Origin of the sequence: Neolewinella xylanilytica (assembly GCF_002934605.1) — a bacterium.
Classification (GTDB): Bacteria; Bacteroidota; Bacteroidia; order Chitinophagales; family Saprospiraceae; genus Neolewinella; species Neolewinella xylanilytica.
Window position 1 is genome coordinate 749,730 of sequence record NZ_PTJC01000005.1, and the last position, 461,373, is coordinate 1,211,102.

At 59.3% G+C, this 461,373-nt stretch carries 363 protein-coding genes, 1 tRNA gene and 2 pseudogenes (1 of these 366 cut by a window edge); 185 read left to right on the top strand and 181 right to left on the bottom strand.

Features of this window, described 5'->3' with window-relative positions; all coding sequences use genetic code 11:
- Nucleotides 1-4: 4 nt before the first annotated feature.
- Entirely contained in the window at nucleotides 5-604 is a 600-nt protein-coding gene (locus CLV84_RS02990; protein ID WP_104418252.1) for a hypothetical protein, read from the top strand.
- A 107-nt stretch (nucleotides 605-711) separates the two neighbouring features.
- On the opposite strand, the gene CLV84_RS02995 is transcribed toward CLV84_RS02990, so the two are convergent.
- The 4 genes from CLV84_RS02995 to CLV84_RS03010 all read right to left on the bottom strand — a co-directional run bounded on the left by CLV84_RS02995 (nucleotide 712) and on the right by CLV84_RS03010 (nucleotide 8,557).
- The gene (locus CLV84_RS02995) at nucleotides 712-2,478 is read right to left on the bottom strand and encodes an alkaline phosphatase (RefSeq protein ID WP_104418253.1); all 1,767 of its coding nucleotides are present in this window, start codon (nucleotides 2,476-2,478) and stop codon (nucleotides 712-714) included.
- Between the two features lie 20 nt (nucleotides 2,479-2,498).
- On the bottom strand, nucleotides 2,499-3,605 hold the full coding sequence (locus tag CLV84_RS03000) for an alkaline phosphatase (protein WP_170067541.1): 1,107 nt from the start codon (nucleotides 3,603-3,605) through the stop codon (nucleotides 2,499-2,501).
- A 220-nt stretch (nucleotides 3,606-3,825) separates the two neighbouring features.
- On the bottom strand, nucleotides 3,826-5,577 hold the full coding sequence (locus tag CLV84_RS03005; protein WP_104418255.1) for a RagB/SusD family nutrient uptake outer membrane protein: 1,752 nt from the start codon (nucleotides 5,575-5,577) through the stop codon (nucleotides 3,826-3,828).
- A 19-nt stretch (nucleotides 5,578-5,596) separates the two neighbouring features.
- Nucleotides 5,597-8,557, bottom strand: coding sequence for a SusC/RagA family TonB-linked outer membrane protein (locus tag CLV84_RS03010; RefSeq protein ID WP_104418256.1), 2,961 nt, complete (start codon nucleotides 8,555-8,557; stop codon nucleotides 5,597-5,599).
- 373 nt (nucleotides 8,558-8,930) lie between these two features.
- Here CLV84_RS03010 and CLV84_RS03015 point away from each other — a divergent pair, with 373 nt between their 5' ends.
- Nucleotides 8,931-9,545: a DUF998 domain-containing protein gene (locus CLV84_RS03015; protein ID WP_170067542.1), complete on the top strand. Its 615-nt coding sequence runs from the start codon at nucleotides 8,931-8,933 to the stop codon at nucleotides 9,543-9,545.
- A gap of 40 nt (nucleotides 9,546-9,585) precedes the next feature.
- Here the strand turns inward: CLV84_RS03015 and CLV84_RS03020 are convergent, their stop codons facing one another.
- From CLV84_RS03020 to CLV84_RS03115, 19 genes are all read right to left on the bottom strand, one after another.
- Nucleotides 9,586-10,587: an alpha/beta fold hydrolase gene (locus CLV84_RS03020; RefSeq protein ID WP_104418258.1), complete on the bottom strand. Its 1,002-nt coding sequence runs from the start codon at nucleotides 10,585-10,587 to the stop codon at nucleotides 9,586-9,588.
- Nucleotides 10,580-11,077 carry a hypothetical protein gene (locus CLV84_RS03025; RefSeq protein ID WP_104418259.1) on the bottom strand — a complete coding sequence of 166 codons (498 nt, stop codon included), beginning with the start codon at nucleotides 11,075-11,077 and terminating at the stop codon, nucleotides 10,580-10,582. Before CLV84_RS03025 ends, CLV84_RS03020 begins: the two co-directional genes overlap by 8 nt.
- A gap of 6 nt (nucleotides 11,078-11,083) precedes the next feature.
- Nucleotides 11,084-11,536, bottom strand: a complete 453-nt coding sequence (locus tag CLV84_RS03030) for a DUF1772 domain-containing protein (protein WP_104418260.1) — start codon at nucleotides 11,534-11,536, stop codon at nucleotides 11,084-11,086.
- Complete coding sequence (locus CLV84_RS03035; RefSeq protein ID WP_170067543.1) at nucleotides 11,533-12,303, bottom strand: SDR family oxidoreductase; 771 nt, start codon at nucleotides 12,301-12,303, stop codon at nucleotides 11,533-11,535. The genes CLV84_RS03030 and CLV84_RS03035 overlap by 4 nt, the downstream gene beginning before the upstream one ends.
- Before the next feature lie 20 nt (nucleotides 12,304-12,323).
- On the bottom strand, nucleotides 12,324-12,689 hold the full coding sequence (locus CLV84_RS03040; RefSeq protein WP_104418262.1) for a DUF4345 family protein: 366 nt from the start codon (nucleotides 12,687-12,689) through the stop codon (nucleotides 12,324-12,326).
- A 68-nt stretch (nucleotides 12,690-12,757) separates the two neighbouring features.
- Entirely contained in the window at nucleotides 12,758-13,642 is an 885-nt protein-coding gene (locus CLV84_RS03045) for an RNA polymerase sigma factor (RefSeq protein ID WP_104418263.1), read from the bottom strand.
- Between the two features lie 84 nt (nucleotides 13,643-13,726).
- A complete protein-coding gene (locus CLV84_RS03050) occupies nucleotides 13,727-14,926 on the bottom strand; it encodes a PQQ-dependent sugar dehydrogenase (protein WP_170067544.1) in 1,200 nt (399 codons plus the stop codon).
- Between the two features lie 160 nt (nucleotides 14,927-15,086).
- Nucleotides 15,087-15,791 carry a hypothetical protein gene (locus CLV84_RS03055; RefSeq protein ID WP_104418265.1) on the bottom strand — a complete coding sequence of 235 codons (705 nt, stop codon included), beginning with the start codon at nucleotides 15,789-15,791 and terminating at the stop codon, nucleotides 15,087-15,089.
- A 344-nt stretch (nucleotides 15,792-16,135) separates the two neighbouring features.
- Nucleotides 16,136-16,894, bottom strand: a complete 759-nt coding sequence (locus tag CLV84_RS03060) for a T9SS type A sorting domain-containing protein (RefSeq protein ID WP_146088684.1) — start codon at nucleotides 16,892-16,894, stop codon at nucleotides 16,136-16,138.
- Nucleotides 16,891-17,421, bottom strand: a complete 531-nt coding sequence (locus CLV84_RS03065) for an Hcp family type VI secretion system effector (RefSeq protein WP_104418267.1) — start codon at nucleotides 17,419-17,421, stop codon at nucleotides 16,891-16,893. Before CLV84_RS03065 ends, CLV84_RS03060 begins: the two co-directional genes overlap by 4 nt.
- Before the next feature lie 144 nt (nucleotides 17,422-17,565).
- Nucleotides 17,566-18,006, bottom strand: coding sequence for an FKBP-type peptidyl-prolyl cis-trans isomerase (locus CLV84_RS03070; RefSeq protein ID WP_104418268.1), 441 nt, complete (start codon nucleotides 18,004-18,006; stop codon nucleotides 17,566-17,568).
- Nucleotides 18,007-18,018: 12 nt separating this feature from the next.
- A complete protein-coding gene (locus CLV84_RS03075; RefSeq protein WP_104418269.1) occupies nucleotides 18,019-19,305 on the bottom strand; it encodes a serine hydrolase domain-containing protein in 1,287 nt (428 codons plus the stop codon).
- Between the two features lie 58 nt (nucleotides 19,306-19,363).
- Nucleotides 19,364-20,608 carry an RNA polymerase sigma factor gene (locus CLV84_RS03080; protein WP_104418270.1) on the bottom strand — a complete coding sequence of 415 codons (1,245 nt, stop codon included), beginning with the start codon at nucleotides 20,606-20,608 and terminating at the stop codon, nucleotides 19,364-19,366.
- A 34-nt stretch (nucleotides 20,609-20,642) separates the two neighbouring features.
- Entirely contained in the window at nucleotides 20,643-20,984 is a 342-nt protein-coding gene (locus CLV84_RS03085) for a YciI family protein (RefSeq protein WP_104418271.1), read from the bottom strand.
- A 468-nt stretch (nucleotides 20,985-21,452) separates the two neighbouring features.
- Nucleotides 21,453-21,872 carry a group III truncated hemoglobin gene (locus CLV84_RS03095; RefSeq protein WP_104418273.1) on the bottom strand — a complete coding sequence of 140 codons (420 nt, stop codon included), beginning with the start codon at nucleotides 21,870-21,872 and terminating at the stop codon, nucleotides 21,453-21,455.
- Nucleotides 21,873-22,355: 483 nt separating this feature from the next.
- A complete protein-coding gene (locus tag CLV84_RS03100) occupies nucleotides 22,356-23,183 on the bottom strand; it encodes a DUF4249 family protein (protein ID WP_104418274.1) in 828 nt (275 codons plus the stop codon).
- Nucleotides 23,184-23,186: 3 nt separating this feature from the next.
- Complete coding sequence (locus CLV84_RS03105) at nucleotides 23,187-25,496, bottom strand: TonB-dependent receptor (RefSeq protein ID WP_104418275.1); 2,310 nt, start codon at nucleotides 25,494-25,496, stop codon at nucleotides 23,187-23,189.
- A 24-nt stretch (nucleotides 25,497-25,520) separates the two neighbouring features.
- Nucleotides 25,521-25,994: a hypothetical protein gene (locus tag CLV84_RS03110; protein WP_104418276.1), complete on the bottom strand. Its 474-nt coding sequence runs from the start codon at nucleotides 25,992-25,994 to the stop codon at nucleotides 25,521-25,523.
- 426 nt (nucleotides 25,995-26,420) lie between these two features.
- Nucleotides 26,421-26,747: a histidine phosphatase family protein gene (locus CLV84_RS03115; RefSeq protein WP_104418277.1), complete on the bottom strand. Its 327-nt coding sequence runs from the start codon at nucleotides 26,745-26,747 to the stop codon at nucleotides 26,421-26,423.
- Nucleotides 26,748-27,038: 291 nt separating this feature from the next.
- On the opposite strand from CLV84_RS03115, the gene CLV84_RS03120 reads away from it, so the two are divergent.
- The 3 genes from CLV84_RS03120 to CLV84_RS03130 are packed head-to-tail and all read left to right on the top strand — an operon-like array spanning nucleotide 27,039 to nucleotide 29,168.
- A complete protein-coding gene (locus CLV84_RS03120) occupies nucleotides 27,039-27,626 on the top strand; it encodes a hypothetical protein (protein WP_104418278.1) in 588 nt (195 codons plus the stop codon).
- Nucleotides 27,627-27,636: 10 nt separating this feature from the next.
- On the top strand, nucleotides 27,637-28,416 hold the full coding sequence (locus CLV84_RS21425) for a hypothetical protein (RefSeq protein WP_146088685.1): 780 nt from the start codon (nucleotides 27,637-27,639) through the stop codon (nucleotides 28,414-28,416).
- A gap of 38 nt (nucleotides 28,417-28,454) precedes the next feature.
- Complete coding sequence (locus CLV84_RS03130) at nucleotides 28,455-29,168, top strand: hypothetical protein (RefSeq protein WP_146088686.1); 714 nt, start codon at nucleotides 28,455-28,457, stop codon at nucleotides 29,166-29,168.
- A 319-nt stretch (nucleotides 29,169-29,487) separates the two neighbouring features.
- On the opposite strand, the gene CLV84_RS21705 is transcribed toward CLV84_RS03130, so the two are convergent.
- A complete protein-coding gene (locus CLV84_RS21705) occupies nucleotides 29,488-29,652 on the bottom strand; it encodes a hypothetical protein (protein WP_170067545.1) in 165 nt (54 codons plus the stop codon).
- A gap of 100 nt (nucleotides 29,653-29,752) precedes the next feature.
- Here CLV84_RS21705 and tnpA point away from each other — a divergent pair, with 100 nt between their 5' ends.
- Entirely contained in the window at nucleotides 29,753-29,839 is an 87-nt protein-coding gene (tnpA, locus tag CLV84_RS22265; protein ID WP_406603339.1) for an IS66 family insertion sequence element accessory protein TnpA, read from the top strand.
- A gap of 162 nt (nucleotides 29,840-30,001) precedes the next feature.
- On the opposite strand, the gene CLV84_RS03135 is transcribed toward tnpA, so the two are convergent.
- The 4 genes from CLV84_RS03135 to CLV84_RS03150 all read right to left on the bottom strand — a co-directional run bounded on the left by CLV84_RS03135 (nucleotide 30,002) and on the right by CLV84_RS03150 (nucleotide 33,844).
- Nucleotides 30,002-30,574, bottom strand: coding sequence for a histidine phosphatase family protein (locus CLV84_RS03135; protein WP_104418281.1), 573 nt, complete (start codon nucleotides 30,572-30,574; stop codon nucleotides 30,002-30,004).
- A gap of 185 nt (nucleotides 30,575-30,759) precedes the next feature.
- Complete coding sequence (locus tag CLV84_RS03140) at nucleotides 30,760-31,221, bottom strand: hypothetical protein (RefSeq protein WP_104418282.1); 462 nt, start codon at nucleotides 31,219-31,221, stop codon at nucleotides 30,760-30,762.
- Between the two features lie 206 nt (nucleotides 31,222-31,427).
- Nucleotides 31,428-32,243 carry a helix-turn-helix domain-containing protein gene (locus CLV84_RS03145; protein ID WP_104418283.1) on the bottom strand — a complete coding sequence of 272 codons (816 nt, stop codon included), beginning with the start codon at nucleotides 32,241-32,243 and terminating at the stop codon, nucleotides 31,428-31,430.
- Between the two features lie 728 nt (nucleotides 32,244-32,971).
- Nucleotides 32,972-33,844 carry a pirin family protein gene (locus tag CLV84_RS03150; RefSeq protein ID WP_104418284.1) on the bottom strand — a complete coding sequence of 291 codons (873 nt, stop codon included), beginning with the start codon at nucleotides 33,842-33,844 and terminating at the stop codon, nucleotides 32,972-32,974.
- Between the two features lie 131 nt (nucleotides 33,845-33,975).
- Between CLV84_RS03150 and CLV84_RS03155 the strand changes: the two genes are divergently transcribed.
- Nucleotides 33,976-34,473, top strand: coding sequence for a hypothetical protein (locus CLV84_RS03155; RefSeq protein WP_146088687.1), 498 nt, complete (start codon nucleotides 33,976-33,978; stop codon nucleotides 34,471-34,473).
- Here CLV84_RS03155 and CLV84_RS03160 read toward each other — a convergent pair.
- A complete protein-coding gene (locus tag CLV84_RS03160) occupies nucleotides 34,436-35,152 on the bottom strand; it encodes a GNAT family N-acetyltransferase (RefSeq protein WP_146088688.1) in 717 nt (238 codons plus the stop codon). The genes CLV84_RS03155 and CLV84_RS03160 overlap by 38 nt on opposite strands.
- A 217-nt stretch (nucleotides 35,153-35,369) precedes the next feature.
- Here CLV84_RS03160 and CLV84_RS03165 point away from each other — a divergent pair, with 217 nt between their 5' ends.
- On the top strand, nucleotides 35,370-36,773 hold the full coding sequence (locus CLV84_RS03165) for a serine hydrolase domain-containing protein (protein WP_170067546.1): 1,404 nt from the start codon (nucleotides 35,370-35,372) through the stop codon (nucleotides 36,771-36,773).
- Between the two features lie 104 nt (nucleotides 36,774-36,877).
- Here the strand turns inward: CLV84_RS03165 and CLV84_RS21710 are convergent, their stop codons facing one another.
- From CLV84_RS21710 to CLV84_RS03180, 4 genes are all read right to left on the bottom strand, one after another.
- Nucleotides 36,878-37,033 (bottom strand): hypothetical protein, encoded by a 156-nt coding sequence (locus CLV84_RS21710; RefSeq protein WP_170067547.1) that lies wholly within the window; start codon nucleotides 37,031-37,033, stop codon nucleotides 36,878-36,880.
- A gap of 1,335 nt (nucleotides 37,034-38,368) precedes the next feature.
- Entirely contained in the window at nucleotides 38,369-39,331 is a 963-nt protein-coding gene (locus tag CLV84_RS03170; RefSeq protein WP_104418288.1) for a transketolase family protein, read from the bottom strand.
- 83 nt (nucleotides 39,332-39,414) lie between these two features.
- Complete coding sequence (locus tag CLV84_RS03175; protein ID WP_104418289.1) at nucleotides 39,415-40,269, bottom strand: transketolase; 855 nt, start codon at nucleotides 40,267-40,269, stop codon at nucleotides 39,415-39,417.
- A gap of 262 nt (nucleotides 40,270-40,531) precedes the next feature.
- Entirely contained in the window at nucleotides 40,532-40,723 is a 192-nt protein-coding gene (locus CLV84_RS03180) for a CsbD family protein (protein ID WP_104418290.1), read from the bottom strand.
- Between the two features lie 73 nt (nucleotides 40,724-40,796).
- Here CLV84_RS03180 and CLV84_RS03185 point away from each other — a divergent pair, with 73 nt between their 5' ends.
- Entirely contained in the window at nucleotides 40,797-41,936 is a 1,140-nt protein-coding gene (locus CLV84_RS03185) for a tetratricopeptide repeat protein (protein WP_104418291.1), read from the top strand.
- 951 nt (nucleotides 41,937-42,887) lie between these two features.
- Nucleotides 42,888-44,228 (top strand): histidine--tRNA ligase, encoded by a 1,341-nt coding sequence (hisS, locus tag CLV84_RS03190; RefSeq protein ID WP_104418292.1) that lies wholly within the window; start codon nucleotides 42,888-42,890, stop codon nucleotides 44,226-44,228.
- Nucleotides 44,229-44,488: 260 nt separating this feature from the next.
- Here the strand turns inward: hisS and CLV84_RS03195 are convergent, their stop codons facing one another.
- Entirely contained in the window at nucleotides 44,489-46,627 is a 2,139-nt protein-coding gene (locus CLV84_RS03195) for a carboxy terminal-processing peptidase (protein ID WP_104419490.1), read from the bottom strand.
- A 489-nt stretch (nucleotides 46,628-47,116) separates the two neighbouring features.
- Between CLV84_RS03195 and CLV84_RS03200 the strand changes: the two genes are divergently transcribed.
- Nucleotides 47,117-48,757 (top strand): ArnT family glycosyltransferase, encoded by a 1,641-nt coding sequence (locus tag CLV84_RS03200; RefSeq protein WP_146088689.1) that lies wholly within the window; start codon nucleotides 47,117-47,119, stop codon nucleotides 48,755-48,757.
- 9 nt (nucleotides 48,758-48,766) lie between these two features.
- Nucleotides 48,767-49,765: a glycosyltransferase family 2 protein gene (locus tag CLV84_RS03205; protein WP_406603340.1), complete on the top strand. Its 999-nt coding sequence runs from the start codon at nucleotides 48,767-48,769 to the stop codon at nucleotides 49,763-49,765.
- 8 nt (nucleotides 49,766-49,773) lie between these two features.
- Here the strand turns inward: CLV84_RS03205 and CLV84_RS21715 are convergent, their stop codons facing one another.
- A complete protein-coding gene (locus CLV84_RS21715; protein WP_170067548.1) occupies nucleotides 49,774-49,941 on the bottom strand; it encodes a hypothetical protein in 168 nt (55 codons plus the stop codon).
- A gap of 125 nt (nucleotides 49,942-50,066) precedes the next feature.
- Between CLV84_RS21715 and CLV84_RS03210 the strand changes: the two genes are divergently transcribed.
- Together CLV84_RS03210 and CLV84_RS03215 are read left to right on the top strand one after the other, a co-directional pair.
- Nucleotides 50,067-50,339, top strand: a complete 273-nt coding sequence (locus tag CLV84_RS03210) for an HU family DNA-binding protein (protein WP_104418295.1) — start codon at nucleotides 50,067-50,069, stop codon at nucleotides 50,337-50,339.
- An 85-nt stretch (nucleotides 50,340-50,424) separates the two neighbouring features.
- A complete protein-coding gene (locus CLV84_RS03215) occupies nucleotides 50,425-51,114 on the top strand; it encodes an SDR family NAD(P)-dependent oxidoreductase (RefSeq protein ID WP_104418296.1) in 690 nt (229 codons plus the stop codon).
- Nucleotides 51,115-51,120: 6 nt separating this feature from the next.
- Here CLV84_RS03215 and CLV84_RS03220 read toward each other — a convergent pair whose 3' ends face one another.
- From CLV84_RS03220 to CLV84_RS03255, 8 genes are all read right to left on the bottom strand, one after another.
- Nucleotides 51,121-51,717, bottom strand: a complete 597-nt coding sequence (locus CLV84_RS03220) for a uracil-DNA glycosylase family protein (RefSeq protein WP_211295140.1) — start codon at nucleotides 51,715-51,717, stop codon at nucleotides 51,121-51,123.
- 5 nt (nucleotides 51,718-51,722) lie between these two features.
- Nucleotides 51,723-52,736, bottom strand: a complete 1,014-nt coding sequence (locus CLV84_RS03225; RefSeq protein WP_104418297.1) for a DUF3078 domain-containing protein — start codon at nucleotides 52,734-52,736, stop codon at nucleotides 51,723-51,725.
- A 65-nt stretch (nucleotides 52,737-52,801) separates the two neighbouring features.
- Nucleotides 52,802-53,650, bottom strand: coding sequence for a mechanosensitive ion channel family protein (locus tag CLV84_RS03230; protein WP_104418298.1), 849 nt, complete (start codon nucleotides 53,648-53,650; stop codon nucleotides 52,802-52,804).
- Nucleotides 53,651-53,658: 8 nt separating this feature from the next.
- Complete coding sequence (locus CLV84_RS03235) at nucleotides 53,659-53,916, bottom strand: hypothetical protein (protein ID WP_104418299.1); 258 nt, start codon at nucleotides 53,914-53,916, stop codon at nucleotides 53,659-53,661.
- A 5-nt stretch (nucleotides 53,917-53,921) separates the two neighbouring features.
- Nucleotides 53,922-54,473, bottom strand: a complete 552-nt coding sequence (locus CLV84_RS03240; RefSeq protein WP_104418300.1) for an RNA polymerase sigma factor — start codon at nucleotides 54,471-54,473, stop codon at nucleotides 53,922-53,924.
- Nucleotides 54,474-54,610: 137 nt separating this feature from the next.
- The gene (locus tag CLV84_RS03245) at nucleotides 54,611-55,495 is read right to left on the bottom strand and encodes a DUF4249 domain-containing protein (protein ID WP_104418301.1); all 885 of its coding nucleotides are present in this window, start codon (nucleotides 55,493-55,495) and stop codon (nucleotides 54,611-54,613) included.
- Nucleotides 55,492-57,978, bottom strand: a complete 2,487-nt coding sequence (locus CLV84_RS03250) for a TonB-dependent receptor (protein ID WP_245911367.1) — start codon at nucleotides 57,976-57,978, stop codon at nucleotides 55,492-55,494. Before CLV84_RS03250 ends, CLV84_RS03245 begins: the two co-directional genes overlap by 4 nt.
- 87 nt (nucleotides 57,979-58,065) lie before the next feature.
- Entirely contained in the window at nucleotides 58,066-58,440 is a 375-nt protein-coding gene (locus CLV84_RS03255) for a hypothetical protein (RefSeq protein ID WP_104418302.1), read from the bottom strand.
- Nucleotides 58,441-58,695: 255 nt separating this feature from the next.
- Between CLV84_RS03255 and CLV84_RS03260 the strand changes: the two genes are divergently transcribed.
- Nucleotides 58,696-62,334: an alpha-L-rhamnosidase gene (locus tag CLV84_RS03260; RefSeq protein WP_170067549.1), complete on the top strand. Its 3,639-nt coding sequence runs from the start codon at nucleotides 58,696-58,698 to the stop codon at nucleotides 62,332-62,334.
- A gap of 51 nt (nucleotides 62,335-62,385) precedes the next feature.
- On the opposite strand, the gene CLV84_RS03265 is transcribed toward CLV84_RS03260, so the two are convergent.
- The gene (locus CLV84_RS03265; RefSeq protein ID WP_104418304.1) at nucleotides 62,386-63,711 is read right to left on the bottom strand and encodes a leucyl aminopeptidase family protein; all 1,326 of its coding nucleotides are present in this window, start codon (nucleotides 63,709-63,711) and stop codon (nucleotides 62,386-62,388) included.
- A gap of 532 nt (nucleotides 63,712-64,243) precedes the next feature.
- Between CLV84_RS03265 and bshA the strand changes: the two genes are divergently transcribed.
- Nucleotides 64,244-65,407, top strand: a complete 1,164-nt coding sequence (gene bshA, locus CLV84_RS03270; protein WP_104418305.1) for an N-acetyl-alpha-D-glucosaminyl L-malate synthase BshA — start codon at nucleotides 64,244-64,246, stop codon at nucleotides 65,405-65,407.
- Between the two features lie 16 nt (nucleotides 65,408-65,423).
- Here bshA and madM read toward each other — a convergent pair whose 3' ends face one another.
- From madM to CLV84_RS03295, 5 genes are all read right to left on the bottom strand, one after another.
- The gene (madM, locus tag CLV84_RS03275) at nucleotides 65,424-66,173 is read right to left on the bottom strand and encodes a malonate transporter subunit MadM (protein WP_104418306.1); all 750 of its coding nucleotides are present in this window, start codon (nucleotides 66,171-66,173) and stop codon (nucleotides 65,424-65,426) included.
- On the bottom strand, nucleotides 66,170-66,550 hold the full coding sequence (madL, locus tag CLV84_RS03280; RefSeq protein ID WP_104418307.1) for a malonate transporter subunit MadL: 381 nt from the start codon (nucleotides 66,548-66,550) through the stop codon (nucleotides 66,170-66,172). The genes madM and madL overlap by 4 nt, the downstream gene beginning before the upstream one ends.
- Complete coding sequence (locus CLV84_RS03285) at nucleotides 66,547-68,025, bottom strand: acyl-CoA synthetase (RefSeq protein WP_104418308.1); 1,479 nt, start codon at nucleotides 68,023-68,025, stop codon at nucleotides 66,547-66,549. The genes madL and CLV84_RS03285 overlap by 4 nt, the downstream gene beginning before the upstream one ends.
- An 82-nt stretch (nucleotides 68,026-68,107) precedes the next feature.
- Nucleotides 68,108-68,698: a hypothetical protein gene (locus tag CLV84_RS03290; RefSeq protein ID WP_104418309.1), complete on the bottom strand. Its 591-nt coding sequence runs from the start codon at nucleotides 68,696-68,698 to the stop codon at nucleotides 68,108-68,110.
- Between the two features lie 38 nt (nucleotides 68,699-68,736).
- Entirely contained in the window at nucleotides 68,737-69,288 is a 552-nt protein-coding gene (locus CLV84_RS03295; RefSeq protein ID WP_104418310.1) for a DsrE family protein, read from the bottom strand.
- A 535-nt stretch (nucleotides 69,289-69,823) separates the two neighbouring features.
- On the opposite strand from CLV84_RS03295, the gene CLV84_RS03300 reads away from it, so the two are divergent.
- The 3 genes from CLV84_RS03300 (at nucleotide 69,824) to CLV84_RS03310 (ending at nucleotide 75,186) form a co-directional block, all read left to right on the top strand.
- Nucleotides 69,824-71,182: a sigma-54-dependent transcriptional regulator gene (locus CLV84_RS03300; RefSeq protein ID WP_104418311.1), complete on the top strand. Its 1,359-nt coding sequence runs from the start codon at nucleotides 69,824-69,826 to the stop codon at nucleotides 71,180-71,182.
- 79 nt (nucleotides 71,183-71,261) lie between these two features.
- Nucleotides 71,262-74,297: a PAS domain S-box protein gene (locus CLV84_RS03305; protein WP_104418312.1), complete on the top strand. Its 3,036-nt coding sequence runs from the start codon at nucleotides 71,262-71,264 to the stop codon at nucleotides 74,295-74,297.
- Nucleotides 74,298-74,466: 169 nt separating this feature from the next.
- Nucleotides 74,467-75,186, top strand: a complete 720-nt coding sequence (locus CLV84_RS03310; RefSeq protein ID WP_104418313.1) for a hypothetical protein — start codon at nucleotides 74,467-74,469, stop codon at nucleotides 75,184-75,186.
- On the opposite strand, the gene CLV84_RS03315 is transcribed toward CLV84_RS03310, so the two are convergent.
- From CLV84_RS03315 to CLV84_RS03325, 3 genes are all read right to left on the bottom strand, one after another.
- The gene (locus tag CLV84_RS03315; protein WP_104418314.1) at nucleotides 75,141-78,005 is read right to left on the bottom strand and encodes a glycosyl hydrolase 115 family protein; all 2,865 of its coding nucleotides are present in this window, start codon (nucleotides 78,003-78,005) and stop codon (nucleotides 75,141-75,143) included. The genes CLV84_RS03310 and CLV84_RS03315 overlap by 46 nt on opposite strands.
- 217 nt (nucleotides 78,006-78,222) lie before the next feature.
- Nucleotides 78,223-78,954, bottom strand: coding sequence for a hypothetical protein (locus CLV84_RS03320; RefSeq protein WP_104418315.1), 732 nt, complete (start codon nucleotides 78,952-78,954; stop codon nucleotides 78,223-78,225).
- A gap of 133 nt (nucleotides 78,955-79,087) precedes the next feature.
- Entirely contained in the window at nucleotides 79,088-80,353 is a 1,266-nt protein-coding gene (locus CLV84_RS03325) for a carboxypeptidase-like regulatory domain-containing protein (protein ID WP_104418316.1), read from the bottom strand.
- A gap of 587 nt (nucleotides 80,354-80,940) precedes the next feature.
- Here CLV84_RS03325 and CLV84_RS03330 point away from each other — a divergent pair.
- The gene (locus CLV84_RS03330; protein WP_104418317.1) at nucleotides 80,941-82,818 is read left to right on the top strand and encodes a rhamnogalacturonan lyase; all 1,878 of its coding nucleotides are present in this window, start codon (nucleotides 80,941-80,943) and stop codon (nucleotides 82,816-82,818) included.
- Between the two features lie 255 nt (nucleotides 82,819-83,073).
- Here CLV84_RS03330 and CLV84_RS03335 read toward each other — a convergent pair whose 3' ends face one another.
- Nucleotides 83,074-83,967, bottom strand: coding sequence for a TIM barrel protein (locus CLV84_RS03335; protein WP_146088690.1), 894 nt, complete (start codon nucleotides 83,965-83,967; stop codon nucleotides 83,074-83,076).
- 118 nt (nucleotides 83,968-84,085) lie between these two features.
- Between CLV84_RS03335 and CLV84_RS03340 the strand changes: the two genes are divergently transcribed.
- Nucleotides 84,086-84,871 (top strand): 3-keto-disaccharide hydrolase, encoded by a 786-nt coding sequence (locus CLV84_RS03340; RefSeq protein WP_104418318.1) that lies wholly within the window; start codon nucleotides 84,086-84,088, stop codon nucleotides 84,869-84,871.
- 421 nt (nucleotides 84,872-85,292) lie between these two features.
- Nucleotides 85,293-86,639 carry a Gfo/Idh/MocA family protein gene (locus CLV84_RS03345; protein WP_104418319.1) on the top strand — a complete coding sequence of 449 codons (1,347 nt, stop codon included), beginning with the start codon at nucleotides 85,293-85,295 and terminating at the stop codon, nucleotides 86,637-86,639.
- Between the two features lie 488 nt (nucleotides 86,640-87,127).
- On the opposite strand, the gene CLV84_RS03350 is transcribed toward CLV84_RS03345, so the two are convergent.
- Entirely contained in the window at nucleotides 87,128-88,402 is a 1,275-nt protein-coding gene (locus CLV84_RS03350) for a carboxypeptidase-like regulatory domain-containing protein (RefSeq protein WP_104418320.1), read from the bottom strand.
- Nucleotides 88,403-88,544: 142 nt separating this feature from the next.
- Here CLV84_RS03350 and CLV84_RS03355 point away from each other — a divergent pair, with 142 nt between their 5' ends.
- The 9 genes from CLV84_RS03355 (at nucleotide 88,545) to CLV84_RS03395 (ending at nucleotide 101,649) form a co-directional block, all read left to right on the top strand.
- On the top strand, nucleotides 88,545-90,485 hold the full coding sequence (locus tag CLV84_RS03355) for a hypothetical protein (protein ID WP_104418321.1): 1,941 nt from the start codon (nucleotides 88,545-88,547) through the stop codon (nucleotides 90,483-90,485).
- Nucleotides 90,486-90,495: 10 nt separating this feature from the next.
- Complete coding sequence (locus tag CLV84_RS03360; protein WP_104418322.1) at nucleotides 90,496-91,320, top strand: DUF2490 domain-containing protein; 825 nt, start codon at nucleotides 90,496-90,498, stop codon at nucleotides 91,318-91,320.
- Between the two features lie 24 nt (nucleotides 91,321-91,344).
- The gene (locus tag CLV84_RS03365; RefSeq protein WP_104418323.1) at nucleotides 91,345-92,229 is read left to right on the top strand and encodes an MORN repeat-containing protein; all 885 of its coding nucleotides are present in this window, start codon (nucleotides 91,345-91,347) and stop codon (nucleotides 92,227-92,229) included.
- A gap of 247 nt (nucleotides 92,230-92,476) precedes the next feature.
- Nucleotides 92,477-95,215, top strand: a complete 2,739-nt coding sequence (locus tag CLV84_RS03370) for a TonB-dependent receptor (RefSeq protein ID WP_104418324.1) — start codon at nucleotides 92,477-92,479, stop codon at nucleotides 95,213-95,215.
- A gap of 131 nt (nucleotides 95,216-95,346) precedes the next feature.
- Entirely contained in the window at nucleotides 95,347-96,528 is a 1,182-nt protein-coding gene (locus CLV84_RS03375; RefSeq protein WP_104418325.1) for a phytase, read from the top strand.
- A gap of 148 nt (nucleotides 96,529-96,676) precedes the next feature.
- Nucleotides 96,677-97,834, top strand: a complete 1,158-nt coding sequence (locus CLV84_RS03380) for a phosphatidylinositol-specific phospholipase C1-like protein (protein WP_211295142.1) — start codon at nucleotides 96,677-96,679, stop codon at nucleotides 97,832-97,834.
- Nucleotides 97,831-99,030 carry a purple acid phosphatase family protein gene (locus CLV84_RS03385; protein ID WP_104418326.1) on the top strand — a complete coding sequence of 400 codons (1,200 nt, stop codon included), beginning with the start codon at nucleotides 97,831-97,833 and terminating at the stop codon, nucleotides 99,028-99,030. The genes CLV84_RS03380 and CLV84_RS03385 overlap by 4 nt, the downstream gene beginning before the upstream one ends.
- Nucleotides 99,031-99,128: 98 nt before the next feature.
- Complete coding sequence (locus CLV84_RS03390) at nucleotides 99,129-100,550, top strand: hypothetical protein (RefSeq protein WP_146088691.1); 1,422 nt, start codon at nucleotides 99,129-99,131, stop codon at nucleotides 100,548-100,550.
- Nucleotides 100,551-100,959: 409 nt separating this feature from the next.
- On the top strand, nucleotides 100,960-101,649 hold the full coding sequence (locus CLV84_RS03395; protein WP_211295145.1) for an NUDIX hydrolase: 690 nt from the start codon (nucleotides 100,960-100,962) through the stop codon (nucleotides 101,647-101,649).
- 22 nt (nucleotides 101,650-101,671) lie between these two features.
- On the opposite strand, the gene CLV84_RS03400 is transcribed toward CLV84_RS03395, so the two are convergent.
- The 7 genes from CLV84_RS03400 to CLV84_RS03430 are packed head-to-tail and all read right to left on the bottom strand — an operon-like array spanning nucleotide 101,672 to nucleotide 119,241.
- Nucleotides 101,672-104,041, bottom strand: coding sequence for a glycoside hydrolase family 127 protein (locus CLV84_RS03400; protein ID WP_104418328.1), 2,370 nt, complete (start codon nucleotides 104,039-104,041; stop codon nucleotides 101,672-101,674).
- Nucleotides 104,042-104,051: 10 nt separating this feature from the next.
- The gene (locus CLV84_RS03405) at nucleotides 104,052-107,366 is read right to left on the bottom strand and encodes a VCBS repeat-containing protein (protein WP_170067550.1); all 3,315 of its coding nucleotides are present in this window, start codon (nucleotides 107,364-107,366) and stop codon (nucleotides 104,052-104,054) included.
- A complete protein-coding gene (locus CLV84_RS03410) occupies nucleotides 107,363-110,731 on the bottom strand; it encodes a VCBS repeat-containing protein (RefSeq protein ID WP_104418330.1) in 3,369 nt (1,122 codons plus the stop codon). Before CLV84_RS03410 ends, CLV84_RS03405 begins: the two co-directional genes overlap by 4 nt.
- Nucleotides 110,721-111,323 (bottom strand): hypothetical protein, encoded by a 603-nt coding sequence (locus tag CLV84_RS03415; protein WP_104418331.1) that lies wholly within the window; start codon nucleotides 111,321-111,323, stop codon nucleotides 110,721-110,723. Before CLV84_RS03415 ends, CLV84_RS03410 begins: the two co-directional genes overlap by 11 nt.
- Nucleotides 111,320-114,691 (bottom strand): VCBS repeat-containing protein, encoded by a 3,372-nt coding sequence (locus tag CLV84_RS03420; RefSeq protein ID WP_104418332.1) that lies wholly within the window; start codon nucleotides 114,689-114,691, stop codon nucleotides 111,320-111,322. The genes CLV84_RS03415 and CLV84_RS03420 overlap by 4 nt, the downstream gene beginning before the upstream one ends.
- A gap of 41 nt (nucleotides 114,692-114,732) precedes the next feature.
- On the bottom strand, nucleotides 114,733-116,256 hold the full coding sequence (locus CLV84_RS03425) for a RagB/SusD family nutrient uptake outer membrane protein (RefSeq protein ID WP_104418333.1): 1,524 nt from the start codon (nucleotides 116,254-116,256) through the stop codon (nucleotides 114,733-114,735).
- A 21-nt stretch (nucleotides 116,257-116,277) separates the two neighbouring features.
- Entirely contained in the window at nucleotides 116,278-119,241 is a 2,964-nt protein-coding gene (locus CLV84_RS03430; RefSeq protein WP_104418334.1) for a SusC/RagA family TonB-linked outer membrane protein, read from the bottom strand.
- 391 nt (nucleotides 119,242-119,632) lie between these two features.
- Between CLV84_RS03430 and CLV84_RS03435 the strand changes: the two genes are divergently transcribed.
- A complete protein-coding gene (locus CLV84_RS03435; protein ID WP_104418335.1) occupies nucleotides 119,633-122,029 on the top strand; it encodes a glycoside hydrolase family 3 C-terminal domain-containing protein in 2,397 nt (798 codons plus the stop codon).
- Nucleotides 122,030-122,424: 395 nt separating this feature from the next.
- Here CLV84_RS03435 and pelA read toward each other — a convergent pair whose 3' ends face one another.
- Nucleotides 122,425-123,558 carry a pectate lyase gene (pelA, locus tag CLV84_RS03440; protein ID WP_104418336.1) on the bottom strand — a complete coding sequence of 378 codons (1,134 nt, stop codon included), beginning with the start codon at nucleotides 123,556-123,558 and terminating at the stop codon, nucleotides 122,425-122,427.
- A gap of 140 nt (nucleotides 123,559-123,698) precedes the next feature.
- The gene (locus CLV84_RS03445) at nucleotides 123,699-125,135 is read right to left on the bottom strand and encodes a DUF1593 domain-containing protein (protein WP_104419496.1); all 1,437 of its coding nucleotides are present in this window, start codon (nucleotides 125,133-125,135) and stop codon (nucleotides 123,699-123,701) included.
- Between the two features lie 87 nt (nucleotides 125,136-125,222).
- Here CLV84_RS03445 and CLV84_RS22420 point away from each other — a divergent pair, with 87 nt between their 5' ends.
- The 7 genes from CLV84_RS22420 (at nucleotide 125,223) to CLV84_RS03485 (ending at nucleotide 132,962) form a co-directional block, all read left to right on the top strand.
- Nucleotides 125,223-126,071: a hypothetical protein gene (locus CLV84_RS22420; protein WP_245911369.1), complete on the top strand. Its 849-nt coding sequence runs from the start codon at nucleotides 125,223-125,225 to the stop codon at nucleotides 126,069-126,071.
- Nucleotides 126,072-126,560: 489 nt separating this feature from the next.
- The gene (locus tag CLV84_RS03455) at nucleotides 126,561-127,325 is read left to right on the top strand and encodes a helix-turn-helix transcriptional regulator (RefSeq protein WP_104418337.1); all 765 of its coding nucleotides are present in this window, start codon (nucleotides 126,561-126,563) and stop codon (nucleotides 127,323-127,325) included.
- Between the two features lie 404 nt (nucleotides 127,326-127,729).
- Entirely contained in the window at nucleotides 127,730-127,981 is a 252-nt protein-coding gene (locus CLV84_RS03465; RefSeq protein WP_104418339.1) for a hypothetical protein, read from the top strand.
- A 6-nt stretch (nucleotides 127,982-127,987) separates the two neighbouring features.
- Nucleotides 127,988-128,782: a DUF6895 family protein gene (locus CLV84_RS22275; protein ID WP_406603335.1), complete on the top strand. Its 795-nt coding sequence runs from the start codon at nucleotides 127,988-127,990 to the stop codon at nucleotides 128,780-128,782.
- A 430-nt stretch (nucleotides 128,783-129,212) separates the two neighbouring features.
- Nucleotides 129,213-130,685, top strand: coding sequence for a hypothetical protein (locus tag CLV84_RS03470; protein ID WP_104418340.1), 1,473 nt, complete (start codon nucleotides 129,213-129,215; stop codon nucleotides 130,683-130,685).
- Between the two features lie 16 nt (nucleotides 130,686-130,701).
- Nucleotides 130,702-131,136 (top strand): hypothetical protein, encoded by a 435-nt coding sequence (locus tag CLV84_RS03475; RefSeq protein WP_104418341.1) that lies wholly within the window; start codon nucleotides 130,702-130,704, stop codon nucleotides 131,134-131,136.
- 728 nt (nucleotides 131,137-131,864) lie between these two features.
- Nucleotides 131,865-132,962 (top strand): hypothetical protein, encoded by a 1,098-nt coding sequence (locus CLV84_RS03485; RefSeq protein WP_104418343.1) that lies wholly within the window; start codon nucleotides 131,865-131,867, stop codon nucleotides 132,960-132,962.
- Nucleotides 132,963-133,406: 444 nt separating this feature from the next.
- Here CLV84_RS03485 and CLV84_RS03490 read toward each other — a convergent pair whose 3' ends face one another.
- Complete coding sequence (locus tag CLV84_RS03490) at nucleotides 133,407-133,601, bottom strand: hypothetical protein (RefSeq protein WP_104418344.1); 195 nt, start codon at nucleotides 133,599-133,601, stop codon at nucleotides 133,407-133,409.
- Nucleotides 133,591-137,496 carry a type IIG restriction enzyme/methyltransferase gene (locus tag CLV84_RS03495; protein ID WP_104418345.1) on the bottom strand — a complete coding sequence of 1,302 codons (3,906 nt, stop codon included), beginning with the start codon at nucleotides 137,494-137,496 and terminating at the stop codon, nucleotides 133,591-133,593. The genes CLV84_RS03490 and CLV84_RS03495 overlap by 11 nt, the downstream gene beginning before the upstream one ends.
- Before the next feature lie 214 nt (nucleotides 137,497-137,710).
- On the opposite strand from CLV84_RS03495, the gene CLV84_RS03500 reads away from it, so the two are divergent.
- Nucleotides 137,711-138,814 (top strand): acyltransferase family protein, encoded by a 1,104-nt coding sequence (locus tag CLV84_RS03500; RefSeq protein WP_104418346.1) that lies wholly within the window; start codon nucleotides 137,711-137,713, stop codon nucleotides 138,812-138,814.
- Between the two features lie 286 nt (nucleotides 138,815-139,100).
- On the opposite strand, the gene CLV84_RS03505 is transcribed toward CLV84_RS03500, so the two are convergent.
- Together CLV84_RS03505 and CLV84_RS03510 are read right to left on the bottom strand one after the other, a co-directional pair.
- The gene (locus CLV84_RS03505; protein ID WP_104418347.1) at nucleotides 139,101-140,702 is read right to left on the bottom strand and encodes a SusD/RagB family nutrient-binding outer membrane lipoprotein; all 1,602 of its coding nucleotides are present in this window, start codon (nucleotides 140,700-140,702) and stop codon (nucleotides 139,101-139,103) included.
- Nucleotides 140,703-140,806: 104 nt separating this feature from the next.
- Complete coding sequence (locus CLV84_RS03510) at nucleotides 140,807-144,115, bottom strand: SusC/RagA family TonB-linked outer membrane protein (RefSeq protein WP_104418348.1); 3,309 nt, start codon at nucleotides 144,113-144,115, stop codon at nucleotides 140,807-140,809.
- 494 nt (nucleotides 144,116-144,609) lie between these two features.
- On the opposite strand from CLV84_RS03510, the gene CLV84_RS03515 reads away from it, so the two are divergent.
- Nucleotides 144,610-145,716, top strand: a complete 1,107-nt coding sequence (locus tag CLV84_RS03515) for a LacI family DNA-binding transcriptional regulator (RefSeq protein ID WP_104418349.1) — start codon at nucleotides 144,610-144,612, stop codon at nucleotides 145,714-145,716.
- A gap of 73 nt (nucleotides 145,717-145,789) precedes the next feature.
- Here CLV84_RS03515 and CLV84_RS03520 read toward each other — a convergent pair whose 3' ends face one another.
- The 6 genes from CLV84_RS03520 to CLV84_RS03545 form a co-directional block, all read right to left on the bottom strand.
- A complete protein-coding gene (locus tag CLV84_RS03520; RefSeq protein ID WP_104418350.1) occupies nucleotides 145,790-147,061 on the bottom strand; it encodes a hypothetical protein in 1,272 nt (423 codons plus the stop codon).
- A gap of 33 nt (nucleotides 147,062-147,094) precedes the next feature.
- Nucleotides 147,095-147,706, bottom strand: a complete 612-nt coding sequence (locus CLV84_RS03525; RefSeq protein ID WP_104418351.1) for a YceI family protein — start codon at nucleotides 147,704-147,706, stop codon at nucleotides 147,095-147,097.
- A gap of 279 nt (nucleotides 147,707-147,985) precedes the next feature.
- On the bottom strand, nucleotides 147,986-149,467 hold the full coding sequence (locus CLV84_RS03530; protein ID WP_170067551.1) for a serine hydrolase domain-containing protein: 1,482 nt from the start codon (nucleotides 149,465-149,467) through the stop codon (nucleotides 147,986-147,988).
- 344 nt (nucleotides 149,468-149,811) lie between these two features.
- The gene (locus CLV84_RS03535; protein WP_104418353.1) at nucleotides 149,812-150,081 is read right to left on the bottom strand and encodes a hypothetical protein; all 270 of its coding nucleotides are present in this window, start codon (nucleotides 150,079-150,081) and stop codon (nucleotides 149,812-149,814) included.
- Between the two features lie 90 nt (nucleotides 150,082-150,171).
- Nucleotides 150,172-152,445 (bottom strand): glycoside hydrolase family 20 protein, encoded by a 2,274-nt coding sequence (locus tag CLV84_RS03540; protein ID WP_104418354.1) that lies wholly within the window; start codon nucleotides 152,443-152,445, stop codon nucleotides 150,172-150,174.
- A gap of 70 nt (nucleotides 152,446-152,515) precedes the next feature.
- A complete protein-coding gene (locus CLV84_RS03545) occupies nucleotides 152,516-153,103 on the bottom strand; it encodes a dihydrofolate reductase family protein (protein ID WP_104418355.1) in 588 nt (195 codons plus the stop codon).
- Nucleotides 153,104-153,245: 142 nt separating this feature from the next.
- On the opposite strand from CLV84_RS03545, the gene CLV84_RS03550 reads away from it, so the two are divergent.
- Both CLV84_RS03550 and CLV84_RS03555 read left to right on the top strand, forming a co-directional pair.
- Nucleotides 153,246-155,006, top strand: coding sequence for a cellulase family glycosylhydrolase (locus CLV84_RS03550; RefSeq protein ID WP_211295153.1), 1,761 nt, complete (start codon nucleotides 153,246-153,248; stop codon nucleotides 155,004-155,006).
- 56 nt (nucleotides 155,007-155,062) lie between these two features.
- Complete coding sequence (locus CLV84_RS03555; RefSeq protein WP_104418357.1) at nucleotides 155,063-155,824, top strand: transporter; 762 nt, start codon at nucleotides 155,063-155,065, stop codon at nucleotides 155,822-155,824.
- Here the strand turns inward: CLV84_RS03555 and CLV84_RS03560 are convergent.
- The 5 genes from CLV84_RS03560 to CLV84_RS03580 form a co-directional block, all read right to left on the bottom strand.
- A complete protein-coding gene (locus tag CLV84_RS03560) occupies nucleotides 155,818-156,744 on the bottom strand; it encodes a carbon-nitrogen hydrolase family protein (protein WP_104418358.1) in 927 nt (308 codons plus the stop codon). The two genes, CLV84_RS03555 and CLV84_RS03560, sit on opposite strands and share 7 nt — an antisense overlap.
- A gap of 61 nt (nucleotides 156,745-156,805) precedes the next feature.
- Complete coding sequence (locus tag CLV84_RS03565; protein WP_104418359.1) at nucleotides 156,806-157,525, bottom strand: DUF4386 domain-containing protein; 720 nt, start codon at nucleotides 157,523-157,525, stop codon at nucleotides 156,806-156,808.
- Nucleotides 157,522-158,460 carry a Rossmann-fold NAD(P)-binding domain-containing protein gene (locus CLV84_RS03570; RefSeq protein ID WP_104418360.1) on the bottom strand — a complete coding sequence of 313 codons (939 nt, stop codon included), beginning with the start codon at nucleotides 158,458-158,460 and terminating at the stop codon, nucleotides 157,522-157,524. The genes CLV84_RS03565 and CLV84_RS03570 overlap by 4 nt, the downstream gene beginning before the upstream one ends.
- A gap of 10 nt (nucleotides 158,461-158,470) precedes the next feature.
- Nucleotides 158,471-158,926, bottom strand: coding sequence for a hypothetical protein (locus CLV84_RS03575; protein ID WP_104418361.1), 456 nt, complete (start codon nucleotides 158,924-158,926; stop codon nucleotides 158,471-158,473).
- An 86-nt stretch (nucleotides 158,927-159,012) separates the two neighbouring features.
- Nucleotides 159,013-159,576 carry a Crp/Fnr family transcriptional regulator gene (locus CLV84_RS03580; RefSeq protein WP_104418362.1) on the bottom strand — a complete coding sequence of 188 codons (564 nt, stop codon included), beginning with the start codon at nucleotides 159,574-159,576 and terminating at the stop codon, nucleotides 159,013-159,015.
- Between the two features lie 500 nt (nucleotides 159,577-160,076).
- Between CLV84_RS03580 and CLV84_RS03590 the strand changes: the two genes are divergently transcribed.
- Entirely contained in the window at nucleotides 160,077-160,724 is a 648-nt protein-coding gene (locus tag CLV84_RS03590; RefSeq protein WP_104418364.1) for an alpha-L-fucosidase, read from the top strand.
- A 96-nt stretch (nucleotides 160,725-160,820) separates the two neighbouring features.
- Here the strand turns inward: CLV84_RS03590 and CLV84_RS03595 are convergent, their stop codons facing one another.
- Together CLV84_RS03595 and CLV84_RS21430 are read right to left on the bottom strand one after the other, a co-directional pair.
- Nucleotides 160,821-162,746: a hypothetical protein gene (locus tag CLV84_RS03595; RefSeq protein WP_146088692.1), complete on the bottom strand. Its 1,926-nt coding sequence runs from the start codon at nucleotides 162,744-162,746 to the stop codon at nucleotides 160,821-160,823.
- Nucleotides 162,747-162,854: 108 nt separating this feature from the next.
- Nucleotides 162,855-163,271, bottom strand: a complete 417-nt coding sequence (locus CLV84_RS21430) for a hypothetical protein (protein ID WP_146088693.1) — start codon at nucleotides 163,269-163,271, stop codon at nucleotides 162,855-162,857.
- A 545-nt stretch (nucleotides 163,272-163,816) separates the two neighbouring features.
- On the opposite strand from CLV84_RS21430, the gene clpB reads away from it, so the two are divergent.
- From clpB to CLV84_RS03630, 6 genes are all read left to right on the top strand, one after another.
- Complete coding sequence (gene clpB, locus CLV84_RS03605; protein ID WP_104418367.1) at nucleotides 163,817-166,450, top strand: ATP-dependent chaperone ClpB; 2,634 nt, start codon at nucleotides 163,817-163,819, stop codon at nucleotides 166,448-166,450.
- Nucleotides 166,451-166,949: 499 nt separating this feature from the next.
- Complete coding sequence (locus CLV84_RS03610; protein WP_146088694.1) at nucleotides 166,950-168,566, top strand: T9SS type B sorting domain-containing protein; 1,617 nt, start codon at nucleotides 166,950-166,952, stop codon at nucleotides 168,564-168,566.
- A gap of 1,007 nt (nucleotides 168,567-169,573) precedes the next feature.
- A complete protein-coding gene (locus CLV84_RS03615) occupies nucleotides 169,574-171,094 on the top strand; it encodes a trypsin-like peptidase domain-containing protein (protein WP_104418369.1) in 1,521 nt (506 codons plus the stop codon).
- A gap of 984 nt (nucleotides 171,095-172,078) precedes the next feature.
- Nucleotides 172,079-175,654 carry a PASTA domain-containing protein gene (locus CLV84_RS03620; protein ID WP_104418370.1) on the top strand — a complete coding sequence of 1,192 codons (3,576 nt, stop codon included), beginning with the start codon at nucleotides 172,079-172,081 and terminating at the stop codon, nucleotides 175,652-175,654.
- Nucleotides 175,655-175,703: 49 nt separating this feature from the next.
- Entirely contained in the window at nucleotides 175,704-178,175 is a 2,472-nt protein-coding gene (locus CLV84_RS03625; RefSeq protein ID WP_104418371.1) for a T9SS type A sorting domain-containing protein, read from the top strand.
- Between the two features lie 57 nt (nucleotides 178,176-178,232).
- Nucleotides 178,233-178,526 (top strand): rhodanese-like domain-containing protein, encoded by a 294-nt coding sequence (locus tag CLV84_RS03630; RefSeq protein WP_104419497.1) that lies wholly within the window; start codon nucleotides 178,233-178,235, stop codon nucleotides 178,524-178,526.
- Nucleotides 178,527-178,530: 4 nt separating this feature from the next.
- On the opposite strand, the gene CLV84_RS03635 is transcribed toward CLV84_RS03630, so the two are convergent.
- Nucleotides 178,531-179,043, bottom strand: coding sequence for an SPOR domain-containing protein (locus CLV84_RS03635; protein WP_146088695.1), 513 nt, complete (start codon nucleotides 179,041-179,043; stop codon nucleotides 178,531-178,533).
- A 231-nt stretch (nucleotides 179,044-179,274) separates the two neighbouring features.
- Here CLV84_RS03635 and CLV84_RS03640 point away from each other — a divergent pair, with 231 nt between their 5' ends.
- Together CLV84_RS03640 and CLV84_RS03645 are read left to right on the top strand one after the other, a co-directional pair.
- The gene (locus tag CLV84_RS03640) at nucleotides 179,275-180,333 is read left to right on the top strand and encodes a beta/alpha barrel domain-containing protein (protein WP_245911371.1); all 1,059 of its coding nucleotides are present in this window, start codon (nucleotides 179,275-179,277) and stop codon (nucleotides 180,331-180,333) included.
- Between the two features lie 16 nt (nucleotides 180,334-180,349).
- A complete protein-coding gene (locus CLV84_RS03645) occupies nucleotides 180,350-181,681 on the top strand; it encodes a hydroxymethylglutaryl-CoA reductase, degradative (protein ID WP_170067501.1) in 1,332 nt (443 codons plus the stop codon).
- Between the two features lie 307 nt (nucleotides 181,682-181,988).
- On the opposite strand, the gene CLV84_RS03650 is transcribed toward CLV84_RS03645, so the two are convergent.
- Nucleotides 181,989-182,062 (bottom strand) — tRNA-Asn (locus CLV84_RS03650).
- A 192-nt stretch (nucleotides 182,063-182,254) separates the two neighbouring features.
- Here CLV84_RS03650 and CLV84_RS03655 point away from each other — a divergent pair.
- On the top strand, nucleotides 182,255-183,169 hold the full coding sequence (locus tag CLV84_RS03655) for a PfkB family carbohydrate kinase (protein WP_104418373.1): 915 nt from the start codon (nucleotides 182,255-182,257) through the stop codon (nucleotides 183,167-183,169).
- Nucleotides 183,170-183,175: 6 nt separating this feature from the next.
- Nucleotides 183,176-183,838, top strand: a complete 663-nt coding sequence (pnuC, locus tag CLV84_RS03660; protein WP_104418374.1) for a nicotinamide riboside transporter PnuC — start codon at nucleotides 183,176-183,178, stop codon at nucleotides 183,836-183,838.
- Here the strand turns inward: pnuC and CLV84_RS03665 are convergent.
- Nucleotides 183,803-184,213 (bottom strand): secondary thiamine-phosphate synthase enzyme YjbQ, encoded by a 411-nt coding sequence (locus tag CLV84_RS03665; protein WP_104418375.1) that lies wholly within the window; start codon nucleotides 184,211-184,213, stop codon nucleotides 183,803-183,805. The two genes, pnuC and CLV84_RS03665, sit on opposite strands and share 36 nt — an antisense overlap.
- 87 nt (nucleotides 184,214-184,300) lie before the next feature.
- Between CLV84_RS03665 and CLV84_RS03670 the strand changes: the two genes are divergently transcribed.
- Nucleotides 184,301-185,398 carry an AI-2E family transporter gene (locus CLV84_RS03670; RefSeq protein ID WP_104418376.1) on the top strand — a complete coding sequence of 366 codons (1,098 nt, stop codon included), beginning with the start codon at nucleotides 184,301-184,303 and terminating at the stop codon, nucleotides 185,396-185,398.
- A 38-nt stretch (nucleotides 185,399-185,436) separates the two neighbouring features.
- Complete coding sequence (locus CLV84_RS03675) at nucleotides 185,437-185,898, top strand: cytochrome B (RefSeq protein WP_104418377.1); 462 nt, start codon at nucleotides 185,437-185,439, stop codon at nucleotides 185,896-185,898.
- A gap of 3 nt (nucleotides 185,899-185,901) precedes the next feature.
- Here the strand turns inward: CLV84_RS03675 and CLV84_RS03680 are convergent, their stop codons facing one another.
- The 4 genes from CLV84_RS03680 to CLV84_RS21440 are packed head-to-tail and all read right to left on the bottom strand — an operon-like array spanning nucleotide 185,902 to nucleotide 188,460.
- On the bottom strand, nucleotides 185,902-187,140 hold the full coding sequence (locus CLV84_RS03680; protein ID WP_104418378.1) for a hypothetical protein: 1,239 nt from the start codon (nucleotides 187,138-187,140) through the stop codon (nucleotides 185,902-185,904).
- Nucleotides 187,133-187,690, bottom strand: a complete 558-nt coding sequence (locus CLV84_RS03685; RefSeq protein ID WP_104418379.1) for an RNA polymerase sigma factor — start codon at nucleotides 187,688-187,690, stop codon at nucleotides 187,133-187,135. The genes CLV84_RS03680 and CLV84_RS03685 overlap by 8 nt, the downstream gene beginning before the upstream one ends.
- 15 nt (nucleotides 187,691-187,705) lie before the next feature.
- Nucleotides 187,706-188,224, bottom strand: coding sequence for a hypothetical protein (locus CLV84_RS03690; RefSeq protein WP_104418380.1), 519 nt, complete (start codon nucleotides 188,222-188,224; stop codon nucleotides 187,706-187,708).
- A 53-nt stretch (nucleotides 188,225-188,277) separates the two neighbouring features.
- Entirely contained in the window at nucleotides 188,278-188,460 is a 183-nt protein-coding gene (locus tag CLV84_RS21440) for a hypothetical protein (RefSeq protein WP_146088697.1), read from the bottom strand.
- 253 nt (nucleotides 188,461-188,713) lie between these two features.
- Between CLV84_RS21440 and CLV84_RS03695 the strand changes: the two genes are divergently transcribed.
- From CLV84_RS03695 to CLV84_RS03745, 11 genes are all read left to right on the top strand, one after another.
- Nucleotides 188,714-189,238: an RNA polymerase sigma factor gene (locus CLV84_RS03695; protein WP_170067552.1), complete on the top strand. Its 525-nt coding sequence runs from the start codon at nucleotides 188,714-188,716 to the stop codon at nucleotides 189,236-189,238.
- The gene (locus CLV84_RS03700; RefSeq protein ID WP_104418382.1) at nucleotides 189,235-190,008 is read left to right on the top strand and encodes a HEAT repeat domain-containing protein; all 774 of its coding nucleotides are present in this window, start codon (nucleotides 189,235-189,237) and stop codon (nucleotides 190,006-190,008) included. Before CLV84_RS03695 ends, CLV84_RS03700 begins: the two co-directional genes overlap by 4 nt.
- Before the next feature lie 2 nt (nucleotides 190,009-190,010).
- A complete protein-coding gene (locus CLV84_RS03705) occupies nucleotides 190,011-190,802 on the top strand; it encodes a DUF4097 family beta strand repeat-containing protein (RefSeq protein WP_104418383.1) in 792 nt (263 codons plus the stop codon).
- A 17-nt stretch (nucleotides 190,803-190,819) separates the two neighbouring features.
- The gene (locus tag CLV84_RS03710; protein ID WP_104418384.1) at nucleotides 190,820-191,560 is read left to right on the top strand and encodes a DUF4097 family beta strand repeat-containing protein; all 741 of its coding nucleotides are present in this window, start codon (nucleotides 190,820-190,822) and stop codon (nucleotides 191,558-191,560) included.
- A 90-nt stretch (nucleotides 191,561-191,650) separates the two neighbouring features.
- Complete coding sequence (locus CLV84_RS03715) at nucleotides 191,651-194,305, top strand: DUF5916 domain-containing protein (RefSeq protein WP_104418385.1); 2,655 nt, start codon at nucleotides 191,651-191,653, stop codon at nucleotides 194,303-194,305.
- 102 nt (nucleotides 194,306-194,407) lie between these two features.
- A complete protein-coding gene (locus CLV84_RS03720) occupies nucleotides 194,408-195,442 on the top strand; it encodes a radical SAM/SPASM domain-containing protein (RefSeq protein ID WP_104418386.1) in 1,035 nt (344 codons plus the stop codon).
- Between the two features lie 1,745 nt (nucleotides 195,443-197,187).
- Entirely contained in the window at nucleotides 197,188-197,691 is a 504-nt protein-coding gene (locus CLV84_RS03725; RefSeq protein ID WP_104418387.1) for an RNA polymerase sigma factor, read from the top strand.
- The gene (locus tag CLV84_RS03730; RefSeq protein ID WP_104418388.1) at nucleotides 197,688-198,152 is read left to right on the top strand and encodes a hypothetical protein; all 465 of its coding nucleotides are present in this window, start codon (nucleotides 197,688-197,690) and stop codon (nucleotides 198,150-198,152) included. Before CLV84_RS03725 ends, CLV84_RS03730 begins: the two co-directional genes overlap by 4 nt.
- 41 nt (nucleotides 198,153-198,193) lie before the next feature.
- Nucleotides 198,194-198,694, top strand: a complete 501-nt coding sequence (locus CLV84_RS03735) for a DUF4252 domain-containing protein (RefSeq protein WP_104418389.1) — start codon at nucleotides 198,194-198,196, stop codon at nucleotides 198,692-198,694.
- A gap of 22 nt (nucleotides 198,695-198,716) precedes the next feature.
- Nucleotides 198,717-199,217, top strand: a complete 501-nt coding sequence (locus CLV84_RS03740; RefSeq protein ID WP_170067553.1) for a DUF4252 domain-containing protein — start codon at nucleotides 198,717-198,719, stop codon at nucleotides 199,215-199,217.
- A 226-nt stretch (nucleotides 199,218-199,443) separates the two neighbouring features.
- Nucleotides 199,444-200,619 (top strand): aspartate aminotransferase family protein, encoded by a 1,176-nt coding sequence (locus CLV84_RS03745; RefSeq protein ID WP_170067554.1) that lies wholly within the window; start codon nucleotides 199,444-199,446, stop codon nucleotides 200,617-200,619.
- Here the strand turns inward: CLV84_RS03745 and CLV84_RS03750 are convergent.
- On the bottom strand, nucleotides 200,608-202,242 hold the full coding sequence (locus tag CLV84_RS03750; RefSeq protein WP_104418391.1) for a hypothetical protein: 1,635 nt from the start codon (nucleotides 202,240-202,242) through the stop codon (nucleotides 200,608-200,610). The genes CLV84_RS03745 and CLV84_RS03750 overlap by 12 nt on opposite strands.
- The gene (locus CLV84_RS03755) at nucleotides 202,235-203,005 is read right to left on the bottom strand and encodes an ABC transporter ATP-binding protein (RefSeq protein ID WP_104418392.1); all 771 of its coding nucleotides are present in this window, start codon (nucleotides 203,003-203,005) and stop codon (nucleotides 202,235-202,237) included. The genes CLV84_RS03750 and CLV84_RS03755 overlap by 8 nt, the downstream gene beginning before the upstream one ends.
- A 111-nt stretch (nucleotides 203,006-203,116) precedes the next feature.
- On the opposite strand from CLV84_RS03755, the gene holA reads away from it, so the two are divergent.
- A complete protein-coding gene (gene holA, locus CLV84_RS03760; RefSeq protein WP_104418393.1) occupies nucleotides 203,117-204,151 on the top strand; it encodes a DNA polymerase III subunit delta in 1,035 nt (344 codons plus the stop codon).
- On the opposite strand, the gene CLV84_RS03765 is transcribed toward holA, so the two are convergent.
- Together CLV84_RS03765 and CLV84_RS03770 are read right to left on the bottom strand one after the other, a co-directional pair.
- Nucleotides 204,141-205,385 (bottom strand): sensor histidine kinase, encoded by a 1,245-nt coding sequence (locus CLV84_RS03765; protein WP_104418394.1) that lies wholly within the window; start codon nucleotides 205,383-205,385, stop codon nucleotides 204,141-204,143. The genes holA and CLV84_RS03765 overlap by 11 nt on opposite strands.
- An 82-nt stretch (nucleotides 205,386-205,467) precedes the next feature.
- Nucleotides 205,468-206,043, bottom strand: coding sequence for a CvpA family protein (locus CLV84_RS03770; RefSeq protein ID WP_104418395.1), 576 nt, complete (start codon nucleotides 206,041-206,043; stop codon nucleotides 205,468-205,470).
- 170 nt (nucleotides 206,044-206,213) lie between these two features.
- On the opposite strand from CLV84_RS03770, the gene CLV84_RS03775 reads away from it, so the two are divergent.
- The 6 genes from CLV84_RS03775 (at nucleotide 206,214) to CLV84_RS03800 (ending at nucleotide 212,195) form a co-directional block, all read left to right on the top strand.
- On the top strand, nucleotides 206,214-207,158 hold the full coding sequence (locus CLV84_RS03775) for a D-2-hydroxyacid dehydrogenase (protein ID WP_104418396.1): 945 nt from the start codon (nucleotides 206,214-206,216) through the stop codon (nucleotides 207,156-207,158).
- Nucleotides 207,145-207,621: a hypothetical protein gene (locus tag CLV84_RS03780; RefSeq protein ID WP_104418397.1), complete on the top strand. Its 477-nt coding sequence runs from the start codon at nucleotides 207,145-207,147 to the stop codon at nucleotides 207,619-207,621. Before CLV84_RS03775 ends, CLV84_RS03780 begins: the two co-directional genes overlap by 14 nt.
- Before the next feature lie 123 nt (nucleotides 207,622-207,744).
- Entirely contained in the window at nucleotides 207,745-208,242 is a 498-nt protein-coding gene (gene rfaE2, locus CLV84_RS03785; protein ID WP_104418398.1) for a D-glycero-beta-D-manno-heptose 1-phosphate adenylyltransferase, read from the top strand.
- Between the two features lie 2 nt (nucleotides 208,243-208,244).
- Nucleotides 208,245-210,500, top strand: coding sequence for a S9 family peptidase (locus CLV84_RS03790; protein WP_245911373.1), 2,256 nt, complete (start codon nucleotides 208,245-208,247; stop codon nucleotides 210,498-210,500).
- 106 nt (nucleotides 210,501-210,606) lie between these two features.
- A complete protein-coding gene (locus tag CLV84_RS03795; protein WP_104418399.1) occupies nucleotides 210,607-211,410 on the top strand; it encodes a Nif3-like dinuclear metal center hexameric protein in 804 nt (267 codons plus the stop codon).
- 20 nt (nucleotides 211,411-211,430) lie between these two features.
- Nucleotides 211,431-212,195: a zinc ribbon domain-containing protein gene (locus CLV84_RS03800; RefSeq protein WP_104418400.1), complete on the top strand. Its 765-nt coding sequence runs from the start codon at nucleotides 211,431-211,433 to the stop codon at nucleotides 212,193-212,195.
- Nucleotides 212,196-212,264: 69 nt separating this feature from the next.
- On the opposite strand, the gene CLV84_RS03805 is transcribed toward CLV84_RS03800, so the two are convergent.
- Nucleotides 212,265-212,660, bottom strand: coding sequence for a four helix bundle protein (locus tag CLV84_RS03805; RefSeq protein ID WP_104418401.1), 396 nt, complete (start codon nucleotides 212,658-212,660; stop codon nucleotides 212,265-212,267).
- Nucleotides 212,661-212,878: 218 nt separating this feature from the next.
- Between CLV84_RS03805 and CLV84_RS03810 the strand changes: the two genes are divergently transcribed.
- Both CLV84_RS03810 and CLV84_RS03815 read left to right on the top strand, forming a co-directional pair.
- On the top strand, nucleotides 212,879-214,213 hold the full coding sequence (locus CLV84_RS03810; RefSeq protein WP_104418402.1) for a saccharopine dehydrogenase C-terminal domain-containing protein: 1,335 nt from the start codon (nucleotides 212,879-212,881) through the stop codon (nucleotides 214,211-214,213).
- Nucleotides 214,203-215,513 (top strand): lipopolysaccharide biosynthesis protein, encoded by a 1,311-nt coding sequence (locus CLV84_RS03815; RefSeq protein ID WP_104418403.1) that lies wholly within the window; start codon nucleotides 214,203-214,205, stop codon nucleotides 215,511-215,513. Before CLV84_RS03810 ends, CLV84_RS03815 begins: the two co-directional genes overlap by 11 nt.
- 804 nt (nucleotides 215,514-216,317) lie before the next feature.
- On the opposite strand, the gene CLV84_RS03820 is transcribed toward CLV84_RS03815, so the two are convergent.
- On the bottom strand, nucleotides 216,318-217,139 hold the full coding sequence (locus CLV84_RS03820) for a class I SAM-dependent methyltransferase (RefSeq protein ID WP_104418404.1): 822 nt from the start codon (nucleotides 217,137-217,139) through the stop codon (nucleotides 216,318-216,320).
- A 27-nt stretch (nucleotides 217,140-217,166) separates the two neighbouring features.
- Nucleotides 217,167-217,664 carry a hypothetical protein gene (locus tag CLV84_RS03825; RefSeq protein WP_104418405.1) on the bottom strand — a complete coding sequence of 166 codons (498 nt, stop codon included), beginning with the start codon at nucleotides 217,662-217,664 and terminating at the stop codon, nucleotides 217,167-217,169.
- Nucleotides 217,665-217,728: 64 nt separating this feature from the next.
- On the opposite strand from CLV84_RS03825, the gene CLV84_RS03830 reads away from it, so the two are divergent.
- The 20 genes from CLV84_RS03830 (at nucleotide 217,729) to CLV84_RS03920 (ending at nucleotide 248,732) form a co-directional block, all read left to right on the top strand.
- Nucleotides 217,729-219,504, top strand: coding sequence for an aminopeptidase P family protein (locus CLV84_RS03830; RefSeq protein WP_104418406.1), 1,776 nt, complete (start codon nucleotides 217,729-217,731; stop codon nucleotides 219,502-219,504).
- Between the two features lie 118 nt (nucleotides 219,505-219,622).
- On the top strand, nucleotides 219,623-221,425 hold the full coding sequence (locus CLV84_RS03835; protein WP_104418407.1) for an ABC transporter ATP-binding protein: 1,803 nt from the start codon (nucleotides 219,623-219,625) through the stop codon (nucleotides 221,423-221,425).
- Between the two features lie 473 nt (nucleotides 221,426-221,898).
- Nucleotides 221,899-224,181, top strand: coding sequence for a phosphotransferase (locus CLV84_RS03840; protein ID WP_146088699.1), 2,283 nt, complete (start codon nucleotides 221,899-221,901; stop codon nucleotides 224,179-224,181).
- 2 nt (nucleotides 224,182-224,183) lie between these two features.
- Nucleotides 224,184-224,921, top strand: coding sequence for an acyltransferase (locus CLV84_RS03845; protein ID WP_104418409.1), 738 nt, complete (start codon nucleotides 224,184-224,186; stop codon nucleotides 224,919-224,921).
- Nucleotides 224,918-226,129, top strand: a complete 1,212-nt coding sequence (locus CLV84_RS03850) for a glycosyltransferase family 4 protein (protein ID WP_104418410.1) — start codon at nucleotides 224,918-224,920, stop codon at nucleotides 226,127-226,129. Before CLV84_RS03845 ends, CLV84_RS03850 begins: the two co-directional genes overlap by 4 nt.
- A gap of 14 nt (nucleotides 226,130-226,143) precedes the next feature.
- Nucleotides 226,144-227,259, top strand: a complete 1,116-nt coding sequence (locus CLV84_RS03855) for a glycosyltransferase family 4 protein (RefSeq protein ID WP_104418411.1) — start codon at nucleotides 226,144-226,146, stop codon at nucleotides 227,257-227,259.
- A 90-nt stretch (nucleotides 227,260-227,349) separates the two neighbouring features.
- A complete protein-coding gene (locus tag CLV84_RS03860) occupies nucleotides 227,350-228,564 on the top strand; it encodes a DUF1972 domain-containing protein (protein ID WP_104419502.1) in 1,215 nt (404 codons plus the stop codon).
- A 10-nt stretch (nucleotides 228,565-228,574) separates the two neighbouring features.
- Nucleotides 228,575-229,684 carry an MraY family glycosyltransferase gene (locus tag CLV84_RS03865; RefSeq protein WP_104418412.1) on the top strand — a complete coding sequence of 370 codons (1,110 nt, stop codon included), beginning with the start codon at nucleotides 228,575-228,577 and terminating at the stop codon, nucleotides 229,682-229,684.
- 122 nt (nucleotides 229,685-229,806) lie between these two features.
- Nucleotides 229,807-231,150 carry a sigma-54-dependent transcriptional regulator gene (locus CLV84_RS03870; protein ID WP_211295155.1) on the top strand — a complete coding sequence of 448 codons (1,344 nt, stop codon included), beginning with the start codon at nucleotides 229,807-229,809 and terminating at the stop codon, nucleotides 231,148-231,150.
- Between the two features lie 4 nt (nucleotides 231,151-231,154).
- Nucleotides 231,155-232,282 carry an FIST signal transduction protein gene (locus CLV84_RS03875; RefSeq protein ID WP_104418414.1) on the top strand — a complete coding sequence of 376 codons (1,128 nt, stop codon included), beginning with the start codon at nucleotides 231,155-231,157 and terminating at the stop codon, nucleotides 232,280-232,282.
- 23 nt (nucleotides 232,283-232,305) lie between these two features.
- Nucleotides 232,306-235,311, top strand: coding sequence for a PAS domain S-box protein (locus tag CLV84_RS03880; RefSeq protein WP_104418415.1), 3,006 nt, complete (start codon nucleotides 232,306-232,308; stop codon nucleotides 235,309-235,311).
- A gap of 130 nt (nucleotides 235,312-235,441) precedes the next feature.
- Nucleotides 235,442-235,876: a response regulator gene (locus tag CLV84_RS03885; RefSeq protein ID WP_104418416.1), complete on the top strand. Its 435-nt coding sequence runs from the start codon at nucleotides 235,442-235,444 to the stop codon at nucleotides 235,874-235,876.
- 56 nt (nucleotides 235,877-235,932) lie between these two features.
- On the top strand, nucleotides 235,933-236,661 hold the full coding sequence (locus CLV84_RS03890; protein WP_170067555.1) for a polysaccharide biosynthesis/export family protein: 729 nt from the start codon (nucleotides 235,933-235,935) through the stop codon (nucleotides 236,659-236,661).
- Between the two features lie 4 nt (nucleotides 236,662-236,665).
- Nucleotides 236,666-238,837, top strand: coding sequence for a GNVR domain-containing protein (locus tag CLV84_RS03895; RefSeq protein ID WP_104418418.1), 2,172 nt, complete (start codon nucleotides 236,666-236,668; stop codon nucleotides 238,835-238,837).
- Complete coding sequence (locus CLV84_RS21720) at nucleotides 238,837-240,081, top strand: lipopolysaccharide biosynthesis protein (protein WP_170067556.1); 1,245 nt, start codon at nucleotides 238,837-238,839, stop codon at nucleotides 240,079-240,081. Before CLV84_RS03895 ends, CLV84_RS21720 begins: the two co-directional genes overlap by 1 nt.
- Nucleotides 240,060-241,166: a glycosyltransferase gene (locus CLV84_RS03900; RefSeq protein WP_170067557.1), complete on the top strand. Its 1,107-nt coding sequence runs from the start codon at nucleotides 240,060-240,062 to the stop codon at nucleotides 241,164-241,166. The genes CLV84_RS21720 and CLV84_RS03900 overlap by 22 nt, the downstream gene beginning before the upstream one ends.
- Nucleotides 241,163-242,470 carry an O-antigen ligase family protein gene (locus CLV84_RS03905; RefSeq protein WP_104418420.1) on the top strand — a complete coding sequence of 436 codons (1,308 nt, stop codon included), beginning with the start codon at nucleotides 241,163-241,165 and terminating at the stop codon, nucleotides 242,468-242,470. The genes CLV84_RS03900 and CLV84_RS03905 overlap by 4 nt, the downstream gene beginning before the upstream one ends.
- Before the next feature lie 270 nt (nucleotides 242,471-242,740).
- Complete coding sequence (locus CLV84_RS03910) at nucleotides 242,741-244,438, top strand: glycoside hydrolase family 28 protein (RefSeq protein ID WP_104418421.1); 1,698 nt, start codon at nucleotides 242,741-242,743, stop codon at nucleotides 244,436-244,438.
- A gap of 406 nt (nucleotides 244,439-244,844) precedes the next feature.
- Entirely contained in the window at nucleotides 244,845-247,280 is a 2,436-nt protein-coding gene (locus tag CLV84_RS03915) for a TonB-dependent receptor domain-containing protein (RefSeq protein WP_104418422.1), read from the top strand.
- Nucleotides 247,281-247,358: 78 nt separating this feature from the next.
- On the top strand, nucleotides 247,359-248,732 hold the full coding sequence (locus CLV84_RS03920) for a hypothetical protein (RefSeq protein WP_104418423.1): 1,374 nt from the start codon (nucleotides 247,359-247,361) through the stop codon (nucleotides 248,730-248,732).
- 117 nt (nucleotides 248,733-248,849) lie between these two features.
- On the opposite strand, the gene CLV84_RS03925 is transcribed toward CLV84_RS03920, so the two are convergent.
- Nucleotides 248,850-249,251, bottom strand: coding sequence for a MerC domain-containing protein (locus CLV84_RS03925; protein ID WP_170067558.1), 402 nt, complete (start codon nucleotides 249,249-249,251; stop codon nucleotides 248,850-248,852).
- Nucleotides 249,248-250,270: a CobW family GTP-binding protein gene (locus tag CLV84_RS03930; protein ID WP_104418425.1), complete on the bottom strand. Its 1,023-nt coding sequence runs from the start codon at nucleotides 250,268-250,270 to the stop codon at nucleotides 249,248-249,250. The genes CLV84_RS03925 and CLV84_RS03930 overlap by 4 nt, the downstream gene beginning before the upstream one ends.
- A 298-nt stretch (nucleotides 250,271-250,568) precedes the next feature.
- Here CLV84_RS03930 and CLV84_RS03935 point away from each other — a divergent pair, with 298 nt between their 5' ends.
- The 6 genes from CLV84_RS03935 (at nucleotide 250,569) to CLV84_RS03960 (ending at nucleotide 259,343) form a co-directional block, all read left to right on the top strand.
- A complete protein-coding gene (locus CLV84_RS03935; RefSeq protein ID WP_104418426.1) occupies nucleotides 250,569-251,156 on the top strand; it encodes an RNA polymerase sigma-70 factor in 588 nt (195 codons plus the stop codon).
- Between the two features lie 99 nt (nucleotides 251,157-251,255).
- On the top strand, nucleotides 251,256-252,149 hold the full coding sequence (locus CLV84_RS03940) for a FecR family protein (RefSeq protein ID WP_104418427.1): 894 nt from the start codon (nucleotides 251,256-251,258) through the stop codon (nucleotides 252,147-252,149).
- Nucleotides 252,150-252,203: 54 nt separating this feature from the next.
- Nucleotides 252,204-255,641 (top strand): SusC/RagA family TonB-linked outer membrane protein, encoded by a 3,438-nt coding sequence (locus CLV84_RS03945; RefSeq protein ID WP_104418428.1) that lies wholly within the window; start codon nucleotides 252,204-252,206, stop codon nucleotides 255,639-255,641.
- A gap of 36 nt (nucleotides 255,642-255,677) precedes the next feature.
- A complete protein-coding gene (locus CLV84_RS03950) occupies nucleotides 255,678-257,105 on the top strand; it encodes a SusD/RagB family nutrient-binding outer membrane lipoprotein (protein ID WP_104418429.1) in 1,428 nt (475 codons plus the stop codon).
- Nucleotides 257,106-257,126: 21 nt separating this feature from the next.
- Nucleotides 257,127-258,713 (top strand): calcineurin-like phosphoesterase C-terminal domain-containing protein, encoded by a 1,587-nt coding sequence (locus CLV84_RS03955; protein WP_104418430.1) that lies wholly within the window; start codon nucleotides 257,127-257,129, stop codon nucleotides 258,711-258,713.
- A 27-nt stretch (nucleotides 258,714-258,740) separates the two neighbouring features.
- Nucleotides 258,741-259,343, top strand: coding sequence for a trimeric intracellular cation channel family protein (locus CLV84_RS03960; RefSeq protein WP_104418431.1), 603 nt, complete (start codon nucleotides 258,741-258,743; stop codon nucleotides 259,341-259,343).
- A gap of 107 nt (nucleotides 259,344-259,450) precedes the next feature.
- Here CLV84_RS03960 and CLV84_RS03965 read toward each other — a convergent pair whose 3' ends face one another.
- Nucleotides 259,451-259,894: a hypothetical protein gene (locus CLV84_RS03965; RefSeq protein WP_104418432.1), complete on the bottom strand. Its 444-nt coding sequence runs from the start codon at nucleotides 259,892-259,894 to the stop codon at nucleotides 259,451-259,453.
- Between the two features lie 1,139 nt (nucleotides 259,895-261,033).
- Between CLV84_RS03965 and CLV84_RS03970 the strand changes: the two genes are divergently transcribed.
- On the top strand, nucleotides 261,034-262,218 hold the full coding sequence (locus tag CLV84_RS03970; RefSeq protein WP_104418433.1) for a hypothetical protein: 1,185 nt from the start codon (nucleotides 261,034-261,036) through the stop codon (nucleotides 262,216-262,218).
- A complete protein-coding gene (locus CLV84_RS03975) occupies nucleotides 262,215-264,137 on the top strand; it encodes a DUF5060 domain-containing protein (protein ID WP_104418434.1) in 1,923 nt (640 codons plus the stop codon). The genes CLV84_RS03970 and CLV84_RS03975 overlap by 4 nt, the downstream gene beginning before the upstream one ends.
- A gap of 11 nt (nucleotides 264,138-264,148) precedes the next feature.
- On the opposite strand, the gene CLV84_RS03980 is transcribed toward CLV84_RS03975, so the two are convergent.
- The 5 genes from CLV84_RS03980 to CLV84_RS04000 all read right to left on the bottom strand — a co-directional run bounded on the left by CLV84_RS03980 (nucleotide 264,149) and on the right by CLV84_RS04000 (nucleotide 270,017).
- Nucleotides 264,149-264,574: a VOC family protein gene (locus CLV84_RS03980; protein ID WP_104418435.1), complete on the bottom strand. Its 426-nt coding sequence runs from the start codon at nucleotides 264,572-264,574 to the stop codon at nucleotides 264,149-264,151.
- Between the two features lie 118 nt (nucleotides 264,575-264,692).
- Nucleotides 264,693-265,646 carry an alpha/beta hydrolase gene (locus CLV84_RS03985; RefSeq protein ID WP_104418436.1) on the bottom strand — a complete coding sequence of 318 codons (954 nt, stop codon included), beginning with the start codon at nucleotides 265,644-265,646 and terminating at the stop codon, nucleotides 264,693-264,695.
- Between the two features lie 159 nt (nucleotides 265,647-265,805).
- Nucleotides 265,806-266,885: a hypothetical protein gene (locus CLV84_RS03990; RefSeq protein WP_104418437.1), complete on the bottom strand. Its 1,080-nt coding sequence runs from the start codon at nucleotides 266,883-266,885 to the stop codon at nucleotides 265,806-265,808.
- Nucleotides 266,886-267,067: 182 nt separating this feature from the next.
- Entirely contained in the window at nucleotides 267,068-268,360 is a 1,293-nt protein-coding gene (locus tag CLV84_RS03995; RefSeq protein WP_104418438.1) for a DUF1593 domain-containing protein, read from the bottom strand.
- 100 nt (nucleotides 268,361-268,460) lie between these two features.
- Nucleotides 268,461-270,017, bottom strand: a complete 1,557-nt coding sequence (locus CLV84_RS04000) for an arylsulfatase (protein ID WP_211295163.1) — start codon at nucleotides 270,015-270,017, stop codon at nucleotides 268,461-268,463.
- 531 nt (nucleotides 270,018-270,548) lie between these two features.
- Here CLV84_RS04000 and CLV84_RS04010 point away from each other — a divergent pair.
- The gene (locus CLV84_RS04010; protein ID WP_104418440.1) at nucleotides 270,549-274,052 is read left to right on the top strand and encodes a sulfatase-like hydrolase/transferase; all 3,504 of its coding nucleotides are present in this window, start codon (nucleotides 270,549-270,551) and stop codon (nucleotides 274,050-274,052) included.
- Nucleotides 274,053-274,078: 26 nt separating this feature from the next.
- Here the strand turns inward: CLV84_RS04010 and CLV84_RS04015 are convergent.
- From CLV84_RS04015 to CLV84_RS04025, 3 genes and pseudogenes are all read right to left on the bottom strand, one after another.
- Nucleotides 274,079-274,443 (bottom strand): annotated as a pseudogene (locus CLV84_RS04015) (DUF2200 domain-containing protein).
- A gap of 483 nt (nucleotides 274,444-274,926) precedes the next feature.
- Nucleotides 274,927-275,544 carry a c-type cytochrome gene (locus CLV84_RS04020; protein ID WP_104418441.1) on the bottom strand — a complete coding sequence of 206 codons (618 nt, stop codon included), beginning with the start codon at nucleotides 275,542-275,544 and terminating at the stop codon, nucleotides 274,927-274,929.
- Nucleotides 275,545-275,580: 36 nt separating this feature from the next.
- Nucleotides 275,581-276,897 carry a ferredoxin reductase family protein gene (locus tag CLV84_RS04025; RefSeq protein WP_104418442.1) on the bottom strand — a complete coding sequence of 439 codons (1,317 nt, stop codon included), beginning with the start codon at nucleotides 276,895-276,897 and terminating at the stop codon, nucleotides 275,581-275,583.
- A gap of 186 nt (nucleotides 276,898-277,083) precedes the next feature.
- Here CLV84_RS04025 and CLV84_RS04030 point away from each other — a divergent pair, with 186 nt between their 5' ends.
- The gene (locus CLV84_RS04030) at nucleotides 277,084-277,416 is read left to right on the top strand and encodes a hypothetical protein (protein ID WP_104418443.1); all 333 of its coding nucleotides are present in this window, start codon (nucleotides 277,084-277,086) and stop codon (nucleotides 277,414-277,416) included.
- A 138-nt stretch (nucleotides 277,417-277,554) separates the two neighbouring features.
- On the opposite strand, the gene CLV84_RS04035 is transcribed toward CLV84_RS04030, so the two are convergent.
- From CLV84_RS04035 to CLV84_RS04080, 10 genes are all read right to left on the bottom strand, one after another.
- On the bottom strand, nucleotides 277,555-278,604 hold the full coding sequence (locus CLV84_RS04035) for an AlbA family DNA-binding domain-containing protein (protein ID WP_170067559.1): 1,050 nt from the start codon (nucleotides 278,602-278,604) through the stop codon (nucleotides 277,555-277,557).
- A 13-nt stretch (nucleotides 278,605-278,617) separates the two neighbouring features.
- Nucleotides 278,618-281,137 (bottom strand): sacsin N-terminal ATP-binding-like domain-containing protein, encoded by a 2,520-nt coding sequence (locus CLV84_RS04040; RefSeq protein ID WP_146088700.1) that lies wholly within the window; start codon nucleotides 281,135-281,137, stop codon nucleotides 278,618-278,620.
- Nucleotides 281,138-281,333: 196 nt separating this feature from the next.
- A complete protein-coding gene (locus CLV84_RS04045) occupies nucleotides 281,334-282,242 on the bottom strand; it encodes a DUF4435 domain-containing protein (RefSeq protein ID WP_104418446.1) in 909 nt (302 codons plus the stop codon).
- Entirely contained in the window at nucleotides 282,239-283,609 is a 1,371-nt protein-coding gene (locus CLV84_RS04050; RefSeq protein ID WP_170067560.1) for an ATP-binding protein, read from the bottom strand. Before CLV84_RS04050 ends, CLV84_RS04045 begins: the two co-directional genes overlap by 4 nt.
- A 950-nt stretch (nucleotides 283,610-284,559) precedes the next feature.
- Nucleotides 284,560-285,753, bottom strand: a complete 1,194-nt coding sequence (locus CLV84_RS04055) for a glycoside hydrolase family 18 protein (protein WP_211295165.1) — start codon at nucleotides 285,751-285,753, stop codon at nucleotides 284,560-284,562.
- A gap of 410 nt (nucleotides 285,754-286,163) precedes the next feature.
- Complete coding sequence (locus tag CLV84_RS04060) at nucleotides 286,164-287,243, bottom strand: hypothetical protein (protein WP_146088701.1); 1,080 nt, start codon at nucleotides 287,241-287,243, stop codon at nucleotides 286,164-286,166.
- A 344-nt stretch (nucleotides 287,244-287,587) separates the two neighbouring features.
- Nucleotides 287,588-288,178 carry a nuclear transport factor 2 family protein gene (locus CLV84_RS04065; RefSeq protein WP_170067561.1) on the bottom strand — a complete coding sequence of 197 codons (591 nt, stop codon included), beginning with the start codon at nucleotides 288,176-288,178 and terminating at the stop codon, nucleotides 287,588-287,590.
- 94 nt (nucleotides 288,179-288,272) lie between these two features.
- Nucleotides 288,273-289,214, bottom strand: coding sequence for a helix-turn-helix domain-containing protein (locus tag CLV84_RS04070; protein ID WP_104418450.1), 942 nt, complete (start codon nucleotides 289,212-289,214; stop codon nucleotides 288,273-288,275).
- Between the two features lie 230 nt (nucleotides 289,215-289,444).
- The gene (locus CLV84_RS04075) at nucleotides 289,445-291,037 is read right to left on the bottom strand and encodes a family 43 glycosylhydrolase (protein ID WP_104418451.1); all 1,593 of its coding nucleotides are present in this window, start codon (nucleotides 291,035-291,037) and stop codon (nucleotides 289,445-289,447) included.
- A gap of 47 nt (nucleotides 291,038-291,084) precedes the next feature.
- A complete protein-coding gene (locus CLV84_RS04080) occupies nucleotides 291,085-292,083 on the bottom strand; it encodes a glycoside hydrolase family 43 protein (protein ID WP_104418452.1) in 999 nt (332 codons plus the stop codon).
- Nucleotides 292,084-292,363: 280 nt separating this feature from the next.
- Here CLV84_RS04080 and CLV84_RS04085 point away from each other — a divergent pair, with 280 nt between their 5' ends.
- The gene (locus CLV84_RS04085; RefSeq protein ID WP_104418453.1) at nucleotides 292,364-292,723 is read left to right on the top strand and encodes a hypothetical protein; all 360 of its coding nucleotides are present in this window, start codon (nucleotides 292,364-292,366) and stop codon (nucleotides 292,721-292,723) included.
- A gap of 213 nt (nucleotides 292,724-292,936) precedes the next feature.
- On the opposite strand, the gene CLV84_RS04090 is transcribed toward CLV84_RS04085, so the two are convergent.
- The 4 genes from CLV84_RS04090 to CLV84_RS04105 form a co-directional block, all read right to left on the bottom strand.
- Entirely contained in the window at nucleotides 292,937-293,749 is an 813-nt protein-coding gene (locus CLV84_RS04090; protein ID WP_170067562.1) for a hypothetical protein, read from the bottom strand.
- 451 nt (nucleotides 293,750-294,200) lie between these two features.
- Nucleotides 294,201-295,487: a dicarboxylate/amino acid:cation symporter gene (locus tag CLV84_RS04095; protein WP_104418455.1), complete on the bottom strand. Its 1,287-nt coding sequence runs from the start codon at nucleotides 295,485-295,487 to the stop codon at nucleotides 294,201-294,203.
- 147 nt (nucleotides 295,488-295,634) lie between these two features.
- Nucleotides 295,635-296,180, bottom strand: coding sequence for a DNA-3-methyladenine glycosylase I (locus CLV84_RS04100; RefSeq protein ID WP_104419505.1), 546 nt, complete (start codon nucleotides 296,178-296,180; stop codon nucleotides 295,635-295,637).
- A gap of 110 nt (nucleotides 296,181-296,290) precedes the next feature.
- Nucleotides 296,291-297,418 (bottom strand): MBL fold metallo-hydrolase, encoded by a 1,128-nt coding sequence (locus CLV84_RS04105; protein WP_211295167.1) that lies wholly within the window; start codon nucleotides 297,416-297,418, stop codon nucleotides 296,291-296,293.
- Between the two features lie 436 nt (nucleotides 297,419-297,854).
- Here CLV84_RS04105 and CLV84_RS22280 point away from each other — a divergent pair, with 436 nt between their 5' ends.
- Complete coding sequence (locus CLV84_RS22280; protein WP_104418457.1) at nucleotides 297,855-298,136, top strand: transposase; 282 nt, start codon at nucleotides 297,855-297,857, stop codon at nucleotides 298,134-298,136.
- Between the two features lie 4 nt (nucleotides 298,137-298,140).
- Here the strand turns inward: CLV84_RS22280 and CLV84_RS04115 are convergent, their stop codons facing one another.
- On the bottom strand, nucleotides 298,141-299,331 hold the full coding sequence (locus tag CLV84_RS04115) for a DUF4268 domain-containing protein (protein WP_104418458.1): 1,191 nt from the start codon (nucleotides 299,329-299,331) through the stop codon (nucleotides 298,141-298,143).
- 904 nt (nucleotides 299,332-300,235) lie between these two features.
- Here CLV84_RS04115 and CLV84_RS04120 point away from each other — a divergent pair.
- The gene (locus tag CLV84_RS04120; RefSeq protein WP_104418459.1) at nucleotides 300,236-301,003 is read left to right on the top strand and encodes a class I SAM-dependent methyltransferase; all 768 of its coding nucleotides are present in this window, start codon (nucleotides 300,236-300,238) and stop codon (nucleotides 301,001-301,003) included.
- Nucleotides 301,004-302,124: 1,121 nt separating this feature from the next.
- Here the strand turns inward: CLV84_RS04120 and CLV84_RS04130 are convergent.
- Nucleotides 302,125-302,667 carry a hypothetical protein gene (locus CLV84_RS04130; protein ID WP_104418461.1) on the bottom strand — a complete coding sequence of 181 codons (543 nt, stop codon included), beginning with the start codon at nucleotides 302,665-302,667 and terminating at the stop codon, nucleotides 302,125-302,127.
- 848 nt (nucleotides 302,668-303,515) lie between these two features.
- On the opposite strand from CLV84_RS04130, the gene CLV84_RS04140 reads away from it, so the two are divergent.
- The 9 genes from CLV84_RS04140 (at nucleotide 303,516) to CLV84_RS04170 (ending at nucleotide 308,802) form a co-directional block, all read left to right on the top strand.
- Nucleotides 303,516-303,935, top strand: a complete 420-nt coding sequence (locus tag CLV84_RS04140) for a KilA-N domain-containing protein (RefSeq protein ID WP_104418463.1) — start codon at nucleotides 303,516-303,518, stop codon at nucleotides 303,933-303,935.
- Nucleotides 303,863-304,210: a hypothetical protein gene (locus CLV84_RS21445; RefSeq protein WP_146088702.1), complete on the top strand. Its 348-nt coding sequence runs from the start codon at nucleotides 303,863-303,865 to the stop codon at nucleotides 304,208-304,210. Before CLV84_RS04140 ends, CLV84_RS21445 begins: the two co-directional genes overlap by 73 nt.
- Before the next feature lies 1 nt (nucleotide 304,211).
- Nucleotides 304,212-304,415, top strand: coding sequence for a hypothetical protein (locus tag CLV84_RS04150; protein WP_104418465.1), 204 nt, complete (start codon nucleotides 304,212-304,214; stop codon nucleotides 304,413-304,415).
- Nucleotides 304,416-304,479: 64 nt separating this feature from the next.
- Complete coding sequence (locus CLV84_RS04155) at nucleotides 304,480-305,175, top strand: tyrosine-type recombinase/integrase (protein WP_170067563.1); 696 nt, start codon at nucleotides 304,480-304,482, stop codon at nucleotides 305,173-305,175.
- A 251-nt stretch (nucleotides 305,176-305,426) separates the two neighbouring features.
- The gene (locus CLV84_RS04160; RefSeq protein WP_211295169.1) at nucleotides 305,427-305,849 is read left to right on the top strand and encodes a DUF2251 domain-containing protein; all 423 of its coding nucleotides are present in this window, start codon (nucleotides 305,427-305,429) and stop codon (nucleotides 305,847-305,849) included.
- 708 nt (nucleotides 305,850-306,557) lie between these two features.
- Nucleotides 306,558-306,893 (top strand): hypothetical protein, encoded by a 336-nt coding sequence (locus CLV84_RS21450; RefSeq protein WP_146088703.1) that lies wholly within the window; start codon nucleotides 306,558-306,560, stop codon nucleotides 306,891-306,893.
- A 41-nt stretch (nucleotides 306,894-306,934) separates the two neighbouring features.
- A complete protein-coding gene (locus CLV84_RS21455; RefSeq protein ID WP_146088704.1) occupies nucleotides 306,935-307,399 on the top strand; it encodes a hypothetical protein in 465 nt (154 codons plus the stop codon).
- 270 nt (nucleotides 307,400-307,669) lie between these two features.
- On the top strand, nucleotides 307,670-307,987 hold the full coding sequence (locus CLV84_RS04165) for a transposase (RefSeq protein ID WP_104418467.1): 318 nt from the start codon (nucleotides 307,670-307,672) through the stop codon (nucleotides 307,985-307,987).
- A complete protein-coding gene (locus tag CLV84_RS04170) occupies nucleotides 307,969-308,802 on the top strand; it encodes an IS3 family transposase (RefSeq protein ID WP_104418468.1) in 834 nt (277 codons plus the stop codon). Before CLV84_RS04165 ends, CLV84_RS04170 begins: the two co-directional genes overlap by 19 nt.
- A gap of 417 nt (nucleotides 308,803-309,219) precedes the next feature.
- Here the strand turns inward: CLV84_RS04170 and CLV84_RS04175 are convergent, their stop codons facing one another.
- From CLV84_RS04175 to CLV84_RS04185, 3 genes and pseudogenes are all read right to left on the bottom strand, one after another.
- A complete protein-coding gene (locus tag CLV84_RS04175; RefSeq protein ID WP_170067564.1) occupies nucleotides 309,220-310,644 on the bottom strand; it encodes a serine hydrolase in 1,425 nt (474 codons plus the stop codon).
- Between the two features lie 173 nt (nucleotides 310,645-310,817).
- A complete protein-coding gene (locus CLV84_RS04180) occupies nucleotides 310,818-311,615 on the bottom strand; it encodes a helix-turn-helix domain-containing protein (RefSeq protein WP_104418470.1) in 798 nt (265 codons plus the stop codon).
- Nucleotides 311,616-311,676: 61 nt separating this feature from the next.
- Nucleotides 311,677-312,009, bottom strand: a pseudogene (locus CLV84_RS04185) (DDE-type integrase/transposase/recombinase); the annotation flags it as partial.
- A gap of 357 nt (nucleotides 312,010-312,366) precedes the next feature.
- On the opposite strand from CLV84_RS04185, the gene CLV84_RS21460 reads away from it, so the two are divergent.
- Entirely contained in the window at nucleotides 312,367-312,546 is a 180-nt protein-coding gene (locus CLV84_RS21460; protein WP_146088705.1) for a hypothetical protein, read from the top strand.
- Between the two features lie 281 nt (nucleotides 312,547-312,827).
- Nucleotides 312,828-313,154 (top strand): DUF3024 domain-containing protein, encoded by a 327-nt coding sequence (locus tag CLV84_RS04195; RefSeq protein ID WP_170067565.1) that lies wholly within the window; start codon nucleotides 312,828-312,830, stop codon nucleotides 313,152-313,154.
- 775 nt (nucleotides 313,155-313,929) lie between these two features.
- On the opposite strand, the gene CLV84_RS04200 is transcribed toward CLV84_RS04195, so the two are convergent.
- The 3 genes from CLV84_RS04200 to CLV84_RS04210 form a co-directional block, all read right to left on the bottom strand.
- The gene (locus tag CLV84_RS04200; RefSeq protein ID WP_104419507.1) at nucleotides 313,930-314,337 is read right to left on the bottom strand and encodes an ACT domain-containing protein; all 408 of its coding nucleotides are present in this window, start codon (nucleotides 314,335-314,337) and stop codon (nucleotides 313,930-313,932) included.
- 73 nt (nucleotides 314,338-314,410) lie between these two features.
- Complete coding sequence (locus CLV84_RS04205) at nucleotides 314,411-315,127, bottom strand: class I SAM-dependent methyltransferase (RefSeq protein WP_104418474.1); 717 nt, start codon at nucleotides 315,125-315,127, stop codon at nucleotides 314,411-314,413.
- A 247-nt stretch (nucleotides 315,128-315,374) separates the two neighbouring features.
- The gene (locus tag CLV84_RS04210) at nucleotides 315,375-315,641 is read right to left on the bottom strand and encodes a hypothetical protein (RefSeq protein ID WP_104418475.1); all 267 of its coding nucleotides are present in this window, start codon (nucleotides 315,639-315,641) and stop codon (nucleotides 315,375-315,377) included.
- A gap of 306 nt (nucleotides 315,642-315,947) precedes the next feature.
- On the opposite strand from CLV84_RS04210, the gene CLV84_RS04215 reads away from it, so the two are divergent.
- Nucleotides 315,948-318,293 carry a glucuronyl esterase domain-containing protein gene (locus CLV84_RS04215; RefSeq protein ID WP_104418476.1) on the top strand — a complete coding sequence of 782 codons (2,346 nt, stop codon included), beginning with the start codon at nucleotides 315,948-315,950 and terminating at the stop codon, nucleotides 318,291-318,293.
- 108 nt (nucleotides 318,294-318,401) lie between these two features.
- On the opposite strand, the gene CLV84_RS04220 is transcribed toward CLV84_RS04215, so the two are convergent.
- A complete protein-coding gene (locus tag CLV84_RS04220) occupies nucleotides 318,402-319,349 on the bottom strand; it encodes a hypothetical protein (RefSeq protein WP_146088706.1) in 948 nt (315 codons plus the stop codon).
- A gap of 181 nt (nucleotides 319,350-319,530) precedes the next feature.
- Nucleotides 319,531-320,472 carry an adenylate/guanylate cyclase domain-containing protein gene (locus tag CLV84_RS04225; protein WP_104418478.1) on the bottom strand — a complete coding sequence of 314 codons (942 nt, stop codon included), beginning with the start codon at nucleotides 320,470-320,472 and terminating at the stop codon, nucleotides 319,531-319,533.
- Nucleotides 320,473-320,589: 117 nt separating this feature from the next.
- On the opposite strand from CLV84_RS04225, the gene CLV84_RS04230 reads away from it, so the two are divergent.
- Entirely contained in the window at nucleotides 320,590-321,930 is a 1,341-nt protein-coding gene (locus tag CLV84_RS04230) for a type III secretion system chaperone family protein (RefSeq protein ID WP_104418479.1), read from the top strand.
- 614 nt (nucleotides 321,931-322,544) lie between these two features.
- Here the strand turns inward: CLV84_RS04230 and CLV84_RS04235 are convergent.
- Nucleotides 322,545-323,699, bottom strand: coding sequence for an acyl-CoA dehydrogenase family protein (locus CLV84_RS04235; protein WP_104418480.1), 1,155 nt, complete (start codon nucleotides 323,697-323,699; stop codon nucleotides 322,545-322,547).
- A 316-nt stretch (nucleotides 323,700-324,015) separates the two neighbouring features.
- Here CLV84_RS04235 and CLV84_RS04240 point away from each other — a divergent pair, with 316 nt between their 5' ends.
- Nucleotides 324,016-325,707, top strand: a complete 1,692-nt coding sequence (locus tag CLV84_RS04240) for a CotH kinase family protein (RefSeq protein WP_104418481.1) — start codon at nucleotides 324,016-324,018, stop codon at nucleotides 325,705-325,707.
- Between the two features lie 14 nt (nucleotides 325,708-325,721).
- Here CLV84_RS04240 and CLV84_RS04245 read toward each other — a convergent pair whose 3' ends face one another.
- From CLV84_RS04245 to CLV84_RS04265, 5 genes are all read right to left on the bottom strand, one after another.
- Nucleotides 325,722-326,429 (bottom strand): hypothetical protein, encoded by a 708-nt coding sequence (locus CLV84_RS04245; RefSeq protein ID WP_104418482.1) that lies wholly within the window; start codon nucleotides 326,427-326,429, stop codon nucleotides 325,722-325,724.
- Entirely contained in the window at nucleotides 326,426-326,977 is a 552-nt protein-coding gene (locus CLV84_RS04250) for a class I SAM-dependent methyltransferase (RefSeq protein ID WP_146088707.1), read from the bottom strand. Before CLV84_RS04250 ends, CLV84_RS04245 begins: the two co-directional genes overlap by 4 nt.
- Before the next feature lie 45 nt (nucleotides 326,978-327,022).
- Nucleotides 327,023-328,396 (bottom strand): dihydrolipoamide acetyltransferase family protein, encoded by a 1,374-nt coding sequence (locus CLV84_RS04255; RefSeq protein ID WP_104418484.1) that lies wholly within the window; start codon nucleotides 328,394-328,396, stop codon nucleotides 327,023-327,025.
- A 594-nt stretch (nucleotides 328,397-328,990) separates the two neighbouring features.
- Nucleotides 328,991-329,662 carry a transposase gene (locus tag CLV84_RS04260; protein ID WP_104418485.1) on the bottom strand — a complete coding sequence of 224 codons (672 nt, stop codon included), beginning with the start codon at nucleotides 329,660-329,662 and terminating at the stop codon, nucleotides 328,991-328,993.
- Nucleotides 329,663-330,385: 723 nt separating this feature from the next.
- Nucleotides 330,386-332,593 (bottom strand): competence/damage-inducible protein A, encoded by a 2,208-nt coding sequence (locus CLV84_RS04265; RefSeq protein ID WP_104418486.1) that lies wholly within the window; start codon nucleotides 332,591-332,593, stop codon nucleotides 330,386-330,388.
- Between the two features lie 477 nt (nucleotides 332,594-333,070).
- On the opposite strand from CLV84_RS04265, the gene era reads away from it, so the two are divergent.
- From era to CLV84_RS04285, 4 genes are all read left to right on the top strand, one after another.
- Nucleotides 333,071-333,973 (top strand): GTPase Era, encoded by a 903-nt coding sequence (era, locus tag CLV84_RS04270; RefSeq protein ID WP_104418487.1) that lies wholly within the window; start codon nucleotides 333,071-333,073, stop codon nucleotides 333,971-333,973.
- Nucleotides 333,974-334,254: 281 nt separating this feature from the next.
- Nucleotides 334,255-334,518 carry a hypothetical protein gene (locus tag CLV84_RS04275; RefSeq protein ID WP_104418488.1) on the top strand — a complete coding sequence of 88 codons (264 nt, stop codon included), beginning with the start codon at nucleotides 334,255-334,257 and terminating at the stop codon, nucleotides 334,516-334,518.
- An 82-nt stretch (nucleotides 334,519-334,600) separates the two neighbouring features.
- Nucleotides 334,601-334,945, top strand: a complete 345-nt coding sequence (locus CLV84_RS04280) for a hypothetical protein (protein WP_104418489.1) — start codon at nucleotides 334,601-334,603, stop codon at nucleotides 334,943-334,945.
- A gap of 88 nt (nucleotides 334,946-335,033) precedes the next feature.
- Nucleotides 335,034-335,300 carry a hypothetical protein gene (locus CLV84_RS04285; RefSeq protein ID WP_104418490.1) on the top strand — a complete coding sequence of 89 codons (267 nt, stop codon included), beginning with the start codon at nucleotides 335,034-335,036 and terminating at the stop codon, nucleotides 335,298-335,300.
- On the opposite strand, the gene CLV84_RS04290 is transcribed toward CLV84_RS04285, so the two are convergent.
- The 19 genes from CLV84_RS04290 to CLV84_RS22055 all read right to left on the bottom strand — a co-directional run bounded on the left by CLV84_RS04290 (nucleotide 335,297) and on the right by CLV84_RS22055 (nucleotide 363,752).
- The gene (locus CLV84_RS04290; protein ID WP_170067566.1) at nucleotides 335,297-336,649 is read right to left on the bottom strand and encodes an ATP-binding protein; all 1,353 of its coding nucleotides are present in this window, start codon (nucleotides 336,647-336,649) and stop codon (nucleotides 335,297-335,299) included. The two genes, CLV84_RS04285 and CLV84_RS04290, sit on opposite strands and share 4 nt — an antisense overlap.
- A gap of 2 nt (nucleotides 336,650-336,651) precedes the next feature.
- Nucleotides 336,652-337,209, bottom strand: a complete 558-nt coding sequence (locus tag CLV84_RS04295; protein ID WP_104418492.1) for a hypothetical protein — start codon at nucleotides 337,207-337,209, stop codon at nucleotides 336,652-336,654.
- Nucleotides 337,206-341,495 (bottom strand): hypothetical protein, encoded by a 4,290-nt coding sequence (locus CLV84_RS04300; RefSeq protein WP_104418493.1) that lies wholly within the window; start codon nucleotides 341,493-341,495, stop codon nucleotides 337,206-337,208. Before CLV84_RS04300 ends, CLV84_RS04295 begins: the two co-directional genes overlap by 4 nt.
- Entirely contained in the window at nucleotides 341,492-342,685 is a 1,194-nt protein-coding gene (locus tag CLV84_RS04305; protein ID WP_104418494.1) for a contractile injection system tape measure protein, read from the bottom strand. The genes CLV84_RS04300 and CLV84_RS04305 overlap by 4 nt, the downstream gene beginning before the upstream one ends.
- Nucleotides 342,685-346,704, bottom strand: coding sequence for a hypothetical protein (locus CLV84_RS04310; RefSeq protein WP_104418495.1), 4,020 nt, complete (start codon nucleotides 346,702-346,704; stop codon nucleotides 342,685-342,687). Before CLV84_RS04310 ends, CLV84_RS04305 begins: the two co-directional genes overlap by 1 nt.
- Before the next feature lie 11 nt (nucleotides 346,705-346,715).
- Nucleotides 346,716-350,012, bottom strand: a complete 3,297-nt coding sequence (locus tag CLV84_RS04315) for a hypothetical protein (protein ID WP_104418496.1) — start codon at nucleotides 350,010-350,012, stop codon at nucleotides 346,716-346,718.
- Complete coding sequence (locus tag CLV84_RS04320; protein ID WP_104418497.1) at nucleotides 350,009-354,127, bottom strand: baseplate J/gp47 family protein; 4,119 nt, start codon at nucleotides 354,125-354,127, stop codon at nucleotides 350,009-350,011. The genes CLV84_RS04315 and CLV84_RS04320 overlap by 4 nt, the downstream gene beginning before the upstream one ends.
- 7 nt (nucleotides 354,128-354,134) lie before the next feature.
- The gene (locus tag CLV84_RS04325; RefSeq protein WP_104418498.1) at nucleotides 354,135-354,548 is read right to left on the bottom strand and encodes a GPW/gp25 family protein; all 414 of its coding nucleotides are present in this window, start codon (nucleotides 354,546-354,548) and stop codon (nucleotides 354,135-354,137) included.
- 7 nt (nucleotides 354,549-354,555) lie between these two features.
- On the bottom strand, nucleotides 354,556-354,852 hold the full coding sequence (locus CLV84_RS04330) for a PAAR domain-containing protein (protein WP_104418499.1): 297 nt from the start codon (nucleotides 354,850-354,852) through the stop codon (nucleotides 354,556-354,558).
- Between the two features lie 2 nt (nucleotides 354,853-354,854).
- Entirely contained in the window at nucleotides 354,855-356,576 is a 1,722-nt protein-coding gene (vgrG, locus tag CLV84_RS04335; protein ID WP_104418500.1) for a type VI secretion system tip protein VgrG, read from the bottom strand.
- Entirely contained in the window at nucleotides 356,573-357,268 is a 696-nt protein-coding gene (locus CLV84_RS04340) for a CIS tube protein (RefSeq protein ID WP_104418501.1), read from the bottom strand. Before CLV84_RS04340 ends, vgrG begins: the two co-directional genes overlap by 4 nt.
- 3 nt (nucleotides 357,269-357,271) lie before the next feature.
- Nucleotides 357,272-357,451: a DUF5908 family protein gene (locus CLV84_RS04345; RefSeq protein ID WP_104418502.1), complete on the bottom strand. Its 180-nt coding sequence runs from the start codon at nucleotides 357,449-357,451 to the stop codon at nucleotides 357,272-357,274.
- A gap of 9 nt (nucleotides 357,452-357,460) precedes the next feature.
- The gene (locus tag CLV84_RS04350; protein WP_104418503.1) at nucleotides 357,461-357,895 is read right to left on the bottom strand and encodes a phage tail protein; all 435 of its coding nucleotides are present in this window, start codon (nucleotides 357,893-357,895) and stop codon (nucleotides 357,461-357,463) included.
- Between the two features lies 1 nt (nucleotide 357,896).
- Entirely contained in the window at nucleotides 357,897-358,325 is a 429-nt protein-coding gene (locus tag CLV84_RS04355; protein WP_104418504.1) for a phage tail protein, read from the bottom strand.
- Between the two features lie 165 nt (nucleotides 358,326-358,490).
- Nucleotides 358,491-360,212 (bottom strand): phage tail sheath family protein, encoded by a 1,722-nt coding sequence (locus tag CLV84_RS04360; protein WP_104418505.1) that lies wholly within the window; start codon nucleotides 360,210-360,212, stop codon nucleotides 358,491-358,493.
- Between the two features lie 12 nt (nucleotides 360,213-360,224).
- Entirely contained in the window at nucleotides 360,225-361,709 is a 1,485-nt protein-coding gene (locus tag CLV84_RS04365; protein ID WP_104418506.1) for a phage tail sheath family protein, read from the bottom strand.
- A gap of 5 nt (nucleotides 361,710-361,714) precedes the next feature.
- On the bottom strand, nucleotides 361,715-362,476 hold the full coding sequence (locus tag CLV84_RS04370) for a hypothetical protein (protein WP_104418507.1): 762 nt from the start codon (nucleotides 362,474-362,476) through the stop codon (nucleotides 361,715-361,717).
- A gap of 2 nt (nucleotides 362,477-362,478) precedes the next feature.
- Complete coding sequence (locus CLV84_RS04375) at nucleotides 362,479-363,180, bottom strand: DUF4255 domain-containing protein (RefSeq protein WP_104418508.1); 702 nt, start codon at nucleotides 363,178-363,180, stop codon at nucleotides 362,479-362,481.
- A gap of 17 nt (nucleotides 363,181-363,197) precedes the next feature.
- Nucleotides 363,198-363,752, bottom strand: coding sequence for a helix-turn-helix transcriptional regulator (locus tag CLV84_RS22055; RefSeq protein ID WP_104418509.1), 555 nt, complete (start codon nucleotides 363,750-363,752; stop codon nucleotides 363,198-363,200).
- A gap of 373 nt (nucleotides 363,753-364,125) precedes the next feature.
- Here CLV84_RS22055 and CLV84_RS04385 point away from each other — a divergent pair, with 373 nt between their 5' ends.
- The gene (locus CLV84_RS04385) at nucleotides 364,126-364,770 is read left to right on the top strand and encodes a hypothetical protein (RefSeq protein ID WP_104418510.1); all 645 of its coding nucleotides are present in this window, start codon (nucleotides 364,126-364,128) and stop codon (nucleotides 364,768-364,770) included.
- Between the two features lie 6 nt (nucleotides 364,771-364,776).
- Here the strand turns inward: CLV84_RS04385 and CLV84_RS04390 are convergent, their stop codons facing one another.
- Nucleotides 364,777-365,805: a Gfo/Idh/MocA family protein gene (locus tag CLV84_RS04390; RefSeq protein ID WP_104418511.1), complete on the bottom strand. Its 1,029-nt coding sequence runs from the start codon at nucleotides 365,803-365,805 to the stop codon at nucleotides 364,777-364,779.
- Between the two features lie 140 nt (nucleotides 365,806-365,945).
- On the opposite strand from CLV84_RS04390, the gene CLV84_RS04395 reads away from it, so the two are divergent.
- A complete protein-coding gene (locus CLV84_RS04395; protein WP_146088708.1) occupies nucleotides 365,946-366,680 on the top strand; it encodes a hypothetical protein in 735 nt (244 codons plus the stop codon).
- A gap of 110 nt (nucleotides 366,681-366,790) precedes the next feature.
- Nucleotides 366,791-367,705 (top strand): sugar phosphate isomerase/epimerase family protein, encoded by a 915-nt coding sequence (locus CLV84_RS04400; protein ID WP_104418513.1) that lies wholly within the window; start codon nucleotides 366,791-366,793, stop codon nucleotides 367,703-367,705.
- Nucleotides 367,706-367,724: 19 nt separating this feature from the next.
- On the opposite strand, the gene CLV84_RS04405 is transcribed toward CLV84_RS04400, so the two are convergent.
- The 3 genes from CLV84_RS04405 to CLV84_RS04415 form a co-directional block, all read right to left on the bottom strand.
- Nucleotides 367,725-369,911: a sensor histidine kinase gene (locus CLV84_RS04405; RefSeq protein ID WP_104418514.1), complete on the bottom strand. Its 2,187-nt coding sequence runs from the start codon at nucleotides 369,909-369,911 to the stop codon at nucleotides 367,725-367,727.
- Between the two features lie 233 nt (nucleotides 369,912-370,144).
- Nucleotides 370,145-373,045, bottom strand: coding sequence for an excinuclease ABC subunit UvrA (gene uvrA, locus CLV84_RS04410; RefSeq protein ID WP_104418515.1), 2,901 nt, complete (start codon nucleotides 373,043-373,045; stop codon nucleotides 370,145-370,147).
- A 436-nt stretch (nucleotides 373,046-373,481) separates the two neighbouring features.
- Entirely contained in the window at nucleotides 373,482-374,060 is a 579-nt protein-coding gene (locus CLV84_RS04415) for a transposase (protein ID WP_104418516.1), read from the bottom strand.
- Between the two features lie 206 nt (nucleotides 374,061-374,266).
- Here CLV84_RS04415 and CLV84_RS04420 point away from each other — a divergent pair, with 206 nt between their 5' ends.
- On the top strand, nucleotides 374,267-375,145 hold the full coding sequence (locus CLV84_RS04420) for a hypothetical protein (RefSeq protein WP_104418517.1): 879 nt from the start codon (nucleotides 374,267-374,269) through the stop codon (nucleotides 375,143-375,145).
- Here the strand turns inward: CLV84_RS04420 and CLV84_RS04425 are convergent, their stop codons facing one another.
- From CLV84_RS04425 to rfbC, 5 genes are all read right to left on the bottom strand, one after another.
- The gene (locus CLV84_RS04425) at nucleotides 375,146-376,078 is read right to left on the bottom strand and encodes a hypothetical protein (RefSeq protein ID WP_146088709.1); all 933 of its coding nucleotides are present in this window, start codon (nucleotides 376,076-376,078) and stop codon (nucleotides 375,146-375,148) included.
- Nucleotides 376,062-377,459 carry an MBL fold metallo-hydrolase RNA specificity domain-containing protein gene (locus tag CLV84_RS04430; protein WP_104418519.1) on the bottom strand — a complete coding sequence of 466 codons (1,398 nt, stop codon included), beginning with the start codon at nucleotides 377,457-377,459 and terminating at the stop codon, nucleotides 376,062-376,064. Before CLV84_RS04430 ends, CLV84_RS04425 begins: the two co-directional genes overlap by 17 nt.
- Nucleotides 377,460-377,717: 258 nt before the next feature.
- Nucleotides 377,718-378,665 carry a sulfotransferase gene (locus CLV84_RS04435; RefSeq protein ID WP_104418520.1) on the bottom strand — a complete coding sequence of 316 codons (948 nt, stop codon included), beginning with the start codon at nucleotides 378,663-378,665 and terminating at the stop codon, nucleotides 377,718-377,720.
- A gap of 70 nt (nucleotides 378,666-378,735) precedes the next feature.
- Nucleotides 378,736-379,143, bottom strand: a complete 408-nt coding sequence (locus CLV84_RS04440) for a thiol-disulfide oxidoreductase DCC family protein (RefSeq protein WP_104418521.1) — start codon at nucleotides 379,141-379,143, stop codon at nucleotides 378,736-378,738.
- 25 nt (nucleotides 379,144-379,168) lie between these two features.
- Complete coding sequence (gene rfbC / locus CLV84_RS04445; protein ID WP_104418522.1) at nucleotides 379,169-379,699, bottom strand: dTDP-4-dehydrorhamnose 3,5-epimerase; 531 nt, start codon at nucleotides 379,697-379,699, stop codon at nucleotides 379,169-379,171.
- A gap of 130 nt (nucleotides 379,700-379,829) precedes the next feature.
- Between rfbC and CLV84_RS04450 the strand changes: the two genes are divergently transcribed.
- Nucleotides 379,830-380,198 (top strand): hypothetical protein, encoded by a 369-nt coding sequence (locus CLV84_RS04450; RefSeq protein ID WP_104418523.1) that lies wholly within the window; start codon nucleotides 379,830-379,832, stop codon nucleotides 380,196-380,198.
- 85 nt (nucleotides 380,199-380,283) lie between these two features.
- On the top strand, nucleotides 380,284-380,925 hold the full coding sequence (locus CLV84_RS04455; protein WP_104418524.1) for a peptidylprolyl isomerase: 642 nt from the start codon (nucleotides 380,284-380,286) through the stop codon (nucleotides 380,923-380,925).
- 100 nt (nucleotides 380,926-381,025) lie between these two features.
- Here CLV84_RS04455 and CLV84_RS04460 read toward each other — a convergent pair whose 3' ends face one another.
- The gene (locus CLV84_RS04460) at nucleotides 381,026-381,577 is read right to left on the bottom strand and encodes a class I SAM-dependent methyltransferase (RefSeq protein WP_104418525.1); all 552 of its coding nucleotides are present in this window, start codon (nucleotides 381,575-381,577) and stop codon (nucleotides 381,026-381,028) included.
- Between the two features lie 137 nt (nucleotides 381,578-381,714).
- On the opposite strand from CLV84_RS04460, the gene CLV84_RS04465 reads away from it, so the two are divergent.
- A complete protein-coding gene (locus CLV84_RS04465) occupies nucleotides 381,715-382,398 on the top strand; it encodes a response regulator transcription factor (protein WP_104418526.1) in 684 nt (227 codons plus the stop codon).
- Between the two features lie 8 nt (nucleotides 382,399-382,406).
- Nucleotides 382,407-384,506, top strand: coding sequence for a hypothetical protein (locus CLV84_RS04470; RefSeq protein WP_104418527.1), 2,100 nt, complete (start codon nucleotides 382,407-382,409; stop codon nucleotides 384,504-384,506).
- 21 nt (nucleotides 384,507-384,527) lie between these two features.
- On the opposite strand, the gene CLV84_RS21725 is transcribed toward CLV84_RS04470, so the two are convergent.
- Entirely contained in the window at nucleotides 384,528-384,701 is a 174-nt protein-coding gene (locus CLV84_RS21725) for a hypothetical protein (protein WP_170067567.1), read from the bottom strand.
- A 317-nt stretch (nucleotides 384,702-385,018) separates the two neighbouring features.
- Here CLV84_RS21725 and CLV84_RS04475 point away from each other — a divergent pair, with 317 nt between their 5' ends.
- The 13 genes from CLV84_RS04475 to CLV84_RS04535 all read left to right on the top strand — a co-directional run bounded on the left by CLV84_RS04475 (nucleotide 385,019) and on the right by CLV84_RS04535 (nucleotide 403,816).
- Nucleotides 385,019-389,047, top strand: a complete 4,029-nt coding sequence (locus CLV84_RS04475; RefSeq protein ID WP_104418528.1) for a choice-of-anchor Q domain-containing protein — start codon at nucleotides 385,019-385,021, stop codon at nucleotides 389,045-389,047.
- Nucleotides 389,048-389,295: 248 nt separating this feature from the next.
- The gene (locus CLV84_RS04480; RefSeq protein WP_170067568.1) at nucleotides 389,296-389,928 is read left to right on the top strand and encodes a transcription termination/antitermination NusG family protein; all 633 of its coding nucleotides are present in this window, start codon (nucleotides 389,296-389,298) and stop codon (nucleotides 389,926-389,928) included.
- Nucleotides 389,929-390,112: 184 nt separating this feature from the next.
- Nucleotides 390,113-391,417: a glycosyltransferase gene (locus CLV84_RS04485; RefSeq protein WP_104418530.1), complete on the top strand. Its 1,305-nt coding sequence runs from the start codon at nucleotides 390,113-390,115 to the stop codon at nucleotides 391,415-391,417.
- Nucleotides 391,414-392,472 carry a dTDP-glucose 4,6-dehydratase gene (gene rfbB / locus CLV84_RS04490; RefSeq protein ID WP_104418531.1) on the top strand — a complete coding sequence of 353 codons (1,059 nt, stop codon included), beginning with the start codon at nucleotides 391,414-391,416 and terminating at the stop codon, nucleotides 392,470-392,472. The genes CLV84_RS04485 and rfbB overlap by 4 nt, the downstream gene beginning before the upstream one ends.
- A 10-nt stretch (nucleotides 392,473-392,482) precedes the next feature.
- Complete coding sequence (rfbA, locus tag CLV84_RS04495) at nucleotides 392,483-393,343, top strand: glucose-1-phosphate thymidylyltransferase RfbA (protein WP_104418532.1); 861 nt, start codon at nucleotides 392,483-392,485, stop codon at nucleotides 393,341-393,343.
- The gene (locus CLV84_RS04500) at nucleotides 393,340-395,145 is read left to right on the top strand and encodes an ABC transporter ATP-binding protein (RefSeq protein ID WP_104418533.1); all 1,806 of its coding nucleotides are present in this window, start codon (nucleotides 393,340-393,342) and stop codon (nucleotides 395,143-395,145) included. The genes rfbA and CLV84_RS04500 overlap by 4 nt, the downstream gene beginning before the upstream one ends.
- 23 nt (nucleotides 395,146-395,168) lie before the next feature.
- Nucleotides 395,169-396,509 (top strand): nucleotide sugar dehydrogenase, encoded by a 1,341-nt coding sequence (locus CLV84_RS04505; RefSeq protein ID WP_104418534.1) that lies wholly within the window; start codon nucleotides 395,169-395,171, stop codon nucleotides 396,507-396,509.
- Nucleotides 396,510-396,534: 25 nt separating this feature from the next.
- Entirely contained in the window at nucleotides 396,535-397,632 is a 1,098-nt protein-coding gene (locus CLV84_RS04510; protein ID WP_104418535.1) for an NAD-dependent epimerase, read from the top strand.
- The gene (locus CLV84_RS04515; RefSeq protein WP_104418536.1) at nucleotides 397,632-398,381 is read left to right on the top strand and encodes a tyrosine-protein phosphatase; all 750 of its coding nucleotides are present in this window, start codon (nucleotides 397,632-397,634) and stop codon (nucleotides 398,379-398,381) included. Before CLV84_RS04510 ends, CLV84_RS04515 begins: the two co-directional genes overlap by 1 nt.
- Before the next feature lie 14 nt (nucleotides 398,382-398,395).
- Entirely contained in the window at nucleotides 398,396-399,202 is an 807-nt protein-coding gene (locus CLV84_RS04520) for a polysaccharide biosynthesis/export family protein (RefSeq protein WP_170067569.1), read from the top strand.
- Between the two features lie 70 nt (nucleotides 399,203-399,272).
- A complete protein-coding gene (locus CLV84_RS04525) occupies nucleotides 399,273-401,615 on the top strand; it encodes a polysaccharide biosynthesis tyrosine autokinase (RefSeq protein ID WP_104418538.1) in 2,343 nt (780 codons plus the stop codon).
- Entirely contained in the window at nucleotides 401,551-402,711 is a 1,161-nt protein-coding gene (locus CLV84_RS04530) for a hypothetical protein (protein ID WP_146088710.1), read from the top strand. Before CLV84_RS04525 ends, CLV84_RS04530 begins: the two co-directional genes overlap by 65 nt.
- 235 nt (nucleotides 402,712-402,946) lie before the next feature.
- Nucleotides 402,947-403,816, top strand: a complete 870-nt coding sequence (locus tag CLV84_RS04535; RefSeq protein ID WP_104418540.1) for a glycosyltransferase family 2 protein — start codon at nucleotides 402,947-402,949, stop codon at nucleotides 403,814-403,816.
- Between the two features lie 1,246 nt (nucleotides 403,817-405,062).
- On the opposite strand, the gene CLV84_RS04545 is transcribed toward CLV84_RS04535, so the two are convergent.
- Nucleotides 405,063-405,365 carry a hypothetical protein gene (locus tag CLV84_RS04545; protein WP_170067570.1) on the bottom strand — a complete coding sequence of 101 codons (303 nt, stop codon included), beginning with the start codon at nucleotides 405,363-405,365 and terminating at the stop codon, nucleotides 405,063-405,065.
- Between the two features lie 1,772 nt (nucleotides 405,366-407,137).
- On the opposite strand from CLV84_RS04545, the gene CLV84_RS04565 reads away from it, so the two are divergent.
- The 28 genes from CLV84_RS04565 (at nucleotide 407,138) to CLV84_RS04700 (ending at nucleotide 436,602) form a co-directional block, all read left to right on the top strand.
- The gene (locus CLV84_RS04565; protein ID WP_104418545.1) at nucleotides 407,138-408,265 is read left to right on the top strand and encodes a glycosyltransferase family 4 protein; all 1,128 of its coding nucleotides are present in this window, start codon (nucleotides 407,138-407,140) and stop codon (nucleotides 408,263-408,265) included.
- Nucleotides 408,262-409,362: a glycosyltransferase gene (locus CLV84_RS04570; RefSeq protein ID WP_104418546.1), complete on the top strand. Its 1,101-nt coding sequence runs from the start codon at nucleotides 408,262-408,264 to the stop codon at nucleotides 409,360-409,362. Before CLV84_RS04565 ends, CLV84_RS04570 begins: the two co-directional genes overlap by 4 nt.
- A complete protein-coding gene (locus CLV84_RS04575) occupies nucleotides 409,359-410,471 on the top strand; it encodes a glycosyltransferase (protein ID WP_104418547.1) in 1,113 nt (370 codons plus the stop codon). The genes CLV84_RS04570 and CLV84_RS04575 overlap by 4 nt, the downstream gene beginning before the upstream one ends.
- Nucleotides 410,468-411,418: a GNAT family N-acetyltransferase gene (locus tag CLV84_RS04580; RefSeq protein ID WP_104418548.1), complete on the top strand. Its 951-nt coding sequence runs from the start codon at nucleotides 410,468-410,470 to the stop codon at nucleotides 411,416-411,418. The genes CLV84_RS04575 and CLV84_RS04580 overlap by 4 nt, the downstream gene beginning before the upstream one ends.
- Nucleotides 411,418-412,578, top strand: coding sequence for a hypothetical protein (locus CLV84_RS21470; RefSeq protein WP_146088711.1), 1,161 nt, complete (start codon nucleotides 411,418-411,420; stop codon nucleotides 412,576-412,578). Before CLV84_RS04580 ends, CLV84_RS21470 begins: the two co-directional genes overlap by 1 nt.
- Nucleotides 412,571-413,554 carry a polysaccharide deacetylase family protein gene (locus CLV84_RS04585; RefSeq protein WP_170067571.1) on the top strand — a complete coding sequence of 328 codons (984 nt, stop codon included), beginning with the start codon at nucleotides 412,571-412,573 and terminating at the stop codon, nucleotides 413,552-413,554. Before CLV84_RS21470 ends, CLV84_RS04585 begins: the two co-directional genes overlap by 8 nt.
- Entirely contained in the window at nucleotides 413,503-414,690 is a 1,188-nt protein-coding gene (locus CLV84_RS04590) for a glycosyltransferase family 4 protein (RefSeq protein WP_104418550.1), read from the top strand. The genes CLV84_RS04585 and CLV84_RS04590 overlap by 52 nt, the downstream gene beginning before the upstream one ends.
- Before the next feature lie 338 nt (nucleotides 414,691-415,028).
- Complete coding sequence (locus tag CLV84_RS04595; RefSeq protein ID WP_104418551.1) at nucleotides 415,029-416,288, top strand: glycosyltransferase family protein; 1,260 nt, start codon at nucleotides 415,029-415,031, stop codon at nucleotides 416,286-416,288.
- Between the two features lie 413 nt (nucleotides 416,289-416,701).
- Nucleotides 416,702-417,373 carry a glycosyltransferase family 2 protein gene (locus CLV84_RS04600; RefSeq protein WP_104418552.1) on the top strand — a complete coding sequence of 224 codons (672 nt, stop codon included), beginning with the start codon at nucleotides 416,702-416,704 and terminating at the stop codon, nucleotides 417,371-417,373.
- A 4-nt stretch (nucleotides 417,374-417,377) separates the two neighbouring features.
- Nucleotides 417,378-417,716 carry a DUF2304 domain-containing protein gene (locus CLV84_RS04605; protein ID WP_104418553.1) on the top strand — a complete coding sequence of 113 codons (339 nt, stop codon included), beginning with the start codon at nucleotides 417,378-417,380 and terminating at the stop codon, nucleotides 417,714-417,716.
- Between the two features lie 49 nt (nucleotides 417,717-417,765).
- The gene (locus CLV84_RS04610; protein ID WP_146088712.1) at nucleotides 417,766-419,115 is read left to right on the top strand and encodes a hypothetical protein; all 1,350 of its coding nucleotides are present in this window, start codon (nucleotides 417,766-417,768) and stop codon (nucleotides 419,113-419,115) included.
- A gap of 894 nt (nucleotides 419,116-420,009) precedes the next feature.
- On the top strand, nucleotides 420,010-421,032 hold the full coding sequence (gene pseB, locus CLV84_RS04620; RefSeq protein ID WP_104418556.1) for a UDP-N-acetylglucosamine 4,6-dehydratase (inverting): 1,023 nt from the start codon (nucleotides 420,010-420,012) through the stop codon (nucleotides 421,030-421,032).
- The gene (gene pseC, locus CLV84_RS04625) at nucleotides 421,029-422,204 is read left to right on the top strand and encodes a UDP-4-amino-4,6-dideoxy-N-acetyl-beta-L-altrosamine transaminase (RefSeq protein WP_104418557.1); all 1,176 of its coding nucleotides are present in this window, start codon (nucleotides 421,029-421,031) and stop codon (nucleotides 422,202-422,204) included. Before pseB ends, pseC begins: the two co-directional genes overlap by 4 nt.
- Nucleotides 422,197-422,889 (top strand): pseudaminic acid cytidylyltransferase, encoded by a 693-nt coding sequence (gene pseF / locus CLV84_RS04630; RefSeq protein ID WP_104418558.1) that lies wholly within the window; start codon nucleotides 422,197-422,199, stop codon nucleotides 422,887-422,889. Before pseC ends, pseF begins: the two co-directional genes overlap by 8 nt.
- Entirely contained in the window at nucleotides 422,882-424,315 is a 1,434-nt protein-coding gene (pseG, locus tag CLV84_RS04635) for a UDP-2,4-diacetamido-2,4,6-trideoxy-beta-L-altropyranose hydrolase (protein WP_104418559.1), read from the top strand. The genes pseF and pseG overlap by 8 nt, the downstream gene beginning before the upstream one ends.
- The gene (gene pseI / locus CLV84_RS04640; RefSeq protein ID WP_104418560.1) at nucleotides 424,305-425,351 is read left to right on the top strand and encodes a pseudaminic acid synthase; all 1,047 of its coding nucleotides are present in this window, start codon (nucleotides 424,305-424,307) and stop codon (nucleotides 425,349-425,351) included. The genes pseG and pseI overlap by 11 nt, the downstream gene beginning before the upstream one ends.
- 375 nt (nucleotides 425,352-425,726) lie before the next feature.
- The gene (locus CLV84_RS04645; RefSeq protein ID WP_146088713.1) at nucleotides 425,727-425,957 is read left to right on the top strand and encodes a hypothetical protein; all 231 of its coding nucleotides are present in this window, start codon (nucleotides 425,727-425,729) and stop codon (nucleotides 425,955-425,957) included.
- A gap of 410 nt (nucleotides 425,958-426,367) precedes the next feature.
- Entirely contained in the window at nucleotides 426,368-426,628 is a 261-nt protein-coding gene (locus tag CLV84_RS21475; protein ID WP_146088714.1) for a hypothetical protein, read from the top strand.
- A gap of 140 nt (nucleotides 426,629-426,768) precedes the next feature.
- Entirely contained in the window at nucleotides 426,769-427,719 is a 951-nt protein-coding gene (locus CLV84_RS04655; protein WP_146088715.1) for an O-antigen ligase family protein, read from the top strand.
- Nucleotides 427,668-428,294: a hypothetical protein gene (locus CLV84_RS04660; protein ID WP_104418564.1), complete on the top strand. Its 627-nt coding sequence runs from the start codon at nucleotides 427,668-427,670 to the stop codon at nucleotides 428,292-428,294. Before CLV84_RS04655 ends, CLV84_RS04660 begins: the two co-directional genes overlap by 52 nt.
- A complete protein-coding gene (locus CLV84_RS04665; RefSeq protein WP_146088716.1) occupies nucleotides 428,221-428,862 on the top strand; it encodes an O-antigen ligase family protein in 642 nt (213 codons plus the stop codon). The genes CLV84_RS04660 and CLV84_RS04665 overlap by 74 nt, the downstream gene beginning before the upstream one ends.
- Nucleotides 428,863-429,149: 287 nt before the next feature.
- Nucleotides 429,150-430,808, top strand: coding sequence for a T9SS type B sorting domain-containing protein (locus CLV84_RS04670; protein WP_104418566.1), 1,659 nt, complete (start codon nucleotides 429,150-429,152; stop codon nucleotides 430,806-430,808).
- A gap of 194 nt (nucleotides 430,809-431,002) precedes the next feature.
- Nucleotides 431,003-431,641, top strand: a complete 639-nt coding sequence (locus CLV84_RS04675; RefSeq protein WP_146088717.1) for a hypothetical protein — start codon at nucleotides 431,003-431,005, stop codon at nucleotides 431,639-431,641.
- 21 nt (nucleotides 431,642-431,662) lie between these two features.
- Nucleotides 431,663-432,337 (top strand): class I SAM-dependent methyltransferase, encoded by a 675-nt coding sequence (locus CLV84_RS04680; protein ID WP_104418568.1) that lies wholly within the window; start codon nucleotides 431,663-431,665, stop codon nucleotides 432,335-432,337.
- On the top strand, nucleotides 432,338-433,741 hold the full coding sequence (locus CLV84_RS04685; RefSeq protein ID WP_104418569.1) for an oligosaccharide flippase family protein: 1,404 nt from the start codon (nucleotides 432,338-432,340) through the stop codon (nucleotides 433,739-433,741).
- Nucleotides 433,734-434,642, top strand: coding sequence for a glycosyltransferase (locus tag CLV84_RS04690; RefSeq protein WP_170067572.1), 909 nt, complete (start codon nucleotides 433,734-433,736; stop codon nucleotides 434,640-434,642). Before CLV84_RS04685 ends, CLV84_RS04690 begins: the two co-directional genes overlap by 8 nt.
- Nucleotides 434,639-435,670: a glycosyltransferase family 2 protein gene (locus CLV84_RS04695; protein WP_104418571.1), complete on the top strand. Its 1,032-nt coding sequence runs from the start codon at nucleotides 434,639-434,641 to the stop codon at nucleotides 435,668-435,670. The genes CLV84_RS04690 and CLV84_RS04695 overlap by 4 nt, the downstream gene beginning before the upstream one ends.
- Before the next feature lie 50 nt (nucleotides 435,671-435,720).
- Nucleotides 435,721-436,602, top strand: coding sequence for an O-fucosyltransferase family protein (locus CLV84_RS04700; protein ID WP_104418572.1), 882 nt, complete (start codon nucleotides 435,721-435,723; stop codon nucleotides 436,600-436,602).
- Nucleotides 436,603-436,859: 257 nt separating this feature from the next.
- Here CLV84_RS04700 and CLV84_RS04705 read toward each other — a convergent pair whose 3' ends face one another.
- A complete protein-coding gene (locus CLV84_RS04705; protein ID WP_104418573.1) occupies nucleotides 436,860-437,324 on the bottom strand; it encodes a hypothetical protein in 465 nt (154 codons plus the stop codon).
- 127 nt (nucleotides 437,325-437,451) lie between these two features.
- Between CLV84_RS04705 and CLV84_RS04710 the strand changes: the two genes are divergently transcribed.
- Nucleotides 437,452-438,393 (top strand): glycosyltransferase family 2 protein, encoded by a 942-nt coding sequence (locus tag CLV84_RS04710; protein ID WP_104418574.1) that lies wholly within the window; start codon nucleotides 437,452-437,454, stop codon nucleotides 438,391-438,393.
- Nucleotides 438,371-440,002 (top strand): aspartate:alanine exchanger family transporter, encoded by a 1,632-nt coding sequence (locus CLV84_RS04715; RefSeq protein ID WP_104418575.1) that lies wholly within the window; start codon nucleotides 438,371-438,373, stop codon nucleotides 440,000-440,002. The genes CLV84_RS04710 and CLV84_RS04715 overlap by 23 nt, the downstream gene beginning before the upstream one ends.
- 958 nt (nucleotides 440,003-440,960) lie before the next feature.
- On the opposite strand, the gene CLV84_RS04720 is transcribed toward CLV84_RS04715, so the two are convergent.
- On the bottom strand, nucleotides 440,961-441,932 hold the full coding sequence (locus tag CLV84_RS04720; RefSeq protein ID WP_104418576.1) for a M23 family metallopeptidase: 972 nt from the start codon (nucleotides 441,930-441,932) through the stop codon (nucleotides 440,961-440,963).
- A 119-nt stretch (nucleotides 441,933-442,051) separates the two neighbouring features.
- Here CLV84_RS04720 and porW point away from each other — a divergent pair, with 119 nt between their 5' ends.
- Nucleotides 442,052-445,069, top strand: a complete 3,018-nt coding sequence (gene porW, locus CLV84_RS04725) for a type IX secretion system periplasmic lipoprotein PorW/SprE (RefSeq protein WP_146088718.1) — start codon at nucleotides 442,052-442,054, stop codon at nucleotides 445,067-445,069.
- Here porW and CLV84_RS04730 read toward each other — a convergent pair.
- The 8 genes from CLV84_RS04730 to CLV84_RS04765 form a co-directional block, all read right to left on the bottom strand.
- Nucleotides 445,056-445,988 (bottom strand): class I SAM-dependent methyltransferase, encoded by a 933-nt coding sequence (locus tag CLV84_RS04730; protein ID WP_104418578.1) that lies wholly within the window; start codon nucleotides 445,986-445,988, stop codon nucleotides 445,056-445,058. The genes porW and CLV84_RS04730 overlap by 14 nt on opposite strands.
- A 50-nt stretch (nucleotides 445,989-446,038) precedes the next feature.
- Nucleotides 446,039-446,932: an oxygen-dependent coproporphyrinogen oxidase gene (gene hemF, locus CLV84_RS04735; protein WP_104418579.1), complete on the bottom strand. Its 894-nt coding sequence runs from the start codon at nucleotides 446,930-446,932 to the stop codon at nucleotides 446,039-446,041.
- The gene (locus CLV84_RS04740; protein ID WP_104418580.1) at nucleotides 446,932-447,285 is read right to left on the bottom strand and encodes an arsenate reductase family protein; all 354 of its coding nucleotides are present in this window, start codon (nucleotides 447,283-447,285) and stop codon (nucleotides 446,932-446,934) included. Before CLV84_RS04740 ends, hemF begins: the two co-directional genes overlap by 1 nt.
- A 28-nt stretch (nucleotides 447,286-447,313) precedes the next feature.
- Complete coding sequence (locus CLV84_RS04745; protein WP_104418581.1) at nucleotides 447,314-447,844, bottom strand: biliverdin-producing heme oxygenase; 531 nt, start codon at nucleotides 447,842-447,844, stop codon at nucleotides 447,314-447,316.
- On the bottom strand, nucleotides 447,841-448,314 hold the full coding sequence (locus tag CLV84_RS04750) for a response regulator (protein WP_170067573.1): 474 nt from the start codon (nucleotides 448,312-448,314) through the stop codon (nucleotides 447,841-447,843). Before CLV84_RS04750 ends, CLV84_RS04745 begins: the two co-directional genes overlap by 4 nt.
- A 7-nt stretch (nucleotides 448,315-448,321) precedes the next feature.
- Nucleotides 448,322-450,622: an ATP-binding protein gene (locus tag CLV84_RS04755; protein WP_104418583.1), complete on the bottom strand. Its 2,301-nt coding sequence runs from the start codon at nucleotides 450,620-450,622 to the stop codon at nucleotides 448,322-448,324.
- Nucleotides 450,623-450,762: 140 nt separating this feature from the next.
- Entirely contained in the window at nucleotides 450,763-451,191 is a 429-nt protein-coding gene (locus CLV84_RS04760; protein WP_104418584.1) for a response regulator, read from the bottom strand.
- A 76-nt stretch (nucleotides 451,192-451,267) separates the two neighbouring features.
- Entirely contained in the window at nucleotides 451,268-453,439 is a 2,172-nt protein-coding gene (locus tag CLV84_RS04765; RefSeq protein WP_170067574.1) for an ATP-binding protein, read from the bottom strand.
- 135 nt (nucleotides 453,440-453,574) lie between these two features.
- Between CLV84_RS04765 and CLV84_RS04770 the strand changes: the two genes are divergently transcribed.
- From CLV84_RS04770 to CLV84_RS04780, 3 genes are read left to right on the top strand one after another with little or no spacing between them, the layout of a single operon-like run.
- Entirely contained in the window at nucleotides 453,575-454,078 is a 504-nt protein-coding gene (locus CLV84_RS04770; protein WP_104418586.1) for a hypothetical protein, read from the top strand.
- Nucleotides 454,079-454,081: 3 nt separating this feature from the next.
- Nucleotides 454,082-454,702, top strand: a complete 621-nt coding sequence (locus CLV84_RS04775; RefSeq protein ID WP_104418587.1) for a hypothetical protein — start codon at nucleotides 454,082-454,084, stop codon at nucleotides 454,700-454,702.
- A gap of 19 nt (nucleotides 454,703-454,721) precedes the next feature.
- On the top strand, nucleotides 454,722-455,213 hold the full coding sequence (locus CLV84_RS04780; RefSeq protein WP_104418588.1) for a DUF4174 domain-containing protein: 492 nt from the start codon (nucleotides 454,722-454,724) through the stop codon (nucleotides 455,211-455,213).
- Nucleotides 455,214-455,227: 14 nt separating this feature from the next.
- Here CLV84_RS04780 and CLV84_RS04785 read toward each other — a convergent pair whose 3' ends face one another.
- Nucleotides 455,228-455,842: a C40 family peptidase gene (locus tag CLV84_RS04785; RefSeq protein ID WP_104418589.1), complete on the bottom strand. Its 615-nt coding sequence runs from the start codon at nucleotides 455,840-455,842 to the stop codon at nucleotides 455,228-455,230.
- Between the two features lie 59 nt (nucleotides 455,843-455,901).
- Between CLV84_RS04785 and CLV84_RS04790 the strand changes: the two genes are divergently transcribed.
- Complete coding sequence (locus CLV84_RS04790) at nucleotides 455,902-457,251, top strand: DUF58 domain-containing protein (protein WP_104419508.1); 1,350 nt, start codon at nucleotides 455,902-455,904, stop codon at nucleotides 457,249-457,251.
- Nucleotides 457,252-457,254: 3 nt separating this feature from the next.
- Here CLV84_RS04790 and CLV84_RS04795 read toward each other — a convergent pair whose 3' ends face one another.
- Nucleotides 457,255-457,623: a YraN family protein gene (locus CLV84_RS04795; RefSeq protein WP_104418590.1), complete on the bottom strand. Its 369-nt coding sequence runs from the start codon at nucleotides 457,621-457,623 to the stop codon at nucleotides 457,255-457,257.
- An 85-nt stretch (nucleotides 457,624-457,708) separates the two neighbouring features.
- Here CLV84_RS04795 and CLV84_RS04800 point away from each other — a divergent pair, with 85 nt between their 5' ends.
- The gene (locus tag CLV84_RS04800) at nucleotides 457,709-458,332 is read left to right on the top strand and encodes a hypothetical protein (RefSeq protein WP_104418591.1); all 624 of its coding nucleotides are present in this window, start codon (nucleotides 457,709-457,711) and stop codon (nucleotides 458,330-458,332) included.
- 253 nt (nucleotides 458,333-458,585) lie between these two features.
- Here CLV84_RS04800 and CLV84_RS04805 read toward each other — a convergent pair whose 3' ends face one another.
- Both CLV84_RS04805 and CLV84_RS04810 read right to left on the bottom strand, forming a co-directional pair.
- Nucleotides 458,586-459,173 carry a DUF697 domain-containing protein gene (locus CLV84_RS04805; RefSeq protein WP_104418592.1) on the bottom strand — a complete coding sequence of 196 codons (588 nt, stop codon included), beginning with the start codon at nucleotides 459,171-459,173 and terminating at the stop codon, nucleotides 458,586-458,588.
- Nucleotides 459,174-459,250: 77 nt separating this feature from the next.
- Nucleotides 459,251-460,270 (bottom strand): nucleoid-associated protein, encoded by a 1,020-nt coding sequence (locus CLV84_RS04810; RefSeq protein WP_104418593.1) that lies wholly within the window; start codon nucleotides 460,268-460,270, stop codon nucleotides 459,251-459,253.
- Nucleotides 460,271-460,513: 243 nt separating this feature from the next.
- Between CLV84_RS04810 and CLV84_RS04815 the strand changes: the two genes are divergently transcribed.
- Nucleotides 460,514-461,233 (top strand): pirin family protein, encoded by a 720-nt coding sequence (locus CLV84_RS04815; RefSeq protein ID WP_104418594.1) that lies wholly within the window; start codon nucleotides 460,514-460,516, stop codon nucleotides 461,231-461,233.
- Here CLV84_RS04815 and CLV84_RS04820 read toward each other — a convergent pair.
- Nucleotides 461,230-461,373, bottom strand: partial view of a VCBS repeat-containing protein gene (locus CLV84_RS04820; RefSeq protein ID WP_104418595.1) — the end only. Its footprint extends 3,405 nt past the window's final position; the window shows 144 of its 3,549 coding nt (coding positions 3,406-3,549); the start codon falls outside the window, past its right edge; the stop codon is at nucleotides 461,230-461,232. The two genes, CLV84_RS04815 and CLV84_RS04820, sit on opposite strands and share 4 nt — an antisense overlap.

Sequence of the window (461,373 nt, forward strand, 5' to 3'; positions counted from 1 at the left end):
GGCCTTGATCGCATTCCCTGGCTGCTACGACGATGACGACGCCTACGTACCCGAACCAACCTGCGAGGGACCGAACGGGCAGGGCTGCACCGGTGAATCCACCTGCGACAATGGCAGCTGCGCCTGCCTGGATCCCTCCAATCAGATCGCGCCCGAATTTTGCGTACAGAACCAGTACCGGAATACGTTCGTCACCTACGACCAAATTCTCGGATGCAGCGATACCAGCCTGATCGCTTTTCTGGACGACCCTTTCGCGATTGAGTGGCAAGACAATGAGGCTTCCCGCGGCCTATCGACCTACGGCTACAACCGCGACCCCAATATTTATCTGCCGGGGGGCACCGGGGCCACCCTGATCCGCCCCGCCGGTACCAATACCGGAGCCGATAGCATTTATATCACCGAAATTTTTGGTCCGGAGGGAATTTACTGCTCCCGCGAATCATGGACTTGCATAAATTCTTTCAAGGGTGCTTTCGTGGGGCGCGATACTATTCGCGGAGTATTCCGCCTGATTGGATGCAATGACAGGAATTCCGGGGAACCCTTTCCGGAGGCATTCCTGCAAGAAACGCCGATGACCTTCGTGCGGGTGAATTAAGCTCTAAAGGTCGACCCGAGAAGCTACCGTGCGTCGGGGCGCGGGAAGGATGCATTCCAGCCAATCGGGGGAACGGTAACTATTGCCCCGATCCACCATTCCGTTCCTCATTCGCCCCCGGCCAGCGCCGCCATAATCCGGTGGAAGACCTCGGTATTCTCGAACACCCCGGTAAAGGCCGCCGCCCCCGGTCCGTAGGCGAACAGGGGAACCAGCGTCCCGGTATGGTCGACGCTGAGGAAGTCGGCGCGTACCGATCCGTTGGTGGTGCCCGTAGCTACGCCGAGCCCCCCGGTCTCGTGGTCGGCCGTAACGATGACCAGGGTTTCCCGGTCGGTATCCGCGAAGCGCAGGGCCCTGGCTACGGCACGGTCGAAGTCCAGCATTTCGGTGACGACGGTGGTAATGTCGTTCGCGTGCCCGCCGCTGTCGATCTGGGCCCCCTCGACCAGGAGGAAGAAGGGACGGTCCGTCCGGCCCAGTACGGACAGGGCCGTATCCACGCTGGCCGGGAGGAAGTCGCCCCGGCCGTCCTCCACCGAGGGCATTTTGCCGGCTCCGTGGTAGATGGCCGTCGGGCGGTCCAGGTTGCCGATGTCCTCCAGGGACCGGGATTGGTACCGCTCCGCGATCCGGTCCGCCTTCGCGGCACCGCCGGCGATGAAGAAGTCCAGGTCGCTGGCTACCAGGTCGGCGATGATCTTGTCCGAATCGTCGCGCTCGGCGGTGTGGGCGTAAAAGGCGGAGGGGGTGGCCCCGTCGATGCCGTCGGTTGTGATGATGCCCGTCGTGTAGCCTTCCCGGCCGAGGAGCTCGACCAGGGTAGGCAGATCCCCGCCGGCGGTGTCGACGCCGATCGACCGGTTGTTCGTCTTCTCGCCGGTCGCCATGGCGGTGCCCCCGGCGGCCGAATCCGTCACGGCGTCGTCGGCCGCGGTGGTGCTGACCAAGCCGACGTGCTTGATCCGGGTAAGGGAAAGGTCGCCGCCGTTGGCGACGCGGGCCGCGGAAATCTGGGAGAGTCCGTTGCCGTCGCCGATCAGCAGGATGACGTTGCGGGCTCGCGCGTTCGGGTCGAAGTTATTGCTGGGTTCGTATACCGGCGATTCCTGCTCCAGGCGGTAGGTGCGCTGTGGTAGCTGGTCGAGGAAGGCGCGGGCGGGGGCCGGGCGGTCCGTATTGATGTAACCGACCCCGAGTCCGGCGAAGTAGGCCCAGGCGGTCTTCGTATCCGGGGTAGCCCAGAAGCGGAAGGGCTTGCCGGTGGGCGCTACGGTTGCCAGGACTTGTTGCACCCGCGCCCCGTCGCCCGACGTAATTCTGCCGTAGCCGTTCCACACGGAGTAATCCCGGAAGCTCTGGCTGATGAGCGCCACCTTGTCCAGGTCGATCTCGCCCAGGTCGTCCAGCCGCTGGTGGTCGAAGTAGATGAAGTCTGGGTAGTTTCCGTAGTCCGCGGCCTCGGGACGGTTGCCGGAGATGACGAAAGTTACCTGTCCGCTCTCCGTCAGTTTCGGGTAGCGCTGGATCGCGGCGACCACCTCGTCCAGGGTTTCGTAGGCTTCCGACTTCAGGTCGATGAGGAGCTGGACCGGCCGCAACGCAACGCGCTCCGCCAGGCGATCGAGCTCCTCCAGGTAGAGGGCGGAGAAGGTGGCACCGGACGCGATTTCCGCGCGGGAGTGGGTGGCGAACAGCGTATCCCGTTCCAGGTAGAGGTCCACCTCGATCGATTCGGCCCCGTTCCCGTAGGCGTGCCAGAAGGGGACGTCACGGACGTAATCGTTGTGGGCGTGCACCCGGTAGGTCTGCTGCGCCAGTAGCGGAGTGAGGGTGCAAAGCAGAAAATAGACTAAGCAGGTGGAGGCTTTCATACTACGGAAGATCAGGATCGTTATTCAATATCTAGGGCGGCGAGCAGCCGGGTGAAAATCTCGTTATTCTGGTAAATGCCGAGGAAAAGGTCCTCGTGAGGTCCCTTGGCGAAGATGGGCACGTGTACCGCGCTGTGCTGATTGGAATGGAAGCGGATGGCCACTTCGTCGGGAATCTCCTTTCGCTGCCCGAAAACCACGTGGGGCTGATACTTCTTACCCAGGCTGGCTTCCCCGGTTTCGTGGTCGGCCGTGACGAGCAGCAGGGTATTCGGGTTGTTTTCTACGTAGTCCAGCACGATGCCCAGGGTGGCGTCGAAGTCCGCCATCTCCTCGATCAGCATGGTATCGTTCTCGGCGTGACCGGCCCAGTCGATGTAGGAGCCTTCCACCATGAGGAAGAAAGGCTCACCCGTTTGGGTGAGGTAGTCTAGTCCCATGCGGGTGGCGTCGGGCAGGAAACTGCCGCGGCCTTCGACCTTGGACGGCAGGGCCTCGGGGGCCAGCAAATAACCGTTTCTCCGGTCGGGATCGGGGGCGGACAAGTCGGTGGAATCCAGCCGGTAGTGCTGCGCCGCCAACTCCGCGTACAGGTTACGGCCGTCCGCGCGTTTGGTAAAGTAGTCCAGGCCGCCGCCCGCGAAGAAGTCCAGGTCGGCGGTGACGAGCTGGGCGGCGATCTCCTCGTGCAGGTCCCGGTCCTCGACGTGGGCGTAAAAGCAGGCGGGGGTGGCGTGGGTGATGGAGGTGAGGCTGACCAGACCGGTACGGTACCCCGCTTCGTCCCGCAGCCGTTCCAGGATCGACGGTACGGAGACCGAGTCGGGGGAGACCGAAATCGCGCGGTTGTAGGTTCGTACGCCGGTGGCGATCGCCGTGGCCGCCGCCGCCGAATCCGTCACTTTGTTACTGATGCTGTTCGTCTTCACCAGCCCGATCTTGTCGAAGCGGGTAAAGTTGGGCTCGGCCTCCCCGAAGTAATAGGCGGTCGAGATCTGGGCGAGCCCCATGCCGTCGCCGATCAGGAGGATAACCCTTAACGGCTCTTCCGCTGGCTGCTGGGAGTAGAGGGATCCGTAAAGCAGGATGGTCAGAAGGGGCAGGAGGATGCGGCTACGGGAGGACATATTTGGTAGTTGGGGGTACCCGGGTGCGGGCCTATGGATGTAAAAAGGCCGGCAAGAGGTCATTGTCCCCTGCCGGCCGGTAATTGATGATGGTAAGCGCTTGCTTCACACCGCTGGAGGTTGTAGCGGATCCGGCTACCTCCCCCCCCGCCGTGGTAGCCGGGGGACGAAAGGCGGAGGAGTGGAAAGGTCTAGCGGTGCAGGGGTGGCTGCGAATTCCTTAATACCCCTGATTCTGGTCCAGGTAACCCGCCGTATTGGAGGCGCCGTCAATGGCCGATTGCGGAATGGGGAACAGGCGGTTCAGGGGGTCGGTATCGGTTTTTTCCGTCCAGGCGTCCTCATACGTTCCAAAGCGGATCTGGTTCGTCCGCCGCAGGCCCTCCCAGTAAAACTCGAAGCCGAGTTCGCGATAGAGGATGTCCAGATCGATGGCGGGCAGGGCAGCGGGAATGGGTTCCCGGGCGGTGCGGGAAGTCCGTACGGTATTCATATCCTCCAGCGCGCCGGCGCTATCTCCCTGCCGTAACCGGGCTTCGGCGCGCATCAGGTAAATCTCGGCGTAGCGCAGCAACACGATGTCGATGCTGCTGAAGTTATTGGCGTTGGGCGAGGTACGGCTGAACTGGTACTTGGATACCCGGTACCCCTTGGAGTGGAGGCGGCCTTCGTTGGTGAAGTCGACCTGCAATTCGTGGTTGACGTAGGCTACGTCGCGGTCCGGGCCGTTCCCCCGTATCTGCTTGACGGGGTAGATGCGGTACAGGTTCGGGTCGCCGTCGCAGCGCAGGAAGGCACCGTTGTCGTCCTTCCGCGGGCCCCAGATGATGCCCCGGATGATGCCGCGGTCGAACTCGTATTCCTCCGCGGTGGTGCAGTAGTAGTGATCCGCGTCGTTGAGGGGCGAGATACCGGTCAGGTCCCGAAGCGCTTCGGGGATCGGCTGGTTTGGCATGTAGAAGCGGGCATCCGCATCGGCGGGGTCGACGTCGCCGTAGGCATCCAGCCAGGTCCGGTAGAAATCGACCGTAACGGCCGGGCCGTCGGTGCCGTCCGAACTGGTGAACTCGGGCCGGCCCCACATGGATCCGGTCAGGGACCAATAGGTCCAGCGGCTGTGCTCCTGCTCCAAGACGCCGCGTTGGTCGATGGCGAAGATCAGCTCGGAGTTGCCGTTGTTCTCGTCGTTGAACAGCTCGAAGTATTCCGGAGACAGTTCGTGGCGGCCGGAGTTGATCACGTTGGTGGTGTATTCGATCACCTGATCCATGTCCGCGTCTGTGAAGTCCGGCGTGCCGTAGGGGTCGCGGTAGACCGCGGCGTTCAGGTGGAGGCGGGCGAGGAAGCCCCACACGGCGGTTTGCGTGATGCGTCCGGGGCCCCGGTCGGTATTGATGGCGTCGACTACCGACAGCAATTCGCCGTCGATGTAGTCGATGGCGTCCTGTCCGCGCAGTACCTCGGAGGTCTCGAGCGAGCGTTCCTTCCGGAACACGATCCCCCAGCTATCCAGCATCAGCATATTCAGGTAAGCGCGCAGGGCTTTCATTTCATACAGCGCGCCCTGGGCTTCCTGGTTGCCCGTTTCCGCCAGCGGGGTGAGGGTCTCGATGGCCGTCAGGGTGCGGGAGATGTTGCGGGTAAGTTCGTTCCAGGAGCTGCTCACCAGGTCGTTGGTCGGCGTAATGCTGTGGCTATGCGTAGCCAGGAATTTACCGCCGTCGAACCAGTCGGTACCGCCGCGGTGGGGCAGGATGGCTTCGTCGGAGGCCAGCAATTGCAGGCCATAGTAGTTGGTGTGCAGCCAGGTCGAGGAGACCTGGCCGTAGGCCGGAGCGATCGCGCCGCTGACCGTTTCCGCCAGGCCGCTGCCGGTGAAGGATTCGTCCAGGACCACTTCCTGGAGATCGGTACAGCTGGCCATCATGCTTAGGCAACCGACCAATAGGGTATGCTTGATTATGTTTTTCATCGTAGTAGATCTTGGGGCGTTAAAAAGTGACGTCCAGGCCAAAGAGGAAGGTCCTTCCCCGTGGGTAGCTGAAGTAATCGATGCCGAAAGTTTGGATATCCCCGACGGAGCTTCCGGTGTTGATCTCGGGATCGAAACCGGTGTAATTCGTGAACAGCAGCAGGTTTTGTCCCGTGAAGGAGAGCCGGATGTTCTTCACGACGTTGCCGATGCCCAGGCGGTCGAGGTCGAAGTTGTAGCCCAGGGTGGCATTGTTCAGCCGCAGGTAGTCGCCGTCCTCCAGGTAGCGGGTGGATACCCGGTTCGAGTTGGACACGTCTTCGTTGGGGAACTGCACCGCTAGGTCGGTGGTGTTCAGGGAGTTCGAAAGGTTGCCCTTGCTGTAAAGCGATAGGGCCACGTGGTTGAAGATCTTGTTGCCGCCCACGCCGTTGAAGTTGATGCCCAGGTCGAAATTCTTGTATGCGAAATTGACGTTCATCGCATAGATGTAGCTCGGTAGGGCCGTACCCGCGGCGAAGCGGTCGTTGTCCAGGATCTCGCCGTCGCCGTTGATGTCGGCGAACTGGTTCAGGCCGTCTTCCCCGATGCCGATGAAGTCCTGCACGAAGAAGGTGCCGATCGGCTCTCCGTTGAGCACGCCGTTGATGGTGGCGCCCGACTGGCCGGCCCCGATCACGGATCCCGTCGTCAGGATGCTGTAGGGGGAGTTCCGGACCTCGTTCTCCGTCACCGAAATGTTGCCGCCGATGCCGTAGACGAATGCCCGCGTCTCATCGCTGTTGTAGTTCAGGGCCAGCTCCACGCCGGTATTCCGGATCTCCATGTTGGGAATGTTGGTCCAGAACCGGTCGGTGGGCTGGATGGGGTCCACCGGGGCAACCTCCAGCAGGATGTTCTCCGACACCTTATTGAAGAAGTCGACGTTGCCGGTCAGGCGGTAGTTGAACAGGGCGAAGTCGAGGCCCACGTTCGTCTGGGTGGATACCTCCCACTGAATATTGGGGTTCGCCAGACGGGTGTAGATGGAGCCGTAGGGATACTCGCTGAGGTCCGATGCGTTCGGGTCGAGGGGGTAGGTGTCGTTGCCGCTGTTGCTTTCCGTGAAGCTGGCCTGGGTGATCTTGGAGGGAATCTCCTGGTTGCCCGTTTGCCCCCAGCTGGCCCGTACTTTCAGGTTGGTGAATACGTCGCTGGAGGCCAGGAAGGGTTCGTTGGTTACGTTCCACGCCAGGGCTACGGAGGGGAAGTAGCCGTACTTGTTGTTAGCTCCGAATTTGGAGGACCCGTCCGCCCGCATTGTGGCCGTGATCAGGTACTTGTCGTTGAAGCCATAGTTGATCCGGCCGAAGAAGGACTGCAGTTCGTTGATGGTCGCGAAGGCGGACTGCCGCGTCGGCTCGCTCGCCGCCCCCACCTGGTAGCGGGGCTCGACGCCGTTGTTCGGAAACCCCTCGGTGAAGAAACCCTTCTGCTCCACCTCGATCTGCTGGAAGGAGTGGCCCGCCAGGAACGACAGGTCGTGGATGCCCCGGTCGATCGAATACGTCAGGGTGTTCTCCGCCTGCGTATTGGTGTTCGAGGTCGTGAAGGAGTTCAGGCTGCCCAGTTCGAAATCGTTGATGCTGGGGTAGGGCATGAACTGGACGTCGCGGTTCGTGGTCGAGTAATCCACGCCGACGCTAAAGCGGTAAACCAGGTTGTCGACGATCTCGATGGAGGGGGCCAGGTTGGCCAGGATGCGATTGTTGTACGACAGGTCGTCGTAGATGCGCTCCCGTACCAAGGGGTTGATGTTGTCCCCGACTAGGTCCGTCGGCTCGCCGTCGACGGTAGCCGGGAAGGTCGGATTGAGTTGCAGCATATCCGTCACGACGGAGGTCGTATTCGGCCGGCTGTTCTCGAAGCGGGTGGCGGAGAAGTTGAAGTCCACCTTGAATCGGTCGTTCAGCGCCCGCTGCGTCAGGTTCAGGCGGGCGGAGTAGCGCTCCAGATCGTTGTTCCGCAAAATGCCCTCCTGGTTTTCGGCCGAAAAGGAGGCGAAGTAGGAAGAGCTGCCCGCTCCGCCGCTCATGGACAGGTTGACGCGGTTGGTATTGGCGGTCCGGGTCAGCTCGTCCTGCCAGTCCGTATCGGCCCCCCCGTCGTTCAGAACCCCACCGATGGCGTTGATCTGATTGCGGAACGCGGCGGCGTCGAATACGTCGATCTTCCGGGCGAGGGAGGTGATCGCGGTGGAGGCGGAAACGTTGATCTGGGACTGCCCGGCCCGGCCCTGCTTGGTGGTGATGACGATCACCCCGTTGGCGGCCCGCGCGCCGTAGATCGCGGCCGCGGAGGCATCCTTGAGGACGTCGATGCTCTCGATGTCCGCCGGGTTAATGAAGTTCAGCGGGTTCGTGGGCACCCCGTTGACGGTGTTGTCCAACGCGAAGCCATCCACCACGAAGAGCGGCGTCGTGCCGGACCGCAAACTGCCCACGCCGCGGATGATGATGTCCTGGGCCGCTCCCGGCTCCCCGCTGGCGGCGGTAACGTTAACGCCGGCGATCTTGCCTTGGAGCAATTGGCCCGGGTTGACTACCACGCCCTTGTTGAAGTTCTCGTTCTTCACCGAGGCGATCGATCCGGTCACGTCCGACCGCTTCTTTGAGCCGTAGCCGACCACGACGATCTCGTCGAGCTGGGCGGCGTCGGATTCCAGTACGACGGTCAGCTCGTCGGTGCTTTCCACCTCGATTTCCCGAGCTGCCATGCCGATGTAGCTGAACCGCAGGATATCGCCGACGGCGGCCTCCACGCTGAAGCGGCCGTCCAGATCGGTGACGTTGCCGGTGCCCGTAGCGGCCACGCTAACGGTCACGCCCGTGAGGGGCTGGTTATCGGCATCGGTCACCGTGCCGGTGATCAGGGACTGCGCCCCGGCGACGGCGAATGCACTAAAAAATAGCGCAAGCACGAAATACAATCTTGTTTTCATATACGGTGAGTTTGGTGCCGCAAAGGTATTTCGGCCTGCAGCGCGCGCAAGGGTGGTGAGATTAACGAGGCATTAAGTTTATCCGCGGAATTGCATGATTTGTTATGCGGAGGTTACGTCCAAATTAAGGGAAAAGCCTTTTGCCCGCAATCGGGAAAATGGCGTACCCAAACGCCGAAAGGATTGCACCATACCGCTATCCCTCCCCAAGCGTTCCGCGCGGGCGCCAACTCTTATTGGAAAGCCGCACCTTTACCTCCGGACGGGGTCGTCCCGTTTTGGCCACCGCCATCTCCCCGACCACCATTCGCGGGACGGTGTTTTGCCGAAAGCCCGCGGCGGAGTTCCGATCCATCGATACAAAAAGGCCAACTTGAATAAACCGCAAGCGTATAAATTCTCCGCGGCCACCGCGATGCTCGGCTGCGTGGCGGTTCTGGCCAGCGATGTGATCGGCATCATGGTACACGAAAAGCACGACCCCATCAGCGACACCATCAGCATGCTGGCCATCGGCAAGTACGGCTGGATTCAGGATACCGGACTCGACTTGCTGGGGCTCGGCTACCTCGCGCTCGCCGCGGGCTGCTTCACTCGCAAACGCAGCGGGGCCCGGTGGATGGTGATCGTCGTCATCACCGCCTTGATCGGTACCGACATCATCCTCATCGCCGAGCACAATCAGTACGCGGGGCGGCCGGGCACCAACATTCATATGACGCTGGTGTACATACTGACCGGCCTCTTTTTAATCCTGAACGTATTGGGTAGCTTCGGTCCGGACGGTGCCCGGCTCATTCCCCGGCACTTTTCCGCGTGGATGGCCGTACTCTGGCTCCTCCTCGCGCCGGCCTTGCCGTTCATCCCCGATGGCTGGAATGGCGCCTACGAGCGGCTCGTCGGAACGCTGCTGGTAATCTGGCCGGCGGTCGTTGCCTGGCGGTTGTATCGCTTGGCGGAGGGTTTTCTGGCGCCGGGGCGCGGGTGAAGGGTTGCCCACTAGCCGGATCGCGGGGCTATTCCTCACCTCACCGTTGCCGGTACCACGCATTAAACCGCGCACTCATCTGCCGGGGGTGACTTTCCGTCAGGAAGTGTTTTCCCTTGCCGAGATACACGAAGGTGGCGTGCTTGAAATGCGTTCTGGCATACTCCACCGCGGGCTTGCGATTCACCAATCCCTTTTTCGCATAGAAGTAATGGATCGGCACGGTGGTTTCTTTCATACCCGCAGAGATGGTATCCAGAAGGGTAGCAAAGGCACTTTCTCCCTTCCCCTTGGTGTAGGACAGCACGGCCGGATCGGGGCCGTTAGTGGTGGCGTACCGGCGTTCTTCCTCCGACCAGGGTTCGGTATAGTAGGCGTAGGCCTCCTTGGGCAGTTTCCGGCCGGTGAAGAAATTGACCGCCAGCTTTTTGCCGGCGAAGTTCCTCCGCACCATCCAGCTTTCATTGCCCTTTCGGGTGCGGGTAAGGCGCATAAAGGCCCGGAAGCTAACGGGGAGCTGGTCGTACATCACCGCCGCGGGCATGAAGGGAGCCTCGAAGAGGGCGATGCCCTTTACGTTCCCGGGTTCCCGGATGGTATAGAGCATACCGGCAATGGAGCCGATATCCTGGACGAAAAGCGTGACGTTCTTCAGTCCCTTCGCCGCAATGAAGTCGGTCAACATCCTGTACTGCACCTCCACGGAAACATTCCGGTCGGCCGGAAAACTGGACTTCCCGAAGCCAAGGAAGTCGATGGCGATCACCCGTTTGTTACTATCGATGGCGGGGATAATGTTTCTCCATAAATAGAGATTGGCCGGTAAACCGTGCAGCAGCAGTACCGGGTCGCCTTGCCCGGATTCGACGTAGTGCACCGTATCCGCTCCGAGCGGTATGAATTTTGATTCGAAGGGAAATGCGGCGGAAATGTCCGATTCCACGGGAGTCGCTTTACCCGGGTAAATTTCCTGCGCATGCGTCGCGAAGGCAACCGTGATGAAAAGGATTAGAATGGCGAATTGTCTGACCCGCTTATGCATGCTTCCTGTTTTTCAAATGCGTTATTAATCGGCTGAAGATGTAAACGTGGCTGATGACGTTGACGACCCCGATGGTGACGAAGGCCCACCACATCGTGCCGATATCGTAGTTGTAGAATCCGATACCGAATACCCGCGGAAAAGCGACCAGCAAATCGGTAAAGCCGAATACGTTGAAGAACCACACCAGGGGAATGGCATAGGCCCAACGCCGCCGCAGCGCGATGGCGGTGACGATGGCCAGCAGGGCCGTGGTATAATCCCACATACCTACCGTAAAGGCCAGATCGTCGGGAAAGGCGTCGTACACCTGGGTGTCGACCATGAATACCATGCCCAGGTAGCGGAGGCCATGAATCAGTACCATCGGTACGAGCGCTTCGTGGATACCCAGTCGGCCGAGGCGGGGGAAGACGTACCAGCGGAAGGCCAGGTAAAAGGTGAGCAGGCCCGCGGCGGCCTGCATGTTGAGGATGGTAAAATTGTCCATTTCGAATTATTCGGGTGAGTGGATTGCCTTAACGGCGTATACGGAGGAGATCAACACCACGGCGGTGCGTACCCAGTGCAGGAGGACCCAGGTGCGTAGCTTGCTCACCGTTTCCCCCGCTGAATACCTACCGTCCATGAATCCGAAGTTGGTGGGGAGGTGATAGACAGCCGTGATGGTGCAGGCGATCACGATGCCACCGAGGACGATGGCCCAACGCCGGCGAATGACCGGCTCACCCCGGGAGATGATAACCAGGACGATACTGGAGAGCAGGGCGGGCAGCAACAAGCCCATGGTGGGCGGCAGGAGGTAGGGAAACTGCAGCGTGAACTGCTCCGTGAATACCTGGGGCGAGAGCGACTGCCAGTACAGCCCGTACCCCAGGCCGATGACGAGCATATTGCCCAAAAAAGCGGCGGTGGCGATGGTGCCTACGTAGGCGAGTATATTTTTCATGATTCCGTAGTAGGTATCGGCCGTTTATTGAGCTGGCGAAAAATGAATTTGGGGGCTACCCGACTCATTATTTTTAGTAGTCGCGAAATCCCGGGCGTGATCTCCTCCCGTCCCTTCGTGAAGTCTTTCCAGAAGAGCGTCGCCAGTTTTTCCGCCGGCATCGGTTTCAGGTTATCGTCCCGTAAGTCCGCGTCGTGCGCGAGCTGCGTGGCCACCACCGGGGGAAGTAGTTCCACCACCCGTATACCGTGCACTTTTAGTTGGGGACGAATCGCCTGCGTCCAAAAATGGAGCGCCGCTTTCGTGCCGGAATACACCGGGGCCTGGGCGTAAGTGACGTAGGCGAGGCCCGAAGAAACATTGATCAGGGTCGCGTACGGACTCTTTTTCAGCTGGGGCAGGAATGAATGGAGCATTTGGATGGGCGCCTGGAAATTGATTGAGATCTCGGCGAATTGCTTTCGTAGGTCATTGCTTTCGTCGCCCGTGTCCACCAGGTTCATGATGCCCGCGTTGTTGACCAGGATATCGATCCCGCCAAATGCCGCTTGGGTATGGTCGACAAGCCGGCGGACGTCCTCCTCCCGGGTCACGTCTCCCGGATAAATGTGAATGGCCGGTAATGCCTTTTTTACCCCTTCCAGTTTACCGCGGTTGCGTCCGGTAATCAGCACGGTATGGCCTTGCTCGAGGAATTTCCGGGCGAGCGCGAGGCCGATGCCGGAGCCACCGCCGGTGATCAGTACGGTTAATTTCGGGGTATTCATTGCGTTCATTTTGGGGGATGTCAAAGGGAGCCGGTATGCAGCAGTCGGGTATGCATCCACAGCAGCACCGCCGTGGGAATTAATTCGATCGCGATACCGAAAAGGATGAATGAGGTGGGGGGATAATGCCTCAGGGCGATCGCCCGCACCAGTCCGCCAAGGAAGAGCGCCACCATGAGGAAGCGAAAAAGGGCTGCTTCCGAAGGATTCCAGGCGACGTAGAAGAAGGCCAGCGACATCGACGCCCAAATGGCCGCCACGAAGCGGTGGTTATTATCCTCCATCGGCGACGTCCCCGGTTCGAAGGAAGCGGTGACGCCCAGGTAGCCCGTTCCCAGGGCGATGAAGCCGTAGAGCACCAGGGAGATTCGGATGATTAGGAGCATGGTCGGAAAAGCGCTGTTTGTCCCTTAGACAAGCGCTTTTCCCAACTGTGACCACTTCGGAGAAAAAATCAGTCGAGATGCAGCCGTCCCCGCCACTGCGGGCTTTCCAGGATGAGTTCCAGGAAGTTTTTCTTCTCGAAGGTGGTCTGGTAGCTGTGCTGTCGGTGCAGCTCGGTATACAGTTGCTCGGACTCGTCGACGAGGTAGTCGGCGTCCGGCGCCAGGGCCGCTTTGAAGGTGGAGAATTCCTTCCGGTTGTAGAGCAGGTTTTTGGCATCCACCCGCCCACTCTCCAGGGCGACCGTCACTTTCTTATGGCAGCGGCACGGATTGCTTTTATCGACCAGCCCGCACTTATGCTGCATGAAGTTGTGCAGGTCCTTGCGGGCCCGACTCAGTTTTTTCCGGTAGTTGTCCCGGGAGATTTCCATGATCTCCGATCCGACGTGGTGGTCGGCGTTGAAGATGTCGCCGATGATGTAGATCAGCCGCTGTTCCCGGGTCAGGCAGAGTAGCATGCCCGACAGACACTGCAGGCGCACCTCCCCGATGACCTCGGCCTTCTCCGCCCGTTCCTCGGCGGTGAGCGAAACATCCGGACTGCCATCGAGCAGTTGACCCAGCTCTTCGAAGCTTGCCGCGAATTGATTACTGGGTTTCACCCGGTCGTTCAGGAAGTGATTGCGGACGATCCGGTAGGCCCACGTCCGAAAGGAGCTTTGGCCGTGGAAGGAACCGAGATTGGTAATGATCTTAAGTAGCGCTTCCTGTGTCAGGTCCTCCGCCTGCACCGGATCGTTCACCATTTTCCAGGCGATGTTGTAAATGAAGGGCTGGTGCCGCAGGATCAGGCCGTTTAGCGATGCTTTGCTGCCGTTGTTGATGTCGCGGACAAGTACCTCATCCGGGGTGTCCTCCTCGTAGGTGGTGGAAAACGGATTCGTTCTTCCCATGGGTAGGTCTTTTTTCTATAACCCGGCCGGATCGGTAGCGGGCAGTATTGCCCCGTTGCAGTAAAGTAGCGCTAATCCCGGGCATTACCGACCGATGCGCAGCACCATCCCGTTGGATTGACTTAGGTCGTTGCGTTCGACCAGCGCCAGGATGTCCCCGCCCGGCAGTTGCGCCAGAGTGCGGACGCGGCCCGGAAGATCCAGGCCAAATGTTTCCCCGGTGGCGCGGTCGTACTTCATCAGTCTGCGGTAGGCCAGCGAGCCGAAGAGAAAATAACCGTCCCAATCGGCGATGTTGCTTTCGTCGACCTGCAGCAGGCAGGCGGGTGCCAGGGCTTGTCCGCCGTAGTCGGTCGGAACGGTCCAGTAGTGTTCCGGCAAGACGGTGAAGGTGGCCGCGGAGTCCTCGGTAATCATGGAGACCGGCCCCCCGTCGTAATCGATGCCGTAGCTAAAGAGGGGCCAGCCGTAATTCCCGCCCCGCTTGATGAGGTTGAATTCATCCCCCCCCTTGGGGCCGTGCTCGATACCAAGGAGAGTCTGCGTCAAGGGCTCGTACACCAGCCCCTGCACGTCGCGGTGGCCGTAGCTCCATACGGTGGTGGGACCGGTTAGGCCGGGGAAGACCGGATTGTCCGGCGGCACGGAGCCATCGGCGAGCAGGCGGTGGATTTTACCGGCGTCGCTGCTCATGTCCTGGGCGTACAGCACCGGGTGGGCGGCCGAGGAGAAGTCGGAATTACCGACGTTGAGAAAGAAGTGGGTGGAATCCTGCCAGACGATGCGCATGCCGTTCCCGGACCAATTGGGCTGCCGGGTCGAGAAAATCGTGTCGAACGCGACGGCCCTACCGTCCTCGATCCGGAAGCGGCTCACGCGGGCAAATCCCTCCGTATCCAGGTAGGAAGCGAAGAGGAGGCCGTTATCCCGGTAGGCGGGGTGCAGGCTCACGTCCATCAAGCCGCCGTGCAGGATCGCGGCGAGGCCCGGGGTGCCGAAGGTGGCCACCGCCGGCATTCCGTTTACCTCCTTCAGCGCACCGGCGGTGTAGTGGAATAATTGGCCCACCCGGTCGGTGATGTAGTATTCGTCCTCTTCCACCACGGCCACCCCGAAGGGGATCGTGAAGCCCCCGGCCAGCGTATCCACCGAGAACGCATCGGGACTAATGGGGTAGGGCGATGGCGGGACGTCAATCCGGTCGTTGCCGCAGCCTAGCCAGCAAGCGGCCACCACGACCGACAGCAGGATCCGGACAGACCGCAAGGGAATCAGATGAATCAAACGAAAGGTTTGGATGAATGACCAAAAAAAGCACCTCTCCTGCGTTTCCGCAAAAGCCATCGACCGAAGCCGTGTCTCCGCTGACCAACCGCGCGGTCGCAGGGGGCGGGTACGGTAGAATGTTTTTGCGGCGGAGCGCAGGTAGCTGGATAATCCGATCTCAGTGCCGGAACGCCAGCCGCCCGGCCGGCACCGTGGCCGTATGGAAAGAGGCCAGTTTTACGTGGTATGTCAGCTCGCCCCCCGGCGACACCTGCAGGCCACTGCGGATCGTGCCGTCCAGCGGCCGGTGTACGACCATGGCGGTATAGATGAGGGCTTCCCCGCCGGGCGGGATGATACGCTCCCCTCGCGTCGTCTTCCGGAAGGTGTGATCCAGGTGTTCCCGCAGGCCCCCGACCCCGTAGTTGAAGTCGGAAAGCTTGTCGAGCGACATCGTATCGCCGGGAAGGGTCAGGCGGACGTAGGTACCGGGTGCCGTGGGGAAGGGAATGGAATCCCCCGGAAATTCCAGGGATACCGCAAGGGGGCGGTCCGCTGTGTTCACTATGCGGCTCCAGAAAACACCCACCCCGTAGTGTATGCCGGTGGGATCGGTGTACCCCACCGCTCCGCCGGGGTCGATGGAGCTTCCCCCCTTGGGCAGACTATTCTGTACTAGCGCGGTGTGACCGGCGACGTCCGCGTAGCGGTATTCGGTGTCGACAAATCGGTCGAGTGGCGATGGTGCTGCCGAAAGCGGGTCGATCCTTGTTGTTTGCGGTGACCCGCTACTGGACCCTTCCCGCTCGGCAGGAGCCGGCTCGCCGGGTCTGCAGCCGACCAGCAGGGCTAGTATGCCGACGACAAGGATCGATCGTTTCATTAACCGTGAAAATAAGCGGTGGCGGGAGCATTGCCAGGATGATGGGTATGGTAGGGCAGCCTTTTCCGAGAAGTCTTGTCTCCCGCGCTCCGCCGCAATAAAAAGCCAGCCCCTTTGGAATAAGATAGCCTCGTCGCCATCCGGTAGAACATGGCGTCCCCATGGAGATGAACGAGCGTGAGCCCGGTGGTGTCGTGGAAGCCATGGGCCGGATCTCCTGCGCAGGTGGTAGGCAACTACGAAGAAGTGGCCGAAATTCTGACCCGCCATAGAAAGCACCGGGGGATGGCCGTTGATCGGGGGGCGACCCGCTGGATTGCAGGAATACCTCCTCTGGCAACGGACTACCGGATAATCACCACCCGCTCCGTCGCCCGTACCTCGTCGTTCACCAGCCACTGCAGCTGGTACACGCCGTGCGGCAGGTCGGGAAACCGAAGGTCAACCGGATTTGCGGACCCGGCCGGGTAATTTCCGGACCATACCCGCCGCCCGAATGAATTGAAGAGTTGTAATGCGAAAGCACGCATTGTTTCGGGCAGTTCCACGCTACCGTGCTGGCGGAGCGGATTGGGATAAACCTGCAGTCCGTCCAATGCAAAGGCGTTATCGACGGAAACTACCCGACTGATCCGTTCTACCCGGTCCGCGGACTCGCCCCGCAAGCGGTAGTACGAGACCCCGTAGTGGTTGTTTTGGTCGGTGTAGTTTCTGACTGCTATCAGCGCGGGCGACAAGGATTGGATGGTGGTAAAGCCCGCCTCCACATCGAGTTGACGCTGCAGGGTCCAGGCATAGTCGTCGGCGCTCACTTCCGTCTCCCAGGTAAGGTGAACCGTCGTGGCGGTCTCCCGCGTGGCCGTGAGTTCGGTAGGCATCAACGGCAGCGGCGGGCTGAGAGTAATGCCGCAACCGCTCAATTCGTCAGCCAGCGTAGTGGGGGGCACGCTGACTTCGGCAATCGCTCCGGCGTGGGAAAGTGAGAGCGTCGTCACGGACGGGCTGGAAAGGGAGGTGGTCTGAGCCCATAGCGAGGTGGACGTCACCGGTAGCCAACCGATCAGGAAGGCTAGACGAATAACTGTGCCGCTATCCAGTATCATATCCCGTCGGCAAAATTGAAGCGCTCGACGTAGGTCCCAGCAAGTGCGCCATCGTTGCCGTAGTAACGGTACGTTATTTCGACTTCCTCGGCGAGCAAGCCGATCACTTCGTCTATGCCTTCGCTGCCCTCCGCCCCGGTTTCAAATTTCGTAAATACCACATTGGTGAACTCGAAGATCATGATCACCTGATTCCCCGCGCCTTCCCGGTAAGCCGTGAGCGTCACCTCGTCGAATCGCCTAATCCTAGCCACCGCTGCGAATAGAAAGGGAGTAGCCCGGTCCGTTGATTTACCGAGTAGAAAGGCACCCTGGGTGACCGACGGGCTAACCCTTCCCGACCCCGCATCGGAGGAAATGCCGTAGGAGAAACTGCAGATCTTGATCTGGTCCTCATAACCAACAGCGGAAAGCTCCCCGGCGATATCCTCGATCTCCAGCGCGTAGGCCAATTGCGCGGACAATAGATTCGGTAGGGCAAAAACCAGGAGGCCGAGCAGCAAAGGGCGGAAGCGCGTAGTGATCATAGTGTAGCGTCTTTGTGGCCTTCATGCGACTTCGACAGCGTTTGTTACACGGCATTCTGCTACATGTAGGATGACCGGAAATCCTACCGACCCGCATCAGGTAAATGCAGGGGCGCTTACGGGCGACGGAGCGCAGGTGGCAGGTCAACCCACCGAAACGATCTCCACGTAAAAGATCAGATCGCTATTTGGGGGAATCGCCTTGCCGCGCCCCTGCGGACCGTACGCCTGGGCGGAGGGGATAAACAGCGTCGCCTCGTCGCCCCACCGCAGCAGGCCCATGGCCTCGTCCCATCCCGGGATGATTTCCCCCGCGCCGACCACGAAGCGGACGCCCCGCGGGTTGCTGAACGACTCCTCGAAAATCCCCTCCCGGGACTCCAGCATACCCACGTAGTGTACCTCCACCCGGTGTCCGGGCCGTGGCCGGATACCCGTACCCGCCTCGTGAATGAGGTAGCCGAGACCGGAATCGGTCCGGATAGGGTCCAGCTTCCAGTTCAGGTAATCCCGGCGCACGCCTTCCGCGAAGGCCACCCGGTCCGCGGCGCGGGCCCGTAATTTGGCTTTGGTGGGCTTTTTCATCCAAGTAGGCGCTTAGTCGGCTATCGCCGCCCCGACCAAAATGCGAAACTTCCAGGCGGTCTGATCCTTCGACGTAGCCTGCGTCTGCTTCATCAGAATGCCGATAAGTTCCTCCTCCGGGTCGGCAAAGTACTGGGTGTTGAAGTAGCCACCCCACTCGAAGGTGCCCGCACTGCTCTTGCCGCCCAGACTTTCCCCCGTTTCGTTGACCAGTCCGAAGGCCAGTCCATAGTCGGCCCCCGGGCCCCGGAGGCGACCGATCTGGTTGGATAGGATCGCCTCTACCGTGGTCCGGCTGAGTAGCCGGACGCCGTTCAGCTCGCCCCCGTTGAGGTACAGCTGGAGGAAGGTAGCGTAATCCTCGGCCGTGCTGGACAGGCCGGCCCCACCGGAGAAGAAGCTACGGGCGCCTTTGATCGGATAGTCCGGGTCGTAGAAGGTCGTAGGGTAGTTCTCCCAGCCGTCGTCCGTCGGCCGCTGGATGGATACCAAGCGATCGTACTTATCCTCCGGCAGGTAGAACCAGGTATCCTCCATGCCCAGGGGCTCGAAGATGTGGGTACGGAAGTATTCGTCTAAGGGCATGCCGGATAGCACCTCAATGAAGTAGCCCAGTACGTCCAGTCCTTCGCTGTAGGTGTATTTGCTTCCCGGATCGTGGTGCAGGGGTAGGGTAGCGAGCTTACGGACGCTCTCCTCGATCGTGATTTCCTCGGTGGTGAAGAGATCGGTGACGCCGGCCTCGTCGTACATCCGCTTGAAGCGGGGGTCCCCGTCGATGACGCCGTAGCCCAGTCCGGAAGTGTGGGTCAGCAGGTGGCGAATGGTGATGGGGGTGGATACCGGCCGGGTCTCAAAGGTGCCGTCCTCGTAGAGGGTATCGAGCACCCCGGTTTCGGCGAACACGGGCAAGTAGTTGGCGATCGGATCGTCCAGCTGGAACAGCCCCTGCTCCCACAGCATCATCACGGCGGTGGAGGTGATGGCCTTGGTCTGGGAAGCGATACGGAAAATGGCGTCTCGTTCCAGTTCTTCCCCGTCGGCACTGGCGTCCCCGAAGGCCTTATGGTAGACGATCTTCCCCCGCCGGGCTACCAGGGCCACCGCCCCGGGCACCTCGTCCTCCTCGATGGCGGTGGTCAGCATCTCGTCGATCCGCGCCAGCCGTTCGGCTGACATACCCACCGTAGCCGGATCGGCCGTGGTCAGGGGAGGGGAGTCCTGGCTGGTGGCGGTCTGGGCGGTGAGGCCGAGGGAAAACAGCAGGATAAGCGAGGCGAGGGACACGCGGGGTAGCATCGGCAGAAGGTTGATTTGCGAAAAGGTACGCTGTTTAAGCGGCAAGTCCGGATGGCTCCTACCGCGTCCGCAACTGCGTGGCCAGCCGCTCCATTTTGGCGGCAATAAATACCCGCTCCGTCTCGGTGCCGCAGTATCGGTAGGCCGCCCGCAGCGATTCCAGCGCCGCCGTCGGGTCCGTATCCTCGGTGAGCTCACTCAGGAGGAGGTGGTAGAAATGATTGTCGTGCAGCGGCAGGCCTTCGGCTTCCCGCAGGGCCGCGGCATTTCCCCGGACCTTCGCAAGTGCGTAGAGGCGGTTCAACTGCGCGAGCGGCGTTGGATCGACCGTAAGCAAGGCATCGTAGAGCGACAACACGCTCTCCCATTTTTCCCGGCTGTCACCTTGTACCGTATGCCAATAGGCGATGCTGGCTTCGAGGTAGTATTTGGAAACTACCTCCCATTGCGAGGCGCGCTGCAGGTAATAGAATCCCTTTTCGATCAGGGCGGTATCCCAGCGGGTGGTATCTTGGTCACGGTACAGCACCGGTTCGCCGGCGTCCGAAAGTCTCGCGTCCAGACGGGAGGAATGAAAGCACATCAGCGATAGCAGGGCGTTGGACGCGTGGGTGTCCGTGGAGGGATTACCCAGCAGCAGGTAGGTGAGCCGTACGGCCTCGAGGCATAATTCCTTGCGGACGATCGCGTCGTTCCGCTCGCTGTAGTAGCCTTCGCTGAACAGGAGGTAGAGGGTGCGGAGCACGCTTTCCAGCCGCGGGGCCAGACGGGCGTCGGCGGGCACTTCCAGTTGTACGGCGTGGTCCCGCAGTTTTCGTTTTGCCCGGTGCAGGCGCTTGTTGACGGTGTCTTTATTGGTCAGAAAAGCGGCGGCGATCTCATCGATCCCGAAGCCGCAGAGCACGCGGAGCGCGAGTGCGATCTGCGCCGATTGCGGAACGGACGGATGGCAGACGGTGAACAGCATTTGCAGCTGGTGGTCGGTGATGTTGCGGTCGGAGAGGTCGATGTCCGGCTCCGTGACCGTGGATTCGCGGAGCAGCTGCCCGGCGATTTTCTCGCGGAACAGGTTTTCCCGCTGTAAGTGGTTGCTGGCCTTGTTCCTGGCCACGGTATACAGCCAGGCGACCGGATTTTCCGGGATCCCCCGGTAGGGCCAGGTTTCCATTGCGGTCAGGAAGGTTTCGCTGGCCAGGTCTTCGGCTGCGTCCAGGTGGTCCACCCCGAAGCGCCCGGCCAGTACGGAAACGATCCTGCCGTATTCCCGGCGGAAGAGATGCGGTATGAGTTCGCGTGGTTCCATAAAAAAGCCCCGCGGGCGGGGCTGAAAATAGGTCTTAGTGCGTAACGATCTCCCGTACTTCGACCGTATTGCCGGTGCCCTCCAGGATGGGCGTGCCCTTGGCGAACTCGGCGGCTTCCTCGGCCGATTCCGCCCGGACGATCACGTAACCCCCGAGGGTCTCCTTGATGTCGCCGTAGGGACCGTTGGTAACGAGCTTGTTGTGGTCGACGACTTTGGCACCGTCGAATAGCAGCCCGGTGCCGCCGACGAATTTGTTCTGCGCCGCGATGCCGTCCACCCAGGCTTTCTGTTGCTGCATCCACTGCTGCATCTGTTCCGGGGAAACCTGGCCGTTGGCGTTCTCGTGGCGGAAAATGAGGATGAATTCTTTCATGGTATGGTGATTAAGCGGATGATGTAAACGAAGTACACCATGAAAACAATCGGGACGTTACGAATTGGACCTCGATGCTCCGCATTATTTCGGAGCCCCGCGATTGTCCATCAAGCCGTACACCGCGGTGACCAGTCCCCCTTTACAATGGGGTTTACCTGGAACTGCTGCTTCGCGGTGGGCTTTCATCTCCTGCTCTCCCGGTTCGGCGTTAGCCTTTGGGATCGGGATCCTTAACCCAATCCACGGAGCCGACACGTACTCAAGCGTGGATTCCCGGATCCGACGCTTGCGTTGGGCTGCGTTTCGCTTCGCGGCAACGGCGAATTGCTGCCTTGATCTGAACCAGGATAGCCGCGACCAAATTTTCACCGCTGCGCCATAGGCGATCAGCCAAGCTAAACCGCTTCGTGCAGGGTCTAGCTACGGTTGCACCAGGCATCTGATACCTCGCCGACTACCGTACTGTCAAAGTAGCCCGGGACCGGCGTGTTGCTTATTGGCGGGTCGGTTGCTCCACATGGCTAGAAACTGCCCGGTAGCCATCTTTCGGGCGGCCTGTTTTGCCTTCGTGGCGAGCGCTCCTTCGTACGATTCGTCAATGGTTTCAAACCATAGCTGTAGCCACCTTCCAAAGTGCGTCTGGTCGATGGAATAGGCATAATTAGCATCGACACGCTGGTGTTTTGCCGTTGGATTCCCCTTGAACCTGGCGATCCCAAACAGGTTGGTCTCCCAAAAATCGGTCAGCTTGTCAAGGTGGTCCGGCCATTTTTCCGCGGGGATCTGGCCGTTGAAAATCGGGCCCAATGTTTCGTCGCTCCTGATCTTGGCGTAAAAGGCGTGCACCAAATCACGGACATCCGTTCTGGTATCAATGGTCTTCATAGGCTTTACTTCAGGCGTTTTCGGCCACTTTTTCTACCCGTTCGGCAGCGTATCGTTTGGAAAGGGTTAGCCGAAGTTATCGGTTGCATTTTATGGCGGTTCTGAACTTGGGTAGCCACTATTCCCATAGGTGTTCGGTCAAGTTACGCCATCGGGGTAGTTGCCCAATGCGCAATGTCGCTCCCGGACCGGTCCGACGAGCCAATACCCGATCAACCGTCCGTCGTACTCACTTCGGAAGCAGGTACGTACATCAGCGCCGACGTACCAAGAGCACCTTATCGGCGCAGGCGGTGTAGCGGTCGAGCTCCGCGGCTACCCACGTGGCCCAGGTGGCTTGCTTGGTGGAGTCCTGGTATACCTCGGCGTCATAATCGTCCTGCTTAAGCTGGTTGGCGTAGGAGTGCCGGGAAGGGAAAGTTGCTCATCGTCCTTGGTTTTAGGTGTGACCGCGAATTGGCCCAAGCGCAGGGTGGTCGAATATCAAAGGTCGAACTGCCAACAGTTACTCGCGCCCACCAGGCCCAATCCTTCCTCCATGTTATTAGCCACCGTGGTCGGCTCGGCGAACGGATTATCGTTATTGCTCTGTAGGGTTTCACGCGTTTGTAGGTAGTTATACGTAGCTGGGGTGGTCTGGCAGACGTTGGCGGTTCTTTCATATCCGCCGCCGGAAGGAGAACTTAAATTGTCGCTGGTTATCTCGGGGCCCAGGGCATCACGGCCGTGGATGTAATCGACAGTGTAACGCTGTAGTTCACCTCCGTAACCTTGTTGGGGTACTTGATCGACGAACAGGTGATAGTAATCCTGTTCCCCAACTTGGTTAGGCCAGGTAGCGGAGGTGCGCTGCTCCTGATCGCCGTCTATAGTGTCCAAGACAATCGATTCTAGCGGAATAGCCAGCTCCGGTATAGTGGTCCGACCCCGCGCCGTAAGCCCATCCCACTCCGCGATCACTTCGTAGGTCTGGCCGGCTTCCAGTTGGGCCTCCGACTGCCGCAGTACATAGGTCCAATTCCATCCCGATGGGTTAAATGTAAACGGGAGGTTACCAGCCGGGCCGACCAAGGTCACCCGTGCATCTTGCACTAGCCCGTTAGAAGGATAATCCGGCGGTGGAGTGCCGACGGCCGGAGCGGTTACGAAGACGTCGGCCCGGATCAGCGAGTCCTGCGGAGATAAGAGGCAGTTGAGTACCAGCTGCCGCTCGTAGGGTAGGGCGTCCAGTTCGATCTCCCGTTCGAAGAAGCCGACACAACCGCCCGCGAGGAGGACATACACGGAGAGCGTGAAAAGTAGGAAACGCATGGATTAAAATTCGAAGTTATAGGAAATGCTGGGTACCACGGGAAAGAGGGCGCGCTGGACCAAGCGCCGGCCGCTGCTCCGGAAGCCGCGTTCCGTAGTGACGTAGAAGGGATTGGCCCGGCTGTAAGCATTGTACAATCCAAGCTCCCACACGGCCTTCCCCCATTTCGGGGACCGTCGCCACCTCAGGGCTACGTCGAGGCGGTGTACGGCCGTCATGCGGTAGTTATTGCGCTCCTCGTAGTCCGCTAGTCTGCCCCCCGTATTGCTAAATCCAGGTAGGGCGTTGTAGCCGTACTCGCTGATGGGCACCGATGTCGGTACCCCGCTACCGTACGTCCAGTTGGCGGAGATCAGCAAGTTGGGCCGCAGGTCGTAGCGGGCGGTCAGCGTCAGGTCGTGGCGGCGGTCCTGGGCGGCGGGGTAGTAATCGTCGTCGTTGACCCCGTCGAGTTGCTCATCGACCCGGGACAGGGTATAGGCCAGCGAGGCCCGCAGGCGGCTACCGGTATACGTTCCGCCTAATTCGAATCCGCCGGCCCGGGCGTGGCCGGAGGTCAGGTTATCGACGACGTCGATACGGTTGGTCTGGCCAGGCTCGTTAAGGGCATCCAGCAGGAAGAAACTGGCCCCGTTCGTATACCCGATGATGTCGTTGAATAGCCGGTAGAATACCGCGCCCGTCACCGACCAGGCTTCGGCGTCCGGGCTCCAGGCGGCACCCACCGAGAAAAGCTGGCCGGACTGGGGGCGGACGTCCTCCGAGGCCGGCACCCAGAGGCTGGTCGGCAGGGTAGGGCCGGAATTCGAGAGCAGGTGCAGGTACTGGCGCGTGTAGGCATAGCCGGCGGTGGCGGTCCAGGCGTCGTCGAGTCGGTACGTCAGGTTAAGGCGGGGTTCGGCGGCGGCGTAGCTCCGGCCGGACCGGGGCGTAAAGCGGGTGAAGCGGAGTCCGTAGTTAGCCGTCAGCCGGGGCGAAACGGTGAACTCGTCCTCGAGGTAGGCGGTCAGTTCCAGGGCGCGTACCGTATCGGCCCCGTCGGCCCGGCCACCCTCCATGTCCGTGACCTCGGCACTGGTGATCAGCGTGAAGTCGTGGTCGGTAGCGGAGGCGCCGGCGCGCAGGGTGTGGCGGTTCGACAGGAAGTAGTCTAGATCGGCCTGTAGTCCCAGATCCCGGATGCCGCTGCGGTAGGTAACCCGGTAGAGCCGGTCGCGGGTAACTTCCTCGTTCTCGACGGTAAAATCGAAGGCAGTACGGATGCCCGTCACGTTCAGGAACGCCCGCTCCCCGAGTTGCCGGTTGTAGCGGACCGTCAGGGTGCGGTTCCCCCAGTCGAAGCCGTCGGTCTGCTCCGCACCGCCGTATTCGTCCTGGAAGGAGAAGCGGTCCTGCCCCAGGTAGCCGCTGACGAACACTTGCTGGCGGTCGTCGAGGTGGTAGTTGACCTTGAAATTACCATCGTAGAAGTAGAGCTTGTCTTTCTCGCCGCTCAGGGCAGTGTAGAGTAGATCGAGGTAGGTCCGGCGGCCGGAGAGCAGCACGCTGACCTTCTCGCTCTTACCGATGGGCCCCTCCAGCGTGAGGCGGGAGGAGAGCAGGCCGATGCCGCCCCGGCCGTGCCATTCCTTGCGGTTGCCTTCCTTCATCCGCAGGTCGACCACGGAGGACACGCGACCGCCGAAGCGGGCCGGGTACTGCCCCTTGTAGAGGGTCACTCCCTGTAGGGCGTCCGAATTGAAGACCGAGAGAAAGCCGAACAGGTGGAAGGCGTTGTAAACGGGCGCGCCGTCCAAAAGAATCAAATTCTGCCCGGGCGTTCCTCCGCGCACGAACAGGCCACCGAATCCTTCCCGGGGGTTGGCAACGCCCGGGAGGAGCTGTAATGCTTTGAAAACGTCCTTTTCGCCCAGCAGCACCGGGTTGACGGCCACGGCCCGGGGATCCAGCTGGTGCACCCCGGCGCTGGCGCGTGCGGCCGCGTCGTTGCGTGCGGTGACTTCCACGGTGGTGAGTTGCTCGCCGGCCGGTTGCAGGGCGATGTCCAACCGGTCCGGATCACCGCCGATCCTTACCGTATCGCTGCGGTAGCCCAGGTAGCTGAAGACGACGCGGCGGCTGTCCGCGGGTAGGGTGAGACTGTAGAAGCCGTAGCCGTTCGTCTGTACGCCGGTGGTGGTTGTCGGTAGGTAGACGTTGACCCCGGCGAGTTGCTCGCCGGAGGTGGCATCGGTGACCGTACCGCTGAGGGTAACGGAGGTCTGGGCCGCCAGGGGTAGGGTGGCGAGGAGAAACAAGATGGTGCGGAGCATGGCGGGATGTAGTGGGTGACCGCCTTAGCGCTTAACTGCCGTGATGGATATGTCGCAGAGGTCATAGCCCTGCATGGAGTCCCACATCCATTTGTAATCCTCAAGGTGCAGTCTTAGTTCTCCCTTATTTAACTCAAAATCAAAGACATTATCTAAGACTCGGCTCAGGTCAGCATCGGAGCTCCAGGTCTCCGCATCCCCCCGGTTAAATCCAATTACTTCCATACCACTGGCCGGGTCGTGGCTATAGTTATATCGGTAATTGTAAACGGTGCTGTCGGAGTCGACGACGGTCATCGTACACCGGGTATCGCGCGGGGCACATTCACCGAACTGGAAGGTCGGTGAGGCGGTGAAGAGTACGCTATCGGTGCCGGACACGGTGACGACAAATTCAACCGTCTCAAAAGTGCCCTCGATCCGGTTGAGGGTTTGTCGCTGCTTGGAACAGGAGGCAACGAGCAGTAAAAGTAAAATAGGGTATAGGATTGTACGCATTGGTTTGGGGGTTTAGGTGTTTACGGTGCAGGAATTTAGGGCGGCTTATTGGCACCGTACTCCTATTTAAGAGAACTTTAGGTAATTAAAAGATTGTTTGAACGTCTTATTCCGGGAGATATAGTTGGCCTTTTCGGTCCTTCCTTTTGCGATGGACGCGGGAGATTTGGTCGTTACAGGCACTCTTTCTTTGCCCGCGAACGGCGTACTATCCGTCATGCCTAATTCCAGCCCGAAGGGTTGCCGAAGTATCTGTTATCCACAAAATTTATCAGATATGCGACTGCCCGCAGCGTCCGCAACCGGAATACTATGTACCTGCTTCCGCCTGAATTTGGCTGGCGCAAAGCCTGGATACGAAGTGCCGCGGTGGTCGATGGTCATTGATCCACGCTACCGCTGCAAAGCGTCCCCTGCCGGTAACGCTCAAAGGATATGCTTCGCACAGTTATACAGGGCGCAATCCCAATCCCCCTTCGAATACAGGAGGGTAGTGAGGGACGCATTACGCAAACGTTCTTTGGTGTCTACGTGGGGAATCAGGCGTTGCAGCGTCAAACGAACCAGTGCCCCGTGGCTGACCACCAATACGTTGGCGCCGTCATGGGTATCCAGCAGGTAGGAAACAAAGGATAGTCCGCGATCGACGATGGAGGCGCTGCTTTCGATGTTTAGGGGCAGGGATTTCCAGTCATTCCCCCAACGGGCGGTCCGTTCTTCCCGGGTGGTTCCTTCCACGTCGCCGCAGTGCATTTCCGGTAAGCTAGTACCCTTCGAATTTGGAAAATAGAGAAATTGAACAATAGTAATGTGCGGGATAGGCGATTAAAATACAGCCCATCAGGAAAGCTTGTTGTCACCCTCTATGTACAGAGGCGGAAGTGTTCACGATGGGCGGCAATAAAATCTTTCTAGCACATATGATAAATAATATATCGCGTTGTTCCCAGGATTTTAGGATAAAAAGATAAGTACTCCCTTCTACAGCGTATATTTGGCATACACCTCAGGCTATTTATTGATTAGCCGCTAAACCCATCCCTTATGAATAGTAACCTACTCAGGCTTACTCGACTCGCCGTGCCCATGGCACTCGTTTTGCTCATCGTAACTGCTTGTGAGCAGGATCGGCCGCTTACACTCCAGACAGATAATGAAGTATTATCTTACAGTGGCCCCACCCCGACAACGACCCTCACAGGACAATTCGTCGAACAACTGGCAGATGCTATGCAATATGCGGAAGTACGGTCGTTTGTCAAAGAAAAAGTGATGCTCCAGTTTGATGGGGATTACGATTTCCTGCTTGCGTTTGAAAAAGATTCTGAGATCAGCATTGCCGACCGAGATGATATTCGGGTCTTTGGAGATCTTTTCTCCTACAACAATGATAAAGACCTTGACCCGAAATCTGGGTCATCTGCCTTCATTGATGATCTTTTGGAAGAAAATCCGTTGCTTCAGGTGCATGTACCAGAACTATGGGAAGGTTCCACGGTAAATTGGGATGAAATTGCCCATACCCCGAATATTGCCAACCTTCAATTGGTAGAAATTGATAAGGGTGACTTGCCTACATACCTTACCGCTGCAAAAAAAATGGACAACCATTTCCGGGACCGAAGCGCCTGAAGAAGTCACCATGGTAGTCTCGATAAACGAGAGAATCGTTTATTCGAAGGGACCATATCAATATGATTCAAAAAGGGGTTCTGGAGTAATTCCAAAAGCCTGTCCTTTAGAACCGGTGAATTCGAATGGCGATGACTATTATTACGATAGCCGTGATCTTGATAACTTTGACAACTGCTATGTAGGCGGTAATCCTCCCCCTCCGAGTGGTGGCGGATCAACCCCTAAGCCCAGTTCCACAAGCAAAAGTTTCCCCTGTGGCGATTCGGATCGTGCGAGCAACAATAATCGAGATCGAGTGTCGTTCCGCCGCTTCAAAAACATTGACAGATGGCGTGATGCAAATGAATGGTTCGATGGTGAGCACGAGATGCAGGTAAGTATTTCATTTCGCAATTCCGGTGGAGGGCCAACCACGCTTAAAAAGACATGGTTCGGGAGTTCTGATGATTTGCGCAGTTGCAACTGGCTTACATGTGATGTAGATAATTTCAACGGTGAATTTCAGGAAGTGATAACTTGGCTACCGGATGCTGCGGGTAATATGATGAAGTATAGTTGGTTAGAAGTCGATAGTGGAACTCCAATCACACTCAGTTTCAAGCTTTCACCTAAAGTGAAATTTGCGAATATAGCAGAAGTACAAGCTTTTGAGGTCGGCTTTTCGATTACGATCTCAAATAAGTCAGACGACCTGGGAGAACACATCGTCGAATATTGCAACAGTACAAATCCTCGCAGTGAGTATGACACAGGCTGGGTTATTTTTCACGTAGATCAGCAACCTTAATCCCCGTAATGTTTAAACAGACAAAACGAAACGCTATAATGCTCACCCTGCTTCTTTTTTTCGGTTTGCAAGCAACCGTATGGAGCCAGCTAAAGGGTATATCTTTGTTTACAGGTGGTGAGATCGCAACTCATCGTCTGGTGTCGCCAATGGATGCAGCCGGATTAAACTTCAATTTTGGCTTCGGTCAACTTACGGAATCGGACGGCGAAGAGTCCTTTTTTGGTGGTATCAGGGCCGATTGGAAAGTAAAGGATCAATTTGGGGTACAAACACAAATTGACTATGGCCGCGTGATTTATAGTGTCTTTTTTGAGGACCCTACCGAGGAAAATGGCATTTTAGGACCGTTGAACCGGGGAATATTTTACGCACCCGATCGACTCGACTTCTCCGTTCTGCCAAGCTATACCCTTGAGCTGAATGATTTCTGGATAACTCCCAAAATTGGCTTCACCTATTCCATTCCTGTTCGAGAGGAAAATTATATCGACAAAATTCCCGACAGCAAAACCCAACAACAGGCAGTTGCTATAGAGAATGCACTTAACCGTTCCTTTGGGGGTTCCGTCTGGAAGGTAAATGCCGGGATTGATATAGGGTATAAAAGGTTCTCGGCCTTTGCCAATATCCGGCATCAGATCAGCTCTGCCTCTGACAATCCGGTAGAGGTGGAAGCCGTAAATCTGACGGTGCCTTTCGATAACCGGCTAACTGCTCTTCAATTCGGATTAGGGTACCGGGTTTTTTAACAAGCCGCTGTATTTAAGCTGGAGATGGCCAGTTCCTGTACCGGGGCTGGCCATTTTTCTTTCTGCTAGATGTTAGACTGTAGTACCTCGGGTTTTCAGACCACAGAACCAAGTTAATTCGTTGAAAGTTAGGCGGCCTTGTGGTACCACTGGATAGGTTATACTGAGTCAATTCCCTTGTGATCCCCGTGTTTGTAGCAATGCAGCCACTCCTCGATTCCCCGGTACAGTTGGCGGCCGTCGTCGGCCGGACTCAAGAAGATGTGTCGATACTTAATCGTAACTTGAGGTTGGGGGAAACCGCCTGTTTTTTAGAAGTTTATGAAAGATGAGGCGGGCAATCGGTACTTTGAAGAACATCTGAACTTCCTTCCGGACCAAAGCCCGCCCCATGCTCACCAAGGATAAAGCACACAAGCTGATTGAGATCTTCGTCACGGTAGATGATTTCTGCCAGCAGCTCGACCGTTTGTAAGCCCTTCATCCGCAATCCACTTTTTGCAAACCTCGGTTTGAGGGCGTCAGTAAGCGGTTAGCGAACTACGTATTGCATATCTAGTGATTGTGCCACCAACTTTGCCGCCATGGCAAACTACCACAACCTGACCGAGCGCTGGCAGCGCAGTGGCCTAACTCAGCGGGCGTTCTGCGAGCGCGAGGGCATCAAATAAGCTCTTAAATCCGGTTCGGGGTTATGAATAGTATCGGAATAATGGGCTATTCGTTCTGCTTGAACTTATGCGTGCGCAAAGTCTAGATCCAAAGTAACGCTATAGCCGATTACTACTTATCCACGCTGCCGGTGCTGGGGAAGCCTACACTGCCAGCACTCCTCAAAAGATATGCTTCGCACAGTTATACAACGCGCAATCCCAACTCCCATTCAAGTGTGCCAGGGTAGTAATCGACGCATTCCGTAAGCGTTCTTTCGTGTCTACGTGGGGAATCAGTACCTTCAACGTTAAGCGAACCAGTGCGCCGTGGCTGACCACCAATACACTGGAGCCCGCATGATTATCCAGCAGGTAAAAGACAAAGGATAGTCCCCGGTCAACGATGGAGGCGCTGCTTTCGATGTTCAGGGGCAGGGATTTCCAGTCCTTCCCCCAACGGGCGATGCGTTCTTCCGGGGTGGTGCCTTCCACCTCGCCGCAGTGCATTTCCCGTAACCGGATGTCCGTCCGAACGGGTAACCCGAGCGCCTTAGCAACAATTTCGGCGGTTTCCCCAGTCCGCGACAGATCACTCGAATAAATAAGGTCCCATTCTTCTCCCTTCAGTCTATCGGCCAATGCGTACGCCTGCTTTCGGCCCGCTTCGTTCAGGGGAATATCCGTTTGACCCTGTACGCGTCCTTCCACGTTCCAGTCAGTTATGCCGTGTCTGATGAATCCGATGCGGGTCATTTAGGCTGCTGCTTTCTTTAAATGTAGGCTTTGTGATCTTTATCAGCGCACCGGTTGCCGTCCCAGTGGGGGGCACCCTGCGGCCGCGATCAAAAGGGCGCAATAGAGGGGCGGGCGACGCTGGTGGTAATGCACCCTTCCGCGCAGGGCGTGGGTATCCGTCACAGACATTGATTGACCACTGCCTATATTCCGTTCGCCTTCATTTGCAGTTTGCCCGAAAGCTGCATTCCATCCCGGGCATTCAAAACGATCAGCGTCAGGTTAGCCAACCCGAAAATGAATTCGGCGATCTGCGCAAGGAGGAAAACGCTATCGATGGATTGGTAATGCGAGCGGTAGTACAGAAAGATGGCTAAGGATACCAGGCAAATGCCGTTCACCAGTATCAGCTTCATCCGTTTGACCTTCGCTAAGACCAGCGGGCTTTTTGACTTTCCGGCAAGTTTATCACCGGTGATCTTCAGGGTTGGCATAGCCAGGATCATGATGGGCATGGCATATAGAATGAATGCCTTTACGCTGCGGATAATACCGTCATCGCCCTTGAGTTCCGCGAAGAGTGACAGGGAGAAGAAGGTAGCAATGGTCAGGGCCGCTACGATGGTAGCGATCAGGTGTACGGTTAACAGGGTATTACGCTTCATTCGGACTGTTTTTGGAAGGGTAATTCCAATCAGCCCATACTGCACCCTCCGTCGAAGGGGAGAGTAACCCAACATCCGTAGCAAACGATTGCTGCCTGGTTAGGAACAAGCTTGCTACCGCGAAAAGCGGCAACGCTAAAATGGAGATTAGCCTCATGGTCTTACGATCTAAGATTGATGAGGCAAAGGTCCCGCCGGTAGCTAGCCTAGAATTGTAAAAAACGGAAAGACGGGATTTCTTTTTTGAGCTGGTTGGGCGATCGTCCCGTGATGCCCTTCACTTCGTGATTAAAGTGCGCCTGGTCGAAGTACTCGTTCTCGTGCGCAATACGCGTAAGGGAATCGGGCGAGTGCTTGAGCTCGTAGGCGACCTGTTTCAGCTTCACTATGCGTAGGTATTCCTTGGGCGAGCAGCCGATCTTGTCGTTGAAATGATTCCGTAGGGTTCTATTCGTCGTGCCTAGCTGTTTGGAGAGGTCGGCGACCTTGATGTTTCCGCCATTTTCTTCAATCAGGTTGATTGCTTCCCTGATAAGGTCCATATCCCGGGTGAGGAGGTTATCTAAGAAGACGGTTTCCACTTCATCAAATAGCTGCTCCGTGCTTTGGCAGGCATGGATTCGCTTGACAAAATTGGTGGCGACGTCACCAAAGAGCTCCTCGGTGTCGATTAGCCAGGGCATTTTGTCAATGGATTGCTTTGTAAAGTACGCCAAGCCGTAGGGCCGCAAATGCGCCCCCAATATTCTGACGGTTTCCCCACTGGGCTGCACGCTTATCTGTTGCGTAGCGATTTTGGAGATGGCGATGTTAACCAGGGCCGATTGGTTGATCGAGTGGTTCGTCACGGTAAACGGTTCGCCGAAGAAGTAGCCGAAGGTTATCCTGGGGAAGGGGATGATCGGTTCGGGTTGCCGGGATAATTGGCTGACCGTAGTGTCGAGGTAGAAGTAGCTTTCTACGATGCTGGCTAGGAAGGGATCATTGGGCTTTCGTATGATGAATGGGGCATCGGGGTCCATTTCCTTGGTCGTATTGGTTGTTGGCTGCTGTTGCTTGCCATGGGGCGGCTACGCTCGAACGCTCGCTCAATCTAGGCCAATTCCTTCCAAAGGAATCAACTCATTGATGGCATCTGTTAGTTGGTGTTTAATGGAATTTTCAGTTTCGGGGAAAGGCTACACGAGCAGCTTAGCTAAATTACTCTTTTTGGTACAGCGCGACGTCACCGCGAAGTGGCAAAAGCCGATGCGCACCTGAGCACGACGTACTGCGCAGCAAAACCGAATCTTCTCCCCACTGGCCATCCTCTACGATGACCGATTGCGTCTGGATTGGTGAGTGCCGCCGTCACCTTGTTTTTTGCTTAAGCCTCGAGGTCTTCTACGGGGGCTCGGCCAAAAATTGCTTCCGCTAGAAAATGCCTTGACACACTTTGTGCAATACTCCCGGAGTAGGGGGTGTGCGGGGCGGGGTGGGTGCATGCTCGGGGGTGTTCAACCAAGCTAGCGCTGGAAATAGATTTGTCTATTCCTCCAGATGTAGGGATCCGGCTTCCTCCCCCTCTGCCGGCAGCTGGGGTAGTGGCCCTAGCTGTTTAGCCCCGGGGGGCAAAAGCCGGAGGAACGGAAATCTCTATTACTACGAGCTAGAGCTCACGAACCGGTATGGATAGGCCGCAAGCTAAAGCTCACTATCCGGATAGGTACGCTGTATACGTCGCGAGCCGGAGCTCACGAGCCGCGCACCGCTATTCCTCCACGTAAAAGCCAAACTTGCCCTTTCCGTAATCCCGCATCGCCTCCATAATCTCCGTCTGGGAGTTCATGACGTAGGGGCCGTGGCTCACCACCGGGGCCCCGATCGGTTCGCCGCTGAGGATGAGGGCGCGGGCTTCCCCGTTTCCGGTGTTGGTCAGCTGGATGCCGGTGCCGTCGTTGCGGTAGTAGAGCAGGGTACGGGCGGCGTAGTCGAAGCCGCCGCCGGTAGCGATGCCGCCGTCGAGCAGGTAGGCGGCGAGGTTGTGGCTTTCCGGGACGGGCAGTTCGGCCGTTGCACCGGGGGGGAGGGTCAGTTGCCAGGCGTTGATCGGGGTGTGGGTTTGCGCGGCTCCCTGGGTACCGTTGAGGTTACCGGCGACGATTTTTACCTGCGCTCCGCCGCCCAAATCTACCGTGGGAATATCGTCGGTTTTCAGGTCCTGGTAGCGGGGTTGCACCATCTTATCGGCCGGCGCGAGGTTGACCCACAGCTGGATGCCCTCGACGGTGCCGCCGGTTTCCATGAAATCCTTGCTGCCACGCTCGCTGTGGATGATGCCCCGGCCCGCGGTCATCCACTGCACGTCGCCGCCGCGGAGGTGACCGGTGTTGTCGCGGCTGTCGCGGTGGCGGATGGCCCCCTGGTAGAGGAAGGTCACCGGCTCGAAGCCGCGGTGGGGGTGGGGCCCCAGGTCCAGCGGATCGCGCCCGCCCGCCTCCACCTCGAAGGGGCCGAAGTGATGCAGCAGCAGGAAGGGGTCGATCTGGTCCACCCGCTGGGTCGGCAGGGGCTGGTAGACCCGGAAGGCGCCCATGTTCAGTTCGTGGGCGGGCAGGACGTGGGCGACGGTGCGCAGGTGCATAGCTAGGCGGGATTTAGTGTATCTACATCCATAACATCGCTAACCACGGACGGGTTACTATTCGGCCGTTTGGCGATGTATGAGAAATAGCTTACTTTAAGCACCGTTCCCCTTCAGCTAAAACTACCGCAATGCGTCTAATTTGTCAGGCTATGGCCCTGGTGTGCCTTACCACCTTCCTTGCAGCCTGTACCGGGGACGACGATCCACTGCCGATGGCCGGCGTCGACGCGGAGCTGCTGGTGGAAGACTACAACTACTACCTGGACGAAGACGTACCCGAACACGAGCGGGCCTTTGCGGCCGTCGGCGCGGTCACGGGCGTGCAACTGGCCGAAATCACCGAAGGGGAAGACCGTCTGTCGTTCGTCTTCCAGGAAGATAAGGATGCGGTACAGCGGGTAGTGACCGTCGACGTGGAGGAGGACATCGAATTCCCGGCTTCCATCGACGAGGCCAAGGTGATCTACCTGGGGGACCACCTCATCGTGGTGGATTTGGAGAGCGATTTCTTCGTCCACCTGACCACCGGCGGGGAGAACCTGATCCCGGAGCTTCCCGCCTTCGAGGGCAACGACCTGACCGTCCGGCTTAAAAGCCCTCCATCCCGTCCCGCCAATTCCAAATAACGAGGACCCAGTTGCGGCCGTCCGCCGAGGTGAAGCGATCCAGCTCGTCGAAGCCCACCCGTTCGTGCACCCGCAGCGAGCGCGTATTGCGGGCGTCCACGGCGGTGACGCAGTAGGTATAGCGCAGGTGGTAGCAGGCGCGAAGGTACTTGTACATACGGTCGGGCAGCTTCTGGCCGCGTGCTTCCTCGGCGACGCAGATCTGGCCCATGATCAGGTATTCGCTTTCCCCCAGCAATTGGCCGCGGTGCAGGAGGCCGTCCTGCCGTTCGATCAGAAAGGTCAGCGCCGGCACGTCCTCCTTGAAGGATCGATCCATGGCCAGGCAATATCCGAGCACCGTCCGTTCCCGAATGGCGATCACCGGTGCCGCCGTTTCCCCCATTCGCTTGAGGAGCGGTAGGTCGTGGGTGGCCGTCACGAACCCCTGGGTGCTGGCGGTGTCGGCATCTACGCTTTCCATGAGATTAGCCCGTTGCAGCTCCAGGATTTGCTTTAGCTGGTAGTCTTTGCGGGCCAGGGTTAGTTTGATGGGTGCTTCCATGAAGAAGTACGATGTTTGAAGTACGAAGGACAAAGTACGAAGGGCTGCCGCACGTTTTTGCTCGCTTCGCTCGTGGGCCCGGTCGTCTGCCGAGCTCCGCTCGTCCGCCGACTGGGCGGGGCGCCGACGGGCCATTCTACGCGTGAGTAACGAATGGCGAAATACACATATTAAGTGCCGTACCTCCGGAGCTTTGGTCGGTACCTTTTCCTACGTGGAAGGGCTCCGGGTTCGTCTGCTACTCACCCGTAATGCGAAAACCATGTGTAAGCCCTGCAATCCGATCAATTACCAACTCACTGCAGCCCGGGATTATAGTTATTTAGGTAATATTCCCGAGGTAGATACTGTAATGAATGACTTTATCGATGCCAATAATAGCGTGGGTTGTGCGGTAGGCATCGTCTGTAACAACCAGGTCCATTACCTCAAGGCCTATGGCCTTTCTAGGCAGAACGACGCGGATACGGCCTTTCAATACTATACCCCCTCGAGCGTCGGCTCTATCTCTAAGACATTAACCGCGTTGGCGATCCTGGTTTTGCACGAACGGGAAAAAATCGATCTCCAGCAAACCATCAACGCCTACTTACCCTTTTGCCCGGTTGCCTGGCGTGATATTACGGTACTGGAGTTACTAAGCCATTCCTCCGGCTTGCCGCGTGAACCCAGCATGAATTTTCCCAGCACGGAAGCCGACCTCATCAGTAAGTTTCCCGACGATGGGGATCACCCCGGCATATTCCCGCGTAACGCATACTTTGGTTACCGGTCGACGGAGAAACAAACGGCTAGCGGGACCAGCAGTTATTCCAATGCAGGCTACACCATTCTGGGAGCCATCATCGACTTTATGACCACTAACCCAGCAAATGATTTTGCGCCCGTCGAGCGGGGATACGAAAATTTCGTTTGGTGGAATGTCTGCATGAAGGGCGGGACCATATCGGGAGACACCATGCTGTCCCCCTGTCTGAATGCCTATTGGCGACAGGCCGATATTCCAAATCTAGCCTTCGATCAACCTGGCAATGCCGAATCCTTCGTAAATCGACGGTATACGGGGTGGGAAGGGCCGGCCGGTGGCTGGACTATGACGATTGGGGACCTGGCCCGGCTGATGATCATGATCAATACCAATCAGATCATCAGCGAAGAAACCCGCCAATTGATGATGGACAACTACGGGGTTACCGGAACTTCCGCTTTGGGGTTAGGGGTGTTTCGCCCCACTGCCGGGTCCCAGGCCGCCGAATATTTCGGTGCACCCGCCTTCTTTCATTCGGGTAGGATAGGTAACTACGATGCCCGGTACACCATGTGGAACGAAAGCGGTTTCGGAATAGCGCTCCTATTCAATTCCAGGACGGAATCCAGCGCCATTAAACAACTGACCCTGAACCTTGCAGGTCACTTCATCGGCAACCGGTTCACCTCCCTCTGCAACGCCAACGACATCGTATTGTCGACATCGGATGCCCAGAAGGTCGGTACCCAACTTTATCACTTTAGTAAACACCACCAACGGGACGTGGTGCGCATAGTAGAACTATACCAGCACCGCTATGGATCCCTGGAGCGGGGCGTGGGTGCCCTGTTAAAGAATCTGGGCGATAACAGCGGTCCCAAGCTTCTAGATCACCTCCTGAAGGGAGAATTCGAAGTGGTGGCCAGGTACGCCAATCGCCTCTTCCGGGAACGCCTCATGACCCCCCCGACGAATGCCCACACACTACCGGACTACGATATCGAGTAGGCGGTAGGCTTCCCCGGGGCGCGGGCCCTTCGCGGAGTGTAATGACCTGCGGCTGGCTATGCAATGTCCTCTATCCCGTTCTGCCAGTTCCAAACAACGATTACTCAGTCTTTACCGTCGGGACCCCGAAACCAGTCCAGCACCTCGAAGCCCTGGGTGTCGGAGTCTACGCGCTCCAGGTGGTTGGTCTGCTGCAGCTCCAGGATTTGCTTTAGCTGGTAGTCTTTGCGGGCCAGGGTTAGCTTGATGGATGCTTCCATGAAGAAGTACGATGTTTGAAGTACGAAGGACAAAGTACGAAGGGCTGCCGCACGTTTCTGCTCGCTTCGCTCGTGGGCCCGGTCGTCTGCCGAGCTCCGCTCGTCCGCCGACGAGGCCTTGGTGAATGGATGAATTGTTGAATTAGTGAATGGCTGCCGCATGTCTCAGCTCGCTTCGCTCGTTGTGGGAAGAGTGAATTTTTGAATTGTTGAGTTAGGGAATTGGCTGCCGCAATCCCGATAGCTATCGGGACTCGCTTCGCTCGTTGTGGGATACTCAACACAGATCGGCTTCGCCGGCACGGATTTCGGGCACGGATTGGCTGCGCCGCTACTTCGTGGTTTCGGTCGCCTCAGCTCGCTTCGCTCGTGGGCCCGGTCGTCTGCCGAGCTCCGCTCGTCCGCCGACGGGCCCTTGGTGAATGGATGAATTATTGAATTAGTGAATGGCTGCCGCAATCCCGATAGCTATCGGGACTCGCTTCGCTCGTTGTGGGAAGAGTGAATTTTTGAATCGTTGAGTTAGTGAATTGGCTGCCGCAATCCCGATAGCTATCGGGACTCGCTTCGCTCGTTGTGGGATACTCAACACAGATCGGCTTCGCCGGCACGGATTTCGGGCACGGATTGGCTGCGCCGCTACTTCGTGGTTTCGGTCGCCTCAGCTCGCTTCGCTCGTGGGCCCGGTCGTCTGCCGAGCTCCGCTCGTCCGCCGACGGTCGCTTGGTAAATTCGTGAGTTTTTGAATTAGTGAATGGGTGAAAATGCTGCCGCGCTTCTCAGCTCGCTTCGCTCGGGCACAGATTAGCACGGAATTTCCCGCAGCACAGGGCTTATACCAAGGGAGGGGAAGCGGAAATTACCGGAGGGGCTGATTTATAATGTGGTCCCGCTTATTTTGCAATCGCCCAGCCGAACGAGCGAAGCGAGCTGAGGCGACCGAAAATCCGTGCCCAAAATCTGTGAAATCAGTGTTGAGAACACGAGCCGCAGGCGAGCTAAAACGCGCGGCAGCACCTTTGTACTTCGTACCTCATACTTCAAACATCGTACTTCTCCCCCCCCCACGAGCCGAAGGCGAGCTGACTTGCGCGGCAGCCATTCACTAATTCAACAATTCACCCATTCACCATTCCCCCCCGAGCCGAATGCGAGCCTCCCCAAGCGGTAGCCCATTCACTAATTCAACACTTCACCCATTCACCAATTAAAAAACCGGTCCCCCCAAAGGAGAAACCGGTTTTCTATATCTATCGTAAGGATACGTCGGCAGACGAAGTGCCATCACCCACCCTGCGGGATGGCCAATGGCCCTTCGGCGGACGAAGTGCCGACTTATTTCCGCTTAATAGCCCGCTTGGCGGCGGCCACCACGTCCGGTGTATCCAGGCCGTACTTGGCCAGCAGTTCGTCGGCGGTACCCGATTCCCCGAAGGTGTCATCGGTAGCGACGTACTCCTGGGGGGTCGGCTGGTGCTTGCTGAGGCATTCGGCGATGGCGCTGCCCAGGCCGCCGTACTTATTGTGTTCTTCGCAGGTCACGACGGCGCCGGTCTTCTTGGCGCTGGCGATCACGGCTTCCTCGTCGAGGGGCTTGATGGTGTGGATGTTGATCAGGTCGACGCTGATGCCTTCCTTCTCCAGCTGGCGGGCGGCCTCGATGGCTTTCCAGACCAGGTGGCCGGTGGCGAAGATGGTCACGTCCGTACCCTCGCTGAGGGGCAGGGCCTTACCGATCTCGAACTTCGTGTCTTCGGGGATGAAGACGGGCCAGCCCGGGCGACCGAAGCGCAGGTACACCGGTCCGTGGTGCTCCACGATGGCCTGTACGGCTGCTTTGGTCTGGTTGTAATCGCAGGGGTTGATGACCGTCATGCCGGGGAGCATCCGCATCATACCGATGTCTTCCAGGATCTGGTGGGTCGCCCCGTCCTCACCCAGCGTCAGGCCGGCGTGGCTGGCACAGATCTTCACGTTCTTGTCGCTGTAGGCGATCGATTGGCGGATCTGGTCGTAGACGCGGCCCGTGCTGAAGTTGGCGAAGGTGGTCGTGACCGGAATCTTTCCGCCCGTAGCCAGACCGGCCGCGATGCCCATCATGTTGGCTTCGGAGATACCGACCTGGATGAAGCGGTCGGGGTAGGTATTGATGAAGTCTTCCGACTTCATGGAGCCACGGAGGTCGGCGGTGAGCATGACCACGTTGTCGTGCTTGTCGCCGGCGGCTTTGAGTCCGGCGCCGAAACCGTCGCGGGTGGCTTTCTTGCCGGTGGATTGTAATTTATCGAGGGATAGCATGCGCTATAATATTCTTAATGATTAATGGAATGGGGGGCTGGGCCCTACCGTACTAAAAGGTGGCGAAGCCACCGACTACCGTACTAAACCCCTTCGGCGGGGAAGTCGCCAAGGGTTTCCTCCAGCTGGCCCAGGGCGTTGATCGCCTGCTCCTTGTCCGGGGCTTTGCCGTGCCAGTGGTGGGTGCCGACCATGAAGTCCACGCCCATGCCCATTTCGGTGTCCATGACGATACAGGTAGGCTTGCCATTGCGCTTGGCAGCGGCTTCCTTGAGCACCTTCACGGTCTCTTCCATATCGTTACCGTTCATGCGCATGATGTCCCAGCCGAAGGCCTTGTACTTGTCGGCGAAGCTGCCGAGCTCGAGCACCTCCTGGGTGGGGCCGTCGATCTGCTGGCCGTTGTCGTCGATGATGAGGACCAGGTTGTCCACCTTGTTGTGGGGAGCAAAGAGGGCGGCTTCCCAGATCTGGCCTTCCTGCTGCTCGCCGTCGCCGGTGAGGACGAAGACGGTGCGGTCGTCGCCGTTCATTTTTTTGGAGAGCGCCATGCCGATGGCTACGCTGACGCCCTGTCCGAGCGATCCGGAAGCTACGCGGATACCGGGCAGCCCCTCGTGGGTGGTCGGGTGGCCTTGCAGGCGGCTATCGATGGCACGGAAGGTCTTCAGTTCTTCGGCGGGGAAGTACCCGGCGCGGGCCAGTACGCTGTAAAAGACCGGGGAGATGTGGCCGTTGGAGAGGAAGAAGACGTCTTCGTCCTTCGCTTCCATATTGAAGGAAGGATCGTGCTTCATGACTTCAAAATAAAGCGCGACCAGGAGGTCGGCGTTACCGAGTCCGCCACCGGGGTGGCCGCTCTGCGAGAGGTACACCTGCCGGATAATGTCGCGCCGTACCTGGGAGGCTATTCTTTTGAGTTCTTGGATATCTGCCATATAATGGGGGTAATTGAGAGTGATTCCCGGCCGTGCTGCGGGAACCGCAAATTTACCTAATAAGGTTTGACTAGTGGTTTTGTTCCTTCCCCGGGAGGGTAGGGGGCCCTAAACGCACTTATTCCCCCTATTTCTTGCCGCACGCCGGGGGCAGCCGGTATTGGGCGCCGGAGCGCGGGTGCAGGGATGGGACCAAAAAGATGCCCCCGTCCAGAAGGCTGAACGGGGGCATCTTATGGGAATCGGGATATCGAGCCGGTGCTTACAGGCTGTCGATCCAGTCCTTTAACTGTTGCTTGGTTTTCCCCAGTTTGGTCTGGAGGTTACCCATGAACTCGTCGTGTTTTCCTTCCTGGTAGGTCAGGTCATCGTCGGTGAGGTCACCGTATTCTTGCTTGGCCTTTCCTTTGACCTGGTTCCAGTCTCCCCGTATTCTATCTCCGCTTGCGCTCATCGTATGTTGTTTTGGTACCTTTCCCCAACGGCTCCGCGGGTGGCGGTGTTCGAGGAATGGAATGCACCCCGCTATGCAAGACGGCCGCCGGCTCGCCGAACTCAGACGATACGCTACGGAACTGGCTCCGGATTACCGGGCCTGGGTCGACGAGCATGATTACCCCCCGGATCATGCCACGCTCCATTTTCATCGCTCGCTGATCGGCTGGTACGAAGCCGTCCTGCTCCCGGAAGATCCCTACACCGGAGCCGCTTTCCACTTCGTGACCACCATCGCCGCGGTCTACTTTGCCGACGGCCAGGTAAGCACCCACCGCTTCCCGATGGGCAACGGGCCGCTGGATCACTTACCCAAGCCGGTCCAGCTGGACGCATCGGGGCAACGCCTGCTCCTCCGCCTGAAGGAAGCCGGCGATTGTCAGCAACTCCTCCTGCTGGCCGATTACCACCGCATGGAATCCGCCGCCCTGGCCCGGGCCCTCGATCTGGAACCCGACGACGAACTGGACGACCGCCTTCTGAGCTGCCGGGATGCGGTCACCGAAGGCGATCCGGAAATGGCCCGCCGTTACCCCGCCGCGATCACCCTGGCCGGCCGCCAGGACCTCATGCGCACGCTCGCCCGGGAAGCGCCCGCCCCCGAGCCGATCCCTGCACCCGCGCCCGCCGCCAACAAAGAAAGCGTCCAATTGCGGCCCCGCTACCGAATTAAGCTTCCTTCGCTATCCACGGGCCTGCTCCTCGCCGCCGTGTTGTGCGGGGTGCTGGGCTGGCTCGCCTACGATACCTTCGGCGGTAGCGCCCCCGGCGACCTGTACGCCCGTGCCTTCGAGCCCTATCCCAACATTTTCGCCGATACGCCCCCACAAACCGACGCCGAGCGCGACCTGGAGCGCATCCTCTATTACTACGACCGAGGCGATTACCGCACCGGTTACGACGAGCTGCTGCCCACCGCCCCCGCCTATCCGGCTTCGCCGCTCTACCTCGGCGTGTCGGCTCTGGCCCTCGACGATCCGGCCCGGGCGCGGGAGTGGTTCGCCCAACTCCCGCCCGATAGCCCTTACCTGGCTCCCGCCGCATGGTACGACGCCCTGGCCCTGCTCGCCCTCAACCGCCGGCCCGAAGCCGAGGACGCCCTGCAGCGGATCGCGAATACCGACGGCCACCCGTACCGGGCCGCTGCTCGGGAGTTGTTGGCTGATCTGTAGGTCGGAGAAGGGGGGCGCTGCGCGACGGTAGTGGGTCACCGCCGTGGGTAGTAAGCGCATACTGAAATTCACCACAGAGGTGCCACGGAGTACACCACAGAGGTGCCACGGAGGAGGCTTGCTAAGTGGTCGCTGTACGACGGCAGTGACTAACCGCATAGAAGCAGAGTACCGCGGAGTTTCTCGGAGTCGTGCGGGAAAAATCCGTGTTTAATCCGTGCCCGAGCGTAGCGATCCGTGAAATCTGTGTTGAGCCTATACACCGCGCCGCAGGCGCAGCAAGGTCTGCGGTCGGACCGAAGGTCCTCCACCCGTGGGCATCCGAACCGCGGGAGAGACAAAACGAACTGATAGTTCACCACAGATGTGCCACGGAGTACAGCATAGAGGTGCCACGGAGGAGGCTTGCTAAGTGGTCGCTGTGCGACGGTAGCGATAAACGGCAGAGAAGCAGAGCACCGCGGAGTTTCGCGGAGCCCTGCGGAAAAAATCCGTGTTTAATCCGTGCCCGAGCGTAGCGATCCGTGAAATCTGTGTTGAGCCTATACACCGCGCCGCAGGCGCAGCAAGGTCTGCGGAAACCCACGAAGTAGCGGCGCAGTCAATCTGTGTTGAGAAAAAACGAGCCGCAGGTGAGCAAAGCCTCTCCACAGATAGCTCAGGGGGCTTCACCGAGGAATCACCGAGGGGAGAGCAGCCAATCCGTGACCTAGCGCAGCGAGCTGCCAAAATCAGCATTTCAGAATTACGAGCCGAAGGCGAGCATCTCCTGCGCCCAAGGGAATTCACATAACATGTTTGTAACTCCCGTTTCCCCTGCGCCCCGGCGCAAAACACCCGCTTTGGAAAACACCCGTTCCAATAATCCCCATCCGGGTCACCAGAATTTGCCGACACCTTCGTACTTCCTACTTTGTCCTTCCAACATCGTACTTCTGTACCTTCGCGCCCATGAAACCCTCCATCCCCAAAGGAACCCGAGATTTTCTGCCCCACGAGGTGCGGCGGCGCAACTACATTTTCGACGTCATCCGGAAGCATTTCCACCGCTACGGCTACCAGCCCATCGAGACGCCGGTGATGGAAAACCTGTCGACCCTGACCGGGAAGTACGGCGAGGAAGGCGATCGCCTGCTCTTCAAGGTGCTCAACAACGGCGATTTTCTCGGGAAAGCGGATTCGCAGCAGCTAGCCGCCCAAGATAGCGACGCCGTACTGCCGCAGATATCGAAGCGCGGCCTCCGCTACGATCTCACCGTCCCCTTCGCCCGCTACGTGGTGATGCACCAGAACGACCTCGCCTTCCCCTTCAAGCGCTACGCTATCGCCCCCGTGTGGCGGGCCGACCGGCCGCAGAAGGGCCGCTACAACGAGTTCTACCAGTGCGACGCCGACGTGGTAGGCTCCGATTCCCTCCTCTACGAGGCCGAACTAACGCAGCTGCTGGACTGGGTATTTGCCGACCTCGGACTACGCGTCGTCATCCGCCTCAATAACCGGAAGATCCTGGCCGGGCTCGCCGAGATCGCCGGGCACCAGGACCGGATGATGGACATCACCATCGCCATCGACAAGCTCGATAAAATCGGGGAGGCCGGCGTCGAAAAGGAACTCCGGGAGCGGGGCGTAGATGCGGCGGCCATCGATACGATCAAGCAATTCTTAGGCGTCACCAGCCTGGGAAAAGTAGCGCCGCTGCTGGAAAAAAGCGCGATCGGCCGCGAGGGCATCGGGGAACTTCAGGCCGTATTCGACACGATCGGAGCCACCACCAGCCGCGTTGAATTCGACGTCACCCTGGCCCGCGGCCTCAATTACTACACCGGCTGCATCTACGAAGTGGCCGTCGACACCGATTCGCACCCCGGTATTCAGATGGGTAGCATCGCGGGTGGTGGCCGCTACGCCGACCTTACCGGCATCTTCGGCGGCCGCGACCTGCCCGGCGTAGGCATCAGCTTCGGAGCGGAACGCATCTATGACGTTCTGGAAGAGCTCCAGCTATTCCCCGCGGATGCCAGCGAAGATCTCGAGTACCTGCTGCTTTGCCTCGACGAGGCGAGCCTGGCCCACGGTTTCGAGCTAGTCGGCCAACTTCGCCGTGCCGGCCGGAATGCGGACCTCTATCCCGCCGCCGCCAAACTGGGTAAAATGATGAAGTACGCCGATCAGCGCAATGCCCCGAAGGTCATTATCATCGGCAGTGAAGAAGTGAAGAGCGGCAAGTACTCGGTAAAGACCATGGCAACCGGAGAGCAGGCTACGCAATCGCTTAGTGGGTTGATTGGGTAGTGGGTAGTCTGGTAGTAGGTAGGGGTAGTCAGTAGTCTTTTAGGGGGTAGTCTAGTAGTAGGTAGGGGGTAGTCTTTTAGGGGGTAGTAGGTAGGGGTAGTCAGTAGTCTTTTAGGGGGTAGTCGGTAGTCTGTTAGTAGGTAGTATTTGGGTGCAAATTGCCCGACTAAAAACACTACCTACTAACAGACTAAAGGACTATCCCCTAAAAGACTAAAAGACTACCAAACTAAAAGACTACCCCCTACCAGACTAAAGGACTACTCCCGATACCCCACTTTACCACCCGTTTCCAGCTCGATCATATCGTGGACGATGTTGACCGCTTCGCGGATGTAGACGTCCTTACCCACGTTTTGCTTGAAGTCGTCGTTGCGGGCGACTTTGCTTTCGTCGGCGAGGATGGGGTCGAGGTCGACGACCAGGTTCTCTACGCCCTGGTTGACGATCGTGTCGAAGATGCCGTCAAATTGTTCTGCCTCTTCGCGGGCGGTGCGCTGTAGCTCGGCGTAGTCGGTAAGGGCCAGGGGATAAGTATCCCGGTCGCGCTGCCGCTTGACGCGCTTGGCGTTTTCGGCGATGCGGTCGAAGGTAGGACTGGCGGCTATCCGCACGGCACTACGCTCCATCAGTTCGTCCATGTGGCGGATGCGGTAAACATCCTGGCTGTACTTGGCGGGCTCGATTTCGGTCCAGGCGAGGGGCGACTCCTGTTCTTTCTCACCGGTTTCCAGTAAGGAGCGGCTGTTAGGCAGGACGATGTCCGGGGTCACGCCGCGCAGCTGGGTGGATCCGCCATTGATGCGGTAAAACTTCTGCATCGTCAACTTTACGGTACCAAGTGGCTTGATGTCGTCGAAACCATTAATGGTCTGGTCCATATCGATGAAGCGCTGCACCGTTCCCTTCCCGAAGGTGGAGTTGCTGCCCACGATCACGGCCCGGTTGTAGTCCTGCAGGGCGGCGGCCAGGATCTCGCTGGCGCTGGCGCTGTATTCGTTGACCAGTACTACCAGCGGCCCGTCGTACTGCACGCGGCGGTCTTTGTCCTTGAGAATTTCCTTGCTGCTTTCACGGCCGGCAACCTGTACGACCGGGCCTTCGGGAATGAAGAAGCCGGTCATGTCGACCACGTCGCGGAGGGATCCGCCACCGTTGTTGCGGAGGTCGAGGATGATGCCGTCGACGTTCTGCTCCTTAAGCTTGTCCAGCTCGGCTTCCACGTCCTTAGCGCTGAAGCGGCCGTCCTCGTTCTGGAAATCGGCGTAGAAGCTCGGCAGGAGGAGGTAGCCCACTTTATCGCCCGAATCGGCGTCGTCGATGATGAGCGACTTGGCGTAGGTCTCGTCGATGATGATCACGTCCCGCTCAATGGCGATGTTCTGGATCGTGCCGTCGGGCTTTTTGACCTTGAGGTAGACCATGGTACCCTTTTTACCGCGGATCTTATCGACTACGTCTTCGAGGATCATCCCCTTGATATCGACGAGGTCACCTTCTTCCTGGCGGACGCCCATAATGATGTCGTCCTCCTGCAGCTCCTTGCCCTTCCAGGCCGGGCCGCCGACTACGATCGAGGTCACCTTGGTGTATTCGTCGTTGGTTTGCAGCGTGGCACCGATGCCTTCCAGGCGACCGCTGAAGCGAATGTCGAACGATTCCTTATCCTTGGGCCGGAAGTAGCTGGTGTGAGGGTCGAAAACGGCGGTCATGGCGTTGAAGAACTGCCCCTGCTTGATGCTGGGCTTCATTTCGCGCATCCGGGCGAACCAGTCTTCGTACCGCTCTAAAATTTTGCCCCGGTACTCGATTTCCAGGGAATCCATGGAAGGGAATTCCGTGCCGGTCGTATCCAGCTCGATCTCTTCCTGCTTATTCACGATCTGGGCGACCAGGTCGCGCTTGGTGTAGTCGTACCAGTACTGCTTGAGTTCGGTGTCGGTTGCCGCCCAGTCGGAGTCCTCGTCGCGATCGGTAAATTCGCCGCTGGCGTTCAGGTCAAAGGGTTCGGAGAGGATTTCCTCGTACCAGCCTTCGGTCTTGTCGAGGGCGGCCATCCAGCGCTCCTGCACCAGATCGTAAAAGGTGAACTCGCCGGCCAGGCTCTGATCGTCGATCTGCGTACGGTACTGGCTGAAGGCATCGATATCCTCCTGGGTGAAGAAGAGGCGGGCGCCATCGACGTCATTCAGGTATTGCTTATAGACGCGTTCGGAAAATTCGTCATTGATCGCCACCGGCTGGTAGTGGTAGTTCTCCAGGTTCGCCAACATTGTACGCATGATGACCGAGGGCGCGTCGCCCGGCGGAGTAGCCAGCTCGTGGACGGGGCGCATAGCGGCGATGAGCGCAAAAACCAGTAGTAGGGCGGAAAAAAGCAGGGGTCCTCTCGACTTCATGTTTTTCTTTTTGAAACTCCGAATCAATCTCAAGGATTGTTGGGTCAGGCGTGGAGTTACGGTATTAATGTTTGGCGGGGCGCAGTAGTTCAGAAAGGGGAGCGGGAGTGAGCTGTTTAACACCACATTAATGCGGGCTTACATTCCGGTGACCGAAGCGGCCTCCCCCCAGGTAATCCGGGATTACCCAAGCGGGTAATTTTCGCTTGGGGTACGACGAAGAACCTGTTTGGATTCTCCTTACCGGTCTGCCAACGGCCTCCTTCAGCCCCGTTGTCGTTACCCGACGCGGTAGATAACGCTGCTATCCCCCGTGTCGGGTGCCTAAACAGGTCGCAAATTGCCTCATTTTCGACCAGGTTCGGAAAAGCCAAACAAGCTCTAAACGTTCGTCCCGACGATGGTATTTTCCGGCCGTCATGAGACCCGCGCTCCGTCGCCCGAATGCCCGTTGCCTTCCGGGCCGTTGGCTTGGTCTATCTTCGCCCCGTGCGAAAGTGGTTGTATATCGTGGCGGCGCTGCTGCTGTTGCCGGCCCTGCTGATCAACCTGGGGCGGGTGGTCTTCATCGACGACGAGGGGATCCGGGCGCTGGTCGCCCTGGAGATGCTCTGGACCGGAAACTTCCTGGTACCCACCATGCACGGCGATATCTACCTGAATAAGCCGCCGCTGTGGAACTGGATCCTGGCCGCGAGTTTCGCCCTTCACGGCGAAGGCAGCGAGTGGGCCGCCCGCTTGCCTACGGTCATCAGCCTGCTAGGCTTCGGGATTACGACCTACCTGTTCAGCCGGCGACACTTCGGAAGCTACCTCGCGGCGGTCCACGCCCTGACGGTGATCACCTGCGGGCGGATGCTCTTCTGGGACAGCATGCTCGCCCTCATCGACGTCTGCTTCAGCTGGCTGGTCTACACCCAGATCATGCTCCTCTACTACTTCGGCCGGCGGGGCCGGTGGTGGGAAGCCTTCGGGTGGACCTACCTGCTCACGGTCGCCACTTTCCTGCTGAAGGGACTGCCGGCCGTCGTCTTTCAGGGACTGAGCATCTTCGCCATTCTGGGGTGGACCCGGTCGTGGAAGCAGCTCCTGCGCCCGGCCCACCTGCTTACGGGGCTGGGGTGCCTCGGGCTGCTGGCACTGTATTATGTACCCTATTCGGAGGCCGTCGACCTGGAGCGGGTGGCCCGCCGGCTGTTCGTGGAGAGCGGCAAACGAACGGCCGTGGCGCGGGGGCTGTGGGAGACGGTCCGCCACGTATTCGCTTTCCCCTTCGAGATGAGCTACCACTTCCTGCCCTGGACGCTGCTGCTGGTGTACCTGCTGCGGCGCGGTGGGTGGGCGAGCCTCCGCACCAATGATTTCGCGGCCTTCTGCCTGGTGGCCTTTTTGGTCAACGTTCCCGTATACTGGCTCTCGCCGAATGTCTACCCGCGCTACCTGCTCATGCTTTTTCCCCTGCTGTTCGCGAGTTTGCTGTGGCTGCACCACCTGCACGTGCTCGACCGGAGCCCGACCTACGTTTACCTGCGGCGGGGGCTGCTGATGGTGATGACGGTGGTCGCGGTGGCTATTCCGTTCGTTCCGCTGGTACCCCAGACCGCCATCGTGGAGGCCGCTTGGCTGAAGAGTACGGTTTTGGGCGCGGCCGCAGGTGCAACGATCTTGGCGGGCTGGCGGCGGGAGAAAGATTTCCTCCTCCTCTTTTGCATTTTCCTGTTATTGCTGCGCGTCGGGTTTAATCTGTTCGTCCTGCCCCCCCGCGCAGCGGAAGACGAACGTGGCATCGCCGTTCGGCAATCCGCCGAACGGGTAGTGCGTACGGCCGGGGATAGCGCGCTTGGTATCTACCGCTTCAGCCTGATCGAACCCGCCAGCGGATGGTACCTGACCCGGGCGCGGGGGGCGGTGGTGCCCCGGGTGTACGCTGATTACGCCCCGGAAATGCTGTACATCGGCAGCCCGTTCCAGTATCCCGGCTTACGGATCGAGGCCGTAGACTCCCTTTACCTCCGGCATTTACGCGCCCGCTACCCGGTGGGGCGGTTGCTGGAGGCGGCGGACTTGCCCGCCGACGAAACGGAGGAACTGCGGGACGGCATGGGGACGGGTATGCCCGTGGGCGACTAGCCGGCGTATATTCGCGGCGTGGAACTATCGATCGTCGTAACCATCCTCAATGAAGTGGACAACATCCGTCCGCTCATCGACCGCATCCACGCGGCGGTTGCCGGGATCGATTATGAGATCGTCTACGTCGATGACGGCAGCACCGACGGATCGGTCGCCCTGCTGAAATCCTTCGACGACCCCCGGCTCGTCGTCGTGGAGCTGCGGAAGAACTACGGACAGAGCCTCGCCCTCATGGCCGGTATCGACGTGGCCCGCGGCACCTACATCGCCACCATGGACGGCGACCTGCAGAACGACCCGGCCGACATACCCTCCATGCTCAGGATGGTGCGCGACGAAGACTGGGACCTGGTAGTCGGCGAACGGGTGAACCGACAGGACGGAGCCCTGCTGCGGAAGATCCCGAGTGGCATCGCTAACTGGATCATCCGCAATCTGAGCGGGGTGCATTTGCGGGATTACGGCTGCGCCCTGAAGGTCTTTCGCGCCGAAATTGCCCGTGACCTGGGAATTTACGGGGAGCTGCACCGATTTATTTCGGTGCTGGCAAGCCTGGAAGGCGCGCGCATCACCCAGGTGCCGGTGCGCCATCACGCCCGCCGGCACGGGCAGAGCAAGTACGGCCTCGGACGCACCTTCCGCGTGGTGAGCGATCTGATTTTGATGCTCTTCCTGAAGAAGTACCTGCAGCGGCCGATGCACCTTTTCGGACAGGTGGGGCTGGGCATATTCGCCGCCGGTGCCCTGATCAACCTCTATCTGCTGGCGCTCAAGCTGGCCGGTCAGGACATCTGGGGGAAGCCGCTGCTGATCCTGGGTGCCCTGCTCGTACTTACTGGCGTACAGTTGGTTACGGTCGGGATCATCGTGGAGGTACTGATGCGGACTTACTACGAAAGCCAGCAGAAGCGGCCGTATAAGGTGCGGGAAATCAAACGGGCGGGGGAGACGGTGGAGGTGCTGCCGCTCGGCCTGCCCCGGGCGGAAAAACTGCGTGAACGGTGAGCCCCCGATTACATCCGCTGGCCGAAGAGGTCGCGGTTGCCGCCGGGGTTCTTCTTCTGAACCTTGGTGGTATTCATGAGGGCGGCACAGCCGGATTTGCGGCTACAGCCCGTCATAAAGAGGATCGAGAACCCTAGTAAAATAAGGAAAACAGGATAAACACTGAGCTTTTTCATACGTTTGTACGGCTAAACTAGGGAGGTTAAAGGACCAAGCCTTGTGCCTGACTTCGACTACCTAACGAAACCTGATTCATACGGCAATTTCTTTGCCACTTTTTAACAATCCAAATTTCTGTATAATGAACAAAGGAGAACTTGTATCGTCCATCGCCGAGAAGTCGGGCCTGACGAAAGACCAAGCCGAAAGCGCACTGAGCGCCACCCTCGCTAGTATCGAAGACGCACTCAAGAGTGACGATAGCGTTAGCTTGGTAGGATTCGGTACTTTCTCGGTTAACAACCGCCCCGCCCGGGAAGGACGTAACCCCCGCACCAACGAGACCATCCAGATCGCGGCCAAGAACGTAGTGAAGTTCAAGCCCGGTAAGAAACTCAGCGAGTCCGTAAACTAAGCCACCCGGTTTAGTCTTAGGACCCTGAATCGCAGCGACCCGACCGGCTCACGCCGGCCGGGTCGCTTTCGTTAACCCCTTTCCTATGGCTACTTATCTCATCGTCGGCGGCAGCTCCGGCATCGGTCGCGCCCTCGTCGACCAACTTCTTCAGGCAAACCACACCGTCCACGTCTGGGCCCGGCAAGCTCGCGATCTGCCCCCCGCGGTTCACTTTACGGCAGTGGACGTCACGGCCGAGGGGGCCGATATGGGTACGGGACTGCCGGACACACTGGACGGTCTGGTGTACTGCCCGGGAAATATCGACCTGAAATCCTTTCGTAGCCTCAAACCCGACGCTTTCCGGCAGTCTTTCGAGCTGAACGTAGTGGGCGCCGTGCGTTGCCTCCAGGCCGCCGAACGGGCGCTTAAACGGAGTGACCGAGCTTCGGTGGTCCTTTTCTCTACGGTAGCCGTGCAGCGCGGCATGCCCTTCCACGCCGCGGTCGCCGCCGCCAAGGGTGCCGTGGAAGGCCTTACCCGTAGCCTGGCCGCGGAATACGCCCCCTCCATCCGGGTCAACGCCATCGCTCCTTCCCTCACCGATACGCCGCTCGCCGGAAAACTGCTCGCTTCCGACGACAAACGGGAAGCCAGTGCCAAGCGCCATCCTCTGAACCGGGTGGGCGACCCCGCCGATATTGCAGCCATGGCGGTATTCCTACTGGGCAACCAGGGGCGTTTCGTCACCGGCCAGGTGATCGGCATGGACGGTGGTCTCGGCGCCATTTAGATTTGCCTAAAGCAAGTCCGCAACCAGCTGCTGCAGATGCGGTATGTTGACCTCCTCGAACCAGGGGTTACGGCGCAGGTAGATACCGTTGCGCGGACTGGGGTGGGGTATTGGAAAGTACGCCGGTAGGTAATCGGCGTAGTTCCGGACGGTTTCCGTGAGGTTTTTTCCCCGCCGGGCTCCGAGGTAGTGGGCCTGAGCGTAGGCGCCGATTAGAATTTGCAGCTCCAGTCGCGGCATTAGGGAGTGCAGGGGTTCCTGCCAAAGCGGCGCGCACTCCGGCCGTGGCGGGAGATCGCCGCCTTTTCCCTTCCCCGGGTAACAGAAGCCGATCGGCAGCACGGCGAAGGTGGTAGCGTGATAAAACTGTTCTTCCGTCACGCCGAGCCACTCCCGTAATCGACGGCCGCCGGGGTCGTCCCAGGCCACGCTCGATTGGTGGGCCAGCCGTCCGGGTGCCTGGCTGATAAGGGCTACGCGGCATTCCGGGTGAATGCGGAAGATGGGATTAGGGCCGAGGGGGAGATGGTCCGCGCAGACGGTGCAGGCCCGGGCCCGGGCCAAGAGGGGGTGGTCGTAACCAGGGTGGAACCGTTTTGCCACCGGCCTCAGAAGGTTCGGGCGTACGTGATGAGCAGCTGTTCGGTGAGGCTGACCCGTTTGCCGAGGCCGGCCGTTCCATTGGGGGCGTCGTAGTCGGTGATCTGTACGCGGATGTCGTCGTCGTAGAAGACGTTGACGAAGAGGGAAAACAGGAGGTTCTCGGTGATGGCGAAGGCCAAGCCGTTCTGCCAGTCGACGTCTACGTTCTGGGGGTTCCGCAGGTAGTTGGTGTACAGGCCGAGGCTGGAACTGAGGGTGACGCGGTCGTCGGTGAGGAAGCTGGCCTCGAACTTCAACTGGGCCAGGGCACCGATCTGGGCGTCGATTTTCTCGTACTCGGGGTAGATGCCCCGGCTATCGGGCGTACCGCTGACCTGGTTGCCGTGCACGCCCCGGGCGGCAATGCTGTCGCTGGCTACGATAATGAACTTGGAACTGACGGGGGAAAAGAAAAGGGAGATGGCCGGGGTCGGCTGGTAATCCAGACCGATGGAGAAGGTGGTGGTGGCGGGCGCGAAGAACTTGGAGAGGGGGCTGCGGCCGGTATCCAGCCAGTCGGAAACGAAATTGCCGGAGTAGAGGTCGGGAAACTGGTACGTCGGCACCAACTGGCTGAGGAAGGTGAAATTCGCCGAGTAGTACAAGTTGCCGTCCTCGCGGATCTGGTAGCCGTACTTACTTCCGAACCGGAGCTCGTCGATCGTTTTCTGGAAGGGGATTTTATCGGCGGATCCCTGGGCGATGACGCCGGATCCGAGGCGCTGTAGTCCGAATTGCCAGAGCAGGGTATTGTCCCAAGTACGCCGGTCCATCTTGTACTTGGCGAAGGCGTTGACGGCGGACCCGAAGCCGAGGCGGTTCTGTCCGGCACCCTGTTTGGGGTTGATTTGCAGCAATTGGGTCAGGTCGAGCCCGATTCCCGCGCCCCGGCGCCAACCTTCCGGAATTTCTTCCGCCTCCTGCGCGAGGAGGTGAAGGGAGCAAAAAATGAAAAAAGGAATGAGTAGCGAGAGCTTCATACCGCGATCTTGGGTATTCTAATGAGGGGGGCAAAGATGGGACGGGCGGGCCGACAAAAAGTAACTTAAGTTCCTAAATGTGGCGGCAGGGAGGGGCCTTCGTCGCGCCGGCTATGCATTTCGTAGCCTTCGCTGCTGAGCTTGCTGAAGGGAACGGTAAACTCGGAATCTTCCGACCGCAACGTGATGCTGACGCTGTTGAGCTGGACGACCTCTCCCCGCTTGCCGTCGATGCTGACCTCGTCGCCGAGGCGAAGCTGATTGCGATTGTAAAAGCTGGCCAGGATATTGCCCATGATGTGCCGGGAGGCCATGCCGTAGCCGATGGCGAAAGCGCCCGCGATACCCGCCAGGAGGATACTGATGTTCGTTTCCATGAACTCCGTCTGCAACTGGGCCTGACTGAGGGAAATAAGGATGATGTTGAGCAGGATGAAGTAGAAAACCGCGTTGGCGATCAGGTTGCCGGACGGGATGGCCAGCGACCGGCAGGTGGTGAGTACCAGCCGCTTGATGGAATCGGCCAGGAAGATGCCGCCGATCAGGATGACAAAGGCTAATATGGCGTTCGGCAAATAGGAAATGAGGTCGGCCATCATCGCCGAAAGCATGTCCATGCCCAGTGCCTCGACCGCGGCCATGGTGAAAACGATCAGGACGAAGTAGTACACGATGGCCGCTAATACCCGGCTGGGGAGGAGGGTGATCTTGGCGTTGCGGAACAGGTCGATGTTCAGCAGTTTATCGGTGAGGCGGTCGAGGCCGGAAGCCGCGATGAGCCGCCGGAGGATTTGGTACAGCCCCTTGGCGATCACGTAGCCCACCAGGAAGATGACGGCGGCTTTGACGAGGGCCGGAATGACGGTCAGCAACTGGTAAGCCTGGAGGCGGAGTATCTCGAGCACGGAGTCCATGGGGGCAATTAACGGATAATGTCGCGGTTGGTGCCGGGGCCGAGAGGTTCGTCGTTGAAGGGATCGTCGTCATCAAGGTCGACCATGGGCTCTCCGCCCCCCATAACGTTGAGGGTGTCGGCCATGACGGGCCCGAAGAGCTCGACGACGCTGGCGATGAATTCGGCGGTCCGCAGTTCCCGTTCGACCTTCCGGCGCACGACAGCTTGCCGCTCCCCGGTGAAGGAGGCGATATCTTCGTCCCGCAGTGCCAGAAAGTTATTCATGGGTTTCAGGTTACGGAGGCGAACTGGCGGTCGTGGATGCGCTTGGATTTTTCCTTTACCCGTTTCAACTGCATCTTTACGGCCGATTCGGTTTTACCGAGCAGCGAGGCAATCGTTTTGATCTTCACCCCGTCCTTGTACTTCATCAGGAGCAGGGTCCGTTCGGATTCCGTGAGTTGGGAGAGCACGTAGCGGAGTTCACTGAGTTGCATGCTCATCAGGGCCTCGTCGGGCACCTCCTCGATCGTGTCTGGCGGGTCTTCCATCTCGGTGGCGAAGAGCTCCCGGCTACGGCGGCTGCGGCGAATTTTGTCGATACAGAGGTTATAGGTGATGGAATAGACCCAGGTGGAAAACTTGGCCTGGCCCTCGAATTTACCCAGGCTCAGGAATATCTTGGTAAAAATCTCCTGGGTGGCGTCTTCCGCTTCGCTTTCCTTGTGCAGCATGGTCATGGCCTTACTGTATACTTTGGCGGCATAGCGCTCGTAGAGCAGGCGGAAGCAGGTAGCGTGCTGGTGCTTGCGGTAGGCCAGCACGATGTCCATGTCTTCCATGGAAGGGTCGCAAGCTTGAGTGGACGCTTGGGTGAGCATTCAGGTTTCCAGCTTCGGGAGCTCGGATCGTAGCGGCTTCCCAGGTGAGACGTCAAATTACGTATTGGGTCACGGAACGCGAAAGTTTCCCCGGAAAATCATTCCACGACCTTGCTTGCCTGGCTCACCGCGGCCACGTTGAAGACCCCCAATACGGCTTCTTCCCCGTCGAGGGCCACCACGTTGCCGGGGGCATTGGCGATGGGGAGTTGGAAGATGCCGTTGCTGCCGTTCTGAATCTGGTCGCGGGCCACGCTCAGGTAGAAGAAGGCTTCGTTGCTGAGCGACCATACATCGACGTGGAGGCTATCGCCGGGCTCGAGGGCGACCACGCCGCCGTCGTCGTCCGTGCGGTTGATGCTGAACCGGATGGGTGCGATGAACACGATGCCGTCCGTGCCGCTGCCGGCGTCGAAGGTGGCGTCGTATACCAGGGAGAGCTCCCCCGGGCGGTTGAGCAGGGTGTCGTTGATGGTGGTGCGGATCAGATAGGCATCGCCGACACCGACGAAATCGCGGGCGTACAGCTGGGCGTACAGGCCCGCGTCGAGCCCGATCGATTCTTCCTCGAAACGAACCGCGATGCTGTCGATGGGGGGCACCCGTTTCACCGTCGTCTGGCTGCCGTAGCGGAGCCCGTTGCGCTCGAGGCCGAGGACCAGCTCGGTACCGACCGCGCCCAGGGAATCACCGGGAGCCGGCTCCCACACGTAGTCGCCGTCGCCCCGGTACGTGAAGGTGAAGCAGCTAGTATCCGGGGCGGTGCGGCAGATCACCACCGCGGCGTCCTCCACGGGGGTGGGCAGGCGGTTGGCGTAGTAATCCTGTGATTCGGTGAGGCGGACGGTCTGGGGTTCCGCCCGATTGGTGAGCCAGGCGTCGACGACAAGTTGGGGGGCGTCGAAGTCGGTCTGGAGGGTGACGGGGTCCTCGCAGTTCCATAGGACAAGGGCTAGCGAGAGTAGGCCGAGCGATCGCATCATTGGAAGGTGAAGTTGTAGGAAACGGAGGGGATGATGCTACCGACCACGGAGAGCTTGATGGCTTCGGTGTTGATGGCCTGCCCGGGAAGGGTGCGGCCGTCCAGTTGGTCGGCGTAGATGGTGAAGGGGTTGCGGCGGGCGTAGAGATTGTAAATGCCGAAGATCCACTGCCCCTGCCAGCGGCGGTCGGCTTTCTCTTTTTTCGGGTCGAGGGTGAGGCTCACGTCGAGGCGGTGGTAATCCGGAATGCGAAAGTTATTACGGGCGTCACCGGCGTTGTTCGGGATGTAGTAACCGAGCTGGTAGTAGCCGCTGTTGGGCAGGGTGGTCGGGGTGCCGGTGTTGTAGACGAAGGTACCGCTCAGGCTCACGCGGTCGGAGAGCTCGTAGAACGCGGTCAGGTTGAAGTTGTGGGTCTGGTCGAAACGGGTGGGGTACCAGTCGTCATTGTTGATGCCGGGCACCAGCCGCTCGGAGCGAGCCAGGGTGTAGCTCAGCCAGCCCGATGCGCGGCCCTTGTTTTTCTTGAGTTGCACTTCGGCTCCGTAGGCCCGCCCTTCGCCGCTGAGGACCTGCCCTTCCACGAGTTCGTTGAGGATGAGGTCGGCCCCGTCGATGTAATCGACCAGGTTGGCGAAGTCCTTGTAGTAGGTTTCCAAGCTGAGCTCGTAGGTATTGTCGCTGAGATTACGGAAGTATCCGAGGGCGAACTGGTCGGCCCGCTGGGGTTGGATGTTGTTGGTGCTGGGCGTCCAGATGTCGAGGGGGATCGAGGCGGTGGTATTGCTGAGCAGGTGGATGTACTGCACGGTGCGCTGGTAGCTGGCCTTCACCGAGCTGGTGGAGTTGAGGGTGAACTGGGCCGCGGCGCGGGGTTCCAGGTTCAACCAGTCGTCGATCACTTCGTTGCGCTCCGTAGGGGTGACGCCCGTGAGTGGGCGGGGCAGTCCTTCGCGGGGGGCTTCGCCGAATTCGTAGATATTGCGTCCGCCGAGGTAGGCGAAGTGGCTCAGGCGCAGCCCGTAGTTGAGCTTCAGCCGGTCCCACAGGGTCACCTCGTTTTCGACGAAGGCGCTCGATTCCAGGGCCCACTGGCGGCTGAGGCTGATGTCGATTTCGTCGCCGCCGCTGACGGCAATGGCGTTGGCCGGCTCGAAGCGGTAGTAGATCGCCTGGCCGCCGAAGCGGATGACGTTATCGGGACTGACGAAGTAGGAGAATTCCGGTTTGACGCTGGTGTTGACGATGCTGGCGTCCCAGTTGAAGGCGTCTTCGTCGGGGTCGTCGCCGAAGTCAATGGCGTAGTCGTAGTCGCTGTAGTAGACGGTCAGGTTGGCGAAGAGCTTGTCGGAAAAGAGGTGGTTCCAGCGCAGGGTGCCGGTGGCGTTACCCCAGCTGAAGCCGGCCGCGTCGCCCGGACTGAATACGTCGCGGCCGAGGTAGCCGGAAAGAAATACTTGGTCCTTATCGCTGAAGCGGTAGTTGGTCTTCAGGGTGAGGTCGTAAAAGTTGAGGCGGGTACCGCTGAGGTTATCGTTGAGGAAAGGGGCCGCCAGTACGTCGATGTAGCTGCGGCGGCCGGCGAGGAGAAAAGACGACTTATCCTTCACCAACGGTGCTTCCACGCTGAGCCGGCTGAAGATGGTGCCGATACCGCCCTGCATCTCGAACTGCTGGTTATTGCCCTCCTTCATGCGCACGTCGAGGATGGACGAAAGCCGGCCGCCATAACGCGCGGGGATGCCACCTTTGTACAGCTGTACCCCCTTCACGGCGTCGGGGTTAAAAACCGAGAAGAAGCCGAAGAGGTGGCTGCTGTTGAAGACGGGCGCCTCGTCCAGGATCACCAGGTTCTGGTCGATGCTGCCGCCCCGCACGTTAAAGCCGGCGGCACCCTCGCCCACGGTGGTCACCCCGGGCAGCAACTGGATGCTGCGGATCACGTCCACTTCCCCCAGCAGGCTGGGCAGCTTCTCAATGGTGCTCATGTCGAGCCGCTCCACGCTCATCTGCAGGTTGCTGACGTTCTCGTCTTCGTCGACGGCGGTGACGACAACTTCCTGGAGCACGCTGCCGGCTTCCTCGAGAGCGAAATCGCGGGTGAGGTTGCCGTTGAGCTCCAGTACGACCTTCCGTTCGGCGTAGCCCAGGTAGCTTGCCCGCACCGTATAACTGCCGGGGGCAACGGTGAGGGAATAAAAGCCGTAGGCATTCGTCACCGTGCCCAGGGTGGTGCCGTCTAGTTGCACGGTAGCCCCGATGAGGGTCTCGCCGTCGCTGGCATCGCGGACGTAGCCACTGAGCGTCACCCGGTCCTGGGCACCGAGCGTGGAAATAAACCCGACCAGGAAGAGGAGGGTGGCGGCGAGGCGGAGGGCGGGCTTACCCAGGCGTCCGGTTTCGACCGCAAGGTAGGAGCGGGGGCCGGACCCGGAGAGCACGAGGGGAGTCCAGCGTGGAATCGGTAGAATAGATGTCTTCACAGCAGCCGTAACGACGAATAGGGCACGGCGGTTATGGCCCCGTACCCTATTCCGATCAATCGGCTCCGATTTTAGACGGAGGCGTGACTATTTCGGCTCATCGCTCGTATTCGCTTCCCCGACTTTTTGAAAGTGACCGGCTTCGGTGATGGTTTTTTCTTGGCCGGTGTCAGGATCGGGGTAGCTGCGTTCGTGCACTTCCACGCTCAGTTGTTTTCCCTTCAACTTATTGGTGTCTAGGGTTTCTCCTTCCATTTCGACGGCGCGCATTAGTTCGGCCAGGATGGGTTTGCTGGGCTCGCTGTCGTAGAAGCGCTGCTCTACGAAGCCTTCATCGGTCTCCATACGGGCGGCGAAAAAGGGGATGCCCTTGTACTCGCTCTTTCCTTCGGAAATCTCGGTGATGGTCACTACGTGGCGGCCGTTTTGCAGGCGGGGTTTTTCGTTTACTTCGAATTTCATGGTGGCTGTTTCTTATAGATGTCAATTTAGAACATTTTGTTTTAAACAACCCAATCTTTTTGCGCCGGGGCGCGGGAAAGTTGTCGCTTGGGAAGCGAAGCGGGCCGTGTCGGGACTGGGGTCACGGGAAACCCTGGCCGCTATTCCGCTGCGGGGTTCCTGCGCTCCGCCGCCCGAACTTGTCGCTGGCGTTTGCTCTCCCGGCGCGCGTGGTGTATTATGGCTTCGCCTTACAAGCGTTCAAGCCTTTCGATTATGCCAAGCAACACCTTTTTTTCGGGGGGAGACCCCCGTCGGTCGGGCTCCATCCTAGTCTGGATCCTATTGCTGATCATGCTGGCCGCCTGGAGCCGACTGGCCGCGCAACAACCCACCGCGCTGGAAGTGGAGTACATCCCCACGCCACTCGGGATCGACGTGGAAACCCCGCGCTTCAGCTGGCAGTTGACGGCGGACCCCAATCGACACGGTGTAAAACAGACCGCTTACGCCCTCACCGTGACCGATGAAGCCGGTACCGAGGTCTGGAATAGTGGAAGGGTAAACAGCGGCACGGCGCTCGGTATCCCGTACGCCGGGGAGGACCTGGAGCCCGCCACCCGTTACGACTGGGAGGTGACCGTGTACGACGAGCGAGACAGCACCTACGCCGCCAACTCGTGGTTCGAGACCGGTTTGCTGAACGCCACGGAAGCCGCCTGGGAGGGTGCCCGGTGGATCGGTGGCGGCGATGCGGACCAGGTGCTGCACGCGCACTACCTGTCGGTGTTCCGGTTGAGTTATACCCTGCAGCTCGACAAAGCCAGCGGGAGTACCCGGGCCTCCCTGATCCTCGGAGCCAACGACCTGCGGCTGCGCGACGCGTACAAGAACATTTACGGCCTGTCATCGCCCGAGGACAGTGCCTACGTGCGCCTGGAAGTGGACATCAGCGAACCCCACCCGACCTTCAAGGTGTACCGCGTTGGCTACCACCCGGATGACCGCGCTGACCGGCCGCTCTACGCCATCGTGCTACCGGATTCGGTGCAGGGGGAATCCAGTCTCTACGGACCCTACCGGATCGAGGTCGGCAGCGTATTCGGTACTACCCGCATCCGGTTGAACGGAACGGAAATCGGGACGGACCTCGAAACCTACTACCGGGGTGGTTGGGGCCGCGGCGGCCTGGTGATCAACCCCAACGGACCCAGCGGCGATTACCTCGCGTACCCGATGCTGGCCGACATCGGCTTTTCCGTTCCGGCAGGGCAGCAGGCCACCTTTTCCGACTTGACGCTACGGCACTACCGCGCCCCCTCGAACGTCCTCTGGCAGCCGACGGGAAAAGCGGACGGTTTTGCCGCGCGGTTGGCACAGGAGACCGACGGCGAAATCGAACTCCTCGAAAACGGTATCCGCGTCCGCGGGGGAAGCGGGGGCACCTTCGCCGTAGCCGATCCGAGCCAGAACGCCGCGCCGATGTTGCGTACCACCTTCGCCGCCAAACCGAACGTTACCCGGGCCCGGATCTACGTCACCGCCCGCGGCGTCTACGAGCTGTACCTGAATGGCGAGCGGGTGGGGGAGGACTACTTCAACCCCGGCCTGACGCAGTACGATGAAACCCACCTCTATCAGACCTACGACGTGACGGACCGGATCGCGGCCGGCGGTGATAATGCCCTCGGAGCCTGGCTCGGTGAGGGCTGGTGGAGCGGGAACCACAGCTTCTCCGGCGCCAACTGGAACTTCTTTGGTGACCGGCAGTCGCTGCTCGCCAAACTGGTCATCGACTACGCCGACGGCAGCCGGGAGGTCGTCACGACCGACCCCGACGACTGGCGCTACTTCAATAACGGCCCCCTGCGGTACGGATCCTTCTTTCAGGGGGAAGTCTACGATGCCCGCCGCGATACGGCGATCGCCGGTTGGGCTACGGCGGACTACGACGATAGCGACTGGACCGAAGCCACGGAGGTGGACGTCGCCCGAACCGCCTTCATAGGTGACGACAACGGCCGGAAGATTGCCTACGAAGATTATCGGCTGCTCGGACAGATCGGAACTCCCGCGCGGGTGGTGAAGGAATTGACCGCCCAATCGGTCGAGGAGGTCCGTCCGGGAGTGTTCGTCTACGACATGGGGCAGAATATGGTCGGCGTGCCGCGGGTGGATCTGGGGAGCGGGGAAGCGGGCCGGGACATCTGGCTCCGGTACGCCGAGGTGCTCTACCCCGACTTGCCGGTCTACGGAGACAAAGTGGGGATGATCATGATCGAAAACCTCCGGGCGGCCCACAACCACGATCACTACATCACGAAAGCGGGCGACAACGTGTTGCAGCCCCGCTTCACCTTCCACGGTTACCGCTATCTGGAGATTACCGGCATCGAGGAAGCCCTGCCGGTGGAGGCGGTGAAGGGGCTAGTCATTAGCTCGATTGACGCGGTCACCGCCCATTACGAAACGTCGAACGACAACGTCAACCGGCTGTTCGAGAACATCGTCTGGTCGCAGTACGGCAACTTCCTGTCGATACCGACCGACTGTCCGCAGCGCAACGAGCGGATGGGCTGGTCGGGCGATATCTCCGTATTTGCCCGGACGGCCACCTACCTGGCTGATGCCGATCAATTCTTCCGCCGCCACCTCCTGGCGATGCGGGAAACCCAGTACCCGGACGGTCGCTTCGCGGACGTGGCACCGGCCGCCGACGGCTTCGGGGGCATCCTCTGGGGCAGTGCAGGCCTTACAGTGGCCTGGGAAACCTGGCAGCAGTACGGGGATACGGCGGTGCTGCGGGAGCATTATCCGGCCATGCGCGACTACATGAATTTTCTGGCCGAGGGTATCGACCCCAATAGCGGCGTCATGACGGCGGGGGCACTGGGCGACTGGCTCAGTCCGGAGGGAAATCAGAACGACAATACCCTCCTCTGGGAGAGCTACTACATCTTCGACCTGCAGATCATGCGGGAGGTAGCGCAACTACTCGGCAAGCAGCAGGAAGCGGCGGATTACGCCGCGAGGATCCAGGCGCGACAACAACACTTTCGGGATACCTACCTGGAGCCAGGTGGCTACCGGACCGTGCGCTCCGGCCACGTGATGAACGGCTTCGGTTCCTCGCCGCCGGAGCAACAGGTGAAGGAGATCGAAGGTCGACCCAACTACATGGATACCCAGGTCTCCTACGCCCTGCCGCTGGCCCTGGGGGTAGTGGAGGGGGAGACTGCCGATAGCCTGGCCGCCCGGCTGGCCGACATCTTGCGGCGAACGAACGAAGACGACGGGGGCGTGAGCCGACCGGCCTATTCCCTGATGACCGGCTTTATCGGTACGGCCTGGATCAGCAAGGCGCTGTCCGATTACGGGTACACCGACGTAGCCTACGAACTCTTGCTGAACGAGCAGTACCCCTCCTGGTTGTACCCGGTCACCCAGGGAGCGACCAGCATCTGGGAGCGGCTGAATTCCTACACCCACGAAGACGGCTTCGGCGACAACAACAGCATGAATAGCTTCAACCACTACTCTTTCGGGGCGGTGGGGCAGTGGATGATGGCTCATTCCCTCGGTATCCAGCGGGGGGAGCCCGGATTCAAATCGTTCGTCCTGCGTCCGGAGCCGGATCCGACCGGTCAGCTGACCGAGGCCGGGGGGCACTACGATTCGCCGTACGGTCGGATCGAGAGTAGCTGGAAAACCGAAGGGAATGGCCTGACCTATTCGGCTACCGTTCCGCCGAATACCTCGGCAATTCTGTACCTATCGGCCCCCGACGCGCAAAGCGTACGGGAAGGTGCCGGCCCCGCCGACGGGGCGGAGGGCGTGCGCCTCGTACGGTACACCGGGCGGCACGCGGTGTACGAACTGGCTGCGGGTACCTACCAATTTACGGTAGCGAACTAAGGGGTAGCAACGGTTCCTTTAGCGGTAAGGGGGCGGGGGGTGGAGCAACTACTAATTATTCGCAGCGCGCAGCCACTCCACAAACAGCCGTACCCCAAACCCCGTAGCCTGGCGGTCTTTGGCGTACGGGCCCTGCTTCAGTGCCACGCCGGCGATGTCGAAGTGGATGTAGCGCTCGTGGCCGTGGGTGAAGTTTTCCAGGAATTTGAAGGCATCGGTGGCCCCGTGCAGCGGATTGCCACTGAAGTTCTTCACGTCGGCTACGTCACTTTCCAATCCCTTGGCAAAATCATCCCAGGGGGGCAGGGGCCAGACGCGCTCGCCGCAGGCATCCCCTGCGGTCCGGAATTGGTCCACCAGTTCCTCGTTCTTGCTGAGGGTGGCGGCACAGACGTAGCCAAAGGTGCGCACGGCCGAACCCGTAAGCGTCGCCACGTCAATGAGGGTGGTGGGGGAGAAGTGCTTAACGGCGTAGCTCAGACCGTCGGCCATGATGAGGCGGCCCTCCGCATCCGTATCGATGATCTCGATGGTCTTGCCGGCGTGGCTTTCGATAACGTCGCTGGGTTTGATGCTTAGGGCGTCGACGCTGTTATCGGTGGCGGGGACGATGCCGACCAGGTTAACCGGCAGCTTCAGGCGGGCGGCCGCCTCGACTGCGCCGAAGGTAGCCGCGGCCCCACCCATGTCACTCTTCATCAGGTGGAGGTTCTGACTGCCTTTAATGCTGACGCCGCCGGTGTCGAAGGTGACGCCTTTGCCGATAATGGCGGTCGTTTCTCCCTCCTGCGCTCCGCCGCGATATTCCATCACGATGAGCACGGCCGGGTCCTCGCTCCCGCGGTTGACGGCCAGGAGGGCGTGCAGTCCTTCCTGCAGGCAGGCCTCCTTGTCGAGCACCTTCACGTCGTAACCGTAGGTGGCTCCGCTTTCCCGGGCGAAGGCGGCCAGATCCTGGGCGCGCTTTTTATTGGCGGGGGCGTCCACCAGGGAGCGGACGCGGTTTTGTACGTCGGCCAGGATCAGCGCGGGTTCGGTATTGCCGTCGTACCGGAAGGTCCCCTTCGCCAGGGGGTGGGCTTCGTGGTCGCCCTTGCGCTGGCCGGCGGAATAGCTGCCCAACTTCAGGCCGCCGATGAATTCCTCCGCCAGTCGATCGGCTACGTTCGGGGCCTTGACGGCCAGCTCGGCACTCAGGTGTTTCGCTTCCTTGTGGCTGAGCAGTTGCCCCAGGTTTCGCACGGACGCCGGAGCGGCGTCCTTCGGCAACCGGACGATGAATCCCGGAGGGGAAAGGGTACGGAGATAGGTGTCGGCGGGAATGCTATCGGCGTAGTCGTCGTTACCGTCGGCGGGCAGCAGGGTGATCTCGATCATGGTGGAGAAAGGTTCGGAAGGCGTGGTGGGTTCACTAGCGGCCTGCCGAACGTCGTGCAACGCAGTTCGTCCGCCCACGGGTGGAAGTGGCTAGTGGTCTGCCGAACGTAGGGTAACGTAGTTCGTCCGCCCACGGGTCGGTAGTGACTATGCCTAGGTCCACCCATCTCCTGGGCAGACCAGCTGGCGCTGGGCGGACCAGGAGCTGGGCAACCCCGCGACATTTCCGCCCACGGGTCGAAGGTGCTAGTGGTCTGCCGAACGTAGGGTAGCGTAGTTCGTCCGCCCACGGGTGGAAGTGGCTAGTGGTCTGCCGAACGTAGGGTAGCGTAGTTCGTCCGCCCACGGGTCGGTAGTGACTATGCCCTGGTCCACCCATCCCCTGGGCAGACCAGCTGGCGCTGGGCGGACCAGGAGAAGGGCGGACCAGAAGCTGGGCGGACCGGGAAGGCTGGCAAACTATTTACTTACCTTTTGCATTTGATCAAGACGAAAATCACGTGTCGGCCTGCGTCGCCACCAAAGCAACAGTATGAAGATCGGCGTTGTCTGTTATCCCACCTACGGCGGCAGTGGCGTACTGGCCACGGAACTCGGCCTGGGATTGGCGCGTCGTGGGCACGAAATCCACTTCATTACCTACCGGCGACCGGCGCGGCTCGGGTTTTTTCACGAGAACGTCTTTTACCACGAGGTAGACAGCGGCGCGGATTACCCGCTGTTTGAATTCGCCCCCTACGAAACCGCTCTGGCCTCCAAGCTGGTGGACGTAGTCGAGAACTACGGCATCGAGCTGCTGCACGTCCACTACGCCGTGCCCCACGCCGCGGTAGCCTACATGGCCCGTAAGATCCTGATGAGCCGGAACCGCTACGTTCCTTTCGTGACCACCCTGCACGGTACCGACATTACCCTGGTGGGCAGTAATCCGGCCTTCGAGCCCACGATCACCTTCGCCATCAATGAATCCGACGGGGTGACGGCCGTATCCGACTCTCTCAAGCAGGCGACGCTCGACAATTTCGAGGTCCTTCGCCCGATCGAGGTCATCTATAATTTCATCGATTTCGCCCGCTTCAAGCGGAACAACAAGGAACACTTCAAGCGGGCCATCGCCCCTAACGGGGAGCGCATCCTGATCCATGTCTCCAATTTCCGGCCGGTAAAGCGGGTCGACGACGTGATCTACATCTTCAAGATCATCAACGACCAGACGCCCAGTAAGCTGCTGCTCATCGGCGACGGACCCGAACGCAATAAGTGCGAGGACCTCAGTCGCCGGCTCGGCCTCACGAAGGACATCCGCTTCCTGGGCAAGCAGGACGCGGTGGAAGAATTGTTGGCCGTAGCCGATGTGTTTCTGTTGCCGTCCGCGAGTGAAAGTTTCGGTCTTGCCGCGCTGGAAGCCATGGCCTGCGAAGTCCCGGTGGTGTCCAGCAACGTAGGGGGTATTCCCGAGGTGAATATCGACGGGGTCACCGGCTTCACCAGCGGCGTCGGCATGGTCGACAAGATGGCGGAGGACATCATGAAGATATTCGAAAACGAAGATACCCTGAAGCGATTTCGGGCCAATGCGCTAAAGCAGGCCGAACGCTTCGATATCGCCAACATGATCCCGAAGTACGAAGCCTACTACGAGAAGGTGCTGGAAGAAAGCCGGTTGCCCTCCGAAGCGCCGGTCGCGGATTGCTAAAGCCGGCCGGGCTGCCTCAACCGAGTAAGGCCAGGACGATGACATGCAACACCGACGGACACAGCAGACAGCCCAGGCCCGTATAGAACGTAGCCGTCAGCGCCCCGTAAGGAACCAGTTTCGGGTCGGTGGCGGCCAGTCCGGCGGCTACTCCGCTGGTGGTTCCCAGCAGGCCGCCGAAGACCACGGCCGAATGTGGGTTATCCAGGCCCAACCGTCGCGCCAGTAGCGGCGTGAGCACCGTGGTCGCGATGGTCTTTACAACCCCCGCGGCAATACTGATGGCCATCACCTCCGAGGTGGCGCCGAGCGCCGTGCCGGTCACCGGTCCGACGATGTAGGTACAGACGCCCGCCCCGATCGTCGTCAGGCTTACCGGGTCGGTGTATCCCATGGCAAGCGCCAGGGCCACGCCGATCACGAAAGCCAGTACCACGCCAATGAACAGGGCGATGGTCCCGGCCGGACCGGCATGTTTCATCTGCGCGGGGTCGGCACCCGTTGCCGTAGCCACCACGGCAAAGTCGCGCAGCATCGACCCGCCCAGTAGCGCCATGCCGGAGAACAGGGGGAAACTGGCAATGCCCCGCTCGCCGCCGAGAAAGGCCAGCACCAATCCGATAATAATGGCTACCGCTACGCCCGGGATGAGTCCGCCCAGGACGCGGCGGGCGATCCAGAACGACACCAGCAGTATCAGGCCGACCACTAGGAAGGCGAAGATCAGCCCGTTTTTGATCAGCAGGTCGGAAAGGATGGCCTTCATGACTCCTTCGCGGTTTCTTCCCCTGGCCGGCCGATCCGCGACAACAACGGTACCAGAGCGAGCGCCGCCAGGGTGGCTACTATCCCCGCGAGTAGGGCCAGCCAGCCCCCCGAAAGGGCGGCGGTGGCATGCTGCACCGAAGCCATGGCCACGATGATGGGGATGTACATGGCACTCCAGAAGCGGATACCACCGGCCGTGGCGCCGTCCATCATTCCGCGGCGGCGGAGGTATCCGTTGACCAATATGAGTAGCAGCATCGCGAAGCCTACTCCGCCGACGTCGCCGTCGATACCGATCACCGCGCCCAGTAGCGTTCCGACTACCTTGCCAAGTAGAAAGCAGGCCGCCAGCGTAGCCACTCCGTAGATGGTCATGGGAACTGCTTTTTCAGCTCCTGCTTGGTTACTTTACCCATTACGTTGCGGGGCAATTCCTTCGTAAAGAGGTACTTCCGGGGCAATTTGTAAGCGGGAAGTCGGTCGCGCAGCCACCCCTCGAGGGCGGTGAGGTCGACTTGGCCGTCATCGACGATCAGGCAGGCGCCGATTATTTCGCCCCACTCCTCGTCGGGTAGGCCAACGACGCCACAGTCCCGGATGGCGGGATGTTGGCGCAGGACCTCCTCGATCTCCAGGGCGGAGATTTTATAGCCGCCGGATTTGATGATGTCGACCGAATGGCGACCGAGTATCCGGTACGCACCGTCGGCAAGCGTGGCCACGTCACCGGTTCGGAACCAGCCATCGCGGGTGAAGGCATCGGCGGTCGCGTCCGGCCGGTCCCAGTACTCCAGGAAAACGTTGGCGCCCCTTACCTGAATTTCTCCGGCTTCGCCATCCGCCACCGGTTCGTTTTCCTCGTCAACGAGCCGCACCGATACGCCCTCCAGCGCCTGACCGATGTGTCCGGGCCTGCGCTCGCCGCGGTAGGGGTTGCTGATGGCCATGCCCATCTCGGTCATCCCGTACCGCTCCAGCAGCGTATGGTCGCTGATGGCCTTCCAGCGTTCCAGCACCGATACCGGTAGGGCGGCCGATCCGGATACCATCAGGCGGAACGCCCGCAGCCGGTCCGATAGGGCTTTCTGCTCCGCTTCCGGCAGGCCGTCGTAGTACGCCAGCAGCTTGTAATAGATGGTGGGAACGGCCATGAAGACAGTGATCGCCCCGCTCCGGAAGCGGTCGAAGGTGGCCGCTTCGCCGAAGCGCGGCAGGAATTCGCAGCAGGCACCGCTCCAGAGCGCGCAGCACAGGGCGTTGACGATGCCGTGGACGTGGTGCAACGGCAGCACGTTGAGGATCCGGTCCTCCGGCGTCCATTCCCAGGCCGTTACCAGGCTACTGATTTGAGCCTCGATGTTGCGGTGGGTCGTAACCACCCCTTTCGGTTTGCCGGTGGTGCCACTGGTGTACAGGATCATGGCCCGCCGGTCGGGAGTGATATCCGGGAGGCGGACTTTCCCGCTACCCACCTGATGGGCGGGGCGGAAATCCGTATCGGGCAGATCGAAGATCGGCCGGAGCAACTCCTGGTACGCAGGCGCGTAGAGCACCGACCGGGCGCCGGTATCTTCGATCACGTACTGCAGGGAAGGCAGCGGATGCTTGGTACACAGCGGAACGGCAATACCCCCGGCCCGCCAGATGCCCCACTGAATGGCCACGTAGAGGAAGCCGGGCGGCACGAGGAAGGCAACCCGCTCCTCCTCGAGATCGTCCATGCCTTCCAGCAGGTCGGCGGCGATTTCGGCGGATTTTCGCTCGAGTTCCGCGTAGGTGTAGGTTTGGTTGTCGCTGCTTATGGCGGACCGGTCCGAATACCGGCGGGCCCGTTCGATCAATGGAACCAAGGTGGGTGGATTAGCGCATGATGACTTACTCCGACAAGGTAGCTGTTGTCAGGCATATTTCTCCTCGACGATCCGCGCTACCTCACTCGGGGAGGTAACCGATGTTCTCCGCCGGTTCAGCGCGCTGCAACCACTCCGCCAGGCAGTCCGTATCCGTTTCCTCACACACCGGGTCACCATCGCAGTCGAAGGGTACGGCCACGAGCTGGCAATTGGGCGACGCGTACCGAAAGAAGTACCGTTCATCCCGGAGCAATACTTCGACAAACGTCGCACAACTTGATTGCGGCTCCGCCACCAATCCCAGTCGGCTGATGATTCGTTCCGCGCAGTAGCGGTCCCCCGGTATGAAACCCAGTAACTGCTGATCCGTAGCCGCGCCAATCACCCGCCGGGCCTCATCCGGCTCGAACGGCAACCTTTCCCCCGTGCAGGCGTAATACCGCGTCTGGGTGTAGCAGGTAGCTGAATTCACTGTATAGATCGTTTCCTCCGCAGTCTGATAAATGACGACGGATAGGCTACAAGGAGGTTGGGGGTCCTCGACCAACCCCAGCCGTTCGGTAACCTGGCGCGCGCACACCTCAACCGCACCGGCTGGTTGCTCACATCCGGAGATGCCCAGGTAAAAGCCGAACAGGCCGGCCAGTAACATCACGGGAAATACGTTCATACGCGGTAGACGGTAGCAGCCTTCCCGACGTTGGCGGTTCAGAAACGAAAAACCCCGTAGCCCCGCATCTGGTACATGGCCACGGTGGTCAGCATCGAGGTGGCGATTTCCACCTCCGGGCTCACCGCTTCCGCCGCTAGGTCGCGACCGATCAGGGACTGCCCACAGACGGTCAGGCGCACCCCCGCCTGCTGCAGCGCGCGTAGGAGGGGCAGGTTCGGGTTGTCGACGCCGAAGCGTTCCCGGTACGCTTCGGTGGTCAGCACCCCGTAGGTAGCCGCGCCGTGAATGGCGAGCACGACCTGCACCCGGTCAGCGGGCACCCCGGCTACGGCAAAGAGGTTGAGCAGGCGGGAGACATGGTACAAACCGCCGCCCAGGCTGTCGGGCTCCTCCGCCCCCGTGAAGACGTCGATCACTAGCCGGTAGTCGAGCTCGGGGTCGGGCCGGACGGTCGCTTCCGGAATGGCGTAGATGCCACCGAAGGGCACCGCCGGCGTAACCCGCTCCTGGGCGCCGAGCGCGGGAGCCGGCCAAATCCCCGGAAGGAAACCTATACCGAAGATCAGAAAAAAACAGAGGGGGCGCATGCAATTCGTTTGGGTGTTGCGGTAAGATAGCTGTACCCAGCCTTGCCCCGGCGATCGGCCATCGGGTGGCCACAATCGGGACGCTTATTCCACGGCCTGGAATATATTTCGGTTCTGCTATTTATAAAACCCTGATAGACAACAGGTGTACTTTATGGCACGGCCTTGGCAGGGTGGGAGGTAGATTTATAACTAAAGAGCACTCAACAACTTTTGCAGCTACGGCTGGTGTAGCAATTTTATGACACGCAAACATAAATAACGGCTTGAACGGCGGCCGCTTCTCCATCGGGGAACCACGTCCTTCACAGCTATTTGTACCCGGTCTTCGTCGAGAAGGCCGGGTCTTTCTTTTCTTTCGACTATCCTTGGGTACCGCTTGGCGGTCGTCATTCCTTGCCCCCGGGCAACGTTCAAATCTGTGTACCTATATACTATCGTGCCCCGGTTGTACGTATTAGAGAAGTACGCATTTATCCGATACACCAACCCGCCCCAACGGCCTTTGTAGGTCGATGGCCAATAAGTCGAGCAAGTGGATAGTTTCAAGATCTTCGTTGTCGAAGACGACCCTTTCTATGGCAAACTGCTGAAGCATCACCTGAATCTGAATCCGGATTTCGAGGTCGATCTCTTCACGACCGGGCAGGCATGCCTCGAAGCCCTATACCGGAAACCCGACGTCATTTCGATCGATTACGGGCTACCCGATATGAACGGCGGGGAGTTGTTCGCCCGCATTCGCGATCTGAACAATGTCGTTCCCATCGTGATCATCAGCGGACAGGAGGACATCTCCACCGTCGTTAATCTACTCAAGCGCGGCGTCCACGATTACATCGTCAAGGACGACAATACGAAGAGCCTCCTCTGGAAATCCATCGTAAATATCCGGGAAAACAGCGACCTGAAGGTAGAGGTGGAATCCCTGCGGGGGCAGTTGGAGGAGAAGTACAGCTTCGACGGTATCATCGGCAAAAGCCAAGCCATGCAGGGTATCTATACCATGCTGCGCAAAGCCGTAAAGTCGAACATCAACGTCAGCATCACCGGGGAAACCGGCACCGGCAAGGAAGTGATCGCCCGGGCCATCCACTACAACAGCGAGCGTAGCAAGAAGCCGTTCATGGCCGTCAACACGGCCGCGATTCCCGAAAACCTGCTGGAGAGCGAACTCTTCGGCCACGAGAAGGGCGCCTTCACCGGCGCGGTCGGGCGGAAGGCCGGTAAGTTCGAAGCGGCCAAGGACGGTACCCTGTTCCTGGACGAGATCGCCGAGATGGACCTGACGCTGCAGAGCAAAATTCTCCGGGCCATTCAGGAACGGGAGTTCACGCGGGTGGGCGGTACGGAAAACATCCCGTTCCGGGCCCGCCTCCTTACGGCTACCCACCGCGACCTGGAAGTGCGGGTGCGGGAGGGTAAATTCCGCGAAGACCTCTTCTACCGCATCATGGGCTTGCCGATCGCCCTCCCCGCCCTGCGCGAAAGGGGAGAGGATATCCTCCTGCTGGCCAGCGCATTCGTGAAACAGTACGCCAAAGACAACGGCCTGCAACCGCTGAAGCTCAACAAAAGCGCCAAGGACAAACTCCTGAAGTACGATTTTCCCGGTAACGTTCGGGAGCTCAAGGCGATCATCGACCTGGCCTGCGTCATGACGGAAACCAATAAGATCAACGCCGACGATATCATCTTCTCCGGCCTCAATAGCCCGTCCAATTTCGAATACGGCAGCAAAACCCTGCGGGAATACACCCGCGAGATCCTGCAGCACCACCTGGAGAAGTACGACAATAATGTGGTCCAGGTAGCCAAAGTATTGGACATGGGGAAATCCACGATCTACAACATGCTCAAGAGCGGAGAATTACAGAGCGAGCTTTCCCGCTAAAGCTACCCTACCGCGTTGCGTCTCATTCTACTACCGTTTTTGCTATTCCGCCCGAAGGCGGAGCCTTAGAAGCCCGGAAATGACTTATCACAAATTACTACGTCGACAAATCAAACAGCATCTGTCGGCGAAGGTACTGGCACAGGAAGAGGTACAGGCCTTCCTAAAAAGTATCAACGACTCCTACGGGAGCTACGACCGGGAGCACGCCCGGGTGGAGCACGCCTTCCAAATCGCCCGGTCGGAAGTCGAGCAAGTGAACCGGGAGATCGGTTCCCTCGTCGACCAGCGGAAGCGCAGCCTGCAGGAACTCAGTCGGGCCGCGGCCGAACTGGCGGATGATTCGAACGGTACCGAAGCGGAAGGGGACCTGGTTTCCCTCTCCGAAAGCATCCGCGGGCAGGTCCACGTCACTACCATCGTGAAGGACGAGCTAACGCGCAACATCAACCTGTTCAAAGCATTGCTCAACAACCTCAAGTCGGCCGTCGTCATTGAGAACGAGCACAACGAGATCCTCTTCGCGAACGAGTTATTGGCCGATTTCTTTTCCGAGGCTTTCCACCCCCAGGACATCATCGGCGACGATGCCGTGCAGACCCGGGATTCCTGCAAGTTCATTTTCAGCGATCCGGACAAATTCATCGCCGATATCCAGGTCTGCCTCCAAAACCGGGTGCCGGTTTATAATCAGCAGCTGGAACTGAAGGACGGCCGCATTCTCGAAAGGGATTATGTACCCATTTTTGTCAACGGAGCCTACAAGGGCCACCTGTGGAAGTTCAACGACGTAACCGCCAAGGCCCGCTACGAGCACCAACTACGGGAGAGCGAGGAGCGCAACCGACTGATCATGAACTCCTCCATGGATGCCATTGTCGTGAGCGACCAACGGGGCACCATTCAGTATTGGAACCCCCGCGCCGAAGAACTTTACGGCTGGTCCTTCGAGGAAGTAAAGGGGAAGAATGGGGTGGAACTGACCCTTCCCGAGCGGCTGTGGAAAGCCTGGATAATGGATTTGAATGGCCACCTCTCCCAACAGAAAAAGAACGGAAAAAACCGGGTTCTGGAGCTGGAGGCCGTCAACCGGGCGGGCGAGCATTTTCCCATCGAGCTAGCGTTGATCACCTACGAGCAGCACGGAGAGACCTTCTATGCCGCCTTCATCAAGGATATCTCCACCCGCAAACGGTGGGAGAACCGTCTCCGGGCCCAGGAAGAGAAGTACCGGAATATCATCACCGATATGAACCTGGGCTTGGTGGGAGTCGATCTGAACGAGACCATCAATTACGTCAATCAGAGCTTCTGCAATATGAGCGGCTACTCCATGGATGAACTGGTGGGCCAGCACGCCAGCTTCCTCCAGTTCGAGGAGGCGAATATGGTGCTCCTCCGGGAAAAAATGGAGATCAGTGCTAAGGGCATGTCCGGCACCTTCGAAATCACCGCAAAGAACAAAGCCGGAGAGAAGCGCTGGTGGTTCGTCTCCGGTGGCCCGAGCTACAACGACGACGGAGAGCAAATTGGCTCCATCGGCGTGCACCTGGACATCACAGAGCAGAAGCGGATGAAAGAAGAGCTCGAAATTGCCAAGAACAGTGCCGAGCAGGCTTCGGAAGCTAAGGAAGCCTTCCTGGCCAACATGAGTCACGAAATCCGCACTCCCCTCAACGCCATCATCGGTATGATCCGCGAGCTGAGCCGGGAGAAGCTGTCGCCCAAGCAGCAAAGTTACCTGAGTCATACCGACTCGGCCGCCCGACACCTGCTCTCGATCGTAAACAGTATCCTCGATATCTCCAAAATCGAGGCCGGGGAGCTGGAGCTGGACTGCCACGATTTTAGCCTCGAAGCCCTGGTCGCCAATCTCCGCAGTATCCTCCACATCAAGGCCGCACAGAAGGGACTTACCCTTGATTGCTGCCTCAGCCCAACACTCTGGAAAGCACACCTCGGCGATAGCGCACGCCTTCGCCAGGTACTGATCAACCTGCTCGGGAACGCGATCAAATTCACGATGCAGGGTACCGTTAGTATGTACGCGGAAGTCGTGGAGGAAGACCAAACCGGTCAGACGTTACGCATCGAAGTGGCCGACACCGGTATCGGCATGGCTCCGGAATACCTAGGCGAGATTTTCTCCAAGTTCAGTCAGGCGGAGCGATCCACTTCCCGCCGTTTCGGAGGTACGGGCCTGGGTATGTCCATAACCAAGGAAATTGTCCGCTTGATGGACGGCACCATCGAGGTCACCAGTGAGAAAGGGGTGGGCACCCGCTTCGTCATCCAGGTCAGGCTGGCCAAGGGAAACATCGACAAACTCACCCTGCAGGAGGAGCAAAACCAGCACCTGCTGGAAGGCACCCACATCCTGCTGGTCGAAGACAATATCATGAACCGCTTCATCGCCCGCAAGAGCCTCTCCCACTTCGGGTGTACGGTCGACGAAGCCGAAAACGGGCGTATCGCCATCGATCTGCTCAAGGAGAAAGCGTACGACCTGATCCTGATGGACATTCAGATGCCGGAACTGGACGGCGTGGCAACCACCAAGATTATCCGCGGCGATCTCCGCCTCGACGTTCCCATCATCGCCGTCACCGCCAACGCCTTTAAAAAAGATATCGACCTGTACCTCAGTATCGGAATGAACGACTTCGTGACCAAGCCCTTCGAAGAGCACGCCCTCTTCGAGACGCTGTCGCAACAGCTCCGCATCAGCCGCACCACCGATAAACCGACGGTCGCCTATACGGCCAGTAGCTGCTACGATCTGGGCTTACTCCGTAAACTCGGCCGCGGCGACGAGACATTCGTTCAGAAAATGGTCGGCATCTTCGTCGAACAGATGCCCGTTTCTCTCCAGGAGATCTGCCAGGCACTGGCGCAGAAAGATTATCCGTCCGTTGCCCAGGTAGCCCACCGGATCAAACCGAGTATCGACAGTATGGGAATCGGCCAACTCGAAGGGGTCGCCAAGGACATCGAGGTCTATGCCAAATCGGATAAGGTCGTGCACGGGGTACTCGCCAGTAAAGTGAATTTCTTCTGCGGCACCCTGATCACCGTGGTCGACAAAATCCGAGAAGACGAATTATTACTACTGTAGGCGATTTGTGGCGCCGGAGCGCAGGGACAAAGCCCGTGCCGACCATATTTCTCCGCCTAAGATTAAGCCGGTGTGAACCATGTGTAAACTTTCGTGTAATTTGTAGATAATCGATACGGCAGTCTACCATGGCTTAAGGTGCAGTATCGTACTGCCCTTATACCACACTATGACAATTTTTACCCAAGATTACCTGCCGGATGGAAACTGGTTCCAGCGGTTTGACCGCCAAGCACTTGCAATCGGGCTTTTGCTGCTCGGTACGGACGTGGTTTTTCTTCTGTTACACGTAGCACTCAACTTTGACTTCCTATCGGACCGCCGACTGCACATCGAGGTGGACAATGGTTACGCGGAACAGTTCCAGTATCTCAAGTTTTTGACCAGCGCCGCCCTGCTCCTGTACCTCGGCTTCAGCCGGAAAGGAACTACACGGATCTTCCTGGCTGGCCTGCTGCTGTTTCTGCTCTTCGAAGACATTGCCCGCATTCACGAAGATTTCTACCTGATCGGCGAGCGGTTCATCGCCCTCCCCGAGGTGGGGCCGCTGACGAACCGGGCCCTCTGGGAACTGATCTACGGCCTGACGGTAGGGGGGCTGTTGCTCGGGCTGCTCGTTATCAGCGTCCTGCGTACCTACAATGAGGTGCTGCGTAAACGCATGGTTTTACTCTGCCTCCTGCTCGTCCTGTTTGGCGGCTTCGGCGTTGCCGTCGACGCGGTGCACGGGCTGCTGCAGCAGGCCGGAGATAGCCCGTATACGGAAAGCCTGCTGGGCATCGTGGAAGACTGGGGAGAGATGATCACCGTCTCGCTCATGGCCATGCTCGTGGTCGACGACGTTTACCGTACCGCGCCGAAGAAAGTGCTTTCCGGCGGACCGAGGTAGCTAGGTTTCAGCCCACCGGCGTCGATGATGAATTGCTGGAAAACGACGCCGGGGTCGACCATCCACACTTTCAGCGTGTGCTGTCCGGGCAGCAGTTCCCCGTGCTCCGATTGCTTTTTACGAATGTGATCCGTCACCGAAGTGTTCCACCACTCGGGGTATTCCCAGTCGGGCTGATCTTCGCCGGCGTGGATATTAACGATCCGGGGTTCTTCGTCGTCAATGGCGATGGCGTACCGCAAGCCTTCGTTCTTTTTATAGTTGAGGGTAGGAGAGAGGTGGGTTTCCACGGTCACCGCGGCCGAATCCAGTAAGGTGAAGGTATACTCCAGGCGGGGAGCGCCGGCGGCGGGTGACTGCGGCTCGGCATCGGCCGGCTCGGGCGTCATGGCGGAATGGGTCCGGCCGAGATTGGGCACCAGGGTCCAGTGAACGTGCTCCCCGTCGACTTTAGCGGTAAAGTTGGTGGCCTCGATCGATACCACCCCATTGTTTTCCAGGAACCCGGCGGCTTCTACGTTCGGGGTGCGAAGGGGAACGGCTACCGTAAACTCCCGGTCCCCGTCCGAAAGTACGACCGTTCCGCTGCGTACCGCTTCGGGTACGCGCGACCAGTCGATGCTTACCGTCACTTTCTCTTCGTATTGAATCTCCCCGCCGGAAGACGACAGCTCGATCCAGTCCTCTATGGCATGCACCGTATAGGTGAGCGGCTCCGTGCCTTGGTTGAATACTTCCAGGTAGTATTGCTGGTCGTTCAGCGGATCGAAGGCGGGAAAGGTGCGGCTATACAATCCACCGCGCGCCCACCGCGAGCCGGGTCCGTGCTCTACTACGTAGCCGAGCGCGGCGGCCTGAGGCGTCCTGATGTACGTGATGGCGGGCATCCGGTCTACGGGCGGTTCCGCCCAGCTGGTGTAGCCGATGTGGTTCTGGGCCATGAAGTGGTTCCACTTGCCATCGGCCAGGGTATCGTGGTAGTAGCGGATGAGTTCGGCGTCGCGCTCGAACTTCTCCTTGGTGAGGTCAGCGTAGTAGTTGGCGGAAGCGCGCTGCTGCATGGCATACTGCTGGTTTTTACCGGCGGCGACGTACATCTCGTTCAGGTTTCTGGAGATCTCGATCGGGAAGTGGACGAGCTGGTAGTAGGCGTCGCGGGCCGCTTCGTCCAGGTCTTCGTAGACGGCGGTGCTACGCTCGTACAGGGCATCGTATGCTTGAAGGACGCGCTCGGCTTCGCGGTAATTATCCAGGCTATAGGTATCCGGTTTGATCATTTCCGGGGTGCGGCGGGCGCTGTATTTGGTGGACAGCGCCAGGATGTCGGCGATCTCCTCGGAACGCTCGGAACCAAACTGCTGAGCGGCCCAGTCAGCGTAGTAGCCGGGCAGGTCGGCGGCTTCCATGTCGGCGTTCCAGCCGAAGTCGAGAAAAAAGCTGATCGGCAGTTCCATCGGTTTGAGGTCGCCGACGTTGGTGATCCAGAGGTCCCGGACGCCCCATTCGTAGGAGAGGTTCATCTGTTCCCAGACCCGCTCGATTTGGGTGACGTTGAGCCAGCGGTAGGATACGGGGCCGCCCACGAAATCGAAATGGTAATACATGCCGTAGCCGCCGGCGTGGTCCATGTCTTCTTTTTTGGGGAGGATGCGCACATTACCCCAATTGTCGTCGCAGAAAAGTACGAGGATGTCGTCGTCGACGCGCATCCCCTTATCGTAGTAGTCCTGCACTTCCTTGTAGAGCGCCCATACCTGGGGCGTTTCCTCTACCGGTTTACCGGTGACGTCGGTGATGATCTCCCGCTGGTCGGCGATGATCCGCTGGAGCAGGGGAACGGCGGTGCCTTCGCTCATGGCCTCGTCGCCGTCGCCGCGCATGCCCAGGGTGACCACGCTTTCGTAGTCGCCCATCCGTTCGATGCCGCCCCGCCAGAATTCCCGCAATTTGGGTGCGTTCGTTTCGTAGTTCCAGGCGCCGCCATCGTAGCGGCTCCACTCTTCGTGGTAGCGCATCATAGGCTCGTGGTGGGAGGTGGAGATGACGATGCCGTAGTCGTCGGCCGTTTGCAGGTTCTCGGGGTCGTCGGTGGAAAATACCCGCGGCCGCCACATCGCTGGCCAGAGGTAGTTGGCCTTGTTTCGCAGGAGCAGCTCGAAGACCTTTTCGTAGAATTCGTGGTTGAAGGAGCCGAAGTTCTCTTCGACCCAGCCGGTGAGGGCCGGCGCCTCATCGTTGAGGAAGATGCCGCGGTACTTCACCGACGGGCCTTCGGATACGTAGCGGTCGCGACTGACGTAGACCGCTGCTTTCTTTTGTACCGGCGCGTCGGCCCAGTAGTACCAGGGGGAGACGCCCATCTCCTTGGATAATGTAAGTACCCCGTAGGCGGTACCCCGCTTGTCGCTGCCGGCAATCACTAGCGCTTCCTTTACGCCCTTCATGGGCCGTTTTACGGTCTGGACGATGAAGCGTTCCCATTCGCCGTCGATCTCTTTCACGCTCAGTTTGCCTTTGCGTACTAGCTCGTCGATCAGAGCGCTTTCACCGACGGTGCCGATCACGACCAGGCGGTCGGTGGCACCGCCCGCTTCGGTGCTTATCGTCGGTCGTTTGCCGGTCACCTTTTCGACATCGTCGGCCAGAAAGCCGGCGGTGATTTCGACCAGCTTTTCATCGTTGGCATCGTAAAGTATATCCGTAGCCCGGTCGTCTACCAGCGTGAACTGGTGCCGGTCGTCCGTCGGGCGGTCCGAAACGGAAAACTGGGCGTGGGCGAACACGGGGAGCGCGCAAAGGAGAAGGGTAATGAATCGCATGATCGGCTGACTGAAAGAAAAAGGAAAAGCAGGCTCCGTAGGCGGTTGGAGCAATCGATTGCGTAAGATAAGGAGTTCTGTTTAATCTCAATTGGACCCTCGCGGGTCCCTTGGCTATCGCTCGGCGACGCTCCGAGGTCCTCGTCCTTCGGGAGGTGAGCGCAGGGGGACCTCAAAGCGTGCTTGCACCTTCGAGCGTCCGGGTCGGCTCCTAACTTCACCCCTTGATCATCCCCTCCAACAGGGCCTGTACGGCGGGCGAAGTACCGAGGGGGCGCAGGAAGCACACGTAGAGGTTAACGGCTACGATGAGCAACGTGGCCGGATGGTTCATCTTGCCGTAGCGGCGGGCCGTGAGGAGAGCCAGCCCGATGATGACTACCTGGGCTAAATACACCGGCGTGATGATGTCGATGTCCGGCCAGGAATCCTGCCCAAGCGCAATGGCGACGAACTGAAAGCCCCGACCGATGGCCGGCTGCAGGATGATGAATACGGTCGCGATCAGCCACCAGGCGTGTTCGTCGACCTGCTTGCGCTTCAGGATACTCATGATGACCGCCCCGGCGAAGGCCAGGATCATCGGGATCTCGATCGACGCCACTCCATAGAAGAACCAGGGCTCGAAGGGGCCGAAGCGGTCCGGCATCTCTGCGGCAAGGTGAGCGGTATTTATGTCGCGGTACATCATGCTGAGGGCGGTCAGGCAGACCCCCCCGGCCAGGAACATTCCGATGATGCCGTTCGTCCGGTGGCGTTCCAGTTGGCCGTGGGTGGCGTAGTAGGGCTGGATAATGAGGTAGAGGTACCAGAGGGCACCGGACCAGTAGTGGATGTGGACCGACCAGGCGTTGTCGGTAAAGTCGCCCCAGTAATCTCGCAGGATGCCTACTTGCATCACGACGAAGGGGATAATCATCCAGCGGTGGAGGTTGTGGTATTTGTGCATGGCGTATTGTTCAGACAGGTGACTACCTAGCCCGGGCACCCGCCGACGAGCGGGAATCGGTAATGAGCAATATGGGTCAGGTGGTGGTGACGGCTCCTACGGTATAGCTTCCCAGCCGGTTTTGTTACACCGACTACTTCCGCGCGCTATCCGCGGAGAGGGTATCGCGGCTGTCGGCGGGCGGTTCCAGCTTCATCAGTTCCCCGATCTCGAAGCGCAGCACGTCTTCCGCCGGCAACTGTAGCATGCGCTCTTCCCCCCGCCAGAAGGCCGGGTCTTCCCGGATGCGGAGGGCGGACATCGCCGCTGCCCCGTCGCGCAGGCGTCGGCCCTTTTGGTACCGCTTCATTTTCTCCGGATCCGTGATCACGTCGGTCACGAAAAAGAAGAGGGTAAAGATCCGGGGGTACTCCCGCCAATCCTGGTCCAGGGCCCATGTGAAGCTGGAGCGCTGTGGGTAGTATTTGCCGTTTACTTTCTGATAGGCGGTGTAGACCGCCGTAGGGTTTCCGACGTAACCCATGCGGATCTCGGAAAAGGAATAATCGGTCAAATTGATCACCGCCTCACCGGTGTATTCGCCCGGTGGTGGCCGGCCGGGAGCTTTGAGCTGGTGCGTATACCGCAGCCGGACCAGGGTATCCGTGCCGTCAAAGTACTGGCCGATCTGCTGGAAGGTGAGGTGTTCTAAGTCTTCACCCGAGCTGCCCCTAAAGAGGTACCCCAGACTGTCGCGGTAAAGGGGGTTCCCCAGCCAGGAATAGCCACCCGTCAGAAAGGACTGCCGGTCAAAGAACCGACGCGCTCCCGCCGGTACCTCCTGACTCCCCTTGGTGACCCGCAGTTGGTCGATCCATACTTTCGCCCGCTCCCGCTCATGGGCGGGAACATGTACGTAGGGACCGTCGGCGATGGTGAGGTAGCCTTCGTTGAGCTGGGCAAAGCCGACATTGGTGGCAAAATAGGAGCGATGGTACGCCTTCAGGTGATAGGCGTCATGACCGTAGTTTTCGGGGATGCGATCCAGGGCTCGGCGCACCAGTTGCCGCAACCCGAGATCGGAGATTACAACGACTCCGGGCAGTTCCACGAACTGCGATTCCAGACGGATGACGAGGGGCCGCTCCGGCAAGCCCGCTTCCTCGGCCAGGCGGACGCGCCCCACCTCGTAGGCGATCGAGCTGATCGCCAGCGTAGCGTAGCGGTAGGTCGCACTATCGAGTGAGATGGCGAACTGTCCGAGTTCGTTGGTCAGAACGCCCCGCGACTGGTCTTCCTCCAACACGACGTTCGCGAAGGGCACCGGCTCGCGGCTCACCGCATCGACGACGTAGCCGGTGATCGTTACCTGGCCGGAGAGTGCGGCGGAGAAAAGGGCCAGGAAACAGAGCAGGCGCATGGAGTTGGGATTTAGCCATAAGATAGGGGGTTTCGGTGATCGTTGGTTACCTCGGTCATTCCCGCAGCTCCGCTGGTCGGCCGACGGGTTTGGTGGGGAAACCTTGGGGGTAGTGGTTTTTCGTAGTAGCCGGGCCGACGAGCCGTTACGCCCACCGGCTCGGTGGTGCCCTTGGCAGTAGCTCGGCGGACCAGCGACGGTAGCCGGGCCGACGAGGACCAGTCGTCCGCACAGCTCCGCTGGTCGGCCGACGGGTTTGGTGGGGAAACCTTGGGGGTAGTGGTTTTTCGTAGTAGCCGGGCCGACGAGCCGTTACGCCCACCGGCTCGGTGGTGCCCTTGGCAGTAGCTCGGCGGACCAGCGACGGTAGCCGGGCCGACGAGGACCAGTCGTCCGCACAGCTCCGCTGGTCGGCCGACGGGTTTGGTGGGGCGAGGCTTGGGGAATAGTGCTTTTTCCAGTAGCTGGGCCGACGAGCCGTTACGCCCACCGGCTCGGTGGTGCCCTTGGCGGTAGCTCGGCGGACCAGCCACGGTGGCCTTCCGGGCTTTAGTCGGTAGATCGAACGGGCTTACTTATCTTGCTGTATGCCCTATCGCCTGATTACCCTTTCTCTCTTCCTTTCCGTCACCCTCTTCGCACAACCCCGACTTGAGTTCCTCGACCGCGGCGTCATTGCCCTGCGCACCGGCGCCCAAGAAGCCTTCGTCAGCTGGCGGCTGCTGGTTACCGACCCGGAAAATGCGGCGTTTCACCTCTACCGTACGGTAGGCAACGGCGAACCCCAACGAATCACCGCGACAGCCATCAGCGAGGGGACGAACTTCACCGACCGCGACGTCCCCTTTTCCAGTCCGGTCACCTACCGGGTGGAGCGGGCGGAGGGCTCCGCGGACGCTGCCGGCGCGAGCTTTACCCTGCCGGCGCGAGCACCCGTCCGAAACTACCTCAGCGTACCGCTCCGGACCCCAGAGGGATTCACGCCCAATGATGCCTCCGTAGGCGACCTCGACGGCGACGGGCAGTACGAAATCGTACTCCACCAGGTGGGTCGCGGCCACGACAACAGCCACTCGGGGATGACCACCGCCCCCGTACTGGAGGCCTACGAACTCGACGGCACCCTGCTGTGGCGTATCGACCTGGGCCGCAACATCCGCGAGGGAGCCCACTACACCCAGTTCATCGTTTACGACCTGGACGGCGACGGCCGCGCCGAGGTAGCCTGCAAAACCGCCGACGGCACCACCGACGGCGCGGGTACGGTGATCGGAGACGGCAACGCTAATTATGTCAACGACGCCGGCTACATCCTCGCCGGCCCCGAGTACCTCACGGTGTTTGACGGCCGGACGGGGGCCGCATTGTCGACCGTCGACTACGATCCGCCCCGCCACCCGGACACCGAATCGCCCACCACCGAACAGCTGAAGGCGATCTGGGGCGACGGCTACGGCAACCGGATGGACCGCTTCCTCGCCGGCGTAGCCTACCTGGACGGTGAAAACCCAAGCCTGATTATGGCCCGCGGCTATTACACGCGTACGGTGGTTGCCGCTTACGATTTCGGCGGCGGAGCGCTGGTTAAAAAGTGGACCTTCGACAGCGATGACGGCAATCCCGAAAACGCCCCCTACGCCGGGCAGGGCAACCACAGCCTAAGCGTAGCCGACGTGGATGACGACGGCCGCCACGAGATCATTTACGGGGCCATGGTGCTCGACGACGACGGCACGGGCCTCCACACCACCGGCCTCGGTCACGGCGATGCCCTCCACGTATCCGACCTGGACCCGTCCCGCCCCGGGCTGGAGATCTTCGACATCCAGGAGCGCTTTGACGATGCCGGGGCCCACTTCCGCGACGCCCACACCGGGGAGGTACTCTGGAAAAAACCCTCGATCAAGGCGGGAGACGACGGCGAAGGCCCGGGGCGCGGGCTATCGGCGAATATCGACCCCCGGTACCCCGGCAACGAGCAGTGGGTGCGGGGCGCGAACATCGAAGGTCTGTACAGTGCCAAGGGCGAGCTGATCTCCGAGAACAAACCGCCTTCCTGCAATTTCGCGGTTTGGTGGGACGGCGACCTGCTCCGCGAACTCCTCACCGGCAACACCGTCACCAAATGGGACTGGAAAAACGAAACCGTAGACACCCTCCTGCTCGCCGAAGGCGCCACCTCCAACAACGGCACGAAGTCGACCCCCGCCCTCAGCGCCGACCTGTTTGGTGACTGGCGCGAAGAGGTCATCCTGCGCAGCGAAGACAACCGGGAGTTGCGGATCTATACCACCACGATCCCGACGGAGCACCGCTTCGTTACGCTGATGCACAATCCGGTATACCGTGTGGCCGTAGCCTGGCAGAACGTGGCCTACAACCAGCCGCCGCACCCGGAATTCTTCATCGGGCCGAATATGGAGGCACCCCCCCGGCGCCCGGTCCGGCTAGTCGGGGGTAAGTAAGTGTCCGGGTTCATCGCCCCACTGTACTTCGTCCTTCCTCCCGGCCCGCGCCGGCAGACGAACTCCGTGGGCTCCGCTCGGCGGACGAACCTAATGCGTCGCCTCCCGGGCTCAATCGTCGATCCGGTTGTAGTTAACGCCTCGCTCGAATGCGACTCAAGCGAGGGTGTCATCACTGCTCCGTCGCGGCCTACGAAGACGGGGTAGTTGGTGCCGGTCTCGTAGAAGCGTGCCCAGGCCGGCCGAAAAAACGGTCTACAGGAAGCGCTGCAAATGCTTTTTATAGTAGCGGGCGTTGGTGGCCGCGCTCTCCAGGGAGCTGCTCGCGAAATTCCCGCCCTGCTCGACGTAGCAGAACTTCAGCCCCGACCGGTCGGGATCGGGAAGCAGGTTGGGATAGTCGATGCTACCCCGGCCGAGCTCGGTGTAATCTTCGGTTTTCTTGTCCATGTCTTTGACATGCCAGAGTGTGACGCGGCCGGGGTAGCGATCCACCATTTGCCGGGGCGTGAGGTCGGAAGAGCGGATCAGCCAGTACATGTCCAGTTCAAGTTCCACCAGTCCGGGGTCGGTTTTTTTGGCGATACCGTCGAAGGGCACCCGACCGTTGATCGGCTCGAATTCGAAGCCGTGGTTGTGGTAGGCGAAGCCCAGTCCGGCGGCGCGAACACGCGCGCCGATGGAATTGAGCAGGTCGGGCAAAAATTCGAAGGTAGCCGCGGTACGTTGTTCGGGGGCCATCCACGGCCAGGCGATGTACGACAGGCCGAGGGTCCTGGCCCCCCGGATGCACTGATCGACGAAGGCGGTCATCTCATCGGCCGGCCGGTAGAGGTAAGAAGCGAAGCCGAAGTGCCCGCTGGAGGCCGTGAGTCCGTGATCGTCGAGAAGGGTGCGGAATTCCGCGGCGGGACGGTCGTAAAAGGTACCCCGGTCGCCATCGAAGCCGAAGATCTCCACGTCGCGGTAGCCCATCTTCGCAATGGCGCCCAGGCTGGCGACCGCGTCGTCGGTCATCGCGTCGTGGATGGAAAAGAGCTGGAGCCCCATGGGGAATCTGGGATCCCGATCCTGGGAGAGGGGGGCGGCGGAAAGCAAAGTTGCGGCTCCTAGGGCGCCGCCGGTTTGAAGGAATCGACGTCTGTTCACGCAGCTCAAGATAAGCGCTACGCTAAAAAAAGGCGGCGGCGGGGCGCGGGAGCTATAGAACTAAGTTGCGGAAAATACTGATCCCTTATCTTTTGGCCAGATTCCTTAACGTATCCCGATGAAATTACCCGTTTGTCTTTCCCTGTTCGTCCTTCTTTTCTCCTGCGCTCCGGCGCAAAACGAATCTGCCGCTGCAAGCGAGCCGGCGGCCGCGGAAACGGAATCCGAGTGGATCACCCTCTTCGACGGGGAAACCACCGACGGCTGGCGCGGCTACAACGCCGAGGAAATGCCCCCGGGCTGGGTGGCGGAAGACGGCGTGCTGTACTTCGACACCGAAGTGGAACTGGAACAGGACTACACCGGCGGAAAAGACATTCTCTACGGCGAGCGGGAGTTTGACAACTTCGAGCTGGAACTGGACTGGAAAATCCCCCCGGGTGGCAACAGCGGCATCCTGTACCACGTGCAGGAAGGCTACGATGCTCCCTCCGAGGTGGCCCCCGAATACCAGCTCATTGACGATGCCGGCTACGCCGACATCCACGACCTGACCGGCTACAACAGCCAGTTCGGCGTAGATCACCCGGAACGCTTGCAGGACTGGCAAAGCACCGCCGCCGACTACGCCATGTATACCCCCGACTCCACCAAAAAGCACCTCAACCCCGCCGGTGAGTGGAACAGCACCCGCATCGTGTACACCCCGGAGCGGGTCGAGCATTGGCTAAACGGGGAGATGGTCCTTTCCTTCGTGCCCTATTCGGAAGACTGGGAGGCGAAGCGCAACTCCGGAAAATGGAAGAATGCGCCGGATTACGGGAAATTTAAAAGTGGGTACATCGTGCTGCAGGACCATGGTAGTCCGCTGTGGTTCCGGAATATCCGGATTCGGGAGCGGTAGGGAAGTACGATGTTTAAAGTTTGAAGTAGGAGGTACAACGGGCGGGGGTGCTCGCCTGCGGCTCGTTTTTCTCAACCCAGATTGACTTCGTCATTCACAGATTAGGGCACAGATTTGCACGGATTGGCTGCGCCGCTACTTCGGGGTTTCCCGCAGTACAGGATTGTACGGATTGGTTTCACTCGTTCGCGCTGCTCGCCTGCGGCTCGTTCCTTCCGAACCAGGGTACGCCCGGCCCCGGAAGGGACGCTTTGGGAGTGGCGAGGTCAACCCCCAGCGCAGCGGCAGGAGGGCCTCGCGGTCAAAAAAATCACCAATCACTGGGATCCAAGCAAATCCCCCGTATTTCCCGCATCTCTAGTACCTTGTCCAAATAAGGTTGCCCGTGCCTTTGGGGATGGGACGCAGATAATCAATTGCCATGCAAAGAAGAAGATTTATTCAGGGGAGCTCGTTGCTGGCGGCGACGGTATTGCTTCCCCAGTGCGCCACGTCGAAGCAGGGGAAGGCGGACCGGTTGCGGACCGCCCATATCGGCCTCGGCTTTCAGGGCCGGTCGGACCTGGAAGCCATCGCTTCCCACCCGTCGGTCGAGGTCGTAGCCCTCTGTGACGTAGATGCGCGGATGATCGCGGAGGTGCAGGGCACGTATCCCAATGCCCGGGCTTTCGAAGACTACCGGGTCATGCTGTCCGAGATGGGCGGCGAGATTGACGCCGTCATCGTAGCGACCCCCGACCACAGCCATGCGCCGGCCTCCCTCCTGGCGATGCAAATGGATAAGCCGGTCTACTGCCAGAAACCGTTGACCCACCACGTATCCGAAGCCCGGGAGATGGACCGCGTGGCTCGGGAACGCAAGCTGGTGACCCAGATGGGTATCCAGGTACATAGCTTCTACGACTACCGCATGGCGACCGAACTGATTCGTTCCGGCATCATCGGCAAGGTGGATACGGTGCGCGCCTGGTCGCCGAAGAACTGGGGCTATAACGGTCCGCAACCCACTAAGAGCGACCCGGTGCCCGAAGCGCTGAACTGGGATCTCTGGCTCGGCACCGCGCCCGAGCGGGCCTACGTAGAAGACTGGTACCACCCCACCAATTGGCGGAAGTTTCTCGACTACGGTTGCGGCACCCTCGGCGATATGGGCGTCCACATCTTCGATACGCCCTACAACGCCCTGGAGCTGGACGTGCCCCTCACCGTCATGAACGAGTGCCGGCCCCCGAACGGCTACGGCTTCCCGGAGAACAACATCGTGACCTACGAATTTCCCGGCACCGACTACACCGGCGACCGGCTGAAGTGGGTCTGGTACGACGGCCCGGGCGCCCCGGCCGGCCACCCGGAGCTGCAATTGCCGAACGGTGATGCGCTGCCCGAGCAGGGGGCGGTCTTTGTCGGCGAGAAGGGGCGGTTGCTCCTGCCGCACTTCATGGAGGAGCCCCGCCTGATCGTGGACGGTGCCTACCAGAACATCGATGCCGAGATCGCGGACGCCGCGGCATCCCTGAAGTTGGGCGAGCCGATCCGCAACTACGCCAGCGAGAGTCCCAAGCACTACCACCAGTTCGTGGATGCCTGCCTGGGCAAGGACGAAACCAGTGCTCCCTTCAGCTACGCCGCCCGGTTGACGGAGGTGATCCTGCTGGGCGTCGTGGCGGGCCGATTCCCGGGCCAGACCCTGCACTGGAACGCGGAGTCGGCGCAGTTTGACGAGGCGGAGGCTAATCAGTACTTGGCTGGGGATTACCGGGAGTTCTGATAATTTGTGAATGGGTGAATGGGTGAATGGGTGAATGGGTGAATTTTTGAATGGCTGAATTTGCGGGGATGCTCGCTTCGCTCGTCTGCCGACAGGTAGGGGATTGAGGGCTCGCTTCGCTTGTTTTGCCTTCGGCTGGGTTCACACGGATTTTACCGATTTACTGCACGGATGGGCACAGATTTTGCTGTGTGAAGATGCTCGCTTCGCTCGTCAGTCGTCCGCCCAGTGTAGCTGACCGGCCGACGGGTTGGGCATTAAGGGCTCGCTTCGCTCGTTTTGCCTTCGGCTGGGTTCACACGGATTTTACCGATTTACTGCACGGATGGGCACAGATTTTGCTGTGTGAAGATGCTCGCTTCGCTCGTCAGTCGTCCGCCCAGTGTAGCTGACCGGCCGAGGGGTTGCTCCGGATGGGGGAGAGGGCCTGACTACCACCCCCTGGGCAGACGAGCTAGCGCTCGGCGGACCAGGGGGTGTGGACCAATTTATTTGGAAGTGTCCCGCGACACCGAATCCTGCCGGGTTTCCGGCAGGTCCAGCAGGTTGCGCATCTCGAATTTCAGCGTTTCGTCCACCGGTAGCTGCAGCATGCGCTCTTCTCCCTGCCAGAACGCCGGATCGTGACGAATGCGGAGGGCGGACATCGGCTCCCCTCCCTGCAGTCGTTTGCCCGTTTTATACCGCTTGATCTCTCGGGGATCGGTGATCACTTCAGTGACGTAAAAGAATACATTGAAGATACGCGGATATTGCCGGAAATCCTGATCCAGCGACCAGCTGAAACTCGACCGCTGGGGGTAGTACTTGCCATTCACTTTCTGGTAAGCGGTATAGATGGCGGTGGGGTCTCCCTCCTTCAATGTTTTGATCTCTAAGAACGCCAGGTCGGTCTTATTGATGACGACTTCCCCGACGTGATCGGGTCGTTGGCCTTCCGGCTGCTCCCGGGCGTAGGTGAGGGAATCCAGCGCGTAGCGGATGCGAACCAGGGTGTCGGTACCGGACAAGTATTCTCCGATCTGGCGAAAGGTGAGCTGGTGTAAGTCATCGTTGGTGCTGGGCTGGAATACCGGACCTAAGCGAACCTCATATAACTGGTTGGCTACCCAGTTGTAGCCTAGGGTCAAGAACTGCTGCTGATCGAAGAACTTGCGAATGTGGGGAGGGACATCTTCCGCTCCCTTGATAACTTCCATTTGGTCTACGTAGGTGCGCGTGTCTCGCTCCCGGATGGACTTACCTCCGTAGGGTTCGTCCTTGATCGTAAGATAGGCTTCGTTGAGTTGCGCAAATCCCTGATTGGTGGCGAAATAGGAGCGATGGTAGGCCTTGATGAGGTATTCCTCGGCGCCGTAATTGTCGGGTACGCGGTCCAGGGCACGGCGTACGAGTTGTCGTAGTCCCAGGTCGGACAGCACCGTCACGCCCGGCAAATCCACGAATTGGGTTTCCAGGCGGATGTTAAGTTGCTGGGGTTCCCCGGCGGTTGGGGAAGGGAGTGCTTCCGATAGGCGGACGAATTGATGCGCGTAGGCGACCGAGGTAAAGACCAGTGTTCCCCGGTGCCGCTCCGTACTGTCGAGCGTAATGGCAAAGGCGCCGAGTTCGTTGGTCAGGACGCCTTTACCCTGGTTATCCTCCAGGAAAACGCTGGCAAAGGGCACGGGCTCGCCGCTGACGTCGTCCAGCACGTAGCCGTTGATGCGGTACTGGGCAGGGAGGCTGCTCTGGACGAGCAGAAAAAGCAGGATTACGCGCATGAGGTCGATTTTGCCTAGAAGATAGGGGGAATCCGAGGGCTGAATTTGATTGGACAACTAAAAATTAGCTCGGTGTTTGAACAAGCCGCGTCGGTAGCGGTACCATTCTGTCCGCCCGATCGTCTCACTAACCATTTTGCCTTTGAAGATCGCGATACGCATTGGCGTGCTGTGCCTCCTTATTGCCTTGGATCCAATCTCCCTGGCCGGGCAGCAGCGCGACAGCTCCACCTTCTCGGGTAGCTATACGCTCGGTGAGTTTGCTGGGGCGGCTACGTACAATTACCAGCTCCGCCGCCGCGATACCGTACGGCAAGGACCCTTCACCTTCCGCGGTGCCAACGCCCGGGCCCTCCTCACCGGAACGGACCGGCCGTTTACCTTCACCGGCCAATACGTGGACGACGGGCCGGTAGGACCGTGGACCTTCGAGTTCGGGATGTACGGGCTGGGCGGTCCGGTCGCCCTGCGGGACGGATACTACCGGGTAGCCGTAGACGGTATCCGCCACCAGGCCACGGGCCGGCTCCTGGATGGGGAGCCCGACAGCCTCTGGACGCAGACGATCCACCGGGTGGTGGCTTCGGATACCGCGGAGGTATTGCTCCGCAGCGCGATCAACTTTACGGCGGGGGTGGCCCGCCAGTCCTTCCGGTTGGAATCCGGCGCCACGGTACTGCTCGGACGGGTGCAGCGCGACGGGGTGGCCGAAGATGCCTGGACGGTCTATACGGACCTGGAAACCGCCCAGCAGTGGACCTTCGACGACGGCCAACTGCTCCACATCGTCAACGAGCCCGAAACCCGCGGCGATACCGTGGCCGTGCTGCCGCTGCTATCGGGGAAGACGGAGCTGGTCGACCTGGACGCCCGCTACCTCGATTGGTTATCCATCCAGCTGGCGCTGCAGGGAGAGGAGCGTGCGCTCGACGGTAATCCGGTCATCGAGCTACTGACCACCAACGCCGAGGCCTACGCCCGGACCTTCGCGGCGATACGGGCCCTGGGCGGGGAGGCCGGCCGTCCGCTCTTCCGGGTGCGGTTGCCCGTCGACCCCCTGACCCGCCGGGAGGTGGCTCAGCTGACCTCGATCGACGCCGACTTGCGGGCGGTGGATACCATCAGCCAAGCCTTACTCGACAACACGGCCCTATCGGTGGTGCAGAACGCCGATCCGGAGGTGGCCTACCTGCGGGCCGCCGTGATCGCCCTGCGCGATAGCCTCCTGGAGCCGGTACGAACCCTCCGGAACACCTACGAGCGGGAGGTATTGCCCTACGTTTCGCGACCGGCCTACCTTGGCTACCTCTGGTCCGGGGGTGTCGAAGACGGGGAGATCCTGGTCACCTATCCGGATGCCGCGGGGCGCCAAAGCCGGACGTTCGCCGGTCCGGGTGCCGGCCGGTTTGCCATCGGCGAAGAGGGGTTGCCGGCCGTGGAAGCACTCACGAAGTACGTGCTCGCGAGCGTCGATTCCATCCGGGTGGCCCTCGGGCAGAAGAGCAATACCCGCGAGCGCCGGCAGGCCGTCACCGCGCTGGAAGAGCAGCTTACCCGGGAATATTACCTGCTCGACAGCTTACTGGAAAGCCACATCGGGGTTTTGCCGGAGCAATTCGGTCTGGAATCGGTACAACGCCTGGTAAAAGCCGAATTCCAGCGCTACGCCGCCACCAAGGATGTACTGGAAAAGGGGGAGGCCGCCCAGCAGCTGATCCGCTGCGTGGAAGACCTGGACGCCTTGGCGTTGCAGCTGATCCGCCTGCCCGGCCAGCTGGAGGAGGTCCGTGCGGCCTACACCGATGAAGTATGGAATAACTTTACCGCCACGGTCATGGAAGAGGTGGTGAAGAAACGCCTCTACCGGGCCTACGAAGACCGGTTAATCCCGTATTACCTCGATCGGGTCCGAGAAGGGCTGACGTGCGATACCGCCGGTGCGCTCCAGTCCGCCCTGGAAAGCCTCCACCGGCGGATGCTCGCGCTCCGCACCGCCGAGACCGACGCCCTGGAAAGCCGCCTGCGTAAGGTGGAAAAGCCCACCGAAATCCTGGAACTGCTCACCGCTTCCGAACCCCAATAATCCACCGGCCATGTTCGAATACAAGCGCTCCCTCACCACGCTGTTGCTGGTTCTTGGCTGCCTGACGGTGTCGGCCCAGCAAACCGAACCCGTTGCGGAATCCGAATTCAAGGAACCGCTCACCGCCTTCTGGATCAATACCTACGGCAACATCCGCCTGTCCGACCGTTTCTTCTGGGTGGCGCAGACCCACTTCCGGTTCCAGGAATCGGCCCGGCTGCCCCTGGCCGGGCAGATCGGGCAGATATACAACCGCCACGCCATCAGCTACCTTTATTCGAAGTACTTCCGGGTGAGCCTCGGCGGGGTGATGCGGTTCAACTTCAACCAGGACGAGGTGCCGGAAGGGGAGCGGCGCACCGTACCCGAATACCGGATCTGGCACGAATACCTCTTCGCCCAACATCTTTCCCGGCTGATGCTGTACCACCGGATCCGGCTCGAGCACCGCTGGACGCGGGGCTTTACCGATACCGAAGCCGATGACTGGATCTTCCGCAACCGCTGGCGCTACATGATCTCGATGAAGATCCCGCTGAACAAACCCAAGCTTTCCCCCGGTGCCTTCTACGTGGGGCCGGAAGCCGAACTGATCATGCAGAGTGGTAAGGCGGTGGTGGACAGTCCGCTGGAAGACCTGCGCCTCCACACTTCCTTCGGCTACATCGTCAACCCCCGGCTCACTTTCGCCACCGGGCTGATGTACTCCATGGGGCAGGACCTGGCCAAGGGAGCCTACTACAAACAAAAGTGGACGTGGCGGGTCCACATGTATTTCTCCCCTGACTTCCGGAAAGTGAAGAATAAGCTACCGATGATTCACCTCACCGAGTGATCCGCCGGGATAAACCCACTAGCCATGCTGAAATCCAAACGATTCCTGACCCTCACCCTGCTCTTTATCGTTGCCGCGGTCGTTGCCGGCTACGCGCTGCTTCGCCTGAACGCCCCCGATGAAGAGACCACCGAACTGCGGCAGCGACTTAGCGAGCAGGCTTCCCGCATAGAGGCGTACACCAGCCTGCTGGCCGTGGATTCCATTTTTAACCGGGGAGACTACCAAGCGGCCCTGCGGCAATACGAGGCATTGCAGCCACCCGATAGCCTGCTGGCACTCCGGGGAGCCGTGACGTCGAGGATCCAACACGCCCGCCGGCTGCTGGAGATACGCTCGGTATTGGATTCGTTGGAAATCCGGGCTTCCCGGGGCGTGCTGACCGTATCCCGGCCACTTGCGGGAGTCGGGTCTTCCCCCGTTCGGTCGATGCCCCTCGCGGAATCCCGTCCCGCCCAGTACGATTCCCTGCTGTTTGCCCTGCAGAAGGCCGACATGCAGATCCGCAACCTGCAGGGGCAGTTGCGCCGGAGTAGCGGCGGCAACTACCTGACGTTCGAGAGCCGCCAGGGCAACGCGGTGTATTACGTGGGGGACGTGCGCGACGGGAAGGCGAACGGCCGGGGGGTCGCGCTGCTCAGTTCCGGCAGCCGCTACCTGGGAGAGTGGAAGGACAACCAGAAGCACGGGGTGGGGGAGTTCCACTGGCCGGATGGCGCCTACTACGAGGGGGAATACGAGGAAGACGAACGCAGTGGCGAAGGGACTTACCACTTTCCCGGTGGGGAAATCTTCATCGGTGAATGGGACAACGACCTCCGGGAAGGAGACGGGATTTTTTATGACGCCGACGGGGAAGTGGTGGCCCAGGGGGAGTGGGACGATGACGAATTGGTGGAGCAGCGGTAGGCGTCCGCACAGCGTAGCTGGTCCGCCGACGGGTCTAGCAAAAGTCTTTTGATCAGGATGCTCACTCCGGCCAGGCCAACCGGCGGGGAAGGCTTTTGAGGGGGGATGTTACGTGGTGGTAGGTCGGCGGAGCAGCATACGCGGGCCAGATTTAACACCCCAACCTCCATTTTGGAACCCGATTTAGCACGGGATTAATCTACGCTTAACGGCTGCCGGGCACCTTTGCGATTTACCCGGCAACCACATGAGAACACGCGCTACCCTTTACACTTTTTTACTTATTTGTACCAGTATCAACGCCCAGCAGTTGACGGGCCGCGTACTCGACGAAGCCAACCTTCCCCTAGCCGGGGCTACCCTCAGTCTGGATGAGGTGGGGATGACCGTCAGCGACCAGGACGGCTACTTCGACCTGCTCGGCGTGCCCGTGGGAGCCCATACGCTTCGCGTGACGTACATCGGATTTACCCCCACGGAGCGTACGGTAACGGTGCGCGACGGAGAAACGACTTCTGTCGACGTACAATTGACCCCCGGCGTGCAACTCGCCGAAGTAGCGGTCATCAGTCAGATGCGCGGACAAGCCCGGGCGCTTAACCAACAACAGTCGGCCCTCAACATCACCAACGTGATTGCCGCCGATCAGATCGGCCGCTTTCCGGACCAGAACATCGGCGATGCCCTCAAGCGGGTACCGGGCGTCAACGTTCAGTACGATCAGGGGGAAGCCCGTTTCGCTAACATTCGGGGCACTTCCCCACAGTTGAATTCGGTGACGGTCAACGGGGAGCGCATCCCTTCCGCCGAGGCAGAAACCCGCTCCATCCAGCTCGACCTGATTCCCGCCGATATGGTCCAGGCCGTGGAGGTAAGTAAGGCGGTTACCCCCGATATGGACGCCGACGCCATCGGTGGCTCCGTCAACCTCGTTACCCGTGCGGCACCCTACGAACGGCGCATCAGCGGCACCCTCGGTGGCGGCTACAACTTCCTGGCCGACGAACCCACTTACAACGGCAGCCTGATCTACGGCGAACGCTTCGCCAATAACGCCCTCGGCCTCATCGTCTCCGGCTCCTACTTCAACAACAACCTCGGATCGGACGACGTGGAAGCCGAATGGACCTACGACGAGGACCCCAGCGATGCCTATCCGGCGGAAATCCAGATCCGGCAATACTACCTCCAGCGGGTCCGGAAAAGCCTTTCCCTGGGGCTGGACTACAAAATTGCGCCGGGCCACACCGTTTTCCTGCGCGGTATCTACAACCAGCGCAACGACTTCGAGAATCGCTACGTGGCCGAATACACCGACATCGAGCGGGATGGCGACCAGTGGATAGCGGAACTGAAGCGGGAAACCAAATCCGGCACGGAAGACGAAAAGTACGCCCGCCTCGAGGATCAGTCGATGGCCACCCTTAACCTCAACGGCGAGCACCTCTTCGGTACGCTGAAAACCACCTGGAGCGCCTCCTGGGCGCGGGCGGACGAGACTCGCCCCCACGAGCGCTATTTCGAATACGGTACCGGCGACCCGGTGCCGGTGACCGTAGATTTCGGCAATCCCAAGCGCCCCTACATCGCCGCCGTGGAGCCCGACTTCCGCGGGCCGTCCGACGCCTGGGAGTTGTCGACCCTCACCGAGGAAAATCAGTTTACCAAGGACGTGGACGTGAACGGACGCCTCGACTTCGCCCTGCCCCTCACCAGTACCGGCGATTACCGCAATACCCTGAAGTTCGGCGGCCGGATACGGACCAAGGACAAAGTCCGCGACAACGATTTCTTCGAATACGAACCCATAGGTGACGCCCTGCTAGCGCAGAGTCTCGCTCACCTGACCGACGAAAGCAAAGCCGGCTTCCTCGCCGGAGACTACGCCGCCGGCTCCTTCGTCGATCCGGAATACGTCGGCAACCTCGACCTCGGGGGCGCCGGCTTCGAGGGAGAACGTGACCTGAGCGAGCTTGCGGGGAACTTCACCGCCAACGAGAACATTTTCGGTGGCTACGTCATGCTGGAGCAGCAGGTGGGCGCTAAACTGACGGCCCTGGCCGGTGTGCGCCTGGAACGCACGAACCTGGAGTACGCCGGCTTCCGTTACGACGACGAGGCGGAAAGCCTCACCGCCACCGCTACCGAAACCTCCGATTACACCAACTTCTTGCCCGGCCTGCACCTGAAGTACGCCAGCGACGAAACCACCATCTTCCGCTTCGCCTACACCAATACCCTGGCGCGACCCAACTACTTCGACCTGGTGCCCTACCGCACCATCGAAGACGGCGACGAGATCAGCATCGGAAACCCCGACATCCAGCCCACCCTGAGCCTTAATCTGGATCTGATGGCCGAGCATTACTTCGGTAGCGTCGGACTGGTCTCCGCCGGCGTCTTTTACAAAGACATCGACGATTTCATCGTGGATCAGACCTTCGACGACTACCCGTTCGAGGGTACGGAGTACAGCCAGTTCTCCCGTCCGATCAACGGGGGCAGCGCGCGGCTGCTCGGCTTCGAGGCGGCCTTTCAACGGCAACTGGATTTTATCGCCCCCGCCCTTTCCGGCGTAAGCGTGTACTTCAACTACACCTACATCGATTCCAAGGTCACCGACTTCAACTTCGAGGGCCGGGAAAACGACGAACTGACCCTCCCCGGATCGCCGAAGCATACCCTCAATGCCAGCCTCGGATACGATACCGGCAAGCTCACCACCCGCGTCAGCTTCAACTACGCGTCCGATTTCGTGGAGGAGGTAGGGGAGGAGTCCTTCGAGGACGTCTACTACGACCGGGTCACCTACCTAGACGTTAACGTCAACTTCGCCGCCACCCCGCGGCTAACCCTCTACGCCAATGCCAATAATCTGCTAAACCAGCCGCTACGTTACTTCCAGGGCATTCCCTCCCGTACCTACCAGGGAGAATACTATAACGTCCGCCTGGATGCCGGCGTAAAGTTCGACCTGACCCGCTAGTAGCCCTCGTCAGCTGAGTCCCCCGAGTGTGAAGCCCTCGTCAGCCGAGTCCCCCGAGCGCGAAGCCCTCGTCAGCCGAGTCCTCCGAGCGCGAAGCGCGTGGGGCTCGTCTGACGAGTAATCCACCTCTCATGCACTACCCAAATCCCATATATCTTCTCTCCCTCCTCCTGCTGGCCGCCTGTAGCCGCCCCCACCCCGCTGAGGCCGTGGACGCCTCCGTCACCGAAGCCCGGGAGGACAGCCTCGCACTGGTAGCCGCCTACGCCGGTCGGGATCTCATCGAACACAGCGTTACCGCCTCGGTGGAAACCGCCTCCGCCCGCGCGGACGTGATGGACGACGCCGCCGACGATCCCGCCATTTGGGTGCATCCCACGGATCCGGGGCGCAGCCTGGTCTTCGGCAGCAATAAAACCAGCGGACTGGCCGCCTATAACCTCGCCGGGCGGGAGGTCGCCTACTACGCGATCGGCAACGTCAACAACGTCGACATCCTGACCGGCGTACCGCTGGGGCAGGAGCGCATCACCCTCCTCGGCGCGAGCAACCGCACCAACCAGGCCATAGACCTCTACCGGGTGGACGAGCAAACCGGGGCCCTCACCCCCGTCGCCGACGGCATCCTTCGCATGGATAGCACCAAAATCGACGACGTCTATGGTTTTTGCCTCGGGCGCTCCGGTGGGGACGTATATGCGATCGTAAACGGGAAGAATGGGTTGCTGCAGCAGTTCCGCGTGGTAGAACGCGGCCCGAAACTGGGGCTGGAGCTAGTCCGCGAAGTGCAGTTCCCCTCCCAGACCGAGGGCATGGTCGCGGACGACGAGCTGGGCTGGCTCTACGTAGGCGAGGAAGCCGCCGGGATATGGAAGCTGCCGCTGCAGGCCGGGTATTTGGGCGCCGGAGCGCAGGAACGGGCCGATCCCAATAACGACGATCCCACGAGGGCCCGACTGCTTGCCGCCCGCGTCGACGATCCCACCGACCTGGTGGCCGACGTGGAGGGGCTGACGCTCTACGAAGCAACGGACGGCAGGGGTTACCTGGTGGCCAGTATGCAGGGGAACTTTTCTTATGCGCTCTTCGACCGGGACGGGGACAACGATTACCTGGGCAGCTTCAAGATCGTCGACGGTGCGGTCGACGGTGTCGAGGAAACGGACGGCCTGGAAGTCATGGCTACCCCCTTACCGGGCTTCCCCGGGGGACTACTCGTCGTCCAGGACGGCTTTAATTACGCCGGCGATACCCTGCATCCGCAGAATTTCAAGTACGTCGATTTCGGAAAGGTGCCGAAGTTGCCGTTATAACCACGGGGGCCACGCGGCCCGTGGTAGATTGCGGGCGCCGGACCGCTGGAGCTTACCCCGGCACAGCGTCCGTTGGAAAAGTATACGCATGTTAGAGTAAGCTTCCGTTTCAGAGACCGTCCGATCGCCCAGCGCCTTACATCGACCGATGCAAGTCGTCTACATCCCTGCTCCCGCCATGATCCCTTATCGTCACCGTGCCGTTTTGCTGCTTTTGGCCGCGCTTTCCTGGCTTCCTACCCTGTTAGCCCAGGCGGATGGTCCCGCCCGGATCAACGAACTGCAGGTCGTGGCCACCCACAATAGCTACAAGCGGCCGATGGACGGGCCGGTCATGCAGCAACTGATGGCCCTGGACAGCGCCCAGGCCCGGTCGCTCGATTACGCCCACCCGCCGCTGCGCGAGCAACTCGACCTGGGGGTGCGCGGCCTGGAGATCGACGTACTCCATGACCCCGAAGGCGGCCGCTACCGGGACCCCTACGGCCTGCGAATGCAGCGGGAAAACGGCTTGCGGCCCGAACCCCTCGACACGACAATGCTGGACCGCCCCGGCTTTAAGGTGCTCCACGTGCAGGACATCGACTACCGCTCGTCGTGCGGAACGCTTCGGGCCTGCCTGGAAGAACTGCGGGCCTGGTCGGACGGGAACCCGGGCCACCTGCCCGTGCTGGTATCCATTAACGCGAAGGAGGGAGGCATCGACCGGCCAGGCTTTACGGCCGCCCTGCCCTTCGACGATGCGGCGTTTACCGCCCTGGACGAGGAAGTGCGCCGGGTACTATCCCCGGATCGCCTGATCACGCCCGCCATGGTACGGGACACCTTCGCGACCCTGCGGGATGCCGTGCTGGCGGGCAACTGGCCGACCGTCGATCGCGCCCGGGGAAGGTTCTTCTTCGTGCTGGACGCGGGAGCCGGGCAAACGGCTATCTACACCGACGGTTATCCGAGTCTGGCGGGTCGGTTACTCTTCGTGACCACCGACCCGAGCGCGGACGAAGCGGCGATCCTGTTCCGAAACGACCCCGTCGGCCACGAAGCGGAGATCCGGGACCTCGTGCGGCAGGGTTTTTTAGTCCGGACCCGCGCCGACGCCGGAACCACGGAAGCCAGGAACAACGATTATTCCCGACTGGAAGCCGCGCTGGCCAGCGGAGCCCACTACATCAGTACGGACTACGAGCAGCCCGACCCGCGCTTCGGCAACGATTACCGGGTGCGGCTGCCGGGAGAGGTCCTGGTCCGCTGTAATCCACTGTCGAAGGGCCCGGCCTGCCCCGAAACCCTATCCCCCGAAAAATGAAACGATTACCCTTCCTCCTCTGCGTAGCGGGACTGCTACTAGGCTGCTCCACCTACACCCCGGCGGGGCGGACTAACCTGGCGCGTGCCCCCTACCTGCAAATGGCCCTGGGCGACAGTGCTACCGTTCTCTGGCGCACCCGGGCGGGGGAGGAGGCAGCGGTTGCCTATCGGCGGGTCGGTACGAAAACCTGGGAAACGGCCGTGGGAAAGGTGCGCCCGACGAATACGGGAGTGGTGGAAAACGAAGTCGTACTCACCGGTCTCGTACCGGGTGAACCCTACACCTACCGGGTGCTGACCGACGGCCGGCAGCTGTTGAAGACCGATCCCGTCTTTCCCGCCCCCCTGGCGGATACGGCCACCCGCTTCCGCTTCTTCGCCGTGGGCGATATCGGGGAGCCGGAAGAAACGGAAGGAACGCCGGGCTGGCTGAACGACGCCCTGGTCCGGGATCCGACGACCTACCGCTTCGGGCTATTGCTGGGCGACATCGTTTACCCCACCGGGCAGAGCGCCGTGTACGACGAGCGCCTCTTCGATCATTTCGCCGGCTACTTCCCGACCACCCCGGTGTACGCGGTACTGGGCAACCACGACTGGCACGAACCGGAAGCCAATTACATGGAAGAGTGGAAGCTGCCGGGCAACGAGCACTACTACGCCTTCCGCCAGGGGAACGTCCGCTTCCTGGCGCTGGACAGCGGAGCTAACGGGGAACTGTACGATTCGACGGCTCAACTTGCCTGGCTGGAAAGCGAGCTGGCCCGTCCCTCGGAGGCAACGACCTGGACGGTCGTCTACCTCCACCACAACGGGAAAAGCTGCACGTACAAGCAGGATTACCCTGCGGTGATGGGGCTCTACGGACTATTCGAACGGTACAACGTCGACCTGGTCTTGAACGGCCACGCCCACACCTACGAGCGGCTGCGTCCGATGGACGGCAACGGTACGCCCGGTGCGGAAGGCTTCACCAGCATCACCATAGGAAGCGGGGGAAAGCTGCGGGGCACCAAGGGCGATCCCACCCCCTACACCCCCGACCCGGAAAACTGCCGCCACCCGGATTTGGTGGCCCGGGCGGTGCACGACTGGGTGTACCTGGGCCTATCGGTGGAGGGTGATACCATCGTGGGTACGGCTTACCGTACGCGGGATAATGCGGTGGTGGATACGTTCTCCATTACCCGATGAACGGCGTCTTAGGCAGCTGATCCGGCGGCTTTTCGGTAGGGTGTTATCGCGCAATAGGGCCCCGGGCAACCCGTTTTCAACCTACCAAAGGCCCATACGTGCACAAGATTAAATACCTGTTTACGGCAAGTTTGCTGCTTCTCCTTACTCCTGCGTGTGAAAAGGAAATCATCGAACCCGTAATGGTGGTACCCCCCGAACCGGCACCTCCCCCCGAACCGGCAGGGCCCCCCGAGCCGGTAGTTACCTACGATATAGTAGGCGGCTACGTGCAAAAAGGCCCTTTTCTGAACGGGACGGCCATGACGCTCGCGGAACTTGACTCCCTCCTGGTCCCCACCGGTAAGACGTACACCACACAGCTGCTGGACAACCAGGGGACGTACGCCGTCCGCAATGTCAGCCTGGAATCGCAGTACGTACAGGTGCAGGCCAGCGGGTTTTATTATAACGAAGTAACCGACGCCAATTCCTCCGGCCAGTTGACGCTCTTCGCGCTCTCCGACCTGAGCGAAAGGAACAGCCTCAACGTGAATCTGCTTTCCAGTCTGGAGAAGGCCCGTATCGAGTACCTCCTCGCAGAGGGCGTTGCGTTTGCCGCCGCGAAGGCCCGGGCGCAGCGGGAGATCCTGGCCGTTTTCGAGATCGACGCCGCGGGCATGACGGCTTCCGAGTTGCTGGACATTACGCAGGCGGGTGAGGGCAATGCTATTTTGCTGGCCGTTTCCCTTATCCTTCAGGGCTACCAGGAGGTGGCCGACCTTTCCGAGTTGCTGGGTAATATGAGTACCGACCTGCGGCAGGACGGCGTGGTCAACAGCCAAAGCGTCGGCTCCACGTTGGTCAACAATGCCGTTGCGCTAGACCCGGAAGCCATCCGGGCAAACCTGATTGCCCGCTACGAAGCCATGGGCGTAACGGTGAGCATTCCGGACTTCGGGCCGTACGTGAAGCACTTCCTGGACCATACCAAATTCACGTTCACCAACAGCATCAAATACCCCGAAAACGGTGCCTACGGCAAAAACGTGCTTCTGACCGGCGATACCATTTACTCCCGCGATGCCTATTCCCTGGCGGCCGAATTGCCGGCTCCCTACCAGAGCCTACGGGTGGATATTAGCGGGCCCGGCTGGATGTTCAACTCCATTCAACCGGATCGGGGCTGGGAATTCGGTTCCCTCGGGCCGAATACCGCCCGCACCTTCACCACGACCCGGACGGGTAAAGTCGATTTCGAGCTGCAATTCACGCGGCAATGGTCGCCAGCCCCGCCTTCGGTGCCGGTGCCATCTCCCCTACAGCCCTGCTATTCCGACCAGGGGAATCCTTATCCCGAGATGGATACCGTGCAGGAGCTGCCACCGTATCCGTGCCTCATCGGACTGGACACCATCTTCCCGCCAACGATGCCCGTGGAGGAGCCCGGTCCCCCGGAGCCGATCCCCACCATCCGGATCGCGGTCTACGAGAACGGAAGTGAGGATGCCCTTTGGGTAAAGGAGATCATCGTGCTGTAAGGTAAAGAGGTATGGTGGCGGCTGGAATTTTTCTCTCCACCGGCCCGGAGCTACGCCGCATTCGGTTACGGCCTACCGCACAGCCGGTTCGCCGGTAAGGCATCTCCAGTAGTTGTGGAGGATCGTTGCTAAGGCTAGTCTACAGTGATCATGCCAGGATTTGAACCGTGGCGACCTGCTTCTGATTAGAACGGACGGGAACGGTTTCCGATCGCCCAACGGCGGCACTTTTCGTATTATCGTGCGGGAAACGTGTAACCTGGTAAAGTTCATGAAAGCAAATGCAGGAGGATATCGCTAGACATTTCCGTTTCTCCGGCTTTTGCCCCCCAGGAGCCAAGCCGTTAGGGCCCCTACACCAGCTGCCGCGACGGGGGAAGAAGCCGAATCTTCTACAATATTCAGCGGTATGATGCAGGAGGATTTCAGCCGGGAGCGACTGCTTCTCGCCGTGGATTGCATTGTCTTTGGCTTTGACGGGGAGTTTCTCAAGGTTTTGCTGATTAAACGCGGATTCGAGCCGGAAATGGGGAAGTGGTCCCTGGTGGGCGGATTCCTCCAGACCAACGAGGTGCTGGAGGATGCCGCGACGCGGATCCTCAGCCAGTATACCGGACTGAGCGACATCTACATGGAACAGGTCGCCACCTTCAGTAAGATCGACCGGGACCCGGAAGACCGCATCGTATCCACCGCCTACTATGCGCTGATCGATATCCATAAGCATTCCCAGAAGCTGAGCCGGCAATTTTCGGCCCAGTGGTTCAACATCGAGGATTTCCCCCCGCTGATTTTCGACCACGGAGAAATGGTGGCGGCCGCGCTGAAACGATTGCGGACAAAGGCTCAGACGGAGCCCGTAGGCTTTGAGTTGCTACCGAAGAAGTTTACCATGCGCCAGCTCCAAACGCTCTACGAGGCGATCTGGAACGTGACGCTGGACAAACGAAACTTCAGCAGCAAGATCCGCTCGTTCAATTTCCTGGAGAAACTGAACGAGAAGGATAAATCCACCTCGCGCAAGGGCGCTTTTCTCTTCCGCTTCGATGCCGAGGAATACGATAAGCAAGAGCGAAGCCGCACCACGCTAAATCTGTAACGTCCCAGTCGAACGGACTGGATCAATCCACTTCCTTCAGGAGGCGGACGGAATAGATCTGCCCGGTAAATGACCCCTCCGCCGCGGCGAATGTAAGGGTGAAGGCTTCCCCGGCGGCGCTGTTCAGGACGGCTTCCGGAATGTGGATGTCCAGCGTTTGCTCGCCCCCTTCCCGCGAGCCCGGCAGGCTGACGGCTTGGACGACCTCTTCGTTGATCAGCACGTCAAATTTGCGGGGGGGGCCGGCGGCCTCGTGGATAATGCGCAGCGTTTTGCCCGCCTTGGCGGTATTGTTCAGGTCGTAGCTGAACCAGCCCCGGGCGGAACGCCAGCTTTTTCCTTCGTCGGTACTCCCGTTGTCGGTTTGTTCTCCGGCGAAGCGGTGCTCGGTTTCCGGTTGTTGTTCGCCCGCCGCGACGTGGTCGACGGTGGAGGCTTCCAGGGCAAGCTGCTCGGCCTCCGCGGCGCGCATGTCGGTCCGTATTTGCTCCAGCTCGTCCGGATCGGTGACTCGCCAGTAGAGCATGTACCGGCTGTCGTGTACTTCGAAGAACGGCTGGAGAACAAGGGCTTCCGAACCATCCGGCGTAACCGCGTTGGCGATGGTAAAGCGGAGCGAATCCCCGGGGAGTGCATTCACCTGGCTGCTCAGCTCGCCCCCGTCCTGAACCACCATCGGTGCCTCGTCCAGGGGGAGAAATTCACCGGCGGCCACGTGGCCCATCCGGCTATCGTCCGCTAACAGCCCCTCCAAATCGTCCGACCCCGTGGCCGCGGCCAGTACGATGGGGCCGTGTACGAAGGAAGCCCAGGGGGAGTTGTCGGGCAGGAACTCTACCCGGGTTTCCATCGGGAGGTTGACGCTGACGCGATCGCCGCTTTTCCATTCCCGGTCGATCGAGACGAAGCCCGCCTGGTCGGTGGTCACGGATTGCTCTTCCCCGTTCACGGAAACGGCAAAGGCACCTTCGGGCACCCATCCCGGATGGCGAAGGTGGAGCGCGAAACGACTTGGTTGCTCCAAACTCAGCGCTATTTCCGAGTTGCTTTTGTAGGGGAAGTCCGTTACCTGCCGAAGCTGCAGCCCCTTCTCCTCCCAGTCGAGGGTGGAGGCGATGAAGAGATTAACGTAAACGTCGTCCTCGGTGTGGGCGTAGATCAGTTCGCCGTACTTGCCGTGATTTTCGAGCCCCGAGCCTACGCAGCACCAGAAGCCTTCCTGGGGCTGGGAGTACACGCGGTAGTGGCGGGGCCGCATGGGGGTGAAGTACACGAATCCGCCGTCGGGGTGCTGGGAAGACAAGATGTGGTTGTACATCGCTCGCTCGTAGTAGTCGATGTATTGCTGGCCGGGGTTGTCGAGGTAGAGCATCTTGGTTAGCCGCAGCATGTTGTAGGTGTTGCAGGTTTCCGGCCCCTGGTTGGAGGCGATCATGCTGGAGAAGTCGTCGGCGGGGTGGAAATGCTCCCGGACGCTGTTGCCGCCGATGGAGACGGTGCGTTCGTCCACTACCGTGCGCCAGAAGTAGTCGGCCGCGCCGGACCAGCTCGTATCGTTGGTCACCTGGGCCACCCGCTCGAAGCCGATCACCTTCGGAATCTGGGTGTTGGCGTGCATGCCGGTCAGCCGATCCTCCCGTACCAGCAGCGGATCCAGGACGACCTCGTGGGAGAGGCGGCGGGCCAGGTCGAGGTACTTTTCCTCACCCGTGTAGGCGTATACGTCGGCGAAGATCTCGTTCAGGCCACCGTGCTCGCTGCGGAGCATATCCTGCATTTCCTCGGCCGAAAGATCCTCGGTGGTTTCCACGAACCAGTCCGAGAGTTTGACCAGCATGTCCAGTGCCTGCTCGCTACCGGCGTAGTCGTAGGCATCCCGGAGGCCGGCAAAGATCTTGTGAATATTGTAGAGGGGGACCCAGCGGTCATTGAGGGAGAAGGCGCCGGCGCGGATGTCGCCGCCCTCGATCTCTTTCCACATTGGCTTCCCGTCGGGAATGCCCCCGATGTAGCCGTTCCCGTTTTTTTCCTGGGCTTCCTGCAGGCGATCGAGCATGTAGGTCAGTCGCTCGTGGACGGCGTCGTCGCCCGTGGAGGCGTACATGAGCGACAGGGCGGAGAGGTAATGCCCGCCGATGTGGCCGTTGAGGCCCGAGCTTTCCCAGTTGCCGTAGTTCTCCGCTTCCGGGTCCATGCCGGCCTCTTCCAGGTAGGGGGCCAGCAGGCGGTCCGGGTCCATTTTCATGATGTAGTCCAGGTCCGTTTGCTGGGCCCGCAGGAAGGGACCGGCTTCGAGGCTTACCGCGGATAGGGGGAAGCTTTGCAGTTGCTGGCCGGAGAGCAGGCCGATGGCGCCGCAGGCGATCAGGAAGGAAAGTAGGTGCCGGTTCATAAGTAGCTGTCTATTGAAGAATGAGCTGTCGCGGTCCATACAACACCCGCAGGGGGGCATCGTTTCTCGCCGCTACGACAGTAATCGTGTTTTGGTTTTGAAAGATCGTCAGGTCCCTCGTTTCTCCATAGACCGCGAATCCGGAAGTGGCCGCATCCACGGCGTCGAAGCCGGTTTCGGTGCGTAGCAACAGGTTCCCGTAAGAAGCGTCGAAGCGGCCCACCGAGGGCATATTATCGTGGAAGTTTCCGGCCGCGAAGACGTCCGTTCGACCGTCGCCGTTCACGTCGGCGGTGGTAAAGGCATGAATGGGAGCGTACTGCGCTTCCTGGGGCAAGGCGTGGAAGGTGTAGTTCCCCCCGCCTTCATTGAGCAGGTATCCCGACACGAAGGTTTCCACTTCCCGGATCTCGGCCGCCGCTCGTTGGTGCTCGGGCATCATTTCCGGGAAGGTATGCTCCGCGTATTCGGCGTAGGTGGGGTACTGCAGGCGAATGGTCGGTAACTGCTCCTTGAGCTCGTTGAGGCCGGGGTAAATCCATTCCTTCCCGTGGCGGTAGTACGTCAGGATGGGATCGACGGTGAGGTTGCGGTCGAAATCCTGCAAATACAACCGTAGCGGTTCCTCTACGGAAGCCGTGAGGCTGGAATTCAAACCCCGGTTACCGAGCAACAAGTCATCGTCGCCGTCGCCATCGAGGTCGGCGGGGTGGACGGTATTCCACCAGCCCGACGTGCCCGGCAAGGCCCGTTTCGTAAACATACCATCACCTGCGAGGTCCAGAAAGGTGACGGGCATCCAGTGGCCAACCACCGCGAGCGATCGTTCTTTCGCCAGCCAGGTCGCGTCCGTCACCATGCCGAGGCCACGCAGCGATGCGGTCCGGTCGGTGGTATCCACGGAAAACCGCCCCCGCCCGTCGTTCACCAGGACGTAGCTGTCCGGTGAAACACCGTACTTGCCCACCATCGAGCGGGTGCCGACGAAGAGATCGGGAAAATGATCGCCGTTGAAGTCAGCGGCCACCACGCAGGAGGCGTTGGCTTGCAGGTTGGGAACGGCGGCAGGGGCCAGCGTGAAACCGCCTTCGCCATCGTTGCGGTAGAGGCGGTCCTGGAACAGGGATTCGTGTACAAGCTGCCCACCACCGCTTGCTACGTATAGGTCAAGATCGCCGTCACCGTCAGCGTCGAGGAATACTGGTTGGGCATCTTCGTAGAGGGTATCCCGGCGGAACGCTTTCTGGGGGGAAGGGGTGAAGCGGGGCGTTCCGTCCGGGCCGGCGGCCTGTAGGTATAGTTGTCCGCTCTGTCCGAAGGCCCCGCCAACGTAGAGATCGATGAGGCCATCACCGTTCACGTCCCCCTCCGCCATACGCGGGCCTTCGACGGACAATTTGTGGGGCAGCAGTCGCTCGAAGTTGAAGTCCACATGGGCATTCTCCCGGTGCTGAAAGTCCAGGCCCGATTCGTCCGTAATGTCCCGGAAGGCTACCGGTAGGGTGGGCGGACTGGCCGAAGGTTCGCGGGCGTCAGCGTAGTCCAATCGCAAGCTTTGCGCGACCGGGACGTTTGACAGTTCCTGGATCTTGCCATCGGGCCAGGTCACGGTCAGTTTCGGGATATCGGTCAGCGTTCCACTGCCCAGGATCATCACCGGGTCTACGGAGGAGAGCCATCCCCGTCCGGGGTTTTGCTCCTGTACGATCTTGCCCCACGGCACCTCCAGTTCGACCCGCGCGCCGATTCCAAAGGGATTGCCCACGGGGCCGGCGAGGGTTAGGCTCAGTGAGTTGTTTTCCGTGGTTTCCGCGGTCCGGTTTCGGTAGACGGTTGCCTCGTCGTTGAGGTTGTTGACGACGAGGTCGAGGTCGCCGTCGCCGTCGAGATCGCCGTAGGCGGCACCCATCGAGTAGCCCACCCGGTCCAGTCCCCAGGCTTCCGAAGTATTCTCGAAGGTAAGATCGCCCCGGTTGCGGTAGGCGTAATTGGGGGCGGCCCCGTCCGGCATACGCTGGACCATCTCCAGGGAGGAGACCGTCTGCTGGACCTCGTCGTCGTAGGTGAAATTGATGTAGTCCAGGTCGATGGGGCGCTTCACGATTCCGTTGGCGACGAATATGTCCTTCCACCCGTCGTTGTCCAGGTCGGTCAGCAGCCCCGCCCAGCTCCAGTCGGTGGCGTGAATGCCTGCCAGTTGTCCGACTTCGCTGAACTGCACATTATCCGCGAACAGGTTGCCGCGGTTCACCTGCAGCATGTTCCGGGGCGACTGGTAGAAGTAACCGAAGTTCAGTTTGTAGTCGTAGATATTGTAGGGGTCGGGGCCGGCAGACTTCTTGCGGATCACCTCGTCTTCCGGCATCATGTCGAGGGTCAGGATATCCAACCGCCCGTCGTTGTTGACATCGGCGATGTCGTTGCCCATGGAGAAGGTGCTGCTGTGGCCGAGGGTCCCCATGACGTCTTCACGGAAAGTGCCGTCGCAGTTGTTGTAGTAGACGTAATCGTTCTCGTGGAAGTCGTTGGACACGTAAATATCCGGGCAGCCGTTTTGGTCGATGTCTCCGATGCCCACGGCCAGCCCGTAGCCGGTAGCGCCTCCGTAGATGCCGGCGGAGTCGCTCACGTCGACGAAAACACCGTTGTCGTTACGAAACAACCGGTCGCCGGCGAGCGGATCACGTTTATTCCGTTGGCCGGCGTGAATGTACACGTCGGGGTTGTGGACCGAGTGGTTGAGCTGATAGAGGTCGAGGTCCCCGTCCAGATCGTAATCGAAAAAGGCCGCCTGCTGGGAGTAGCTTTCCAGGTCCAGCCCGAACGCGGCGGCGCGGTCCGTAAAGGTGCCGTCGCCGTTATTGATGAAGAGTTGGTTCGTCCCGTCGAAGCCCCGGTAGCGGGCCACCTGGCTTACGTAGAGGTCGAGGTAGCCATCGCCGTTCACGTCTGCCATGACGACCCCGGTCTTCCAGTGCCGCTCGCCGGTCGTCCCCGCTACCCCGGCAGCTTCGGTGATGTCCTGAAAGCGGAAATCGCCGAGGTTGCGGTAGAGGCGGTTCGCCAGTTGGTTGGAGGTGAAGTAGATGTCCGCAAGGCCGTCGTTGTCGATATCCCCGATGGCCACGCCCCCGCCGTTGTGGGCGTAGAGGTACTGGTTGATGTTCAGGTCTTCGCTCTCCGTGAGGTGATTGGCGAAATCGATACCGGTCTCCGCGGGCGGCATCTCGGTGAACAACGGACGCTCCTCCCGGCACCCGGTAAACCAGGCCAGACCGAGGGCCAGGAGCCAAAGGGAGGGGTATGGGTTCGCGGCGTAGGTCACGGTTGGAGTAGTTGGAAGAGTTGTACGGGCCGGTCGTTGCGGGCCACCAGTAGATAGCGACCGCCCGCCAGCCGAATCGGAACGATGTCGCGGACCTGTCCGTCCAGTTCCCATCCGCTTTCCCGGGCGGTAGCCACGGTAAAGCTTCCGTCTCCCGCGCCCACCAGCAGGGTGCCCCGGCTGGCATCGTACCGGCCCATCTCGGGTTTGACCGCGTACAGATTGCCCCCCAGCACCACGTCGGGTATATCGTCTCCCGTAAAATCGGTCACGTAGACGGCCATCGTTGGCGCCAGCTGGGCCTCCCGGGGCAGGGGCTGGAAGCGGAAGCGGGAGCCTTCGTTCAGGAATACCCCGCTTTCCAGGGTAGTCACCCGCAAGTGGATCGCCTCGTCCAGGTCCTCGGCGGCGAAAAGCGCTCCGATCCGCTGCTTCTGGTAGGTAGCGTATTTGAGGTACTCCTTTTTCAGGGACGGCAAGCTTGCCGTCAAGTCGTGGAGCAGGGCCACCGGGTAGGACGTATCCCCGTTGTAGGCGGTGATGATCTGTTCCACGGTGCCGTTGCGGTCGAAGTCGTAGACGTAGCATTCGACCGGACGCCGGGCGGATGCGCGGAAGCGGGAATTCAGACCGTGATTACCCACGATGAGGTCCTGGTCGCCGTCGCCGTCCAGGTCGGCCACGCTGATGGCGTTCCACCATCCCGTATAGTCCGTCAATCCGTAGGCTTCGGTCCGGTCGGCCAGGCCGTCGTCGGTTTGGATAAAGATCCGTGGAGCCATCCATTCTCCGACGACGATCAGGTCCTGACGGTCGTCTCCGTTGATATCCGTCCAGGCCGCGTCGCGGATCAGGCCGATGGCGGACAGGCCGGGCGCGAGTTCCTCCGTCCGGTCGGTAAAGGTTCCCGTGCCGTCATTTTCCAGCAGGTAGCCATTTTGGGGAACGCCGTAGTGCCGGTCCCGCAGGCGAACGCCCACGAAGAGATCGACGTCCCCGTCCCCGTCAAAATCCTGCGGCGCTACGCAGGAGGTACTCTCGAAGCGCCGCGTGGGGTAAATCGCCGGTGCCTTGAAAAACCGGCCTCGCCCGTCGTTGAAGTATAGACGATCGGCTAGGGCGGAGGAACTGGCGGCGTACTCATTGCCCCCGCTGACCACGTAGAGGTCCAGATCTCCGTCTCCGTCGGCGTCGAACAGGGCGGCGTCGACGTCCTCACTCCGGGCGTCCTCCAGCAGGGCGGGTTGGGATAGCGGCCGGAAGGCCCCGTCGGCCGACTGGGCGAACAACTGGCCGGGTCGGTCGCGCGCGCCGCCGATGAAAATGTCTTCCCGTCCGTCACCCGTCACGTCACCGACCGCCAGACGGGGCCCTTCGGTAGAAAGCATGTGGTAGAGTAGCCGGTCTTTATCGAAATCGTTAAAGTCGTTTTCCTCGTGGGCGATACCGGCTTGTCCCCCCACTTTGGCTTCGAGGAACAACGGTTGAGCAAGTCCGGCCCAGACCTGGCCCGCGTACAGGTCGGTGGCTGGCGACTCGGAACCGGCGGGCTCCCGAACCGTAAGCAGGGTATCCACGGGGACGTCGGTAAGCAAACTTTGGGCACCCGACGGCCAGTCAATCGTGAGGCTGTCGATACGGTCTGCTGCGCCCAGTCCCAGGAAGAGTACCGGCTCTACGGAGGACTGAAAGCCCCGTACGGGCATCTGCTCCGCCGAGGTGATGCCGGTTCCGGATTTGGCCGTCACCTGCGCCCCGACGCCCTGGGTGTTCCTTCCACCACCTTCCAGGCGGAGCTTCAGATAGTGGCGGTCGGGAAAGTGGCGCTCGGCGTTGTTGCGGTAGAGGAAGGCGGGCATGTTGACGTTGTTGACTACTAGGTCCAAATCGCCGTCGTTATCCAGATCTCCGAATGCCGCGCCGTTGGAAAAGCCGGCCTGGTGCAGCCCCCACTGCTCCGTGCTGTCGTGGAAACGGAGGCCCTCCTGGCCGGAAAATAGGACGTTCGCGATGGGCTGGGACGGGATCATTTCGATCAGCTTCTCGTAGTTCACCCCGTCTTCGGTGCGCAGGCTCCGGGCGACGATATCGTTGGAGATGTAGCGGAGGTAATCCTGGTTGAGGATGTCCTGGTAGATGCCGTTGGTGACGTAGAGGTCCGACCGGCCGTCTTTGTCCAGGTCGGCAAACAGCGCGCTCCAGCTCCAGTCGGTGGCCTCGACGCCGGCCAGGCGACCCACTTCGCTGAAGCCGAATTCGCCGGGGTGGTCGGCACCCGTATTCCGGTGGAGCATGTTACGGGTAAACTGGTGGTGGTAATCGTAGCGGACGTTGTGCCGGTACTTGTCCCAGTTCTCGAAGGTCATGGAGGTTTTCAATCGCCCTTCATCGCTGGGCAGCATTTCGGTAACGAAGAGTTCGGGGTAGCCGTCCCCCGTCAGGTCCGCCGCGTCCACGCCCATGGAGGCCATACTGATGGACTCGGCTTTGTCGACGAGGGTTTCCGCGAAGGTGCCGTCGCCCCGGTTCATGTACAGGTAATCCCGCTCGAAAAAGTCGTTGCAGACGTAGATGTCCGGCCATCCGTCGCGGTCGAAGTCGGTCACCCGCACGCCCAGCCCGAAGGCGATGGTGCTGCCGTAGATCCCGGCCTCCTCACTCACGTCGCGAAAGGTGCCCCCATCGTTGCGGTACAGCTTATGGCCGCCGACGGAATCGCGTACGTAGCGGTCGTTGCGCCGCAGGTCGAAGGAACCGATGGCGCGAAAGGAATTGTTGAGCAGGTAGGCATCCAGGTCGCCGTCGCGGTCGTAATCGAAGAAGGCCGCCTGGGTGGAATAGCCGCGATCGGCCAGGCCGTAAGCCCCGGCCCGCTCCGTGAAGGTGCCGTCGCCGTTGTTGACGAACAGTTCGTTGCTGCGGTCATCACCGTCTACGTCGCCGGAGTTGCAGACGTAGATGTCGAGCCACCCGTCTCCGTTGATGTCCACCATGCTCGTGCCGGTAGACCAGGCCTGAGTGCCGGTCACGCCGACCGACTCCGCTATTTCCTCGAAACGGAGATTGCCCAGGTTGCGGTAGAGCCGGTTCGGACCCATATTGGCGGTGCAGTAGATGTCCGGTAGCCCGTCGCCGTCGATGTCCCCGATGGCTACCCCCCCGCCGTTATAAAAGTTACGGTAGGTGTAGATATTGAAAGCCTTGGTGTTCTCTACGCGGTTGTAAAAGTCAAAGCCGGTAGCCTCCGCCGGCAGCAGGCTGAACAGCCGGGAGGCGTCCGCTTCCCGCCGCGGGGGATCGGGGGTGCAGGCACCGGCCGCCAGGAGCAGGGCGGCTACGATCGTGGCGAGGGCACTATAGTTCATGGCCGGCGGTTTGCGGAGCCAGATTGACGAACCAGAGATTTACCAGGTAGGGGTCCAGGTCCTTCCATACGGTCAGCCGGCGGTTACCGGTCACTTTGGCGTACACCTCGCCCCGGCCGGGTACGGGACTCTCGATCCGCAAAAAGCCGGGGCCGTATTGCTCGTCCATCAGCCCCAGTACGTCCTGCAGCAGGCTATCCTGGTGGAAGGGGCGGGCTTCGGAAAAGGCAACCGTATCGGCGTAGTATATGGCGGCCTCCAGCTTGGTGATTACGTTGCCCTCGAAGGTGGGAAAGTAATTGATGTAGGCGGGATGCGCCAAGCCGTCCGGCAGGGCGGCCAGCAACCAGGATCCGCTCTTCAGCCCGCCCTCGCTGGTCTTTCCCGCCAGGTGTAACGCCATGCAGTGGATGCGGAATTCCTCGAACGACATGCCGAAGTACAGGTCTCCGGGCAGGCTGTCGTAGCGAACGCCCGAGGCTAATTCGCTGGCCTGCCAGTCCTGGAATTGCCGGGCCGGGCTATCCCGGCAGCCGGTAAAGCAGCTACCGGCCAGGCACGCTATACAGAGGGAAAGCAAATACTTGATCACGGCGCTTTTTTTAGTACGACGGGCGCATCGGCGTAGCGGGTAGTGACGATCAAGCGACGGCTTCCGACCTTGACCGGTTGGAAATCCCGCACCTCGCCGTCCAGATGGATACCGGAACGGAGCGCCGATACCGGCATGAACGACCCGTCGCCGTTTCCGTGCAGGAACAGGCCACGGCCCGCGTCGTAGATGCCGACCTCGGGTTTGGCCCAGTGAAAATTCCCACCGAGGAGCAGGTCGATGGTACCGTCGCCGTCGAAATCCTCCGCCAGCGCGGCGAAGATCGGAGCCAGCTGCGCCTCCTTCGGCAGAGCCAGGGGCCGAAAAACGCCATTGTCGTTCAGGTAACACACCGACTCGGTGGTCACGGCCCGCAACTTGGTAGCGGTTTCCAGCTGCTCCGACGGGAGTATGTCCTCGACGCCCTGGCGGCGATAGTTGCGGAAATAGAGGTACTTCTTGCGCAGTTGGGGCAGTTGGCTCACCAGGTCGGTCCGCATAACGAGCGGATAAGCCCCCCCGTCGTGGTAAGTAGTCAGGAGGTGCTCGATCTTGCCGTTGCCGTCAAAGTCGCCGGTGTACAGCCGGGCCGGGGCATCGGGGGTAGCGCGAATGCGGGTGTTCAGCCCCCAGTTTCCGGCGATGAGATCCGGATCGCCGTCCTGGTCCACGTCGGTCACCGCCAGCGCATTCCAGAAACCGTTCGTCTCCCCGAGCCCGGCGGCTGCCGACACTTCGGTCAGCGTACCCCCGTCGTTGGCGAATAGCCGCAGGGGCATCCAGTCGCCGGCGACGAGCAGGTCCGGATCGCCGTCCCCGTCGTAATCCAGCCATTCGGCGACGGTCACCATGCCGAGATCGACGAGGTCGGGCGCGCGGTCGCGGCTTTCGTCCTCGAAGTTTCCCGCGCCGTCGTTAAACAGCAGGTAACCGGCGGGCGGCTCCCCGTACTGGAAGGCCATGGCCCGTACGCCTACGAAGAGGTCGGTGTCGCCGTCGCCGTCCACGTCGGCCGCCCGGACGCAGGCGCTGTTTTCGTAGCGCCAGCTGGGTAGTTCCTGGGGGTCGCGGTGAAAATTTCCGTCTCCGTCGTTGCGGTAAAGCCGGTCGAGGAGCAGGGTCGACGTGGAAGGGAACTGGTTGCCGCCGCTGGAGACGTACAGGTCCGGATCGCCGTCGCCGTCGGCGTCAAAGAATACCGCGTCGCTGCTTTCCGCCGCCGCGTCGCGGGTGAAAGCCGGCTGTTCGGACGGTGCAAAGGTGCCGTCGGGCCGCTGGAGATAGAGCCGGTCGGCCTGCCCTTCCCCTCCGCAAAGGAAGAGGTCGTCCCGGCCGTCCCCGTTCACGTCGCCGCTGCAACTCCGCGGCGTGCCGGTGCGTACCATATGGAAAAGCATCGGGTCGCGGTCGAAATCCACGAACTCCGTTCCCCGGTGCGCGAAGTCGATCCCGGCGTTTCCGTTCTGGCGGGCAAACAGCGGTTCTGGAGCAGACGAAGGATCCGGCGGGTTGGGGTGGCGATCCGTCGAATCGTAGGTTACCGTCAGTAGCTGGTTCGCGGCTACGTCGGTGAGGGTGCGGACCGTCAGGTCGGGCCAGCGGATCACCACCGAATCGAGCCTTTCAATCGCTCCCAGGCCGAAATGGGCACGGGCGTCCACGCACGACTGATACCCGCGCATCGGCGCGATCTCCTGGTACCACTGTTGGTTGCCGGCGTAGAGACTTATTTGGGCGCCGAGCGCAGGAGAAAGCATGGGCCCCCTTGCGTCGATCGTAAGGTAGTGGCTTGCCGGGTCCAGTTCGTCCGTCCGGTTTCGGTAGAGGAAGGGGGGCATGTTGACGTTGTTGACCACGAGGTCCAGATCGCCGTCGTTATCCAGATCGCCGTAGGCGGAGCCGTTGGAGAAGCCGGGGCAGTCGAGCCCCCAGGCCGGAGCGGCGTCCACGAAGCGCAGGTCGCCCATGTTTTTGAAGGCGACGTTCGCCAGGGGCGTACTCGGCATGCTATCGATCAACGCTTCGAGGTAGGCGCCCTTCTGCTCCAGAATGCGTTTGGCGGTAGCCGGGTCGGCGTAGAAGTTGAGGTAATCCAGGTCGATCAGATCCTTATAGATGCCGTTGGCGACGTAGATGTCCTTTGCCCCGTCGTTGTCCAGGTCCGCGATCAGGGCACCCCAGCTCCAGTCGGTCGCGCTGGTGCCGGCGTAGCGGCCGATCTCGCCGAAGGTGACAGACTGGCTATCGGGGGTGGCGTAGCCCCGGTTCCATTGCAGGACGTTCCGGGGAAACTGCCGGTGGTAGCCCGTCCGTTCGTTGGATTGGTATTTGTTCCAGCTTTCGAAGAGGGTCTTCGTTTTGAGGCGCCCTTCGTCGCGGGGGAGCATCTCGGTGACGAAGATTTCCGGGAAGCCGTCACCGTTCAGGTCGGCCATGTCCGCACCCATGGAGCCGAGGCTGATCTCGCCGATCGTCGCTTCCAGGCTTTCGGTGAAGGTGCCGTCGCGATCGTTGAGGTAGAGGTAGTCCCGCTCGAAGAAGTCGTTGGACACGAAGATGTCCGGCCATCCGTCCCGGTTCACGTCACCGATGGTGACGCCCAGTCCGAAGCCGATGGCGCTGCCGTAGATGCCCGCCGCCTCGCTCACGTCGGTGAAGCCGCCACCGTCGGGGCCCGGTGGACCGTCGTTACGGTACAGTTTGTTGCCGCCGTGAGGATCCCGTAGCTCGCGTTGGTCGGGGCGGAGGTCGTAGGCCCCCACCGACCGCAAGGAGTTATTCAGGAGGTAGAGGTCCAGATCGCCGTCCTTGTCGTAGTCGAAAAAGGCGCCGTGGGTGGACAGGCCGAGGTCGTCCACCTTCCATTCCGCGGCGGCTTCCACGAAGGTGGGCAGTCCGGTGGCCGGGTCGTTTACGCCCTGGTTGATAAAGAGCTCGTTGTGGCGGTTGTCGCCCTCGGGCCGGCCGGATTTGCAGACGTAGATATCGATCCAACCGTCGCCGTTGACGTCGGCCAGGCTCACGCCGGTCGACCAGACGCCGGGGCTGCCGAGGCCGGCCCGTTCCGTGATATCCTCGAAGTGAAAATCACCCCGGTTCAGGTACACCCGATTATCGACCATATTGCCACAGAAGAAGAGATCGACGAGCCCGTCGTTGTTGAGGTCACCAATACCTACACCAGCACCATTGTAGAAATTGCGGTAGGTGTAGGTATTAAAGGCCTCGGTGTGCTCCAGGTCGTTCCGAAAATCGATATTCGTTCGCTCCGGCGGCAATAGCGTGAACCGCGTATCGGTAGTGCCGGGGCAAAGATCGACGGAAGGGGGTGGGTCTGCACAGGCGGTGAACAGTAAGCCCAGCAGCATAGCGGCTATACTCCGGGAAGCATATACGGTGCCGCGATGAATCAATAGCCGGGGTTTTGCGTCAAATTCGGGTTTGCGTTCAGTTGACCCTGGGGGATGGGGAATAGCAGCTTTTCTTCACTGGAAGCATTCTTCTCCCACCAGTTGCCGGTAAAGCGATCGAAGCGGATCATGGTCGGCCGGCTGTGGGCTTCGAAAGCAAGCTCCCGCTGAATCTCGTCGTAGAGCTCGTCTTCGGTCAGCGGGTCGATGGCCTCCAGGCCGGCGCGCTCCCGCACCTGCCGCACCAGCTCTACGGCTTCGGCGTCGCCGTTGTCCATCCGCCACAGGGCCTCGGCGCGCATGAGCAGGATATCGGCGTAGCGGAAGATCGGGAAGTCGTTCTGCTGGGCGAGGGCCAGGCCGAAGTCAAAGGCAAACTTGCCGATACGGGCTCCCGACTGGCTGAAGGCCCGGGGGGTTAGCTCGTTGATCTCCGGCGTGAAGATGAGGGGGGCTCCGTCGGGTTCGGGGTTGCCGTCGGAGTCCACTTCGGTCTCGCCGTTGGGGTCCAGTAGCGGGTTGCCGGCGGCGTCGTACTGCTGTCCTACGATAAACATCTCCTTGCGGCTGTCAGTCTCGTCGAAGGTGTTGTAAAACTCTTCCAGGGCGACGAAGCCGTTCCAGGGTCCCGTAGTGAAGTTGTAGGTTTCGCGGTTCAGGGGGTGGAGCGTCCGCATGTGCATGTTAAAGCCGGTGTTGCCGCCCGACTTTTCGTACGGAATTACGAAGATATTCTCGCGGGAGGTACGGTTTTCCGGTTCGAAATTGTCGAAGTAGTTCTCCTCCAGTACGTAGGGGCCGTCGTCGATAATGCGGGAGGCGGTGGCGGCGGCCATTTCCCACTGGGGGGTGCCGGTATAGGTTTCCGCGTTGAGGTAGACCTTGGTGAGGAGCGCCAGGGCACCCCAGCGGGTCATGCGGCCGTAGTAGGCACCGCCGGAAGCGTCCGACAGCATGCCGGAGTCGAGAACGTCGTTGAGCTCGCTGACGATGAACTGGTAGACTTCGGCGCGGGGCGCGCGTTCGGGATTGGGCGTTCCTTGCAGGAAGGAGGTCTCCAGGGGGACATCGCCAAAGAGGTCGATCATCAACCAGTAGTAGAGCGCCCGCAGCGACCGCATCTCGATGATGGCTTCCTCCGAGCCCCCTAATTCGGACAACTCGTCGATCGTCCGGTTACAGGCGGCGATGCCGCTGAATCCGAGGTTCCAGGAGTTGTTGAAAACGAAGAAGGTGGATTCCCATTCGTGGCGGTGCAGCCGGGCCCAGACGCCGCCGTCGTCCCAGGGGCCGAATTTGGCCGGGGCGGCACTGGTCTCGGTCGATAGCTCCTGGGATGGCCAGATGGCATCGTTCACGTACAGGTTGAGGTTGGTATAGTTCTGCAACAGCGCGCCCAGGACGGCGTCGTCCGAAGTGAACTGCGTTTCCGGCGTCAGGTCGCTGTAGATCTCCGGTTCGAGGTCCGTACAGGATACGAGCAGGACCGGTAGCAGGGCGGGGAAAAATTTATATAGTTTCATCTTAACGTTTCGCTTCGTTGATTAAAGGCCGACTTTGACGCCGATGGTGTAGGAGCGGGACCGGAAGTAGTTGTTTCGGTACTCCACGCCGGGGTAAAGGGCATCTCCGATACGCGGTTCCGGGTCGACGCCGGTGTAGCTGGAGATCACGATGGGGTTTTGGGTGGCTACGTACACCCGCAGTTGCCGGAAGCTGGAATTCCCCAGGTCGAAGTTGTAGCCGAGCGCCGCGTTATCGAGTTTGACGTAGTCGGCTTTCTCCACGTAGTAGTCGGACCATTCTTCGTTGCCGACCATGTCCGGCAGGTAGAAGTCGGTGATTACCAGGTTGTAGTTGTTGACGTTGTCGGGCACCTCGTAGTAGGCACGGCTGATGTTGGCGATACTGTGACCGAAAGCACCCCGGAAGGTGGCACTGAAGTCGAAGTTGCCGAAGGTCAGGGAGTTGTTCCAGGCCAGCTCGAAATCGGGCAGGGCGTTGCCCACGATCGGCCAGTCGTTGAAGCGTTCGATCGCTCCGTTGCCGTCCAGGTCCGTCAGCTCCTCGTACTGGCGGTTACCGTCCGCGTCCAGGCCCAGGAAGCGGGGTGCCTGAATCTGGCCCAGTTCCTCGCCGACCGCGGCCCGGATGACGTTGGTGCCGTTCAAGCCCGGGGGGCCGGGGTTGCCGCCGAAGAACACCTGGCTGTCTTCGTTCAGGGAGATGATGGTCGTCTTGTTGGTCGAAAACGTGATGCCGGTGGTGTAGGCCAGCGCCTCCTGGTTGATGACGTTGTAGTCTACCACCAGTTCCAGGCCCTTACTTTCCAGTTCGCCGAGGTTAAGCAGGGTGGAACCGAAGAAGTTGGGCGGCTGGCTCACGGGCTGGTTGAACAGCAGGTCGGTGGAGTTGCGGGTGTAGGCGTCGATGGAGCCCGTCAGGCGGTAATCGAAAAGGGCGAAGTCGATGCCGATGTTGGTCTCCGCTTTCTGTTCCCATTTTAGGTCCGGGTTCGGGTTGCTGGCGTAGTTGAACAGGCGAATGTTGCGCTCGGCGTTGCCGTCATTGAAGGGAATGGTGCCGGCGTTGCTCAGCAGTACGCGGTAGGCGTAGAACGGAGTGGGCAGGTTGCCGGTCACGCCGTAGCCGGCCCGCAGTTTGAGGCGATCCATCGGTATGTTGAGGGCCTTGGCGAGGTCGACGCCGGCGCTAAGTGAATAGAAATTACCCCAGCGGTTGTTGGCGCCGAAGCGGGAGGATCCCTCCCGACGGTAGGCCGCCGTAAAACTGTAGGTGTCCTCGAAGCTCACGAGGGCGCGGCCGAAAAAGGAAGCCAGTAGCGACTGGCCCTTGCCGCTGTCGAAGCCGCGCCGGGTCACGTCCTCGGAGTTAATACCGAGCCCGAAATCGAGGTTGTTGTAGCCCAGTTCATCGGTGATGAAGCCGGTATTGAACACGTTAAAGTTCTCGGTGATCAGCTCCTGGTAGGTGTACCCGCCGACGATGTTGAGGTCCACGCGGCCGACGCGCTTTTTGTAGGAGCCCGTAAGTTCGAAGAGGGAATTCTGCTCGTCGAGGGAGTTGCGGTCCGCCCGGCCCTGTAGCCCGTCGAAGCCGCCAAAGCGCTGGGCCGAGGTGGCGTAGGCGCCGTAGATCTCACTCCGGTACTGCAGGGAGTAGAAGGCGGACGCCGTCAATCCCTCCAGCAGCTCGTAATCAGCCCGGATGCTGCCGAGCATGGTCTTGTACTTGCCTTCGCGGGTGTTCTCTTCCATGATGGCAACGGGGTTGTGGAACTCCGTGGTATTTGGCTCCAGGTAGCCGAGCTCAGGGTCGTTGTCCACGTACACCGGGGCGGTCGGGTTGGAGATGAGGGCGAATCCCAACGCCTCGTAGGGCACGAAGGAAGCGTTGCGGATGTTCACCGAGACGTTGCCGGTGAAGTTCAGTCGACTGTCCAGTACCGAGTGATTTAGGTTCAGTCGGGTGTTGAACTGGTTAAAGCCGCTGTTGCGGGCGATGCCCTCCTGGTCGCGGTAGTTGACCGACAGCCGGTAGCTGGATTCCGCGGAGCTGCCGTTGAGGGCCAGGTTGTAGGTCTGGGAAACGCCGGTACGGGTCACCAGGTCCAGCCAATCGGTGTCGTAGCCAAGGTCCGTGCCGCCCTCTTCCACGAAGCGCTCGGCACTGGCGATCGGTACGCTGCGGGCAATTTCGTCGATCGTTCCGTAGGCGTCGAAGGTTACCCCGCGCGTTCCCTCCCGGCCTTTTTTGGTGGTGACGATGATCACCCCGGAAGAGCCGCGGGAGCCGTAGATGGCCGCGGCCGATCCGTCCTTCAGTACGTCGATCGAGGCAATGTCGTTGGGGTCCACCAGTTCCAGGTTGCCGCCCTGCACGCCGTCGATGATGATGAGCGGGGAGGCATTGGCACCGAAGGTGGACAATCCGCGCAGGCGGACGGCGAATCCCCCGTTGGGGTCGCTGCCCGAACGGTTGATGGACAGGCCCGCGACCTTACCCTGCAGGAATTGCAGGGGGTTGTTGACGTTGCCCTTGTTGAACTGGGCTTCGTCGATGCTCGCCACCGAGCTGGTCACCTGCTGCCGCTCCGTGGTGCCGTAGCCGATCACCACCACCTCGTTCAGGTTGGTGGAGGTGTTGCCGAGCGTCACGTCGATGGTCGTGCGGTTCTGGACCGGGATTTCCTCGGTGCCGAAGCCGACGTAACTGAAGATCAGCACCGCATCGGGCGGTACGGAAAGGCTGTAGCTGCCGTCCAGGTCGGTGACCGTGCCGCTAGCCGAGGCGTTGTCCTTTTCGAAGACACTGACGCCAACGAGGGCTTCCCCGTTACCGTCGGTGACCGTGCCGCTCACCTCGACGGTCTGCGCGCGGCCCGTAACCGAGAGCAGGAGGAAAAACCCGAACGATAGCAGGTGAGGGAGGGAAAAGCAGGAGACGGAAGCGCCCGGGAGGGCGCGCGTTGATTTAGTTTTTTGCATGAGTGAGGACTAAAAGGGGAAGTATGATGTGTGAAAATAACACTTATAATTTCACAAATACAAATTTTTGATCCGGCAATACCGTAAAATTTTGTGTGGGTATTGCCGGGTATTCACGAATGATCGGGGTTTTGAAGTTACCGCGAATTTTGCATAAATCCACCGGGGGCGTCGTGCTCCTAGTGGGGAGGCAAACGGTGCATTCGTCGCAGTTTGGAAGGATTAGGTAGGGCGAAGTCTTCGGGTTCGGCCACCCCGCGCGCTTCGCGGTGCAGGAAGTTCGGCAGCGGATTCTCGTGTCCGATTGGCGTTGACTCCCGCGCTCCGGCGCCCAAATTCTGCATTCCGCTACGGGAATCCTTACCTTCCGCAGTTCACTTTCCCACTGCGTATGCCTACGTTTTTCAAAGTCCTGCTGGCCTTGCTGGTCGTCGTATTGTTGGCGGCCGGCGGTGTCGCCTGGTACGCCCACTCCACCTACGTCGGCTTCGAGCGGGGGCACCCGGAAGCCACCGATCTGCCGGAACTTACCATCGACGGGTACCGCTTTATTGACCGGAACCGCAACGGCCAGCTGGATCCCTACGAGGACGGCCGGCTACCGATCGGCCGGCGGGTGCAGGACGCGCTGGACCGCATGACTACCGATGAGAAGATCCACTTGCTCAAGGGCTCCGGACTGGCTTCGGCAATAGGCGTTGGAGACGTAAACATTCCCGGTGCGGCGGGGACCATCGTGGCTACCCCGCGGCTTGGCCTGCCGGCGCTCTACCTCGCGGACGGGCCCGCCGGACTGCGCATCGAGCCCACCCGCGAGAAGGATGACGCCACGTACTACGCCACGGCATTTCCCATTGGCACGTTGCTCGCCTCCACCTGGAATACGGAGCTGGTGGGGCGGGTAGGGGAGGCCATGGGCGCCGAAGCGCGGGAGTACGGCGTCGACGTGATATTAGGGCCGGGCGTAAACATCCATCGGCATCCCCTCTGCGGCCGCAACTTCGAATACTACTCCGAAGACCCCCTGCTGACCGGTAAGATCGGCGCCGCCATGGTGAACGGCATCGAATCCCGCGGGGTGGGCAGCAGCGTGAAGCACTACGTGGCCAATAACCAGGAAACGGAGCGCTTCGTGAACGACTCCCGGGTGTCGGAGCGGGCGCTGCGGGAGATCTACCTCAAACCCTTCGAGATCATCGTAAAGGAGGCCCAGCCCTGGACCATCATGAGCGCCTACAATCGGGTGAACGGAACCTACGTCTCCGAAAGTCCGGAATTGCTGAACGGGGTACTCCGCGACGAGTGGGGGTTCGCGGGCGTCGTCGTATCCGACTGGTTCGGTGGCAGCGACGCCGTTGCCCAGTTGAACGCCGGCAACGACCTGCTGGAGCCCGGTACGAAAAGCCAGTGGAATGCCCTTAACGCTGCGGCCGAAAGCGGTGGACTGCCGGCGGCGGCGATCGATTCCTCGGCGGCCCGGATTCTGCGGCTGATTTTCCGCTCGCAGAAGCTGCAGGGCTACGTCGGGAATAACGCGCCCGCCCTGGAGCAGCACGCCGAAATTTCGCGGCGGGCGGCCGCCGAAGGAATGGTGCTGTTGAAGAACGAAGGCGCCCTGCCGCTCCGGTCTTCGCTCAACGTGGCGCTGCTGGGCAACGGCTCCTACGACTTCCTTTCCGGGGGCACCGGGTCGGGCGACGTCAACGAGGCCTACTCCGTTTCCCTGGAGCAGGGGCTCGAGCGGGCCGGTTTCACCGTCAATGCGAGTGCCAAACGCCGTTACGCCGACCACGTTGCGGCCCACCCCAACGCCTTCGTCAAGCCGGAGGGGATGCTGGCGATGTTCGTGCCCTACGACCCGCCACGGGTGGTGTACGCGGATTCAACGCTGGAGCTGTTCGCCCTCACGTCGGACGCCGCCATCCTCACCATCCAACGCAACAGTGGCGAGGGCGGCGACCGCCAGGAAGCCGACGACTTCCTGCTCCGCGACTGGGAGCGGGAGCTGATCGCGAATGCCTGCCGGATCTTCCACGCCCGGAACAAGCCGGTCATCGTGGTGATGAACGTGGGTGGCGTCATCGAAACGGCTTCCTGGAAGGACGATCCCGACGCCATCCTGCTGGCGTGGCAGGGCGGACAGGAGGGCGGCAACGCGGTGGCGGACATCCTCACCGGAATCGTGAATCCGAGCGGTAAGCTGCCCATGACTTTCCCGGTGAACCTCGCCGACCACGCCTCCCACGCGAACTTCCCGGCCGGCGGCGGTAGTATGGACCCGACGGACTTCCTCTTCAACCGGGAGCTGAAGCCGGCCGATGAGCAGGTCCGCAACATCGACTACACCGATTACGCCGAGGGCATTCACGTCGGCTACCGCCACTTCGACGCGGCCGACCTGGAGGTGGCATACCCCTTCGGCTTCGGACTGAGCTATACGGACTTCGCCTACGAAAACCTGACAACCGAGATCTCCGGCGATACCCTCCGGTTTTCCCTGACGGTGACCAATACCGGCGACCGCGCCGGCCGGGAGGTGGTGCAGGTGTATAGCTCCCTCCCGGAAAGTGCGGTGGAACGGCCGGTCCGGGAGCTGCGGAGCTTCGTGAAGACGGCAGCGCTCGAACCGGGGGCTTCGGCTGTAATCAGCGGTACCTTCCCGGTGAGCGATCTGGCTTACTGGGACGAGGATGCCGGTAAGTGGATCGTGGAGCCGGGTAGCTACCGGCTGGAGGTGGGGCGTTCGTCGCGGGATGCGAGGTTGCTCAGCCAAATAGCGGTGCCGTGAGGTGGAAGTGTTTGAAGCGGTAGAAAGCCGAGGTTGAGCGGTTTCTAACCCGAGTACTCCGCGTGTAGCCTTTCGACCCGGAGGGTCTCAACCTTGGACCGTGGCGAGCCGTCAGCAGCCCTCCAGGGTCGAGCGGTCTGTGACCCGAGACTTCCCGCGTTGCTTTTCGACCCAGGAGGGCCTCCACCCTGGATTTTGGCGAGCGGTCGGTGATTTTCCAGGGTCGAGTGGTTTCCGACCCGAGACTTCCCGTGTAGCCTTTCGACCCGGAGGGTCTCAACCTTGGAATGTGGTGAGCGGTCGGGGATATTCCAGGGTCGAGCGGTCTGTGACCCGAGCCTTCCTTCGAGCCGGTTCGGCAGACGAGCTACGCAAGCTCCGCTCGGCGGACGAACCTAATGCCCGCCCCGCCCGGCACCGATCCGCTCCTCCCATTCCGGATAATCCCGTTCCAGCAAGCGCCGCGCCCAGTCACTGATCCAGCTGTAGCCCACCCGCCGCTCGTATTCGATCTCGGAGAGGGCGTAGCGCACCACCCCGTCCCGGCCGACGAACATCGGGTAGTTCGTGCCGATCTCGTAGAACCGCGCCCACAGGGGCTCGCCGTGCTCGGGGTCGAAGCCCACGATCAGGTCGTAGCCCTTGGGCAGGCTATCGTCCGGCTGGCGGATCAGCCGCAAGCCCGGGAGCTGCACCCGTTCGAACCAGTCTACCGCGGCCCGCACCGACCGGATGACGGCCGAATCCGGCTCCTCGATCCCCATCAGGAATTCCACGATGCCCACGCTTTCCGATCCGCTTAGCGACACCAGCTCGTAGGCGCGCGCCCTGGCCGGTTCCAGGGTTTCAGGGTCGTGCTGGGCGCACCAGGCGGTGAGCCGGCCGTCCGCTTCGATCTGCGTTTTCAGGATGACGTCGGTGCCTTTGTCGATGGCTTCCTGGGCCGCGGTAACGCGGGCAGCGTCGAGAAAAGGATAGCTCCCCTTCGTCACCTCCCGCAGGAACTCCAGCACCCCGATCATGGCGCCGTCGTTGTAGGTGATGTTGGCGTAGTAGCCCGCCCGGATGGGGTAGAACTGGGGCCACCCGCCGTTAGGGTACTGGGCTTCGAGCAGGTAATCCACGCCGCGGAGGAAGCTGCTTTTATAGCGGTCGTCACCGGTGTGGGCGTACACCCTGGCGAGGTAGCGCAGTTGGGGGTAGGTGGCCTTATTGTCGATGGTCGGGCGGCCCAGCTCTTGCTTCGGATCGGCCTTTCCTTGCTCGATGGTTCGGATATCCGCCTCCGTGAGTGGCGCGGCCATATCCATATTTTTTGGCCAGCCGCCGGTGGCGTGCTGGTATACGAGGAGGTTGTCCGCTACGCGCCGGGCTTCGGTGCTGCCGTACCAGTCGGCTTCCTGGTGTTGGGCATCGCGCCAGGTGACGGGCTTGCCAGAGCCTTGCCCCGGCAGCGCAGCGCCGTAGACCAGCCAGAGGCTCACTAATAGTCGGAGCAGGAAGGCAGAAATAGGGAGGTGGTTTGGCATGATCGCGGCATTTGACCAGAACGGAATGGCTGCGACCCGGCGATTCGTACGCGGGGTGAATTCAGGAATAGCCAATGGTGAAACCGGCGCAGAGAATGGACGGAAAGGCCGACCCTTGCCTTCGCCTCATCCGGTTCGGCTCATTCTCGCAGAATGCGTACGATTACCCGTTCGTACGCGGTGAGGGCGGGGGTTCCGTGGTCGGTAACTTCCAGAATGAAGTGGGCCGTCTCCTCCCGTTCCACCTCTGGTGCCGTAACCCACACGGAAGCGGCATTTTCCGGGGCAAAACGTATCTCCTCCTGCAGGGAGCCCGGCTCCGGATAGTGGTACCATAAAAAGCTGAGGTGGTCACCGTCCGGGTCGGTGGATCGCGCGGCATCCAGGCGAAAGCCCTGGCCGGAGCTCACGGTGATCTCCCTCGGGTTGTCCAGTACCGGTACCGGAGCGTGGTTGGCTGCTTCTACGGACTGGACCGTCCAGTCCATCCGGGCGGCAAAATCGCGCTGGAAGTCGTCCCGCCACCTCCATAGGGTCACTTTGTTGCCGGTAAAGCTCGTATCGGCCCGTTCCACGGCCCGGCCGTAGGCGCTGGGTAGAAAGGGGGTGTAGGTGTCCGAAGCATCCGTCCAGACGGGGCGGGTTTCCGCGGTAAAGGGAATGCCGGGCGCCCCCGCACCGTCCGGGTCGAAATCCGGCGTATACTTTTCGTAGCGGCCGCCCCAGCCGCCCCAATCGGGATGCTCCGGGGCATGCAGGCCGTTGGCGACCAGCCACAGCCAGGCGGGGGTGTCGCCTTCCATTCCCCAGGCTACGTCGGGATAAGCGGCGCCTAAGGGGCCGTGGTCCTGTTGAATGTGGTCGTTGAGCCAGGCGTTACTGATGGTCGTGTTATCGATCCCCGGGAACCGGCCATTGATGGCGATCCAGGTGGAGCGGCCATAGTCGCCGTAGCTGAAGACATAGAATACGCCGGGAAAATTCTCCCGGATCCACGGGCCGCTATCGTCCTGGTCGGAGATGGTGTAGACGCGGAGTTTGCCGATGAGCCGGTCCGCTTCTTCCTTCGTTTTGGTTTCCCGGATGGTGTACAGCGCCTGGGCCAGGGTGTTTATCCCGCCCCAGACCGATACCCAGAGCGGACGGTCGTCGTCTGCTTCCAGCAGATCGATGATGCGGGCGGACCCCTCCGAGTCCTTGCCTTCTCCCACACCGGTCATGCCGTAGACGGGCAGCCCGTCGTAAACTTTGGTAAGTAAGGATTCGGCGGTAGGGTAGGCCGGGTCGTGGAGAATCAGGTTGGGGCGAACCTCCCCGTAGGTGGTGATGATCCGCTCGACGGATTCCGGGTGAATGGCTTCCCGCATCCAGGTGGAGGTGGTGGCTACGATCCCCTCGATCTCGATTTCGTTGGCGTACAGCAGTAGTCGAATTAGCGACTGGGTGTCATCCGGGTCAGCCTCGATGTCGGTGAGCACGAGTAGGCGGTGGGGGGCGGTTGTCTGGGCCTGGAGGGCTGTCGCAGGGTCCGCCAGGAAACTGAGCAAGCAGCAAACTGATAAAGGGAACGATTTCATCATGATCGGTGGCTAAGCGGCAAAGCTCGGTAGGTCAGGGGATCAATACTAGCTACATTTACCGACAAACCTACCGGATTCCGAGATTTGAATGCCTTTGACGAACAGCGCGGACAATTCCGTCCCTACGGCCTGACCTGCGAATGGTGGACCCCCACCCTGATGGGTAAACCCGACCGCCACAACGAAATCGAGCTCAATTACCTCCCGGAGGGGGCACTGACCTACCTGCTGCAGGATCGCAAGATCACCGTGCCGTCCGGGCGACTGACCATTTTTTGGGGACTCATCGCCCACCAGATCGTGGATTTTTCTTCTTCCGCGCCTTATCTCGTCTGCACCTTGCCCTTTAGTCAGTTCCTGGAGTGGGGGTTGCCACCGGCCTTCGTGGAGCGGGTCTTGCAGGGAGAGGTGATCTGGGAAGCGACGGCCGAAAATTCCATCCCCGATCGATTGCTGATCAGCCGGTGGGTAGACGACGCCGGGGTACCCGAGCGGGCAGCGGTGATGGTACTGGAGATGCGGGCACGTCTCCATCGGCTGGCACTCGCTTGCTCCCGCGCTCCGGCGCCCCATTCTTCCGCCGTCCCGCTGGCCGCTCCGGAGATCAGCCAGGTCGAACGGCTAGCGGTTTATATCGGACGTAATTTCCGGCAACCTATTCGGGTAGCCGATATCGGGCACGCCGTAGGCCTGCACCCCGACTACGCCAATGCCCTGTTCAAGCGCCTTCCGCCTGACGCTGACCGAATACATCGCCGAGGAACGGATCGCCTACGCCAGTCGCCAATTGATCGCAACATCCGACCCCATCACGGACATTGCGTACGCCAGCGGCTTTCAGTCCATCAGCCGGTTCAATGCGGCCTTTCGGAAGATCAACGATTGTACTCCGCGCGCCTACCGCAAACGCTACGTCGATTGACCGGGGCGTGATGAGTCAAGTCGAGGGGAACGGTGGCTGCCCGTCCCCCCCGTTGCTCTCCGGACCGTGATCAATTGACCGCCAGCTCTCGGAGAAGCTACGGCTACCTAAAATTCCAGCTCCGTTCCCCAGTGATCCGCCCTTGGAGCAGGACGTGCAGGGGGATTACGGCTCTTTAATGGAGTGTATTTGCGCCGGGGCGCGGGAGGAAAGGTAACCGGGAACCGGCGGTGCTACTCGTCGGCCGACCGAGGCACGCGGCTCGTCCGACGGGGGGGAGGGCCGAATGAAAATATATTGTTCCTAAGCAGCGCGCGGCATAGGGTGTCCGGCATACCTTTAGCTAGGTAGCGTATTCCGCTTCGCTTTAAGTCCCAGTTAGCTTTAGGTAAGTAAGTTATGCATTATAGAAGTAGGTATATATTATTTCCGTAAGACCGCGGTTACTTGTCTTCCGGACGGGGATTAACGTGAGCAGCCGACTACCCATACCCACGCCTATGTATCCCATGCTCACTTCCCCCAAACGGTCTCCTTCCGCGCTGCCGAAGCGTGGGGCCGACCCCTCCCTGCCGCCGTTTTCGTCCGACCCGGTCTTCGAGCAGCTACTGGCGCACGCCAGCGTGTACTGCTATTCGGTGGACTACGCCACTAGTCGGTTCCGCTACGTAAGTCCGGGCATATTCTCCCTGCTGGGCTACGAGCGGTTGGCGTGGCAGTTTGGTGGTCCGCTGGCGGCCTTCGAGCACGTCCACCCCGATGACCGGGAATGCGTACGTAAGATCTACGCCGAGATCCACCGCGAGCTGCTCCGCCACGCCCCGGAAGTACGCACTGAGCTCGGCTTCGTCTTCACCTGCCGCATGCGCACCGCCCGGGACCACTACCTCCACCTCAGCCACCAACTGACCTTCCCCGGCGTAGACGACCGTGGCCGCCCCCTCTGGGACTTCACCCTCGTCAGTGACATCACCGCCCTCAAGGTGCCGCAGGTATGCCAGCTACAGATCCGCTGCGATCACCTCCCCGCACCCGCGAACCGCAAGACCCTGGTCTTCACCTGCCACGCGACCGTCACCTTCTCCCGCCGGGAGATCGAGATCCTCCAGCTCGTCGCCCAGGGCCTCGAAAGCCAGGCGATCGCCGATCGGCTGTTCATTAGCTACCATACGGTTTGTACCCACCGGAAGAATTTGCTGCGGAAGGCGGGGGTGAAGAGTCCGGTGGAGTTGGTGGGGTTTGGGCGGGGGGTGGGACTGGTGTGAAGTTCTGACCCACGCTGAATAATAATGAGAATACCTAGCAGTAGTGATTGATATATATTGATAGGAATCTTAGCTTTGTAAATAAGCCCAGACCTTCCCAATCGACTATATTTATAAATGAAAATTACGAGATGAAGCGCTGGTTGACAATAGCCACCTTTTGTAACAGATACGCTTCTAAAACTAGCTGTTTGCATGCCAGAAATCCAATTAATTTTTCAATATGTATGACAGGTTGAAGGGATTTTAAGTTTTCAACTTTCCATTTAACCGTCAATACTGATAGTGCTCCGCCTACCAGCAGGTTAGCAAAATACACAGCTATCATGTGAAAATTTTAAAAAATCAAAACAACAATCGCAGAATAATTCAACACTATCTTCATCATCTTTAAAATAGAAATTATGTCGCACCATATAACTTCACAACAAATAAAAGAAATTCTTGAGCATAATGGGATTAGCACTATTGATGACCTAGTCAGCCAACTAGCCGACAGCGAAAACCCGAGGCCTGGAATTATATTAAAAGAAGGGCAGCTTGTAGGTGAATTAGATCGGTCATGGTTTATTAAGGTATGGGAGCTTGATAAGCTTCTTGAAGGAGACATTAATGAACTGCCTAGTGAATTAGGTGGAAATATAATGAAGCGGTAGCTTTAAATGAACTGGATTGATTCCTTCATTTCGGACAATATCTTAGTTTGTGATTCTGCCTACGTAGAATTACAAACTAAGGCTTGTTGTGAATATGTTTTATACTGTTCACAGCTCAAACAGAGGGAAATATTAACCGAAAAGCACATATCAATCCTTAACAAGATCCGATTTAGCAATGTTGCTTATTTTGAGCCCCTATTGAACTTTTGCATACTAGAAGAACTGCCCGAAATAAGCTTGAAGCTCCCCCCATCCATTGAAGTAAAATACATTATCTCAATCATATCTAATAATGAAGATTACTCATACTGGAATCGTTTACTCTGCCTCTTCTTAAGGAAGTTTGCCGTCAGCGGACTATCAAGGCACAACATGTATGAATTTACGCATGTTATATTTTATTCCAGCAATTTCGGATTAAACAGATTTATATCTCAATTAGACAATTCTATTGTTGCGTCGTTAGTTGAAATTACAGGGTGCTGTATTAAAATTTGCAACCTGTCTCTAAACTGGGATTTGGCCAGAGAACTCTATTTAGTACTCTTAATTTTGGACTCAAGTTGTTCTGCCGAAATAATGCAGCTAGTCAATACTGAAAACAATGTTATAAAATCAAAGCAAGGATGGTTTCTTTCTGATGGCAAAAATTTAGGGTATTATGAAAAATTAGAAAACGACTTGTCCTTCACACAAAAATACAGCCTATACCATACAACTCTTATATGCAGTTTATTAGAAATAGTCATCGCTAGCCATGGTATCGCGCATCGAGAAGAATATCACGAGGTCAGCTAAAAACTCAATTTGGTTATTGAAGATGAAAATAACTGTTGATAGGTACAACGATAGTTTACTAGCTGACTGCAAATTTGGCAAATAACGACCATTAACTACTTCCCTCTAGACCTTTCTTCTTTTATCAGCAATGCATTGAATGTGACCTAGTCCCTCAGAATCTTGGATTGGATATTCCCATTGAAGCTCTCGGTAAATGCTTTAAAAGAGGGTTTCGCCGAGCGCGAGATCGCCTCTCAACTCTATAATCTACAAAACAACATATGCACCCACCGTACGAATTTGCGCCACAAGACCGTGGTAAGAGTAACGATGGAATTTGTGGGGTTGGCTTTAGGAATAGAAAGTGATAAATAAATAACGCTAGATTAGAAAGGTATTGTTCAGGCCGTTCGTAGGCTTTTAAATTTTTTCCTTCAACTTTTTGACCATGCCCAACCTCATGAAGCTTGTCCCCATATTTACCCTTTTGCTTGTTTGTCAGCACGCTACCGCACAAGATTATAGCTTGCCACGACCGGAAACTCGAACGACCTTGACCGAGGCAGACCTGAGAGAAATGTTGACCGTGCAATTTTCTAAATTTATCACCAGCAATTCTAATGCTGTGCTTGGAAGTTTTGCAGGATTCTCCACGATCAATGGCCAGTTTGAATTAGGAGCAACCCTAATCCCCTCCAATAATTTTCTGATTACTACCAAGGTTTCGGCCGGAGCGATCGAGGGGGTGGCGGGCCTCTTTAACAACGGCAAGTTAAACAGTAAGGTGACAATGAATGCTGCTGGGCATCGGTTGCTTAATCTAAATAATCAACCTGACATACGGTTCAGCCCCGCGCTGGAGTATAGATCTGAAACGGAGAAAGCCCAGGAATTATCGAAATACAGCGCAGAGGTCTTAAAGTATACTTCTCAACAACCGCTACTGCAGGCACGCCTCGATTTGGAAAATGAAACTACCACTCTGTCTCAAATAAATTCGAAGTTGTCTGTACTTGGAGGGGGAGTGGCTAATCCAGTTTCGCCACAATTCCAGAAAGATACTACTAACTTTAAAATTTTGGAATACCAAAAAGCGGAATCGCTGCGCAAAATCACCATCTTGAAGTCCAACATTGATGTCATGAAAAAACCAGGTTACTTTGATGCCCAGGTCGATCGAGCTAATGAGCGAATTCGATCGACTCTCCATACAATTAACCAAGGTGTTTCTCAGCTAACTGTAAGTGGTTTAAATGTACACTGGATTACCCTCGGACTCGGTGTAGAGCGTGACCGTTTTACTTTGCTTTCGGTTACGGATTCGGTCGAGATGGTATCAGAATTTGTGACACATACTGGAAGGCGATTGCAGTTGGCATTTTCACACTATCGTTATAATGATCCCATAAACCAGGAACCAGTTGAAGATGCTTCTCCGCAAGACCTAGCTGACCCTATCCGCGATGAGTACTGGTCTGTGGGAGCTAAATACGGACGCGGAAATAATGCTGGATCGCTGAAAAGTGCCACCTTGCGGGAGACATCGGCAATTCCAGGCGATTCATCGCGGGTATACTATACCGAACAAAAGGTCCTACAGGGAAAATTTCGCGACGAGCTAGATGAGCTAACTTTGTACATCAATTACTATCGGTTTTTTACAGCGTTTGCAGATACTCGAGCAGCATACCACATCTATCCCAGTCTATGGATAAGAGATGGATACGAACCGGAAGTGTCATTAACCGTGGGTTTACTATATCCCTTCCATAACCAAAAAAGCCCAGAGTCGATCGCAAATGTGGAAATTTTCCTGCAATTCCGAAACTTAATGAATGACCGCATTGGTCAAAATGGTATTGGAGGTGGGTCGACCGTCGGTTTGACAGCTACTTTTCCTATTGATTTTCTAACTAACTAACTAACTAACTTAAGAAATGGCAAAAAAATATGTAGTATCCTGCTCTGTAGAAGGAGATATCGGCCAATATGATACGGATGGTGAGGCAGCCTTGGCCGCTAAAGCCCATAAACAGGAAAATGGGTCAGAACACAAAACGAGTTGGACACCGGCAGGCATATTCTCAATTCCAATAGAAATTGCAAACCTTTTTATAAAGGGGTTAAGGTATCCAAATTTCGCGGCGTTAGATGCAGTCAAATCAAATATCCAGATAGAATCGGAGGAGGATTATGAAGAGAGTATCTATTACGTCTTTTGTAAGACCCACGGCTTTCGCGATATCTTTCTCACCTTTAAGGAAGCAGAGGCTGCTAAAGAACAGCATGAAAGGCAATGTCTTACAACCTGTGACTGGGCAATTGAAGTAGGTAGTCTGACAGACGACTTACCGGCAGGCCCTGTTGATTAGTGGGTCGAACTTAGGTCATATACACTATACGCAAATTAGTTTAGTCAAAATGAAAAGGCTGGCGCCGTTCGGTAGCATGGACATTGACTGACTAATATGCACCATAATCCCCTGGCTTTCCAGGGCCCATTTCATATAAAAGTGTAAGTAATCAAGATCAATTACTTTACTGGCATTGAGATGATTAAGCGAAAATAAATCCCGCCGTTTCGTTTTCATATTGCATTTCTCTACCTAACAGATAGTCTAAGTATTCGTTACTGAAGATTTATTGAATCGGTATGCGTAGTAAAGAAAATCTGTAGTCTAATATTTTATTTCATATGTCCCACAACTATTAACTTTCACCAAAGCAGGTTCAAATCGGTCCAAAGTCTTTCGAAAAGTAAAGGGGATTCTACCATACTACGATAAACTAATTTATTCCGTAATTGAATTACTTCCATTATTTACATAGAGCAAGAGCTATGCCATTTAGCTAATTAAACATAAAAGAGAGTAAATCGACGGGGTGTTGGACGGCTACTACGCCCCCGGAATGGGCAGCCTAGCAGTTCGGTATGCATCATGGTGATTACACTATTGCTTAAGCTCATGTAGGATCAGAGAGAAGTTTCGATTCAAACAAGTTGGTCCAAAAATTGCCCCTGTCAGTACTTCGTGCGCCAGACTTTTTATCCGCACCGATAATTAATATAGATGAAATAAGGGTATAAATTCAAAATGTTATGAATAATACTATAAAATATTACCTTCCGGAAAGAGTCCTAAAACTAACAGTAAACTACGTGGTAAAACAGGAATTAACCTTTAATGAAAAGGAGGAGGTGGCCACAATGAAATATAGGGATTGTTACATTCAAGATGACATACTTTTGGAACCCCTTCTCCATGCAGATTATCAGTGCAAATACATTTTCGATTATAGTAGATACCGGTCTTGGTGTTACAACTTAAGCTTTGAAGCCGAATTTGATGAAAATGGTGCTGGTATATTACAGGCTATAAATATTGAAACCACCCCAGTAGTTAAAGATGTAATTGTCGGCGTGGTCAACGTAGCGGTTTCCTTAGCGAAACTTGGAACAACAGCTTTTCTGGTAGACTCACCTACCCATGAAGAACCATTAAATGTAGAGGTAATTGAAAAGACTTTCACTGAAACATATTTGATTAAAACTGGCGATATGAACGAAAAAGATGGTAGCCGGTCAATACAATTGCCTAAACCAAATGTTGGTGATTTAAATACCAAAATTCCAACTATAGAAGTTTTTATTAAGCCAAACAAAATTATTCGGCAAAAGAAAAAATCAAAAAATATATGTGTTTCAAAGACAGAGGTGTATTATAGAGAACCTATACTAAGCAATGTCAAGATTAAAGTTTTAAATAATGGAGATATTCAGGAGCAAACCGTTATAAACGAATATATCTATTTTTCGCAATTTGGAGCCACAATTCCACTTCAGATTTCTTTCGGCAAATTTTTTAATAAAGCAAGTAGCAAAGTGAGTTTTAGCAAGGCTACCGGAGGCCTGGAAAAATTTGCACTTACTAACGAAAGCAAAATTAAGGAAACAGTAGATGATTTTAGCACATCTTTAAATGCAATGAATACTACAGTTGGTGAATGGCACAAAAGCAAAAAAGAAAAAGTCGCCGAAATTGAAAAAAAGAACAAAGTTAAATCAGATGATAGAAAAGAAAAGCTCAAAAATTTAGCAGATAAGGAATTAAACGATTTGATCAAAAAGAAAGGTTTTCTTGAAGTCGAAAAGAAAATATTGATACTCAAAAAAGAAATTGTAGAACTTAAAAAATAATTATATTTGATCAGCTTTTACAGTTTTTAAATTCAGTGCTTTTATATCTTTGTAAATTATAGTTTTAGCATTAATTTTTCGCCAGAAATCGGCCAAATAGGACCAAAATATTGCGAAAAATTCAAGATTCTTATCCTAATCAATCACTTCTACCGTCTACCCGAGCCATGGCGACCCTCGAACGAAGTTGCTAAGTTTTGCTTTTACCCAAAACATATCAAATAGAAATTTCTAGCTCAATTACGTTAAATTTTCACACTGTAGGTGGGGTGTTATACTATTTTATCCAATCCACTTCTTGAGGAGTATGTCCCAGAATGGGCGTGGGGCAGGGCTAACGCATCATACTTCTTAAACCTACTTTGGACCAACTTTACCGGACGCTTACCTGCGAACTCCAAAACCAGAATTTCAACTATTCAGTGGTAGCAGCTTAGGGGAAGCCTACACTACCTCGTCGGGCGTAAGGTCAAATCCCAGCTTAGGATACTTCTCCAGGGGCATCCGGAAAGCACGGATCGCCTCGTGCGTACAAAGATCCTCGACCTCCGCCACCGAAGTGCACGCGCGTAGCCGATCAAACACCGCACCCACGATCTCCCGGGCGCGCTGGGGATTACCGGTTTGCTTACTCGCCATGTCCTTCGTTTTCGACCTCCTGCTCCGGCGCCAGGTATTCTTCCTCACTCATCCCAAACCCCGGATCCACCACCAACACCTCCGCATACGTCAAGCCGTACAACCGGTACACCAACACGTCGATCTCCGCCTCCAGGGCGGTGGTGTCGGCTTGGGGGTCTTGGGATTTTTGGGTTAATACTTCTTGAACTTTTTTCGAAAGGTTATCTGCATTTGACATTGGTATTTGCAGTCTTTCAAAATACTTAAATATTAGTTGATATCCATTTTGAATAGAAGTGCAGAACATTTGTATTTGGAACCAACCCAATTTTGAATTCAAAATTCCCAGCAGCTTATGGTCCACATTCGAGGCGATATAAGTGGCATTGTTTGAATAGAATTCTGAGCTGTCAAAGGTGAAAACCGGCTTAACTTGAAATATTTGGTAAATTATTTTTTCACTCTTGAATTTATCATAATAGTCACAAGCCCGCAATTCCCACCAAAAGTCTCCCTGATCGTACCGCTGTTTGGCCCTTTCCTCGTATTCGGATAACCACCCCGCTACCGCTGGATATTCTTGTTGGAGTAAGGCAAAACCATCTTGTTCCGAAATCTTTGGATCACCATGTGCATACGTCCAACCCTTCTCGAAAAGGATCAAATACTTATCCGCCACCGGCGGCACGTACCGCTTCACGTCCCGACCCGCCAGGAAGGGCTTGATCACCTCCGCACCCTTCGGGTCTTCGGCAATTAGTCGGTCACGGGTGGCTAGATCTATAACGAAGGCTTCGTTATACCCGGTTTTAATGCCGTAGTATATCTCACCGTTTACGTACTCACCCAGTGGCACGCCGGTATTCCGCAGCTTCTCCAGTAACCGTTGTGTTTTAACGTCAGCCAGGTTCCAACCGTCTTCGGTCAGTTCGGCCTGTAAGCTGTCGAACTGGTGCTCGTGTAGTTGATCCCGAAACCGCGATGGATCTAGTTCCGGCACGTTCATCGCCCGGAAGGTTCGTTCCGGAGCGCGATTTTCCATACTGATGATTACCGGATAAGTAGTTGCCCCGTCGAATACCTGCAGATCTCCAAAGTCGATTAGCTCGACAATACGGTAGTCACCTAGGTGTTTCCGCAGCGTCTTACCGAAGCCGGCCCGCATGAACTTATTCGAAATAATGAAACTGAACTGGCCTCCGGGTCGCAGATTATTCATTCCCAGTTCGATAAAGTACACCAGCAGGTCTGCAGTCCCCGAGTACACTTTGAACCGGCTCTGTAAATACTCTTTCTGATCGCCTAATTCCTCCTGTCGGATATAAGGCGGATTCACCACCACCACGTCAAAGCCCAAAAACTCCCCGTCCGCCCCCAGCACCGCCGGGAACTCGAAGCGCCACTCGAAGGCATCGCGGTAGATGGCGTTGTTCTTGACCCCCTCGATCTCGGTCTGTAGTTTGTCCACTTTCGCCTTCAGGGGTTTGATCTCTTTGCGCACCTTCTTCTCGTCCACCGAGCCGAAGAGGTCGCCGACCTCCAGCAGGCCCTCCAGCTGCTGCAGCTTGCCGCGGGCTTTGGAGAGGGCCACCACCCGCTTGTCGTTGCGGCCGATGTGCGACTGGAAGTTGCCCTTGATCGCGTCGATCAGCTCCAGCAGTTCCCGCTTTTCGTCGGGGCCGGTCGCGCGATGGTAGGTAGCCACGGCCACCCGGTAGCTATCCAGCGTGAAGCGGTCGCTCTCCGCCAGGGCCCCCTTCAGGTCGTCGTCGAGGGCGAAGCGGCTCACCAGACTGTTGCCCTGCTTGATGTTGATGTCTATGTTGGGGAGGGTTTCCAGGGACTGAATGGGTGAATTAGTGGATGAGTGAATGGGCTGGCCATTCACCAATTCAGTCCTTCGCTCATTCACTCCATAATAAGCATGCTTAAGCAGCTCGATCCACAACCGCAGCCGGCAGATCTTTACCGAGTTGGGGTTGATGTCCACTCCGAAGAGGCAGTTCTCGATTAGGGTACGTTTTTCCTGGAAGAGGGTCCGTTGCACCAGTTGTACGGTGTCGTCTACCTGTAGGCGACCGTGGGAGTCTTCCCGTACGCGGTACTCGAAGGGGCGGCCGTCGCTACGGTAGGTGAGGAGGAGTTCGTCGTTCTCCACGGAGGCCTGAATGTCCCGGTTGAACGTGGCTCCCGCGCTCCCGCCGCCCAGAATGCCCAGCTCCGCCTTTACGGCGATCAGTTCGTTCAGCGCGGAGACGAGGAAGTGGCCCGAGCCCACGGCCGGGTCGCAGACGGTGATGCTGTTGACCACCGCGTTGGCGGCCTCGACTTCGTCCGCTTTGTATTTGCGGCCGAGGAAGCTGGCCAGGTCCCCGAAGTCGTCGGAATCGAAGTCGGCGAAGGGGCCGTCGGCGTCCCGGAACTTCTGTACCGTGGCCCGCCGGATCGTCTCCCGGCACATGTACTCGGTGATGAAGCCGGGGGTGTAGAAGCTGCCGTCGCGGTAGCCGTTGATCTTTTCGAAGATGAGGCCGAGTACGCTGGCGTTGATGAGCGGCTTGTTCTCCTCCTGGATGGCCCCGCCGCCCCCGCCGAAGTCGTAGGCGTCGAGGAAGGCGAACAGGTAGTGGAGGGTGTGGTCCCGGCCCCTGGCGCGCAGCACCGTCTGGGCGTGGTAGGGGAGTTCGAACTGGTCCTTGAGGGCATGCACGTACAGCAGGCGCTCCTCCAGTTCGGTGGCCTCGAAGAGGGAGCTGTTGAGGTAGGGCACGTGGGCGAACTGGCGCACGATGGGCTGCCGTTCGGCGGGCTTCACCGCCAGCACCTTGAAGAAGAGCGTATGCAGGCCGTCGAAGTCGGGGATGAGCTTGGGCGTCAGGAATTTGTAGGAGCGCATCGTGGCGGGGGCCGGCTCGCCGGACGGCTGGTGGTAGCTCACCAACTGGCTCTCGAGTAGTTTCAGGAACAGGATCCGGTTGATCCAGGTGATGCACAGTTCCAGCGACACGGCGAATTCGCGTTCCGCCTGGTCGCTCCCGTAGGTCGGGAAGTCGGGTACCTGCCGCCAGCGCTTGTCGGTGCCGGCCATGTCGATCACGTTCTCGAGCAGGCTGGCGGGGTGGCGTTCGCCCGGGGGCAGCCGGCGGATGATCTTTTTGCCGCCGCTCTTTTTCACTTGGCCCTTCCCGTCCACGCTCACCTCCTCCAGGCCGATGATGTGCAGCAGTTCGCGGTAGAAGCGTTTATCGAGCTTATTGGAGTCGTTAGCGAAGGGGCGGCGCAGCAGGTGGACGGGCCCGAGCAGCTTGTACAGCGGCGTGAGCTTGTCGTCGGTGTCCTCGCGGCCGTCTTCGCACCACTTCCGGTAGTCACTCAGTTTCAGGGCGGTGCAGGGCAGTTCGTCGTCCAGTTCCGCCAGGTGGGCGGCGACGTGCTCGTAGGCGAGGGCGTTGGTCTTTCCGGGGTCGGCGTCGATCTCCAGCAGCCGTTTGCGGAAGCGTTTCTTTTCCCAGAACAGCCGCTCGAAGTCGCGGTCGGCGAAGAGGTAGGTCTGGTCGCCGTCGGTGATGACCAGGCTTTTGATCCCGACGTTGCCGCTTTCCCGCTCGCGGACGAAGTAGAGCACCAGCTCCAGCAGGGCTTTATTCGTTTGGGCGCCGGGGCGCGGGTGCCACATTTCCGCGGAATTCCGGGCCCGTTTGGCTTCGATCATCACCCCCACCGGGTCCTTAGCCTTCGGCCCGTCGTGGATGACCGCGTCGATGCGTCCCTTGGTAGCCACTAGGCAGTCCGCCTCCCGGTACCACACCTGGCGCAGGAAGGTCATGAAATGGCCTTTGTGGTTCTCCTCGCTTTCGTCGGGGTTACCGATGCGGTCGAGCAGCAGGGGGAGCTCGTGCTTCAGCCGGTCGATGGCGGCGCGGGCTACTTTTTCCTTTCGGTAGGCTTTATTGAGGGACTGGGTGGGGCTCTAGGCGGGGTGGTGTAGCATGCGGGGGTTAAAATACTACGAGGTGACGGTATGTACCGCTCTGAAATGGCGTGTCCACATCAATTCCTCCGTATTCCCGAGTGGGGCCGGCAGGTAAGCGATAAAACGCCCATATTCGCAGGTACAACCTGCCGCCATGCCCGCACTCCGCCCCCTACCTGACCGTATCCTGTCGATCGACGTCCTACGGGGTTTCGATATGCTGATGATCATCCTGGCCGACCGCTTCTTCTGGAGCCTGCGGGAGGGAGTGCACACCCCCCTGACCGACGCGCTGGCCACGCAGTTCGACCATCCGGAGTGGTTCGGATCGACCTTTTACGACATCATCATGCCCCTCTTCCTCTTCGTGGTGGGAGCCGTGATCCCCTTCTCTCTCTCGGCCCGCAACCGCGAACGAGTGGGCCTGCGGGCCGTCTACCGGAAGCTGCTCCGCCGCTTCGTCATCCTGTTCATCCTTGGCTGGATCGTGCAGGGCAACCTCCTGGCCTGGGACAGTAGCCAGTTCCGGCTGTTCAGCAATACGTTGCAGGCCATTGCCGTGGGGTACCTGTTTTCCTGTCTGGCGTGGCTGCACCTGTCCCGGCGGGGGCGGTACCTGCTGTTCGGGGGCTTGCTCATCGGCTATGCGTTGCTGCTCGTCCTGCCGAACGTGCCCGGCGTCGGCCCCAGCGAGGTCTTGCCCGACCGTAATTTTGCGCTCTACTTCGACCGACTGGTGCTGGGCCGCTTCGACGATGGCCTCCAGTATACCTGGCTGCTCAGCGGACTGGGCTTCACCGCAACGACCCTATCCGGCCTTTTCGCCGGCGAACTCATCAGGACCAGTCTTCCCCGTGAACGAGTGGCGCGCTACCTCCTCTTACTGGGCATCGCCTTCCTTTCCGTAGGCCTGGTCTGGGGGGGCTGGCACCCGATCGTGAAAAAGATATGGACGAGCACCTTCGTCCTGGCTTCCTCGGGCGTCTGTTATCTGTTGTTAGCCGCCTTCTATTACGTGATTGACGTGCGGGGAAAAACCGGGTGGACCTTTCCCTTCCAGGTGATCGGCATGAACGCGATCGTAGCCTACGTACTCTCCCACGTATTCGACTTTCCCGGTATTGCGGGCCAGGTACTGTACGGCCTCGAACCCATTGTAGGCGCGTATTACGAAGCCCTCACGGTATTGGGCGGCTTCGGCATCCTGTATCTTCTGCTGTGGTATATGTACCGAAACGGGACCTTCGTGAAGGTCTAGTACGGTAATGGAGCTGCTACTTCGCTTGGGCGCCGGAGCGCAGGTGTCGGGGGAATTCAAGACCGTAAAAAAGTCGGTAAGGGCTTAGAGCTTGTTTGGATTCTCCTCACCGGTTTGCAAAGGGCCTGTTTCCGCCCCGTTGTCGGGTGCCTAAACAGGTCGCAAATTGCCTTATTTTCGACCGGGTTCGGGGATCCCTAACAAGCCCTTGGCGGGACTACCCAAAAAAAGAGGTGCACGACCAAGCCGCGCACCTCCCAGAAAGATGTCATAAACAAATACTCGGTCAATCCACGTCCCAGAAGAGCGTGTTGGTAAGCTTATCCTCACCACTCACTTCGGAGTAGTTGGCGTTATAGGTGATCTCGCGGCCCGGGATCGTCCACCGGCTGGGCGGCAGCGGCTGGGTGGAGGAGTTGTCGGTCCAGAAGCCCAGGGTGGGGTAGTCGAGCCGCCGCACTTCCGCCCAGTTCTCGTAGGGTTGGACGATGTTGAAGTGCAGCCATTTTTGCCGGGCGATCAGCTGGATTTTATCCTCCGTCGACTGGCCGGGCGTCATTTGAACCGGCTCGGACTCTATGAGTGCCTGGTAATCCGCGTCGGAAACCTCCTCGACGACGACACCGGTGCTGGCCGAACTGACGGAATTCACGTAGAGGTAGAAGTCGATCGACTGGCGGATGCCGGTCTCGTAGGCGGTTACCGCCGCTTCCCCGTCGCCGGTGCGGGCGTAGTACTCCGCCAGCAGGAAGCTGGTTTCCGCGGCGCTGAAAAGCAAGCCGGGGAAGTACTCGTTCTCGCTGAAGGTGCGGCGGTTGTAGAAGGCGATCAGGCCGTCGTTAACCAGTTGCTGCTGTTCGCTACCATCCAGAAGCGGATCGATGCCGAGGTAGGCGCCGTCGGGCGATTCGGTACCGGGTTCGAAGAGAAGCTCCAGGCGGGGGTCGTTCGATTCCAGCAGCAGGTCGATCAGGGCCTGACTGGCGTCGTCCCCGTCCCAACCGGCCGAGTTGATCCCGTCGCGGAAGCCCCGGGAGTTGATCGTCGAGGTTGGGTCGAAAACGTCGATCATGATGTTCTGCTCTCCCGTCTCCACGGTGGGAAAGCGCTCGGAGTTGCCGATGATTTCACTCAACTCCGCGGTTGCCCGGGAGCTGAACTCCGGCGCTTCCACTACCCGCATCAGCATCCGCATCCGCAGCGAGTTGGTGAAGCGACGCCAGAGCATGACGTCCCCGCCGTTGATGATGTCCTGGCTGGTGAAGGAGGCGGCAACGCCCGGGGACAGTTCCACCGAGGCGAGTTCGTCGGCGATCGCCTGCAGATCGTCGAGCATGAAGGTGTAGATGTCGCTGCCCGAATCGAAGCTCGCGTACGACTCGGAGTAGTTGCCCGCGTTGGTGCTCAGCATGCCGGCATCGAAGTAGGGCAGGAAGCCGAAGAGGTCCACGGCTCGCTGGGTCTCGTAGTGCATGTAGGTAGCCGCCGCCAGCCGGAAAATAGCCCGATCCTCCTGGGCCGCGGGGTCCAGGTTGTTGTAGATGCGTTGCATCTCGCGGTACTGCGCCAGTACTTCGTAGTAGTTGTTCCAGAAGGATTCTACCCCCGAGGAGCCGGGTACGTACTGGTTGGGACTGTTCGACACCCCGATCGACTGCGTCCAGGGATTGAGCGTTCCCCGCAGCACGACGAAGTAGTTGGTGTAGTTCGGTACGATGTAGTCCTGGCCGGCCACCAGTACCCCGGTAAACTGCTTGTCTACCGTCGTTTCGGCGATGCGGGAGGGCTCGGCGTAGGCGTCGGCAAGATCGTCTTCCGTACAGGAAAAGGAGCAGGCCAAAAGTGCCCCGAAGAGCATATATCTGAGGTCCATAATTAGGTACTTCATGGATGGATGATTATACCGCTGGATAGTTCCGTTTCTCTGGCTTTTGCCCCCAGGCGGGAGCGGGAGCCGGGTCCCCTGCAATGTCCAGCGGTATGATGGGGTGATTAAAAGGAGGTTTTAAACTGCACACCGAAGGAGCGGAACGACGGGTTGTTACCAGCATTGTTGATGTTCTGGTACCAGCGGGATCCGGCGGTGGTCTGCTCGGGATCCAGGTCCTTGATGGAGCGGTAGATGAAAAAGATGTTGCGGCCGTAAACGGAGATGTTCGCGTTCTGCATGCCGACACCCGAAAGCCAGGTAGTCGGCAGGTTGAATCCGAGGGCCAGTTCGCGGACCTTCACCCAGTTGTTCTCGTTGATGTAAAGCTCGTAGCGGGAGTTGCCGTACTGGGGGCCGCCCCAGTTGTAGGTACCGTTGTAGTAGCGGGCCTGGGACACGACGTTCGTGTTGGGCTCGCCGTTGATGTTGACGCCTTCCAGCAGGATACCGTCGTTAAACACGAGTTCCCCGTTCGGACCTTCGTTGGCGGTGGTCTGTACGCCCTGGCCGTCCTCGTTCTGGTAGTAGCGCAGGCCCCCACTCTCGGCGTCCATGTAGTTCAGGCTTTCCTCGGTGAGTCCGCGGCTGGTCATCCAGTAAATGCCCGTGGGCATGATCGACCCGCCGTAGCTGAAGTCGGCCACGAAGTTCAGCGTCAGGAATTTGTAACCCAGCGTGGTCAGGAAGCCCCCCTCGAAGTCGGGCAGGGCGTTACCGTATACCTCCCAGTTGTCCCCGTCCAGTTGGTAGAGGCCGTTGGGGCCAACGATGCGGTTGTCGTTTGCGTCGGTGGCTACGGGGTGGGCGTAAATGTCGCCCATGGGCCGGCCGACCACCGAGCGTACCTGGGCGGCGTTGCCGTCGAAATCGGCGTGAATCAGCTGGGTAGCATCGTTAGCCAGTTGTTCTACCGTGTTGATGTTGCGCGCGAAGTTGATGGTAGTGGTCCAGTTGAAGTTTTCGTTGCGGATGATATCGGCACCGAGGGAGAATTCCATACCCTCGTTCCGCAGTACGCCGATGTTGGTCAACACGGTGGTGGCGCCGGAGCTGGTCGGTACGTCTACGGGTAGGATCTGGTCGATGATCCGTCCGTTGTAGTAGGTAGCATCCACGCGGAAGCGGTTGAGGAAATTCAGGTTGATGCCGAATTCCACCTCCTTCTTCCGCTCGGGCCGGATCAGTTCATTGCCGAAGGCGTTACCCAGGTTGGTATAGATCACCGCGGAGCCGCCGCCGGACTGTACCCCGAGCGTGTTCTGGATGTAATTGATGTTGGCCAGGTAGCGGCCGGGATAGTTGCCCACCACGCCGTAGGAGGCCCGCAGTTTCGCGTAGCTGATGCTACGGGGCAGGTCGAAGATCTCGTTGAGGATCAGGCTCGAATTGACCGATGGGTACGAAAAGGAATTGTTGCCCGGCGCGATGGTGGAAATCCGGTCGCGCCGGATCGTACCTTCCACGAACCAGAAGGTCTTGAACCCGAAACTCAGCGACGTGAACAGGCCGTCGGTGATTTCCGTAGCCCGGGTGGCGCGACCCTGCGGAATATCCCGGGAAGCGGAAAGGTCGAACTTGTTCTCGGGGCTGAGGCCGTTGACGGTGCCGATGGAGGTGAGCGCGTAGTCGTACTTGCGGGCGGTGTAGCCGGCCAGTACGCCCAGGGAGATGTCATCCGTCACGTCCAGGTCGTAGTTCAGGATCACGTCACCGTACAGCAGGTTCTCGGTGTAATTCGTTAGCGAGAAGGCGCCGCCGGGGTTGTTGTACAGGGCGGAGGGCAGCTCGGTGGAGTTCCAGCTCTCCGTCTCCTGGGCGGTGTAGTCGGTAGAGAGCCGCCCCTGGAGGTTCAGTCCGCCGATCACGTTCCACCGCTGGGTGAAGTTGGCGATGACGCGGTTGTTGTTTTCGCGCGACTGATATTCGTTCACCCGCCACACGTAGTCGGCGATGTCGGACTTAAAGCCGTTGTAAATGATGTTTTCCTCCGGTGTCGTGCTCGGTTGGGTACCCGTGCGGAAGTAGTAGCCGTCGCTCGTTTTGTAGCGGTCGAAGTACCAGTCGGCCGACTCGAAGCGGTCCATCATGCCCGTGAAGTTGTTCACCATACGGTCCACCTTGTACGGGCGGTTGTTGGTCGACTGGTTGATGTACCGGACGTTCAGGCTGGAACTCAGTCGCTCGTTGATGTCGTAGTTCGTGGTGAAGGTCAGGATGTTGCGCTCGTTCTTGGAGTTGAAGGAGATCATCTGGTTGTCCTGCCGGCTCAGCGATACCCGGAAATTGAAGGCTTCCGTACCCTTTGAAACGGCCAGGTTCACATTCGAACTGTTGGCGGGCTGGAAGAGGTCGCCGTAGCTGTTCTCGGAGGATACGTAAGGGCGGACGACACCGTCCCACGCCATCACGGGCTGGCCGTCGAAGTTCGGGCCGAAGTTCACGCTGGTGTTGATGAGCCCGCGGACGTCGTTCTCTTCGTCACCGTCCGTGTCGTACCCGATGAAGCGATCCGCGCCCTGTCCGGCATCGGCCAGGGATACCGGGTAGCCGGGGCCCCGCACGTTCTGGTAGCGCGGCAGGTAGGCGATGCGGTCGGTGTTGTAGGAGGCGTTGAATTCCACGCCGAGCCCCTGGTTGAATTTCCCTTTCTTGGTGGTGATGAGGATCACCCCGTTCACGGCGTCGGAGCCGTAGAGCGCCGCCGCGGAAGCTCCCTTGAGTACGGAGATATTGGCGATGTCCTCGGGGTTGATGTCCAGCAGCCCGTTACCCTGGATGCGCTGGTCGTCCCAGTAGCTGGAATTGTTGAACTCGCCGTTCCGGATGGGTACGCCGTCGAGCACGATCAGGGGCTGGGTGTTGCCCGTTATGGACGCCTGTCCGCGAATGTTGATGTTGATACCGCTCGTAGCGCCGCCGGGCGTAGAGCGAATGGATACCCCGGGCGCCTTGCCGTAGAGTGCCGAGGCGAAGTTGGTCACCTGGGTCTTGGTGATGTCTTCGGTCTGCAGTTCCACGGTCGCGTAGCCGAGGGCCTTCCGCTCCCGGGAAACGCCGAGGGCCGTCACCACCACCTCGTCGATGTTGTTGCCCTCGGTCAGCGTCACGTCTAGCGTCGTACGGCCGTTCAGCACCAGCTCCTGGGCCCCGAAGCCGATGTAGGAGATGCGGAGGGTGGGGTTATCGCCCGTTGGCTCGAAGGAGTAGAAGCCATCGACGTCGGTGACGGTGCCGTTGTCGGTGCCCACCTCCAGGATGTTCGCCCCGATCAGCGGATTGCCCGCTTCGTCGGTAATGGTGCCGGAAACCGTCTGGGCGAGACTGATACCCACCACGGACCACACCAGCAATAGTGTCAGTGTAAATTTCATATACTAGTTATTTAGAAAAATTACCCAATATGCGTTAAGGTTAACGCAGGCCCAACTTGAGAATCATAGAGTGCGTTAAGGTACACGCCACGGTGAAATTAGGTAGATATTGTAATTAATCTACTCATCAAGCTACAACAAATTATCTCGCCGGTTGCACAAATTTTGCCGTATCCGGGTGTTTGCCATTTAGTATTTGGCCGGAAGCGGTATAGTAAGAATCGAATTTGACCGGGACAGATTAAGCTTAGTGATTGTTAGGAACGGGTCCGTGCATTCGGGCGGAATTTCTTCGCCAAATTAGCGTTAGGAGCACCTGTCTAATCCACCTTGCGTTCGTTACGTAGTGGCTGTTCGGCTTTTCGTAGTTTAACCGGTCGGTAGCTACCCGCTGATGGATCGCCCTTCTACTATGGAGCGGATGCTCCCGGGCATAATGCCTCCTGCTGCCGGCCCCACCCGTTTGCCACCCTACTCAACGCTTAACCCCTTTCATGCAACACAAAAAGCCCACCCTGAACGACATCGCCCGGAAAGCGAACGTCTCCATCGGCACGGTGGACCGCGCCATGAACGACCGTGGCCGCATTGCCCCGGAGGTGAAGGAAAAGATCCTGTCCATCGCCGACGAGATCGGCTACAAAAAGAACATCTACGCCTCCCTCCTGGCCTCCAAGAATAAGGTGAAGCGGCTGGCCTACCTCCTGCCGAAGAAAGGAATGGACGGCTACTGGGACCTGGTATTGGAGGGGATTCAGAAGGCCATCGATCACAAACCCATCGAGACCTTCGTGCTCGAAGCGGTCTACTTCGATCTCCATGACCCCCGGGACTTCCTCCGCGCCGTACGCGAACTGAAGGATTTACGGGTAGAGGTGATCCTGACCGCCCCGATCTTCCACAAGGAGTGGCCCACCCTGATGGGCGAGCTGGCCAGGCTGCGCATTCCCTACGTCATCATCAATACCTTCCCGGAGAAGGTGGATGCCAACTACCTGTCCTACATCGGGCCCGATTCCTACAACAGCGGTAAGCTGGCCGGTAGGTTGATGAATTATCACTGCTCACCGGGCGCCAAGGTGCTGATGATGCCACTGGAAAAAGAGTACGCCAACGCCCGCCATATGGTGGAGAAGAAGAACGGCTTCCAGGAGTTTTTCCGACAACGAAACCCGTCGGTGGAAGTGATCACCTCCGACTTCGCCGACTTCGAGGATCAGCAAGCCATCAACCGGTACATGGCCCGCACCATCGAGGAGAATCCCGACCTGGCGGGTATCTACGTCAGTGCCTCCCGCACATACCTCATCGCCCGGGCCCTGGAGCTGCTCGACCGGAAGCCCATCCTCATCGGCTACGACGTGCTCCCCGAAAACGTCGGCCACCTCCGCAACGAAAGCATCCACTATCTCATCAGCCAGAACCCGAAACTGATGGGTTACCTCGGCATGAAGGCCTGCCAGGAATACTCCATCTACAATACCGTGCGGGATAAGAAGATCCTCATCCCGATGGACATCATCGTCCCGGAGAATTACCAGGAAAATAAGGGCAGCTACGTGCTGGTCGAATCGGAGCTGCTATCCATGACCGAAGGGTAAGCCGAACGGGGAGCGTGGTCTCACCGCTGGCTTACCCTCCAGCCCGAATAAATACTTAGGTACTCGAATCCCGCTAAAAGCTGATCCCCGCCTCCAAATTAATCCCGCTGAATTCCGCCCCGGCAAACCGGCCGGTCCAGGCGTTGCCGGTGTACTCCTGGCGGACGTATTCCAACTTGGTGACGATGTTCTTCGACAAAAACCAGCCACCACCGACGTTCAGCCGCTTAATCTGCAGCTCTTCGGCCGCGTTTTCCAGTGCTTTTCCTTGGACGGTATTGTAGCGTCCCGCGACGTAGAACCGCTCCTGCGCTCCGAAGCGATAGATCAATTCCGCGGCCAGCTGGGTAAAGGCACCCTCCTCGCCGACCTCCGTTTCGTTGCTGCCGGAGGCTACCTCGTAGATCCCGAAGAACTCCAGGCCCCGGAACTTGACGAAGGGGTTGAGCTGTACCGCGGTCAGTTTCGCGAAGCGGGCGTTGTAGCGTCCGTCGAAGTCACCGCCCTCGCTATTGCCTTCGGTGTCGGGCAGGGTGTGCAGTACCGAGTAGTAGCGGCTGCCCGCGCGATCGCCGCCGTAGAGCCAGGTGCCGGTGGTGGTTCCGTGATTCGTGTACACCGAGCCGGTAAGCCGGAGGCGTAGATCGGCGTTCACCTGCTTGTCCACGCCCACCTTGCCGTAGAAGGAAGGCTGATTGTCGGTATTGTCGTTCACGACCACGTTCTGGTTGAGTTTGCCGTTGGTCACGCCCACCACGGCCAAGAGTCTCTTGTGCTGGACGGTCAGTTCCCCGAAGGCTTCGGTGGAGAAAGCGTCCATGAGGTAGTTGCCCACGAAGGGGTTGTAGGTCACCCGGGCGTTGTCGCTGCGGCGGTAGTGAGCGTCGCCGTAGTTGAACTCGTCCAGGCCGATGCGGACGGTAGCGAACCGCATGAGCCCGTCCAGGAAACCGGGGCGGATGAAACCCAAATCGTCGAGCTGGAGGTAACCGCCCCGCACCCAGGCTTCTGGGTGATGGCGGGCGGAGAGGTAGGTGGTCAGGTGCATGCGCACCCCGTCGATCAGTTGTACGTCCAGGTTGAGGTTGGCGGTGGGCAGGTTGAAGTTGTCGCCGAGCTCCACCAGGTTATTGGCATCGTTGCTTTGGTCGAGCGCCTGAAATTGCATGGCAAAATCGCCACCCACGCGCACCGCTACCCCGTCGAAGGGCACCGTATCCGCCTTGGCCGTCTCGAAGACGTTGATGCCGCGTTGGTCGTTCGGGCGGAAGTATTGCAGGTCGGCGCGCTGGGCGTGGGTCGTCATCGTGACCGCGCAGGCGACCAGGAGCAGGAAATATTTCATGGTAATATGGTTTGTGGGTGTGGTTAGGGGGAATCAGGCTCCTTCGGAGCTTTTCTCGTAGGTGACCGAGAAATGCAGGGTAATGACGTCACCGGTTTTCATGACGCCCAGCATGAAGGAGGGGGGCGTTACGTCATAGTCCGTCATGCTGAGGCTGTAGGAGCCCTTGCAGGTGACGGAGGCGTCCGCGTTAACGACCACGAAGACGTCCATCTCGATATCCCGGGTCGTGCCCGCGATGGTGAGCCGGCCGCGCGTCTTGGCCAGTTGCCCTTTCGCCTGCGGAGATAGCGTGGCGGAGGTCAGCTGGTAAGCGATGCGGGGGTATTCCTCGGCTTGCAGGGCGTCGTAGGCGTTGTTGTCGAGCCCCTTGTTGCCGCTCTTGAGGTCCTCCACCCGGAGGGCGAAGCTCAGGTTTTTGATCGCCTCCAGGGCGGGCTCCGTGGCGTCGGCCAGCACGAACACCGCGTCACCGGTGACGTTGGCGGTCTCCATTTCCCAGTCGTGGAGGGTAGAGGAGCCCAGCACCCGCATGCTGGTGTCGCCTTCGCCCCGCAGTTCGTAGCCGGTTTGGGCGTGCCCGACGGCCGAAAGCCACAGGGTGCAGCAAAGGAGGAAAAGCAGGGAGGTAAGGTGCGTTCTCATAAGGATGGTGTTATCCGTTTTATCGGTTGACGACACAAAATTATCCCCACCAGGGAGCGGCTGCACTGCGGCAGATCACTGCCGGCGATGATTCTTCGCAGTGGCCCGGGATGGCGGCTGGGGGCGTCACCCGCAGAGAAGCGGTGGCGAAGCATCGTACTGACCGGTGAAGTCTGGTACCGGAAGCACCTGGCGGCGGGGCGCCGGTGAAAAGCAGTTCCTCACCGTCAAGCCCGGTATGCCGAACGCGTAGCGTGACCCTTCGGGCATTCCCCCGGCTTATCGCTCGGTAGCCGTAGCTTCTTCCATCCGCTCAAACCGTAACCGCTCCCCCCGGAAGTCGACGATCTCCATCCCCGTGACCCGCCCGTCGGCTCCCCGGGGAAAGTCTACGGTAAAGGAGTACCAATTGACGCCCGAAAATCCGCCTTTGCCGTCCGTCCGCAGCGGAATATCGCCCAGCCGAAAGTGGGAGAGCAGCGGTTTACCGTCAACGAACCGCAGGTCGAAGGTGCTGTCCAACTCATCGCTGTGGTAGGTACCGGTAATGGCTTCCGGAGTGAGTGGTGCTTTCGGTTTAGCCACCTTCTCGCCCGAAGGAGACGCGACGGGTGGGGTGAAGGTAGCGTAGGGCCCGAGTACCGGCTCCAGGTACCTTTCGGCAAACCCAAAGCCATTCGGGTAGGGCGCGAAACGGGCATCGTTGCTGAGCAGGATCACCGTAAGCCGCCGTGCCGGCCAGCGACCGAGGAAGGCCCGGAAACCCCCGTCGCTGCCGGTATGGATGAAGCTCGTCAGCCCCCGGTACTCGCGCAGGAACTGCCCCTTGGCGTGGCGGATTCCCAGTTGTTCGTCCGCGTACGCGGGCGAGCCATTGTCCAGGGTGGTGGCTGCGTTGAAGGTGGCGATCAGGGCCGGATCCCCCACCACGGGGTCGTAGAAGTTGGCGCTCCATTTCGCCAGGTCCGCCGCGGTGGTGAACAGGCCGGTGGAGCCGACGTAGCTGTTGTTTAGGGCCTCCTTTTTAAATCGGCCCGCCGCGAAGTCGTAGCCGTAGGCACGGTGGGGGATCAGCCGCTCGTGGTCGTCGTAGAATTGGGTATGGTCCATCCCGAGCGGCTCGAACACCCTTTCCCGCAGGAATGCATCGAGGGACATCCCGGACACCCGCTCCACCAATTCGGCTAGCAGAACGTAGTTCGTGTTCGAATACCGGAAGGCACTTCCCGGCGCGAAATTCAGTTCCCGCTGCCGGGCCACCAACCGCAGGATCTGGTCGTTGTCGACGTACTCGTCCATCCGCCAACCCGCGAAGGTGAGCAGGGCGAGGTGGTCCTTCAGTCCGCTGGTGTGGCTGAGCAGGTGGTCCACCCGGATCGCCGGCGCGAACTGGGTGAGTTCGGGCAGGTATTGACCGGCCGCGTCCTCCAGGCCGATCAGCCCGTCCGCGGCCAGCAGGTAGACGGCAAAGGCGGTGAACTGTTTGGAAATGGAGGCTACCTGGAATACGGTGCCGGTATCTACGGGTATGCCGTATTCCAGGTTGGCCGTGCCGTACCCCTCGGCGAACAGGATCGAATCGCCTTCCACTACCAGCACCGCCGCGCCGGGGGTGGTGTCCCCGTAACCCGCGTACAGCCCGTCAAAGTGCTGGCGGATATCGTACCGCGACGATTGGCCGTAGCCGCCGAAGGAACCAAGGGAAAGTAGCAAGACCAGCAGATTGTACCCCCGGGTCAGCTGCAAAGGGGAAAGCTGCATACGGGGCGATATTTGGTGGGACAAAGTGCGGCCGATTTTGGGTTCGTGAAAAGGACGGAGCATGCACGCCCGTGGATGCATTCAGCACCGCGCCGGGTTAACCGCCAGGTCAAGATACGCGGTACGCTGCGACCGGCCGACCATACCCGCCGGGTAGCACCCGGAGTCTAGGGATTTACCAGTTGTTCACCGCGGTTGGCGGTTTCCCGGGGGCTGGGTCGCCTAAATGCGCGGTTTTAGCGCGGCGGCGTACTCGGGGGTACGTACGTAACGGAAGTATCTTGTATGGCATCCGTCAGATCCGGAAGCGCGCGATCCATCGGGTTCCGACTTGACCACCCGACTTAAAGCCTGTGGTCTTCCTGATGCGCTCGTTTACCCAGAAACAGATCCCTGGTTTTCGCTCCTCCGGTAAAGGGTTTCAGGTAGGCCGCGAAGTCGTCCATCGTCCAGCCCAGGTACCGCATCCGTTGCAGGTAGAGGAAGAAGAACGCTACCAGACTAAAGAATAGGGTCATTTGCCGGTAGTCTTCGGGCACGCCTAGCAGATGCAAGCCGCCGCCGTTCAGTAGGGCAATGCCCATCAGTAAAGCGTTGAAGCGAATGCGGTGCATAGCCGTTCGGGTAGGGACCTTTTAAAATAGGGGAAATATCCATTCCCGTGTACCGGGATCTTGTACAGCAGGCGCGCAGGATAATGGAACTTACCGAACCAACACCTCATCCAGGAACAACCACGACCGTCCGTGCGCTACCCGGAGCCGCAAGTAGCGCGCCGGGCGGGCCGGAAAGTCCACCCCGAAGTCTTCGATGGTCGTCTCCGGAGCGGACTGCAGTTCCCGGGTAAAGGTGCCCGTTTCGGTGTACGTCTGCCCGTCTTCGGACACGGACACCGCCACGGAGGTCGGAAAGTAGATCCCCGCCCCCTGGCTTTCCAGGAATCCCAGCTGCACGGAAGAAATTTCCTTCGCCTCCCCCAGGTCGAGCTCGATGGTCACGTCTGTATTCAGCCAGCCCAGCCACTGGCCGTCGTGGAAGTCCTTGCTGCCGCGCAGGATATTGACGGGGGTGACGTCTCCCTGTCCGGAGTAGGCCTGATGGTAGGTGGGTTCGAAGGTCGCCCGGGCGTTCACCGCTTCGTGGAATACATAGCTCTTTTCGGTGGGCCGGGTGACCGGTTTACCATCCTCGAAGACGACGGCCTTCACGGTAGCCGTGGAGCTTAGCCGGACGGGGCCGTCGTACAACGGCGAAGCGGCCGTCACCGGCTGACCGTCGGTGGTGTAGCGGATCCGCGTATCCGGAAATTCGCTGGCCAATCGCAGACTTACGCTGGGCGCGGCCGGGTCCACTTGCGGCTCCATCGTCACCTGGTAGGCACTTTTGGCGTAGTTGATCCCCATCCGGTCGAAGCGGGGAAACATGCGGCGCGTCCGGGTCGAAAAGTCCGCCCAGTCGCGTACCGACCGCGGCGACCACAGCACCTCGGCCGTAGCCCACAGTCTCGGATACAGCATGTACTCCGAATGCGCCGGCGTGGGCACGTATTCCGACCACAGGTTCGCCTGTCCGCCCAGCACGCGGTCCCGCTGGGCCTGCGTCATGGAATCCAGCGTGGGCTCGAATCCGTACACGGTGTTCAGGTAGGTAAAGGCCCCGAAGGCGGTGGGCTCGTAGTCGGGGTTGCCCTGGTAATAATCGAAGTAGGCGTGACTGGTGGGCGTCATCACCACGTCGTGCCCCTCCTTGGAGGCCTCCCAGCCGCCCTGCATCCCGCGCCAGCTCATGACGGTGGCGCCCGGAGCCAGTCCGCCCTCGAGGATCTCGTCCCAGCCCAGCAAGGTGCGGCCGAGCTCGCTCAGGAACCGCTCGATGCGGCGGATGAAGTAGCTCTGCAGCTCGTCGGTGCCCGCCAGGCCTTCCGCCTCGATACGGCGCTGGCAGTGGGGACAGAGCTCCCAGTTGGTCTTCGTGGCCTCGTCGCCGCCGACGTGGATGTAGCGCGAGGGGAAGAGCGCCATCACCTCGGTGAGCACGTTTTCCAGGAAGGTGAAGGTCGATTCCTTGCCCGCGCAGTAGATCTCCGTGATCGGCCACACGCCGCCGGAGGGTACGGCGATGGTGTCTTCCGTGCACGACAGCCACGGATAAGCCGCGATCGCGCTCATTACGTGGGCCGGCATCTCGATCTCGGGGACGACGGTGATGCCGCGCCGCCAGGCGTAGTCGACTACCTCCGATATCTCCGCCTGGGTGTAGTAACCCCCGTAGGTCGCCTCGGCGGCGGGGTCGTTGGTTTCGCGGGCGTTCCAGGCTATGGCCTCCTGGTCTACGCGCCAGGCGCCCATCTCCGTGAGCCGAGGGTACTTTTTGATCTCAATCCGCCAGCCCTGGTCGTCCACCAAGTGCCAGTGCAGGGTATTAAGCTTCAGGAAGGCCATCCGGTCGATGGTCTCCTTGATGTACTCCACGGGGAAGAAGTGGCGGGAGACGTCGAGCATCAGTCCGCGCCAGGCAAAGCGGGGCTCGTCTTCGATGGTCAACTGCGGAATTTCCCAAGCTACGTCGGTGACGGTTGTGCTGTCCTCGAAGGCGGGCGGAAGTAGCTGCCGGAGGGTTTGCAGTCCGTAGACCAGGGCGTGCAGGGAGCCGGCGTCCACGGTGATCCCATCGGCGTTGACGTCCAGGCGGTAGGCTTCGTCGCCCAGGGCGGTATCCTGTCGCACGGTGATGGCCTTTCTCCCGCGCCCCGGCGCCATCAAATCCCACCCGGTAGCCCGCGCGTACTGCTTGGTGAAGAAGTCCGCTACCTGGCGCTGGGCCGCCGACTCCGTGCGCAGGCGGGTATCCGCATCGAAGGTGAAGGTGCCCGTGCCGCGGGTAACGGAGGCGGGGTAGGGGATGAGATCGAGGGGCTGCTGGGCGGATAACCCACCCACGAAGGCGGTAAACAGAAGAAGAATGAGGCTACGGAGCATGGAGGTGCGGGGGCGTTAACGCAGGGAAGGTACAACCTACCGGACACTGGGCGCTGTACCCGCTTAGGCACTAGTGATCGGGCGTTCCTTCGGCCGGGACGAGGGTAAGTACCGTTACGCCGTTGTCGAGGGAAAGCACATCGGTGCGCCGGAGGAAGCGTTGTTGTTGTAGCTTGGGAAACAGCGGCTTACCGCTCCCCAGGAGCACGGGATTCACCTCCAGGCGGTATTCGTCAACGAGCCCGGACTCGATCAGGGTGGCGGCAAATTGCGCGCCGCCTACGATCTGCATATCCCTACCGGATTGCTCCTTGAGCAACCTAATCCGTGCCGCGGCATCCCCGTTTTCGATTCGGGCTCCGGGCCATTTGGCGTCGCGGAGGGTGGCGGAAAAGATTAGGTGCTGCGTCCGTTCCGCGTAGCGGGCGTACCGCCGGTCGTACTCCGAATGGCCTTCTCCGTGCAGTACGGAAGACCAGTAATCGCGGTAACCGGCCCACATGCCCCCGCCCAGGAGCAGGAGGTCGGTATGGTCCAGCAGGTCGAACAGTGCTTCCCACTGCGCATCGGTGGTGGGGGACATCCACCCCAGCTCGCCTTCCGGCCCTGCCGCGAATCCGTCCAGAGAGATTCGCATGGAAAGGATCAGCTTTCTCATGGTATAATATTTTTCCCGCTCGCTCTTTAGAACCCGTTGACCTGCCGCTGCGGTTCGTCGCTATCCCGCCCGGCGAGCTCACGATGAGGCTCTTTGCATTCCGACAATTTGGAGTATCCTTATCGGATTCAACCTGGTAACTATGCGCACTTGGTCCCTATTCCTGTTTTTGGTGGGTGGCAGTTTCAGCCTCCTCGCCCAACCGGCCACTTACCTCCGCGCCGACGCCACCCGCATCCTCAACGGCGAAGGTGAAGAAGTCATCTTCCGCGGCATAGGCCTCGGCGGCTGGATGCTCCAGGAGGGTTACATGCTGAAGACCGGCGGGCCCCAGTACAAGATCGAGCGGCGCATCGAGGACCTGGTCGGCGCCGAACGCAAGGACCGCTTCTACGACGCCTGGCTCGCCAACCACACCCAGCGGGCCGATGTGGAGGCCCTGGCTGGCTGGGGCTTCAACCTGATCCGCCTGCCGATGCACTATAAGCTGTTCACCCCGCCCATCGAGGAAGAGCCGGTAGCCGGCGAGGTCACCTGGCGGGAGCGGGGTTTCGAGCTTACCGACAGCCTCCTGGCGTGGTGCCAGGACAACGGAATGTACCTCATCCTCGACCTCCACGCCGCCCCGGGCGGACAGGGCGAGAACGCGGACATCAACGACTACGACCCCACTAAGCCTTCCCTCTGGGAAAGCGAGGCCAACCGGGAGAAAACGATCGCCCTCTGGCGCCGCCTCGCCGAACGCTACGCCGACGAGCCCGCGGTAGCCGGCTACGACATCATCAACGAGCCCAACTGGGGATTCCAAAATCACGAGGAGGATCCCAACGGTTGCGCCGAAACCGAGAACACGATCCTGTGGGAGCTGCAACGCGACATCACGGCGGCGATCCGGGAAGTGGACCCCAACCACATCGTCATCATCGAGGGCAACTGCTGGGGCAATAACTACCGCGGACTGCCGGAGCTGTGGGACGATAATCTGGTCGTCAGCTTTCATAAATACTGGAACCCCAACGACCGGGCCTCCATCCAGCACATGCTCGATATGCGCGAGGAGCGACAGGTGCCGATCTGGCTCGGCGAAACCGGCGAGAACTCGAACACCTGGTTTACGGATGCCATCTCGCTCTTCGAGGAAAACGACTTCGGCTGGGCCTGGTGGCCGCTGAAGAAACTGGGCTACAACAATCCCCTGCAGATTCCGCTGGACCCCGGCTACCAGGATTTGATCGATTACTGGCGATCCCCGGACGAAGTCGCCCGGCCCGATCCGGACACCGCCTTCGCCGCGTTGATGCAGTTTGCGGAGAACACCAAGTTTGAGAACAACATCCAACACCCCTCCGTCGTCGACGCGATGATTAGGCAACCCCACTCGGACGCGGCCATTCCCTTTGCGAAGCACACGCTGGGCGGCGACACGACCACCTACCTCCCGCTCACCGACTTCGACCTCGGCCGCGCCGGTATCGCTTACTCGGACACGGAAGTGGACAACACCACCACCAAGGCCGGCGGCCAGGCCTGGAACTACGGCTCCGCCTACCGCAACGACGGCGTCGACATCCGGCCGGCGCAGGATGAGCGCGGCAACGGCTACGCGGTCGGCTGGACGGAGGCCGGGGAATGGTTGCAGTACACCGTCGAAGTCGCCACCGCCGGCGACTACCGCGTGGCGATCCGGGCGGCGGCGACCGATCCCGGCGCCGCGGTCCGGCTGGACGTCGACGGAACTACCGTCACCGAAGCAATACCGCTTCCCGCCACCGGAAGTGGCGAAACCTGGCGGACCACCCCGCTGGGTACGGTCCGTCTCGACCCCGGTACTCAGGTCATCCGCCTCCACGTCGCGACCGGCGGCGCGGACCTAAACTGGCTGTCCTTCGAGCGCGCCCGGTAGGAACCGTTCCGAACATTCCCGGACCGCGGGGGCTTGATGACGTAATCTGCCGCCCTATGCCCTGGATCCCGATCGTTTGCTTGCTGTTGCTCACCGCGTACTTACCGGCCCAGTACAGCCCTACCATCGTCTCCGGTCGGCCGGGGCAGTCGATCAACGCCGCTACCGTGGGCAGGGGGGTGTACCAGGTGCAGACGGGCCTGAACCTCGACTGGGCCCGGGAAGGGCGGGAAAACCTCTTCGACCTGAGCGAAGTGACCGACATCCGCGTGGGCGTCTTCGAGCGGCTGGAACTGAGCGCGCTCATCATCGGGGAGGCGGACGAATCCACGGTAGCGCCGCGCGGCACCCGTCGCGACCGAGGCATCAGCGACACCCAACTGGGCGGACGGTACCTTTTTCTGGAAAACGATGGCTGGCGACCGGCCATCGCGGTGCGGGCACATGCCCTGCTGCGCGCGCAGGACGAGGACTTCCGGCGCGAGCGCGTGGGCGCTAACCTCATCCTGGCGGCCGACTGGGCGGTGACCGACCTACTGGCTTTCACCGCCAACCTGAGCCGCACCTGGCCCGGCGACGGCTCCCGGTCCGACGACTACGTGGCGACCCTGGGCTTCAATCTCTCCGACCGCTGGAGCTCTTTCGTGGAGGTGTACGGCACGATGACCGGGGTAGCTACGGCCAATTACGACGGTGGTTTTGCCTATCTGGTCAACGACAACCTGGGCCTGGACCTATCGGTGGGCTGGGACGGTGACTACGGTGTCAGAAGCTACTTCCTCGACTTCGGCGTCTCTTTCCGGGTGGACGATCACTGACCCTCCACCCGCTGCTCCGGCTGGTCGCGCACGGTGAGGGTGAAGATGTCCGGCCGCGCGTAGTGGCCCGCGACGTCGAAATCCAGCCGGGCGCGCACGATGGCTTCCGGATCCAGCTCGGCGGTGACGACGCCCGCTTCCCCGTACAGCGGTCCGGCGATGATTTCCCCCAGCGGCGAGACGATGACGCTGCCGCCGCGGCTTTCCGCCCGCTCGGGTTCCCGGACCAGTCCGCGGTATTCGGCGGGCAACATCTCCTCGGTCATGTAATGGTTGCAGCCGAGCACGAAACAGCGGCCCTCTAGGGCAATATGCTGCATCGTGGCGGTCCAGCCGTCGCGGGCATCGGCGGTGGGCGCGATCCAGATCTCGACTCCCTGGCGATACAGGGCGGCCCGGGCCAGGGGCATATAGTTTTCCCAGCAGATAAGGCCGCCCATTTTGCCGATGGCGGTATCGAAGGTGAGCAGGTCCTCCCCGCCGGCCTCGGCCCAGATCAGCCGCTCTGTGCCCGTCGGTTTGATCTTGCGGTGCACGCCGAGCAAGCCGTGGGTGGGGGAGAGGTAAAGCATCGAGCAGTACAGGCTGCTATTCCGGCGTCGGCGCTCGGTGACGCCGATCACCAGGTAGGCGTCGAGGTCACGGGCCAGCTTTTCCAGCCGCGGGCGATCGTCGCTCTCCAGGTCGACGCTGGCGCGGTGGTAGGCAGCGTACAGCTCCCGTCCGGCCGGCGTGCGGCTACCCACGACGGCCCCGAAATCAAAACCCCGCGGGTAGCCGGGCACGAAGGATTCGGGGAAGACGATCAGTTTGGCGCCGGCCCGCGCCTGCTCGGATGCGAGATCGGACAACTTTTCGAGGGTAGCTTCCTTATCGAAAAAAACGGGGCTGTCCTGGATGAGGGCGACGGATAGGGGCATGCCACAAAATAGGGCGGCGGAGCGCAGGTGGGAAGCCAATAAAATTGGGGCGAATGTTTGGCTACCGTCCAGCTGAAACCCGCCCGGCGCTCACGGATGGGTGGAGCGCCAACTGCAGCCCCAGCGCGACCAGCCAAACCAGCCATAGCGTGCTACCCACGAAGCCCGCCCGCCCCCACACCGGAAAACCGGGCAGCACCGTAGCGAAAAGTTCCGCCTGCGCAGCCAGGTAGATCGCCGAGCTGGCGTAGCCCAAAGCGGCGAACCAGGCCGGGAAGTGCCAGGCGGAGCGGAGCAAGCCCGTAATCCCGACCACCCAGCCGATCGTGAACAGTTGTCCCAGGTGCTCGCCCAGCACCACGCCGCCGTACTGGTGCACGAGCTGAAAGAGGGCAACGGCGATCCGCTGCGTGGTTTCGTCCCCGGACACGTAATTGCCGGCCAGCAGCGGCACCACGAAGGACCACCGTAACAGGCCTACGACCTGCACGAACAAGCCGAGCGTGCCCACGGCGGTCAGCCACCGCGCTGCCGGCGCGTCGGCTTCGAGGGTTCGGCCCAGTTGTTGACAAGCTACGAGGAGTGGGAGTCCCAAGACGGCAAACAGCCACCAGGTGATCCGCAAGCCGGTGCCCCCGGCGTGGAAGGCCATAAGGATCTCCCCGGGGTCCCGCCGCAGGATGCCGGGATAGTCGAAGCGGATGGCGAGCACGGCGTAGGGGATCAGCACCCCGCAGGCGCCGAGGACGAACAGCCAGCCCGTACTGCGTAGCGCGCTCATGCCGGGGTACTTTGGGTGGTGAACCAGTCCATGGTCTCCCGGACGATGGCATGAGGCGGCGTGGCAATGTCTCCGAAGCGGGCTGTGAATCGCTCGGCGGAAAGGAGGTACGGTTGATTGAATTGATAACCCAGCTCCCGAACTTCCCGCGCGAAGGGACTGAACCAGCCAGCAACCGCCAGGGCCGCGGGCGGGATGGACCGATAACGGATGCGGCGGTCCAGCGCGGTTTCGAAAAGATCTATCCAATCCCGCTGCGGCAGTGCCGCTGTCCCCGGCACGTGCCAGACCTGTCCGTAAACATCGTTGGCGAAGGCAATCAGCGCCATGGCGCGGGCCAAATCTCCGATGTAGGTGAAGGCATGCGGCAGGTCGGTGCGACCGGGCAGGAAGACCGTTTTTCCCCGCGCCGCCCGATGCAGAAAATCCACGCCGAAGACGCCCTTGTGGATCCGCGGGCCGATGAAGTCGGACGCTTTCACCACGGCTACCCGGTCGCTCACCCCGTGGTGGGCGAAGGCGGTCAGGAGCTCCGCCCGGATGCGGCCCTTCCGGGTGGCGGCGGCGTGGGGCAGGTCTTCCGTATAGACCGCGCCCCCCAGATCGCCGTAGGAATACAGATTGTCGGCTAAGACCAGGCGCGCGGACGAACCGCGGAGGCCGGCGACGAGGGCCGCCGAGAGCGCCAGATAGAACCGTCCCCATTCCGGATAGGGCACGTCGGTACAGCAGCAAACGATCTCCGCTTCACGGAAGATTTCGGTGAGCGCCTCCGCGCGGGTTACGTCTACGGACCGAACGGTTACGCCGGGGGGCAGGGGGAAGTCGGTCCGGCCGGAGCGATTGAATAAGCGGAGGGGGGCGGTCGGGTATAGTTCCCCAAGGACTTCGCACAGGCTCCGGCCGACCTGGCCGGTTCCAAGAATACTGATCATGGCCCGGGAATTAAAGGGTGAAGGAATAGCCGATGCCCGGCGTCGGGTTCACCTGCAGGCTTTTGCCTTCCGCCCCCAGGACGATGACGCCGAGGCGCAGGTTAAGTCCCTTCCAGACCACCCAGCGTAGGCCGGCTTCTACGGCCAGGGCGTTCAGGTCCCGGTAGTCGCGGGTCTGGCCGCGCAGGTAAGACAGGCCCCCGTAGAAGGCGGAGGGCACCGGCTGCTTGCCCCAGGGCAGGAACCAGTAGCTGACGCCGGCTTTGAGGAATTCCGTCGTAACGCCACTTTCGAAATTGGTGGGGTAGTAGCCCGCGTGCATGGAAACCCGCCGGTGCTGGTATTCCAGTCCGATGGAGGGGTTGCGGAAGCCGTTGAGGCCGATTTGATGGGCGGGGAAGCGGTCCTGCGCCTGTGCCGTGGTGACCAGGAAGAGCAGGAGCCCGGTAAAGATTTGCTTGAACATCGTTTTCGTAGTTGAAAGTTGATGCCGCAAAGTTCCGGGGGCCGTGGACCCGATCCGCCGGACATATGTCCGGAAAAACCGTCACGTTACTTTTTGGCCCGCAGCCGGCTCAGGTGGCGGGGGGTGATGGCCAGCATGGAGGCCAGGTACTGCAGGGGGACCTCCCGGAAGAGCTCCGGTTCTTCCCGCAGCATCTTGTGGTATCGCTCCTCGGCCGTCAGGGTGATGAGGTCGAAGCGGCCCTTGTCGATGCAGCAGATCTGCCACTCGAGCAGGCCGGTGTAAAAGTCGCCGAAGCCGGCCACCTCGGTACGGAGCGCCTGCAACTGCTGGCGGTCGATCGTCCAGAGTTGCGAATCCGTCACGGCCCGGATGCACTCCGGCGCGGGCGTCCGGTTGAGGAAGCTCAGCAGGGAGGCCGCGAAGCTGCCCGCGAGGGAGATGTAGGTGGTGCGCTCCTCGCCGCGGGTGTCGACGGTGAAGTAGCGGAGTTGCCCCGATTCTAGGTAGGCCAGGGAGTCGGCTACCCGATCCGGCCGCACGAAGTCCTCCCCCCGGGCCAGTAGCCGGGGCGTGAAGCGGGCCGCGATGGTTTCCGCCGCGGGGCGCGCGAATCCGGCCCGCCGGAAGTATTCCGTCAGTGTATTCATGCGGGGAGCTTAATTTGGGGATGTGCCGGGGCTTTCCGGGAAGTATTGCACCTGCGCTCCGGCGCCCTCCACCCGAATTTACGCTTTGCCGCCCAATGACCGGATGGTTGTGATGGTCGGTTCGTAATGGCCGAATTCCCGCATCGGAATGCCCAGTTACTCGGTCTGCGTTACCACGTGGGCCGGACCGGTGTTCCCGTCAGTATTACTTGGGCTGTTGCATGCGCCTAAAACGCGTAATTCAGCGTGGTACCGTCGAAGAACTTGACCTCCTTAAGGCCGGTAATGACGAGTCCGCAGCGTTCACCCGCCGGTCCCTTCAACACGTCAGTGCCGGCAACGGACCCGCTTCCAATACCGTAATTCCTTCCGCGTCGGTATCGGAAATTCGGTTCGAGTACACTTTCATGAACTGCCCAGCGAAATCGTTCCTCACCCCGCCAAAACCCACCCCGCTACCTAGCCGCGAAGATTGATGTGCCGAAAGCTACCGCCGGCGCATGGTGGCCCACCAGTTCAATACCGCCGTCGCCAACGGCCAGTCGCCCATCGTCGCCTACATGCAGGAAGACCTGCCCGCCGACGTCGGTATGCTGGACATCGAGCAGGGCGGTAAGACCGACATCAGCGACGACTACTGGCTCACCGGCGTCACCCTCAGTAACCACAGCTGGAGCTACATCGACGGACAGACGTACAAGGACCCCGCCCTGGTAATCCGCAATATGATTGACGTCTGGAGTAAGCGCGGCATCGTGCTGCTCAATGTAAGCCCCCGCGCCGACGGCGTCATCAACCGGGAGCAGCGCGAGGTGCTGGCCGCCACCGGCGACGCGGAATTCGAGGAGGGGCACTTCGGCGGGCAGTCCGCCACCATGCAGTACACCCACCATGACATCCGCTTCACCCGGTCCAAGGACGGAAGCGCCGTCTATGTCTACGTGCTCGGTAGGCCGGAGGCTAATACCGCGCTGCCCATTCGCCATCTCGTGGCCCAGAACGACGGGCGTACCGTGGAGGCCGTTACGGTGGTGGGTAGTGGTGCCCAGGTCGACTTTGCCCTGGAGGGGGAGGAGATAATTTTACAAACTCCCGCCGCCGCGGCGATGGACGAGATGGCTACGGTATTTCGGGTGGATGTGAGGTAGGCAGGTGTGCCGGTGGCTGATCCGAAATGCATCACTATTGACCGTGGGCGTTTCTCCTGCGCTGCGGCGCCAAACGGGGAGCGGTAGGAGAAGGAGTCAATACTCGGGAAAGAAATCGGGCTGTTCCCGCAGCAACGCGCTATGTTGCTCTGGGGTCAGGAACAGATAGCCTGCCGCCTGTCCGTCGTCGAGGGCATAATGAAATTCTCCCTCGACCTTATTCTCCTTCATCGCCCTTTCGATCAGGACCAGGAACGAAGGGTCCAGCCAGTCAAGCTCCATCCGGAGTTTTTCCTGGTAATGCCGGCCCGCATGATGGAAGGAAAAGTCGACGTGGTCTTCTTCCCACTGCTCGGCAAAATTATCCTGGACATCGGTAGGTGAGAAAGCTCCCCGGGAGGCCGCAGCGAACTGGTTAGTTAGCTCTTCGTAGGGGTTCTCCAGATTGCCCGTTTCCCAGTCAAAGTACACGATCGTTTTCGGAAAACAGAGCAGTATATCCTGGTAACTGGCGATGGTGGCCTGCGCCGCACACTCCCGTCCTGCCTGCAATTCGGTGGTGGAAAGATGAGCGAATAAGCCCATATCCCGGTATAGCTCAATAATAGAAGTGATGCGGTCGCTGGTAAATTTGTTGGTGTGGTCTTCCCAAGACAAGAAGTCGTGGCTTTGGTGTTTTACCCAGATAGTGTATTCCTCCTCAGTTAGTAGAATAAAGGCAAATTCGGGAGTTGCGGGGCGGGCATACCCGTTTCGTTCTGGGTAGGATTGGGCGAAATATAGTCGGTAATCCGAGCGCTGATCGCGCAGAAAGCGGTTGATGCTCCGTGTGAGGTCCTGATGGATTTCGAGCACAGAATCGGTGATTGCTTCTTCCGGCTGTACAAAGTCATAAAAGAACTTATCCCGGTAGATGCCATCCTCGGTGGTGAACGCTACCTCTAAGGCATACTCCACCAGGCCCGTAAATCCTGCATCGTTGGTTACCACGCGCCGTACCGATAGATCTTGCATGGACAGATTCGGAACGATGGACTGCAGGGTGTCGTAGAGCAACGAATAGCCCTGCTCCACATCGGCGGGGAGTTCTTCCGGGCGAACTACAATTGCGCGGTCGGAATACCGCAGCAGGTCGATTTTAGGGAGTAACGGTGATCCTTCGGGGCGGGAGGTGAACCGGCGGTAGCCCACAGCGGAAAGGATGCCCGCGGTGTACAGCGCCTCAATGAGCGCGTCTTCCCGGGCCCGGTCCCCGGGATAACTTTCGACGGCAGCCATCAGCTGGGCTGCGTAGGCAAGAATGGTATGTTCGTACGCTGCCTGGTCGCTGGGCATTTCCCGGTTGATCGTTTCGTGTACATCCTCCGTCAGCAAGCCAAGGTCCCGAAGGTCTCGCAGCGTGCGCCGTTTGGTTTTACCGGTAACACTGCAGGTGCGACTAATAAGCTCCGGCTCCAGCATCTCCATGGACATAGTGAGGTACCAGGAAAATCCGGCGTCATCCGGAACGTACCCGGGTTCGGGCTCGATCGCCGCTTCGATACGGTAGCCTTCGAAATCCGCCATTTGTCTGCGAATTTTCTCCTTGTCTTCCGGAGAAAGGGTTTGCTGTCCCCGTTTTTGTACATAGTCACCGTACAGGCGTGTGTACTCCAGCATGCCGGACCGGTACCCCAAGTCGGTCAGAAACGCACGGCTAAGGAAGGACAGCAACTCAACGCGGCTGATTTCCAACCCGGTTGTGTGCTCTTCGCCAGCGTTCAGGCCGTACTGGTACCGCGGTAAGTCATTTTCCCGAATCCGGTCGGTTAGCACTTGCCTGCCATGGTCGGATAGTATCTGCACACGGTGTAAGCGATCGGCCATTTCTATGGCGTCGGACTGGGAGAGCATCTGGGCCTTGAGGGAAAGGGTGAGGAGCAGGGAGGTGTACAGACAGATATTTCTAAGCATGTCAGCGGGGCGCAGGGAATAACTCGCAATATGGGCCGCTCCCAGCCGAGGGTGTCCGTAGAGCGTCATGGAAATTTTTTGTAGAGGACGATCATTACCGCTTGATAGCCGGCCATAGGTAGTTTCAACGAGTAAAGCACCGGCGTAGCACTCATGGCTCCGGAGTTAATAGATTCTTTAGTATTCAAGGGTTGCTTCCGGCATCTGCTCGAGAAAAAATCCATCATACACTACGGCGGAAAGCAATATCAGCAGATCGTAGGGAGTAACGGAGCTCAGGTCAGCAACGCTCAGGCGAGCGCCGGTTGCCGATACGTCGAAGCCCAATCTGCGAAGATTACCGGCACCCCTGGTTACGGTAAGGGTGGAGTACTGCCATTCACCTAGATACTTTACGGTCAATTCCAGTCGGTTCGCTTCACGGATCAACTCGAGAAGGAGGTGTTCGGGGATGCGCAGGCGAGCCTCCGTGATCTTGTGGTCAAGCCGCGCTTCCAAAACGCCCAGCAGCTCGTCTCCATCGGTATGGCTGTCGGTCGATTTACGCTCCAGCGCGGCAATGCGGGCGGTGAGCTCCGCTTCCCGCGTGGCCATTAAGTCCCGGTATTCATCCACTTCGCCCAAACCAGGCCGTCCGCGGGCAGCGTGCAGATTCGGTAATTGCCGCCGGGCTTTCGCTAATAATGCCGCGGAGGGATCACGGAGGTGGCGGTAAATCCTGAGCTGCCGGTTCACCTGTATTAAGCCTGCCTGGTGAAGATTGGCAAGGGCATAGTCTAATTCTTGGACGCAAGCCGTAATGGCCCGCTCAAGTCGGAGTCGTTCCGATTCTAACTGCTGAACGATGAGGGGTAGGTCGGAAGGCGTCAGGTGGATTTCGGGTTTAAGATCGGGGTTTTGGTAGGGACAACGCTCCTGCGCTTCTGCGCCAAAAACCACCTGAAAAAAAGGCAGCTATGGCCGGAATCGGCCTGACAATATTGCCGGTAGCTCCTTCGGGTCCGCACTTTGCAAGGTTAAGGCGCCCCCCCAGCGAACCGGAGAAATAAAGCCGCCGGTTAAAGGGGTGAGCGCATTTAGCTAACCATCGCTGGTCGGTTCCTATGCTATGGACCGGTCGGCCGCATTCGATAAAATCTATGAACTTCAACAACTTCACCATCAAAAGCCAGGAGGTGCTCCAGCGGGCCAGCGAGATTGCGGTAGGCAATCAGCAGCAGTCCATCGAGCCGGCGCACCTGCTGAAGGCGATCTTCGAGGTGGACGAGAGCGTGACGCCCTTTCTCTTTAAGAAGTTAGGGGTAAACACCAACGCGATCAAGGCCGCCATCGACAGCATCGTAGCCGGGGTGCCCAAAGTGACGGGCGCCCAGCAGGTCCTGAGCCGCAACGGCGTCGAACTGGCCCAGCAGGCCAACGTGGCCGCCCGCGAGATGAAGGACGAATACGTCTCCATCGAGCACCTGCTCCTGGCCGCCCTGAAGATCAACGACCCGGCCAGCGAGGTTCTGAAGGACGCCGGTATTCGTACCAAGGAACTCAAACTCGCCATCGAAGAACTTCGTGGAGGTAAGCGGGTCACGTCCAATAGTGCGGAGAACGCCTACAACAGCCTCGAGAAGTACGCCGTCAACCTGAACGAGCGCGCCCGCAACGGCAAGCTCGACCCGGTGATCGGCCGCGACGAGGAGATTCGCCGCGTGCTGCACATCCTGGCGCGCCGCAGCAAAAACAATCCGATTCTAATAGGTGAGCCCGGCGTGGGTAAGACCGCCATCGTGGAGGGCCTGGCCCACCGCATCGTGGACGGCGACGTGCCGGAGGACCTGCGGGATAAGGAGATCTTCAGCCTTGACATGGGTGCCCTCATCGCCGGTGCCAAGTACCAGGGTGAGTTCGAAGAGCGCCTCAAGGGCGTGATCAATGAGGTCACCCAGGCCGAGGGACAGATCTTCCTCTTCATCGACGAGATCCACACGCTGGTGGGGGCCGGTAAGGGACAGGGGGCCATGGACGCCGCCAACATCCTGAAGCCCGCTCTGGCCCGCGGCGAACTGCGCGCCATCGGGGCCACCACGCTGGCGGAGTACCAGAAGTACTTCGAGACCGATAAGGCCCTCGAGCGCCGCTTCCAGCAAGTGACGGTCGACGAACCGAACGAGGAAGACGCCATTTCCATTCTCCGCGGACTCAAGGAGCGTTACGAAACCCACCACAAGATCAATATCCTGGACGAGGCCGTCGTGGCCGCCGTACAGCTTTCGGAGCGCTACATCACCGACCGCTTCCTGCCCGATAAGGCGATCGACCTGATCGACGAGGCCGCCGCCCGTCTGCGCCTGGAGATGAACTCCATGCCGGAAGAACTCGACGAACTCGAGCGACGCATTCGCCAGCTCGAGATCGAGCGGGAGGCCGTGAAGCGCGAGAACGATGAGACCAAGATCGACCGTATCCGCAAGGACCTCGCCAACCTCGAGGAGCGCCGCAACGAACTGCGCGCCCAGTGGGAAAGCGAGCGCGAGGTGGTGCTCGGTCTCCAGCAGGCCAAGCAGCGCATCGACGAACTGAAGAACGAAGCCAACCGGCTGGAACGCTCCGGCGAGTATAGCAAGGTGGCCGAGATCCGCTACGGACAGATCCCCGCGGTCGAAGCGGAACTGAAGGATTACACCGACCGCCTGGCCAGTATGCAGACCAAGGCCAAGATGCTGGTGAAGGAAGAGGTCGACAGCGAAGACATCGCCGAGATCGTCGCCCGCTGGACCGGCATCCCCGTTACCCGCATGCTCCAGAGCGAGCGCGAGAAGCTGCTGCGCCTGGAGGAGGAACTGCACGAGCGCGTGATCGGCCAGGACGAGGCCGTCGAGGCCGTCGCCGACTCCATCCGCCTCAACCGCACCGGCCTGAGCAACCAGGACCGCCCGATCGGCTCCTTCCTCTTCCTCGGTACCACCGGGGTGGGTAAGACGGAGCTGGCCAAGGCCCTGGCCGACTACCTCTTCAACGACGCCGACATGATGACCCGCATCGACATGAGCGAGTACCAGGAACGCCACGCCGTGAGCCGGCTGGTGGGTGCCCCTCCGGGTTACGTGGGCTACGACGAAGGCGGTCAGCTCACCGAAGCCGTGCGCCGCAAGCCCTACAGCGTGGTGCTGCTCGACGAGATCGAAAAGGCCCACCCGGATGTCTTTAACATCCTGCTGCAGGTGCTCGACGACGGTCGCCTCACCGATAACAAAGGTCGGATCGCGAACTTCAAGAACACGATCATCATCATGACCTCCAACATCGGCTCCGAGATCATCCGGGAGAAATTCTCCCAGATCGAGGACGGCAACGAGGAAGAGATCATCTCCGACACCAAGGACACCCTCTTCAACGTGCTGAAGCAGACGGTGCGCCCCGAGTTCCTGAACCGCATCGACGACATCGTGATGTTCCGCCCCCTGGGTCGCGGCGACATCCGCCAGATCGTCGAACTGCAGCTCAACGAGGTCAAGCGCATGCTGGCCGAGCAGAACATCACCCTGTCGGTGGCCCCCGAGGCCATGGACTGGCTTGCCGCCGAGGGCTACAACCCGGAGTTCGGTGCCCGTCCGCTGAAGCGGGTGATCAAGAAGCGCGTCCTGCGGCAGCTCTCGAAGCAAATGCTGCAGAACGACATCCAGCCCGGCAGCCAGGTCGTCCTCGACGTCTTCGACGACGTGGTCGTCTTCCGGCAGGCCCGTGAAACCGAGCGGGTAGGCCAGACCGCCTCGGCGGTGTAACGACTATTTGACGTGTATGATAAGTTGCCCCTGCTCCGCTTTGGTGGAGTGGGGGCTTTTTAATTGGTGAATTTGTGAAGGAGTGAGGGACTGAATTGGCTGCCGCTCGGGATAGCTCGCTTCGCTCGTGGGCGGGATGCTCAATACGGATTTGGCAGATTCGCTCCGCGGCTGCCTTTGGCGGTTTGGGCACGGATTTCTTGATCGGCTCCGGTCGCTTCGCTCGCGGCACCTCGGGCCGGGTGGCGGAGATCCACCTCCGCCCGATCTCACCCTTCAAGATGCTTTGCGGGTGGCACAGTACTCCCCAGAGCTGGAGCTCCTGGACCCGGGCGACCAGCGAAGGCGCGCAGCGCATTCGATAATCCGTGATATCCGGAGCCCAGCACCAATCCGTGCCGAGCGAAGCGAACCGAAGCTCGACGTAGTTAATCCGTGTGAACCCAAACCCCGAGCCGCGGGCGAGCCACCAGAAAAGCCTATTGCGTAAGGAACCGCGGTGAGCTATCTTGTCTACGTGGAACTTCGGGCAAAACATCATCATACCGTAGGGCAAAGCTGGCGGCTACCCGGCAAGCCGATGTGGATGCTGGCATGCCTGTTGTTACCGTGCCTGCTTGCCGCCCAGGAAATTTGCGACAACGGCCGTGACGACGACGCGGACGGGCTCATCGACCTCAACGACCCCGACTGCGCCTGCGAGATCATCGAGCCCAAGTCCCTCATTCCGAATCCCTCCTTCGAAGACCTGAATTGCTGCCCCGGCAGCCGTAGCCAGCTTAACTGCGCCGTCGACTGGATCCAGGCCTCCGAGCCCACCACCGACCTGATCCACCAGTGCGGCTGGATGGGGTGGGAGGAATTCCCGCCGCCGCAACCCTTTCCGGACGGGGAGGGCATCATGGGCTTCCGGGACGGCCGGGTAATTCGCGACGGAGCGCCGGAAACGAACTGGAAGGAATACGCCGGGGCATGCCTCCTGAGCCCGCTGCTCACCGGTACGTCCTACCGCTTCGAGTTCGACGTGGGCTTTGTCGATTTTCAACAGTCGCCCCCGATCGATATTTCCTTTTTCGGTACAACCGACTGCGAGTACCTGCCCTTCGGCACGGGCAACGAGGCATTCGGCTGCCCGACGAACGGGCCGAACTGGAAGAAGCTGGGTGAGGTGCGGGTTTCCAGCGGGGGGCGGAATGCCTGGGTCAAGGCATCGATCGAGATCGTCCCCGAGGAGAACATCCGGGCGATTGCCATAGGTCCGGATTGCAACGCCACCTTCAGTTCCGTAAGTACCTATTATTTCTTCGACAACCTGCTACTGGCGGATCTGGAGGTGTTCGAACTGCGGATATCCGAAGTAGCGCACCCGTGTAGTCCGGACTTTACGCTGTCCGTGCCGGCCAACCCCGAGTATGGCTACCAGTGGTACCTCGGCGGCGTGGCCCTGGTGGGGGAGACGGCCGCGGCCCTATCGCGCCACTACGGCGAGGGAAGCTACCAGGTCCGGATCACCGACGCCCAGAGTTGCCGGCTGACGGAGACCTACGAATACCGCATCCCCGTTTACCGCACCCCGGATCGCGTGGCGATCTGCGAAGACGACGTTTACCGCTTCGGCGACCGCCGACTGATTGAATCGGGCGCCTACGTCGATACGTTTCCCAACCGCTTCGGCTGTGACAGCATCGTGTCCCTGCAACTCGAGGTCATCGGAGACACCTACGATACCCTGGAGGCTACCGTGCTGAACGGCGAGCTCTTCGAAATCGCCGACTACGGCTTCCGGGCGGCCGGGGAATATCCCCTCACGCTCACGTCCTCGCTGGGCTGCGATAGCCTGGTATTGCTGAAGCTGTCCAGTTTCGACATCTTCATCCCGAATGCCTTCAGTCCGAACGCCGACGGGCGCAACGACCTCTTCCAGCCCTTAGCCGCGGAGGAGCTCATTGCGTCGATCGACATGCAGGTATTCGACCGGTGGGGCAACAGTGTCTACCGCGGCGCGGGCTGGGACGGGGGGGATATGCCGCCGGGCTACTTCGTCTACACCATGCTAATCGCCTTCCGTAACGGAACGGAAAAGATGTTTTCGGGTGGGGTTACGCTGGTTAGGTGAATTAGTGAATTGCTGAATTAGTGAATTCGCGAATGGGCGGTCGGGGTAGTATCCGTCGGAGACTTGGCTCGCGGAGCCGCTGCTACGCCCGATGTCGAGCGGCTTGCAGCCCGAGCCGATACTACCACGTGCGGCAGCAAATTCACGCATTCACTCCCTCACGCATTCAGTCCTTCCACGAGCGACCCGTCGGCGGACCGGCTCCGCTGGGCAGACGACTAATGGACACCGCGGGTCGAGCGGCTTGCAGCCCGAGCCGATACTACCACGTGCGGCAGCAAATTCACGCATTCACTCCCTCACGCATTCACTCCTCCCGCGAGCGACCCGTCGGCGGACCGGCTCCGTTGGGCAGACGACTAATGGACACCGCGGGTCGAGCGGCTTGCAGCCCGAGCCGATACTACCACGTGCGGCAGCAAATTCACGCATTCACTCCCTCACGAATTCAGTCCTCCCGCGAGCGACCCGTCGGCGGACCGGCTCCGTTGGGCAGACGACTAATGGACACCGCGGGTCGAGCGGCTTGCAGCCCGAGCCGATACTACCACGTGCGGCAGCAAATTCACGCATTCACTCCCTCACGAATTCAGTCCTCCCGCGAGCGACCCGTCGGCGGACCGGTCCCGCTGGGCAGACGACTAATGGACACCGCGGGTCGAGCGGCTTGCAGCCCGAGCCGATACTACCACGTGCGGCAGCAAATTCACCAATTCAGTCCCTCACAAATTCAGTCCTCCCACGAGCAACCCGTCGGCGGACCAGCTTCGCTGGGCAGACGACTAACGAATACCGCGGAGTCGAGCCCTCTCCGGCGCCGAGCCGATACTACCACGTGCGGCAGCGAATTCACGAATTCAGTCCCTCATCCATTCACCACTTAACCCACCCCCGTTAAAGACTGTTAACAAAGGGCCAACGCACCAACCAAATTAGCGGTCAGATCGTCTTATTACCGTGCTTTCTGCCACGAAAAACCACGCACACCGAATTAATAAAATAGTCCCATGAAAAAGTTTCTCTTAATCGTATTTGTCGCCGTGTTGGGCGGGCTGATTGCCCTCGGCGGCGCCAATTATCTCGGTTGGGGTGACACCCGCTACGTCGAAGTAGCCGGCACCCCCTCCAGTTTCACCAATTTTGCCAATGCACCCAGTACCCGGGTGGTACCCGCTCCGACCGACGGCTTCGTCGTGGCGGCCGAACGCGCCTTGCCGGCGGTAGTCCACATCAAGGCCAGCAAGTCGGTCAGCAGTGGCGGACGGATGCAGACGCCCTTTGGCGATATCGATCCCGATCAACTCCCCGACGCTTTCCGTGACCTGTTCGGTAACCCGGGCGGACGCGGTGACGGCGGCGAGATGCCCCTCCAGCAGGGAAGCGGTTCCGGCGTGATCGTAAGCAGCGATGGCTACATCGTTTCTAATAATCACGTAGTGGCCGACGCCGAGACCCTGGAAGTCGTACTGAACGACGAGCGTACCTACACCGCCAAGGTCATCGGTACCGACCCGACCACCGACATCGCCCTGATCAAGATCGACGAGACCGACCTGCCGACCGTTCAGTTCGCCAACAGCGACGACGTGAAGGTTGGCGAATGGGTCGTGGCCGTTGGGAACCCCTTCAGCCTCACCAGTACCGTGACCGCCGGTATTGTAAGCGCCAAAGGCCGCAGCATCGACATCGTACGTCGTAGCGGCGGCGACCTCGCCATCGAGTCTTTTATCCAGACCGACGCCGTAGTCAACCCCGGCAACAGTGGCGGTGCCCTGGTGAACCAGAACGGCGACCTGATCGGCATCAACACCGCCATCAGCAGCCCCACCGGTGTCTTCGCCGGCTATAGCTTCGCCGTACCCTCCGCCATCGTTAAGAAAGTAGCCGAGGACCTGCGCGAGTTCGGCGTCGTACAGCGCGGCCTGCTCGGTGCTCAGATCCGCCAGCTCAATACCCCCTACGCCAAGGAGCTCGACATCGACCGCAACAACGGGGTGTACGTAGCCGAAGTGATGGAAGGCAGTGCCGCCCAGGAAGCCGGCATCCAGAGTGGTGACGTTATCCTGGCCGTAGACGGTGTCAAAACCCTCCGCAGCAGTACCCTGCTCGAGCAGCTCGGACGTCGCCGGCCCGGTGACAAAGTAACCATCACCGTAGAACGCGACGGCAATCGTCGGGACTACGAGGTGCGCCTGAAGAATAGCAACGGTACTACCGATGTCATCCTCCCCGAGGAAAAGCCCGAAGTCTACGCCGACCTCGGTGCCGACTTCGAGAATCTGGACGAAGACTACGCCGCAGAGCTTAACCTCGAAGGCGGCGTAGCCATCGCCGAACTGGGTAATGGCCTCCTGTCCGAACAGACCCGCGTTCGCCCGGGCTTCATCCTCACCAAGGTCAACGGCCGCGAAGTGACCAACGTGGAGCAACTCGAGCGCCTCCTCGACGTAAGCCGCGGTGCCGTGACCCTCGAGGGTTTTTACCCCGACGATCCAGAGAAATCGGTGAAGTACGCGATCGTAAAGTAGCGCACGGTACAACCGATAAGCTTTAAAAAATGGCGACTCTCCTGCATTGGGGGGTCGCCTTTTTTTAGGTTGGAAGGAGAGAAGTAGTGAATTCTTGAAGTAGTGATTTAGTGAATGGGCCGCAATACCCACCCGCCCTGGAAGCTAACATCTACAAGTCAGTACAGCACGGGCGGCATATCTCAGCTGCCTCCACGCAGCCAGCAGCCATTCGAGCCGGAGGTCTTCATTCCCTTTTGCTCATTCTTTTAAAGATTGGGTCAACCTGCTCCCGGAACTTGTGGCGATTCCGCTGCCCTTCGCCCCGAAGTCCGCCCTCCAAATGCGGAGCCATTCAGTCCCCCAACCATTAACTCCTTATAGCTCCTCCCCATCCTCGAGCGGAGCCATTCAGTCCCTCAACCATTCACCAATTCACTCCCTGGACCTCGAGCGGAGCCATTCAGTCCCCCAACCATTAACTCCTTATAGCTCCTCCCCATCCACGAGCGGAGCCATTCAGTCCCTCAACCATTCACCAATTCACTCCTTGGACCACGAGCGGAGCCATTCAGTCCCTCAACCATTCACCAATTCACTCCTTGGACCACGAGCGGAGCCATTCAGTCCCCCAACCATTCACCAATTCACTCCTTGGACCTCGAGCGGAGCCATCCAGTCCCTCACCCATTCACTCCTTGGACCTCGAGCGGAGCCATTCAGTCCCTCAACCATTCGCCAATTCACTCCTTGGACCTCGAGCGGAGCCATTCAGTCCCTCAACCATCCACCAATTCACTCCTTGGACCTCGAGCGGAGCCATTCAGTCCCTCAACCATTCACCAATTCACTCCTTGGACCACGAGCGGAGCCATTCAGTCCCTCAACCATTCACCAATTCACTCCTTAGACCTCCCCCCTCCCCACGTAATAAACCTGCCCGGGTGAATCGTTAAGCTTTGTATACCAGATACGTTACCTTCGCGGCCCCCTTCAAAGCAGAATATGAGTATCAAAGTTGGCATCTTTTTCGGCGGTCCTTCCCGGGAGCGCGAGATTTCCTTTGCCGGGGGGCGGACGGTATACGACAACCTCGACAAATCCCTTTTCGAGCCGGTGCCCATCTTCGTCGATAGCTTCCGGCGGTGGTATCTGCTCGACTGGCAGTACCTCTACCGGGGTAGCATCCGTGACTTTTTTCCGCCCGTGGCCATGGCCCCGGAAAGCAAGCACGGCTTCCAGGTGTACCAGGAAAGCCTCGGGCCGAAAGACGAACTGGCCCTCGAGGAAATGGGCAGCCACGTTGGGCGCCGCATCCGCCGCGAGGAACTGCCCGAACTGATCGACATCGCCTTCCTGGCCCTCCACGGGGAGTACGGAGAGGACGGCCAGTTGCAACGCGAACTCGAGTACGCCGGGGTGCCCTACACGGGCAGTGGCGTGGAAGCCAGCGAGATCGGGATGGACAAGGCCGTCCAGAAAGAAATGATGGCGCGCGACGGATTTCCCTCCCCGCCCATCCTCGTAATTGAAAAGGAGAACCTGGCGGCCACGCCCATCGAGCAACTTTTCGCCGATTCCGTCGAGCAAATCGGCTGGCCCATGGTGGTGCGCCCCGCCCGCCAGGGCAGCAGCATCGGCGTGGCCATCCTCGACGAGGAGGAAGGCCTCGCCGGCTTCGAGCACGCCGTCAACGCGGCCTTCTTCCGGGAGGCAATCCTGCTTACGGACTACGCCGAACGGTCCGCCACCGACCGCATCGAATACGTGCGCCGCGTGAGTGACCTGCGCGACGGTATCGCCTTTCCGATGGACGCCCAGCGCGGCGACCACCGCCTGACCATCTATACCCCGGACGATCTGCACGACTACCTCGAACGGGCGGCTGCCGACGGCGGCGACCCGCTGGTCCTGCTGGAAGGACACCAGACCGAGCAGCGCGTTATCATAGAGGGCTTCATCAGTGGTAAGGAGTTTTCGACCATCGTTCTGCGCAAGCCCGACGGCGGGGTAGTGGCGCTGCCGCCCACCGAGATCGTCAAGTTCGAGGGCGAGCTGTTCGATTACCGGAGCAAGTACCTGCCCGGCCGCAGCCGCAAGGTGACGCCCATCAACCTGCCGGGCGACGCCATCCAGCGCATCCGCATCGAGACGGAACGCCTCTTCCAGCAGCTCGGCTTTCACGTCTACGCCCGCATCGACGGCTTTTACACCGCCGACGGCACCATCTTCCTGAACGACCCGAATACGACCAGCGGCATGATGCCCTCGTCGTTCTTCTTTCACCAGGCGGCCGAGATCGGGCTGAGCCCCTCCCAATTCCTGACGTACATCATCCGGACCAGTTTGCAGGAGCACGGGCACACGGACCTGATGCAGCAGGTAGACGCGGATCTAGATGCTTTGGCGGCGAGCGCAGGTGCAAAGGAACGCGTTGCCGTATTGCTCGGTGGCACCAGCTTCGAGCGCCACATCAGTGTCGAATCCGGGCGCAACGTATACGAAAAGCTTTCCTCCAGCGAAGCTTACCGCCCCCTGCCCGTATTTCTGACCGCCCCTATTGATACCCGGCACCAGGACGAAGACTTCGTGCTCTACCAATTGCCGGTCAACCTGCTCCTCAAGGACAACGCCGACGACATCCGCGATAAGCTGGCCAAGCAGGAAGAGCACCCCGTCATCCGGGAGATCCGCGACGCCTGCCGCGCCATCACTGCCCGCTATGCCGACCCCGACGTGGTCTTCCACCCCGATCACCTGCCCCTGGCGGAATTGCCCGACCGGGTGGACCTGGTCTTCATTGCCCTCCACGGCCGCCCCGGTGAGGACGGACAAGTACAGCGGAAGCTCGAAACCCTAGGCCTGCCCTACAACGGCTCCAGCCCGGAGAGCTCCGAAGTGACCATCGATAAATACGCCACCCTACACGCCCTCTACGACGGCGGCCTCCCGGTCACCGAACAATTACTGGCTACGAAACAGGACTTCCAGCTGAACGCGAAGGGCTTCCTGCAGCGGGTGGAGGAGCGTTTCGGCTTCCCCATCATCGCCAAGCCCGTGGATGACGGCTGCAGCTCGGCCGTCCTTCTGCTGCGCAACCGCGAACAACTGGAAGCCTACTGCCGGCTCACCTTCGAGCCGGGTGGCACCACCGAACGGGCCGCCCGCCGGACCCTGAAGATCGGTGAGCAGGCGGAGTGGCCGCTGGGGAAATCCACCATCCTTTTCGAATCGCCGATCACGGCCGAAGGAGCCCCCAAATTCCTGGAGATCACCGGGGGCATGCTCACCCACTTCGACGCCAGCGGCGATCTGCGCTACGAGGTCTTCGAACCGAGCGAGGCCCTGGCCGGGGGCGAAATCCTCAGCCTGGAGGAGAAATTCCTGGCCGGTGAGGGACAGAATCTGACCCCGGCCCGATTGGCCAGTGGAAATTACGATTACCAGCACGTAGCCAAACAGGTAAAACGCGACCTGGAGAAAGCCGCCCGCATCCTGGACGTCACCGGCTACTGCCGCATCGATGCCTTCGTGCGCGTGCACGAGGACGGCCGGGCGGAGACCATCGTGATCGAGGTGAACAGCCTGCCGGGCATCACGCCGGCCACCGCCATCTTCCACCAGGCGGCCATCGCCGGCTACCAGCCTTACCAGTTCATTGCCGCTATCCTGGACTTCGCCAAGGAACGGCAGCGCCGGCAAGGGTTACCCCCGCTGATGGCGTCGGAGGCTGTGGCAGTTACCCCTTCCCTCGAAAACGCGACACCCGCGCTTCCCGATAGCTATCGGGACCCAAAAAAAAAAGCTAGCTCCGTGGTTACGACGATCCTGAAAAACGTAGTGGCCGCGCTGCTATTCTTCGCTCTGGTCTTTCTCGTGCTGAAGTTCGGCCTGGATTGGTACACCAACCACGGCGAAAGCATGGCGCTGCCCACCTTCGAGGGGATGCAGATCGATCAGGCGCGGGCGCTGGCCGAGGACAACGGGTTGGGCCTGGACGTGACCGTCGGCCCCTTCGACCCCGAAAAGCCGGCCGGGCTGGTCGTGCAGCAACAACCGCCCGTCGGCAGCCGGGTGAAGAACAACCGGACGGTGTACCTGACCGTACTCAGCGAGGATGCGCCCGACGTGGCCCTGCCCGGCCTGGTCGGCAACTACGACTACAACCAGTACGTCCGCCTCCTCAAGGTAAAGAACCTGAAGTACCGTATCCGCGAACGGCAGTTCGACGCCCGGCAGGAAGACGGTACCATCCTCTACATGTACTACGACGACCGCAAAATCACCGACGAAGACCTGCGTGAGGGCGTCACGGTGCCGATGGGCAGTACGATTGACTTCGTGATTACCCAGCGGCGTGGCGACAACGTCCAGCTGGAAGATTATCGGTGCCAGACCTTTGGCACCGCTGAATTCGCGATCACGGGTAGCCAGCTGGTGATCGGCGAGGTGATCGGTGAGGTAAGCAACCGCAACGAGGCGTACATCACCCGTACCGACCCCGCGCCGGGCAGCCGCCTGGAAACCGGTGCCAAGGTGGACCTCTACCTGAGTCAAACGCGGCCGGCTGACTGCGACTAGACCAATCTTATCGCGGCCGGCCACGTTCCGTAGTTTCTAACAGACACTGATGAAGCTTTCCCTACTGTCCCTGTTCCTGGTATGGGGCGCCCTACTCGCCGCCCAGCAAATCGTGCCGCTCGCCGAGCACGCCCAACTCCGCCGAGGAGGGGACCCACCCGCTCCCGCGGCCCTGATGACCTGCGAAAATCCCGACTTGTCGGGTATAGAGCGGATCGTGGCCGGAGCATTCAATACCATCCGTGTGGAACTGGATACCGCCGGACTGGGCAGCGACCTAACCGATTACCGCTGCATCGGCTGCGACGAAGCCGCCTTCGGCACCGTGGAACTGCGCAACGACACGGTCGTTTACACTTCCCTCCCCGGCGTGGGGCAGGGGCTCGATACCCTGGGATTTACCGTCTGCTCGGCCACCGTCTGCGCGGACACGACCACCCTCGTCTTTCTCGTACAGCGGGAGGGGCGCACCATCGAGTTGGGCAACCAGCTCATAGAACCCGAATCGTCGACGGAAATCATCGTCCCCGAACCCGAGCTACCGGGAGGAGCGTTTTGCCGCACGATCACCAACTGTGCCGACGCCTACCCCGGGCGGGGGCAACGGTTTGCCTTCCTTACCGATAGCGACGCCGGTAACGACTTTCGCTACAAGGCGGCCCGCTACGGTGGTACCGACACGGTCTGCGTCACGGTTTGCAATGCGTACGGGCTCTGTGATACCTACCGAAGCACCTTCGAGATCAACCGCCAGCCGGTCGCCCTGCCGTTCTTCGACGACTTCAGCTACGACGATATCCGCCCGGAGGTAGCCCTGTGGCAGGATGCGGACGTACTGGTCAACCGCACTTACGGGGTACGGCCCCCCTCCATCGGGGTGGCTACCTTCGACGCCATCGATTACGCCGGACAATCGTACCAGCAGATCGGCAATGGCCGCCGGGCAAATCCCCGCGATTACCTGACGTCGGTGCCGATCCGGCTCGCCGGGCAGAGCGGCACCGTCCTCTCCTTTTACTTGCAGGCTAAGGGATACGGCAACCGGCCGGAAGTTATGGACAGCTTCCTGGTACAGTTTCTGGCGCCCGATGGGGAGTGGGATACCGTCTTTTCACGGGAGGGGCTGCTGAATACTTCCCCCAACACCTTCCTGCCCGATTTCACCGGGGAATCGGTGCCCGTGCCCGCGGCTTACCAGTACGACGGCTTCCAGTTTCGCTTCGTGAACCTAAGCACCGAGCGGGGTTCGGTCGACAACTGGAACCTGGATTACGTAAAACTCAGCAATCAGTCTACCAGCTTGGTCACCCAGGATCTTGCCCTGATCGAGGAACCCTTTCGGCTTATCGCTCCCTATACCAGCATACCGGTGCGCCACCTGCAGGCCGGCGGACAAAGCCTCCTGGCGGATTCCATTTTCCTGAAAATGTGGAACCACCGGGCGGACGTGACCCCGGTAACCGCTTCTCGCTACCGGGTGACCGACGCGACCGACGGCACCCTGGTGGGGGAGGGCGGACTGATTCCGTCGCCGTATTTCGGTCAGGATAACGGCATCGCCCCGAGCGGCATCGAGGTGCGCGGGGCTACTTTCGATCAGCTGCCGTCGTACGGGGCAGTGCGCAACTACCTATTTGCGCTTGATCCGGCGGAAGACTATACCCTCGCCACCACTTACCAGCTTACGGTCGCGACCGAGGACGGCGGTTTTGCCCCCGGTATCCTGCGGAATAGCACGGCGACCCAGTTGACCGAGCTGGCGGACCACATGGCCTACGACGACGGCACGGCCGAGGTGGCCATCGAGGGGCAGGGGGGCAACATCATCGTACAGCGGTACACGGCCTTCGTGGCGGACCAACTCATCGGTATTCGGATCCGCCTACCGCGGGTACTGGACGGGGCCGGCGATCAGGGCATCACCCTCGTGGTGTACGGGGAGGGCCAGGACGGAGCCCCAGGCGAGCTGCTGTATTCAGCCGATTATCCTTTGCTGTACCCCGAGGATATCTTCGACGATTCGTTGCAGGCCTTCACGAGTTACGCGCTGACCGAAGCGGTGGACCTGCCAGTGGGGAGCTTTTTCGTCGGGTGGCAACAACAGGAGGCCGACCGCTCGCTATCGGTGGGCTTCGACCGCAACAATCCGCTGACCGAGGGGCAGTACTTCGATGCGGGCAACGGGTGGCAGGAGCTCGAGGGATCGACCCGGGGCGCTATCATGATCCGGCCGCTTTTAATCGGGGCGGATGTGCGCCCTACGGCGACCGACGAGCGGGAATCCCTGACTGAGTTCATCCGCCTTTATCCGAATCCGACGGAGGACGTGGTGAACATCGGCTTGCCCAGTTCGCTTATAGACAAGGACTTACGAATTAACGTATACGCAATGGACGGTCGCTTGGTAGCCCGACAGCGCGGAACCACGGTGGTGGATGTATCCGCCCTCACGCCGGGAATGTACCTACTGGAATGCCGGATCGGGGAGCGGATCGGCCGGCAAAAGTTCGTGCGCCGTTAATCTATTTCTTGCTTATTCTTGTTGGGTCCCACCAAACCGGATAACCTAAAAGTGACGATGGAAGCTACCGTAGAGGAACTGAAGAAGAGAGAGAAAGAAGGCAAGAACGATTACGTTCTGCTAGACGTGCGGGAGGATTACGAGCGCACGGAATTCAATGTGGGGGGAATCCACGTCCCGCTGGGTCAACTGAGTATGTCAATGGACAAACTGACGCCCTACAAGGAGCAGGAGATCATCATCTACTGCCGCAGCGGGAAACGATCGGCCATGGCCCAGGAGCTGCTCCGGCAGTCGGGATTTAAGAACGTTCGCAATCTGGAAGGGGGTATGCTGGCCTACCAGAAGTAGGAAATTACCGTTTCCGATACACCTCGACTTCGAAACCGGCCTGACGTACCCGGTCCGCCATTTCCGTTGCCTCCCCGTACGATCCCGTACGATCGACGAGGGCGACGGCGTAGGTGCCGCGGTCGAAATTCTCAAGGGTGGTTCGGCTGAAACCGGCCTCCCTGAGATTGCGAATTCGTGTACGAGCATTGATTTCCTGGCGAAAAGCGCCGGCAATTACCAAAAAATTGACTCCCGCACTCCCCATGGCCGTCACACTGCTATCCCGGCTGTTAGCGGGCACAAGGTCCTGAAAACGTTTGGGTTGCATGTTTTCCATGGGATCGGTATCGGCTTGGCCGTCAGCGATCGCCAGGGAATCTCCGGTCCGAGATGTTGGTAAGTCCGCCCGATTGGTCTTATCTTCGAACTCAGTTTGGCTTTGTTCTGAAGCGGCGATCGCCCGAGAAACCAACAGCGCGAGCGCAATCAGGCAAACTACAAGGATTAAAGGGATCAGAATAGATGTCTTCTTCATTGTTTACAAGTGTTTATCGCCAAGCTCCCGAAACCCTAAAGATATAAAGCGTGGTGTCGATTTGCTGTAATCGGCTGGAATTCCGTTTACCTCATTTGCACCACCCCCTCCGGGGACAAGAATTTGTCAAGTGTTTGCTTTTTGGAAAGACCGTTTTTTCAGGGAGTGCCCTTCGGGCGCTCCCTTTTTTTATCTTTTCAACCATTCTTTTGGTCCAACGTTGGCAGTACTATGTCGGAAACTTTACCCATTCACCTGCCGGGTGCGGCGATGGACGACCCCAACGCCCCCGGCCGTAAGGAAGACCACATCGAGCTTGCCTTTGATTCCCAGGCCGATCGAGACGGGCTGGACGAACGTTTCGACTACGAACCTTTATTAGCCGCTCATCCCCTTCCGGGCAGCTACGGCACTATGGACTGGGGCGGCAAGGAATTGCGGGCTCCGCTCTGGGTGAGCAGCATGACCGGGGGTACCGAAAAGGCCCTGGTAATCAACCACAACCTGGCCCGGGCGGCGGGGGAATTCGGGCTTGGTATGGGCCTCGGTTCCTGCCGTAGCCTGCTCTACGACGACCACCGCTTCGACGACTTCAACGTACGTCCCCTGGCGGGCGACGGCGTCCCCATTTATGCGAACCTCGGCGCCGCGCAGGTGCAACGCTTACTGGAGGACGGCGATTCCGTTCTCATCCCCCAACTCATCGACTCCTTGCAGCTGGACGGCCTGATCATTCACGTCAATCCGCTACAGGAGTGGCTGCAACCCGAAGGAGACCGCTTCACGGCACCGCCACTGGAATCGATCCGGGAAGTGGTTCGCCTCTTCCCCGAACTGGCGGTGATCGTCAAGGAGGTAGGGCAGGGGATGGGCCCCGCGAGCCTGAAGGAACTGCTCCGGCTACCGATCCTGGCACTGGATACGGCGGCTAACGGCGGAACGAATTTCAGCAAACTGGAGCTCTTCCGTTCCGATGCCCTGGCCCGGATGGCGTACGCGGGGCTGACCCGGGTCGGGCATTCCGCCGAAGGAATGGTACGGCAGATCAACGCCCTGGTGGCGGAAAATCCGGACGAAGTGCGCTGTGCTAAAGTGATCATCAGTGGTGGCGTGCGGACCTTCCTCGATGGCTATCACCTGACCTCGCTCAGTTCGCTGCCGGCCATCTATGGTCAGGCGTCGGCCCTGTTGCGGCACGCCCGGGAAGACTACGGCAGTCTCCAACGGTACGTGGCGACCCAGGTACGCGGGTTGGAACTGGCGAAGGCCTATCTTCGTCCCCGGCTTTAACCATACCCACGTACCCGTGTCCGAAAACATCCGGGAGAATCACCGCGTCAGCGGTTTCAGCAAGTTCGATAAGCAAGCCCGCCGACGGTGGCTGCTCGATCACTTTTTACCCGGTCACGACAGCGGAGATTTTGCCTTTTTCGATGCGACCAATCCGGATCTCCAGGAGGTAGTCGACAATTTTAGCGAAAATACCCTTGGTAACTTTCCGCTTCCCTTCGGCGTAGCCCCCAACTTCCTCATCAACGGAAAGGTGTACGCGGTACCGATGGTCATTGAGGAGAGCAGCGTGGTCGCCGCCGCGAGCAGTGCCGCCAAGTACTGGTTGACCCGCGGCGGATTCGAGGCGGAGGTGATCGCCACCGAAAAGCTGGGGCAGCTCCATTTCCGCTGGGGAGGCCATCCCGACCGGCGCGCGGCCCTGTTTCCCGAGCTGGAGCGGCGGCTGCGGCACGTTACCTCCGGCATCACGGCCCGGATGGAAACCCGCGGCGGCGGGGTGCGCGGCATGCAGTGGAAACACCTCCCGGCGGTCAACGAACAGTGCTATCAGCTGCTGGTCCGCTTCGGCACCGGCGACAGCATGGGAGCAAATTTTATCAACACGGTGCTGGAGGCCTACGCCACCGAAATCGAATTGTGGTCTTCGGACAGCGAGCAGCTTAACGCCCGCGAACGGGACCTCGAAGTCGTGATGGCCATCCTGAGCAACCATACGCCGAATTGCACGGTACGGACGTGGGTCCGCTGCCCGATCGAGCAAATGAATTTAGCGGGCTCCGGCGTGGATGCGGCTGATTTCGTGCGCCGCTTCTGCTTCGCCGTCGACATCGCCCGGCAGGATCCCTACCGCGCGGTGACCCATAACAAGGGCATCATGAACGGCATCGACGCCGTGGTGCTGGCTACCGGCAATGACTTTCGGGCGGTGGAATCCGCGGCCCACGCCTTCGCCGCCGAGGGCGGAACCTACCGGTCGCTGAGCCGGTGCCGGGTGGTCGACGGGATATTCCACTTCGAACTGACCGTGCCGCTGGCCCTGGGTACCGTGGGCGGACTGACCCGACTGCATCCGCTGGCCGACATCGCCCTCGACATGCTCGGGCGCCCTTCCGCCGAGGAATTGATGTGCGTGGCCGCCGCCACTGGACTGGCCCAGAACTTCGCCGCCCTGCGCAGCCTGGTGACCACTGGCATTCAACGGGGACACATGCGGATGCACCTGCAGAATATTCTCTCCAGCCTCGAAGCCACCGTTACGGAGCGCAAGGCGGCAACCGGTTTTTTCGACGGGCGGACGGTGAGCCACCACGGCGTACGGCAGTACCTGGAGAAGCTTCGGGGGTAATGCTGAATGGGTGAAGTAGGGAACGGTGGCATTGCTTCCGCCTGGCAAGGGCTCGAAGGGTTGACCTCCGGAATGCTGCCGCACGACATTTCCATCCCTCCGGCTTTTGTCTCCCGGGCTAAGTAGCTAGAGCCCCATCTCCAGCTACCGCGGAGGGGGGGAAGCCAGATCTCATACACTGTTCGGTGTTCCGCTACGGATGAATCCCTTATGCTTAGGGGACCGCTCTAATCAAGTCCGCCATCCTTATTCCGGGAAGTATAAAATGAAAAAGCCCCACTCCTGACGAAGTGGGGCTTTCGTGTTGCGCCTCAGAAAGGGCTCGAACCTTTGACCTACGGATTAACAGTCCGCCGCTCTAACCAACTGAGCTACTGAGGCAAAATTTTTATGTCAACGCACGCTCATTTAGCACAGTTGTCGTGGTCTCGGATCTTTGACCTACGGATTAATCCCGATAGCTATCGGGACCGCTCTAACCAACTGAGCTACTGAAGCAGAAGCGCTAAGCGGACGCAAATTTACGTCGTCCGGGTTTATTTTGCAATCTTTGCAGCCCCAAAAATAATATTTATGAGCTTGCTCGCAGTTGGAACCCTTGCCTACGATGATGTTTACACCCCCTACGGGGAGGTAAAAATGATCGAGGCGGGTAGCTGTACGTACATTGCCATGGCCGCTACCTACTTCGTGCAGCCCGTACAGGTCGTTTCCGTTATCGGTGGCGATTACAACGATGATTTCCTCGCCGACCTGCAGCGTCGCGGCTCCGACCTGGAGGGCGTGGAGGTGATTCCGGAAGGAAAGTCGTTCTACTGGGCCGGCCGCTACCACGACGACATGATGGGCCGCGATACGCTGGACACCCAGCTGAACGTGCTCGCCGACTTCGATCCCAAGGTGCCGGAAAGCTACCGGAAGGCGCCCTACGTCATGCTGGGCAACCTGACCCCGGCCGTGCAGTCGCGGGTGCTGGATCAACTCACGGAGCGCCCCAAGTTGGTCGCCCTCGACACCATGAACTTCTGGATGGACCACGCCCTGGAAGACCTGATGGCCGTACTGAAGCGCATAGACGTGCTCATCATCAACGACGAGGAAGCCCGCCAGCTCAGTGGTGAGCTGAGCCTGCTAAAGGCGGCGGCCAAAATCGTGGAAATGGGGCCCAAAATCCTCATCATTAAGAAAGGAGAGCACGGAGCCCTGCTCTTCGAGGGGGAGAACCTCTTTTCGGCGCCCGCCCTGCTCCTACCCAAAGTGGTCGACCCGACCGGGGCCGGGGATACGTTCGCCGGCGGGCTCATCGGTTACCTGGCCGCCACCGACGACCTGAGCTTCGCCAACCTGAAGCGGGCGGTGATTTACGGATCGGCCATGGCAAGCTTCGTGGTCGAGGACTTCGGGACCCGCCGTATGCAGACGCTCGACCAGGAGCAGATCGACCGCCGGGTACAGCGCTTCGGCGAGCTGATGACGGTGAGCCTCTAAGTCCCGATGGAGGAATTCTTGCGCCAAGCGGCGGCTACCGACACCGTGGAGTGGCTAGCGACACTTACGGCTCTTGCCTACGTATGGCTTGCCGCCCGCGACAATAACTGGTGCTGGCTCTTCGCCGCCGTGAGTGCCGCATTGTGGGCGCACCAGTCTTTCGTGGTATACCGCCTCGTTTCGGACGCTCTGCTGCAACTCTTTTACCTGGTAATGGCCGGCGTGGGCATTTATCGGTGGCAGCGTACCGCTTTGGCGCCCGCCAAGGAAACCACGCTGGACGAACTTGCTATCACCGAAAGGCCAGCTCCGGGCTCCGGCATCGTGCGCATGACGCTGCGGGAACACCTGCTCACGATCGGTGGCGGCATCATCGGTGGCTTATTTTTGGGAGCGGTGGTTGGTTCGCTGACAACGGCGACCAGCACCTACGCGGATGCGATCACCACCACCCTCAGCGTAATCGCCACGTTTTTACTGATCGGCCGGCGACTGGAGAACTGGCTCTACTTCGTGGTCATCGATGCGGCGTACGTTCTCATCTACCTGCGCTCCAGCGCCCTCCTGTTTGCCGCCCTGATGGTGCTTTATGTCGTGATGGCGATCTACGGTTACCGCAACTGGCGGGGTTTGCTAGCCGTAGATCGTGGCTACGATGCCGCGGCCTGAGGCCCGGTTGCGAAACTCGCAGAGGTAGACGCCCTGCCAGGTGCCGAGATTGAGCCGGCCGGCGGTGATGGGCAGGGTGACGCTGTGGCCGATCATGGCCGCCTTGATGTGGGCCGGCATATCGTCGGGACCCTCGAGGGTGTGGACCAGGAAGGGCATGTTTTCCGGTACGATCTTGTTGAAGATGGATTCGAAGTCGGTAAGGACGTCCGGGTCGGCGGCCTCGTTGACGGTAATGGCCGCGGACGTGTGCTGGATGAAGAGGTGCAGCAAGCCCCGGTCGGGCAAAACGGGGAGCTGCTCCATGATCTCGCGGGTCACGACGTGGAAGCCGCGGGGCCGGGCTTGAAGGCGGAAAGTTACTTGGTCGACCACGGTAGCGGGGTTTAGATCGGGCAAAAGTACGGAGGAGTGAACAGAGCCCCCCCGATTGACCTATCAAAGAAGAAATTACCCTAGCTTATGAAAGTTTCCCCGAAGTTGGTAGGATTCGTACTTCGCCTCTTTGCCATAATCGGCGTGGTTGCTATTCTGTACTTCGGCAAGTCGGTTTTACTCTTGCTGACCGTTGCCGGTTTGATCGCCATTCTGCTGAACCCCGTGGACAACAAACTTCGCAGCTGGGGCTGGAAGCCGGGCCTCGCCATCGCGGCGTCGGTTTTCCTGCTGGTCCTTTTCTTCGCCGGCATATTTTTTGCGATCGGACAGCAGGCAACCAGCTTCGCGCAAAACTGGCCCGAGATCGAGGACCGCATCAGCCAGCAGATCGAGCGGGCCAAGGAGCAGATCCCCGTGCTTCCCGGCGGTGCTACGACGGAGGCCTCCGATTCCACCTCGACGGGGCAGCAAAGCGGTAGTGCTTCCGGCCAGTCCGCCGACGGGGGAAGCAGCGGGGGAAGTATGCTGCAAAACCTGCCCTTCGGGCAGTCCCAGATTACGGGCGCCCTTTCCAGCACCCTCAGCGTACTCGGTGATTTCCTGCTCATGTTTGTCTACATCGTCCTCTTCCTGAGCCAGAAGGAGCGGTTGCGGGAATTCGTCCTGCGGCGGGCGCCGGATGAAAAACGCGGGGAAACCCACCAGACCATCAATGAGGCCCTCGACGTGGCCCAGCAGTACCTCAAGGGGCGGCTGATCCTCATACTCATCCTGTCGGTGCTTTACGGCGTCGGCTTCTCGCTGGTGGGGCTCAACTACGCGATCGTGATCGCCGTGCTGGTGGCCATCCTCAGCATTATCCCTTACCTGGGCAACATCATCGGGGGAGGGATCGCGGTGGCGATCGCCGTGGCCAGTGGCGGGGGAACGACCATGATTTTGGGCGTGCTCGGCACGATGGCCGTAGCGCAGGTACTGGAAAGTTACATTCTCACGCCCCTTATCGTGGGGGACGAGGTGGACATTAACCCCCTCACCACCATAGTGGCCGTCATTGCCTTTACGGTGATGTGGGGAGCGGTGGGCGCGATCGTGGCCATCCCCGTGGTGGCCATCATGCGTATCGTCTTTAAACATATCAACGGCATGGAGGATTACGCTTACCTTCTCGGACAGGAATAAGCCGTAGCCGGCCTATCTTACCCCCTCAATTTTACCTTATGCCCGTAGTTTACACCGCCATCACCCACGCCCACTCCGGCCTTCGCTGGATCGTGCTCATCCTGCTGATCGTCGCCATCGCCCGTGCGCTCTCTATGCGCAGCAGCGGGACGGTATACCCGGGCAAGGACCGCTGGGCGCTGTTCGGTCTGATTTCGGTGCACATTCAGCTGCTGCTCGGGCTGCTACTGTACTTATGGCTCAGCCCCTACGGCATAGCCGCCGACGTCCCCGAGGATGCCGGCCAGTCGGTAGCGAAGTACTACAACTGGGTACACTGGTGGGTGATGATCATCGCCACGGTGCTGATCACCGTCGGCTACAGCAAGGCGAAGCGGCAGGCGGAGCTGAACAAGGGCTGGAAAACGGTCGCGAAATACTACGGCGCTGGGCTGTTCCTGATTCTGGCGGCCATTCCCTGGCCGTTCTACCCGGGCCTGGAGAGCGTGGGCCTGGGGTAAGCCTCACCACCGAAAGCGCACCTCGGCTCCGAGGGTCGGCTGGATATCGGCGTAGTCTCCCGGTGCGGCGCCGACGCTCAGCCCGGCGAGCCAGTGACCGGTCAGTCGGTAGAGTATCCCCGCTTCCGCGTTGGGGATGAGCCAGTCCTGGCCGGTAGTCAGCGGGAAGCTGACTACCCGGGAGGAGGTTTGGGTCCAGCCTGCCGCATTTAGCCTGGTCGACAGTCGGTATTCGTCCTGTTCCATAGTACGGAGAGCCAGTTGAATCCCTCCCTGTACCCAGGGTTTCCACTTACCGGAGGTAGGAAATTCATAGCCGGCGTTGAACGAAACTAACCACATCCGGAAGCGACTCTCCCGGAACGCCACGTATTGATCCTGCTCTTCCACGATAAACCGGCGGGCGGCCTTTTCCAGTAGATAGTCGGACCGGAAGTGGGTAGCGCCCACGGCGAAGGTTATTCCCGCACGGGTACGTCGGTGTAGCTGAAGCTGCAGCACGGGCTCTAATTTTACCGGGCTCACGCCCAAATCGGCAAGTTGGTAGAGCATACGCAGTTGTCCGTCCACCACGAATCCGGTAGCGCCCTGGGTGGTTATGACGGATGGTTCGTCTGCGTAGGTTTGTACGGAAGTCTGGGGTTCCCGCGGATTGGGATACAGGTTCAGGCGTAGGTCCCATGTCCCGCGCCGTGGCTGCAGGACAGGGCTTACCGACGAAACCACGGGGGGAAGGATGGGCCGCTCGGCGGCATACCGGAGTGACGGCACGGTAGGTACGGAGCGGGTGCTTCGGGAGGGTAGGGGGGGCGTTACGGCTTCCGCGGGGCGGTACACGGTAGTGCGGATGGCCGCCAGGGTATCCGTTGGTTGCAGGAATACCCGATGCCGTACCGTTTCGGGCAAGTTGCCCCGTTTCAGCTCAGTAAATCTTCCAACTTCGGCTTTGGTCTCGGAATCCCTCGTGGCCGGAAGGTTACGCGCTTGCAGGTCGGTACCGTCCTCAAGGGCGGGTAAGGTGGTGGCTGGCTTCGCATCCGTGCTCTCTTCGGTGGGATACGACCAGTACGCCAGTCCGGCAACCGCAAATAGCAGTAGCGTAAGGAAGTAAACAAGCCAGGGCGCTCCGGCTGCGGGTTGTTGGCCGAGGCGTCGCTGGAGTTCCGTAAACCCTCCGGGGGGCGGGCCGCCGGGTTGCGGTTCCTGACTGCCCTGCCGCAGTATGTCTTCCAGGTCAAGCATTGTTGAAGTTGATGGTAGGGTTAAAAAAAGGGGTAGCCAGGCGTTTCAGGTGTCGGCGGGCCTTGTGCAGATTGCTCTTGGAAGAGCCCACGCTGATGTGGAGGCGGTCGGCGATCTCGGGGTGGGAGTAGCCCTCGAGTACGTAAAGGTTAAAGACCAGCCGGTAGGAAGGCGGCAGGGATTGCAGGAGTTGGTAAAGGTCCTCGGTATTCAATCGGTCGACGGCGGCGTTAAAGGTCATTTGGGCCGGAAGGGGGACGATCCTGAGATCGCGCTGCCGACGCCGGTACGCATCAATGGCGGTATTGACTACGATGCGCCGGAACCACGGGAGGAAACTTTGGGGAAGATCGTCCAGGTGGGGGAGGCTTTGGAATAGCTTGAGGAAGCTGTCCTGGAGTACCTCCTCCGCCGACTGCCGGTTATCGCTGTAGTAAAGGGCCACCGTGAGCCCGTAGGGGTAAGCCGCCGTATAGAGGGCGCGCTGCGCGGCGGCATCCTCGCGGGTGCTGCCCAGTACTAATTCGTGAATTTCTCTTTCGTCCCACATCAGGCTGCGAGAAATTTATTTAGCGATGACGATGGAAAATTCTCCCTCCCCCGTCAGCTGTTCGGACAGTGATGTGAATTGTCCGATCAGCTCGTTGTCCGACCAACCGTCAATGGTAAAGTTCACGGGTACGGATGACCAGCTGCTGCTGTCCACGTGGGGGCACCCCATGGTGGAGTCGTCGTACAGGTCCGCAAAGGATACGAAGCCCCGCAGGGAAGCGATCGGGTAGGGCAAGGTATAGAGCGGATCGAGGGGAAAGGACAACTCGACCAGTTCGGTAACCTCAGCATCTATCCGCCGGATAACCAGGAAGTATTGATCGGGATCCCGTTCCGCGCTCACGGAATCGATGTTGTAAGTCTGGTAGTAATTATTGAGCCAGGCCCCCGGGGGTTGGGTGAGCTTGAACGTTCGTTCCCCGATTCGTCCCCGGAGGAAGTCGTTTTCGCCGACGGCCGTGATCGATTCGGTAGTGTTCTCGCAGCCCAGCAACAGGCAAAGGAGGAATAGCGGTAGTAAGGGGCGGGACATAGCGGGGTGATTGGCTTTATGGACATCACGCACGTTTTCCCGGTGGGGTTGCCTCAGTCGGCGTGCGGCTGCTCAATTAGCGTATCGCTTTCCCGTTTATTCACCACGCCGACCCCCAGGATCTGTAGCAGTATGGACAGCGCCACCAGCAGGATGATCACGTAGACGATCTTCTTGAGCGTGGAGGTTTTCTTTTCGGGCGGCGGGGGCGCAGGAGCGGGGCGGGTCGGGGGCACGGTAATGCGGTTTGGTGACCCCTTCGAAACGGCTCGCGGCGGGTTGTGTGCGGACGAGGCGGACCGGGGAGGACGATGTATGAAAAACGAAATACGGTGGCAGCCTGCCGGGCAGACGAGCTACCGCTCGGCGGACCAGCAGGCGCCCGCAGCCGGAGCTCCCAAACCCGGCAAGGGAGAAAAATCTTACCCATTCCGTAACCTTCCCCGAAAAGCGCAGTACTTCCCCCCGCAAGCAGCAACCAACCACCCTTTGGCAGCGACCGACGAAACACTGATGGAAGAAGTAGCAGCGGGAAAGATCCACCGGCTCTCCCTGCTCTACGACCGGTATAAGGCGCCGCTGCTGGGCTTTCTGATCAACCGTACCTATTCGGATCGCGCCACGGCGGAGGACCTGCTGCACACGACCTTCGAACGGGTCATCAAATACCGCACGAGCTGGCGCCCAGACGCCTGCTTCAAGACCTGGGTGTTCACCATCGCCCGCAACGTACACCGCGACCACCTCCGCCTGGAGGGGCGCATGCCGCTGAACGACGAGTTCGAATTCGGTAGCCTCGCCCACGAGGAGGAAGAACGCTACCCCGACTGCCGCCGCGCCCTGGCCGCCTTGCCCGACAACTACCGGGTGGTGGTGGAACTGGCCTGGCAGCGCAACATGAAGTACGCCGATATCGCCGCCGTGCTCGGCACCACGGAAGCCAACGTCAAGGTGCGCATGCACCGGGCCTGCAAGCAGCTACGGACCAACTACCACAATCTGAACCAACCATGAACCGCATACCCCAAAGCGAATTGATCGACTACCTCGCCGGGGAGCTCAGCCCGGAGCGGGAAGCGGCCGTCGAGGCAGCTTGCACGAGCGACCCGGATACGGCCCGCGAACTGGCTTCTCTCCGCCAACTGCGGGAAGCTACCGCCTCGGTGACCGACCCGGAGCCGAGCCCCGCCGCCGACCAACGGTTCGCCAAGATGCTGGCCGGCTACGGGGAAAGCACCGAATCGCCTACCGAACCGGCTCCCCGTCCCGCATCCGTACGGCACCTGCGCCCCGTCGCCCTGCTCGGTATGGCCGCGAGCCTGATGCTGTTGGTCTTCGGGCTGGGGTGGTACTTCGGCCGCAGCGATACCAGCGAGCTCGAACGCCAACTCGCCGCTACCCGAACCCTCATGCTCGAATTAATGGAAGCCGAACAACCCACCACCCGCATGCGCGCCGCCACGGTGAGTCTGGAGGTGGAGGTAGCCGACCCGGTCATCATCCGCAACCTCGGCCACCTGCTGCGAACCGACGAAAAAGCAAACGTGCGCCTTGCCGCCCTGGACGCCCTGGTCCGCTTCGAAAGTGCCCCCGCCGCCCGTGACGAAATGCTCGCCGCCATGGCCGGCGACCCACCCCCCGCCGTGCGCGTCCAGCTCCTCGAAACCCTGGTCGCCCTCAACGAGAAGCGGGTGCTTCCCTACCTCGAAGAAATTATTAACAACGACCGTATCCCCCGCCCCCTCCGCGACGCCGCGGAACTCGGAACCTTCAAACTAATCTGATTATGCTTATTTCCCTCCGCATCCTTTTTCTGTTTTTTCTGGCCACGCCGTTGCTGGCCCAAGAGGATTTTAAACTAGCGGCCGCCGGCAAGACGGTTGTTTTCTCCGAGATCGATCACCTGACCATCGTGGGCACCTCCGGCAGCGAGCTAATCGTGGAAGGCAGTGGTTCGGCCACCGACCGCGACGACCGGGCCGCGGGCCTGCGCCAGATCAGTGCCTCCGGTCTGAAGGACAACACCGGCACCGGGCTCAACGTCACGGAGAGCGGCGGTACCATCCGGGTAGCCCAGGTGGGCGGCGACGGGGAAAAGGTGACCGTACGGGTACCCAACAGCGCGAGCGTCACCGTCGAACAGAGCACCCACCGCGGCGGCGACCTCGTCGTCCGTGACTTCTCCGGCAGCCTCGACGTCTCCATGATGTACCACAAGGCCGAGCTCGAGAACGTGACCGGACCCCTGGCCGTAAATACGGTCTACGACGATATCGTCGCCACCTGGGATGCCGCCCCGACCGAAGAGGTACGCCTCCACTCCACCTATTCGGACGTCGACATAACCCTACCCGCTACCACCAAGGCGGACGTGCGGTTGTCCACCGGCTACGGAAGCATGTACACCGACTTCGACATCCAGATCAAATCCAATACCGTAGCCGGCAACGAGGAAAACCCCGACTACGACCGACCCAGCGAAGTCAACACCAGTAAACTCAGCGGCACCATCAATGGCGGCGGTACCCTGATCACCCTGACCGCTACGTACGACAATATTTACCTCCGCAAGCAGTAATCCTTTAACCCATCCCCATGCTACGTATACTCCTTAGCAGCCTCCTGCTGGCTGCCGGCCACCTCTCCGCCCAGTCGGATCCGCGGATCATCCCAACCAACGGAGCCACCCACCTCGACATCACGGCCAACTTCGGCGACGTGGAGTTGGTCCCCTCCCACACCGACCAACTCACGCTGCGCCACGTGGTGGTGATCAACGGAGTCGAACGGCCCGAGCTGGGCGAGATCACCGTCGACCGGCGGGGAGACCGGCTGATCGTCGCCGAAACCAGCCCGACGGAGGATCAGCTGTCCCGGGAGTGCGCGGCCCAGCGCGCCTCCGGTGGCAACGGCCGCCAGTACAACTGCAACAGCCGGATCGAACTGCAAATTGCCGTCCCGGCCGGCATGCAGGTGGAGGTGGATACCAAATACGGCGGCGTGCACGTGGCCGATATCGCCGGACTCACCCGCGTACACAGCACCTACGGCACCGTGGAGGTCGACCACCGCGATCTCTCCGGCTCCGCGGAACTGGATCTGTACAGCAACTACGGGGAGGTGGACCTTACCCTGCCGGCCAACGCTACGGCGGAGTTGGAGCTCATTACGGAATTCGGTACGCTGCTGACCGATTTCGATATCGCCATCGACGCGGAGGCCAGCGAGCAGCGGCAATTTTACGAACGCGTCGTAGGCACGATCGGACAGGGCGGCGGCGCGCAGGTGCGATGCCGGTCGCCCTACGATACCGTGTACCTCCGACGGGCCAAGTAACACCGGCGGGGCGGGAAACGTGTCAGGAAAAATTCAGATGCCGTGCAACCAGTCCAATTAGCTTTCGTCGTTGCGGTACACTCCGCGTTTATGAGACTGCGTTTCCCGATCTACTCCTTGTTGCTCGTGAGCCTGCCGCTTTTCGGTCAGGACACCACCACGCAGCTGCTCTATCCCCAGCGGACTTTCCAGACCGAGCGGATCCAGGGGGAGGCCCCGCTGATGGACGGTAGCCCCACGGAGGCGGCCTGGGAGGCGGTCGAGTGGAGCGGCGATTACGTCCAGTTTCAGCCCAACGCCGGTGCGGCGCCCACCCAGTTGACCTACCTCAAGGTCCTCTACGACGATCGCAACCTATACGTTGCCTTTCGCTGCCTGGACAGCCAGCCCGACAAGATCGAACAACGGATGGGGCGGCGCGACGAGTTTCCCGGCGACTGGGTGGAACTCAACATCGACAGCTACCACGACAAGCGGACGGCCTTTTCCTTCACGGTCTCCGCCTCGGGGGTGAAGGGCGACGAGTTCGTATCCAACGACGGCAACAACTGGGATAGCTCCTGGAACCCCATCTGGGAAGCGAAAACCCAACTGGATTCGGCGGGCTGGACGGCGGAAATGCGCATCCCCCTGTCGCAGCTGCGTTTTTCTTCCGGTGACGACCAGGTTTGGGGCATTCAATCTACCCGGATGGACTTCCGGATGGACGAACGGAGCCTCTGGCAGCCCCGCGACCGGAACGCTTCGGGTTGGGTAAGCCGGTTCGGGGAATTGCGGGGGCTGCGCGACCTGCAACCCCGCCGCACCATAGAATTACAACCGTACGTAGTCGCGCAGCGGGCTACCTACCCCCTGGAGGAAAACAACCCCTTCGCCGACGGCGCCGATAACCGGCTTTCCGCCGGTCTGGACGCCCGCATCGGGGTGACGAACGACCTGACGCTGGACCTGACCATCAACCCCGATTTCGGCCAGGTGGAGGCCGACCCGGGTGCCCTCAACCTCGACGGCTACCAGATCTTTTTCCGGGAGCAGCGGCCATTCTTCGTGGAGGGGCAGAATATCTTCGACTTTAATCTTTCGCAGGCCGAGGCCGGCGGCGGCCATACGTCGGACCAGCTGTTCTACTCCCGGCGGATCGGGGGGAGCCCGCACCGGGTGGTATCCTCCGAAGCGGATCGCCGGTACTACGTCGACCAGCCGGTGAATACCACCATTCTCGGTGCCGCGAAATTCAGTGGCAAGACCAGTTCCGGACTGAGCGTGGGCCTATTGGAAAGCATTACGGAGCGGGAGATGGCGACGATCGACCTGGCCGGCGAACGCAACGAAACGGTGGTGGAGCCCTTCACCAATTACCAAGTGGGGCGGGTGCAGCAGGATTTCCGGGGCGGCGACACCTACGTCGGCGCCATCATGACCGGCGTACAGCGTTCTCTCGGCGACGACCCCGAACTCGGCTTTCTGCACCGCGAGGCCTATTCCGGCGGCCTGGACTTTACTCACCGGTGGAAGGACAGAGCCTGGTACGTCAGCGGAAACACGGTACTGTCTTCGGTTAGGGGAAGTAAGGAGGCCATCCTGGAAACGCAGACCGGTTTTGAGCACTTCTTCCAGCGCCCCGACGCAACCCACCTGGAGGTCGACAGCAGCGCCACCCGGCTCAACGGCAGCAGTGGCATGTTGAAAGTGGGAAATCTGGGGGGCAACTTCATCTTCGAAACCGGGGCGACCTGGCGCTCTCCCGGCTTCGAGATCAACGACATCGGTTTCATGCGCAACGCCGATGAGATCAACTACTTCGGCTGGATGGCCCGACGCTGGCAGGAGCCCTTTTCGATCTTCCGCCGATTCCAGGTCAACGGCAACGTGTACACCACCCTGGATTTCGGGGGGAACCTGCTCCAGCAAACCTTCAACGTCAACACCCACGCCAACTTCACCAACTTCATGAACGGCGGGGCCGGGGCCTCCTACGTGGCCTACCGGGCGTCCAAAACCGATTTGCGGGGTGGCCCCATTCTCCGGCGAAGCCCCGGTGTGGAATACTTCGGCTACGTCAACTCCGACCAACGAAAGAAAGTCACCGTAGGGGTGAATGCCTACGAATACCGCACCTTCGACGGTACCCACCGCGAGGGCTCGGTCGGGGTATGGGCCAACTGGCAACCCTTCGACGCGGTCTCCGTAAATATCTCCCCCGACTATTCGACCTTCCGGCGGGCGGATCAGTACGTCGATCAACAGGACGTCGCCGGAGGCACGACCTACCTCGTCGCGTCGGTAGACCAGCGAACGTTTAGCACTACGCTCCGCTTCACCTATAACCTGACCCCGGACCTGACGCTCCAGTACTACGGCCAGCCCTTCATCAGCCGGGGCACGTACCAGGATTTCAAGCAATTCACCGGCGCGGGAATGGCGGAAACCTTCGGGGAACGGTTCACCGCTTTTTCCGACGCGGCGGTCACCTACGACACGGAGGAGGGGCTTTACCGCATCCGATCCGCCGAAGGCGAACTGGAAGTCGGCGACCCGGACTTCAACTTCATCCAGTTCCGCTCCAATATGGTCATCCGCTGGGAGTATCGCCCCGGATCGGAGATCTTCCTGGTGTGGGCGCAGGGGAACACGGCCAGCGGCGACCCCACGCAGGGCTTACTGCGTAGCCTCGGATCGAACGTCTTCTCCGACGAGACCCGCAACACCTTCCTGGTCAAAGCAACCTACCGGTGGTACCGGTAGAGAAACCGTTTTAGTTGATTACATTGTCTCTTTGGGTAACCGATCGGCTTTCGCCGGTCGGTTCCTTTTTTGCGGGGAAGCGGTCCGCCGTATCTTCGGCCCATGGCCCTTTACCTGCGTGACACCCTGAATTTTGTGCGGAAGCTCACGCCCCGCCGCGCGGTGAATGCCGGGAAGGTGATCGCCAGCTACTACGCCACGCGCTGGTTGCAACGGCCGGTGGTGTGGGGCAAGCCCTTTACCGTTTCCTTCGAACCGACTACGGCCTGCAACCTACGGTGCCCGGAGTGCCCGAGCGGCTTGCGGCAATTTACCCGCCCGACCGGCAACCTCAAGGCCGACTTTTTCCGCCGCACCCTGGACGACATCGCCGACCGCCTGCTCTACCTCATTTTTTACTTTCAGGGGGAGCCGTACATCAATCCGGACTTCCTCGACATGGTGAAGGAGGCGACGGAGCGCGGGATCTATACCATCACTTCGACCAACGGCCATTTTCTAAACGACGCCAACGCCCGGCGCACCATCGAGAGCGGACTGGACCGGCTCATCATCAGCGTCGACGGCACCACCCAGGAGGTGTACGAACAGTACCGCAAATCGGGAAAACTGGAAACCGTGCTACAGGGCGCCCGGAACCTGGTAAAGTGGAAGCGGGAGATGAAGTCGGCCACCCCCCACCTCATCTTCCAGTTCCTGGTGGTCAAACCCAACGAGCACCAGATGGCCGACGTGGTGCGCCTGGCCGACGAGATCGGCATCGACGAGGTGAAGTTCAAGTCGGCCCAGCTCTACGACTACGAGCACGGCAACCCGCTGATGCCGGAGCAGGAACGGTACGCCCGCTACTACAAAAAACCCGACGGCACCTACGGCCTCAAGAACAAGCTCCAGAACCATTGCTGGAAACTCTGGCACAGCTGCGTCATCACCTGGGACGGCCTGGTGGCCCCCTGCTGCTTCGATAAGGACGTCACCCACCGGCTTGGCGACGTGAAATCGGAAGGACTACACGAGGTATGGGATGGCGCGGCCTACGATGATTTCCGCACGAAATTGCTGAAGGGACGCGCCGAGATTGACATCTGCCAGAACTGCACGGAGGGGTGCGAGGTGTGGCTGGGGGCGGAAGTGTAGAAAGTACGAAGGCTGAAGTACGAAGTAAAAAGTACGAAGGTGAGGGGTGCTTTGATCGTTCCTGTGGCCTCGTCGGGCGGTAGTATACCCCAAGGTCGAGGCGTTCCACGCCGAGTCACCATCAGCTGGCAATCTCCCTTCTCCTTCCCGGGCAATCGCCATGCGATGGGTCAACCTCACCGGTTCCGGTGGATTTGGACAGATTCGCCAGTCTGGGTAATCTTAACCGGCCATTTTCCAGAGTTGGAGGAGTGGGGTTTTTGATTTACGATTTGGTGGCTGTCGGTTGAGCTGCTGTGGTGTGGAATTGGTCGTGGCGCCGATGGTGTGGCTAGCGGCATAGGGTGAGGTATAGGATTGGCGATTCTTGATTTTCGGGATTCTTGATTTGTGATTTGGCTGGCGCATGCTTCCGGGATTTGGGGGCCGTTGCCTGGGCCTATTGTTTTGATAACATGGGGTGGGATGAAGGCGGGCTTATCCGAATACGTAAAATGGAACTATGCGGCGGGTAACCACGCAGTAGCGGCACAGCCACATCCGTGTCCATCCGTTCCCTAGCGAAGCGATCCGTGCCGGCGCAGCCGGTCTGTGTGAGTGGAGAAGATGGGCGATTCTTGATTTTCGGAATTCTTGATTTTTGATTTGGCTGCCGCGTGCTTCCGGGATTTGGGGGCCGTTGCCTGGGCCTATTCGTTTTGATAACATGGCGTGGAATGATAGCGGGCTTGTTCAAATCCGTGGAATCGAACTATGCTGCGGGTAACCACGCAGTAGCGGCGCAGCCAAATCCGTGTCCATCCGTTCCCTAGCGAAGCGATCCGTGCCGGCGCAGCCGGTCTGTGTGAGTGGGGAAGATTGGCGATTCTTGATTTTCGGAATTCTTGATTTTTGATTTGGCTGGCGCATGCTTCTGGGATTTGGGGGCCGTAGCCTGGGATTATTCGTTTTGATAGAATGGCGTGGGATTAAAGCGGGCTTATCCGAATCCGTAAAATGGAACTATGCTGCGAGAAAAATCCGTGGCCGTCCGTGCCCTTAGCGAAGCGATCCGTGCCGGCGTAGCCGGTCTGTGTGAGTGGAGAAGATTGGCGATTCTTGATTTTCGGAATTCTTGATTTTTGATTTGGCTGCCGCGTGCTTCCGGGATTTGGGGGCCGTTGCCTGGGATTATTCGTTTTGATAGAATGGCGTGGGATTAAAGTGGGCTTGTTGAAATCCGTGGAATCAAACTATGCTGCGGGCAACCACGCAGTAGCGGCGCAGCCAATCCGTGTCCTAGCGCAGCGATCCGTGCCGGCGTAGCCGGTCTGTGTGAGTGGAGAAGATTGGCGATTCTTGATTTTCGGAATTCTTGATTTTTGATTTGGCTGGCGCATGCTTCTGGGATTTGGGGGCCGTTGCCTGGGATTATTCGTTTTTATAGAATCGCGTGGGATGAAAGTGGGCTTGTTGAAATCCGTAGAATCGAACTATGCTGCGGGTAACCACGCAGTAGCGGCGCAGCCAAATCCGTGTCCATCCGTGCCCTAGCGAAGCGATCCGTGCCGGCGTAGCCGGTCTGTGTTGAGATAGCGCCGGACGGAGGATTAAGCCATTGGTTTGCCTACCGCCGAGCGGAATAAAGTCGGACCGGAGGTCCTCCACCCATATTGGCACCACTGATGCAGTAATCTGTCGAAAAAAGGTAACCCCACTGTAACAAAGCACCGAGGTTCGTCCGTGTACCAACCAAACGCCCCGACGTGCAAAGCTTTACTTCCCTCATCGATACCGTTCGCGACCGCCTGTACCGGCTGGCCCTGCGAATGACCGGTGATGGGAGCGAAGCCGAGGACGTCGTACAGGATGTACTCCTCAGCGGATGGCAGCGGCAGGACGAGATCGTGCGGCTCGACAACCCGCCCGCCTGGCTCATGAAGATGACCCACAACCGGGCGATCGACCGGTTACGGTCGCGGAAGACGCGCTCGTCGTACGAGCGAGCCGCTGCTCCGGGAGAAGCCTGTGATCGGACACCCCACCGGCTGGTGGAAACGGAGGATACCCTCCACCACATCCGCCGGCAAATGGAGAAACTGCCCCTGGATCAGCGCACCGTGCTGCAGCTACGGGAAGTGGAAGGCATGAGCTACCGCGAAATCACCGAGGTGACCGGACTGAAAATGGAGCAGGTGAAAGTCTACCTCCACCGGGGCCGGCAGCGGCTGCGGGAGCTATTAGTAAAAGAGAAAATCGTCGAACGATGAAGCACGCACAAGCCACCGAACTGATCGAACGCTATTTCGCCGGATCGACCTCGCTGGAGGAAGAGGCCGCGTTGAAGGCATACTTCCGCAACGGCGACGTAGCCCCGCAACTCCAACACTACGCCCCACTCTTTCACTACTGGGAGGCGGAACTTGCCACAACGGCCCCGCCGAAGCGTACCGCCCCCGTGCGGAAACTCCCGCGGCGCTTGTTGGCGGTCGCCGCGGCAATCCTGTTACTGCTCACCGTGCAATTTGTGCACCGGCAGCAGGCCCCGGACGTCACCGGCTTCCCGGTAGCGCAGCGGCAACCGGTAGACTGGAGCCGCCACGAGATAACCGACGAGAAGGAGGCCATGCGCTTCCTCAAAAAGGTGCTGAAAAACACCTCCGAAAACCTGACCAAGGCACCGGAAATCACCATTCGCGAATTGCGGGAGGTGGAACGGATCCTGGATTAATTAACCCTTACGGCCTAACCCGCCGACCAACATATACACCGATGAAATTCCTAAGTGCTTTCCTGTTATTGATCTGCGTTGCTCCCGCGTCCGCGCAAAAAATCGCTCAACTGGACGCCATCAGCAACTACTTCAGCGAGTACGTCGACGACGAGCGCTTCACGGCCGTTTACGTCTCCGGAAAAATGTTCGACCTCTTCGAGGATGCCGACCTGGACCTCGAGGAAATGGACGAAAAGGAGATCGCCGCGATCCGCAACGTCGTACAGGACATCCAGGGCATCCGCGTCCTGCATACCGATATCACCCCCGATCGCTTTTACCAGGAAGCCAAGCAACGGATCAGCACCGATGCCTACGAGCTCCTCTTCAAGGTGCGTACCCAGGACGGCCAGAACGTCGAGGCCTTCATCCAGGACGAGAACGCCGTAGTCAATGAGCTCTTCCTGCTCGTCGGTGCCGACGACACCTTCGCCATGCTCAGCTTCGTGGGCAAGATCGATATCTCCAAACTCGGCGAGTTGCAGCGCGCCCTCGAGTAATCACCCCCTCAATCCTTCCGCCATGCTTAGAATACTACTTCTCCTGTGTTTGCTTTCCTCCGGCATTTCCGCCCAGGATCAGGTGATAAGGGACTTCATCAAAGAACACCGCCGGGGGGAGGAGAACGTAGCACTGACGGTCCCCGGCTGGTTGATCGGCCTGGCCAGCGACATTGCCGAACACGCGACCGACGACCCCCACGAGCAGGCCGTTTTCAGCCTGGCGGGAGAGTTGGGCACCTTGCGGGTCCTTACTTACGATAACGAAGACTTCGAGGCACCCGGTGCCAGCATCGTTAATCTCCTCTTCAGCCTCGAACGCTACAAGGATTTCGAGCGGTGGGCCGACATTCGTACCCAGGACGGCGAGCGGATCTCCCTCACCGTCCGGTACAAAAAGGAACGCATCCGCGACCTGGTGGTAGTTCTGCAGGACGGCGAACGCACCACGCTGGTCTCCGCCCGCGCCAATCTAAGCGCCACGGAGCTGGGGGAGCTGGTAGCTAATTTGGAGGAGCTTTAGCAGTTAGTCCGATGTCCCCACCTGCCGTACTAACCACGACCGAAGGAAGCTCCTACCATACTACCCCGGATGGCGAAGCCAGCCGACCAAAGCCGCATCTACTAACAGCGACCGCAGGGAGTTACTATCCCACTACCGTACTAACCGCGACCGCAGGGAGCGACTACCGTACTACCCCGGACGGCGCAGCCGGCCGACTACCGTACTACCGTACTACCTTAGCGCCATGCGCGCCAACTTCCTGAAACACGTAGCCCAGACCAGCCCCGCCCCCATGGGACTCGAAATTGCCGGGGGAGAAGGCGTATACCTGATCGATGCGAACGGCAAGCGCTACCTCGACCTGATCGCCGGCATCGGGGTGAGCGCCCTCGGACACAATCACCCGGCCGTCGTCGAAGCCGTACAACGGCAGGCCGGCACTTACATGCACACCCTCGTTTACGGCGAGTTCGTGCTGAGTACACAGGTCGAACTGGCTACGCTGCTTTGCGCCCAGCTTCCCGAATCCCTCGATAACGTTTACTTCACCAATTCCGGTACCGAAGCCGTGGAGGGCGCCATGAAGCTGGCCAAGCGGATCACGGGGCGCACCGGCTTCGTATCCGCCACCCGCAGTTACCACGGCAGCACCCAGGGGGCCGCCAGCCTGATGTGGCCGAAGGACTTCACCCGGCCCTTCCACCCCTTGCTTCCGGGGGTGACCCACCTTGACTTCAATTGCGATCACTGTCTGGGGCGCATCACCACCGATACCGCCGCGGTCATCCTGGAAACGGTCCAGGCCGAGTGGGGCATCCGGAAGCCCAGGCCGGAATGGATCCATGCCGTACGCCGCCGCTGCGATGAAACCGGCGCCCTGCTCATCCTCGACGAGATACAGGCCGGCATGGGCCGCACCGGCACCCTCTTTGCCTTCGAGCAGTACGGCATCGTACCCGATATCTTGTTGCTCGCGAAAGGTTTCGGCGGCGGAATGCCCCTGGGCGCCTTCGTGGCTTCCCGGAAATTGATGGAGACGCTGACCGTCGATCCCGTGCTAGGCCATATTACTACCTTCGGGGGGCATCCGGTGAGCTGTGCCGCAGGCCTGGCCGTACTGCGGGAGCTAATCGATCGTCCAGAACACATCCGGTCGGTGCCGGAGAAGGAAGCCCTGGTGCACCGCTTATTAGTGCACCCGAAGATCCGGCACCTGCGCTCCGCCGGCCTCTGGATGGCCGTGGAGCTGGACGATTTTGACGAAGTAAGGCGGGTAATTGCCGGCTGCCTCGAACGCGGTCTGATCACCGACTGGTTCCTGTGGAATGAGCGCAGCCTGCGAATCGCTCCGCCGCTGACCATTTCCGAAGCGGAACTGGAATGGGCGTGCGGGGTAATCCTGGAGGCGCTAGCGACGTAGCCCGCGGAGTGCAAGCAGGCAAACCACCCACGCCACGACCGTACCGAGCGCTACCCCGTACGGAATAAAGGTCAGGCCGTAGTGCGCCAGTCCCGCCAAGCTCCCCAGAAACAGGATGAGAAACATCGGCCCGATGGCCTGAAATCCACCGGCGTTCTTTTCCTGGGAAAAGGGAAGGGAGCGCTCCGTGTACTGAAAGAGGATCGATGCCAGCAGAATGGCCGCCAGACTGAGCAGAATGTCATCGAAGACCCCGGCCCCGGCCACGATCCCCACGCAAACGTACACCACCAAACCCACGGGTACGAAGAAGAGGCCGACGACGGCCATCAACTGACCGTACAGGATCGGATTCAGTCGCTCGACCGGATTCGTCTGCCATACCCACCCCGCCCGGAAGTTTTCACTCAGCCGCGCCGAAACCAGGGGGCTTACGATCAGAATGGCAAATATGTACAGGGACGTAATCACCCCGCCCGGTCCCAGGGGGTCCCCGCCAGCCACGAGGCGTTGCCCCGCGAACCCCACCGCGATCAACAGGGGAATAAGTAGCCCGGGATAGACTTGCTGCTTATAATTGAAATCGCGGGTCATGAGCGCCGCGTTGAAGCGGTAGCTCCCCCGCTCCGGCCCGGTACGGGTCGTCAGTCGCCCCCACCAGTTGCGGTAGCGGGCGAAGAAGACCGGAGTCAAGTTCTTTTCGGGGCTGTCGTCCGCCGGCTCCGAGCCGGCGATCCGGACGCCCATCAGCTGCGATCCGTAGTTGCTTCCCTGGCTGACGTAGTACCGCACCCCCACCGCGGCCGCGCCAATACCGAGCAGCCCCTGTACCAGGCTCAGCGGACGGGCGCCGAAGTAGGTCACGCTGTCCCAGACACCGCCGAGCCAGAAACCGGGCCAGCAAAATCCCCACGCCGTGCCGACGATCCGGAGGTCGAACACCCCGTCCCCCGAGTCCGTCAGGTTGATCAGGTTCGGCAGCTGGTACAGCACGATGAACAGGGTGGTCAGGACCACCTGCAGGTACCCCATCACCCTCCGCAACCGGTCCGGCGACATGCGCCGCAGCAGGGTCAGGTACAGTCCCAGGGTCATGCTAACCACGATCACGGTCAGGAGAACGCAGAGCAGGGCGTACACCGGCACCAGCAGCGGGGCCAGGTAGAGCAGCGCCAATCCCAGCGGGATCGTCAGCGGCAAAACGAATTTGCTCGCGAATAAGTAGACGTACAGTCCGCGCGACAGACTCAGGGTAGCGTCCGTAACCGGCCGGCTGTAGAGGAGCGTCAGGTCGCGGGTGTCGAACAGCGTGTCCGTCATCTCGGTCACGAGCATAAAACCCAGGTACACCGAAATAAAGGTAAAGATCATCCCCACGGCGGTGGCCTTATCGTCTATGGCCAGGTAGAGAAAAACAAGGATGCTGCCAAATATGAATAGCAGACAGTAGATCAGGATAGTGTAGTCCGAAGACTTCCCCCTGGTTTGCCCCATCATCTTTAGCGACCGGTCGCCGATCTTCATCTTGCTAGCCAGGATCAGGCGCAGGGCCCGCGGGTCAGCCCCCAGGCGTTGCCATACGGGCGCCAGGCGCGCCACCGACCACAGCAGCAGCCTATTCATCGCTGTCCAGGTTAAACCGCGGCCCCTCACCGCCGGCCCGCCCGCCGGTCAGCTGGGTGAAGAGGTGTTCCAGGTTGTCGCTGTGAGCCCGGGCGTTCAGTTCGGCGAAGGTACCGTTGGCGGCGATGCGCCCGTCGTTGAGCAGGATGATGCGGTCGCTGATCCGCTCCACCACGTCCATGATGTGGCTGCTGTAGAAGATCGTTTTACCCCGCTCGGTGAGCTGCCGCAGCAGGTCCTTCACCCGGATGACGCTGTTGGCGTCCAGTCCGTTCAGCGGCTCGTCCATGAAAATCAGGTCGGGGTCGTGCAGCAGGATGCTCGTCAGCAGCACCTTCTGCCGCATGCCTTTGCTGAAGCTGTCCATGCGCTGGTTGCGCCGGTAGCTGAGGCCCAGGTACTCCTCCAGGCGGGCGGCCCGGTCGCGGATGCGCGGCTCTTCCATGCCGTGCAGGCTGCCGACGAGGTCGTAGAATTCGGCCGGGGTAAGCACGTCGTACAGGTCCGCGCTCTCCGGCAGGTAGCCGATGCGCCGCTTTACCGATAGCGGGTCTTTTCTCACGTCGATCCCGAGTACCCGTACTTCCCCGTCGAAGCGATTGTCCAGCCCGCCGAGAATCCGCAGGGTCGTAGTCTTGCCCGCGCCGTTCGGCCCGATGTAGCCGACGATCTGCCCCGGCGCCACGGTTAGGTCCAGCCCGAAGAGGACAGGCTTTTGGTAGTAGCTTTTGCGCAGTCCGCGCAGTTCGAGAGCAGGGGGCATGCGGGGTTTTAGGGTTGCCGACTAAGGTACGAACGAATTTCGCGCTGGGTCTTTCGGGCGCCGGAGCGCGGGAGGAAAGATGGCAACTTCCGGCTTGCGTACCTTCGCCCCATGGACTTCCCCGCCCTACTAAAATCCATCAAGGCTAAGGACTTCAAGCCGGTCTACCTGCTCCACGGAGAGGAACCCTACTTCATCGACCAGCTGGAGGAGGCGATCGAACGCCACGCCCTGGCGGAGCACGAACGGGCCTTCAACCAGACCATCGCCTACGGCAAGGATACCGAATACCTGCAGATCGTGGACGCCGCCCGTCGCTTCCCGATGATGGCCGAAAGGCAACTGGTGATCCTGCGGGAGGCCCAGGATATGCGCGACCTGAAGGAACTCGCCGCCTACGTCGATAAGCCGGCTCCGACGACCGTCCTCGTCATCAGCCACAAGCACAAGAAGCTGAACGGTAACCTGACGCTCTTCAAGAACATCCGTAAGAACGGGGTGGTCTTCGAATCCAAGGCCCTCTACGACAACAAGGTGCCGGCCTGGATCACCCACTACCTGAAGGACCGCAAGTACGGCATTAAGCCCGAAGCCAGTACGCTGCTGGCCGAATACCTCGGCACCAGCCTGGGCAAGATCACCAACGAGCTCGACAAGCTCATGCTCAACCTGGCGAAGGGCACGGAGGTCACCACCGAGATCGTGGAAGAGCAAGTTGGGATCAGCAAGGATTACAACGTCTTCGAACTGCAGCGCGCCATCGGCCACGGCGAAAGCACGAAAGCCGCCCGCATTCTCCACTACTTTCGCGCCAACCCCAAAGCCGCCCCGCTGCCGATGGTGACGGGAAGCCTGTACAATTACTTCAGCAAAGTCTTTTTGCTGAAGGAGCTGCACGCCAAACGGGAGAGCCGGCAGGCCATCATGAGCGCCCTGGGTTTACGCTTCGATTTCTTCCTGGCCGACTACGAGCGTACCGCCCGCCAGTACACGCTGAATGACCTCTACACGGTTTTCGCCCTACTGCGGGAATACGATTTGAAGAGCAAAGGGGTTGGCAGCAACCTGGCGGGAAAGGAAGAAGGCGAACTGATGAAGGAACTGGTGTGGAGAATGATGCACGTGGGCGCGGGCGTCACGCAGTAGGCGGGGCGAAGGATTCACCGAGCGGGGCCGAAGCTTTCGGTAGACTGAACCAAAATGTGGCGCCGGGACCTTCGTTGTTCGTTACCCCGATTTTCCCACCGTGCAAATGCACGATTTTGCTGCAGAAAGCCAGGCCGATCCCCTGTCCGCCGTATACATCCGCGTGGTGGAGGCGCTCGAAGAGCCGAAAGATGCGCTGCTGCCCGGACTCCGGGATGCCGATGCCGTTATCCTGGAACGTGATCTTCCAACCATTCGCGAGCTCCTGGGCGGCAATGTGGATCTGCGGCGGCACGCCGGGGCGGGTAAACTTCAGGGCGTTCGACAGCAGGTTTTGCAGCAATTGCCGCAGTTCGGCCGGGAAACCGAATACATCGGGTAGACGCTCGGCGTGGATTTTAGCTTTGCACTCGGTAAGGAGGAGCCCGAAATCTTCCTTGATGTCCGCCAGTAGATCGGACAGGGAAACCGTCGTTTTCTCGCGGTCGTGGCCGATCCGGACGTAGCGGAGCATATCCTCGACCATGCTATGCATATGGGAAGTAGTGCGATCGATAAAGCTCAGATACTCCCGGCCGGATTGATCAAGTTGTTGGGCTTGCTCATCGAGCAACAGATCCACGAAATTACGTACCGTGCGCAGGGGCTCCTTCAGGTCGTGGGAAATGATCGAAGCGAACTGGTCGAGTTCTTCGTTCTTCGCTTCCAGCTCGCGATTTAACTCGGCGATGCGCCGGACCCGTTCGCGGAGTTGGATCTGACTGACGGCCTGGGTCGCTAGTATGCGGAGGGTAGAAAGTTGCCTTTCATCGAGCTTCCGGGGCTTTTCGTCAATAACGCAAAGGGTGCCGAGTACGAAGCCCTGGTCGTCGACCAGTGGCGTGCCGACGTAAAACCGCATCGAGGGATCGGTACGGACCAGGGGAGAATCACGGAATCGCGGATCCTGCAGGGCGTCTTCCACGATTAGTTGTTTGGTGGGGTCGCTAACGACGTGGGCCGCGTAGGCAATATCGCGGGGTGCCTCCGTCATGCCTTCCAGGCCATGATTGGCTTTGAACCAGCAGCGATCGGTATCGACCAAGCTAATGAGGGACACGGGCGTCTGGCAGATACTGGCGGCCAGCGTTACCAGGTCGTCGAATTGCTGTTCGGGCAGGGTGTCCAGGATCGCGTAGGCACGTAAAGCACCGATCCGGTCCGCTTCGTTGCGGGGAAGAGCGGGAATTTCCATAGGCCTGGGCCTCTATCGTCAAGATTAGTGAGTGGATGGAGGGCCTAACCGGACCCCATCGAATAACAAGCGGCCTAATATACTACTCTTCGAGGTCAAAGATGCTATCGGATTCCGATCGGTCCACGCCGTCCCGCAGCCGGTCCATGGCATCGACGGCCTGCTCGTAGAAATCGTAGAAGATGGGGAAGACGGCCTGGGCGTTATCGATCACGATATCGGGGAGCTGGGCGAGCACGGGGTAGGTGACGCTATCGGCCCGGACTTCATCGGTGATAATCTTGCTGCGGTCGCCGAAGTACACCAGTCCGGAAAAGATGAAAGTGAAGAACAACCCGGACAGGATACCGCCCAGGATCTGGTTGATGAAGTTAATGTTGACCGATTCGAGGATGCCCGTGAGCCCGCGGGCCAGGATGCGGAATAGCACCAGGGTCAGGAAGAACAGCAGCACGACCCCCAGTATAAAGGCGCCCGCGCTGGTCACGGCCGGGAAGGCGTTGAAGATCATTTCGGCCGCTACGGGGCCGAACTTCATGGCCGCGAGGATCCCGAAAACGTAGCTCACCAGGCTGAGCACCGTAGAGATGATGCCCCGGCTGTAGCCGACCCAGAAGCCGTAGGCAAGGAAGACCAGGCAGATTATATCGATGACCATGGGACAAAAATAGGAGGTTCACGCACGCCGCGCAGGGGAAGTCGATGGACCGTGCAGCTTATAAGACAAACGGTAGGCCCACCGGGTTGAGGATTGCTAACTTTGCGGCGCTTCGGTGATCAAAGCGCCGGAGCTGACGTTACCCAGCAACTAGCAAAACATATCATTACATGATCCGCATACTCGCCAACGACGGCATCGCAGCCAACGGCCAACAACTTCTCGAGGACGCCGGCTTCGAAGTCGACACCAAGAAAATCCCCCAGGACGAGCTGATGACCAAGCTCAACGATTACGACGCCATCATCGTCCGCAGCGCCACCAAGGTGCGGAAGGACCTTATCGACGCCAGCCCCAACCTGAAGGCGATCCTGCGGGGCGGCGTGGGCATCGACAACATCGACCACGAGTACGCCGAGAGCAAGGGAATTCCTACCTACAACACCCCCGCTGCTTCCAGCGATGCCGTCGCGGAACTGGTCTTCGGGCACTTCTTCGCCCTGAGCCGCTTCCTCCACCGTAGCAACCGCGAACTGACCGCGACCGACGGGGATTTCAACAAGCTTAAAAAAGCGTACGGTGAGGGGCAGCAGCTCCGCGGGCGTACGCTGGCCATCATCGGGTTCGGCCGGATCGGTATCGCCGCCGCCCGCATCGGCCTCGGCCTGGGTATGAAGGTGCTACCGGTCGACCTGTACAAGGATTCCGACACCGTCAAGCTCAGCTTCGCCGACGGCCGCGACATTGATTTCAAACTCGATACCGTACCCCTGGACGAAGCCATCAGCCAGGCGGATTACATCACCATCCACGTGCCCGGCGGAAACCTGATCGGCACCGAGGAGATCGGTAAGATGAAGGACGGCGTCATCATCGCCAACACCAGTCGCGGCGGCGTCATCAACGAAGACGCGCTGCTACAAGCCCTGAACAGCGGCAAGATCGCCGGAGCCGCCCTGGACGTATTCGTCGGAGAACCCACTCCACGTCGCGATCTGCTGGAGCACCCGCGCCTGAGCGTTTCTCCCCACATCGGAGCGGCTACCGGCGAAGCGCAAGACAACATCGGCGTCGAGCTGTTCGAAAAGATCCGCGACCATTTTGGTAAGCAGTAAGGGAAGCATATCGGCCATTTTCGAATTCAGCTGGTGGGCCTTTGCGGTGGTGCTGGCCTGTATGGTGTTGCTGCCCATCTACAGCACCATCCCGGATTTCCCGTTCTACCTCCCGAATTTCATCTACGTCGTCGTAGCGGTCACCCTCACGCGTTACCTCTTCCTATTACGGGTTACCTGGCTGCGCGATCGGTTGATCGCGCAAGCCGCGGTAGCCTTCCTGCTCATCCCGTTGATCTTTTATATGGTGCAGGAATTCAACGCGTTCATCATTTACTTCGACGAGCGCGGGCCGGACGTGCTCGTGCGGGGACTGGAGCCGGACCTCGGCGGCACCATGGACAACTACATGCACGCCGAGTACCGTTTCTTCGGGGTGTGGGCGGTCGTGGCGTCGATTGTTATGCCCTTTCGGCTGGTTTACAATGCCTGGGTTAGGTATCGTTCGGGTGTAAGGCATTGAAAACGAGCTGTTTGCTTGGTGTTTGTGATGCCGGGTTTTACGATTTGTAGGGATAATGGTCGGCGTGCGCCGAATTCCCCGTAGCTTGAGGGGACAATTCTATTTTCCCAGCGAATTTTCGCCATGACGCCACTCGAACTCGTCTACGACAAGATCCTTCCCCTCGCCGACCTTAGCCGCCGCCGCTGTGGTTGGCGTACCGTTAGCCAGCGCACCGTATTTACCAACGGGGTCTTCGATCTGGTGCATCCCGGTCACCTCACCTACCTGGCGCAAGCCGCCGGGCTCGGCCACCGGCTGATCATCGGCGTCAATTCCGATGCCAGCGTACGCCGGTTAAAGGGCGACACCCGCCCGGTGATGTCGCTCGAGGCCCGGATGCAGTTACTGGCCAGCTTCTTCTTTGTGGACGGGGTCATCGCCTTCGAGGAAGACACGCCCATCGAGCTCATCAAGCATTTGCGACCGGACGTGCTGGTAAAAGGCGGCGATTATACCGAAGAGACGATCGTCGGGGCATCCGAGGTGCGTAGCTGGGGCGGAACGGTGGAGGTGCTTCCGTACCTGGAAGGCCACAGCAGTACCCGAATCCTCTCTACCATTCGCGAAGAAGTGGCCTAAGTATGCACCCGTTCCTGCTCGCGATCGCTTTTCTACTGCTCCCGACCCGGGAAATGATCGCTCAGGATACGATCGCGCCGGGGGTTTACCAACGGGCCATAGGCTTCCTGCCGGAGCGTACCCAGGATCGCTTGGTCAACACCTTCGTACGGCCGAACTGGTTTCCGGACAGTACCGGACTGTGGTTCATTGATCGCTCGGGGGAGGAGAAGCGGTACCTATCCGTTTCCTTGCCGCCAGGGCAACCGCAACCTCTTTTCGATCGGGAGCGGCTAGCCGAATCCCTCGAGGAGGCGCTGGGGGAGGATTTCGATCCAACTGACCTGCCCCTGGAAAACCTTCGTTACCGGGGTGACAGCAGACTGTCTTTCACGGTCGGTAGCGAAAGCTTTCTTTTCGATGCTGAATCCAATGAGCTGGGCAGGGACGAAGCACCGGAATCCGCGCCGAACGCCGTCAGCTTTTCCCCGGACAGCAGTTGGGTAGCCTACGCGGAAAACCATAACCTGTACCTGCGCAAACCGGATTCCACGGAACGACGTCCCCTCACTACCGACGGAACGAAAGCCTATGCCTACGCCTCCTGGTACGGCTGGGATGATATCATCGAAGGAGAGAACGGACCGCGACCGGAGCACTTCGGGGTCGAATGGTCGCCGGACGGGGAATGGTTGCTCGCCAACCGCGTCGATCTCCGCAGTGCCAATAAAATGTACTTGCTGGACTGGAGCGTCGATAGCCTTTTCCGGCCCCGACTGCTTTCGTATTACCGGGGCTCCCCCGGCGATACCGGTATGGTGTACCTAGAGCCTGAATTCTTCAACGTTCGCACGGGGGAGCGGGTCACTACCGGGCTGCCCCGGGGTACCCACATTAACGCCGTCGATGTCCGGTGGTCCGAAACCCCGGGGAAGGTGTACCTGCAGTGGCAGCCGCGCGGATTCAAAAGCGTCGGGCTCTACACACTCGACTTGTCCACCGGGCGCCTGGATACCCTCTACGCCGAAAGCAGCCCGACCAACATCGATAACTTCTCGGTCGAATTGGCCGAGTCGAGCGACCGGCTATTCTTCCTTTCCGAAAAATCCGGCTGGCGGCAGCTTTACGGCCTCGAACTAACCACCGGGCGGGAAAACCGGCTGACCCGGGGCGACTTTTACGTCAACGAAATCGTCCGGGTCGACGAGGCGGCGGCCACGGTGTACTTCCTTGCCTCCGGCCGGGAGCCCGGGCACAATCCTTACCACCAGCAGCTGTACCGGGTGGACTTTGACGGTAGCGACCTGCAACTCCTTACCCCGGAAAACGCCAATCACCGCATCAGCTTCTCGCCGGACGGGAACTATCTGGTCGATAACTATTCGACCGTTTCCACGCCGACCCGCACCGTAGTCCGCGACGCCGCCGGCGGTGAGGTGCTCACCCAGCTGGCGGTAGCGGAAGCAAGTGGTCTCGGCGACTGGACGCCCCCCGAGGCGTTCACGGCCCTCGCCGCCGACGGGCAAACCGAAATTTACGGGGCCATCTGGAAGCCGACCGACTTCGATTCCACCCGCCGGTACCCGGTGATCGACGCCAGCTATACCGGACCGCATACGTACGTTTTTCCGACCGACTACGGGGCGGGCCTTTCCCTGCAGTCCTTCGCGGAGTTGGGTTTTCTGGTGGTACGGATCGACGGTCGGGGATCCCCCGGACGGTCGAAGGCGTTTCACGATTATTCCTATAAGAACCTCGGCGGAAACTTGGGCGACCACGTGGCGGCCATCCGCCAGTTGGGCGAGCGGCACACCTGGGTGGACACGAGCAGGGTGGGCATCTTCGGCCACAGTGCCGGCGGTTACGATGCGGGGCACGCGGTGCTCGCCTATCCCGACTTCTACAAGGTAGCCGTAGCCAGCTCGGCCGACCACGACCACCGCATGGAAAAGGCCTGGTGGCCGGAGATGTACATGGGCTGGCCGGTGGATTCGGCTTACCATCTGCAGTCTAACATCACCATGGCGGGCAATCTTCGTGGAAAACTGCTCATCACCCACGGGGGCATCGACGAGAACGTGAACCCTTCTGCCACCTTTAAGCTCGCCGAGGCGTTGATCCGGGCGGACAAGCGCTTCGATATGCTGATCTTACCCAGCCAGCGCCACGGGTACACGGGAAAGGCCGGCCGGTATTTCACCAAACTCCGCTGGAATTACTTCGTGGAGCACTTGCTGGGCCGGGAACCTCGTTGGGATATTACTTGGCCGGAAGACTAAGCCTTTCTCCCGCGCCCCGCCGCAAAAAAGGAAAACGTAGCCATCGGATGCCCCCTCCGCTACCGTTCCGGAAGCCATCCGATCACAGGGCCGACAACCGACAACCATGCCAAGCATACAAGCCGTAACCGATTATCTCGAAAGCATCGCCCCCGCCCACCTACAGGAGAGCTACGACAATGCCGGGCTGATCGTGGGCGAGCCGCAGACGGAGGTGACCGGTATTCTGACCAGTCTGGACTGTACCGAGGAAATTATCCAGGAGGCGGCGGAGCGCGGGTGCAATATGGTCGTGGCCCATCACCCGATCGTGTTCCGGGGGCTGAAACGGCTGAACGGTGCTAATTACGTCGAGCGTACGGTCATTAAGGCTATCCGGTCCGGCATCGCCATTTATGCCATTCACACCAACCTCGACAACGTCCGCTACCGGGGCGTGAACGAGCGGATCGCGGAGCGGCTGGGGTTAACGGACCTGCGCCTGCTGCGGGCGAAGAACGAGGAAGGCACGGTGGGCTCGGGGATGGTGGGTATGCTGGCCGATCCGGTGGAGGAGAAAACATTCCTGGCCACCCTACGGGAAAAAATGCGCGTACCGGTAGTTCGCCACACGGCGCTACTGGGGCAAAGCGTACGTACCGTAGCCGTGGCCGGGGGGGCCGGGGGCTTCCTGCTGGAGGATGCGAAGCGGGCGGGCGCGCAGGTTTTCGTGACCGCCGATTATAAATACCACGAGTTTTTCGACGCCGACGGGCAGATCGTAATTTGTGATATCGGGCACTACGAAAGCGAACAGTTTACAACTCAATTACTTGCGGAGTTGTTAACTAAAGAATTTACTACCTTTGCGGTCCTTTCGACGGAACGGAACACCAATCCGGTCCGCTACGCTTTCGACAGGACCCTGTAACCACTATAAAGATATTCTGCATGGCTGCTGCTGCCCCCACCGACTTGACGGTTGAAGAAAAAATGCGCGAACTGTATCGCCTGCAACTGATTGACTCCCAGATCGACGAGATTGAGATCCTCAAGGGAGAACTCCCCATGGAGGTCAGTGACCTGGAAGACGAGATCGCCGGTCTCGAAACCCGGATCAGCCGTACGGAAGGGCTCGTCGACGAGCTCAAGCACGAGATCGGTCGCCACGAAGCGAACATGAAGGAGTCCGACATGCTCATCACCCGCTACGAGGAGCAGATGAACAACGTCAAGAACAACCGCGAGTACGAGGCCCTGATGAAGGAGACCGAAATGCAGCGGCTCGAAATCCAGCTCAGCCAGAAAAAAGCCAAGACCGCCAACGAGGACCTCGAAGGCCGTACCGCCACCCTTGACGCGACCAAGGAGCGCCGCGACGCCAAGCTGAAACTGCTCGACGTAAAGCAGGAAGAGCTAAAGAGCATTATCGCCAAAACGGAGAAAGAGGAAAAGAAACTGCGCCGGCAGTCCGACAAGCAGCGCAAGCTCATCGAAGACCGCCTACTGCGCGCCTACGACAAGACCCGCGCCAACTTCCGCAACGGCCTGGCCGTCGTGACCGTGCAGCGGAACGCCTGCGGCGGTTGCTTCAACGCTATTCCGCCCCAACAGCAACTCGAGATCAGCCAGCGCAAGCGCCTGATGGCCTGCGAGCACTGCAGCCGGGTGCTGGTGGACGATTCGATTTTGGAGGAGGAAGCGGTGGAGTCTTAGTCGATCGCTGGGCGATCTCCTTTAGTACGGTAGTCGCTGCTTGCGCAGCGGAGTAGTACGGTAGCCTCGTCACCCTTTGAGGATTTGACCGGGAGGTAAAGTGAACTGGCCGGGATTTCTTAGCATGTAGGACAAAAGTTTGCCTACTTCCTCGGAAGCCAAGATGTAACTGTGGTAATGAGCGGTAGCTAGATATTGGCTATCCAGCGCAATATCCAGCCATACCTGCGTTTCGTAGTTTTCTGTGATACAATCCGTCACCTTCGCGGTGAAGTGTTTTGGGTACGCTCTGCGGCCGTAAGCTTCCGCAAGGTTAGCGCACACGGAGCGGGAGGAGCGAATAATTTGATCGGATAGCCGCCGCTCTTCGCGACGGGGGAAAGTGTAGGTAAGTCGTTCAATAGATCGACATAACCGTAGGGCTTTTTGATAACCAAGCCAACGGCGGAATTTGGATGATTGCATATTTGGAAGTTGTTAGTCAAATGTGCGATCAATAGACTCAACTTGTCGTCAATTAAACGAATACTTGCGATTATATACGTTTATACACGGTTGTCCGGTGCGTACCTGGGCATTTCCATTAGGTTCGGTGAAGTAGCTCTAATCGGTCCATCGCATAACTATCGTACTACTCCGATGACGAAGTCATCGACTACCAACTACCGTACTATATTTACCCCATGTCCTCCAGAATACTAATCATAGGCGCGGGTCGCTCCTCCACCGCCCTGATCAACTATGCGCTCGATAACAGCGAAGCCTTTGGTTGGAACGTGACCGTAGCCGATGCCGACCCCACCGTGGCCGCCGCTAAGGTCAACGGTCACCCCCGCGGGCAGACCGCCTGGCTCGACGTGACCAAGACCAACGACCGCCGCGAGCTCATCGGCCGCTCGGATATCGTCGTTTCCCTCCTGCCGGCCCACCTTCACATCGAAGTGGCCCAGGAATGCATCCGTCTGAAGAAGCACCTGGTCACCGCCAGCTACGTAAGCCAGGAACTTTACCGACTTGGCGACGAGGCCCGCAACCGCGAGCTCATGTTCATGGGCGAAATGGGGCTGGACCCCGGCATCGACCATATGTCGGCCATGCAGCGCATCAACGCGATCCGGGAAAAGGGGGGCGAAGTGACCGCTTTCAAGTCTTTCACCGGGGGACTGATCTCGCCCGAAAGCAACGATAACCCCTGGGGCTACAAATTCACCTGGAACCCCCGTAACGTCGTGCTTGCCGGCCAGGGTACCGCCCAGTACCTCGACAACGGCAAACTGAAGTACCTCCCGTACTACCGGCTATTCCAGAGCACATGGGACGTGGAGGTCGAAGGGATCGGTAAATTCGAAGCCTACGCCAACCGCGACAGCCTCCTTTACCGCGATCAGTATGGCCTCAACGACATTCCCACCATCCTGCGGGGAACCCTGCGCTACCCCGGCTACTGTGCGGCCTGGAACGCCCTGGTCCGCATCGGTATGACGGACGGTGACTTCCCCATCCTCGACAGCGCCAACATCACCTACCACGAACTCATGGAGGCACTGGCCCCAAGCGGCAACGGCTCGGTAAAGGACCGCATCGCCGGCATGCTGAAACTCGAACCGAAGGGGGAGGTCATGAAACGGCTCATCTGGCTCGGGCTTTTCCGCAAAAAACGGATCCGGCTGAAGGGGGCCACCCCTGCCCTCATCCTGGAAAACCTGCTGCTCGATAAGTGGAAGCTCCAGCCCAACGATAAGGACCTGATCGTCATGCAACACCAGATCGATTACCGGCTGGACGGCAAAAACAAGCGCGACATCTCCAACCTGGTGATGAAGGGCAACGACTCCCGCGATACGGCCATGGCCCGGCTGGTCGGCTTGCCGCTGGGCATTTTCGTTCGGCTGATGACCCAGCACAAGATTCACTCCACCGGCGTGCATATCCCCACCATGCGCGAGGTCTACGAGCCGGTACTGGAAGAGATGCAGGATTACGGATTGAAGTTTACCCATCATACGGTTGACCTCTAGCACCCTCGTACGAGCCGGACAGTTCAACCAGGCTGCCCGGCAGGGGGCTTACATCCTCATCGCCCTGGCGCTGCCCCGGCTCGGCTTGTCGCGGGCGGATATCGGTGAATGGGAATCGCTTCTCTTCATCGGCTACGTCCTCGGTTTCAGCTGGACGAGCGGCTTGCTGCAGGGTTTCCTGGTACTAATGGGGGAGCTGCCCGCGGATCGATCGGGTGGATTCGCCCACCGCGCCATCACCGTCTTCGCGCTGCTTTCCGCGGCCGTCCTACTCACGGCAGCCGTTCTGCATCCCCAGTTGTTTCGCCTGTTGCAACTCGACGGGCCGCCGCTGGGATGGTACTTTTTTTTCGTCCTCCTGCTGAGTCGGTGGCCATCCTACTGCTTCGAGCAAACGCTGTTGCTGACCGGACGGGTACGGCTGCTAGTCGGTTACGCGGTCGTCAACGCGCTGGGGCTGATGCTTTCCCTCCTGCTCCCGCTCTACCTTGGCTACGGGATGCTGGAGGGGATGCGTACGTTGGCGTTGTTCGCGGGTGCCAAGTTGGTGGGAATCGGCTTATGGTCCTGGCTTACTGCAACCCCTTCCCCGGCGGACGTCCGTGCTACCTGGTTGCCCGACCTGCGGGAGTGGATGAAAGTAAGCGCCCCCCTGATGGCCTACGCTACGGTGGCGGCGCTGGTGGTGGCCGTCGACCCGTGGGTGGTGAACTACTGGTCGGGCGGAGACGAAGCGGTTTTCGCCGTGTTCCGCTACGGGGTGCGGGAGCTCCCGTTTCTGGCCGCTCTGATTAACGGGATGACGGTGGTGACGATCCCCCTCATCGCGCGGGAGCGGGGCGGCGGCCTGGACCTGCTGCGCCGGCAGTCGCGCAAGCTGTTTCATTACGTATTCGGCCTCACCCTGCTTATGCTGCTCACCGCCGACTGGTGGTGGACGGCCGTCTTCACCGACACCTTCGCCGATAGCCTGCCGGTGTTCCGGACTTACCTGTTGGTCGTGGGCTGCCGGCTGGTCTTCGCGATGACCGTACTGACCGCGCTGCGGGAGACGAAGCAGTTGTACCTCTGGGCCGTACTGGAGCTAGTGGTCAACATCGTACTATCCCTCGTTTTGGCTCCGCGATTCGGACTACTGGGGATCATCTGGGCTACGGTGATCGCTAGCTACTTCCACGAAATCTGCCTGATTATTTACTTACGGTACCGCACTAAAACGGCCTGGCGCAGCTATGCGGATTTGCGGTGGTACGGAGTGTATTTGGTGGTGCTCTTTGGGGCGTATTATTTGTTGTTGTAGGTTGACATGCGTTGCTTCAGATCGCTTTGCTTGGAAATCTCGATACGGATCGACTTCTTCGAAGGCTGTTTCGTTTCGCGGGAATCTCAACACGGATGGCCACGGATTCGCTTCGCGGCTGCCTTCGGCGGTTTGGGCACGGATTTGCACGGATTGGCTGCGCCGCTACTTCGTGGTTTCCTGTATGACTCCGGGATGCCGGTGGGGCTACGGGCCGTCCGCCTCGGTGAAACTTCGCGCTTCTCCGCGCCTCAGCGGTGACCTTTAGCGCGCAGCGCGCCCTCCGGTCTTCTTTCGCTTCGTTTAACCTCCCTTCTGACCGCGAGGCACCACGTGTTTTGAGTGGTGCTCCAGTGTACGCTTAGCCACTTACGCTGGAATACCCCCACGCTCTGTGGCACCTCTGTGCCGTACTCAGTGGCACCTCTGTGTTGAACCCTTCAGGTCGCGAAGCGACAGACGCTTACTCGTATTTTCGTGACCCTTATTGACCGCTAGGCCCTCCGCTCGCTGGCGCTCGCTGCAGACCTCGCTATTCAGGGCGTCCCTTCCAGGGCCGGGCAGTTTACTGGTATTTGTGCGTGGCCATCCGACAACGCTGAAGTATCCGTCTCTCAAGCGCTCCCTCAAGCGCCGAAACGTTCTGCGAAACTTAGCGTTGCTCCGCGCCTCGGCGGTAACCCTTAGTGCGCAGCACCATCTCTGCTTACCTCCCCCCTCTGTGAAACCTCCGTGCCGTACTCTGTGGCACCTCTGTGGTGAACCTCCCCCACGGTGCCCGCCGTCGCGCAGCGACACTCCGCACTAAACCAGCTTATCCACCACGATCACCAAGCGGGAAGGCTTCTTTACCACCCGGTTGGCCAGCGCGTCGACGGAGCGCCAGGCCCGGAAGGGGAGGTGGCGGAGGATGGGGTGGGTGCGCAACACCAGCAGGGCCTTATTCGACAGCGTATAGGTACGGTAATCGATCCCCGGCAGGGGCGCCAGCAAGGAGGCGATCACCCGCTCGTTGAAGCTGTGCAGGTGGGCGTGGAGCGGGGTAGGGCGGTTGCAGTGAATGCAGAGGGAATACTGGATCTTCTCCGCGTAGGGCGTCGAAAGGATGAGCCGGCCCCCGGGTCGGACGACCCGGAGGAGGCTCCGCAGATAAGCCGCGACGTCGGGTACGTGCTCCATCACCTCCGAGGAGATGACGGCATCGAGGGAAGCATCCCGGAAGGGGAGATCGAAGGCATCGCCGGTGACGGCCACGTGGTGGGGGGCCGGGTAGCGCTTGATCGCCTCGGTGGAGTTGCGGATCGCAATGTCGAAGCTGATCACGGCATCTACGCGGGGAAGCAATTCCCGGGCTACCCAGGCGCTGCCGCAGCCGACGTCGAGTACGGTACGGGTTTCAGCGGGGAGGTGGCGTAGGATTTCCTGGTGCAGCCGGTCGCTTTCGTGGCGGGTAGCGCCATCCTCGACCGGTGCGAAGTAGTCGGATTCCAGCGCGTCCAGGTGGTAGTGCTCGACGTAGTTGCCGGCCTCCGGATCGTCGGGGAGGAAGTTGTACACGCCCTCCGGGGTCAGGTACGGTTCGGGAGGTCGGTAGGCATCCCGCAGCAGCGAGCTTAGGTCGAACATGGGGGCAAAGCTACGCACTCGGGACCGCTAGCCGAGCAGCTCGTCGAGTTGCTCGAGGGGTAGGCTTTCCTGGTCGTCGACCGTGCGTTGGGCCAGGTTTAGTCCGCCCTGGCGCAGTTTGGATTCAATCAGGCGTACGAAACCCGGAGCATTTCGCAGATGGGAGAGCTTGATGCGCACCGGCTGCCGCGGTAGGTGCAAGTGCATGTTTATTGTCTTGCCAAAGCCGAGAGAGCCAGGAATTTCCCGGATGACCATCCCCTCCACTTCGTCCAGGTCGATCACCCGGGAGCGCCCGATACGCCGCGCCACGGTAAGGGTACGGCCGCTTACGATCAGGCGTTCGTTCAACAGCCAGGGGTAGGAGATCAGGTACAGGATGGAGGCGAACGTGAGGGCCGCCACCACGACGTTACTCCAATCGCCGATCCAATCGTCGCGGAGCAGAGCCAGGGCGAAAGACGGGAGCACGATCCCGCCGATCGCGATTAGGGCTTTTCGGTGGTGGTAGGTATAGGTGTTCATGCCTTCAAGATAGGAATCGTTGCCTGCTCCCGCGCTCCGCCGCCCGATTCATTTATCTTGCCGCATGACTACTTCCGAAAAACTCACCGCCCTACGCCAGCAGATGCTGGAATACCAGTTGGATGCCTACGTCATCCCCAGCACCGACCCGCACCAGAGCGAATACCCCGCCCCGCGCTGGGCGGCCCGCGAGTGGATTAGCGGATTCACCGGATCGGCCGGTACCGTAGTTGTGACCCTGCACGAGGCGAAGCTGTGGACCGACAGCCGCTACTTCCTGCAGGCGGAGGAAGAACTGAAAGATACCGGCATCCAGCTGATGAAACTAAAGACCGCCCACACCCCGGAGTACGCCGACTGGCTCTGCGACCACCTGCTGAGCGGGCAAACCGTAGGCGTGGACGGCCGGGTCTTCAGCGCCCGCGCCGCGCAATCGCTCGAGAAAAAACTCACCAAGGCGGAGCTACAACTAAAGACCGACCACGACCTGATCGGACTGGTGTGGTCGGACCGTCCGGGGCTGCCGAACCGGCCGGTAAGCGAGCACCTGGCCGACTACAGCGGTGAAAAATGGGAGGATCGGCTGGGCCAGCTGACGGACTGGATGACGGGGGAAGGGCTGGACTATTTCCTGGTGAGCGCCCTCGACGAGCTCGCCTGGTTGCTGAACCTGCGGGGTACGGATATCGACTTCAATCCGCTGATGGTGGGCTACTTCGTCGCCGGCCGGCGGGGCGATCACGCCGTATTCGCCGAGCAAGGGGCGGCGCTGGCGAGCTGGGCCGACCGGCTGGAGAACCTGCAGCGGCTGCCTTACCGCGACACCGAGGGGTATCTGCGGCGGCTGAACGCCCGGGACGCGGACATCGGCTTCGACCCCGCCACCACCTCGGTCTGGCTTTCCACGGCGGCCGGGGGCGTGGCGGCCTGCGGAATAGCGAGCCCGATCCCGAAATGGAAAGCCCGTAAAAACGACACGGCCCTCGACCACCTCCGGGAGGTGATGGTGCACGACGCGGTGGCGCTGCTCCGCCTGCGGCGGTGGCTGGACGAGCAGCTGCCGGCCGGTGTCACGGAGTACGAAGTGGGGGACAAACTGGCTTCCTTCCGCGCCGCCTACCCGAACTACGTGAGCGAAAGCTTTAACCCCATCGTCGGCTACCGAGGCAACGGAGCCATCGTGCACTACCACGCCAGTCCGAAGCGCGCGGCCCGGATCGAAGCCGACGGCATCCTGCTGCTCGACAGCGGCGGCCAGTACCATAACGGGACCACCGACATCACCCGCACCTTCGCGCTCGGCACCCCGACCGCAGAACAGCGCCTGCACTTTACCCTGGTTTTGCAGGGGCACATCGACCTGGCCACGGCCCGCTTCCCCACGGGCACCAGTGGGGTGCAGCTGGACGCACTGGCGCGGCGGCCGCTCTGGCAGCACGAGCTCAACTACGGCCACGGGACCGGCCACGGGGTGGGCTTCTTCCTGAACGTGCACGAGGGGCCGGCGGGGATCAGTCCGAACCCCCGCTCCCCGGCCGCTCAGTATCCCCTGGAGGCGGGCATGGTGCTCAGCAACGAACCCGGCTACTACCGGGAGGGGGAATACGGCATCCGGACGGAAAACCTCGTAGTCGTTCGGGCGTCGGAGCGCAGGAACTGGCTCTACTTCGAAACGATCACCCTTTTCCCCATCGACCGCCGACTCATCGATACCGATCTGCTCACCCGGGCCCAGTTGGAGTGGGTGAACGATTACCACCGGATGGTCTGCGAGCGAGTATCGCCGCGGCTGGAAGGGGCGGAACGGGCCTGGCTGGAGGAGGCTTGCCGGGTGCTGTAGCTTCATCCGCCGAGTGGCGCGTACCCGAGGTCGTCTGCCGAAGCGGATCAGCTAGGCCAAGGCAACCATCCGCCCGACCAAACGTTCCAATCCGCGTCCCCCCGAATCACACCCCCCCTTGCGCGAACTGAAGTTCCTCAACCAATTTTTCTGGAAGTACCGCTGGCGGCTTGCCCTGGGGATCGTCTTCATTTGTATTTCCAACTACTTCCAGGTCCTGCAACCGCAGGTCATCCGGGAGGCGCTGGACCTGGTGATCGACTACGTGAATACCTACGGGCTGTACAATGGCTTCGAGGTACAGGGGGAATTCTTCGGCATTCTCAGTCATACCCTGATGCTCTTTGCCGGGCTGGTGCTCGTGCTGGCGCTCATCATGGGATTCTTCCTCTACCTGACGCGGCAGACGATCATCGTGATGTCGCGGCTCATCGAGTACGACCTGCGGGAGGTGATCTTCGATCACTACGAAGACCTCAGCCTCGAGTTCTACAAACGGAACAACACTGGCGACCTGATGAACCGGATCACGGAGGACGTCAATAAGGTGCGCATGTACCTGGGGCCGGCCGTGATGTATCTCGCTAACCTTATTTCCACCATCATCTTCGTGATCGCGAGCATGCTGGCGGTGAGTCCGACCCTTACGCTGTATACCCTCATTCCCCTGCCGGTACTGGCGGTGAGTATCTACTACGTTAGCAACATCATTCACACCCGCTCCACGCTGATCCAGCAGCAGCTCTCGAAGCTGACGAGTATCGCCCAGGAAGTATTCAGCGGCATCCGGGTGGTAAAGAGCTACGTGCGGGAGCGGCAGCAGGTGCAGTACTTCGCGCGCCAGAGCGACGTGTACAAGGATATGAGCGTGGACCTGGCCAAGGTGGACGCTTGGTTCTTTCCCCTCATGGTCTTCATGGTGGGAGCGGCTACGGTGCTGACCGTCTACGTCGGCGGACTCCAGGTCGTAGCCGGGGAAATCTCCGCGGGCAACATCGCCGAATTCGTCATCTACGTCAACATGCTGACCTGGCCGGTCACCGCCATCGGCTGGATCGCCAGCATCGTGCAGCAGGCCGCGGCAAGCCAGAAGCGGATCAATGAATTTTTGGGCACCAAAACCGCCATCACCGATCCGGATCCCGCCTACCGCGGTCCGATCAAGGGGGAGATCACCTTCGAGGATGTCACTTTCGTCTACCCCGACACCGGCATCAAGGCCATCGACCACCTGAGCTTCACGCTGAAGGCCGGGGAAAAGCTCGCCATCATCGGGCGCACCGGGTCGGGAAAAACCTCCGTGGCCGACCTGCTGCTACGCATGTACGACGTGACCGAAGGCCGCATCCTCATCGACGGCCAGGACATCCGCGAGATCGGACTGGCCAACCTGCGCCGCAAGATCGGCTACGTTCCCCAGGACGTCTTCCTTTTCTCCGACACCATCAAAGCCAACATCGCCTTCGGGGCCGATCACAACCCGAGCGACGAGGAGATCGAGCAATTCGCCAAACACGCCGCGGTCTATAAAGACATCGAAGGACTTACCCTCGGCTTTGACACCCTAGTAGGGGAGCGGGGCGTGACGCTATCCGGTGGCCAAAAGCAGCGGGTGTCCATCGCCCGCGCCCTCATCAAACGACCCGACATCGTGCTCCTCGACGACAGCCTCAGTGCCGTCGATACCAACACCGAGCAGCAGATCCTCGGCTACTTCAACCAGGCGCTCCAGGAAAAGACGTCCATCATCATCACCCACCGAATCTACGGTCACCTCACCTTCGATAAGATCATCGTGCTGGAGCAAGGGCGGATCGCCGAGGTGGGTACCCACGAGGAATTGCTGGCCAACGGTGGCTACTATAGCGAGATCGTGGAGCGGCAGATGGCGGAGGAAATCGAGGAGGAGAAGGGGGAGTGAGCCCCGTCATTGGTTTCGCTTCGCAACTGGAAGGCATGGGAGGGGGGTGTCGCTTCGCGACGTAAAGGGGTTCAACACAGAGGGGCACGGAGTACGGCACGGAGGTTCCACGGAGGGGAGGTAGGCAGCGTTGGTGCTGCGCACTAAGGGTTACCGCCGAGGCGCGGAGAAGCGCTGAGTTTCGCAGAGGGGTACGGCGCTTGGAAAACCACAAGCAGAACAGCGGACACCGGACCTTCGGATAATTATGCCTAACGGCCACCGAGAATCCCGGCCCTGGAAGGGACGTCTTGGAATAGCAAGGTCTGCAGCGAGCGGAGGGCATCGCGGACCAACCCTCTCTTTTCCAAAAACGGGCCTCGATTCCAATAAATGGAAACTATTCAGCGATGCATATAGTGTAACTGTATGCAATACAGGGTATTAGGTTTCTGTCACTGTATTTGCAGCTACCGGGTATCACCACCCGTAGCATGAAAAGCGTCTCTCTCACAACACCGGTCCGGATAGCCGGCCAACCCGTTCGGGTCCTGTTCATTGCCAATCCGGATGGAAGACCCCGGTGGGTGTGGCCGGCCGATGCGCGGCGACCGACGTTTCTGAGCTTTTATCCGGCGGTGACGCTCCGGCAGCGTGCCTTCCGGCTGGCCGTGCGGCTGATCTTTATGCTAGGGTTACAGCGCCTGGTTTTCTCCTCGGTGGTCATCGATCGGCCGGAAATGGCAGGGGAGTCCGACTGGGCACTCTTTACCGGGACCACCGGGCCCAACCGCAAGGAGGTGCTTATCCGCGACCGCCAGACCGTCGTGAAGATCGCCGTGGGGCCCGATTCGCAGGATAACCTGGCCAACGAAGCCCGTACTCTGAAAAAGCTGGAAGGGGCAAAGACCCCGCTGCCATTCGTTTACCCGAACCTGGTGCACTACGCGGACCATCGCTTGTCCATTACCCGGCTCGCCGATTACGGTACCTGGGATACCATCACGCCCGACCACATTGAAGCCTTGCGGTCGTTGCGGGCCGGGTTCTCCGAACAGGGGGGGCTGCATACGTGGCCGGAGTGGATCGCGACGAACGAACGACTCACCGCCCTGGAAGCCGGGTCCGATACGCGTATTCCCGGTCGGCTACTCACGGACTTGCTTGTGCTCGCCGCTGCTTTCGATCCCGTTCGGCCCGTTCGGTACGGTCTTTCCCACGGTGATTTCACCCCCTGGAACACCCTGCGCACCGACGGCCGGCAGCTCGGCATTATCGACTGGGAACTAGCCCGGGAACAAACCCCCGTCGGTTACGACTATTTCCACTTCCACCTCCAGCAGGGCATCATGGTGGAGCGGAAAAGCTGGAGCCGCATCTACGCCGATATCCACGCCGGACTCACCCCCCTGGTCAAACTCGCCGTATTCGGATCCATCCGGGTGAACGTCGACCGCTACCTGCGGCTGTACCTCCTTCACCACCTTACGTACTACCTCTCCGTCTATACCCGTCAGGAAGTATGGCACCCGCAAATTCACTGGCAACTGGAGGTCTGGCGGGATGCTCTCGGTGACCTGACGCCCTCCGGGCACGGCCGCCCGCAACTGATCGCCAGCCTGTTCGCCGCCCTGGCCGGGGTCGACTACGCCGTGCTCAAACTCGGTGACGGGGACCCGGCGGACCTCCCTCCCGACAGCGACCTGGATATCCTCCTGTCGCGGACCGCGGCCGAAACCCTCATCGCGCGCATCCAAAGCTTTCGCGGCGTGGACCGGGTACGCATCGTCCGTAAAAGCTTCATGGCCTCGCTGGCGATCGTCCTCTCCAACGGACAGCTGCTGCACCTGGACCTCATCTGGAAACTGAAGCGGAAGGCTACCGTCTTCCTCGAGGCCGCCACCCTCATTGAAGGCGCGCGCGTCAATGCACACGGCATCCGCGTGGTGAACGAGCGCGATACCGCCGACTACCTGCGCTTGTTCTACGGCCTCAACGGACAGCCGATCCCGGAGAAATACGCCGTCCCGGGCGGGGAGCTACCGGTATTACCGATCCAGTCCAACCGGGGCTGGCAGAAATGGCGGAACCGGTTCGATTACGTCCAAGACACCCTGCTGACCGCCTGGCGCGACCGGGGGTTCGTGGTAACCTTTAGCGGAGTCGACGGTGCCGGAAAGAGCACCGTGATCGGGGAAGTGACCCAACTGATCGATAAACGGATTCGGCGCCCGGTCAAGGTGCTGCGCCACCGGCCCTCCGTATTGCCCATCCTCAGCGCCTACGTACACGGCAAGGAGGGCGCCGAACAGCGGAGCGTGGAACGCCTTCCCCGCACCGGTAACAACCGCAACCTTCTTTCCTCCCTGCTGCGCTTCGGCTATTACTTCACCGATTATCTCTTCGGCCAGGCTTACGTGTACGTACGCTACGTCCTGCGCGGCTACGCCGTGGTTTACGATCGCTACTACTACGACTTCGTCCTGGACGCGCGGCGCAGCAATATCGAACTGCCCGCCATTGTGCCCCGCCTGGGCCTGCCGCTGCTGATGAAGCCGCGCTACAATTTCTTCCTCTACGCCGATCCGGATACCATCCTGGCGCGCAAACAGGAGCTCGACCGGGCTACGATCGTCGACCTCACCAACCGCTACCGGGCGCTCTTCCGGGACTGCCAGGACCGCTATCCCCGCCACGTATTTGCCAGCGTGGAGAACGTCGAGCTGGCGGAAACCCTGGCTACCGTGCGCGAAACCCTGCAAACCTCGATCAAGTAGGTATGAAAACGCTACTGACCCGCCTCATCCGGCTGCGTAACCCGCAATTCGCCTTCGCGGAGGGATTCGATGGCCGCATGGTGCTGAGCTTCCTGGTGGTTACCGGGCTATCCTTCCTGCGGGGGTTGACGATGCTCCTGCGCTTCCGCCGCCCCCGCTTTATGCTGATGGGGCCGGGCGTCCGCCTGCGCTACGCCCACCGGATCCATTACGGCCAATTCCTCAAACTCGGCCGCGGCGTGACCGTCGAGGCCCTGGGCACCGAAGGAATAACCTTCGGGAACAACGTAAGCATCGGCGACTGGAGCAAGGTGGTCGTCAGCACCACCCCCGGCGATCCGGGCTGCTTTATCCGCATCGGCCATAACGTCGGTATCGGGGAGTACGCCTACCTCGGTGGGGCCGGCGGACTGACCATCGGCGACGACTGCATCGTGGGGCAGTACTTCAGCTGCCACCCCGAGAATCACCACTTCGCCTCCCTTACCACCCCCATCCGCCAACAGGGCGTGAAGCGGGAAGGAATCCGTATCGGGGAGGATTGCTGGATCGGCGCCCGCGTCTCGGTGCTGGACGGCGTCACCGTCGGGGCGCACTCGGTGATTGCCGCGGGGGCGGTGGTTACCCGTTCCTTCCCGCCCTACAGCATCATCGGCGGCGTACCCGCCCGCCCCATCGGCAACCGCCTGACCCCCAACCCCTCCCCGCAACCCGAACCCGAAGCCGTACCCGCAACATGAAAACCATCCTCTCCACCGCCTACGCCGTCAATCCCTATAAGGGGTCTGAAGACGGAATGGGCTGGAACTTCGTCTACCAGATCGCCCGCTTCAATCGGGTCATCGCGGTGACCCGGGAGAACAACCGCCCCGCCATCGAACGGTACATGGCGGAGCACCCCGACCCGGTCTACGCCAACATCCGCTACCTCTACTACGATCTTCCCAGGCACCTGCGTTGGTGGAAGCGGGGCAGCCGGGGGGCCATGCTTTACTATTTGCTGTGGCAGCGAGGCATCGTGGACTTCGTGCGGCGGCAGGGCCTCGAATTCGACGTCGCCCACAACCTGAACTTCCACAACGACTGGACGCCCAGCCGCCTCTGGTCCCTCGGGAAGCCCTTCGTCTGGGGACCCATCGGTCATCACCCCCGCATTCCGGCCATCTTCAACCGGACGATGCCGCTGGCCGACCGCTGCAAGAACCTACTCACCTGGTCGGTGAAAAATTACTTCTGGAAGTGGAGCCCGGCGCTGCGGAAAACGAAGGAACGGGCCGACTACATCTGGTGCATGAACGACAGCGTACCCGATACGCTGGGCCTGGCCAACCAGCCGCACCAGGTTTTCCCGAACGTCGGCAACCAGGATTACGGCTGGGCGCCCGACGTGCCCGCCGGCCCGCCCCACATCCTCTTCGCCGGCCGGCTGGTCCACATGAAGGGCCCCGACCTGGCCGTGGAGGCCTTCGCCGCGTACCGGAAGCGGTACCCCGACACTGGGGCGACGCTCACCCTGGTGGGCGACGGCCCCGAAAAAGCCCGCCTCCGTACCCTCATCGCGCAACGGGGGCTATCCGACAGCGTGCGGCTCATCGACTGGATCGAGCGCGACCGACTAATGGAGATGATGCAATCGGCCTCCGTCTTCCTGTTCCCTTCCCACGAAGGAGCCGGCATGGTGGTTCCCGAGGCCCTCTCCTTCGGGGTGCCGGTGATCACCCTGGAGAACTGCGGCCCGGGCCGATTCGTCGATGCTTCCTGCGGGGTGGTCGTGGCGGGCGACACCTACCAGGAGGTGGTGGACGGACTCGCCGGCGGGCTGGAGAAGATCCTGCACGCCGGGCCCGATTACCGGTTGCTGCGGCAGGCCGCCCGCGACAAATTTCTTACCCGCTTTCACTGGGACAAAAAGGGGGACATCCTGCGCGCCATCTACGCGAGCCTATAAATCAGTTCACGCCCATGATTCACGCTTTTCACTTACTCAACGATTTTAGCGGCTCTCCGAAAGTCCTGCGGCAGGTGCTGCAGGGATTGGCGGCGGAAGGGCACCCCGTCGAACTTCATACCAGCCTGTCCGGGCGGGGTTTTCTCTCGGATATTCCCGGGGTGGGGCTGCGCGATAATCGCTACCGCTTCATCCAGTCGGTACCCCGACGGCTGTTGCTGTTGCTGTTTTCCCAGGTCTACGTGATCGTTTCCGGTTGGAAGCGGGTGCGCGCCACCGACACCGTTTACGTCAATACCCTGCTGCCCTTCGGGGGGGCTATCCTGGGCTGGTTGTGCGGCGCGCGGGTGATCTACCACCTGCACGAGACCTCCGTGAATCCATGGATGTTCAAGCAGTTTCTGCTTTTCTGGGTCAGGGTGTGCGCGACCGAGGTCATCTACGTATCCGATTTTCTGGCGGAGGAGGAGCCGTTGAACAAATCCCGCCACGTCATCTGGAACGCGATTCCGGAGGATTTCTCTCTGCGCGCCGCCGCCCATCTCCGGCGGCGGACCACCGTGGAAAACGTACTGATGGTAGCGTCCCTCAAGCGCTACAAGGGCGTGGACGAGTACGTGGCCCTGGCCGATGCTTGCCCGGAATTCCACTTCGAATTGGTAGTCAACGCGGCTCCCGCGGACATCGCCGCCTACTTTGGCCACCGGAGGCTGCCCGGTAACCTCATCGTCTTTCCCGCCCAGCAGGACGTACACCCCTTTTACCGGCGGGCGGACGTCGTGGTCAACCTCTCCCGCCCCGACGAGTGGGTGGAAACCTTCGGCCTCACCGCCCTGGAGGGGATGGTCTACGGCCTGCCCGTCATCGTGCCGCCGGCGGGGGGCATCGCCGAGATCGTGCCGGTGGGCTATGCCGGTTACCACATCGACGGCCGGAATACCGAACGGCTGGCGGGCCGGCTGCGGGAATGGCGGTCGAATCCGGACCGCTACCGTAAGCATGGCGCCGGAGCGCGGGAGCAAGCCGGGCAATTCACCGAAAGCCGTTTCCTGGAACGCATCCTGGCGATAGTTCAAGCTGGCAAGACTTCCGAGCAGCGGAAAACGGTCCAGATGCTGGAAAGCATGTAAGTAAAACTATAGGTAATAGGTTGATCCATAGCTGTTTAGGATATAGGTATATTTTTTGCCATTCGGTGATTGTCTGCAAATCGAATGAAAATGAAAAGGGAAAACAAAAAGTTAGCAATTATCGGAACGGTAGGGCTTCCCGCGAAATACGGCGGCTTCGAGACCCTCGCCAGCCACTTGGTGGAGCAGTTGGACCGGCAGTATGACATGACGGTGTACTGCTCCGGGAAACAGTATGCCCCCACGAACCGGCCCACGCACTACCGCGGCGCGCGCCTGCATTACCTGCCCCTGGAAGCCAACGGGGTACAGAGCATTCCCTACGATAGCTGGTCCATCCTGCACGCCTTGCTGTACGCTGATGTCCTGCTTATCCTCGGGGTAGCGGGTGCCTGGATGCTGCCCTTCGTGCGCCTTTTTACGAATAAGCGCATCATCGTTTCCATCGACGGCATCGAGTGGAAGCGCGACAAGTGGTCCTGGCCCGCCCGCATGTACCTCTACTGGGCGGAGAAGATCGCCGTAAAGTATTCCCACTGCGACATTTCCGACAACGAATCCATCCAGGACTATACCGCCCTGCGGTACGGTAGCCTCAGCAACGTGATCGAGTACGGTGCCGATCATACGATGACCGTTCGCCCCGCCCCGGCCGATGTGGAGCGCTATCCCTTCCTGGCGAAGCCGTATGCCTTCAAAGTCTGCCGCATCGAACCGGAAAACAATCTGGAGATGATCCTACGCGCCTTTAGTGGGTCCGCACCCCTGCCCCTGGTGGTGGTGGGCAACTGGGCGAAGAGCCCATTCGGGCAGGAGCTGAAAGCGCGGTTCGCAGACCGGGCCAATTTGTTGCTACTCGATCCCATCTACGACCAACGGGAAATCGACCTGCTACGCGGCAACGCGACTTTGTACGTACACGGGCACAGTGCCGGAGGTACGAACCCCTCGCTGGTGGAGGCCATGTACCTGGGGCTGCCGATCCTGGCCTTCGGCGTCAGCTACAATCGGACCACTACGGAGGGGAAAGCGCAGTACTTCGATACCGAGGCGGAACTGAACGAGTGGCTCCTCCGGTCGACAGCGGAAGACTGGCCGGCCATCGGTCGGGCGATGAAGGAGATTGCCGACCGTCGCTACCGCTGGTCCGTCATTGCGGGCAAGTACCATGCCCTGGTACAGCGCGCCTGCCAGACGGATGAAAAGATCAGCGTAGTGCCGGCCTTTCAGCACTACAGCCCCGAAGTCCTGACCGAGCACGGCGCCGGCCACCTCGCCACCCACCACATCTTCTACGAAAATTAAGTCCGCGGTCATGCAACTACGTCTACTCATTTCCCTGGCCCTGGCCTTCCTCATCGTCTACGTCACGGTACCCTATTTGCGCCGCCTGGCCCAAAACCTGCACTGGCTGGACGAGGCGAACTCCGAGCGCAAGGTGCACACCGACAGCATTCCGCTGGTGGGCGGACCGGCCATGGCCATCGGTATCTTGCTGGCGGTACTGCTCAACTTTCCCGGATCGGGTCTCGTCACGGGCTTTACGTTTTCCGTGCTGCTCGGGGGCGGGGTACTACTGATTACCGGAATGGCGGACGATAAGCTCGACTTGCCTCCCCAGATCAAACTGGGTATCCAGGCTTGCTGTGCCTATTTCTTGTGCCTTCGGGGCATCTACTTTCAGGAGGTTTTCGCCCTGCTGGGCATGGGGGGACTGCCGGACCTGCTACAGCAAATCCTGAGTTTTCTCTTTATCGTAGGCGTAGTGAATGCTTACAACCTGATCGACGGTATCGACGGACTGGCGGGCAGTCTGTTCATGGCGGGCTTCGCCTGGCTCGGGGGAGCCAGCCTTTACCTCGGCCACCTGGACATTGCCCTGGTCAGCGGGGTCACGCTGTCCGCCACCGCTGCCTTTCTTCGGTACAATACGTCCGCGAAGCAGAAGATCTTCATGGGTGACGGGGGTAGCCTTTTCCTAGGGTTTATCCTGGCGGGAGCGAGTATCGCCTTTTTGGAGCGGGGTGCGACGGATGCCCGGGCGGCCCTGTGGCTCATCGGCAGCTGTTCGGTACTGGCCCTTCCGGTACTGGACGAACTACGGGTATTCGCCGAGCGCATTGCCGACGGTAAGTCCCCGATGTACGCCGACCGGTCGCACATCCACCACATCCTGCTGCAGATCGATCCAGCGCACCGCTCGGTGCGCCACTGGATTCTGCAAATCGTTTTCGCCGTGTTTCTGCTGGCGATGCTCACCTCGTTCTGGCTAGGTGTATGGGGTGGGGTAGGCGTGATCCTGCTGAGTTTGTTGGGGGTCTTCGCGATCCTGCAGTTACAGCGTGGCATGCACCGCCACCGGGAATCGTTACGGATGCTCGAACGTAGAAATTCCGGGCCGGGGAATAGCAAATCGGCGTTTTGAAAAATAGATTGCCCCGGTCGAGCGTATTAACAACGTTCCAAGATCGGGTTGACCGTATTTGGTTCATCGCAAGGGATGTTCGCTAATCGATTTAGCGCATCCCCGACTTAATCCCAGAAATTGTGCTAAGCATTTTCATCGTTGAAGACGACCCGTTTTACGGGAGCCTGTTGCAGCATCACCTGCGGCAACAGGCCGATTTTGAGGTAAGGCTGCTGGCTACCGGCACGGCCTGTCTGGAGGAACTTTACCGCGAACCGGACGTGATCAGCATGGACTACGGCCTGCCCGACATGAACGGCGGCGAGTTGCTGAACCGCATTTTAGAAAAGCATCCTTCGATCGCGGTGATCGTCACCAGTGGACAGGAAGACATCGCTACGGCGGTCAGCCTGCTCCAGCAAGGAGCCCGGGATTACCTGGTCAAGAACGAGAATACGAAAGACCTGCTCTGGAAATCCATCCAGAACATCAGTGAGGCCAAGGCGCTGAAGCGGGAAGTGGCGGATCTGCGGGAGCAATTGAGCGAGAAGTTCAGTTTTGACAGCGTCATCGGGCGTAGCCCGGCGATGCAGCAGGTCTTCAGCGTCCTGCGGAAGGCGGTACGTTCCCAGATCAACGTCACCATTACCGGTGAAACGGGAACCGGGAAAGAGGTGGTGGCCCGGGCGATCCACTATAACGGCCCCCGACGGAACGAACCCTTCGTGGCGATCAACACGGCGGCCATACCGGCGGACTTGCTGGAAAGCGAACTCTTCGGCCACGAAAAAGGCGCCTTCACGGGAGCCACCGAGCGGAAGATCGGGCGCTTCGAAGCCGCCGGGGAAGGTACCCTGTTCCTGGACGAGGTGGCCGAAATGGATCTCAATCTTCAAAGCAAACTATTACGGGCCCTGCAGGAGCGCGAGTTCTGCCGGGTCGGCAGCAATAGCCCGGTTACCTTCCGCGCCCGCCTGCTCACCGCTACCCACCGGGACCTGGGCGCACTCGTGCGGCAGGGGAAGTTTCGCGAAGACCTCTATTATCGCATTATGGGTTTACCGGTGGAGCTGCCGCCCCTGCGCCGGCGCGGGGAAGACCTGCTCCTACTCGCTAACTTTTTTCTGGATATGTACGCCCGCGACAACGGGACGAAGCGCGCCGAACTCGGTCCGGCGGCCAAGGATAAATTGCTAAAGCATCCCTTTCCCGGGAACGTGCGGGAGCTGAAGGCCGTCATCGATCTGGCCTGCGTACTCAGCGAAACGGGCCACATCGTGCCGGAGGACTTAAAGTTCTCCACCCTCAACGGGCCCTCGGCCATCGACTACGGCGACAAAACACTGCGGGAGTACAACCGGGAAATTATTCAACACTACTTGACGCAGTACGACCGGAACGTCAGTAGCGTAGCGGAAAAACTGAACGTAGGGAAATCCACCATTTACGGGATGATCAAGAGCGGGGAAGTCTCCCTGCGGTAAGCCTATGAAACACCAGCAATACATCGTCCGCACGCCGCAGGAACTCCCGGCCAGTCCGGATCCTTCCGTGGACCTCGTGCTCGGCTTTGGTAACAAGGCACTGCTGGAATGCGGAAGTATTTATAGCCGACTGCAAGCCCTCTATCAAAACGCCACCGTCGGGCTTTGCTCTACCGCCGGAGAAATTTACGGCGGGGAGGTATCGGACCGTAGCCTCTCGGTACTCACCTTATCCTTCGCCCACACCCGGGTTCGCCACCGGGGCGTGCTGACCGAGGCTTTTGCCGACAGCTTCGCCGCCGGCCAAGCGTTGGTTACCGACCTGGAGGCGGACGATCTCCAGCTGATCATCCTGCTGTCTGACGGCGCCCTGGTCAACGGCAGCGAATTGGTGAAGGGGATTCAGTCCGTTATCCCCGACCGCATCCCGATTACCGGGGGACTTGCGGGCGACGGCGCCGATTTCCAATACACCCTCGTGGGCCTGAACGAAGAACCCCGGAGGGGGCGCATCGTCGCCATCGGCCTCTACGGCAACCGGCTGAAGGTCGCCCACGGCTCCTGCGGAGGTTGGCAACCGTTTGGCGTACAGCGGGTGGTGACCAAATCCTCGGGGAACGAACTCTTCGAGATCGACGGCAAGAACGCGCTGGCCATTTACAAGCGCTACCTCGGCAATCACGCCGCCGACCTGCCGGGAAGCGCCCTCCATTTTCCCCTGTCCATGGAGCAGGAAGACGGCGGATACCTCGTCCGTTCCATACTCAAGATCGACGAGGAGCGTCAGAGCATGATTTTCGCCGGCGACCTACCCGAAGGAAGCAGGGTGCGTTTCATGATGGCGAACCTCGACCGCCTGACGGAAGCTGCCAGTACCGCCGCGCGGCTCGCCCTGGCTACCGAAAAGGCCATCACGCCGCAGGTGGCTATCCTCATCAGCTGCCTGGGGCGCCGAGTGGTGCTGGGCGACCGGGTGGACGAGGAGGTGGAGGCCGTTCGGGAGGTTTTTGGTCCCGATACCGTCCTGACCGGCTACTATTCTTACGGAGAAATTTCGCCCCTCCTCAATGGCGGGCCGTGCGCCCTGCACAACCAGACCATGACGATTACCTGCTTAGAGGAACTTCCTTAGCCTTACCCATTTTGCCTTCGCCCATGTATCACAAACTGCTCCAGAAACAAATTGACAAATTTCTCCCCGCCGACTACCACGGTGATGAGCGATTAACCGATTTTTTGGCAAGTATTCACGCTTCCTATTCGTCCCAGGAGCAAGACCGCGCCCTGATCGAGAACGCCTTCCGAGTCAGCGAAACGGAATTTAAAGAGGTGAACGGGCAGTTGAACACCCTCGCGCAGCAGCGGCTGGAAACGCTGAAGCAGCTCAACCAAACGGTTAACAGCCTGGTAGGTACGGATGGCAAACACCCCGAGAAGGACAATCTGGTGGAACTTTCCGAGCGCATCAAGGATCAGGTGCACCGTAACAAGGTCACCGAAGAGAATCTGAATCGCCACGTCAAGCTCTTCAAAACCCTGCTGACGAACCTACAGTCGGGCGTACTCGTAGAAAGCGAAGACCGCAAGATCCTCTTTACCAACGATACCTTTTGTTCCCTCTTCCATATCCCCGCCGCGTCCGACGACCTGGTCGGGATGGACTGCTCCTCCTCCGCCGAACAAACCAAGGACCTCTTCAAGGACCCCGAAGGATTCGTGACGGGTATCCACGAACTCCTTCGCAATAAAAAGGCCGTCTACAACGAGGTATTGGAAACCGTAGACGGTAAGATCCTCGAGCGCGACTACGTGCCGATCTGGATCGACGGGCTCTACAAGGGGCATCTCTGGGAATACACCAACGTTACCGAAAAAGTACGCTACCAACAGGTGCTCCGGGAAAGCGAGGAACGCAACCGGCTGGTGCTCAATTCCTCCCTGGACGCCATCGTCATCGCCGACGACAAGGGAGCCGTACAGTACTGGAACCCCCGGGCGGAAAAGCTCTTTGGCTGGACGCAGGAGGAGGTTATCGGGCAACAGATGGGGGACTTATTCATCCCGTCTCACCTGGCCGATGCCCACCACCGCGGTATGGCCCGCTACCTGATGACGAGCGTCAGCCACGTGATGAATCAGGTGCTGGAGCTGTCGGCCCGCAATAAGGACGGCAAGGAATTTCCCATCGAGCTGATCGTGGTGACCTACCAGCAGCAGGGAAGGCGGTATTTCTGCGGCTTCATGAAGGATATATCGGTGCGGAAACAATCCATTAACCGGCTAAAATCCCAGGAAGAAAAATTCCGCAACATCATCGCCAACATGAACCTGGGCCTTCTGGAGGTCAACAAGGAGCGCACCATTCGTTTCGCCAACCAAAGCTTCTGCGACATTTCCGGGTACACGGAAGAGGAGCTGGTCGGAAACGATACGGACAACTTCCTGCCCGCGCCCCTGGGTTTCGGTACCACGCCCGACGGCTACGAGCTGGGCGTGCGCAACAAGCAGGGCGATCCGCGGTGGTGGTTCGTCTCCACGGCGCCGAACTATAACGATACCGGCGAGTTGGTGGGCGCGATTGGCATCTTCCTGGACATCACCAACCAGAAGCAACTGGAATCGGAACTCGCCGTGGCCAAGACCAAGGCGGAGGAGGGGTCGGTCGCCAAGGAAGCCTTTTTGGCCAATATGAGCCACGAGATCCGTACGCCGCTGAACGCGATCATCGGGATGATCCGGGAGCTCTCCCGCGAGGAACTCTCCCCCAAGCAACAGACCTACCTCGACCATACGGATACCGCCGCCCGCCACCTGCTTTCCATCGTGAACAGCATCCTGGACCTGTCTAAAATCGAGGCCGGGGAACTGGAACTGGACGACCACGACTTCAGTCTGGAAGCCCTCATTGCCAATATGCGAAGCATCCTGAACGACAAGGCGCAAAAGAAAGGCATCAGCCTGCAATTCGACCTGGACGACCGCATCTGGCCGGCCCACACGGGCGACAGCTCCCGCCTCCGGCAGGTGGTGATCAACCTGCTCGACAATGCCATCAAGTTTACCCTCAAGGGGGGCGTCCGGTTGGAGGCGACGGCCATCAGCGAGGAACCAGACGGCCAACGGATCCGCCTGAAGATTACCGACACCGGCATCGGGATGGACGAGCAGTATCTAGGGCAACTCTTCTCTAAGTTCAGCCAGGCGGAAAAATCCACTTCCCGTCGCTTCGGTGGCACGGGGCTCGGGATGTCCATCACCAAGCAGATCGTGGAAATGATGGGCGGTACGATTGCCGTAGACAGCAAGAAGGACCGGGGGACTACCTTCACCATAGAGCTAAAACTGGCACCGGGGAACATCGAGCAACTCGCCGACTCCACCGAAGAAAACCTGCACCTGCTGCGGGGCACCCACGTGCTGCTCGTGGAGGATAATATGATGAACCGCTTCATCGCCACCAAGAGCCTTTCCCACCTAGGCTGTACGGTAGACGAGGCCGAAAACGGGGCGGTCGCGCTGGACATGCTCAAGAAAAGTTCTTACGACGTGATCCTGATGGATATTCAGATGCCGGAGCTCGACGGGGTCGAAACCACCAAGATCATCCGTAACGAACTGCAGCTGCATCTTCCCATCATCGCCGTGACGGCCAATGCCTTCAAAAAGGATATCGATCTCTACCTCAGCATCGGTATGAACGACTACGTGACCAAGCCCTTCGAAGAGCAGGTACTCTTCGATACCCTGCTGAAGTACGTAGTCAACCTGGTGGAGACCCCGCCCCAACTAGCGCCGGCCGCCAGCGGAACGGTAGCCATTTACGACCTTACCAAGCTGCGGGAACTAAGCCGGGGGGACGAGCAATTCGTGGAAAGCATGGTGGAAATCTTTACCGAGCACACCCCGCTGGCCCTCACCGAGATCAGCGAGGCCATGCACCGGAAGGACTACGAAACGGTCGCGAAAACCGCCCACCGCATCAAACCCAGTATCGAAAGTATGGGCATCGTCCAAATCGAGGGGCTCGCCAAGGATATCGAATGCTACGGGAAATCCGCCGACCCCGATCACGCCGAGCTGACCGCTAAGGTCGACCGGCTGACCGATACCCTGGTCGCGGTCATCGATCGGCTCCGCACCGATTTCAGCACACTAAAGTGACCGGTTCCAAAATCGGAACCCTTTCCATGTGCTGGACAAGATTTTTGAATAGGATATGCCTAAATAGTTGATTTTCAGTATGTAATCGGTTTGGCACCGATTTCGCAAAGCTATTGGTAAATCTGCTGCTATGAATAGTCTACTCCACCTTACCGTATTCATCGTCGATGACGACCTCTTCACCTGCTCGCTGTACCAGAAGCACCTGCACAATCTCGGCTTCACGAATACCCACCTTTTCCACAGCGGAGTGGACTGCCTGAACCACCTTCACCTGGACCCGGCCATCGTGCTCCTCGACCACGATATGTCGCAGGTAACGGGCTTTGAAGTACTGAAGAAGATCAAGCGGTACGATCCGAATGCCTCGGTGATCATGGTTTCCGGACAGGAGGACATGGCCACCGCGCTGGACGCGCTCAAATACGGTGCCTTCGATTACATCATCAAGGGAGAGACCGAAGTACAGCGCATCGAACACACCCTCTACCGGCTAGCCCGGCTGCGGGAAATGCTATCGCGCCGCTCCCGTTCCCTGCTCGGCAAGCTGATTCCCAATGGATAAGTAAGCCTTCTTCCCCCCCCGATCCCGTGAAACACCTTCCCCTACTTTGCCTTTTGTTGTTCGTTAGCCTCCTGAGCGGCTGCCATACCCAAAACCTCTTCGTGCAGGAGGCCGGGAAAGACAGTCACGGGGTCGCTGCCGCCGATAGCCTGTTGTACTTCAGCGAAGATTACCAGTACACCATCCGCAAGGACGACAAGATCAGCATCAGCGTGTGGGGGCACGACGACCTGAGCGTGGGGTCTACCTACGGGATCTACAACTCCAACGAGGTATACGGAAAGTGGCTCATGGTCGACGCCGAAGGGGCCATTGAGCTGCCCCGCTTCGGCACCCTCACCGTGGAGCACCAGACCATCCTGGAACTGAAGCGCCGGATCAAGGATTCGGTGAGCACCCTGCTGGTCAACCCGATCGTGGACGTAAAGGTCCTGAACCGGGAAATATCGATGGTGGGCGAATTTCGTACCCCCTCTACCATCCCGGTGGACAAGGAGAAAAATTACCTGCTCGATCTGATCGCCCGGGCCGGCGGCTTCGACGCCTACGCCGATAAATCCTGCATCAAGGTGTTCCGGCAGTTGGGGGAGGACACCCAGATCCTGACGGTCGACCTGACCACGAAGGGGGACTACCGCTATAAGAACCTACCGCTCTATCCGGGCGACATCGTGATTGCGCCGGCGCGCGGGTACAAAGAATTCGACCGGCGCGTGTCGGTAATCGTCCCATTCACCTCCGCCATGACGGCTTCGGCCATCTTCCTGGGCGCCTTCGGTGGCTAAGCATATGCAAGAGCAACTCAGCATACTTCGCCCCTATATTCGGGGACTTCCCATCATCGTAGTGGCGATGGTGGCAGGCTTGTTGGTGGCCAAGAAGTATCTGTCGTACACCACGCCGATGTACGAGAGTACGACCAAGATCAAACTAGCGGACCTCGACCAGGGCGTTACCGGCAACAACCTGTTCAAGGACTTCGACGTATTCGCCAGCACCGGCAAGATTGCCATGGAGATCGAGGTGCTCAAATCGCAGATCCTGGTCCACCAGACGCTGGAAAAACTAGACTTCGATGAGGAGCTCAGTCGCGTGGGCAAGGTCAAAACCTCCGAACTCTACACGGATAAGCCTTTTCTGCACCGGCTCACCGTTCATGACCCGGATTACTACGACCGCGACTGGATGATCCAGGTAACGGATTCGCTGCACTATACCGTGCAGTTGCCGGAGACAACGGAGGTCTTCAGTGGCGTTTTCGGGGATACCCTCCACCTGCGCTCCGTCGCCAGCCTCTACCTCGTCCACAACACGGAGCTGCTATCCAAGCGGCCCGACCTGGCCCTGCGGGGAACCTACCAACTGCACAAGTACTCCATGGACCGCCTGACCGGTAAAGTGGCTGGCACCCTGGACGTGGTCGCGGTAGACAAGGACGTAGCTATCATCCGCATCATCTACAAAAACAACGTTCCGGAGAAGGCGGCCATGCTCACCAACGAGCTGGCCCGCACCTACATTGAAGACTACATTCAGGACAAGTTCCGCGTAGCCGACATCACGGCCGAATTCCTGGACCAGCAGATCACGAAGGTCTACGACGAGCTCGCGCAAACCGAACGGGAAATCCAGAGCTACCGCGATCGCAACGAGATCATCAACATCCGGATGCAGACGGAAACCGATCTGCGGCAGGTATCCCAGATGAAGATCCAGCAAACCAACGCCCGCATGTCGCTGGAGGCCATCAACGAACTCTACGACTACATCCAGTCGGGAAAGGACAACTTCCTGGAGCTGGCCCCGAACTTCGAGGCCTTCACCGACCTGCTGTCGACCGAGATGGTCAAGAACATCAAGCAACTCCAGGCCGAGCGCCAGGATCTGCTGCTGGTGTACCGGGAAGACCACGAACTGGTACGGACGGTGGAGGAGAAGATCGACTTCTACGTCGACTACTTCGTAGAGAGTATTAACAATACCCGTCGGAACCTGCAGACGAAGTACGACAAGCTTACGCGGGATATCGAGGAGGCGGAACGCGCCTTCGAGGGGCTGCCCGAACGGGAGCGCACGCTGACCACCCTGGACCGGGAGTTCGGCCTGCAGCAGCAGTCGTACGTCTTCCTGAACGAGAAGCGCATCGAGGCCGAAATAGCCAAGGCGGCCAAGCATTCCTTCCACCGCATCATCCAGGAGGCGGACGTGCCGGAGAAGCCGGTCTCTCCGAACCGGCCGATCATCATTATCGTATCGTCGCTGCTGGGCATGTTCGGGGCGGTGATCTTCATCTTCCTGGTCAACGCCAGTAAAGCACGGGTGAACGACATCACCTCGGTGGAGAAGCATACGGACATTCCGATCGCCTACACCACGCCCCACCTGAAAACGGAGGAAGCCGCGGCGGCTTACTTCAAGAACGAGGTCTTCAAACTGGATATGAAGGGAATGCTGGCACCGCACAGCTCGCTGGTGTATTCCGCCTTCCACCGCAACCACGGGGTGCGCTACCAATTACAGCAATTGGGGGAGGTCTTCCTGCGGGAGGGCCGCAACTTCTGCGTCCTCACCTTCGACGGGGAGCATACCTTCCGGCTACCGGCGGAGCACCTGCGGGTCATGCACGAGGAGGAGGTGTCGCGGCACACCTTTGCCGAGCTACTGTCCTGGTATCGCCAGCTGTGTACGGACTACGACCTGGTGTTGGTGGATAACTTTAACCTGCGGGACAATGCCAAGTCGCTGCTCTTCATGGGCCTGGCCGATCAGAATATCTGCGTATTGGATACGCGCAAGACCCGACTGCGAACCCTTGGCGAGCTGAACCTGCTGCGGGCGAAGCACGGGATCGACCACCTCCGAATCGTGGTGAATAACGATAATTACAGTCCGTCCCTGCTCCACGAGGGCATTTGGATGGTGCGCAAGGCGATCGCCTACCTGAAAAAATGGCGTTCGTGATGGGGCGCATACCGAAACAGCTCCAGCTGATCGCGGAGCAGGGCATGTTCAGCGGCACCGGCTTCCTGGTGAATATCGCCCTGGTGAAGCTGCTCAGCCTGGAACAGTACGGCCGCTTCGCCTCCCTGATCATTGTCGTCTACCTGCTGCTGGCCGTGGTGCAGTCGCTCGTGGTGCAACCGCTGCAGGTGCACGTGGCCACGGAACGCCGGGATGCCGATTACCGGTCGGTGCTGCTGGTGGTGCTCTTGCCGCTGGTCGGGCTCTTCTCCGTGGCGCCCCTGTTGCTGTACGTTGCTGGACCGGGGTGGATGGCCGAATACCGGCCCTTACTGCCCGCCTCCGCCGGCTACGTCGCGGCCTTTCTCCTGAGTGACTTTTTGCGGAAGTATTTCCTGGCGCGGGGGCGGACGGAGGTCGTTGTCGGCATGACGGGTACCTACCTGCTGGGCGTGGCCGCCGGGCTGGCTTACGGGGCTTACGCGGGGGTGGACGACCTGGTCCCTTACCTCCTGCTGTTGGGGGCGGCCTTCGTGCCCGGCCTGCTCCTCGGCGGAATCGTTTACCTGCGAGGTTGCCGGCTACCGGAGTTGGCCTTCCTACGGCGCTACCTGCGGATTCACCTGCTGGAAGGGCAGTGGCTGCTGTACGCGGCGGTGGTGCAGTGGCTATCGAGCAACCTGTACGTGATGACCTCCGGTCTGTTGATCGGCGTCGAGGCACTGGGGGTCTTGCGGTTCGTCCAAACCCTGCTGGGCGTGATCAATATTGTCCTGCAGACCCTGGAAAATTACGTGCTCCCCCGACTGAGCGAAGCCTACCGGGTATCGGTCGAGCAGTATTACCGCTCCGCGCAGCGGCAACTGGGATGGTATCAATTGGCGACGCTGGCCGGTCTCGGCGTGCTCTTCGTCTTCGCCCGGGAGGTTATCGTGCTGGTGGGGGATACCGCTTTTGCGCCCTACGCCTTCGTGCTGCGCGGAATGGTGCTGCTGTACGGGGTCATCGTCATCGCCTATCCGGTTCGCCTGCTGATCCGGGTCACCGAGCTGAACCGCTCCTACTTCACGGCCTACCTGGCCAGCTTCCTCTTCAGTCTGGTCAGCTACCGCTACCTGCTGGGCACCTTCGGCGTCACGGGCGCGGTGGCCGGACTGATCGTCAATCAACTCATCCTGCAGGCCACCTGGCTGGTCGTCTTGCACAAAAAGCAGTTCAAGCTATGGAAATTATACACCTGGTAATGGGGAAGGCCAATCCGGCCCGCATGAACGGCGTCAACAAGGTGGTCTACCAACTGGCCACCCGGCAGACCGCGGCGGGGCTGAACGTCAGCGTCTGGGGATTCACGAAGACCCCGGAGGCCGACTACGGTGAACGGAACTTCCGGACGGTGCTGTTCCGGGAAGACCGGAACCCCTTCGCGCTGGACCCCGCCTTCCGGCGCGCGCTGGGCGACCTCGATCGGGAAGGGACGGTCTTTCACCTGCACGGCGGATGGGTACCCCTGTTTTCCCGCGCCGCCGCCGCCCTCCACCGGGCGGGCTTGCGGTACGTGATCACCCCGCACGGAGCGTACAATACGCGGGCCATGGAGAAGGGACGGTGGAGAAAGAAACTGTACTTCCGACTCTTCGAACGGTCTTTGCTGCGCCACGCCGCCGCGATCCACTGCATCGGGGCCAGCGAAGTGGACGGTCTGCAAACCATCTACAAAACCGACAAAACGGTGCTGCTGCCCTACGGTATGGACATGGTCGGCACCCAGCGCGCGGAGGCCCGGGCGGAAGACGGCTTCGTCTTCGGCTTCGTCGGCCGGCTGGATTACTACACCAAGGGGCTGGATCTGCTGCTCGACGCCTTCGCGGCGCACATCCGGACGGACGAGGATGCCGTGCTCTGGATCGTCGGCGACGGGGACGGCCGCGCGGCGGTGGAAGAAAAAATAGCGACGCTGGGTATCGAAGACCGCGTAGTGCTGCACGGTTCCCGCTACGGGGAAGATAAGGATGCGCTGCTGCGGCGGATGCGGGTCTTCCTGCATCCCAGCCGCAACGAGGGCATGCCCAGCGCGGTGCTGGAGGCGGCGGCCTTCGGCGTGCCCTGCATTGTCACCGAGGCCACCAACATCGGCGACTACGTACGGGAGTACGGTGCCGGGCGGGTGGTGCCCAACGAAGACGATCGGGCCCTGGCCCTGGCTATGGGGGAATGTCGGGGCCTGGGTGGCGGTACGCTGCTGGAACTGGGTAGCAACGCCTCCCGTATGGTGGCTACGGCCTTCAGCTGGCCGGAAGTGGTCGTCCGTTTCAATAAGCTGTACGCATGACCCTGGACCCGGCCAAGCACCAGGAATTTCTCAGGAGCACCGAGCGCTGGCTCTTCGTGCTGCTGTTCCTGATGGTGGCCTGCTTCTTTACCTGGAGCGAAAACGTCGTGATCACCCGGGCCATCAAGCTGGTCGGTCGCAACGGCGTATTATTTGGCGCCTTCTACCTCTACCGCCGGGTACGGGAATACGGGGTGCCGGGGTCGATGACGTGGGATAATATTTTCGTCGCGGGACTTTACGGGGTATATCTATTCCTGGGCTTTGCCTCCTTTCTCTGGAGTACCAACGTGGGGGTGAGTGCCCTGCAGTGGTTTATGACCACGCAGAGCTTCGTCTTCTGCCTCTACTTCATCAAGATCATCAGCATGATCGACCGGTACTTTCCGGGGCACCGGATCCGCTTGTTCCAGCTGCTCGGCAATACGGTATACTACCTGGTGCTCATCTTCGTAATCGGTATGTGGGTAGATCCCGACACCTTCTTCCGCATGACCCACGGCGGGGAGGAAGCCCGGCTGGGGGGCTACATCATGAACCCCAACGAACTCGGTATGCTGGCCGGGGTGGGGGTGGCCTGCCTGATCTTCAACTACTACGATGCCCACCGGCCGAAGTGGACGACCTTTCAGCTGATCATCATCTTCTACTGCCTGTACGCCACGGGCTCGCGTTCCTCCCTGATCGGAGCCCTGATGATCATCGGTTTCCATGTGATGCAGTCGGAGCAGCAGCAGATAAAGGTCCTCATTATCGCCGGGATGTTGGTCGTCTCTCCGGTCGCCATCTGGAAGGTGGTGCTCAAGGATGGCGACACCGAGCGCCTGGAGGAAATCATGAGCATGACCGGGCGCCTGCCCTTCTGGACGGCCCTGATCGCCGAGGGCCTGCCCCGCGAACCCCTGCTCGGCTTCGGCTTCATGCGCATCGACTACAAGGAATACTTCCAATCGACGCATACGTATCCGGGCAAGATGACGCACAACACCTTCATGCAGGTACTGATGAACCTGGGGTTCGTGGGCATGACCGTGGTCATCTACCAAATGGTTTTCACCATGCGGGCGATCATGAGCGCCACGAAGGAAAAGAAATTGATGATGATCGGCATTCTCATTCCGATCACGATCAACAGCCTGACGGAGTTCGGCATCTTCGGGGAGTCGAATTACGGCATTCTGTTTTACCAGTTGGTGATCTTCTCGGTGAGCTTCGGGGTACGGGAGTATTTGACTACGGAAGAACGGATGGGGCTGCGGCGGCGGAAGGATACGGAGCCGGGGCTGGCTGCGCCTTGCGGGTAGTCGGTTGGCTCGGCTTCGCCTCACGGCCCGAATCTTCATACGGCTGGCCACGGATTTTGGGCGCAGATCGACACAAATTTTCCCGCATGCTCCGCTGACGGCCCGGCCCTGGAAGGGACGCCTGTAGCATAGCGCGGTCACGCCCCGGCGTAGCCGGGGCGGGCCTCGCGGTAGCAAAATGTGAAAACCGGCATACTCCACGATGAATACCGCACGGCCGCCCCCCACCGGATGTGCGATATTTACTCCCAGTCAATCCTGCAAAACCCTATGCCCATTTCTACCCTCCGCACCGCGGCCTTATCGTTCGTCCTCAGTTGTATCGGTTTCGGCCCGGGCCTGGCCGCCCAGGACGTAACCATCGACGCCCTCTACGCCGATCTCCCCTTCGAAATGCCACGGGTAGAGGAGCCCACCTTCCCCGACCGGGAAGTGCTGATCACCGAATTCGGCGCGGTCGGCGACGGCACCACCCTCAATACCCAGGCCATCGACGACGCCATCGCTACCGTGGCTCAGGCCGGCGGCGGCACCGTGCGCATCCCCCGGGGCATGTGGCTGACGGGGCCGATTAGCCTGCGCAGCAATATTCGTCTCCACACCGATGAAGGGGCGCTGGTCATCTTTAGTGAGGACAAAGACCTGTATCCCCTCGTGGCGACGAGCTTCGAAGGGCTCGAAACCTACCGCAATACGTCGCCCATCAACGGTCGCGACCTGGAGAACATCGCCCTCACCGGCCGCGGCGTGTTTGATGGCTCCGGCGATGCCTGGCGCCCCGTCAAGAAGGATAAAATGCCCCCGCCCCAGTGGAAGAAGCTGGTCGAATCCGGCGGAGCCCTCCGCGACGACGGCAAGATCTGGTACCCCTCCGAGGAGTACAAGCGGGCCGATAGCAACGTCAATTTCAACGTGCCCAACCTCACCACCCGCGAGGAATTCGAGCGGGTGAAGGACTACCTTCGCCCGGTGATGGTGAGCCTGATCAGTTGCCAGAACGTGCTCCTCGACGGACCGACGTTCCAGAATTCCCCCGCCTGGAACATCCACCCGCTGCTATGCGAGAACGTGATCATCCGGAACCTCCAGGTCCGTAACCCCTGGTACTCGCAGAACGGTGACGGACTCGACCTGGAATCCTGCCAGAACGTGCTGATCTACCAAAATACCTTCGACGTGGGCGACGACGCCATCTGCTTCAAATCCGGCAAGGACGAGGACGGACGGAAGCGCGCCGTACCCACCGAAAACGTGATCGTATCCCACAACACCGTCTACCACGGTCACGGCGGCTTCGTGGTCGGCAGCGAGATGTCCGGCGGCGTCCGCAACGTAAAAGTGGCCCACTGCACCTTCATCGGCACCGACGTGGGCCTCCGTTTCAAAAGCACCCGCGGCCGGGGTGGGGTAGTGGAAAACATCTGGATCAGCGACATCGACATGGTGCGCATTCCCACCGAGGCCATTCGCTTCAACCTCTTTTACGGCGGGAATTCGCCCATCCTGGAGGAAACCCAGTCGGCCGAAACCGAAGCGCGCGACGAGACGCTCATGCCCGTGACCGAAGAAACCCCCTCTTTCCGCAACATCCATATGCGCGATATCCGCGTCACCCAGTCGGAAACCGCCGCCCAGTTCCAGGGGCTGCCCGAGATGAACCTCCAGAACGTCACCCTCGAGGACGCTTCCTTCGACACCCGCCGGGGCATCACGGTCATCGACGGCGACGGCATGACCTTCCGCAACATCCACCTCCACCAGGCCGAAGGGCCCGCCTTTACCTTTTACAATTCCAAAAACGCCGAGGTGGAAGAAGTGCAATTCGCCCAGGAGGCGGAAGATTGGATCCGCGTGCTGGGGCCCCTGTCCCAGGATATCCGGCTCAAGACAAAGGGCGATCCCTCCAGGGAGAAGGTAAACTTCGGACAGGGCGCCGGAGCGGATGCGCTTCGCTGGGAATCAAAGTAGCGCTTCCCTCTTTTTGCGCCGGAGCGCGGGTGCCGGGCCGTTCCGTGCCGGAGCATTTTTTCCTCCCAAAAGCCTAGCTCAAACCGCTGGACATTAGAGCGGATCCGGCTCCCTTCCCCTACTCCGCGGTAGTTGGGGGAGGGGGGCAGCTGCTTAGCTTATGGGGCAAAAGACGTAGGAGCGGAAATATGCAGCGGTGCAAGCCAAGCCGTACCACCGACCACCGACCACCGACCACCGACAACCGACAACCGACAACCGACAACCGACCACCGACAACCAAAAACAACTAATTACACCAGCCCAAAAAACTTTATTTGTAATAAGTCTAAATAAAATTTGTCAGCTTGGAGGGGTGCTTCTACCTTTGCGGGGCCTTCGCTACCGAACTCACTAGTGAACCCCGATGCCGTTTACACTCCCCTCCTTCGTGATCGCTTTACTGCTGCTGCAGGTACCGCTCTTCGGGCAGTCGGAAACCACGGGCCGCTTATCCGGCGGCGTATTCGATGCGGACAACGAGCCCCTCACCGGGGTGGTCGTGTCGCTGAATCCCGGAAATCACCAAACCCTGACGGATCTGTCCGGCACCTTCTCCTTTCCCGAACTGACCCCGGGCAGCTACGTGGTGCAGGCATACCTACTGGGCCACAAGCCACTGCGTAAGGCGGTAGCGGTAGCGGCCGGGGCGCAGGATCTCCGCCTGGTCCTCGAAGCCGACGCCATGCTGCTCGAAGAAATAAGCGTCGTCGGGCAATCCGTAACGACCGCCCTGGAAACCGAGGGATTCGCCATGCGCGCCCTGGAGCTGGAGGAAGAAGAAAACTCATCGGTGCAGGTGACGGACCTGCTGGATCGCACCTCCGGGATCCGGATCCAGCAGAACGGAGGCATGGGTTCCCGCATCAACTACAACATCAACGGCCTGTCCGGCAACGCCATCCGCATCTTTATCGACGGCATCCCCATGGAGTCGTACGGGCCGTCCTTCTCCCTGCAGAGCCTGCCCGCGAGCATGATCGAGCGGATCGAGGTGTACAAGGGGGTGGTGCCCGTGGAGCTGGCCGGTGACGCCCTGGGAGGAGCCATCAACGTGGTGCTGAAGAAGACGCTCGAACGCAATGCGCTGCGGGCCTCCTATTCGTACGGCTCGTTCAATACCCACCAAAGCGCCGTTTCCGGTAACTTTTACGATCCGAAATCGGGCTTCACCGTCAACGGCTCGGCCTTCTACAACGCATCCGACAACGACTATGAGGTCTGGGGTAACCAGGTGTACACCACCGACCCGACCACCGGCGACATCACCTACGTCCGCGCCCGGCGATTCCACGACCGCTACCGCTCCGGCGGCTTTAACGCCAGGGCCGGTATTACCAACCGGAGCTGGGCCGACGAGCTGCTCGTCGGCGGGGTATACTCCTCCCTCGACCAGCAGATCCAGCACGGCGCCACGATGGAGTCGGTGTACGGCAGCCGCAAAGCGTACCAGCAGACCCAACTCGTCAATTTGTCTTATAAGGACAATAGCTTCCTTTCCGACAAGCTCAGCCTCTCCGCCTTCTCCTCCTATTCCAACCTGGATCGCCGCATCGTGGATACCGCCGCCTACATCTACGACTGGGACGGACAACGCAAGGAAAAACTCGATGCCAACGACAATGTCATCGGCTACTACGAGTACATTTCCGGGGCCGAAGCCGGTACCCCTACGCTGCAGACCAGCAACGAGCGTGTCTACGTGGGCCGGGCTACGGCGGGCTACCGGATCAGCGAGCGGCACGACCTGACGGCCAACGTCCTGCACACCTACTTCACCCGCGACTCCGAGGATCCCCTCCGCCACGTCGATATCCGGGACCTGGAGGACACCCGTTTCTCCAGCCGCTCCATCGTCGGACTGGGCTACGCCTACCGGAGCACCGACAACCGCCTAAAGCTCTCCGCCTTCTACAAATATTTCAACCAGGGCGTGCGTATCGTGGAATACCGCAAGGAAAGCGCCACGGCGGAAGTAGAGCTGAACCGGGTCAACCGCAGCGTGCGCGCCGACGGGTTCGGGGTCACCGCCGCCTACGAAGTGTTCCCCAACGTGCTGGTGCAAACCTCGGCCGAGCGCTCGTTCCGGCTCCCCGTGCCCCAGGAGCTCTTCGGCAACCTGGCCGAGAACCTGGAACCCAATTACGGCCTCCAACCCGAACGGAGCAAGAACCTCAACCTCGGCGTCACCCTGGGTACCTACCGCTTCGGCAATCACGAAACGCGGTTCCAGGTCAACGCCTTCATCCGCGATACGGAGGATAAAATCAAGCGGAACGTTCGGGAAGACGACACCGACGAAACCACGGAATTCATCAACGACGACAGCTACATCAGCAAGGGATTCGACGCCGACCTCTTCTATTCCTTCGCCGGCAAGCTCGATATTACCTCTAGCGTATCCGTCTTCAATTCCCTGTTCAACACCCCCTTCGACGAGGACGGGCTGGCCTACGACTGGTACCGCGACCGCGAACGCAACGCCCCCTTCTTCACCGCCAACGGGAACGTGCGGTACCGGAAGCAAGACCTGATTCAGAAAGGCTCCCGGGCCTCGGTCAGCGCCAACGTGGGCTATGTCCACTGGTTTTACCGCGACTGGGAATCCTTGGGTGGCCGGGGTAAAGACATCATCCCCACCCAGCTGGTCTGCGACGTCGGTCTGCTCTACACCTTCCCGGGCGAGCGCATCACCCTGGCCCTCGACGGCCGAAATATTTTCGACCGCCAGGTTTTCGACAACTACGCGCTACAGAAGCCGGGGCGGGCTTTCTACGCGAAAATCAACTTCACCATTCTCTGATTCCCGGGGTGATTTGGTCGACTCGGCACCCGCCGGCCAGCCATTCCCATCCCTTTACTAACCCGAAAATCCACTTTCATGACTACCGCATTTAATCGATTCGCTACCCGGCTGCTGGTATTCGGCCTGATCGGCGTGCTGCCGCTGACCTCCTGCGAGGAAGACGAAACCCCGACGCCGACCACCGGGGAAGAGGAAACCCCCGGGTCGGAAGACCGCGAATACTTTACACTGGCCCTTTCCGCCAGTCCCACCGGCGAAACCAAAGTCTACACCCAGGCCCTGACCGACGTCAGCGAGGGAACGGTGAGCTACGACGGCGTCGGCTACGAGATCCCCTCGACCCGTACGGCCCGGATCTTTTCATCGGCCGACGGCTCGACGCTCTACAACCTCGATTACGGCGGGGGGCGGATCTACAAGTTCGACGTGAACGGCGGCGAAGACTACGCCCTCGAGTACGAGAAGAACGTTGAGTTCGTCATGGGCACCGCCTACCCGCGCTGGTCCAAAGCGAACGAGGCAACCGCCTCCGTCCACTACGCCGAAGGCAGCGAAGCGGCCCGCGTCTACGAATACACGGACAGTACCGAGCAGGCCGACGGTACCTACGTCTACACCGATTCCACCTTCGTCCGCTCCGACGTGACGGTGCGGGTGATGACCGTCGGGCTCGACGCCCTCACCTTCGGCGCCGTCGAGGAGTTCGTCATCCCGGTCACCCCCACCGACCTGGAATCCTACAACTATGTCGGTCGCGTGGATGCCCCGGTGATCGCCGGCGACAAGATCTTCTACGGCATGGCGAAGAGCGCCTACAACCCCGTCGAGCCCTGCACCGGCCGGGGGTGCCCCGCCGCCGTGTATACCAATACGGAGACGCTCGTACTGGATTACCCCGGCCTGACCAATCCCCGCATCATCGCTACCGAGATGGCCGCCGGCGCCACCAACGGCTACCGGACGCCCGTTGCCCACCTCGACGAGGAAGGCGACGTATACCAGATCATTTCCGTTCCCGACAACACCTACGACACCTACATCCTGCGCATCCGCGACGGGGAATACGACGAATCCTTCGACTTCAACCTGTCTGACCTCCTCGGCGAAAATACCCGCGCCTACGGCTGGTTTTACACCGGCAACGGCATCGGCTACGTTCCTTACCTGCGCACGGACGAGACGGACTCCAACGACGACTCCAACTGGTCGGTAGCCCGCGTGGATCTCTACCAGGGTACCGCCGTGAAGATGAACCTCCCCGAAAACCTCTGGCTGCGGCAGTACCAGAACGCAGCGGTCCGGGACAATAACTTCTACATGGCCATCACCCCCACCGGTGAAGACGGTAACGTCTACATTTTCGATACCACCTCCGACAGCCCCGACGGCTTCACCCTCGGCGCTACGCTGAAGAACCTGGCCGAGGGGACATATATCGGTATTTATTAGCAAGCTCGCAGGCTTCCGGGCCTGACCGGGTTATCAAAGGCCGAGTCATTCCCGGGTCGCGCTGCACGTCCAATGCAGCCGCCCCGGTGGTGCTCGGCCTTTACCTTTCCATGCCCGTCACCCTTCACCCACACACTGCCGGCAGTGGCAATGATTCCGGACGTGGGCGAATACCAGTGTAATCGAACCCGCGTACATCAGCCATTTGGCGTAGGCCAGCTCGTACGGTTCCAGGAGGAGGCCTACGGCGAAGGTGATCCACGCCGCCCACAGGAGATACCGCAGGGAGGGATGTTTCGTATGGCGGGCGGAATACCACACCGCTAGTAAGCTTAGGACGAGAAAGATATAATCGAGGGAGGCCCACCACCCGCTACCGTGGGCGTGCGCTCCCAGCCTGCCCTCCAGCATCGGTCGGGCGGCGAAGAAGAGGGGCGTCAGGGTGCAATGAATGGCGCAAAGCCCGCTGACCGCGGCACCCAGCAGATCGGAGCGGTTCAGGTTTTTGGCTACGCTCATCGCTGCCCGTGCTTTCGTGCGCCGGTGGACGGGATCGGCACCAGGCATTTGTCCAGCAGCCGTTGCAGTCCCGCCCGTTGCAGCCGCTTGCCGATGAATACCACTACGCTGCGCCGTTCCTCCCCGGCGGTCCATTCCCTTTGTTGCTGGAAGGACAGGCGCTTCCCCACGGACTGTACCAAGTGTTGCCGGTCGTCGCCCCCGAGCCAGACCAATCCCTTCATCCGGTACAGGCCGGTCGCCTGGAAGGTGAGGTACACGAACAACTGGTGGTACAGCACCTCCATTTGGAAGGGACGGTCGAAAACGAAGGTTTGGGAGTTGATCCCCTCCGTATGGTCGTGGGGATGGTGGGCGGCGGGGCGCAGGACAGGAAACCCACCCTCCCCGTCGCCGAATGCCTGTCCGCTAAGGAGGTCGTCCGTCTGGCGGCGGCCCACTCCGGGGCCGACCGGGGGGAAGGCTTGCTGGTGGCCGCTGCGTACCTGCGCGAGGGGATTCATCGAGCGCAATGTTTCTTCCAGTTTCTTCACGTAGGAGCCGGTTACCAGGTCGGTCTTATTGATGAGCAGGATATCGCTGAAGGTGATCTGGCTGACGGCCTCTTCCGTTTCCCGTAGTTGGTCCTCGATGTGTTCGGCGTCGACCAGGCAGATGATGGCCGTAAGCGGAAAGTGTTTTTTGATCAGCGGGTGGGTGATGAACGGCTGCGCCAGACCGGCCGGATCGGCTACCCCCGTGGCCTCGATGATGATCTCGTCGAACTGGCTGCGCCGCTCGTGCAGCTCGTTGAGGATGTCGTACAGATTATCGTGGAGCGTGCAGCAAAGGCAGCCGTTGTTGAACTCGACGATCGTATCGGCGGGCGTCAGTACGAGTTCGTTGTCGATACCCCGTTCGCCGAGCTCGTTCTCGATGATGGCGTACCGCACTTCCGGACGCTCGCGGAGCAGGTGGTTCAGGAAGGTGGTTTTTCCCGCTCCCAAAAATCCCGTAAGAATGGTGACTGGCTTTTGCACGACAATGCTCGTTTAGTACGCAGCGGTGTGCGTACGGGGTCTGGTGAATCAACGGTTTACCCCGTCGCGCGGCCGGGGACGCTTACGGGAAACGCCGTCTTGCTACCTCGCATCTCGTACAAGGTTTGCCTGCATTGCGTATTCCCATCGTAAACTGATTTGCTTAATGCAACAGTGTCGCAAAAGTAGTGATTTAATTCGTCTTGCACCCGCGCCCCGGCGCCCCTTTATTTACTTAACCTAAGCTTAAAGCTCGCTCCACATTCCGTTTGCATGCGGCGGGTTCCTTTGCGGGGTAATGAATTCCCTGTCCGACCGCTACGGTAACCGCTCCGACGAAGAACTCGCGGCCCTCCTGCACCGGGGCCAGCAGGCCGCCTTCGGGGAGATTTTCCGGCGGTACTGGAAACGCTTGTACGCCTACGCCTACCGCATTCACGACCGGGAAGCCGTGTGCGAGGACATCGTACAGGAAGTCTTTACCGACCTGTGGGAACGGCGCCATAGGGAACCGATCGCCAACCTGGAGGGCTACCTGTTTCGGGCCACCAAGTACAGCATCGCCAGTCACCTGCGCGGCGTCCGCTTCTCCCCGGCCCAGCAGGAGGCGCTGCAGGAGCTCGAAATGGACGGTACCGTGGAAGATAAACTGGCGGCCGAAGACCTCGACCGCTGCCTGCAGCACGGCATTACGGAGCTGCCCCCCCGCTGCCGCCGGGTTTTCCAGCTCAGTCGTTTCGGCCACTACTCCAATACGGAGATCGCCTCCACCCTAAATATTTCCATCCGCACCGTCGAGAAGCACATTAGCGACGCCATCAAGCAGTTGCGCAGTAGGGTGGAAGTGCATCATCTGCTGGTGTTGGTTATCTCCACGTTAGCTTAACGTAAGCAAATTGCCGCCCATTTAAAGGAATGGTTAATTGCGTTTCGGGCACTACGTGTACCGCCGCCCGGGGGAGACTTACCGGTAAACCGGCTCACTTTGGATCCCCAGGCTTTCCGTCAATTACTCGAAAAATTTGCCTCCGGCACGGCCAGCGAGGCGGAGCGGGAGCAAGTGGAACGCTTCTACGCCAAGCTGCAGTCGCGAAGGGCAAATACGATCGTACCGACCGACGGGGAAACGGAGCGGCGCATCGCGGACCGGATCCGGGCCAAGCTGACCGAAGCACCCCGCCGCCGGAGATGGAAGCCGTGGTACCCGATCGCCGCCGGCTTCGCGCTGGTGGTCGGACTGGCCGCCCTGCTGCCGCTGCGGTCCGGGAACGACACGATCACCGTCGTTACCCAGGACGGCGAACGCCGCGAGTTGGCTCTGGCGGACGGTAGCACCGTAGACCTCGAGGGTGCCGCCAGCATCACCTTCCCCGCCGATTTTGCGCAACGCCGCCACGTAACTCTCCGCGGGGAGGCCTTCTTCGACGTAGCCCGCGACACCCTCCACCCCTTTACCGTGGTGACCGGGCCGGTCATCACGCGGGTGCTGGGTACCTCCTTCACGATCAAGCAGAAGGGAGCGGACGTCGTCGTCAGCGTCGTCAGCGGCACGGTGCGGACGGTGGCCGAAGGCTCCGATGGCGCGATCCTCACCAAAGGCCAACGGATCCGCTACCGCGCCGGCCGGCCGCTCTTCCCAAACCAAAACCTGATCCTGCTCTCGGATACCCCCCTTCACGAGACCGCGCAGCTCCTGGCGCGGCGCTACGGGGTGCGGATCGACCTCGCGCCGGGGGTGGCCAAGGACCGTCGGCTTTCCGGGAAGTTTCGCGACGAAGCGCTGGAGCACGTGCTGACCAGCCTGGCCATCCTGGCCGACCTCGAGATCGAATACCTGGAACCCGACCACATCCTGATCAAGAACGCCCGTCCCGACTGACGGCTACGCTACACATCCTATGTCATTTCTCCCCACCCTAGTAATTGAACCCACATGATCGCAACTTACCGACATTCCTTTACGCGAACGATTTACCGCCTCTGTCCGCTTTGCGTGCTGGTGGCTGGGTTGGTGGCTCCCGTCCGCGGACAGGGGCCCAGCCCCGGTCTGGCCAACGCCGCCTTCCGGGACGCGCCACTGCGGCAAGTCCTGGACGTCATCGAGGAGCAGACCGACTTTACCTTCGTGTACGACACCCGGGTGCTGAATCCGGACCAGGGCTTCACCCTCGACGCCACCGACGAGCCCCTGGAGGCGGTGCTCGACACCCTGTCCGAACGCGGCGACCTCGAATTCGAGGTGGTCGACCGCATCATCACGATCCGGAAAAAGGAGAACGCGGCGGAGATCGTCCGTGGTTCCGTCCACGACGCGGAGGGCTTTCCGCTACCCGGGGCCACGGTGATGGAGCAAGGGACGACCAACGGAACCACGACCGACTACGACGGCAACTTCAGCCTGGCGGTGACCTCCGCCGACGCCACCCTGGAGGTATCCTACATCGGCTACGGTACCCGGACGGTGGAGGCTACGGCCGGTTCCGTCCAGGACATCATCCTGTCGGACAACGTGAACTCCTTCGATGCCGTCGTAGTGACGGCCCTGGGCATCAAGCGGGAGGAGAAAAAACTGGGCTTTTCCCAGGCGACGGTGAAGGCCGACAACCTGGCGCAGGCCGTGCCCAACAACTGGACTTCCGCGCTGCAGGGCAAGGTTGCCGGGCTCAACATCACTTCCGCCAGTTCGGGACCGATGGGTTCCCAGCAAATCACCCTGCGCGGCAACAACTCCCTGGACCCCAACGGCAACTACGCCCTCATCGTCGTGGACGGCGTGCCGGTGAACCAGGAGCTGACCCCCTCCGGCTCTTCCTCGGCCTACATGGGCGCCGACTCACCGATCGACTACGGCAACGCGATCTCCGACCTGAACCTCGAAGACATCGAGAGCGTGACGGTGCTTAAGGGCCCCGGCGCCACCGCCCTCTACGGCAGCCGGGCCGCCAACGGTGCCCTGATCGTCACTACCAAATCGGGGAGGCAGGCACGCGGCCTCGGCGTGACCTACAATTCCAGCGTCAGCTTCGATCACATCCAACGCTGGCCCGACTGGCAGTACGAATACGGGCAGGGAACGGGCAAGAGCTTCGACGACAACGGCGACCCCTACTACTCTTTCGGCTCCTCGGAAGACGGCAACAACACCGGCAGCACCAGCAGCGCCTGGGGCCCGGCCTTCGACGGACAGACTTACTACCAGTATGACCCGGCGGTGGAGGGACAGTCGGCCGAGCGGCGGCCCTGGCGCGGCTACCCCGACAACCGCAAGGACTTCTGGCGGACGGGCGTCACCTACAACAACAACGTCTCCCTCCAGGGCGGTAACGAGCAGGGGTCGATGCGCCTTTCGGCGGGCCATTCCAAAAACGAATGGATCATGCCGAATACCGGCTTCGAGCGGCTCACGGCCTCCATCAACGCCAACTACCAGATCTCGGACCGCATCGAGGTCGGCTCCGTCATCAACTACAACAACCGGACCAGCGACAACCTGCCCAGCACCGGCTACAACAACGGTTCGATCGCCTACTTCATGATCTTCCAGAACCCGAACGTGGACCTCGACTGGTATCGGCCGATCTGGCAGGACGGTCAGAACCAGATCCAGCAGATCCAGCCCTTCAGCTCCTACATCGACAACCCCTACCTCATCGCCTACGAGGCCACCAACGCCCTGGGCAGCGACCAGATCGTGGGCAACATCTTCGCCAGGCTGGAGCTGGCCCCGCGCCTGGAACTCATGCTGCGTACCTCCCTCAATACCTACCACCAGGACCGGGAGCAAAAACGGCCGTACAGCATCAACCGCTACGCCCGGGGCTTCTACGAGAAGCAGAACATCTTCAAGCAGGAGGTGAACAGCGACTTCCTGCTGAGCTACGACAACCAGCTCGGCGACGGCTTCGCTTACTCCGCCTCCCTGGGCGGCAACGCCCTCGACTACCGCTACCGCCGCACGGATGCTTCGGTGGACGCCCTGGTGGTACCCGGCGTCTACAAGCTGGCCAACGGGGTGAACAACCCCATCGTGCAGACCTACGACCGCAACCGGAAGGTGAACAGCCTTTACGGCTTGCTGTCGCTGTCGTACGAGGAGAAGATCTTCCTCGACCTCACGGGCCGCAATGATTGGTCGAGCACACTGCCGGTGCAGAACAACTCCTTCTTCTACCCGTCGGCCAACGTAAGCGTTATCCTCTCCGAGCTGTTCGAACTGCCCGAGGCGGTGAGCTTCCTGAAGTACCGCTTCTCCTTCGCCCAGGTGGGCAACGATACCGATCCCTACCGGACCAGCAAGTACTACAGCCAGAGCGCCTTCCCGAGCTCGGCCTCCCTCTCGACGAACCTCTACAACCCCAACTTCCGCCCGGAGATCACCCGGAGCTACGAGACCGGCATCGAAACGCGGCTGCTCAAGAGCCGGCTGACCCTCGACGCCACGGTATACGAAACCACCACGAAGAACCAGATCATCTCCATCCCTCTCGACATCACCACCGGCTACAGCTCGGCGGTACTCAACAGCGGGGAAGTGCGCAACCGCGGCGTGGAGCTCACCCTGACGGGCAAGCCGATCAAGAGCGAGCGGCTGAACTGGACCAGCACCCTGACCTTCTCCCGCAACTGGAATAAGGTACTGGCCCTGGCCGACGGCATCCAGGGGCAGCAGGAGATCGGTTCCGCCGGTCAGGCCACCATCATCGCCAAGGAGGGGGGCACTACCACGGCGATCTACGGGGCGGCCTTCGTGCGCTCGCCCGACGGACAGATCGTATACGATAACGCCGGCCTGCCCGCTTACCCCGACGATATCTCCTACATCGGCGACGCCGCCCCGGACTGGCGGGCCGGGCTCTACAACAGCTTCCGGCTGGGTAAGGCGACGCTCAACTTCACCCTGGACGGGCAGTACGGCGGCATCATCTACTCCCAGACCCACCACAAACTCGCCGAGCAGGGAAAACTGCGGTCCACCTTCACGGGCCGGGAGGAAGGCTTTATCGTCGGCGAAGGCGTAGTCCTTAACGAAGACGGTACCTACGCCCCCAATACCACTCCGGCCGTGACCCCCGACTGGTACACCCGCTACTACCGCCGCGCTAACGTGGAGTCCAATTCCTTCGATGCCTCCTACCTGAAACTGCGGGAAGTCAGCCTGGCGTACACCTTCACGGGCTCCTGGCTGCAGACGCTGCGGATCCAGGGACTGGAAGCCTCCCTTTTCGGTCGTAACCTGGCCGTCGTGTCGGACTTTCCCATCTACGACCCGGAAACGGCCACGCTGAACGGCGATACTATCCTGCCCGGTGCGGAAATCGGCCAGATGCCGTCCCCCGCCACCTACGGCTTCAACCTCAAACTCACGCTGTAACCCGGCAAGGTCTTCTCCCGACCGTAAAAATCAACCATGAAATACTGCTTGCTCTCCCTCTTCCTGCTGCTCCTCACCGCCTGTACCGGTGATTTCGCGGAAGTCAACGAGGACCCCAACCGGATCGCCACCATCAGCCCGGGCACCCTCATCAACCCCATCCTCTACGACCTGGCTACGCACAACGCCGGCCGCAGCCACGCCATCACTTTCGACCTGATGCAGGTCACCGTGCCGTTCCCCAGCGTTTCCGGCGGACTGCACCGCTACGACGTCAGTCCGAACATCGGCAACTCCTCCTGGTACTGGTACTACCGCCTCGCCAATAACGTCAAGGAAATGCGCATGGCGGCCGTGGAAGCCGAAGATCCCAACTACGAGGCCATCGCCCTGACCCTCAACGCGTTGATTTACGCCAACCTTACCGACCTCTTCGGTCCCGTACCGATGGAAGAAGCCTCCCGCGGCGAGGAAGGCAACCTCTACCCCCGCTTCAACTCCCAGGAGGAAGTGTACGCCACCATCCTCTCCGACCTGGAGCGGGCGAATACCCTGTACGATGCGGACCTCGGCATGGTCTACGCCCCCGATATCCTCTTCCAGAACGACGTGGAGAAATGGCAAAAATTCACCAACTCCCTCCACCTCCGGTTGCTGCTGCGGGTGTCCAATCGCCCCGACTTCGACTCCTGGGAAACGCTGACCACGATGGTCGGTAACCCGGACTTGTACCCGGTGATGATGGCAACCGACGAGTCGGCCGTCCTCCAGGTGACCGGCGTCACTCCGAACGTGTCCCCCTGGGGCCGGCCCCAGGATTTCCGGCTGAATACGAAGATGACCTCCTTCTTTATCGACAACCTCAATGCCCTGGAGGACCCCCGCCGGCCGGTCATCGCCACGATGGCCAAGGATTCCGCGAACCAGAACATCGGCTACCGCGGCATCCCCAGCGCCTACGACGGCCCGGAATCCCAGTTCACCTACAATGCCTCCACCCTCACCATCGAGCAGGTGGAGAACCCCATGCAGATCTTCCTGCTCACCTACGCCGAGGTGGAGCTCATCAAGGCCGAACTCGCCCAGCGCGGCTACACCGACGGCGCCGAAGCCCACTACCGCGCCGGCGTAACGGCAGCGGCGGAGCAGCTCGGAGCTACGATCGCGGCCGATTATTTCGAGAACCCCCTGGCCGCTTACGACGGCAGCCTGGACCGCATCCTGCTGCAGAAGTACTACGCCCTCTACTTCGTGGACTACCAGCAGTGGCTCGAGTACCGCCGCACCGGGCTGCCCGAACTGCCCACGACCCCCGCCACCCTCAACGACGGCAACATGCCCGCCCGCTTCTTCTACCCCCAGGACGTGCGCATCAACAATAACGCTAACTACGAGGATGCCCTCGGGCTACTCGGCGGACTGGACGACATCAATACCAAAGTTTGGTGGGATACCATCGACTAAAACCAACAAGACAAAAGAACCATGACCAAGCTCCTCCTTCCCACTCTTCTTTACCTATTGCTGGCCGGCGGCCTCTCCGCCCAGGATACGGCCACCGGAACCGTCTACGCCGACACCAACGGTAACGGGACCCGCGACGCCGGCGAAAAAGGTATCGCCGCCGTAAGCGTCACCAATGGCGAACGGGTCGTCCGGACCGACGCCGCCGGCCGGTACACCCTGCCGATCGGCGACGACCACATCGTCAGCGTCATCAAGCCCGCTGGCTACGCCGTACCGACCGACGCGAACAACCTGCCCCGCTTCTACTACATCCACAAGCCGGCGGGCTCCCCCAGTTCGGACTTCGCCGGCGTAGCGGCCACCGGTCCGCTACCGGACGCCATCGACTTTGGCCTCGTTCCCCGGGAGGAACCGGAGCAGTTTACCGCCCTCATTTTCGGCGATCCCCAGCCCTACACCCTGGAGGAGGTCGACTTCTTCGCCCGCGGCGTGGTTGCCGAAGTGGAAGGGATCGAGAACATTCCCTTCGGCCTCAGTCTGGGCGACCTGGTGGGCAACGATCTCGACCTCTTCAACCCCTACATCCAGGCGGTGAAACGGGTTGGGATCCCTTGGTACAACGTCATGGGGAACCACGACCTGAACTTCGACGCGCCGACGGACCAACTCGCCGACGAGACCTACGAGGCCCACTTCGGTCCGGCCAATTACGCCTTCAACTACGGCAAGGTGCACTTCATCGTGCTGGATAACATCCTCTACCCCGATCCCCGCGACTCCAGCGGCTACTGGGGCGGCTACCGGGAAGACCAGCTCGACTTCGTGGAGAACGACCTCCGCTTCGTGCCCGAGGATCACCTGGTCGTACTCGCCCACCACATTCCCCTGGACGAATTCGGCGGGGAGACCTACCGCGACGAAGACCGCGCCCGCCTGTTCGACATCCTGGCCGATCACCCGCATACGCTGTCGCTGTCGGCCCACACCCACACCCAACGCCAGGACTACTTCGGCGCCGAGGAAGGCTGGCGGGGCGATTCCGTCCACCACGAGTACAACGTCGGCACCACCTCCGGCGACTGGTATTCCGGCAGGCTGGACGACCGGGGCATCCCCGTTTCCACCATGCGCGACGGTACGCCTAAGGGCTATGCTTTCCTCCACTTCGACGGCAACCAGTACCGGACCGAATACCGCGTGGCCGGTAAACCCGCGACCTACCAGATGGAGCTCTTTCACCCGCGGGTGATCGCCCGGGGCCGCAACACCCAGGCCGGCATCTACGCGAACTTCTTCGTGGGCCGCGAGGGCGACGAGGTGGTTTACCGCGTTGACGACGGCGCATGGCAGGCGATGGAATACGTCGAGGAGCAGGACCCCAGCTACGAGGCCTCCGTCTACGAATGGGACACCGCCGAGGAGCTCCTGCCCGGCCGCCGCGGCTCGAACGCCGTACCCAGCACCCACCTCTGGCGCGGCAACATCCCCGCCAAATTAGCGGCGGGCGAGCATACCATCGAGGTGCGGGCTACCGATCAGTTCGGCCAGGTCCACACCGGGAAGAGTGCGTACCGCGTGGAAGCCGTGCGGGAAGCGGGAAGGTAGGCGGCGAATAGCCCCTATTTTCGCCGCATGGAATACTTCGTCCTTACCATCGACTACGTGGGCGTCCTGGTCTTCGCGATCTCGGGGGCGCTGGCGGGCATGCGGTCCAAGTTTGACATCTTCGGGGTGTTCATCATGGCGCTGGTGACGGCCACCGGGGGCGGTACCCTCCGCGACCTCCTGCTGGGCAGCACCCCGGTCAACTGGATGCTGCACCCGCTGTACGTCTACCTCGTGATCGGGGGCGTGGCCGTCACGTACCTCTTCCGCACCCAGGTAGTGAAACTGCGGCGCAGCCACTTCCTCTTCGATACCATCGGCATCGCGCTGTATACCGTGGCGGGGGTACAGAAGGCGCTGGCGTACGAGCTGAGTCCGCTGGTGGCGGTCATGCTGGGGGTGGTGTCGGCTACCTTCGGCGGCGTGATTCGCGACGTGTTGGCCGGGGAACCGCCGTTGATCTTCCGCAAGGAGATCTACGCCAGTGCCTGCCTCGCCGGCGGGGTGGTCTTCCTGCTGGTGACGGCCTTGGTGGGCGAGAAAGCCGGCACGGTGACGGCGATCATTGTGGTCTTCCTGATCCGCTACTTCGCGATTAAGTACAAGTGGTCGCTGTCGGTATCGGCGTGACGGCAAAGAAGGGTTTGGGCGCCGGGGCGCGGGTGCCGGAGATCGTGGAAGGGGGAGCGTTTTCCGGCAGGGTCACCCTGGCGCCGTCACCCGCAGCGCTATCCGGACTACACGAAAAGATCATTAAAAAAGAGTTCCACGAGATTGCCCAGGATAAAGCTACCCATGGCCCCCAGTGCCGAAATACGTCCGAGCCGGTAGGCATTCGTAAACGCCAGCCTTAGCGACACCGCGCTGCAGGCCAGTAGGATTAGCCTCGCGTAGAGCGGAATGGTGGTGGGAGATAAGCCGATCAGGTTGAAGAACACCTCCGCCACGACGGTAAAGCCAAACAGCGCCAGGGTGAAATTTGCCTTCCGATGCCCGAAGTAGAGGTAGCCACCGGCAAGGAGGAGTTCGACGCAGATGGCAAGCGGTCCGAACTGGGTGTAATATTCCGGCTGGAAGTAGCCCGAGAGGCCGACCGGGTACGTAGTGGCCGCAAAGAACACCCCGCCCAGTCCCAGGGCGATGACAATGAAAACGGTCGCGACGACTTTTCGGCTAAGCATGGTTGCGGCAATCAGGAAGGGTCAAGAAGATTGGGTTTTTGGCAATAGTAGGCTTGCCGTTCCCTGTTGCCCAGCTTTATCGATGACCGCCGCCGATTGCTTCGACGAAGGCTACCCTCTCGCCACTATGATCCAGGGTCGAACCCTTCCAGGGTGAGATGGTGTGCGTGGCATCTCGCCGCGATAATCCAAGGTCGAGCCCTTCCAGGGCGAGTAGTGTGCGTAGCATCTCGGCCCGGAGGGCGCTCGACCTCGGCTGGTGGCGGAGTCGATGCTACGCTCCAGGGTCGAGCCCTTCCAGGGTGGGATGGCGTGCGTAGCATCTCGCCGCGATGATCCAAGGTCGAATCCTTCCAGGGTGAGATAGTTTACGTGGCATCTCGCCGCGATAATCCAAGGTAGAGCCCTTCCAGGGTGAGCTGGTGTGCATGCCATCTCGCCGCGACAATCCAAGGTCTAACCCTTCTAGGGTGAGATAGTGTGCGTGGCATCTCAGCCCAGAGGGCACTCGACCTCGGATGGTGGCATGGTCGCCGCTACGTTCCAAGGTCGAGCCCTTCCAGGGCGAGTAGTATGCGTAGCATCTCGGCCCGGAGGGCGCTCGACCTCGGCTAGTGGCGGAGTCGATGCTACGCTGCAAGGTCGAACCCTTCCAGGGTAGGATGGCGTGCGTAGCATCTCGCCGCGATAATCCAAGGTCGAACCCTTCCAGGGTGAGCTGGTGTGCATGCCATCTCGCCGCGACAATCCAAGGTCGAACCCTTCTAGGGTGAGATAGTGTGCGTGGCATCTCGGCCCAGAGGGCACTCGACCTCGGCTGGTGGCATGGTCGGCGCAACATTTGAAGGTCGAGTCCTTCCAGGGCGAGTAGTGTGCGTACCATCTCGGCCCGGAGGGCGCTCGACCTCGGCTGGTGTCGGGGTCGGTGCTACGCTCCAAGGTCGAAGCCTTCCAGGGTGAGATAACATACGTGCCATCTCGCCGCGATAATCCAGGGTCGAACCCTTCCAGGGTGAGATAACGTACGTGACATCTCAACCCAGCCATCCCCTATCTCCCCGGCTTCCAGGAGACATACCTCCCGAACGGTCACAATCGATTGCGCCGGATTGGGTACTTTTCCCCCCTAAAGTCCGCTCATGTACCGCTTCCTCCTGGCTTGTATGCTGCTTCCCCTCTGGTCTAGTGCCCAGTTTCGGGACGACTTCGATGTCGACAGCCAAAACGACTATATCCTCATGACCGGCGACGGCGATCCCACCATGGCGCTCACCGCCCGCAACGGCCACGGCATCATCTCCATCGACGCTACCCGCGACCGGCATAACGTCTGGTGGACCATCCTCAAGCGCGACGTTTCCGACTTACTGGACTTGCCCAAACTCGAGGACCCGGCCAACGAGCTGCTCGTGGAAGCCCGGGTGAAGATCAGCGCCGCTCCCCGCCGCGTCAACTTCATGGTGGTCACTAACCGGACCACCGACTTCCACGAGCACCTGCGGGAATTCGATATCGCGGATACCAGCGAATGGCACACCATCAGCTTCCTCACCCGGGATCTGGACGTGCGGGCCGACGATACCCTCTACGTCCAGTTCTGCGCCACCGACTTCGGGCCGGACACCTACGAAGTGCAGCTGGATTACTTCCGTGCCGATATCGTGAAGGCCGCCGACGCCAGTCCGGAACAAGGAGAACCCCTCATGTATCACCCCGAGGTGCCCGACCTGGCCACCTTCGACCGGGTGCTGCCGGTGGCGCAGAACGCCGTCATCGCGCCCGATTACCCCGAGGTCAACTTCAGTAACTGGACGGCCCGGGAGGGCGAAGCGGATGTGCCGGTACTGAGCGTCGGACGTGGCCAGTATGCCCTCCTGCGCTGGGAGCTAGACGACTTCCGCGGGGAAGCCGCCGACGGGGCCGGTATCCTGGAATTGACCACCCAGGCCGTGGCCTCCGGGGGCAACTACCGCGAGGCCTACGGCGATCAGCTTGGCGAGGAGTTCCCCAAGGTGCGTATCATCGAGGTGATGGGCGGTGACCCCGACTGGCAGCAGGACAGCGTGACCTACGATGACTTTCTCTTACCCGACGGCAGCGAGCCGCTGAACCAACAGATGATCTTCGACGTGGCGGTCACGGCGGGGCGGGGGAGCGTCACCCACGTCACCCTCTCCCGACCGGTGATGCAGCGCCTCCTCGACGGCACCACCACCGGACTGATCATCAAACCCCTCGGCCTCATCAACGCCAGCTTCTACGCGAACGACGGTGACCAGGGCCCGAAACTCTATTTCAACCTCCGCCAAACCGCCGGCCGATGATGCGCGACTACCTGTTTTTTCTTGCCGTTTGCCTGCTTACCTCCCTGCCGCTGCTCAGCCAGGAGGCGGTTGGCGTCCACCACGTCTGGGAAGTAGTGGAAATCGAGCTCACCGCCGCCGAGGACTACGCTAATCCCTACGCCGAGGTCGCTATCTACGCGGAGCTGGAAGGCCCCGATTTCTCCAGACGCGTCTACGGTTTCTGGGATGGCGACTCCACCTTCCGCATCCGGCTGACCGCCCCGACGCCCGGCGAGTGGACCTTTACCACCGGATCGAACCAGCCGGACGATGCGGGGCTCAACGGACACCGCGGCTCCTTTCGGGCCGAGCCCTGGTCCGAAGGGGAGTTGGCCGAAAACCCGGTACGCCGTGGGTTCCTGCGCCCCGACGCAAACGGACACGCCTTAATCTTTGCCGACGGTACCCCCTTCTTCATGCTGGGCGATACCTGGCTGGCGGGGAGTACGTGGCGGCTGCCCTTCCGCGGCGCGGTGACGGACAGCAGCTACCAACCCGGTCCCGGCATCGGCTTCGAGGATGCCGTGGGGTGCCGCAAGCGGCAGGGTTTCAACTCGGTGAGCATGATCGCGGCCTTCCCGAACTGGGATGCGGACGTGCACCCCAGCACCTACGCGGATTCCAATGAGGTGTACCTGCGCAACGCCTGGGAGAAATTCGGCTATACCGTGTCGGATTCCCTGGGGCGCGATGCCTCCGGCGACATGAGCTACTGGGGAAGTTTTACGGCCAAAAATATGCGCGACGAGCGCGGGAACCTGCCCTTTCACCCTTCGGCAGGAAGGGAGGAACTGTCCGATTTCGACCGGGTCAACCCGGCCTATTTCCGCAGCCTGGACCAGAAAATGGCCTTCCTGTCGGAGCAGGGCTTCACCTCCCTGCTGGAGACGGTGCGGCGGGATGCGGGTCCGGCGTGGGCGGCCTACTTCGACTTCAACGAGAGCTTCGCGCGCTACTTTCAGTACCTGATCGCGCGCTACGGGGCCTATAACGTGGTGTTCAGCGGTATCCACCTTGACTGGATTCCGGAAGATTTCAGTTTGACGGCCGATCAGTTCAACGAGGCGCTGACGTACCACCGGGAAACCTATGGTCCGCCCCCCTTCGGCCAACCCGTAACGGCCCTGATCAACAACAGCACCCTGGAGCAATTCGGCGCCGGCGACGAGGCGCCCTGGCTCACCATCCAGAGCGTCGGGAATAAGCCGCGCGATCACCGGGTGAGCGATTCGCTGGAGTCCATCTTCGCGGTAGAGCCGCCGTACCCGGCCATCAACTTCGAGCCGTACTACACCGGCTGGGACCACGAGATCAACAAGCCGGGAGGCGAGCGGCCACCGGCGAATTCGGAGCGGGATAACTACTTCGCCCGGGCGCAGATGTACGGGTCGGTGCTGTCGGGCGGACTGGCCGGCCACGTGCACGGTACGGCCGCCTACGACATCACCACCACCGGAGAGCCGGCGGGTGCGCGTCCCCACTTCTGGGAGGCGCTGGGCTATACCTCCGGAAGTTATATGGTTCACCTGGGCGAATTCATGCTGTCCGAAGGCGACGCCTACGCTGCGCTGCGGCCGGTGCGGGAGGATCTGCATCCCCACAAGGCGCCCGATGCGCCCTTCGACGGACTGGACGGCTGGGCCTACCTGCTCCGTGACCCGGCGGCGCAGCTGGCCCTGCTCTACTTCGAGCACGGAGCCGCGGTGCCCGAGGTGCACGGCATGCAAGCCAGTGCAGAGTACCGCCTGACCTGGTACGACCCGACCACGGGGGTATGGGGCGATGACACGGAACTGCGGAGCGATGCGAACGGGGTGATCAAGCTACCCGCTTTCCCCGCCGCCAGCGACCGCGAGAACCGGGACTGGGCCGCGAAGCTGAAGCTGGTCGCCGACTAGGTAGACTTCCCTCAGGCATTTGTCAAGGCTTCGATGTCGAACTTCTTCATTTTGCGGAAGGCCTCCATCACGCGGGGCCCCCGGACGGGATCGCCGAGCAGTTTCGGCAGGACCGCGGGCACGATCTGCCACGACAGGCCGTACTTATCCTTGAGCCAGCCGCAGTTGCCTTCCCGGCCGCCGTCGGCGGTGAGGTGGGTCCAGTAGTGGTCTATTTCGTCCTGGTCGGCACAGGTGACCACGAAGGAGACGGCCTCGTTAAAGGAGAACTGCGGTCCGCCGTTGAGGCCCATGAAGGTCCGGCCGTTCAATTCGAAATTCACCACCATCGGGTTTTCCGAGAGGATGCGGGAATCCGGAAAGACGGAGCAATAATAGCGGGCGGCTTCGCCGGCGGTACCGTCGAACCAGAGGCAGGGATGGATAGGAAGGGTCATGTGGGCGGGTACCGGTCACCGTGCGGAATGACGGAGGGGGAGCAATGGCACTGCCGGTTGTTCCGGAGGACGCCGCGCGGGCCAACCGGGACTGGGCGGTCATGCCGCGCGGGCGATCTTATTTTCCGGGAGCGTCGGTGAGAAAGTCGTTCACCGTGAGCCAGTGGACGAAGGCATCGAACCAGCGGTTACTGGTCCGGTCGGGATTGCCGAGGCCGAAACCGTGGCCGCCGTTCTGGTAAAGGTGAAACTCGACGGGGATACCCGCTTTGTACCAGGATTCGATTACGCCGAACTGACCCCCGAAGAGGAAATCGTCCGAAGCGATCGCACTGAACATGGGTGGGGCATCCTCGGGTACTTCGACGGGGCCCATGCCGCCGTAGATCGGTCCGATAAAGGCCAGGTTCATCGATTCGGAGTTGAGCGTCGAATGCATCGTGAGCCCGGCGCCGGCCGAAAAGCCGATCATACCGATCCGGTCGGTATCGACCCCCCATTCCTCGGCCCGGTCAACGATCATGGCGTAGGCGGCCTCGGCGTCTTCCAGTTGATTGGAGAGATCGCGGCGCGGACGGGCGGGCGGGGTTTCCGCGGCTGCCTCCCCCTCGGCGGGCGGGGCCGGTGCGGTGCGGGGGCGGTTCATGAAGGCCGTGAAGTCTTCGAGGGTCTCCGCCGTGGGGTGGAGGCGGTATTTCAGTACGAACGCCGCGATGCCCTGCTTGGCCAGTGCTTCGGCGACTTCCCAGCCTTCATTGCCCATCGAGAGCCACATAAATCCACCGCCGGGCGCCACGATCACGGCCGCGCCGTTCGCCGTGCCGGGCTCGGGCAGGAAGGGGGTGAGGGTGGCTTCCGTAATGTTGCGCGCCATGGGGTCGCCCCACTGCCGGAACCAGGATTCGGAAGCGGGCTGATCGTCGACGCCGCCCGTATTCAGGGGGATCGCATTGGGCTCCGCGGGGGCATCCAGGGGGTAGATGGTACCGTCCTGCGCCACGGCGGGGGCGGCGAAGACGAAAAGAAGGGCCACAAGGACCGGTGCGAAGAAAGGCTTGGCGATGTAGTGCATGTCGACGGGATCGGTAGGATGAAGGCTAAAAATAAGCAATGTCTGTACCTACGCCGAATCTTTTTTCAAATTCCCCACGGGCGACGGACCGATCTCGCCCACGTGGGGTGGGCCCCTCGCCGGATGCACCGATGCCGCGCATCCTGTATCGCAGCGGGATCAGTGCCGGTACCGCTCCGAAAGCATCACCGCGCAACCCAGGTGGAAGGATTGGGCGAGGTAGGCGGTGGGGACGATCATCAGGTCCTGCTCAAATTCCACCCCGTAACTCAGGCTCAGGAATACCCGGGGACCTACCCGCACGAAGGCACCGACGTTCCCGGATACGGTGTGGGCGGTCAGGTTATTGAAGATCGGGCCGAAGGCGATCCGCGGCCGGAACGCTCCTGACGGGTAGATGTACTCCAGTTGCAGGGGGATCTTGAAGAAGGCTTTCGAGCCGGTTTCCAACTGCAGGCGGGAATAGAGTACGCCCGTGCGGAAGTAGAGCTTTTCGTTGACGCGCGGCGACCAGAAGTGCACGACGGCCCCCACCGGGTAATACGACGACGCGGTGAGGTCGGGTACGTCGGTGTAGGTAGCAAAACCGCCCAGGAGTTCCGGATTCGGCACGATCAGCGGCGGTTGCTCCTTCAGCACGGTAAATTTCTCCGCGATCCCCAGCGCCTCGTGGTATTCGCGGAGCAGCTTGATCAACGCATTATGCTTGGGTTCGCCCAGGTCTTCCGTCAGCGCCGCCGCGTCGGGCAGGTCCTGCATGAAGTAATTAAGGCGGAGGATGTGGCTTTTCGACTCGTTGTACACCCGTCTCCCGTTCACGTACTTGATGGACTCCCGGTATTCCAGTTCGGACAATTCGAGCCCCGGTTTGTCGACGTAGTAATGATTGCCGAGGGTGTCGCGGTAGTAGTACAGGCTGATCCGGCCGTCGGTGAGGCGTTCCAGGAACACCTTTTCCCCGTCCACCTCCTCCGAGACGAACGACCGGCCCCCGTCGAAGCGGTAGGCGGCGATCTCCCCGGGCGCGTAGGTGGTGGCGTCGCCGTCGGGCGTCCGGAAGCGGGCGTGGTAGCTCAGGGCCAGATCGCCCCGGTAGTGGAGCTCCCCGGTGATCGTATCGTTGGCCTTCGTTACCATGTATCCGGGCCGGAAGTCCCGTTGGGCGGTGACTACGGTAGTGCCGATGAGCAGTAAAATTACCGCGATCAGTCGGCAGTTAGGGTAAAGGCGTGAAAGCAAGGTTAATCGATTGTAGGCCGGTGGGGTTAAACAGGTTAGGCCCACTAGGGCTCCGAACTTAACGGGGCGGGGCCGGCGATATTTTGCCTGACAAACGCAGGGTGGGGCGCCGGCGCGCGGGTGCCGGGCAAACCCGGAAAGGCCACGGCACTCCTGGCTAACGAAACACCTGGTCCCGTAAGCTACTTTTCCACGGTAAAGGTCAACCGCCGGTACCGTTTCAGACTCGGCATCCCATCGTCCTGCACTTCCAGGATGATGTACAGCGGGCCGTTCGGCATATCCGGCACGGTGAAGGAAGCGTCGGCCGCCGTTTCCCGGTCGATCTTGAGGGGCTGCGCCATGCCCGACGGATCGGGGTAGTGCCACCAGTAGTAATAAACGGCATCACCGTCCGGATCGGTGGCCCGCGCCGTCAGGGATACTTGCTGGCCGGGTTGCACGACCCCGTCGGTGCCGGTCGCTTCGATGACGGGCGAGTGGTTGGCGTCTTCGTAGGACTTCACCGACCAGTCCGCTCGCGCCGCGAAGTCGTGCTGCACGTCGGGGATCCACCGCCAGAGGGTTTTGTGGGGATTCCCGTCGTCGGCGGCGTCCATCCAGTAGTTGCCGCGCACGGAGCCGTAGCGGCCGCCCCATCCGCCGAGGGCGTAATCGGCGTAAGCTTCCAGGCCGTTATCCACGAAGTTCAGGAAGGCCGGGGTGTCGCCCTCGCTGACGTTATCCTGGGGGTACCAGGCGCCGAGGGGACCGTGGCCGTTCTTTACGTTTTCGGAGAGCCACCGCCGGCTCATGAGTTTGGGGTAGGGATTGTGGGCTAAGGGATCATCAACGCCGTGGTAATTCCAGGTCATGTGGAAGGCGTTGTTGCGGATCACCCGGATCTCCGGCAGATTGGCTACGATCCAGTCGCCGGCCGCGTCCTGGAAGTCGATGGTGATCACCCGCACCTGGGCCGCCTTTTGGGCGTACGCTTCCGGGTGGTCGTTCCGGAATTTCCACAGCGCATGGGCCACGGTATTGACCCCGCCCCAGCAGTTGAGGTGCAGCAGCTCGTCGTCCAGGGCCAGCAGCTCCCGCACGATCAGGTCGGCTCCCTCCGAGTCGGCGTAGGGGGGCGCGCCGGTCAGGTGGTCGGGATCCTCGTTGCCCCGCACGGTGATCGATTCCAGGTAGTCCACCGTGGGGTAATCCGGATCGTGCAGCAGCAGGTTGTCCCGCACCACGCCGTACACCCGGTAAGCCTCCCCGATCCACCCCAGCCCGTGGCCGTTTTGCTGCCACTTGGAATTGGTGGCGATGATGCCCCGCACGTCGACATCGGATGTGTACAGCAGAAACCGCACGAAGGAGCTCCGGTCGTCTACTTCCCCGTCCTGGGTGATGATGACGAGGGGCTTCGCCGCCTGGCCGGTGGCGACGGCGGACAGGGTCACGAGGAGCAGGCAGTTTATGGCGATGCTAGTTTTTTGCATGATCTACTGTTGGAAAGTCGGGAGGCTGGGGCAATTTACCGCTTCGTACATGCTCCAAGCCGGGTAGACGTTCATCCGGCAGGGCGAAGGGGGTCGTCCCCTACACACCGACCGCCTGGGCCCAGCCAGCGTACAGTTTGGCCAGCTCGCTCACGGTAGCCGGCTGCTCGGTGGCGATATTGGTGCCTTCGGTGGGGTCGTTGCGGAGGTCGAAGAGCATCCAGGCCCCGTCTTCCCGGTGGCGGACCAGCTTATACCGCCCGCGCCGCACCGCCGCCCGGCCGAAGTGCTCCCAGAAGAGCGGCCGCGTTTGCTCGTAGGCCTCCGATTCCAGGTTGGAAAAGATATCCCTTCCCGGCAACGCTTCCCCGCCGAGCGGGATGCCGGCCGCGGAGAGGGCGGTGGGGTAGAGGTCGATCACGTGGCCGTAGGCGTCGATCCAGTCGTCACCCTGCGGGGCACCGGCCGGCCAGTGCACGATCAGGGGGGTGGCGATACCGCCCTCGTCGGTCCACTGCTTGTATTTGCGGAAGGGGACGTTGCTGAGCTGGCTCCACGGTTTGCGGTAGGCAACGTAGCTGCCGGGCAGGCCGATGGTGGCCGTGTCGCGGTGCAGCTGGCGGCCGCTGATGTCCTCGGCGCAGCCGCCGTTGTCGGAAAGGAAGACGAGCAGGGTGTTATCGAGTTCACCGCTTTCTTCCAATTGCTCGATGAGCCGACCAATGCCTTCGTCCATGCGGTGCACCATGGCGGCGTACACCTCCATGCGGCGTTCCCACTGGTCGGCGGGGTCGATGTCGGTCCACTCCGGCACGTCGTCCTCCAGCGGCGGTAAGGCGTATCGCGCATCGATGAGGCCGAGCTCCCGTTGCCGGGCGTGGCGCAGGTGGCGGAGGCTATCCCAGCCCGCGGCGTACTTCCCCCGGTACAGCTGGGTGGTGGCTTCGGGGGCGTGGAGCGGCCAGTGGGGAGCGGTGAAGGCGAGATAGAGGAAAAAGGGTTGGTCGCCCTGGGTTTGCTCGTGGTCGCGCAGTACGTCGACGGCGAAGTCGGCGTAGGCATCGGTGGCGTAGAAGCCAGTGGCGGGAGGCGTCCAGGGCACCGAATCCAGCACCATCTGCCGTTGGCGGTCCTGATCGGTGCGGAGGGTGTAGTAACTGCTCGCCCCGCTGATGAGCCCGAAGTAGCGGTCGAAGCCCCGCCGGAGCGGCCAGTGCTCCGGTTTTTCGCCTACGTGCCACTTGCCGGATAGGTAGGTTCGGTAACCCGCGTCGGCCAGTCGCTCCGCCAGGGTGGGAACGTCCTCGCGGAGGTAGCCCTGGTAGGGGCCCGGTTCCGGGGTGCTTTCGACGCTGCTGACCATCTTTCCCATGCCCGCTACGTGGGGGTACTGACCGGTCAGGAGCGACGCACGGGTGGGGCAGCAGCGGGCCGCGTTGTAGAAATGGCGAAACTTGAGCCCGTCGGCCGCCAGCCGGTCGAGGTGGGGGGTGGCGATCTCGCCGCCGTAACATCCGATGTCGGAATAGCCCATATCGTCGGCCAGGATGATGACGATGTTGGGGCGGTCGTCGGTGGGGCCGGCGGGATCGGCATTCGAACGGCACCCAACCGCGAAAAGGAAGGGTATGGCGAGGATCACTACGGACAATTTCATGGAATCAAGTTAGAATTTCCCGCGGTGCCGGTGGGGCGCAATTGTCCACCACCTTCGATCACCGGTTGCTTCCCGATGGAACCGGTCGGCCGGCGCACTAAATGCATTCCAGCCAGTAGCAAGCGCTGGAACGTAAAGGGGTAAGCTCGGTGGACTACCTATTCGCCGCGAAACTTCCGCAAGCGAAGCAGGTGAGTGCAGGACGGTTGGCGCGGAGGTTCGACGTACTATTTCGGTACGATACTGCCCGATCATGCAAGCCTTGGCCTATGTACCGCTATCGATCCACAACACCGGTTTCGCCTCGTCCGGCGCTGACGACCATGCCCCGTACGCCGGCAATGGCTCGGCCACCCGGAGGCAGGGTGCATCCTCGTCCCGCGAGCGCGTGGGTGACGGAGCCCCGATCGCAGTGCCCACCAGCGCCATGACAAATTTTGTTTTATATGATTGAGTTTCGTGACCCGCCGTGCCAGATATCCCCATATTGGGCGTCGGCGGGTCATTTCTGATACCTCATCTTCCCCCAATATGACCGATCCTTTTCGACCCAGTTGTATCGTTTTAATTTTGCTGTTGACCGCGGTAAGGCTGGTCGGGCAAACACCGGATCGCCCGAACATCATCTTCATCCTCACCGACGACCAGCGCTTCGATGCCCTGGGTTACGCCGGCAATCCCCTGGCCCACACCCCGGAGATGGACCGCCTGGCCGAAGCCGGCACCTACTTCTCCCACGCCATGGTTACGACGCCCATCTGTGCGGCCAGTCGGGCCAGTATCCTGTCCGGCGTCTACGAACGGGCCCATCGCTTCAACTTTCAGACCGGCAACATACCCGACCGGTACCTCGCCGAAGCTTACCCCGCGGCCCTGCGCGCGGCCGGCTACCGCACGGGCTTTTACGGCAAGTATGGCATCCGCTACGATGGGGAAGAGCTGATGTTTGACGAGTACGAAACCTACGACCGCAACAACGCCTACCCCGACCGCCGCGGCTATTACTACCAAACCCTGGACGGGGATACCGTACACCTCACCCGCTACACGGGGCAGCAGGCCCTGGATTTCGTGGACCGGAACGCCCACCGCGACCAGCCCTTCTGCCTTTCCCTGAGCTTCAGCGCCCCCCACGCCCACGACCCCGCGGAGGAGCAGTACTTCTGGCAATCGGAAACGGATCAGCTATTGACCGACCGGGATGCCCCGCCTCCCGCGCTCGGCGCCCAGGAAAATTTCGACGCCCTGCCGCAGGCCGTGCGCGCCGGCTTCAACCGCCTGCGCTGGACCTGGCGCTATGATACGCCGGAAAAGTACCAGCACAGCGTCAAGGGCTATTTCCGCATGATCGCCGGCATCGACCTGGAGATCGGGAAGCTGCGGCAGAAGCTGGAGGAAAAAGGACTTGCGGAAAACACCGTCATCATCGTCATGGGCGACAACGGCTACTTCCTGGGGGAGCGGCAGCTTGCCGGGAAGTGGCTGCTGTACGAACAGTCGGTGCGGGTGCCCCTGATCGTGTACGACCCCCGCCAGCCCGCCCACTACGACAGCGACGCACTGGCGCTCAACATCGACGTGCCCGCCACCATCCTGGACCTAGCCGGGGTGCCACAGCCGGAAATGTACCAGGGAATTAGTCTGTACCCCATCGTGTCCGGGGCCACGGACGAACTGGACCGCGACACCGCCCTCATCGAGCACATCTGGGAATTCGCGAACATCCCGCCGAGCGAGGGGGTGCGGACGAAGGACTGGAAGTACTTCCGCTACGTCAACGACCGCTCCCTGGAGGAACTGTATGATTTGGGCGCCGGAGCGCAGGAAACCAAGAACCTGGCCGGCGACCCCGCCTACCGCGACAAACTCCTCGAATTCCGCCACGCTACCGACCGGCTGATCGAACGGTATAGCGACGACGGCTCCACCGGACCCACCGGCCTGTCCGTAGAGTACCTCCGCCAACCGGCCGGCCTGCCCCTCCGCGATCCGGAACCGGAATTCGGCTGGGTCGTCCCGGCCGCGTCGGGCGTACAGAGCGCCTACCAGCTGCTGGTCGCCTCGAGCCGGGAAAAGATCGACAACAGCGTAGGGGACGTCTGGAACAGCGACCGGGTACGGAGTGGCGCCTCGTCCGGGATCACCTACGCCGGTCCGCCCCTGGAGCCCGGGCGGGACTACTACTGGAAAGTACGGATCTGGGACGGCCTGAATCGCCTGACGGCCTACAGCGCCCCGCAACGATTTACGGCCGGACCCGCCGCTACCGCCAGCCTGACCACGCCGAACCGCTTCCAGGTCGATACCATCGAACCGGTCGACCGGCGGGAAACGGACGAAGACGTATTCATCGACTTCGGCAGGGACGCCTTCGCGAATATGGAGCTCACCTACACCGCCCGGCGCCCGCACGAGTTGACGGTTCGGGTCGGCGAACTGCTGAACGACGACGGGACGATCGATTCCGAGCCCGGGGGCACCATCCGCTACCAGGAAGTGGAGCTGCCGGTGCGCCGGGGTACCCATACCTACCTGCTGCCCCTGGTGCCCGACGAGCGGAATACCGGACCGGCGGCCGTGCGGATGCCCGATTCCTTCCCGGTCTTGCTACCGTTTCGCTACGCCAGCATCACGGGGGTGAAAAACGACGGCCTGCGGGAGGTGCGGCAGCTGGCTTACCACGGCTACTGGGACGAAGCGGCGAGTTCCTTCACGAGCAGCGATACCATTCTGGACCAGGTTTGGGACCTCTGCAAGTATACCATCAAGGCCACCACCTTCGCGGGGCTCTACGTGGACGGCGACCGGGAACGCATTCCCTACGAGGCCGATGCCTACCTGAATCAGCTGAGCCACTACACCACCGACCGGGAGTACGCCATCGCCCGCAGCACCATCGAGTACTTCATGGAGCACCCGACCTGGCCGACCGAATGGCAGCAGCACGTGGCCCTGATGTTCTACGCCGACTACATGTATACCGGCAATACCGAACTGATCGAGCGGTACTACGAAGACTTGAAGTGGAAGACCCTGATCGGTCTGATCGGCGAGGATCACCTGGTGAGTTCTTCCCGAATCACCCCCGAATACATGCGCAAGCTGGGTTTCGGAGACCGCGACGAGGAACTCCGCGACATCGTCGACTGGCCGCCGGCGGGCTGGGGCGGCTCCGATACCCAGGGCGAACGGGACGGCTTCGTCTTCCGGGACAACAACACCGTGATCAACGCCCTCTTCTACCGGAACATGGAAATCATGGCGGAATTCGCCGACCTGTTGGACAAACCGGAGGAAGCCATTGAGTTCCGGGTGTACGCCCTGCAGGCCAAACGGGCGGTCAACGAAAAAATGCTGGACAAGGAGCGGGGCATCTACGTCGACGGCGAAGGCACCGACCACGCCTCGGTTCACGCCAATATGTTCCCCCTCGCCTTCGGCATGGTACCGGACGCCTACGTGGCCTCGGTGGGAGAGCATATCCAATCGCGCGGTATGGCGGCCAGCGTATACGGGGCCCAGTACCTGATGGAAGCCGTGTACGAAGCAGGCATGGCCGACTACGGGCTACAGCTGCTGACCGATACCAGCGACCGCAGCTGGTACAACATGATCCGCTACGGCTCCACCATGACGATGGAGGCCTGGGATTTCAAGTACAAGACCAATCTCGATCTGAACCACGCCTGGGGGGCGGTGCCGGCCAACATCATCCCGCGCTACCTCTGGGGATTACGGCCGCAGGAGCCGGGGTACGCCGTCGCGCGCATCCATCCCCGGATGAGCACCCTGGAGCGGACCTCGATCGAGGTACCTACCCTGCGGGGCACCATCCGGGGGGAATACGAAAACCTCCATCCAAGCTTACAGGTCTACGAGCTAACCCTCCCCGGCAATATGGTGGCGGAGTTTTCCCTCGATTTAAAGGAGAATCAGGCGATGACGCTAAACGGCGAAAGCGTCAATCCCGCCTTCAAAACGGTCCGCCTGGAACCGGGGCTGAATCGGATCGAGGTGCGGATCAATTCTTTCTGAAGGACGCGCTCCTCGGGAGCATTCCCTCACCCCTCGCGCAGAATCTTCTCCATCTTCCGGCCCCGGGCGAGTTCGTCGACGAGCTTGTCCAGGTACCGTACCCGCCGCGTCAGATCGTTATCGATTTCCTCGATCCGGTAGCCGCAGATCGTGCCGGTGATCAAGTGGGCGTTGGGGTGCAATTGGGCCCGGTCGAAAAAGGCCTGGAAGGTGATGCCCTCGTCGACCAGGGCCTGTATCCGGGACGCTTCGTAGCCGGTAAGCCAGGTGATGACCCGATCGAGTTCTTCCTTCGTGCGGCCCTTTTTCTCCACTTTGGTGACGTAGTGGGGTAGACGGAAGAGAAGGTCATCTTGGCTATGCGCTCGTCCTGACTGCTTTGGTTACGCATCGGGGAGGGGGGTGGTGAACGGTAAAGATCGGGTATTGCGGGTATTCCTGCCATTCGGGAACCGGGTAAGGTTCGTGAGCTTCACCCGCGGTGTACGTTTCTTGAGCTCCGCTCGCGGTCATCATCGCCGGGATCACTGTTTCGAATGCCCTGGCAAGCAGCCAAGTGGGATAAGCTAACCACAGCGGTGACACGGAGGGCTGCACGGAGGAATCACAGAGCAGTAAGGTAAAAAGAGGGGTCGCTGCGCGACGGAGGGGTACCGCAGAGCAAAGAAAAACGCAAAGTTGCGCGGAGCCAGGCGGGAAGCCAAGAAGCAGCGACGAAGTTAATCCGTGTTTCGAATGCCCTGGCAAGCAGCCAAGTGGGATAAGCTAACCACAGCGGTGACACGGAGGGCTGCACGGAGGAACCACAGAGCAGTAAGGTAAAGAGAGGGGTCGCTGCGCGACGGAGGGGTACCGCAGAGTAAAGAAAAACCCCTCACTCATCCTCCCCCTCCGGCACCGCCGGCGCATCCGTAGTAATATTCACCTTCACCCCCCGCCCCAGGTCCCGGGCGGAGGGAATGGCGGGGCGTGAATCGGCTACGTCCCACTCGCTCAGCCGTTGCCCCCGGAGCGTGGCTACTTCGCGGGGGAAATACCACCGCGACGCATCCGGAGCATTACCCTCGCCGGCGAAGTGCACCAGGATGTAGTTGGTCACCGCCGCTATTTCCGCGTCGCTCAGTTCCGGCATCGGGGGCATGGGGGCGCCGTAGGTGCCGGTGTAGAGGCCGTAGAGAGTCAGGTTGACGAGGTAGTCCCGTCCGCCATCGGCCGTCAGGTGGACCGCCATCCGCTGGATCGGCGGGTACATCCCCCGTCCCGAGCCGTCGACCGTGTGGCAGTTCTGGCAGTTGACCCGGTAGGTCCGTTCGCCGAAGGCCAACCAGTCGGCCGCCGTAGGATCGGGCCCGTCGAAGAGGACGCGGGGCTCGACGTCCCCCTCGTGCGCGATCACCAACTGCGCACTGCGCACCCAGGCAAAGCCCATGGCCCCCAGGATCAGCCCGATCACGAGGACGTAGGTGAAAACATTGGCGAGGATGTGACGCATAGGACGGGGCGGGTATAGGGTGGGCCGAAACGGCGATCAGGCGAGGGCGAATTTTTCGAGGTAAATATGCGACTGGGGTACGCCGTGTTCGAGCAGCGCCTCCTGTACGGCGGTCATCATCGGACCGGGCCCGCAGACGAAGAACCGCCGCACGAACCGATCCTTCGGGAGGCGCCGCTCGAGGAGGTCGCCCGTTACCTTGCCTTCCTCGGCGGCCCAGTCGTGGGGGGGCTCGTCGAGCACGAAGACCGTTTCCAGGTCGAGCCGGTCCTTTAGTGCCTCGATCTCTTCACTGTAGGCGAGCTCCGGCTCCGTATTGGTGCTGTAGATGAGCAGGATCGGCCGCGGGTCGCCGCGGTCGGCCAGGGTGTTGAGAAAGCTCATCATCGGGGTGATCCCGACCCCGCCGGCGATGAAGACGTAGCCGGGGGCCTGGGCGCGGTCGATGGAGAAGGCGCCGTGGGGCCCGTCTACGTAGACCGTTGTCCCTTCGTCAATTTGTTGGAGGCGTTCGGAAAAGTCACCGAGGGCCTTCACCCCGAACGACAGGCCGGTCGTTTTTTCCGCGCTGGAGGCAAAGGAGTAGGGGTGCTCGTCCAGCGTGAACGGCGAGTCGCCCACCTTGATCCAGGCGAACTGCCCGGGGTGGAAGCGGAAGCCGTCGTGCCCCACTGCCTCGATGTCAATATTGACGGTACCGCCGCCCTCCGGCCGGACCCCGACGATCCGCCACGGCCGGCGCTGCTGCAACCAGGGTTTGATCAGCCGGAGGTAGGCGATCAGCGACACCAGCCCCACGCTCGAGACCAGCCACAGGATCTGCTTCCAGAGCGTATTGATGTACAGCCCGGCGAGGGACACGTGGGCCTGGGCGAAGACGAGTACCAGAATGCCCAGACCCGTGTGAACGAAGCGCCAGTGCTCGTAGCGGATCTTCAACCGTTCCCGCCAAACGGAGGTCACCGCCAGGGCGATCAGCAGCAGCACCGCCAGGATGCCGAACTTACTGGCGTAGGTGCCCCCGAAGGGATTGAAGAGCACGATGCGCGCCGGGTGCTCGATGAGCAAGAGGACGGGGTGGATCAGCACCAGCAGCATGGCGACGATCGCGATCTGCCGGTGGTACTTCAGTACCACGTCGATGCCGTAGGGGTAGGTCAGCGGCTTAAAGCGACCGATCAGGACAAACTGGATGCCGATCTGCGTCAGTCCGACGAAGCCCAGTGCCACGGACAGCTCCACCAGGAACGAGCGCCCCGTCGGGACCGGCGGCACCAGCATCAGCCCGATGGGTGCCAGCACGACGAAAAGGTATACGCTTAGCCAGACGACGCCAATGAGGGTCCGATTCATGCAGGATGCTTCAATTCCTCTGCACAACGGCGGAACGGACGGTCAGGTTAGTAGGGGCGGCAAAATGTTTTGGGCGCCGGGGCGCGGGAGCAAGGAACCAACGTTTCCGTTTTGTCTTCCGTCTACCCGAGGGCAACGTCATACCCGTACGCCACACCGGCCGTGACTCCCAACCAAATTCCCCCTATGCGAACCACCACCTGCCTACTCCTTGCAATCCTCACCCTGCTCTTCCCAGCCTGCGAGAAAGCTGCCGACACCGTCGAACTCCAGCGGATGGAGACCCAGTGTGCCGACCCCTGGTATGCGGAAGAACCCTATCCCTTTACCGGACCGGATCGGGCATTAAAGGCGTATTTGACGCGGCGGGGGGTGCGGGTGTTGGGCGTGCGGTATGAAGTGGATCCGTCTGTACAGATCGTTTGTCTGGCTTGCGTCTGCGGCACTGGGCGAACTATTTTCGTGACGGTACCGGAGTCGGATGCTGGGCGGTTGGGGGATTTGGGGTTTGGGGGGTAGTGAGGGTGTACTCTATGCTTTGAATACGGGGAGTGAAATATAGGGCTAGAAAACTGCCTCAGGCCTCGATTGGGAGGCGGTGTCTTGAGTAGTCCAAAATCTTTTGACTTAATGAAGTTGTTCCGCTGCTAGCAGCATTTACACTTCACCAAGGTCGAATTTTAATTTGCTTGCTAAATCTATTTTATTTACGTTATTTACCAGTTTGCTTATGTATGCAAACATTTCTTTTAAGCTGAGCTCGAATACATCATTGATTGAATACGAACTAAAGTATCTTACAAATTTTTCATCAACTACCCCATTGGAGTGAATAAACACGTGCCTAATTTGAAGAATCATTTCCAATTCATTTACGTCACTATTGGTAAGTACTTTTAAATGTTTTATTTGTTTGTTCTCTTCTATAAAGCCCTTAACACTACCTTTTTGAAGTTTGCCTATTTTTTTTCTCGCCCAATATTCTACAAATTCTTGTAGGTCCTGGCAAGAAAGAATTTCTCTTACGGTGACGTTTTCCTCCGATTTTAAGGTTTCCGGCTTGGATAAGTATATTTCATATAAAATATTTGACATGTATACTTCAAAGTTATCAGCTATGCTTGAAAAAACAAGTCGCGTCAAAACTTTACCATTTTGACTGTGAGCAGGAACCTCCACATCGGAAATAAAATATGTTTCAAACACGCTATCTATTATATCAATAACAGACCGTAAGTGATTGTTAAACTCGGCTAGCGCTTGGGTTCCTCCAATATTCTTTATGCTCAAATTTTGCATTAATGGTTTTAACAAAGGCGATTTTGGTGACTCGCTTTTGCTACTCGATTTTAAGTAAATTTCTTTGCCATTTCGTGTGTAGATTTCACCTTCAACGGTAGAAATGACATTATTCGACTTTTCTACACCTATCACTATTATATTCTTACCATCAGTTTTGATGTATCTTTTTTTGAGTGTAGGCGGAGGAGTTAAAAAGCCTACTGCCCTGGACAATATGGTTGATACTTTAAATTCCCGGCTTATTCCAACACTCTCGGGCTTACCATTCTTTTTTGTAACGCCTAAAATTATTTGGCCACCGTCAGCATTAGCGAAAGATGCTATTAATTTTGCTAGTGCCTTGGGGGGCGGTAGGACTGCTTTATACTCTAATTTGTGACCTTCTGGGGTTCCTATTTGTTCCATGACTGCCATTATATTAAATGGGAAATTTATGAATTTGAGCCGACTTCAAAATGTGCCCAAGAGAAATTCTTTTAACTTCTTTATTGGTATCAACCCACAATTCACTGTCTTGATAGTCGAGAACATCCCTTTCCGCTTGATAATACACAATGACTTCGTCCTTATAGGCAGGACGACAAACTATATCTATTGCGCTAGAATTCTTTTTAACTCCTCCAAGAATTGTATCAGCGGTAAAATCCGCTTCTGACAAATCGTAGTCTTGTAACTCTTTCAAATGCTCAAAAATAGCAGTTTTAGCTCGCTCAATGTAGGTTGCAGCTTTTACAAACATGTCTGCCGTAGGGACTGAAGAGTGGTCAAACATGTCTGCCAAATTTTGATCCTGCATCGCCTCTCTCCATTCCTCAATGTTAGTAACTCCCAGACTTGACAATATCTCTGAGGTGATAGGAAGTAATTTTTCAGTATTAGTTTTCTGCACAGCCATTTTAGAAAGTATAGACTTGATTTCGGATATATCGGCTAAGTCGAATTCTTGAAGTAGATCATTCAATTTTTCAATTTTTTCTACGTTTTCTATCATTTCTTCTTCATCATAGAGGAGATACTTAATTTGATGCAATGATGGAAATTTAACTCTAGCCTCCTTTTCATCATCTCTGAAAAATTTAAGAATAAGGTTAAAAGCCGTTCTATAATTTTTAGACTGCTCCCTATCATTAGCTTTTTCCAAAGCTAAAACGTTTATCATTCGTGTAACTTTTGGCTCATTGATTGAATTCACTTCTTCAAAATTAAATTCAATAGCATTGTTAATTAAGTTTTTTCGAACATCTGAGCCAAGTTCACGCAAAATATCTTTAAAGAGCTCATTTATGGTATCATCTTCCAACTGGATTTCTTGCATTTTGATAAAATACCCATTCTGATTTGGGAACAGTTGGTATTTATTAATTAGTTTATCATAATTATATTCGTCTTTCTCCAAAAGTTTATAAAACAAATTTAGCCAAGAGATCGCATCTTTATGACCTAGCGCACCTTGGAGTTCTTCAATTCGTTGAGATTTCTCTATAAAATTACAGAGCGTAGCAAGGTTAAACTTCCCGCAGATATCCCATGCATATTTAGACCAAAACGGTACGTGGTCTAATTTAGGTAGACGATCACCGAAAAGTGATATTCCAATATTCCAGGCTTCATCACGTATTTTGTAATTCGGAATTGTTGGTATTAAGGCGTAAGGAAGATCCTTTTTATCAAATAGCGGAATTAAATGCCCAACTGAAGAAGTTAAAATACTTTTTCTCATTATTATGCGTCTCACTTCCCCCACTACCTTCGACTCATAATAGTTTTGGTTTAGCCAATTTTGGTATTCGTTGCTAGTTTCAACTTTGGCTAATAAATGTAAATTCTTCCATTCATCGTTTATCGCTAGCCGCACCAGCTTTTGAAACAACCCGATCGCTTCAGATATATATTCTTTATTCTGTTCGCTCGATGGGTTAACTCTTGCCGGAGTTGTAAGGTGTATACCATCTCGGGGCTCCGTAGGATTGAAGTTTGGATTGTTAATTACAGCTGGAAAGCGAAAGCTGTCTGATCCTAATAATGGAAACTGGCAAAAGAGTGAAGGTACATTATCTTCTATTGGTAATATTCTGATGCTACCCTTCTCAACTTCTATAGGAATGATGATCGAAGTAAAATTTTCACTTAAAATAGCATAATGCAACTCTTTAGCATCCCCCTCATAATATTCCTTCTTTACAGTAATTACTTGGCCTATATCACTAAGTGGGGTTGTTTTTTCTAACTTGTATATTCTTCCTTTTGAACCAAAAGCAACTTCTTTGATCTCGTCATTAAGGGCAAGGGTATAACCAATGTTTGACTTTAAATCATTCAGCCCCTCAGAATAAACTCTTTCTGCAACATCATCTAAAAGAGGATAAATAAACTGCGTGTTATACTTTGATGCGTCATAAGCCTCGAAGTTTGGTAGGTGATCAACTTCGTTCAGTACCGCCCTAGACTTTTCAACTGATTCGATAATTTCTCTATTCGAGTAGCCGCTTCTGTCTAGCATAACTTCAAATCTTTTGTATGGTAGAGTTTTGTCTTTAAGTACTCCATGAACTGTAACTCTTTCTGATAATAAATGAGTTGTCAAAAATCCAGTCCCAAACTTGCCTGTAGTCTTTCTTTTTCCGGTTTCATCTTCCTTTTCTTGGTCTTTAGTAGATATCTGCTCAATCAAAAACCTTATGTTGTCTGCTTTAAATGGCTTGCCATTATGGCTGAATATAAATTCATTTGAACTTGATTTTGCAACTCTAATTTTAACACCCTCGGCTTGAGAAACGTCCTTAGCATTTTGTACAAGTTCCCATATCCATCTTCGAGCATTAGAAGTGTTTTCATCTATTGTCGATCTTAATGTCGAAAGATCTCTCAAAATTTTAGTTGCTATGTTTTGGTTATGGGCTGATGCTTGAGAAGCATTCAATTTCTCTTTATAACTCATCGTATATTTTCCTTAGTCAAGACTGATGTGTACGTTGTTTGTTCGAGTTTAGTGACCGCTAACAGGTGCGCTGACGCAGGCTGGCTTTACCGACGAGTTACCGGGTAAGACAGTATTTCTTTTTCGTGAATAAAACACTATCGACACCGATCCACTCACCTGCTGGCTTTACGCTAGTGCTATATTCTGCGCTTTTTCAATTAAATTCTCTAATAAACGCTTTGAGAGACTCAGGTGTATCTGCATATTGGGAAAGCTGAGAGATAATCTGTGTCCTGGACACAGTTAATTTGACCTTTTGCTTCACAAATCGTCTTTGATTCCTGTCATTTGCATCAGTCAGTAACAGATTCAAAAATGTGAATAAAAATTGTGCCTGATATTTACCTCTTAGAACTAAACATAGGTCATTTTTCTGAAGATAGGTTTCAGATTCATTGATTTCTTCTTTAGTAGGATTACAAATTGGCTTAAATTCAATGTTAAGAGTATTTAAATCATAATCGCATTCCACTTCATCAAGTGTAATTCTTACAAATCCTTTTGGGAGTTGGTCATCTAAAGAAAAATTTATCGGTACATCCTTATCTTGTGCTTCTTGTCTCAAAAATCGATACCAACTATTGATTAACAAAACACACTCATTAAATTTCTGGAGTCTGTCATCAAAAAGCGTCAAAATAGTTTCATATTCTAGATCTGCTTCGTTTACATTAAATTCCGAGGTAAGTACTCTTCTAAACGTATTCCGATTACAGTAGTAGTTTTCAATAGAGTACCCCGTTGTAACGTATAGATCAAGGGGAATTGTAACTAATTCTTCGTCAAAATCCTGGTCAACAAAAAATGCTAATTTATAATTTGCATATTCAGGTTTTGCTTTCAGTATAGTCCTAGCTTGCAGAACATTACCTTTACCCTTGCAATTGAAATGAGTGTAGCTGCCATCATAATATGTTTCTGCTCTGCTATTATAATATGGCGCATCTTTTCCTTCATAAAAACAGAATAAAACATTCGTGCCTTTTCGAGCCAGTAGGTAGAATTTATGCAGAACAACACTGACAGAGGAATCTTTTGCGGCAGTTAGTGTAGCAACTTTCATTCTCCAATGTATGTAGTGTATGCTTCTAATCCTATTGAACTAGATGCAAGTTCATTATCAAAAATAAAGGGAGAATGAGTTACAGATATTAATAATTCACAATTTCCGGAGTCAATAATATCAGGAAGTAATTTTTGCTGCCAGAATATTGATAATGACAGTTCCGGTTCATCAAATAGGACAATGAACTTTTGTCTTGTCGACAAATAAATTCTAGAGAATAATGAGACAATTTGTTTTTCCCCTGAAGAGAGTTTGTCTAATAGGTCATTTAGTTTTACTCTATATTCTGTTTTTAGATTTACAAGATAAAACTCAACTTCACTAGCCTCGTAGACTATGCCTTTGTTACTTTCTTTCAAATATTGATTGCATACTTTTACAAACTTTTCGATAGATGTATCTATAAACCTTTGCTTGTCGTAGATTTGCACTAGCTTATCCAAGAAATATATAAGGTATTTATCGTCCTCCCCATACGATTTCTTTTCGGTCACTACTTGCAATATTTTATCTTTGTCTTGCTGAGAAATAGCGTCACCTACTCTTGCCAAGATTATTTCAATATCATCTGGACTTATTCTTGAATACGCACCCTCATCAATACTTGGTATTCCTCGAACTAACTGGCTTAGTATTTCGCTTGATATTTGAGATAGGCCTCTGCTTGATAATATATTGATTTCTTTTTGAATACTTTCAAATCGGCCCACTACGTCTCTCATGCCAAACTGAACAAGCCTCGAGTCTCTTTCCGCTATTCGAACTTTATTTTCATCAAATCCGAGATTGAGTAAATCTTCCTCAATTCTTCTAAATGTTGGGAAATATAAAATAGTTACGTTACTAAATATGCTATCTATTTTTTTGCTCAAATCCTGTATGTTCTTATTGTCTAAATCAGTGCCACAAATAGATTTAAGAGCTGTATAAACCATTCTGCCACTGTAAGGCAACTTTTCCCTTACACGCCTAACGGGAGCAGACATAATAATTCGGCTTAAGGGCCCCTCATTTTCAAGGAGTTGAGAAATTTTATCAAGATCGTAAGGTGATAAAAGACTGGCAATTTCAGATACTACGTGATTGGGCACTTCATATGACTCGTCAGTGTCAGTATATCTCAAATCATCTTGATCTATATGGTATTCGCTCCCGTCAAAAAAAACAATGTCTAAACTTTGGAAATTTAGTTTTTTAAGCCTGTGGAACTTCTTTGATATAGTAAAATAAATTATATTAAGTATGGTGGTTTTACCCATACCATTCTCTCCTATCAAAATCTTTGATTTTGACTTAAGATCAATATCGATTATTCGATCCCCAAACAACCCATTAATTGTAAATCTGTTGAAATAATTGTTCATACATTCTATTTTGGTGTAAGATATGATTTTAGCGCAGAACATTAAGTCCAGTATCCACCGCCCCGAGATAGTGGGTGCAACGGTCAGTTGAACGAAGCCGAGTCGGTCTATGGGTTTTACATTTCTCGCTCATCCTTTTGCTTAGCCGTTTCAGCCATCGGGCACTGCCTCAAAGTACCCCGCCCCGGCATTTTTCTCCGCCATGCTCGACCATTTTGCCACGTTAACCTTTGGGGATGGGTATGGCTGGCCGCTTTTTTACTTCGGGCAGGCCGGGTTTTGGTAAGTTAAGTGCTGGATACAGTCGGCTTCCACCATACCGGTGGTGCTCGACGCGGGTGCCGGTAGTTTACCACGACCTTACTATCGGTCGAACTACCTCCACTTCCTGCAATAGGAAGCGCTCGTTGCCGATCGTCACGTGTTGGTTGAGTCCCTTGTGGGGCCGAGGTGAGCACTCGTCCCCCGGCTTATTCCACGGCGCTTCCGATGCAATTAATTCAGTCGTGTAGTCGGGTTCATAGGGATCGCCATCGGAAAAGGATCGAAGTAGCTAAGCACCAGAAATCCAGTCACCGACAATTCTCCCGCGCCCCGGCGCAAAAATTCCACCGGTGTTGCTGGGCGAGCCGACAAGGCACCTTCATTCAAAGGATACTCGACGTTGAATGGCCGTAGCGATGCCGCATCTCTCCCGGGGCAAACCCTTCCAGGGTGAGAGGATGTGCGTGGTATCTCGGCCCGGAGGCCGCTCGACCTCGGAATGTCGAGCATCGCCGGAACGCTCCAAGGTCGAACCCTTCCAGGGTGAGATAGTGTGCGTAGCTTCTCGGCCCAGAGGGCGCTCGACCTGGGAATATCGTGCATCGGTGTAACGCTCCAAGGTCGAACCCTTCCAGGGTGAGATAGTGTGCGTGGCATCTCGGCCCAGAGGGCGCTCGATCATATTTTCAGTCCATCACCGCCTCATAAATAGCATCCAACAAGCTCCCCCGCTCCTTAGTATCGTTCCCCAGCTCCCAGAACATGATGCCGCCGAGGTTTTTCTCCATCGCATATTCCGCCTTCAGCCGTACGGAGGTGGTATCGTCGTAGGTGAAGAAGATGCTGTCGGTGCGGCTGTAGAGGAAGGGGGCTTGGGCCGTCGAATCCCAGAAGCGTTCGTAGCCGTTCTTTTCCTCATACTGCGCGCGGATGTCGCGGTAGGCGGACCAGCCGATGTGGGGACCGCCGACCGGCTGGTAGAGGCCGTTGTTCTCTGGTCCGACGCCCTTCCACGAGCGACCGTAGAAGGCCGCGCCGGTGACGATCTGCCGCGGATCGACCCCGCGCGCGATGCAGTAGTCGACGATGTATTCGACCGAGCGGGGGTGCCAGTCGCCTTCGGATTGCTCCTCTTTGATGTTGCGTTGCAGGTGGTAGCGGCCGAAGGGGGTGTCGCGGATATCGGCCCACTCGATCTTTCCCTGGTTGGTGTGGTGGCCGGTGTAGGGGGAAACGTAGGTGACCTGATCGTAGGTCATCACGTTCATGTAGTCGGCGTACTGCATCACTTTTTCGACTTCGATGAAGTCGTAGTAGCGTTCCCAACCGGCCGCGGCGAAGGTGAGGGTCTGGTCGCGGTCCAGGGCGTCGAGGTGCTCGCGCAGGCTTTTCATGGTGCGGGTGAAGTTGCGGGTGTCGGCTTTCCGGTACTTGATGCCGGCCTCTCCGATGCCGGGGTATTCCCAGTCCATATCCAGTCCGTCCAAGTCGTAGCGTTCCATGAAAGCGGCCGCGCTTTCGGCGAAGCGGGTGCGGGTGCTGTCGGTGAGGGCCATATCGGAAAAGCCGTCGGCCGTCCAGCCCCCGCAGGCGACCATCACTTTGAGGTTGGGAAATTCTTGGCGCCGGGCCACCAGCCGTTCCAGGATGGGGCCGGACCGTTCGGGCTCCCGGAACCGGAACTCGCCGTCGACCACGTTGGCAAAGGAGAAAATGATGTGGGTGAGCTGGTCCAGGGGCAGGTCTTCCGGCATATAGTTTTCCGCCGGCACGTAGTACGCCATGATGTTGATCGGCGGGGTTTCCGGGGGCGCGGGGCGGTTCGTGAACAACCAGCCGGCCAGGAGTACGAGGGCCGGTGCGGCAAAGGCGAATTTCATACGGGGGAGTGGTTTTGTTGCGGGGCGGGTAATATATCCAGCGCGGAGAATCGGCCTCGACCGAAGGCGCGCCTTCGTTAAATGTACTGCTCGGCGGGTATGCGATCCAATCGGGTGGGGCAATGTCGGCGGGCGGGAGTGAAATTACGCGGGGCCAGTCGGTGAGCAGCCCTATTGCCCCCCCTGGCGTAGCGAAGGATTACGGTTATCGCATCCGATCGGACCGCGGGTGCTCCGGGCGGTTCCGCTCCGGCGCCATTATTCAACTTACCTCCCGGGATATTCCGGCGAGCTGTATTCCCCGTGCGTACTATCGAACTGGTCCGGTATCCGCCGGTCCCGTCCTGCCAGGTAGTATGGGGCCGATGGGCGGTGGGTAGTAATGGAGGTAATTTGAACGTCGGGCCTCACTACTGAAATTTCACTACGCTACGCTGGGTATAGATGTATAATTCGTCCAGCTCATCGTCGTGATATATCCCCTGCAGGCACTGATCTTCCCCGATCCGCGTATCCTGGATGACGGTAAAATCATCGTAGGTGAAGGGGCCGCCGCCCGCGAGGTCAAACGTGAATAGCCCCAGGCATCCCTTATTGCTGGTGGTGATATAGAGTTGCCCGTTTAGCGCCAGCACATCGGTGAAGGAGGCGGTTCGGAGGTAATTTAATTTAGCATCGCCCGGCGCGGTTTCTTGTTCCATCGTTTCCGGGACCAGCAGGTCGGTCCACTGAGCGGAATCGACGGACCAACTTGCTATATCGGGATACCCGACGTTAGCCTTGCCAACCAGAATAAATTCGTTTTCCGATAGGGTAAACCAAGTGTTTCTCCAGTCCTGGAGGCCGGAGAAATGATAGGCGTCCTCATCAAAGGACTCGATCAGGTTGCCTTCAGGGTCCAAGCGATAGATCGAACCCGAGCAACACATTGATAGCGCCATGATCTCACCGGATGGGAGCACCGCTAGTTTGCCTAGCATATCGGGGAAGAGGTCCGATAACCGCTGGACTTGCCCGTCCACGAGAGTGAATACCTGGTTTGGCCAATCTTGAATACTGTCGGCCTCGAAGGTCGTAAAGTAGATGGCATCGTTCACGACCTCGATGTGTTCGCAGGTGGTCGCGATGCGCTCGAGTTCCAACGATTTATCGAGATCGAGGCGGTACATGCCTTGGTCCGTACAGAAATAGACTCGGTGGCCGTCGACCTCGATTTCCGAGGTAGCTACGTTGTCCATTAGGGCGTAAAATTCGGCTACCCGGGTATTGAAGGCCAGGATATCCCCTCGGTCAGTGGAAAAGAGGATGGTTTCCGCTACGCCGACCAGGTGTTCTATCGTCACCTCCGGGCCGACGAGGTCGTATTGGGCAGATTCGGCGTATCCGAAGTCTTCCTCGGTCACAATGAAGGCCAGGGGATTGGGATCCGCTTCCCGGCAGCCGAGCAGGCAGATGGGAAGGAGCAGTAAACAGCGGCAGAGGGTGTTCATCGTCGGGTTGTAGGGTACGGTGCTCGCGGGAATCCACTTCCCAGCTTGATTACGAATGGTCAAGGTAAAGCGGAAAATTGCAGCCTTTCCCTATCAATAGGTTAAAGCCAACGTGGCTATCCGCCCACCGGGATAGCGGGCGCGACTGCCAATCCGGTAGGCGGGTAAGGCGAAGTTTGTTTTTAATATTCCAAAGTCCGGGATCAGCATCAGTCCCCGCCGTTCCGGAAGGTATAGCATGGCCGCTTCGTCGCCCGTGTCGTACCATAGGCATGGCCAGCCAGCTTTCCGTCGACGATCGCCGGTCTTCCGTCTTGCTTTGAAGATAAAGGAAGACTCCGGCGTTACCGCGAGGGGTACCCTTCCTCCCGCAGGGCCCGGATTCGCCGCTTAAACCTAAAGGCGAAAAAGGCGGGAATCAAAGCGATCAGTAAACCGATCAGCAGGCCCTGTAGCACGAACTTCAGCCGCTGATTCGTATCGATGTCGTGGCGGTGGTTCCAGATCTCGACGATCTTGCCGTCCTCGAAGCGGAAGACGTTGATGATCGGGATCGAACCGGCGCCGAGCAATACCCGGCCGATGAGGGTTTCGGGTTTGTAATCGGCGGTCCAGCGGGTTACCACCAGATCACCTTCCGCGACCTGGTAGTCGATGTTGCCCCGCATGGTTCCGTTCTTCCAAAAGAAGTCGGCGATGCGTTGCTGTTCCGCGGCCGGTTCGACCACCCCTTTCCGGTCGCCGATATCGTGGACGATGTATTCGTCGGCGACGTATTGGTGATACTTATCGGTACGGTCCTGGAACCAGAGGTCCTCGTAAAATTGGCGGGCAATCTCTTTATTGATTGCCGTCCGGTCGACGGGGTCGTCCGCGCCGAGGACGACGGCCGACAGGGTCAGGAAAGGAAGCAGGGGCAGTATGCGAGAAGTCACGGTCGGTGCTTTTTGGTGATGGTCCAAAGATGGGCGGTCACCGCGGGCGGGTCGTATTGCTGCCGGCCGAATCACTAGTGCGAAAAGCCGGGATTCACACGGCAGACGGCAATTTCCCGAAGTGCCGCTTAAAGGCAGCCGTGAAATTGGAGGGGTGGGAATACCCTAACTCGTAGCTAAGTTCGGAGGCGGTCTTTCGCTTGTGTAGCAATTCCTCCCGGGCGTATGCCATCCGGATCCGGTTGCGGTACTGCAGTGGGGCCTGACCGAATACCAGCTTGAAGGAGTCCTTGAATTTCGTGACGCCCATGCCGGCCCGTTGGGCCAAATCCGGGAGGGCGGGCACCTTCGGTTCGAGGGGATCGCGCAGGTTGGTAGCGATCCGCATGATTTGCCGGAGGTCGTCGGGGTGGAGGCTGTCCACGCTACCCGGTTTCTGGTGGCGGGAGAGCTTGCCGAACAGTTCGTTCAGAAAGGTGAGCAGATGGGCGTGGCAGCTCAGCTTATTGTCCAGGCTCGCCAGCACCTGCGTCAGGGACTCCCCGAGCTCGTCGTCCAGGTCCTCGTAGGCGATGGGGCGGTCGAGGTCCACCGAGGCCTCAATGCCTGGCAGGAAGGTGGCTACGAAGTACCGGTAGAAGCGGATGGACAGCACCTCCGATTCCGTCCCCGCGGGGAGTACGGTGTGCATTTCCAATCCCGGACCGCAGAAGAGAATACCGATCGGTAGGCTCCGCTGGAAGAAGATGGTGTCGCCGCCGATCCGTTTTTCCTGGCCGAAGCGCGACAGGTTAATATGAATGAATAACCAGGGGGAGTCCGGCGGATTGGTGGTATCCATTTCCAGCGGGATCCGGAATTGCGTCGTGCCGAAGTGATACAATTCCAGATTGCCGGGAAAGCGGACCTGAACGGCCGCCGCCTCGTTGGTCCCGATGCTGGGATGAATGGTGAAACCGTTAGGGAAGTCCTTTCCTCCGATGCGGTCCTTAAACTGCTGGTGAATGTTTTTGGAGATGTCGATGTGGAGGGTCATCTGGGGGGAGGAGTGGGACTTTATGCGGTCACCGAATGTACAGAAGCCCGGGGATAATGCTGGCCTGGCGTTTGGTAGCTTTTAATTGTAGTGCCGACCGCATCGCGTACCGTATGCCATGCTCTTGTACCGGTAGGCAACCCGCCAAAACTCGGCCTGCAAGGCCTCGACCCCGGATCACCGGATGGTGGAGCGATGTTTCCAGGTACCAAGCCTTCCCCTTCGCCGCGTTACTTCCGCTGCACCAACGACACGTCATCCACCAGGCAAAACGCCCCCGCTTCCCCGTCCGCCAGGAAGCCGATCTCGACTTCATTGCCGGCCACCTGGATACCGTCCACGCGGACTGTCGTCCACTCTTCGTTGGCTTCCGTTATGGTGGTGGTGAAGCGCTCCCCGCCCGATTCGGCGTACATCTCCAGGGTGTCGAAGCCGTCGCTGTTCTTGACCTTGGCGGTAAGGACGTAGCGGTCGTTGGGGAAGGTCACGTAGGGGGAGGAGGTGATGGTCTGGTGGACGTGGCGGACGAAGGCCACCGTGTCGCTCATGTTCAGGCTGCGTTCGCCGATGACGTGCTTGCGTTCGGCTTCCGTGTTGGCGTGGTTGAGCTTGGGCCCCAGGGTGTCGAGCGAAATGGGGGTACCCTCCACGACTTCCGTTTCCCATCCCCGCAGGAAGGTCTGTACGGGTTTGACCTGACTGGGCATTTCCTTGCGGTCCGCTTCGAAGCTGGCGTTGATGGCCCAGTTGTTGTCTTCGGCAACCCGCCATTCGCCGGTTTCGGCGTTCAGATCCCAGGAGTTGAGGGAGTTGAAGTAGGGTTGGTCGCCGTCGAAGGAGAGCGGCACCCACTGGTTGTAGCCCAGGCCGTTACCCGCGAAGTCGGCCCAGCGGTCGCCGCAGTAGATGACCGTGGTATCCTTGGTTCCCCGCACGGTAACGAAGAAGCCGGTCTGGGAGATGTGAGCGTAATCAGCCTCCGCACCCGCGAAGACCTGCATGTCATTCTCCGGCAGGTAGGGACCCATCACGTCGTCCGCGACGAGGTAGTAGGGGAGGGAGCCATCCCAACCGTACAGCTGCGAAGCCGCCAGGTAGTATTTATCCTGGTACTTGAACATACAGTTCCCCTCGCGGCCCGCGCCGCCGAAGACCTGCTTATAGTCCAGCAGGGTCAGCGTATCGTTCTGCAGGCCGATCTCGGAGAGGTAGATCTTGTGGCGTCCCTGCCCGTAGCTGTACACCAGGTAGGATTTGCCGGTATCTTCGTCGGTGAAGACGGTCTGGTCGCCGGTATTGGAGGTGCCGATCCAGGATTCCATGTTCTTGTGGTGGCTCACCTTGAACGGTCCGAGGGGCGAATCCGCGACGGCAAACATAACCTCGGCGTTGTGCTGGATGATCAGCACGTACTGGTCGGCCTCCTCGACGTAGGCCACGCCCATGCGGCCCAGCCAGCCCCACCGCCGCTCGGAATCCCCGAATACTTCGTCGGGGGTGAGTACGTCGGCCTCGAAGGTCCAGCTGACGAGGTCGGTGGAGGAGTAGCAGTTCACCCCCTCGAAGTTGTTCCGCGGCTGGGTAACGGAGGGATCGTCCCGGTACATTTCCGCCTGCTTGTAGTGCACGCCGTACCAGTAGTATTTTTCTTCCCCCGTTTCCGGGTCCGGGAACGTAAAGATCCCGCCGCCCTGGCTGTACAGCGGGTCGCCGTTTTCGGTATCCCAGAAGGTGTCGTTCTTGATGTTGTGGAATTGGGCCGCGGCCTGTTGGCCGGCCAGGGCTACTACGAACAGGAGGAGGAAGAGTCTTTGGATGCGCATGGGGTTTAGTTTATTGGGTGGATACCGGAATCGGGTGCTGAAGGGGCTCATTCCTTTTCGGGGTAATACCGCCCCACAACCTCCAGCTTATCCCCCGAAAGATCCACCTCGAACAGCTTGGGCACCCGGATGTAGCGGCCGTTCACGGAGCGGTGGCTGTGTACGGACATAAGATCCTTCCCTTCGAAGGAGGTGAAGAGCATCCCGTGGCCGAAGTTATCCGGGGTGATGGGCTCGGGCTCCTGTGTCCACGGTCCTTTAAGGTCGCCGCTTTCGGAGTAGGCTACGCCCTGCACGTAAATGTCGTGTACCCAGCTTGTCCACATCATGCCCAGCCGGCCGCTGCCGGTGCGAAAGAGCCAGGGGCCGTCGGTGACCACGCTGGGGCCCACCGAACCGTCGTCGCGTTCCTGCCGGCTCCAGGGGGAATCGCTGGCGCGGAACAGGAGGGTAGACTCTCCGGTGGTGCCGCTCAGGTCGGGCTTCAGCTCGATCATTTCCATCGTGCCGTTCTGGTTCTGCAGCCACTCGTGGCAGAAGACCATGTAGGGCGTGCCGTCGGTGTCCACCCAGAAGGTGCCGTCCAGGGTGGGCATGTCGGCGGGCAGGTAGGTGCTGTCGGCCATGGGGACGTACGGGCCGTCGGGGGTATCGCTTACGAGCACGTGGCTGGCCCGCCGCTCGATCGCGTTGCCGGCCACGGTATCGATGATGACGGCGCGGTTGGTGAAGGTGGCGAAGTCGTAGTACTTGCCTTTGTATTGGTGGAGTTCCGCGGCCCAGATCATCGGGTCGGGGCCCATCCAGGAGTCGGGGTCGGTGGCGACGATCTTGTGCGGGCCTTCCCAGCTGACCAGGTCCTTGCTTTTCCACATCCAGCCGCCGGTGCCGGTCAGGTAGTAGGTCATGGTGGCCGAGTCGGCGAGGATGGCCGGGTCGCTCAGGCGGATGGAGTCGAGGGGAATGTCGGAGCGGACCGGGCGCTGGCCGAAGGCGAGGCAGCCGAACGCGATCCACAGGAGCAGGGTCGGAAGGTGTCGTTGCATGATACTGGGAAGATAGATACTTTTTCCCGCGGCAGAATGGCGTAGCCGCGGCTGCGGGCGGGGAATTGGGGGCGCCGGAGCGCGGGTGCAACGGGAACCGGCAAATTTCCCGCGCTCCGGCGCCCGAATCCAATACCTCGGAAACGCCGGGCTACTTCATATGCAAAGAGGTATGTTCCGCCGCTACACGAACGGGAATGATCTTCGATATATAATTAGCTCATTATAGATATACCAACCGCTTACCCGGGGATTCGCTCATTGGGCAAATACCCTACTTATGCGAAAGCTTAGCCTGCCGGTGGTTCTGCTATGGACCATGAGTTTGACCCAGGCACAGGACCGGCCAGCTCAAATCAGTCCGTGCTGCCCAACCATCGACCGTACGGTAACCGAGCTGCTGCGATTGATCTCCAATAAGCCGGGCGAAGCGAAAGACACCGCCGCGATTCGTGCGCTCTTCCTTCCGACCGCCCGATTTACGGTGCATACCCAGGATACGACCGGCAACCCCCTCCAGACCGCGGACCTGAATGAATTTTTATACTATCTCCAGGACCCTTCCTACGCGGACGGGTTCGAGGAAGTGGACATTTCCCGGGTAGTCGATGGATACCGGAATATCGCCCAGGTGTTTTAAACCTTCGAAGCGACGGAGGGGGCCAGGCACAAGGAAAGAGGGATCACGAGCTATCAATTGGTACGGGTAGCCGACCGGTGGATGATCGCGATTATGGTCTGGACGATGGAGTCGGCGGACGATCCCTTACCCCGGAAGTACCGGCGGTGATCCGCGAAACAGTAGGGGCGAGACGATGGGAGAAAGAGCAGCGGGTTGCACCCGGCGGGAATCCTACAGGGTTTGAAAGATGAGCGCGAATGCCGCCAGCACGCCGGTTGCGATGTACGTGCGGGTCAAAGCCAGCCGATCGATTGGGAAAGCGGCTACCACTTCCGGACGGGTAAGCAGCCACAACACGGCCGCGTAGTAGAGCACGGCGGAAAGCGAAAGCAGGGGGTGGGGCGGAGCGAATAGTTCGGTTAGCAGGAAAAATTCGGTTTTTGCGAAGTCGGGGAGTAGCGAATACAGGTTTAAATGGTGGAGCATCGACTCGTAGAGCGTCGACAGTCCGACGGCCAGGCTCATGCCGGTGAACAGAACGGCTACTATCCAACCCCACGGTTTACCCAGCCAGAAGAGCACGGGAATGGCGGCGAGACCGATCGACAGCAATACCAGGAATAGGGATAAGCCATCTAACAAATGATACAGCTCCGGAGACCATAGCCCCGCGTAGTTCCCGGCCTCGTACAGCTGAACGGCGGCGGCCACGCCCAGGAGAAGCGTAAGGATGCGATGTTTACGCCGCGCATCCGGCGTCCCGATCTGGATGGGGCTGGCGGCGGCGGCCCAGGCGCCGGCAGTTGCTTTGATTTGCGCAAGCTTATCGTGTCGTTTACGGGCCTTGGTGGTATGCTCCCCGCGTTCCTGTTCGAGGGTAGCTGTGGTGTCCGCCACCTCTTCTTCGGTCAATTCCCGCCTGGCTAATTCCTCCCGGGCTGCCTGTACGGCTACCTCCTGGTACGCCTTTGTATCCAGCGTTATCCGCATTAATTGGGGGGTTGGTAAGGACCGGTAACGGGTACGGAATTCTTCTAGGCTCATTAGCTCGTTATAAGGGCGAATCGCTGGAATCCGCACGCCCGTGTTTTACGGCCGGGGATAAAAACGCGAGTCGGCCATCCTGCTGGATAGGGGGACTTTTGATATAAAGAACGGAAGCTAGTTTAAATCATCCAAAAGCCGGGTATTCGTACCCATCGATATAGCGAGGATAAGGATTATACAACCGGTCAATCTGCTCCAGGGTAAGAAGGATGGATCCGGACCGCGCTCATCGCTGATCAGCTCGTTCGACATTTGCATCAAGGTCTTGTGGTCTTCCGGCAGTTGTTGCCCTAAACGCTGTTCGGGTACTGTAATCAAGGCTGGCGTCGCCCGACGTTGGCTCAGGATTATATTAGGCCGGCCCGTATCGCGATCGTATAGCCGGGATAGGCGATCTAGCGCACTTTTAATGGGAGGTATGCTTCCATCCTTAGCTCGTTCGCTAGTATTAGGGCTTCGTGCCAACCGCCCCCACCTCCAACTTCCCCACCGATTTAGCCACCGCCATAGCCACCGTAGCATCCCCCGTGACGTTGGCGATGGTGCGGCACATGTCCAGCGGCCGGTCGACGGCGAAGATCAGGGCGATGCCCTCCACGGGGATGCCCGCCTGCCCGAGGACGATGACCAGCGTGATGATGCCCGCGCTGGGCACGGCCGCCGCGCCGATCGACGCCAGACTGGCGGTGACGACGATGCCGAGCTGGGTCGTCAGGTCGAGCTCGAGCCCGAAGACCTGGGCGACGAAGACGGCCGCGACCGCCTGGTGCAGGCTCGTGCCGTCCATATTGACGGTCGCGCCGATGGGCAGCACGAAGCTGGCGATCTCCTCCGACACGCCCAGGTGGTTGGTGGTGCGGTCGAGGGTAGCGGGTAGGGTGGCCGCGCTGGAACTGGTGCTGAAGGCCAGCAATTGCGCCGGCGCGATGCCCCGGAAGAAGGTGCCATACCCGACGCCCGTGAATAGGCGCACCAGCAGGGGATAAAAGACCAGGATCAGGACGGCCAGCCCCAGCAGCACGCAAACGCTATACGTCAGCAGGGCCGCGAAGAGGTCCGCGCTCGGTGCCTCGACCACCAGGGCCGCCAGCAGCGCGAAGACGGCGTAGGGGGCGGTGGCCATCAGCAGGTCGATCAGTTTGAGGATGACGTCGTTCACGCCGTCAAAGAAGGCCTTCACCGGCCGCGCCTTATCCGGGGGGATCAGGATGAGGCCGACGCCAAAAAAGACGACGAAAACGATCACCTGCAGCATATTGCCGTTGAAGGAGGCCGCGCCGACGATGTTGTCCGGGACCATGTCCACGAAGAACTGCAGCGGCCCCTGCTCGGACTGGGCCGTAGCGATCTCGATCCGCTGGGAAGCGTCGGTGGCGTAGGCGGCCAGCAGTTGCTCCCGCGTTTCCGGCAGCACCACCTTACCCGGGTTCACCAGGTTGACGATGCCCAGGCCGATGGTCACCGCCGTTACCGTCGTCATCAGGAAGAGCGCCAGCGTACGGCCGCCGATCCGCGAGAGCTGGGAGATGTCCTGCAGGTCGCTGATCCCCTTGATGAGGGAAGCCACGATGAGCGGAATGGCGATCAGCTTCAGCGCATTTATGAAGATGATGCCGAAGGGCTTGATCCAGTCTACGACGAATTCCGTCGCGCCCACCGCGCTGGCGAGGAAGCCGAAGCCTACGCCCAGTACCATGCCGATGATGATCTTCCAGTGAAGGGGTAGGTGCTTCATATACTTCCCGTAATTGGGGTAAAGCTACGCGCAACGCCCTATATCCAAATGGGAATTTGCGGGCAGCTCGCCGGGCCCGCTTCTACGCTTCCCCGGGCGGCGGGGCACGGCACTCATCAGTGATTTCAGATCCGAATGGCGCCTTCCTTACCGGATCCACGCCGGCTTCGCCCGTAGCACCCGCTGGTACACGGGACAGTCTTCGACGTGCGCCCCCGGCAGAAAGCCGGTACTCATCAAAAACTCGTTGACGATCTCGCCCCCGGTGAATTGGAAGGTTTTTTTGAACAGCTTCATCCAGGATTCCCGGGTCATGGGATGGTGGTGCTCCAGCCACGCCTGGAAGGAGCCGTAGTCCTGCTGCAGTTCCGCGATAGCCTGCGCGTTAAAGATGGCGGCGTTCACCTTGAGCTTGTTGCGGATGATCCCCGCATCGGCCAGGAGGCGCGCACGGTCCGCCTCCGTGTACGCGGCCACTTTCCGGATCGAGAAGTTGTCGTAGGCCTTGCGGAAGTTGTCCTCCTTTTTCAGCATCGTTTCCCAGCTCAGCCCCGCCTGGTTGATCTCCAGGAGTAAGCGTCCGAAAAGCTCGTCATCGTCGTGGATCGGAAAGCCGTAGTGGTGGTCGTGGTATGCCTTATGGAGGCTTTTCCGGGGCTCCGGCATATTGTCGATCGCGCTGCAATAACTCATGGTCTCCGTTTTCTTTACATATTCAGCCCCCAGCACGCCGCTAGATAGCTTCATTACGTGGATCGTAACCGGCAATTTCGCTATTCCATGGGATACGCCTTTCGGACCGATTACCGCACCCTTTCCCACCACCGGCTGAACGCCTGCCCACCATCGCTATCGGGACCCAAATCCACCCGCTCCCCGATCAGGGGCGTCACCAGTCGGAAGTTGGAGGCCTCGTTGAGCTCGGTGAGTTTGCGCAGGGGCTCGTCCCAGGGGTGGGCGGCGAGCGGGAATTTGGAGGAATGGACCGGCAGGATGCTCGTAGCCCGCAGATCCCGGGCGGCCAGCAGGACGTCTTCCGGGAGGTTGTGCACCTCGCGCCAGGCTTCGTCGTACTGTCCGTTGTCGAGGATGGCGAGGTCGATCGGTCCGTACTTGCGGCCGATGTCGGCGTAGTGGCGGTCGTAGCCGCTGTCGCCGCCGAGGTAGACGGTATAGGTCGGCGTTTGCAGGACGTAGCTGGCCCAGAGCGTATTCGCGGAAGAGAGGCCCCGCCCCGAAAAGTGGCGCGCCGGCTCGACGTATACCTGGATCCCGCCCTCCAGACTCAGGGCCTCGTACCAGTCCTTTTCCACGATCCGGTCCGGCGCGTAGCCCCACCGCTCGAAGTGACTGCCTACGCCGAGTCCGCAGATCACCGTGCCGACCTTATCCCGTAGGGCGACGATGGTCTCGTAGTCCAGGTGGTCGTAGTGGTCGTGGCTGATAAAGAGGTAGTCGATGGTGGGCAGATCGGCTACCTTATAGACGTCCGTACCGGGAAAGGCCTTCAGCGTTCCGGGGAGCGGGGATGCCTGTCCGCTGAATACCGGGTCCACCAAAATGCGCTGCCCCGCCAGCTGGAGGAAGTAGGAGGAGTGCCCGAACCAGACCAGGGCGTCCGCGTCGGTGGGCAAATTCCTTAGGTCCGTTTTCACGGAGGGGATCGTATCGGTAGGGTGATGGTGGGGTATGGTAGCCACGTAATTCCGGTAAAGCACATCCAGCCAGCCGTGCCCCTCGGAGAGCAGCGGCGTCTCCGTCAGGTTACGAAACTTGCCATCGCGGTAGTGCGGCGACCGCCGGATCCGCTCCAGCCGTTCGCCCCGCGGACTGGCCCCCAGTTTTTCCTGCCGCAGGAAGAGGACCGTCGCCAAGGCCAGGCCCGCAAAAAGTAAGATCGCTACACCCATGATTCGCTTCCGTAGTTTCATCGCACCAGCTTGCGAACAGGTACACCTGAGGTGGCGGGGAGTTGCTTTGCTTTGGAGCGTACTCCCACGAGGATCGAGGTAAAGGGGGTAGGGCAGGGGGGCGACGGAGCGCGGGAGAAAGGGGAATTCCCGGCGAAACGGGGATGGATACTTCCCAAACGCAATTCCTATTGCCTCCCACAAGCTACGGCTTTAACTACTCGGCCCCAGCCGGCCCCTGCTCCATCCGACGGCGTATCCGTCCACCGCCCCGGTTAATGCCGAGCATGTGTAGCGGTACGATCTTCCGGTCGGGGTAGGTCGGGGTTTCGTTCACGAATGGGAAGGAAGAATACCGGCTGCGGACACATCCGATGTGTCGTGAGGTAGTTCAATCGAAAATTGTAGCCTTTCCCAAAAACCTGGACAACTCATCAATCACTAAACTGGCGTTGTCATGAAGCAATCAACGTTTTCGGAAAGCCAGATCGTCAGGGCCCTTAAGGAGGTCGAGGGCGGGCGTAGCGTTAACGAAGTGGCCCGCGAACCGGGCGTGGCTAAGGCTACTCGAGTCCTACCAGCAGGTCAACGGGGTGGTCGAACGATTCCGTCAGGATTTCAACTGGTTTTACCCCCACGCCGGCAAGGAAGTATTACCGCCCAAGGAGTTTGGGCAACGCCGATTGGCGCAAACTGGTTAAGGTTCAACCGTCCAGCTTTGGGGAAGTCTTCAGCCTGACCCGCTATTCAACCCGTAGCAATCGTGGCCGAAAGGTGTTGGTAAATTTATTCAGCCAGGTGAGAAAGAAAGTTTTGATAGCAGCACGATTCTTTTCCGCTAGGACGTCATCGCACGGCATACGCACACCTACGTCAAGATTGCCGTGCCATTCATCTATCCTGACTTCGGGGCCTAGCTCCTCTTGTATTCGCTCCAGATCTTCCAGTAGGGCATCCGACAGCTCCGTGCCGTACGGATCGTTCTTGATACGCATGTATACCCCAACCCGGCTGCTGCTCTTTGAGAAGTAGGCGGAGATCCAGGCTGACTTGGTGGGCTCCGGGTAGACAAATAGGTTTTGCGCGTTGGCTAAGTTGGGCATGGGCTGCCCCGGATCGTCGAAGGTGAGTTCCGCAATCAACTCTCCCCAAAATTTTCGGTAAAAAGGATGGGCTGACGTACTGGAATTACTTTTCTCCGCTACCGGTTCCGGCTTATCCCCGTTCTCATGGTAGCTGATGTTCAGCTGGTCGGGAATGGTAATGTGAACGCGCTGAATCTCGACCGTTTTGACGATGGTCTTCGGCAGGATCAGCGTACCCAACGTGGCATGTTGGTAGACGCTGAGTTCTACCATGGAAAAGGTGAAATTCAGGTGACCGACGTTCGTGAAGAATTCTACGATGCGGTGCGCTCCCTCCTTGATACCATCCCCTACGATCAGCAGCAGAAATTTGCCCCGGCGTAAATTCCGGCTGACGGCGTCCACGAAATCCGCCTCACTAGGCACCTTGTCCGGGAACTTCTCGGCCAGCATATCGTACAGCACGTTCCCCTTCGCATCCAGCTTCCGGCTTACCTCCCGTTGCAGGTCTTCGTAGGTCCACGCTGCCAGTTCCTTGGCGTAGTCCAAAATCTGTGCGATCACCTCCCGCCTGGCCTGCGGATTTCGCCACAGCTTGGCCTCAACGATACACAACTCCCCGTCGGGCGTCACCAGCAGGATATCCAGGAAACCCGCCGGCGTGCGCAACTCCGTACATATTGGCAGGCACGGATTGAACGACTCATCGATGTCACTGAACGGCAGCAGGTCAGGGCACTCGAACACGGTCTGCTGAATAAACAGCTCGCTGGGCGGATCGACCTTTTCGAAGGCTTGCGTTGAGCCATCATGGAGGAGTAGGGGGGTGCCGTAGGCGCTTTTCTTCATAATGGCATTCTTACTCGTGGCGCGTGCACCATAGATTAGCTAGGCTAAGCTTCCCTGCAGGGTTGTCCGCGCCGGACGAAAATAGAGCGCCCGATTGCAACGAGGGGATGTGTACAGTACGGTAACTTTAATCACCGGAAACCAGGCTTTTGTAGCTGCATGAATTGGGCGACGGAGCGCAGGTGCAAAGCACTTCGGTGAACCTCGAGGAATACCACAGCAAATTTCACGGTTCTGGTATATCGTCCGCTCCAGTAACCAGGTGGCTCTGCCGATGCCGTTGATCTCGTGGTCCCATTTGTACATGGAAGATCATCGAAAAGTTAGTTTCCTGAACGAGTGAGGCCACGCCAACCCACTGGGAAACGCAAATTGCCGGGCAGGCGGACAACAGCGACTCTCCAGCCGACCGGCTATCGTACAGGTGCTAACTTATCGCCTCTGCTAACGATAGGGCGGTTATTACGAATGTAGGAGCCCAAGGACCAAAATGGTAGCAGCTCACTGAGCGCAGTAGAAATAGAGGAAGCGGTAACCGAACTCGTCAGTTAACCCATCGACGCGGCCGAATCTCGGCGCTGACTTGCGGTCACACGGAATGCCATACCGCAGCCAACTGCTTTACAAACTGTTCAGCACTGGATGGAGCGCAAATGCCCACGTATGACTTCTTTAAAAAATCAGTATAGTTTTTACTTTTTGTAGAGGTGTGACCTAGCGAAAAACAGGAGAACAGCTTTGCGGACGTGACCCGTCCGACAAAGCCAGGCCGCACTTTCAGCGGGTAATTCCAGGGCCCAACTTCTAGCATAGTGCTGCGAACTGAGAGGAAACCACACCGTTCACCCTTACCGTGTGTGCCTGCGGTTAGCTACATTCACGCATCCTAATCGAATCAGCTTGTATGAAAAAGGAACCCTATCACCCTGAACCCTACTGGTCTACCGTTGCGCAACGAATCGGTAGCCGTTCTGGTAAGAATGTGATTGCCGGAGACGACGAGCCCTACTACCGCTACAAGCGGGAACGGTTTCTGGAGATGCTCTCTACGGTAGACTTCAACGGAAAGTCCGTACTAGAAATCGGCCATGGCCCAGGGGGGAACCTGAAGTTTATCCACGATAACTTCACTCCTTCAAGTTTGGCAGGTGTGGATATCTCTGCGGATATGGTACGCTTAGCAAAGTCAATATTGCCGGCAAGCGTAGAACTGACAAAGATTAACGGGACGAAGCTTCCCTTTGCGGATCGTTCCGTTGACATCGTTTTCACCGCCACGGTATTGCAACACAATACCGATGAAAAGATGCTGATCCCACTCATCAAAGAGATTTCCCGGATTTCCAAATCATCCGTTTTCATCTTCGAACGCATTGATGACCCGATCGCTGGCGATGAACTCTGTCTTGGTCGTCCAGTCAGCTACTACGAGGCCTTCTTTAATGATGGCGGTTTTCAGTTGGTCGATGTCGAATACATTAATATTCATGCCAGCTATCTCATGGCCGGTGCAATTCGCAAGGGGCTGAATCGTAAAACCAGGGAGGAGGGTGAACCCCTCAATGGCTTTTCCCTGGAGCTTCAGGAAATCCTGTTACCGCTTTCCAAGAAGATAGATAAAATTTTGACTAAACCACGTGATTTAGCCAAGCTAGCATTCAGGAGATCCTAGCTGAGGGTCAACTGCCGAAGATTAAAATCTATCTGTGCGCTGCAGCTAACTAGTTTAACGCGTACGAACAGCGTCTTGCCGCAAAACGGGGTATCGTCCAGATCTTGTATTCTGCCCCCTAAGGAGACCATCCCGGATCATCCGGTGGGATCGAGAAACCCAGTACAACTGGGTTCGAGTTAATGTAAAACGGTAACCGCATACTTTTTGGATAGCCGTCCTTAATGAAAGATGGCCCCCTTGCTCTGTAGCCGATATCTCCGGTCTTATTCCGATCGCCGCATTTAGTAGCTGGTCGACCAGGTGGCATACCGCGGCGGGGATCGAAAGATGGGTCACTGCCCATACGTTACGCCCCACCTGGGTAATGCTGCTGACGGAGGCCGGGATGCCTCAGGAGGAACTTAAACCGCTGCTCAGCCGCGAGCAGTCTAAATGGACGGACATCTATCGGATCGCAAAAATACTGACCGTGAAGGCGTGTTTGAACGGGCGCACGGCAGAGCGAGTGGGGCGCTTCGTCCACTCTACGCCCTCCCTCGACCTCCTTACGGGCCCTGACGATCTGCTTTTCCGAAAACGTTGATTTCTTCATGACATCGCCAGTTTAGTGATTGATGAGTTGTCCGGTTTTGGGGAAGGCTACAATGCCACCAGCGACAAAGTGAGATTTGGTGCGCTAATTGTTGGTAAGCGATTTGAGCGAATGATGAAAAGCCTTAAGTATTCAAATAAAAAGCTCAATCTCAAGCAAGCTCGATTCAATCGAACTTGACATCATTTTGAAATTTGACCAATTAATTATCGTATTGTAGAGCCTAATGATCCAGCCGTTCTCATTTTCGGTCAGCTAACGCCTATAGAGCTCAGTGGATGGTCCCTGTTTTTGGCGGCGTTTTAGTGCCACGGTCCGGCACTTCCTATCAGCAGTCCGAGTGTTTGCTGTACGTCTGGAAGCTAGTCCAGTCTTTACTGCATAACTTCCTGCACCGAGCCGGTAAACCAGAACCGGTCGAAACTGCCGATAGTGAGAACTAATGCCAATGAACCTGTTCCCATAACCGCTACCACCCTTGGTTACATTTTGGGTAAAATTCTAACCAAGCCTTTGATTGCAGGAGTCAGTAATTCCAATATTTTATTTTCCCGCACTGAGCGTAGCTTTTCCCCGTTAAATTAAGGTAGTCAATACTAGCTGTTTTGCTGAAGTCTGAAAGCAGCTCTGAAAACGCTTCCTTTTTTTCGTACGATACTTGCGGGTTGAGAACCTTGAAAAAGTACGCTTTTATGTTCCCATCACGGTCGAAATAAATCTTGTCCACTACAGCTATATTTGAATCTTGGACCTCCCAACGGAAGTTGTTCTCATTTAGATACGTATTAACTTCTACATGTAAATTTTTCCAGGACTTTACCACCGCATCAAAATTTGATTTTGCCTGTTCTGGGTTAAGCATATTCGGGTGCGTATCGTCCAGGTTTAGCCGCTCGTATTCTGCCAAGTCTACTTCGTTATCTGCATTGAATGTCCTGACATTCGTATTGAGATCGGTGTTGACATCCGAGCGTGTTCCCGTGGAGTTGCAACTTACTAATATTGTCAATGCAGAAATTAGTACCAAGGAGAGGGCGAACCCTATGTAAGAGTGCTTGAAGCTAGACATTGGGAAGTAGAATTAAACTCAAGACACCCTACCGCACTACCTGATGCGCTAAGGATGAGATGGCTGGTTTACAGAATAGATGAACTAGACCTAACTTTTGGTGTGAAGGGGGGAGAGCAGCTTACATCTGCAGCAGCAGCAGGTTATAGGAGGTGTAGAAGTGTAACTTACAGCAGTCGCTGGCAACAGAAATGACAGAGGTGTTGCATTGAATCGACTATGGGATGAGTCGGCCGTCCGGCCGCTGTGGTCCGGGCTATAGCAAATTCTCGTTTTCTCGGGGGCGCAATTCCAGTTCTGGCATTTCGACCGGCTCGTCTTCCGGAGTCGCTACCGAATTTTGCTGAGCCGGTCGCTGCGGAGCGAGGTATAAACCGATGAAAGCCGCAATCAGAAGTGAGATGCCTCCGCCGAGAAGGTACGAGTTCCAGGCTGGTGTTCCGATAGCCTGAACCTTCAATAAAGCGCCGGCCAAGGTAAGCAACGTCGAGAGTGCAAATAATATGCGTGAAAGGCGTTTAAGGCACGTATTACTTAGGTAGTCAATTAAGCGACAACTTCCCCGTGAGTATAGTACCTCGGGTTTTCAAAATACGGAGCCAGTAAGTTGATGGTCGATCAGCATTTGAGTACCGCGTACTGTTTTCGAGATTATATGATTTCGCTCTTTAGCCAGAGAGCGAAGCTCAAGGGCGGAAATGCGCCTTCAAACAGGCTTTAGGGCACGGAAAATGCCCGGTATTTCACAGTCATTCTAGGTCTGCGAATTCTGCGAAGTTGTTGTATTTTGCCATTGCACCCACCATTCTGTGTGATAAACGCCCTCCCCAAGTTTTAAAGTGGTGCATATGCACCACTTTAAATTTCAGCCCACCATGCCCAAGAACCGAACGATAAAAATTGGCGACCAGGATGTCCGCATCGATCTGGACTCCGGCTACTTCTGCGTAACGGACCTAGCTTCCCTCCGCGGCCGATCAGCTGACAACCTGAAGAACTGGATGCGCAATGCCCAGTCCCTGAATTTCTTCGAGGCCTGGGAACAGGAGCACATTCCTGCCAACCAACAGCTGAATCTGGATGAATTCCGCCTGGCGCTTAGCCGTGACGTTGCCTTTGTTCTAAGCGGAGCCAAGTTAGTAGAAGCCGGCTGTCAGGGCATCTTCGTCCAGCGCGGACGCTACGGCGGGACCTATTGCCACATCGACTGGCCACCCACTTTGCCAACTGGTTTGACGCTCGCTTCTACGTTAAGACCATACAGGTAGCGCGTGAGCTATCCGACCGGGTCTACGGTCGGGACGCCGCCCACCTCCGCTTCTCCCGCGACCTGGCTTCCGATTCCTACGCCTTGATCACCAGCCAGCGGGATCAGCAGTCCCTTCCGGCTCCGGGCACCAAAGAACACGTCGCCGCTGAACACGGACACAACCCCGTACAACGCTACCTCAACCAGGTCAGTGCCGACATTAGCAACCTAGCGATTTGGAAAATGACCGCCCTCGATTGGCGGACTAACCCCTCCCGACAACCCCCGGCATAACATGCGGGACTTCGCCACTGCCAAGGAACTGCTGGTCGTGAATGCCCTGCAGATCCTGATGCACGACCTGCAGTCTCAGGATACCTCTCCAGAACAAATGCTAGAATATATATCTACCCGGGCTGATGAGCTTTTGGCGCACTACTGCAAAACCGAGGAGAAGCAGTACATCCTGGAGCTTGCCCGGGACAAGCGGGGCTGGTGATGATCGACACGCTTTTAACTGAAGGATTTCTGAGTTCACCACATCCTTATATATAGAGCTCGCCGTGGAAGACGTAACCGCCATCGCCAAACAAGTTGCCCGCCTCCTCCGCAAGTCCGGTCTGGAGACCTACGACCAGACCAAGCACGTCTTCCGGGAAGTGCGTAAGGAACTGGACTTGTCACCCCCGAAGCGACATGGACGTAACACGGTCAAGCGCCTCAGCGTCGAAAACCTGCGGGCCTTTCTGCGGGCAGCGCAGCGGCAGGAGCCCAAGGTTAACCTGATGATGCAGACGCTCTACGAGTCGGCCGTGCGCGTAAGCGAATTCACCAGCCTGGAAGCCCGCGACTTTATGTACGATCAGCGGCGACTCGTCGTCAGTGCCGGCAAGGGCGACAAACGCCGCGAGGTGATTATCAGCACGGAGCTCGCCGGCATGTTGCGGCTCCACCTGGGCGACCGAAAAGCGGGGCCGCTATTCCGCAGCCGGCAGGGGAAGGCCTATTCCGACCGGCGGATCCAGCAGCTGGTCGACACGGTGGCCACCGCCGCGGGAATAGAAAAACGCGTGACGCCGCATACCCTCCGCCATACTCGGGCCACTCTCCTGACGGAAGCGGGAATGACCCGGGAGGAACTGGGCCCGCTACTCGGTCACGAGCAGTCGAACACGACGGACATCTACGTACGCACCGCACAGGTGCTGACGGTGGAGGCGTTTGATCTGGCACACCGGGGGGTGGGGGAGCGGGTGTGAAGCTTCACGAGCGGGTAGTTTACGGTACCGCGCCTCCGCTTACCGGGAACTCATGCCTAGTTGATTTCTGATGCAGGGAGTAGTGAAAATTAGCCTAAAGCACGACGCCCAGTCGCAAAAGCGTCATCGCCAGAGTTGCGTATTTTGTGCTTGGTGTCGGCGCACACCCGTCAATTATTTCTGGTCCATTGCGAGGGAATGCGCATGCGTTTAAGGTTAGCGGTAATTAAACAAAAGACACGTAAGAAAAAATGATGACCGATAAACCGAAGCTAATAATTTACGAAGAACAGACTTTCAAAGTTGGCGAAGACACATTCATTGACAGTGCAGCAGAAAACAACAATGCAGTTGTATTTGAAGACAATTGCGAAACTGGTTATTTTTACGCTGTGGACAGAAATGACGACTTGAAAGTGTTAGACGGACTTCATATTTATAATGTGTCAAACGTGACTGAAAAGCACAAACCTTCGACTTTAAAAATCCTTTGGACAGAAGACGAATCAAAAGCTTTTCTATCAATAAATAATTATTACCACGCTGTGTTTGACTTTAAGAATAAAGCTGGGTATTGTAGAAATGGGTTTCCTGAAACAACTAATTCGTGGACAAAAATAAAAGAGCGTAAACTAACAGACACATTAATTGACGATTTATCAAAAAACAAATAACTACCCCTAAAAGCCGTTTGCCGCAATGGTGCCTGACGTGGTTAAATCAAGTGCAGTGCTTCTATCAACATTTGTGCTTGGTTGACAGTGAAGTGCTCCAAAATCCCCCACTGCGGCAAGCGGCAAAACGTTGGAACTGATTCAGTAATAGTGTTTCAGGGAGTCAACTACAGAAGATCTGGTATGGCAGGTCCATCAGGCGGTGTCAAACGGCCGCCTAGATTTAATTAACTAACTTGGTATCGTGCTTTGAAAAATCGAGGTATTGTAATCTTTTTTCTTTTCTGATGCAGGCTTACGGCAGGTAAGTGTGATTTCCAAGTTCCTAGAAGCACATCTGGGACGAAGCACCTCTAAGGTTTCGGATGAGAGTGCCATTTTGGCAGCAAATATATATAGAGAATGTCGATTTTCGGGAACTTGCTGAAGGAGAGTTTGATAATATACCTGGATTTTTGTGGCCGTTTGTACAGGAGGTAGCGGTAGAGGTTGCGATAGAGTTAATTAAGCGAAACGTTCCAGGTGTATCGGATTACAGCAATGTCATCGATGCTATTAATAATGTGAGACAGGGGGATATATTGGGATTTCTCGGGGAGACATTATATAGTCAAAAGGAAGTTCCCGGCTCTAGCTGCTCTGAACCTTACACTTGACGGGATTGAGCTGACGGGAAAAGCGTCACGGGCATGGAGGGCAGTAGCTAAAATGGAGCACTTTGGTTCTGAATTTGTTGAAAACTTGCTGACTGTAATTAAAAATCAAAGTGGTGGCATATTAGGAAAACTTAATTGGAGAGGAAGTAATATCGGAATGTCACTTGCAGATGTCAATAGCCCACAATCATTTTTCAACGAACTTCTTGGATTGTTTCCAGATGTTACAGGTCCGTACATTAATCCTACACAACCGCTAGAACAAACTTATAAAGTTGCGGATGATGTAATTCAAATCAAGTTTTATCCCGTTGCTAATACTACGGGTGGACCCACAATCAGCTTCAAAATTAAAGGTCTGCCCGAGAGAAAAATTAGATTTCTGTAGAGGCCGATGCATACACCTTAACAATAGCAAAGATCAAACCAATGAATGACGTGATAACATCAGAGCAGAGCACTATAGATTTAAGTAACTATAAATTGTTGCAGATTTTTACAAGTAAGAATACTATTCAATATGGCTTTTCCGAGTTGGAATTAGTCGGCGCTGAGAAAGTCCTTTTTGCATTTCAACATCAAGTTGAATATGTGTTTATTACTTTTGATTTTACGAGAAACAGTATCCAGAACGGTATTAGTAGTTTTTTGCAAATTCAACGAGCGACCAATTATGACTATGAACTTGTCAGTTTATTTAATTCTGCTATTTCTATTGAAAATCAATCGAGGTCAACTAAGAGAAAATGTACTACCGGTAGTCAAAGTATGAAGGTAGAAGCGTTAGTTGAAGATTTGGAAATCAGAATTGAATGCACGATTAATCTTCATTCATGTACTATTCATGCACGCTCAGAAGATGCTCCAAACTCTTATAGTTTAATCATTCAGTAGACCGTACAATTTCTACTAATCAAGCGCGAACTATAAAATTCCTTTGAATAGCAAGATATTTTTTTGTCAATATGACGCTTCAAATTTTACCCACACTGCGCCCGTCTTCCATGCGCTCTGGCGCACTGCGTTGGCGTCTCCGGTAAGTCTGATTCATAAAACTAGGTTACAGATTGTGTATAAGTATAACCTACTAGAGATCGTCCAGGGAGTACTATAATACCTCGGCAAAACTGGACCATGGCCTAAGTTGAAAACTTAACTTGTACCATGAAGGGATCGAGAAGAAAATTCACCCCCGCCTTCAAGGCAAAAGTCGCCATCGAAGCCTTGAAAGAAAGAAGCACCCTGGCCGAACTGGCCGAGAAGTTCGAGCTGCACCCCAATCAGATCAGTCAGTGGAAGCAGGAGTTTATTGCCGGTTCCGAGCAGGTCTTCGAGACCGGTAAGGGCAAGTCCACTACCGGACCTGATGCGGTCACCGCCAGCGAAGCCGAGCTGCAGCAACTCTACGCCAAGATTGGTCAGCTGCAGATGGAGCGCGACTTTCTAAAAAAAAACTTAGCCAGATGGGATCACCTGAAGTAAGGCGGTCCGGTTTGGAGGCCCAAGCTGGCCTATCTATCCGCCGGCAGTGTGACTTGCTTTCGGTAAGCCGCGGCAGCGTCTACTACGAACCCAAGGGCGAGAGTGAGCAGAACTTAGCTATGATGCGGCTGATGGATGCCCACATCCTGGAGGAACCTACGGCGGGCGTGCTGACCATGCAGTCGATGCTGCGAGATAAAGGGTATGAGGCGGGTTACGAACGGGTGCGTAGATTAATGCGAAAAGCCTGTATTCGAGCCATTTATCCACGCCGGCACCTGACCGTACTGGGCCAGGCGAAGTATGTTCACCCTTACCTGTTGCGGGACCTGGAGATCAACCGGCCGGGGCAGGTCTGGGCCGTTGACATCACCTATGTCCCGCTGCAAAAGGGTTTTATGTACCTCACGGCGATCATCGACGTATACTCGCGCTATATCGTGGGCTGGGGCTTAGCCAACACCCTGACGGCGGAAGCCAGCCTAGGGGTGGTTCGCCAGGCGGTGGCCGAGCACGGGGCACCGGAGATCCTGAACTCCGACCAGGGCTGCCAGTTTACCTGCTCGGAATACGTAACCTGTCTGCGTGAGCAAGGCATTGCCATCAGCATGGACGGCAAGGGCAGGGCACTGGACAACATCTACATCGAGCGCTTCTGGCGCACGATTAAGTATCAACACATCTTCCTGAACCCCGCCGACGACGGCCGGCAGCTGTACCGAGGAATCGAGAAATGGCTGCATCGCTATCACCACCGGGATCACCAGGGAATCGACCGAGTAAAGCCTATCCAGCGGTACCGAAACGCCGCCTAACTTTCACCTAACTAACTTGGTGCCGTGGTCTGAAAACCCGAGGTATTATAGGTGGCCACTCGCGCTAGAAGCAGAGTCGACCGATGACAGTTTCCCAGACGGAAAAGTGCGATCATATGCTAAGAATAGGGGCCTCCTAGAAGTCTACTTAAAATAAGCTTTACTATAAGGACGACGTAAGTGCTTAATTTACAGGATAAAATTAAGGCTACTAAGCCCGGAAGCCTACGAACAGGCCCATCAGCATTTCTACTTTAGTATGATTGCGGCTTAAGGGATGCGTATACCCACGACCCCTTGATCTCTTTCTAGCGAAGAATTACTTGGAGTGCTTTCGCAACGAATCCTAAACAAGCAGTTACCTCCCTGGTATTGCGTGGGTACACGGTTCGAAGAAATGAGCAATGCCCACGGTAACTAGCGCCTTACTTTTTTCAACTTAGCCAAGTTTTCTTGCGCCAGGGAATTAGCCGGATTCATGCGCAGGGTCAGTTCGTACATGGCGATGGCCTCATCAAATTTACCATTTTCCATCAAGGCTTCGGCGTAACTGTCGTAGGCATTGGAGCTATCGGGAAATAGTAAACTATTTAGCTTAAACACCTCCAGAGCCAGCATTTCGTGCCCGGAAAAGGTGTCTCGTAACAGCAGTTCATACCCCAAATCATTCATCTCAAATTCGTTCATGTAGTAGGCGGTATCACGCTTAAACACGTTGAACTTGCTTACCGCGGCGTCCGTACCTTCCTTCACTAGGGTGACCCCGAATTCCCGTACCAGTGACTTGGAGAGCGAAACATTTATCCCGGCAAGTCCCTCGACGACATTGGCCATGCCAAGGAATTTATAAAAGAAATGCGGGTTGCTTTCGTTTTCGTACATCACTAAGGACACGTCGTCCGTAAAGTTTTTGTAGAAAATGGTCGTATGGCCTACCAGGCTACCGTCGTGCCATACGACATGCTTGCCGGCACTGTTTTGAGTATTCAAATTCCATCCCAGCGCAAATGTCTTTTTACCGCCGCCGGTACGTAGGGTATCCCCATTGTCGAGTACCGTCGGCGATAACATCTGTTTCTTCAGCGAAGTAGACAACAAGACGTCGTCATCCAATGCTTTGTCGAAAGCGGCCATGTCTTCGATTGTGGTCATCACGTTACTTGAGCCAAAAAGACCTCCCGTGTGAAAATTCGTGTAGATAGCTGGTCGGTCCAGGGAATCCACGTTAACCACCGCGGAATCGTGGTAAGTCGGGTAAAAATAGCGGGCTGTATTGGGACCATCGGCATGCCGGACGTACGTATTCTCCATGCCGGCGGGACCGAATACTTTTTCTTTCATGTACGTTGCAAAGGGAACATCGGTTACCTCCTCAATCGCCAAACCGAGCAACACAAAGTTCAGGTTGTTGTACCCGTGCCGAGTACCCGGCGCATATACTAACCCATAATCACCCTTTGTCAGCATGTGGTACACTTCGCGGTTTGAGATTACGACCTCTGGGTGCATCTCGATGTACTCTTTCATCACCTCACTGTCTTCGGGCAGACCCGAAGTATGGGACAGCAGGTGCCGTACGGTAATGGTCGGGTAAGGAAATTCGGGCAAGTAAGAATAGAGCGGTTTATCCAAACCGAGCTTCTTTTCTCCAACTAATTGCAGTACCGCAATAGCCGTGAACGGTTTCGAAACGGAGGCCAAGTTAAAGTTGGTTGCCGCAGAATTGGGGACCTTTGCTTCTTTATTCGCCCATCCCGCGGAACGCTGGTAGATCAGGTTTCCGTCGCGGATGACTCCGACACCTCCGTTCAGGAGACCATGCTGTTCCCAAACGGAGGTCATGCTGTCTAGTTGATGTATTTGGTAGTCGCTTAGGCCATCAACTGCTCGTTGGGCATGTGCCGTGCCAATCATAAGGCACAGTAAGAATAAGATATTGGACCGCATAACCACCGTGTTTTGCGGCAAAGATAGCCTAGCACCGGGGTCGGAATGTTGTACGAAATTAGTCACTCTCACCACTGCCGGTAAATCGAGGGGAGAATCCCGGTTTCCGCCTTGATGGAACGGGAGAGGTGGCTTTTATCGGAAAATCCGCATTCGAATGCGATGAATTCCAGGCTCGCGCTGGTGCTTTTTAACATAGCTAGGGCCTTGCTTACTTTGATTTGCCGCAGGTAGGTGGATAGCGAGCACGAGAAATACCTTTTGAAATACTTGGACACCGTTACCGGATGAGCGCCAGTTAGTGTGGACAGCTCCTGTAGTGACGGATTAGTATTCCAATTGTCGTGCAAGTAGTCGCGAACGTCAGTGACCCATACCGGCGGAGGAGACCTTCGATCGTTAGGGTCTAGAGACAGGAGCCCCAAAATCGCCAGGGTCGCGGAACCTTGGTTGGCGTCGCTCAGCAATTCACTGTAGGTATTCAGTACGGGTACCAGCAGATTACTGCCTGTCGCGAATGCCTTGCGGATGTGTTCTTCGGATAGATCGTACTCCTTGAGAAAAGAATGGTTAAACTCCACGCTCAAGTTCAGCGAAGGGTACTGAGTATGGTCGTTTAGGTGGTATTCTCCGGAATAAAAAAAAGCCAGATCGCCGGGTTTTCGCTGACTGGTTTGCATACCTCGGGACTCCCTTGTTCCCCCCTGCAAGAAAAAGGTACAATGGCACTCTTCGTGTGCATGCAATTGCTCGGCCCGCGGCCTCATCGCCGAATGCGGATAGGATACCAGCGAAAAGAGGATGCCATCCGTAAGTCGTACCTCACGGCTCTCGCCGAGATAAGAAGAACTATTAAGTACTAACATGTTCGAGAAAAGTTAGGGAGTAATCTATAATACCTCGAATTTTTCAAACCACGATACCAAGTTAGTTGAAAGTCAGGCGGCGTTTGGTTTGCCCCCTTAGTAATCGGACTTTCGCACAGTTCGAGTTGACTAGTCGATGCGGGTGCTGATCCCGTTGGATCCGCAAGCATCCGTTTCCTGTTTCCCTCTGGTCGGTGTTAAAGTTCTCCAGAGCTACCTGGTGTATCTCCAGGGCTTCGGCTACCAGATCGCGGCACCTTCTGGCCTCCATGGAGTTACCGAGCTTCCAATGAATGACGAAGCGACTGTACAGGTCGATGATGGCCGTCAGGTACAAAAAGCCACTGCGCATGGGCACGTACGTAATGTCCATGGCCCATACCTGATCGCGCCGTAAGCCCAGCAATACTTGATGATTTTCAGGGCCAACTTGGTATGGGTGGAAAAGGGCACTTTCTTCTCCTGCATGGTGGTATCCAGGAGCACCTCCGCTTCCACCTCGCTACCGCAGTACAGGCGCACCGTCAGACTTAAGATTTTCTCCATGCCGGCTTCCCCAATGCGCTTACGTAGATAGACAAAGTCGGTCGGATCAAAGGGCGGGTGATGCTGAAAATAGGTCTCCCAGTGAAGTGCTGCAAGTAGCGGTTTTAGACCCACCAATGATGATTGACCCTTTCCCTACCTGGAGCGCGCCTTCATCGTCTCCGGTGACCGGGAGCTGTGCCTCACCGTGCCTACGGACGGACGCGTGCTTCCCGCGCCCATTCTGGATCTCTTTGACGGGCAACTGCCGGAATTTCTTCCCTTCGAGGACTACCAGCGTAACTACATCGAGCTGGTGCTGGAGCATACCGCGGGCAAGGTCAGCGACAAGGACGGAGCGGCCCAGATCTTGCATATGAACCCCAGACATTGTTCAGCAAAATGAGACGGCTGGGGATCCGGCAGCGAGTTAAGGGAGCGGTCCCCGGAACACGCCGCCTTCTGCCGGATGTGCAGTTATGGCCCGGGTGGAAGGGGAGCCTTAAACTACTCTACTTAACATAATCTATGCTATGATCTATAGACGGAATGGATGGGGATCCGTCAAGTACAGGCGAGCTATCCTGGGTGGGATAAACGACGGCTCCCCCATTCAGCCCTGATCCCCCGTCGTTGGCAGATCAATTGGCTAAGCTTCAAATGTTGGCCGCCCCTTACCTTGTAAGTATGCACGCTATTCATGCCATCCTAGGGGCGTACGTGGAAAGGGTCCGGCCGCCGGTGGAGATCCGCCACGAGTTGGACATTACCTACACGGTCGAGGGCCACAACGTCTTCATCAACGAAGTCCGGCCGGCCTATCCTTCGAAGACGCAGCTGAGGGCCTCTCCCAACGTAAAATTCACCTACGTGGAATCCCGGGACGTATGGAAGATATACTGGATGCGGGGGAACCTGCAGTGGTCCGCCTACGGACCGGCGCCCGAGGTCAAGACTTTGGAAGAAGCCGTGGCCATTTACGACCGCGACGATCACTACTGCTTTAAAGGTTAGGGAACGGAACGCCGCTAGCGCCGGCAAGTCCTGGCTGGTTTCCCGCGGGGGAGGAGAGGCCCCGGGGGCTAAGTGCCGCACCGGAGGCGCAAACACTACCTCAGTAGATTGTCCTGACTGCTTGCAACAACGGAAAGACATCCTCGCGTTGCCCGAGGGTTGGGCGGCCATCCGCCCACCGATTTGGCCGCTGGCCTCACCCGGAATCCGTGAAAGCCAGCTGCGAAGCTGCCCGCAAAGGCCGCAACCCCTACGAGGAGGAACCTTTACGGCCGTAACCGCTCCCGGCGCGGGCCGGGGCCAAGAAAAGGGGAGAGGTAGCCGGTTGGATTATCCGGGGGGGGGGGTCAAAGCACGGTGAAATGGTTTCCACACCCGGGGGGTCAACACTCTGGAATAGGGGGGCAGTACTTTCCGGAAAGGGGGGGTCAAAGGTTCCGGAATACGCAGTCGGAGTCTTCACCGTCCGAGAAGGGAGGCCGTAGTCTGAACAAAGAACGGGGCAAGTTCTACTTCGCGACTACCACCAGGGATGGCAAAACCGGTGACGGAACCTAGATAAAACTGCGATCATATACTAAGAGTAGGGGCCACCTAAAAGGTCTACTTAACATAAGTATAATTAAGTTCTCTAACAGCAAATGAAATGACACCATCACCGGCTCGCAGCTGATCAGTCCATAAAAAGAGACCGTAGCCCACGATCCTATCCGGTGAGCGCGCAGGCCAGCGACAGGAACAGGCAGAGTAGATAGCAGCGCATGGGAAGACCAGGCTACCCCTCCCGTTCCCCCTCACTAAGCCGCCGCAGCACCCGCAGCGCCGCCTCCCCCCGCTCCACCTCCACAAACAAATGATCGTGGTAGTACCCCGCCATCACGTTACAGCTGATTCCCTCCGCCGCCAGGGCCGTGGCCACCGCCGCCGTCAGTCCCACCGCCGCCAGGTCGGAACGGACGCGCAGGGTGATCCACGCGGCGCGGTAGGTGTAGGGGAGGCCGAGTCCGTCGGCGACTTCCTGCTGCAGGATGAGGGTGGTCCCCTCCGGCTCCCGGATGGTGGCTACCGGCAGCGTGCGGTCGATGCCGGCCGTGTCGGGGACCAGGGTAAAGACGTAGGTGCCGGGGTTCCGCTCGGGACATAGGTTTTGCAGCAACTGTCGGAGGTCGTTTACCGGGGGCATGGGGGAGGGATTTTGGGCGCCGGAGCGCAGGAAGTCGGCCAATTTCCGTTCTCCCGCGCTCCGGCGCAAAAGGTCAGCGTTTGACCGCCCGGAGGCACATGAAGGCCGGGAAGCTCAGCAACTCCCGGTAGTGTTTGGGGTCGCTTTGCTGCATCTCGGGGGTGGGGAGGGGCTCTACGAAGTCGTCGAGGTAGAAGCCGTTGCGGAGGAGGGGCTGGATGCAGGCCTGTAGCGGGCGGCGGTAGCTGGTCACCTCCACGGGGGTGCCGAAGCCCTTCCAGATGGCGGTGACCCGCTCGGTGCGGAAGTAGTGTTCCGAGCGGAAGTAGCCGTACTCGAAGAAGGGGTGCTCGACCGACAGCACCAGGCAGCCGCCGGGCCGCAGCAACCGGTGGAACTCCTGGAGCGCGGGCGTCCAGTCGGGGAGGTAGTGGAGAGCCAGGGCGCAGAGGACCACGTCGAAGGAGGCGTCGGCCCGATCGGGTAGGGGAGCGGAAAGGTCGTGGACGAAGAAGGTGCCCCGGCTCCCGTTGCGCTTCCGGGCCAGCTCGACCATCTTCGGACTCAGGTCGAAGCCGGTGACCCGGGCGCCGCGATCGAGGAGGATCTCGGAGTACTTGCCCGGGCCGCAGGCGGCGTCGAGTACGTCCAGTCCGTGGACGTCGGGCAGGAGGGCCAGGGTATTGGGCCGGTCGTAGTGGGCGTTGTGGGGCTTATCGTCGATGCGGGCGGCGTAGTCCGGGGCGAGCGTTTCGTAGGCTTGCAGGATGGCCTGGCGGGTGGGGTCCATGGGCGGGAGTGATCGGGCTTCCCAAGGTAGCGCCGGACAACTTAGCGCGCGGGGCGGATGGTCGTCCCGGGAAGCGATCGCTCCTTCATTGCGGGGATGCCCGGCTTGTTGCGGGAAACCGCCGCTGGTTTTCCGTGGGGTCGGGAAGGCAACGGGCACCGGGAAGGTTATCTCGCCCGGGTTTCCGATTCGCTACTTTGCCGTTCGGTGCGGGTGGATCCTTCGTGATCCCGGGACGAGCGGTCGGTTAGATCCGGTCCGTCACGTCCCGCTCCGGCCGCAGCACGCCGTCGTCGAGTACCACCGGGGTGTTATAGAGCAGGGTATCCCCGTCGGTGATGGCGCTGATGTCGAGGTCGCGGCTCTGAAATTCTCGCAGCATCACTTCGGAGTAGCCGGTGGGGGCGTCCTTCCAGGCGTCGGTAGCGAGGTCGTCGTTGTAGCGGTCGACCAGGTCTATGTCGGTTAACTCGATGAGGTCGTTTTCGAATTCTTGCAGTTCGCGGCTTTCCATATTCGTTGGATTAGTTTTTTCTTCATACCGTTTCGGGGTGGGGTGGGGTTCGATTTAGGCCGCCAGAGATTGTAGCGGGTGCGGCTTCGCACCTGTTTGCGGTAGCTAGAATGGGCTTGCACGCTCAACCCGGGTAAGGCAATTTGGTTGGAACGAAATTCCGTGGCGACGGAGGCGCGCTTTCCGGTAAATCGACCTGCTTTGACCCGCCTCCGCCACGAAAGATTTGGTTGGTAGCGGAGAAAGGGGTATACTCGTTTCCCTAAGTCGCGCAATCGATTGTGCATTGCGATAAACCCATGAATCATGCAACACAACTTCTTACTCTTTTTCTGTTTGTTCCTCGGCGGATTGCTCTCCGCCCAGATCCCCTACGTCTACGACCAGGAGAACTCCGGCGTGGAATGCGACGCCCCGCCGCTGCCCGATCCCGAAAACCTGACCAACTACCCCTTGCTGCCGGATCCCTTCGCCTTTTCCGACGGCAGCGGCCGGGTGGAGGACTTTGCCGACTGGGAATGCCGCCGCAACGAAATCGGCGCCGAGATAGCGGCGTATGAGATCGGCCCTAAACCGGCCGCCCCCGCCGACATCACCGCCACCTACACCAACGATACCCTGCGCGTCGCGATTACCGAAAACGGGGAAACGCTCACCCTCACTTCCCGGGTCACCATGCCCGAGGGCGACGGCCCCTTCCCCGTGGTCATCGGCATGAACAACGCCACCGGCTCGCTGCCCGGCGAGCTGTTTGACGGCGTCATCCAGATCCCCTTCCGCCACAACCAGGTGGTAACCTATAGCCAGACCAGCGACCGCGTACCCGGCGATCCCTACTACCGCCTGTACCCCGAATTGACGGAGGTCGGCAATTACAGCGCCTGGGCCTGGGGCGTGAGCCGCCTCCTCGACGGCATCGAGATCGTGCAGGAAGCCCTGAACGCCGACCTGGACCACGTGGCCGTCACGGGCTGCTCCTACGCCGGCAAGATGGCCCTCTTCAGCGGCGCCTACGACGAGCGCATTGCCCTGACCATCGTCCAGGAGTCGGGCGGCGGCGGCATCAACGCCTGGCGCGTATCGGAAACCATTGGCAACGTGGAGAAAATCGATAACACGAACTACAGCTGGTTCATGCGCAGTATGCAGACCAATTTCGCCGGCCAGCCCGGCCTGCTGCCCCACGACCACCACGAGCTGATGGCGATGGTGCTGCCGCGGGCCCTGCTGGTGCTGGGTAACCCGGATTACGAGTGGCTGGGCGACGAGTCGGGCTACGTGGCCAGTCGCGCCGTGGAGGAAGTCTACCGCACCTTTGGCATCGAGGACCGCTTCGGCTTCTCCTTCCGTGCGGATCACCCCCACTGCCAGCTACCGGCGGAGTCGTACCCCGAGGTGCAGGCCTTCGTGGATAAGTTCCTGTTCGAAGACGGCGACGCGGATACCAACGTCCGCTACCACGAGTTCTACGGCACCAACTACCGGCGGTGGATCGCCGACTGGGCCGCCCCCGCCGATCCGAACGCCCCCGTCGTGGCCCTCACCGGTCCGGAAGACGGCGGGGTGTACGAGACCCCGGCCACCCTCACCTTCACCGCCTCCGTCCAGGACGCCGATAACAACATGGCCGCCGTCCTCTTCATGAACAATAACGACACCCTCTCCGTCGATTCCCTGGCCCCCTACGAATTCGTCTGGGAAACGGGCACCGTCGGCACTTACCGCGTCTACGCCACGGCGGTGGATTCCGCCGGCCTGATCGGTTACTCCAACGAGGTGTCCGTGACCCTGCGCGCGCCCGTCGCCGCCGTGTACCGGACCGCCGAGGTACCCACCGTAGACGGCGTCACCGACGAAATCTGGAGCAACGACAGCATCCTGGCCTTCGAAGCGACGAACGAACTGGTCGGAACGGATATCGCCGCCGACGACCTGTCGGGTACCATTCGAATGATCTGGGACGCGGACAACCTGTACTTCCTGGCCGAGATCATCGACGATACCCTCGTCAACGACAGCCCCAACACCTACGAGGACGATAACGTCGAACTTTACTTCGACGTCGATAACTCCAAAGGTGCCAACTACGACGACAACGACGTCCAGCTATCCTTTGCCTGGAACGACGGCACGACCATCGGCACCATCCCCGGCGATTTCGACACCGAGGGCATCGTGTACGCTGTTTCCGATACCGACTTCGGGTACCTGGTCGAAGGCATGATCCCCTGGACAGTCCTCGGCGGTACGCCTTCCGATTCCATGATGGTCGGCTTCGACTTCATGATCAACGACGATGACCTCGGCGGCGGCCGCGACGGCAAGCTTTCCTGGAACGCCACCGCGGATCAGGCCTGGACCAATCCCGGTCTTTTCGGTACCGTCATGCTCGTGGGGACCAGTATGCTATCCGACGTGATGACCCTGGACGGACGCACGATTACCGCCTTCCCCAACCCGACGAGCGACCGCCTGAACATTCGCGGTATCGACACCACCTTCGACTATGAGGTGTTCGATGCCGGCGGTCGGCTGCAGGCGCGGGGTACCGCCAGCCAGGCCATCGCCACCGACCGGCTCGCGACGGGCGTCTACTTCCTGCGGATCCGCGTAGACGGAGAGGCCCTGCAAACGCGCTTCGTGAAACGATAATAACGCCTTACCGTTTTTTGCATTGATGTGATGACGTGCCGGCTGCTCCGAACGGGGTGGCCGGTACCTTTTTGGCGCGGCTCCGCCTGGGGCAACCTTCGGTGCCACTTAGGCCAGGGGGCGGGTGAAAAACCGACCGATCAGCGCGGCGGCCTTCAGGGCGAAGCGTTTTTTCCGCACCGTGGCGGCCGAGTGGATACGTATGGGAGTCTCCACGTGGTGCCAGTACACCTTATCGGTATTGCTGGGGCGTGACCCGTTGATCAGGATATTCTTCACGTAGTTCTTGTGCCAGGGTTTCCGGCGGCCCGCGGCGTGGGACATTACCTGGCCGAGCCGGCCGAAATCCATCGCCTCCCGGCCCATAATGCTGACTTCGGGGGTAAGGTCTTTGGCGATATTGAGGGCGTCCTGGTCCATGAAGTGAAACATGTTCCAACGGTCGGCGATCCCGATGCTTTCCTGTTTACCGGTGTATTGCTTCATGTAGACCTGGAGTTGTTCCCAGAGTTCGGAGAAGGCCCGGTACTTTTTGTTGATGCCGACGAAGCCGCCGTTGACGTAGGTGCTGTCCTGCGGGGTGTAGGCGATGCCGAAGCCGGCGTAGTACTGTTGCCACTGCTTGCGCAGGGGGTGGGTGACGGGCAAGGGGGAGTTCATATCCTCGCAGAGGGCCACGCCCCACTGGGCCCAGTCTTCGAAGTGATGCCATTTCGCCTTGATGACGATGTCGCAGTCGATATAGAACACGTTCTCCATCCCCCGCGCTTCGTAGCGTTTCCACACCTGGCGGATGAGCTCCGGCTTGGCGTAGGCCAGCATCTCATCGGTCGCTTGCTTGGCAAAATAGATTTGGAAGCCGGGGGCTACTTCCCACTCTAGGTTGCCGGATGCATCGGGGGTGGCGTCGCCAATCCAGGGGGGAAGGGTGCCGCGGTAGCCGGCGTAGAGATCGCCGCGGAAGCCCGCCGCGTAGAGGGAGTTGGCCAGGGCGCCGACTCCGTGGTGGTAGTCTCGCTCGAAGACGGTACAGATCACGCTTTTAACAGCTGACATCGAAAGGGTGGATTGGGGGGTCGGTTGGGGCCGAGCGGTGAGCGGTAGCCGGTAAAAGGGAATGGTAATAGGGTGTTCATCGGTTAGAACGCAGGGAAAACCCCCTAAAGTTTAGGAATACGGTAACCTTGGCGCGCAAAGTTAGCAAACAACCGACGCACGAAGCTGTCAGTCGCTTTCCCTACATCGGTGACCGGTCGGAGTAGGGAGTGCCGAGGGGAACGACCTGGAAATCACCGCCTACGCCCTTCAGGGCCACGGTGGTCGCGGCACCGGCGTACACGGACGGATCGAGGTAGCCGTAGAGCTCCGCGGAAACGAGCAGGTCGTTGTCGACTGTCTTCGTGGCATCCTGGAGCCGGGCGGCGATATTGACCGGGTAGCCCATGACCAGCAGCCGGTCGCTGCCGGCGATCCGAATGCTTCCCATGATGACGCGCCCCAGGTGGATCCCGATCCCGATCTCCACCCGGTGGTTGAAGTGAACGCGGAAGTAGGATTCGTTGAGCTTTACGAGTTCGTCGAGCATGGCCCGGGACGCGCGCACGGCGGCGGTGGCGGCGGCGGGCCGTTCGGCGTCGAAACCGAAGGCCGCGTAGATGCCGTCGCCCGCCGTCTCGATAATGCGACCGTCGTGCCCTTCGATGAGTTCCTGGAAGATGGTGAAGAGCTTGCGGACAATGTGGATCACGTCGAAGGCCAGGTGGCGCTCGATGAAGGGGGTGAAGTTGCGGATATCGAGGAAGAGCAGTACCAGGTCGCGTTCCTCCCCGATCTGCTGGGTAGAACTGCCGGCGAAGGGGCCGACGTAGAGACCCATATCCGACTCGTCCCGCAGGATCCGGCTCAGGCGCACGGGGCCGCCCGTGGCGCACGTCTGGCAGGCCAGGCGGACGTCGGGGGGGAAGTGCATCCGTTGCCGCAGCGCTTCCTCCCGCTCGGTGGGCGGGGTGAGGTAGTTGGCGCCTTCGTGGACCAGTACCCGGCAGGTCGAGCATTTGCCTTTGCCGCCGCAGACGTGGTAGAGGGGGATGCCCGCGGCAAGGGAGGCGTCAAGTAGGTTGGCCTCGTCGGAAACGAGGACGCATCCTTCCTTGGTAAACTCAATCGAATGCTTTTCCATGGGCCCGCCGGAATTGGTTGGCGGCGAAGGTACAGTGTAGCCGTTCGTCTAAAACCCGGCACCCGCGCACCGGCGCCCGCCCATCGCTTGCCCCGCCCGCAGTATCTTTCACCCGCAATGAGCATCTGGGACACCCTATTCGGCCGCACGACCGGCTACCAGGCCGGGGAAGAACCCGACCACCGTTTTGGGCGGTACACCGACGCCTACAAGTCACGGGAGAATTACGCCGCCTGGGACCGCGCCGTGGACGCCTTCGAGGAAGACCGCTTTCTCGATAGCTGCGCCGCCTTCATGGCCTACCTCCGCGACGAGCGGGAAGATAACGTGAAGTGGCAGCAGGAAGCCGGCAAGCTCTATTTCGAGTTTTACCAGGGCAGCAAGCGGGTCACGGGCTTCGCCGACCAGGAGCAACTGCGCGCCACCGCCCGGATCGCCCGCCTCGAAACCCCGAACGTAGACCTGCTGCGCCGGCTCACCGCCATGAATTACGAGCTCAAGTACAGCCGCTTCGCCCTCGACGATGACGACTGCCTCACGATCATCTTCGATACCCCGGTGATCGATGCCAGTCCCCACAAGCTATACCACGCCCTTAAGGAGATGGCCCTCCGCGCCGACAAGCAGGACGACTTGCTCCTGGAAGAATTCGGCGACACCGTAAGCCCGGTGGAGGTCACTCACCTCGAACCGCTTTCCGGCGAGGAGAAAGCGCTGAAGCTGAATTTCCTGCGTCGCTCGATCCGGGAGGTCACCGATTACCTTTCTTCCGGCCGCATCAATCTCGAGGAGCACCCCGGGGCGGTGGCTTACCTGCTGCTGGAATTGGTGTACCGCCTGGACTACCTGCTCGTCCCCGAGGGCCATACCATGGAGGCACTGGAGCGCATGCACCGGATGTACTTCGCGCGGGAAGAAGAACAGCCGGTGACGTACAAAAACGTTCGTCTTCTCGCCGAGCTGCAGCAACTGGTGGAGCGGGCCCCCGAAGACTTCGCGGAGGAGCTGTACGGGGGGAAGTCCACCTTCGGAATCACCCTCCCGGCGAGCCACGACCGGCTGAGCAGCCTCATCCGCAACGAATTACCGAACATCGACTGGTACCAGGACAACGACTTCCCGGAAGTGGCACGGGCCATTCCGGGCTATATCGCGGGCTATGCCCTTTTCAATTACGCCATCCCGCCCCCGGACCGCGACCTGCTCAACCTCTACTACCGCGTCAGCCAAGACGCCTACTTCCGGACGCTGGGATACCGGCAGAACTTACTGACGCGCGACGGCCGGCCGGCCAGGCGACCCATCAAAGCGGCCATCGCGGAAATCGTGGAGCGCCACCGGCGTGCCTATCCCCAACTGCGTCCGGTGACCAGTCAGCTGAGCTTCGATAATTTCCCGGATTTTGGCCGCAGCTACCTGGAGATGGTGGGGGAGCTGGATCTGCGGGGACTGGGATAAGGCTAATCCGCTCCCGCCGAAGCACCAGTGCGATCCGCAAGTGCCGCTGCAAGCTGACGGTGAGGAGACTGCGCATGTTTCCGGGTAACTGGCAAAAAGGAGGAGCTGCGTCCGGTAACCAGTCAGCTGAGCTTCGATAATTTCCCGAATTTTGGCCACAGCTACCTGGAGATGGTGGGCGAGCTGGATCTGCGGGGACTGGGATAAGGCTAATCCGCTCCCGCCGAAGCACCAGTGCGATCCGCAAGTGCCGCTGCAAGCTGACGGTGAAGAGACTCCCCCTGTTTTGGGCAACCGGCAAAAAAAGGAGCGCCCCTGGACACAGCGCGTTGGGTTACTTCACGCCCTAGACAGCGGTAAGGTTGCTACACTTGCTTCCATCAGACAAACAAAGCCAACGGCCAGCAGCATCGGCCTATGCAAGCGTCCCTGCCGATACTAAAAGACTACCTAACTAAAAGACTAAAGAACTACCCGACTAAAAGACTAAAAAACTACCCGACTAAAAGACTAAAGACCTACCCAACTAAAAGACTAAAGAACTACCCAACTAAAAGACTAAAGACCTACCCGACTAAAAGACTAAAGACCTACCCGACTAAAAGACTAAAACCCTAAACATAAAGCTCCCCCTTAAGCAGCCCCCGACTGATCACAATCTTCTGTACCTCGCTCGTTCCCTCGTAGATCTGGGTAATTTTGGCGTCCCGCATAAGCCGTTCCACGTGGTATTCCTTGACGAAGCCGTAGCCGCCGTGGACCTGGACGGCCTCGACGGTGTGCTTCATAGCGACCGAGCTGGCAAATAGCTTGGCCATGGCGCCGGCCTGGTCGTAGTCACCACCGGATTCTTTCAGCCAGGCGGCCCGGTAGACCATCATCTTGGCGGCCTCAATGTCGGTGGCCATATCGGCGAGTTTGAAGGCGATGGCCTGGTGGTCGGCGATGCGTTTACCGAACGCTTCCCGTTCCTTGGCGTAGGCGGTGGCGAGTTCGTAGGCGCCGCCCGCGATGCCGAGGGCCTGGGCGGCGATCCCAATGCGGCCTCCGGCGAGGGTCTTCATGGCGAACTTAAAGCCGAAGCCGTCGTCGCCGATGCGGTTTTCCTTGGGCACCTTCACGTTGTTGTACATGATGGTGTGGGTATCGCTGGACCGGATACCCAGCTTGTCTTCCTTGGCGCCGATTTCCACCCCTTCCCAGCCGGTTTCGACGATAAACGCGTTAATGCCGCGGTGGCCCGCCTCGGGGTTACTCTGGGCGATGACCAGGTGGACCTGGCTGGTGCCCCCGCTGGTGATCCAGTTCTTGGTCCCGTTCAGCAGGTAATGATCGCCCTGGTCGACGGCCGTGGTGCGCTGGTGGGTGGCATCGGAGCCGGCCTCGGGCTCGCTGAGGCAGAAGGAGCCGATCCATTCTCCCGTGGCGAGTTTGGTGAGGTACTGCTGCTTTTGTGTTTCGCTGCCGAAGGTTTCGATGCCGTAGCAAACGAGGCTGTTGTTCACCGACATGATGACCGAACAGCTGTTGTCGACTTTGGAAATTTCTTCGAGGGCTAGGATATAGCTGAGGTAATCGAGCCCGCTGCCGCCGTATTCGGGGCTCACCGTCATGCCCATGAAACCGAGTTCACCCAGTTGCTTCACCTGCTCGGTGGGGTAGTCCATGGTGCGGTCACGGTCGATAACGCCCGGCTTACATACCTGCTGGGCAAAATCGCGGGCTGCCTCGCGGACGGCAAGCTGTTCTTCGGTAAGTTGGAAATTCATGATCGATGCAATTTTGGGACCCCAAAATAGCGAATTTTCGCTCTTGCCATCCGGCTTAGGGCTTTATCCGTCGGCATGTCCCTAACTTGTCCTTGTTCGAGGATAGAAGTCGGGCGGAGATAGGACGCCGGCAGCGAGGTACTGGGGAACCGAGTGAAAGCTTATCCGTCAGGGTGCATTCGGGATCGCCAGCGCCACGCTGGCGAGTCATGACCCGGCCTTGCTAAAGGTCCTTGATCGCTTCGCTCATTAAGGAGTTTACCGGTGGATGGTTTAATCCAGTCGAACCTCCCCGGATTATGCTTATCCTACCCATATGAAGGTTCTACTCACCTGCCTTATTCTTTTTATCGCCGCTACAACTTTTGGGCAACGCCCGCTATCCGTTGCAACGTCCTACGTGGGCATCGACACCGCGCGCGCGTTTATCCTGGTTCAAACCGGGGCCTCCGGGCTGTCTGATTTCCGCCACGGGCTGGCGATGGCAACCGACACCTTCAGTTTGCTGGTCGCCCCCGATACCCTGCGCTACGACAGCAGCTACCGGGTTAAGAATGTGGCGGGCGATACGCTGGCCCTCCACTTCACTCCGCTGCCCCTGTTGCAAATTCGCAGTTCGACGACCATCAACGAAAGCGACAAGGTAGCCGGACAACTATCCTACGCCCACGGCGCCGAGGAGATTACCTCGCCCATCGGGGTGGAGTACCGGGGCGGCTTTACCCTCAGCTACCCGAAGAAAAATCTGGACCTGGAGTTTCGGGAGGAGGCCGATCCAGAAGAATCCGCTAACGTCAGCCTGGCGGGCATGCGGGACGACGACGATTGGGTGCTGGACGCCATGTATAACGAACCGTCACGGCTTAACGGTTACGTTGCCCACAAGGTCTGGCTCGATCTGCACGAACTGAGCTACGCCGATGAAGAACCGGAAGCCCGCGCGGGGGCCGACCTGGCTTACGTGGAGGTCTTTCTGAACGGGGAATATTCCGGCTTGTACACCCTCGGCGAGCAGGTCGATCGCAAGCAACTCCAACTCAAGGATAACAAGGACGGGGCAATTCGGGGCGAACTGTACAAAAGCGAAGACTTCTCCGATGCCACCAACTTCCTGCGGGTTCCGTTTGAAGCGCCCGACGAAGACGACTGGGCCGGATGGGAAATGAAGCACCCCGACTTCGAAGACGGAGACTGGGCACTATTGCAGGAGGCGATCCGCTTTGCCGGAACATCGTCGGACTCGCTGTTTCAGGCCGACGCGGCCCGGCGCTTTGACCTGGATAATATCGCGGATTACCTGCTCTTCATCAATGCCATGTTGCTGACCGACAATACGCGGAAGAACCTTTATCTCGCCCGCTACACCGCGGATGCCCCCTATTTCTTCGTCCCCTGGGACCTGGACGCCGGCCTCGGAAACCGATACGAGGGTAGCCGCAATACCGATACCACCGTCTGGGAAGTAAACCATCTCTTCCGTCGGCTCACCGATCGCTCGCCTGCGAACTTCAGCGACCGCCTGTGTGCCCGCTACGAGGAACTCCGCGACGGCGTACTGCATCCCGACAGCCTGGTAGGCCGGGTGAACCAGACGATGGACCGTCTGCAATCTTCCGGGGCCTACGCACGCGAATCCGCTCGCTGGCCGGAGACGGTAAACTATAGCACCGAACAACGGGAATTCACCACGGATATCGTGCGAAAACGGATGGCTTATCTGGACCGCTACGTCTGCGCCATCACGACCCCGACCCCTTCGGTTGCCTCCGACGACGTTGCCGTTCTGGAAGTTTATCCCAACCCGGCTACCCGCTCCGTCAGCTTCAACCGACCGAACGCGGACCGCACGAAAACTACCTACGCGCTTTACTCCAGCACGGGCCGGATCGTCAGAAAGGGCACCTTGGGTGCCGGCGAGCGACAAATTGGCGTGGCAGGCATTCCCGGCGGACTATACGTGCTACGGGTGGGTCAGGCGGTAACGCGGCTGGTGATCAACCCGCGCTAAGCCGGCTGGTGGACTTACTGCTTGGGGGCGGCGATAAATTCGGCCATATCAATTCGCCGTACGAGCTTCCCTCCCGCAACACCCCCCGCGCCGAGGTCACGTCGGTATTCCACGAGTCCGATATCGCGGGCGTAAATTTCATATCCGCTGAACGTCGGGCTGATGTCCCCTTCCCGGAGATCGCGCAGGCTGACTTCCCCCTGGAGGTCGAAGACGACCCCTTCGTAGGTTTCGCCCATCACCTCGAGGGTAGTGTCGCCTCGGTAGTAGCGGTTGAGGGAGACGTAATTTTCCGCGTCGGGATTACCGGGCGGGGTGAAGCGGACGCGGTATCCGGTTGCCCGTTCGTCGGCGGGGTAGAAGGGGAAGGTTCGGTCGTAAAGGATATCGGCTTCCGTCTGTTGGCGGATACCGCCGGTGTCGGGAGGGTACACCGTGAGCTTCTGGAGGTACACCCCGTCGTTGCGTACGCGCTCGGTGGCTACCTGCACGGGGGTCATGCCGTCGGCGTAGCGGGTGGAGCTGAGGTAAAGGGCGGAGTCCTGATCGATACCCAGGTAATACCAGTATTCGTAGGGGGCGGGATCGAAGTTGCCGGTATTCTCGTATTCGTAGACGAGGCCTTCGGTGAGCTCCCGCACGGGGTAATAATAATCGCGGATATCCTCGTCACCGGCACACGCACATATCAGGCAGCAGAGCAGGATGGCGAAGGTCCTCATTTTTTGCAGTAGAGCACCCAGGCCGGGGGCAGGTTCAGGTAAATGCGTTTGGCCTCCACCTTTCCGAAGGCGCGTTCGTAGTAGGACTTGGTTTTGAGGCTGTAGTGCACCTGGTTGTAGCATCCGCCGCTACGCAGATTGTCGCGGGCGGCGTTTACGATGCGGTTACCCAGTTCGGGGGGGAGGGCGGCGAAGGGGATGGCCGAAACGACGTGGTCAGCGAGGTCGGCATCGATCTTGTCCAGCCAAAAACGGATATGCTCGGCACTGTCCTGGGCCACAACCAGCCGGGGGTCGCCGATGGCGCGCATATCGTCGCAGAGGTCCTCACTAACCTCGAAAGCGATCACTTTGCCGTCGGGGTGGAGGCGTTCCAGGATGTGGCGGGTGATGACGCCGTCGCCGGCACCCAGTTCCACGATGGTGCGGGCGGTGGCGAAGTCGATGCGGTCGATGGCCGCCGTACACAGGGCGGGGCTGCTACGGGTGATGGTGCCGGTAGTGCCGATGTTTCGCAGGCCTTCCAGTAAAAAGGAGAGTGTGCTCATGCTGATCCGTTCGTTCACCAAGCGTAGGAAGCGGGGAAAGGTTTACTACACGTCGGTGCGCTGGGGATCGAAAGCCTCCAGGTAATCGCCAATCCGGCGCAGGAAGGAGCCGCCGAGGAAGCCGTCGACGACCCGGTGGTCGTAGCTCAGGCTCATGAACATCATCTGGCGTACCGCGATGAGGTCGCCGTATTCGGTTTCCACCACGGCGGGCTTCTTCCGAATGGCGCCGACGGCCAGGATGGCCACCTGCGGCTGGTTGATGATTGGCGTTCCCATGACGTTGCCGAAGGTGCCGACGTTGGTCACGGTAAAGGTGCCGTCGCGGATCTCCTCGGGTTTGAGCTTGTTCTGGCGGGCGCGAGCGGCCAGGTCGTTGACCTGTTTGGTGAGCCCCATCAGGTTGAGGCGGTCGGCGTTGCGGATCACGGGGACGATCAGGTTCCCGCTGGGGAGGGCGGCGGCCATGCCGACGTTGATGTCGGCCTTCTTGATGATGCGGGTACCGTCTACGCTCACGTTGACCAGCGGAAAGTCCTTGATGGCCTTGGCAACGGCTTCGATGAAGATCGGCGTGTAGGTGATCTTTTCGCCGTGCTTTTGCTGGAAGTCTTGCTTGATTCCTTCCCGCCAGTTGACGATATCGGTAACGTCAACTTCGATGAAGCTGGTGACGTGCGGACTGGTCCGCTTACTGTCGACCATGTGGTCGGCGATCAGCTTCCGCATGCGGTCCATCTCGATGATCTCATCGGAAGAACCGGAGGCAAGACTGCCGGCTGGTGCGACAGGGGGGGGGGGGGGAAGGGTTGTCGCGGGAGTTCCAACCGTTGGTGCAGCCTTGCCAGGACCGGTTATGAAGCGGTTATCTCGCCGCCTCAGGTAAGCCTGTATATCTGATTTGTTGACCCGGCCGCCATTGCCCGTTCCGGGGATTTGGTCGAGCTCGGCCTGGCCAATGCCCTCCTTCTCTGCAATAGTACGAACAAGCGGCGAATAAAAACGACCGTTCTCCGACTTTTCTGGTGTGCCGGGCTCATTTTCAGCATCCGTTTCGCGCCGGGGCGCGGGTGCGGTGTTTGCTTCCGCTTCCGGAGTGGTTGCTGGTGGGGAGTCCGGTGTTTCTTCCTGGACGGCGGCGGGCGCCACGGCGGGGGATGCTTCCACTTCGGCCCCGGCTTCGGTTTCGATGAGGGCGATGACTTCCCCTACGGCGACGGTGCTATCCACTTCGAAGCGAATTTCACGGATCGTGCCGGCTACGGGGGAGGGTACTTCGCTGTCTACTTTGTCCGTGGCGATCTCGAGCACGGTATCGTCCACTTCCACGGCGTCGCCGACCCGCTTCACCCAGTTCAGGATGGTGGCTTCGATGATACTTTCGCCCATCTTGGGCATGACGAGCTCTACTTGTGCCATGTTGGTTGCATTGGTTTTGCCGGCTGGTCAGGCCGTGATCGACTAGGGACGGGCAAATTTAGGTTCTAACTTCCACTTCGAGGGTGGAGCTCGCCGAATCCTTGGCAGCTGCCTGTTCGATGATGCCGGAGTTTGCTTACCGGCAGCGTGACGGCTGAAGCCGTCGCTACGCGTAGCGTCCACTTTAGTGGACTAGCTGCTGGTATTGTTGTCAAGAAAGCGCTTTGCTGCTACCGGTGGTCGTCGCTGGCAGCATGACGGCTAAAGCCGTCGCTACGCGTAGCGTCCATTTTAGTGAACTGGCTGCTAGTATTGCTGTCAAGAAAGTGCTTTGCTGCTACCGGTGGTCGTCGCTGGCAGCATGACGGCTAAAGCCGTCGCTACGCGTAGCGTCCACTTCAGTGGACTAGCTGCAGGTATTACTGTCAAGAAAGTGCTTTGCTGCTACCGGCGGTCGTCTTTAGCAGCCTGACGGCTGAAGCCGTCGCTACGCGTAGCGTCCACTTCAGTGGACTAGCTGCTGGTGTTACTGTCAAGAAAGTGCTTTGCTGCTACCGGTGGTCGTCGTTAGCAGCATGACGGCTAAAGCCGTCGCTACGCGTGATACGTAAACCGATAATTACGCCAGTCACCTACTAAACCCGCCTTTTCGGGATTACGGAGGATGTAGTAAAGGATGTTTTCATAGGCCTTCGCATTCCGGACGTAATGGTCGTAACTGTCTTTCTGCCAAAAGGTGCCGGTACGCCCCAATTCTTGATTGAGGAAACGAGCGGAGGCTCCCTTAACTCGTTGCATGATTCGGTGCAGCGGTTGGTAGGAGGAAACCAATTCATCCTCATCAAGCAAAAAATGGTGGTGGTCAGCTAATTGATTCCCTAGGGAAAGCAACAGGTGAGCGTGGTTGGGCATGATACAGTAGGCCTTCAATTCATACAAGTCATCGTCGAAAGTATGGAGGTGATCCGCCAATGAGGCGCAAAGTGCGGGATCCGAAAAAAAGCAGCGGTCGGATTTTCTGTTATCTAAGCGATCGTCGTATTGTTTGAAGTAGGCGTATCGGGCTTTAGCAATGAGCGCGCGTCGTGCTTGTGCACCGAGCGATGTTTTCCGTATGCGCTCAATTTCCCGCTGATATTCCCACTGCAGCGCCTGCATTACGGATAGCGGCAAGGCATTGTGGATCCGGAAAGTCACGAAGAAAGTGCCGCCAATGGGCGTGTAATGGGGTAGGCGGCTTTTATAAAATGTCTCTAAAGTGTTCATGGGTAGCGTGTGTCCACCCAATATAAAACTTCATGTTATTTTTTTAATAATATTGATTCAATTTGTTTCAATAAAATTGGGTCTGTGGTTGTGTTTATTTATGTTGTTCCTGGCATGACAGCGTTGGCCGTCACTATTTGTTATTCTACTAGCAATCGTCGCTGGCAGGATGACGGCTGAAGCCGTCGCTATGCGTAGCGTCCACTTCAGTGGACTGGCTGCTTGGTAGGCTGATGAGAAAGTGCTAAGGCTGCTAACGCGGTCGTCGTTGGCAGCACGACGGCTGAAGCCGTCGCTACGCGTAGCGTCCACTTTAGTGGACTGGCTGCTGGTGTTGCTAGTTGGGAACGGCTGAGGCGGCTACGGCGGTTGCTGCCGGCAGGATGACGGCTGAAGCCGTCGCTATGCGTAGCGTCCACTTCAGTGGACTGGCTGCTTGGTAGGCTGATGAGAAAGTGCTAAGGCTGCTAACGCGGTCGTCGTTGGCAGCACGACGGCTGAAGCCGTCGCTACGCGTAGCGTCCACTTTAGTGGACTGGCTGCTGGTGTTGCTAGTTGGGAACGGCTGAGGCTGCTACGACGGTTGTTACCGGCAGCCTGACGGCTGAAGCCGTCGCTACGCGTAGCGTCCACTTCAGTGGACTGGCTGCTGGTGTTGCTAGTTAGGAACGGTTGAGGCGGCTACAACGGTTGCTACCGGCAGCATGACGGCTGAAGCCGTCGCTACTTTTTGCGCCGCGGGGTCCGTTTGGGTTTGGCAGCTGCCTCGCTATCGGCCGGGGGCGTATCCGCTTTTAAGCTTTTGTTGGCCGTCCGTTTGGGTTTAGCCGGGGCTTGGGCTTCCGGTTCCTGCGGTTTGAGGTTACGGGTGCCACGGGTAGTGCGTTTGGGTTTCGCAGTTGGCTGCAGGGTGAGGTCCTTTGCAGCCTCCGAACTCATCGGCGGCTCCTGGCTCTTGGTGGTATCGGCTGCCTTTTTAGGTTTTGCGCGCCCCGACTTAGCGGCCTTTTTGGGCGGGGCCTGTTTGTCGGATTCATTGGTCACCGGATTATCCTGTCCTTCGCTGGTATTCGCGGCCTTCTTGGGTAAGGCGCGTCGCGACTTGGCGACCTGTTTGATCGTTTCCTTTTTCTCGGATTCGGTGGTAGCGGAGGTCTCCTTACGCTCGCTGGTATCCGCCACCTTTTTAGGTTTTGCGCGTCGGGATTTGGCGGCTTTTTTGGGCGGGGCCTGTTTGTCGGATGCGTTGGTCGCCGGGTTGTGCTGACCTTCGCTGGTGTCCGCGGCCTTCTTGAGCGGGGCCTTTGTATTGGCTTCGGTGGTTCTTGGGGTAGCTTGGCTATCGCTGGTATCCGCTGCCTTTTTGGGTTTTGCGCGTCGGGATTTGGCGGCCTTTTTCGGCGTATTCTTTTTCTCGGATTCGGTGGTCGCCGGCGTGTCCGGGCGGTGGTCGGGATCGGCGGCCTTTATGGACGTTGCCCGGTCGTCGGATTCGTTGGTTGCCGGAGTAGCTTGGTCGGTGCCGGTGGAGGCGGGTTTGTTACGGTTCCCCCGTCGGGACTTGGCAGGCTTAGCCGTCTTGGGTGCCGAACGGTTTGGTTCCGCTTCCACCGCTCTTGGATTAGGTTCCCTTTCTTTTGGCATCTCCTCAACCTGTTGGGCGACGGGTTCGGGGACGGGGCGAAGCACGGGCGCGCCGATTTCCAGGCGGAGCAGATTGAGCGCGTGGAGGGCGGTGTACTCGATATTCCGTTGCCGGTCCTTGCCGGACCGCAGGAGCTTGGTTACCGTACCCTCCGGGGTAGCGAGACCGATCCAGATGGTGCCTACGGGTTTCTGGGGGGTTCCCCCCGAAGGCCCGGCGATGCCCGAGGTGGCCAGGGCGTAATCCGCGCCAAGCCGCGTGCGGGCCCCCTCGGCCATAGCGGCCACGGTTTCCTGGCTTACGGCGCCGAATTCCGCTATCATTTCCTCAGGTACTCCCAGCAGGGAGGTCTTTAGATCATTGGAGTAGGCGACTACGCCCCCCCGGTAGTGGTTGCTCGATCCGGGCAGGGCCGTGATCAGGCCACCCAGGTAGCCACCGGTACAACTTTCGGCGGTGGCCAGGAACTGCTTGCGTTCCTGCAGGGTTCGGGCGACCACCGACGCCAGATCGTCCTTTCCGTAGCCGTAGACAAGCGGGCCGAGTACCTGCTCGAATTCCTGCCGGTAAGCTTCCAGGTCGTTGCGGAGGGATTCCTCATCCTCACCGCGCGCACTAATGCGCAGCCGCACGGTGCCCAGGCTCGGGAGATAGGCCAGGCTCATGTGTTCCGGGAGGTTATCTTCGAGCGTTTCCAACAGCTCGGCGATGGTGCTTTCTCCCTCCCCGGCGGTCAAAATGGTAATGGACCGCAACACCTCCGCATCGAATTGCCGCCGCTTCAGCCGCCGCATCACTTCGTGGTCCATGAGGTACTGCATCTCATAGGGGACGCCGGGCATGGAAATAACGACCTGATCGTCTTTTTCCAGCCAGAGCCCGGGGGCGGTTCCTCGTTCGTTGACCAAAATCTTGGCGTTGGTCGGCAGGCGACACTGCTCCTTATGCGCTTCGGTCGCTTTCCGGCCGTACCGGGAGAACACCTTCTGCAGCCGGGCCCAGGTAGGGGCGTGCAGCCGAAGTTCGGCGCCGAAGTAGTCAGACAACACGAGCTTGGTGATGTCATCCTTCGTAGGACCGAGCCCGCCGGTCATCAGCACCAGGTCGGACTGCTCCAGCGCCCGGTCCAGGCCACTCATGATGCCCATGCGGCTGTCGGCCACGCTCAGGTGCTCGATAACGGTGATGCCTTCCTCGCTAAGGGCGGCGGCCATGTAGGTGGCATTCGTATCGGTGACCTGACCGATAAGGATCTCGTCGCCAATGGTCAGAATGGTTGCACGCATAGTTTGTTATGAAGGGTCAGTAAGGCCGGGGTTTATCCCGTATCAAGGTGGTAAAGGTCGCAAAGTTTAGTTATTGCCTCTCGTTCCCCCCTGGAATGTCGGTGGCCCGGTAGACAAAGGAAAGCAATCTACTCCGTTGGTTCCGTAGCGATCATTTCCCGGGATGGACTACCCATTGGGTGGACGGTAGTCGGTCCGGCACGTATGCTCCCCCCTCGCCGTATCGGAAAGTGAAAAGCGCTAAAAAACCGCCCTATGTTAACTGTATGTTACCAAATGGACGATTTCAGGGGTGTCGTCGGTAGCTAAAGTGGTCGGACGACTATTCGTCGGACGAGAAATCGCGCGACGACTTTTCGCGCGACGAGTAGTCGCGCGACCACTTTACCCCTGACCAAAGCCCGAAGCCAAAATTCTCCGTTATTTTACCGGTTATCCTTCCCACCCGCGCCCCGGCGCCCTAATACATCCTCCCCCTTGCCAGATCACAAAAGCGGATTCGTCAACATCATTGGCCGGCCGAACGCCGGAAAGTCCACGCTGATGAACGCACTCGTGGGGGAGCGGATGAGCATCATCACCGCCAAACCCCAGACGACCCGGCACCGGATCATCGGGATCCTGAGCGAGCCGGATTTCCAAATCGTCTTCAGCGACACCCCCGGCTACATCGAGCAGGCCAGCTACAAGATGCAAGAGAAGATGAACAGCTACGTCAACTCCAGCTTCGAAGACGCCGACGTCATGATCTACCTCGTCGATCCGCAGGAGGAATACACCGAAGACGACCTGCTGGTGGGCAAGCTCCGGCGTATGGATACGCCCCTCTTTCTCGTCTTCAACAAGCTCGACCTGGTAGACGAAAACCGGGTCAATCAACTCGAGCGGCAGTTCAAAAAGTGGATCAAGCCCCAGCGGGTTTTCGGCATCTCGGCCCAGTCCGGGCTCGGGGTAAGCGATCTCCTCGACGCCATCAAGACCGAACTGCCCGAAGGGCCCGTCTACTTCCCCGAAGACCAGCTGACGGACCGCTCCGAGCGCTTCTTCGTCTCCGAAATTATCCGCGAACAGATCCTGGAGCAGTACCACCAGGAGATCCCCTACAGCGTCGAGATCGAGATCGAGACCTTCGAGGAAACCGAGACCAAGGACGGGGAAGAACTGGCCCGCATCAGCGCCGTGATCTACGTGAGCCGCAAGACCCAGAAGCCCATCCTCATCGGCAAGGGCGGCAGCTCCATCAAGAAGCTCGGTACCAACGCCCGCAAGCGGATGGAGGAGTTCTTAGGACGGAAAGTTTTCCTGGAAACCCACGTCAAAATCCGGGAGGACTGGCGGGATGACGAGGCCTGGCTTAAGCGGTTTGGGTATGACCGGTAGTCGTTCGCTGCGTGAACTTCTTATTACGGTAGTCGGTAGTCGGCTGCCTTCGGCATTCGGGGTAGTACGGTAGTCGGTAGTCGGCTGCCTTCGGCATTCGGGGTAGTACGGTAGTTGCTCCCTTTGGTCGCTGTTAGTATGGTAGGGGATAGGATATAGGATATAGGGTATAGGCTTGGGATTTTTGCCGGCTGCGCCGTTGGGGGGGGCAGGGAGGGCGTTGAACTTCCCGGGTATGGGGTTGCGTTGGAAAGGGGACTGACTAACCTAAACGAATAACAATGGCCGACACTACCAAGACCACCGATCACGATGCAATCAAAAAATGGGTAACCGACCGCAACGGCGCGCCCGCCAAGATCGAAGGAACCGACGGCGGGGATGGCGAGATGATCCGCGTCTACTTCGAGCAGAAGAAGGAGAACGCGGACCTGAAAAAGATCGGCTGGGACGAATGGTTCAAGCAATTCGACAAAAGCAAGCTAGCTCTGCTACACAGCACCGAAGCCGGCAATACGTTCAATAAGCTCGTTAGTCGGGATTAAACCCGGGCGCAGCCGCGGTTACCTATGGGCTAACGGAATACCCGCTCCGGTTTCGCAGCTGCCGTTATCCGACCGTCCGCCGGTGAAACAGCCGCCCCGCCGGACTCGGGGCGGGCATCACCGGGATGGCCGCGGGGCGGCGGTCCTGGCCGTGCTGCTGGTGCAGATCGCCGGAATCGTGGGTTCCGTCCACGTCCCCTGCGTCATCGCGCTCACCCTCCCCCTAAACCGGACCCGCCTGCCGAAAGCGCTGCTGCCCGGCACGTTGTCCCTGCTTGGATCGGCACTGCCCGGCCTGTTCTTCATCGGATTCGCGGCCTTATTCATCCCGCGGAAGACCGGGCTGATCGCGCGCTGGGGGGCGGTTGCGGAGTCAAACTACCTCCGGCCAAGAGCCGGGTTACCGAACCTGGTGGCCAGTCGTTGACGTTGGCAAGGTATAACCGGTTTTGCGCCGGAGCGCGGGAGCAGCAAAATCCCGTTCCAGACCGAAACCAACAAAATTCAAGCAATCCATGGCTACGAACGCCTCCACCACCGAACATTCCACCATCCGCCAATGGGCCGAAAAGCACAACGGCGTCCCCGGCGTAGTAGAAGAAGCCACCACCGCCAACGATTCCCGCCCGCTGGCCATCATCTGGCCGGAGAACCGCAGCGACGCAAAATTGCGCGAGATCAGCTGGGACACCTTTTTCGACCATTTCGAACTGCGGCAGCTGGCCCTGGCTTACAATACCACCGACTTTAAAAAGGATTACGAGTTTGTTGCCCGGGGTTAATCCGCCGGAAACATGCGATCCTCTTTCTCGTACTCCCGACGAATCGCCGATTGCAGTCGGTGGGTAGTCAGCTCCAATTCCCGGGCCGCCACCGCCTCGTACACCGCATGGCGGATGGCGTTGGCGATGCTGGCCCCACTTACTTCGTAGGTAGCGGCGATGGCCCGCAGATCGACCCCTTCCGCCAGCGGATGACTTTCGGGCAGCATCTTGTGCCACAGGGCGAGCCGCTCGGCGGTAGTCGGCGGCGTGAAGGCGACGATGGACTCGAAGCGGCGGGTGAATGCCTTATCCAGGTTCTGCCGGAAGTTCGTGGCGAGGATGCAGAGGCCGTCGTAGTTTTCGACCCGCTGGAGCAGGAAGCTCGTTTCCTGGTTGGCGTACTTGTCCCGGCTTTCCTTCACTTCCCCCCGCTTACTGAACAGGGCGTCGGCCTCGTCGAAGAAGAGGATCCAGCCCTTGCTTTCCGCCCGGTCGAAGAGGCCGGAGAGGTTCTTTTCCGTTTCCCCGATCCACTTCGATACCACCATCGATAAATCCACCCGGAAGACGGGTTTGTCCACCGCCTTGCCCAGCAGGGTAGCGGTCAGCGTTTTTCCCGTGCCCGGCGGACCGTGAAACAGCGCCCGGTATCCCCGGCGGCTGTGGCGGCCGTAGACGGGATCGCCGGCCAGGCGTTCGTGGTGGTCGAGGTAATTTTTGAGGTAGGCGATCTCTTGGAGGCTGCGCTCGGGTAAAACTAGGTCATCCCAGGTCAGGTTGGTTTCGAGGAGCTGGGCGGGGAAGGCGGGGGAGAAGGTGGGGATGGATAGAGTTCCCCAGATCAACCGTTCGGCCCATTCGGGAGATAGGCGAAGATGCCCCGCCAAAGGTGGTTCCCCGGGCGGGGGCGGCAGGAGGTCGAGAAATCCATTTTTCCGGAGGGGGGCAGCGGGGTGTAAGAGTGTACTGACGCGGAGATGATGCTGGATGTCCGTTCCGGTCAGAAGAAAAAGCGCCGTTTGCCCGGTAGGTATGATGCCCCGGTACGACTGGCCCCGAATACCACCAAACGAAATCAGCTGATTTTCGGTGCCGCCGCCCGCCCGGATCGCTTCGTCCAGCAGGCCCGGGGCAAGTTGCGGAGCGGCCGCCAGCAGTAGGACCACACTTTCCAGCGAAGTAAGCGCGCTATCCCGGACTAATCGGCCAAAGGTCGAATCATACGGCGGCGGTAACCATTCGGGGAACTCGAAACCTACGCTTTCGTCCAGATGGTGGGCCAGCCGCCGTTTTACCAGTTCTTTCAGGAAAGCGAAGCCTTCAGATAGCCCGCCGGCGTAGGGTGACGGATGTTTGTGTATGCTCATGGTTAGCGATTGGATAGATATTCCGCCTCCTGGCCCGGGTCTCCGGTAGGGGACAGGAAGCACCATTGCTCTCCGGGAGTCAGTCGGGCGAAGGTGATGGATTCATCGCCGCTTTGAAACTGCCACTGGCGGCTTCGTCCGGGGATGCGGGGCCAGTAATACCGACATACCATACCCCGTTTGCCGGTTTTCGTTTCTCCCCACCAAAAACAGACGGCGAGATCGGTGGTTTCCAGGTCAGTCGGAAGCGGGGACGACAGGTAGGCGGCATACAGGTCCCCGTAAGTCGGATGCGCATAGCGGGTGATTTTGAGCAGGCGCCGCGTAACCGCTTTTCGGCGAATGGATACACCCTCCCCCTGGGCTTCGTTCTCCCCTGCTTCGCTGGTCGCTTCCATCGGGGCATATTCCAGGCGCACCTCCGGATGTAGTACCAACTCCCGAAGCTGGTGGAGGATAGCGTTATACTCTTTCACCTCGTCGCTACCGGCTAGGGCATACAGCCGGGTTTCGAGCTTGCAGTAACGCCGCGTCATTTCCTGAGCATCTTGCGTGGTCATAGCTCTTCGGTTCTGAAGTCATCGGATCCGGTACGCATTATGGGGAGCGGAAACAGGCTTTGGTCGTTGACGAATATCTGCGCTTCGTACGTAATGTCCTCGGTGACCCTAGGCGACTGACTTCCGGACATTTCAGCTACCATTTGGCGAGCCAGGGCATCTCGGTCGGCGGCCAGATCCTGGGATTGCTCCAAAATATTTCGGACGACGTTTAGCAGCCGGTCATTGTCGTACACGGCGTAGGTGGCTACGACCTTCAGGCGCATATTGACTACGTCGTTCGGATAGAGTCCTTGTTGGGTAGTCAGTTCCTGGTACAATCGATCTTCTATGGCGTTCATGTTCCTTTGGTTGAAGTCACGCGAAGTTTGGATAATGTTAAGGGCGTTCCGGTAGCCGCTGCCCTGAAACCAGTCCGCGATCAGGTGCGCTCGCTCGAGGCGAATGCGCTGGGGGCCGGGGGCCAGGGGCGGTAAATTATCTCGGGCCTCGAGGAAGGCGGTTTCGACCTGGCCACCAAATTCGGTATCCACGTTCACTCCGCCGTAGGTGTTCCGTGGCTTCGGCACGAGATAGTCCCCGACAACCTCGTGCCGGAATTGCTCGCCGAAGGCGCCCTGCACGAGACTTATATCTACCCGAAAGGTTTTCGGATTGGGATCCTCGAAAGAACTGTACTGGTAGTTGACTACCAAATGGCTGTTCACGAGTTGGGGGTTGGGAGGCGGATCGACGCGGTATTGGGTGTGGGTATTCCGGAAAGTGAAGGTCTCGGTGAAATATTCGCCGGCCTTGGCAACGGCACCCGTAATGCCACCCCCTTGGAACAACAGGTTTTGAAATTCCTCTTTAAGGGAAACCGCTCTGGCAATCGCTCCATCTTCACCGGACGGGGCTTCATTGAAGTGCACGATTCGTCGGCGGGCCGCGGCGAATTGCGGGCGACCTACTCCCACGCCAAGCAACCGCTCCTCGGCAACTCCGGGATTGTTGCTTACAAAAGCGGATAGGGCGGCGTTAAGGCCCGGTAGAAAAACCTGATCGAAATTGCGGGTCTGGAAGCGGGCGTCTCCGCTGCCGGTGCCGAGTGGTTGCCGGTGCAGAGGCTGAACTATGCCCCGTTCCCGCAAGGCATCGCGTACATTATTCCACGCGGCCATCGCACTGTAGGTAGATTCTTCCTCCACCGCCTGGGTACTCACGGTATCCTGCGCCGCGGTATCGACGCTGGTAAATTCCGGCTCGTACTTTGTCAGGATCGATTCCTCCCCAAACAGGTCAAACAACTCCGTCAGGATCGGCACCAGCGCTCCTTCGTCCGCGGTAGCCTCCGCGTTCTGCTGCACTGCCTCCTGGATGTCCGCCCGCTCGTCCTCGCCGGCTTCCACCGTCAGGGCGTCGGTAATGTCTTCCTTGGCCTCCGTTGCCGATTCCAGGGTAATTCCCAACTGGTTCGCGGCAAGCGGCAGGAGCTCGCGGATCCTCGGTTGGTTCTCTTCCGGACGTTGCCCGACGGTGGAGTTCCACTCCCGAATCTTCAGTTCCAGCTTCGTGGCCCGGCTGGCGACCATCACGTCCACGCCGGCCGTGGTGTCGATCCACAGCCGGTGGCCCTCATTGTCGGCCGAGAACCGGAATTCCTCGCCAACTTCATCATCCAGCGCACCCCCGTCCCCATCCTCCTCCCCACCCCCAATCCCCAAACCAGCCAGCAACCCCCGCGCCCGCTCCACCAAAAAGCCGATCGCCCGATCCACCGCCCCCAGTACCATTTGCTGGAAGCCCCCCACCACCTCGGCGATCTTCTCCGGCAGATTGCCCAGCCCCAGGAAGCCGGCGATGAAGTCGATGGCCGGCACCAGCATGCCCACCAGCGCCTGCTCGGTCTTGGCCGCCATGCCGGCGATGTTACCGGCAATCAGGTCGGCGATGCCGCCCACGATGGTCTGCACCAGACTGAAGATGCGCGCCGCGTTCTCGAAGATCCACTTCAGCACCTTATAGATCGCCTCGATGGCCTGCAGTACCGCCCCCGCCGGGTTAAACAAGCCCAAGATGCGCACCGTGGCCACGCTCACGATCGTCTCCACCATGTAGCTCACCGCCGCCTCGATCACGGTTTGCATCATGGCGGCGGGATCCAGCCGTTCCTTAATCATCTCGAAGATGCCCCCCGGCCCCTCCTCGATCAGCAAAGTGAGCAGTTCGTAAGCCTTCTCGATCAGTTCCACGTTCTGCTCGCCGATGTGCCGTACCAGGATCTCCCGGATGTTGGGCCATGTCAGCCCCATCAGCTGGAGGAAGAAGGTGATGATGCTCTTCAGGGAGGTATCCGGTGGTAGCTCTACGCCGACCGTCCCCATCGCCGAGAAGAGCCAGTTGATAAAGCCCGTCAGCAGGTGATCGAAGAAGTTATCGAAAAAGTTGCTGAAGCCCAGTCGCACCGCGTCCATGAGGTTATTGGCGAAGCGCAGGGGATCGTCGGCGATGTCGGCGGCTACCTGCTCGATCTGGGCGATCAGGGCCCAGAAGGCGGCCGGCGCGATGCCCACCACCGTCAGCAGGCCGTTGATGATGGCCCGTACCGGGTCCTCGATGAAGGCGCCGATGGCATCGGCCACTTTCTGGATCAGCCCCTTCGCCGCTTCCCGGAGGGCGTCGATGCGCTCGCGGGCTTCCTGCACCGCCGCGCCGGCCTGATTCACGAGGTCGTCGGTGAAGTCCTGCTGGGCGGTGTGAACGTCGTCGCGCAGCCCGGTCAGGCGCTCCTCGAAGCCCGCCTGCTGCTGGCTGGCCCAGTCCTGGAGGCCGGCGGGCAGATTGGAAAAAAGCTCGGCGATGTCGCGGTCGGCGTTGTCGATGATCTCCTCGCAGGCGATCACGATGCCGTTCACGTAGGTGCTGATCTCGCGGATGAGTGCGCAGATGTCCCGCCCGAAGGTCCGCTCGGCCGAGGTGTAGATGCGGGTGATCTCGTAGGGCAGGCCGGTGACGTCGTCCCAGATGGATACGATGGCCCCGCCGACCCCCTCGTGGCGCTCGTCCACCATGTCCTTGGCCCGCTGCAGTTCGGTGTCGAAGGCCGTAGCGATGCGTTCCTTACCCGTATTCCACATGCTCATCGCGGTGGTCACCATCGGCTCCAGCTGATCGTTTACCGCCTGCCGCGCGGTGCTGAAGATGGTCTCCGCCGCCGCGGCCGCCGCGATGCGCTGTTCCTCCTCCGACCCGGCCATCGCCACCTGCTGTTGCAGGCTGCCCAGCGTGGTCCGGTCGCGGCTCGCCTCCAGGGCCGCCAGGGCGCGAGACTCGACGTCGCGCATGCCCTGCCGACTGGCCGCGACGGCTTCCTCCTGTTCCAGCAGTACCTGGGCAGGGTTCTCGGCGGCTACCTGCTCCAACTCGGCCATGCCCTCGCGGGCGTCGGAGAAGGGCGGCCCGGGGATGTTTCGGGTCACCTCGTTGTCGATGTCGGCCTCGGCGATGCGGTCGGCGGTGGCGGCCCGGTCGGCCTCGAGGCTGACGTCGGACTCCGTGGCGGGGGGCGGGGTCACGTTAGCCGCCGCTACGTTCGGCAGGTCGCCTACCGGGGGCGTGTCGGGCAAGGGTTCGCTGACCTGCTCGGGGCTTCCGGTCGCCTCGGTATTCACGGCATCGTATTCGTCGGCGGCGGACTGGCTCTGTCCGGAGATGTCGTCGTTCAGCGCGTCGCCGACCTCCTGGGCCGCCGCTTCGGGGTCGGCGCGGCGCAGACTGGCCTCGTCCGGCGGCCGCTTGTTCTCGATGGCGTCCTGGATGTCGTCGCAGAGCTGCTCGATCTCCGGGCTCGGGGCCGGCTGTTCCCGTAGGGCGGCCGTGAGGTTGCCCTGGGCCCGGGCGGTGGTCTCCTGCTCCGGTTCCTGTACGTTGGCGCGGGCGCCCGCGACGCTTTCCGCGGGGGGCGGCAGGTTCTGCTGCCGGCTGCCGGTGGTGGCCATCGCCCCGGTGGCCCGGCTCGCCCGCGCCTGGGTTTGCTGTTCCAGGTCGGGAGGCGGGGGCGGGATGAGGAGCTCGACCTCGGGGGGAGCCGCGGCGGGGGCTTCCAGGGCAACCTCCTCCGCTACGGGTACTTCCGGCTGCGCTTCGGCGGGTGCGGCCGGTAGCGGGCTGACCAGCGGTTCGGCGGTCTGCAGACCGGGCCCTTTGGCCAGCAAGGACGGAGCGGTCCCGGAGCCGGCGGGCACCAAGGCCTCCCGCTGCCGTACCGGGGGCGCCGGCGGCCGTCGTGCCCGCTGCCGCTCCCTCATCGCCAGTCGACGTGGAGGGTTTGCCGCATGCGTTTCGACCGCACTAAACGTATACTCCAGGGCAGCCGCTCGAGCAACAGGTCCTGGGGTTTTTCCTCCACGGTCAGACGCCATCCAGGGGCGTGCCAACTTAGGGCGCCGGAGCGCAGGAGAAACGCATCCCGGAAGGCGTGAATGCCCGTGTTTTTCAATACCGCCCAGTGCCCGATCACGCCTTTCAGTAACTCGTCTGCGGCGACTCGGTCGGACGGCGCCAACTCCATTGCCGGCTCCAGGAAGTCATCCGGGTGGAGGCCCAGCAAGACCTTGGTGAGGGGCAGGTCCCACTCGGAACAGTCCGCGCTCCCGTGCACCAGGTAATGAAACAGCGTCGCGGCGCGCGGGAGATCGTCGCAGTCGACCTGTCGCAGGAGATAGTCGAGGTAGGGGTGGAGGATGACGATGCCGGCATTGGCGGGGTGCCAGGCGGGGGGAGATGGAGTTTCCGCTTTGGACGGGTGCTCGGGCCTGACTTCTTCGATGGGATCGGTTTCGGGTGGGCATACCAACCGGGCCTTGGGTCGTGTCTTAGCTGAAAATAGGCGCTCCAACGCCGCTTGCCATGCTGCCGCTTGCTTGGGTGCGCTGTTCGGTACCGGCGAACTTTCCGGGTCGTCCGCCAGCCTACGGGTCAATTCCTGCCAGCTTTCCCCCTCCCAGTTGCATTGCACCTGCGTACACCGCCCTAAAAACACCGCGGGGGATTTCCGCCACGCCCGAAAGAGCAGGGTCCACTCCCATTCGCTCGCCGCCGCCAGCCACGATCGAACCAGCTCGCGGAGATCCGCACCGGATGCCGCCCCCCAGGGTAGATTGCCGGTGTGCAGGTAATCCAGCAATTGATCGAAGCGCGCGTGGTGTTGGGGGGAGGTCCGCGCCGACGGGACCGCTAAAGCCTTACTGAGTTGCGCTTGGATTTGCCGGGCCACCTCCGCTTCCAGCCGCTCGGCGTTCGCGATGGTGACCTCGATTTCCAGTCGATCGATGAGGCGGACCGAGCCGTCGTCGGCCTGGTCCAGGGAATGCTCCAGGGCGGGCAGAATACGGAACTCCTGCAGCCGGGCCAGTCGGTCGTACCAGCCGTCCTGTGGCTTCAGGTCGGGCGCGTCGAGGATCAGCGACTGCCGGTGAATATGGTGCCCCCGGCGCATCAGGTGCCGATGTTCGTGCTGGCAACGGTGAAGCAGCCGGTTTCGGGATCCACCAGTAGCAGGTGTACGGCGGCGGTAAGATCACTTTGGATAATCCCTACCCCGAACTGCTGTTCGTTGCTCAGATTGGGAATGCTGAAGGTGATGTCCCAGAAGAGATCGAGGTTTTGGAGGTCGCCGTCAACCGAGAGCTGGCGACCCTGTCCGCGACCGTCCACCCGGATCTCCACCTCCGAAGGCTGATCCCGGCAGAGGGCTTCCGCCGGGGCATTCGGTTCACAGCGGTTGACGCGGAAGCGATCGAAGCTGGAGGTAGCCGCGGCGCTTTGCTGGTCCTGATTGTCGGAGACGATGCGGGATTCGAAGTTGACGGCGGTCTTGGTGTAGGTCACCCGGCGGCGGCGGGGGAGGCGGGCGTCGCGATTGATGATGGCCTCCTGGTACTGAAGACCGACTTCCAGCACCCAGTCGTGGCAGTCGAAGAGCTCGGCGTTGAAGCGGTCGAAGGCTTCGTTATTTACGGAGGACAGGCGCAGACCGGGTTCCGAATTCGGTAGATTCAGCGGTCCATTGATATGGTCCTCGGCACCGGTAGCGATGCGGTCGAGGATGGCTTTGGTCACCTCCGGGAAGTTGGCTGCGGTGAGGATCGCGTTCACCCCCGCCAGGATGCGCCGGATGTCCGCGTTCATGCGCCGGAGTTCGACGGGGCCAAGGGCGAAGGCGTTGCCCGCCTCGTCCGTCAGCGTGAGTTGCAGTACGTCGAAGGTAACGCTACGGAATTCCGTGAACTGGCTGGGCCGTTGCAGCCATAGCGGGTAGCTGGCCCGGGTAGCGATGCCGTCGCAGGGCAGGCCGCAGTCGGGCTCGTCGACGGTGCAGGTGTGCGGACCGATGGCGACCTGGGTGCCGCATTTCGCCTCGGAATCGTCGGCCACGATCAGGGTGAATTCATTCCCGCTAGCGATGCCCCGGACGGTGCCGACCGCCCCCTGTTCCAGGCTTTCCTGGCTGCCGTCGGGCTGCACGAAGGTGTAGGGTGGCTGACCGCCGATGACTTCGAAGTCCTGGGAGAACCGCTGGTTCTCGTCCGTACAGACGGGCGAGCCGACGAGGTTGACGGTGACCACGCCGCGCAGCGTCAACGATACCGCTACGCTGCCCGCGGCACTATCGGTGATCGTCCCGGCGAAGCCACCGAACACCTCCAGGGCCTCCTCCGGCAGTGGCTGGCGGTTGCCGTTCGCGTCCTCGAGGAAGTAAGGGGGCGTACCGCCGGACGCGGTGAAGGCCACTTCGCCGATCAGCAACGAGCGCATGGTCCGGGAACATCCGACCTGGCGAACCTCGGCAGTGAGCGGCTCGGTCGGCTCCTCCGGCGGGGCGGGCGGGAATACCTCGATGGGGATGCCGCCCCCGCAGCAGCGGTAGGGGAGGTAGAAGTCGGCGATCACCGTACCGATCGTAAGGCCGGGAATGGGGGCCTCCGCCCGCGGAAGCGCCAGGTTGGCGAGGTCGAGCTCCACGAATTCGTTGTCGTCCCGGATGGTGATCACCCGCGCTTCGGCGCCCGGCACCTCCAGGCGCACCTGCACGGGAAGTTGATCGACCTGGAGGCGGAAGTCGCCTTTGGCCACGGTAGCGGCGGCCAGATTCGCGCCGACCACCCGGAGGCGCGCACCGGGTACCGGCTGGCCCGCGTTGAGAATGCGCCCGAGCAATCGGAATCGTCCCGGGCGGGGAGGCCGGAAGTCGCCCTCGGGACCGTGATACACCAGCACGAAGGTGCCGCCCAGCTCGGTACCCGCTTTGAATTGCAGGCCCGGGTGGTCTTGCTGGAAATTGGCGAACAGCTGCCGTCCCAGGATGATCCGCCGCCGGTCTTCGTACTCCGCGTACAGGGCTTTCAGGGCGTCGAAATCACCGGCGGTCAGGAGCTCGTCGAGCTGGTCCGACAGCTCCTCCAAATCGAGTTTCGGACTCGTGGTGGGGCTGCCGGCCTGGGCGTCGTTCAGGCCAAGGGCTAGGAAACGCGCCGTAAACCGGCCGCCACCGAGGAAGGTGCCGGACCAACTCTCCAGCGCGGCGAAATCGAGGTCGCGCAGCAGCGGCGTAAACCGGCCCGGCGTGGGGGCCAGGGCGTGGATGAGGAGTAAGTGGGCGATGTAGGCCGTGTCCAAACCAGCGTAGAAGGGGGCGGCGGCGGTATGCTGGGCGTAGTGGTCCTCGTAGAATTCCCCGACCGTACCGCGCAGGAATTGGTAATTCGGCAGCCGCTGGAGCAAGGGTGCCTGCACGTTCCCCCGTAGCCCGAGGGGCTGGCTGGTCTGCTTGTCGCTGAGGATCTTGGTATCGTAGATGCGGACGAGCACCTCCGCCAAGCGGCCCAGCAGGCTCTCCCGCAGCACGACGTACTGGCTCTGCAGGTCGCCGAAGTGAAGGTCGTACTCTTCGATCTGCAGGCCCGTCTGCAGGCGGCCGGTGCGCAGGGCGACCACGTCGATCGGCAGGCGGTAGGTTTCGATCTGCCGCCGGATCTCCGCCACGGCGGTGCGGTAATCTTCTCCGATGGCCCCCTCGATCCGCAGGAAATTGCGCGGCTCCAGATCGTAGAGCAGGGGGTTGCGGACGAAATCGTCTGAACTGTTCCACTCGTTGGCCCGGAAGCCGAGGTTTTCGTCCGAGCGGCCGACGGCGGTCAGGGCGGGGTTCCACACGCCCGGCAGATTCGCGGGATCGTAGTAGTAGGGAATGGCCTTCCGGGACAGGGGGCGGTTCAGGAAGGAAGGCGTGATCCGAATCCCCTGCACCGCCGGGCGGGTGCGGTCGTCCGGGGTGGGGAGCTGCGTATCCGTCACGAGGTACACCAGCCGCTCGAAGAGGTGCAGCAGCTCCCGGCGACCCGCGATCTGCCGGTTCTGGACGGGCGAGCTGACCCAGTTGTGGCGCATCCCGTTCGTGACGCCGGCATCGGTAAAGGTGTGCAGCACCAGGTGGCGGGGGAAAATATCCGGGTCCGGACAGCAGAGGCCGAAGAGTTCCTCCGCCCGCGCCCGCAGTTCGTCGTAGGCGTGGATGACGGTCAGCAGGTGGTCGTAGTAGTACTGGATCATCACCGCGTCGGGACTGTCCAGCAAGCTGCCGTCCGGCACGAAGCTCAGGCCCGTTATCCGTCCGGCAAAAGGGTTGGCGGGGTAATCGGGCAGGAGGGGCGACAGGGTCTCGAAGGCCGCGTCGAGTGCGCCCTGCACGCCGGTCAGCGTGGCCGAGGAAAGGGCGCGGGTGTAGGTGGTAAGGACGTCGCGGGTCGTGACCGGCGAGGTGTTCGGAACGTCGAAGCGGGGTCCGCGCAGCGTGGGCAGGGCCAGGCGGTCGGCGTAGGATTGCCCCAGGGCGTAGTAGGCTTCGACGCCCGGGTGGTCCTCGGCCAGGACGCGGCGAATCTCCTCGAGATCTCCCCGGCGGATGAGCAGGGGGCGTACCGCCGTCTCCACCGTCCGACCCTTGTCGTCGCAACTGGTGGGGGTACAGTTGCTGTTGTCCACCGCCCGGCATTCGAAGAACAGTAGGAGCACCTTTTCATCACCTTCCCCCGCGTCGGTATCCTGGTTGGTCCCGGTCAGAAAGTTGCGGGTTAGGGCCACGGCCTCGCCGTCGTCGTCGCGGTCGGTAGTCAGTTCCCAGAGGGGGTAGGTCGCATTCGGGTCGCCCGGCAGGTTAAAGAAGGTGTAGTCGATGTCCTCCGGCATGGTATAGGGCCGGCGGAACTCCAGGGGCTCGTCCTCGTCCCAAATGATCAGGTGTCCGGCCGAAGTCACGCCGCAGCCCCGGCTGATGGTCAGCTGGTTTCCCGCCTCGTTGAGGCTGGCTTCCAGTCCACAGACGATCCCGATGCCGATCAGGTGGGTCCGGGTCAGGCGCTCCTGCTCGTAGAGGTAGTCGTAGAGCTGGTTCAGGTTCTTGCTGGTCAGGATCTGGTTCGGCGCGAACTGAGGATAGGCGGGGAAGGTGGGGAGCATGGCGGAAAGCTTTAGAGGGTACCTAGGGTGGTTTGGTCCAGGCGGACGGGGTTCTCATCGTCGCCGTCGTCGCAATCGTGGAGGGTGGCGGTGGGGTAGGCGCTGCGTAGGGACTGGAAGACCAGGAGCAGCCGCCGCAGCCGCACGCTTACTTCCAGCCAGTCGGTGTAGAAGCCCTCCAGCAGGTCGCGCAGCTCGTCCAGGCGGGGGTCGTCGGGCAGGCCCCAGGCGGCGTAGAGACCGGGGTCGCGGGTGGCGATGAGGTCCAGGGAGTCGATAAAGTCCGGCCACACGTCGTCCATCAGGGTAGATGCGGCAGTGGGGACGTCGGCGTCGGTGTCCACCAATTCGCTGACGTGTAGGCGGTAAACCTCTCCGAAATAGCCCAGCAGCAGCCGGGCCTGGGCGAGGGTAGCGGTTTCCGGCAGCCAGTCCTGGACGTGGGCCTCGAGTTCGTCGTTCAGCTCCGGCCAGGCAAAGGCGGCGTTGGCCGTCAGCCACGGGCACCAGGCCGCCTCGAAGCGGCTGAGCTGCCGGGCCAGTTCGTCCGGTACGGGGCAGCGGCAGCTTTGCAGGAGTTCGTCCAGCTCCTCCGGGCTGTACTCGCTTTCCCCCTTCGCGTCGCTGATCCAGCAGAGTTTGGGCAGGAGGTAAACGGGCGTCTCCCGGCGGATCAGGCGATCGGCGTACCGCCGCAGCTCGATGTCCTCGCTGTAGGGCGCGGCTTCGGCGGGCAGGAGGTAGGTGATCCGGAAGCTGTAGGGATCTTCCATTCCCCGGTGGTTGCAGTCGGCGGCCAGGCAGACGTCCAGCAGCGCGTCGCCGGGGAATTTGGGCCGCAGGAGGACGTGCTCCACCACGAAGAGGCGTTCGTTGGCCAGCCGTTCGGTGAGGAAGTCGCCGAGTTCGTCGTTTACATCTACGGCCGCCTCAATGCGGGCTTCGATCGCCGCCCAGGCGGCGGCTTCGGCCGTTTGGGCGGTAACGTAGGTATCCGGTACGGCCTCGTCATCAATGAGGAGGGTGCCGTCGTCGGGGTGGGTCAGGGTGTAGCTGACCGACCAGCCGTCCGGAGTCCGTTGGATGTCGAGCGTGAAGTAGGCCCGTACGTCTTCCATGCCCAGGAGCCGGCGAAGGCGCTCGCCCAGGCCGGAACGGTTGCGGTAGCCGCAGACCTTTTCCCCCAGGCGGTAGTTGATACCTGCGCCCCGACGCCCGCTTATTTCGGGCAGGAAGCGGAGGAAACGGATCTTGTCCTGGATGAGCTTGTCCGGCCCGTACGCGCGGCGCGTGCCCTGGTCGTGGATGAGGAGGGTGTAGTCCTGCATCCGCTCCCCGAAACGAGCCAGTAGGTGATCCAGAAAGCGGTTTCGGCGATCAAGAAATTCCTCCTCCCGTTCGAGGAGGTCACCGAGGATATCCTGGAAATTCACCGGGTCGGCGAGCAGGTCCTGCAGGTCTTCCAGCGGTTTACCGGCCGAAAACAGATCGGGGCGCCGGTAGGTCCGGTCGATGCCCTCGTCGGTACTGAAGAGCTCGCCGAAGTGGGTCAGCTGCTCCGCCGTGCTGGCGGTGATCAGCTCCAAGGGGATCAGGTAGGCCGCGAGTTGGCGGGCCTGGGCGCGCCGCCGGTCGGTCGCCTGCTCGGGCAGTCCCGCCGCGCCGATTCCGTAGGTTTCCGGCAGGGTGTGCTGCACGGGGAGGTAAGTCGGCGTGCCGCGGTGCCGCCCGGTGGGGACGGGGTAATCCAGCTGGCTCACCGGCAGGGCCATCGCGCGGTCGGCCGCACGCAGTTGATTTAGGATGGCGCGCAATTCCGAGCCGCGCGGCTGTAGGGGTAAGCCGTCCTTATAGATCGATACGCCGCTGCCCGGAATATAGAGGGCCGGGTAATGACCGGGGCTTACCGGAAAGCACCAGAGGTCTTCGGTGACCGTGGGGCGCCCCTCCGCGTCGTAGACGGTGAAGCGCAGTTTTTCGATGGCGGCCACCCCCTCGATGTCCATCAGTTCGTTGATCAGGTCGCTGACGTAGATGCGCGAGCGCAGCACGGAGGCGTCCAGGTCGTCTTGTAGGACGAAGCCCTGCTGCAGGGCGGGCCCGTCGAAGATGTCCTCGGAGCGGTAGCCGGCCGCTTCCATTTCCCGCAGCGTCCGGAAGGGGACGATGGGGTTGAGCAGCAGTTCCAGGGTCCGGTAGAAGTGCGCCAGTACGGCTTCGACGTCGGCGGTCGGACTGAGGTGGAGATCGGCGCATACGGCCACGTCTTCCGCCCGTACCCGGTCGAAGCGGCAAAAATCCTCGCCGACCTTCCGGTTATCGTGCAGCAGGGTCTCGGCCGCGGCGAGCTTTTCCGCCCGCGCCCGGAGTTTGCGGTGGTAGGTGTGGACCAGGTCTCCGGCTGCCAGCAGGTTCTCGATGACGGAACCGTCGGTGCCGGGGGGCAGGCTGCCGCGCTGCCAGAGCCGCAGGGTCACCGCGGGCAGGGTCAGGGCTACCGTTTGGGTGTCGACCGTGAACTCCAGGCTCAGGTCCAGGAAAAAGATGTCGCGCAAGCCCCGCCGCAGGTCGTCGGCGTCGACCCCCTTGGCGAGGGTACGGTCGCGACTGAAGCGGTCGATGGTCCAGTTTGTGAGTTCGGCATCGGCGCCGGTTACCAGCCGGTACGCCTCTGGGGAAAGGTCCCGCCACTCGGGGAAGCGAAGTTCGGCGTCGATCGGCACCGGGGGGGCGCCGCCGTTGGGCAATAGGAGTTGCCCGTCCACCCGGTCGGTGTTGAGGTTGCCGAGCTCGGTGTCCGGCGCGAACTGTAGGAGGACGTCCGTGAAGCCCTTGATCAGGACCGGCCCCTCGTGATCGGTGGCCCGGCGCTCCGGCCGTATCCGCCACCGGGGGGCGAAGGTCAGTTCGCCATCCTTGCATTCGGGGTAGACCGGCGGCCCGCAGGCGCAGCTCTTGCAGATGAGCCAAGCGTTGCTCAGCCCGAGGTTGTCGATCAGCAGCCGGCGGTAGTCGTCGTTGGTGATCGGGGCGTTGGTGAAGATGTGCCGGGCGGTGAAAAAGGGCTGGCGGTAGTCGATGCCCCCGCCAGCGTCGGTCAGCAGGTCCGCGACGTCGAATTCCCCGCGGTAGCCGATCTCGGCCAGGGCGTCGGCCAGGTGTTCCAGGAGGGTGATGCCGGGGTCGTGGGCGTTGTAGTCCGTCCAGCGTTCGTTGGCGAGTTGTTCCACGGCGGCGTAGGCTTCGTCGCGGAGGGCGAAGTAATCGGCGGCCGGGGAGGGCAGGGTTTTGGGGTCGATCACGTTCATGTGATGATCGGATTTTCGGTGATGATCACGGTCGTCCCCCGCGCGCGGCGGCGGGGCGGCTGGCAGGTCTCGGTGAGGCTGGGGGTGGATTCGGCGGTGAGGGTGCGCAGGTCATGCTGCGGCGTCGAGGCCAGTACCGCTACCAGTTTGGTGGGGCGCAGTCGCTCGGCACCGTTCTGAACGGGGTCGGTGACGTGGAGGAGCGTGACGTTCTTAACGTAGTCGACGTAAGAGCGCTCTTCCATGAAGTTGACGACGCCGGATCGGTGCACCTCGGCGGTGAAGTCGAGTCCGGCAAGCCCGCCGTCGTGCCAGGGGGAGATGTACTCGATCAGGTCGAGGTTAAGTTGCTTTTCGGCCCAGCTTACGTCGGTTCCCGCGGTGTACTTGACGTCGGCCCGTACGATGACGTCCTCGAATAAGGGATTGCGGACGTGCAGCACGGCGTGGCAGCTGATGCGTGCGCGCAGGAAGTCGTGGATGGCCTCCCGCGTACGCAGGCTGACGTAGGGTCGGAGGTCCGAGCCTCCCGAGCGGCCCAATGGCAGCACGGTGAAATGGCCGGCCCGCAGTTCGTGGTAGGTATAGGTACCGGCCACCGCCCCCGGCTGGAATTCCAGGTGCTGCAGGCAAATGACCCGCTCAACCTCCGGAAAAGCACCCAGCACCAGGTGCTCCACGTCCCACTCGGTGATGCCGCGATTCTTGTGCCGTAAGCGCTCGCTCAGCCGGGTAAAGTAGGCATCGCGGGTCTCTTCGCTCGTGCCGCCGTAAGTGGGGTAGGGCTGGGCGACGGACTTGATGCCCGGCAGCGGACGGACCAGTTTCGCGATCGTCCCCGCCGGGAGCGGGGCATCGGTGACGGATTGCCCGGGCTTCAAATCCTGCACGACCTCGACCCCGTTGGTATGCACGCCCAGGAGTCGGTTGACGGCGTCTACCTTTTCTTCTACGCTCAGGCGAATCCACTGCAGGTCGTCGCCGAACACGGTATTCGCCGGCTTGGTATTCGGGGGCAGGTCGAGCCGCACCAGACCGGAGCGTAGCAGACCCTCCGTGCCGTCCGAAATTTTTGTCGGGGGAAAGAGGATCCACCCGTTGTTTTCCAGGTAATGCCAGCGCACGTGCCCCTCCGGCTTTTCCAGTAGCGGGTCGGCGGTGCCCTCCGCGATCTGGACGAGCAGGGATAGCTGGGAACCGGGGGGCCACGATCGGATACCGAAGTACGTTGCTCCCGCGTCCGCGCCCACGGCACTATTTGCCTGCGGTAGCACCTGTGGCAGGAAGGCCGTGTTCCCCGCTCCCGACAATGCCCGCGAACCGAAGGGGGTGAGGTGGTAGAGTTGATGCGCCCCCGTTTGTGCGTTGAGGACGTTCGCCGAGCTCAGCGGAAGCGTATAGTTCAGCGTCAATTCGGCCAAGAGCGGATTGAAGGGAGGGGAAGGTGCCCCTCCCGAATTGGCGACCACGATCGCCTGGGAAGCATTGGTTACGCTATTCAGAAAGGGGGAGAGCGTTTCGTCGACCACCGTTTGGTAGGCCGTGATGGCTTCCGGTATCGCGCCGGCCAGGGTGTCCAGCGCACCGGGGGCCTCCGCGCTGAGGGTGTTGACCACGTTTCTGACCTTGGAATCGAGATCGGAAACCGCGGCGGGCACGGCGGCAACCAATGCGCTGAAATCAGGCGCATCGTCACTGTCGCCGGTGAAGCTGCCCACGAGCTCCACCACCGGCTTGAGGGCATCGAAGATGGACTTGGAAAAGGCCTCGGTCGAATCGATGAGCGTCTTCGATAGCGCCGAATACACCGTCGAGGAGAAATTGGTGATCGCCGCAGTCGCAGCGGCGGAAAATGCCAGTTGTGCCGTATTCGAGGCCTGGTAGAAAGCGGCCGCCTCCTGAGCTACGGATTGCAGTATGCCCATATTCGCCGGTTCCCCCGCCGCTTTGTTGGCCGCCCACTCCGCCAGCTCGATGGGGTAGTCGGCGTGGCCCCAGTCGCGTAGCAACTTCCATCGTAAGTGCCCTCGGACGTCCCCGGCCGTGTAGGCCTGGTTCGTCTCGTGCGTAGGGGAGGTGACGTGTGCGTCGGAAAGCTCCACGGTGAGCGTACCGGCATCCAGTTCGAGATCTCCGCCGACGGTCGCGAATTTTCCGTTCGTCAGCAAAGCGGTTTCCGCCTCGCGGCTACCGGAACCCGAGGGGTCCGCCCAGCTCCAGTTCAGAGTGACCGCCGCGAAGGCTTTCTGAAACACTTCCGCGTTGCCGATCGTGAGGATGTCGCCCCGCCGTGGCATCGGCCCGAAGGGATGGAACGGCTTGGCCGCGTCGATGCTGCCCGCACTTCCCGAAAGGGCCAGCTGGCGGATTCCGTTCACCGCGAGCCCGATTTTTAGGCTCCCGAAGTTCCTGCCCGCGAGCAGGCGGTTCACCGCGGGCGAATTCAGGTCCTGCGCCAATTCTAGCCGGAGTACCGGTTGGTCGGTGGCCAATCCCTGCGCGTGAATTTCCTCGTCGTAGTGCACCACCGCCGGGTCGTCGTAGGTCAGTACTACCACGGCTTCGGTGCCGGTCAGCACCGTGGTCGTCTCGTGCCAGCCCGCCTCGGTCGTCAGGTACACCCGGAGGGTAACCCCCGGCGCGGGTACCGCGGACATCCCCTGAAACCGCAGCGTAATGGTGCGTTGCCCCTCCCGCAATAGCAAGTAGTGGGAGGCAACGGCCAGCCCCAGACGCGCCAATGGCATTCCGGCTGCGAGGTGATTTCCGACCGGCAGCTGGTGGCCGAAGGGATAAAAGCCAGGCTGCTCCTCCGGAAGGTCGATTTCCCCGAGCCCGTCGGCACTCTCCACCACGGTGGCGGCGTAGTACTTGCCGGCGTCCCCGGCGGTAAACACCTTGCGGTTCTCGCCGGGGAAGGCGTACACGGACGGGGTATCCGCTACCCGGAACAGGGCTCGCTTTTCCACGATTGTGGCCTCGCTCACGGTTACTGCCTCCTGACTCCGGAATACGCGCTCGGTACCGGATGCCGCGTCCTTCCCACCCCGGAATTCCGTGCCCGCGGTCAGGTAGGTAGACGGCAGATTCTTGCGGGCCTCCAGGTACAGCAGGGCGCGGGGCGGCTGGGGCGCGGCTGGGGAAGTCCGCAATACCCGGTGGTAATAAAAGCGCAGGTGGCGGTCCGTAAGTCCGTTCAGCATCCGCCGTTGGGTCTCGCGCATGCGCAGGTAGGCGAGGATAACCGTGAGGTGGGGCGCATGTCCGGGCTCGCGTTGCAGCCGCTGCCATTCCGTTTGGGCGGCGGAGCGCAGGTGCAAAGCCGAACTCACGAAGGTCTCGTACACCCCGTGAAAAAAGGCATGGCCAACCGCGTGCAGGATTTCCGCATCGGAACCCGTGGGCGGCGTGGCGCCGAAGATCACGTCGTCTTCGCCCACTTCGGTGAGGTAATTCGACCAGGAAAGGCCGCCGGTCCAGCGGAGTTTGAGGGGCGGCGTGCCGTCGATCAGCCCCTCGGTTGAATAGAGCGTACCCCCGGCGGCGTACCCATCCCGGAGATAGTCGGGCACCTCATCCGTACCTAGGGCCGAAAAAAACGGAGTTTCCGCCGCCCGGTAATACGCCAGCCAGCGCCGGAAAGCGGGGGCCAACTGGTGGGCGATTAGCGACTCGGCCCGTTCGCGTAACGGTCCGGCGGGGTCGAGGCGCTCGGTCAGTCCGTCGAGCGCTACCACGGCCGAGGTCAATAGGTCGAACAGGCTCTCCAGCAGTTGCTCCGGCGGGATGCTACTCTGATGGTCTTCGATCAGCTCCCGGTGCTCGGCGAAGCGCTGGCCGAGGCGTTCGAGGGGCCAGGCGATCAGCCGGGCGGTAGCCACGTCGGCTTGCTTGTCGTAGAAGGGCCGCCAATCGCCTTCGACGGTATTGTCCGCTTTGACGAAGTTGATCTCTCCCGCGATCCGGCGCACGAACTCCAGCCAGTCGGTATCCCGCTTTTCGTCCACCTGCACGTAGGTCGTCGCGAGGGCCGCGGGCAGGCGGGCACCCCGGAAGCTACCGTCGGGGAGCAGGGCGTTCGGATTGCGCGTCGGATCGTTGGCGGTGGAGGGCATGGTCGGGCTATATCTGGTCGATCAGGCTACCCTCTTCGAGGTAGAAGGGGTAGACGAAGTTGTAGCGGGTGTTGTTGGCGCGGATGCGGTAGTCGACCACGAGTTCCACCCGCCCGTCGCGGAGGAAGGAGGTGTCGAGGGACATTTTTTCCACCAGGATCCGCGGTTCGTACCGCAGCAGGGCCATCCGGATCCGGTCGAAGAACTCGGTTTGGGTGGTCGTATCCATCCCGGCGAAGAGCAGGTCGCGGAAGGCAGCTCCGTAGTCCGGCCGCATAGCCCGCTCCCCGGGCAGGGTACTCACCAGGATGCGCAGGCTCTCGGCGATGTCCGCCGGGCCGACGCTCATGTTCACCTCGCCCGTGGCGGGGGAGAATTCGGGCGGAAAGCTCCAGCCGATGCCTAGATAGTCCTGGTTCATGGTCGTGTCAGTTGATGAGTACGGTAGGGTAGCCCAGGGTGATGGTGCCCCCGTGGGCGGTGGTGTCGCCCTGGCGGGCGGCCGGTACGCCGCCGATCAGGACGGTTCCCGACCCCATGGCCACGGTATCGGGCGGGCCCACGCAAGTGCAGGTATCGCCCACGACGCTGGCCGGCATGCCGCCGATGAGCACGGTGGGTTGGCCGGGGCCAAGTACCGGTCCGCCCACGTGGGGTACCGGCGGGGTGCCCGGGGTGGACAGCGGGCAGGTATGGAGGTCTCCGATGCGGGCGGCGGGGGGCATGGTCAGTTGATTTGTACGAGGGATCCTTTGAGGGTGAGGGTGGCGCCGGCCTCGAATTTTCCGGTGGCGGAGCTTTTGATTTCTACCGAGGTGCCGTCCACCTTCACGCTGCCGGTGGCCTTCAGCGTAAGGTCGCTGGCGCTTTCGATGGTGATGCCCGAGGCGCTCAGCTCGATCTTGTTGCCGTTCTGGTCCTTGATCGCGATGGTGCCGTCCTTGCCCGTGAGTTGCAGGCTGTCGCCGGAGGGCGTTTCCAGCAGGGCGGATTCGTCCTCGTCGTCGAAGACGAGCCGCAGCCCGCCGCGGCTGACGTAGCCGGTTTCGTAGTTGTCCTCGGTGGGCGGGAAAGGGGCCGGGCGTCCGGAACTGTGCAGGCCGCCCAGGATGATGGGGTAGCGGGGGTCGCTATGGAGGAAGCCCACCACCACCTCATCCCCGACGGCCGGGCGGAAGGTCAGTCCGGCGCCGTTGCCCCCGAGGCCGGCGGCCAGTCGGGCCCAGTTGCCGGCGCCTTCGGGCGCGGTGGCCGGCAGGGAGATCAGGATGCGCGCTTCGCCGGCCGGATCGTCGTGCATCTGCACCACGGTGGCCACGTGCAGGCCGCTGGTGGCGGGCAGCAGCCCTGCGGCGGCCGGCGCGCTGACGTTGTAGCGTTCGGTGAAGCGTTCGGGCTGAATTCCGAGCTGGGCGGTCGTAGTCCACTTTCCCGCGCTGAGTTCCTGGCGGATGCCGCTGACGTAAGCTTTGCCGTTATAGACCGCGCCGAGTTTATCCAGCGTGACGGTGTCACCTACCCCCACATCCGATGTCCCCTGAAAGCGGACCGTTCCCCGCACCCGGCCCAGTTCGCTGAAGCGGGCGGTAGCGGCCGACCACCCGATGAGTTCCGCCGGTTCCAGTCCGCCGCCGTGTACTTGTTTGTAGGGTGCTTGTTGGTGGACTTCCGCCAGCTTTTCCGACCCATAATCGCCGGTGCCCGGAGCTACGGGCGGATTTGTTTCCACGACGGTTTCGTCCTCGGCGGCGCGCCAGGCGTGGCTTTCTACCTCCACATGCTGGTGGCGGGCATCGACTTCGGCGTCGAAGGCCATCAGGTTGGCGCCGTATTCCAGGGCCAGGGCCGGAGTGGGGGAGAGCTCCGGTACCTTGACGATGACTTCTCCGTCCAGTACGATCACGATCATGCCGTTGGCTTCGGCCCGGCTCACGATGAAGTCCCAGTCGGTACTCAGGTGCTGGGTGAGTTCCGGCACGATCTCGCCGGTATCCGCCACGTCGGCGGTCAGTCCCGCTGCGGCGATCAGGCTTTCCAGGGCGTCGGCGTCTTTCTGGTCGGTGAAGTACCGCGACTGCCGGTTGATCGTCATCCGGAAGGCGGCATCCTTACAGGTTACGGTCAGCAGACTGCGGTCGCCGCTGAGCCGGATGCGCTGGCCTACGATCACCCCTTTGAAAACGAGTTCGTTGGTGCCCTGGTAGCCCATGCTCAGCTCAATTTCCTTACCCGGATCGAACGACCCGCTCTCGCTGAGTTGGAAGGTTTGATCGGCCAGGCTGCCGTCCTGCAGGATGATGGTCGCGCTGGGGATGCGGTTCACTTCTCGGTCGACAATGACGCTCAGGACGGGCAATCCGGGCCCCAGGTCCTCCCCGTCGCTCAGGACGGTGAAGCTGACGGCGGTCGGCGGCGCAACGGTCGGGATGAGGCGGCTTTCGGCGGTCATGCGGTGGGGATTTTAATGGGCGGGAAGGCGAGTTCCTGACCGACTCGCAGGCTGCGGTAGGTATCGAGACCGTTGAAGGCCGCCACGGCCTGCACGTGGTCGAGATTGGTGTACACTTCCTGGCACAGGTTGGCCAGGGTGTCCCCATCCTTTACGACCCGCCGGTGGGTGAGGTCCGGCGAAAGCAGATTGTTGATCAGCTCGCCGATCGCATCCGAGAAACTTCCCTTGAAACTGACCTCCGCTACCGCCCGGGTGGGCCGCCCGTCGGGGGTGAAGAGCTTGAAATTGTAATTGAGCGCCGTCACCCGACCCTTAAAGAGCATGGTGCCCCAGATGAGGGTGAAGTGCCGCATATCGTGGGTGTCGGATTCGACGCCCAACAGGAATTTCTTGAAGAGCTCGGTCTCCGCTACTATGTCGGGGCGGGCAATGCCGTCCAGTATGCCGGTTGCATCGAAGATCAGTTCGCAGCTGAAGGTGCCCGGCGGGGTTTTCTTGTATTTAAGGGTGTTGGTGCTTTCGCTGCCATCTTCCGCCCGGACGGTTTCGTCGACCTCGTACTCGATGGCATGCTCCATGCCGTAGGATTCCGGGTTCACCAGCACCGGGAAGGCGGGCGGGATCGCCGGTTGCTTCCGGTCGGCATCCTTGAAGGCCAGAATCTTCATTTTTTCCAGGGGGCCGAGCATGGTCTAGCGTTCGTTTTTGCGGTTAAGGATTTCGAGGGTTTGCTCTACGGCTTCGCGTACCAGGGCGTCCTGTCCCTGTTGCTGGGCCTGGGCGCGCGCTTCTTTGCGCAGCCGCGTTACGGGCGGCTGTCGTTCCTCGTTGGTTTTGAGGGTGATGACCAGTTCCTTGATGACGATAGGCATGGGTGGTGCTTATAGCGGGTGAAAGGTGCGGTAGCCGAGCTCGAGGGTTTCGATGACCAGGCTGTTTTCTTCGGCATTGAAGTCGGAGTGGCTCCACTTCTTCGGCCACGCCCAGTCGACTTGCCAGCTCTGCAGCGGCTCGCCGTCCGGATCGAGGAGGTGAATGGTGACGTCGGTGGGGGCAAACTGCCGGTCGAAAAAGGCCGCCTTACACCAGTCGCTGAGCGCGGAACTGACTTCCATGGCCCGGGTAAGCACCAGGTTAGGGTACTGCGTCCGTACGGGCAGGACGTGTTCGAAGCGGTTCTCGCCACCCTCTACCACGGTTTCGGTAGTGTACTCCACGCTCAGCCCGCTGACGCTCTGGAAGCGAATGTCCTCGTCCCCCCGGTCGAAGCCGAAGTGAACGCTGAAGTGAAAGCCGAGGGCGCGGGGCGTAGCCATGTCAGACGAGTTGGGAAATGCCCTCGGTGGCCACCTCGATCGTTTCGATGGCGATTTCGTTGGCGTCGGCCTTCATCTCCGAGGGGGTGTACTTGACCACGAAGCAATTCATGGCCCGCCAGGTCATCACCGGTTCCAGCTCGTCATTCAGCAGCTTGATGGTGAGATCCCTGCGCTCCGTCGCATTGAACTGGTGGCTGTTGAACCACTTGTAGAAATCCGCGTCCGGCGCGATCGTACCCCGCTTGAGGGTGATGTTGGCGTAGGTCAGCATGCCGGGCATTTTCTGCTTGGAGGCCACGGGGCTGGAACCCTCCCGGTACTCGATGACCTCGGTGCTGGATTCCAGGCCGGTCACCTCGGTGAAGCCGACGCGTTCGCCGCCCCACTCCAGGAGGAAGCTGAACTTTAGTAAGGGTAGGTTTGCCATTTTTTAGTCTGTTAGTCTGTTAGTCTGTTAGTCGCTCCCTTTGGTCGCGGGTAGTGGGTAGTCTTTTAGTCGGGTAGTCTTTTGTTGCGGGGTGCAGTATGTGACGAGCGAAGCGAGCATCCCCGGAAATTCAGTCCTTCACTCCTTCAGTCCTTCACTCCCTGCTCAGGATTGCGCCTGTTGCTGGCTAAAGCGGAGGACGATGAACTCGGCCGGGCGAACCGGGGCCAGGGAAATGTCCACGATCATCCGGCCGGCGAGGACGTCCTGGGCGGTCATGGTTTGTCCGAGGCCGATGGCTACGCGGTAGGCTTCTTCCGCTTTGGCGCCCTGTAGCGCACCGGCCCGCCACTGCAGGTTGAGGAAGTTCTCGATCATGCCGCGGACCCGTAGCCAGGTGTTGGCGTCGTTGGGTTCGAAGACGAAGGACTCGGTGGCTTTCTTGATGCTTTCCTCCAGGAAGATGAGCAGTCGCCGCACGTTGATGTATTTGTATTCGCCGTCGTTACCGGCCAGGGTGCGGGCGCCGAAGATCAGCGTGCCCCGGCCCGGAAAGGCGCGGATGGCGTTGATGCTCTTGCCGGTGGTGTGTACGTTGAGGTTCCCCAACTGCGTTTGGGTGTACCGCGTATCGGGGCCGAGCACGCCGATGACGCTCTCGTTGGCGGGTGCCTTCCACACGCCCCTTGCCTCGTCCACCCTGGCGTAGACGCCGGCGACCGCACCGCTCGGCGGTTGGTAGGTGATGTCGTTCTCAATGCCGTTCGCCACGGTGCCGTATACCGGGAAGATCCGCCGCAGGTTGGCGTCCGGATCGAAGGCGGCGGTGAGGGCCGCGTCGTAGGCGGCGAAGGCGTCGGCCAGATCCGACAGCGTATTGGGGTCGGTATTGTCGTAGGCGGCGATGGCGGCATCTAGATTGGTGCGGGCGTCCGTCACCGCGTCCGGGAGGGGGTTAGCGGGTGGACTGGCTTCAACCGCGTCCAGCGCGGTGGTGAGTGCACTCGCATCGGCCGGAGCATTGAGTTGAATATCGGCGTGGGCCGCCTTGGCGCGTCCGATCCGCATGAACGACAGGATATCCGTGTCGTCGTTGTGTAGTTGGGTGTGATCGAAGCCGGTTAGCGAAGACCCATCCGCAAAATTCAGGGTCATGTTTTCCAAAATGGGATAGTCCACGGGGTGGTACAGCTTGGTCTTTAACCAGGGCGTGTAGACCGCGCCGTAGCTTAGGCTATTTACGCCAATTGAATCCCGGAAGTCTTGTCCGGGGGACTTGGCGGGATCGGGAGCAACCGGGGGTCTCGAAATGGTATCTTCCCGGATCAGGTCGCAGATAGTGAACCGATCCTGCAGATCGCCGCACTGCAGGAGGGCCGCTTTCTGCACGTCGGTGAGTGCCGTAGCATCGGTGGCCGCCATATCGGGGAAAAGCAGAAGGGTAGGCTCGTCTACTTTGGCGATGGCTTCGAGCGCCCGACCGGGACCGGTAAAATCGGTGTCGGTGATCTCGGCATCATTGGAACCGTCGAAGGAATAGGCACCCGTGGACACCACGTAGCAATCTCCCCCGCCATTGGCGTAAAACAGCCGGATCGCGTCGTAGAGGTAGTAGCGGACCCGCAAGTCGGACCGAATGAAATTCATCGCCGCGTCCAGCTCCACCTCCGTAACCGCTACGGGCGGACCGAAGCCGAAGATGGCCTCGTACTCGATCTGGCTGGAAATGCGGACGGGTTGGTCCACCAGGCTTTCCCCCGCGGCGGTTTCGGTCAGCTGGGTGTACCCCAGAAAGGCGGGAATGGCCGTTTCCACGGCGGCCACCGAGGGCGGGAGGGTGGTGATTTCCTGGACGTAGACGCCCGGTACTTTTAGATTGGCTAACATAAAAGGGGCGATTTAGCTGGTGGGTAGATGTTGCATAAAGCGGAGGACGATGAATTCAGCGGGGCGGACCGGTGCAACCTGGATCACCACGATCATGCGGCCGTCGATCACGTCCTGGGGCGTCATGGTCTTGCCCAGCCCGACGGCCACCCGGAAGGCGTGCTCCTGCTTCGCCCCCTGGAGGGCACCGTCGCGCCATAGGAGGGTGAGGAAGTTTTCGATCATCGCCTGCACCCGCACCCAGGTGTTCGCGTCGTTGGGCTCGAAGACGAACTGGGCGGTGGCTTTCTGGATGGATTCTTCCAGCATGTTCATCAACCGGCGGACGGAGACGTAGCGGTACTCGTTGTCGTTGCCGGCCAGGGTGCGGGCGCCGTAGACAAGGATGCCCTTGCCGGTGAAGCGCCGGATCGCGTTGATCGATTTGCCGCTGATGGTGTCCACGTTCAGATCCCCGAGTTCGGTTTGGGTGAAAACCCGGGTCAGGCCATCCGCGCCCGCCACGCTCACGTTCGCCGGTGCCTTCCACACCCCGCGGGTACGGTCGACGAAAGCGTAAAGGCCGGCTACCGCGCCACTCGGGGGAACGGGAACCCGGGTGTCGTTGAGCCCCCTCAGGATGCTGCGGTAGGTGGCCGATTGTTGGTGTAGGGCCGTTTCTTCCCGTTCGATTTCCGCCGGCTCGGTAGCCGCCGCGGCGGTTGCGAAAAGCCCTTGTTCGTCCGGAAGGAGGGCGTCTTCCAGGGTTTGGGCCGGGTTACCTACGCCGACCGAGAAGACGGCACCGGCCGCATCCAGCACCCGGGCGTTGTAGGGTTTGGAGAGCGAGGTGATCAGCCAGGGTGTATAGGCCGCGCCGTAGCTCAGTCCCACGGTGCCGGTATTGTCCCGAAACTCCTCCCCGTCCAGTTGGTCGGCGGGCAGGTCCAGTACGGCTACGCGATCCATGCGGGACTGGCAGTGCTGCAGGGCGAAGTCATGCAGGCCGTACACTTCGTGCGGACTTCCTCCCAGCGACACGGCATCGGGGAAGAGCAGGATGGTAGGATCATCCCAGGTTTCCAGGGCTTCGATGCCCGCCGTAAACTCCGCCTCGTCGGCGGTGGTGGCGTCGTTCAGCAGCCCGCCGATTGACACGATGAAGCAATCCCCGCCGCCATTCGCGTAGAAGAGCTGTACGGCGGGGTAGAGGTAAAATTCCTGGGTCAGGGTGGCCCGTACGAACTGCCGGTTCTCGTCCAGCACCACCGAATCGACGGTAGCGGGCAATCCCCGCCCAAACAACTCCTCGAATTCCAGCAGCGAACCGATCCGGATAACCTGCACCGGCCGTTCTTCCTCCGGGGTGTTGGCCGGGGAGCCCAGTTCAAGCGGCCGCTCCGGTCGTTTAACCGTGTAGCCGATGAAGGCGGGCAGGGCGGTCTCTACCGGGGCCACCGAGGGGGGGAAGGTCGATATTTCTTCGACGAAGACGCCGGGGACTTTATAGGTTGCCATGGATGTCAGGGATTGGAGGAGGTAAAGTGAAAATCGAGGGCGAAGCCCGCCCATCCGGCCAGCTGCAGTTCGATTACGCCGAGCAGATCGGGTATACTCCCGAAGCCTACGGCCAGGTTCTGATTGGTGATGTTGGCACCCGTGAAGCGATAGCGCCCCGCCGGACGGTCCCGGAGATCGAGTTGGTATTCCGGCGTCGTGGCTTCTCCCCCGGAGACGGCGAAGGTTTCCAGGATCGGGTTATTGAAAAGGAAGGGATCGCGTAAGTCCACCGTGCTATCCGTGCCAGGAGTAGTCTGAGCGAGCCGCACCACCGCCGGGCTGCTATCCAGGTAGGGTAGATTGCCGCCGGTCAGCACGTAGCCGGACACGGGGGGCTGATTGGCATTCGTGACATAGAAAAGCTTCCGCTCCAGCGTTGCGACGCCAAAATTGGTCTTTTTGGCAAAGCCCGGGTCCAGCAGGAACACCCCAAGCTGCAGGCGCACGGAAGGGTCGGTGGTCGAAAAAGAATCCTGCGCCAGCAGCCAGCCGCCCTGGGTGGACCGCTTCCACTGCAGGCCGTAGCGATCCAGCGTGGCCTGTCCGGCCTCGGTCGGCCGCAGGTCCAGTAGCGGCCGCAGATCGTACCGCAGGTAATCGCGTTGCTCGGCGACCGACAGCGCCCCGGGGTCCGCTACGGGCACCTGTCCCGCGACGCTACCGAGGTAGTCGGGGTGCCAGCAGCGCAGCGTAAGCAGCTTGGTGTATGTGATGCGGAAAGCCATGGTCAGCGGAGGGATTCGTTGAGGACGATTTCCGTGATCGGCGGGCCGGTAACGGCGTTCTCCGGCAGGAGCTCTACGTTAGCCGTCTGAATCAGGTAGAGAACGGACGGAATTTGCTTGCCCCCCAGCATCCCCCAGAGGTGATTTTGCTCCTCGAAGGAGGGCGAGAGCAGGCTGAATTTCAGTATCTGGTCGCCGTAGGTGCCGCCGCCGGGCCAGGCTACCGTCCCGTCGTCGGTGAGTTTATTGCGGTGCTGGAAGATGGCGATGACGTGGGAAAGCAGGGTCATCGCGTTGAGGTAGTTGCTGTGGTTGGCCGTGATGAGCACGTAGAGGTTCAGGCCCACCGGTGGGTTCCGGTAGAGGATGCCGTTGCTATCGTCCGTAGCCAGGGGGTTGACGCGGTAGTTGCGCTGATTTTTGCGGCTGGGATCCTCTTCGGTCCGCACCAGGGTGAGCACGATGGAATCGGTGAGGGTAATATTTTGCTCGCCGTCGCCGATCCCTTCCAGCTCCGGCCGGCCGATATTGCCGACTACGGTGCGGTTGAGGGGGGTGGTCTGGATGGTTCCCAACTGCGTTTGCAGGTAGCCGCGAACGGTCATCAGTAAGTCGGAAACGCGGTCTTGGACGATAGGCATGATGTCGGCGCTGTAGGGGTAAAGTTGCGGGACGGCGGCGGGCGGCGCGTCCCGGTTTTCCATGATATTTCGGTCAAGGATCAGATCGCGCAAAGCTCCCGGCGCATCGCTTCGCGCACGATGCCGGCCGTATTCCGTACCCCCAGTTTCTGCAGAATGTGCGCGCGGTGGGTTTCGACCGTGCAGCGGCTGATGAAGAGCTTGGCCGCGATCTCGTCGGTGGTGTATTCCAGTACGATCAGGCGGAGTACCTGTCGCTCCCGCTTGGTGAGCGGCTCCACTAGCGGGCGCAGGAGCAAGGATTCCGTCTGTAGGTCGGGGTCGATATACCGTCGTCCTTTTCCGACGGTAACCACGGCCGTCCGCAGCTTTTCCGGCGTCGCATCGCGTAGCAGGTAGCCATGCAGCCCGCCGTCCATCAGTCGGCTAACCAGGGCGGGATGAACGGCCCCGCCAATCAGGAGGCGACGACGATTCCGGCAGGAGCGATCGCAGAGTTCGACCAATTCCTTTTCGGTCGGTCGGTCGCCGGCAACCAGCAGCTGCAGGGCGCTGGTCTCCCCGGCAAGCAGGTCGAGCAAGCCCGAGTGAAAAATTGGAGACGCCCCGGTGATCAGTAGCGTTGATGGGTGCATAGTGAATGGTTTATCCAGTCCACGGGCCGGCCAGACCGAAACCGTGGATTCAGGGTGAGTAAAAGCAAAATGCGTTGGGGCTACCTCAATATAGCACGTTGGAACGTGTATATACAGGCGCGGTGGATTCCGGTGGCGGTGATTTATGGATCGGCGCGGCGCGGCGTTACGAAATGTTAAGAAAATATGTTGCCCCAGGCCGGGCCGAACGGCAAAGGCCGCGAGAAACCTGGGGCCGCCGGCGAGCAACCGGGGTGGGGGGGTGGCATGGGGGCACGGGCTATTTGCCGGGGGCGTTGATTATACGGAGCACCCCGTCTTTTGGCCGTGGGTGTACTTCCCCGTTTTCCCAAGTTGTCTGAATCGTCTCGCTATGACTGAAAAATTCCTCCGCGCGCCCCACTGGAAGCTATTCGTTTACTCCTTTGGCGTCCCCTTCCTGTTGCAATTGCTGGGCACTGCCGTGTCGCTGTCCAACCTCGTCACCCTCGAAGGCCCCGGCTCCGTTCCCGCCTGGCCGTACTATCTCTCCTCGGCCGGTTCGCTCGCGATCGGCGGGGTACTGTACGGTTGGATGTGGGCGGTCGGCTACGGACTCCAGCAACGCATGCCGCGCGAATTCCGCCGCCCCACGATCGGGTTCGGGGCGGTATTGGCTACCCTGGCGACGCTTTGTTTGGGGAGTCTGTTCTACAGTGGTGACGTGTTGCTGCTTATGGACGAGTCCAACGTATTCACGCTACTCTTCTGGACGGTCCTGCCCCTCCTCATCGTCTGGATGATCGCCCACCTCTACTGCGCTACCTACCTGGCCGACCTGGTCATTTTCGCGGAGGAGGAGCGGGAGCCCACAACCCACGAACTGATGCAACTAGCCCTGCTCATCTGGGCCTTTCCGATTGGCGTCTGGATCGTGCAGCCCCGGATCAACCGCCTGGCGCGGCGCGCAAGGCAGGGGAATTTGGGCGCGGACGCAGGTGCGGAGGTTGTTTACGGAGATCAAAGCCAGGTGGCATAGGCCCGTTTACAACACCGGCACCCGCTCGATAATTTCCAGCTGTAATACGACGTCGTCCAGCGGTACGGCCGGCGCGGCACCCCGGGTGATGACCTGGTGCATATTGTCGAAAAGCCCCATCCAGTGGCCGGCGTGGGTTTGTACCGGTCCGCGGACGGTGAGACCGTTGACCTCGGTGTGCAGCAACCCATGCTGCTCGGCGGGCTCTTCCCCGAAGCGGTCGTGACCGGGTGGGATACCGGCCTTGAGCTGGTCTTCCTGGACGTCGATCCCGTACTTGACGAAGCTGCCCCGTTTACCGTGGAGGGTATAGCGGGGCGTGGGTTCCCGTACCAGGAGGCTGCAGGAAAGGTGGACGCGCATCGGGCCGGCATAAGTGAGCTGTATATCGAAGGCGTCCGGAATACTGGAATGTTCCCGCTGGGTCCAGGTGGCGCCGCTGACGTCGTCGGGCCGGCCGAAGAGCACGATCGCCTGGTCGATGATGTGGGCCCCGAGGTCGTAGAGCATGCCGGCCGCGGCACCCGGCTTTTCCTTCCAGGGTTTGGCGTTGGGTTCGGGTTTCCAGCGGTCGTAGCGGGCTTCGTAATTGACCAGTTCTCCCAGCGCTCCGCCGCCGATCACCTGACGTACGGTCAGAAAGTCGCTGTCCCAGCGGCGATTCTGGAATACGAACAGGTGAAGGTCCCTGCTAGCGGCCAGGTCGCGCAGTTCCCGTAGCTGGGCGGCGGTGGCGCAGGCCGGTTTGTCGACGAGCACGTGCTTGCCGGCTTCCAGGGCGGCCCGGGCGATTTCGTAGTGGGTGGCGTTCGGCGTGGCGATGCTGACCAGGTCGATGGAGGCATCGGCTAGCACCGTGTCCGCATCCGGGGTAGGCTCCAGGCCCGGAAATTCTTCGGCTAGCTGCTCGGCGCGGCTGGTGACCACCCGCTTGACGGTGAAGCCGGGGTGGGCGCGGTAGAAGGGAGCCTGCAGGTAGCGGCCGGAGAGGCCGAAGCCGATGAGGCCTACGTTGAGTTGAGCGGAAGTGGACATGGGGCTGAATATACGGTCGTCCGGCGTGGATCGTCGTGCGGAGGCATCCATCCCCTAAACCGCCGGCCCGGTTCGAGCGTGCGCACCGTGTTGACGGCAGTATCGCGGCCGGAGTACCCGCCGGTACCTTACATTGCTCCATGCCGTGGTTGTCCCTGCTCTCCATCCTTTTCCTGCTTGCCGTCCACCTTTCGGTCGGCTATTTGCGACTGTCCCGCATCCCCCGAAGCCGGTGGTTGTCGTTGGCGGGTGGCATATCGGTGACCTACATTTTCCTCCACGTGCTGCCCGAGTTCGCGGTGTATCAGGACGTGCTGGCGGAGAGTACCCGGCTCAAGTGGATGGCCGACCTGGAGCACCATATCTACAGTTTCGCCCTGCTGGGGCTGGTCGCCTTCTACGCCATGGAGCGGGCGGCCAAGCGGGCCCGGGACACCCACCGCGATCCGGAAGGCGACCACGACCGGCACGGCGTTCGCATTTTTTGGGTCCACATCGCTTCCTTTGTCCTCTACAACGGCATCATCGGCTACCTGATCGTTTGGCGGGAAGACCAGACTACGCTGGGCTTGCTCTATTACGTCGTCGCGATGGCGTTCCACTTCATCGTAACCGACTACGCCCTGTACGACCATTACCAGGAATTGTACCGGACCAGGGGGCGGTGGCTGGTGGTCACGGCCCTCGTAGTGGGATGGGTGTTGGGCCTGGTGGTGGAGATTCCGGAAGTATTCATCGGCATGATCTTCTCCTTCCTGGCCGGGGGGGTGATCATGAACGTCCTGAAGGAAGAACTACCCGGGGAGCGGCAGAGCAACATTCGGGCCTTCGTGGTGGGAGTGATAGCCTATGCGCTGTTGCTATTGGCTACCTGATTGCGGCTTCGAGTGCATTGTCGACGTTCAGGCGCCATTTGGCTCCCGCGCTCCGGCGCGATAGATATAAGAAAATTCCTACATTCAGCCCATAAACAGCTTTATCGATCATGACCGACCGTAGAAAATTCCTCCGCCAATCCGCCAAGTACGGTGCCGCTTCCCTCCTGTTGCCCGCCTGGGCCTGCGGCTCGGGTGGTGAAAGCCCGGAAGCCGGCGCCGAGACAACCCAAACGGAAGCGGAAACCGCCGGTGGAACCCTCGATGCTTTCGGTATCCAGCTGTACACCGTGCGCGACGTCCTGCCCCAGGACCCGAAGGGAACGCTGCGCAAGCTGGCCGACTACGGCTACAAGCAAGTCGAAGGATACGAAGGCGCCCAGGGCATGTTCTGGGGCATGGAGCACACCGAATTCAAGGACTACCTCGACGAGCTGGGACTCACCATGGTGTCCAGCCACTGCAACATCGACGAAAACTTCGAGGAAAAAGCCCGGCAGGCCGCCGAGATCGGCATGGAGTACCTGATCTGCCCCCACATCGGAGCCCAGGACAGCAAGGAAGCCTGGCAGGCCGTGGTCGACAAGTTCAACCAGCGCGGACAAACCTGCGCCGACAACGGGATCCGCTTCGCCTACCACAACCACGGCTACAGCTTCGAGAACGTCTACGGTATCGTTCCCCAGGATTTCATGATGGAAAACACCAACGATAGCGTCGACTACGAGATGGACATTTACTGGGTAGTGACCGCCGGGGCCGACCCCATCGCGTACCTGAACAAGTACCCCGATAAGTGGAAGCTCTGCCACGTGAAGGACCGGATGACCGATGCCGCCGCGGACGAGGCGGATGCCTCCACCGACCTGGGCACGGGGTCGATCGATTACGGCGAGATTCTGGCCGTCGCCCAGGATCACGGCATGGAATACTACATCGTCGAACAGGAGCGCTACGACAACTCCACCCCGATGGAAAGCGCCGAGGTTGACGCCCGCTATCTGCAACAACTTCGCTTCGGATAGCCGCCGGAGCCCCTGACTACTAGTCTTCGCCGTACTTCGAATACAAGGAATCCGGATCGCTGACCGCGGTATAGAACAGTACGCGGGTCCCCTTATTCTCCTCGCTTTCGATCCATACTTCGCCTTCGTGGAAACGGATGATCCGCTTGACGAGCGCCAGTCCGATACCGGTGCCCTCGATGTTTTCCACGTTGGTTGAGCGGGTGAACAGGTTGAACATCCGCGATTGTTGTTCGCGGGGAATGCCGATGCCATTGTCTTCCACGTAGAATACGGGGTGCTGCCGCCGGTACTCGCCGGTCCAACCCACTTGCACCCGGCGCCCGCACTTAGTAGCGGCGCTGTACTTGAACGCGTTAGATAAAAGGTTCGTGAAGACCATCAAAAGGTAGTTCCGGTCGCCGAAAATGTCGGGCATGTCGGGTTGGACCTCGCAGTGGAGAAACTTCGCGCTACCGTCGGCCATGTTGGCGATCGATTCCGCGACCAGGCGGGATACGGTCAGGCGATTGACCAGAATTTTGGTTCGCTCGATGCGGCTCAGGGCGAGGATCTCGCGGATGAAGTGCTGTACCCGAACCGCGTTATCCTTGATATTTTGGAGGTGGTGGCGACCTAGCTCCCCGAGGGATTCCCCGAAATCCTCGTTCAGGATGTCGGCGTAACTGGCAATACCCCGCAGCGGGGCCCGCAGATCGTGGCCGACGGCGTAGCTGAAGATCTCGAGATCGCTGTACGCCTCCTGGAGCAGCGCGTTTTGCTGCTGAGCGCGGTCGTACCGCTTCATGACGGTATCGCGGATGAAATTTTGTAGCTTTTTGGCATTGCCGATGGATGCCTCGCTCCACTTGCGGGAGCGGTTGTAGCGTAGCACCTCCTGGCGGGCGAAGCGGCGTGCCTTCTCGACATCCGACTCCGGGCTACTGCCGTATACGACGGACTGCACCGCCGCGGGGCGAAACCAGATGATCCAGTTATCGGCCAGGGCATCCAGCGGTAGAAAAAGGATGCCGGCCGCCACGTCCAGCAGATCTTCCCCCCCGGGATAAAAGGTGGCGAGTTGGTCCGTACCGTAAAACGGGGTGGTGAGCCCCTCGCGCTTCAGCCAGCCTACGATGTCCTCTACCACTTCGCGGTCGGGGGTCAGTTCGTGAAGTGTCAGGCTAGCCCCCGAACAGATGGCGGCACCGTGGGTGTCGGGGATGAGGTCGAGGAGGCTGAAGTCGGGGCCGATGAGGCCCTGCACGAGCGTATCCGAGCGGAGGATGTTATCGTATAATCTGGAACCGCCGTCCTTCGCGGGGTGGTCGCGGTGCCTGGCCGGTTGGTAGGCAAAGTGTTCTATCCGCTGTTCTACCGTTTTACCCGCCAGGTAAAGAAAGGTGCGCATTTGATAGTCCAGCCGGACCGGCTCCACCCCGTGCATGTACAGGGCCCCCCAAAGCTGATTGCCCCGGGAGATGGCCAGCACTGCGTTGGTAGCAAGCTTGTTGTCATCCAGAAATTTTTCCGTGTTGACGTTCGGCTCCCGACTGCCGACGTGATGCCGAAGCAGTTGTTCGGCCGCTTTCCCGAAGCTTCCCCGGATCGCCACGTTGCCCCCGTCGAGGGTAAACACTTCTACCGGGTTCGCCACTAGTTTTCGGTGGGCACTTTCCGGGATGTCGTGGCGAGTAAAGTGAACGCCCAGGAAAGTGGGCAACCCATCGCGGTGGCACTCGTTCACGACCACGCCGTCGTAGCTCTGGTCGAAGCGTAACACCATCGATCGATCGAAACCCAGGTGGCCGTGTGCGCCGTCACAGAGTGCCTGCAGGAGCGCCTTTTTGGAAGTTGCCGAGGTGAGTCGTTCCGTGAAGGCACGGAGGCGGAAGGCATAGTCTCGTGGTTGCGGCCAGGTGCGGCGCGGTTCGATCTCCACGACCCACTCGTCATCCGCGGGGTAGAAAAGGGCCTGGTAATTGGCTTCTCGCCATCCGGCCTGTCGGGGGAGCTTCACCGGTACGGGCCAATCCGCAAGATCATGGACGGGGATAGCGTCCAGGCAGGCGGCCGGTAGCAACCCGGTCAGCGGGGTGCCGATGAGATCCGCCGGGGATCGGCCGCATATCGTACGGGCCTGCGCGCTGACCGCCTTGATGGACAGCGAATTTCGGCAGGCGACGATCACCAGGGCGTAAGACTGTACCAACGGTGACGGGATCATATAAAACCTACCTTTTCGCAAATATAGGAAATAGGTCAGGCGGTGACGGCGCTAAACCTGATGACATATCGTAAAGTGTCGCCAATGTAGTGGGACCTTAAGTCACCGATTAGCGAATGGGCACCCCCTATCGACCGATTACCCCCACTTTTTCCCAGCCGGGGTGGGCGGGGTCGACGGGGAAGTCCTTCGGGAGAAGAACCCCACCGGCAATCAGTAGGTATCCGGTGAAGTTAACCCGCTAACTCTTCCCGTAAAAATTTTCCGGTGTGGCTTTCCCCTACTTGGGCGACTTCCTCGGGGGTTCCGGTAGCTACTACCGTTCCGCCGCCGCGACCGCCCTCCGGGCCCATGTCGATCAGGTAATCGGCCACCTTGATGACGTCCATGGTATGCTCGATCACGAGTACGGTATTGCCCTTCTCCACGAGTTTCTGGAGCACTTTCAGCAGGTACTTGATGTCTTCGAAGTGCAGGCCGGTAGTGGGCTCGTCGAGGATGTACACGGTCTGGCCGGTATCGCGCTTGGATAGCTCCTCGGCCAGTTTCACCCGCTGGGCCTCGCCGCCGGACAGGGTAGTAGCCCGTTGGCCGAGGGTAATGTAGCCGAGGCCGACGTCGCGCAGCGTCTTCAGGCGGCGGTATATCTTGGGGATGGGCTGGAAGAAGTCCGCCCCCTCCGCCACGCTCATGTTGAGGACGTCGGTAATCGATTTGCCCTTGTAGAGGATTTCCAGCGTTTCCCGGTTGAAGCGCATGCCCTGGCAGGTCTCGCATTCGACCTCCACGTCGGGAAGGAAGTTCATCTCGATGGTGCGCATCCCGCTGCCCTTGCAGGTTTCGCAGCGCCCTCCCTTCACGTTGAAGCTGAAGCGGCCGGGCTTGTAGCCGCGGATCATGGCCTCCGGCAACTTGGTAAACAGCTGGCGGATGTCGGTAAACACCCCGGTGTAGGTGGCGGGGTTGGAGCGGGGGGTCCGACCGATCGGCGACTGGTCGATATCGATCACCTTGTCGATGTGCTGCAGGCCGTAGACGCGGCCGTGCTCCAGGGGCTTTTTGACGCTGTTGTACAGGTGCTGCCGCAGGATGGGGTAGAGCGTTTCGTTGATCAGGGTCGACTTTCCGCTGCCGGATACGCCGGTCACGCAGGTGAGGGTGCCGAGGGGGATCTTGATATCCGCCCCCTTCAGGTTGTTGCCCTGGGCACCCTTCAGCGTCAGGAACTTACCGTTGCCCTTGCGGCGGGTGTCGGGTACCTCGATCTTACGGCGGCCGGCCAGGTAGTCGCTGGTGATGCTGCCGGCGTGCTCCTGCTTCAGGAACTCCTCGGGCTTGCCCGCCGTCACGACCGCGCCGCCCTTCACCCCCGCGCCGGGGCCCAGGTCGAGTAGGTAATCGCTGGCCATCATGATGTCGCGGTCGTGCTCGACGACCAGCACCGTATTGCCGATGTCGGTCAGGTCGCGCAGGGCCCGGATGAGTCGTTGGTTGTCGCGCTGGTGCAGCCCGATGCTCGGCTCGTCCAGGATATAGGTAATGCCGGTGAGCTGGCTGCCGATCTGGGTAGCCAGCCGGATACGCTGGGCCTCACCGCCGGAGAGGGTGCGGCCGGGCCGGTCCAGGCTCAGGTAGCCCAGGCCAACGTGTAGCAGGAACTGCAAGCGGAAGCGGATCTCCTTCAGGATGTCGGTGGCGATGAGGGTGGTACGCTCGTCCATGCCCTCTTCGGCCGTCTCCATCCATTCTCCGAGCTCGGTCAGGTCCATGCGGGCGAGGTCGCTGATCGTCTTTTCCTTGATTTTGTAGTAGCGGGCTTCCCTGCGCAGCCGGGCTCCTTCGCAGTCGGGACAGGTATCGATGGTCATGAATTCCTCGGCCCAGGTGCGGATGCGCTCGCTGGTGGTCTCCTCGTACCAGCGTACGATCATGTTAACGAGGCCGTGCTTTTCGACGTCCCACACCATGTCGTGGGCGCTCTTGTCGTATTTGCTTTTTTTGGATTTTTTGCTTTCCTGACTGCCGTAAAGGATCACGTTAAGCGATTCGGGCGCGATCTTTTCGATCGGGTCGCTCAGCTTGAATTGCTCCGCCTTCGCGATGGCTTTGATCTGCTTGAAGGTGGTATTGTCGCGGGTATCGCCGAGGGGGACCAGCCCGCCCTTGTTGATGCTGAGCGAGCGATCGGGGATGATCTTGGTGAGGTCCGGGCTGTTCACCTGCCCCAGTCCCTTACAGGTCGGGCAGTAGCCGTAGGGGGAGTTGAAGCTGAAGGTGTTCGGACTGGGCTCTTCGTAACTGATGCCGTTTTCGGCGTCCATCAGGTTCTTGGAGTAGGGGTTGGCTTCTCCGGTGTCGGCGTCCTGGATGAAGACCAGGCCCTCGCCGAGTTTAAGGGAGGTGGATACGGCCTGGCTGAGGCGATCGCGGCGGTCGGCGGTCATCTTGATGCGGTCGACTACCAGCTCGATGTCGTGCACCTTGTAGCGGCTCACCTGCATGCCCTCTTTGAGGTCCTGGATCTCGCCGTCCACCCGTACCTTGGTGTATCCCTGCTTGCGCACCTGGTCGAAGAGCTCGCGGTAGTGGCCCTTGCGACCGCGTATGAGGGGCGCGAGGACCACGATCTTGCGGCCGTCGTACTCCGTGGCGATCTGGTCGAGCATCTGCTCCTCGGTGTAGCGGAGCATGGGTTTGCCGCTCACGTAGCTGTAGGCGGTACCGGCGCGGGCGTAGAGCAGCCGTAGGAAGTCGTAGATCTCGGTGACCGTACCGACGGTGGAGCGGGGGCTCCGGTTGGTGGTTTTCTGTTCGATGGAGATGACCGGACTCAGGCCGGTGATCTGCTCCACTTCCGGCCGCTCCATGGTGCCCATGAATTGGCGGGCGTAGCTGCTGAAGGTCTCCATGTACCGCCGCTGCCCCTCGGCGTAAATCGTATCGAAGGCCAGGCTGGACTTGCCGCTGCCGCTCAGGCCGGTAATCACCACGAGCTCGTTGCGGGGCAGCTCGACGTCGATGTTTTTGAGGTTGTGCTCCTTGGCCCCGATCACGCTGATAAAGCGCTCCGTATGTGGTATTTCCTGGGTTTTCTGGGCGGCGGGCGCGGGTGCGGCGGTAGTCGGTGAAGGCATAGCCTTAACAACCCACGAACTTGGTAGGTGGTTGTGTCGGTTGCGGGCTCCCTGGTCTTCCGGCGACCGGCGTCAGCCCCCTGGTCCGCCGAGCGGTAGCTCGTCTGCCCAGGGGGCGGGTCGACGGGAGGATCGTTGTGCGCCACTCGCGTAGGCCAGTATCGGAGCAGGAGCGTTTTTCCACCCCGACTCGTCGGCGGACCAGCTTACGCTGGGCAGACGACTGATGATGGTCGGTGGCCAGCATCAGCCCCCTGGTCCGCCGAGCGGTAGCTCGTCTGCCCAGGGGGCGGGGTCGACGGGAGGATCGTTGTGTGCCACTTGCGTAGGGCTATATCGGGGCAGGAGCGTTTTTTCAACCGACCCGTCGGCGGACCAGCTAGCGCTGGGCAGACGACTGATGATTGCCGGGGACCAGTTCACGCTGGGCAGACGACTAGCGACGTCGAACGCCGATCAACTTCTCCGCCAGCGCGTAATTGCAAAGCGTTCCTTCCCGTAAACCGGCCCAGTCGCTAGCGGAGGAATACGGCCAATCCGCAGCGCATTCAACCAGCCCGGCTTTGACCGGATTGTAGTGGATATAGTCAAAGCAGTGCCTGATGTAGGGTACGTACTGCGTGAACGGACGCTCCTCTACTAATTCCCAGCTTTCCGGTATGAAGTCTTTGTAAGCGGGCTCATATTGTGTTTTTCTAAACAGACTTCCCCTGCGCTCATACTGTGGGTTTACCCGCCGGGTATAGCTGCTTAGTAAACTGCGAAATGTTGCGTGGATGACCTGTTGTTTGCTAGGCTTTAGTCCGGCCATTTGTATTTCGATCCCTGCCTGCTTTGGTATCAGCTGCAAGTGAAAATGGGTGGGCATCAGGCAGTAGCAAAAAATATCCGCGACGGGTAAAATCTGCTTGCGAAGTTTCCGCAAAAAAAGGTGGTAGAACTCTTCCTGCCGGTATACTACCTCGGAATTGATTGACTGGTTGTAGACGTGGTAAATGACGTTGGGGTAGTACATAGTCGAAATTAAGGCAATTGGAAGAAACTGTAGCTTCCTGGTCCGCCGAGCAGCAGCTCGTCTGCCCAGGGGGCGGGTCGACGGGAGGATCATTGTGTGCCACTTGCGTAGGTCTGTATCAGGGCAGGAGCTTTTTCCACCCCGACTCGTCGGCGGACCAGTTAGCGCTGGGCAGACGACAGACGACCGTTGTACATTCGCCAGCAATGAGCCCCAGCCGTTTCCCGATCCACCTTTGCACCTGCGCGCTCGCCGCCCTCCTTCTCAGCGCCTGCGGTAGCACCTATCCGCCCCGCAAGTTCCGGCTGCCCGAGCGGCTGAGCGAAGCTTCCGGACTGGTCATCGACGACAACCGCATGCTATGGCACAACGACAGCGGCGACGGGCCCTATCTCTATACCACGGACATCCACGGGGAGCTGCTGGCGGTAGACACCCTCGCCGCCGACGCGGTCGACTACGAAGACATCTGCCAGGATGACACCGGGCGCCTCTACCTCGGCGATTTCGGAAACAATACCGGCCGGCGCCCGGATCAGACCATCTACCGCTACGATTCCACTACGGGCGTCACCGATTCGATCGTCTTCACATACCCCGGCCAGGATGGCCGCGGGATCGACTATCCCGGCAACTACAACTGCGAGGCGATGGTGGTCGCCGATGGCCAATTGCACCTGTTCACCAAGGACGTCCTCAGCGGCAACCGCCCCTTCTACATCAAACACTTCCGGCTGCCAGCTCAACCGGGTACCTACGAAGCCGAACTAGTCGATAGCCTCTACCTACCCCGCCGGGTGATCACCGGCGCGACCCTCGACCGCCAGCGCAACGAACTTTACCTCGTGGCCTACAATTTTCGCGTCTTGCTGGGCTTCCTGCCCACCGGTGCCGCCTCCCTCATCAAGCTGTCGAACTACCCCGAAGGCGCGTTCTTTCGGGGGGATATCGAGCGGCGCAACGTCGCCTGGGCGGTTCCTACCCAGCACGAGGCCGTAGCGATCTACAACGACGCATACCTCTACATTGCCGCCGAGGCCACCCGGATTCGGAAGCGCGCCATCGCCCGTCGCATCAAGCGTTGATTACTGCCACTGCCGACTACCGATCCGGTAGAAGATGACGTACCGGCTTTCGGCGGTAGCCACCTGCGGCCAGAGGTCGTTAATCACCCGCATGGCCAGCGCGGTATCGGCCACTTCGCGGCGCAGCAAATCATCCTTATACAGGTATATGTTTTCGTAATACGTGGCGGAATCAACGCGGTACCGTAAGGGGGTAAGGCGGGCAAAGTACGTACTGTCTTCCAGCGGAGGCAGGGCCGGCTCATTGATCAGATAGACCAATTTACCACGACGGTAGACGGCTGCCCAGTCATAGGTCGCCACGGCCAGATCTAGGGGAACGGGGTAGGGGGGCTGGTTGCGGACGTAGCCGTTGATCGTCTGGCGGTCAACGATGGAGTTTTCCGTTTCCCATTGACTGAGGTCGCCCGTGTTGTAAGCCATCAGTACGGCCCGGTCCACGGGCGGTATTCCCTGGCGGGTACGGTCGCGATACTGATGCAGACGTACCGTACAACTGAGGGTAGCTTCCGTCAATTGGCTGAGCTCGCGCAGGAAAGCAAAGTAAGTTTCGCGCGTACCCGCCGTCCAGTCACAGTCGATTTGTACTTCCGTATAGGGGTGGGGGAACAGATTGCTTAGTAGGGTAAGGATGTTTTCGGCCAGGTTCCGGGGATCGTGCTCGAAGACCTCATTCGTGATAAACACCACCGGCACCAGTTCGACCGCCACCGCGCCGCCCGTAACCAGCTCGGCGGAAGGTTCGGCCCTCCCTTCGGTCCAGCTCACGTCAAATACCTTCACGTACAGGCGCTCTGCTTTCCAGGACCGTATCGGCTCAGCCGGCGGGTCCAGGTAGGTTTCCCAGTGATAAAAAGCATATTCCGGCTGGGGTACTTCCGTACCACACGACCAGAAGCAGAGCAGCAGCAAAAAGCTATAGCTCCACCTCATCTTCCAGCCTTGGGGCGATCACCTCGCGGAAGCCGGCGCGGCGGAGACTTTCGGTGAAGGGCTCCATGCGGTCCAGTGTGCCGTGCACGAGGAAGAGCTTTTTACAGCTGTCCTGCTGGCCGTTCAGGAAGTTGATCAGCTCGGAGCGGTCGGCGTGGGCGCTGAAGCTGTCCATGACGACCACGTCGGCCCGCAGTTCGTGGTATTCACCGTAGAGTTTCATGCCGGTGGCCCCGTCGCGCAGCTTGCCGCCGGGGGTGCCGGGGGCGCAGTAGCCGACGATGAAGATGGTATTCTTCGGGTCGCCCATGGTATTGGCCAGGTGGTGTTTGCTGCGGCCGGCGTTCATCATGCCGCTGGCGCTGATGATGATAGCCGGCCCGTCGAGGAAGTTGAGGGCTTTGCTTTCCTCCACGTCCTTAATATAGGTCAGGTCGTTGAAGCCGAAGGGGTTATCGTCGGTGAGCAGGTATTCCTGGAGGTCGCGGTCGTAGCACTCGGGGTGGGATCCGAAGACGGTGGTGGCGTTCACGGCCAGCGGACTATCTACGAAGACGGGGATTTTCGGTAGTTGCCCGCTACTCTCCAGCTGGTCGAGCATATAGACGATCTCCTGGGTGCGCCCCACGCTGAAGGCCGGGACGAGCAGTTTACCCCGCTTTTCGACGCAGGTCTTCCGGATGATCTTAAGAAAGCGTTCCAGGTCGTTGGGGGCGAGCTCGTGCTCCCGGTCGCCGTAGGTAGATTCGCTGATGAGGTAATCGCAGTCCGGCAGCTTGCGCGGGTCCCGCAGGATGGGTCGGTCGGGCCGCCCGACGTCACCGGTAAAGCCTACGGTGGTGGTGCTTCCGTCCGCCCGGCGGATGCGCAAGGTCACGCTGGCGCTACCGAGTATGTGGCCGGCGTCGCGGAACTGGAGCTCTACGTCCGGGTGGATGCGGATCCACTCGCCGTAGGGGTGGCCGACGAAGCGCTCCAGGGCGGGCTTCACGTCGGGGCGGCTATAGAGCGGTTCGCGTCCCTTGCCGAATTTGCCGTACTTCTTATTGTAATACTCCGCGTCCTTCTCCTGGATGAAGGCGGAATCGAGTAGCAGGATGGCGCAGAGGCTTCGGGTGGCGTGGGTGCTGTAGATCTTACCCGGGAAGCCGTCGCGCACCAGCTTCGGAATGCGGCCGCAGTGATCGATGTGGGCGTGGCTGAGTACGAGGGCGTCAATTTCCCCGGGGTCGAAGAGGAAATGCTGATTAAAGTTCTCCATGTCCTCGTTCCGCCCCTGGTAAAGCCCGCAATCGAGCAGGATCTTGTACCCATCGTCGAGGGTGAGGAGGTGGGCCGACCCGGTAACTTCGCGGGCGGCACCGCAGAATTTGAGCGTCATGGGAGGAGGGGTGAAGGACTGAAGGACTGAATTAGTGAATGCTTGAAGGACGGAATGGGTGAATACAGGCGGGATAGGCGCCGTTTCGGGCGACAGGATACGTAAATCGGTTTGAACGCCCGCGATTGTCGGGGAGAGATCCTGGTTCACACCCTCTGTAAGCCGGTTTTTGCGCCGGGGCGCGGGAGCAATGAGACCTGACACATCGGATGTGACAGTCTGTCACATCCGATGTGTCAGGTCGGGGAAGACGGGTATTCAGGAAAAATTTCCCCGGTAAATGAGCGTAGCCGGGAAGTCAATTGCAGCGGGTGGGGTGTAGTCATCCTCGAAGGTGCGCCGGTACCAATAGGTACAGTAGCCGCCGAATTCCTCCGCCAGTCGGGCCATCATCGGCTCGTATTTTGCCTTCAGCTGGTCTTCGATTTCGCGGGGGATGCGCACTTTGGGGGAGGGGTTGGACACCTTCCGTAGCTTGCAGTGCCGGTCGATGGCGGCGGGGTCGCCCCCGGTGAAGTCCACGATGTCGGCGAGCAGCGCCCGGGGGTCGTGCACGATCGCATCGAAGAAGCCGATCAGGATCCGATTGGGGTCGAAGCAGTTGCCGTAAGCTCGGAGGGTACGTATATAGTCGGTACGGAGTTCCTGGCCGTCCGAGTCCAGGAACTCCCGCAGGTTTTCCAGGTCGAAAGCTTCGTCTTCGGTGTAGTTGGCTATCCGGCCTTTATTGATGGTATGGCGGTAGTGCGACCACGCCCGGTCGATAGGATTACGGATCAGGAAAATGATCCGGGCGTCGGGGCTGATGGTCCGCATGCGTTCGATGTCCTTCTCCTTCAGCATGGAGTAGGCGGGGGTGATGTCGCCGGAGATTCCCGGTAGGTCCGTGAACAGGCTACGGTACCAGTTATCGGTGTACTCCGGTAAGCAGTAATTCGCCATCCACTTCACCTCGTGCATATTGCCGCGGCGTAAGGCATCGAGTGTCCGTTTTCCTTCCATGTAAACCCAGGAGGGCTTTTTTACCCGATCGAGGAATTTGGCCGGACTCAGCGCGTACGGAATCGGATACTCCTTACTGCGGTTAAAGTAGTGGAGTTCCTTAACGTAGGGTAGGGAATACGCGGGAAGCTCCGACAGCCGGGCCCAGAGCCAGGTGGTACCGGATTTCATAGCGCCGATGCCGTAGAAAGAAATATCGCTCATTAGCGGCCGCGTTCAGGAAGAAGGTGGAGTTATTCCCGAAAGAAACGCACTTTTTGCTACTGGCGGTACCTCATCCTTCCAGAAAACGCGTCTTCCATTCCGGGCGGGGCAGCATGCAGTTTTCCCGCTTACCGAACCAGTTGTAGCGGTGGTGACTGACGTAGTTGTAGAAGAAGTCGCGGATCTGCCGGGGAATGATCCCGAAGATAGCGAGGTACGACAGGGGTCCGCCCATGAGTTCGAGCGTTTTGAGCACGCTGGTACTGCGGGTATATACCTTACCTTTTTGGTAGAGTACCACCGAGTTCAGGTCCTTCGGATCGATGCCGTAGCGGGGGAGCAGTTCCTCGGCTATGTCGGACTGCAGGCTGGCAAACCGTAGCTCGCCCCGGCGATCGTGCTTCAGGATGAACTGGACGGCCCCGTTACAGAGGTTGCAAACGCCGTCGAAAAAGAGGATGGGATGCGATGTATCCATACCCCGATAACACGGCCCGGTGGCACTAGGTTAGCAACGGCCACCGCAGATCGCGATCCGCGACGGTGTATTCCCCGTCGATTTCCGGCCATTCGATCCCGAAAGCGGGGTCGTCGTAGCGATAGCCCTGCTCGGCTTCCGGGGCGTAAAAGTTGTCGCACTTATACGCAAAGACGGCGTGGTCGGAAGTGACCAGGTAACCGTGGATGAACCCCCGGGGCACGAAGAGCTGGCGGTGGTTTTCGCCACTGAGGGCAATACCGTACCACTGGCGGTAGGTGGGGGAATCAGGGCGCATGTCTACGGTGACATCGAAAACCTCACCGGATAGTACCCGGACAAGCTTTGCCTGTGCTTTATCGCCCTGCTGGAGATGCATTCCCCGCAGAACGCCATGGCTACTGGCCGCCTGATTGTCTTGCACGAAGGTGGTCGCTATTCCGGCTTCCCGAAAGGTTTCCTGATTATAGGATTCGAAAAAGTACCCTCGTTTGTCTCCGAAGACCTTTGGCTCGAAAATTTGCAGACCTTTAAGCGGCGTAGTAAGAAATGGCATAATGGATTTCGATGTTTTTAGCTCAGGCCGTCAACTAGCTGCCACCCCTGAGTCGTTTGGTCTCAAAGGTAAGCACGGCTTGCTGACAGCAGGCTGATCGAACGCAGCCATGCTCCAATACAATACACCAATGGTCGACAACTGGGAAACAGATTTCGCCTACCAACGCATCCGCCACCTCATCCAGACCCGCTTCCGCCGGGATACCCTCCCGGATCTGAACGCCCTGCTCTTTCTCGTTGGCGTACAGGAACTAGGCCGCTGGCAGGCCGACTTCACCAAGGAGGAAAAGCGTGACCTCATGCACGTGGCCGTCTGTCGGCTGATGGCCGAAGACGGCCACTACCGCTTCGTCGGGCGGGACGATGACGGTTGGCCCCATTACGAGCTGACGAGCAAGATCCCCCCCACGGACCTGAAGGGGCAGGAGCAGCTGCTGAAGGAGAAGATCATCGGATACTTCCAGGACCTGGAAACGACGGAGGGCTTCATCGGCTAGGAAAACATGCGCTAACTTCGCGGTGTGGCCGCGGTGATCCGCTGCCGGTCACGGTTTTCCTTTCACCTGCTCCCCGATCTTGACTATGCGTTTCCTTCCCTATTTTCTCCTTCTCCTGCTAACCCTCACCGCCTGCAACGCCGACGGCACCCGGGCCATCATCCAAACCAATATGGGCGACATCGAGGTTCTCCTCTACCCCGAAACCGAAGGCCACACCGAGAACTTCATCAAGCTGGCGGAGGAGAATTTCTACACCGGCACCCTCTTTCACCGCGTCATTCCCGGCTTCATGGTGCAGGCGGGCGACCCGGAGAGCAAGGGCGCCCCGGCGGATAAGCCCCTCGGCATGGGCGGCCCCGGCTACGAGATCGACGCCGAGATCGGTGCGCCCCACCTCCACGGGGCCCTGGCCGCCGCCCGTACGCCCGATAACGTAAATCCCCAGCGCCGCAGCAGTGGCTCCCAGTTCTACATCGTCACCGGGGAACTGCAAACGGACAATAGCCTCGACAATATCGAGCGCATCAAAAACATCAAGTACAACGAAGCGCAGCGGGCAGCCTATAAAGGCGTTGGTGGTCGCCCCGACCTCGACCAGGACTACACCGTCTTCGGTGAGGTCGTCAGCGGTATGGACGTGGTTGAGCGCATCGCGGAAGCGGAGACCGGCGCCTACAATCGCCCCCTGCAGGACGTGGTGATCGAGAACGTGGTGATCAAGTAGGTTAGCTTCGTCCGCCCAGCGTAGCGGAGGTAGTCTGCCAAAGCGGGTGGGTAGTAAGAGAATCCCCCGAAGCTGAAGCTCCGGGACCCTGCGCCACACGTCAAACCAGCCCCAACGAACAGCTATACACGAAAGCCGGTGGCAAATTCGCCAGCGTAAACCGCACCGAAACGTGGGAAAAGCTGTCCTTCAGCAGGCCGTAGTCCTGGAGGGCGTATTGGTATTGGAGGTATTCACCGCCCGGGGCCAGTACTTGCTGCGACTGGCGGATGATCCGCTGCTTCACGGACTGGTCGATCATGCTCAGCGGCAGACTGGAAACGACGAAATCGACACTGCCGGGGGAAAAGTGATCGGTAAGCCGATCGGCACCGATGGGAATGACCCGCAACCGCTCGTCGGCGATCAACTGCAGCCGTTCGACGAAGGCCGCATTGATTTCAAAGGCCGTAAGCGTGCTCCGGGGGTGGAGCGTACCGAGTAGCGCGCGGGTGACGCATCCTTCGCCGGGACCCAGCTCCACCACCGTCAGGGGCCGGTCGCTGGGGATGGACCCGATCAGGTGCTTAATGAGCACCGGGGAGGCCCGGGCAATGGCGCCGGTGGAGCGAAAATTTTTCAAGGCTTCCCGAAAGAAGTTCCAGTTGTTCATAAAGTTGGGTCAGCGCGAATGTCACAAAGAACGCATAATTCAGTTAGAAGATCGCTCCCGCGCCCCGCCGCCCCAAACCCCTGCGCCCGCAACCATTCCCACCCACCGGTTGTACCAACTGCTAAAGTAACCCCCGTATGCTGCGCATCCTGCTGGTCGAAGACGAAGAGAATATCCGCGACACCGTCAAGCTCAACTTCGAAATGGAAGACTTCGAAGTCGTCACCGCCGAAAACGGGCGCAAAGCACTGAAGCACGCCGAAGAGCAGCACTTCGATATCATGATCGTCGACGTCATGCTGCCCGAGGTGAACGGTTTCCAGGTGGTCGAACAGATCCGGCTCACCAACCGCGATACCCCCATCATCTTCCTTACCGCCAAGGACCAGGCGCAGGATCGCATTCAGGGCCTGAAAAAAGGCGCCGACGATTACCTCACCAAACCCTTCGTCTTCGAGGAGCTCTTACTGCGGGTCAACCGGCTGATCGAAAGGACCAGCAAATCGCCCGACGTACAGCCCGAACTGTTTACCTTCGGCGATAACCGGGTCAACTTCGCCACCTACGAGGCCGACGGTAACCACGGTACCTTCACCCTGACCAAAAAGGAAGCCATGCTGCTGAAATTGTTGACCGAACGCCGCGGCGAGGTAGTGAGCCGCCAGCAGATCCTGCAATCCGTATGGGGCTACGACGTCTACCCCAGCACCCGGACGATCGATAACTTTATTTTGTCGTTCCGCAAATACTTCGAGAAAGACCCCAAGGCACCAACCCACTTTCTGAGCGTACGCGGCGTTGGCTATAAGTTCGTCGAGTAATTCCTTTAATGCAAGACATTTCCTTCACCTATCCCGTCTGGTACCTCGCCCTTTGCGCGCTGGCCGGCCTGGCCGTAGCAACGGTGTTGTACTTCCGGGCCCCGCTGTCCGCCGCCAAGCCCCTGGTCGCGGGCATGGCCGTCCTGCGGTTTCTCGGCTACTCCCTACTGGCAGCCCTGCTGCTCGCGCCGCTGCTGCGCTACGTCGACACCGACCGCCAGGAACCGATCGTCGTCATGGCGCAGGACGTCAGCGAATCGGTCGGACTGGAAACCGATACCCTCGCCTATACCCAGGAGTGGAACGCGTTGCGCGATGCCCTGGCAGCACGCTACCGCGTGGTCGAATACACCTTCGGAAGCCAGGTGAAGGAGAACGGCGCGCTCCGCTTTCAGGATAAGCAGACCGACCTGGATGCCGTCCTCAACGAGATCGGCGACGTCTACGGCACCCAAAACCTCGGTGCGGTCATCCTCTCCACCGATGGCATCTATAACCAGGGAGCCAACCCGGCCTACCGCGATTTTTCGCTCCCCGCCCCCGTCTACACGGTCGGCTTGGGCGATACTACCCGCCGCCGCGATCTGCTCGTCAGTCGCGTATTTCACAACCGCATCGCCTACCTCGACGACCAGTTTTCCATCCAGGTGGACGTCCGGGCCCGCAACGCAGCCGAGGAAGCTACTCAGCTGACCGTAAGCCGGATCACCGAGGCAGGTAGCACCGTACTCCACACGGAGCGGATCGCGATCGAGGGCCAGGACTTTTTCACCACCCGCGAGGTCATCCTGGATGCGGATCGCCCCGGCGTGCAACGTTACCGGATCGCGGTGACGGCGATCGGAAACGAGGTCACCCCGGCCAATAACCAGCGCGATATCTTCGTCGACGTGCTGGATGCCCGCCAGCGGATCCTCATCCTCGCCGAAGCGCCCCATCCCGATATCGGTGCCCTGCGGCAGGCGCTCGTGACGGGCCGCAACAACGAGGTGGAAGTCGCCTACGGCCAGGCCTTTACCGGCAACGTAGCGGATTTCGACCTCGTGATCCTCCATCAGCTTCCCTCCGTGGTCAACCGCCTCAGTCCGGTGCTGGAGGTGCTCCGGCGGGAGGAAGTGCCTACGCTGTTCATCACCGGGGCCGGCATCCCCGCGCCCCTCATGAACGCGGCCCAGGATCTGCTGGTCTTTTCGGGGTCCCGATCGCTATTGGGACAAGTACAGGGCAATGAGGTAACCGGACGCATCGTCCCGAACTTCAACGCCTTCACCCTCAGCGAGGAGCTGATCCGGGCCATTCCTACCTATCCCCCGCTGTCGGCCCCCTTCGGGGATTTCTCGCCCGGACCGGGAGCCCAGGTACTGCTGAACCAGCGGGTGGGGCGGGTCGATACCGAGTACCCCCTGCTAGTGGTAGGTGAAAGTCGGGGCCGCCGCACCGGCGTGGTAGTGGCGTCCGGGCTCTGGCAGTGGCGGCTGTACGATTACCTCGAATACGGCAACCACGAGCGCTTCGATGAACTGATCAGCCAGCTTACCCAGTACCTTACCGTGCAGGACGACAAGCGCCGCTTCCGCGTCACGGCCGCGGAGAACATCTTCGACGAGAACGAAGCCGTCCAGTTGGACGCCGAACTCTACAACAGCAGCTACGAACTGGTCAACGGCCCCGAGGCCACGATCCTGGTCACCGGACCCGAGGGGCGCGAGTATAATTACACCTTCAGCCGCACCACCAACGCCTATACCCTGGATGCCGGTACCCTGCCGGTGGGCAACTACGCCTACCGGGCGCGGGTCAGCGACGGCGGCGAAGCCCTCATCAGCGAAGGCCGGTTCAGCGTGCAGGCCGTCGAGCTGGAGCGCTACGCCCTGGAAGCCGACCATGCCCTGCTCCGCCAACTCAGCGAGCGCTACGGCGGGGACCTACTCTTCCCCGGTCAGCTGGCTACCATTCCCGCCCGCCTCGACGACAGTGGAGTAGCCAAACCCGTGCTCTTCGAAACGGTGAACACCCGCTCCATCCTCAACCTGAAGGGCATCTTCGTACTCCTCTTCTGCCTCTTCGCCGCGGAATGGGGACTGCGGCGCTGGTCGGGAAATTATTGATGGATGTCCTTGGTTGGATCTTTACCGCGAGGCCCCGCCGCCGCTGCGCTGGGGCGTGACCTCGCTACCCAAAGGCGTCCCTTCCAGGTCCGGGCCGGTGAGGCGAAGCATGCCGTAAAATCCGTGTCCATCCGTATTTAACTTTCCCTCCACGAGTCGCAGGCGAGCACCCCCGCCCATAAAATCCGTGGTCATCCGTGCCAGAAGCGCAGCGAAATCCGCGAAATCCGAGTTTAGCTACCCCCACGAGCCGCAGGCGAGCAACCCGCCCATAAAATCCGTTTTATTTCCCCCCACAGCTACCGCTTCAGACCAAGCCCTAACCAATTTTTAAGAAAGTGTTTGTACAAAAAACCATTGTAGGTACCCATAAACCGAATGTTTTAGGGGATTAAAAAATATTTACCCGATTATACCAAACTCCGCAAAACTAAGTTGGGTAGGGCTCTCGTAACTCCGATGAAGCTCCTATTTCATGCACCGCTACCGGTGCTACTTTCAAAAACTTAGCTATGCAACACAACTACCATTTCAAATTTCTATTCGTCGCCCTGCTGGGGCTCTGTACGGGCCCGGTACTCTACGCGGCGACCATCACCGTTACCTCCACCGCCGACACGGGGGAAGGTAGCCTGCGCGCCGCCGTCATGATGGCAGCGGCCGGCGACGAGATCGTTTTCGCTCCGCAGACGAACGGCCAGTCCATCGGGCTGATGAGCGTGATCGAGATTCGCAAAGACCTGATTATCCGGGGAAACGGCCGTAAGGTCACCATGATCGACGGTAACCGGATGAGTCGGGCGTTCTCCGTCCTGAGCGGGGCTACCGTGATGATGTACGATCTCCTGATCAAGAACGGCCGGGAATTCATCGGCGGCGGACTTCGCGTCCGCGCCGGGGCGACCCTGAAGCTGTACGGCGTCCAGGTGGACGGCTGCGAGGCCTTCGGGGCAAGATTCGACCGCGGCGGCGGGGCCGTGTACAACCAGGGGAATTTCTACATGACCAATTCCGTGCTGTCCAACAACACCGCCCTGGGTCGCCAGGGTTCCGGCGGTGCCATCTTCAACGCACCCGGCGGGATGCTCGAGATCGCTTATTCCTGGATTCGCGATAACCAGGCCAATCGCGCCGGCGGCGGCATCGAAGATGCTTCGGGCAGCGGTTCCACGGTGACGATTACCGAATCCAATATTAATACCAACACCGTTTTCGATGCTCCCGGTAATGGCGGTGGCATCCACATCGGAAGCGACGGCGATGTCACGATCGTCGGTGGTACCGTTGACCAAAACAAGGCCGGCGCCGAGGGCGGCGGTATCTGGAACGGTGCGGGAACCCTCACCGTGAGCAACACCCTGGTCCGCATGAACGAAGCCATGGGCGACGAAGCCGATCAGGGCGGCGGCGGATTGTACAACAACGGCAACGGTACGATCATCCTTAAGGACAACGCCCGCGTCATGAACAACAAAGCCACCGGTACCTCCGGCAGCGGCGGCGGCATCCTCAACAATACCGGCGCCACGCTGCTGGTGACCAACAGCCAGGTCTCCGGTAACGAAGCCAACCGCGCCGGCGGCGGGATCGAAGACGCCTCGGGTAGCGGTAGCCCATTCACTATCACCGACTCGAAAGTCAACCAGAACGTAGTATTCGACGCCCCCGGCAACGGCGGTGGCATCCACATCGGCGGCGACGGCAGCCTCACGGTGGACGGTGGTACCGTAAACGAGAATACGGCCGGCGCCGAAGGCGGGGGCATCTGGAACAACACCGGTACCCTCACCGTCAAAGGCAACGCCAGCATCTTCGGCAACGTAGCCCTCGGCGACGAAGCCGACCAGGGCGGCGGCGGACTTTACAACAACGGTGGCGGTACCATCGTAGTGAGTGAAAACGTGCAGATCCTGGAGAACAAAGCAACCGGCCTAGCCGGTAGCGGCGGCGGCATCCTCAACAACACCGGTGCCACGCTGAACATCTACGATAGCCGTATCGCCGGCAACGAAGCGAACCGCGCCGGTGGCGGCATCGAGGACGCTTCCGGCAGCTCCAGCGCCTTCACCATCGTAAATGCGAAGATCACCGATAACGTCGTCTACGACGCCCCCGGCAACGGTGGCGGTATTCACATCGGGGGCGATGGTAGCCTGTCGGTGACGGGCGGCACCGTGAACGACAACACGGCCGGCGCCGAAGGCGGCGGCATTTGGAACAATACCGGGACGCTCGCCATCTCCGGCACCGAAATCCGCGGCAACGTAGCGCTCGGAAACGATGCCGACCAGGGTGGGGGAGGCCTCTACAACAACGGTGGCGGTACCATTATCCTCACCGATGGCGTGCTCGTCGAAGGCAACAAAGCCACGGGCACCGCGGGAAGCGGCGGCGGTATCCTGAACAACGTAGGCGCTACCCTCGACATCACGAATGCCAGAATCGCGCTGAACGAAGCGAATCGGGCCGGAGGCGGTATCGAAGACGCCTCGGGCAGCGGCTCGTTGGTTACCATTACCGATAGTAAGATCAACGATAACGTCGTATTTACTGCCCCCGGCAACGGCGGCGGCATCCACATCGGAAGCGACGGCGACCTTACTATCACCAACAGCACCGTGGACATGAACAAGGCCGGCGCCGAAGGCGGCGGTATCTGGAACGGTGCGGGAACGCTGACGGTCCGCAATACCCTCCTGCGCATGAACCAAGCCCTGGGCGACGAAGCCGACCAGGGTGGCGGCGGATTGTACAACAACGGCGACGGGACCATCGTCCTGGAGAACAACGTCCGCATCCTGGACAACAAGGCTACCGGAGCTTCCGGCAGCGGCGGCGGCATCCTGAATAACACCGGCGCTACCCTCACGATCGCCGACAGCCGCATCGCCGGGAACGAAGCAAATCGCGCGGGCGGCGGCCTCGAAGATGCTTCCGGCAGCCCCAGCATGGTGACGATCACCAACACCGATTTTGCCGACAACCGCGTCAACTTCGCCCCCGGCAACGGCGGTGCCGTACACGTCGGTGGCGACGGTAGTCTCACGATCACCGGCGGCAAGGTATCCGGTAACAGCGCCGGACAAGAAGGCGGCGGCCTCTGGAACAGCGTCGGTACCATGAAAGTGACCGGTGTTGAATTCTACGAGAACGTTGCCGAAGGCGACGATGCCGACGACGGCGGCGGCGCGCTCTTCAACAACGGCGGTACGATGATCGTCGAAGATGCCTACGTCCACCATAACCTGGCGACCGGTGCCGCTGGCTCCGGCGGCGGGCTCTTCAGCACCGGCGGATCGGTCACGGTCACCGGCGGCGAATTCGCTACCAACCAATCCAATCGCGCCGGAGGCGCGGTCGAGATCGTCGACGGCAGCTATACCTCCATGGACGTAGTGTACGACGGGAACGTGACCGGCAATGCCCCCGGCAACGGTGGTGCCTTCCACGTCACCGGTATGATGAGTACCGTCGACTTTACCGGTGGTTCCGTTATCAATAACGTCGCGGCCAACGAGGGCGGTGGCCTCTGGAACCAGGCGGGCACGATGATGTCCGTCACCTCGGTGAGCATCCTCGGGAATACCGTCACCAACCCCGGCACCGTACAGACCCGCGTGGCCGGAGCCGGCGTGTTCAACAACGGCGGTATCCTGGACATCGTCTCCTCCACCATCGCCAACAACGCCCTGACGGGCGGTGGCCTAGTCGGCGGCGGCGGCATTGCCAACAATACCGGCGGTACCCTGACCGTCATGCAGTCCACCGTATCCGGCAACAAGGGAGGCGTAACCGGCGGCGGCGTGGCCAACGACGGCACCGTTGAGATCGTCAACACGACCATCACGGACAACACCGCGCTAGCCGGCGGCGGCTACGCCCAGGCGACGCCCTACGCTACCCTGACCATCACCGGGTCGATCGTGGCCGACAACGAGGCCATCAAGGCGCCGGATTTCGCCAGTGCGTTCAGTACCGTCAACTCCGGCGGATTTAACCTGATCGGCACCGACGTGCTGAACCAGTTCCCCGCAACGGATACGGATAAGGAGGGGATGTCGGCCGACCTGATGCCCCTCGCCGACAACGGCGGTATGACGATGACCCACGCGCCGAACTGTACCAGCCCGGTAATCGATATGGGCGATCCGGACGATAACGGCCCCGATCAGCTCGGCCAGCCGGTCTTCGGCGGTACCCGCGACATCGGTTCCTTCGAGAAGCAATCCCCCTGCTACGGTACCGATCCGGCCCTGGCGAAACAGCTCGACCGGAGCAGCGAGGCGGTGCTGGCTACCGACCAGGTAAGCGTCTTCCCCAACCCCGCCGCGAATGACCACCTCAACGTGATCATGCCCCGCGACTTCGAAGGTGACGTATTTCTGCGGATCATCGGCAGCGACGGCCGCAGTCACGACGTCAAGACCACCCAGTCGCCCCGGTATCGTCTCGACCTGAGCGGATTCAGTGTAGGAGCCTACACCCTCCAGGTGACTAACGGAGCGGAGCGGCAGACGGTCCGCTTTATCATCGCGCGGTAGTAAATCCGCCGTGTTGCGCTACAATGCCCCGGTCCCGAACAGGATCGGGGCATTTTAATTTGGCCAGACGTTCCCGGGCCGATTTTCGTTAAATCGGACGTGCGAATGCAGCGTCTGTGCGGGATATTCGGTCGTTTGTCGACCGTTTACCCTTTACAGGTAATTGTGCCACGCGGCTCTATCTTGTGGGTTATTGAGTTATCTTTGCGGTCCCAAAGGGCAGCGAGTTCATTAGAAACCGATTTTTAGTGCTGATCACCACCAATCCAAAAACCCTGAATCTTCAGCATTCCAATCCGCTGGATGACCTGCATCCCGAGGAGCAGCGGTGGTTTGCGATCCGGGTCGGTAACCGGAAGGAAAAAGTGGTGGTCAAGCAGCTCGAACGGGATGGGATCCAGACTTTCCTCCCACTGCGGGATCGTCCCTTCAGCTACAAGTCCAAAACCGGGGTGCGTAAGATTCCCCTGCTCGGCGGTTATCTTTTCGTAAAGATCACCCAGCGGGAAGCCCTCAAGGTGCTGCAGCCGAACTTCGTGTTCGGTTTCGTGAAACTGGGTACGGAACGTCGGCAGATCAGGCAGGAGGAAATCGATCTGCTACGGCGGTTGAGTTCCGACAACAGCCTGGAATGGGTGGTGGAAGAAAAACTGGCCAGCCTGCAACCCGGGCAGCTGGTCGAAATTTGTCGGGGACCCCTCTCCGGCGTACGGGGGCATTATGTCAATGCGAAAAATAAGAAGACCTTCATCATCTCCTTCGGGGGGCTCGATGCCCGCCTGATGACCTGTGAGGTGTCGCCCAAGGATGTCGTCCCGCTGGACGGCGAAGTCCTCAACGACGCCCCGCCGGAAGACGAAGGGAAAAAGAAACTTTGGTAGCAGCGTATTCCAAGGTGGGCAATGCATCGCGGTTGCGATTCGGACTGAGTGGCTTCGACACATGGACGGCGAAGCCGTATCCCGCAGCTTCGTCCGCCGAACGCAGCGCAGCGGAGTTCGTCTGCCGAAGCTGCGGGATGATCACCACCCACAGTGACCCGAGTGCAACTAGGGAACCGATAAAGTGAAACGCGTCCTGATCATCACCTACTACTGGCCACCCTCGGGGGGCATAGCGGTGCTACGCTGCCTCAAGTTCGCCAAATACCTGCGCGACTACGGCTGGGAGCCGGTGATCTTTACGGCCGAAAACGCCCATTATCCCACCTTCGACGCCAGCAACGAGAAAGACATTCCCGCCGACCTGGAAGTGATCCGCGAGCCCATCTGGGAGCCTTATGCCTGGTACAAGCAATTTATGGGCAAGCCGGCCGACGAGAACGTGAACAACGTCTTCTACACCGACGAGCAGGCCGGAGGATGGAAACACGAGCTGGCCGTCTGGGTGCGGAGCAACTTCTTCATCCCCGATGCCCGGGCAACCTGGATCGGGGGGTCGGTAAAACGCATCCTCGACTACCTGAAAACCAATCCCGTAAACGCCATCCTCTCCGACGGACCGCCCCACTCCAATACCCGCATCGCCACCCTGGTGAGCCGGGCCACGGGGCTGCCCTGGCTGGCGGATTTTCAGGATCCGTGGACGCAGGTAGACTACTACCAGATGCTCAACCTCACCGGCTGGGGCCGCAGGAAGCACGAGCGACTGGAGCAGGAAGCCTTCCAGGGCGCTAGCCTGACCACCATCGTGAGCCCCCACTGGAAGCGGGACCTGGAAGCGATCGGGGCGAAAAACGTGCGCGTCCTGTACTGGGGCTACGATCCGGCGGACTTCGCGGGGCTCGATCGCCAGCCCCACCAAAAATTCACCCTGACCCACCTCGGAATCATGGGGCACGACCGTAACCCGGAAGTGCTGTTCGCGGCCATCCGCCAACTCAAAATGGAAGAACCGGGCTTCGCGGAAGATTTCGAACTGCGGCTGTACGGACAGGTGGACCACCGCGTCCGCGCCCGCATCGAGGCCCACGGCCTGGTGGAGCAGACCAACTTCGCCGGTACCGTTAACCGGGCCGCGGCATTGCAGGAGATGAAAAACAGCCACGTACTTCTGTTGCTGCTCAACCAGCAGGAGAATGCGCTGGGAAGAGTCCCGGGAAAGCTCTTCGAATACCTAGCCGTTCGCCGCCCGATCGTTAATTTCGGACCGGCGGCAAGCGACGTCGCGACCATGATTGAAGCAACGGAAAGCGGTTCGACCTTCCCGTACGACCTGGCACCCGCGCTCGTCGCAAAAAAAGTAAAAGCCCACTACGACGTCTTCAGGGGGCGGCGGCGCGCAGGAGAAACGAACGCCGATATCGAGCAATACAGTCACCCGCAGCTCGTTCGTAAACTTTCAACCTTCTTAGACGAAATCGCGGCATGATCCAAAAAACGATCCTGGTGACGGGGGGGGCGGGCTTCATCGGCTCCCACCTGGTGCGCCTCCTGGTGAATAAATATCCGGACTACAACGTCATCAACTTGGACGCCCTTACCTACGCCGGTAACTTGGCGAACGTAGCGGACATCGAGGACCGGGCTAATTACAGTTTCGTGAAGGCCGATATCACGGACCTGGACGCCATGCGCAAGATCTTCGCGGTGTACCCCATCGATACGGTCATCCATCTGGCGGCGGAAAGCCACGTCGACCGCAGCATCGAGGACCCCCTGGTGTTCATCAAGACCAACGTACTGGGAACGGCTACCCTGCTGCAGGCGGCAAAGGAAGCCTGGAAAGGGAGCTTCGCCGGGAAACTCTTCTACCACGTCTCCACCGACGAGGTGTACGGATCGCTGGGCGACACCGGCTTCTTTACCGAGGAAACCCCCTACGATCCGCGGAGTCCCTACTCTTCGTCCAAGGCGGGGAGCGATCACCTGGTGCGCGCCTGGCACCACACCTACGGCCTGCCGGTGGTGCTGAGCAACTGCTCGAATAACTACGGTCCGTACCAATTCCCGGAGAAGCTGATCCCGCTGTTCATCAACAACATTCGCAACGAGAAGCCGCTGCCGGTCTACGGTAAGGGAGTCAACGTGCGCGACTGGCTGTACGTAGTGGACCACGCCCGCGCCATCGACGTGATCCTCCACGAAGGGAAAGTGGGGGAGACCTACAACATCGGCGGCCACAACGAGTGGAAGAACATCGACCTGATCCACGTGATCTGCCGCACCATGGACGAAAAACTCGGCCGCGAACCGGGCAGCAGCGAAAAGCTGATCGCCTACGTCACCGACCGGGCCGGCCACGATATGCGCTACGCCATCGACGCCACCAAACTGCAGGAAGAACTGGGCTGGACGCCGAGCCTGCAGTTCGAGGAAGGCATCGCCAAGACCATCGACTGGTACCTCGACAACGAGGCATGGATGCAGTCGGTCACCAGCGGCGCCTACCAGGAATACTACACCACCATGTACCAAAACCGCTAAAGCCCCTCCGATGAAAGGAATCATACTAGCCGGCGGTTCGGGTACCCGGCTGTACCCCATCACCAAGGGCGTCTGCAAGCAGCTGATGCCGGTGTACGACAAACCGATGATCTACTACCCGCTGAGCATCCTGATGCTGGCGGGGATCCGGGAAATCCTCATCATTACCACCCCCGAAGACAACACCGCCTTCCGCAACCTGCTGGGTGATGGCAGCGAGCTGGGCATTCGCATCGAATACGCGGTCCAGGAAGTCCCGAACGGACTGGCCCAGGCCTTCGTGATCGGGGAAGACTTTATTGCCGGGGATAAGTGCGCCCTCGTGCTGGGCGACAACATCTTCCACGGGGCCGGCTTGAGCCAGCTCCTCCAGGAAAGCGCGAAATTGGAAAAGGGTGCCCGCGTCTTCGCCTACCCGGTCCACGACCCCGAGCGCTACGGCGTGGTCGAGTTCGACGCGAACCGCAAGGCGATCAGCATCGAGGAAAAGCCGGAAGTGCCGAAAAGCCGCTACGCCGTGCCCGGGTTATACTTCTACGACGAGCGCGTCGTGGAGGTCGCCAAGAACGTCGAACCCAGCGCCCGCGGCGAATACGAGATCACCACCGTCAACCAGTGGTACCTCGAGCGCGGCGAACTGGAGGTCGGCATCATGCAGCGGGGCACCGCCTGGCTGGATACCGGCACCTTCGAGAGCCTGCACGACGCGGCGGAATTCGTGCGCGTGATCGAGAAGCGGCAGGACTTTAAGATCGGGTGTATCGAGGAGGTGGCCTGGCGGATGGGGTGGATTAGTAGCGAACAGTTGCTTGCCGTATCTGATCCGTTAAGTAAAAGCGGATATGGGAAATACTTAAAAAGCCTCGTATGAGCAAAGTAGTAAAGAAGCTAAGCGAAGTTCGGTTTTTATCGTATTTCAGATTCTTCTACAGTTATCTCGGCTCGGCGGTCTTTATTGCCCTTGGTCTAAGTATGCTAGTGGCCCTCTTAGACGGCATCGGGTTGACGATGTTTTTACCCTTGTTGCACGCCGTTGACGGTGGAACCGGGGAAGCCGACGGTGAGAACATGGGGTCTATGCGCATAGTCCTTGACGGCATGAATGAATTGGGCCTGTCACCTACGCTTGTCACCGTTCTTTTAGTCTTGCTGTTCTTCTTTTTTATGAAGGGTATTGCAAAGTTTGCCCTGGATTATTACCGGACGATACTGAACCAGCGCTTTGCCAATATTATGCGTTTGGGTAACATGAAGTTGCTGGCGGGCTTAGACTACAGCGAATTTTCCAAAGCCGAATCGGGTAAGATCCAAAACACTTTCAGTGGAGAGATTGTGAGGATCAATACTGCTTACCGTTCTTATTTCCAGATGCTTCAGTATCTTATAATGACGGGTGTTTACGTCGCACTGGCCTATGTAGCGAATCCGAAATTTGCAGTGATAGTCGCGGTGGGAGGCTTGCTTTCCAATCTGGCCTTTAGTCGAATCTATAGAATAACGAAAGAAGCTTCCAGAAGAGTTACTAAGGAGATGAATAATTTCCAGGGTTTTCTTATTGAGAGTGTTTCTTCGTTCAAGTTTTTAAAGGCTACGGATTTGATCACCCGCTATAAGGAAAAAATCGATCAATCCATTGTAAGCGTTGAAAAGCAGCAGCGCACAATCGGTGTCATGAACGGTATAGCTAATTCAATCAGAGAACCTTTGGTGATGGTGGTAGTAGTAGCTGCTATCCTGATCCAAGTAACCGTATTTCAGGAGAGCCTTGGTCTGATCATCCTCAGCTTACTCTTCTTCTACCGCGGCCTGACCAGTTTGGGGACGATGCAAAATTCCTATAACCAATTCTTAGGGGTTTCGGGCTCGATCGAAAACATGGAGGCCTTTACCGAGGAAATGAAGCATTTTCAAGAAGATCCGGGTACAGTGCCTTTCTCCGGCTTCAAAAAGAAAATAGAAGTTAAAAATCTTAACTACGGATATGATGACGTTCCGGTGTTGAAAGATATGTCTTTCGTTATCAATAAATACGAAACCATCGGGATCGTAGGGGAAAGTGGTGCAGGAAAGACCACGCTCGTCAATTTGCTATGCGGCCTGCTTCCCCCACCGACTGCCACTATATTGGTGGACGGTATAGACCTGAGGGAATTGAATAAACACGATTTTCGGCGCCAAGTAGGATATGTGACCCAGGAGTCTCAGGTTTTTACGGATACGGTAGCTAACAACGTCAGTTTTTTCGAGAATCCTTCTGAAGAAACCGAATTAAAAATTCAACAGGCTTTAAAGTTGGCTCATGCCGCAGAGTTCGTGGCCATGCTACCGGAAGGTTTGAATACGCAGATCGGAATCAATGGGGTAAATTTAAGCGGCGGACAGCGGCAGCGTATTTCTATTGCAAGAGAACTGTACCGTGAGGTCGATATTCTCATCCTGGACGAGGCTACCTCTGCGCTGGATAGCCAAAGCGAAAAGCTTATCCAGGAAAATATCGATAGTCTAGCAGGTACCGTAACCATGATCGTCATTGCCCACAGATTATCAACAATTAGCAAAGCAGACAAAATCGTTTTCCTCAGGGCCGACCACACGTACGAAATAGGAACATTCGAATCTTTGCAAAAGCGATCCGCAAACTTCCGGCAGATGGTGAGTTTACAGACTGTTTAACTTTAAATTTTTAGAAATTATTTATGGCAAACTCTACTGGTCAATATGCTGTACTCGATAGTTCCATCGAACTGTCGGCTTTCCGAACCAAGGAAAAGGCGATTTCCGTAGTAGGCCTGGGATATGTCGGTCTGCCCCTGGCCCTCGAACTTGCAAAAAAATTTCGTGTCATCGGGTTTGACATCAGTTCTCCTCGGGTAGAAATGATGAAGAATAGTCAGGATCCAAGCGAAGAACTGGAAACTGCGGCATTCGATGGGAAGGACATCTTTTTTTCCTCGGAAGCTGAGGATTTGAGTAAGGCCTCGTTCCACATTGTAGCCGTACCCACCCCAGTAGACGAAAGTCGCAGCCCAAATCTCCGGCCATTGCTTGGGGCTTCCCGCTCGGTGGGCAAGGTGCTTAAGCGCGGCGATATTGTCGTCTTCGAATCGACCGTGTATCCAGGTTGTACGGAAGAGGATTGTGTGCCTATTTTGGAAGAAGAAAGTGGACTCACCTTTGGTGAGGATTTTACGGTGGGCTATTCCCCCGAGCGAATTAATCCCGGTGACAAGGAGCATACCGTCGATAAGATTTTGAAGATCGTAAGCGGTAGTGATTCGGAAACCCTAAAGGTAATAGCCGGAATTTATGGTGACATTATCACCGCCGGCATTTACGAAGCGGCGAGTATAAAGGTTGCCGAGGCGGCTAAAGTGATCGAAAACAGCCAACGGGATGTCAACATCAGCTTTGTCAACGAACTGAGCATCATCTTTCGGCAGATGGGCATCGATACCCAGGACGTGTTGGATGCCGCCGGCACCAAGTGGAATTTCCTACCGTTCCGGCCGGGCCTGGTGGGGGGGCACTGCATCAGCGTAGATCCGTATTACCTTCTGCACAAGAGTATAAAGCTGGGCTACGATCCGTTGGTGATCGCCAGCGGGCGTCGCATCAACGACCGGATGCCCGCCTTCATCGCCAAGGAACTGGTCCAGGCCCTACTAAAGGCGGATAAGAACCCCAAGCAGAGCAAGGTGCTGATGCTGGGTGTCACTTTCAAGGAAAACGTGGCGGATATCCGCAACTCCAAGGTGGTGGACGTAGTGCGGGAATTGATGGACTACGGCGTCAACGTGCATCTTTATGATCCGCACGCCAGTCCCAATGAGGTGGCGCATGAGTACGGGCTAACGATGATCGACGAAGTAGGTAAGCAATACGACGCCATCGTCGTGGCAGTGTCCCATACTAAGTTCAAATCATATGATTTGGACAAATTCCGGGAAATGAGCCGCGACGGCTTAATGCTTTTTGACCTGAAGGGCCTCTACAACCGTGACGAATTGCGGGACGGAGAAACCATCTGGCGCCTCTAATTCAAGACCTAAAAATTCCCCGAACATGGTACTCATTACCGGAACGGCCGGTTTCATCGGTTCCCACCTTGCCCAGCGGCTCGTCCGTGACGGCGAGCAGGTCGTCGGCCTCGACGTCATCAACGACTATTACGACGTAAACGTCAAGTACGGCCGCCTGGAGCGGGCCGGCATCTCCCGGGACACTATTGCCTACGGCGAGCTGGTGCAGAGCAGCACCCACCCTAACTATCGTTTCATTAAGCTGGACCTGACCGACCGTGAGGGGCTGAGCGATCTCTTCGTTAGCGAACAGTTTACCACCGTGGTCAACCTGGCCGCCCAGGCCGGCGTCCGCTACAGCCTGGTGAACCCCCAGGCTTACATCGACAGCAACATCATCGGCTTCACGAACATCCTGGAGGCCTGCCGCCACCATGGCGTCAAGCACTTGGCCTATGCCTCCAGCTCCAGCGTGTACGGCCTCAACGAGCGGATGCCGCTGTCTACCAGCGACAACGTCGACCACCCCATTTCCCTCTACGCCGCCAGCAAGAAGAGCAATGAGCTGATGGCGCACACATACAGCCATCTTTTTGGTCTGGCCACTACCGGCCTTCGGTTTTTTACCGTGTACGGACCCTGGGGCCGGCCCGACATGGCGCTATTCCTCTTTACCGAGGCCATCCTGAAGGGCGAACCCATCAAGGTGTTCAACCACGGTAACATGGTGCGTGACTTCACCTACGTCGACGACATCGTTGAGGGAATTAAACGGGTAATCGACAACCCGCCCAAGGGCAACCCCGACTGGACTGGAGAGGCCCCCGATCCCTCAACCTCTAAGGCACCCTATAAGGTCTACAACATCGGCAACAACGACCCGGTCAAGCTGATGGACTTCGTTACCGCCATTGAGGAAGAGCTCGGGCTGGAAGCCAAGAAAAACATGATGGACATCCAACCCGGCGACGTACCGGCAACCTACGCCAACGTTCAGGACCTGATGGACGACCTGGGCTACAAGCCGGAAACGAACATCCGCCACGGCATCCGGCAGTTCCTTGATTGGTACCGGGAATTTTACGGCCAAACCCAGGGGGCGGGCGCGGACGTGGGTGCCGGAGAAAATCGCGAGGCCTAGTGCTTGACTGGCTGTTCGGACGGAATCGCAAGGAAGTAGAGGACTTCGGTTTTCTTCACACCGATATGCATGCCCACTGGTTACCGGGGATCGACGACGGGGCGGAAAGTCTGGACGACAGCCTGAACATGATACGGGAAATGGCCGCTCTCGGCTACCGCCGGCTGGTCGCCACCCCCCACGTAATGTCCGACCTCTATAACAACGCCCCGGAAACCATCCGGGGCGCCCTGGAGAAGGTGAGGCGGGCCGCGGAAGCCGCAGGGCTGGATATTCAGTTGGACGCCGCCGCCGAATACCTGCTCGACGAAGGCTTCCCCGAACGCCTGCGGCAAGATCGCCTTCTTACCCTGCCTGGGAACCACCTACTGGTGGAGTTTTCCTTCGTTTCTCCACCTACCAACCAGGACGCCCTTTTCTTCGACATTCAGACAAAGGGCTACCATCCCGTGCTCGCCCACCCCGAGCGCTACCGCTATTTCCACAAACGGTTCGCCGATTACCGCGGCCTGGAAGAGCGCGGTATCCGGCTGCAGGTCAATCTGCTTTCCCTCACCGGCTACTATGGCAAGGCCGTGAAGCAGGTGGCCGAGCAACTGCTGGCGGAGGGGCTGGTGAGCCTGCTGGGGACTGACGCCCACCACACCCGTCACCTGGCCGGTATCCGCGAGATGCTCGGCAACCACCGCTACGCCAAGTACCTGACTTCTCCCTCTCTGCGCAACCAGGAATGGTTGGGCGGAAAGTAACCCCCTACGCATTTATGCAACGATTCGTAAACGGTCTGCTCGCGCTGTTGTTGGTTATCGCCGCCACCGGCTGCGTGTCCCACGAGGAACTGATCAACTTCAAACCCCTGGATCCGGTCAGCCTGAGCCCCCAACAAATCACCAACAATACAAGCCTGACGGTACAGCCCGAAGACCTTCTCCGGATCACCATCTCCAGCCTTAACCCGGAGGCGGCGGAACCCTTCAATCAGTCGCAGGAAGATTCGCAGCAGCGAAACCAGAGCGGTTCGGGCGGGGTAGGCAGTCTGCAGTTGGAGTTGACAACGGGCTACTTTGTGGACGATGCCGGATACATTGACTTCCCGGTACTTGGCTCCTTGGATGTGGGTGGACTTACCCTTTCGGAGATTAAAGAATTGATCGCCGGGCGCCTCGCCGACGGTTATCTGAAGGACCCAGTGGTTAATGTTCGCTTTTTGAACTTCAAGGTGACCATCCTCGGAGAAGTGATGGCTCCCGGCCTGCTGCGTTTGTCCAACAAACGGGTAACCCTCCTGGAGGCCCTCGGTATGGCGGGCGACCTTACCAATTACGCCAACCGCACCAACGTACTAATTATGCGGGAGGATAACGGGGAGCGCACCTTCGCCCGGCTGAACCTCCAGAACGAGGACATTTTCTCCTCCCCCTACTTCTACCTCGAACAGAACGATGTCATCTACGTCGAGCCCATCGAGGCCCGGGTGGCCACCGTAGCCGATCCCCTGCAGCGAATCGTAGGCTATGCCTCTGCGGCTTTGTCGCTGGTGTCCATCGTGATTGCCCTGGCGCTGCGCTAAGAATTATTCTCACCGCTTACTTCCGATTTTCTTGGAACCACTTAATCCAAACGCCGGAGAATTTTCGGCAATGCCTTCTCTCGAAACCAAGCAGCCCAGCGGCGATGCGGGAGGACTGAACGTCCGTGCCATTATTGGGCGGGCCCTGCGCCAGTGGTATCTGTTCATCATCTTTCCCCTGATCACGGTCGGGGTGGGATACCTTTACCTTCGGTATGAGGTGCCCGAATACGAAGTTCGGGGGACCATCCTCGTCAAGGAAAGTACGGAAGACCGAGCCATGGCTCAGGCGGTCAGCGGGGTGGCCGCTCCTGGAATGGTGGAAAACAGCATGAATCTCACCAACCAAATTGAGATCCTGAGCTCCTTCTCTTTGCTGCGGGCCGTGGTGGATAGCCTTGGGTTGGATAAACAATACATAAGTGAGGGAAGAGTAAAGAATACGATTCTATACGGCATTGAGGAGCGTCCTTTTTTAGTCGAGTCGTACAATGACGGCAACGGTAAGCTGTACGGGAATTCCATGCTCATTGAGGTGACTGGCGCTGGCTCATACACACTCCGGTATGGAGAGAGCGGCCCTGCGGAAGGACGATTCGGTCAACCAATCGTTCTTCCCTTTGGCACTCTTACAATTGTTGAGAACCCTGATCAGAGGGACTCTCGGACCTCCGCAACCTTGGTTATCCGGGATCCGGTTCTCTTGGCAAGATCCTATAGCAGTCGCCTACAAATCTCCACTGTTCGTACGTCGGAAATGCTACAAATCAGCTTGACCGATGAGGTACCACAACGGGCCATTGATATCATCAATGAGGTGATTGAGGAATATAACCGGATTACGATTCTCGAGAAGAACCAAGTAGCTACCCGCACTACGGAGTTCGTCAACGACCGGCTGAATTACCTTTCCGCTGAACTGGACGAAGTAGAGCTCCGGGCTGAGGACTACATCCTCAACAACGACATCGTAGGGGGAACCGAACGGGAACTAGAAGAAGCGTTTCTGCAGCTAAAGGAAAATGGAACGCAGATGATCGAATTGGCGGTCAAGTTGGACGCCATCGACCGCATCCGGACGATGCTGCAGTTACCCGTTGACTCCCTTAATTACCTTCCGTTTGATGTATCGCTGGAAAACTTGACCATAAGCCCCCTGCTTAACCAGTACAACAGTATTCAGGCGGAGCGGGAAAAGCTGCTAGCGTCGGCCAAGGAGGGCAACCCCGTTCTCCTGCCGGTGGAAAGGCAAATCACCGAGATCCGACAGGTACTGAACCAGGCACTATCGGAGGCCCGGGCGGACCTGGTAGACCGGCGGGAACAGTTGGAGAGTACAACCAATGAAACCTACCGCAACATCCGGCAAATCCCCGGAAAGCAAAGGGGGCTCTTGGCCATCGAACGGCAGCAGAACATCCGGGAACAGTTGTACCTATTCCTGCTGCAACGCAGGGAGGAAACGGCCCTGTCCAGCGCCGCGGCGATTTCGAATGTAAGAGTGTTCGAGGCTCCCATGCGGAGGGGGAGTACCTCCCCGGGACAGATGCCGGTGTATGCCATCGCCTTATTGCTTGGGTTGGTACTCCCGGTCGGAATTGTTTCGGTACAGGAAATTATGAATGATACGATTTCCAGCCCCGAGCAAATCAAGGCCCTGACCGGCGCCCCCTTCCTAGGGGCCATCTCCTACGAAGCCCAGGACGACCGTATCGTAGTGACCCGGACCAGCCGAAGTCCCATTTCCGAAATGTTCCGTATGCTACGGACCAATCTTCAATTCATGGGAGCCGGCCGGGAGCAACAGACCTTTTTGGTCACCTCAAGTATGGGGGGGGAGGGCAAGACCTTCGTGTGCATGAACCTGGGTATGAGCCTGGCGATTTCGGGAAAGAAGGTAATCCTGATCGGCATGGACCTGCGGAAACCCAAGCTTGGCAAATATTTGCTCAATGAGGGGGCCGACCTGGGGGCGGGGCTAACCAATTACCTCGCCGGGGAAGCCTCCCTGGAGGACATCACCAATGCGCTAGAAAAGCAACCGAACCTCCATTACATCACCAGCGGGCCTATCCCGCCCAATCCAGCCGAACTGCTGATGCTGGATGCCGTAGATGACCTATTCGCTGAACTCCGGCGACGGTACGACTACATTGTGATCGATATGCCACCCGTAGGCTTGGTCACCGACGCCCTGTTGATTAGCAAACAGGTTGATAGCACCATCTACGTAACCCGCTTCGCGGAGACCAAAAAGGGTCAGCTGGAGATTGCCAACGAAATCTATACCTCTAATAAGTTACCTCACCTTTCTATCGTACTGAACGGCATTAAATCGGGTCGGGGGTATGGATATGGATATGGGTACGGCTACGGATATGGTTACGGATATGGGTATTATAAAAAGGATTGACCGTAAATTCATTCGAGGAACTCCTTTAAGCGGGGTAGCCAAAATGATCCTGTCTATGAAGAAGTCAACCTCTAAGCAACTATTGTTTGTGTTAACGAACAATACTCACTTGGGCAATATGATAAATATTGTCAATCAGAATCATTTTGATGCAGGCGATGCAGTAATTCACGTCATACTCGCCTGTAGGTCAAGGGAAGAAGACGTAGCACTACGAAACGAAGTAGATAATTACGCCGCCTCGAATCACCAATTGGTTCGATGTCACTCTTTTTGGGGAGGTGGGGGGGGGAGGACTTTGTGGAATATTCTGTTTTTAAAATTCGGTATTTTGTTTAAGATGATGCCGGATAGTTATGACACTGTATTTATAAGTAATTATACGCACTATATTCAACACCAAATCGTAAAGCATGTTAAGTACCATAACATTATCCTGCTTCACGATGGAGTCCTCACTTTACACATAAATGAGTTGAGGAAGTCAGGCAAGGTATTTGATGGCAGATCGACTTCTAAGCACCTCATGAAGCTGTTCCCGCCGCCCCGGATCGAGAAGTTGACGTTCTATACTCCTTTCTCCTTTAAGACACACAACGAGGATGCTGTTGTCCCCTTTTCTTACGGGGGCGTACTAAAAAAGCGTCATGGTAGAGAGGCTCATTTTATAGGAAGCCCCCTGGTGCAGAATAAAATGATAGATCAGGATTACTTTGATCGGCTCATCGGTCTCCTTTCGGCTAAGTTTGATAACCTAATCTACATCGCCCATCCTAAGGAATTAGACCATACGCTTGCAAAAATAAGAAACTACGTCGAGGTTATTCGATTTGACAAGAATTACGAAGAACAGTTGGCTGAATCAGATGAACTGCCACATACTATTGTATCTTTTTTCTCCTCGGTTTTATTGAATCTGTTTTCTGTTTACGAAGATGTGTCTTTTGTGAGTATATTGTTGCCGGTCGAGCAGTATCAAACTGCCCAAATGGGTAAGGATGAGCAAATAGTGAAACTGTATAAGTATATAGCCTCCATCAGTAGTCCAAATTTTCAAGTAGTTGCTGCAGAATCCCTTGAAGTCGAAAAGTTGTAAGCATTAGATATAGAGTTGACGAACTGATTTGGGCGAGGAATCTATCAACTTGACTTACTACGCTACTTGCTAGGAATTCAGACACGGCATCGTCCATTTCATGTGTAATTCAAAGAAACACAAAACAGCTATTCGTTCATTACAGACATTAAATTTCAGGATGGTCGAGTAGCGATCATATCGTTATACCCAACCAATTGGTTATGGGTGTTAAATAAGAAGTTTAAAATAATCTATGCCTAAATATTCTGTAATTATTCCAACGTATAATGATTCGGGAAGAATTTCCAGATCTGTGTCTAGTGTGATCAATCAAAAGCTAGATGATTGGGAATTGATAGTTGTGGATGACGGATCAACAGATGAAACATCTAAAATTATCGAACAATTTTTAAGCGACCCCAGAATAACTTATTTAAAAAGAATAAATGCAGGTGTAGCTGCTGCTAGAAACACTGGCTTTGAAACCAGTATAGGTGATTATATAGTATTTTTGGATAGTGACGATGAACTCAAAACTGATTCATTACTAGATTATGACAATAAAATTAATTTAAATACCAATGTAGGAGTCGTGAGTTGTGGTTTGATTATGGGGGAAAAAATAAAATTGCCCGCAGTAAACCCTAAAATTTCTAAATTTAAATTTTTAAATATACCCGGTTCTTTCTGTATAAAAAAGGAAGTATTTCTCCATTGTGGGAAGTACGATGAAATTCTTAAGCAAAGTGAGAATTGGGAAATGATGGCTCGAGCTTTGGAGTACTGTGAAAAATACAATTTTAAAGTTGTTTCGTTTGATACTTGTAACCTCTTCTATCACCATCAAAAGACCCCGGCTCAAACCAAAACTCGCGATTTATATAGAGCACAAGCAACTTACTACCTTGCACAAAAATATTTCCATGACGGGGTCCTTCATTTTAATAAAGACAAATTTCTTATTTCCGCAGCAGTAAATTTCACCAGGGCAGGTGAAATTGAGAAGGCCGACAAAATTTTCAGAGAAATCTTAAATAATACTCCCAGTATATCTAATCTATTGAGATATGTTATCTTTAGTATACCTTATTTGAGAAATAAAAAATGGGTAAGAAGGTCTTAAGTTTTAAAAGCCTAACTCGTTGATTGTTAATAGCTGTAATTGTTCCGCCAAAATATGCCATTGGCAAATTGGTTTAAAATAAAGTCTGTGTTTTTTAGCCGTATGATAAAAACTATGCGATGGAGACCTTGTCAATCTGTGAGATAGTCCATTCAAACTTTATATAGTCAAATCAAGAATATGTTAAAAAAACTTAAGTTTCCTAAACTTTCTCCGGCCAATCTTGCAAAAAGCCTGAGCATCCTCACAAATCGCGAAAAGGCTATTATCTCCAAATGGTCCCGATCAGCGACAACAGAAAAACTGGGGAGACGCGATTAATACGGGCATGATAGTGAAAATATCTGGAAAAAAGGTATTCAATCATGCAGATCTTATTTACACCGGTAATGTTCCGATTTATTCAGTTATAGGATCGGTGCTCGACCATAGCAGAGTTCGCAATCTTGAAGTGTGGGGATCAGGGTTCAAAACGAACAAGTCTCCCATGTATGTATTGCCTACCAAGGTTCATGCAGTCCGGGGACCATTAACCAGGCAAAGGCTGTTAAATTTGGGAGTCGACTGCCCTGAAGTATACGGAGATCCAGCGTTGCTGTTTCCAGAATATTTTCCTGTCGAAGATCAGCCGGTCGAGTATGAACTTGGGATAATTCCACATTATGTTGACAAAATAATGGTTTGCTTAAAAATCTTACGCGGGACAGCAGAGTGTTAGTAATTGACATCGAAGCAGGCATAATGGAATTTCCTTTTACTAGTGAAAAAATGCGCACATATTGTTTCGAGCTCTCTTCACGGGCTCATTCTCGCAAATGCATACGGTATTCCCAACGCACAGATTCGGTTAAGCAACCTAATCAAAGGAGGAAATTTTAAGTTCAACGATTACCGGCTCAGCGTAGGTAAGTTCGAGACTGATGCCATAGACCTTGACGCTGACTTAACTGTTGATAAATTGCTGAAAAACTGTTCCTTCCAGCCGCTGAAGATAAACCTTGAATCTCTAAAAAGATCTTGCCCGTTTTAGCGCTCTCGAGTGTTCCGTCTATCGCACCTAAACGAGGCGTCATAGCATAGGGTGTGTAATCTGATAGGTTTACTCATCTCCGTTTCTTTCTAGTACGCGCTCTATGCACTTGCGGATCTCGTAGTGATTATAGCATACATTTTGAATACACCATTTCTCGAGTTGTGGCCCACGGACCTGGCACATTGCCATTTGCACGAACTGAAACGACATGGGCTAATTGTACAGAGCGATAGACAGGATATCGGCCGAGATAGCTTTCACGTCATCCTTGATATTTGTAGCGGCCGAAGGAAGATACTTTCGACGATAGCCGAATAACTCAGCAGACGCAGTATCTTCGCCGTAAGCGACGACATGATCGGTAAAGTAGACGATCATGCCCTCGATAAAGGCCCTAGCCTGCACGGTCATATTCGCTCGCCTTTGAACCAAGGTGATGATCTGCAGCAGCCAGTCACTATGACTGCTTTGACTCAATCCCTCGTGCTTTAGGAGCTTAGCTGTCAGAACCATCAACTTGAGACCTTTCGCAAAGGCAGGTCTAGAGATTTAGACTATTGCGTAACCGGGCGTATATTTTGGCGTTCAGCCCTGTGGCGGCATAGTGATCGATGCATTCGCGGTCGCCTATGGTGGCCAGTAGGGCGAAGGCATAGTCAATAAGCAACAAGATTTGGCGTGACTCAAGGCTTAGGCAAGAGCATGCTGAGCGCGATATCATCCTAAAAAATGCGTTTGACAAAATTCATCATCGCGTGACTAAAGTCACCAACCGCCGGCGTGACCAGAGTACGCAGCCTCGCCGGCAGATTATCGCCCCGATCGCAGAGCACATTGCGCAAGCGCAGGCTAGGACGTTGGGCCAGGGTGTGACCCAAGAACTCAGCCACCTCGTCCCCGTTACAGGAGGATTGGACCAGCATATACAGGACATCGACATGATCTCCCCTGAGAGGACGGTCCAAACTGACGGCATGCTCCGTCGTAACCCTCAACAGGAGCAATAGTTGTTTATTGCTAATCTATATACTGTCGTCGAGAATGCCTACGTATTCCTCGTTGAGGGTCTTGGTGAGGTTACGCGCATGCAGTCCACACCGCTCTACCTAATTGCTGACGCTTTTGAACGACGGGGCGAAGAATTTCCGGTTCATAAGCTCGGCGTAGAGGCCGGCCGTAGCCGCGGCGCAGCGCAGTGAGCCCCCATGCAGTACTATACAGACGACCACGGCCATCATCTGGATGGGGTAGATGTAGTTGAAAACCTTGTGCGGGTCGACAACGGGGCGCAGGTGGTCAATTTCCTGAAGCTGTCGATCAATGAATCGATTGCGATGACGAAGCTGATTCTAGAGCCTGTGCCGCTGTTGGATGTAATTTTACTCCCTGATCTTAGTTGCCGGGCCGTACTTCGGAGGCGTGCCCAGACTGGTGATGTTTTCTGTTTCAGACCTCAAAGCTATGCCAATTCTTGTCACACTTCTTTGCAGAAAAATGCAAAAAACTTTTGCCTTCAGATTACACACTCTACGTTGTAGCATAGATCATCGATTCACTTCACTCCAAGTCACTGTCGTTCTGAACGCCAGGAGGGGTATAGATATACGGCGAGGGGGAATGGAAAACCCGCCAACATGGAAAAAGCGAGCGACTTACCGCACAAGCTTCACCTGGGAGTAGAGGAACAGCCGGGGGTTCATTCACTGCTATACCACTACCCTAGCCGAGGTTAACGTCTTTGCTGAATTGCGACCATTGCTCAAAAAGCCTACCGAACAATTCACTCTAGTGACGGCCGTGTGCCTGAATGGGGCCTTGGATACCAAGCAGTGTATCGACGAACTGCTAGACCCGCACATCAGTTCGGTCATTTTATCACGGCGGGATGCTGTACCATAGCCCCCAGAACAATAACATTTTAACTATGCCAATTATCCCCGCAATCAAGCGATGGCTCACAGTGCCTAGATAGGCAGCAAGGCGTGGAAAGACGAGGCAGGCTACCACCGAAGTTTGACCGAATTGGCTGTGTTTCGCTACAAGATAATCTGCAATCTACAACTATGCTTGTAATTATCCACCTAACGCCTGAAAAACATTATAAAGGTTGAGGCGATAAATGCCATGACAGACTTAGTTATGCCTGTATCGTAACTCTGTGTTAGACTGGCGCGCCTAGGATGGTGTGCTAGACGCGCAGAATTAATTCATGTTACGAAGCCTCGGTGGTAAGAATTTTGCCTTTACAAATACTCAATGAAAATGTCACTACTGATCAGGTTTTGGCTATGAAAAAAGTCCTCTTCGTTCTAGATACCCTGAAGACAGGGGGTGCTGAGAAAAGCACCCTGTACATTGCCTCGCGGCTGAAGAATGTTGACGCTACGGTGTGTACCATTTACCGGGGAGATGACCTGAGCGGAGACCCGGCCTTTACCGGGGTAAAGATCATCCGGCTGGACGCACCCGACGGGTTCAACTTTTTTGCCAATGCCAAAAAGTTGCGGGCCGTGATCGACAAGGTTCAGCCCGACCTGGTGGTGAGCAGCATCTTCAAGGCCAACATTGTCACCCGCCTGAGCCTGCGGGGTACCGATATCCCGCTGCTGGGCACCTTCATCAACGATGACTATCCCTGGGGCCGGTTCCAGGCGGGCGACTTCAAGAACAAGGCCTTCTTCATCTGGCGCTACCTCTGGGATGTGGTCACCGTTAGGCGCAACACCCATATGGTTTCCAATTCGGAGGCTATCAAGTCGTCCAACGCAGGGAAGCTGTTGTACCCCAGGTCCAGGGTTTCCGTCATTTACCGCGGCCGGCCCATTGAAGAAGAGAAGCAGGGGGACAGGACGCCGCCGGTGTCCACCGCTCCCGGCAAACTGCGGTTTCTCAACGTCGGCCGCCTGATCGAACGTAAGGGACAACTGGAGCTGATCCGTGCCTTCCAGCGCGCACTACATACCTATCCGAACCTTCAACTGCTGATTGCCGGAGAGGGATCCTTCCGGTCCGTACTCGAGCGGGCGATCTGCGAGGGTGAGAGAGGGGATTCCATCCGGTTGCTTGGTCACGTCAGCAATGTGGACGAGCTCCTGGAATCGTCGCAGGTGTTCGTTCTGGCCTCCCACTTTGAGGGTTTTAGCGGGGCCTTGGTGGAGGGCATGCTGGCCGGTAAGCTCATCATCTGCTCCGACATTCCGATGAACACTGAAGCGATCCGCGACGGGGAAAACGGGCTGGTGTTTCGCTGCCGTGATGAGGACGACCTTTACTCCAAAATCGTACAAGCGGTGGCGGAATACGAAGAATTGAGGAGGTTGGGTGATAACGCCCGCGCCTACGCCGTTGCGAACTACGATATGGAAAAGGCCGCCGAACAGTACGAGGCCCTTTATCTAAACCTGATGCGCCCGTGAAAATTCTACAGCTCGTCACCGCCCGACAGTACCGAGGGGCCGAAGTCTTTGCCAGCCTGCTGTCCGAGGAGTTGGCCCGGGGTGGGGAAAATGTCCATTTTCTGGGACTCTACACGCCACCTGTAAATGACCTGCGCGCGGCGGGCTGCACCAATTCCGACCTCGGCGGTACGAAGGCTAAAGGCTTTTCCCCTGCGCTGTTAAGCAGGCTGAGCAGCTACTACCGGGAATACCGTCCCGAGGTGATCCAGGCCAACGGTTCGGATACCCTCAAGTACAGCGTGGCCCTGAAAGTGCTCAATCCGGAGGTAAAGATCGTATACCGCAACATCAGCGTCTTTAGTGTATGGGTGAGTTCGGAATTGCGGAGGCGAGTCCAGCGGCTGATGTTCCGCGGCGTGGATTACATTACCTCCGTTAGTGAGGAAAGCCGCGCGGATATCGTCCGGACCTTGGGTTTCCCGGCCGATCGCACCCGGGTGGTGCGGCGTGGAGTCAAGACCGATGCCGTCGTAGACCGGGCCGCGGCCCGGGAGCGGCTGGGGGCGAGCGGCCCCACCATAGCCCTGGTTGGGAAGCTCTCACCTGAGAAGAACCACGGCTTCCTGTTGTTAGCCTTCCGTGAACTACGGCGGCGGCTGCCCGAGGCCCGGTTGTGGTTCATCGGCGACGGGCCCGAACGGGAAGCGCTGGAGCAGCGCATCAAGTCCCTGGACCTGAGCGATTACGTCCGGCTGTGGGGGGGACAGACCGATGTTATGCCATTCCTAGCCGCGGCGGACGTGCTGGCCATCACCTCCACTGTAGAGGGCATCCCGGGGGTCATACTGGAGGGGGGCATCCAGGGGACGCCAACGGTCTCGGTTGACGTAGGAGGGGTGAAGGAGGTATTGAGGGACCGGGAAACCGGCCTGCTGCTCAAGGGCTACCATGTAGACACCTTCGCGGAGGCCCTCGCCACCGTTCTGACCGACCCCGCCCTGCGGGACCGGCTGGGCCGTGCCGCCCAGCGGGTGGTCAGGAAAGAGTATACGCTAGATCGCGCCGCCCGGGAAACCCTCGATATCTATTACCAAATCACCAGCACCGGGAAATGATCAAAATCTACCACCTCATCAAGTCGCTCGGCCGCGGCGGTGCCGAAATGCTGCTGCCCGAGACGTTGCGCGTCCATGACGGGGATGCCTTCGCCTTCCGGTACGCCTACTTTCTCCCCCACAAGGGGCAGGTGGCCGAAGACCTGCGGGGGATGGGGGTCACGGTCGACTGCTACTCCGCCTCTAACAACGCCGCCATTCTGGCCAAGACCGCGGAGGTGGCCAAAACGGCCCGGGAGTGGGGGGCGGATCTGATCCATTGCCACCTGCCGATCGCAGGGGTGGTTGGCCGCTTGGTCGGTCGGCTTACCGGCATTCCGGTCATCTACACCGAGCATAACAAACAGGAGCGCTATCACTTCCTGACCCGACAGCTCAACCTGCGTACCATGGCCTGGAATAAGTACGTCATCACCTGTTCCGGCGATGTAAAGGTCAGCCTCGATGCTCACCGGCGGCTACCGACCACTCCGGTGGTGCCGTTGCTGAACGGTGTCAACACCGAACGCTTCTCCCCGGCGGCCTACCCGCACGACCGGGCGGTACGTGAACTCGGCCTGCCGAAAGGTAAGCTGATCGTGGGGACCGTTTGCGTCTTTCGCACCCAAAAAAGGCTACACCTGTGGCTGGACCTGGCGCACCGCCTTTACCGCGCGAACCCCCAACTTCACTTCGTCATCGTAGGCGACGGGCCGGAGGAAGAACGGCTGCGTACCCAGGTCAGCGAGCAGGGTATGGACGCCGTGATCACCTTCCCCGGCCGCATTCAGGAAGTCCGTCCTTGGCTCGCCGCCATGGACGTCTACCTGATGACCAGCGAGTTCGAGGGGCTGCCCATTGCGATGCTGGAGGCCATGAGTATGGAACTCCCCGTGGTCGCCACCGCGGCGGGGGGCATCGGGGAAGCCGTGACCCACGACAAAGAAGGTTTTCTCGCGCCGGTGGAAGAGTGGTCGTCTTTGGTAGGGCCGCTGGATCGCCTGCTGCACGACGAGTCGCTCCGGCGAACGATCGGCACCGCGGCCCGGGATCGGGTGCAGCGGGGATTCAGCATCGAGCGCATGACCCGCGAACTGGAACGCATCTACCGCCAGGTAGTCACCCAATGAATTTACGCCACGCTACCCCCGCCGACCTGCCGGGCATTATCGATCTCCTGCGGGCCAGCCTCGGGGATGGCAGCACGGAGAAATCCGCCGCTTTCTGGCGGTGGAAGCACGAAGGTAATCCCTTCGGCGCATCGCCGGTGATGGTGGCCGACGACGGAGGGCGCATTGCCGGCGTGCGGGCCTTTATGCGGTGGCAGTGGCAGTCCCGCGACCGTACCTATCGTGCCCTTCGCGCCGTGGATACCGCCACTCACCCGGATTACCGTGGCCAGGGCATTTTCAAGCGCCTCACGCTGCGGCTGATCGAGGAATGCAGGCAAGAAGGAGACGACTTCATTTTCAATACCCCGAACGAGCAGAGCCGCCCAGGCTACCTCAAGATGGGCTGGCAGCAACTGGGGAAGTTACCGGTGCGGGTCGCTCCGTTGCGCCCCCTGGCCATCGCCCGCAACTTGTACCGACAAATCGATCACGCCGTGCCGGACCTGGGAGCACCGAATCACGAACTGCTCTCCGACCCCACCGCCCTCCAGTGGCTTGAAGGTGTCGGATCGGCGTCCGCGCGGGGCTGGTGGACGCCGCCCTCCGCCGCTTTCCTGCGGTGGCGCTACGCCGACTGCCCGGCGCGAACCTACCACGTGGCGGGTGACCCGTCCGAGTTCATCATCGTCTATTACGGCCGACAACAACGCATCGGTACCGAATTGCGTATCGTGGAGTATCTGGTTCGAGAGGGCGCGGAGCGCAGAGCAAAGGTCGCCCTGGCCGATCTGCGCCACCGATACGGCACGGACGTGATGACTGCCGCCCCGACCGCGGCCCTACCCAACTACTTTTTGCCCGCCCTGCCCATCGGCCTCATCCTAACCTTTCGTGAACTCAACCACCGGGATCCGCCTCCAATCCGTGAATGGCGGTATACCCTCGGCGATTTGGAACTTTTTTAATGACGCTCGTACTAATTCTAGTGCTTACAACGATCATGGCTGCGGTCATGATCAACGGCCACGCCTCGGAGTTGCGGCATTCGAAAGGAGCAATTTGGGGGTTGTATGCATATCACACACTCTTTTGTCTGATCTACTTTCTCTGGGCGCTGGTAAATAACTCGGATTCAAAAGCCTATTACAGCGATACCCTCCGTGCCAGCCGGGGTGGGTCATGGTTAGAGATTTACGACTTCGGTACTCCGTTCATTGAATTTTTGGCCTATCCATTCGTAAACGGATTGGCACTGCCTTATGTGTCCGTAATGTTCCTATTCGGGTTCTTCGGATTTATTGGATTTTTCTATCTCTATCTTTTTGTATCGGAGCAAATACAGTTTCGGCATAAACTACTTGGGATAGACATTATTCTGCTGCTATTCTTCCTGCCTATCGCGCATTTCTACAGTGCCTCTCTCGGCAAGGGCGCGGTTATCCTGGCTGGAATGGGCCTGTTATTTTATGGGCTAAACCGTATTGGCAAACGCCTGATTTTCTTGCTTCTCGGCGTGTTCATCGTGCTTCACGTGCGGGCACACATCATGGCGGCAGTCTGCGGAGCAGCCGTCTTAGCGGCGGTATTCAGTAATCGCGGTATCAAGAACTGGCAGAAGGTAATCATCGTAGTGGTTTCCCTAGCGGCGCTCGGACCCTTATTTCAGCAAACATTTGCGTACGTAGGGGTGGACGCTACCGACGCGGAAGCAATAGAGGAATGGTCCGAGAAGCGAACCACTGACTTGAAGAAAGCCAATTCAGCGGTGGATATTGAGAACTATAGTCAGCCGATGAAGCTCTTCACCTTCCTGTTCCGGCCGCTGTTCATCGATTCTCCTAATGCCCTAGGCCTTATCGTGTCGGTGGAAAATCTAATCTACTTAATTCTTTTTCTTCGTTGCTTCAATCCGCGTTTCCTGCGCTTTATCATCCAGGCACCGTGGATGGTCAAGATGGCACTGACCACTTTCTTTGTAGTCTCGATAGCGTTAGCACAAATCAGTTCCAATATGGGTATTGCTATCCGCCAAAAATCCCAGGTTACTTATCTGTTTGTTTTTGTATTGCTCGCTTACGCGGATTACGCGTACCGAACGGAACGCAAACTGGTCATCGGTGAATAACAGGGGCGGCTTCATCATTTCGCTAGACTTCGAATTGCACTGGGGCGTATTCGACCACACTTCCCTAAACGATAAGAGCCGAGCCTACTTTCGAACTACCCGGGACCTGATTCCGCCCACCTTACAGCTATTCAATGAATACGGTATAGCTGCTACCTGGGCAACCGTGGGTATGCTTTTCGCCCGGAATAAGGAGGAGCTTCAAGAGTTACTTCCGGAGCATCGGCCACAGTACCGCAATCCGCAACTCGACCCGTACCGATTACTGGCTGAAGTAGGGGAGAACGAGGACGAAGACCCATACCACTATGCACCCTCGCTGATCGAGCTCGTTGCCGCCACGCCCGGGCAGGAAATCGGAAGCCACACTTTTTCTCACTTTTACTGTCTGGAACCCGGACAGGACAGCGAAGCCTTTGCCGATGACCTCGGTTGCGCGCAGCGGGCGGCAAACGGGTACGGACCGGCGACCTCCCTCGTTTTTCCACGCAATCAGTACCGAACCGACTATTTTCCTGCGCTCCGGCGCCATGGTTTTCGGGCGTTTCGCGGAAATCCGGAGACTTGGTTTTGGCAAAGTCGGTCGGGCGAGGACACTACCCTGTATCAGCGGGCCGTACGGCTAACGGACAATTACCTGCCGCTTGCGAAATCCTATCTTTTCGACGTTGGAAAGGAGGATAACGGACTGGTCAACATTCCCGCCAGCCGCTTCTTTCGACCTTACGTTCCATCAATAGATTCGTATGGAGGTCAGCAGCTCAAATTATGGCGTATATGCAAGGAAATGACCCGTGCCGCAGAGGCAGGGAAAAATTACCACCTGTGGTGGCACCCGCATAACCTCGCTACCGATCCGGCTCGCAACATGGCCGGGTTAGAAGAGATTCTGCGAACTTATAAAGACCTAAACCAACGTTACGGATGGCAGAGTCACTCCATGGAATCCTGGATCGAAGCCAGTCCACAGAATTGAACGAAATGGCTCTAGCGGGGAAAACGGTAGCGGTTGTCGTCAACACCAGTTGGAATATCTACAACTTCCGGGGTGGGTTAGTCCGGTCTTTTATTGAAGCTGGTGCCAGGGTATTGGCTATTGCACCGCCGGATGAATATTCGGAGCGCCTAGTTGACGAACTGGGAGTAATCTTCGTGCCACTCAGGCGATTGAGTCGCAAAGGGACTAATCCGGTCCAGGATTTTGCCCTGACGTTGGAGTTGATCCGGATATACCGCCGCCATAAGGTCGATGTTGCCCTTCATTATACGATCAAACCCGTCATCTACGGATCACTTGCGGCAAAATTCACCAAGGTTGCCAACATAAGTACCCTGACGGGATTGGGATACGCTTTTCTCCAGTCCGGAATCGTCAATCGGGTGGCGATAAAACTGTACCGGCAAGCGTTACGATCTGCCTACTGGACGTACTTTCAAAACGCGGACGACCGGCAGCTATTTTTAGCTAGCGGTATGGTTCGTCCAGACCGTTCGGGGGTAGTACCGGGGTCCGGTATCGATACGGAACGCTTTCAACCTACGAAATCGGATACTCCGGAAGACATCAACTTCTTGTTCATCGGTCGCCTGCTGTACGATAAGGGCATCGTGGAATTTCACGATGCCGCGACAACGCTGCGAGGGCGGTATCCGGACGTTACCTTTCATGTAGTAGGTGGACTGGATGATGGTAACCCAAGCGGGGTATCGGCTATGATGGTCAAAGAATGGGAAGCATCCGGCGACATCGTGTATCACGGTCAGGTAAGTGATACCCGACCCTACATCGCTAAATCTACCGCCGTAGTGTTGCCCTCCTACCGGGAAGGATTGCCTCGGGTGATGCTGGAAGGCATGGCGATGGGAAAGCCGCTCGTCGCTTCCGATGTCCCCGGTTGTCGGGATACCATCGTGCACGGACGCAACGGCTATCTCGTAGATGTCCAGAGTTCGGAAAGCCTGGCAAGTGGAATGGAAAAGCTGATCTTGGCTTCCCCCGAGGACCGAACTAAAATGGGGGTGGCGGGAAGAAAGATGGCCGAAGAAACATTCGCCGAGCCGGTGATCGTAGGCAAGTACGTGGATTTGCTTATCGAGGCGTTCCGGAACTAACCCGCTTTTTTCCCTCCTCCATTAGCGGTGAATCTGAATGGGCGATCTTGCCATCCATCTGTATCTACCGTGACATTAATTATCCCGGTGTGGCGGAGACGCGACGAGATGGAATCGGAAAATTCTCCCGGTGCCGGGTTTACAAAAGGCGACTTTTGTTCCGAGAACCGACGGGAGCTATCCCTACGTACCTCCTTGGAATCTATGGACAAGCATTGAGCCACCGAACTTCGTTAAGTGGCAAAACATTACCTTTCCCTTTTCCTCGTTAACCTAGGGGAAGCTTGATAGCCAAATTCACCTTGCCCAAAAAAGAACCGTAACTAATTCATCCGAGCTTGTCGGCGGAAAAAATCCTCTTCCTAGCCAATTATTTTCCGCCACGCCCCGCCGTGGCCGGTCGTCGGCTGGGGCACCTGGCAACTTGGGCACTCGATCATTACCGCAAGGTATTCGTGATTCGAGCCGACCGGAATTTCGCCGGTGACGATCTCCCGGACTTGGACGTAATTGCCCTACCCGCCCGCGATCTTCGGGCCCTTCTGGGCGGCCCCGGCCCCGCCCACACCCTTCCCCACAATAGCTACCGGAAAAAGGTTTCCGGCCCCCTGCTGCGGCTGCGGCAGTCCTTCCCCTTCCTGTACCTGACCGACGACGGCGGTCCGATCTACCGTCGGGAGGCGTACCGGGAAGCGGTTCGCCTCATCGAGGCGGAGGGCATTACCACCGTTTTTTCTTCCTTCCGGCCTTGGAGCGACCACCTGGTTGCTCGTCAGCTGAAGCGTCGCTTCCCCCACCTGCACTGGATCGCTGATTTTCGGGATCTTCACGCCGATCCGGTACGGCGAGACGTGTGGTGGCCGAAATTACAAATATGGTGGGCCAGGAGGGTAGTCCGTCGGGCGGATGAGGTATGGGGCGTTTCCGAGGGGCAGGTCCAATATTTGAAGGAGATCTTTCCGGCGGCTACGGTACGAAGAAACCGCCTGTTTAATCTCCCCCCCGCGTCGACCGCACCGCAATCGGATCGCTTTACCATTGTCTATACGGGCAGCCTGTACGACCGCCTCCAGTCGATCGGGCCGCTGCTGAATTCCCTGCAGGAGCTGGTTGCCCGGGGAGCAATGTTGCCCGACGACATCGAATTGATTTACCGCGGCAAGGATGAAGTCCTCTGGCGGGAATGGACCAGTTGTTTGCCCGCGAGCATGCATTGTAATACCCGATCCTACGTTGCTCCTGCGTCCGCGCAAAAACTACAAGAGGAGGCCCAAATGCTACTTTTGCTGAACTGGTCCGCCGAGGACTATTACGGCGTGCTTACGGCTAAGCTCTACGATTACCTTTCCGCCGGCCGACCCATCTTGGCACTCGTGAACGGCCCCGACGATCCGGAGCTGCGGGCGATCATTGAAGGCACCCATGCGGGCAAGGTCTACGCGCGCGACGCTTCCCCTACGGATTGGCTACTCGGTTGCTATCAGCAGTGGAAAGAGGGTGGGGGACGGGTGCCCTGGTCTTCGGATCTGAAGACAATGGCCCAGTACCTGGAGGGCGAAGCCGTAGGCCAGACAACCAATTATCCCCAAGGCCGATAAAATTTTCTGCCGATCGGATGCTTCCGGTGTGGTGGCTGCTCGTTTATGTCGCCCTGCTGCCCTAACTCGATCACGTATTTCATCTGGCCGAGGTGGTTTGCGCTCTTTTGAACGTTTCCTGGCGTGGCGGCGCAAAAAAGCCAGCGTATGGGAATAAGGGGGTGTGCCTGAAGCAGCTGGCATCGAGGTCGCCGGTGAAAGTAGGCCTACGTTTGTCGAGTAGCCGTTGGAGCATCTTCTTTGATAGCCTTGATGGATCTGCAACGTAACCGCATAGGGCCGTCGCTTTTTGGTCCCACCATTGGGCAACATGTTAGCAATATGTGGTTTAACTATAGGTTAGCATTACTGATTGAGGCAATTCCTCGTTAAAACAAGTCTAGTTGGCAACTGCACTTGATATATCCCGAGTAATGATAATCGTTCCCGTGTATAACGAGGAACCGGCAATACTCAGGCGAACCTTAAAGGCCCTGCGCGGGGCGGGAGCCCGTATCCTCGTCGTCGACGACGGATCCCACCCCGCAGTAGAGGTGGCGGTGTCTCCGGACGTAATACTTTTACGACATTCGGTTAATTTAGGACAAGGTGCCGCCCTTGAAACGGGGATGGCTTTTGCCAGAAAAGATCAATTCGTTGATATCCTGGTGCACTTCGATGCGGACGGTCAACATTTCCCCTCGGACATTGCTAATTTACTTGCTCCGCTTTTTAAAGGGGAAGCGGATATCGTATTCGGAAGCCGATTCATGCGGCAAGCCGATCGGCTAAGAATTCCGCCAATGCGACGCTTGATCCTTCAACTTGGCCGCATATTTAATCGTGTCGTAACGAGCATTCAGATGACTGACGCCCATATTGGCCTGCGAGCGCTAAACCGACGTGCTTTCGAACGGATCTCGTTGCGGGAAAATCGGATGGCTTACGCTACTGAATTGCTTTGGCAGGTACATAAGCATGAACTGCGATGGCATGAAGTTCCCGTTGCCGTTGTCTACACGCCGTATTCGCGGGCAAAAGGTCAGTCTTCCTGGAATGCTTTCACGATTGTGGGTGACATATTCCTGAGAATCATTTACCGCTGATTGTATGGAACCCATCCAGCTACTTTTAATTATTGCCCAGATTGCCATCGCGCTGGTGTATCTGAAACTGACCCGCTACCGGTTTGGGACGGTACTCTTCCTCGCTACACTGTTACTGTTTGGTGTGCTGGCGGTTTACGATCCAGATTCGACTACGGTAATTGCCAACTATCTGGGGGTAGAACGGGGTGCAGACTTGCTTCTATACGCAACGGTCATCTGTTTTTGCGGGGCGCTCGTGGCCATTTATGGCAAGTTCCGCAAGCTTGATGAGCAGCATACGGGCGTGATCCGCGAACTTGCTCTCCTACGTCAAATCCTCGAGCGCAACGAGGATGCATGACCGTTCTGCGCCTGCGGGGACGATTCTGACCGTCACCTCATTACTCTGTATGCTTCCCTTTCTGGTATCGTGCTTCTACTGGCATCCGGTAGGAACCCACGCCGTGGACTGGATCAGCAACTGGGGGGGGAAGTACGATACCGTAAGTTGGTGGGAACAACAGCTTGACTGGTACACCACGACGATGGGACGGTATAGCAGTACGGCCTTACTAAGTACGGTCGGGAACTGGTATCGATTATCTACCGCTCGAATCGTCGTTCTTGTTCTGCACCTGGCTCTTGGGGGAGCCCTGTTTTTCCTTGCTTCCACCTTGCTGCAAAATTGGAAAACGGGTCTGGTTGTCACCCTCACCGTACTTGCCCTTTACCTGAGTCAACTCAGCAATCCGTACGATAGTCTATACCGGCTAACCGGCTTGTTTATCTACCAAACCGGTCTTATTAGTTCACTGGTCCTGGCGGGTCTACTTTGGAGGGGGCATATATTTCTCGCTCTGCCGGTGATCGTGTTTACCGTAGGCACCAACGAAATCAGTCTGCTGCACACTGGCCTGTTGATAGGCAGCTATATATTACTGCGTCCGGAGTGCTTGCGGACACCTGCCGGTTGGTCGCTCATCGTGACGGCAGCATTATCCGCTGCCGTGGCACTTCTGGCCCCAGGAAACTGGGTAAGAGCGGACTTATACCATTCCGCGGCCTTTTCGGACCTCACCCTGGTCGGAGTAGTAATTGCTTCTGGCGTCTACCTAATGGTAAGCTGGATTTCTTCCACAAGCCTTCTACCCATCCTCTTACTTTGTGGTGCCCTTCTTCCCCGCATCTCGTTTACCCGCCGACAGCGTCAGTTCACTATATTAATGTCGCTGGTGCTTCCTGTGCTGTCTGTCGCACCCGTACTGGTGGCAACCAGAGGGGAGAGTTTACCGGAAGGAATTACCGATTGGCAGATTATTCCAACCGTGATGTTGCTGATAATGGTCGTTACTTCCCTTCCCCGGCTGATACTACCGGGCAAAGCTATTGTTACGCTGGCTGTATTCATTGGGCTGGCCAATTTACTGGGAGGGCTATATATAGACCGCGGACGGGAAGGTCCACCCCGTGGTCCGATCGATCGGATCGTTATAGCTTCTCCACCTGGCGCAGCCTGGTTGCAGTTGCTTACTGGAAAAACGCAGCGGTATGATCAATCCGTTGAACGGCAGTATGCGGTAGCTCAGGAATGTGAAGCAGGGGATTGTGTCGTACCCCCGATGGCTGAATCCGAAACATACCTTTATGATGCTAGCTACGACCGACGAGTACTGCCGTACGGAGACCCCTGGTTTGGCTACCTGGTAAACCGTCCGGACATCGTTGTATTTGCTAAACAGCCGGCGGTTGAGAGACGGTAAATTTGGAGGTAAGCTGTCTGCGCCCTTTCCCGCTTCGCTCGGAAATATGAAAGTAGCATGCCCTACGCCATCTACTGCTGTTTACACTGTTAGCCGCCAACTTAACGCAACTTGTCGGGCGCTAATATGGTGTGGCCTTTTCTGTCCCGCCATGGTAGGTCGTCGGCTTGCCTAACTGGTCACTTGGGCGGGCCACCACTCGACAACATCTACGTTGCACGGACGCCCCGTAACTTTTTGGGTGCCGATTTACCGGACTCGAACGTTTTTGCCCTGCCTGCCTGCGATTATTGTCCCTTGGTGGGCGGGTCCGGTAGGGCTCACCCCTACCCAATAACAGCTTACCCTGGACGGGCGCCTTCGCCGAAACGGGCATCTTCGGCTTGCTGGCCAGCTTGCTTTACTACCGCTCCGAGCAGTGGACGATGGCTGTGGTCGTGTTGCTGTTTTTCCTGGTTGCCGGCGTGTTTAAGGACGTGATGAATTTCCGGGGGGTGTGGGTTTTGGTGGGGGTTATTTGGCTTCTGTACGTTGCACCGAAGTTAAACCACCGAACTAATGAAACACACCGTGCCCCCCGACCAGTATTCTACCTCAGCCTGTAAAGCAAGCTTTGTGCAATTGCCTTTTTGCGGTTACCGCTAAGCAAGCAGCAACAGCTCAAAGCAACATGAAGAAAAAGGCCAGTCCATACCGCTAGGCATTGTAGTGGATCTCGCTTCCTCCCGCTCTTGCGCGGCAACTGGGGTAGGGTCCCTGTTGCTTAGCTCCGGAGGCAAAAGCCTGAGGATTTGAAATGTATGGAGGGATAAGGCCAGCCTCTGAATGATGCTTCACAGAATAATTTGTTAACTCTTTGCTGGCCCTGCAATAGGGGCTACCTTTGCCAACCTTATGGAAGAATTGAACCTAAACGGTAAGACGGTTTTGATCACTGGAGGGACTGGCTCCCTCGGAAAGGCCCTTACCCGCCGCATTTTTGCCGAGTGGCCAGACGTACGCAGACTGGTCATTTTTAGCCGGGACGAACAAAAGCAGTTTGTAATGGCGCAGGAATATCCCGCGTCAAAATACCCCGCCATCCGGTACTTTATCGGGGACGTGAGAGATAAAGACCGGCTGGTTCGTGCCATGCAAGGGATCGAGTACGTCATCCACGCGGCGGCAATGAAACACGTGCACCTCGCGGAGTACAATCCGTCGGAATGTATTAAGACCAACGTTACCGGGGCCGAGAACGTGATTTATGCTTGTCTGGAAACGGCAGTAGAACGCGTGGTCGCCCTGAGTACGGATAAGGCCTGTGCACCGATCAACCTGTACGGGGCGACCAAGCTTACTAGCGACAAATTATTTATTGCAGCGAATAACATCCGTGGGAAGAATCCGATCCGGTTCTCCGTGGTACGCTACGGGAACGTGATGGGATCCAACGGCTCGGTCATTCCCTTCTTCCTTGATCGCAGGAAGGAGGACTTTTTACCGATTACCGATCCCCGCATGACGCGGTTCAATATCAGCCTTGACGGGGGAGTGGACATGGTGTTTCACGCTCTGGCTAACGCTTGGGGGGGAGAGATCTTCATTCCCAAGATTCCAAGCTACCGTATTACTGACGTCGCTACCGCAATTGCCCCGGAAAAGGACCAGAAGGTAGTCGGCATCCGCCCCGGTGAAAAGATCCATGAGGAGATGATCACCCCTTCGGATTCGTTTTATACCTACGATATGGGTAAGTATTACGCCATCTTACCGTCGGTACCGAAGTGGGATATGGAAGCTTTTAAAGAACAGTTTGGAGCAGAACTGGTGCCCAACGGTTTTAGCTATAACTCCGGGACCAATACCGAATGGGTAACCGTGGAGGAACTTCGGACATTCATCACCTCGCACGTCGACCCAAGTTTCACAGTATGACCGACCACGTTATTCCCTACGGAAGGCAGCACATCACCGACGAGGATATCGCCGCGGTCGCCGAGGCGTTGCGTTCCGACTACCTGACTACCGGTCCGCGCGTAGACGAATTTGAGGAAAAATTCGCTGCCTACATCGGCGCAAAGTATGCCGTGGCCGTAGCGAATGGAACGGCCGCGCTTCACCTGTGCACCCTAGCACTTGGCGTCGGTGCGGGAACACGCGTTATCACTACCCCCATCACCTTCGCCGCCAGTGCCAATTGCGTTCGCTACTGTGGTGGCGAAGTATGGTTTGCCGATATCGACCCGGTCACTCTGACCCTGGACATTGAAAAGGTGCGGGAGTTGATCGCAAGTAAACCCCGAGGATATTTTCACGGCATAGTACCGGTTGACTTTGGGGGCTACCCCGTCGACCTGGAAGCCTACCGGGCGCTGGCCGACGAACACGATCTCTGGATCATAGAAGATGCCTGCCATGCTCCCGGCGGTTGGTTTACCGACAGCAAGGGGACGAAGCAGTGGTGCGGTAACGCGAACTACGCCGACCTGGCCATATTCAGCTTCCACCCGGTAAAGCACATCGCGAGCGGGGAGGGAGGAATGATCACTACCAACGACCGGGAGCTGTACGAAAAGCTGCTGCTGCTGCGGACGCATGGCATTACCCGCGACAGAGGTAACCTGAGATACCCCGATCACGGCGGATGGTACATGGAAATGCAGCAACTCGGTTATAACTACCGGATACCGGATATCCTGTGCGCATTGGGAATCAGCCAGCTAAGCCGGGCCGCGGAAGGAATGGACAAGCGGCAGGAGATCGCCGAGCGTTACGACCAGGCGTTCAAGGCCATATCTACGGAAAAAATCCGGGTACACGGCGTTCCGGGCGAAGCAATACGGCACGCTTTTCACCTTTACGTGATAGAAGTAGCGGATCGCAGGGGGCTCTACGATTACCTGCGCGATCGCGGGGTCTTTGCTCAAGTGCACTACGTACCAGTGCATACTATGCCCTACTATCGGGATATTGGATACGAGGAAGCCGATCTACACTTATCGGAAGCATACTACTCGAGGGGGTTAAGTCTGCCCATGTACCCAGCCCTTACCGAACAGGAGCAACAGTTTGTGGTTGACTCGGTTAAGGCTTTCTTAAATGCGTAGGCTGGCCATCATTCCGGCGCGGGGGGGAAGTAAGCGTATTCCAAGAAAAAATATTAGGCCCTTCCTGGATAAACCGATCATTGGCTACTCCATCGCTGCGGCCCTCGACTGCCAGCTGTTTGACGAGGTTATGGTGTCTACGGACGACGAAGAGATTGCCCAAGCAGCCCGTAGCCTCGGAGCGAAGGTACCCTTCTCACGAAGCCGCGAAGCCAGTAGCGATACGGCGACTACCTATACCGTAATTGAGGAGGTGCTTGGTAAGTATGAAGATCAGGGAATTGTATTCGACGAAGTCTGCTGCATTTACGCTACCAGCCCATTCATCACCCCTGATTTGCTAAGGTGCGCACTGCGAATGCTTCAGGAAAAGGCGTTTGACAGCGTGTTTCCGGTAATCCGGTATTCATTTCCTATACAGCGGGGACTCACCGTCGACGATTCCGGCAAGATGACCCTGCTGGCCCCAGAGCATCTGGACACCCGCTCCCAGGATCTTCCCCCTACCTATCACGATGCCGGCATGTTTTATTGGTTCCGTCCCGAACCGATAGTTACCGCCGGGCGCCTGTGGACCTCGAACAGCGGATGCCTGCCCATCGATGAAATGGAAGCTCAGGACATCGATACGGAGACTGATTGGAAGCTGGCCGAGCTGAAGTACCAATTGCTGCGGAATGGGTAAGCCGATAGTGATTTTTCGGGCGGATGGATCTTTCAAGACAGGCCTGGGCCACCTCGTCCGTAGTAGCGCGCTTGCAGAAATGATCTCCGCCGATTTCGATTGCCGGTTGCTGTATTCGGAATGTCCGCCGTCGTTGCTGCCCGATCTAGAGCATTCCTTTTCTTCCGTCGAGCGACTCCCTGAGTCCGCAACAATTGCCGAAGAGCTTTCTATCCTGCTCAAGCAGCTCGGAACCATTTGTGTTACCGTAGTGCTCGACGGTTACCAATTTGATACAACATACCAAAATGACTTGGCTGCGGCTGGGCATAAGGTGGTGTGCATTGACGACATCCACCGGTACGCTTTTACAGCCGATTTGGTGATAAATCACGCTCCCTCCGCAGTCTTAGCTGACTATACTTTCGCTTCCCATACTGCATTTGCCTTCGGAACTAGGTTCGCGCTTCTAAGAAAACCCTTTCGCGAGCTGGCAAGGGCTTATAATAGTATTAAGTCGGACGCCGGAATCTTTGTCTGCCTTGGGGGAGCAGACCCCGGTAATGCCACACTTCAGGTGCTTAAACGCCTGGAAGAACTAGACGTTTCGGCACCTGTTTCGGTAGTGATCGGATCGGCCTACCGGTATGCAAGGGAGCTTGACGCGTTCACCGCCCGGAGCCCTTTGCATCTTTCTGTATTCCATAATCTGGGCCCAAAGGAAATGGCCCAACGAATGGCCATGTCTGGTATAGGTATTACCAGTCCGAGTACCGTATGCTTGGAGTACCTGAGCACAGGAGGACAACTTTATCTGAAAGTAATTGCCGACAATCAAGAGGAGATTTATCGCTCCTTAATCGAGAAAGGCCAGGCGCTAGACTTCAACCAATTCGGCACCTCAATCCACTCAGGTGAAGAAGGGCGAGGCATACCGGTGATCGACGGATGGCAACCTTACCGGTACCGCGCTCTCTTCCGAAATCTTGGTATATCCTACCGCGCGGCTCAACCTTCCGATAGTGACCTTTACTTCGAGTGGGCAAACGACGCTCAAGTGAGGGCTCAGTCGTTCTCTAGCAAACAGATCAGTCTGGCTGAACATCAACAGTGGTTTAATAGGAAGTTATCCGATGCCGCAAACAAGCTGTTGCTATTTTACATAGGTAGTGACCCGATCGGTCAGGTAAGGCTGACGTTAGAAGGAACCACCGCAATTATCGGTTACTCCGTTGCTAGCACGGCGCGCGGAAGGGGTACCGGTTCGGCCATGCTGCTTCACGCCGAAAACTTCCTACAGCGCCACCATCCAGAAATCCGTGCGCTCCGTGGCTATGTGAAGCAGACTAACCCGGCGTCAATCGTAACCTTTCGGCGGTTGGGCTACAAAGAAAGCTCCCCTACGGAATATGTGAACGCGCTAAAATTTGAACTCCATGAGCTTTAAAATCGGAAAATTCTCAATCGGTTCCGATCACCGGCCCTTTATCATTGCCGAAATGTCCGGCAATCACAACCAATCGCTTGATCGAGCCCTGGAATTGGTGGATGCTGCCGCTGCAGCCGGTGCCCATGCCCTTAAACTACAGACCTATACTGCCGATACCATCACTATTGACCATAAGGGTGGGCTGTTCGATATAAAAGACGAAAACTCCCTGTGGAAAGGCAAAAACTTGCATGATCTCTATCAGGAAGCCCATACACCCTGGGAATGGCACGAACCGATATTCAACCGAGCCCGCGAGTTGGGTATGGTGGGGTTCTCTTCCCCCTTTGACGAATCGGCGGTGGATTTCTTGGAGAACCTCAACGTACCGGCCTATAAAATCGCCTCCTTCGAGTCCAACCATCATCCCTTACTCCGGAAAGTAGCGGCCACGGGTAAGCCAGTGATTATTAGTTCGGGGGCTTCTCGACTTGATGAAATCTATGAGTCGGTGCGCGTGTTACGGGAAGCCGGCGCCAAGCAGATTTGTGTTCTGAAATGTACCAGTACCTATCCGGCCACGCCGGAGAATACTAACCTCCGGACGATTCCCGTCTTTCGGGAGGTATTCCCCGATTGCACGGTTGGTCTCTCCGACCACACTATGGGTATTGGCGTGTCGGTCGCTGCGGTAGCATTGGGTGCTTGTGTCATAGAAAAGCACTTCACGCTACGCCGGGCCGATGGTGGTGTGGACAGCGCCTTTAGCCTCGAACCGAGTGAATTGGCCGATCTCGTTACCGAAACGGAGCGGTCCTGGCAAGCAATGGGCAGCGTACAGTTGGATACGCAGAAGGCCGAAGAAAAAAGCCGGCAATTCAAACGTTCTATTTATGTCGTGCAGGATATCTCAGCTGGCGAAGTATTTACACGGGAAAACCTGAGGGTGATCCGCCCGGGCGATGGAATGGCGCCGGCTTTCTACGAACAAGTGCTCGGTAGGAAAGCAAGCGCCGATATGAAACGGGGAACTCCCTTCAAGCTTTTTCCATAAGTCGGCCGCTTCACCATTCAGTATACGCGGTTGGACTTTGAATAAGTCAAACAAATTTTGTCGTGGCAAAAGCGCTTGCTGAGGTTCTTTTTGCACTAGACTCTGGTGGGGAGCAGTAAATATTCCCGACATAACTAACTGGAGGTAAGCGGTTAGGTAGAGCCTTCTTTTTGATCTAATGATAGGTCCGAGCTTTGCGGGCAAAAGCAAACCGTTCGTATGTCCTGGTTCGGGGCCAGTATACCCCGAGTAATCAAAGCTAAATTTTCTGCGTAGACACAAATATTAAGCATGCTAATTTCCAATATTAGTGCCACAATTCTATCTGCACAGGTAATTCAGTCCGGCCAGGGAGACCTTCACTGACTACGCTGTTTGGCGGTACCTGCGGTGCGCAGGAGCAAACTAGCCAAGCTGCCACCGGCCATCACCCGACCCCGTACCGATCGCTTCACCATCGTCTATACTGGAAGCCTGTATCCCCAATTCCAGTCGCTCTCCCCCCTGGTCGGGGCCATCAACGCGCTCGTGGAGCGGGGGGCGGTGCTCCCGCAGGACCTTCAGCTGATCTACCGGGGTAAGGACCGCGGCGTCTGGGAGGAGTAGACCAGGGATCTACCTTCGGAAGTAGCACGGGATACCGGGGGGTACATCCCACCTGCGTCCGCGCAAGAAATACAGGCCAACGCCCAGTTACTGGTACTGCTGAACTGGTCCGCGGAGCAGTACTACCGCGTGCTTACCGGTAAGCTGTACGATTATCTTGCGGCCGGCCGACCCATTTTGGTGCTGGTGAACGGTCCCGACGATCCGGAATTGCGGGAAATTGTTGAGGGTGCTCAGGCCGGGAAAGTATTTGATCGGGACAGCCAGCCGACCGAGTGGCTCCTCGATTGCTACCGGCGGTGGAAGGAAAGTGGGGGACGGCTACTCTGGTCGTCTGATCGGGAGAAATTAAAGAATCTACTTGAGGCGGAGCCGGGTTCCACCGCAGGATGCCCTTAAGATTACTCAGCTTGTTACTCCGACTTTTCCAGGGCTACGTCCTGCTGATGCCCCTGCGGCGACTGGACGTCGTTCCCCTCTTCCACTGGCTGGGAACTTCCCTCAACATAACCGAAGTTCTCTTTTTGGTTCTCGGACCGCTCGCCGTATATCGCGCCGGCAGGGACTTATGGCCTAAGCATGATTGCTTTACCTGGGCGGCGATCGGCTTATTGGGGGTGCTGAGTTGTTCTACGGTTGCAGCGGGAACCAACAGAGGGTACTTGAACTGATCGGTCGGTACTACTTGCTGGCGCTGTTTCTGACCTTCTGTTGGGGAGTCAGCAACCTGGGGCCGGCCTCTTTGGAATCCGTATTTCGGTGGTGGACGTACGGCGTGATTTTCCTCGTGGCAACCGCGTATTTGGGCTATATGCTTGCGTGGACCGGGACCACGGAAGCCTTGGTATGGGTATACGAGGACTATCCCTATTTCGGTACAGTTTACCGGGCGATGGGGCTGGCGGGCGGCTGCACCCCCCTCATCCTACTGCTATTACCCCCGCTTTTTAAACAGTGGTGGAACTGGCGGGAGGAAGGTACGTTTCCCTGGTTCCTGTTGTACGTGACTCCCGTTTTGTTGCTTACGTCGTCCAAAGAAGTCCTGGTCATTCCGATTGCCTTGCTGTTAATGGGTAAATGTTTTCTCCGGCCCATCCGGTACGGGCTGGCGGGCGTCCTCCTGATTGCCTATAATTTCAGCTCCCACTATATCGTGCAGCCATCGCAAAGAATACGGGGCAGCGTTTACAAGCGTGCCGAGTACAGCCCCGGTGTAGTTGCCTATCGGGGGGAGTCGTTTCAACTCTTCGAGACCACCTATATCGCGCTAAAGCGCACGGCCGTCTACCTGGCGAATCAACACCCCCTGGTGGGTATTGGCGCGGACCAATTTCAACAAACGCTTAAGGATGCCCGGCCAATGCACCTATATCCGACCCACCTCCCGACCTACAATCCCCATTCTACCTGGTTTGGCGTGTTGGTGGGAGCGGGCTATCTGGGGCTGATCGCCTTGACCGGTCTGGTGGTGATAACGGGCCGTCAGCTTAGGGCCAACCTTCGTTGGAGAACCGCCCGCACCCGCTCCTATGACTGGTCCATGATGGCCAGCTCATTGAGTATATTAGTTGTCAGCGTCAATTATGATATGCTTCATTTCAACTTTCCATGGACTCTTTTTGCCCTGATATTGGGACAGAAAGGTGAAAACGGGTCGGTAAGTGCAGCTCAAAGCCTATCTGATTCCCGCCTACGCCGCCGCTACGCTCTTTGCGCGCGCACTGTCGCTGCCCGCCCCTGCTCCCGGAGACGGTCCAGCTGACCGAGCTCATCTTTCCGGTAGCCCTGTGGAGCTTTCGCCAGGAGATGATCGAGCTGATCAGGCGCTATCGATGGTTCTCTTTGGCACTGGCGCTTTACGTAGCGGCTAACCTAGTGTCCGCCCTAGTATCGCAAAACGGTGCCGCCCTGCTGGAAGCCGGGGCCCGGGCTTACCTGGCCTTGCTGGCTTTCGTGGTTGTGGCGCACGTGCGGAGCTATGGTAGCCGGTCCGTGGCCGTATGGTGGCGGCGCACCACGGTAGGCGTAGCCACGGCATGCGTGTTGGTATACGGCGGGGTTATCCTCGGTCTTCTGGATCCGGGCGGCTGGGTAGTCTTTATTCCCGACTATCCCATATTCGGTCCGGTGTACCGGCTCCGGGGAACGGCCACGGTATACGGCATGATGTACATGCTTCTCCTTCCCGGCCTGCTCATTGCCTACGCCCGCTGGCGTGCGGGGTGGGGCTTGGCAGCTGCTGCTTATCCTTGCCGCCGCTGGTATGACCCTGGCGAAGGAAAACCTGCTGTTCTTTGTAGGCGCCTTACTGATCGAAACCAGGTACCGGCTACCTAAATTACGTCCGCTGCTCTACGCCACCGCAATTGGGTTGGTAGGCATTCTTCAGGTCAATACCCACTTTTTACTATTACCCACGGATCGCGACCTCACCGCTACCATCTTTACTTCCGGTCGAACGGTTTATACTGGGTCGGACTATGTGGTGGCGGAAACCAACTACACCGCCAACAAACGCGCCGGGCTGTTGATCGGAGCGGCACACCCCTGGCTGGGCGTAGGCCCCGGCCGCTTCCAGGACTACACCGAAGCCCTGGTACCGAGCGGTAATTACCCGGCTCACTTTGGCCGCTTCAACCCGCATTCCGCTTGGACCGGCGCTTTCGCCGAAACCGGCCTCTTCGGCTTGCTGGGGCTGATCGCATTGGTGGCCAGTCTGCTTTACTACCGGCCGGAAGGGTGGACGGTCGCCGCGGTGGTTTTACTGCTCTTCCTGGTGGCCAGCATCTTCAAGGACGTGATGAACTTCCGGGGGCTGTGGGTGCTGGTGGGGCTGTATCTGGCCAACAGCACCGAAGGGTATTCGGAAAAGAAACCCTTCCTTCCATCTCAACAGGCTGTGTAGCTGTCTAGAGGAAAATAGATCCCGAGGCATCTGGAATAATCCCTCACCGGATAGCTGTCTGACAAGGTTGGTATTGAGCCATTGTAAACGCTGTGAATGGCAGTAGGCTTACGCTTGCGCACCGGGCTAATCAACTTGTTCTGCAATCGATGACAGCAAGGGGGAATTGCCGCTTTGGCGTTAAATCGCTAAATTTGGTTCGGTTTTGAAGCCCGTACTGTCTAAGGTGCGTCAGTATTTTCCTCGAGGCGTTATTACCCTCCACCGCTAACCCCAAGTTATTGCTTGTGTTACTCAGCCGTTACCTCCCCCACCTGATCTGTCTGCCCTTAGCTCTCCTATCCTTCTGGGGTAGCACCGAGGCACAAAACTGTGACGGCAGTACGGGACCCGTGATTTTCGCCGAGGATTTTGGTTCCGGCGCCGGTCCGGGGGAACCCCTAGCTCCCGGAACTACCACGTACACCTACGGTTCCGTGGGTGGGGGAAACTATTCGGTCACGAACACGACCGGAATCAATCGCGACCGCTGGCACGATGCGCCCGATCATACCGAGGGCGATGTAAATGGCTACGCCCTGGTCTTCGATGCTTCGGACGACCCGGGAATTTTCTACCGCGCCACCTTCGACAGCCTCTGTGAGAATACCGACTACACCTTCTCGTGCTATGTGGCCAATGTCGTTCGGCCATTTGCCTGTGAAGGGAACAGCATCGAACCCAATCTAAAGTTTTCCCTTTTCGATCCTGCCACCGGGAATAGCCTCGGCTCCGTGATTACCGGTTCTATTCCGACGACGGATACCCTCACCTGGAATCAATTCTCCATTTCCTTTCGTACCCGCCCCGGTCAGCGCGACGTGGACATCGAGATCACCAACAATGCCATTGGCGGATGCGGCAACGACCTGGCCATCGATGATTTTCGTTTTAGCCGGTGCAATCCCGTCCGCGAACAGCGCTTTGATCTGTGCCAGCTACCGGAACAAATGGTGGTTGTTGGAGCGGACACCCTTCGGACCCCCGGTGTATATGAGTCCTTTATCGACCTGCCGAACACCTGTAACGACAGTACCATCATCACTACCCTGTACGGGGAAGCGAGCTCCAACACGGTAGAAGTAATTGCAAGTTGCATCGGAGACGTCGTCACGGTAGACGGTGTCGATTACACGAGTGACACCGTTTTTATCGATACGATCGCTCACGCAGGAGGATGTGTTTCCACCGTCACCTACAACCTGACCTTTTCCGAAACCGTGACAACCGAATTACAAGCGACGATTTGTCAGGGTGATAGCCTGTTGTTTGCCGGAAGCTGGATAAAGGAAGAAGGAGTGTACCGGGATACCCTGACTTCGGTGAACGGATGCGATAGTAGTGTAGTCTATACGGTTCGAGCCGTTGATTTTTCGGTTGACATAGTCGGATTGCCTACCATGCCCGTGGAGGTGGGCGATACCCTGGCACTCGGCGTAATCACTTCCTCCACGGGTACCGTTGCTTATACCTGGACGCCCCCTCAGGTATTTGATTGCCCGACTTGTCAGGAAGTGTTGCTTTCCATTCTTCGGACGACTACCATCGGTTTGTCGGCTATCGACGAGGTCAGCGGATGTGTGGATTCCGTTTTCTTCACTTTGGAGACGGAGCCGTGCGGGGGATCTTATTTCCCGAATGCCTTTTCGCCCAATGGAGATGGCGCCAATGATATCTACCACCCCTTTTTGAGCGACTGCACGACGGAAGTTGTCGCCTTTGAAATTTTCGATCGCTGGGGCGCGAAGGTCCACAGCCAATCCGGCGTAACGGCCGACCAGGTGGTTTGGGATGGCCAATGGAATCGCCATGCCGCCCCAATCGGGGTGTACTCCTATTTTGTCTCCTACGTTCTTTCCAACGGAGGCACCCGACTGGATAAGGGCCATGTAACGCTACTGCGTTAGGCTTCAGCCGCTGAATGTATGATTCTCGTATATGGGTATCTCTGCGGGAGGCCCCCATTCACGTCGCTAGCCATGCGGGCATACAGAACATCCCCGTACCTTTGGCGCTGACGGCGGGCTGCGCAGGATTTCCTCTCAGCTTTGAGTCGGTCTTCTTCGTCCGCTCCTCCCCGAACCAAATTCGATCGAACTGCATGCCTACCATTCTCAAATTGATTTCCGGTTTTTTGCCCAGGTCCCTGCGGGGATGGTGGAAGCGGAGAAAAGATGCAAAGGAATTGCAACAGTGGGAGGAAAGCGGTCAGCCCGTTCCACCGCCCCACGCCGTAAAGCAGCGCACTATTCGGTCCGTGCACCAGCGCTTTCCCTATACGACCTTCGTGGAAACCGGAACCTTTATGGGGGACATGGTAGAGGCCCAGCGAAAGCATTTTGCCCGGATCTTCTCCGTTGAGTTGAGCAAGCCATTGTTCATTCGGGCCGTGAAGCGCTTTCGGGGGGATAACCACATTACCATCCTTCAGGGCGATAGTGGCAAAGTCCTTCGGTCGGTCGTTCCCGAACTGCAGGAGCCCGCAATATTTTGGCTTGACGGTCATTATTCCGGCGGCGTAACCGCGCTGGGTGAAAGCGTATCTCCCATCCTTGCGGAAATCGAAACAATTTTATCAGACACCCTTCACGACCATGTCCTGCTGATCGACGATGCCCGGTTATTCGTTGGCGACGAGAATTATCCGGACCTTGAGACCGTGACGGCATTAGTACACCGTCTGGACACCAATTACCGGATCGACATTACGGAAGACTGTATCTGCGTTACACCGCAGTAAATCTTTCGGTCTACTTTTCCTATGACTTCCCAACAACCAGGCAATTCGCTGAAAGAATCGTACATCGGCTTACGTACCGACATCATAGGCATGTTGGAGGGTGAGGCCAGCGCGACGATACTGGACGTTGGTTGTGCGACCGGAGTGAACGGAGCCTACCTCTTAGATCATGGTCACGCCAAGGAGGTGTATGGTATTGAGTACGACGCAGTAATGGCGAATTTGGCGAAAGACCGTTACCGGGAAGTATGGCAAGGAGACATTGAAGCCATGCAATTCACGGAGCTATTCAAAGATCTACGCTTCGATTGCCTGATTTTCGGGGACATTCTCGAGCACCTTCGCGATCCTCAATTAATTCTCAACGATTTGCTTGCCTTCCTGCGCCCCGGCGGCCGGGTGGTGATCTCAGTCCCGAATATGCAGCACGTCTCCGCACTGTGGACACTTGCCGCGAAAGGGTATTGGCCTCGGAATGACCGCGGCATTTTCGATCGGACGCATTTGCAGGTCTTTACCCGGAAAAACCTGATCGAGCTGGTGGAGTCATCCGGTTTGGAGGTTGAACAATTGCAGCGCGTGTTTCGCTACCGGGATCGTTTGGGGAGTCAATTTCCCATCTACGGTCGCTTGCTTAAAGTAGCCTTTCCCGATTACTATACTTTCCAGTATCTCGTACTGGCGAAGAAGCCGTAGATGAGCTTCCAGCGCCAGATAGTAAACAACTTCCTGAAGGTCGGGCTGCTGAAGTATTCCGGGCTCGTCGTCACCTTCGCGGGTAGCGCACTGGTCAGCCGGCAACTCGACCCCGAGGAGTACGGGGTACAGGCCATCGGCGCGATCTACTTCGGGGTGGTGACGCTCTTTCTCGACGCCGGCTTCTCCCTGGCCGTCATCCGGGAGGTCGATACCCCGGCCTTCCAGCGCAGCGTCCGCCTGTTCGCGCTGGGCATGGGGGCGTTGCTCGGGTCGCTGCTGATCCTGGCCGCCTATCCCATCGCGTGGTGGTATGGGATGCCGGAAATTACCTGGGTACTGGTGCTCTACGGGGTCTGCGCCTTTCTGAACGCCATCCCCATCGTCCACGAAGCCATCCTGTCGCGCCGGGAACAGTTCGGCTACATCGCCCGGGTGGCCCTGCTGGCCACGGTGGTGCAGGTAATCGCTACCTACCTGCTGGCCCGCGCCGGATTCAGCTACTATGCGCTGATCCTCCCCCTCTTGGCGGTCCCCCTGCTCAAGTACGCTTTTTACCACGGCAAGGTCGACCTCATCGCCCGCGGCCGACCGTGGCGGCAGCTGCCCTTTCGCGCCAGTTTTCGGCGCATCCGGAGCCTGATGGTCAACCTGTCGGTCTTCCAGGTCCTGCTGTACGTCTCCTCCAACATCGACAATCTTTACCTGAGCAAGCTGTATTCCACGGCCAACCTCGGACTCTACAATCGCGCCTACAACTTCAATCGCCTGCCGCTGACCATCGTCTCCGGCGTCATCTCGACCATCCAGCTGCCGATGTTCGAGCGCATCCGCCAGGAGGGGCAGAACGTGAAGTACGAGTTTACCCAGTACATCCACCTTCTGGGAGGCATCGCTTTTCCCGCGGTGGTCATTTTCCACCTGTTCCCCTACGAGATCAGCGCCTTTATCTGGGGGGAAGACTGGCGGCAGGTGGGCGCTTACCTCTACCCCCTGTCCATCCTCTTGCCCACCTCGCTGATGATCAGCGCGGCCGGAAACCTGTTTATCGTGTTTCGGGGAGAACGGTTTCTGGTGTACAATACCGCCATCAGTTCCCTGGCCCAGATCGTCGGCGCCTCGATCGGGGTTTACTATTCCATCGAAGGCATGATCGTCGGTATCATTCTCGGTAACCTGTTCGGTTCGCTTCCCGTCACGATGTACTTTGGGTTCTACCGCCTGTTTGGGTACACGCTCTGGGAGATTTTCCGGGTATGGTGGTTCAATTACCTGATGGTCATCGGCCTGTTGTCGTGCTACATTAGTGGAAACGCGGAAGCAACCTACGCGGTCCTGGCGGTCTACTCCGCGGGATCGCTCTATTCCATCGGCCGCTACGTCAAGCACAACTATTTTGGCTAGGATCCTCACCATCGTGGTCACTTACCAGGCGGAAGCCTGGCTCGATACCTGCCTGGGGGCGGTAAGCCAACTGGGCGCGCTGACCGATCTTGCCGTGGTCGACAACGCCTCCACCGACGGAACGCGGGCGCGCCTGAAAACGGACTTTGAGGAAGGTATCGACCACCTGCATCTCTCCGACCGCAATCTAGGTTTCGGCAAAGCCCACAACCTCGTGTTTAGCCAACCGTACAGCCAGGCCTACGACTACTTTTTCCTGCTGAACCAGGATGCCGCGATCGGAGCGGAAGATTTGCGTCGGTTGGTGGCCGTCGCGGACGAGCATCCCTCTTTCGGCATCCTGAGTCCGTTGCAGTATGCGGGCGACGGGGCGCTGGAACCCAGGTTCGCCAGTTACCTTCCGGGCGCGTCCATACCCCAGGACACGGCGGTCTTCCCCGTCAACTTCGTGAACGCCGCGTTGTGGCTGGTCCGTGCCCGCGTGGTGGAGCGGATCGGGTATTTCAATCCCGTCTTTCCCCACTACGGAGAGGACGTAAACTACGTCACCCGCACCCAGCTGGCCGGATTTCGGGTCGGTGTCGTTCCCGCCGCGCGGGGGTACCACTACCGGACCGGAGCCACCGTTACCGGTCGCCTCGATCATCCCCCCTACGATCACTGGATCCTCGGCTTGCTGCGGGTGGTGGATCCCTCCACCTCAACGGCGGTGGCGCTGCGGCAAACCCTGGGGGATTACGCCGGGCTATGCTTGGGGTTGCTGGTGCGGGGTAAGGTTTCCCTGGCGGCTATGCACCTGCGGTACCTCGCCCGTTTGCTACGTCACGTACCGGAGTACCGGACGTACGCCAGCCTGCACATCGATCGGCCGGATTTCGGCGGAAAAACCATCGAACCATGAGCGGCGGCCTGGTCTCCATCCTCGTCCCGGTTCACAACGCCGCGGGCTATCTGTCCGAGCTCATTGCTTCGGTGCGCGCGCAGACCTACGGCAACTGGGAACTCCTCCTGGTCGATGACCTTTCCACCGACCAGAGTTATGCGCTTATGCAGCGCGCGGCGGCGGAAGATGCCCGCGTCGTCGCCCTGCGGAACGAGCAAAACCGCGGTCCATCCGCCACCCTGAATCGGGCGGCGCGCCAGGCCGGCTCCGATATCCTGTTCCGCCTCGACGCCGACGATACCATGGAGCCGCAACGCCTGGAAAAGCAACTGGCGTTTCTCGACCGCCATCCGCAAGTCGGTCTGTTGGGTAGCGCCTACTACGAAACGGACGCGCACGGCCACATCCGGGGGCAGCACGGCAGTAGCGTACGGGAAAGCGCGGAGCTGAAGGCCAAGTTCATGTTCACGAATGCCATGGGCCACAGCACCGTCGTCTACCGCCGGGCGGCCTTTGACAGGGTAGGAGGGTACGACGAATCGCTCCGTGCCTCCCTCGATTACGATCTGCTGGCCCGCCTCAGTACGGTCACGGAATGCGGCTTCCTCCCCGAACCGCTGGTGCACTACCGGACCCACGCCGAGAACATTACTACCACCCGTCGGGAGGCCCAGCGGACCAATGCCGCCGCCGTCCAACGGTATATGTTAGGCCATTACGGATTCACCGCCACTCCGGAAGCGCTCCAAATCCACCGCCACGTCGGCGTGGAGCCCTTCGTGGGCGATAGCGCGGCCTATGCCACCTTCATTCGGCGGGCACGGGGGTGGTTTGCCGAGCTCGATCGGCAGAACCTGCAGCTCCGGGCTTTCGAACCGGCCGCTTTTCGCCGCGTGCTGGAGGAAATGCATACCGGCCTCTACACCCGTGCTTCCTGCTCGCTCCGGCTGCGGGATTTCGGGCGCACCCTTACGACGGACTACGGCTCCCTGCGCCCGCTTCCCTTCCTGAAGCAGCTGGCCCATTCCGCGAAGAATGGGATCTGATCCGCTTCCCCGGTTATCCCTAGTTGCCCCGGCCGCTTACCTTTGCGGCGATGTTGGTACTGGTAGATAAGGAAGGACAGCTGTGCAACCGGTTATGGTCCTACGCCCCGTTCATCGCGTACGCCCTGCACCACGACATTGCGGTGCGGGTCCTGTATCTGGGGCCCTACCACGAAGCTTTCGAGGATCTCGGCCGTTTTCCCCGGATCACCTTCCCCGAATGGTCGTCCCGGTCTTACGATTATCTCAAGCAATTGACCCATTTGGTGCACCGGCTGCCCCGCTCGCTGCGGCGGGCCTTGCGGGTAGATTCGCTCCGGTTCGGGGATCCAGCCTACGAACGGGTCAAGCCATTGGATCGGGACGGACTCGTACTCGTGCAATCCTGGCGGGCCCCCGTGCCCCAGCGGTACATGCAAAGCGAGCACGACCGCATCCGGGAGCTGTTCCGCTTTCGACGGGAATCCACAACTAAGGTAGACGCGCTATTGTCGCGGGAGCTACGTCCGGATGACATCCTGGTGGGAATCCACCTGCGCCGGGGGGACTACGCCACGTACCGGGACGGGGAGTACTACTACGACGATGCCACCTACGCCGCCTTCCTCCGGCAGTTGCCAGCGCAGTTTCCCGGTAAACGCCTGCGGGTCCTGCTCTGCTCCAATGAGGCAATTCGTCCGGAGGCTTTCGCCGAGTTCGCCCACTTTTCCGTGCCGGATGCCACGGGCGTCGAGGACCTCTACGCTTTGTCCCGCTGCGATTACATCATGGGTCCCCCGAGTACGTATTCCATGTGGGCTTCGTATTACGGACGGGTACCCTTGCTGTTTCTGGAATCCGCCGCTACTCCAGTGAAGCGGGAAGACTTCAGCGTCATCATCCACCAGAATCACTTTGCCAACGGCCGGGTGCTGTACGGCGAGTCGCGCTGAAGCATGGCGGTCATGCCCTCCGACCCACCTTTACCATCCTAATCGACGGGATCCTGCGCTTTTTGGTGGCATGCTGCTGGGGCGAAGGCATCTTTTTTCCCGCGCTCCGCCGCCAAAACCAGGATTCGGTATGCAGGTTATCCTCCGGCTGGGATCAGCGGACCAGGTGAACCAGTCCCTTCAACTCGACCTCTTCGCCGTTGACCGGGCGCGCTACGAAGACGTAGGCGTACACCCCGTAAGACTTTCGGTCAGGGTTAACGTAAACCGATCCACTGCGATCGGCAAAAAGCTCGGGTATTGCGCACGTATCGCATAGGGCGAAGTCTCCGGACCAAAGGAACGCTATACCGGTGTCGGGCAGCCCTGTGTCCAGCGTGGTACCAATAGTAATTCACCCCGTTGGTGCCGCCGCGGTGGTCGCTGGTGAAGATCCAGTATTCGTCGGGACTGCCCCCCACCGGTATGACTACGCCCGAACTGGTGCTGGAGGGGTGCCCGAGCAAGCCATCGGCCACCTTCACGTCATTTCCGTTGAATACGGAAATACCGGCGGTGTAAAATAGCAGCTTGCCCGCCGCATCGGAAACACTGGCCGTCCCTTCGCGACGCTGCAGGGCGGACGGCGTGATCTCTAGGTTTCCGTCTTCGAACCGAAGCCCGCCGTAACAACCGAAATGCCAGTTTCCGTTTTCCTTCCGGGCGGTGAGGGCAAAACCCAACAAAGAAGGCTGATGGTGAAAAGCGCTTGTGTCCGTATACCGGTCATTATGCGGGTATAGCCAGTTGGGTGGTTTTTCGGCACGATACGCTTTCCTTCCCGCGGGTTTCCCGACCTTTACGTTTGCTATGATCCCACCCCTGTTCACCGTAATCATCTGCACCTACGACCGGTCCGACTTACTGCGCCATTGCCTCGACTCGCTGGCGGACCAAAGCGACGCGCCCGAAGACTGGGAGCTCCTGGTCATAGACAACAATAGCACCGACGCCACGCCGCGGGTAACCGACGACTTCCTGGCCGCCCATCCGCAACTGAACGGCCGGCGCATCCGTGAAGCACAACAGGGGCTAAGCCACGCCCGCAACCGCGGTTACCGGGAGGCCGCCGCCGACTGGGTCATCTACCTGGACGACGACGCCCGGGCCGATCGGCGGTTCCTCGCGCGGACCGCCGAGCTCGTTCGCGATCGCCAATACCGTATCGTCGGTGGCGTTTACTACCCCTGGTACCACTACGGCCGGCCGGATTGGTACCGGGACCGCTACGCCAGCAACGCCCTGCCGGCCTACCGCAGCCTCAGCGTTCCCCCGGCAAACTACGTGGCTACCGGGGGGGTCATGCTGTGGGAGAAGAACCTCCTGGCCGAACTGGGCGGCTTCGACCCGCGGGTGGGCATGGTCGGCAAGCGCATCGCCTACGGGGAGGAGACCTACCTCCAGGCCAAGGCCCGGGCGCGGGGCATCGCGGTGGCCTATGACCCCCGGCTGATCATTTACCACGTGGTGATACCGAAGAAGCTTTCGGTCGACTGGTTCTTCCGCTCCTACTTCGCCGCGGGGCGGGACGCGGTGCTCGGCGGTAAAGTGAAGCCCGGATTCTTTTCCCTCGCGAAGGAACTACTCCTGGCCGCTGGAGTTATGACTAAGGATCTCCTTTGGTACACCCCGCGTTTATTAGGGCCTGATTATTACCTGGAAAACTGGCTCATCGACGTGTTTCGGAAGGTGGCTAAACGCGTCGGTACCGTCTACACCGCCTTGCTGCATGATCGAGTTACTCACCGCTAGTCCGTTACTCCTCCTCTTCGCCGTCATGGCCATCGGCTATGGCGTAGGCGAGATCCGCATCAAAAGCTTCAAACTCGGGGTAGCCGCCGTTCTTTTCGTCGGACTGGGCTTCGGCGCCCTCAGCCCGGCCCTCGAAGTGCCGCAGTTCATCGTCTTTATGGGGCTGGCGATCTTCGTGTACACCGTCGGACTCAGCTCGGCCCCCGCCTTTTTCGCCAGTTTTCAACGCAACGGCTTCCGGGACATTTACTTCGCCACGGGTACGATCCTGCTGTCCGCGGCGCTGGCCTACGGGATCGGGGTATGGCTGGACTTCGATGCCGCCACCACCAGCGGACTCTACGCCGGCGCGAGCACCAATACCCCGGCCCTGGCCGGCCTCCTCGACGCGATCCAGAAGAACGTGCCGCTGGCCGGCCAGGACGCCATGTCGCAGCAGGCGGTGGTCGGGTATTCGCTGGCCTATCCGCTCGGGGTGTTGGGCGTGATGCTCGGCCTGTTCGCCCTCCAGCGCATTATGGGGATCAGCTACGCGGAGGAATACCGGGAGCTCCAGAAGGATTACCCCCTCGGCGAAAAGTTACTCAGCCGCACCTTCCGCGTCGAGCATCCCGATATGGCGGGCCATACGCTGCGGGAATTTCGCCTGCAACACCGTACGGGAGTGGCTTTCGGCCGGATGCTCCACAACGGCGAAACCTACCTCACCACCTGGGACAGCCAGCCGGAAACGGGCGACCTCATCGTACTCGTCGGCTCCGAGGAAGCCATCCAGGAAACGGCGCAGTACGTCGGCCCGGCCGAAGAGGGACAACTGAACCACGACCGCTCCGTCTTCGACGTCCGGCGCATCTTCGTTTCGAACGAGGAGATCGCCGGTAAGACCATCGCCTCCCTCAACCTCCAGGAACGCTTCAACGTGCTCATCACCCGGGTACAACGGGGCGATATGGACCTGCTGGCCAGCGGCGATACCGTGCTGGAACTGGGCGACCGCATCCTGCTCGTAGCCCACCGTAAGGACCTCCCGGAGGTGTTCCGGGTGTTCGGCAACAGCTACGAGGCATTATCGAAGGTGAATTTGCTTTCCTTCGGCTTGGGCATCACCCTCGGGCTGCTGCTGGGCATGATCACCTTCGAGCTGCCGGGGGGCTACTCCTTTAGTTTGGGTTTCGCCGGCGGTCCGCTGATCGTCGCCCTTATCCTCGGCCAGCTCCGCCGTACGGGGCCCATCGTCTGGACGCTGCCCTACGGCGCCAACCTCACCCTACGGCAGCTCGGTTTGATCTTCCTGCTGGCGGGCATCGGTATCCGTTCCGGTCAGACGTTTTACCAGACGCTGCAGACCGACCTCGGTCTCAAGCTCTTCCTCGCCGGCGGCGTCATCGCGATGATCACGACGGTCGCGACCATTTTGGTGGGGTACCGCCTTCTGAAGATCCCCTTTTCCTTCCTCGGCGGTATGGTCGGCAGCCAGCCCGCCATTCTGGAGTTCGCCGTGGAGCAGGCCGGGAACAAGTACCCGACCATCGGCTACACCCGCATGCTTCCCGTGGTGCTGATCGGGAAGATTCTGGCGGTGCAGTTGTTGTACTCTCTGCTGAGTTAAGGGGTTAGGACAAGGAGTGAATTTTTGAATTAGTGAGGGACTGAATGGGGCGGCACAGTAAGCCCCTGGCTACGCGCGGCGCGGGTACGCAGATAGACGAAAGTAAGGCGGGCTATGGACTGAAAAGGGCGGGACACTAGGTGCCTGGCTACGCGCGGCGCGGGTACGTAGAGTAGATAGACGAAAGTAAGCCGGGCTATGGACTGAAAAGGGCGGGACAGTAGGTGCCTTGCTACGCGCGGCAAGAGTACGGAGATAGGCGCTCGTAAGTTGGGCTAGGGACCGAAAAGGGCGGGACAGTAGCGGCCTTGCTATGCGCGGCACGAGTACGCAGATAGGCGCTCGTAAGTTGGGCTAGGGACCGAAAAGGGCGGGACGGTAGCGGCCTTGCTACGGGCTGCACGAGTACGCAGATAGGCGCTCGTAAGTTGGGCTAGGGCTGAAAAGGGCGGGACGGTAGCGGCCTTGCTACGCGCGGCAGGAGTACGCAGATAGGCGCTCGTAAGTTGGGCTAGGGACTGAAAAGGGCGGGACAGTAGCGGCCTTGCTACGGGCTGCAGGAGTACGCAGATAGGCGCTCGTAAGTTGGGCTAGGGCTGAAAAGGGCGGGACAGTAGCGGCCTTGCTACGCGCCGCGCGGGTACGCGGATAGGCGCTCGTAAGTTGGGCTAAGGACTGAAAAGGGCGGGACGGTAGCGGCCTTGCTACGCGCCGCGCGGGTACGCGGATAGGCGCTCGTAAGTGTGGGCTAAGGACTGAAAAGGGCGGGACGGTAGCGGCCTTGCTACGGGCTGCAGGAGTACGCAGATAGGCGCTCGTAAGTTGGGCTAGGGACCGAAAAGGGCGGGACAGTAAGCGCCTTGCTACACGTGGCATCCGTGCGCACCGACCCGAGCGCAGCGAGGGGCCAGCCTCCAACGGCCCCATTCAGTCCTTCAGTCCTTCAGCCCTTCACTCCTTAAAAACTAACGAACTCCCCCGGATCCACCGCCCGCCCCTGGTGCCAGAGCTCGAAGTGGAGGTGGGGCCCGGTGCTCTGGGTGCCGGTATTGCCGATGATGGCGATGGCTTCGCCGGCCTTGACGCGGTCGCCTACCTCCTTAAGGAGCTTGCTGTTGTGTTTGTAGAAGCTGATGAGGTTATTATCGTGCTGGATGCCGATCATGTTGCCGTTCGCATTGCTGTACTCCGAAAGGAAGACGATGCCCTCCCGGGTGGCCTTCACGGCGGTGTTCTGGGGGGCGAGGATGTCCACCCCGGTGTGGTCGGTGGCCAGGTTGAAGCCCGCGCTCACTTCTCCATTCAGGGGGGCAACGAGGTAGACCGAAGCGAGGGTGACGTCGTTGCTGCCGGGCGAAGGCAGGCTGACGGTCATCGCGGCCGGTACGGCCATCCGTTCCTGCTCCATATCGCGGCGTAGCTGGATTTCGGCCTCCGAGGGGGGTAGGGGGTCCACCTCTTCGCTGGCCACGATCTCGGTGCGCTTTTCGACGCTGTCGGCCGTGATGACCTTACCCAGCAGGGTGCGCTTCAGGTTTTCGATGTATAGGTTCTGTCCGTCCACGATCTCGGTCAGCTCGCCCACCGTATACTGCAGGTCGGCCATTTCCTCGCGTTGTACCACGTCGCCGTAGCCCGGCACGTACTGCCGCAGCGGGGTAAAGGCGATCAGCCCGATCACGATCACCGCCACCACCAGGAAAAGGGTGGAAAGGGCGGCGTATACGTTGAGCGGCGTCAGGTTGTAGCTGCCGATCTCGTGGTAGTTGTGGGTATTCCGCACGACCAGTTGGTACTCGTCCTGGCTACGTTCCTTGAAGCGGTTCCAACGACTTTGATTCTCCTGTGTTTCCTCCATGATAAGGTCCTGTAAGCCAAACATACCCGCCCGCATCCCATTCTTTTTTCGGGCGCCGGGCGCGGGTGCCATACAAATTCGGGAAATGGCGGCCAGACACCGGGGGCAGCCTACACTTTCCGCTACCTTGCGCGCGTTTACCGCGTACCTCCCATGTTAAGGGGGGCAGGGCAAGCACTAAAGCATAAGGTTTGAGATTAACGAAGTTGTTGCTGGTTTTATTGACCCTCCAGGTGATCGTCGCGAGTTGTGCGTCGACCAAGAGCCGGGAGGAGCAGGGCGTCGTGGCAAAGCTATGGCATAACACCAATTCCCACTACAACGGCTACTTCAATGCGCGCGAGATTATGGACGAAAGTCTGCTCGCTCTGAACGAACAGCATACCGACAATTATAACCAGCGGCTCGAAATGTTCCCCTTCCTGGCCGTCGACAACACCGGCACCGTAGCCAGTGAGCTCGATCGCGCCATCGAAAAGGTCGCCGTGGTCGTCAAAAAGCACCCCTTCAGCAACTGGACCGACGACAGCTACCTTCTCGTCGGGCAGGCCCAGCTGCTTAAGCAGGACTACGAGGGCGCCGAACGCACCCTGGATTTCGCGATGAAGGAATTTCGCCCCCGCCCCGAGCGCAGTAAGCGGAAGAAGGGTAGCGAAGCCGAAGGGGAGGAAGACGAGTTCGAAAGCGGCCGGGAAGTGGAGGTCAGCGAGACCCAGTCCCGCCGCGACCGTATCAAGGCCCAACGCGAAGCCCAGCGCGAACGGCAACGTACCATCCGCCAGCGCCAGAAGGAACGAAAGGCCGAACAGAAAGCCCGGGAAAAGGCAAGGAAGGAACTAATCCGCGCCCGCAAGAAGGGCATCCGGCTGCCCTCCCGAAACACGCCCGCCGATACCACCGCGCTCGCCGGACTCGAAAACGAACCGGAAGAAACGCCCGAGGAGGCCGTCGAGCTGGAAGAAGGTCCCATCGGCATGATCTCCATCTTCGGGAATCGCTCCGCCGCCGACGCCGGCAGCGGGGAATATGGCAGCAAGCCCGATAGCTACTTGGTCAAACACCGCCCGGCCTACCAGGAGATCCGTCTCTGGCTCGCCTGGACGCTCATCAAACGCGACGATTACGACCGGGCCCAGATGATCCTCCAGGACCTGCGCAATGACCGCGGCACCTTCGCCGACGTCCGCCGCAAGGCCATGGCCGTACAGGCCTACCTCTATCTGGAGCAGGACCGGCTCGACGAGGCGATCCCCTTCCTCGAGTCCGCCGCCGAAGTGGCCGAGGAGCGCAACGAACGGGCCCGCTACTACTACATCGCCGGTCAGCTCAACCAGGAGCTCAGTCACCCCGCCGCGGCCGTCGCCGACTTCGAGCAGGTCGTCGCCGCCAAGCCCGCCTACGTACTCGAGCTGGGCGCCCGCATCAGCATGGCCCAAAACGCCTACCTAAGCGGTGGCGGTAGCCCCGGGGAAGCCCTCAGCCAGCTGGAGCGGATGACCAAGGAAGAGAAGAACCTGGAATACGAGTCGCAAATCCTCTATTCCATGGCCGGTATCGCCCTGCGCAGCGGCGACGATGCCGCCGGCGGGGAGTACCTGCGCCGGGCCCTCAACAGCCCGTACAGCGGACCCGACACCCGCGTCGAAGCCTATCGGCTACTCGGTGATATGGCCTACGAGGAACGGGATTACCTCTCCGCCAAACAGTACTACGATAGTACGCTACAATCAATGCCCGAAACCGACCTCCGGTTTGCCGCTACGTCGGGGCGCCGCGACCAGTTGGGCAACGCGGCCATGCAACTGCAGTCGATCCAGCGCAACGACAGCCTGCTCCGTATCGCCACGCTTCCGGAAGCGGAACGGCGCAGCTGGGCCGAAGAGCGCTTCGCCCTGAGCCGGGCCACCAACAGCGCCGCCCTCTACAGTACCCCCGCTACCCGGGGCAGTATCCCGGTCACGAACGCGGCCGCTTCCGTTTCCAACAGCGCGTTCTGGGGCTACAACAGCCAGACCATCCGCCGCGGGCGCCGCGACTTCGAACGCCGCTGGGGCGATCGCTCCCTGGAAGACAACTGGCGACGCAGTACCCGCACGAATGGCAACCTCTTCGCCGACGAGGGCGATGCGGGCGCCCTCGTCGCCGGCGGGATGGATGCCGCCCTGGTCACCGAAGATGAGATCAGCCGTATCCTGGCCGACGTGCCCATCGACCCCGAGGCGCAAACCGCCACCCGCGCCGAACTCGCCGAGGCCTACTTTACCCTGGGCCGGGAGTACCGCGACCGCGTCGAAGACAACGAATACGCCATCCAGGCCTTCGAAACCCTGGACGAGCGCTTCCCCGATAGTCCCCACGAACCCGAAAGCTGGTACTACCTCTACCTCCTCCACACCGATGACGGAGCTACCGGGAAGGCAACGGAATACGCCCGACGGCTACAAGAAAAGTACCCGGATAGCAAGTTCGCCCGCCTCGCCAACGACCCCAATTACGCCCGGGAAATGATGGACGAAGCCGCCGGTAGGATGCGCGACTACGAGCGGGCCTACCGGGCGTTCGAGGAGCGTGACTTCGCCGCCGCCCAAAGCCTGATCGATTCCGGCACCCGCGAAATCGCCGCCGACCATCCCCTGCGGGCCCGCTACGACCTGCTCAGCGCGATGGTTGCCGGTAAGCTCGAAGGCCGGGCCGCCTACATCGCCGGCCTCCAGCAGGTCGTGGCCGATCATGAGAATTCACCCGAGCAAACCCGCGCGCGCGAGATCCTGCGCCTGCTCGGGGAGTCCGGCGCCCGTATCCCGGGCCAGGCGACCGCCGGCCAGGCGGTCACCGCCCCCTTCCAGGATTCTCCCAATGAGATTCACTACATGCTGATCGTTTTCAATAACCAGGAGGCCAAACTGAACGAACTGAAGGTGGAGTTGGAAGATTTCAACCAGAAATACAATAAGCTGGACCGCCTCCGCTCCACGCCGATCTACATCGGCCGCGATAATGAAATCCCCATGCTCGTCATGCGGCGGTTCAACAACGCCATGGATGCGATGACTTATTACCGCAATGCCACCGAGCACCGCGACGAGTTCCTCAACGGAACCGAGGAAGGGTATACCATTCTCCCCGTTTCCCAGTCCAATTACCGCGAGATCCTCAAGGCCCGGGCGATCGCCGGCTACGACCGCTGGTTCGAGGCTAACTATCTGTAGGGGAGGGGTGACTCACCTTCCAGCTCCGGTGTAGGTTCTTCTTCCGGAAGTCTTGCGGGAGCGTACGGGCGGTTATTTCCCGGAGCTGACCGCTTATCGCGTTCTCGTCGAGCCTGAATTTGCGGTAATTCGTGCTGAAGTACAACGTTCCCCCGGGCAGCAGCCGGTCCAGCGACCGGTTCACGAGCTCGGCGTGGTCGCGCTGGGTATTCAGTACCGCGTCCATCATTTTCGAATTGGAAAAGGTGGGCGGGTCGAGGACGATCAGGTCGTAGCGTTCCCTCACCGGCCCCCGCAGCCAGCTCAGGGCATCTTCCCGGAGGAATCCGTGGCCGGCGGGATCGAGGCCGTTGAGGATGAAGTTGCGCTTTCCCCAGTCGAGGTAGGTATTGCTGAGGTCGAGGTTGTCAACCCGGACGGCACCGCCGGTAGCGGCGTACACCCCGAAGGAGCAGGTGTAGGCGAAGAGGTTGAGGATCCGCTTACCGCTCGCCGCTTCGCCTACCATCCGGCGGGTCTCCCGGTGGTCGAGGAACAGGCCGGTGTCGAGATAATCGTGCAGGTTAACGTAGAAACGCCGACCGTACTCCGCTACGGGAAACTCCCGGCCGATCTCCGCCAGCTTTTCATACTGCTGCTTGCCGCTCTGCCGCTCCCGGATCTTGAAGTGAATCCGGTCGGGATCCACCTCCAGGGCCGTGGCGATGTCGTCGCGGTAGCCTTCCGTATCGGCAGCTTCCCCCCGGGCGTAGACCGCTACGTAGAGGCGGTCGCCGTACCGGTCTACCGTCAGCGGGAAGGCCTCCAGGTCGGCGTCGTAGACGCGGTAAGCTTCCAGTCCCTTACGGCGGGCCCACTTACCGTAGTGGCGGTCCATTTTCCGCAGGCGGTTGTGAAAGGCTTCAAGTTGGGGATCCATAGGTCAGGGTTCGGAAGGGCATTGCACCCGCGCTCCGGCGCAAAAAAATATCACCAGTCGATCCCCTTGCGCAACCAGTTGAGGGTTTCGGCTTCCCGGCTGTCCGGCGGTGGCTGGTGATCGTAAGCCCAGCCCGCCAGCGGGGGCAGGCTCATCAGAATGCTTTCGGTGCGGCCGCTGGTAGTGAGGCCGAACTTGGTGCCCCGGTCCCAGACCAGGTTGAATTCCACGTACCGGCCCCGCCGTAGCCGCTGCCAGTCCCGTTCGGACTCGGTGACGGGCGTCTGCCGGTTGAGCGCCAGCAGTTGGAGGTAGGTGGGGGCAAATGTTTCTCCTACCGCCGCGGTGAAGTCGAAGAGCTCCCGCTTGCTTTTTCCCTCCGCAGCGGGCTCGAGACGGTCGAAGAAGATGCCCCCGATACCGCGCGTCTCCTCCCGGTGGGGAATGTAGAAGTAGTCGTCCGCCCAGCTTTTGAACCGGGGGTAGTAGGCCGCGTCGAAGCGGGCGCAGGTAGCCCGAAGCTGAGCGTGAAACCAGGCCGCCTGCTCTGGCACCACGTAGTGCGGGGTCAGGTCGATGCCGCCGCCGAACCAGAAGCGCCCGCCCTCCAGTTCGAAGTAGCGCACGTTCATGTGGATAATGGGTACGTGGGGGTTGCGCGGGTGGAGGACGATGCTGACCCCAGTGGCGTAGAATTCGGTCTGCCCCGCTTCGGCGTGGAGGCTGGCCGCGGCGGCCGGGGAGAGCTCCCCGTGGACGGCGCTGTAGTTGACGCCGCCCTTTTCGATGTCCTGGCCGTTGATCACCCGGGCGCGCCCGCCGCCGCCGCCGGGGCGGTCCCAGCTGTCTTCCCGGAATTCGGTACCGTCGGCCGCGGCGAGCTGCCGGCAGATATCGTCTTGGAGGCCCTGGAAGTAAGCGCTTATTTCGTGGAGGTCCGGCATCAGGCGTCGAGGGCTTCGCGGGTACCGGCAACGCTTTTTTTCGCACTGCCGATGAAGATGCGGTCGCCGACGACGGTCACCGGGCGCTTCAGGAAGGTATATTCTTCGAGGATGAGCCGGCGGTAGTCCTGCTCGGTCAGCTCCCGGTCGGCCAGGCCCAGGCTGCGGTATTTCATCGCCCTCCGGCTAAAGAGGGCTTCGTAGCTGCCGGCCAGCTCGGCCATACGGTCGAGCTCCGGCGGGGTGATGGCGGTTTCCTTGATGTTGACGACCTCGAGGTCGGGGCGGTCACCGATTTCGGTGCGGATGCGCTGACAGGTCTTGCAGGTACTTAGCTGGTACATTTTTGCCATGGCGCAAAGCTAAGGCTTTTGCCCGCCGTCAGCCCGGCGTGGCCCACTCCGCCGCGAAGCGGGCGAAGGTGTCCCGGGCGCTCTGCTCGGCCCGCCGCAGGTCGTCCTCTCCGAGGGGTACCGTGGCGATCATTTTCGTGAAGGCCCGCCACTGCTTTACGCCCCATTCCGACTGCTCCCGGTAGAAGGTAAAGGGGGCCTCCGAGCGGAGCCGTTCGTTGTCCTGCAGCTTGCGGTAGATCAGGCTTCCTCCCAGGCTGGCTCCCTCGAGCACGTACAGGCGGCCGAGTACCTCCGGTAAGTCGTAGGAAGTGTCGGGCGACGGGGGCGCGGGAGTTAGGAAACGGGGACGGTAGGCATAGTCTCCCCGGGCGAACCCGTTGACCAGCGGCTCCAGTAGCAGGTGGACGCGTCGCTGCCAGTCGATCACCCGACGGTATTCGGCCGCGGTAAGCGATCCGTCCATCATTTTTGCGCCCATCGTCATGCTTTCCAGGTGCCGGTGGTCCGCGCTGGTAGCGGACCGCAGTCGGTCCAGGAGCTGTTGGCCGTCGCTCATACGTCGATGTGGTTGAACTTGATCCAGAAGGTGGACAGACAGGCAACCAGGTCCTTCAGGTCGCCGTAGCGCTCCGGCTTGGTAAGGTAGGCGTTGACGTTGTGGCGGTAGGCGCGCTGGATATCCTTCTTTTCGGAGGAGGCACTAAGGATGATAACGGGCAGCCGGCGGAGCCGGGTACGGCTGCGAATGAACTCCAACAGGTCGAGTCCGGTGAGACCCGGCATTTTGATGTCCAGCACGATCAGGTTCGGCAGGCGGTCGTTGTGCTCCAGTCGTTGCAGGAGGTAGTCGCGCGTTAGCTTTCCGTTGGACTGGTGTACCAGCGGGTAGTCAGGATTGAACTTCCGGAAGGCCCGCTCGAAGAAGATGTAATCGGCGTAATTGTCCTCCGCGTAAAGAAGATAGGGCTCCGTGTGGAGGATGTCCGAATGCTCCGGCGCAGCGGGCTCCTGATTAGCGTCAGCCATGGGCATCTTAAAGCTGTTCGGGGGCGAGGTAGAAATTGAAGGTGACGCCCAGGATATCGTCAGATACCCACACTTTGCCGTTGTGGCGGTTGACGATGCGTTCCACGATGGCCAGGCCTACCCCCGTGCCCTCGGTCTCCGACTGGGTGGACAAGCGGCTGAACATCTCAAAGATGGTATCCGCGTATTCCTTGGGGATGGACGGCCCGGTATTGGAGATGTAAAAGGAGGGGCGGTTGTCCCGCCCGTGCTTCCTGGTACCGATCTGCAGTGCGGACTCGCTGTCGGGCCCCGGTTGCATATACTTCAGCGCGTTGGAGATCAAGTTCATGAGCAACTGGCGTAACATGCGCTTATCGGCGATCACGGTCGGCATGTTTTCGGTCATCTCGATCCGGATCTCCGTGTCGGCAGCGTATACGGGCAGCAACTCGGCGATCACCTCGGCGGCGATGGCGGATACCTGCAAGCTTTCCAGTTGCATGCCCCCGCTCCCGACGCGGCTGAGTTCCAGGATGTCGGTGATGAAACTGTTCATTTGCTGCACCCCGGCGTGGATCTTGGTGATGATCTCGTGGCCTTCGGCGTCGAGCTGATCGCCGTAATCTTCGGCCAGGATCTCGGTGTAGCCGTTGATGGCCCGCAGGGGGGCCCGCAGGTCGTGGGAAACGGTGTAGGAAAACGTCTCCAGATCCTGTAGGGCCTTCTTCAGTTGTTCGTTGACCTGTTTTACCTCGGTGTAGCGCTCCATGAGGCTATTGAGGATCGTGATCCGTAGCGAGATCGCGGTATCAATCTCTTCCTTGAGCCAGGGCGCGCTGCATCCCTCTACCGTTTCCACGTAGCGGGCGAAACTTCTGCGGGGGCCGAGGCGGCGGGTTCCGTCCTCCGAGGTGATCAACTCCTTTTCCGGCTGTCCGCCCCAGGTTATGGTTTGGGAAATGCCCGGACGGAACCAGCAGATCCAGTCCGAAAAGTCTGGATTCATGAAAATGATCAGCACGCCGGCGGCTTCGTCGCAGTAGTGCTCAAAGGGTTTGAAAACCTCACCGATCTTTTCATTGGTGAAGACGAGGTTCGACTCCGGGTTGCCCTTTTCCTGGACGAATCTGATCAGGGCCTGAATATCCTCCAGGGGAGGCGTGGTATCGTACGCCTCGTAGCGATTCTCGAAGTGGATGGCCGCCCCGGAGATGCCGGAGAACAGGTTGCGGATGTTGTGGGTGCCCTTGGTAAGCCCGTCGAACAAGTTGCGGGTCTTCGTGATCATCTCCCCGATCGCCAGCCGAGCCAGGTTACGGGTGAGGGTTTCCTGGCGGTAGCGGTTCGCGGACTGCAAAGAGAGATGGCCGCTGAAAATCTGGCCTACAAAAGCCAGCATGCTTCGGATACTGTAGTCGATGAACCGCGGCGAATAATGGTGGAGCGCGAATAAGCCCCACAATTTGCCTTCCAGTACGATGGCTACGCTCAGCGAATTATTGACACCCATATGGCTCAGGTACTCCAGGTGGACCGGAGAGACGCCCCGGCTGGTAGCCATGGTCAGGTCGAGGGGGGCTTCCTCCACGGCGACACTACTGTGCAGGCGGGCCGGCGTTTCCACCCCGTTGCTGATAAGGCGTACCCGGTTCTTCAGGTACAGCTCCCGGGCCTGCTTGGGAATGTCGGTGTGGGGGTACCGCAGGCCCTCGAAGGGTTCCAGGTTTTCGCCGCGGGCTTCGGCGATCACCTCCCCGTTGTAGTCTTTATCGAAGCGGTATACCATCACGCGATCGTAGGCGGTTACCTGGCGAATGACCTTGGCCGTTTCCGTAAACAGATTGTCGTACTCCCGTATCTGCTGAATCTTGGCAATCGCCCGCGAGAGCAATTGCTGGTAACGCGATGCCTGGATGAATTCGGAGGCGGACTCCACCTCGACCAGCAGGAAGTCGCCGTTCTGGTGAATGATCACGTTCTTCAGTACCCGCTCGGTACCGACCTTGAAAAAGGCCTGGATGGGATTGAGGGTCTCGAAACCGTCTTCCCGTCCCAGGCCCACCGATATCTGCGCGGTGATCTCGTAGGGGAGAATCTCCCGCATGTGCCGGTCCATAATCTCCTGCCAGGGTTTCCCGATGATCTCCTGGGAATTTCCGCTGACGTAGCGGGCAATGAGGTCGTCTTTTCCCAGCGCGATCAGGCAGGCGTGTGCCTGGATGACCTGAATGTGGCGCAGGGGTTCGTCGTCGCAATTCTCTAAATCTACCCGGTAAGGATAAATCTGGCGAATATTATTGGCTACCGGGTCATTGGTTACGTGCATGCAAAAGTCTCTGTACGACCACTATCCCAAAAGATGATGAGTGGGCGATAATGAAGTGGACTCCAGCCCGGGCGGGACCGGTCGGTGTTATCCGCTAGCGGAAGCACCTGGGCCGGGACGGGAGGGGGGCAAGAACTCCATCACATCACCATGGGGCGCAAACGATTGGTTTTAATCCAGAAAGAATTGATGGAATTGACCAGCTCCCGGAGGTCCTGGAAGCGGTTGGGTTTTACCAGGTAACCGTTGGCTCCGTAGTCATACGCCATGGCAATGTCCTGCGGCTCGTCGCTACTGGACATGATGATGACCGGTAAATTTTTGGTTCGTTCGTCGCTTTTCAGTTTAGCCAGTAGCTCCAGGCCGCTCATGCCGGGCATTTTGATGTCGAGAATCGCCAGGCGGGGCAGGAGCTTGGAATTGGTCACGTCACTGAGGCCCTCCAGTGCTTCCAAACCGTTCTTGCACCACACGAGCTCGGGGGGCGAATCCAGTCTGCGCAATGCGCGTTGAAAGAATTCAGCATCGGTGGAGTCGTCCTCGGCGAGTAAGATTTGATTAGCGTACATGGGGCAAGAGCGTAACTGAAAAAACGGGGCAAGGCGGGCAAACCGTTAAAGAACTACAGAAACAACTCAAATTTCGCTAGAATAGTTTGCTGGCATCGGAAAGATTTGGATCGGTATTAAAGAGAAAGGTTGCCCCCCTCCCCGCTTCGCTTTCGATCCGTATTTCGCCGTTGTGCCGGCTGAGGATACGGCGGGAAATGGCCAGTCCTACACCGTTTCCCGCGTAGTCCTCCTTGGTTACCAGGCGGTTGAACATACCGAATACCCGCTCCTGGTGGGCTTTGTCGATACCGATGCCGTTGTCGCGGACGAAATATTCGCCGTCACCGTATTCGTTGGCGGGCCGGTAACCGACTTCCACAATGGGTTCGGTTTGTCCTGCGCTGTACTTAAAGGCATTGGAGAGTAGATGGCGAAATACCATGGTTAGGAGTCGACGGTCTCCCCGTAGCGGGGGCAGGCCCTTCTGGATCCTAATCTCCAGCGGGAACGCGAACTGGTTTTCGAGTTCTTTTTTCGCCGTACGCACCATTTTAGCCACGTCGCAGACGGTGACCTGGAGCGTTACCCTACCGATGCGGCTCAACTCCAAAATGTCGGTGATGAATTGATTCATCCGGGCCGCGTTATTTTGGATCACCTGGATCAGTGCCTGGCCCTCGGCGTCGATCTGCGGCCCGAAATCTTCCATCAAAATTTCGGCAAACCCATCGATCCCCCGCAGCGGTGCCCGCAGGTCATGGCTCACCGTATAGCTAAAGGATTCCAGCTCCTCGTAGGCAACCTGGAGGCGGTGGTTGATCCGGGTGAGCTGGCCATAGCGTTCCATGATGACGTCGCGGATGTAGTGTTGGAGGTCCCGGGCCGTATCCTGGTTTTCATCCGACCAGGGCAGGGAATAGCCACGGCGGATCTCCGTCGTCGATTCGAACCGTTTTCCGCCGGCTTCCGCTCCTTCGTTCTGGCGGCTCCCATAGATGACTTTCTGGGCTATTTCCCCCCGGAACCACGCGATCCATTCCGTACACCGGATGTTCAGCGGGATGGCCAGGAAGCCCGCCGCGGTGGCGGTAAGGTCGGAGGCCGTCGGGACAAGGGAAGCCAGGTGATCGGTATTGAATACGTCGTTGCTGGCGACCTGGGATTTGGCCCAATCCAGCAACTCGCGCACCGTGCTTTCGGGTGGCGTCAGGCCAATCGTCACCAGGTCGCCGTCCAGTAGGATGGCCGCTCCGCTGGTGTCCGGCATGAGGTCCATAATGCTGGGGTCGGAACGCTGTAGCCCCGCCAGTAAACTGGGAGCGGTCGCTAAATTCTCCCGCACTTGGGTCCGGATAAGTTCGGTGGCCAGCAGTTGCCGGTGCGCGACGTTGAAGGCGCGGTACGCCAGGGCCTGACTGGTCAGGTTGCCAATGAGGTGGGCGAAATTTCGCAGTTGATGATCCAGGTACACGGGTTGCTTGGCGTGGCCGAAAATCATTCCCCATAATTCATCATCTTGCCACAGGGCGATGCCGAGATAACCCTGCAGGCTTGCCTCCTCGACAAACCGGATTATCGTGTCGAACACCTTCCGGCTCCCCAAGCAATGGCGGATCATACCCGCTGCTTCCGTAGCGTCGCCCACGAAGGTGGTTTCGGCGTGGTTCCCGAATGGATAGCTGTGCACGCTTTCCAGGCGGTAGAGGTGGTGTGCTTCCAGCGGGAAGTCCTGTTGGCGGTACCGTAACCCGTTGATGGAGGGTAAAACACCATTGTTGTATTCCTCCGTAATGACGCCCGAACCGTCGTGCTCGAGGTGGTAAATGACTACCCGATCGTACTTGAGGTAGGTAGCGATGCGGCTGCAAACGCCCTGCAGCAATTCCGAGGTACTGGTTGCCCGGATGATAGCCTGGTTGATTTCCCGTAGGGCCGCCCCGTGGGGGAAGTCAATCTCCATCCGGGTTCTTGGCTCCACTTCCAGGACGAGCAGGTTATCCGTGTGGTGGGCGATCACCTGTTTGTGGTCCCAGTCTACCGGCTCCCGCTCGGTAAGCTGGATCTCCGCGATTTCCAACTGCTTGATCATGTGCCTGGCGGCACCCAGTGTCGACGGACTGAATAGTACGGTGGCCGGTTGGCCGATAAGGGTTTCGGCACTTGCTCCGACAATCGTTTCGACGTTTTTGGTCACGGCAGTGATCGAACCCGCATCATCAACGACGATCACGTAGGCGTAAGCTTGTATGGATAGGGTTTCGGACATGGGAAAGACCAATGGAAAATACGGTAGTAAACCCGTTACGTATAAAGCGCAACGAACAACTTCCATGTTTAAGGCCGCAAGTTAAAAAGCGGTGGTTTAGCTAAACCATGTGGGGCAATCCGGAATAATAGCTTTATGGAAGCAAGCGAACGGCTTATACGACACCCTGGCCTCGACCCCCTGTGGCGAAGCATTGAGCGGGAACACCGCGGGAAACTGCTGGCGGCGGTCGTTTTGGTAACGGGCGGTCTGCTGCTTTGCGTCTTTTCTCGCCTGTATTCCGCCTGGTGGCCCTTCGCCGGTTCGCTGAGCGCCACGTTGGGTGCGGTCTGGTTACTACGCTCCCTCGGTCGGCAGCCGGTCGCCGCCTGGCGGGAGGATTTGCGGGAACGACCCGGGCGTTTCGTCTGGGTTTACGGAATGGTGACCGAACGAATGCCGTTCGGGCTAAACCTGATGCGTAGCGGCGTCCTTTATATCTACGATGATACCGGCGAAGGACACAGCTTCAGTATGCCGGCCGATCAGTTGCTACTGGTTACCAAAACGCTGAACCGCCTGTTGCCCCGCGCGGAATTCGGCTATACCCAGGAACGGGAGTTGCATTACCGCGGTGAGATCAGCCGGCTAAACAAATAAATTATGGCCAACTTCTGGCAAAAAATCACCGCGCTCTTCGATTCCGCCGAGCAGAGCGGCCCCGCCGATCCGGCCGTGCACGAAATGATCGAGCGCGACGAAGCGGAACTTCAGGATTACGCCCGCTGGAAACGCACCCTCGGCCGGCGCAGGCTCCTCGACTGGCTCACCGATCAGTACGCCGTCCAGCAAACGATGGGAAACGGCGACCGGGCGGTGGACTTTCTCGATACCCCGAGCAGCAAAGGCTTCGTCATCCACTTCAGCGAAACCCAATATACCAAGCCGGAAATCACCCACTTTTTCCACTACCTGAAAGAACGGGTGCTGGAGCTCAATTACCGTACGCAGATCAGCGACCGCAGGGTGTACAGCCGGCCCGACTGGGTAGAAACCCAGGAACGGCACTACCTCAAACCCCGGACCCGTACCCAGCGACTGGCCGGACCGGTGGAGCGGGGCGGTCTGGAACAGAAATTCGGCAACATCACCGTGGAACTCGAACTCCGGAACGACGTCCCCTGGAACCTGCGGCTCCGCGCCACCACCTATCAGGATGCCCTGTACGGGGAGCCGGAGTCGTTTCGGGCCCTCCTAATGGCCCTGGCCGGAACAACGGATTAGCCTTCCACGTTTCCGTGGTATGAAGCTCGTTTCCAGCCTGTTAGTCTTTCTTGCCCTTCCGCTGTGCCTTTCGGCCCAGAGCCTGAACGAATTCCGGTGGAAATCGCGGGTGATTATCCTCTTTGCCCCCAGCCTCGACGATCCCCTCTTTCTAAAGCAGTACGCCGCGCTCGACGATGCCCGCGAAGCGCTGCAGGAGCGGCGAACGGTCGTACTGATGGTTACCCCCGAAGGCGTGCATGAAAACAGCGGACTTTTCCTGGCCGAAAGCAGTTCGGAATACTTTTATAACCAGTTCTCCGCCCAGCCCTACCAACTCGAGTTATCCCTGGTCGGGCTGGATGGTACCGAAAAATACCGGGCGAAGAATACCGTCACCCCGGTTAGCGTCTTGCTGGAACTGGTGGACGGCATGCCCATGCGGCAACGGGAGCTGCAGCGGGGAACGGGCAATCGCAGCCAGATCAATTCCAAGGATCCCACTCCGGACATTCCGGACGGTAAGAATTAAAGGGGATCCGCCCGCTAGCGGATTAGGTCCCGCACGTTGTAGATTTTCGGCCGCCAGTAAGAGGAAGCTAAAATGTTTTCCCGAATGACGCCCCGGCTACTGGTGGGGTGAATTACCCAGATTGCGCCGGGTGAAGCATCCACGATCATCGATACGTGAAAAACGGGCTGGTTCGGTCCACGCCGGTAGAAGACCAGGTCTCCCGGACGGGCGGTCTCGGGATCGATGGGCGTCCCCTCCTTCGCCTGGTCGCGGGATACGCGTTGGATGTCCAGGCCCTGGTCGTTGTACAAATACTTGACGAAGCCCGAGCAGTCGAATCCTTCTTTCGGGGTGTTGCCGCCGTACTTGTACCGGATACCGAGCAGGGTTTCTGCCTGGCTTACCAGTTCGGTACGTACCATCGCCGTGGGGCCACTTACGGTACGGGCCTTTTCTACCTTTTCCGGTTTGCGCACCCGGGGCTGATCTTCCGTCCGGCTGGGTGGCCGGGGTGTCCGGCTACGCTCCACGGTTGCCGAAGACCCGCCCCCCCGGGAAGGGTTACGCATGCCGACGGGCGTACGGAAGGAGCCACAGCTACTCAGCGCGAGACTCAGGACAACGAAAAAGAGGAGCGGTAATTTCAAAGGATGGGATTGTTAACACACAACGCGAACTGTGGCAAATTTAGTTTAGTTTGGCCGTCGTGACCACCGGAATTAACCCTATCCTAACGCACCTGTCGAATGTTTACCTCGGCAATCGCTTTTTCTACGCCCTCGGTGGGGTAGTGCTGCTGTCGGCGCTCGGGTTCCGCTATGCTGCCCTGTTCTTCATGGCCGTAATTGGCGCGGCACTGCTGCTGCTCGGTACCATTTATGACCTGTACCGCCTCTACCGGTCGGCCAGTCGGATCAGCGCGGATCGGACGCCCCCATCCGTGCTCTCCCTCGGAGACGAGCTGCCGGTTACCATCACCCTGGGGAACGCGAGCACGACGGACCTCCGGGCGGTGGTCACCGACGAACTGCCCGAACAACTCCAGGTGCGCGACCAGCGCATCTCCGTTCTGCTGCCCGCCGCCACCCGGCAGACGGTCAGCTACCCCGTCCGCCCCGCCACCCGCGGGGTGTACCGCTTCGGTGATCTGAACGTATTTCTCCAGACGGCCTGGCGACTGGCCGAGCGCCGGCTCGTGGCCCCCCAGGTGCGGGAGATCGCCGTCTATCCCAGCATCGTCGGGATGCAGCACTTCCGGCTGGAGGCGCGGGCAAACGTACCCCACGGGGGAAAAAGCCAGCCGCGACCGGTTACGCGGAGTTACGAATTCGACCAGATCAAAACCTACGTGCGGGGAGACGATCTGCGCAACGTCAACTGGAAGGCAACCGGGCGGCGCGGACAGGTAATGGTCAACCAGTACGAAACCGAGCGGGCCCAGCGCATTTACTCGATCATCGATAAAGGGCGGACGATGCTGATGCCGTTCGCCGGGCTTAGCCTGCTGGATCACGCCATCAATGCCAGCCTCGCCCTGTCGCGGGTCATTCTCGACGGCCAGGACCGGGCCGGCCTCCTGACCTTTTCCGATAAACTGGGTGACGTTATCCCGGCCGACAATAAGCCGGATCAACTCGCCCGCATCCTCCAACTGCTGTACCGACAGCGGGAACGGGAGGGGGAAAGCGATTACGATCTACTCTACTACGCCACCCGCCGGGTACTGCCGGGCCGCAGCCTGCTGTTGCTCTTCACCAACTTCGAAAGCAATTACGCGCTGGACCGGGTACTGCCAACCCTGAAACGGATTGCCAAAAATCATAGCCTGGTAGTGATCCTGTTCGAAAATACGGAGGTAGCCGCCCTGTTGCAGGAAAAAACGGTGGATATCGGCTCCGTTTACCTGAAGAGCACGGCCAGGCGCTACGTGCAGGAGCGGCAGTTGATGGCCCTCCGGCTGCGGCGCAACGGCATTCGCGTTGTCCTGACGCCCCCGGAGGGCTTAAGCGGGGCGGCCATCCAGGAATACCTGCGAATCAAGCGAAAGGGCTTTTAGGGATCAGTGCAGGCCCGGAAAAAAGACGTCGGGGTAATGGTCCAGCTCGTAGTCGTTATCCGATCGATACAGAATGGCGATCAGGTCGAAGCGAATCTCCCACTCGTAGTCGATGGCTTCCATGTAGGCCGAGGCGGCGCGACTGATGCGGCGCTGCTGGGCGGCCTTGAAAAAGCTGCTGGGGTGCCCGAAGGCCAGCGATGTCCGGGTTTTAACCTCAACGAAAACCAGGATGTCCCCGTCCCAGGCGATCAGGTCGATTTCGGTACGGCGGTAGCGGTAATTGGTTCGGTCGATCCGGTACCCCCGTTCCGCTAAGTAGGCGCTGGCCAACGCTTCACCCGCGTTTCCCGTCTTCTTACGGTCGGTCATAGGCTAAAGCTAGTACAAACTCCCGCGGCCGACACCCGAATCCCTCGATCGACCGTTATCTTTGCCCACCAATAACTCGTACTCCATGCCGCGTCTTGCTTCTTTTTTACTACTCATCGGCCTGCTCCTGTCCACGCTGGTATCGGCCCAAACCAGGGAGGATGCGGCCCGGGACGATCTTGGTTACGGCTCCCGGGGACGGACGGCGCAGGATACCGAGGCCGGTCAGCTCTGGTACGGGGCGGGGGCTACCATCGGCTTCTCAGCCAACCAGTTTTCCAATCTCTTCCGCATTGGCGTCGCGCCGATGGTCGGGTACAAGTTTAATAATTTCCTCAGCGCGGGACCGCGGGTGAGCGTGATCTACAACCGCTATCACAGCGATGCATTCGGTAGCGTGGACGAGTTTACCGACAACTCGTTCAGCTGGGCGGCGGGCCTGTTTGCGCGCGGCAAGGTATTTCGCAGCTTTTTCGTCCACGCCGAATACAGCCTCCTCAGCGAGAAAGACTTTTACACGGCCCCCAACGGTCAATTGGCGGAAAACCGCACCTTACGGGCCATCCCTTACCTCGGCGGTGGTTTCAACCAGGGAGGTGGCCCCGGCGCTACCGGATTCGAGTTTCTGCTGCTCTTCCGCCTCACCCAGCCGGACCGCCTCAACGACGCCCCCTACGAGATCCGCTCGGGCTTCACTTACAATTTCTAAACTGCCAACTTCGTGGGAGGCATTTCCGCTCCTCCGACTTGCCCCCGCAAACGTTTAGGGCACCTTTCCCGGCTACCGCTGGAGAGTGGAAGCCGGATCATACTCCTAAACACTTTCGCTATTCCGGCCATTGCCCCAGCCCCAAACAGGGGGAGGGGGTCGGATTTCCGAATACCGTAAAATCGAGATGAGCTGAGAAATAAAAAAGCCCCGGTTCGCGATGAACCGGGGCTTTTTTATCGGGAGGGTGGCATTACTTATTGTCGCCCATCAGGTAGCCGAAGCTTCCTTTCCATCCGCCTACGCGGGTAGGGTTCCATTTTCCTTCCTGTACCTGTTGTACGATGTGGTTAACAATCTCGCTGACCGTGATGTCCGAAGGATTGTCGCCACTGGAAAGGCGAGCCTGGTAGATCTTTCCGATCTCGGCCGTGGTGAATCCGCTCAGGGCAGCCTGGGTAGCACCGCCTACGAGGAATTTCAGCGGACTGAACGCCCGGGTAATGCTGCTGGCGATGCCGGTCAGTAGGCGGCCACCCAGAGCACAGACTCCGGTGGTGATCGTGGTCCGGATCATCTGGTCGTCGATATCGTAATCGTACAACTCGGCCAGTTCCCGGATCATTTTGACCTGAATGACGGTGAGGGCGGCTACGTCGAGTCCGAAAGAAGGAATCAGACCGGTAGCGGTTCCGAACAGGGCGTACTTACGAATGATGGAATCCGCTTTGTCGGATTTTCCCGCATCGTTGGTTTTAGCCGGCAGATTTTCGTTGTTCACGTTGCTGCCGAGAGTAGGGTTGTCGGTGGTAGTCTTTGTAGTAGATTCGGGCGTTGCCATGTTGTAGGTATGTTTTCGTTAGTACCCATACAACCGGAATTATCGCCCCATATGTTCGGTCTCGCGCCGTATTGTGTCTACATCCCGTACTGATCCAACAGCAAAGAAGCCAACTCCTCGCTATTGATGGTGATCTTGCCCGTAGCCTCGTCGACGTGCACCTGCCCGTTGCGGAAGTGGTCCTTGGTACAGGTAATGCTGATCCCGCCCACCCCCGCCCGGAGGTAGAATTGGTTACGGAGCGCTTTGCGATCTACCCGGAATCCCTGATCGAGCGGACTGTTCTGGTCGGCCAGCATCTCCTGGAGGGGTTTTTCGTTTCCGTAGAAGTGCTCGTCGAAGTCCTGGACGCGGATCGTCTGCTGCGGTGCCTTCGCGGCGTATTTCACCAGCGCTTTCTCGAAGTCTCCCTCATTCATGGCGAAGCCCGTCTCCCGGTCTTTCGGTACCGGCAATTCTTCCACCATTTCCAGGAAGGACTGGGTAAGCTCCGCGCTGGTCTCCGCCCGGTCGATCCCCACCCAATCGGTAAAGTACTGGCTGATGCTACTCTGGGTGCGGGCGTGGCGGATCATCTGCACGTTCCGACCCGGTCCGGCCAGTAACCGCGCCGCCATGGCCATGTTCTTGATGTCGAGGTAGGTGGTCGTCCGCAGTTTAAGCGTCGGGTCTTCGCCCTCCTCCTCGAAAATCATGCCCTCGGCATTGCGGATCATGTAGATCCCCAGTATCCGTTGCTCCTCCATCGTGTAGTCGGCGAACAGCAGGTAGCCCCCCTTGGCACCGACCACGCCCTCCAGGTTGTCCTTCAGCACCGCCATGGAGTGGCCGCTGAACTCGATAAAGGGTTGCCGCCCCCGCCCCGCTTCGAGCCAGTTCTGGTAGTATGCCGGGAACAGCCCCTCGTCCGGTTCCAGCAAAAATCCCTGGAGCAGGTCCGATTTGCGTTCGAAGGTCTCGTCCAGCCGGCCGATCAGTTCGGTGGCCTGTTCCGTGATCGGCAGCGCTTCGCTACTCAGCAGCAGCGAGGCTTCCGCCATCTCCGGCTGTTTCTTCAGCTCGTGGACGATGGCGTGGTGAATGATAAGTTGGTCCATGCCGCGAAGGTAAGTTGCCCGGAAGAAGAAAGGGGAGGGCGCCGGAGCGCGGGTGCCAAAGCGGAGTCGACCCGATTGTCATTTCTACTCATCCGATGGTTGCCACCGGCCGAAAGCCTAGCCGAATCGGGTAGCTTACCTAGCTGCGGGAAAGGAAAATCATCCCCCGATACCGGAGCCGAAACTAAGCCAGGCTGTGAGTGTTATGCAAGTGTATTTAATGTACCTACAATATAAGTTCCCATGAAAACGATTTATCACGCCGCGGGGTCCCGTGGCCACGCTAACCACGGCTGGCTCAATACCTATCACACCTTTAGTTTTGCCGGTTACCGCGATCCCGAACGTATGCACTTCGGCGTACTACGGGTATTGAATGACGACGAGGTGGCCGGCGGCCGCGGCTTCGGCGGTCATCCCCACGATAATATGGAGATCGTCAGCATCCCGCTCGAGGGTGACCTGGAGCACAAGGATAATATGGGCAATACCACCGTCATCCGCGAGGGAGATATCCAGGTGATGAGTGCCGGAACGGGGGTCGTGCATTCGGAAAAGAACAAGCATGCCGACCGTCCGGTCAAGTTTCTCCAGATCTGGGTATTCCCCGACCGGCGCGACGTAGCGCCCCGCTACGATCAGGTGACGATCGATCCGGCCGGGGAAGCCGACGCCTGGCAGACCGTGCTCACCTCCCGCGACGATGCGGAGCCCGGTACGGTATGGATTCACCAGGATGCCCGCTTCAGCATCGGTAAATTCGCTCCCGGCGCCGAAACTAGCTACGCCCTCCGCGCTGCCGATCGGGGCGTTTACTTCTTCGTGTTGGAAGGGGGCGCGGAAGTCGCTGGAAAGCAGTTGGGCCGTCGCGACGGGCTCGGCGTCACCGACACCGATGCCCTCCCCGTCATTGCCGGTAGTGAAGGAGCCCGTATCCTGGCCATGGAAGTCCCGCTCGGCTAACGGCTCAGTACCGCTTCCGCGCCGGCGAAGGTGATAATTCGAAGGTCGGTCGCACCGGCGGGAAGCCACAGGTCGCGGGTGGTCTGGCTCAGGAAACCGCTGCCGTAATAGACCTCCGTTACCGTTGGATTTCCGTTTAA

What these genes read in the sequence shown, in the direction of transcription:
- CLV84_RS02995 (WP_104418253.1), bottom strand. Translation starts at nt 2,478, where the DNA reads ATGAAAGCCTCCACCTGCTTAGTCTATTTTCTGCTTTGCACCCTCACT.
- CLV84_RS03000 (WP_170067541.1), bottom strand. Translation starts at nt 3,605, where the DNA reads ATGTCCTCCCGTAGCCGCATCCTCCTGCCCCTTCTGACCATCCTGCTT.
- CLV84_RS03005 (WP_104418255.1), bottom strand. Translation starts at nt 5,577, where the DNA reads ATGAAAAACATAATCAAGCATACCCTATTGGTCGGTTGCCTAAGCATG.
- CLV84_RS03010 (WP_104418256.1), bottom strand. Translation starts at nt 8,557, where the DNA reads ATGAAAACAAGATTGTATTTCGTGCTTGCGCTATTTTTTAGTGCATTC.
- CLV84_RS03020 (WP_104418258.1), bottom strand. Translation starts at nt 10,587, where the DNA reads ATGCATAAGCGGGTCAGACAATTCGCCATTCTAATCCTTTTCATCACG.
- CLV84_RS03025 (WP_104418259.1), bottom strand. Translation starts at nt 11,077, where the DNA reads ATGGACAATTTTACCATCCTCAACATGCAGGCCGCCGCGGGCCTGCTC.
- CLV84_RS03030 (WP_104418260.1), bottom strand. Translation starts at nt 11,536, where the DNA reads ATGAAAAATATACTCGCCTACGTAGGCACCATCGCCACCGCCGCTTTT.
- CLV84_RS03035 (WP_170067543.1), bottom strand. Translation starts at nt 12,303, where the DNA reads ATGAATACCCCGAAATTAACCGTACTGATCACCGGCGGTGGCTCCGGC.
- CLV84_RS03040 (WP_104418262.1), bottom strand. Translation starts at nt 12,689, where the DNA reads ATGCTCCTAATCATCCGAATCTCCCTGGTGCTCTACGGCTTCATCGCC.
- CLV84_RS03045 (WP_104418263.1), bottom strand. Translation starts at nt 13,642, where the DNA reads ATGGGAAGAACGAATCCGTTTTCCACCACCTACGAGGAGGACACCCCG.
- CLV84_RS03055 (WP_104418265.1), bottom strand. Translation starts at nt 15,791, where the DNA reads ATGAAACGATCGATCCTTGTCGTCGGCATACTAGCCCTGCTGGTCGGC.
- CLV84_RS03060 (WP_146088684.1), bottom strand. Translation starts at nt 16,894, where the DNA reads ATGATACTGGATAGCGGCACAGTTATTCGTCTAGCCTTCCTGATCGGT.
- CLV84_RS03065 (WP_104418267.1), bottom strand. Translation starts at nt 17,421, where the DNA reads ATGATCACTACGCGCTTCCGCCCTTTGCTGCTCGGCCTCCTGGTTTTT.
- CLV84_RS03070 (WP_104418268.1), bottom strand. Translation starts at nt 18,006, where the DNA reads ATGAAAAAGCCCACCAAAGCCAAATTACGGGCCCGCGCCGCGGACCGG.
- CLV84_RS03075 (WP_104418269.1), bottom strand. Translation starts at nt 19,305, where the DNA reads ATGCTACCCCGCGTGTCCCTCGCCTCGCTTATCCTGCTGTTTTCCCTC.
- CLV84_RS03080 (WP_104418270.1), bottom strand. Translation starts at nt 20,608, where the DNA reads ATGGAACCACGCGAACTCATACCGCATCTCTTCCGCCGGGAATACGGC.
- CLV84_RS03085 (WP_104418271.1), bottom strand. Translation starts at nt 20,984, where the DNA reads ATGAAAGAATTCATCCTCATTTTCCGCCACGAGAACGCCAACGGCCAG.
- CLV84_RS03095 (WP_104418273.1), bottom strand. Translation starts at nt 21,872, where the DNA reads ATGAAGACCATTGATACCAGAACGGATGTCCGTGATTTGGTGCACGCC.
- CLV84_RS03100 (WP_104418274.1), bottom strand. Translation starts at nt 23,183, where the DNA reads ATGCGTTTCCTACTTTTCACGCTCTCCGTGTATGTCCTCCTCGCGGGC.
- CLV84_RS03105 (WP_104418275.1), bottom strand. Translation starts at nt 25,496, where the DNA reads ATGCTCCGCACCATCTTGTTTCTCCTCGCCACCCTACCCCTGGCGGCC.
- CLV84_RS03110 (WP_104418276.1), bottom strand. Translation starts at nt 25,994, where the DNA reads ATGCGTACAATCCTATACCCTATTTTACTTTTACTGCTCGTTGCCTCC.
- CLV84_RS03115 (WP_104418277.1), bottom strand. Translation starts at nt 26,747, where the DNA reads ATGCACTGCGGCGACGTGGAAGGAACCACCCGGGAAGAACGGACCGCC.
- CLV84_RS03120 (WP_104418278.1), top strand. Translation starts at nt 27,039, where the DNA reads ATGAATAGTAACCTACTCAGGCTTACTCGACTCGCCGTGCCCATGGCA.
- CLV84_RS21425 (WP_146088685.1), top strand. Translation starts at nt 27,637, where the DNA reads ATGGTAGTCTCGATAAACGAGAGAATCGTTTATTCGAAGGGACCATAT.
- CLV84_RS03130 (WP_146088686.1), top strand. Translation starts at nt 28,455, where the DNA reads ATGCTCACCCTGCTTCTTTTTTTCGGTTTGCAAGCAACCGTATGGAGC.
- CLV84_RS21705 (WP_170067545.1), bottom strand. Translation starts at nt 29,652, where the DNA reads ATGAAGGGCTTACAAACGGTCGAGCTGCTGGCAGAAATCATCTACCGT.
- tnpA (WP_406603339.1), top strand. Translation starts at nt 29,753, where the DNA reads ATGGCAAACTACCACAACCTGACCGAGCGCTGGCAGCGCAGTGGCCTA.
- CLV84_RS03135 (WP_104418281.1), bottom strand. Translation starts at nt 30,574, where the DNA reads ATGACCCGCATCGGATTCATCAGACACGGCATAACTGACTGGAACGTG.
- CLV84_RS03140 (WP_104418282.1), bottom strand. Translation starts at nt 31,221, where the DNA reads ATGAAGCGTAATACCCTGTTAACCGTACACCTGATCGCTACCATCGTA.
- CLV84_RS03145 (WP_104418283.1), bottom strand. Translation starts at nt 32,243, where the DNA reads ATGGACCCCGATGCCCCATTCATCATACGAAAGCCCAATGATCCCTTC.
- CLV84_RS03150 (WP_104418284.1), bottom strand. Translation starts at nt 33,844, where the DNA reads ATGCACCTGCGCACCGTCGCCCACGTCCTGCCCGCCCACGAACTGAAC.
- CLV84_RS03155 (WP_146088687.1), top strand. Translation starts at nt 33,976, where the DNA reads ATGCGTCTAATTTGTCAGGCTATGGCCCTGGTGTGCCTTACCACCTTC.
- CLV84_RS03160 (WP_146088688.1), bottom strand. Translation starts at nt 35,152, where the DNA reads ATGGCCCGTCGGCGCCCCGCCCAGTCGGCGGACGAGCGGAGCTCGGCA.
- CLV84_RS03165 (WP_170067546.1), top strand. Translation starts at nt 35,370, where the DNA reads ATGAATGACTTTATCGATGCCAATAATAGCGTGGGTTGTGCGGTAGGC.
- CLV84_RS21710 (WP_170067547.1), bottom strand. Translation starts at nt 37,033, where the DNA reads ATGGAAGCATCCATCAAGCTAACCCTGGCCCGCAAAGACTACCAGCTA.
- CLV84_RS03170 (WP_104418288.1), bottom strand. Translation starts at nt 39,331, where the DNA reads ATGCTATCCCTCGATAAATTACAATCCACCGGCAAGAAAGCCACCCGC.
- CLV84_RS03175 (WP_104418289.1), bottom strand. Translation starts at nt 40,269, where the DNA reads ATGGCAGATATCCAAGAACTCAAAAGAATAGCCTCCCAGGTACGGCGC.
- CLV84_RS03180 (WP_104418290.1), bottom strand. Translation starts at nt 40,723, where the DNA reads ATGAGCGCAAGCGGAGATAGAATACGGGGAGACTGGAACCAGGTCAAA.
- CLV84_RS03185 (WP_104418291.1), top strand. Translation starts at nt 40,797, where the DNA reads ATGCAAGACGGCCGCCGGCTCGCCGAACTCAGACGATACGCTACGGAA.
- hisS (WP_104418292.1), top strand. Translation starts at nt 42,888, where the DNA reads ATGAAACCCTCCATCCCCAAAGGAACCCGAGATTTTCTGCCCCACGAG.
- CLV84_RS03195 (WP_104419490.1), bottom strand. Translation starts at nt 46,627, where the DNA reads ATGAAGTCGAGAGGACCCCTGCTTTTTTCCGCCCTACTACTGGTTTTT.
- CLV84_RS21715 (WP_170067548.1), bottom strand. Translation starts at nt 49,941, where the DNA reads ATGAAAAAGCTCAGTGTTTATCCTGTTTTCCTTATTTTACTAGGGTTC.
- CLV84_RS03210 (WP_104418295.1), top strand. Translation starts at nt 50,067, where the DNA reads ATGAACAAAGGAGAACTTGTATCGTCCATCGCCGAGAAGTCGGGCCTG.
- CLV84_RS03215 (WP_104418296.1), top strand. Translation starts at nt 50,425, where the DNA reads ATGGCTACTTATCTCATCGTCGGCGGCAGCTCCGGCATCGGTCGCGCC.
- CLV84_RS03225 (WP_104418297.1), bottom strand. Translation starts at nt 52,736, where the DNA reads ATGAAGCTCTCGCTACTCATTCCTTTTTTCATTTTTTGCTCCCTTCAC.
- CLV84_RS03230 (WP_104418298.1), bottom strand. Translation starts at nt 53,650, where the DNA reads ATGGACTCCGTGCTCGAGATACTCCGCCTCCAGGCTTACCAGTTGCTG.
- CLV84_RS03235 (WP_104418299.1), bottom strand. Translation starts at nt 53,916, where the DNA reads ATGAATAACTTTCTGGCACTGCGGGACGAAGATATCGCCTCCTTCACC.
- CLV84_RS03240 (WP_104418300.1), bottom strand. Translation starts at nt 54,473, where the DNA reads ATGGAAGACATGGACATCGTGCTGGCCTACCGCAAGCACCAGCACGCT.
- CLV84_RS03245 (WP_104418301.1), bottom strand. Translation starts at nt 55,495, where the DNA reads ATGATGCGATCGCTCGGCCTACTCTCGCTAGCCCTTGTCCTATGGAAC.
- CLV84_RS03255 (WP_104418302.1), bottom strand. Translation starts at nt 58,440, where the DNA reads ATGAAATTCGAAGTAAACGAAAAACCCCGCCTGCAAAACGGCCGCCAC.
- CLV84_RS03260 (WP_170067549.1), top strand. Translation starts at nt 58,696, where the DNA reads ATGCCAAGCAACACCTTTTTTTCGGGGGGAGACCCCCGTCGGTCGGGC.
- CLV84_RS03265 (WP_104418304.1), bottom strand. Translation starts at nt 63,711, where the DNA reads ATGATCGAGATCACCCTGCTGCCCGCCGACGGTAACGACGACTACGCC.
- bshA (WP_104418305.1), top strand. Translation starts at nt 64,244, where the DNA reads ATGAAGATCGGCGTTGTCTGTTATCCCACCTACGGCGGCAGTGGCGTA.
- madM (WP_104418306.1), bottom strand. Translation starts at nt 66,173, where the DNA reads ATGAAGGCCATCCTTTCCGACCTGCTGATCAAAAACGGGCTGATCTTC.
- madL (WP_104418307.1), bottom strand. Translation starts at nt 66,550, where the DNA reads ATGACCATCTACGGAGTGGCTACGCTGGCGGCCTGCTTTCTACTTGGC.
- CLV84_RS03290 (WP_104418309.1), bottom strand. Translation starts at nt 68,698, where the DNA reads ATGAACGTATTTCCCGTGATGTTACTGGCCGGCCTGTTCGGCTTTTAC.
- CLV84_RS03295 (WP_104418310.1), bottom strand. Translation starts at nt 69,288, where the DNA reads ATGCGCCCCCTCTGTTTTTTTCTGATCTTCGGTATAGGTTTCCTTCCG.
- CLV84_RS03305 (WP_104418312.1), top strand. Translation starts at nt 71,262, where the DNA reads ATGACTTATCACAAATTACTACGTCGACAAATCAAACAGCATCTGTCG.
- CLV84_RS03310 (WP_104418313.1), top strand. Translation starts at nt 74,467, where the DNA reads ATGACAATTTTTACCCAAGATTACCTGCCGGATGGAAACTGGTTCCAG.
- CLV84_RS03315 (WP_104418314.1), bottom strand. Translation starts at nt 78,005, where the DNA reads ATGCGATTCATTACCCTTCTCCTTTGCGCGCTCCCCGTGTTCGCCCAC.
- CLV84_RS03320 (WP_104418315.1), bottom strand. Translation starts at nt 78,954, where the DNA reads ATGCACAAATACCACAACCTCCACCGCTGGATGATTATCCCCTTCGTC.
- CLV84_RS03325 (WP_104418316.1), bottom strand. Translation starts at nt 80,353, where the DNA reads ATGCGCCTGCTCTGTTTCCTGGCCCTTTTCTCCGCCGCACTCTCCGGC.
- CLV84_RS03330 (WP_104418317.1), top strand. Translation starts at nt 80,941, where the DNA reads ATGCCCTATCGCCTGATTACCCTTTCTCTCTTCCTTTCCGTCACCCTC.
- CLV84_RS03340 (WP_104418318.1), top strand. Translation starts at nt 84,086, where the DNA reads ATGAAATTACCCGTTTGTCTTTCCCTGTTCGTCCTTCTTTTCTCCTGC.
- CLV84_RS03345 (WP_104418319.1), top strand. Translation starts at nt 85,293, where the DNA reads ATGCAAAGAAGAAGATTTATTCAGGGGAGCTCGTTGCTGGCGGCGACG.
- CLV84_RS03350 (WP_104418320.1), bottom strand. Translation starts at nt 88,402, where the DNA reads ATGCGCGTAATCCTGCTTTTTCTGCTCGTCCAGAGCAGCCTCCCTGCC.
- CLV84_RS03360 (WP_104418322.1), top strand. Translation starts at nt 90,496, where the DNA reads ATGTTCGAATACAAGCGCTCCCTCACCACGCTGTTGCTGGTTCTTGGC.
- CLV84_RS03365 (WP_104418323.1), top strand. Translation starts at nt 91,345, where the DNA reads ATGCTGAAATCCAAACGATTCCTGACCCTCACCCTGCTCTTTATCGTT.
- CLV84_RS03370 (WP_104418324.1), top strand. Translation starts at nt 92,477, where the DNA reads ATGAGAACACGCGCTACCCTTTACACTTTTTTACTTATTTGTACCAGT.
- CLV84_RS03375 (WP_104418325.1), top strand. Translation starts at nt 95,347, where the DNA reads ATGCACTACCCAAATCCCATATATCTTCTCTCCCTCCTCCTGCTGGCC.
- CLV84_RS03380 (WP_211295142.1), top strand. Translation starts at nt 96,677, where the DNA reads ATGCAAGTCGTCTACATCCCTGCTCCCGCCATGATCCCTTATCGTCAC.
- CLV84_RS03385 (WP_104418326.1), top strand. Translation starts at nt 97,831, where the DNA reads ATGAAACGATTACCCTTCCTCCTCTGCGTAGCGGGACTGCTACTAGGC.
- CLV84_RS03395 (WP_211295145.1), top strand. Translation starts at nt 100,960, where the DNA reads ATGATGCAGGAGGATTTCAGCCGGGAGCGACTGCTTCTCGCCGTGGAT.
- CLV84_RS03400 (WP_104418328.1), bottom strand. Translation starts at nt 104,041, where the DNA reads ATGAACCGGCACCTACTTTCCTTCCTGATCGCCTGCGGCGCCATCGGC.
- CLV84_RS03410 (WP_104418330.1), bottom strand. Translation starts at nt 110,731, where the DNA reads ATGAACTATAGTGCCCTCGCCACGATCGTAGCCGCCCTGCTCCTGGCG.
- CLV84_RS03420 (WP_104418332.1), bottom strand. Translation starts at nt 114,691, where the DNA reads ATGCTGCTGGGCTTACTGTTCACCGCCTGTGCAGACCCACCCCCTTCC.
- CLV84_RS03425 (WP_104418333.1), bottom strand. Translation starts at nt 116,256, where the DNA reads ATGAAACTATATAAATTTTTCCCCGCCCTGCTACCGGTCCTGCTCGTA.
- CLV84_RS03430 (WP_104418334.1), bottom strand. Translation starts at nt 119,241, where the DNA reads ATGCAAAAAACTAAATCAACGCGCGCCCTCCCGGGCGCTTCCGTCTCC.
- CLV84_RS03435 (WP_104418335.1), top strand. Translation starts at nt 119,633, where the DNA reads ATGCCTACGTTTTTCAAAGTCCTGCTGGCCTTGCTGGTCGTCGTATTG.
- pelA (WP_104418336.1), bottom strand. Translation starts at nt 123,558, where the DNA reads ATGCCAAACCACCTCCCTATTTCTGCCTTCCTGCTCCGACTATTAGTG.
- CLV84_RS03445 (WP_104419496.1), bottom strand. Translation starts at nt 125,135, where the DNA reads ATGAAATCGTTCCCTTTATCAGTTTGCTGCTTGCTCAGTTTCCTGGCG.
- CLV84_RS03455 (WP_104418337.1), top strand. Translation starts at nt 126,561, where the DNA reads ATGTATCCCATGCTCACTTCCCCCAAACGGTCTCCTTCCGCGCTGCCG.
- CLV84_RS03465 (WP_104418339.1), top strand. Translation starts at nt 127,730, where the DNA reads ATGTCGCACCATATAACTTCACAACAAATAAAAGAAATTCTTGAGCAT.
- CLV84_RS22275 (WP_406603335.1), top strand. Translation starts at nt 127,988, where the DNA reads ATGAACTGGATTGATTCCTTCATTTCGGACAATATCTTAGTTTGTGAT.
- CLV84_RS03470 (WP_104418340.1), top strand. Translation starts at nt 129,213, where the DNA reads ATGCCCAACCTCATGAAGCTTGTCCCCATATTTACCCTTTTGCTTGTT.
- CLV84_RS03475 (WP_104418341.1), top strand. Translation starts at nt 130,702, where the DNA reads ATGGCAAAAAAATATGTAGTATCCTGCTCTGTAGAAGGAGATATCGGC.
- CLV84_RS03485 (WP_104418343.1), top strand. Translation starts at nt 131,865, where the DNA reads ATGAATAATACTATAAAATATTACCTTCCGGAAAGAGTCCTAAAACTA.
- CLV84_RS03490 (WP_104418344.1), bottom strand. Translation starts at nt 133,601, where the DNA reads ATGGCGAGTAAGCAAACCGGTAATCCCCAGCGCGCCCGGGAGATCGTG.
- CLV84_RS03500 (WP_104418346.1), top strand. Translation starts at nt 137,711, where the DNA reads ATGCCCGCACTCCGCCCCCTACCTGACCGTATCCTGTCGATCGACGTC.
- CLV84_RS03505 (WP_104418347.1), bottom strand. Translation starts at nt 140,702, where the DNA reads ATGAAGTACCTAATTATGGACCTCAGATATATGCTCTTCGGGGCACTT.
- CLV84_RS03510 (WP_104418348.1), bottom strand. Translation starts at nt 144,115, where the DNA reads ATGAAATTTACACTGACACTATTGCTGGTGTGGTCCGTGGTGGGTATC.
- CLV84_RS03515 (WP_104418349.1), top strand. Translation starts at nt 144,610, where the DNA reads ATGCAACACAAAAAGCCCACCCTGAACGACATCGCCCGGAAAGCGAAC.
- CLV84_RS03520 (WP_104418350.1), bottom strand. Translation starts at nt 147,061, where the DNA reads ATGAAATATTTCCTGCTCCTGGTCGCCTGCGCGGTCACGATGACGACC.
- CLV84_RS03525 (WP_104418351.1), bottom strand. Translation starts at nt 147,706, where the DNA reads ATGAGAACGCACCTTACCTCCCTGCTTTTCCTCCTTTGCTGCACCCTG.
- CLV84_RS03530 (WP_170067551.1), bottom strand. Translation starts at nt 149,467, where the DNA reads ATGCAGCTTTCCCCTTTGCAGCTGACCCGGGGGTACAATCTGCTGGTC.
- CLV84_RS03535 (WP_104418353.1), bottom strand. Translation starts at nt 150,081, where the DNA reads ATGCACCGCATTCGCTTCAACGCTTTACTGATGGGCATTGCCCTACTG.
- CLV84_RS03540 (WP_104418354.1), bottom strand. Translation starts at nt 152,445, where the DNA reads ATGCTCCGTAGCCTCATTCTTCTTCTGTTTACCGCCTTCGTGGGTGGG.
- CLV84_RS03545 (WP_104418355.1), bottom strand. Translation starts at nt 153,103, where the DNA reads ATGAGAAAGCTGATCCTTTCCATGCGAATCTCTCTGGACGGATTCGCG.
- CLV84_RS03550 (WP_211295153.1), top strand. Translation starts at nt 153,246, where the DNA reads ATGCGCACTTGGTCCCTATTCCTGTTTTTGGTGGGTGGCAGTTTCAGC.
- CLV84_RS03555 (WP_104418357.1), top strand. Translation starts at nt 155,063, where the DNA reads ATGCCCTGGATCCCGATCGTTTGCTTGCTGTTGCTCACCGCGTACTTA.
- CLV84_RS03560 (WP_104418358.1), bottom strand. Translation starts at nt 156,744, where the DNA reads ATGCCCCTATCCGTCGCCCTCATCCAGGACAGCCCCGTTTTTTTCGAT.
- CLV84_RS03565 (WP_104418359.1), bottom strand. Translation starts at nt 157,525, where the DNA reads ATGAGCGCGCTACGCAGTACGGGCTGGCTGTTCGTCCTCGGCGCCTGC.
- CLV84_RS03570 (WP_104418360.1), bottom strand. Translation starts at nt 158,460, where the DNA reads ATGATCAGTATTCTTGGAACCGGCCAGGTCGGCCGGAGCCTGTGCGAA.
- CLV84_RS03575 (WP_104418361.1), bottom strand. Translation starts at nt 158,926, where the DNA reads ATGTTCAAGCAAATCTTTACCGGGCTCCTGCTCTTCCTGGTCACCACG.
- CLV84_RS03580 (WP_104418362.1), bottom strand. Translation starts at nt 159,576, where the DNA reads ATGAATACACTGACGGAATACTTCCGGCGGGCCGGATTCGCGCGCCCC.
- CLV84_RS03590 (WP_104418364.1), top strand. Translation starts at nt 160,077, where the DNA reads ATGGTGGCCCACCAGTTCAATACCGCCGTCGCCAACGGCCAGTCGCCC.
- CLV84_RS03595 (WP_146088692.1), bottom strand. Translation starts at nt 162,746, where the DNA reads ATGACGCTCTACGGACACCCTCGGCTGGGAGCGGCCCATATTGCGAGT.
- CLV84_RS21430 (WP_146088693.1), bottom strand. Translation starts at nt 163,271, where the DNA reads ATGGCCACGCGGGAAGCGGAGCTCACCGCCCGCATTGCCGCGCTGGAG.
- clpB (WP_104418367.1), top strand. Translation starts at nt 163,817, where the DNA reads ATGAACTTCAACAACTTCACCATCAAAAGCCAGGAGGTGCTCCAGCGG.
- CLV84_RS03615 (WP_104418369.1), top strand. Translation starts at nt 169,574, where the DNA reads ATGAAAAAGTTTCTCTTAATCGTATTTGTCGCCGTGTTGGGCGGGCTG.
- CLV84_RS03620 (WP_104418370.1), top strand. Translation starts at nt 172,079, where the DNA reads ATGAGTATCAAAGTTGGCATCTTTTTCGGCGGTCCTTCCCGGGAGCGC.
- CLV84_RS03625 (WP_104418371.1), top strand. Translation starts at nt 175,704, where the DNA reads ATGAAGCTTTCCCTACTGTCCCTGTTCCTGGTATGGGGCGCCCTACTC.
- CLV84_RS03630 (WP_104419497.1), top strand. Translation starts at nt 178,233, where the DNA reads ATGGAAGCTACCGTAGAGGAACTGAAGAAGAGAGAGAAAGAAGGCAAG.
- CLV84_RS03635 (WP_146088695.1), bottom strand. Translation starts at nt 179,043, where the DNA reads ATGAAGAAGACATCTATTCTGATCCCTTTAATCCTTGTAGTTTGCCTG.
- CLV84_RS03640 (WP_245911371.1), top strand. Translation starts at nt 179,275, where the DNA reads ATGTCGGAAACTTTACCCATTCACCTGCCGGGTGCGGCGATGGACGAC.
- CLV84_RS03655 (WP_104418373.1), top strand. Translation starts at nt 182,255, where the DNA reads ATGAGCTTGCTCGCAGTTGGAACCCTTGCCTACGATGATGTTTACACC.
- pnuC (WP_104418374.1), top strand. Translation starts at nt 183,176, where the DNA reads ATGGAGGAATTCTTGCGCCAAGCGGCGGCTACCGACACCGTGGAGTGG.
- CLV84_RS03670 (WP_104418376.1), top strand. Translation starts at nt 184,301, where the DNA reads ATGAAAGTTTCCCCGAAGTTGGTAGGATTCGTACTTCGCCTCTTTGCC.
- CLV84_RS03675 (WP_104418377.1), top strand. Translation starts at nt 185,437, where the DNA reads ATGCCCGTAGTTTACACCGCCATCACCCACGCCCACTCCGGCCTTCGC.
- CLV84_RS03680 (WP_104418378.1), bottom strand. Translation starts at nt 187,140, where the DNA reads ATGCTTGACCTGGAAGACATACTGCGGCAGGGCAGTCAGGAACCGCAA.
- CLV84_RS03685 (WP_104418379.1), bottom strand. Translation starts at nt 187,690, where the DNA reads ATGTGGGACGAAAGAGAAATTCACGAATTAGTACTGGGCAGCACCCGC.
- CLV84_RS03690 (WP_104418380.1), bottom strand. Translation starts at nt 188,224, where the DNA reads ATGTCCCGCCCCTTACTACCGCTATTCCTCCTTTGCCTGTTGCTGGGC.
- CLV84_RS03700 (WP_104418382.1), top strand. Translation starts at nt 189,235, where the DNA reads ATGAACCGCATACCCCAAAGCGAATTGATCGACTACCTCGCCGGGGAG.
- CLV84_RS03705 (WP_104418383.1), top strand. Translation starts at nt 190,011, where the DNA reads ATGCTTATTTCCCTCCGCATCCTTTTTCTGTTTTTTCTGGCCACGCCG.
- CLV84_RS03710 (WP_104418384.1), top strand. Translation starts at nt 190,820, where the DNA reads ATGCTACGTATACTCCTTAGCAGCCTCCTGCTGGCTGCCGGCCACCTC.
- CLV84_RS03715 (WP_104418385.1), top strand. Translation starts at nt 191,651, where the DNA reads ATGAGACTGCGTTTCCCGATCTACTCCTTGTTGCTCGTGAGCCTGCCG.
- CLV84_RS03720 (WP_104418386.1), top strand. Translation starts at nt 194,408, where the DNA reads ATGGCCCTTTACCTGCGTGACACCCTGAATTTTGTGCGGAAGCTCACG.
- CLV84_RS03730 (WP_104418388.1), top strand. Translation starts at nt 197,688, where the DNA reads ATGAAGCACGCACAAGCCACCGAACTGATCGAACGCTATTTCGCCGGA.
- CLV84_RS03735 (WP_104418389.1), top strand. Translation starts at nt 198,194, where the DNA reads ATGAAATTCCTAAGTGCTTTCCTGTTATTGATCTGCGTTGCTCCCGCG.
- CLV84_RS03740 (WP_170067553.1), top strand. Translation starts at nt 198,717, where the DNA reads ATGCTTAGAATACTACTTCTCCTGTGTTTGCTTTCCTCCGGCATTTCC.
- CLV84_RS03745 (WP_170067554.1), top strand. Translation starts at nt 199,444, where the DNA reads ATGCGCGCCAACTTCCTGAAACACGTAGCCCAGACCAGCCCCGCCCCC.
- CLV84_RS03750 (WP_104418391.1), bottom strand. Translation starts at nt 202,242, where the DNA reads ATGAATAGGCTGCTGCTGTGGTCGGTGGCGCGCCTGGCGCCCGTATGG.
- CLV84_RS03755 (WP_104418392.1), bottom strand. Translation starts at nt 203,005, where the DNA reads ATGCCCCCTGCTCTCGAACTGCGCGGACTGCGCAAAAGCTACTACCAA.
- holA (WP_104418393.1), top strand. Translation starts at nt 203,117, where the DNA reads ATGGACTTCCCCGCCCTACTAAAATCCATCAAGGCTAAGGACTTCAAG.
- CLV84_RS03765 (WP_104418394.1), bottom strand. Translation starts at nt 205,385, where the DNA reads ATGGAAATTCCCGCTCTTCCCCGCAACGAAGCGGACCGGATCGGTGCT.
- CLV84_RS03770 (WP_104418395.1), bottom strand. Translation starts at nt 206,043, where the DNA reads ATGGTCATCGATATAATCTGCCTGGTCTTCCTTGCCTACGGCTTCTGG.
- CLV84_RS03775 (WP_104418396.1), top strand. Translation starts at nt 206,214, where the DNA reads ATGATCCGCATACTCGCCAACGACGGCATCGCAGCCAACGGCCAACAA.
- rfaE2 (WP_104418398.1), top strand. Translation starts at nt 207,745, where the DNA reads ATGACGCCACTCGAACTCGTCTACGACAAGATCCTTCCCCTCGCCGAC.
- CLV84_RS03790 (WP_245911373.1), top strand. Translation starts at nt 208,245, where the DNA reads ATGCACCCGTTCCTGCTCGCGATCGCTTTTCTACTGCTCCCGACCCGG.
- CLV84_RS03795 (WP_104418399.1), top strand. Translation starts at nt 210,607, where the DNA reads ATGCCAAGCATACAAGCCGTAACCGATTATCTCGAAAGCATCGCCCCC.
- CLV84_RS03800 (WP_104418400.1), top strand. Translation starts at nt 211,431, where the DNA reads ATGGCTGCTGCTGCCCCCACCGACTTGACGGTTGAAGAAAAAATGCGC.
- CLV84_RS03805 (WP_104418401.1), bottom strand. Translation starts at nt 212,660, where the DNA reads ATGCAATCATCCAAATTCCGCCGTTGGCTTGGTTATCAAAAAGCCCTA.
- CLV84_RS03810 (WP_104418402.1), top strand. Translation starts at nt 212,879, where the DNA reads ATGTCCTCCAGAATACTAATCATAGGCGCGGGTCGCTCCTCCACCGCC.
- CLV84_RS03820 (WP_104418404.1), bottom strand. Translation starts at nt 217,139, where the DNA reads ATGTTCGACCTAAGCTCGCTGCTGCGGGATGCCTACCGACCTCCCGAA.
- CLV84_RS03825 (WP_104418405.1), bottom strand. Translation starts at nt 217,664, where the DNA reads ATGAACACCTATACCTACCACCACCGAAAAGCCCTAATCGCGATCGGC.
- CLV84_RS03830 (WP_104418406.1), top strand. Translation starts at nt 217,729, where the DNA reads ATGACTACTTCCGAAAAACTCACCGCCCTACGCCAGCAGATGCTGGAA.
- CLV84_RS03840 (WP_146088699.1), top strand. Translation starts at nt 221,899, where the DNA reads ATGAAAAGCGTCTCTCTCACAACACCGGTCCGGATAGCCGGCCAACCC.
- CLV84_RS03845 (WP_104418409.1), top strand. Translation starts at nt 224,184, where the DNA reads ATGAAAACGCTACTGACCCGCCTCATCCGGCTGCGTAACCCGCAATTC.
- CLV84_RS03850 (WP_104418410.1), top strand. Translation starts at nt 224,918, where the DNA reads ATGAAAACCATCCTCTCCACCGCCTACGCCGTCAATCCCTATAAGGGG.
- CLV84_RS03855 (WP_104418411.1), top strand. Translation starts at nt 226,144, where the DNA reads ATGATTCACGCTTTTCACTTACTCAACGATTTTAGCGGCTCTCCGAAA.
- CLV84_RS03860 (WP_104419502.1), top strand. Translation starts at nt 227,350, where the DNA reads ATGAAAAGGGAAAACAAAAAGTTAGCAATTATCGGAACGGTAGGGCTT.
- CLV84_RS03865 (WP_104418412.1), top strand. Translation starts at nt 228,575, where the DNA reads ATGCAACTACGTCTACTCATTTCCCTGGCCCTGGCCTTCCTCATCGTC.
- CLV84_RS03875 (WP_104418414.1), top strand. Translation starts at nt 231,155, where the DNA reads ATGAAACACCAGCAATACATCGTCCGCACGCCGCAGGAACTCCCGGCC.
- CLV84_RS03880 (WP_104418415.1), top strand. Translation starts at nt 232,306, where the DNA reads ATGTATCACAAACTGCTCCAGAAACAAATTGACAAATTTCTCCCCGCC.
- CLV84_RS03885 (WP_104418416.1), top strand. Translation starts at nt 235,442, where the DNA reads ATGAATAGTCTACTCCACCTTACCGTATTCATCGTCGATGACGACCTC.
- CLV84_RS03895 (WP_104418418.1), top strand. Translation starts at nt 236,666, where the DNA reads ATGCAAGAGCAACTCAGCATACTTCGCCCCTATATTCGGGGACTTCCC.
- CLV84_RS21720 (WP_170067556.1), top strand. Translation starts at nt 238,837, where the DNA reads ATGGGGCGCATACCGAAACAGCTCCAGCTGATCGCGGAGCAGGGCATG.
- CLV84_RS03900 (WP_170067557.1), top strand. Translation starts at nt 240,060, where the DNA reads ATGGAAATTATACACCTGGTAATGGGGAAGGCCAATCCGGCCCGCATG.
- CLV84_RS03905 (WP_104418420.1), top strand. Translation starts at nt 241,163, where the DNA reads ATGACCCTGGACCCGGCCAAGCACCAGGAATTTCTCAGGAGCACCGAG.
- CLV84_RS03910 (WP_104418421.1), top strand. Translation starts at nt 242,741, where the DNA reads ATGCCCATTTCTACCCTCCGCACCGCGGCCTTATCGTTCGTCCTCAGT.
- CLV84_RS03915 (WP_104418422.1), top strand. Translation starts at nt 244,845, where the DNA reads ATGCCGTTTACACTCCCCTCCTTCGTGATCGCTTTACTGCTGCTGCAG.
- CLV84_RS03920 (WP_104418423.1), top strand. Translation starts at nt 247,359, where the DNA reads ATGACTACCGCATTTAATCGATTCGCTACCCGGCTGCTGGTATTCGGC.
- CLV84_RS03925 (WP_170067558.1), bottom strand. Translation starts at nt 249,251, where the DNA reads ATGAGCGTAGCCAAAAACCTGAACCGCTCCGATCTGCTGGGTGCCGCG.
- CLV84_RS03935 (WP_104418426.1), top strand. Translation starts at nt 250,569, where the DNA reads ATGAATTCCCTGTCCGACCGCTACGGTAACCGCTCCGACGAAGAACTC.
- CLV84_RS03945 (WP_104418428.1), top strand. Translation starts at nt 252,204, where the DNA reads ATGATCGCAACTTACCGACATTCCTTTACGCGAACGATTTACCGCCTC.
- CLV84_RS03950 (WP_104418429.1), top strand. Translation starts at nt 255,678, where the DNA reads ATGAAATACTGCTTGCTCTCCCTCTTCCTGCTGCTCCTCACCGCCTGT.
- CLV84_RS03955 (WP_104418430.1), top strand. Translation starts at nt 257,127, where the DNA reads ATGACCAAGCTCCTCCTTCCCACTCTTCTTTACCTATTGCTGGCCGGC.
- CLV84_RS03960 (WP_104418431.1), top strand. Translation starts at nt 258,741, where the DNA reads ATGGAATACTTCGTCCTTACCATCGACTACGTGGGCGTCCTGGTCTTC.
- CLV84_RS03965 (WP_104418432.1), bottom strand. Translation starts at nt 259,894, where the DNA reads ATGCTTAGCCGAAAAGTCGTCGCGACCGTTTTCATTGTCATCGCCCTG.
- CLV84_RS03970 (WP_104418433.1), top strand. Translation starts at nt 261,034, where the DNA reads ATGTACCGCTTCCTCCTGGCTTGTATGCTGCTTCCCCTCTGGTCTAGT.
- CLV84_RS03975 (WP_104418434.1), top strand. Translation starts at nt 262,215, where the DNA reads ATGATGCGCGACTACCTGTTTTTTCTTGCCGTTTGCCTGCTTACCTCC.
- CLV84_RS03980 (WP_104418435.1), bottom strand. Translation starts at nt 264,574, where the DNA reads ATGACCCTTCCTATCCATCCCTGCCTCTGGTTCGACGGTACCGCCGGC.
- CLV84_RS03985 (WP_104418436.1), bottom strand. Translation starts at nt 265,646, where the DNA reads ATGCACTACATCGCCAAGCCTTTCTTCGCACCGGTCCTTGTGGCCCTT.
- CLV84_RS03995 (WP_104418438.1), bottom strand. Translation starts at nt 268,360, where the DNA reads ATGCAAAAAACTAGCATCGCCATAAACTGCCTGCTCCTCGTGACCCTG.
- CLV84_RS04000 (WP_211295163.1), bottom strand. Translation starts at nt 270,017, where the DNA reads ATGAAATTGTCCGTAGTGATCCTCGCCATACCCTTCCTTTTCGCGGTT.
- CLV84_RS04010 (WP_104418440.1), top strand. Translation starts at nt 270,549, where the DNA reads ATGACCGATCCTTTTCGACCCAGTTGTATCGTTTTAATTTTGCTGTTG.
- CLV84_RS04020 (WP_104418441.1), bottom strand. Translation starts at nt 275,544, where the DNA reads ATGCGTCACATCCTCGCCAATGTTTTCACCTACGTCCTCGTGATCGGG.
- CLV84_RS04025 (WP_104418442.1), bottom strand. Translation starts at nt 276,897, where the DNA reads ATGAATCGGACCCTCATTGGCGTCGTCTGGCTAAGCGTATACCTTTTC.
- CLV84_RS04030 (WP_104418443.1), top strand. Translation starts at nt 277,084, where the DNA reads ATGCGAACCACCACCTGCCTACTCCTTGCAATCCTCACCCTGCTCTTC.
- CLV84_RS04035 (WP_170067559.1), bottom strand. Translation starts at nt 278,604, where the DNA reads ATGGAACAAATAGGAACCCCAGAAGGTCACAAATTAGAGTATAAAGCA.
- CLV84_RS04040 (WP_146088700.1), bottom strand. Translation starts at nt 281,137, where the DNA reads ATGAGTTATAAAGAGAAATTGAATGCTTCTCAAGCATCAGCCCATAAC.
- CLV84_RS04045 (WP_104418446.1), bottom strand. Translation starts at nt 282,242, where the DNA reads ATGAAAGTTGCTACACTAACTGCCGCAAAAGATTCCTCTGTCAGTGTT.
- CLV84_RS04050 (WP_170067560.1), bottom strand. Translation starts at nt 283,609, where the DNA reads ATGAACAATTATTTCAACAGATTTACAATTAATGGGTTGTTTGGGGAT.
- CLV84_RS04055 (WP_211295165.1), bottom strand. Translation starts at nt 285,753, where the DNA reads ATGAAATTCGCCTTTGCCGCACCGGCCCTCGTACTCCTGGCCGGCTGG.
- CLV84_RS04060 (WP_146088701.1), bottom strand. Translation starts at nt 287,243, where the DNA reads ATGAACACCCTCTGCCGCTGTTTACTGCTCCTTCCCATCTGCCTGCTC.
- CLV84_RS04070 (WP_104418450.1), bottom strand. Translation starts at nt 289,214, where the DNA reads ATGACCCTCCACATCGACATCTCCAAAAACATTCACCAGCAGTTTAAG.
- CLV84_RS04075 (WP_104418451.1), bottom strand. Translation starts at nt 291,037, where the DNA reads ATGCGCATCCAAAGACTCTTCCTCCTCCTGTTCGTAGTAGCCCTGGCC.
- CLV84_RS04080 (WP_104418452.1), bottom strand. Translation starts at nt 292,083, where the DNA reads ATGCAACGACACCTTCCGACCCTGCTCCTGTGGATCGCGTTCGGCTGC.
- CLV84_RS04085 (WP_104418453.1), top strand. Translation starts at nt 292,364, where the DNA reads ATGCGAAAGCTTAGCCTGCCGGTGGTTCTGCTATGGACCATGAGTTTG.
- CLV84_RS04090 (WP_170067562.1), bottom strand. Translation starts at nt 293,749, where the DNA reads ATGAGCCTAGAAGAATTCCGTACCCGTTACCGGTCCTTACCAACCCCC.
- CLV84_RS04095 (WP_104418455.1), bottom strand. Translation starts at nt 295,487, where the DNA reads ATGAAGCACCTACCCCTTCACTGGAAGATCATCATCGGCATGGTACTG.
- CLV84_RS04100 (WP_104419505.1), bottom strand. Translation starts at nt 296,180, where the DNA reads ATGAGTTATTGCAGCGCGATCGACAATATGCCGGAGCCCCGGAAAAGC.
- CLV84_RS04105 (WP_211295167.1), bottom strand. Translation starts at nt 297,418, where the DNA reads ATGAAACTACGGAAGCGAATCATGGGTGTAGCGATCTTACTTTTTGCG.
- CLV84_RS22280 (WP_104418457.1), top strand. Translation starts at nt 297,855, where the DNA reads ATGAAGCAATCAACGTTTTCGGAAAGCCAGATCGTCAGGGCCCTTAAG.
- CLV84_RS04115 (WP_104418458.1), bottom strand. Translation starts at nt 299,331, where the DNA reads ATGAAGAAAAGCGCCTACGGCACCCCCCTACTCCTCCATGATGGCTCA.
- CLV84_RS04120 (WP_104418459.1), top strand. Translation starts at nt 300,236, where the DNA reads ATGAAAAAGGAACCCTATCACCCTGAACCCTACTGGTCTACCGTTGCG.
- CLV84_RS04130 (WP_104418461.1), bottom strand. Translation starts at nt 302,667, where the DNA reads ATGTCTAGCTTCAAGCACTCTTACATAGGGTTCGCCCTCTCCTTGGTA.
- CLV84_RS04140 (WP_104418463.1), top strand. Translation starts at nt 303,516, where the DNA reads ATGCACCACTTTAAATTTCAGCCCACCATGCCCAAGAACCGAACGATA.
- CLV84_RS04150 (WP_104418465.1), top strand. Translation starts at nt 304,212, where the DNA reads ATGCGGGACTTCGCCACTGCCAAGGAACTGCTGGTCGTGAATGCCCTG.
- CLV84_RS04160 (WP_211295169.1), top strand. Translation starts at nt 305,427, where the DNA reads ATGATGACCGATAAACCGAAGCTAATAATTTACGAAGAACAGACTTTC.
- CLV84_RS21450 (WP_146088703.1), top strand. Translation starts at nt 306,558, where the DNA reads ATGGAGCACTTTGGTTCTGAATTTGTTGAAAACTTGCTGACTGTAATT.
- CLV84_RS21455 (WP_146088704.1), top strand. Translation starts at nt 306,935, where the DNA reads ATGAATGACGTGATAACATCAGAGCAGAGCACTATAGATTTAAGTAAC.
- CLV84_RS04165 (WP_104418467.1), top strand. Translation starts at nt 307,670, where the DNA reads ATGAAGGGATCGAGAAGAAAATTCACCCCCGCCTTCAAGGCAAAAGTC.
- CLV84_RS04170 (WP_104418468.1), top strand. Translation starts at nt 307,969, where the DNA reads ATGGGATCACCTGAAGTAAGGCGGTCCGGTTTGGAGGCCCAAGCTGGC.
- CLV84_RS04175 (WP_170067564.1), bottom strand. Translation starts at nt 310,644, where the DNA reads ATGACCTCCGTTTGGGAACAGCATGGTCTCCTGAACGGAGGTGTCGGA.
- CLV84_RS04180 (WP_104418470.1), bottom strand. Translation starts at nt 311,615, where the DNA reads ATGTTAGTACTTAATAGTTCTTCTTATCTCGGCGAGAGCCGTGAGGTA.
- CLV84_RS04195 (WP_170067565.1), top strand. Translation starts at nt 312,828, where the DNA reads ATGCACGCTATTCATGCCATCCTAGGGGCGTACGTGGAAAGGGTCCGG.
- CLV84_RS04200 (WP_104419507.1), bottom strand. Translation starts at nt 314,337, where the DNA reads ATGCCCCCGGTAAACGACCTCCGACAGTTGCTGCAAAACCTATGTCCC.
- CLV84_RS04205 (WP_104418474.1), bottom strand. Translation starts at nt 315,127, where the DNA reads ATGGACCCCACCCGCCAGGCCATCCTGCAAGCCTACGAAACGCTCGCC.
- CLV84_RS04210 (WP_104418475.1), bottom strand. Translation starts at nt 315,641, where the DNA reads ATGGAAAGCCGCGAACTGCAAGAATTCGAAAACGACCTCATCGAGTTA.
- CLV84_RS04215 (WP_104418476.1), top strand. Translation starts at nt 315,948, where the DNA reads ATGCAACACAACTTCTTACTCTTTTTCTGTTTGTTCCTCGGCGGATTG.
- CLV84_RS04220 (WP_146088706.1), bottom strand. Translation starts at nt 319,349, where the DNA reads ATGTCAGCTGTTAAAAGCGTGATCTGTACCGTCTTCGAGCGAGACTAC.
- CLV84_RS04225 (WP_104418478.1), bottom strand. Translation starts at nt 320,472, where the DNA reads ATGGAAAAGCATTCGATTGAGTTTACCAAGGAAGGATGCGTCCTCGTT.
- CLV84_RS04230 (WP_104418479.1), top strand. Translation starts at nt 320,590, where the DNA reads ATGAGCATCTGGGACACCCTATTCGGCCGCACGACCGGCTACCAGGCC.
- CLV84_RS04235 (WP_104418480.1), bottom strand. Translation starts at nt 323,699, where the DNA reads ATGAATTTCCAACTTACCGAAGAACAGCTTGCCGTCCGCGAGGCAGCC.
- CLV84_RS04240 (WP_104418481.1), top strand. Translation starts at nt 324,016, where the DNA reads ATGAAGGTTCTACTCACCTGCCTTATTCTTTTTATCGCCGCTACAACT.
- CLV84_RS04245 (WP_104418482.1), bottom strand. Translation starts at nt 326,429, where the DNA reads ATGAGGACCTTCGCCATCCTGCTCTGCTGCCTGATATGTGCGTGTGCC.
- CLV84_RS04250 (WP_146088707.1), bottom strand. Translation starts at nt 326,977, where the DNA reads ATGAGCACACTCTCCTTTTTACTGGAAGGCCTGCGAAACATCGGCACT.
- CLV84_RS04255 (WP_104418484.1), bottom strand. Translation starts at nt 328,396, where the DNA reads ATGGCACAAGTAGAGCTCGTCATGCCCAAGATGGGCGAAAGTATCATC.
- CLV84_RS04260 (WP_104418485.1), bottom strand. Translation starts at nt 329,662, where the DNA reads ATGAACACTTTAGAGACATTTTATAAAAGCCGCCTACCCCATTACACG.
- CLV84_RS04265 (WP_104418486.1), bottom strand. Translation starts at nt 332,593, where the DNA reads ATGCGTGCAACCATTCTGACCATTGGCGACGAGATCCTTATCGGTCAG.
- CLV84_RS04275 (WP_104418488.1), top strand. Translation starts at nt 334,255, where the DNA reads ATGGCCGACACTACCAAGACCACCGATCACGATGCAATCAAAAAATGG.
- CLV84_RS04285 (WP_104418490.1), top strand. Translation starts at nt 335,034, where the DNA reads ATGGCTACGAACGCCTCCACCACCGAACATTCCACCATCCGCCAATGG.
- CLV84_RS04290 (WP_170067566.1), bottom strand. Translation starts at nt 336,649, where the DNA reads ATGAGCATACACAAACATCCGTCACCCTACGCCGGCGGGCTATCTGAA.
- CLV84_RS04295 (WP_104418492.1), bottom strand. Translation starts at nt 337,209, where the DNA reads ATGACCACGCAAGATGCTCAGGAAATGACGCGGCGTTACTGCAAGCTC.
- CLV84_RS04300 (WP_104418493.1), bottom strand. Translation starts at nt 341,495, where the DNA reads ATGAGGGAGCGGCAGCGGGCACGACGGCCGCCGGCGCCCCCGGTACGG.
- CLV84_RS04305 (WP_104418494.1), bottom strand. Translation starts at nt 342,685, where the DNA reads ATGCGCCGGGGGCACCATATTCACCGGCAGTCGCTGATCCTCGACGCG.
- CLV84_RS04310 (WP_104418495.1), bottom strand. Translation starts at nt 346,704, where the DNA reads ATGCTCCCCACCTTCCCCGCCTATCCTCAGTTCGCGCCGAACCAGATC.
- CLV84_RS04315 (WP_104418496.1), bottom strand. Translation starts at nt 350,012, where the DNA reads ATGAACGTGATCGACCCCAAAACCCTGCCCTCCCCGGCCGCCGATTAC.
- CLV84_RS04320 (WP_104418497.1), bottom strand. Translation starts at nt 354,127, where the DNA reads ATGCCCTCCACCGCCAACGATCCGACGCGCAATCCGAACGCCCTGCTC.
- CLV84_RS04325 (WP_104418498.1), bottom strand. Translation starts at nt 354,548, where the DNA reads ATGAACCAGGACTATCTAGGCATCGGCTGGAGCTTTCCGCCCGAATTC.
- CLV84_RS04330 (WP_104418499.1), bottom strand. Translation starts at nt 354,852, where the DNA reads ATGCCCCCCGCCGCCCGCATCGGAGACCTCCATACCTGCCCGCTGTCC.
- vgrG (WP_104418500.1), bottom strand. Translation starts at nt 356,576, where the DNA reads ATGACCGCCGAAAGCCGCCTCATCCCGACCGTTGCGCCGCCGACCGCC.
- CLV84_RS04340 (WP_104418501.1), bottom strand. Translation starts at nt 357,268, where the DNA reads ATGCTCGGCCCCCTGGAAAAAATGAAGATTCTGGCCTTCAAGGATGCC.
- CLV84_RS04345 (WP_104418502.1), bottom strand. Translation starts at nt 357,451, where the DNA reads ATGCCTATCGTCATCAAGGAACTGGTCATCACCCTCAAAACCAACGAG.
- CLV84_RS04350 (WP_104418503.1), bottom strand. Translation starts at nt 357,895, where the DNA reads ATGGCTACGCCCCGCGCCCTCGGCTTTCACTTCAGCGTTCACTTCGGC.
- CLV84_RS04355 (WP_104418504.1), bottom strand. Translation starts at nt 358,325, where the DNA reads ATGGCAAACCTACCCTTACTAAAGTTCAGCTTCCTCCTGGAGTGGGGC.
- CLV84_RS04360 (WP_104418505.1), bottom strand. Translation starts at nt 360,212, where the DNA reads ATGTTAGCCAATCTAAAAGTACCGGGCGTCTACGTCCAGGAAATCACC.
- CLV84_RS04365 (WP_104418506.1), bottom strand. Translation starts at nt 361,709, where the DNA reads ATGGCAACCTATAAAGTCCCCGGCGTCTTCGTCGAAGAAATATCGACC.
- CLV84_RS04370 (WP_104418507.1), bottom strand. Translation starts at nt 362,476, where the DNA reads ATGGCTTTCCGCATCACATACACCAAGCTGCTTACGCTGCGCTGCTGG.
- CLV84_RS04375 (WP_104418508.1), bottom strand. Translation starts at nt 363,180, where the DNA reads ATGGAAAACCGGGACGCGCCGCCCGCCGCCGTCCCGCAACTTTACCCC.
- CLV84_RS22055 (WP_104418509.1), bottom strand. Translation starts at nt 363,752, where the DNA reads ATGCACCCATCAACGCTACTGATCACCGGGGCGTCTCCAATTTTTCAC.
- CLV84_RS04385 (WP_104418510.1), top strand. Translation starts at nt 364,126, where the DNA reads ATGACTGAAAAATTCCTCCGCGCGCCCCACTGGAAGCTATTCGTTTAC.
- CLV84_RS04390 (WP_104418511.1), bottom strand. Translation starts at nt 365,805, where the DNA reads ATGTCCACTTCCGCTCAACTCAACGTAGGCCTCATCGGCTTCGGCCTC.
- CLV84_RS04395 (WP_146088708.1), top strand. Translation starts at nt 365,946, where the DNA reads ATGCCGTGGTTGTCCCTGCTCTCCATCCTTTTCCTGCTTGCCGTCCAC.
- CLV84_RS04400 (WP_104418513.1), top strand. Translation starts at nt 366,791, where the DNA reads ATGACCGACCGTAGAAAATTCCTCCGCCAATCCGCCAAGTACGGTGCC.
- CLV84_RS04405 (WP_104418514.1), bottom strand. Translation starts at nt 369,911, where the DNA reads ATGATCCCGTCACCGTTGGTACAGTCTTACGCCCTGGTGATCGTCGCC.
- uvrA (WP_104418515.1), bottom strand. Translation starts at nt 373,045, where the DNA reads ATGCCTTCACCGACTACCGCCGCACCCGCGCCCGCCGCCCAGAAAACC.
- CLV84_RS04415 (WP_104418516.1), bottom strand. Translation starts at nt 374,060, where the DNA reads ATGTACTACCCCAACGTCATTTACCACGTCTACAACCAGTCAATCAAT.
- CLV84_RS04420 (WP_104418517.1), top strand. Translation starts at nt 374,267, where the DNA reads ATGAGCCCCAGCCGTTTCCCGATCCACCTTTGCACCTGCGCGCTCGCC.
- CLV84_RS04425 (WP_146088709.1), bottom strand. Translation starts at nt 376,078, where the DNA reads ATGAGGTGGAGCTATAGCTTTTTGCTGCTGCTCTGCTTCTGGTCGTGT.
- CLV84_RS04430 (WP_104418519.1), bottom strand. Translation starts at nt 377,459, where the DNA reads ATGACGCTCAAATTCTGCGGTGCCGCCCGCGAAGTTACCGGGTCGGCC.
- CLV84_RS04435 (WP_104418520.1), bottom strand. Translation starts at nt 378,665, where the DNA reads ATGAGCGATATTTCTTTCTACGGCATCGGCGCTATGAAATCCGGTACC.
- CLV84_RS04440 (WP_104418521.1), bottom strand. Translation starts at nt 379,143, where the DNA reads ATGGATACATCGCATCCCATCCTCTTTTTCGACGGCGTTTGCAACCTC.
- rfbC (WP_104418522.1), bottom strand. Translation starts at nt 379,699, where the DNA reads ATGCCATTTCTTACTACGCCGCTTAAAGGTCTGCAAATTTTCGAGCCA.
- CLV84_RS04450 (WP_104418523.1), top strand. Translation starts at nt 379,830, where the DNA reads ATGGTCGACAACTGGGAAACAGATTTCGCCTACCAACGCATCCGCCAC.
- CLV84_RS04455 (WP_104418524.1), top strand. Translation starts at nt 380,284, where the DNA reads ATGCGTTTCCTTCCCTATTTTCTCCTTCTCCTGCTAACCCTCACCGCC.
- CLV84_RS04460 (WP_104418525.1), bottom strand. Translation starts at nt 381,577, where the DNA reads ATGAACAACTGGAACTTCTTTCGGGAAGCCTTGAAAAATTTTCGCTCC.
- CLV84_RS04465 (WP_104418526.1), top strand. Translation starts at nt 381,715, where the DNA reads ATGCTGCGCATCCTGCTGGTCGAAGACGAAGAGAATATCCGCGACACC.
- CLV84_RS04470 (WP_104418527.1), top strand. Translation starts at nt 382,407, where the DNA reads ATGCAAGACATTTCCTTCACCTATCCCGTCTGGTACCTCGCCCTTTGC.
- CLV84_RS21725 (WP_170067567.1), bottom strand. Translation starts at nt 384,701, where the DNA reads ATGACCACGGATTTTATGGGCGGGGGTGCTCGCCTGCGACTCGTGGAG.
- CLV84_RS04475 (WP_104418528.1), top strand. Translation starts at nt 385,019, where the DNA reads ATGCAACACAACTACCATTTCAAATTTCTATTCGTCGCCCTGCTGGGG.
- rfbB (WP_104418531.1), top strand. Translation starts at nt 391,414, where the DNA reads ATGATCCAAAAAACGATCCTGGTGACGGGGGGGGCGGGCTTCATCGGC.
- rfbA (WP_104418532.1), top strand. Translation starts at nt 392,483, where the DNA reads ATGAAAGGAATCATACTAGCCGGCGGTTCGGGTACCCGGCTGTACCCC.
- CLV84_RS04500 (WP_104418533.1), top strand. Translation starts at nt 393,340, where the DNA reads ATGAGCAAAGTAGTAAAGAAGCTAAGCGAAGTTCGGTTTTTATCGTAT.
- CLV84_RS04505 (WP_104418534.1), top strand. Translation starts at nt 395,169, where the DNA reads ATGGCAAACTCTACTGGTCAATATGCTGTACTCGATAGTTCCATCGAA.
- CLV84_RS04510 (WP_104418535.1), top strand. Translation starts at nt 396,535, where the DNA reads ATGGTACTCATTACCGGAACGGCCGGTTTCATCGGTTCCCACCTTGCC.
- CLV84_RS04520 (WP_170067569.1), top strand. Translation starts at nt 398,396, where the DNA reads ATGCAACGATTCGTAAACGGTCTGCTCGCGCTGTTGTTGGTTATCGCC.
- CLV84_RS04525 (WP_104418538.1), top strand. Translation starts at nt 399,273, where the DNA reads ATGCCTTCTCTCGAAACCAAGCAGCCCAGCGGCGATGCGGGAGGACTG.
- CLV84_RS04530 (WP_146088710.1), top strand. Translation starts at nt 401,551, where the DNA reads ATGGATATGGATATGGGTACGGCTACGGATATGGTTACGGATATGGGT.
- CLV84_RS04535 (WP_104418540.1), top strand. Translation starts at nt 402,947, where the DNA reads ATGCCTAAATATTCTGTAATTATTCCAACGTATAATGATTCGGGAAGA.
- CLV84_RS04565 (WP_104418545.1), top strand. Translation starts at nt 407,138, where the DNA reads ATGAAAAAAGTCCTCTTCGTTCTAGATACCCTGAAGACAGGGGGTGCT.
- CLV84_RS04575 (WP_104418547.1), top strand. Translation starts at nt 409,359, where the DNA reads ATGATCAAAATCTACCACCTCATCAAGTCGCTCGGCCGCGGCGGTGCC.
- CLV84_RS04580 (WP_104418548.1), top strand. Translation starts at nt 410,468, where the DNA reads ATGAATTTACGCCACGCTACCCCCGCCGACCTGCCGGGCATTATCGAT.
- CLV84_RS21470 (WP_146088711.1), top strand. Translation starts at nt 411,418, where the DNA reads ATGACGCTCGTACTAATTCTAGTGCTTACAACGATCATGGCTGCGGTC.
- CLV84_RS04590 (WP_104418550.1), top strand. Translation starts at nt 413,503, where the DNA reads ATGGCAGAGTCACTCCATGGAATCCTGGATCGAAGCCAGTCCACAGAA.
- CLV84_RS04600 (WP_104418552.1), top strand. Translation starts at nt 416,702, where the DNA reads ATGATAATCGTTCCCGTGTATAACGAGGAACCGGCAATACTCAGGCGA.
- CLV84_RS04605 (WP_104418553.1), top strand. Translation starts at nt 417,378, where the DNA reads ATGGAACCCATCCAGCTACTTTTAATTATTGCCCAGATTGCCATCGCG.
- CLV84_RS04610 (WP_146088712.1), top strand. Translation starts at nt 417,766, where the DNA reads ATGCTTCCCTTTCTGGTATCGTGCTTCTACTGGCATCCGGTAGGAACC.
- pseB (WP_104418556.1), top strand. Translation starts at nt 420,010, where the DNA reads ATGGAAGAATTGAACCTAAACGGTAAGACGGTTTTGATCACTGGAGGG.
- pseC (WP_104418557.1), top strand. Translation starts at nt 421,029, where the DNA reads ATGACCGACCACGTTATTCCCTACGGAAGGCAGCACATCACCGACGAG.
- pseF (WP_104418558.1), top strand. Translation starts at nt 422,197, where the DNA reads ATGCGTAGGCTGGCCATCATTCCGGCGCGGGGGGGAAGTAAGCGTATT.
- pseG (WP_104418559.1), top strand. Translation starts at nt 422,882, where the DNA reads ATGGGTAAGCCGATAGTGATTTTTCGGGCGGATGGATCTTTCAAGACA.
- pseI (WP_104418560.1), top strand. Translation starts at nt 424,305, where the DNA reads ATGAGCTTTAAAATCGGAAAATTCTCAATCGGTTCCGATCACCGGCCC.
- CLV84_RS04655 (WP_146088715.1), top strand. Translation starts at nt 426,769, where the DNA reads ATGCTTGCGTGGACCGGGACCACGGAAGCCTTGGTATGGGTATACGAG.
- CLV84_RS04665 (WP_146088716.1), top strand. Translation starts at nt 428,221, where the DNA reads ATGACCCTGGCGAAGGAAAACCTGCTGTTCTTTGTAGGCGCCTTACTG.
- CLV84_RS04675 (WP_146088717.1), top strand. Translation starts at nt 431,003, where the DNA reads ATGCCTACCATTCTCAAATTGATTTCCGGTTTTTTGCCCAGGTCCCTG.
- CLV84_RS04680 (WP_104418568.1), top strand. Translation starts at nt 431,663, where the DNA reads ATGACTTCCCAACAACCAGGCAATTCGCTGAAAGAATCGTACATCGGC.
- CLV84_RS04685 (WP_104418569.1), top strand. Translation starts at nt 432,338, where the DNA reads ATGAGCTTCCAGCGCCAGATAGTAAACAACTTCCTGAAGGTCGGGCTG.
- CLV84_RS04695 (WP_104418571.1), top strand. Translation starts at nt 434,639, where the DNA reads ATGAGCGGCGGCCTGGTCTCCATCCTCGTCCCGGTTCACAACGCCGCG.
- CLV84_RS04700 (WP_104418572.1), top strand. Translation starts at nt 435,721, where the DNA reads ATGTTGGTACTGGTAGATAAGGAAGGACAGCTGTGCAACCGGTTATGG.
- CLV84_RS04710 (WP_104418574.1), top strand. Translation starts at nt 437,452, where the DNA reads ATGATCCCACCCCTGTTCACCGTAATCATCTGCACCTACGACCGGTCC.
- CLV84_RS04715 (WP_104418575.1), top strand. Translation starts at nt 438,371, where the DNA reads ATGATCGAGTTACTCACCGCTAGTCCGTTACTCCTCCTCTTCGCCGTC.
- CLV84_RS04720 (WP_104418576.1), bottom strand. Translation starts at nt 441,932, where the DNA reads ATGGCACCCGCGCCCGGCGCCCGAAAAAAGAATGGGATGCGGGCGGGT.
- CLV84_RS04730 (WP_104418578.1), bottom strand. Translation starts at nt 445,988, where the DNA reads ATGGATCCCCAACTTGAAGCCTTTCACAACCGCCTGCGGAAAATGGAC.
- hemF (WP_104418579.1), bottom strand. Translation starts at nt 446,932, where the DNA reads ATGCCGGACCTCCACGAAATAAGCGCTTACTTCCAGGGCCTCCAAGAC.
- CLV84_RS04740 (WP_104418580.1), bottom strand. Translation starts at nt 447,285, where the DNA reads ATGGCAAAAATGTACCAGCTAAGTACCTGCAAGACCTGTCAGCGCATC.
- CLV84_RS04745 (WP_104418581.1), bottom strand. Translation starts at nt 447,844, where the DNA reads ATGAGCGACGGCCAACAGCTCCTGGACCGACTGCGGTCCGCTACCAGC.
- CLV84_RS04750 (WP_170067573.1), bottom strand. Translation starts at nt 448,314, where the DNA reads ATGGCTGACGCTAATCAGGAGCCCGCTGCGCCGGAGCATTCGGACATC.
- CLV84_RS04755 (WP_104418583.1), bottom strand. Translation starts at nt 450,622, where the DNA reads ATGCACGTAACCAATGACCCGGTAGCCAATAATATTCGCCAGATTTAT.
- CLV84_RS04760 (WP_104418584.1), bottom strand. Translation starts at nt 451,191, where the DNA reads ATGTACGCTAATCAAATCTTACTCGCCGAGGACGACTCCACCGATGCT.
- CLV84_RS04765 (WP_170067574.1), bottom strand. Translation starts at nt 453,439, where the DNA reads ATGTCCGAAACCCTATCCATACAAGCTTACGCCTACGTGATCGTCGTT.
- CLV84_RS04770 (WP_104418586.1), top strand. Translation starts at nt 453,575, where the DNA reads ATGGAAGCAAGCGAACGGCTTATACGACACCCTGGCCTCGACCCCCTG.
- CLV84_RS04775 (WP_104418587.1), top strand. Translation starts at nt 454,082, where the DNA reads ATGGCCAACTTCTGGCAAAAAATCACCGCGCTCTTCGATTCCGCCGAG.
- CLV84_RS04780 (WP_104418588.1), top strand. Translation starts at nt 454,722, where the DNA reads ATGAAGCTCGTTTCCAGCCTGTTAGTCTTTCTTGCCCTTCCGCTGTGC.
- CLV84_RS04795 (WP_104418590.1), bottom strand. Translation starts at nt 457,623, where the DNA reads ATGACCGACCGTAAGAAGACGGGAAACGCGGGTGAAGCGTTGGCCAGC.
- CLV84_RS04800 (WP_104418591.1), top strand. Translation starts at nt 457,709, where the DNA reads ATGCCGCGTCTTGCTTCTTTTTTACTACTCATCGGCCTGCTCCTGTCC.
- CLV84_RS04805 (WP_104418592.1), bottom strand. Translation starts at nt 459,173, where the DNA reads ATGGCAACGCCCGAATCTACTACAAAGACTACCACCGACAACCCTACT.
- CLV84_RS04810 (WP_104418593.1), bottom strand. Translation starts at nt 460,270, where the DNA reads ATGGACCAACTTATCATTCACCACGCCATCGTCCACGAGCTGAAGAAA.
- CLV84_RS04815 (WP_104418594.1), top strand. Translation starts at nt 460,514, where the DNA reads ATGAAAACGATTTATCACGCCGCGGGGTCCCGTGGCCACGCTAACCAC.